Raw genomic sequence first — 453,043 nt, 5'->3', positions numbered from 1 at the left:
ATGCATGCAGGCAGTGTACGGCGCGCAGAGCGCCATGCCGGGTCCATCGGTGCCGCGCGTTTTCCGATGCGCGATGACGTGTCTGAAATGCAAACAAAGCGCGTCGATATCAGGTTTTTCCCCGATGCCTGCCCGCAAACGTAGACAGGACAAATGTCGGCTGCAAGCAACGGCCCGCAAAGCCTTGCAGTTAGGGGATGTGCAACCTCCCACATCGGTGATATAAAACGGGTCGCAGTACATCGCTGTCCAACAAACCTGAAGTGGGGAACTGACATGACGACCAAATCCGAACTCGTAGCCGCCATTGCCAAAGACGCTGAACTGAGCAACGCCGCCGCCGAGCGCGCGCTGAACTCCGCGCTGGAAAACATCAAGAAGACCGTCGCCAAGGGCGGCACCATCACCCTGGTTGGCTTCGGTTCGTTCTCGTCGGGCAAGCGTGCTGCGCGCACCGGCCGTAACCCGCGCACCGGCGAAGCCATCAAGATCCCGGCGACCAAGACCGTGAAGTTCACGGCTGGCAAGGGCTTCAAGGACGCCGTGAACAAGAAGAAGTAAGCGTCTTCTGCCGCGCCCCACGGGGCCGGAAGACCTTGAAGGGACCCATCGGGTCCCTTTTCTTTTGGGCGGCGCGCTGCGCTACGCCACCGGCCAGAGCGCCACCAGGTAGCCGGCCGCATCGGCCTGCGCGATCAGCGCCTCGCCACCGCCCGGCGCATCCAGCCAGAGGGCGGCACCCTGCGGCACCGGCACCGGCATCGCACACGCATCGGGCCCGCCCACGGACAGCCCGCCCCGCGCGCAATAGACCATCCACTGCATGCCCGGCCGCACCGGCGACAGCACGCGGCGCTCGCCCGCCGCCATCGCCAGCGTCTCGGCCCGATGCGCCCAGGCGCCGCGTCGCGTCATCACGTTGAAGTCGGACAGCGGCGCATCGAGTGTGGCGTGGATCGCCGTTTCGCCGGCAAAGCGCACCGGCGCCCCGCCCGGCGCAAGCGTCACGGTTTCGCCGTCGGCGCGATGCAGCGTCAGGCAGCCGCCGGCGATCACCGACAGCGAGCGGTCGATGCCGGCGAAACGCGAAAACGGTCCGGCCGCTTCCACCCGTGCGGTGCTGATCCGCCAGTCGAACGCGTCCAGCGTCGCGCCCGGCGGGGCGATGGCGATTTCGGTCGTGATGCCGCCGCCGTTCTTCCACGGCATCCGGCGCATCGTCTCGGGCAGCAGCAGTTTCATCGCGGACAACACATCGAAGGGATGGCGCGCAGCATGCGCGACTTTGCCCGCGCGAGCAACCTCGCACGGCAGGCCCCGCCCCTGACAGCCCGGGACAGCATGCGGGCCGGCTGCCCGGCGACCCAGCGCGGACGCCCTGCTCGTGGTGGCTTGTTAACGGGCTTTAACAGGCCCCGGCCGCGCACCCGCTATGCTTGCGCCCAGCCGGCCGCGCGTCATGCAGCGGCGGGTCACGAGCCAAGCCGACATAACGACTTTCAGGGAGAAAATCATGGCAATGGGGTTCCGGCGCGCCGCGCGCGCATGGATGAGCGCCCTCGCGTGCGCATCGCTGCTGGGCGTGGCGTCCGCCGCGCAGGCGCAACAGGCAAACAATTCTGAACAGGAATTCAAGCAGGCCTGGGCCGCCGCCAAGGCCGCCGCGCAGCCCGGCCCGACCGCCGTCACGCTGCGCGATCAGGCCAAGCTCAATATCGGCACCGGCGAAGTCTTCATCCCGCAGCCGGCCGCCGGCCAACTGATGCAGGCCATGGGCAACCGCAACAACCCCGACATGCTGGGGCTGGTGATGCCGACCGGCGGCGCCGAGTGGATGGTGGTCGCCAAATATGAAGCCTCCGGCTACATCAAGGACGACGATGCGAAGGACTGGAACGTCGACGATCTCTTCAAATCGATCAAGGAAGGCACGGACGCCGCCAACGCGGAACGCGAGAAGCGCGGCATCCCCGCGCTGGAGATCCAGGGCTGGGTCGAGCGCCCGCACTACGACGACGCCGCGCACCGGCTGATCTGGTCGATGGCCGCGCGTTCCAAGGGACAGCCGGCCAACGCGCCCGAATCGGTCAACTACAACACCTACGCGCTGGGCCGCGAGGGCTACATCAGCCTGAACCTGATCACCGCGCGCGATCATGTGGACGCCGACAAGCCGGCCGTGCAGAAGCTGCTGGCCAACCTCGACTTCCAGGACGGCAAGCGCTACACGGACTTCAACGAAAAGACCGACAAGGTGGCCGAATACGGCCTGGCGGCGCTGGTCGGCGGCATCGCGGCCAAGAAGCTCGGCCTGTTTGCCGTCATCGCCGCGTTCTTCGCCAAGTTCGCCAAGGTGGCGATCCTGGCGGTAGCCGGCTTCGGCGCGGCAATCGCCAAGCTGTTCAAGCGCAAATCGAGCACCTGACGCGATGGCCAAGCTGCTGATCCTGCTGCTCTCGGGACTGAAGTTCGGCAAGCTGCTGACCACCGGCGGCACCATGCTGCTGTCGGTGGTGGCGTACGCCTTCGTGTTCGGCTGGCGCTATGCGGCGGGCTTCGTGGTGCTGCTGTTCATCCACGAGATGGGCCACTACGTGGCGGCGCGCCAGCGCGGGCTGGACGTGGGCGCGCCCACCTTCATCCCCTTCGTCGGTGCGTGGATCGCCCTGAAGGAGCAGCCGATGGACGTCGAGACCGAGGCGTACATCGGCCTGGCCGGCCCGGTCGCGGGCACGGTGGGCGCCATGCTGTGCTACGGCCTGGCGCGCTGGACCGACAGCCAGCTGCTGCTTGCGCTGGCCTATGCCGGGTGCTTCCTGAACCTGTTCAACCTGATCCCGCTGGCGCCGTTCGACGGCGGGCGCATCACTGCGGTGTTGTCGCCGCGCATCTGGTTCCTGGGCGTGCCGGTGCTGTTGGCGCTGTTCGTCTGGCGCATGAGCCCGATCCTGGTGCTGATGGCGATCCTGGCCGTGCCCCAGCTGATGAAGGCATGGCGCTACGATCCCGACGCGCCGGAAAATCGCGCCTACTACAGCATCTCCGCCGAAGCGCGGCTGACCTTCACGGTGTACTACCTGGGCCTGGTCGTGTTCCTCGCGATGATGACCCATGAACTGCACGGCATGCTGGAGACGATCCGACCGGCCGGGTGAGCCTCGATCGGCCACGCATCCACCCGGTCGCCTTCCTGTGCCCGGATGACGCGGCCTTCATCACCGGAGCCGACCTGGCCGTCAACGGCGGCCGGCACCCGCAACGGCGGAGCCCGCAAAAGAAAAGGCCCGCGCCATGTAGCGCGGGCCTTCGTGTTCCTACGCCTCATCCGCGAGGCGTGGCGGCTGCCTCGTGACAGGAAAGCTGGACCTTCTGATCCTTCACTGCCATCTCGGCGAGATGGGCAACGCGTCCGACCGCTTCTGCCATGGCAGAGACACGGTGAAATGGCGGATCAAGGCAACGAAAAAAGAAGCGCGCAACCGGGCCCGGGAAATCTGAGCCGCTCTGAACGTTGGACAGGTTGGAGCGCCTGAAAAATGGGCCCCATCAGCTAGACTGAATCACAGTCGCCTCTGTGTGGAGGCGGCCATCGCCCTGGGCAAGATTCACTGCGCAGAGGTGGGCAATACTCCGGATGCGCAGCGGATCGCTCAGGGAATCCGTGATGCGCCTGCAACGTTTGCCTCGGTGGTTTTCGCGTTGACGCCTTGCAGACGCTCAGAGCTTTCCCCAGCCGCCCACGCGGCGGGGTCGCTCTGCAAAAAGAAGGAGGTGCCCAATGAAAGCCTCGCGTCAGCTGTCTGCCGTCGAATCACCCACGCGGATGACCTGCCCGCCCACAATCCCGCCCCCAACCCGGTTCATGCCCCGGCATCTACGCGGCGTCATCTGTGGCATCGGCCTCGTTGTACTGTCGTTGGGATCTTCCCTTGCAGGCGGACAGCCAATCCTTCCACCAACATCCACGGTTGCGTCGACCGTGCCGAACAACCATGACGTCAATCCGTACGGCATTGCTTTCGTGCCTGCCGGCTTGCCAGCGGGGAGCGCGCTGCAGGCGGGGGACGTCGTGGTGTCCAATTTCAACGCCGCCTCCAACAAGCAAGGCACGGGAACGACCATCGTGAAGCTTGTGACCGACGGCAAGCCGGTCACCTTTTTCCAGGGGCAGAATCTGGGGCTGACCACCGCGCTGGCTGTACTGAAGAGCGGGTATGTGCTGGTCGGCAACCTTCCGACGACGAATGGCGCAACCATTACCTCAACCGGCTCGCTATTGGTGATCACCCCCCAGGGAAAGCTTCTCAGCGAGCTGAAAGACCCAACCCTCCTGGACGGTCCGTGGGACATGACCGTCATCATCGATAACGGCCCACAGGTCACGGCGTTCGTGTCGAACGTGTTGAACGGAACGGTGGCAAGGATCGATCTCAACATTGGCCCGAACGGCGCGACGCTCTTGCAAAGCTCGCATCTCATCGCGTCCGGCTACGCGCACCGACCCGATCCTGCCGCGCTCGTTGTCGGCCCAACAGGACTGGCCTATGACGCGGCCCACGATATGCTTTATGTCGCATCAACGAACGACAATAAGGTGTTCGCCATAGCGGGCGCTGCGGCGCTCGCGCATGACAACGGACCGGGAAGTGTCATCTATCAAGACAGCAACCACCTTCGCGGACCATTGGCATTGGCGCTTGCGCCGAATGGCGATCTGGTGACGGCGAACGGCGACGCGATCAACCCCGATCCGAATCAATCGAGCGAAATCGTCGAGTTCACGCCCGATGGACGTTTCGTCGCGCAGATGCAGGTCGACCCCGCGCCTGGCTCCGCATTCGGCCTCGCATTTGGACTGAGCAGCAGCGGCCAGCCACAATTCGCGGCGGTGAACGACAGCACGAATACCGCCATCGTCTGGACGTTGCGCCCGGTCGGCGGCAATTGACCTTGGGGAGGGGGGCTGCGCCGGTACCTGGCGCGCGTTGGTGTCAAATTCAACGGCCGCGGCCTTGCGGCGCACAGGGCTTCGGTGACGCGCCACCGGCGGGTTCCCCTCTCCCTTATGACGACGGACCCGATGGGCGATGGCGCGCACGCGCCCCGCGACGACACCGCCAGATGCCACGCTTACGGCTCAGCACGATTGGGGGCCAGGGAGCGGTCACGTCATGGCCAGGATATGAATCAACCACGCCCCAAAAAACAAGGCCCTCCGTTCATGGAGGGCCTTGCTCTAATTGCGCTTTCTGGACTTTAGCGCGACACCCCGCTTGGTTTTTCCAAACGGAAGGGTCCCGCTACAGCCGGTGTCTCGTGACAATTATGTTTCGAAAGCGTACGACAAAGTTTGGAAGTTGCCACGAGCACAATGCACCACTTCCCGCTGCCAAATCTTCGAGCCAAATTGGCACTTTGTGCCCTTTTGACCACATCACTAGTGTGGCGGCAGCCTGGGTTTCCGTCAATCTGCCCGTCGAGGAGGAGTTGAAAGGATTTTTCCCAACATTGTCGCGGGAGCAGTCACGTTCGATGGTCGGGCTTCTCAGTCCCTTTCATGGCCATGAACAGTGCAATCTTGATCCCGCTGTGTGGAGCAATATCCCCCTCACGCCAGTCAGGTATTGTCACATCGGTTGGAGCCACGCCGAGTCCACGCAACCGTAACCCCAACTCTCGCGCGTCATTGCAGATGAGTTCCCTGCCATCCTCGAACGTCGCTCGCAGCTTATTTTCCCACTGGACCACACGAACGTGCATCGGCTGTTCCTCCTGCCGAGGGGCAGTCATTTTGCGGCAGATTATTTCATTATTATCTACCGATCAGTAAAATCCCCTCCAGTAATAAAAACAGCGTCAGGGGATGGGGAAATGACCGAAGAGCCAGCAGACAACAACGCGTGCACGGAAAGCACGTGCCTCGGGATGGGTTGATGACGCCCCCGTCGAAGCTCGCTATCAAGCGACGCATCAGAGGCCTCGGTTTGGCGGCTAGGCGTTGCGGAGCTGACGTACCAACGCTCGTTGGGACCGTATTGCGCATGTGGTGCAAGACAGCGTTTCCCCGGCTTCCTAAGCCATCTTTGCCCTATTCGAAGGCCCTCGCCGCCGAGGTCGAACTGGGCGCATTCGTCACCGTACTAAATCAGATCAGCTTTCTCGATGCCACATATTGGCTCAGTTCATCCTATGCGATGCTAACTGACGAAGGCCATCGGAAGCGGCTTGCGATGTTCTTCACTCCAGCATCGCTCACCGAAGGTCTGCTAGATGACCTGGCGGCACAAGGCGTCGATTTTGGAAGCCAATCCTTCATCGATCCGGCATGCGGTGGCGCCGCCTTCCTGGCCCCGATTGCATTGCGCATGCGAACAGAGTTGAAAGGACGGGGATACACGGCCCGAAGGCTTCTCAAGCACATTGAGAAGCACCTCCTCGGTTTCGACCTGGACAAGACTTTGTGCGCGCTGTCCAAGCACTTCCTATGCATGGCTCTGCACGAGGAAATCCTGGAGACCGGCTATGTTCCGTCGTTCATGGTCAATTTGGCTGACTCCCTGACCCACTTGGCCCCAGCCTTCGGGACTGCCGACGTCGTCGTCTGCAATCCGCCATACCGCAAGATGACCGCCGAAGAGCTGGAATCGTTGCGCCCTATATACACGGACGTTATCGAAGCGCAGCCAAATCTCTACGCTCTCTTCATAACCCTCTGCGTGCGCCTGCTGCGTATCGGCGGTCATGCCGCACTGGTCACACCGACCAGCTTCCTTTCCGGCCAGTACTTCGGGCGGCTGCGCAAATTCCTTCTCCGAAACACCGACGTCGAGCATATAGGCATGGTCAGTGACAGGCAGGGCGTGTTCATCGACGTCGAGCAAGAGACTGCGTTGACCGTGCTTCGTCGGCGTGCCGAAGAGGACCGCACACAGTTGAGAACCAACGTGTCGGTTGTGTCGGCGACTGGCCAGTACACGAACGTCGGTGAAAGCAGCCTGCCCAACGCTGGTGCGGCGTGGCCGATTCCCCGCTCCGTCGAAGACGTGGCCCTGCTCAAGACAGCCGCCCTATCTCAGTCTCGCTTGTCGGACTACGGCTACCGCGCGCGCATCGGCGCGTACGTGTGGAACCGCGACAAGCGACCTAAGTTTGAATCCCTTCAGGATGCCCGGCGCGCCAAGGCTCACACCGCTATGCCGCTGATGTGGTCCCGAGACATTATCCCGGGAGCAATGATCAGACTGGAGGACACATCCACTTTCGATGGTAAGCATCGCTTTGTGGACCTCGGTGACAGGAGACATACATCGGTGGTCGCCTCACCTTGCGTGGTCGTGCAGCGCGTGACATCGAACGACCAGCCGCGTCGCCTGGTGGCGGCTGCTGTCTCCCCTGGTGTCTTCGACACCTTTGGCGGGTTCATAGGCGAAAACCACGTCGTCATCATCGAAGCGGTGAGCGAAAAGCCAGCGCTGCCCCCCACAAGGATGGCAAAGCTGCTAAGCGCGAGCGCAGTCGACCGCTACTTCCGGTGCATCTCAGGCGCAACGAACGTGTCAGTGTTTGAGCTCAACCAGCTCGCACTGCCTGATCCACAAGCGCTCAAGGAAGCCGCGACCAATGGCAGGTCAATGGACGACGCGGTGAATCTAGCTTTCGGGATCGTTTCCGAGAAATGATTAATCAGGGCAACACATGGTTCGGACTTTGTAATGCCTCCATTCAAATCATTGGCGAAACGCCAAGCAGACCAAGCGAAAGCGCGAGAAAAGCTTGCTGAACTTGCCCGCAAGTTTGTCGCGAAGCCCGTCGGGAGCAAGCTGCAACCCGTCAATGCCGAAGCATCGCCACCGGCCCCAGCCACGCCCCCTGTACCTACGCGTCCACAACGGCCATGGGCACAGGTTCGTGCCGGAAGCGCTCCATTGACCCTCCTATCGCGAACGGCCAATGAGACCATCGCTCTACAACCCTGGGCGAAGGAACTCCTAAGCACGCTGCTCATCGCGGCCGACCAGGGAGGTGTGACACTCTGCCTAGTCTGGCCTGCCAAGCTGACCGCACTCCCCCTGTTGCACGCGCTCTCTAACGTTGAACGCGTTTTCGCCAAGGACTTGCGTGGCGTGCGAACCCTGCTCTACCCCGGCACCCACGCTTGCCGCGCCCCGCTCCACAGCGTGCTCGCCAACCGCGAGTTGATGAGCGCCTTTTATCGGGACCTATGGGTGCGGCGGGCAAATGGTTCAACCGAAGTGGAGGCCTGCACGTCCTCGCCCGCGTTCTTGGCCGCACTGTGGGCCCTCAATGATCTCAGCCAGCACAACCCTGAGTCCCCCGACCCATCGCTCGCAGAACTCATTCCAACGTTTGTCTTCGCCCCCTCCAAACGCACTTGGAGCACGACAGTCTCCAACCCGTTGGAGCGCACCCTCACTAAGGTCGAACGCCTCGCGTATCGGCGCGACCTGCGGCAGAGAGTTAACCTCGAGTGGGGCACACCTGACAAGGCACCAGGCGCTCTCATGGTGATGCATCACACTGCAAAGAAGGACTCGTGGCGCACGGCATTGGCCGACCCAGCGTTGAAGGGCCAAGGGCGCCCGGAGGTCTTGTTGCTCGACGCGACGGACGCTGCGTCGCGAACGAACTACGCCGCGGTTAAGCGCATTCCTGATTTCCTGTCATTCGCTCGGGAGAACGGCTTCTCTGATGCGGGGGCCGTTATCGTGACGGATGACCCGAAGACCTTTTTCCACCTGCAGGTGCAACTCCGGAATTTCAAGATACCTTTCTCGACGAAGGTGTGGGCCGCAGAAGCCGAGGACGTGTTGCTCTCGGCGCATCCAGTCGCTGAAGACTGGCATCCCGCCCAGCGCAACAACTCGAATTTCAGCGTAAGCATCGTTGATCGAGACGCATCTCAGCTCGCGCTGAAATTCCAACGCTTGGCCTCGTCTGCCGGCAGCGAGGAGAGCCCCACTGTTCAGGCGTTGCTCCAAGCGTGCATGTATGTCCTGCGGCTGTCGAACATGCCCGCGGGATACACCGACCTCACGGCAGCATCAGTCGAAGCTGGAGAAAGCGATTACTACAGCCAACAAAATGCTTGGACGCCCGTAAAGCTGGCGCTAGCGGCAGCCCTCACCTCGGGTGCGCTGAACCAGGTGCGTGATGCTGTCGAACAAGCCATAGCGCAGGCGGAGAAACTCATCGACGACTGGAACGATGCCACGCCAATGGCGTCCCGTTTGCTAGCCGAAGTTCGAAAGCATGTAGTTGCCAGCCGACAGGGCATCTCGCTCGTGCTGCCGAGCAACCGGTACGTCCTGCTAGCGCATCGTTTCCTCCAGCGGAAGCTAGGAGCCGATTGGCCCGCAGCCGAAACACGCATCGAGTGGCACACGCTCTCCGCCGTCGGCAAGACACTCGCCGGCGACCGGAAAGGCAAGCATTTCGCGTTCGTCGGCATCAACCCCGACGTGCTTCGCATCTTGGTGACGCATCCGGAAGTACCGCACGGCACCGCAGTTCTGGTGGCTTATCGGCAAGCCGAGTCAATTCTCACGACGCTGACCGGCATGAAGGAGCTGGAAGCCTTCAAATCCTACCGGGGACGCATCGGCTTGCTGGCCCAAGAGCTCGAGCGGCGCCTAGCCGATGTTCCGAACCCGCTCGTCATCGGCAAACTTCGCGAGATGCCACTGACGTTCAAGTTCGACGAGAACGGCCACAGCGGTCAAAACGGCGAGCAAGCCTACTTCAAGTTCGAGCTGGAGGGTGGTGGCCACGCATATGCATCCGGCTGGGTCTATCGCCACGTGCCCGATGACGATCCGCCCTTTCGGCGTGCTCCAGCGAGCGCTATCCAACAGGGCGACTTCATCTTCGACATGAGCGATGAACTGCGCGCCAAGTTGGAATCATCGCTCCAGCTGAACAGTGAAGGCATGAGCTCAGTTGTCGACCCCGCGCGCACGTTGCTCAAGCTATACCACGACGATGTTCAGAGGCGCTGCGCTCTAATGTTCAAAGCCACGAAGCGGTCGGCGATAGCACGTGAGATTCAGGCCAGGATGGTCGAGCTTGACCCCAAGGCGGCGGAATGCAGGCTCGGACGCGTCTACTACTGGTTGGCCCTGCAGGAAAACGACTCGCGGCCCCACGCCGCCAGAGAAGCCAAATACTTCATTGTGTTCTGCAAGGCCCTGGGCATGAGCGAGGAGGCAGCGAAACAGCACTGGGGTTTCGTGCTGAATGCCCGGCGCTTGAACCAGCATCTCGGAAGAGAACTGGTTGCCCGGTACGCCGAAATTCTGTTCCAGCCCGAAAGTGCAGCGATCTACCGCAAGGTTCCCGAAGACGTCATCCGGCAACTGCAGCAAGAGGCGCTTCGCAACGTCTATCGAGTCGAACGCATTGTGCCACCGCCAGCGCGTGTGACCACGAACAAGAAGGGAGAAACAAGTGCCCATCCTCAGTGAAAACCCACGCGACATCCACCCAGCCTACAAAGAAGCCGTAGTGGACAGCTTGCTTAATGGCCTATCTGCGCGGCTTGCCGGTCGGGGTGACTTCTATAAGGTCATCTATGGCACCAAGCCCAGTGCGGCACTGATGTCAGAATTCATAGTGCCGATGCCTACCGAGGAGCGCGGTGGTGACGAGGAGGCAGACCCAATCCGCATCAGCGCACACGGCATGGATTTCCAGATCCGCTCGGCCGCGGTAGATACGACTCTGAGTGTGTCACTGACCGGCGCCGTGTACGTCCGCATCCTTCCGACGGAGGACGACGTAAAGCCGGGGGGCCGCCTAGAGCCCACGTTTCCGCTGACCAAAGAAGCCCGTGCCGAAATCCGCGGAAGAATTAAGGAGGCGTTGACCCAGCTCATTGCCTCGCTACCAGGCGGCAAGACGAATCCGGACTGGGCTGCGAAAAGCTACGATGCACGCAAATGTGTGTACGAGTCGATGGGATTGCCCTTTGACAACCGGTTGGACCGTTCGCAGGCAGAAGAGGAGACCGAGGCTGAAGGCGCTAACGACGAGAATGGCGAGGAAGGCGAAGCACGTCCAACTCAGGAGATTGCCGTCGGCCTGGCGACGCCCGACGGTTTGGCAGACGATATCTCTCCTCCTCCGAAGTGGCTTCGGCTTGAGCTCTCCCTACCTTCGTTCGAATTCACGGCAGCGACGGCGGACGTCGATGCCAAGAAGGCGAGCGATGCCCTGAACCAGACCATCGCCAAGCAGCTCGCGGACTGGGCGGCCAACACGGACCCCGACACAGGAGGGAAGTTGTGGGGCTACCGTCGAGCCCGAGTTCGCCCGTCCGACGTGCGCGACTGGAAACGCTACTTAGAAGCAGTTCGTGCCTCGAACCTCGCTGTCGTCATACCCAAAATCGAGCTGCGCTGGGTCGTTCAGGCGGTACCTGACCCAGTCGACGCGACCCGCATGACCGTCCACGTGGCCTTGGAGAACTGGACCGCACCGCTCACGAAGGTCAACTTCAAGGATCTGGAGCCCTCGTTCTTCCAAGTCTCCGTGGCCGTGACAGTGCCTGCGGCTGACCACCAGTTCTTGCGCTTGGACCGCGTCAAACCGTCCTATCGGTACAACCAGTACCTGAAATACCCGGCGTTGGGGTTCAACTGTGGCATCACCCTCGCCACCGACGGTCCGCTACACCGGCTCACGACGACGTGGGCGCCACGTTACGTGCTGCCCCGAATCATCCCGACAGATAGCGCCGTTGAGCGCAACATCGAAAAGCTATCCCAGCCCGATTGCCTAGCTGGCCTGACGCCCCTCATTACCACCTACGAGGCGTGGCTCGTGGAGGTTGAGAAACATCCCGTGGGCCAGGGCCTCGAGGGGCCGAATGCCGCCGAACAACTGACCGCGGAGCGCGAGAAGTTGCATCTAGACCTCGCGGCGTGGCGCCGGGAATTGAGCGCCATCCGATGCGGGTTGGAAATCCTTGAGAAATCCCGCGCGCATTGGAGCGGGCCCGGCGTGCAAAAGTCGCCGCTGGGTATTCCGTTCGAGGCGTGGGTTTCGATGAACGCCGCCATGGCCAAGGTGGCCAAATCGAAAGGCTATGACGAGTGGCGCTTGTTCCAGCTCGCCTTCATCCTGGCGTCAATCCCAGCGTTCGCGACTCGCATCTCCGATTTCTACAGCTTCTACACGCCCGACGTTGCCAAGCACACGAACGCAGTGACGCTGCTGTATTTCTCAACCGGCGGTGGTAAGTCTGAGGCCTTCCTCGGCCTGCTCGCGTTCGTGCTCTTTCTCGACCGCCTACGGGGCAAACACAGGGGGGTGTCAGCGTTGATGCGCTACCCGCTGCGCTTGCTCACGCTGCAGCAGGCGCGCCGGACCTTCGCCACCATGGGCGCGGCTGAAGAGGTTCGGCATTCGCGCGAGCATCCCGGCGAGCCGTTCTCGCTGGGATTCTGGGTGGGCGGCAGCAACACGCCCAACTGGCACTCCGAGGAGGGATACGCCGAGGTGCCCAGTGATAGTGAGGTCGCACCCAACGCCGAGTCCCAGCACATGGATACCCAGCCCTACAAGAGCGCACGCGAGCGCTGGCTGAAGCTGTCGTCGTGCCCATTCTGTGGAAACAAGGACGGCAGCCTCCTGGCTCTGCGTCGCCACTCCGACACCGGCGCTAATGCGATGGGCCACTACTGCACGGCACCGAAGGAGACGTGCTCCTGGAACGCCCGCTTCGCCAAGCCGACCCCGTTGCCCTTCTACATCGTGGATGAGGACATCTACGACCTAGCACCGTCTGTTCTGCTGGGCACGGTCGACAAGCTCGCCGCCATCGGACAGTCGCAGGGGACCATCCGCAAGTTCTTCGGCATGTTCGGTTTCGCGCCCCTGGTCGAGACCGGTAGCGAGCGCTTGTATGTGCCGATGAAACCCAAGGAGTGGGATGGCCACCCAGGCGCCGGCACACGTGAACTGTTCCCGTCCTTTGCGTCTGGAGAAAAACGCTTCTTTGACCCGTTCCCTGCCCTGCTTATCCAGGACGAAGCGCACCTTCTGGACGAGTCCCTGGGGACGTTCTCCGGCCTATTCGAGTCTGCGCTTGAAGCGGGATTCGACCAACTCGCGCCGCTGCTGAAGGGCCACTTGTCGTATGAGCCCGACTCCACCGTGCGTCGAAAAATCAAGGTCATTGCCGCATCGGCCACCGTTAGCGAGCCGCAGCGGCAGATGCGCAACCTCTACCAGCGCGACAACACCGTTCAGTTCCCATATCCCGGGCCGACTCTCTATGACTCGTTTTACGCGACCCCTCTCCAACCAGACGCCACACCGGATGACACCGAACGCGCAGCGATTCCCGTCGACGACGTGGAGCTGCGCAGCCACTGGACGCGCGTCTACGCTTCCATCCTGACTAACGGACACCGCCATACCGTAGCGATGGCCTCTGCGCTTGGGCATTACCACCTGATGCTCACCGGTTTGTACGAGCGTCTGCGCAGTGAGGACCCCGTCAAGGAGAAAGCCGCCCGCGCCGAGCTGATTCGGTGGGTGTCAGTCGGTCCTCTTCAAGCGCAGTTCGTTCGGCTCCTGGCTGGCGCCGATGCTGCGACACTGCTGACGCTCGTCGACTTGCACCGCATCGCCCTGACCTACGTCACCAACAAGAAAGGCGGCGACCAGGTTATAGACACTGAGAAGGTGCAGTTCGAGAAACTCCACCAAGCCGAGGGGTACGCCGACCACGAGTTGAACTCGGAGCTTATTTCAGGTGCCGTCTCTGCCGCGGACATTCAAGAAATTGTCCGGCGGGCCGAGACCCGCGTTGGCGTCAACAAGCCTTTCCCAGAGCTAAATGACACACTCCGATCGGTCATCGCCACTTCCGCGATATCGCACGGCGTGGACGTGGAGGAGTTCAACGCGATATTCTTTGCGGGCATTCCGTCGGATATTGCCGAATACATCCAGGCATCGTCACGCGTTGGCCGCACGCACGTGGGCTTCTCACTGCTGGTACCTGTGCCCCAGCGGTATCGAGACCGGTTTGTGCTGGAGATTCACGACATCTTCCACAGGTTCCTAGAACGGATGATTCTGCCTGCTGCTGTAGACCGGTGGGCCGAGAAGGCGCTCGTGCGCGTGATGCCAAGCTTCTTCCAGGAGTACGTCTGCGGCATGAACGCCATCGAGCGCCTGTGTGCCGCCGATGACGACAAGAAGCGCAACAGCCCCACGTTTGCGATGGCGCCCGATGTGCGAGACTTCTTGGACGTGCCGGCCAACATGAAGGCCACGGAAGCGTTCATGGAGAAGGCGCTAGGCCTATCCTTCTCGCCTTCGCCGGAAGGCAAGAGCTATTACCGGTCCCTGCTCAAGGAGCAGCTCACCCACTACCAGCAGGACTTTGGAGTCGACCGACTGGTCAACGCGACGCACCTGGTCAAGTTCTTTGCTGCCCGCAACAGCCTGCTGCGGCCGATGACATCACTGCGCGACGTGGACCAGCCAGGATTAATTCACGAGTCGGGCGTCGATGCCTCATTCAAGCCCGTGAGGGACGGTATGACGGCTCGGGCGATGTTCTTCATCCGGCGAGGTTCCGGAGCAGACATCGATTCCACAGACAGTGCCACGGAAGCGCGTAGCTGAGGGAACCAATAAGATGGCCAAAGCCAAGACCATGAATCGCTCTCGCAACCAGCTTGCGACGGCCTATGCACCAGAAAGCTTCTTCACCTTCGAGGGAGGAATGGGGGCATGCATCGCCCGCTCGGTGGCTGGTGAGTCCATCGAACTATCCGCATCGACCATGGACTTGGTGTTCGAGCGGATGAACGAACTCGGGCGTGCTTGGTTCAACACAGCCTCATCTGCGCACGACGGCGACCCAACTAAGCCGCGCGTCCTGCCGAGCCAGTGCGTCGACAATGCCCTGCTGAACCCGGCCAGGACGGAATTCCAGCTGCCGGGCCAGGACCGCTTCTACCTCTGCCGACCGTCCCACATGGAGTACACGCCGGCACCTCTGACATTCGTCTGTCGGACCTGCGGGATGTTCCAGGACTATGAGACGCTTGCGGAGCTAGACAAGAACCTGGTGAACCTGACACCCAACCATTGCCCCAACCCGAAGAATAAGGGCCAGTGCGACTGGGAACAGCTGGACGTCATCTTTGTGCATTGGTCTGGTTATTGGGAGGCTGCGTTCCCGGGCCAGTGGCACTGGAGCGACCGCGATACAAAGGTCGTCAAGCGCTATGATCGCTGCGTATGCGGCAGCTCACAGTTCAGGCTGAACCGGCGCTCTGCCGGCATCGGTGACTGGTTCTTCGAATGCGCCGCTTGCGACAAGCCGCTGTCTCCGAAGTGGCTGCAAAACGACCGCGACACTCTGCGCATCCTCGGACCGGCAATGGGGCCTGACCGACTCACTGAGGTGCGGATGCAGGCGACGCCCTATCGTGCATCGAGCGCCTACTACGTCAAATCGGACCTCTTCATTGACTTCAAGGAGGGCAGCCAGCAACTTCTGACCCTCCTGCGACCTGGGCGGGAGGCTGAGCTCAAGGACTTCGTCGCCAAGCAATATGGTTTCACCGGTCAGCCCATTACGGACGAAGACGTGCAAAAAGCCTGCGAGGGAAAACCGGAGTGCGTCAAGGAGCTTGCGGACTACCTGGCAGCCGTGGGGCAGATTCGGGCGGTCGAGCCACAACTGGAGACCTTCCCCGAGCCTGCGCGCACAGCGATGAGGGGCCTGCTGGACCTTGCCTACAACAACCGGCAGCGCATCCTCGATGACCTTCGCCAGAGGCAGATTCTGCTGCCGAAGGTCGACTTGCCAATATCCGTCGTGTCGAACATTCGGGATAGGCAGTCCAAGTTCGCATCGAAGTTCGATCCGTTCCGCCTAGCCGTCGAGCACGCCGCGCTCAAGAACACACGTCTTGATGTGGAAACAAGGACGAACGGCAAGAAACCCTACGTCTCGTTCGCCAGACTGGACGAGGACTTGGCGCCAGAAGACAAGGACAAGACGGATCAAGTGCAGACCGCGACGCGTGCGCTACTCGATAGACTGGGTCTGGAGGACATGGGCCTCATTCGGAAGTTTGATCTTTGCCGGTTTAGCTTCGGTTACTCGCGCATGGAGTCAATGCCCATCCTCCGGGACAAGCGGGGCATGGATATGCCCGTCCGACTAAACCTGTTCCCGCCGGTGAGACAGAACGACAGCACGCGGTATCCCGTGTATGTCGTCCAGCAGGGCAACGAGGCTATCTACGTGCGCCTCAAGGAAGAACTCGTTCTCGAATGGCTGCACAGCCTGAAGTGTCCGGATATGTTCACGCTGAACGCAGGCGAAAAGATTGGCGCCGGCCTATTGGGCGCGGCGCAAGACATGAGCCCGTTCCTCGACAATCTTCCCGAGACTGCGACGCCGCCAGTGTATTTCTACCTGTACACGTTGCTCCACAGCTACTCGCATCTGCTGATGAAGCACGTGTCGGAGTACTCGGGCCTGGATCTGGGCTCGCTGGGCGAGTACATCTTCCCTGTGGATCTGGCCTTCGTGGTCTACCGCAACGGCACTACGATGGACCTGGGCAACCTGTCTGCACTTTGGCGCAACGCCGGTACGGCAATGCTGACTGCGATGCTGGGTTCGAAAGCGACTCAGTGCGGGACGGGTTCGCTCTGCACGGAGCGCGGCGGGGCTTGCCCTGATTGCGTCATGATGCCGGAGACGTCCTGCATCGCCGGTAACAAGCTGCTGTCGCGGTCGGTGCTCCGCTCCATCGGGGGCAGGCCTCGCCTTGATAAACGAGGGGCATCGATTCGCGGCTATCTCGATACGGTCACTCCGTAGGCCCAACCATGTCTGCGCAAAAGCTAACCGCTTTCGAACAAGCGGCCGTGGCCGGCTTAGCCGACAAAGCTAGCCTCGCAGCAGCGCTGCTGGAAGCATGGGCAGACCTGCCCGCCGATTCGGTACAGTCGGCCCGTTCGTTGGTCAACGCAGCCCAGTTGGGCGTCACCGAAGAGACTGCGACACGGGACCTGCTCGAACGTTCGGTTGGACTTGGTCTTGTTGAGGCGGCACCGGTGGGGTTCAAGGCTCGTAGCGACGCGCATCTGCGTTTTCCGCGTCTGGCCTTTGCCCTGAATGCGGTCGCGCACTATCGGTCGGTCGTCCACCGGGATGCAACCCTAGCGCAGATCGTGCTCACCAAGCCACCGCGGCCTAGCGTTCTCGAGCAGAAGCTATCGGCACTGGGTTGGCGAACGACAGGCCTGGAATCCACCGAGCACGCCTTTCACGGCCTGGTTCGAACCGCGCGGCGGCGCGTGATCGTCATGACGCCGTTCTTCGACCGCACGGGAGCTGCTTGGCTACAGGAGCTGCTGTCGCACGTGCCCCCCGGGGTCGAGCGCATCCTGATTCTTCGCAGCCTGGAAGACACCAAGCGGGAAGACTACCCGGTCGGATTCGACGCTATCGCACCGTGGCTCAAGGCGAGCCGCGTGCAGGTCTTCAACTACTCGATTGCACGAATGGATGGCGGCCGAGAGACGTTTCACGCGAAGGCGGTGCTCTGCGATCGCAGCGCCGCCTATCTCGGGTCATCAAACGTCACGGCGGCCTCACTTGAGAACTCGATGGAGATGGGGGTGGTGCTAGAGGGACGTGCAACTGCTGGCGTCGCCGAGGTCGTTGATGCAGTCCTTGCGGCTGCCATAAAGTGGATATGAGCCGCAGCTTAGCTCAAGCCTCACACGGCCATAGAGTGGCAACGCTCGATCAGAAGTGCCCTGGGGTGTATGGGTAAGAGTAAATCAAGGGGGCTTCGCAGAGCAGCCATAAGCGGCCGCACACGAGAGATAACTTTCCCTGGTCGGAATGCTTCTCTATAAATACTTGGACATTCAATGGCGGTTTGCAGAAAAGTTCTCGACATCAGCTATGCCAAGGATCGCGGCCTAGCCGACTGGCTAAAACAAAGCAAGCAGCACCTAGTGGTGTTGACCGAATACTTCGCAATTGAGGCTCTCAATGCAAGGGATGAGTGTGGCGTTGCAGAGAACTTTGACATACTGCGCACCTATCCTGATCAAGTGCTGGTTGCAAAACCGATGAATCCGCTGTGCCAGCTTTCCCCTAAACAATTGCGTAAACGGATGAATTTGATTGATTCCCGTTCAACCAAAAACTTCGCCAGGCTTAGTCGGGAAATTGGCCGCATGCATTCGGATCATAGGGTTCAGCTAGGCGTGCAAGAAAAAATGCATGAGGCACGTCTGTATCTCGAAAATTTATCGCCCGCAGCAGAAGCGATGAAGGACGTGTTGAGCGGATGGCTGCAGACCTTCAGAGAAAGCGACGTCAAAATCCTTCGAAAAGAGAACGAATGGACGTCAGAGTTCAGGCACAACTTTCTCAAAAGCATCATTGTGCAATCGGATGCGATGTTGCAGCTTGCTAGTCCCGCAGCCTGTCCGAGCACCCTACAAGACCTGCTACTCTCCATGAATTTTGCGTTTCCCCTATGTTTCTCCATCAGATCCGTCCATCGTAGCTCCAAAGGGGATCCGAAAGATATTGGCAGCAGATCTCACAGAAGTGATCTGATCGATTCCACATATTGCGCCGTCGCACTTTATTTCGATGGCCTTCTTACTCATGATACGGGTGCCAGGAGAACTTTCGATCAAGCTCGAACGATTCTGAGTCAATTGCTCAAGGATGCACCCTACATGAAATCGATCAGGTATGAAAAAAATTGGTGCGAGCAATCGCCATTGTAGTCACCAGAATGCAACTCCCCTTCCGATAGTCCTCGAAACGATTATCACGTCATTTAAGTTGATGCAATGGCTTCTCAGGATCAAAGTGGGACAGCCACATCTCCAGCGAAGTCACGTTGCCGATTTTCTCGACTCTTGCATTGCAATGCATGCAGTGAGTGCATCAGCCAGCAAATGCGAATACCCAGTATTTTGAGAGGACGACAATGAATCAAGCCACCAAGACGATCCGAAACGCTGCAGATTTGCACAACTACCTGAAGGCCAATAAGAATTTTGACTTCAATCCCGACCGCGGCCGTGATGCGGCTCTCTACAAGGAACTGAAGCGTTCACTCGATCTACCCGATGGATCTTTCCTGACGGCGCTTCGCGCGCGGAACGTCTCTGCCAAACAGTATCTCCGAGCTCTGATGATGGCCGCGGAGCCTCTGGCTGAAATGTACAAGGAGATCCTAGCGTATTGCGCGCGGGCGAACTTCCTGCGATCGAGGGAGGGGGCCAAAATCGAGTGGGAGATCGCGTCCGCCGACGAACAGATCGGCTTCTCTCCCGAGGCCTTTAGGCTCTTCGATGAAATCAAGACTAGCGTGGAGCCCTCGCCCGAACTAATGTTCAGGACCAAAAACGAAATCATGAACTGGTTGGCCCGTGACGTCTTCGGGCCGGACCATAAGGGGCTGCCCCGCAAAGATCTCAACTGGAAAGGCGTCGAGATCTTCAGGATCCTAGCCAATGCGCGGGATCGATACGGCCCGGACCAAGCGGGAATCTTTCGAGGGTTGAACAACTACTATCTTGGTGGAACCGGTGAACGACCCTCAGCGCAATTAATATCTCGCGTAACGAGTCACCCGGATTATCCAGCGAAGTTGTCCGCGGTTGCCAAGGCCTTCGATCCCGACGCCATTGAATTGGTCGCCTCGGAGTTCATCGAACTCCCGTTCTGGAAATTCCGTTGGCAGATCTACGAGATCTGGGTGATCGCGGTGTCCTTGTCGGAGTTCGCGCAATTCGGATTTCAGCTGGCGGTCAACCACGACGGTCGCTCGTTGATCGAGCTAGGGCGCGAGGCGACGCTGGCGACACACGTTGGCAATTCGAGCACCTTCATCTATCAGCCTACCTACCGAAACAGGAGCGATGTAGACATGCGGCCGGACATCGTCGTTTCCAGCGTTGCCCAGGCGACCCCGGATGACGTTCGATTGATCATCGAATGCAAACAGAGAATCAGCTTGGAAGTCCAGCACGTGGAAGATGTCCGGAAAAAGTACGAGGCTGGGGTCGACGCTTCAATCGGTGAGGTGGTCATCGTCAACTACGACGATGCGCCGCCATGGTCGAACTCCGACCAGAGCAAGACCACACTCATCGGCAACGTGCGACCGAAATTGGAGGGGGAGAAGGAATTCAGGAGATTCCTGCGCACCTCAAGGATCGCCAAGTCGTTGCGCAAGGAGGCTTGGTTCGTTGACATCTCACTCAGCATGCGTGAAACCCTCGACGATGACTTTCGCCGGCTTCTCGTCGCACGCAGGGATTCCCTCAGATCTGGCTCGTTCGAATTGTACGGATTCGCACAGGAAGTCGAGCCACGGCAGCCTTCCGATCTCCAGGGTGTTGTCGGGATGTCCACCTCGCGCGATGACTCCAATTGGGAGGGGCACGGGATTACTGAACTGACCCCGTAAAGTTGGACGGGTAATTTAGGCGGCCAAGGGCTGAGTCCTGTATTGCACAGGGCTCAGCCCTTTTAGCTTGATCTTGATGCGCTCGTGATTGTAGTACCGGATGTATTCGGCAATGGCGCGTCGCAGTTGGTCGATGTCCGCGAAGCGCTCTAACCGGAAGCACTCTGACTTGAGTGTGCCGAAGAAGCTTTCCATTGCCGCATTGTCTAGGCAGTTGCCTTTGCGGGACATGCTCTGGCGCAGGCCTCGCGCGGCCAGTTTGCGACGATACGCTGCCATTTGATACGGCCAGCCTTGATCCGAATGCAGCATCGGCGTCTCGCACGGGCGCAGCTTGCGCAACGCCTTGTCGAGCATCTCCCGGATCAGCGTGTAATCAGGTCGTTCACTGGTTTGCCAGGCGACGATCTCTCCGTTGTACAGGTCCAGGACGGGCGACAGGTACAGCTTTTTGCCGCCGACGTTGAACTCCGTCACGTCCGTTACCCACTTCTCGTTCGGCTTGCTCGCCTCAAACTCGCGCTGTAGCAGATTGGGAGCAACCCGCCCGACTTGCCCGCGGTAAGAGCGGTATTTCTTCGGCCGCACGAGTGACTTCAACTGTAGCGCCGACATCAATCGCTGTACGGTCTTGTGATTCACCAACGTCCCTGCCCGACGGAGCGTCGCCGTGATCCGGCGGTAGCCATATCGGCCCTTGTGCTGGGCATAGATGTGCTGAATGCGCTCCTTGAGCGCGCCGTGACGATCCTCTGCCTGGCTTGTCGCCATCTGGTAGTAGTACGTGCTGCGTGCGAGATTCGCGGCCTTGAGCAAGCTCGACAATGAATGCCGCTCACGCAGCGCACTCACGACTTGCGCTTTTTCTTTGGTGCCTGCTGCTGTTTGGCACGCAGCAGGGCATCTAACTTTTTTAGGTACGCCACCTCCGCGCGCAAACACTCGTTCTCTTTGAGCAAATCCTCGCGCGAGCGCTCGTCTTGAGCCGGCTGCGCAGCGGGTTGGGGATCTTGCTTGGACTGGGACATGATGGGTGCCCCGCCTTTGCGGCGCGGCTGTAGGGCGTCGAAACCGCCCTCATGATACTGGCGGTCCCAGCGGCTGACGCCGCCAGCCTCACGCAAATCGAACACAGCGCTGACTTGCTGATAGGACAACTCGTCGCGCCACATGCGCTGCAGCACCGTCAGCTTGAACTCGGCGCTATACGCTTCATGCTTCTTGCGTAGTCCGGATTTCCCATGGCGCTGCCACGCGTTGATCCAGCGCCGGATCACAGAACGGCCTATCCCGTACTTCTGGCTCAGCCCTGCGGTCCCAACGGCCCCCCTCAAATACTCCTGAACTACTTGGCGCTTGAACGCCTCTTCATACTTCGCCATGAAAAACACCCCAAAGGTTGAACAGATGTCCAACTTTTGGGGTGCAGTTCACTTGCAGAGGGCCTTGATCTAATTACGCTTTCCGAACTTTAGCGCCACAACACGTTCGAATTTTCCAAACTATTACGCCATTTTCCGAACTATATTGTCCCGCTACAGCCGGGACTCAGGCGAAGTTGCTCGCGACGAAATCCCAGTTGACCAGGCTCCAGAACGCCTCGACGTACTTCGGACGGGCGTTGCGATAGTCGATGTAGTAGGCGTGTTCCCACACGTCGCAGGTCAGCAGCGGCTTGGCGTCCGTCGTCAGCGGCGTGGCGGCATTGGAGGTGGACACCAGGTCCAGCGAGCCGTCCGCCTTCTTCACCAGCCAGGCCCAGCCCGAGCCGAAGGTGCCAATGGCGACCTTGGTGAACTCTTCCTTGAACTTGTCGAAGCTGCCCCACTTGGCGTTGATGGCGTCAGCCAGCGCGCCGGCCGGAGCGCCGCCGCCGTTGGGCTTCAGGCCGTTCCAGTAGAACGTGTGGTTCCACACCTGCGCGGCGTTGTTGAAGAGGCCGCCCGAGGACTTCTTGACGATGTCTTCCAGGCTCAGGTTCTCGAACTCGGTCCCCGGGATCAGGTTGTTCAGGTTCGTGACGTAGGTCTGGTGGTGCTTGCCGTAGTGGAACTCCAGGGTTTCCTTGGAGATGTGCGGCGCCAGGGCGTCGAGTGCGTACGGCAGCGGGGGGAGCGTGTGGGCCATTGTTCTTCCCTTCTGTGGGTTGCGTGGGTTGGGAGCGAAGATTGTAGGAGAGATGCAAAACCGGCGCAAACCGCACGCCGAATCACCGGAATACCCGCGAAACAGGTACGGAATCGCACGACATCGCTACGTGTTCATGCGCCGGTCACATCTCGGGCAGCTTGGGCTGGACCTGAGCGATCTCGATATCGACCGCGCCCCGCGCCAGCCGCGCCTCGATGCGCGCGCGCGCATGCAGCGCGGCCGGATCGCGGATGGCCTGCCCCTTGGCATCGAGCAGCACCGCGTAGCCGCGCTCCAGCGTGCGCTGCGGCGCCAGCAGTTCCAGCCCGGCCTGATGATGCGACAGGCGGGTCTGCGCACGGTCCAGCGTGGCGCGCATGGCGCGTGCCAGCGCGGCCTCGATGCCCTGCAGCGCGGTGCGTTCGCGCGCGATGTCCGGCCGGGCGGCGTCCAGCCGCATCGCCAGCAGGCGCTGCCCATGCTCGGCGCGCTGCACGCGGCCATGCAGAGCGAAGCGCAGGCGGCCTTCCAGATGCGCCAGCCCGGCGCGCCGTTCGCGCATCTGCGCCTGCGGGCTGCGCAGGCGGCGGGCCAGCCAGTCGACCGTCTGGGCGCGGCGGTCCAGCTGCCGGCGCAGCGTCGCGGACAGCGCGTCCCAGCAGCCCGCCACATCGCGCAGCATGCGGGCGCGGTCGGGGCTGACCAGTTCGGCGGCCCCGGTCGGCGTGGGCGCGCGCACGTCGGCGACGAAATCGACGATGGTGACGTCGGTCTCATGGCCGACGCCGGCCACGATGGGAATGTCCGAGGCCGCCACGGCGCGCGCGACCGGCTCTTCGTTGAAGGCCCACAGGTCTTCGATGCTGCCGCCGCCCCGGCACAGGATGATCACATCGACTTCGGCCCGCGCGTTGACGAGATCGAGCATGGCCGCAATCCGCTCGGCCGCGCCGGCGCCCTGCACCGGTACGGGATAGACCACCACCGGCACATGCGGCGCGCGCCGATGCAGCGTGGTCAGCACATCGCGCAATGCCGCCGCCTGCAGCGAGGTCACCACGCCGATCGCATGCGGATGGCGCGGCAGCGGACGCTTGCGCGCCGCATCGAACAGCCCCTGTGCCTCCAGCGCCGCCTTGAGCCGCAGGAAGGCCTCGTACAGATTGCCCAGGCCGGCCCGGCGGATGGCCTCGACGCTCAACTGCAGCTCGCCGCGCGCCTCGTACAGCGTGACCAGCGCGCGCACCTCGACCGCCTCCCCCTCGCGCGGGGTGAAATCGGCGTACTGGTTGCGGCCCTTGAACATCACGCAGCGGATCTGCGCGCCGGCATCCTTGAGCGAGAAATACCAGTGCCCGCTGCCGGCGCGCGTGAAGTTCGAAATCTCGCCGCGCACCCAGCCGAGCGCAAAGTGGCGCTCCAGCAGCCCGGCGATGCGCCGGTTGACCTCGGAGACGGACAGCACCTCCTGCCCGCCCCGCCCCGGCCCGACCGGCGAGGGCGGCGGGGGTGCCGGAACGGCCGATGGCGATGCCGGCGCGGCGGCCGGAGTATCCATCCAGAAAGGGCGGCGAGAGGGCGGCGGAGAGGTCATGAAGTGGTCGATCCAGCGCAATGCAATGGGGTTCCGGGGCGAGGTCTACCCTGAATAGATGAGTGAAACCGGCAACCGGTGCCTACCTGTCCACAGCATACCGCCCTTGTCAAGCTTGACAGACCTCACGTGACGCGCTCTCTGCATTTCTACGCAACCCATTGATTCTTATGATAAATCCGCAATGTCAAATTTTCAGCAGCGTAAGTAATTCCGTTCTGCGTCAAGCATTTAGCGCAAGCGCCCCAAGGATGTTCACAAAGTTATCCACAGCGGTGCTGGAAAACCTCGAGATCGTGCCCGGGCAGTGGATAAAACCTGGGGTGCGCCGGGTTTCGCACCGCTCTCCGTGGCATGCAATCCCGCCTGCACAATTTTTAGGCGGGATCTCGAACATCCTTTTGAATCAGTCACTTAAGCTGTTTTTCCTGAGGATGTCCACAATCGGTCCACAGCACTGTCCCGGTTCATTGTGGATTGTGCGGATTCGGACGCCGCGATCCGTTTCCGGCACCGGCGGACGCGCCGCCCGATGGCGTGCCGTTGCATGGTCGAGCCGGCCGACACGCAGCGCGAGCCCCGTTTTTTGGAAGACACGCGGCAGCAGCGTCGACCGGGAGGCCGTTGGACGCCATCCCCAACAGGCTTTCTGCCCGGCACCCGGTACGGGAACCCGTTTGCCCATTTTTTAAGCAAATCCAGGAACCCCCTTTCCAATCAATGGCTTAAGTTGCTTGTCCCGGCAATGTCCACAACCGGTCCACAACACTGTCCCGGTCCGCTGTGGATTGACCGGCCTGGATCAGCGCGATTCGCTTGCGACACGCAGAAACGCGCATCGGCACAACATGCCGCCGCACCGTCGAGCCGGTCCGAAGCGCGGGATGGCACGGCTCAGGAGACGCGGACACTGTCGAAACGCGCGCCGGGCGCCCTCCCCATCCGCTTTTCCACCCGGCACGCGGCACATGAACCTTCTTGCTCATTTTTTAATCAGAAGCAGGAACCCCCTTTCCAATCAATGACTTAAGGTATTTGTCCTGACAATGTCCACAACCCGTCCACAACACTGTCCCGGTCCGTTGTGGATTGCGCGGGCCCAAACCACCGCGCTCCGCAGCCGACATCCGCAAGCGCGCCCCATTGCGAGGCTGCGCCGTGATGCCGCCCCGCGTTCGGCGATGCCGGCGGCAATGACGGCAACCGGGACCGGTTCTGTACGCGACGCTCACCCGCTTCTCCGCCGGAGGCCCTGCTCCAAGCGCTTCTGCCCAATTTTTAAGCAGGATCAGGAACCCCCTTTTGAATCAACGACTTGAGTTGTTTGTCCTGGCAATGTCCACAACCGTTCCACAGCGCTGTCCCGGCCCGTTGTGGATTGCCATGGCATCGTGCGGCGCGCGCGGCCGCCGAGCGTCGCACATGCGCATCGCCGCAGTGCGCCATCGAGTTGCCGAGGCAGGTCCGACGCGCTAGAGTGGCGCCTGTTTTTGCCGCAACGAACCGTGTTCGGGGACGCGGGCGGCAATAACGGCAATCGGGCGCCAGTCAGGCGCATCTTTTCCATTACGACAAAACGGGTTGTCCTGTGTTTTCCATCATCCAAGCCGCCGGCTGGCCGATCTGGCCGCTGCTGATTGCCTCGGTGCTCGCCCTGGCGCTCATCATCGAACGCTTCGTCGCCTTGCAGCGCAAGAAGATCATTCCTCCCAAGGTGTATGACGAGGCCCTGGCGGTGGCACACCAGCGCAAGGCGACGCCAGAAGTCGTGAACACGCTGGAACAGGGCTCGCCGCTGGGCCGCGTGCTGGCCGCCGCACTGCGCCACGTGGTGCTGCATCCGGCCACCACGCGCGAAGCCGCCAAGGAAGTGGTGGAAGAAGCCGGTCAGAACGTCGCCCACCGCCTGGAGCGCTACCTGAACGCACTCGGCACCATCGCCTCGGTGGCGCCGCTGATGGGTCTGTTCGGCACCGTGGTCGGCATGATCGAGATCTTCGGCAGCCAGACCGCCGCCGGCACCAACCCGCAGACGCTCGCGCACGGCATCTCGGTCGCGCTGTACAACACGGCGCTGGGCCTGGTGGTGGCCATCCCGACGCTGATCTTCTGGCGCTACTTCCGTGGCGTGGTCGACAGCTACGTGGTCGAACTCGAGCACCTGTCCGCCACGTACCTCGACGCGATCCTGCCGCCGCGGCGCGGCTGACCGGCACGCACTGGAGCAAGCCATGCGCTTCCGCCCGCGCCATGCCCGCGAAGAGCCGGAGATCAACCTGATCCCGCTGATCGACGTGCTGCTCGTGATCCTCATCTTCCTGATGATCACGACCACGTATTCCCGTTACACCGAACTGAAGGTCAACCTGCCGACCGCCGACGCGGCGAAGGCCACCGAGCGCCCGGGCCAGATCGTCGTATCGATCACGGCCAACGGCGTCTATTCGGTCGACAAGCAGGTGCTCGACACCCGCGACGTGACCAGCCTGTCCGATGCCCTGCGCAGTGCCGCGGGCAGCGGCGGCGGTCCCGAGCCGGTGGTGGTGATCAACGCCGATGCGCAGGCCGCGCACCAGGCTGTCGTCAACGTGATGGAAGCCGCCCGCGTGGCCGGCTTGTCGCACCTGACCTTCGCCACCCAGACCGGCAACGCCGCTCGCTGACCCCGCCCGCACCGCATGCCCGTTGCCCAGCACCGCCTAGCCAGCTTCGTCACCCGCCAATGGCAGCGGCGCGGCTGGTTTGCGCGGATGCTGTGGCCGCTGTCGCTGCTGTTCGGGGCCGTCAGCGGGCTGCGCCGGCGGCTGTTCCGCTGGGGCTGGCTGCGCTCGGTGCGCCTGCCGGTGCCGGTGGTGGTGGTCGGCAATGTCACCGTCGGCGGCGCCGGCAAGACGCCGGCCGTGATCGCGCTGGCCTCGGCGCTGGCCGACGCGGGCCTGCGCCCCGGCATCGTCTCGCGTGGCTACGGCGCGCTGCTCAAGCACCCGCGCCCGGTGCGCGAGCATTCCCGCGCGGAAGACGTCGGCGACGAGCCCCTGCTGATCGCCCGTGCCACCGATCTTCCGGTCTGGGTCTACCCCGACCGTGTGCTGTGCGCGCAGACATTGCTGGCCTCGCACCCCGGCTGCAACGTGATCATCTGCGACGACGGCCTGCAGCACTACCGCCTGCGCCGCGACATCGAGATCGTGGTGTTCGACCTGCGCATGGGCGGCAACGGCTTCCTGCTGCCGGCCGGCCCGCTGCGCGAGCCGATGACCCGCCGCCGCGACGCCACGCTGATCAACGACCCCAACTACCGCGCCACGCACGACCGCCCCGACATCTACGGCATGCGGCTGGACCTGCAGGATGCATACAACCTGGCCGATCCGGCGCTGCGCCGTCCGCTGAGCCAGTTCGCGCGGCTGTCGGGCGATCAGTTGCTGGCCGCCGCGGGCATCGGCAACCCCGAGCGCTTCTTCGCCTCGCTGCGCGCCGCCGGGCTCCAGCCGGCCACCCTGCCGCTGCCCGACCACTACGACTTTGCAGACAACCCGTTCGCGGATGCCGGCGCCGAAACCATCCTGATCACCGAAAAGGATGCCGTAAAATGCGGCCATCTCGACGACCCGCGCATCTGGGTGGTGCCGACCACGCCGGTGGTCGATGCCGCGCTGGTCGAACAGGTCTGCCGGCGCGTGCGCGCCCTGGCCGATCGCTCAACTTCTCAGGCTGGCGCACAATAACGACTGTGCCCCCGCCGCATCGGCGGGCTGCCGTGCCGCCCGCCCCGGAGCCTTACCGTCATGGACAATCGCCTGCTGGAAATCCTGGTCTGCCCGCTGTGCAAGGGCACGCTGCAACACGACCGCGCCCATAACGAACTGATCTGCCACGTCGACAAGCTGGCCTATCCGATCCGCGACGGCATCCCCGTGATGCTGGCCGACGAGGCGCGCCAGACCGTCGAAGGCACGCCGGTCGATCCGGCCTGACGCGGACGACGCCCCGCCATGTCGCACGCGCCGTTCATTGCCGTCATCCCCGCGCGGCTCGCCTCCACGCGGCTGCCCAACAAGCCGCTGGCCGACATCGGCGGCAAGCCGATGGTGGTGCGCGTGGCCGAACGCGCGCACCAGTCGTCGGCGGCGCGCGTGGTGGTCGCCACCGATGCCGTCTCGGTGGCCGATGCCTGCATGCAGCACCATATCGAGGCGGTGCTGACCCGTGCCGACCACGCGTCGGGCACGGACCGGCTGGCGGAGGTCGCCACCGTGCTGGCGCTGCCCGATGACGCCATCGTCGTCAACGTGCAGGGCGACGAACCGCTGATCGCCCCGACGCTGATCGACAACGTGGCCGCGCACCTGCGCGACCACGCCGATTGCGCCATCGCCACCGCCGCCCATCCCATCCGCGCCGCCGCCGACATCTTCAACCCGAACGTGGTCAAGGTCGTGCTGGACGCCGCCGAGCGCGCGCTGCTGTTCTCGCGCGCCCCGCTGCCCTGGGCGCGCGATGCCTGGACGCCCGCCGCGCTGGACCAGCCCGCCGCCGAACGCCCGCTGCCCGCCATGCCGGTGCTGCGCCATATCGGCATCTACGCCTACCGTGCCGCCTTCCTGCGACGCTTCCCGCAGCTGGCCGCCGCGCCGCTGGAGCAGACCGAGCAGCTCGAGCAACTGCGCGCCATGTGGCACGGCGAACGCATCGCCGTGCTGACCACCGACGATGCACCGGCCGCCGGCGTCGATACGGCGGAAGACCTCGCCCGCGTGCGCGCGGCATGGAGCGATTTATTGTCGCAGGACGGGCCCTAGCGGGAACTTTGCCCCGCCGCGCGGCAATCCCCCCGCGCCGCCATGGCATAATCGCGAGGATGACAAGTCGCATGCCGCCGCCCACGACAGGCGCGGCAGCGATGGCACGGAGACAAATCGAGCCATGGGCGCTGCCGTCCGGCGGAGCCTCATTCCCAGTGTCCTGGTAAGGCTGGCGTCAAGTTCGCCCGCTAGGCTCCCCGTTTGCGTTGCTCGCATCACCAGACGTTTTGGGAATCGGTCCCGCGCACCGGACCGATTCCCAACGCGTTTCAAGCAATTGGCGCACCGGAATTTAAAACTTGAGGAACTCGTCACCATGCGGTTGATTCTGTTGGGCGCACCCGGCGCCGGCAAAGGTACGCAAGCCAAATTCATCTGCGAACGCTTCGGCATTCCGCAGATCTCCACCGGCGACATGCTGCGCGCCGCCGTCAAGGCCGGCACCCCGCTGGGCATCGAAGCCAAGAAGGTGATGGACGCCGGCGGCCTGGTGTCCGACGACATCATCATCGGCCTGGTGAAGGACCGCCTGCAGCAGTCCGACTGCAAGAACGGCTACCTGTTCGACGGCTTCCCGCGCACCATCCCCCAGGCCGAAGCCATGAAGGATGCCGGCGTGCCGATCGACTACGTGCTGGAGATCGACGTGCCGTTCGACGCCATCATCGAGCGCATGAGCGGCCGCCGCGTGCACGTGGCCTCGGGCCGGACCTATCACGTCAAGTACAACCCGCCCAAGAACGAGGGCCAGGACGACGAAACCGGCGATCCGCTGATCCAGCGCGACGACGACAAGGAAGAAACCGTCCGCAAGCGCCTGTCCGTGTACGAGAACCAGACCCGCCCGCTGGTGGACTACTACTCCGGCTGGGCCGAGAACGGCAACGGTGCCGCCAAGGTGGCGCCGCCCAAGTACCGCAAGATCAGCGGGATCGGCAACGTGGAAGACATCACCGGCCGCGTGTTCGGCGCACTGGAAGCCTGACCCGGCCGCTACACCGCACCACCGAAACGCTCCGCTTGCCGGAGCGTTTTTTTTGCGCGCGCCGACCGCCCGGCCTGCCGTCCACCGCCGGCTTCGCGGTAACATATGACGTTGACGTAAACGTCAATTACCTCGAAGACCCCATCAGGAGACAGGCATGGAGATTCGCGATCAGGTGTTCATCGTCACCGGCGGCGCGTCGGGCTTGGGCGCGGGAACGGCGCGCGCGCTGGCGGAGGCCGGCGGCAAGGTGGTGATCGCAGACCTGAACGAGGCCGCCGGCGCGGCGCTGGCGCAGGAGATCGGCGGGCGCTTCGTGCGCTGCGACGTCAGCTCGGAAGCCGACGGCCAGGCCGCGGTGCAGGCCGCCACCTCGCTCGGCGCGCTGGCGGGGCTGGTGAACTGCGCGGGCATCGCCCCGGCGTCGCGCACGGTGGGCAAGGCCGGACCGCACCCGCTCGACCAGTTCGCGCGCGTCATCAACATCAACCTGATCGGCACGTTCAACATGATCCGCCTGGCGGCCACGGCGATGACCTCCAACGCCCCCAATGCCGGCGGCGAGCGCGGCGTCATCATCAACACCGCGTCGGTGGCGGCGTTCGACGGGCAGATCGGCCAGGCCGCCTATGCGGCATCCAAGGGCGGCGTGGTGGCGATGACGCTGGCGATCGCGCGCGACCTGTCGCGCGACGGCATCCGCGTGATGACGATCGCGCCGGGCATCTTCGAGACGCCGATGCTGCTGGGCATGCCGCCGGAGGTGCAGGATGCGCTGGGCAAGATGGTGCCGTTCCCGCCGCGGCTGGGGAAACCGGCGGAGTATGCGCAGCTGGCGCGCGCCATCATCGAGAACCCGATGCTCAACGGCGAGACGATCCGGCTCGACGGCGCCATCCGCATGCAGCCGAAGTAAGGCCGACTGGCTGTGAGCGTCAGGCAGTGGTTTACGGACGGGCGCGCACCGGTCGCCAGGCGGCTGATGTATCGTCGGGAAGATCACCCTGGATGGACTCAAGGGTCGGCTCGGGATGCCGGCCACGGGATGTGCGTCTCCCAGGCCTCGCGCAGTCGCACCCACTGGATTGGCTTGCGAAGCAACTCGTCGAACGCACGGTTGCTGTCGCAACCCATTCGGGCCAAGGGTTCCAGCAAGTCGTCGTGCCCTTGGACACGCAGACACCGGAAAGCGGCTAATTCGAGGACAAGCGCGACAGCAGCCGCGGCTCAAGCCCACCTCGTTGAGCCGCGTCGAACCGATACGGCGCAGGCCGTGGACGGTGAACGGTTTTAGCTAACGGCAAACCGGCGCGCTTGGCCTGCTCGGCCGCGATCTATCGCGGGCAGCGCCCCCTCCTTCGGCCTGTCATGCAGGCGCCTTTTTCAGCCCGCCGCTCCACCCCGCGGCGGCCCCGAAAAACCCCCGGCAAGCTGCGTGCGCAAGTGCTGCACCAGCGCGCTGACAGCGCTCGGCACGACCGGGCTGTACGGCCGGATGGCAAGGATCTGCTCGCCAAACACCCCGACCGGTCGCCACGCTTCAAGCACCGGCACGAGCCGGCCCGCATCGATGTCGTGTTGAGCACTGAAGTCCGGCAACAGCGCGATGCCAAGCCCGCCGAGCGCCGCCTCGCGCATCGCCTCGCTGTTGTTGGCGGCAAAGCAGCCGCGGATGGGCACGCTGACGCGGCCGCGCTTTCGGCCACGCGGTTCGAAGCTCCACGCCGCCGGCTCATTGCCGCGCAGGTAATACAGACAATCGTGATCCACCAGCGCCTGCGGATGCTCGGGCGTGCCGCGCCGCGCCAGGTAATCCCGGCTGGCCACGAGCACGGCTTGCGTCCGGCACAGCGTCCAGGCGACGTGCGTTTCCGGCGCAGCCGTCACATGACGGATCGCCAGGTCAAAGCCCTCCTGCGTGAGCGAGTGCAACCGATCCGACAGGTCCAGCTCAATGCGCACGCCGGGGTAGCGCTGCAGGAAGGCCGGCAGCAGCGGCACGATCTGCTGCCGGCCGAGCGCGACCGGCACGGTCACGCGCACGAGCCCGCGCGGCTCGCCGGCCAGATCCTTCACGCGCGCGAAATGCACGGCGATCGTCTCGTAGGCGTCGCGCGTGCTGTCGACCAGCGTCTGCCCGGCCTCGGTCAGGCGTACGCTGCGCGTCGTCCGTCGCACCAGCGGCACCGCTGCCGCCTTCTCGAGGTCGGCAATGCGCTGACTCATGGCCGCCTTGCTGATGCCCAGACGTTGGGCCGCGGCGGTGAAGCTGTTCGTCGTCGCGAGCACCGTCAGCGAATGGATGTGCGGCAGCAGCGTCTGGATATTTTTCAGATTCATCATTTGATTGTTCACTAATCCAAACAGTGATTCAAGCGTACCGGGCTTCTCCGGTGCCGGGCGGCTGCCTAGACTGCAGCTTCCCCCAGCCAACAGGAGACACGATGCACCCCGCCTTCACCTCCGACGCAGACGTCGGCCACTACATCAACGGCGCGCGACTGCCTGGCCGCAGCGGTCGCTTCCAGGACGTGTTCAATCCCGCTGCCGGCAAGGCCGCCCGGCGCGTCGCGCTGGCCGAAGCGGACGAGGTGAACCAGGCCGTCGCCGCCGCGAAGGCCGCCTTTCCCGCCTGGGCCGACACGTCGCCGATCCGGCGCGCGCGCGTACTGCATCGCTTTCTGCAACTGATGAACGAGCATCGCGACGCGCTCGCGGCCATCATTACCGCCGAGCACGGCAAAGTGTTCTCGGATGCGCAGGGCGAGGTGGCTCGCGGCATCGACATCATCGAGTTCGCCTGCGGCATTCCGCAGTTGCTCAAGGGCGACTACACCGATCAGGTCAGCACCGGCATCGACAACTGGACGATGCGCCAGCCGCTGGGTGTCGTAGCCGGCATCACGCCGTTCAACTTTCCGTGCATGGTGCCGTGCTGGATGTTCCCGGTGGCGATTGCGGCGGGCAACACCTTCGTGCTCAAGCCGAGCGAGCGCGACCCGTCGGCATCGCTGTTCATCGCCGATCTGCTGATGCGGGCCGGCCTGCCCGCCGGCGTCTTCAACGTCGTGCAAGGCGGAAAGCCGGCGGTCGATACGCTGCTCGACCATCCCGACGTGCAGGCGGTCAGCTTCGTCGGCTCCACGCCGATCGCGGCCTACGTCCAGCAGCGCGGCGTGCAGGCGGGCAAGCGCGTGCAGGCGCTCGGCGGCGCCAAGAACCATCTGGTCGTGATGCCCGACGCGAACCTCGACCAGGCGGTCGACGCCCTGATCGGCGCGGCCTACGGCTCGGCGGGCGAGCGCTGCATGGCGACCAGCATCGCGGTGCTGGTCGGCGACGTGGCCGACCGCATCGTGCCGGCGCTGGCCGAACGCGCCCGCACACTCGTCGTCGGCGACGGCATGATGCCCGACGTGGAGATGGGGCCGATCGTCACCCGCGAAGCACTGCAGCGCATCGAAGGCTACGTTGAACAGGGCGTGGCCGAAGGCGCGAAGCTGGTGGTCGACGGGCGCGGCCTGCGCGTGCCCGGCCGTGAGCAAGGCTTCTTCACCGGCGGCACGCTGTTCGACCACGTCACACCGTCGATGCGGATCTACCAGGAGGAAATCTTCGGCCCGGTGCTGGGCTGCGTGCGCGTGAAGGACTTCGCCGAGGCGGTATCGCTGATCAATGCCCACGAATACGGCAACGGCGTCGCCTGCTACACCAGCGACGGCGGCATCGCACGCGAGTTCGCGCGCCGCATCCAGGTCGGCATGGTGGGCATCAACGTGCCGATCCCGGTACCAATGGCCTGGCACGGCTTCGGCGGCTGGAAGAAGAGCCTGTTCGGCGACATGCATGCGTATGGCGAAGAAGGCGTGCGCTTCTATACGCGGCAGAAGTCGGTCATGCAGCGCTGGTCGTCCAGTATCGGCAAGGGCGCCGAGTTCGCCATGCCGACCGCCAAATAGCGCCGCGAGGCCCTGATGCGGCTAGCCGGCCGGCAGCGCCATGCGGCGGATCATCTGCCATACCGCCTCGGCCGCCGGCGACAGCGAGCGGTCATGCCGCCGCGCCAATACGATGCCGCGCGTCTCGCGCGGCGCAAGCGGCACCGACACCAGTTGCGACGACGACGGCAGCGGCAGCGAAAGCGCCGGCACCACGCCCGCGCCGATGCCGGCCTCCACCATGCCGAACACGGCGGCGGTATGCCCCATCTCCTGCGCCACATCGGGCTGCACGCCGTGGCGCAGAAAGATGCGGTCGAGCAGCGGACGGCTGCCGGAAGCGTGGTCGAGCAGCACGATGGCGGTGCGGTGCAGCTCTTTCCAGCGCACGCTGCCGCGCCGCGCGAACGGATGGTCGCGCCGGCACACCAGGCAGAACGGATCGGTCAGCAGCGGCTCGGTCCACAGGCCCTCGGTGTCCAGCGGCTCGATCACCACGCCGAAGTCGGCGCCGCCGCCGCGGATCAGCTGCAGCGTATCGACCTGCACCGAATCGCGCACGATCATGCGGATGTCGGGATAGCGCTTGGCGCACTCGGCCACGTAGAGCGGCATCAGCCGCGTCGACACCGTCGGGCTCGACGCCACCACCACGCGGCCGCGCCGCTGCTCGCCCACCTGGCGCGCCTGGTGCAGCGTGTCGTCCAGGTCGGCGACGAGGCGCTCGAGCGCCGTCGCCAGCGAGCGCCCCACCTCGGTCAGCACCACCTCGCGCGTGGTGCGGTCAAGCAGCTTGAGCCCCAGTTCGCCTTCCAGCTCCGAGATCGACCGGCTGACGGCCGGCTGGGTCAGGCCGATCGTGTCGCCCGCGCGACTGAAGCTGTGCGCGCGTGCCACGGCAAGGAAGACGCGCAACTGGCGCAGCGTCACATTCATGTGGGTACCGTATGAATTGATTCGATCAATGCATTTGTATTCTAGGCGGGGATGGCGTGCAATAGCGGCCATCCCTTGATCCGATCGGCGCCGTGGCTGCGCAAGCACATGAAGATCCCCTTCCTTTCCCGCATCGACGGCTTCATCCGCGCCATGCTGGTGATGGTCCTGCTGGCCCTGCTGTTCCCGTCGCTGGGCGCGAGCGCGGGGCCGCTGCACCTCGATATCGTCACCGTGCTGGGGGTGTCGCTGGTGTTCTTCCTGCACGGCGCGGCGCTGTCGCGCGAGAAGATCGTCGAAGGCGCGCGCAACTGGCGCCTGCACCTGTTCGTGCAGAGCTGCACGTTCGTCCTGTTCCCGCTGATCGGCGCGGCGATCCTGGTCGCATGCAAGCCCTTCATCCCGGCCGAGCTGCTGCTGGGCGTGTTCTACCTGTGCGCGCTGCCGTCCACGGTGTCGTCGTCGGTGGCGATGACCGCGATGGCCAAGGGGAACGTGCCGGCCGCCATCTTCAATGCCACCATCTCGGGCCTGATCGGCATGGTGGCCACGCCGCTGCTGATGAGCTTCGTGATCCAGGCCTCCGGCGCGGAGCTGCCGGTCGGCAAGGCACTGCTGGGCGTGGCCGAGCAGTTGCTGCTGCCCTTCGTGCTGGGCCAGCTGCTGCGCCCGGCCATCGGCGGCTTCATCACGCGGTATAAGGCGATCATCAACAAGGTCGATCGCGCGGTGATCCTGCTGATCGTCTTCAACTCGTTCGCCGATTCGACACATGCGGGCGTGTGGTCGAAGTATCCGTGGGAGACCATCGTCGCCGTGGCGATCATGAGCGGCGCGCTGCTGTTCGTGGTGCTGGGCGCGACGACGTGGATCGCGCGGCGCTTCGGCTTCGGCCTGGCCGATGAGATCACCGCCGTGTTCTGCGGCTCGAAGAAGAGCCTGGCCAACGGCGTGCCGATGGCGAAGATCCTGTTTGCCGGCAACCCGGCGCTGGGCCTGATCGTGCTGCCGATCATGATCTATCACCAACTGCAGCTGATCGTCTGCTCGACGCTGGCGCGCCGGTACGCGGATCGCATCGCGCACGCGGAAGACCGGGCCGCCGACCGCGCCGGCCAGCCCGCCTGATCGGCCACACCACGATCTACGCCGGCGCGCTCAGGACAGCATCGCCGCCGGCCGTCACACGCCCGGATTGCGCGACAGCGGCGGGTTCTTGGCGAAGTAGGCGCGGATGCCGCGCAGGATCGCCTCGGCCAGCTGGTTCTGGTAGGCGCTGTCGGTGAGCTTGGACTCTTCTTCCGGGTTGCTGATGAACGCCGTCTCGATCAGGATCGACGGAATGTCCGGCGCCTTCAGCACCGCAAACCCGGCCTGCTCGACCTGTCCCTTGTGCAGGCGGTTGATGCCGCCGATCTGCTCCAGCACCGACCGGCCGACCTTCATGCTGTCGCTGATCTGCGCGGTGGTCGACAGGTCCAGCAGCACGCGCGTGACCTGCGCATCCTTGGAGCCCAGGTTGGCCCCGCCGATCATGTCCGCCGCGTTCTCCTTGTTGGCGAGCCACTTGGCCTGGGCGCTGGAGGCGCCGCGCTCGGACAGCGCAAACACCGATGCCCCCTTCGCCTCCGGCGACAGGAAGGCATCGGCGTGGATGGAGACGAACAGGTCGGCCTGCACGCGGCGCGCCTTCTGCACGCGCACGTTGAGCGGCACGAAGTAGTCGGCGTCGCGCGTCATCATGGCGCGCATGTTGGGCTGGGCGTCGATCTTGGCGCGCAGCAGGCGGGCGACCGACAGCACCACGTCCTTCTCGTGCGTGCCGGCGCTGCCGGTGGCGCCCGGGTCTTCGCCGCCGTGGCCGGGATCGATCGCCACCGTCAGCAGCCGGCGCATGCGCGGACCGGCAGCCGCGCCGCGCGGCACCGGCGGCTCGGGTTCGATCGCCAGCGGCGGCGACATCGGCGCGTTGGCCAGCGCCGGCGGATTGTCGGCGGCGGGCGACGCGGGCTTGCGCGACGGCGCGCGATTGGCCAACGCCGGACGCCCATCCGCGGCCGGCCGCGTGGCCGCGGACGCCGGGCTGCCGGCGCTGCGGCGCGCCAGCGCGGCGATGGGATCGTCGTCCTCGGCCGGTGCCGGCATCGGCGCGCCGCCCGAGGCGATGAAGCGCTGCTGCTTGTCTTCGGTCGCGCGCACCAGCTGCATCAGCGGGTCAAGCGGATTGGCCGGATACAGGTCGAACACCAGCCGGTTGCGATAGCCGGCGATCGGCAGCAGCGTGAACACCTGCGGATTGACGCTCTCCTTCAGGTCGAACACCAGGCGCACCACGCGCGGCCGGTTCTGGCCCACGCGCACCTGGCGGATGTACGGATCGTTCGGCGTGATCTTGGCCACCAGCTCGCGCAGCGTCGGGTTCAGGTCAAGGCCGTCGATGTCGACAACCAGGCGGTCTGGGTCCGCCACCAGCTGGTGCGTGGCCGACAGCGCGGTGTCCGACTCGATGGTCACGCGCGTGTAATCCTGCGCCGGCCACACGCGCACCGCCACGATGTTGGCGCCGAAGGCGATCTGCGGACCGGCCAGGCTGAGGACGACCGTCCCGGCGCCCGCCCGGGCCATGCGCGACAGCCATTGCCTGCGCGCCTGGCTGGGCAGGTGGGAATCGTCCGGTTGGTCGGTCGGCAGATGCTTGATCAGCATGGGGGCAGCAGTTGCAACAGTTGAAGGCCGGTCGGCGTGCGTGCGCTCAGGCGCGCGAGGCGTGGTGCGTGTTCAACGCCGTCGTCGTAGGTTTCGTGCACCGTGTCGACGGCCAGGGCGATGTGCAGGTCGGGCGTGCCGAGCAGCGCCTGCGCCTTCTCGGGCCATTCGACCAGGCACAGCGCGGGCTCGGCGAAGCAGTCGCGAAAGCCCGCGTCGGTCCATTCCTCGGGATCGACGAAACGGTACAGGTCGAAGTGGTAGACCTTCTGCGTGCCGGAAGCTCCGGGCACCTCGTAGGGCTCGACCAGCGTATAGGTGGGGCTGCGCACGCGGCCGGTGTGGCCCAGGCCGTGCAGGATGGCGCGCGACAGCGTGGTCTTGCCCGCGCCCAGGTCGCCCGAGAGCTGGACCTGCAGGGGCCGCGGACCCAGCGCCCGCACGGCCTGCGCGAAGGCCGCGCCGAACACGGCGGTGGCGGCCTCATCAACAAGCGGCACGGTGCGCTCGGCGAGCGGTTCGGTCGGGCCGGCGGGAGCGGCGGCGGGCGGCACGGTGGGCACAGGAGGCATTGCGTACAATTTAGGCATGTCCGGAACCCCCACGTCACTGCCCGAACCGGGTCTCGATGCGCGCCTGCCCGCCGATGAGGCCGGGATGGCCGCGCTTGTCGCACAGATCCGTTCCTGGGGCACCGAACTCGGCTTCGACGCCATCCGCATCGCCGACATTGACCTGTCGCACGCCGAAGACGGGCTGCGGACGTGGCTTGCGCAGGGGTTTCACGGTGACATGGATTATATGGCGAACCATGGCATGCTCCGCGCACGTCCGGCCGAGCTTGTTGCCGGAACGGTACGCGCCATCGTCGCGCGGATGCCGTATGTGCCACATCGCGGCGCGGCTCCGGCTGCCGGCGACGACTGGCGCGCCATCGAATGGGACCGCCTGCGCCGCCCCGAAGACGCCACCGTCTCGCTCTATGCGCGCGGCCGCGACTACCACAAGGTGCTGCGCCAGCGCCTGCAGAAGCTGGCCGAGCGGATCGCCGGCGCGGTCGGGCCCTACGGCTATCGCGTCTTCACCGATTCGGCGCCGGTGCTGGAAGTCGCGCTGGCGACCAACGGCGGGCTGGGCTGGCGCGGCAAGCACACGCTGCTGCTCGACCGCGACGCCGGCTCGATGTTCTTCCTCGGCGAGATCCTGATCGACCTGCCGCTGCCGGTGGACCCGCCCGTCACGCCCCGCTGCGGCCATTGCACACGCTGCATCGAGGTCTGCCCCACGCAGGCCATCGTCGCACCCTACGTGGTGGATGCGCGCCGCTGCATCTCGTATCTCACCATCGAGCACAAGGGCGCGATTCCGGTCGAGCTGCGCGCGGCGATGGGCAACCACGTGTACGGCTGCGACGATTGCCAGCTGGCCTGTCCGTGGAACAAGTTCGCCGTGCATGCGAGCCTGCCGGATTTCGACGTGCGCAACGGCCTCGATGCCACGGCGCTGGTCGATCTGTTCGGCTGGACGGAAGACCAGTTCAACCAGCGGCTGGAAGGCAGTCCGATTCGCCGCATCGGGCACGAGCGCTGGCTGCGCAATCTCGCCGTGGCGCTGGGCAATGCGCTGCGGGCGCCGTTGCCCGAGCCCGCGCACGCACGGCTGCGTGCCGCGCTGCTCACGCGCGCGGAGGATCCCTCCGCACTGGTGCGCGAGCACGTGGCGTGGGCGCTGGCTCAATAGCGCGGTTTTTTCGATTGCATCGAAATGCCGCGCATCGCTTAATGCGCATCGGCCCTGGTTTTAAACCACGGCGGATGGCAGCCCCCTAATCCATCCAACTCCGTGTTAACGCGGATGGGCGCAAAGCCTTATACCAGGCGGTACGCAAACAGTTGTTCATCAGGGCAGATACCAATTGCCCCGATTTGCAAAATCGCCAAGATATGACTCCAATAAAAACCGCTTTCCCCCGATGTTTTCCACCCGCGCTTTCATCCGCCGCGCGCTGCGTTTTGCTGCGCGTGCCCGCTCCCTCGGCACGCCGCGCGCATGGCGCCGGGGCGTAGCCGGCGCCGCGCTGCTCGCCGCATGCGCCTGGCCGGCATGGGCGGCCGCGGACATCGAGGGCGTGCGCTTCGACGAGGCGGTGCGCCTGGCCGGCCACGAGCTGCCGCTCAACGGCACGGGGCTGCGCTCGTTCTTCATGATCAAGGGCTACGTGGCCGGGCTATACCTGCCCGAGCGGGCCAAGAACGCCGCCGTGATCCTCGGCATGAAGGGGCCGAAGCGGCTGCAGATCCATCCGCTGCGCGACGTCGGCGCCGACACCTTCATCCACGCGCTCGTCGATGGCATCCACCGCAACCAAACCGAGGCGCAGGTGCGCAAGCTGGCCGACCGCCTGAGGCAGCTGGAAGACGCGATGCGCAAGATCGGCGCGACCCGCCGCGGCGACACCATCAACGTCGACTACACGCCCCAGGCCGGCACGGTCCTCTCGGTCAACGGCGTGGCGCGCGGCCGGCCGATTCCCGGCGAAGACTTCTACCAGGCCGTGCTGCGCATCTTCATCGGCGACGACCCGGTCGACCGCGACCTCAAAAGCGGACTGCTCGGCACCTGAGCGCGGGCCGCGCGGCCGGGGCGGTGCCCGCCCGGAGACCGCGCCTGTGCTAGATTCGCAGGATCGCTTTTCCGTGCCGCACACCGCCATGCCATCCCCGTTCGACGCCGTTCTGGAAGCGCCCTTCGGCAAGCTGGGCGTGCGCGTGGTCGAGGGCGCCCTGTGGGAGATCGTCTACCTGCCTGACAGCGCGCGCACCGTCGACTCGGCGGACCCGTTGATCCGCCGGCTGGCGCATCAGCTCGATGCCTACTACGACGATGCCGATGCCGTGTTCGACGTGCCGCTCACGCACACCGGCACCGGCTTCCAGCACCGCGTGTGGGACGCCATCTGCGCGGTGCCGCGCGGCGCCGTCACCACCTACGGCACCCTCGCCAAGCAGATCCGCAGCGCACCGCGCGCCGTGTGCCAGGCGTGCGGCGCGAACTGGTATCCGATCCTCATCCCCTGCCACCGCGTGGTGAGCGCCTCGGGCATCGGCGGCTTCTCCAACCACGATGAGGACGGGTTCCACCTGAACGTCAAGCGCTGGCTGCTGCGCCACGAAGGCGTGATGCTGGCATGACCCAGGCCGCCCCCGAAACCCTGCCCCCGAGCAGCACGGAGGCGATCCAGCGCTTCTGCGACGCGCTGTGGCTCGAGGACGGCCTCGCCCGCAACACGCTCGATGCCTACCGGCGCGACCTGACGCTCTACGCGCAGTGGCTCGCCGGGCGCGGCAAGGCGCTCGACCAGACCGAGGACGTCGACCTCTCCGACTACTTCGCCGCCCGCCACGAAGACAGCCTCGCCTCCACCGCCAACCGGCGGCGCACGGTGTTCAAGCGCTTCTTCCAATGGGCCTTGCGCGAGCACGTGGTCAGCGCCGACCCGACGCGCCTGCTGTCGACCGCCAAGCAGCCGCCGCGCGTTCCCAAGACGCTGTCCGAGGCGCAGGTCGAGGCGCTGATCGCCGCGCCCGATGTCGACGCCCCGCTCGGCCTGCGCGACCGCGCCATGATCGAGCTGATGTATGCGAGCGGCCTGCGCGTGTCGGAGATCGTCGCGCTCAAGACCGTCGAGATCGGCCTGAACGAGGGTGTGGTGCGCGTGATCGGCGGCAAGGGCGGCAAGGACCGGCTGGTGCCGTTCGGCGCCGAGGCCGGCGACTGGCTGCGGCGCTACCTGCGCGACGGCCGCACCGCGCTGCTGGGCGAGCGCACCGCCGATGCGCTGTTCGTCACCGCGCGCGGCGACGGCATGACGCGCCAGGCCTTCTGGTACCTGATCAAGCGCTATGCCCAGCGCGCCGACATCCACGCGCCGCTGTCGCCGCACACGCTGCGGCACGCCTTCGCCACGCACCTGCTCAACCACGGCGCCGACCTGCGCGTGGTGCAGATGCTGCTCGGCCACGCCGACATCTCCACCACGCAGATCTACACCCATGTCGCGCGCGAGCGGCTGCGCACCCTGCATGCACAGCACCATCCGCGCGGATAGGCTTTCCGCATGAGCAAACCCCGCCACGTTTCCGAGACGCCCGCCACGCAGTTCCTGAAGGCGCACGGCATCGCCTACACCGAACACGCCTACGACTACGTCGACCACGGCGGCACCACCGAATCGTCGCGCCAGCTGGGCGTGGACGAGCATCACGTGATCAAGACGCTGGTGATGGAAGACGAGCAGGCCAAGCCGCTGATCGTGCTGATGCACGGCGACTGCTCGGTCTCCACCAAAAACCTCGCGCGCCAGGCCGGCCGCAAGAGCGTGCAGCCCTGCAAGCCGGAGGTGGCGCAGCGGCACAGCGGCTACCAGGTCGGCGGCACCTCGCCGTTCGGCGTGCGCAAGGCGATGCCGGTCTATGTGGAAGCCTCGGTGCTGGCGCTGGAGCGCATCTACATCAACGGCGGCCGGCGCGGCTTCCTGGTGAGCCTGGCGCCCGCCGTGCTGACCACACTGCTCCATGCCCAGCCGGTGCAGTGCGCCAACCCCGCCTGAAACGGGCGCCGCGGCTGGTGCGCGCTACAATCGCGCAGCCTGAATTCTTCGAATCCCTATGTCCACTGTCGTCGCTACCGTCGTCTTTGCCGTGGCCGCCTACCTGATCGGCTCGGTTTCGTTTGCCGTGGTGGTCAGCCGCGCGATGGGCCTGGCCGATCCGCGCACCTACGGCTCGGGCAACCCGGGCGCCACCAACGTGCTGCGCTCGGGCAACAAGAAGGCCGCGATCCTGACGCTGCTGGGCGACGCGGCCAAGGGCTGGCTGGCGGTGTGGCTGGCGCAACTGCTGGCGCCGCGCTACGGCGTGGAAGACATGGGCATCGCCCTGGTGGTGATCGCGGCGTTCCTCGGCCACCTGTATCCGGTGTTCCACCGCTTCACCGGCGGCAAGGGCGTGGCCACCGCGGCCGGCATCCTGCTGGCGCTGAGCGGGTGGCTGGGCCTGGCGACGCTGGCGACGTGGCTGATCATCGCCACGTTCTTCCGGTATTCGTCGCTGGCGGCGCTGGTGTCGGCGGTGTTCGCACCGTTCTATTACGTGCTGCTGTTCGGCATCGACCCGCTGGCGGGTGCCATCGCCGTGATGTCGGTGCTGCTGATCGCGCGCCACCGCGCCAATATCGCCAAGCTGCTGGCCGGCAAGGAAAGCCGCATCGGCGAGAAGAAGAAGCCCACCTGAGCGCGCGGCGCCCCGCGCGCCGATGCGCCTGCGGCGGCCGACCCGTGTGCCGCCGGGCCCATTGCAGCATGGCCCGGCATGCCGACCTCCGGCAGATGTCACGCGCATTCCACGCGCAACCGGTGCGGCCGTCGCCGCGCCCAGATCCCTCCATCAGTCCGGCCGGTCGATGATCGGCTTACCCCTCCCCTGTCCGGGCACGGACAGCGCGCCGCATGGCAATATGGCCCCGAGATCCGGCAGGCATGCCGCTTTCGCAGCGGCCACGCCGATCGGCGATGCGGCCATGGCTGCGCACGGCGCGCCTCGCCCCCCGACACCGACGACAGGAGACACCGCATGACGCACGGATTCGCACTGCGCAACACGCTCGCCGTGGCCGCGCTCGCAGCGCTGGCCGGCTGCGCGGGCACGGCGCACGGCAGCCGTTGGGACACGCCGTCCGACACCGGCCTATCGGCCGAGATCCGCCGCACCGGCTTCGGCATTCCGCACATCCGCGCCAACGACTACGCCGGCCTCGGCTTCGGCATGGCCTATGCCTATGCGCAGGACAATCTCTGCCTGCTCGCCGACCAGGTCGTCACCGTCAACGGCGAGCGCGCGAAGACGTTCGGGCCGGACGGCACCGCCACCGTGTCGTTCAAGTCCATCCCCAACACTCGCTCGGATGCGTTCTTCAAGGGCATCGTCGATACGGCCGCGCTGCGTGACGGCTATGCGCGGATGTCGCCCGAGGCGCGCGAACTGCTGCGCGGCTACATCGCCGGCTACAACCGCTACCTGAAGGACACCCCGCCGGCGGACTTCCCCGCCGCGTGCCGCAACGCCGCCTGGGTGCGCCCGCTCACGCTGGCCGACATGATGCGCATGGGCGAGGAGAAGGCGATCCAGGCCAGCGCCGGCGCGATGCTGGCCGGCATCGTCGATGCGCAGCCGCCGGGCCGGGCGCCCGTGACCCATACGGTGGTCCCGCCGCACGCCGTCGATGTCGCCGCGCTCGACCGCGAGCTGCGGCTGCGCGACCTGCCCATCGGCAGCAACGGCTGGGCCTTCGGCAGTGCCGCCACGGAGAACCGGCGCGGCGTGCTGCTCGGCAACCCGCACTTCCCGTGGACGACCACCAACCGCTTCTACGAAGTCCACCTGACCGTGCCCGGCAAGCTCGACGTGATGGGCGCGTCGATCGCCGCCTTCCCCGTCGTCAGCATCGGCTTCAACCGCGACGTGGCGTGGACCCACACGGTCTCCACCGGCCGCCGCTTCACGCTGTTCGAGCTCAGGCTGGCCGAGGGCGACCCCACCACCTATCTGGTCGACGGCACGCCGCACAAGATGACCGCGCGCACGGTCGCCTTCGACGTGAAGCTGCCCGACGGCCGCATCGAGCGCCGCGCACACACCTTTTACGACACCGAATACGGCCCGGTGGTGTCGATGCCCGCCGCCGGCATGCCGTGGACCACGCAGAAAGCCTATGCGCTGCGCGATGCCAACCGCGGCAACACGCGCATGATCGACGCCTGGCTGCACATCGCGCAAGCCGGGGATGTAGCCGGCATCCACCGGGCGATCGGCAACCTGGGCATTCCGTGGGTCAACACCATCGCCGCGGACCGCAACGGCCGCGCGCTGTTCATCGACGTGTCGGCCACGCCCGACGTCTCGGCCGAGACACTCAAGCGCTGCGCCCCGTCGCCGCTGGCCGAGCGGCTGTTTAAAGGCGCCGGCCTGGTGCTGCTGGACGGCGCGCGCAGCACCTGCAACTGGCAGGTCGATCCGGCCTCGCCGGTGCCGGGGCTGATCGCGCCCGCGCGCATGCCGGCGCTCGAGCGCGACGACTTCGTCGCCAACAGCAACGACAGTTCGTGGCTGACCAACCCGGCGCAGAAGCTCACCGGCTTCCCGCCGATCATGGGCGAGGCCGACGTGCCGCAGCGCCTGCGCACCCGCATCGGCCTGATCGAGATCGGCCGCCGCCTGGCCGGCGCCGACGGCCTGCCGGGCAACCGCATCGACCTGCCGAACCTGCAGGCGATGCTCTTCCGCGATACCAACCTCGCCGGCCACCTGGTGCTGGGCGATCTGCTCGAAGCCTGCAAGGCCGCGCGCGACGCCGATGCCGACGTGCGCAACGGCTGCGTCGCCCTGGGCCGGTGGAATCGCACCGCCGCCGCCAATGCCCGCGCCGCCCACCTGTTCCGCGAGTTCTGGATGCGCGCCAAGGACATTCCGCAGGTCTACGCCACCGACTTCAACCCGGACGACCCGATCTACACGCCGCGCGGCCTGCGCATGCACGACGCGGCCGTACGCGCCACCGTGTTCAAGGCGCTCAAGGACGCGGTGGGCGCGGTGCGCGCGGCCGGCTTCGCGCTGGATGCCCCGCTCGGCACCGTGCAGGCGGTGCGCCTGCCGGACGGCGACATCGCGCTGCATGGCGGCGAGGAGTACGAAGGCGTGCTCAACAAACTGCAGAGCCTGCCGATCGGACCGCAGGGCCTGCAGGTTGACGAGGGCACCAGCTACGTCCAGACCGTCGGCTTCGACGCTCAGGGCCCCGTCGCGCAGGCCCTGCTGGTCTACGGCGAATCGACCGACCCGGCCTCGCCGCACGCCTTCGACCAGATGCGTGCGTTCTCGGCCAAGCGGTGGATCCGCCTGCCGTTCTCGGAGGCCGCCATCGCCGCCGATCCGGCGCTGAAGGTGACAAAGCTGTCGCAGTGAGCGCGGCCGGCGCGCCAAAAAGCAAACGCCCCGCGCGTGCGGGGCGTTTGCCTGAACCGGCGGGCACGATGACGAAGTGCGCCCTCTTGTGTGATGGCCGCCAATACCTCGGCATGCGCCGTTAGGGCAGCTTCGCGACGCTGTCGAGCAGCGCGGCATAGAAGCGGTCCGCATCGACGTCGTGGATCCACATCGCGTTCGGTGCGCGGCCGCTGCGGCCTTCCCAGTCGACGACGGTCTCGCCCAGCGTCCACTGGCCGGCGGTTTCGACCACCACGTTCACCTTGCGCCCGTTGAACATCGACGGGTCGAACAGATAACCGACCGCGGTCGGATCGTACATCGGCGCCCGCTCGACGCCGCGGCGCGTCTTCTGGTACGCGATCTCGGCCGCCATGATGTCGGCGACGATCGCGCCGCAGCGGTTGCCGAGCCCGCGGAACGGTGCAACCCGCGCCGGCGTGATCTGCGCCCTCATGGCGACGTCGCGCGGCAGCACGACGATCGGCACGCCGCTGCCGAACACGATCTCGGCGGCCTGCGGGTCGACGTAGATGTTGAACTCCGCGGCCGGCGTGATGTTGCCGCGCTCGAAATGCGCACCGCCCATCAGCACGATCTCGCGCAGCGCGGGGCGGATCTGCGGAGCCTCGCTCAGCGCGCTGGCGATGTTGGTCAGTGGTCCGAGCGCACACAGCGTCACGCTGTTCGGCGCCGCCTGCGTGAGCGTATCAACCAGGTACGACACCGCGTGCTGCGACGCCAGCGGTGCCAACGGCGCGGGCAGATCGACACCTTCAAGACCGGTCTTGCCATGCACGTGGGCAGCCGTGACCAGCTCGCGCGTCAGCGGCCCCGCGCAGCCGGCGTAGACCGGCAACGCATGCGTGCGGCCCGCCCAGTCGCGAATGATGCGCGCATTGCGCTCGGTCAGGCCCAGCGGCACATTGCCCGCCACGACGGTCAGGGCACGCACGTCGAGGCGCCCCCTCGCCCCGAGCGCGAACAGGATCGCGATCGCGTCGTCCTGTCCTGGATCGGCATCGATGATCACGGAGGCGGAAGCGGGGGCGCTCAGGCCAACGGCTTGCGAGCTTGCCGGCAGCAGCGCGCCGCCGGCAAACAGGCTGACCAGGTTCAGGAATGCGCGACGGGGGACATTCGGAAACGTAGCCATGTCATTCAAGGGCAACGTTGTCGTCCCGGAACCGGCTGGAGGCTCAATCGCGGAAGTTGTTGAAATCCAGCGGCGTGTCGGTCACGTCCTTGCGCAGCATGGCGATCACCGCTTGCAGGTCATCGCGCTTGGCGCCGGACACGCGCACCGCGTCGCCCTGGATGCTGCCCTGGACCTTGATCTTGCTGTCCTTGATCAGCTTGACGATCTTCTTGGACAGCTCGCCCGAGACGCCCTTCTTGATCTTGACGACCTGCTTCATCTTGTCGCCGCCGATCTTCTGCTTGTCCTGATAATCCAGGAAGCGCACGTCGACACCACGCTTGGCGAGCTTGGTCAGCAACACGTCCTTGACCTGGCCGAGCTTGAAATCGTCGTCGCCGAACAGCGTCAGCTCCTGGTCCTTGTGCTCGACGCGAGCATCCGAGCCCTTGAAATCGAAACGCGTCGAGATTTCCTTGTTGGCCTGCTCCACGGCGTTCTTCAGTTCCACCATGTTGGCCTCGCATACCACGTCGAACGACGGCATCGTTTTCTCCTTGCAGACTTGAATTGGGGATCCAGCGGTGGCGCGCGCGGGCCACCCCGCGCCATGGCTCTTATAATTCCAGCTTTTCCAGCCAACCCTGCGCCATGGCGTTGCTCGACCCGCATTATCCCCTAGGCCGGCACAACACGTTCCGTTTCGAGGCCGCCGCCCGCTATGCCGCGCACGTGCGCGCAGCGCAGGACATTGCCGAGGCACTGACCGATCCGCGCGCGCGGGGCCTGCCGGTGCTGGTGCTGGGCGGCGGCAGCAACATCGTGCTCACGCGCGACTTCGACGGCCTGGTGCTGCTGATGGAGATTCCCGGCGTGCAGGTCGGCCGGGCGACCCTGGACGGACGCGCCGTCCACACCGTCACGGCCGGCGCGGGCGAATCGTGGCACGGCCTCGTTGCCCGCACCGTCGCCGACGGACTGCCGGGGCTGGAGAACCTGGCGCTGATCCCCGGCACCGTGGGCGCCGCGCCCATCCAGAACATCGGCGCGTACGGCGTCGAGATCAAGGACCGCTTCCACTCCCTGCGCGCCTACGACCGCCATGCCGGCGAATTCGTCACGCTGGATGCCGCCGACTGCGCCTTCGGCTACCGCGACAGCCTCTTCAAGCGCGCCGGCGCCGACCGCTACGTCATCGCCGAAGTCACCTTCGCGCTGCCCGTGGACTGGCAGCCCGACACGCACTACGCAGAACTGGCCCGCGAGCTGGCCGCGCGGGACATCGCCGCGCCGGCGGCGCAGGACATCTTCGATGCCGTGGTCGCCATCCGCCGCCGCAAGCTGCCCGATCCGGCCGAGATCGGCAACGCGGGCAGCTTCTTCAAGAACCCCATCGTCGATACCGCCACGCGCGATGCGCTGCTGGCGCGGTTCCCCAGCCTGGTCGGCTACGCGCAGCCGGATGGCAGCTACAAGCTCGCCGCCGGCTGGATGATCGACCAGTGCGGCTTCAAGGGCCGGCAAAGCGGCGCGGTGGGGGTGTACGACAAGCAGGCACTGGTGCTGGTGCACCGGGGCGGCGGCAGCGCCGTGCAGCTGATGACGCTGGCACGCGAAATCCAGGACACGGTGCATGCGCGCTTCGGCGTGCGCATCGAGCCCGAGCCCATCGTCATCTGACGGCGCGACGCGCACCGCCCGGGAGTCTAGACCTCCTGCCCGCGCAGGTATTCGTTCTGGATATCGACGGTGCCGTTCCTGCCGACATCGTCGAAATGCTTGCGCAGCCAGAGCTTGGCCTCCTGCCGGCCGCGCTCCTTGAGCATGGTCAGGAAGCTCCAGTCCGTCACCAGCTTGGTCGAGGACGACAGGTCGCCCAGCGGCCGGTCGGCACGGATGGCGTGCAGATAGATGTATTTGAGCCGATCCCGGTATTCGGGCTTGAGCCAGTCCTCCGCGATCAGCTTCTGCACGAAGGCGATGGCGCGCATCTCGCGCAGCAGGGACGCGTTGAAGGTGATCTCGTTCAGGCGCTCCATCACTTCGTGCGGCTGGTCGGGCACATCCTTGCGCACGATCGGGTTGACGTGCACGAGCAGGATGTCCTGCGTCTTCGTCTCGTAGAAGAACGGGAACAGCACCGGGTTGCCCATGTAGCCGCCGTCCCAGTAGTGATGGCGGTCGATCTCGATGGCCGGGTACAGGTACGGCAGGCAGGCCGAGGCCAGCACCACCTCGACATCGATCTCGGGGGTGCCGAAGACGCGCACGTTGCCCGTGTTCACGTCCGTGGCGGCGAGGAACAGCTTGGTGTCCGGGCAGGCGCGCAGGCGGTCGAAGTCCACCTGGTTCGCCAGCAGGTCGCGCAGCGGGTTGTAGTGCGCGCCCTGGGTGGTCGCGCTGATCCAGCTGTCCCACATGCGCATCCAGTCGGCCACCGGCCAGCTGTCGGGAAAGAAGGGCCTGCCGGACAGCAGCGTCTTGGCGTTCTCGCCCATCGTGGAGAACGGCGAGCCCGCGGTCGACACCGCCAGCCAGAACGCATGCAGCTTTTCGCGCGCGCGCTCGGGGCCGCCCTCGAGCAGGCCGTCGAGCATCACCACGGCATTCATCGAGCCGGCGCTGGTGCCGCTCAGCCCCTCGAACGACAGGCGCCCGTCTTCGAGCAGCGCGTCGAGCACGCCCCAAGTGAACGCCCCGTGCGCGCCGCCGCCCTGCAGCGCGAGGTTGATGTGCTTGCCGTGCGGCTTGTGCATGGTCTCCCCCGAGAAGCGAGCGCCCCCATGGCGCCCGTCGGAACATCCAACAATACCGGTTTGCGCGTGTGCTGTCCGCAACACCATCGCTCAGCCGGTCTGCGACGACCCAACCAAGCGTGGCGATGGCTCCACGCAACACAGATGCAAGCGCGGTGATTGGCGCCTTTGTCGGCGGCGTGGCGGGCAATCCGACCCGCAGCGGCGCAGGCCGCGCGGCCGTCACCGCAGCGACGGCCCACGCCGGCACCGCTGCCCCCCGACGCCCGCGGATTCGCACACAACGCGATCAAGAACCCCGGCCACGGCGTTCTTGTTCTTTGGGCTGGTTCTTTGGCCTAAAATGGCCGGTTTGACCCTGACCACGCCTTTCGCGTTCCATTTCATGACCACCGAAACCATTGACGGCGTCCGCCTCACCACCAAGGCCAATGTGTACTTTGACGGCAAGTGCGTCAGCCACAGCTTTGCGCTGCCCGACGGCACCAAAAAGTCCGTGGGCGTGGTGCTGCCCGCCACGCTGACCTTCGGCACGGCCGCCGCCGAGATCATGGAATGCGTGGGCGGTTCTTGCGAATACCGGCTCGACGGTAGCGACGAGTGGAAACAATCCGGCCCCGGCGAACGCTTCCAGGTTCCCGCAAACTCCAAGTTCGACATCCGCGTGACCGAGGCCTACCACTACATCTGCCACTACGCATAAGCCCCCGAAAGGCTGCCTCGAGCCCGCTCCGGGGCAGCGCAGCCATTCCGGGCTTCTTTAGCCTCTGGCGCAGGCCAGTCAAACGCCAGCCGCGATCATTTTGAAGAGACACTCCATGGAAACCATCCTGCAACACGTTCCCGTCGGCCAGAAGGTCGGCATCGCCTTCTCCGGCGGCCTGGACACCAGCGCGGCCCTGCGCTGGATGAAGAACAAGGGCGCCCTGCCCTATGCCTACACCGCCAATCTCGGCCAGCCCGACGAGGAAGACTACGATGCCATCCCCCGCAAGGCCCTGGAATACGGTGCAGAGAAGGCTCGCCTGATCGACTGCCGCCCGCAACTGGCCAATGAAGGCATTGCCGCCATCCAGGCCGGCGCCTTCCACATCAGCACCGGCGGCATCACCTACTTCAACACCACGCCGCTGGGCCGCGCCGTGACCGGCACCATGCTGGTGGCCGCCATGAAGGAAGACGACGTCCACATCTGGGGCGACGGCTCCACCTTCAAGGGCAATGACATCGAGCGCTTCTACCGCTACGGCCTGCTGACCAACCCGGCCCTGAAGATCTACAAGCCGTGGCTTGACCAGACCTTCATCGACGAGCTGGGCGGCCGCGCCGAAATGTCGGCCTTCATGACGAAGGAAGGTTTCGGCTACAAGATGAGCGCCGAAAAGGCCTACTCCACCGACTCCAACATGCTGGGCGCCACCCACGAGGCCAAGGACCTTGAGCATCTGAACAGCGGCATCCGCATCGTCAACCCGATCATGGGCGTGGCGTTCTGGAAGCCGGAAGTCGAAGTCAAGGCCGAAGAGGTTTCGATCACCTTCGACGAAGGCCGCCCCGTGGCCGTCAACGGCCGCGAAATTGCCGACCCGGTGGAGATGTTCCTGGAGCTGAACCGCATCGGCGGCCGCCACGGCCTGGGCATGAGCGACCAGATCGAAAACCGCATCATCGAAGCCAAGAGCCGCGGCATCTACGAAGCCCCGGGCATGGCGTTGCTGCACATCGCCTACGAGCGCCTGGTCACCGGCATCCACAACGAGGACACCATCGAGCAGTACCGCATCAATGGCCTGCGCCTGGGCCGCCTGCTGTACCAGGGCCGCTGGTTCGACCCGCAGGCCATCATGCTGCGCGAAACCGCCCAACGCTGGGTGGCCCGCGCCGTGACCGGTACCGTGACGCTGGAGCTGCGCCGCGGCAACGATTACTCCATCCTGAACACCGAGTCGCCCAACCTGACCTACGCGCCCGAGCGCCTGTCGATGGAAAAGGTCGAAGACGCACCGTTCAGCCCGGCCGACCGCATCGGCCAGCTGACCATGCGCAACCTGGACCTGATGGACACCCGCGACAAGCTGGCCATCTACTCCAAGGCCGGCCTGCTGTCCCTGGGCACCAGCAGCGCGCTGCCCCAGCTCGGCGGCGACAAGAAGTAAGCGGCTGCTCGCGCTTCAAAACGAAAAAGGCCGCTCCGACATCAATCGTATGAACTGCACCCCAAAAGTTGGACATCTGTTCAACCTTTGGGGTGTTTTTCATGGCGAAGTATGAAGAGGCGTTCAAGCGCCAAGTAGTTCAGGAGTATTTGAGGGGGGCCGTTGGGACCGCAGGGCTGAGCCAGAAGTACGGGATAGGCCGTTCTGTGATCCGGCGCTGGATCAACGCGTGGCAGCGCCATGGGAAATCCGGACTACGCAAGAAGCATGAAGCGTATAGCGCCGAGTTCAAGCTGACGGTGCTGCAGCGCATGTGGCGCGACGAGTTGTCCTATCAGCAAGTCAGCGCTGTGTTCGATTTGCGTGAGGCTGGCGGCGTCAGCCGCTGGGACCGCCAGTATCATGAGGGCGGTTTCGACGCCCTACAGCCGCGCCGCAAAGGCGGGGCACCCATCATGTCCCAGTCCAAGCAAGATCCCCAACCCGCTGCGCAGCCGGCTCAAGACGAGCGCTCGCGCGAGGATTTGCTCAAAGAGAACGAGTGTTTGCGCGCGGAGGTGGCGTACCTAAAAAAGTTAGATGCCCTGCTGCGTGCCAAACAGCAGCAGGCACCAAAGAAAAAGCGCAAGTCGTGAGTGCGCTGCGTGAGCGGCATTCATTGTCGAGCTTGCTCAAGGCCGCGAATCTCGCACGCAGCACGTACTACTACCAGATGGCGACAAGCCAGGCAGAGGATCGTCACGGCGCGCTCAAGGAGCGCATTCAGCACATCTATGCCCAGCACAAGGGCCGATATGGCTACCGCCGGATCACGGCGACGCTCCGTCGGGCAGGGACGTTGGTGAATCACAAGACCGTACAGCGATTGATGTCGGCGCTACAGTTGAAGTCACTCGTGCGGCCGAAGAAATACCGCTCTTACCGCGGGCAAGTCGGGCGGGTTGCTCCCAATCTGCTACAGCGCGAGTTTGAGGCGAGCAAGCCGAACGAGAAGTGGGTAACGGACGTGACGGAGTTCAACGTCGGCGGCAAAAAGCTGTACCTGTCGCCCGTCCTGGACCTGTACAACGGAGAGATCGTCGCCTGGCAAACCAGTGAACGACCTGATTACACGCTGATCCGGGAGATGCTCGACAAGGCGTTGCGCAAGCTGCGCCCGTGCGAGACGCCGATGCTGCATTCGGATCAAGGCTGGCCGTATCAAATGGCAGCGTATCGTCGCAAACTGGCCGCGCGAGGCCTGCGCCAGAGCATGTCCCGCAAAGGCAACTGCCTAGACAATGCGGCAATGGAAAGCTTCTTCGGCACACTCAAGTCAGAGTGCTTCCGGTTAGAGCGCTTCGCGGACATCGACCAACTGCGACGCGCCATTGCCGAATACATCCGGTACTACAATCACGAGCGCATCAAGATCAAGCTAAAAGGGCTGAGCCCTGTGCAATACAGGACTCAGCCCTTGGCCGCCTAAATTACCCGTCCAACTTTACGGGGTCAGTTCACCGACATCAATCGGAGCGGCCTTTTTTTGTGGCTTCAGACTCGGTTCGGGTCACTGCCAGGTCACCAGGGCTGTCTTAGTACCGGCCGCAGAGCAGGTATTCCATCAGCGCCTTCTGCACGTGCAGGCGGTTTTCCGCCTCGTCCCACACGACGCTCTGCTTGCCGTCGATGACGGCCGCTTCGACTTCCTCGCCGCGGTGCGCGGGCAGGCAGTGCATGAACAGCGCGTCAGGCTGGGCGCGCTGCATCATCGCTTCGGTGACCATCCAGTCGCCGAAGGCCTTCTTGCGCGCTTCGTTCTCGGCCTCGTAGCCCATGCTGGTCCACACGTCGGTGGTCACCAGGTGGGCGCCTTCGCAGGCTTCGAGCGGGTTCTCGAACACGTGCACGAACGGGCGGCTGGAGTCGGCCACCATGGCCGGATCGAGCTGGTAGCCCTTGGGCGCGGAGAAATGGAAGCGGAAGCCGAGTATCTCGGCCGCCTGGATCCAGGTGTACGCCATGTTGTTGGCGTCGCCGACCCAGGTGACGGTCTTGCCCTGGATCGGGCCACGGTGCTCGATGAAGGTAAAGATGTCGGCCAGCACCTGGCACGGATGGTATTCGTTGGTCAGCCCGTTGATGACCGGCACGCGCGAGTGGGCGGCAAAGCGCTCGATGATCTCCTGCCCGAAGGTGCGGATCATGATGATGTCGGTCATGCGGGAGATGACCTGCGCCGCGTCCTCGATCGGCTCGCCGCGGCCCAGTTGCGAGTCGCGCGTGTTGAGGAAGACGGCGTGGCCGCCGAGCTGGTGGATGCCGGCTTCGAACGACAGACGCGTGCGCGTGGAATTCTTCTCAAAGATCATGGCCAGCGTGCGGTCATGCAGCGGGTGCCACGTCTCGTAGTTCTTGAACTTGGCCTTGAGGATCCTGGAGCGGTCCAGCAGGTACGCGTACTCTTCCTGGGAAAAGTCCTTGAACTGCAGGTAATGCTTGATCTTGCTTGGTGGGTTCATAAAACAACGAAGGCGGCCCGCAGTCGGCGCTCCGTGGTATGACCCATCCGCGCCGCCCTAGCCGCCTTGCCTGATGTCGATTCAAGGCATCATACGGGATCGCCGCCGGTTTGGCGAGCTTGGCGCCCGCACCGGCGGCGCTGCCACACGGCACCGCTGAAAGGCCGATGAAAGTCTTATATAAGATATAATACCGCCAGCCTCGGATGCCCCGACCGCCCGCAAACCGGCACCACAAGCCGGTTCACGAGCCCGCAACCAGGCGAGCGCACCATCCGCACCAGTACGCGCCCCCCATTCGAACGCTGCAGAACATGCACGATCGAAGCCGTTTGCAATTCTCCACAAGCCTCACGCAGTCCATGGCAGCCAACCCACGCCAATTCTTTATCCAGGGCGTCACCCGTGACGGAAAAACCTTCCGACCGAGCGACTGGGCCGATCGGCTGTGCGGCGTGATGGCGCAGTTCCGGCCGGCCGGGGATACCGGGGACCCCCGCTTCACCTACTCGCCCTACGTGCGCCCCGTCATGTCGGGCGGCATCAAGAGCGTCTTCGTGGACGAACGCCTGCGCGAGATCGAACCCAAGGCACTGGACTTCGTCCTCAACTTCGCGCACGACAACAACCTGCAGCTGGTCGAAGCCTGCCTGCTGCCGGAAAGCGCCACCCCGGCGAAAAGCTGAATCCCATCGAGCCGTGCGCCACGAACGGCGCACGCAAAAGCAAAAAGCCTGTCCGAAGACAGGCTTTTTTCATGTCGGTGCACGACAGCAGTCTGCCGCGCAATGCGCCGGCCCAGGCCGGCGCCACCCGAACTCAGGCGCCCATTGCCTTGATGGCAGCGGACAGGCGCGACTTGGCGCGCGCAGCCTTGTTCTTGTGGACGATCTTCTTGTCAGCGATGCTGTCGATCGTGCTCTGGGCCTGCTTGAACACGTTGGCAGCGGCTGCCTTGTCGCCGCCGGCGATGGCCTTGCGAACGGCCTTGACAGCGGTGCGCAGGCGCGAACGCAGCGCGGAATTGTGCGCGTTCTGGACGACAGCTTGGCGTGCGCGCTTGCGTGCTTGTGCGGTGTTTGCCATGGAAAATTTCCTGAAGAAAACTGTTGCAAGCGCCCCGGGAGACACGGATGGCCGAAGCGCGCGAATGCGTGAGAAACGGCAATTATACCCACATCTGCGCAGTCAATGCAAACCGTGTTGTGAAATCGCCCGTGGCTCCGCATGGGGTGAAACGCAAGTCACATTCATTGAGTGCGTGATGAAGCGGTCCCTATAATACGGCCGCATCCAGCCGACCCGAGGCAGCGAACCCGCCCGGGGTGTCCGCGGTCTGATCCGCCACGCCTGCGCGCAGCGGCGCACCAACCACGCTTCCACCTTGAATCTGCTCAGAACCCTCGCCACGATCAGCGGCCTGACCATGTTGTCACGCATCACCGGCCTGATCCGGGAAACGCTGATTGCCCGCGCCTTCGGGGCCTCGGTCTACACCGATGCCTTCAACGTTGCCTTCCGCATCCCCAACCTCCTGCGCCGACTGTCGGCCGAGGGCGCGTTCTCGCAGGCGTTCGTGCCCATCCTGGGCGAGTTCAAGAACCGCCAGGGCGAGGCCCAGACGCGCGCGCTGATCGATGCGGTGGCGACAGTGATGACGTGGTTCCTGGTGGCGATCTCGGCGCTGGGCGTGATCGGCGCGCCGCTGATCGTCACCGCGGTCGCGACCGGCTTCAAGACGCACGAGAGCCAGGCCTACATCTCGGCGGTGTTCATGACGCGGGTGATGTTCCCGTACATCGGACTGGTGTCGCTGGTGGCGCTTGCGTCGGGCATCCTCAACACCTGGCGCCAGTTCGGGGTTCCGGCCTTCACGCCGGTGCTGCTGAATCTGTCGTTCATCGTGGCGGCCGTGTTCGTGGCGCCGATGCTGCAGACGCCGATCTACGCGCAGGCCTACGCGGTGATGGTGGGCGGCATCCTGCAGTTGGCGATCCAGGTTCCGTCGCTGCGCCGCATCGGCATGCTGCCGCGCGTGTCGCTCAACGTGCGCGGGGCATGGCACCATCCCGGCGTGCGCCGCGTGCTCAAGCAGATGCTGCCGGCCACGCTGTCGGTCTCGGTGGCGCAGCTCAGCCTCATCATCAACACCAACATCGCCTCGCGCCTGCCGGCCGGTAGCGTGTCGTGGCTGAACTACGCGGACCGCCTGATGGAATTCCCGACCGCCCTGCTGGGCGTGGCGCTCGGGACCATCCTGCTGCCGAGCCTGTCCAAGGCCAGCGCGGAAAACCATCGGGAAGAATATTCCTCACTGCTCGACTGGGGCCTGCGCCTGACCGTGCTGCTGGCGGTGCCGTCCGCGGTGGGGCTGTTCGTCTTCGGTGCACCGTTGACGGCCACCCTGTTCCATTACGGCCGGTTCAACACGCTGGACGTGGAGATGACGCGGCAGGCCCTGGTGTCGTACGGCATCGGACTGATCGGGCTGATCGTCATCAAGATTCTGGCGCCGGGCTTTTACGCGCGGCAGGACATCCGCACGCCGGTGAAGATCGCGCTGGTCGTGCTGGTGGTGACGCAGCTGTCCAACATGGTGTTCGTGCCGACGTTCGGACACGCGGGGCTGGCACTGTCGATCAGCTTCGGCGCGACCATCAACGCGGCGCTGCTGTTCCTCGGATTGCGCCGGCGCGGCTATTACCACCCGCTGCCCGGCTGGGGCCTGTTTCTTGCGCAGGTGACAGCAGCCGTGCTGCTGCTCGCGGGCGTGCTGCTCTGGTTTGCGCAGACGTTCGACTGGGTGGGCATGGGTGCCCGGCCGCTGATGCGCGTCGCGCTGCTGGGGGCCTGCCTGATCCTGTGCGCGGTGGTGTATTTCGGTACACTGTGGCTCACCGGCTTGAAGTTCTCCACCTTCAGGAAAAGGGCGATCTGATGGCAACCAAAGTCCTCGATTATTTTTCGGCCCTGGTCGCGGACGACGACAGCATCCCCCTGACAGAAACCGCCCTGTCGATCGCGCAGGACGCCTACCCGGACCTGGACCTGCAGGCCGAGCTGGCCGCCATCGACATGCTCGTCGCACGGCTGAAGAGCCGCATCGTCGAAGGCACGCCGGCCATCCAGCGCCTGCGGGTGCTCAACCAGTTCTTCTATCGCGAGCTGGGCTTCGGGCCCAATGCAAACGATTACTACGACCCCGAGAACTCCTACCTGAATGCCGTGCTGCAGACACGGCGCGGCATCCCGATCTCGCTGGCGGTGCTGCTGATGGAGATCGGGCAGCAGATCGGGCTGCCGCTCAAGGGCGTGTCCTTCCCGAACCACTTCCTGGTGCGCATGAGCATTCCCGCAGGCGAGGTCGTGATCGATCCGCTGACCGGGCAGACGCTGTCGAAGGAAGAACTGCAGGAGATGCTCGACCCGTACCTGGAAAAGGAAGGCATCGAAGACCCGAACTCGGTACCGCTCGGGGTGTTCCTGCAGGTGGCGACGCACCGCGAGATCGTCGCGCGCATGCTGCGCAACCTGAAGGCGATCTATCTGCAGGAATCGCGCTGGCAGCGGCTGCTAGCGGTGCAGCAGCGGCTGGTGATCCTGCTGCCGGAGTCGATCGAAGAGGTGCGCGACCGGGGGCTGGCCTACGCCAACCTGGAATGCTTCCGGCCGGCCCTGGCCGACCTGGAAGCCTATGTGGATGCCCGCCCCGATGCGGCCGACACCCCCAAGCTCAAGGAGCGCATGCCGACGCTGCGCGCCATGAGCCGCAACCTCAACTGAGGCTTATTTCTGCACCACCGTGCGGCGGCGCTTGAGCAGCTTCCACAGCCCGCCCAGCACCAGCGGCACGACGGCCGCGCCCAGGCCGATCAGCACGATGGTGTTCAGGTGGTCGCGGATCACCGGCACGGTGCCGAAGGCTTCGCCGGACAGCACCAGGATCGCCACCCACAGCACCGCCCCGATCATGTTGAACAGCTGGAACTTGGCGAAGGTCATCTTCGACACGCCGGCCACGAACGGCGCGAACGTGCGCACCACCGGAATGAAGCGCGCCATCACCAGTGTCTTGCCGCCGTGGCGCTCGTAGAAGGCGTGCGTCTTGAGCAACGCCTCGTGGTCGAGAAAGCGGATATGCCCGTCGAACACTTTCGGCCCGATCCAGGTGCCGACGAAATAGTTGACCGTATTGCCCGTGACCGCGGCCGTCACCAGCAGGGCGATCAGCAGCCAGGCATCCATCTGGCCGGTTGCGCACATGGCGCCGGCAATGAACAATAGCGTGTCGCCCGGCAGGAACGGCAGCACCACCAGGCCGGTTTCGGCAAACACGATGGCGAACAGCAGCACGTAGACCCACGCGCCGTATTGCTGGATCAGCATCCCCAGCGATTTGTCGACATGCAGCACGATGTCGATCAGTTGCATCACGATATCCAAGTGCTCCTCCTGAAAGCAGCCGAGGATGATACCGGAAGCGGCTTAGGTTGCGCCTAGGCGCATGCGATGCGCCGTTTCCTGCGGACGCCGCCGGAGGCATGGGGGGGCGGACTTGTAGAATGGCGGTCCAGTGACCCTTTGCATGAACCGACCCGCCGCTCCGGGCGGGCGATCGCGCGGCCGCGCCGGCAGCCGCGCCAGCCCTGAACACATCCATGGTGGATAACACAACCCGATCGGAACGCTCCCGCAAGGCCGCCATCCAGGCGGCGCTGGCCATTCTTTCGCGCGATGGTCCGGGCCAATTGACGTTCGATGCCATCGCGCGGGAGAGCGGCATCAGCAAGGGCGGACTGATGCACCAGTTCCCCAACAAGGGCGCGGTGCTCAAGGCGCTGCTCGAGCACCAGATCGAGCACTTCGACAAGTTCACCCGAGGCTATCTGGCCGCGATCGGCGAAGACCGGCCGCAGGCCCACCTTGCCGCACAGATCGCAACGCTGCGCGAGAGCATCACGACCCCCCACTCCGTCGCGTTCGCCATCCTCGCCGCGCTGATCGAAGACCCGGAACTGCTCGCCCTCAACCGGCAGATGGAAGCCGATGCGATCGAACGCATCCGGGCCGAGGCGACCGATCCGGACCTGTCGCTCCTGCGCATGGAGGCCGCCAAGGGACTCGCGCTGAGCGCGCTGTTCGGACTGAGCGCCCTGTCCGTACAGGAACGCGATCGCCTGTTCGAGCGATTGCTGGACGACCACCAATGGCCGGATGCTCCGGATGCCAAGAAGCCGCGCGCCGCGCGGCCCGCACGCAAGCCGGCCCGCAGCGGCCAGAGCCACTGAAACCGTGACCCAAACCGGCGTGTGGCGAACACAGCACGCCGGCTTGCCCGCCCCCCTCCCCTGACATCCCTCGGCAGATGGCCGGTGGCCGTGCCGCAACAGGCGCGGCAGCGGTGGGCGTCCATGGGAAATCCAGCCGCAAACCCTTGTCCGATGCGCTTTCCGGGTGAACCGGCATGCGCCGGGCACTGTCCGTCAGCCTTTTCCCCCACACAAAACAAACCGTCTGGTCGGTTTACATCCGAGGCGGCCGATGCTAGTCTGCAGCCTCGCATGGCCCGCCATGCACAAGAAGCCTGCGCCCCGGGGCGACAGGTGCGGAATCGGAACCGGAGATCGACATGAACACATCACACAAGGCACGGCACCTGCTGATCGCCACGACCTGCGCCGTGCTGGCGGGCTGCGCAAGCGTCCAGCCCGTTGCGTATTCGGGGATCGCTTCGTCCTCCTACATGAAGCCCAATCTGCAGGACGCGTCCGGCCGCATGCCGTACAGCTACGCCACCCAGGTCGACTGGCGGAAGTACCGGCGCATCCAGATCGATCCGGTGGCGGTCTATCGCGGCGCCGACAGCCAGTTCGGCGACATGAGCGAGACCGATCGCGCCGCGCTGGCCGGGTACATGCAGGCCAAGTTCGCCGAGAAGCTGCAATCGCGCTTCGAGCTCGCGAACGACGCGGGCCCGAACACGCTGCGCCTGAAGCTGACGCTGACCGGTGCGGACACCACCACCCCGGTGCTCGGCACGCTGTCGCGCTTCGATATCGCCGGCGGCATCTACAACGGTGTGCAGACTGCCCGCGGCCGGGAAGGCACCTTCACCGGCTTCGTCATGTACGCGGTCGAAATCTATGACGCGTCCAACAACCGGCTGCTCAACGCCTACGTGACCAAGCAGTACCCCAGCCCGTGGAATCTGGGGGCGAGCATCGGCTCGCTGAGCGCCGCCAAGACCGGAGTCGAGAAAGGGGCCGATGCACTGGTCGCGCAGCTGAAATAAGCCGCCAGTTGAGCCTGCTCCGACGGCGACCACCGAGTCGACTCCGCGCGGCCATGACCAAGCCATCCCGCCCCGACGCTCCGGGCGATGGCCGGCCCCGCCGGCTGCCGGGCGTCGCACGCTGCCAGCGCGACGCCGCCGGACATCCTCCGGCGCATCGGCTCCGCTGGCTGCAGTTGCTCATCTGGCTGGTGCCGATGCTGGCGGCGCTGGTCAGCATCGGCCTCGTCGCCGGGCAAGTGCGCGGGCACGGGCCGGCCATCACCCTCGGTTTCCAGGACGGCGAAGGCATCGAGCCCGGCAAGACGCCGGTCAGGTACAACGACGTCGACATCGGCATGGTGACGGCGGTCAGGCTGTCGACGGACCTGTCCCGCGTCCTTGTCACGGTGCAGCTGAACCAGGAGGCCGCCGACTTCGCCACCCACGGCACGCGCTTCTGGATCGTGCGCCCGCGTGCCGGCATGAGCGGTGCCTCCGGCCTCGGCACGCTGCTGTCCGGCACCTATATCGGCGCCGACAGCGGCGGCTCGCACGAACCCGAAACGCAGTTCACCGGCCTGGAAAACCCGCCCGTGGTGAGCTTGCGCCAGCAGGGCGCGCGTTTCGTCCTGCGCGGGCCATCGCTCGGCTCGGTGGAAACGGGATCGCCCGTCTACTACCGCCATGTCGAGGTCGGGCAGGTGACCGGCACCGCGCTGGACAAGGATGGCGCGGGCGTGACGGTCGACGTGTTCATCGAGGCGCCCTACCACCGGTACGTCGGCCGGGACACGCAGTGGCGGCATGCAAGCGGCCTCGGGTTGAGGCTCGATGCGGCCGGCCTTCGCGTGAACGCCGAATCCTTCCAGACGATGCTGCTGGGCGGCATCGCCTTCCAGCCGTCGCCCGGCCAGCCCGCGGGCGACGCCGTGCCGGACGGCACGGTCTTCAGCCTCCAGTCCGGCGACCTCGATGCGGCAGATGGCCTCGACGGCAAGCCGTCCACCGTGGTCATGCATTTCGACCAGTCGCTGCACGGGCTGTCGGTCGGCGCGGCGGTGGATTTCCGCGGCGTGCAGTTGGGCGAAGTGACGAACGTCGGGGTGGCGTTCGATCCGAAGACACACACCTTCGTCATGCCGGTCACGCTGAACCTGTACCCCGACCGCCTCGGGCAGGCCTTCCGCGCCTCCTCCGAGTACGGCGACGCCGCCGCGGGCAAGGCGCTGCTGCGCACGCTCGTGGCGCGGGGACTGCGCGGACAACTGCGCACCGGCAACCTGCTCACCAATCAGCTGTACGTGGCGCTCGACATGTTCCCGAACGCGCCGCCGGTGCAGCTCGACCTGAACGGAACGCTGATCGCGCTGCCGACCATCCCGAACACGCTCGACGACCTCCAGGCCCAGGTCGCAGACCTCGCCAAGACGCTCGATCGGGTTCCGCTGGACCAGCTGGGCACCCACCTCGGCCAGCGCCTGGACAACGCCCGTCGCCTCTTCGCGCTGACCGATGCGCAACTGGCGCCGCAGGCGCGCGCGACGCTTGCCGCCGCGCGGCAGGCATTCGACGCGGCACAGGCGATCGCGCAGAGTCCGTTGCTGCGGCCGGCAGACCTGTCGCGGGTGCGGGAGCAGCTGGGGCAGACGTTGCGCGCCCTCGACACGCTCACCGATACGGTCGCGCAGCATCCGGAATCGCTGGTGTGGGGCCCGGCCGTCGACACGCGGACCGCGCAGTCGCCATGACGGGCCAGGGCGGGCACCGGTGCCCTGCGCCGCACCGGGGGCGGCCTTTATAATGCCGCGATGACTGCCGCCACCCCTGCCCGCCGCCCCATCCGTCCGCTTCCCGACCAGCTGATCAGCCAGATCGCGGCCGGCGAGGTGGTCGAACGCCCGGCCTCCGTGGTCAAGGAACTGCTCGAGAACGCACTCGACGCCGGCGCCACTCAGCTGCAGATCAAGCTGGAAGAAGGCGGCGTGCGGCGCATCGCCATCACCGACAACGGCGGCGGCATTCCGGTCGACGAACTGCCGGTCGCGCTGATGCGGCACGCGACCAGCAAGATCGGCTCGCTGGAGGAGCTGGAATCGGTGGCAACGCTGGGGTTCCGCGGCGAGGCGCTGGCATCGATCGCCTCGGTGGCGGAGTTGACGCTCACCTCGCGCACCGCGCAAGACGCGCACGCCACGCAGATCATCGCGCAAACGGGGCGCGTGCAGCCGGCCTCGGGCGGCGTCGGCACCACGGTCGACGTGCAGCACCTGTACTTCAACACGCCGGCGCGCCGCAAATTCCTCAAGACCGAACAGACCGAACTGGGCCACTGCCTGGAGGTGATCCGCCGCACCGCACTGGCGCGCCCGGACGTGGCCATCTCCGTGCATCACAACGGCAAGCCGCTGGAGCACTGGAACGCCGCCCAGGCCGACATGCGCACCGCCGCCGTGCTGGGCACCGAGTTCGCCCGCGCCCGCCTGCCGTTCGAAGAGGCGGCCGGCGAGCTGCGCCTGTTCGGCTTTGCCGGCCTGCCGACGGCCTCGCGCGGCCGGGCCGACCACCAGTTCTTCTACGTCAACGGCCGCTTCGTGCGCGACCGCCTGTTGACCCACGCCGTGCGCAGCGCCTATGAAGACGTGCTGCATGGCGACCGCTTCCCCGCCTACGTGCTGTGCCTGGAGCTGCCGCCCGAGGCGGTGGACGTGAACGTGCATCCGTCCAAGATCGAGGTGCGCTTCCGCGACAGCCGCGCAGTGCACCAGTTCGTCTACCACGCGGTGCAGCGCGCGCTGTCGCGCCACGCCGGCGAACAGGGCGACAGCCTGCGCACCGACATCGCCGACGCGCCCGAGCAGCCCGGCGCCACGGCCACGCCCGCCGACAACACCACGCGCTGGGTCAACCAGATGGCCGCGCGGCAGACCTCGCTCGGCATCGCCCAGCCGCGCGCGGAATACCTGGCGATGATGCGCGGCGGCAGCGCGCCGCAGCCGTCGAGCCGCCCGGCATGGATGGCCGACGTGCCGAGCGCCGCCACCCTGTTCGATGGCGCGGCCTCCGCACCCGCCGACGCGGCCCCGGCCCAGGCATCCGAGCCGGCAGCGGCGCCGCAAGCCGATGACAGCGACGACGCGCACCCGCTCGGCTTCGCCGTCGCCCAGCTGCACGGCATCTACGTGCTGGCGCAGAACGCGCGCGGCATGGTGCTGGTCGACATGCACGCCGCGCACGAGCGCATCCTGTACGAACAGCTGAAAACGGCGCTGGAAGCCAGACGCATCGAAGTGCAGCCGCTGCTGATCCCGGTCACCTTTGCGGCCAGTCCGGTGGAGATCGGCACGGCGGAGGAATTCGGCGACACGCTGGACCTGCTCGGCTTCGACATCAGTGCCGTCTCGCCGACCACGCTGGCGGTGCGCGCCGTGCCCACGCTGCTGCAGAAGGCCGATGCCCAGGCGCTCGCCCGCGACGTGCTGCGCGACCTGCAAGCCTACGGCGGCTCGCGCGTGCTGGCCGAGCGCCAGAACGAGCTGCTCGCCACGCTGGCCTGCCATTCCGCCGTGCGCGCCAACCGCCGGCTGAACCTGGACGAAATGAACGCCCTGCTGCGCCAGATGGAAGCCACCGAACGCGCCGACCAGTGCAACCACGGCCGGCCGACGTGGATCCAGCTGACGGTCGCCGATCTGGACCGGCTGTTCCTGCGCGGCCAGTGACCGCACGATGACCGCCGCCCCGCACACCGCCCCGCGCGCCGTCTGCCTGCTCGGCCCGACCGCCTCCGGCAAGACCGCCGCCGCGCTCGCGCTCGCCGAGCGCTGGCCGGTCGAGATCATCAGCATGGATTCCGCGCTGGTCTATCGCGACATGGACATCGGCACGGCCAAGCCGAGCCGGGCGGAGCAGGCCATTGCGCCGCATCACCTGATCGACATCATCGACCCGCTCGATGCGTATTCCGCCGCGCAGTTCGCCACCGACGCGCAGGCGCTGATCGAAGCCATCCGCGCGCGCGGCAGGCTGCCGCTGATCGTCGGCGGCACGATGCTGTATTACAAGGCGCTGACGCAGGGGCTGTCCGACCTGCCCGGCGCCGACCCGGCCATCCGCGCCGAGATCGACGCCGAGGCCGCGCGCGACGGCTGGCCGGCGCTGCATGCGAAGCTCGCGCAGGTCGATCCCGTCACCGCGGCGCGGCTGCATGCCACCGATGCCCAGCGCATCCAGCGCGCACTGGAGCTGTACCGGCTGACCGGCCAGCCGATGTCCGCCCTGCTGGCGCGCGAGGCCGGTGCCGCCGCCTTCCACCGGCACGAAGCCGCGGCCGCCTACCTGAGCATCGCGCTGGAGCCCGCCGACCGCGCCGTGCTGCACGCCCGCATCGCACAGCGCTTCGATGCGATGCTGGCCGGCGGCCTGCTCGACGAGGTGGAGGCGCTGCGCCGCCGGGGCGATCTGTCGCCGGTGCTGCCGTCCATCCGCTGCGTCGGCTATCGTCAGGCGTGGGCCTACCTCGACGGCGAGATCGACATGGCCACACTGCGCGAGCAGGGCATCGCCGCCACGCGCCAGCTCTGCAAGCGCCAGATCACATGGCTGCGCAGCACGCCCGAGCGCCGCGTGGTCGACTGCCTCGCCCCCGACTACGTCGACCAGGTGGCACGCCTGGTCCGCAACGCACTCGAAACGCCATGACGACCACGCAAGCCGATCGCGCCACCTTCACCCTGCGCAGCGCCGCGCCGGACGACTGCGAGGCGCTGGTCCGCCTGATCGGGGCGCTCGCCGAGTACGAAAAACTGACGCACCTGATGCAGGCCACCCCGGAAGCCCTGCGCGCCGTGCTGTTCGGCCCGCGTCCGTACGGCGAGGCGGTGGTGGCCGAGGTGGACGGCCGAGCCGTCGGCTTCGCGCTGTTCTTCCACAATGTCTCGACCTTCCTGTGCAAGCCGGGCCTGTACCTGGAAGACCTGTTCGTGGAGCCGGCCTGGCGCGGTCACGGCATCGGCAAGGCGCTGCTGGTGCACGTGGCGCGCCTCGCGCGGGAGCGGGACTGCGGCCGCTTCGAATGGAGCGTGCTGGACTGGAACGCACCGTCCATCGCCTTCTACGAAGCGATGGGCGCCGACGTGCTGCCCGACTGGCGCATCTGCCGCACCACCGGCGACGCGCTCGCCAGGATGGCCGCGCTACCGATGCCCGAGGGTCTGACCGCGCCGGACTGACCGGCGCCGAATTCAACCGCAAGCCCCGGAGTGCCGAGCCGGCACCGGGCACCTAACCTTCGCTTCATCAACAACTGCCCGATGGAGCGAAGCATGAAACCCGTCGATCCCCCCACCCTGCGCTACGCCGTCGGCAAGGGCTCGCTCGGCCACGTTCTGGTTGCCACCCGGGGACACGGCCTCTGCGCGCTGCTGCTCGGCGACGATGCGAAGGCGCTGCGCGCGGCACTCGCCGACGCGTTTCCCGGCGCGACGCTGATCGAAGACTGGCCCGCGCTCGCCGCGCAACTGGCGCGCGCCATCGCCCTGGCCGAAGCCCCGTCGCTCGGCTTCGGCGGCCCGCTCGACATGGGCGGCACGCCGTTCCAGCGCGCGGTCTGGCAGGCGCTGCACGACGTCCCGGCCGGCGCGACCGCCACCTACACCGAGATCGCCGAACGCATCGGCCGGCCCGACGCGGCGCGCGCAGTGGCCGGCGCCTGCGCGGCCAACGTGCTGGCGATCGCGATCCCGTGCCATCGCGCCGTCCGTGCGGATGGCGGACTGGCGGGGTATCGTTGGGGACTGGAACGCAAGCGTGCGTTGCTGCAACGCGAGGCCCGCGCATGACCGGACTGCGAACCGCCCCCCCCGGCGCGATCGACACAAGCGGCGCGCCAATCGACACCTTCGACTGGCGCGCCGTGGAAGACGCGCTCAACGACGCCGGCAACGCCCTGCTGCCCGGCCTGCTGACGCCCGGGGCCTGCGACGCGCTGGCCGCCCTCTACCCGCGCGACAGCCTCTACCGCTCGCGCGTGGTGATGGCCCGCCATGGCTTCGGGCGCGGCGAGTACAAGTATTTCGCCTATCCGCTGCCCGGCCTCATCGAACACCTGCGCACGCAGCTCTACCCGCGCCTCGCGCCCATCGCCAACCGCTGGAACCAGGCGATGGGCATCGACGTGCGCTATCCCGCCGCGCACGCCGATTTCCTGCGGCGCTGCCACGACGCCGGCCAGCTGCGCCCGACGCCGCTGATCCTGCAATACGGCCCCGGCGACTACAACTGCCTGCACCAGGACCTCTACGGCGAGCACGTCTTTCCGCTGCAGGTGGCGATCCTGCTGTCCGAGCCCGGCGCGGACTTCACCGGCGGCGAATTCGTGATGACCGAGCAGCGCCCGCGCATGCAGTCGCGGCCCGACGTGGTGCCGCTGCGCAAGGGCGATGCGGCGGTCTTCGCGGTCAGCCAGCGGCCGGTGCAGGGCGCGCGCGGCCCCTACCGCGTCACCATGCGCCACGGCGTGAGCCGCCTGCGCTCGGGACAGCGGCATACTGTGGGCATCATCTTCCACGACGCCCTGTGACGCCGAGCGCATGACGACCCGCGATCTCTTTGCCGACCATGCCCCCGCTGACGACCGCCGCATCGCGCTCGGTGAAGCGGCGGTCGTGCTGCGCGGCTTTGCGCTGGCCGAGGCCACCGCGCTGCTCGCGGCCATCGACGACATCGCACGGCAGGCGCCGTTCCGCCACATGGTCACGCCGGGCGGCTTCGAGATGTCGGTCGCGCTCACCAACTGCGGCGCGCTCGGCTGGACCTCCGACCGCCGCGGCTACCGCTATGCCGCGCGCGACCCGCAGACCGGTCAGCCCTGGCCGCCGCTGCCCGACTGCTTCCTGCGCCTGGCGCGCAATGCCGCCGCCGCAGCCGGCTTCCCAGGCTTCACGCCCGACGCCTGCCTCATCAACCGCTACGTGCCCGGTGCGCGCCTGTCGCTGCACCAGGACAAGGACGAGCAGGATTACGGCGCGCCCATCGTGTCGGTCTCGCTCGGCATGCCGGCCATGTTCTTGTGGGGTGGCCACCGGCGCACCGACAAGACGCTGCGCGTGCCGCTCTTCCACGGCGATGTGGTGGTCTGGGGCGGACCGGATCGCCTGCGCTACCACGGCGTCCTGCCGCTCAAGGAAGCCGCGCATCCGCTGCTGGGCGCGCAGCGCATCAACCTGACCTTGCGCCGGGCCGGCTGACATGAGCATCGCCGCCGACCTGTCCGAACGCACCTACCGGCAAGCCACCGCGTTCCTGTCGTCGTTGGACGACGACTGGGCGCGCCACATCGCCGCCATCGGCCCCTGCCAGCACACCGCCAAGCCCGCGCGCGACCCGTACGAGGCGCTGGTGCGCGCCATCGCCTATCAGCAGCTGCATGCCAGGGCCGGCGACGCCATCCTCGGCCGCCTGCTGGCGCGGTATCCCGGTGTCGATTTCCCATCGCCCCGGCAATTGCTGGAGACCGACGAGGCGACGCTGCGCGGCTGCGGCTTCTCGGCGACCAAGCTGGCGACGATCCGCGGCATCGCGCAGGCCACGCTCGACGGCGTCGTGCCCACGCGCGACCAGGCGCTCGCCCTGCCGGACGAGGCGCTGATCGAGCGGCTCGTCACCCTGCGCGGCGTCGGGCGGTGGACGGTGGAAATGCTGCTGATCTACACGCTGGAGCGCGCCGACATCCTGCCCGCCGACGACTTCGGCGTGCGCGAAGGCTACCGCCGCCTCAAGCGCCTGGAAACCGCCCCCACGCGCAGGCAGATGGCGGAGATCGGCCGCGCCTGGAGCCCCTACCGCACCGTCGCCGCGTGGTATCTGTGGCGCATGCCGGCCGGCTGAAGCGCCGCCGCCGCCGCGCCGAATTCGACCGCAAGCGGCGGAGTGCCCCTGACCGGGCACGCGCCTACAGTACAGGCATCGATTGACGTCATCCGACACCATGCCAACGCCCGCACCGTCCAACATCGAACACGACCCGCGCTGGGCCCGCGTGCTCGCGCGCGATGCGTCCGCCGACGGCCAGTTCGTCTACGCCGTGAAGACCACGGGCGTGTACTGCCAGCCGAGCAGCCCGTCGCGGCTGCCGCGCCCCGAGAACGTCGAATTCTTCGACACGCCCGCCGAGGCCGAGGCCGCCGGCTATCGCCCCAGCCGCCGCGCCACGCCGGACCAGACCACGGCCCGCGCGCAGCACGCCGCGCGGGTCGCCGCCGCGTGCCGCCGCATCGAAGCAGCCGACACGCCGCCCGCGCTCGAAGCGCTCGCGCGGGAGGCCGGCCTGAGCCCGTACCACTTCCACCGGCTGTTCAAGACCGTCACCGGCCTGACGCCCAAGGCCTACGCCGCGGCGCACCGTGCGCGCAAGCTGCGCGCGCAGCTCGGCCGCGGCAGCTCCGTCACCGAGGCCATCTACGACGCCGGCTTCAATGCCAGCAGCCGCTTCTACGAGGCGTCCGACGGCGTGCTCGGCATGACGGCCAGCCGCTACCGCGCGGGCGGCGCGCAGACGACGATCCGCTTTGCCGTGGGCGAATGCTCGCTAGGCGCGATCCTGGTGGCGCAGAGCGAGCGCGGCATCTGCGCGATCCTGCTGGGCGAGGATCCGCAGGCACTGGTGCACGACCTGCAGGACCAGTTCCCCAAGGCTGAGCTGATCGGCGGCGACGCGGATTTCGAAGACCTGGTCGCCAGGGTGGTCGGGCTGATCGAAGCGCCCTCGATCGGGCTGGACCTGCCGCTGGACGTGCGCGGCACCGCGTTCCAGGAGCGCGTGTGGCAGGCATTGCGCGAGATTCCGCCCGGCACCACGGCGAGCTACGCGGAGATCGCCGCGCGCATCGGCGCGCCCAGGGCGGTGCGCGCGGTGGCGCAGGCGTGCGGCGCCAACCATCTGGCGGTGGCCATCCCCTGCCACCGCGTGGTGCGCAGCGACGGCCAGCTCTCCGGCTACCGCTGGGGCGTGGAGCGCAAGCGCGCGCTGCTGGAGCGCGAAGCGCAAGGCTGATGACGGCGAAGACCTGGACGCTGCTCGGCGCCAGCGGCAAACCGTACGACAGCCCCATCCCCGGCACGCTGGGCGGCCACCGGCGCGCGCACATCTACGGACGGCTCGATTGCCGCGCCGCGCGCCGGGCCATCGCGCGCGGCGGCTATGCGCGGCACCGCGTGTTCTTCCTGACCGAAGCCGACGCCCGCGCCGCCGGCTACCGGCCGTGCGCGGTGTGCCTGCCGCAGGCGTACGCGGCGTGGAAAAAGTCGGTCGCTTCCCGGTAAAGTCTCGGTCTGATCACCGAAAGCTCCCCCACGCATTCCATGAATCGCCCCCTGTTTCTTGCCGTGCTGGCTGCCGCCGCGCTGGCCGGCTGCGGCCGCTCCGATGAATCCGGCAAGGCCGGCACCGCGCCCGCCCCGGCTTCCGCGCCATCCGCGAGTGCGCCGGCCGCACCCGCCAGCGCCCCCGCCGTCAGCGATGCCGACCAGGCCAAGGCCATCGACCGGGCCGTCGCCGCCATCCGGCAATACAAACTGACCAGCCTGTCGCCCGACTGCCTGTCGTTCATCGTCGACCAGGAAGACGCCACGCACGACAGCGTCGACGTGCTGGAGAACCACACGCCGGCCTGCGGCGGCGATCCGAACACGGCCCCGCGCGTGGTCACCCTGCTGATCGACCGGAACACCGGCGCGCTGCAGAGCGACAAGGATTCGCCGGGCGCGTTCGCGCCGTTGAAATAGGCCAGCGCGAAGCGCCGCGCATAAAAAAAGCCGCCGGGCAGTCCGGCGGCTTTTCGTTGGGCGCGAGGCGCGTGTCAGATCACGATGGTCTGCGCTTCGCCCGGCTGGCGCGCGCGGATCTCGCCGATCTGGTAGACGGTCTCGCCCGCATCCTTCAGGTGGGCGATGGCCGCCGGCGCATCGGCCGCCGACACGATGACGATCATGCCGATGCCGCAGTTGAACACGCGGTGCATCTCGTCGTCGGCCACGTTGCCGGCCTTCTGCAGCCACTGGAACAGCGGCGGCAGCGTCCATGCGTCCTGGTGCAGCACGGCGGTCACGCCTTCGGGCAGCACGCGCGGCACGTTCTCGACCAGGCCGCCGCCGGTGATGTGGGCCATGCCCTTGACGGGCAGCTTGTCGATCAGCGCCAGCAGCGGCTTCACGTAGATGCGCGTCGGCGCCATGATGGCGTCCTGCAGGCGCTGGCCGTGGAAATCGGCGTTCAGGTCCGGGCGCGACACCTCGATGATCTTGCGCACCAGCGAGTAGCCGTTCGAATGCGCGCCCGACGAGGCCAGGCCCAGCACCACGTCGCCGCAGGCGATGGTGGTGCCGTCGATGATCTTGCGCTTCTCGACCGCGCCGACGGCAAAGCCGGCCAGGTCGTATTCGCCGGCGGGGTACATGCTGGGCATCTCGGCCGTCTCGCCGCCGATCAGCGCGCAGCCGGCCAGTTCGCAGCCCTGTGCGATGCCCTTGATGACGGTGGCGGCGGTATCGACATCCAGCTTGCCGCAGGCGAAGTAGTCGAGGAAGAACAGCGGCTCGGCGCCCTGCACCAGGATGTCGTTGACGCTCATCGCGACCAGGTCCTGGCCGACGGTGTCGTGGCGGTTGAGCGCGAAGGCGAGCTTGAGCTTGGTGCCCACGCCGTCGGTGCCGGACACCAGCACCGGCTCCTGGTACTTCTTGGAAATCTCGAACAGCGCGCCAAAGCCGCCGATGCCGCCCAGCACGCCTTCGCGCAGGGTGCGCTTGGCAAACGGCTTGATGCGGTCGACCAGGGCGTCGCCGGCCTCGATGTCGACGCCCGCGTCACGGTAGGACAGGCCGCGCGATGCGGATGCGGAGGGGGTTTCGGAAGCGCTCATACAGTCGTCTGAATGGAAAAAACCGGCGGCACGCGGCGGACAGTCACAAAATCAGGACCCGCCGGTCCAGTAAAATCGCGATTTTACCGGATGCCGCCCCCATTGGCTGCTTTCCGGTCCTCTTCGACCCGCCATAGGACTCCGACCGCCCATGAACGCCCCGTTGCTGACGCAGGACACCAAGCGCACGCTCGCGTGGATCGCCGTGGCCGTCGCCTTCCTGGCCCTGCTCAAACTGCTGGCGCCGACGCTCACGCCGTTCGTGTTCGCGGGCATCCTATCGTACATCCTGCATCCCGGCGTGGAATGGCTGCAACGGCACCGCGTGCCGCGCGTGCTGGGCGTGTTCCTGATGATCCTGCTGCTGACAGTGGTGGCCGTGGCGCTGATGCTGCTGATCCTGGCGGTGCTGCAGCGGGAGATTCCCGCCATCCGCGAACAGCTGCCCGGCATGCTGTCCAAGCTGAACGCGGCGGTCACGCCCCGGCTGGCGGAGATGGGCGTGCACGTGCGCTTCGACTTCCCCGGCCTGCGCAAGCTGCTCACCGAACAGCTCGCCGCCAGCCCGGAGGACGTGATGTCCACGGCGCTGAACTACCTGCGCGTGTCGGGCTCGGCCGCGGTGCAAGTGCTCGGCATCGTCTTCCTGGTGCCGATCGTGATGTTCTACCTGCTGATGGACTGGAACATGCTGATACGCCGGCTGGAAGGCGCCGTGCCGCGCCGCTGGATCAGCAAGACGCGCGAGCTGGCGGCCGAGACCGACGGCCTGCTGTCGCAATACCTGCGCGGACAGATCATCGTGATGCTGGTGCTGGCGGCGTATTACTCGGCCGGGTTGGCGCTGGCCGGCTTCGATGTGGCGCTGCCGATCGGCATCTTCACCGGGCTGGCGGTGTTCATCCCCTACATCGGCTTCGGCATCGGCCTGATCCTGGCGATCCTGTCGGCGCTGCTGCAATTCGGCAACCTGTACGGCCTGCTGGCGGTGGCGGTGGTCTACGGCGTCGGCCAGGTGCTGGAAGGTTTCTACCTGACGCCGCGGCTGGTGGGCGAGCGCATCGGGCTGCACCCGCTGGCGGTCATCCTCGCCCTGCTGGCTTTTGGCCAATTGTTCGGATTTTTCGGTATCCTGCTGGCCCTGCCGATCAGCGCCGTGCTGCTGGTCGGCCTGCGGCAGATCCGGCAGCTCTACCTGGGCAGCAAGCTGTACCGCGACTAATCCGACCATCGACCCACGTTTCATGGCCCTTCCGCAACAGCTACCGCTCGAGTTCGGCGCGACACCCGCCCCGACCATCGGCAACTTCGTCGCCACCGGCAACGAAGAGGCGGTGCTGCGCCTCTCGGGCCTGGTCGCCGAGCTGGCCGTCGGCCGCGCCGCCGACCGCCTGGTCTACCTGTGGGGCGAATCCGGCAGCGGCCGCAGCCACCTGCTGCATGCTGTCTGCGCGCAGGCGGAGGCCGCCGGCTTCCAGGCGCGCTACCTGGAAGCGAAGGCACCGCTGGAAGCGTTCGAATACGACCCCGCCATCACCATCTGGGCCATCGACGACGCCGAGCGGCTGGACGAATGGGCACAGGTGGCGGCGTTCAACCTGGTCAACGAAGTGCGCGCGGATCCGCATGCCGCGCTGATCACCGCGGGGGCCGCCGCGCCGATGTCGATGCCGCTGCGTGAAGACCTGCGCACCCGGCTGGGGTGGGGCCTGGTCTACTGGCTGCGCCCGCTGTCCGACGCCGACAAGGTCGAAGCGCTACTCCAGGCCGCCCGCGAACGCGGCATGCAGCTGTCGGCCGACGTGCCGCAATGGCTTGTGACGCACTCCTATCGCGACATGCCGAGCCTGATGGCGCTGCTCGAAGCACTCGACACCTACTCGCTCGCCCGCAAGCGCGCCGTCACCCTGCCGCTGCTGCGCGACATGCTGGCGCTGCTCAAGTGAGCCGGTCCGGCTCGACCGGAACACAGTTGAGCACGACGGCGCTCCACATCGGCCACCGCCCTCGCTACGCGGCCCCTTGCCGCACCTTCGGGTAAAATCGCGCCCCATGAATCTCGCCCTCTTTGACCTCGATCACACCCTGATCCCCACCGACAGCGACCACGAGTGGGGGCGCTTCCTCATCCGCCGCGGGGTCGTGGATGCAGCCGAATACCAGCGCAGGAACGATCAGTTCTATGCCGACTACAAGTCCGGCACGCTGGACATCCATGCCTTCCTGCGCTTTGCCCTGGCGCCGCTCGCCGCCCACTCGCGCGATACGCTGGCCCAGTGGCATGCCGAATTCATGCGCGAGACGATCCTGCCCAAGATCACGCCCCAGGCCCAGGCGCTGGTTTGCAAGCACCTGGACGCCGGCGACCTGTGCTGCGTGGTCACCGCCACCAACAGCTTCGTCACCCGGCCGATCGCCAAGGCCTTCGGCATCGAGCACCTGATCGCCACGGAGCCGGCCACCGCCGACGGCACGCCCGAAGGCCCCTTCACCGGTGACGTCTCCGGCACACCGAGCTTCCGCGAGGGCAAGGTCGCGCGCGTGCACGAGTGGCTCGCCGACATGGGCCGCGGCTGGAGCGACTTCGATCGCAGCACCTTCTACAGCGATTCGGCCAACGACGTGCCGCTGCTGGAAGAAGTGACCGACCCGGTCGCCACCAACCCCGACGACACCCTGCGGCACCTCGCCGCCCAGCGCAACTGGCGCATCATGGACCTCTTCTGAAAGAGCGCGGCGTGATCAAGAAACTCATCAATCGCCTGCTGGGCAGGCCCGCCGCGGAGACCGCGCCCGCCACCGAGCCCGGCACGCCGGCCAGGAAGGCCCGCGCCCCCAAGACCCCGAAGGCGCGCGCCAAGGCCGCCGCCGGGGGCGTGCCGCGCGCGCCGCGCGTGTGGAGCGTGGAAGAGCACGGCATCGACCCGAAGCTGCTGTCGCGCAACGCCGTCAAGGTCACGTCCACGCTGCAGGAAGCCGGCTATGACGCCTTCATCGTGGGCGGCGCAGTGCGCGATCTGCTGCTGGGCATCAAGCCAAAGGACTTCGACGTCGCCACCAACGCCACGCCCGAGCAGGTGGAGGCGCTATTCCGCCGCTCGCGCATCATCGGACGGCGCTTCCAGATCGTGCACGTGACGTTCTACGGCGGACGCGAGCAGGAGATCATCGAGGTGTCGACCTTCCGCGCGCTGGTCGACGCCGTGGAAAGCGAGCAGGTACCGGCCGGCAAGCGCGTCAAGCGCACCGAGCTGGACCACCACACCCACGCCGTCGACGCCAGCGGCCGCGTGCTGCGCGACAACGTGTGGGGCACCCAGGCCGAGGACGCCACCCGCCGCGACTTCACCGTCAACGCGATGTACTACAACCCGGCCGACCAGACCGTGCACGACTACCACCGCGGCATGGAAGACATGCGCGCGCGCCTGCTGCGCATGATCGGCGATCCGCATACGCGCTACCGCGAAGACCCGGTGCGCATGCTGCGCGTGGTGCGCTTCGCGGCCAAGACCGGCTTCGACATCGACCCGGCCACGCGCGCGCCGATCGCCGAGCTGGGGCCGCTGATCCACAACGTGCCGGCCGCGCGGCTGTTCGACGAGATGCTCAAGCTGCTGATGTCGGGCCACGCCTGGGCATCGCTGCAGGAGCTGCGCAAGGCCGGCCTGCACCGCGGCCTGCTGCCGCTGCTGGACGTGGCGCTCGAGCAGCCGATGGGCCAGCGCTTCGTGCAGCTGGCGCTCGACAACACCGATGAGCGCGTCAAGGCCGGCAAGCCGGTCTCGCCCGGCTTCCTGTTCGCCTCGCTGATGTGGCACCACGTGCTGGAGCACTGGAACCGCCGCCGCGCCGCCGGCGAGCCGCTGATCCCCGCGCTGCACGAGGCGATGGACGAAGTCCTCGACCGCCAGACCGAGCAGCTCGCCATCCAGCGCCGCTTCACCGCCGACATGAAGGAGATCTGGAGCATGCAGCCGCGCTTCGAGAAGCGTGTTGGCCGCATGCCCCACCGTCTGCTCGAATCGCCGCGCTTCCGCGCCGGCTACGACTTCCTGGTCCTGCGCTGCGCCTCGGGCGAATTGCCGCAGGAGCTCGCCGCCTGGTGGACCGACTTCCAGAACGGCGACGGCGAGGCGCGCGAAGCGCTGATCGCGCAGGCCAAGCAGGCGCCGGCCGCCGCCGGGGGCGCCCCCGCGGGCGCCAAGCGCCGCCGCCGCCGGCGTGGTCCGGCAAAATCGGATACAGTCGCCGACGTGAACCCGGGCAGTTCGGAGGGAACGTGATGACAGTGGCGTATATCGGCATCGGCGCCAACCTCGGCGACGCGCGCCAGGCCGTCAAAGACGCCGTGGTCTGCCTCGCACAGCAGGTGGGCATCAGCATCACCGGCAAGTCCAGCCTGTACCGCAGTGCCCCGGTGGACGCCACCGGCGACGACTACATCAATGCCGTGGTGCGCATCGATACGCACTTCACCGCCGGCCAGCTGCTGCGCATCTGCCACCATATCGAAGACCAGTTCGGCCGCGAACGCCCGTTCCGCAACGCACCGCGCACGCTGGACCTGGACCTGCTGCTGTACGGCGACCAGATCCTCACCTCGCCCGAACTGACCGTGCCGCATCCGCGCGTCGGACAGCGTGCCTTTACCCTGCTGCCGCTGCACGAACTGGCGCCGGATCTCGTCATCCCCGGCATCGGCGCCGTGGCGGCACTGCTGCCGGGCGTCGCCGACCAAGTCATCGAGAAGATGACGCTGTGCCAGTGCATGCGCGCCAAGCCGGCCGCCTGACACCTCTTTTCCACTCTCCCGAATCCAGACGCGATGGCACTCGATCATCTGCGCCGCATCGTCGTCGAAGGGCCGATCGGCGCCGGCAAGACGGCATTGGCGCAACGGCTGGCCGATCACCTGCGTGCGGCCACGCTGTTCGAAACCCCCGAAGACAACCCCTTTCTCGCGCGCTTCTATGAAGAGCCCGCGCGCTATGCGCTGCCGGTGCAGCTGCGCTTCCTGCTGCAGCGCGCGCAGCGGCTGGCCGCATGGCAGAAGGCCACGCTGGCCGGCGAGCGCATCGTCGCCGACAGCTTCCTGCCGCGCGACCGCCTGTTCGCCCAGCTGACGCTGCCCGCCGACGAGCTCGCGCTGTACGACGCCATGGCGCAAGCACTGGCCCTGCCGCCGCAGCGCATCGATCTCGTGGTCTGCCTGCAGGCGCGCGCCGAAGACCTGCTGCCCCGCATCGCCAGGCGCGCCGTTCCTTACGAAGCGGGCATCGACGCGGAATACCTCGAACGCATCTGCGCCGCGTACGGCGAGCTGTTTCTGTATTACGATGCCGCACCGACGCTGATCGTCGATACCGCCGCCTTCGATCCGGCCGGCAACGACGACGATTTCCGCACCTTGCTCACCCGCATCGACGCCATGCGCGGGCCCAAGGAATTCATCAAGCTCGCGACCCGGTAGCAGGTCCATCGCATGGCCTGCCTGGAAGGTCGCGGCGCTCAACCTGATCCCAGTCCATGAGCAGCTATCTCCAGGAATCCACCCGCAAGGCCGTGACCGTCACCTCGCTGCAGGGCATGCGCGCGGCGGGCGAGCGCATCGCCATGCTGACGGCCTACGATGCCAGCTTCGCCGCCCTGATGGAGCGCAGCGGCGTGGACGTGGTGCTGGTCGGCGATTCGCTGGGCAACGTGGTGCAGGGCCAGAAGACCACGCTGCCCGTCACGCTCGACCACATCGTCTACCACACCGAATGCGTGGCGCGCGGCACGACCAAGGCGCTGCTCATGTCGGATCTGCCCTTCGGCACCTACGGCACGCCCGAGCAAGCCTTCCACAGCGCCGTGCGCGTGATGCAGGCCGGCGCGCAGATGGTCAAGCTCGAAGGCGGCGAGTGGCTGGCGCCCACCCTCCGTTTCCTGGTCGAACGCAGCATTCCGGTGTGCGCGCACATCGGCCTAACGCCGCAATCGGTGCATGCCTTCGGCGGCTTCAAGGTCCAGGGCCGGGGCGACGAGGCCGCCGCGCAGCTCAAGGCCGATGCGCTGGCCGTGCAGGACGCCGGCGCGCAGATGGTCCTCATGGAAGCCATTCCCGCCACGCTGGCCGGCGAGGTGACGCGCCTGCTGGCGGTCCCCACCATCGGCATCGGCGCCGGGCCCGAGTGCTCGGGCCAGGTGCTGGTGATGCACGACATGCTGGGCGTGTTCCCCGGCCACCGGCCCAAGTTCGTGCGCAACTTCATGGACGGCCTGACCACCATCGACGCCGCCGTCACGGCCTATGTGACGGCGGTCAAGGACGGCACCTTCCCCGGCCCGGAGCACAGCTTCACCGCCTGAGCGCGCCGCGCATGGACATCTGGTCGGCCACCGTCGAGGCGTTCGCCCTGCTCACCCGCGGCGACGCGGCGCTCTGGGTGATCGTCTGGACCTCGCTGAAGGTGGCGCTGGCCGGCCTGCTGCTGGCCGCGCCGCCGGCGCTGCTGCTGGCCTACGCCATCGCCATGCACCGCTTCCCCGGACGCCGGGCGCTGGTCGTGCTGGCGCAGGCCTCGCTGTCGTTTCCGACCGTGCTGATCGGACTGGTGCTCTACCTGCTGCTGTCGCGCCAGGGGCCGCTGGGCGGCTTCGGGCTGCTGTTCACGCAAGGGGGCATGATCCTCGGCCAGGCGGTGCTCGGCCTGCCGGTGATCATAGCGTTCGCGCTGGCCACCTTCGAGCGCGCCGACCCGCGCCTGGCGGAGACCGCCCGCGTGCTCGGCGCCGGCCCGGTGCGGCTGCTGTTCACAGTGTTCCGCGAACTGCGCTTCGGCCTGGGCGCCGCCGTGGTGGCGGGCTTCGGCCGGGTGATCGCCGAGGTCGGATCGGCGCTGATGGTCGGCGGCAACATCGAGGGCGTCACGCGCACCATGACCACCGCGATTGCGCTGGAGACCAGCAAGGGCGAGTTCGCCCAGGGCATTGCGCTGGGCATCGTGCTGATCGCGCTGGCGCTGCTGGTCAACCTGGTGCTGGCGTGGCTGCAGGGCGCCGGCGCCTTCCGCCGCCACACCGCATGAGCGCCCGATGACCACCTCGCCCCGCCCCCTGATGGTGTTCGAACAGCTGCACTGCCGCCACGGCGAGCGCCTGCTGTTCGACATTCCGCGCCTGGCGCTGTCGGCGGGCAACGCGGTGGTCATCACGGGCGCCAACGGCGTCGGCAAGACCACGCTGCTGCGCATGCTGGCGGGCCTGGTGCCGGCGGCGGAAGCCTGCGTCGATTTCGGCCGGGGCCCGCAGCCGCTGTCCCCTTACCCGGCCGCGCTGCGGGCGCGGCTCACCTATGTGCACCAGCATCCGTACCTGTTCCGCACCTCGGTGCGGGACAACCTTGCCTACGGACTGACCACCGGCCCGCATCGCGTGCCGCGGGCGGAGTTGCGCGAGCGCGTCGACGATGCCATCCGCTGGGCCGGCCTGCAGCAGGTGCTGCATGTGCCGCCGGAGCGCCTGTCGGGCGGCGAGGCGCAACGCCTCGCGCTGGCGCGTGCCCGCGCGCTGCGCACCGATGTGCTGCTGCTCGATGAGCCCACCTCCAGCCTGGATGGCGCCGCGCGCGAACAGGTGCTCGCGCTGGTCGGCGAACTGGCGGCCGAGGGCCGCGCGCTGCTGATGGTGTGCCACGACCGCGAGCTGATCAACCTGCCCGGCGTGACCCGGTGGAAGCTAAGCGACGGGCGGCTCGAAATGCGCGGGCACCACGCCGCGTAGCGCGTTGCAGACGGCGATGGCCTCGGCGCGGACGACGTCGGCACGGGTCAGCACGCGTTCATGCAAGGGCGCGCCGAGCCACGGCCGCGCGTCCTCCAGCAGCACGGCGCGCATCACGCCCGGCAGGACGCCGGCCGACAGCGGCGGCGTCCACCACCGCCCCTCCAGCTTGACCAGCACCGTGCTGCGGCCGCCCTCGGCCAGGGTACCGTCGGCATTGAAGAACACGGCATCGAACGCGCCCTCGCGCTCCGCGGCCTGCCAGGCTGCGTCATAGGCGGCGCGCAGGCTGGTCTTGTGATGGGGCAGGCTGTGCGCGGCCTCGCGTGCCTGCGGCGCGACGCGCAGGCGCACCGGCGCATTCCAGCTGGCATGCAGCGGCGGCAGCGGCGCCGCCGTGACGCTGAATGCGCCGCTGTGCCGCAGCGACAGGCGCATGCGGTGGGCGCCGGCCTCCGGCAGCGCGGCGCACGCGCGCGCCACCTCGCGCACCAGCGCATCCCTGTCGAAACCGAAGCCGAACGCACGGGCGGAATGCGCCAGCCGCGCCAGATGCCGCTCCAGCAAGGGCACGCCTTCGGCGCGCGTCGCCCGCATCGTCTCGAACAGCGACAGGTCCGGATCGAGCGCGGTGACGAAGCGCGCCTTCAGCCGGCACTCGGCGTATTCCTCGTCGGCGGCGCTGTCGTGCACGATGCCGGAGCCGATGCCGAGCTCGCACGAATGCAGGCCGTCGGTGCCGGGCGCCCCCAGCACCAGCGTGCGGATCGCCACGGAAAAGCATGCGTCGCCCATCGCGCGATCGCCGCTGGGCGCGTCGATCCAGCCGATCGCGCCGGTGTAGAAGCCGCGCGGCTGCGGCTCCAGCGCGTCGATGATCTCCATGGTCCGGCGCTTGGGCGCGCCCGTGATGGAGCCGCACGGAAACAGCGCGGCGAGGCAGTCGGCCAGGCCGGTTTCGGGCGGAATCTCCGCCTGCACCGTGGAGGTCATCTGCAGCACGCTGCCGTACGGCGTCACCTCGAACAGCGTCGGCACGCGCACCGAGCCGGCCGGGCGAGCCGGCCCAGGTCATTGCGCAGCAGATCGACGATCATCAGGTTTTCGGCGCGGTTCTTCTCGTCGGCGGCGAGCGCGGCGGCGCGCGCCTGGTCGACTTCCGGATCGCCGCTGGCGGGCGCGGTGCCCTTCATCGGCCGCGCGACGAGGGTGCCCGCGCGGTGCGAGAAGAACAGTTCCGGCGAGCACGACAGGATTGCCCCGCCTTCCGGCAGTCCGATCAGCGCCCCGTACGGCACCGGCTGGCGCGCGCGCAGGCGGCGATACAGCGCGGCCGGCGCGCCGAACGCCGTCATGCGCAGGCGGTACGTGTAATTGACTTCGTAGGTATCGCCCGCGGCAATCCAGTCCTGGATGCGGGCAATGGCGTGAACATAGGCGTCATGGTCGACGCTGGCCGCACAGTCGAACAGGCCGGCAGCGCTACCGGCCTCGGGCCACGCGTCGAACAGCGCATCGACCTCGGCCGCCGACAGCACCTGCATCGAGCGGAACAGCAGCACGCGCAAACAGCCGTCGTGGCCGGGCAACCGAGCGGACGCCGGCATGGCCGATGACAAGCCGACCAGCGGCCGGCCGAATTCGTACGGGGCCAGGACCAGCGCATGCAAACCGTCGGCCCAGGCCGCGCGCAGCGCATCGTCCAGCCCCGCCAGCGTGCCCGGCGGCCGGACGATCTCGCCGGCATAGCCGGTGTACCAGCGCGAGCATGGCGCACCGGCCGAGGTGGCATCGTCCAGCAGCGCGAACGGCGCGCGCCGGCATCTGGCAACGGCATGACGATGTCCCCCGGTTACAGCAAAAGCGCGGCGCTCAGCTGGAGAAGAAGTTCTTCACCTTGTCCAGCCACGACTGCTCCTGCGGACTGTGCCGCGAGCCGCCTTCATGGACGGACTTGTCGAACTGGCGCAGCAGCTCCCTCTGGTGCTCGGTCAGCCGCACCGGCGTTTCGATCACCACATGCACGTACAGATCGCCGGCATAGCCCGAGCGCACGCCCTTGATGCCCTTGCCGCGCAGGCGGAAGGTCTTGCCGGCCTGCGTGCCCTCGGGCACGTTGAAGGTCACGCGGCCGCCCAGCGTCGGCACCTCGATATCGCCGCCCATGGCCGCGACAGCGAAGGAGATCGGCATCTGGCAGTGCAGGTCGTCGCCGTCGCGCTCGAACACGGAGTGCGCCTTGATGTGGATTTCCACATACAGGTCGCCCGGCGGGCCGCCGTTGATGCCCGGCTCGCCGTTGCCCGAGGAGCGGATGCGCATGCCCTCGTCGATACCCGCCGGAATCTTCACTTCCAGCGTCTTCTGGCTCTTCACCTTGCCCTGGCCATGGCACTTGCTGCAAGGCTTGGGGATGTACTTGCCGTTGCCGTGGCACTTCGGGCAGGTCTGCTGCATCGTGAAGAAGCCCTGCGACACGCGCACCTGGCCGGCGCCGTGGCAGGTCGGGCAGGTCTCCACGCTGGAGCCGGGCTCGGCGCCCTTGCCGTGGCAGTGGTCGCATTCGTCCCAGTGCGGCACGCGGATCTGCGTGTCGTAGCCGTGCGCGGCTTGCTCCAGCGTGATCTCCATGCTGTAGCGCAGGTCGGCGCCGCGATACATCTGCGGGCCCGCGCCGCGGCGGCGGCCCTGCTGGGCCTGCCCGAAGATATCGCCGAAGATGTCGCCGAAGGCTTCCGCGAAGCCGCCGAAGCCTTGCGCCCCCGCGCCGAAGCCGCCGGCCATGTTGGGGTCGACGCCGGCATGGCCGTACTGGTCGTAGGCCGCCTTCTTGTCCGCGTCGGAGAGCATCTCGTAGGCTTCCTTGGCCTCCTTGAATTTCTCTTCCGCTTCCTTGCTGTCCGGATTGCGGTCCGGGTGGTACTTCATCGCAAGCTTGCGATACGCCTTCTTGATCTCGTCGTCGCTCGCGTTCTTGCCCACCCCGAGCACTTCGTAGTAATCACGTTTTGCCATGGTGGCCCGTCAAATCGCCTGTTGTGCTGCTTGGTCGAATAGCAAAAAAGCCGAGCGCGGCATCGGGCGCGCCTATGCGCATCCGATAGCCGCCGCCCGGCGGGACCTCCGGTCCGCCGCAGCGGACCCTAGGCTTACTTCTTGTCGTTCACTTCCTTGAACTCGGCGTCCACGACGTTGTCGTCCTGCGGCGCGCCGTGTCCGGCCTGTGCGCCTGCGTGGGCACCGGCGGCAGCCTGCTCGGCGCCGGCTTCCGCGCCGCCCTTGGCCTGCATGTCGGCGTAGACCTTCTCGCCCAGCTTCTGCGAGGCGGTCGCCAGCGCTTCGACCTTGGCGTCGATCGCGGCCTTGTCGCTGCCCTTGAGGACGTCTTCAAGGTCCTTGATCGCGGCTTCGATCTTGTCCTTCTCGCCCGCTTCCAGCTTGTCGCCGTATTCGCCCAGCGCCTTCCTGGTCGAGTGCACCAGCGCTTCGCCCTGGTTGCGGGAGTCGACCAGTTCGCGCAGCTTCTTGTCTTCCTCGGCGTTGGCCTCGGCGTCCTTCACCATACGCTCGATCTCGGCCTCGCTCAGGCCCGAGCTCGCCTTGATGGTGATCTTGTTTTCCTTGCCGGTGGCCTTGTCCTTGGCACCGACGTGCAGGATGCCGTTGGCGTCGATGTCGAACGACACCTCGATCTGCGGCGTGCCGCGCGGTGCCGGCGGAATGCCCTCGAGGTTGAACTCGCCCAGCATCTTGTTGCCGGAGGCCATCTCGCGCTCGCCCTGGTAGACCTTGATCGTCACGGCCGGCTGGTTGTCGTCGGCGGTCGAGAAGGTCTGCGAGAACTTGGTCGGGATGGTCGTGTTCTTGCCGATCATCTTGGTCATCACGCCGCCCAGCGTCTCGATGCCCAGCGACAGCGGCGTCACGTCCAGCAGCAGCACGTCCTTGCGGTCGCCGCCCAGCACCTGGCCCTGGATGGCGGCGCCCACGGCAACAGCCTCGTCCGGGTTCACGTCCTTGCGGGCTTCCTTGCCGAAGAACTCCTTCACCTTCTCCTGCACCTTCGGCATGCGCGTCATGCCGCCGACCAGGATCACGTCATGGATGTCCGACACCTTCACGCCGGCGTCCTTGATGGCGGTGCGGCACGGCTCGATCGTGCGAGCGATCAGGTCTTCGACCAGCGCTTCGAGCTTGGCGCGCGTGATCTTCAGGTTCAAGTGCTTCGGGCCCGAGGCATCGGCCGTGATGTACGGCAGGTTGATCTCGGTCTGTTGCGTCGACGACAGCTCGATCTTGGCCTTCTCGGCGGCATCCTTCAGGCGTTGCAGCGCAAGCACGTCCTTCGACAGGTCGACGCCCGACTCCTTCTTGAACTCGCCGATGATGTAATCGATGATGCGCTGGTCGAAGTCTTCGCCGCCCAGGAAGGTGTCGCCATTGGTCGACAGCACTTCGAACTGCTTCTCGCCGTCCACGTCGGCGATCTCGATGATCGAGATGTCGAACGTGCCGCCGCCCAGGTCATACACCGCGATCTTGCGGTCGCCCTTCTCGTTCTTGTCCAGGCCGAAGGCCAGCGCGGCTGCGGTCGGCTCGTTGATGATGCGCTTGACGTCCAGGCCCGCGATGCGGCCGGCGTCCTTGGTCGCCTGGCGCTGCGAATCGTTGAAGTAGGCCGGCACCGTGATCACGGCTTCGGTCACTTCCTCGCCCAGGTAGTCCTCGGCGGTCTTCTTCATCTTGCGCAGGACTTCGGCCGAAATCTGCGGCGGCGCCATCTTCTTGTCGCGCACTTCCACCCAGGCGTCGCCGTTGTCGGCCTTGGAGATGGTGTACGGCATCAGGCCGATGTCCTTCTGGACTTCCTTCTCTTCGAACTTGCGGCCGATCAGGCGCTTGACGGCGTACAGCGTGTTCCTCGGGTTGGTGACGGCCTGGCGCTTGGCGGGGGCGCCGACCAGGATCTCGCCGTCTTCCATGTAAGCGATGATCGACGGCGTGGTGCGCGCGCCTTCCGCGTTCTCGATCACCTTGGGCGTGTTGCCCTCCATGATGGACACGCAGCTGTTGGTGGTACCCAGGTCGATACCGATGATTTTGCCCATGTTCTTGCTCCTCGAATCTGGTCTCAGGACTGCACTGAATACAAACTTGGCTCGGATGTGGGAGTGCCGCCCGGCCTTTTCAAGATCGATTTTTGAAAAGTTGAGCATTTTGGCCGGTTTTTCTCCGGAAAGCACCCGGAAACCGGCACGACTCGGCAGGCATGCCGTCCGCGGCAGCCCGGCTACCCCGCCAAGGCCCGCGCTGGGCTTGAAGACAGCGGGACAGCCGCTCCATGCGCGTCGGCTTGCGCATCCATCGAAAGTGATTCTTAACAGACAACTCACTGGAAGGCCGGGAACCCCCGACGACTCACCGCGGCCCGCTGCAGTGCGCCCGAAGCCGGCCGCCCCGGGCATCGCAGATCACAAGGTGTAGTGGCCGGCTGCCTCGGGCTGAAAGACGATCACGTCGATCCGCAGTGCGTGCGTAGAGCCGTCCGGCGCGGCATAGTGCACCTCGTCGCCCGCGCGGCCGCCGAGCAGCGCCGCGCCCATCGGCGACAGCACCGAGAGCCTGGCCGCGGCCAGGTTGGCCTCGTCCGGATAGACCAGCGTCCACTCCTGGGCCGTGCCGGCGCCGGCGTGCACGCGCACCACTGAATTCATCGTCACCACGTCGGCGGGAATCCTGTCGCCGGGAACAACGTTGGCGCGGGCAATCAGGTCGTCGACCAGCCCGGCCAGCGGCGAGCCGCTGCCGGCGCGGCCGGCGGCGTTTTCCAGTCGGGTGAGGTCGAGCTCGGTCAGGTAGATGACGGCTGCGGACATGGCGATCTCCAATGCATCGGGTCTGTTGCGGACAAGGGCGCCGGCGGCGCGGCACAGGCGGGCGGCGGTATCGAAGCGGAGGGAATGGGCCCGGCGGCAACGTGCCGCTGGGGCACGGGCGCTACCGCCGGGCGGCGGCAAGGGCGGCGGGGATCGCCTGGCCGGCGCACGGAATGGCGCGCGCGATGCGCTGCACGCGCACCCCGCTGACGCGGAAGACGGAGAGGTTGGCGGCGATCGCCATCGAGACCATGGCTGCCGCCTCAGGCCAGCGGCCTGCCGGCCAGCTTGTTGCGCGCATTGGCCACCGCGCCGGCAAACTGCGCGTGCCCGTGCCAGCCGGTCGCCCGGCCGAGCACCTTGCCGCGATGGAAGAACAGGAACACCGGAATGCCGTGCAGGCCGAAGCGCCGGCCCAGTTCCGGATGCGCATGGACATTGGCGTGCAGCCAGCGCAGCCCGAGCGCACGCACCGGCCCTGACTGGGCGAGCAGTGCGCGCTCGGCGTGCTCGCAATTGAAGCAGTCCTCGCCCCAGCAGAACACGCAGACGAGATCATCGCCCGCCGCCGCGATGGCCGCGTCGATGGTCCCGCCATCCACCTCGCGCATCCCGAACGCCGTGAACGCGGTCATGTCGACCGGGGTCGCGGTGTGCGGATCGTGCGAGGCGGTGTTCCCGGACATGGACGGGAGCGCGGTTTACTTCGGTGCGGCCACCGTCACCAGCGCCGGGCGCAGCACGCGGTCGGCCAGCGTATAGCCACGCTGGAGCACGTTCACCACGGTGTTGGCCTCCTGGTCGGCCGGCACCATCGAGATGGCCTGGTGGCGATGGGGGTCGAACTTCTCGCCGACCGGGTTCAGCTCGGTCACGCGGCCCTTCTCGAAGGCGGCATTGAGCTGCTTGAGCGTCAGCTCCACGCCTTCGCGCAGCTTGGCGACATCGCCCGACGCGTCGGCCAGCGCGGCTTGCAGGCTGTCCATCACGGGCAGCAGGTATTCGGCAAAGCCCTCGATGGCGAACTTGTGCGCGCGGGCCACGTCGTCCTGCGCGCGGCGGCGGATGTTCTCGCCCTCCGCGACGGCGCGCGCCCAGTTCTCGTAGTTCTGGCGGGCCTTCTCATCGGCGGCTTCCAGCTGGCGGCGCAGTTCGGCGGTGTCCGGCTCGATCGTCGCCTCGGCCACGGCGGCCTCATCGCCGGCGATGGCCTGCGCATCGGCGCTGGCGCGCTGGGCCTGGTTCGAGTAGGCGCTGGCGGCCTGGCCGGCTGCTGCTGCGGAGGATTGCGCCGACTCGGCGGCTTGCGTATCCGGTTGCGAAGTGGGTTCCGAAGTGTGTTTCATAGCGCTGGGTAGAAGGATCGATGCGGGGTCCGATGCCCAGATTGGTGCACGCGGCGCCAGCGATCGATCCGCTGGAGATCACAAGACAATTCTCCCCGATGTGGGGCATCTGGCGCGCTTTTCAAGGGCGCGGCATGCGCGGTTGCAGTGCGCCGCGCATCACGAAATACGACGTTACAACTTTGCGTGAATTGGAATGGCACGTCGATTGCGAGCATCCGATCGGCCACCTATGATGCAAGAAAAATCGCGGGGGGCGCGACCTTATTCGAGGGTTCGTACCATGCACAAGCTGCCTATTCTGACGGTGCTTCTGCTGTTGACCTTGACCGCCGTCACGACGTTCATCTGCCTGTCCGGCGCCGTCACGCCGCGTGACACGGAGTATGGCAGCGGGAAAGCGATCTTCAAGCACTACTTCATGCAACCCCGCATGCTGCAGACCCCGCGCGCGCTGGGCGTAACAAGTTAGCACACACTTGCCGTCATCCGCCCAGCTTATCGATGCGGCGCCGGTCGCGCTTGGTCGGCCGACCGGCGATCTGCGTGGCGGGTTCCCGGTACAGGTGCCGCTGCTGCGCCGCCTCGACACGTTTTAAGCGGCTCGCCTGCGTCTCGGCGTAGAGGGTCTGCGCCACCGAGGCGGGCCCGCGGACTTCCGCCAGCGCCAGCACATTCACCTCCCACTGCTGTTCATGCGCGGCCACGCGCACGCGGTCGCCGATCTTCACGTCCTTGGCCGGGCGCACCGGCTGGTCGTTGATCTGCACGCGGCCGCGCTCCACCGCATCGGTGGCCTGCGAGCGTGTCTTGAAGAAGCGCGCCGCCCACAGCCATTTGTCGATGCGCACGCGGCCATCCGCGTCGGTGCTCACCTTCATGCCGCGGCCCCCTTGCTCTGCGCGCGCGTGCGGCTGGCTTCCAGCACATGCGGATGCGGCAGCGCGAGCGGCCAGCCCTGCAGGTGCGCCTGCGCGATATCGGCCAGGCCGGCAATCCAGGGCTCGCTGTCGTTCAGGCACGGGATGTAGTGGAAGTCCTTGCCGCCGGCGACACGGAAGGTGGACTGCCCTTCCATGGCGATCTCCTCCAGCGTCTCCAGGCAGTCGGCCGGAAAGCCCGGGCAGAACACGTCGACGCGGCCGGTGCCGACGCGGCCGAGCTCTTCGAGCGTGGGCGCGGTATACGGCTGCAGCCACTCGGCGCGGCCGAAGCGCGACTGGAACGTCACCAGGTACTGGCCCGGCTGCAGGCCGAGCGCCTCGCCGAGCAGGCGGCCGGTCTTCAGGCACGCGCAGTGATACGGATCGCCAAGCTCGAGCGTGCGGCGCGGCACGCCGTGGAACGACAGCAGCAGCTTGTCGCCGCGCGCGAAATCCGGCGCGCCGTGCTGCGCCCAGTACGCGCCCACCTGCTGGTGCAGCGCGTTGATGTAGGCCGGATGATCGTGGAAATGCTTGATCAGCCGCAGCTCCGGCTGGTTGCGCATCTGGCCCATCACGCGGAAGACCTCGTCGAACGCGGTGGCGGTGGTGGTGCCGGAATACTGCGGATACATCGGCAGCACCAGGATGCGCTCCACGCCCTGCTTGCGCAGTGTCTGCATCACCGAGGGGATCGACGGGTTGCCGTAGCGCATCGCGCAGGCCACCACCACGTCGTGCCCCTGCGCATCGAGCAGTTGCTGCAAGGCGTGCGCCTGGCGCTCGCTGTAGACCAGCAGCGGCGAGCCCGTCATGTTGGCCTCGCGCAGCCAGACCGTCTCGTACTTGTGCGCCGAGGCGCGCGAGCGCAGCGGCAGGATCAGCACGTTGAGGATGAACCACCACGCCGCCCGCGGAATCTCCACCACGCGCGGGTCGGACAGGAACTGGCGCAGGTAGCGGCCGACCTCGCGCGGCGAGGTGCCGTCGGGCGTGCCGAGGTTGACCAGCAGGATCGCGGTGCGATCGGGCTGGCCGTGCTGGAACAGGGGTTCGGGCAAAAAGGGCATGGGGCGCGGCTTTGCGGATGATCCGGTCGATTATACGAGCCGGTCCGCCAGGCCGCGCTCAGCGTGCCGGCGCGCCGTCCTTGACCACGCCGGCGCAAGGGTTGAGGCCCATCGCGTAGGCCAGGTCCGCCGGCCGGTCGATGCGCCACAGCGCGAAGTCGGCGACGCAGCCGGGGGCCAGCACGCCGCAGGTGCCGGCCAGGCCCAGCGCGGCCGCGGCGTGGCGCGTGGCACCGGTCAACGCCTCCAGCGGGGTCAGGCGGAACAGCGTGCAGGCCATGTTCATCGCCAGCAGCAGCGATGACAGCGGCGAGGTGCCGGGGTTGCAGTCGGTCGAGACCGCCATCGGCACGCCCGCCTGGCGCAGCGCTTGCAGCGGCGGCAGGCGCGTCTCGCGCAGGCAGTAGAACGCGCCGGGCAGCAGCACGGCCACGGTGCCCGCCTCGGCCATGGCGGCGACGCCGGCATCGGTCAGGCATTCGAGGTGGTCCGCCGACAGGCCGCCGTAGCGCGCCACCAGCGCCGCGCCGCCCTGGTCGGACAACTGCTCGGCATGCAGCTTGACCGGCAGGCCGAGCGCCTGCGCGGCATCGAACATGCGCGCCGTCTGCGCGGGAGAAAAGCCGATGGTTTCGCAGAACGCATCGACCGCATCGACCAGCCCTTCCGCCGCCAATGCGGGCAGTACGTCGGCGCACAGGTGGCCGATGTAGTCGTCCGCGCGGCCGGCGAATTCGGGCGGCACGGCGTGGGCGCCGAGGAAGGTGGTCCGCACCCGCACCGGCAGCGTCTGGCCGAAGCGGCGCGCGACGCGCAGCATGCGGCGCTCGGTTTCCAGGTCGAGCCCGTAGCCGGATTTGATTTCGACGGTCGTCACGCCCTCCGCGCGCAGCGCATTCAGGCGCGGCAGGCTCGCTTGGGCAAGCGCGTCTTCGCTGGCCGCGCGCGTGGCGCGGACGGTGGACAGGATGCCGCCCCCGGCCCGGGCGATGTGCTCGTACGGCACGCCGTTGAGCCGCGCCTCGAATTCATTGCTGCGGTTGCCGGCATGGACGAGGTGCGTGTGGCAATCGATCAGGCCCGGCGTAAGCCAGGCGCCGCCGCCATCGTGCTCGCGTTCGGCGCGGGCGCCGGCGGGCAGGTCCGCGCGCGCGCCGAGCCAGGCGATGCGGCCGTCCCGGACGGCGATGGCACCGTCGCGGATTTCGCCGTAGCCGTCGGCATCGGCCGCCAGCGTGGCGAGGTGGACATGGGTCCACAGCGCATCCCATCGGATGTCAGCCATGCGCGGCCCCCTGCGGGGCGACCCCGTCGACGACGCGCGCCACGAGGCGCGCGGCGACCCGCGCCGTGCGGTGGTCGATGTCCAGCGACGGATTCAGCTCCGCCACGTCGGCCAGCCGCAGCTTGCCGCTCGCGGCGACGCGATCGACGATGGGCTCGATCACCTCCATCGGCACGCCGCGCGCGGACGGTGCGCTCACGCCCGGCGCGACGCCGGCCGGCAGCACGTCCAGGCAGATCGTCAGGTAGACGTGATCGACGTCGGCGAGGAAGGCGTCGACGGTCTGCAGCACCCGCGGCAGGTGCAGGAGATCCATCTCATCGTCGCGCAGCCAGCGCACGCCGAGCTGCCTGGCACGCGCGAACAGCGCCTCGGTGTTGGCGTAGGCGCTGATGCCCAGGCACGCGTAGCGGAACGGCCAGCCGCGCCGCGCGCAGTCTTCGGCGATCTGGCGGAACGGCGTGCCGGAGCTGCCGCGCTCGCCCGCGCGCAGATCGAAATGCGCGTCGAGGTTCAGGATGCCGATGCGCGGCGGCTGCGCGGAACGGGCCGCCAGATGCCGCGCCAATCCGCCGAACGACGCCCAGGCGAGCTCGTGGCCGCCGCCCAGCGCGATCAGGAACGCGCCCCGGTCGAGCAGGCCGTGCAGCACGCCGGACAGCGCATCCTGCGCGGCCTCCAGTGCATCGCCCCGGCAGGTCACGTCGCCGGCATCGACAATCGCGCGGCCGGGCCGGGCCGGCAGGTTGGCGAGCATCCGGCGGATGGCGGCCGGCCCCGCCTGCGCGCCGACGCGGCCATGGTTGCGCGCGATGCCGGCATCGCAGGCAAAGCCGGCCAGCGCGACCGCGCCGTTCAGCGGCGAGGCGGCATCGGCGCTGCGCACGACCTGGTGCCAGCGCTGGCCCAGCGCCCCCTCTTCCGCGTCGACGCGGCCTTGCCAAACGGTCGGATCGGCCTCGGTGTGCATGGTCATGCGAGCGCCAGATCGGCCAGGTGCGCGCGGCAGCTGTCGCCCAGGTCGCCGTCGAGCACGAGGCGGCGGGCCGCTTCGATGTCGGGCGCGAACAGACGGTCTTCACCGTAGTACGCCACGCGCGAGCGGATGCACGTGTGGGCGCGCGCCAGCGCGTCGGAGGTGGCGAGCGGCCGGTGGAAGTCGATGCCCTGCGCGGCGGCCAGCGCCTCGATGCCGACGATGGTGGCGGTGTTGCCGGCCATCTCGGCCAGGCGGCGGCCGGCGAAGGTGGCCATGCTGACGTGGTCTTCCTGATTGGCGGAGGTCGGCAGGCTGTCGACGCTGGCCGGATGCGCCAGCGACTTGTTCTCCGAGGCCAGCGCGGCCGCTGTCACGTGCGCGATCATGAAGCCGGAATTCAGCCCCGGCTGCTCGACCAGGAACGGCGGCAGGCCCGACAGCGTGGAATCGATCAGCAGCGCGATCCGCCGCTCCGACAGCGCGCCGATCTCGGCGATCGCCAGTGCCAGCATGTCGGCGGCAAAGGCGACCGGCTCGGCGTGGAAGTTGCCGCCCGAGATCACCTCGCCCGCATCGGCGTAGACCAGCGGGTTGTCGGTGACGGCGTTGGCTTCGGTGAGCAGCGTGGCGCCGGCCTGGCGGATCAGGTCCAGGCACGCGCCCATCACCTGCGGCTGGCAGCGCAGGCTGTACGGGTCCTGCACGCGCGTGTCGCCGACCAGGTGCGAGCGGCGGATGGCGCTGCCGGCCAGCAGGCCGCGATAGACCGCGGCGGTGGCGATCTGCCCGGCCTGCCCGCGCACCGTGTGCACGCGCGGGTCGAACGGCGCGTCGCTGCCCTTGGCCGCATCGACCGACAGCGCGCCGGCCACGGTGGCCGCCTGCAGCAGGCGCTCGGCCAGGAACAGGCCGTTGAGCGCCAGCGCGGTCGACACCTGGGTGCCGTTGATCAGCGCCAGCCCCTCTTTGGCGGCCAGCGCGATGGGCGCGATGCCCGCCGCGGCCAGGGCTTCGCGTGCCGGCTTGCGCACGCCGTTCACGCGCGCGTCGCCCTCGCCCAGCATGGCCAGGGTCATGTGCGCGAGCGGCGCCAGGTCGCCGGAGGCGCCCACCGAGCCCTTGGACGGAATGCACGGCACGATGCCCGCGTTGAGCATCGCCAGCAGCGTGTCGATGACGACGCGGCGCACCCCGGAGTAGCCGCGCGCGAGGCTGGCGGCCTTCATCAGCAGCACCAGGCGCGCGACATTGTCGTCGAGATCCTGGCCGGTGCCGACCGCGTGCGACAGGATCAGGTTGCGCTGCAGGTGCTCCAGCTCGTGCGTGGCGATCTGCGTCCTGGCCAGCTTGCCGAAGCCGGTATTGATGCCGTAGGCGGGCTCGCCCCTGGCGACGATGGCCTGCACGGTCGCCGCCGAGGCCTCGATGGCCTCGGCGCAATCGCCCGACAGCGTCACCGGCGTGGGAGCCAGCCAGACGCGGCGCAGGTCGGCAAAGGTCATCTCGCCCGGATGCAGCGTCAGGATGGAAGGCGTGGTCATGGTATTCATGGCGATGCGGGATCCGGTTAACCAATCATGGGCAATTTGAGGCCATTGCGCTTGGCGCAGGCGACGGCGGTCTCGTAGCCGGCATCGGCATGGCGCATCACGCCCGAGCCGGCGTCGTTGACCAGCACGCGCGCGAGGCGCCTGGCCGCCGCGTCCGTGCCGTCGGCGACGATCACGACGCCCGCGTGCTGCGAGTAGCCCATGCCGACGCCGCCGCCGTGGTGCAGCGAGACCCACGTCGCGCCGCCCGCGGTGTTCAGCAGCGCATTGAGCAGCGGCCAGTCCGACACGGCGTCGGTGCCGTCGCGCATGGCTTCGGTCTCGCGGTTGGGGCTGGCGACGGAGCCGGTGTCGAGGTGATCCCGTCCGATCACGATGGGCGCCTTCAGCTCGCCCTTGCGCACCATCTCGTTGAAGGCCAGGCCCGCCACGTGGCGCTCGCCCAGGCCCAGCCAGCAGATGCGCGCGGGCAGGCCCTGGAAGGCGATGCGCTCGCGCGCCATGTCGAGCCAGCGGTGCACGTGCGCGTTGTGCGGGAACAGTTCCTTGATCTTGGCGTCGGTCTTGTAGATGTCTTCGGGGTCACCGGACAGCGCGACCCAGCGGAACGGCCCCCTGCCCTCGCAGAACAGCGGGCGGATGTACGCTGGCACGAAGCCGGGGAAATCGAAGGCGTTCTTCACGCCCTGGTCGAACGCGACCTGGCGGATGTTGTTGCCATAGTCGACGGTCGGAATGCCCATCGACTGGAAGTCGAGCATGGCCTGCACGTGCACGGCGCATGACCTGGCAGCCTCCGCGCTCAGGTGCGCGTGCTGCGCCGGATCGCGCTGCGCGGCGCGCCATTGCTCGACTGTCCAGCCGGCCGGCAGGTAGCCGTTGACGAGATCGTGCGCGGAGGTCTGGTCGGTCACCAGGTCCGGCTTCAGCCCGCCGGCGCGGGCGCGCCTGACCAGCTCCGGCAGGAGCTCGGCCGCGTTGCCGAGCAGGCCGATCGACACGGCCTCGCCGCGCTCGCAATGGTGGCGGATCAGGTTCAGGGCGTCGTCGATGTCCCGGGCCTGCTTGTCAAGGTAGCGCGTGCGCAGGCGGAAATCGATGCTGGACTGCTGGCACTCGATGGTGAGCGACACCGCGCCGGCCAGCGTGGCGGCCAGCGGCTGCGCGCCGCCCATGCCGCCCAGGCCCGCCGTCAGGATCCAGCGGCCGGCGAGATGGCTGCCGGGCACCTGAGCGCTGGACCGCCCCGAGCCGGGTGCCGTCCCCTCGGGGGACAGGCCTTGTTTCAGCAAGGGCGAGGGGCGGTCCGAATAGTGCTGGCGGCCGGCCTCGGCAAAGGTCTCGTAGGTGCCCTGCACGATGCCCTGGCTGCCGATGTAGATCCAGCTGCCGGCGGTCATCTGGCCGTACATGAACAGGCCCTTGCGGTCCAGCGCGTTGAAGTGCTCCCAGTTGGCCCACTTGGGCACCAGGTTCGAGTTGGCGATCAGCACGCGCGGCGCGTCCGGGTGCGTCTTGAACACGCCGACCGGCTTGCCGGACTGCACCAGCAGCGATTCGTCGTCGTTCAGCTCGCGCAGCGTCTCCAGGATCTTGTCGAAGCAGGCCCAGTCGCGCGCCGCGCGGCCGATGCCGCCGTAGACGACGAGGTGCTTGGGGTTCTCGGCCACGTCCGGGTCGAGGTTGTTCTGGAGCATGCGGTAGGCGGCCTCGGTCAGCCAGCTCTTGCAGTGCAGTTCGGTGCCGCGTGGCGCGCGGATCTCGCGCGCCGCGTCGTAGCGCGGATCGGCGGCCAGATGTGCGGCGTCGGTCATGGTGTTCATGTCGGAAGTCTCCTGCGGTGGATGCGTGGATGCTATGTTGTATATACAAATAAATCAAGGAAACTTTACAACTCACCGGCAAACCCGGATCATGCTGCCAGCCATCCGCCACCTCCACCTTCCGGCCGCCCCATGCCCCCGCGTCAATCCGCCCCCACACCCGCCTTCCAGCGCATCAAGGAAGACATCCTGTCGCGCATCCGCAGCGGCGAATGGCAGGAAGGCGAGATGATTCCTGGAGAGACCACGCTGGCGCAGACCTTCGACGTCTCGCGCATGACGGTCAACCGCGCGCTGCGCGAGCTGACCGCCGATCAGATCCTCACGCGCGTACAGGGCTCGGGAACGTTCGTCGCGCAGCAGAAGTACCAGGCGACGCTGGTGGCGATCCGCAACATCGCCGAGGAGGTCGCCGCGCGCGGCCACCGGCACCGCGCCGAGCTGCACAAGCTCGAGCGCGTGCGCGCCACCGAGGGGATGGCCGCGCCGTTCGGCGTGCCGGCCGGGCGCACGCTGTTCCATTCGCTGATCGTGCACTTCGAGAACGATGCGCCGATCCAGGTGGAAGACCGCTGGGTCAGCGCCGAGCTGGCGCCCGACTACATGGAACAGGATTTCACGCAGACCACGCCGAATGCCTACCTGATGCGGGCCGCCCCGCTGCAGGGCGTGGAGTACCGGATCGAGGCGCGGCTGCCGCCGCGCGAGATCGCCGAAATGCTGCGCATGGACGTGCGCGAGCCCTGCCTGATGCTGCGGCGCAAGACGCTGTCGCAGGGCCAGGTCGCCTCGGTGGCGACCATGTGGCACCCGGGCGAGCGGTATCAGTTCACGGGGAGTTTCTGAGGCGGGCCGGGCCGGCCCCGGTCAATGCTGGCTGAGCGTGCTGGACAGCAGCTTGGCCGTGATGTCCACGATCGGGATCACTCGCTCGTAGGCCATCCGCATCGGCCCGATCACGCCCAGCGTGCCGACGATCTTGCCGTCCACCTCGTAGGGCGCGGTGATGACGGCCATGTCCTCGTGCGGCACCAGGCTGCTCTCGCCGCCGATGAAGATCTGCACGCCCTCGGCGCGGCTGGACACGTCGAGCAGCTGCAGCAGGCCGGTCTTCTGCTCGAACACGGCGAACAGCCGGCGCAGCTTGTCCATGGAGGAGGACAGGTCCTCCACCTCGAGCAGCTTGCGCTCGCCGGAGATGACCACCGGGTCTTCGTCCGACACGGCGCTGCTGCCCGCCTCCACGGCCGCCTGCATCAGCGAGGTCATGTCGGCCTGCAGCGCGTTCAGTTCGCCGCGCAGGCGCTCGCGCACGGCGTCGAACGTCATGCCGCCGTAGTGCGCGTTGATGTAGTTGGCCGCCTCCACCAGCTGCGACGGGGTGTACGGCGTATCGGTATGGATGATGCGGTTCTGCACGTCGCCCTCGGGCGTGACGACGATCAGCAGGATGCGCGTCTCGGACAACCGCAGGAATTCGATCTGCCGGAACGCATGCGTGCGGCGCGGCGTCATCACGATGCCGGCGAACTGCGACAGGTTGGACAGCGTCTGCGCCGCCGCCGCGATGACCCGCTGCGACGACTCCGACCCGTGCGAGGCAAGCTGCGCGCGCACCTGCTCGGCGATCGTGCCGGCGATCTGCTGCGCCATGCGGTCGTGCATGCCGAGGATGTCCAGCGGACCGGCCGTCAGCATCGTATCGACGAAGAGGCGGTAGCCGCGCGGCGTCGGCACGCGGCCGGCCGAGGTGTGCGGGCTGGCGATGAACCCCATCTCCTCCAGGTCGGACATCACGTTGCGGATGGTGGCCGGCGACAGGTCGAGCCCGGAATACTTCGACAAGGTGCGCGAGCCCACGGGCTGGCCCTCGGCGATGTAGCGCTCGATCAGCGTCTTGAGGAGGATGGTGGCGCGTTTGTCCATGATTCATTCGATTTTACGCAAATTCACACCGGAAGCGCCGGGTGGCGACAACGTTCCACCTTCAAACGCGCGCCGGCCATGGCGACCGTCATATCGATATGGTGTAATGCGCGCATGTCGATCTCCCCATCCGCCGTGACTTCCCGCGCGAACGCCACTTCGCCCTTCAAGACCGTCGCGCTGGTCGGCCGCTATTCGGCCGCCAATATCGCCGCTCCGCTGCTGGAACTGGCGTCGTGCATCGCCGCGCGCGGCCACGATATCGTCTTCGAACGGGAAACCGCCCTGAACATCGGGGTCCAGGACTACCCCGCCCTGCCGCCCGACGAGATGGCGCGCCATGCCGACGTGGCCGTGGTGCTGGGCGGCGACGGAACGCTGCTCGGCATCGGGCGCCACCTGGCCGGCGCGTCGGTGCCGGTCATCGGGGTCAACCACGGCCGGCTCGGCTTCATGACGGACATCCCGTTCGAAGACGTGCACGACGTGCTGCCCGACATGCTGGCCGGCCAGTACGAAGCCGAAACCCGCTCGCTGCTGCAGGCCCAAGTGGTGCGCGATGACGAGACCATCTTCTCCGCCCTGGCCTTCAACGACGTGGTGGTCAACCGCTCGGGCTTTTCCGGCATGGTCGAGCTGGCCGTCTCGGTGGACGGCTTCTTCATGTACAACCAGCGCTCGGACGGCCTGATCGTGTCCACGCCCACCGGGTCGACGGCCTATGCGCTGTCGGCGGGCGGGCCGATCCTGCACCCGGCGCTGTCGGGCCTGGTGCTGGTGCCGATCGCGCCGCACGCGCTGTCCAACCGGCCCATCGTCATTCCGCACGACGCCGAGGTCGTCATCCAGGTCACCAGCGGGCGCGACGCCAGCGTCAACTTCGACATGCAGTCGCTCACGTCGCTGCTGCCGGGCGACCGCATCGTGGTGCGCCGCTCCGAACGCACCGTGCGGCTGCTGCATCCGGTCGGCTACAACTACTACGCCACGCTGCGCAAGAAGCTGCACTGGCACGAGTACCCGACCGAAGACAACCGGCTGTAACGCCAAAAACCGATATCGCTCGACGCTCCATGCTGCACAGCCTGACCATCCGCGATTTCGTCATCGTCCATGCCCTGGACCTCGACCTGGCCGACGGCTTCACCGTGTTCACGGGCGAGACCGGCGCCGGCAAGTCCATCCTGATCGACGCGCTGGCGCTGACGCTCGGCGAGCGCGCCGATGCCACCGTGGTGCGCGAGGGCGCGCCGCGCGCCGACATCACCGCCGCGTTCGACACCCACCCGCAGGTGCTCGCCTGGCTGGAAGCGCACGAGCTGCACGGCGACGACGGCACCATCCTGCTGCGCCGCACGGTCGATGCCGCCGGCCGCAGCAAGGCCTTCATCAACGGCGCGGCCGTCACGCTGGCGCAGTTGCGCGAGGTCGGCGAACAGCTGGTCGACATCCACGGCCAGCATGCGCACCAGCTGCTGCTCAAGACCGATGCCCAGCGCCGCCTGCTCGATGCCCATGCGGGGCTGGAAGACGAGGTGCGCGCGGTCGGCGAGCGGTATCGCGCATGGCAGGCGGTGGTCCGCCTGCGCGAGGCGGCCGAGCAGCAGTCGCGCGAAGCGCAGCTCGAGCGCGAGCGCGTGGAATGGCAGGTCAGCGAATTGCAGAAGCTCGCCCCGCAGCCGGGCGAGTGGGAAGAAGTCCAGGCCGAGCATCACCGCCTGTCGCACGCGGCCAGCCTGATCGAGGGCACGCGCGCGGCGCTGGATACGCTGTCCGAAGCGGACAGCGCCGTGCTCACGCAGCTCGGTGCGGCGGTGCACGGCCTGCAGGCCCTGGCCGAGATCGACCCGGCACTGGCCGACGTGCTGGCCGCGCTGGAGCCCGCGCAGGTGCAGGTCCAGGAAGCCGTGCATTCGCTCGCCCGCTACGCCGACCGCGCCGAACTGGATCCGGACCGGCTGGCCGAGGTCGACGCACGCCTGCAGGCGCTGCACACCATGGCGCGCAAATACCGCGTCGCCCCCGAGACCCTGCCTGCCGAGCTGACGCAGCGGCAGGCGCAGCTGGCCGCATTGCAGGCCGCCTCCGACCTGGACGCGCTGCAGGCGCAAGAGGCGCAAACCCATGCGACCTATCTGCAAGCCGCGCAGGCGCTGTCGCGCGGGCGAGCCAAAGCCGCGCGCGAACTGGCCAACGCCGTGACCGGCGCCATGCAGGGGCTGTCGATGGCGGGCGGGCGGTTCGAGATCGCACTGCATCCGCTGGAACCGGGCGGCGCGGCCGGGCTGGAGCAGGTGGAGTTCCTGGTCGCCGGACATGCGGGCGTGTCGCCGCGTCCGCTGGCCAAGGTGGCCTCGGGCGGCGAACTCGCCCGGATCAGCCTGGCGATCTCGGTGATCGCCAGCGAGGCCAGCCCGACCCCGACGCTGATCTTCGACGAGGTCGACTCCGGCATCGGCGGCGCCGTGGCCGAGGTGGTCGGCCGGCGGCTGCGCGAACTGGGCACACGCCGCCAGGTGCTGTGCGTGACCCACCTGCCGCAGGTGGCGGCGCTGGCCAACCACCACGTGCAGGTCGCCAAGCAGACCGTGGACGGCAGCACGCGCTCCGACCTGGTGGTGCTCGATGCCACCGGCCGCGTCGACGAGATCGCCCGCATGCTGGGCGGCGCATCGCTGACCGACACCACGCGCCGCCACGCCGACGAAATGCTCGCCGCGGGCCGGGCGCATCCGGCGCCCGCGCCGGCCGGGCAGCGGAAATCCCGGCGCGCGGTCCAGTGATTGCCTATACCGACAACATCGCCGCCCGCATCACGGTGCCGTCTTCCGGCGAACCGACGTTCCAACCCCAAGGAGAATTCCATGGCCCGACCGGCTGCCCGATCCCGTTCCTCGCTGTCGTCCGTCCGGCCCGCGCTGGCGGCGGCACTGGGCCTGTGCCTGCTGGCTGCCTGCAAGTCGGTGCCGGCGATTGATCCGGGCAAGCCGCCTGCCATGGACCCGGCTTCGGGCAACGCCACGCCGCCGGCCTCCGTGTCGGCCGCGCAGAACCTCGGCGACATCATCGTCGGCCTGCGCGCGCCCACCGACTCGGCCGCCACGCTGCAGACCCTGCTGAACGGGATCGGCGCCCGGGCCACGCCACCCTATGCCTTCACCCCCGTGCGACCGATGTCGGGCGGCTTCTGGGTCGTGCGCGCCGCCTCGGGCGAGCCGTCGGCCACGCTGGACGGCGCCATCGCGGCGCTGCGCGCGGCACCCGGCATCGCATCGGCGGATGCGGACCGCATCCTCAAGCCACAGCGTTGACCGGGCGGCCCATCGGCCATGTCGGACACACGGCGGCAAGTGCGCCAGCTTCACAGTGTGTCGTTCCAGACACGAGCACCGCGAAACATACGTTTGCGTGCTACGTTTTCCAATGCCACCTCGCGTGGGTCGATGGATCACCTGTAGCATGGCAAGCGTCACGATGGAGCCTCCACGCATGACCTCCCTCTTCTCCCGATCGAAGCGCGGCCTGCGCACAGGCGCAGGGCTGCTGGGTGCGGCACTGATGCTGGCGTCCCATGCCGTCCCGGCCGCCGGGACCGCCCAGCCGCAGTACACCGGTGACCTGATCATCAAGTGGCGCGACGACACCAGCGGCACGCGCAAGCCGCTGTCCGCCACGGAGGCGAGCAATCGCCTGCTGTCGGTCGCGCAGGCCGCCGGCAACACGCTGCAGGTCAAGCGCACGCTGGCGACCGACGCCCAGCTGATGCGCACCGGGCTGTCCGACGCCGCCGGCATCGAGGCCGCCGCCGCCAAGGTCGCCCAGGATGCACGGGTGGCCTATGCCGTGCCGGACCGCATCCTGTACCCGACCGCGACACCCAACGACCCGCTGTTCCTCACGCAGAACAACCTGCAGAGCCCGACCGTGGTGGCCGGCGGCATCAACGTCGCGTCGGCGTGGGACATCACGCAGGGGTCGTCCAGCCTGGTGGTGGCGGTGGTCGATACCGGCTATACCGACCACCCCGATCTGTCCGGCAAGATCCTGCCCGGCTACAACTTCATCTCGGACCCCGCCCGTGCCGGCAACAGCACCGGCCGGGGCAGCGATGCGCACGACACGGGCGACGGCGTGACCAGCGCCGATGTCTCCGCGATCAGCGGCTGCACGAGCAGCGACATCGGCAACAGCACCTGGCACGGCACGGAAGTGATGAGCGTGCTGGCCGCCGGCACCAACAATGCGCTCGATATCGCCGGCGTGGGCTGGAACACCCGCATCGTGCCGGTGCGCACGTCGGGCAAGTGCGGCGCGCTGCTGTCCGATACCGTGGACGGCATGCTGTGGGCGGGTGGGATCTCGGTGTCGGGCGTGCCGGCCAACCCCAACCCGGCACGCGTGATCAACGTGAGCCTGGGCAGCGTCGGCAGTTGCTCGGCGGCGGAACAGGATGCGATCAACCGGCTGGCCGCGCTTGGCACCGTGGTGGTGGCCGCGGCGGGCAACGAGGGCAGCGCGGTCGACGCCCCCGCGAATTGCAGCGGCGCGATTGCCGTCACCGCGCACGTCGACAGCGGCGAAAACGCGAGCTACGCCAACGTCGGCTCCCAGGTGGCGCTCAGCGCGCCGGGCGGCGGTTGCGCCAACTCGCAGGCGACGAGCAGCGGCTGCACCGGCCCCGTGTCCGTGATCCAGGCCGACTCGAATGACGGGCAGTACAGCCTGGGCAATTCTGTGGTCAAGTCCGTGGCCGGCACCAGCTTCTCCACGCCCGAGGTCGCCGGCACGATCGCGCTGATGCTGAGCGTGCAGTCGCAACTGTCGAACGCGCAGATCCTGGCGGGGCTGCAGCAGACCGCGCGCGCGCATCCGAGCGGCACCTTTTGCGCGACCCGGGGAGGCTGCGGCGCGGGCCTGCTCGATACGGCGGGAGCAGTGCGGTACGCGCAGACGACGACGCCGGCCGGGATCGGCAGCGGCTCGTCGAGCTCCAGCAGCTCCGGCAGTTCCAGCAGCGGCGGTGGCGGTGGCGGCGGCGCCATCGAAATGGCCGGCGCGGCATTGCTGCTGGCAGCCGGCCTGGCGTGCCGCCGCCGGCGCACGACCGCCCGCTGAGGCAGCCTTTCCTTCCCTGGCATGCCTCGCACGCGCTGTGCGGGGCATCATCTTCCGCGCGCTTCCGGCCGCCATCGCCACGGTGGCGGCTGTCGATCACATCCGCGCAAACGGCCAACACTAGGGTTTACACCTAGTCCATATTCGAGACACCGTTTCAAACCCTCCCTGACAATGCAGTCCGGATTTTTTGACACAACAACAGGACTGCTCTCATGAAGACGTTGGTTCCCGGGGGTATCGTCCGAGCGCTGGTTGCGCTCGGGCTGGTGTCGTATCAGGCCGTACCGGCCCTGGCGACGGGCAAGGCAGGCATGACGGATACACGGCTGCAATGGGTGACGCAGCTGATCGTTAAGGAAAAGAGCGGAACGGCCAGTAATACGGCCAAAACGCAGTCGGTTGCCTCGGACGTGGCGACGGTGCAACGCTGGTCGGTCGCCGCCCAACTGCCCGTGACGTACAAGCGCGCCATGTCGGGCGGCGCGCATGTGGTGACGCTGTCGAAGGGGATGTCGGTGGCCGACGCGCAAACGATTGCTGCCCGCATGGAATCCAGCGGCCAGTTCGAGTACGTGTCGCCGGACACCATTCTGCGGCCCGCTGCCACGCCCACCGACCCCTGGTTCGCCAACCAGTGGAACCTGCTGCCCGCCACCGGTACGGTGAGCACCGTCACCACCCGCAGCGGCGCCACCGCGGCCAACGGCGCCACCACCAAGGGCGGCGCCAACCTGACCACGGCGTGGGACACCACCAAGGGCTCGAACACCGTCACGGTCACGGTCATCGATACCGGGCTCCTCGCCGGCCACGCCGATCTGTCGGGGGCCACGATCCAGCCCGGCTACGACTTCGTCAGTAGTACCGCGATGACCGGCACACCCGACCCCGTCACCAACCTGTCGATCCCCAGCGGCTTCGTGGAGAACGACGCGACCGCCGGCCGCGACAGCGATCCGACCGACCCCGGCGACTGGATCACCACCTCGGATGCCGCGAACTACCCCAGCTTCTGCGGCACCTCGGTGACGGACAGCAGTTGGCACGGCACCTTCGTCACCGGCCTGATCGCCGCCCAGCACAACGCCATCGGGGTGGCCGGCGTGGCACCCGGCGTCAGCGTGCAGATGGCGCGCGCAATAGGCAAATGCGGCGGCGCCAGCTCCGACATCCTCGATGCGCTCACCTGGGCCGCTGGCGGCACCGTACCGGGCGTGACGACGAATGCAACGCCCGCCAAGGTGATCAACATGAGCCTGGGCGGCAGCACCGCGTGCACCACGGCACAGCAGAGCGCGATCACGGCGGCGCGCTCGCTCGGCGCGACCATCGTGGTAGCGACCGGCAATGAGTTCCAGAATGCGGCGATCGACGCCCCGGCGAGCTGCTCGGGCACGATCGCGGTGACGGCCCACACCCTCGAGGGCGACATCGCCAACTACGCCAACGTGGGAACGGGTACCACGCTGAGCGCCCCCGGCGGCGGCAACGGCTCGACCGCCACAGGCCTCGGCGCCCTGGTGCCGTCGACGTCGAATGCCGGCACCACCACCGCCAGCACCGATACGTATGTGGGCGAAGAAGGCACGTCGATGTCCACGCCGCAGGTGGCGGGCGTCGCCGCGCTGATGCTGTCCGTCAACGCCGCCCTGACGCCGGACCAGATCAAGACCATCCTGCAGACGTCGTCCCGGCCGTTCCCGCCGGACACCTTCTGCACCACGCACGCGGGCGTGTGCGGCGCCGGCATGCTCGACGCCGGCTCCGCCATCGCGCAGGCCCAGGGCGTGCCGACCGTGCATGCGTCGGTCTCTTCGAGCTCGGTCACGACCGGCACGCAGGTCACCCTGCAGGCCGTGGGCGGCGCGGGCTTCGGCAAGACGGTCGGCAGCCTGAGCTGGGCCCAGACCGCCGGCTCGACGGTTACCCTCTCGGCCAGCAGCCTCGACTCGACCGGCAACGCTACCGCGACGTTCACGCCCACGGATGCCGGCACGTACACCTTTACCGTTACGCTGGTCTCGAGCGACGGCACCACTGTAAGCGACACCACCAGCCTGACGGTGACGGCGGCATCGACCTCGGGCGGCACCGGCGGCACCGGCGGCAGCACGGGCGGCAGCACCGGCACGCTCCCCTTCTCCGGCGGCACCAGCGGCATTGGCCCGCTGAACAACGGCGGCGGCGGCCTGCTGCCGCTGTGGCTCGGCGGCCTGCTGCTGGCGGCTGGCGCCCTCGGCTTCCAGCGCCGCAAGCGCGCTTGAGCGCAGGGCGGGCACGCCGCACACCGGCGTGCCCGCCCATCCGACCGCCTGCCGGTCAGCCGCGCGCCCGCCTCCCCTGGGCGCGCCATTCTCCCAGCACCCAGAGCAGCAGCCCGCTGCCCGCGCCAAGCGCATGGGCAATCCGGACCACGCCGAAGCCCCAGTGCGGGTCGTAGGCAACCGGCGACAGCCACGACTGCTCCAGCCAGACCTTCACCAGCACGCCCAGGCAGAGCAGCGAGCCGATCCAGCGCGACAGGCGATCGGTGCGGGCATCTTCATCAGCGGGCCGCAGCAGACACAGGCCGCCCCACGCCGCCAGCCCGTGCAGCGCGCCGGACAGCCCGCCGTACCACTGCACCGAAGGCTGGCTGAGCAGCGCAACCTGGACCAGCACGCCGCACGCCACCAGCACCGCAAGGATGGCAGCCGGCCGCAGCACCCGTGCCAGCAGCAGGATCAGCCCCGCCGCCGCCATGCCGTCGGCCAGCCAGTGCCAGGCATCCAGGTGCACCCACATGGCGGTGACCACGCGCCACCACTGCCCCGCACGAACCGCATCGCGCTGGTACAGGCCGACCGCATGCAGCCACGGCACGAAAGAAAACGCGGCCGCCACCGCGAACACCCCCGCACAGGCACCCCAGGTGCGGATCGCGTGGGCCCGCGCGCTCATGGCGTGGGCGACGCCGCGTCGATGCTGCCGAACACCTGCTCCCACAGCGCCCGCACATGGGCCACCTCGTGCGCGCAGGTCCCGGCCGGCACGCGCGCGGCGGACTGCCCGTCCAGGCGCAGCTTGTGCTGGCGCGCGCGGAAATCGCGGTAGGCATCGGCCACGCGGGCGGCGCGCGCGGCATCGATCAGGCCCAGCTCGCCCGCCATGCGCAGCAGCGCGATGTTGCCGGCATTGCGCGTGAGCTCGGCGTAGGCGGCGCTGTGCAGCAGCACCAGGAACTGCACGGTGAATTCGATATCGACCATGCCGCCGCGGTCGTGCTTGAGATCGAACAGCGGCGTCGGATTGGCGTGACCTTCCAGCACGCGCTCGCGCATGGCCGCGATCTCGTCGCGCAGCGGGCCGGCCTCGCGCGGCTGGCGCAGCACGGCAATGCGCAGCGCCTCGAAGCGCGCGCCGATCTCGGGGTCGCCCGCGCAGAAGCGGGCGCGGGTGAGCGCCTGGTGCTCCCACACCCAGGCGGCGTTGTCGCCCTCGCGCATCTGATAGCGGCGGAACGCCTCGAAGTGGGTGACCATCAGGCCGGCGGCGCCGTTGGGCCGCAGCCGCGTATCGACATCGAACAGCATGCCGGCGGCCGTGTGGCTGGTCAGCCAGGTGATCAGCTTGCGCGCGTAGGCGGCATAGACTTCGGGCGCGCGCTCATCGTCATCGTCGTAGAGGAAGATCAGGTCGAGGTCGGAGGCATAGCCGAGCTCCTTGCCGCCGAGGCGCCCATAGGCGACCACCGCGAAGCGCGGCACCTCGCGGTGGCGCGTGGACACCTGCTGCCACACCGTCTCCAGTGTCAGGTCGAGCACGGCGTCGGCCAGGTCGGACAGGCGGTCGCTGATCGGCTCGACGGTGAGCATGCCCTGCAGGTCCTGCAGCAGGATGCGGAAAGTCTCCGCATGGTGCTCCTGGCGCAGGATGTCCATCTGCATCTCGACATGGTCGCCGGCGGCGCGCAGGCGTTCGCGCACGCGCTCGCGGAAGCCCTGCCAATCGGGCGCGGCGGACAGCGCTTCGGTGTCGAGCAGTTCGTCCAGCAGTTGCGGATGGCGCGTCAGGTAATCGGCCGCCCAGCGCGAAGCGTGCAGCGTGTGGGCAACGCGCGCCATCGCCTGCGGGTATTCGCTCAGCAGCGACAGGTACGACGAACGGCGGCTGATCGCATCGAAAAAATCCAGGAAGCGCGCGATGGTGACATCGGCATCGGTCTGCCGCGCGGCATGGTCGAGCGCGCGGTTGATCAGCAGGTCGAAGCGCTGGCGGCTGACCTCCGACAGCGCGCGGTAGCGCGGCGAATGGCGCGAGGCGCGCAGCCGCTCCAGCACGCTGTCGGCATCGGCGTAGCCGAGCTCGAGCAGCTGCGCGCGGGCGCTTTCGGTGCGCTCGTCGTCGAGCAGATCGGCGTGCCAGATGGCGGCGCACGGCGGCTGATTGTCCTGCTTGTCGGAAAAGGTCTGCTCGAACTGCTGGGCCACCTCGTCCTGATAGCGCTCCAGCTGCGCCACCAGCGCGGCGTAGTCGGCGAAGCCCATCATGCGGGCAATGCGCAGCTGGTCCTCCGGCGCGCCCGGCAGGTTGTGCGTCTGGGCATCGTCGACGTACTGCAGCCGATGCTCGAGCTGGCGCAGGAAGCGGTAGGCGTCGGTCAGGCGGGCGACGGCGTCGGCGCCGATCAGGCCGCGCTCGGCGGCCGCGCGCAGCACCTCCAGCGTCGGCCGGATGCGCAGGCCGAAATCCTGCCCGCCGCGGATCAGCTGGAACACCTGCGCGACGAATTCGATCTCGCGGATGCCGCCGCGCCCGAGCTTGATGTTGGGCGCGTGCGCCTGCACCTGGCCGTCGTGCCCGCCATGCTGGCGATTGGCGGCGTTGCTGCGCTTGGCGGCCTCCGCGCGAATCTGCGCGTGCAGTGCGCGAATCGCCGCGATCACGCCGTAGTCGAGGTAGCGGCGGAACACGAAGGGGGTGGTCACCCGCTCGAGCTGCTGGATCACGCGGGCCGCGTGCGGGCTGCCCGGATCGGTGATGACGCGGCCCTTGATCCACGCATAGCGCTCCCACTCGCGGCCCTGGACGACGAAATATTCCTCCAGCATCCCCAGGCTGCAGGCGAGCGGACCGGCATCGCCGTTGGGCCGCAGGCGCATGTCGACGCGGAAGACATAGCCGTCTTCGGTCACGTCGGCCAGCGCGTTGATCAGCCGCCGGCCAAGCTTCGTGAAATATTCATGGTTGGACAGCGGGCGCGGCCCGCCCTGCGTGTCACCCTCTTCGTCGTAGAGAAAGATCAGATCGATATCGGACGACACGTTCAGCTCGCGCCCGCCCAGCTTGCCCATGCCGACCACCACCAGCTCCTGCACCTCGCCCGACGACTGGCCGACGGGCTGGCCGTGGAGCGCGCCCAGCTCCTGGCCGATCACGGCGATGGCGGCGCGCACGGCAAACTCGGCGAAGTCGGTCATGGCGCCGGTCACCTCGTCGAGCGTGGCGGCGCCGGACAGATCGCGCTCCGCCAGCGCCGCGAACACCTCGTTGCGCAGCAGCCGCAGCGCGCGCTTGAGCGCCTGCTCGGGCTCCGCGGCAGCGGCCTCGAACAGCTCGCCGAAGCGGGCCGACAGCCAGGCCACGCTGATCGGACCGGCGGCCGCGGCCTGCACCCGCTCCGCCCAGCCGGCGCGCGCCTGCGCCAGTCGCTGGACATAGCGCGAATAGTTGAGCGAGAACGGCAGCACGGCACCCGGCGCCTCGGACGGGCAAGCCGGCGTCTGCAGGAACGGGGCAACGGACAGGGGAGCTTGGGCAGTCATGCGGTGCAGTGAAGTGCGGCGGGAAATAGTCATTCTCGCTGAAATGGACGCGGGTGGTCATCGAAGCCGGATCGACCGTCCGCGCGGCATGTGGCATGCCCGGCCGGGGGCAGGCACGGCCATGCGCGGTTCCGGCGACAAACGTGGCGCCGGGCCGTGAATATCGGATAATCCGGATCATGCAGCGCCCGCCCCAGCCCCCTGAATCGCCGAAGTCCGACGGCGGACACACCAGCACCCTGTCCACCACCCGGGCCGGCGTGCGCGCGGCTGCACCGGAGGCATGGGCCTGGCTCATGCAGGGCGCGCGACGCGTCGGGGCGGGCATCGTTGCCGTGGCACGCTCGCCGGCCTGGCGCAAGCTGTGGCGCCTGCTCTGGAAGACCGCGGCGGCGCTGGCCGTGCTGGCCGTGCTCGGCATGCTGCTGGTGCGGTTCGTCCTGTGGCCGCGCGTGGGGCTGGCGCGCGAATGGATGGAGCGGCAAGCCTCGGTCACCCTGCAGGCCAAGGTCGGCATCGGCGCGCTGGAGACCTACTGGGAAGGCTGGCACCCGGCCTTCCGCGCCCAGCGCATCGAAGCGCTCGACGCCGCCGGGCGCCGGACCTTCGCTGTGCAGGATGTGCAGGCCCGGCTGTCGTGGCGCTCGCTGCCGCGGCTGCAGATCACATTTGCCGTCCTGCATGCCAGCCAGGCCGACGTGCTGGTCCGGCGCGACGCCACGGGCGCGCTGTCCGTGGCCGGCATCAAGGTCGAGCCGAGCGCCGGCAGCGACGGCACCTTCTTCGACCAGCTGCTGTCCCAGGGCGACATCGATTTCCGTGACGGCGCGGTGCGCTGGCTCGACCAGCAGCATGGCCTGCCCGAAGCCGCACTGGGCAACGTCCGCCTGCACCTGCGCAGCGGCCCGACCCGCCACCGGCTGGACGCCAGCGCCACCTCGGCGACACTGTTCAACGGCCCCATCAAGCTGCGCGCCGATTTCCGCCACGACCTGCTGGCCCGTCCCGGCGATTGGCGCCATTGGCACGGCCAGGCCAACTGGCAGGTCGACGCGCTGCGGCTGGCGACCCTGCAGCGCTATCTGCCGGTCCTGGCCTCGGCCGCCGGCGGCACGCTCACGTCCGACGGCTCGGTGGAGTTCTCCGGCGGCACGCTCACCCGCGGCCAGGCCCGCCTGACCGGCCAGCAGATCGATCTCCAGCTGCGGCAGGACCTGGACCCGATCCGCCTGCGCAGCCTGCAGGTGCTGGGTTCGCACCAGCGCAGCGCCAGCGGCGAGCACACGCTGCGCCTCGAGACGCTGCAATGGCTGCCGCTGTCGCCGGCCTCGCCGCAGGCGGTACCGCTGCCGGCGCCCGCGCAGGCCACGCTGGCGGGCCCCACGCTCGAAGCGCCGGCCAACCCCGCCGGCACCCCGCGCGGCTTGCGCAACGTCACGGTCGGCTGGGCGGTGGATGCGCACGCGGCACTGCGCCGCCTGCAGGTCAAGGCCGCCACACTCGATCTCGCCGACGTGCGCGCCATCGCCACCGCCCTGCCGCTGCCGGCCGACGTGCTCGATCCGCTGCGCAGCAAGCAGCCCACGGGCCGCCTCGACGACCTGGACATCAACTGGCAGCGCGACGTCTCGCGCTGGCGCCCGAACAGCCCGGCGCCCGAGCACTACAGCGGACACGGCACGCTGCGCCAGGTCTCGTTCGGGCCCGGCCCCCTGCCGGCCGTGCCGCCCGGCCATCACCCCGAGCCGGCCGTGCCCGGCGTCGAGAACCTGTCCGGCAACGTCATCTTCTCCGACGATAAGGGCACGCTGCGCATCGATTCCGCCGACGTCGCGCTGCTGCTGCCCGGCGTGTTCGATGAGTCGCGCGTGCCGCTCGACCGCCTGCAGGGCACCTTCACCTGGACCCGCCGCCAGCAGGAACTGGTGGTCAGCAGCGACAACCTGACGTTCTCCAATGCCGACCTGTCGGCCCGGATCACCGGCAGCTATCGCCATGCGCCCGACACCAGCCACATCGGCGCGGTGGACCTGAAGGGCACGCTGGACCAGGCCATGGTGCCGCGTGTCCCGCGCTACCTGCCGCTGTCGCTGCCGCAGCATCTGCGCGACTACCTGTCCGGCGCGCTGCAGACCGGCACGGCCAGCAACGTCACCTTCGTGCTGGCCGGCGATCTGTTCGATTTCCCATACCGCGCCCCGCACAAGGGCAGCTTCCGCGTCGAAGTGCCCATCAAGGACGTGACCTACCAGGCCGCGCCGCTCGAAGCCGGGCGCAACCCGCCGGGCTCGGTCCCGGCCCATCCGGGCGGCTGGCCGTCCTTCACCGGCATCGAAGGAACAGTGGTGTTCGACAAGCCGTCGCTGTCGTTCAAGGTGGCGCGCGCCAGGGTGATGGGCGTGAACCTGACCGACGTGACCGGCAGCCTGCCCGACATGGGCGCCGCCCAGCCGCTGCTCGTCATCGACGGCCACGCCGACGGCGCCACGCAAGGCTTCCTGCAATACGTCGAGGCCAGCCCGGTAGGCGAATGGATCGGCCACTTCACCCGCGAGACGCGCGCGCAGGGCAACGCCACGCTGGCGCTCAAGCTCGAACTGCCGCTGCACGAAATGCATGCGACACGCGCGCAGGGCAGCGTCGGCTTCCTGCACAACGACGTCACGCTGATCCCGCAGGCGCCGCCGCTCGCCGACGTGACGGGCGCCCTCACCTTCACGCAGCGGGGCATCGGCTTCGACAACCTGCGCGCGCGCTTCGCCGGCGGCGAGATCCGCCCGACCGGTGGCACGCTGCCCGACGGCACGATCCGCATCCAGGTGGCCGGCACCGCGTCGGCGCAAGGGCTGCGCGACACCACGCCGGCCGACAGCGCCGTCGCCGCGGTCGCGCGGGCGCTGGACGGCAGCGCGCCCTACAGCGCCACCATCAGCGTCAAGCAGCGCCGCGCGACCGTGCTGGTGCAATCCGACCTCACGCCGATGACGGTGCGCCTGCCCGCGCCGCTGGCCAAGGCGGCCGGCCAGCCGCTGCCGGTGCGCTTCGAGATGCGTCCCGCGGCCAACGGCAACGCCGCCGACATCGACGAGGTCCTGCTGCAGCTCGGCAACGTGGTGAACGCGCGCTACGAACAGCGCAGCAGCGCCAGCGGCACCGAAGTGCTGCGCGGCGGCATCGGTGTGCGCCAGCCCGTGCCACAGCCGGCCGATGGCGTACTCGCCGCCATCGCGCTGGACCGCCTGGACATCGACGCCTGGCGCCAGGTCTTCGCCGCGCCGGCGGCAGCGGCGGACAAGAGCGCCGGCACGGCCGCCGCAAGCCCGGCACGCGGTAATCCGTACCTGCCGACCCGCCTGGCGGGACGCGCGCAGGCACTGCGCATCCTTGGCCGCGATTTCAACGCCGTCAGCGTGGACGCCTCGCGCGACGGCGCCAACTGGCAATCGACCATCGACTCGCGCGAGATCGCCGGCACGGCGCGCTGGCACGCCGAAAGCGCCACGGTGCCGTTCGGCGAGCTGACCATGCGGCTGTCGCGCATGAGCATCCCCGATGCCCGGGAAGAGAGCGCGCTGACCGAATCGCTGGCGCGCAACACGCAGGAAATCCCGTCGCTCGACCTGGTGGCCGACAGCTTCGACCTGCGCGGCAAGCCGCTCGGCAGGCTCGAACTGAAAGCGCGCAGCCAGATCAGCGACGGCGCGCCGGTGTGGACGCTGGAGACGCTGAAGCTCGACCAGCCGGCCGCCACGCTCACCGCGCAGGGCACCTGGCGTATCCCGCGCCGCCTGCGCGGCAGCGACGATCCCGAACGCCGTACCCTGCTCGACTTCCGCCTCGACCTGCGCAACTCCGGCGAACTGCTGCAGAAGATGGGCTTCGCCAAGGTGCTCGACGGCGCCCGCGGCAAGCTGGAAGGCCGCGTCGTCTGGCGCGGCTCGCCGATGTCGCTCGACCTGCCGTCGCTCAACGGCCGCATGGCGCTGAACCTGGAGCGCGGCCAGTTCCTGCCGGTCGATCCGGGCCTGGCCAAGCTCGCCGGCGTGCTCAGCCTGCAGGGCCTGCTGCATTTCGCCACCGATCTGCGCGGCGCCACCGGGCGCGGCACGCCGTTCGAGAGCGTGGCCGCCACCGGCACCATCGCCAGCGGCATCGCCCGCACCGACGACTTCGCCGTGAAAGGCCCGCAGTTCCAGGTGGCGATGCAGGGCTCGGCCAACATCCTCGAGGAGACGCAGGACCTGCGCGTGACCGTCACCCCCAAGGTGGACGCCACCTCGGCATCGCTGGCGGCGGCGTTCATCAACCCGGCCATCGGGCTGGGCACGCTGGCGGCGCAGCTGATCCTGGGCGACCAGATGTCCAAGGCGTTCGCCACCCAATACCGCGTCACCGGCAGCTGGGCCGACCCGAAAATCGAGAAGGCCAGCAGCGGCGGGCAAACCCCGGCAAAATAGCCCCCATGAGCACGACCACCCTCGCCCCTGCCGCCGCCGCGTCCGTTCCGGATGCGCCGTTCGATGCACCGTTCCGCGTCGCCGCCATCCAGACCGTGACGGGCATCGACGTGGACGCCAACCTGGCCCGCGCCGACGCGCTGCTCGCCGAAGCCGCGGCCCGGGGTGCGCAGCTGGCGCTGCTGCCCGAGTATTTCTGCATGATGAGCCGCAAGGACAGCGACAAGGTCGCCATCCGCGAGGCGGACCAGGACGGCCCGATCCAGGCCTTCCTGGCCGATGCCGCGCGCCGGCACCGGCTGTGGCTGGTCGGCGGCACGCTGCCGCTGTGGTGCGAAGACGCCGAGCGCGTGCGCAATACGTCGCTCGCATTCGATCCGGCCGGCCAGCGCGTGGCCCGCTACGACAAGATCCATCTGTTCAACTTCGTGCGCGGCGAAGAGCGCTACGACGAAGCGCGCACCATCGAGCCGGGCGCCACGCCGGTCGCGTTCGAGGCGCCGTGCGGCCGCGTCGGCATGTCGGTGTGCTACGACCTGCGCTTCCCGGAGCTGTACCGGGCGCTGTCGGCGCAGGGCAATCTGAACCTGATCCTGATGCCGGCCGCCTTCACCTACGTGACGGGCGCGGCGCACTGGGAAATCCTGCTGCGCGCCCGCGCCGTGGAGAACCAGTGCTACGTGCTCGCCGCCGCGCAAGGCGGACGCCACGAAAACGGCCGCCGCACCTGGGGCCACTCCATGCTGGTCGACCCATGGGGCGAGATCATCGCCTCGGTGCCGGAAGGCGAAGGCGTGGCCATCGGCGACATGGACCCGGCGCGCCTGGCGCAGGTCCGCCGCGACCTGCCCGCGCTCAAGCACCGCGTGATGTAGCCCAACCGAATTCCCCGAGGACCCACCATGAACGCAGGCGACATCGCCATCCAGAATTTCTCCGTCGCGCGCCGTGTGCTGCTCGATCCGTATGGCCTCGACGAGGCCCAGCTGCAGCGCGCGCTGGCCGACATCTTCACCCACCGCGTCGACTACGCCGACCTCTACTTCCAGTACACCCGCAACGAGGCCTGGAGCCTCGAGGAAGGCATCGTCAAGTCGGGCAGCTTCAGCATCGACCAGGGCGTCGGCGTGCGCGCGGTCTCTGGCGAGCGCACCGCCTTCGCCTATTCCGACGACATCAGCCTGCCGGCGCTGATGCAGGCGGCCGCGGCCACCCGCACCATCGGCCGCGCGGGCGCCGGGCGCGTCAAGGTGGCCGGCAGCCTGCAGAGCCAGGGCGGTCGCGCACTGTATGCCCCCAACGACCCGCTCGACTCGATGACGGCATCGGAGAAGGTGGCGCTGCTGGAGCGCATCGAAAAGCTCGCGCGCGCCAAGGACCCGCGCGTGGTGCAGGTGATGGCAGGTCTGGCCGGCGAGTACGACGTGATGCTGGTCGCACGCAGCGACGGCGTGATCGCCGCCGACGTGCGGCCGCTGGTGCGGGTCTCGGTCACCGTCATCGCCGAGCAGAACGGGCGCCGCGAGATGGGCAACTCGGGCGGCGGCGGCCGCTACGCCTACGGCTACTTCACCGACGAGCTGCTGCATCAGTACGTGGACGAAGCCGTCTCCTCCGCGCTGGTCAACCTGGAAGCCAAGCCGGCGCCGGCCGGCGCCATGACCGTGGTGCTCGGCCCGGGCTGGCCCGGCGTGCTGCTGCACGAGGCAATCGGCCACGGGCTGGAGGGCGACTTCAACCGCAAGGGCTCGTCCGCCTTCTCGGGCCGCATGGGCGAACGCGTGGCGGCCAAGGGCGTGACCGTAGTGGACGACGGCACGCTGCCCAACCGCCGCGGCTCGCTCAACCTCGACGACGAGGGCAATCCCACGCAGTGCAACACCCTGATCGAAGACGGCATCCTGACCGGCTACATGCAGGACACGCTCAACGCGCGCCTGATGAAGATGCCCGTGACCGGCAACGCGCGCCGCGAAAGCTACGCGTCCCTGCCGATGCCGCGCATGACCAACACCTACATGCTCGGCGGCGACAAGGATCCGCAGGAGATCATTGCCAGCGTCAAGCGCGGCCTCTATGCCGTCAACTTCGGCGGCGGCCAGGTCGACATCACCAACGGCAAGTTCGTGTTCTCGGCCAGCGAGGCCTACCTGATCGAGGACGGCAAGATCACCACGCCGGTCAAGGGCGCCACGCTGGTCGGCAACGGCCCTGAATCGCTCAAGGACGTCACCATGATCGGCAACGACATGCGCCTCGATTCGGGCGTCGGCGTGTGCGGCAAGGAAGGCCAGAGCGTGCCGGTGGGCGTGGGCCAACCGACCCTGCGCATCGAAAACATGACGGTGGGCGGCACGGCCTGAGCCGCCTGGGCAGGATCCTGCCGATGCGGGGCTGCAACGCGAGGCCGAACGGTCACGACTTGCGGCCCCTGTAGAAACCGGTTATAAAGGCAGTTCGATTGGTGTGGCGCAAGTGCGCCTTTCCTTCACGTTTTGCAGCATCCTCGTTCCCTCTCCATGTTTGCCAAGTTTTTTGACTTTTATTTTTGGCATCTCGCACCGCTGGCGGAGGGAGAGGGGCACTTGCAGCAAAAATGAAGGCACCCGACAGATACCGAAAACCGCCAGCGACCCTGGCGGTTTTTTTTCGCCCCGTCACCAGCCCGATCCCGGCCCGACGCGAAAACATGATCCGAACACAGTAGCCCCTTCCAATACACGACACGAACCAAGACATCCCCCGGGAGCTTTCCATGCCGAAGAACACCGACGACCTGCGCATTCGCGAACTGAAAGAGCTGACCCCGCCGGCGCACCTGATCCGCGAATTCCCGTGCAACGACGCCGTTTCCGAGCTGATCTACCAGAGCCGCACGGCGATGCACCGCATCCTGCACGGCATGGACGACCGCCTGATCGTCATCATCGGGCCGTGCTCGATCCACGACACCAAGGCCGCCCTCGACTACGCGCGCCGCCTGGTCGAACAGCGCGAGCGCTTCAAGGCCGACCTGGAAATCGTCATGCGCGTGTACTTCGAGAAGCCGCGCACCACGGTCGGCTGGAAGGGCCTGATCAACGACCCGTACATGGACGGCAGCTTCAAGATCAACGACGGCCTGCGCACCGCGCGCGAGCTGCTGGTGAACATCAACGAGCTGGGCGTGCCGGCGGGCACCGAATACCTCGACATGATCAGCCCGCAGTACATCGCCGACCTGGTGAGCTGGGGCGCGATCGGGGCGCGCACGACCGAATCGCAGGTGCACCGCGAACTCGCCTCCGGACTGTCGTGCCCGGTCGGCTTCAAGAACGGCACCGATGGCAACGTGAAGATCGCCGTGGACGCGATCAAGGCGGCGTCGCAGCCGCACCACTTCCTGTCGGTCACCAAGGGCGGCCACTCGGCCATCGTGTCGACGGCGGGCAACGAGGATTGCCACATCATCCTGCGCGGCGGCAAGGCGCCCAACTACGATGCCGCCAGCGTGCAGGCGGCCTGCGAAGACATCGCCAAGTCCGGCCTGGCCGCGCGCCTGATGATCGATGCCTCGCACGCCAACAGCAGCAAGAAGCACGAGAACCAGATCCCGGTCTGCGAAGACATCGGCCGCCAGATCGCCGGCGGCGACGACCGCATCGTCGGCGTGATGGTGGAATCGCACATCAATGCCGGCCGCCAGGACCACGTGCAGGGCACCCCGGTCGAGGACCTGAACTACGGCCAGAGCGTGACCGACGCCTGCATCGGCTGGGACGATTCGCTCAAGGTACTGGAAACGCTGGCCGACGCCGTGCGCAAGCGCCGGCTGGTGCCGCGCAACGGCAACTGAGCCCGCGCACGCGCACTGGCACCGACGAGCCGACGCCAACCTCCGGGTTGGCGTCGGCTTTTTTACGCCCGTTTGACCCGTTCGCCAATGACGTCGCTGTTGATGCACGCAACGAGCACACGATCATCCATTGGAGGCGGACTTCTTGGCGGCAGCCTCCTTGCGGGCGGTGGCGCGCAATTGCCAGCGATCCGCCCTTTGCCGCACCCGCGCGATCTCGTTCGACAGCAGCTCGGGGCTCGCCTCGGGAATGTCTACGGTCACGCGTGCGCCCAGGCCTTCCAGGATCTGGAACAGCTTGCCCCACTGAACGGTCTCGGCACCCCGCTCCACCTTGACCATGAAGGATTCGCTGACGCCGACGCTGCCGGCGGCATCATCCTGGCGCAGCTTCTGTGCCTTGCGCGCCGCACGGATGATCGCCCCGATTTCCGATGGGTTGCCAATCAAATGTTTCATAGACATCTCGCTGAACGTCCGGGTGTTTAAGGGGGCACTCGACTCGAAATCAGTCAATCTGTTCGATCGCATGGATTTCCGTCGAACGGCCGCGCAATCGGCAAAAATCTTTTTGGCCAGCGAGATTTGGACGGGACAACCCTGGCGAACCGAAAAAACTACACGATCAGCAAGATTTTGCGGCCGTCAAAGCTAAAAAATGTGGAAAGAAGGTGCCAAAGTCACACAACCGTGGTCGCATTGCCTATCGTTGAAACGTTCTGTCGACTGCCCCGGAGCACACCATGGCTGAAAACTTGATGGACACCACCGTCAACACGGCAAGCAAGTACCAGGCAATCGTGGCGCAGTACGCCACCGATGTCGGAATGAAGATCCTGGCGGCGATCGCCTTCTGGGTCATCGGCCGCTGGCTGATCCACCTGGCGGTGCGGCTGGTGCAGGGTTCGCTGGAACACCAGAAGGTGGACCCGACCGTGCTGCGCTATGTCGGCTCGGTCATCACCGTCACGCTGAACATCCTGCTGGTGATCGGCATCCTGGGCTACTTCGGCATCCAGACCACGACGTTCGCGGCGCTGATCGCGGCGGCGGGCGTGGCGATCGGCATGGCATGGTCGGGGCTGCTGTCCAACTTCGCGGCCGGGGCGTTCCTGATCGTGCTGCGGCCGTTCAAGGTGGGCGATTTCGTCACGGTCGCCGGCGTGACCGGCACGGTCAAGGAAATCGGCCTGTTCGCCACTGCGCTCAATACGCCGGACAACGTCGTCACGCTGGTCGGCAACAACAAGATCTTCTCGGACACGATCCAGAACTACACGAGCAACCCCTACCGCCGCGTCGAGCTCAAGGCGCAGCTGGCCGGCAATGCCGACCACCGCGCCGCCATCGCGCTGCTCAAGGAGAAGGTCGGGGCGATCCCGAACGTGCTGGCGGATCCGCCGGTCGACGTGGAGATCCTGGAATTCAACCTGGTGGGGCCGGTGCTGGCGGTGCGCCCGCACACGCACAACGACCACTACTGGCAGGTCTACTTCGACACCAACCGCACGATCAAGGAAGCGCTGGCCGAAGCAGGCTTCCCGGTGCCGACGCCATCGCAGGCGCTGTCGGTGACCATGCCGGCCACGCTGCAGGGGCTGACGGCGGTGGCGCAGGGCCACTCCGTGAGCGTGAACTGAAGCGCGCGGCAGCGCAGCAAAACGGCCCGGCGGGAGACTGCCGGGCCGTTTTGCTTGTAGCGGGCCGACCGCCCTATGCGGGCTTGTGCCGCTCGTGCTCCCACAGCACGTCCTGGCCGCCGCCGGCGCGGTTGAGCACGCGCGCCAGCACGAACAGCAGGTCGGACAGCCGGTTGACGTATTGGCGGGGCGCCTCGCCCAGCGTCTCCGCCCGGCCCAGCGCGACGATGGCGCGCTCGGCGCGGCGGCAGACGGTGCGGCACACATGCGCCTGCGCGGCGGCGCGGCTGCCGCCGGGCAGGATGAATTCGGCCAGGCGCGGCAGGTCGGCGTTGTAGTCGGCCAGCCACTGGTCCAGCCGCAGCACGTGGGCGGGCGTGACCATGGTGTGGCCGGGGATGCACAGCTCGCCGCCGAGATCGAACAGGTCGTGCTGGATGGCGGTGAGCGCGGCGCGCACGTCGTCGGGCAGGGGCTCCGTCAGCAGCACGCCGAGATGCGAATTCAGCTCGTCGACCTCGCCGATGGCGGCGATGCGCAGGCCGTCCTTGCCGGTGCGGCTGCCGTCGCCGAGGCCGGTGGTGCCGTCGTCGCCGGTGCGGGTGGCGATCTTGGATAAGCGGTTGCCCACGGTGACGTCTCCTGTGCGGGTTGGCTTGGCGTGGGCATTATCGCAAGCCGCGCGCGACCCCGGCGTTAGAATGGGCTCCCAAAGGCGCCGCCCCAGCGCCGGAGCCCATCGCGAGACGCCATGAACCACCCCCTGCCCCATCCCGGATTGGCGCGCAAGCCCATCCCGCCGGCCATGCTCGATGCGCTGCGCGCGCGCTTCGGCGACCGCGTCTCCACCAGCGATGCCGTGCGCGCGCATCACGGCCGCGACGAATCGGCCTACGATCCGATGCTGCCCGACGCCGTGGTCTTCGCGCAGACCACCGAGGACGTGGTGGCGGTGGCCAGGCTCTGCCACGAACACGCCATCCCGCTGATCCCGTTCGGCGCCGGCTCGTCGCTGGAAGGCCACCTGCTGGCGGTGGCGGGCGGCGTCACGCTGGATCTCTCGCAAATGAACCGCGTGCTGTCGGTGCACCCCGAAGACCTGACGGTGACGGTCGAGCCGGGCGTCACGCGCAAGCAGCTGAACGCGGACATCCGCGACACCGGCCTGTTCTTCCCGATCGACCCGGGCGCCGATGCGTCCATCGGCGGCATGTGCGCGACGCGCGCCTCGGGCACCAACGCCGTGCGCTACGGCACCATGCGCGAAAACGTGCTGAACCTGACCGTGGTGACCGCCGACGGCCGCGTCATCAAGACCGCGAACCGCGCGCGCAAATCGTCGGCGGGCTACGACCTGACGCGCCTGTTCATCGGCAGCGAGGGAACGCTGGGCATCATCACCGAGATCACGCTCAGGCTGTACCCGCAGCCGGAGGCGGTGTCGGCGGCGGTGTGCGCGTTCCCCTGCATGGGCGACGCGGTCTGCGCGGTGATCGACACCATCCAGATGGGCGTGCCGGTGGCGCGCGTGGAGTTCGTCGACGCGCTGGCGATCCGCGCCATCAACCGATACGACAAGCTGTCGCTGCCCGAACTGCCGACACTGTTCTTCGAGTTCCACGGCTCCGCGCACGGCGTGCAGGAGCAGGCCGAGACCGTGCAGGCGATCGCCGCCGAGCACCGGGGCCAGGGCTTCGAATGGGCCACCCGCCCCGAAGACCGCAGCCGCCTGTGGAACGCCCGGCACAACGCCTATTTCGCCTTCCTGCAGCTCAAGCCCGGCTGCCGCGCGGTCACCACCGACGTGTGCGTGCCGATCTCGCGGCTGGCCGATTGCGTGGTCGAGACCGAGCAGGACCTGCTCGCCAGCCCGCTGAAACTGCCCGCGCCCATCGTCGGCCACGTGGGCGACGGCAATTTCCACGTCGCGCTGCTGGTCGATCCGGACAAGCCCGAGGAGCTGGAAGAAGCCGAGCGCATCAACCGGCGCATCGTGGCACGCGCCATCGCCATGGACGGCACCTGCACCGGCGAGCATGGCGTGGGCCTGCACAAGATGGATTTCCTCGTCGCCGAGCATGGCGACGATGCGATCGACCTGATGCGCAGCGTCAAGCAGGCGCTGGACCCGAAGCACATCCTGAACCCCGGCAAGATCTTCCGGCTGTAAGCGCCAGCGCATGGCTTCCGTCTTCAAGCGCGTCCCGCCGCTGCATCTGCTGATCGCCTTCGAAGCGGGCGCGCGCCACGCCAGCTTTGCGCGCGCGGCCGAGGAGCTCTCTGTCACGCCCAGCGCGGTCTCCCACCGCATCAAGAACCTCGAGGCACTGTGGGGCGAAGACCTGTTCGTGCGCACCGGCACCACGCTGCGGCTGACCGCGGCCGGCACGCGCTACCTGCGCAGCGTGCAGGATGCGCTCAAGTCCCTGCACGAGCTGGCGCGGCCGGAGTTCAGCAAGCAGCGCGCGCGGCTGCGCGTGGCGATCCCGCCCACCTTCGGCCGCCAGCACCTGGTGCCGCGCCTGCCGGAGTTCCAGGCGCTGTATCCGCACATCGACCTGGAGCTGCATCTCGCCATCCCCTTCCTCGACGTGAAGGCCGAGGATACCGACGTCGAGATCCGCTACGGCACCGGCCGCTACCCGGACCTGAAGACCACGCTGCTGCTCAACGAGCCGGTCTTCCCCGCCTGCGGGCGCGGCTACTTCGAGCAGATCGGCGGCAACACCATCGCCGAGCCGGCGCAGTTGCTGAACCTGAACCTGCTGCGCAGCCCGCTGGAGCCATGGCGCCCGTGGTTCGAGGCGGCCGGGCTGGACGCGGCGGAACCCTCCACCGGCTCGCTCTTCAACGACATCGGGCTGATGCTGGAAGCAGTCGCCTCCAACCAGGGCGTGGCGCTGGTGCGCCAGCGCATGGCGCGCAACTGGCTGGCCTCGGGGCAGATGGTGCGACTGCTGGACATCGAATCCGCCTCGCCGCATGCTTACTACATCGTCCAGCGCGAGCAGGCGCCGCTCGAGCCGGAAGCGCGGCAATTCGTCGACTGGCTGCTCGGGCTGGATTGGTAGGCCGCGGGGCCCGGCCACCGCGCGATGCATCCCGATGAATCCGATTGGCCGGCATGGCGAGCCGAATTCATCGCGGTAAAAGTCCTTAACACGCCGTGCGGCGCGGCGGCCCGGCTATAGTGCTTCGACACCGGCCACCGCCGCCGGACGACAACGATGAGAGACACCCCATGAACGCGCCGCTGCCCGCCGCCGCCCGCGATCCGTCTGCCGTGCAGGCCGAGCTGATCGCCGCGCTGTCGCCCCTGATGCCCGCCGATGCCCTGCTGTGGGAGCGCGAAGACACCACCCCCTACGAATGCGACGGTCTCGCCGCCTACCGGCAGGTGCCGCTGGCCGTGGCGCTGCCGGACAGCGAAGCGCAGGTCGTGGAGATCCTGCGCGCCTGCCACCGCCTGGGCGTGCCGGTGGTGCCGCGCGGCGCCGGCACCAGCCTGTCGGGCGGCGCGATGCCGACGCCGGGCGGACTGGTGCTGTCGCTGGCCAAGTTCAAGCGCATCCTGAAGCTCGACCCGCACACCCGCACCGCGGCCGTGCAGCCGGGCGTGCGCAACCTGGCCATCTCGGAGGCCGCCGCGCCGCACGGGCTGTACTACGCGCCCGATCCGTCGTCGCAGATCGCCTGCACCATCGGCGGCAACGTCAGCGAGAACTCCGGCGGCGTGCATTGCCTGAAGTACGGCCTGACCGTGCACAACGTGCTGCGCGTGCGCGCCGTGATGATGGACGGCGAGGTGGTCGAGTTCGGCAGCGAGGCGCCCGACGCGCCCGGCCTGGACCTGCTCGCCGCCGTGATCGGCTCCGAAGGCATGCTGGCCGTGGTGACGGAGGTGACCGTGCGGCTGGTGCCCAAGCCGCAGCTGGCGCAGGTCATCATGGCGAGCTTCGATGACGTGGAAGCGGGCGGCAACGCGGTGGCCGAGGTGATCGCCGCCGGCATCATCCCGGCCGGGCTGGAGATGATGGACAAGCCCGCCACCGCCGCCGTCGAGGAATTCGTCCGCGCCGGCTACGACCTGGACGCCGCGGCCATCCTGCTGTGCGAATCCGACGGCACGCCCGAAGAGGTGGCCGAAGAGATCGCACGGATGAGCGAGGTGCTGCGCGCCTCCGGCGCCACCCGCATCCAGGTGTCGCAGAGCGAGGCCGAGCGGCTGAAATTCTGGAGCGGCCGCAAGAATGCCTTCCCGGCCGCCGGGCGCATCTCGCCGGACTACTACTGCATGGACGGCACCATCCCGCGCAAGCACATCGGCACGCTGCTCAAGCGCATCCAGCAGATGGAGCAGAAGTACGCGCTGCGCTGCATCAACGTCTTCCACGCCGGCGACGGCAACATGCACCCGCTGATCCTCTTCAACGGCGAAGACCAGGATGAATGGCACCGCGCCGAGCTGTTCGGCGCGGACATCCTCGAGACCTGCGTGGAGCTGGGCGGCACCGTCACCGGCGAGCATGGCGTGGGGGTCGAGAAGCTCAATTCGATGTGCGTGCAGTTCTCGGCCGAGGAGCGCGATGCCTTCCTGCGCGTCAAGGCCGCCTTCGATCCGGTGCGCCTGCTGAACCCCGACAAGGCCATCCCCACGCTCGCGCGCTGCGCCGAATACGGCAAGCTGCACGTGCGCAACGGCCTGCTGCCGCACCCCGACCTGCCGCGCTTCTGAGGCCGCACGCATGACCGCACTCAACCCCGCGCTCGCGCGCCTGCGCGACGCCATCCTGCAGGCCGCCGCCGACCGCGCGCCGCTCACCCTGCGCGGCGGCGGCACCAAGGATTTCTACGGCCGCAAACCCGCCCCCGGCGCCACCGTGCTCGACACGCGCGAGTGGTCCGGCATCGTCGACTATGACTGCGCGGAACTCGTCGTCACGGCGCGCTGCGGCACGCCGCTGGCCGAGGTGGAAGCCGCGCTGGCCGAGCACCGCCAGATGCTGGCCTTCGAGCCGCCGCATTTCGCCGCCGGCGGCGCGCGGGCGACGGTGGGCGGCGCCTTCGCGTGCGGCCTGTCCGGCCCGCGCCGGCAGTCGGTGGGCGCGCTGCGCGATTTCGTGCTCGGCGCCGTGATCATGGACGGCCGCGGCGACCTGCTCAACTTCGGCGGCCAGGTGATGAAGAACGTGGCCGGCTATGACGTGTCGCGCCTGATGGCCGGCGCGCTGGGCACGCTGGGGCTGGCGGCGCAGGTCTCGCTGAAGGTGCTGCCGATGCCGTTCTGCGATGCCACGCTGCGCCTGGCCATGCCACAGGCCGAGGCCATCGATACGCTCAACCGCTGGGGCGGCCAGCCGCTGCCGATCGCGGCGTCGGCCTGGATCGACGGCACGCTGTGGGTCCGCCTGTGCGGCGCCGATGCCGCCGTGCGCGCAGCCCGCGCCAGGCTCGGCGGCGACCGGGTCGACGAGGCCGAAGCACTGGCGCTGTGGCGTGACCTGCGCGAGCAGTCGCACGTGTTCTTCGCACCCGCCGTGCAGGGCAGCCTGCCGCTATGGCGCATCGCCCTGCCTCCGGCCACGCCGCCGCTGGCATTGGGCCCTGCGGCGGCGGCCGACGACCAGCTCATCGAATGGGGCGGCGGCCAGCGGTGGTGGATCGACACCGGCAACACCCCTGCCGACGCCATCCGCGATGCCGTGCGCCTGGCCGGCGGCCATGCCACGCTGTTCCGCAACGGCGACCGCGACAGTGCCGTCTTCACCCCCGTCGCCGCGCCGCTGATGGCGGTGCACAAGCGCCTGAAGGACAGCTTCGACCCGCACGGCATCTTCAACCCCGGCCGCCTGTACGCCGATTTCTGACCCGCCATCATGCAAATCACGCTCGCGGCGTTCCTGCGGAACACCCCCGACGGCGAAGAGGCCCAGGGCATCGTGCAGAAGTGCGTGCACTGCGGCTTCTGCACGGCCACCTGCCCGACCTACCAGTTGCTCGGCGACGAGCTCGACGGACCGCGCGGCCGCATCTACCTGATGAAGCAGGTGCTGGAAGGCCAGCCGGCCGGCGAGCGCACCCGCCTACACCTGGACCGCTGCCTGACCTGCCGCAACTGCGAACCGACCTGCCCATCGGGCGTGACCTACGGCCGGCTGGTCGAGATCGGCCGCAAGATCGTCGACGACCAGCTCGACGCGCAGGGCGCATCGCGCCCGCTGGGCGAGCGCGCGATGCGCTGGGTGCTGCGCGAGGGGCTGACGCGGCCGCGGCTGTTCGGCCCCGCGCTCAGGCTGGGCCAGGCCGTGCGCCCGCTGCTGCCAAGCGTGCTGCGCAACAAGGTGCCGGCCAGGGCGCCGCAGGCCGGTACGCGGCCCACCGCCACCCATGCGCGCAAGATGCTGCTGCTGGAAGGCTGCGTGCAGCCGGCCATGTCGCCCAACATCAATGCCGCCGCCGCGCGCGTCTTCGACAGGCTGGGCGTGCAGTTGGTCAGCGCGGACCGTGCGGGCTGCTGCGGCGCGATCCGCTATCACATGAACGACCACGCGGGCGGCCTCGGCAACATGCGCGCCAACATCGACGCCTGGTGGCCGCACATCGAGGCCGGCGCCGAGGCCATCGTCATGACGGCATCCGGCTGCGGCGCGATGGTCAAGGAATACGGCCACCTGCTGCGCGACGACCCGGCCTATGCCGAACGGGCGGCGCGCGTGTCGGCCATGACGCGCGATCTGTGCGAGGTGCTGCCCGCCTTCTCCGACCAGTTGCTGCGGCAGGCCAAACCCGAAGCCCACCGCCCGCGCGTGGCCTGGCACGCGCCTTGCACGCTGCAGCACGGCCAGCAGATCCGCGGCGCGGTGGAAGGCCTGCTCGCATTATTGGGCGTGGAGGTGCGGCTCTGCACCGACAGCCACCTGTGCTGCGGATCGGCGGGCACCTATTCGGTGCTGCAGCCCGGACTGGCGTATCGCCTGCGCGACGACAAGCTGCGCCGCTTGCTTGCCACGCAGCCGGAACGTATCGTGTCGGCCAACATCGGCTGCGTGACGCATCTGCAAAGCGGCACCGATACGCCGGTCGAGCATTGGATCGAACTGGTGGACCGCATGCTGGCCGGATGACCGGACCGTGCATCGCGCGGCCGATCGACGCTTGTCAATTTTGGAGGCCGCGTGCTGCAAACCTTCGCCATCCTGCTGACCTTCCAGTCGGTGGGTGAGCTATTGAGCTATGCCCTGCATCTGCCGGTGCCCGGACCGGTGATCGGCATGATGCTGCTGTTCCTGACCCTGCTGGCCGACCAGGGCCGCATCCTGGAAGTCATGCAGGGCACCGTTGCCGAACTGCTGCGGCACCTGTCGATCCTGTTCGTACCTGCCGGCGTGGGGGTGATGGCACAGATGAACCGCATCAGCCAGGAATGGCTGCCGATCGTGGTGGCGGTCGCGGTCAGCACGTGGCTGGCCATCGGCGTGTGCGCGCTGGTCACGCGGGCGCTGATGCGCCGCATGGGCGATCGCGGCGAAACGCACGAAGAGGTGGCGCCATGACGCCCGACCTGCACAAGCTCTGGGTCTACCTGGCCGCCACGCCGCTGCTGGGGCTGACCGCCACGCTGGTGGCCTATGTCTTCGCCTACGGGATCTACCAGCGGCTGCGCTTCAATCCGCTCGCCAATCCGGTGCTGATCGCGGTAGCCATCCTGGTCCCGCTGCTGACCGTGACGGGCACGCCGTACAAGACCTACTTCGACGGCGCACAGTTCGTGCACTTCCTGCTGGGCCCGGCCACGGTGGCGCTGGCAGTGCCGCTGTACCACCAGTGGCCCAAACTGCGGCGCCACGCCATCCCGCTGCTGAGCGGGCTGCTCGCAGGCTCCCTGGTCGCCACCCTGTCCGCCGTCGGCGTGGCGTGGCTGCTCGACGCGTCGCCCGAGACGCTGCGCTCGCTGGCCTCCAAGTCGGTGACCATCCCGATCGCCATGGGGGTGTCCGAGAAGATCGGCGGATCGCCGTCGCTCACGGCAGTGATGGTGATGATGGCCGGCCTGCTGGGGGCGAGCACCACCACGCGGCTGCTGAACCTGCTGGGCATCCGCGAATACAGCGTGCGCGGCTTCGCCACCGGCATCGCGGCGCACGGCATCGGCACGGCGCGCGCGTTCCAGGTAAGCCCGGAGGCCGGCGCGTTCGCAGCGCTGGGCATGGGGCTGAACGGCATCCTGACAGCGGTGATGGTGCCGCTGCTCGCCGCCTGGATTCCGCACTAGGCCGGCATCCAGCTTCCGCCCCGGATCTCACTGCCCGGGCAGCGTCGCCACCCTCCTGCAGGCTCCTGACAGAACGCTGTCAGGAGCCCCCCGCCACAATCGCTCCACCTCAACGAGGCAGGTCTCCAGACGGCCTGCCTCCCAATCGGAGCGCCCCCATGGCAAGCGTCATCAACTGGTTTGAAATCCCGACGGCCGACTTCCCGCGCGCGGTGAAGTTCTACGAGCACGTCTTCGACACCCGGCTCAGGCAGGAAGACATGGGCGACATGCGGATGGGCGTGTTCCCGGCCGGCGAGACCACCGTCCACGGCGCGCTGGTCCACGGCCAGGGCTTCGCGCCCTCCGACAAGGGCAGCGTGCTGTACCTGAACGCGCCGGACCTGGACACCGTGCTCGAGCGCGTCAACGGCAACGGCGGCCAGTGCGTGTTCGGCCCGATGACACTGCCCGACCGGATGGGCCGCATCGCCCACATCGTCGATACCGAAGGCAACCGCATCGGCCTGCACGAGCCCGATGCGACGACGCAGGCGTACCTGCTGCAGCAATAGCGCCCCGGCCGGCGCAACCGCCGGCCCCACCCCAGACCGGGAAGCACACCATGCCGAGCCAATCGCCCTATCTGATGCGCGCCGCCGACATCGCCGCGCGCGCGCAGTCGTATTCGCATCCGTGGAACAGCCTGTCCGAAATCCACAGCACCATGATGGGCCGCCTGCTGGGCCTCAAGCGCGCCGGCGTCAACTTCGCGCGCGTGCCGCCGGGCAGGGAGTCCTTCGTCTATCACGCCCATCAGCGGGAAGAGGAGTGGATCTACATCCTGTCGGGCGAAGGCCAGGCCGAGATCGACGACGGCATCTACCGGGTGCGCGCCGGCGACTTCATGGCCTTCCCCAGCGGCGTCGCCCACCACCTGCGCAACTGCGGCAGGGACGACCTCGTCTACCTGTGCGGCGGCGAACACCTGAACATCGAGATCGCCGACTTCCCGCGCCTGGGCAAGCGCATGCTGCGCCGCGGCGAGCAGGTCGACATCGTCGACATCCATCCCGAACGCGAACTGACGCCCTTCGGTGCGTAGGGGCAAACCGCGCGCGTTGCAGGCGGCGACAGGACCACTACAATGCGCCGCATGACCCGCCGCGCCGACCGCCTCTTCCAGATCGCGCAGATCCTGCGCGGCCGCCGCCTGACCACGGCGGCGATGCTGGCCGACCGGCTGGGCGTGTCCGAGCGCACGGTGTATCGCGACATCCGCGACCTGTCGGTCTCGGGCGTGCCGATCGAGGGCGAGGCCGGCATCGGCTACCGCATGCGGGCCGGCTTCGACCTCGCGCCGCTGATGTTCACGACCGATGAAGTGGAGGCGCTGGTCGCCGGGGCACGGATGATCAAGGCGTGGAGCGGCGGCGCGATGGCCAGCTCGGTCGAGGCCGCGCTGGAAAAACTGATGGGCGCCCTGCCCGCCGAGCGCCGTACCGAAGCCGAGACCACGCGCATCTTCGCGCCCAGCTTCGGCATGAACCACGACGTCAGGCACGCGTTTGACGCGCTGCATGCCGCGCTCAGCCGCCACGCGGTGGCGCGGCTTGCCTACCGCGATGCGCAGGGCCAGTTGACCGACCGCTGCATCCAGCCGCTCGGCCTGTTCTTCTGGGGACAGGTCTGGCTGGTCGCCGCATGGTGCGAGCACCGCCAGGACTACCGCACCTTCCGCCTCGACCGCTGTGTCAAGGTCGACATCCTGGCGCGGCATTTCGCCGAATCCGCCGAACGCTCGCTGGCGGACTTCATGCGCAAGGTGAAGGGTTCGACGGACTAGGTCCGGCGCGCGCCGATCAAAGCGGATCCGGCTCCGCCAGCAGCGTCTCGATATCGCCGAGCATCTCCTCGGGCTTGGTCAGCGGCGCGTAGCGCTTGTAGACCGTGCCGTCGCGGCGCAGCAGAAACTTGGTGAAGTTCCACTTGATGGCTTCCGTGCCCAGCACGCCGGGCTTCTCCGAGGTCAGCCACTTGTACAGCGGATGCGCGTTCGACCCGTTCACCTCGATCTTGCCGAACATGGGGAACGATACCCCGTAGTTCTTCTCGCAGAACGCGCCGATCTCCTCCGCCCCGCCCGGCTCCTGCTTGCCGAACTGGTTGCACGGAAAGCCGAGGACCTCCAGCCCCTTTTCGTTCAGCCGCTTGTACACCGCTTCCAGGCCGGCGTATTGCGGCGTGAACCCGCACTGGCTCGCCGTGTTGACGATCAGCAGGACCTTGCCGCGATACTGCGACAGCGGCACGCGCTGGCCTGCCAGTGAATCCGCCTCGAACGCGTAGATGTCGCTCATGGTCATCCTCCGGTATTCGGTGAAAGAAACGAACCGCCCACAAGACCCATTGTAATCGGCCGCCAATGCATGGCGGCCGTCACGTCAGCGCAGTCTCAGTGCTTGTCGCTTTCCGAATACCAGTAGGTGCGCTTGCGCTTGCCTGCCCCCGTAATCACGACCTTGTGCGCCTGCAGCGCGGAGCCGCCGCCGGAGCCCGTCTGATTGCCGCCGCCGAACAGGATCGGCGTCAGGCTGGTCGTGCCGTTGCTGTCGGTCACCGAAACCAGGCCGTACACCGCCGACGGCGGGAAGCCGCCGCCATCGAGCTGCACCGACCGGTTCGCATTCTGCCCGGCCGCCGACAGGAAGCCGACCGAATAATCGCGTGCAACGCCGAGGTTGGGGTAGCACGTGCCGGCCTGCGGCACCGCCGGGGTATTGGTGCCGAAAGTCGTGTAGCCGGCCACCGTGAGCGGCGCATTGACGACCTTTTCGCCCGGATTCGGCAGGGTGATGTAGTAGCCGGAGCCGGTGCCGTCGTACGTCTTCGTGGTCGAGGACAGATCGACCAGGTTGGCCTCGGTGATCGGGGTCCAGCTGGACGGCATGATGCCGGTGTTCGGATCCTTGATCATGTAGAAGCGGTTGACCACGTTGTAGGCGGTGCCCGGCGTGGTGGACGCCGAGTACAGCGGGTGCTCGCGGTCGCCGGTACCGGCCATGATGGCGTTGTAGCCGGACGTGGGCACGATGTCGGGCGCATAGAAGAACTTGCGCGCATTGTTGGTGGTGGCCGAGCCGCCCAGGGTGGCCAGCTGGGTCATGGTCCAGTTGGCCGGGGTATTGCCCGCGCTGCCCTGGAAATCGACCCGCCACAGGTTGCCGCCCACGTCGCCCACATAGGCCGCCTGGATGTAGCCGGTGCCGGTGCGGTCCAGCAAGGCCACGTCCGAGGCAATCGAGCGCGTCAGGCCCGTCACCTTCACGCACACGCCGGCCACACCGGTGCAGTTGGCCAGTCCGCTCCACACGGGCACGCCGGTATAGGCATCGAGCACGATCACGCCACGGCCGACCGTATCGACGCCGGGTGACGGATCACTGTCTTCGGCGGTGTCGTAGCCGGCGCCCATGATCAGGACCGGACTGCTGTAGCCCTGCACGCTCATCACGCGCGGCTTGGACCAGGTCTGGCCCAGCTCCGGAATATCGCTATTGCTGCGCGACCACAGATAGCGCGGATTGAGCGGGTCCGTGACCTCGATGGCATAGATCAGGCTGCCGCCACGGCGGGCCGTCAGGTAGATGATGGTGCGCGGGCTGGACGCATTGCGCTGGTCCTGCATGACGGTGGTGCTGCCGTCGAAGAAGTAGTCGCGCGGCGTCGGCGTCGGCGTGATGCCGCTGGGCGTCGTCGACAGCTTGATTTCGGGCGCATTGGTATACAGCCGGCTCAGCTTGCCGAGGAATTCGGGCGGGATGAAGCCCCACAGTTCGCCGCCCGGGCGCACGCCGCTGATGCCGGCCGTCTGGTTGCCGTTGACGGCATGGAACACGCCGTCGTTGGCGCCATAGAACACCACCACGCCGGTCGTGCCGCCGTAGTTGACCACCACCGGCCGCGAGTGCAGCACGTCGCCGTGCACCGACGGGCGGATCGTCACCGGAGAGCCCGGGCCGGTTTCGGCTTCCTGGCCGGCCACGGTAGAGCCGTCCATCGCATAGACGTCGCGTCCGCGTACCCAGTTGATCAGGTTGGCCTGCTCGCTCGAGCTAATGGTCGCGGCACCGCTGGTACCGGAGTTGATGGCCGTCAGGCCGCTGCTGCCGGCCAGCCAGGTATTGGCGGTGTTGAACAGCGGCATGGCACCGCTGGTCGGACACTTGCCGCTGCCGTTGCAGGTGTACAGCACCCGGCTGCCCTGGTCGGTCAGGTACTGCGCGCGCAGCATCTCGCCCGCACCGCCCTTCTCCACCACTTCACCGTCGGCCGAATCGAGACTCCAGCTGGCGCCGGACGGGCTGTTGATCCAGAAGCCGTTGGCCGGCCAGTTGGAGACCGAGCTGGAGCCATAGCCGCTCGAGCCGTACGACAGCGGCGGCTCCGTCGTCCAGAAGCTCACGGCGCTCGGCGTGATGAAGCCCGTGCCGGCGCTGCTGATCGCGGTCTTGCCGAGCGCATCCTGCATCACGATGGCACCGGTGCTGTCGTAGCCGACCTGGTACTGCTTGAGGTTGCCCATCCAGCGCGGCGCAGCGGTGCGGTCCGGACGGAACATGCCGATATACACCTGGTTCAGGAACTGCCCCTGCGCATTGACCGCCGCCGGCAAACTGACCGACGCAAACACGCTGTTGACCGCCTGGACTTCGTTGAAGATCTCGAGCAGCGCGTTCTTCAGTCCGTCGACGTCGCCGAGCTGCACCACGTAGGTCTTGCCCCCGCCGTTGTTCGCCATGCTGTTATCGAAGGCGACGTAGTCCGGGTTCTTGCCGTCCGTGACGGAAATGGTGTACGTGATGATGTTCTGCGGCTGGCTGTTCGAGCTGTTGCCGCCGGACAGATCCGTCTGATACATGAAGCGCGCCCACTCGTCGCCCCAGTTGGACTGATACTTGCTGTACGTGGGAATGGTGAGCTGCTGCTGCTGCGCGCTGGTCGCACCCGCCGACACCAGCGCATTGAAGGCGTTCTGGCCGGTGTCCTGCGGCTTGCCGTTGTTGACCGCGTTGGCGATGTAGATCACGTAGTTGCGCTGGCACGGATTGCTGATCGGCGACGTGTACGTGGTGCCGGACAACCCCGTCTTGCCCGCGAAGAACGCCCAGGCTTCCTGCATGCCGCCGCCCACCTGCGAGCCGTTGGCCTTGTCGGCCAGCCGGTCGATGGTCTGCACGCCGCTCAGGAAATTGTTGATCCCGTTGGCATCCATCAACTGCAGCCCATAGGGCGCCGCGGACGGAATCTTGAACTGCCCGCCGGCATTGCTGCCGGTGCCGAACATCATGAGGCCCAGATTGAGGTTGCCCAGCAGCGAAGCATTGTTCTTGAACGACGATACCGCGCCGTAGAGCGCGCATTGCTCGGCACCGACGTCCTTGCCGACGTTGTTGGTGCCCACCACGCCGGAAGTGGCGCAGGTGAAGCTGGCGGTGGCATCCCAGGCCGCGGCGTTGTCCATCAGGATCAGGACATTGGGCTTGCCTGTCTGCGGCGTCAGGCCGGTGTACAGATCGATGTCCTCGGCGGCGGCCGGGCTGGCGAGCGCGAGCATGGCCAGGATCGGGGCCATGGCGCCAAGAGCGGTGCGGGCGGATAGACGCATGTAGTTTTTTCCTAGCGTAATGCGGGCAGCTTCACGGACAGACGGTGCCGCTCGGCACCCGAACCGCGACCCCCTGATGCAATGTGGTGCTGACGCTGGTCGCGTTGGTATCGTTGACGGAGGCAGCGACGTCCCATTGGGTCGCATCGCAGTTCGAGTGCCCGCCGCCGGTGCTGGCGCCGATCACGCCCGTATCCTGGTTGCCGTTGCCGGCATAGCAGGACACGTCATCCGCGTTGCTTGCGTTCAGCTCGACGTTGAGGATCGGCTTGGTCGTCTTGCACACCGGCACGGCGACCTGCGCCGTGTAGTCGGTCTTGCCGTCGCCGTTCACATCCACCGGCACGGTGGCCGCGGCCGGGCTGGAGGTGAAATCCACGCTGAGGACCTGCTCGATCCCCTGCTGCGCGGCGCTGCGCGCTTCCATGCCGTATTGCTGGTTGGCTGCGATCTTCGAGTTGACGACACTCGAGTTCGTCATCATCACCACGATGGCCATGAAGATGGCCAGAAAGATCAGGCTGACGATCAGCGTCACCCCGGACTGGCGCGTCGATAAACGCCGCATGGCTTACTCCCTCGGGCCGGCCACATTGGCCAGCCGCGCGACTTCTGCATAGACGTGCCGCTTATAGCCGTCATTGAACGGACCGGACACCGTGCCGCGGCCCAGGTCATAGGTCCGGGCGTCCGACCAGCCCGGCGCGATATTCAGCGTGCGGGCCAGCACGTTGACGCGGACCGCCGTGACATTGCCCCAGTTGGTCAGCGATGTCGCCCAGCTGTAGCCCGATACGGCCGTGCAGGCGGCGCTGTTGTCCGCACCGGGGTCGCTCACGTAACAGTCGGCGGATCCGTTGTTGTCCATGTCGACGCCGTAGGCGAAATGAATGTCCTGGACGCCCTGTGCGATCGGCTTGAACAGGTATTGGCCGCCCGAGAGCTCCGCCATCATCAGCGTGGGAATGCCGTCGCCGCCGTTGCTGCAGCGGTCGCACGTGGCGATATAGAACACGCGCACGCTGGCCTGCCGCAGCTCGGCCGGTACCGTGCTGCTGCACGCCTTGGTACGCATCGTGAAATCGGTCGCGGTGGAGCTGAAGACGAACGGCACGGTATCGCTGGTGCAGAACGACGCCTGCATGTAGGCCTCGCCCGCGGTGGCCGTCGTGACGGCCGTGGTCGAGACGCGCCGCACCACCAGGATCTCCGAGCTGGCCGACAGGTTGGGCAGGCAGGGCGCATTCGCTCCGGCCGCATAGCCGTATACCGCCACCGGCACGGTCGCGGGGCTGCTCGAGAAACCGAGGGCGTTGGTGGCGACCGTGCACACGTCGGGCGCCGACAGCGCTGCGGTGCTGCGCACGCTCGACGCCCCCATGAAACCGGCCAGGCCGAGCTCCTGACTGATCAGGTCCAGCACGTAGCGGCCGTTCTCGATCTGGCTTGCGCTGTTGGCCAGCTGCGCACGCGACTGGGTGGTCGAAAAATACAGGCTGCCCAGCGCCGTCAGCAGCAGCAGGCCGAGCGCCATCCCGATCATCAGCTCGACCAGCGACATGCCGCGCTGCCGGCGCAACATCTTGCGTTCCCGCCTCATGACAGGACTCCAATGCGCACCTGGACACTGACGGCGCGTCGATACGTGTCGTCGGTAAAGCTGCCGCTGCCGCAAGGCAACGACGACGACACCGTCTTGGCCAGCCCCTGCCACGCAACGGTCACGCGGTAGATCTGGTTGGTGGTATCGATGGCCTCGATGCAGCCGCGCGCGCCGATCATGGCGCCGACCGCGTTGCCGCTGCTGCTTTCCGCGCTCCCCATCAGCTCGGTGCTCCAGGCGGTCAGGTCCGTCTGGGCCAGGGTCTGCTGGGCTGCGGTGCCGGTCGTGCAGCTGGGCACCGAAGTGCCGCCGTTGCCGGCGATCGTGATCGTGCCCGCGACGGCGTAGCAGGCCGCGGCCTGCCGGTTGGCGTTGAGCCGGGTCACCATGTCCTGCAGCAGCGTCAGTGCCTGGACCCGCTGATACGACTCCATTTCGGACTGGTTGGACCGTGCGATCAGCCCGGCTGCACCCAGCAGGGCCGCCAGCAGGATCACCACCGAGATCAGCACCTCGATCAGGGTCAGCCCGCGCTGGCCTGCCTTGCGCTGCCGCGGGCTCCGTCGACGCATGCGTGCGCTCATGAGCAACCTCCCGTTACCAGGGCGACCCGACCGGTGCCGCCCACCTGGACGCAGATCGTCGAAGACGTCTGTGCCGACGTCGTCGGCGTGACAAGAAACGTGACGGCGCCCGCCGTCGGCCGGCCATCATTGCCGATCGACAAGGTATTGCCGTTGCTGGGCGCAATCGTGACGCCGGTGTAGGGACCAAAGGTGCGGATGACGGTGGAGTTCACCGCCAGCGCCCAGCCGGTCGCCCAATTGCCGGTCGAGGAGACCGTGGCCGTGGTGTTCTGCTTGACGGCCTCGCTGCGCGCCAGCGTGATCGCGGCGGACAGGTCGAGCGAAGCATTGCGTGCGCGCTGCGTGGCGATCAGGCCGGAGAACGACGGGACGGCGATGACGATGAGAATCGACAGCACGGCAAGCCCGACCAGCAGTTCCGGCAGCGTGACACCCCGGCAGGACGGCTTTCCCGAACGCGGTGGCATGAATGTCCTGTGCATGGGCTATTTCCAGCAGTTGGAGGCACCGCCGGAGGCCGTCTTGCTGCCGGTGTTCGACAGGCCGAGCGTGCCGCACGCGGCGTCGCTGGAGGCCTGGCTGCCCGTCGGCGTTGCATTCAGCGTATACGCCGGCGGAGCCGTCGTGACGGCAGTGAAGCTGAACTGGTATTTGGAAGCGACGCTGGCCGGAACACTGCTGGCATATTGCAGCGTCGTGAGATCCGGAGCATAGGCCCGGTTATCGAGCAGGAAGCGCTCTTGGGCCGCAGCCACTTCCTGCATGAACGATTCCGCCGCCGCCCGGTTGGAGCGGACGACGTACTGAACGTAAGAGGGATACGCCAGAACCGCGAGAATGGCGACAATCGCCGCCACGATCATGAGTTCGATCAGCGTGAAGCCCCGCGCTGACCGCGCGCGCTGGCATGCAAGCTTGCTTGCCACAGTACACCCACCCGAAATTTGAGAACTTATTGTTTTGTATAGAGCACGGGCCGAGATCCTTCAGCCCGCGTCCGCCTTTATACGGCAATTCTCAACAAATATTAAGGGATTGGCAGTGAAACTCGGGTGACTGTGTCGGGACGCAAACGTTATGCGCCCCAAATTACTTCAAATTGGGTAGTTGCGCGGATACGTCACATCACGTTGAGATGCTCAGTGCCGGCCGTCAGATCCACCGGCCCGCCGCGCTTGCTATGCAGCTTGATCTGCAGACGCAGGTCGTTCAGCGAATCCGCGTTGCGCAGCGCATCCTCATAGGTGATCTTGTCCGCCTCGTAGAGCTCGAACAGCGCCTGGTCGAAACAGACCATGCCCTGCTCGCGCGACTTCTTCATGACCTCCTTGAGCTCATGCACCTCGCCCTTGAAGATCAGGTCGGACACCAGCGGCGTGCCCAGCAGGATTTCGATCGCCGGCGCGCGGCCCTTCTTGCCTTTGCGCGGCAGCAGGCGCTGCGCGATCATGGCGCGCAGGTTCAGGGACAGATCGATCAGCAACTGCTGACGCCGCTCTTCCGGGAAGAAGTTGATGATCCGGTCGATCGCCTGGTTCGAGCTGTTGGCGTGCAGCGTGGCCAGGCACAAGTGGCCGGTTTCGGCGTACTGGATGGCGTACTCCATCGTGTCGCGATCGCGGATTTCGCCGATCAGGATCACGTCCGGCGCCTGCCGCAGCGTGTTCTTCAGCGCCACGTGCCAGGATTCCGTGTCCACGCCCACCTCGCGCTGCGTCACGACGCAGTTGTGGTGTGCGTGCACATATTCCACCGGGTCTTCGATGGTGATGATGTGGCCGTACGAATGCGCGTTGCGGTAGCCGACCATCGCCGCCAGCGTGGTCGACTTGCCGGAGCCCGTCGCCCCCACCACCACCACGAGCCCGCGCTTGCTCATCGCGACTTCGTTGAGGATGGGCGGCAAATCCAGTTCGGCGAGCGTCGGGATCTTGGTGGTGATGGTCCGCAGCACCATGCCGGCGCGGCCCTGCTGCATGAACGCCGACACGCGGAAGCGGCCGGCGGTGGGCGCGGTGATGGCGAAGTTGCACTCGAACGACTCTTCGAACTCGCGCAGCTGCTTCTCGCTCATGATCGCCTTGACCAGGCCCATGGCCTGGACGGTGGTCAGCGGCTGCTGCGAGATCGGCGTGACTTTGCCGTCCACCTTGATGGCGGGCGGGAATTCCGCGGTGATGAACAAGTCCGAGCCACGGCTGTTCACCATGAGCTGCAAGAGTTCGTGGATATATCTGGTGGCGGCGTCGCGGTCCAGCATGGCGTGCCCCTCCTGCTAGGAATGACGATGAGGAAAAACGTGGGCGAAGCGGTCAGTTCGCGAACGCGTCCGGGTTCTTGGCGATGGCGCGCGCGTCGGCGTAATTGATCGCCGAGCGCTTGATGAGCTCCGCCAGGCACTGGTCCAGCGTCTGCATGCCCAGCCCGCTGCTGGTCTGCATCATCGAGTACATCTGCGAGATCTTGTTCTCGCGGATCAGGTGTCGGATGGCCGGCGTGCAGATCATGATCTCGTGCGCCGCGACCCGGCCGGAGCCGTCGCGCGTCTTGAGCAGCGTCTGCGAGATCACCGCTTCCAGCGATTCGGACAACATGGTGCGGACCATGTCCTTCTCATCCGAGGGGAACACGTCGACCACCCGGTCGATGGTCTTGGCCGCGGAACTCGTGTGCAGCGTGCCAAACACCAAGTGGCCGGTTTCGGCCGCGGTCAGCGCCAGGCGGATGGTTTCCAGGTCACGCAATTCGCCGACCAGGACCACGTCCGGGTCTTCCCGCAGCGCCGATTTCAGCGCGTTGGCAAACGAATGGGTATGCGGCCCCAGTTCGCGCTGGTTGATCAGGCTCTTCTTGGATTCGTGCACGAATTCGATCGGGTCCTCCACCGTGAGGATGTGGCCCAGGTCGCTTTCATTGCGGTGATTGACCATCGCCGCCAGCGTGGTCGACTTGCCCGAGCCGGTCGGCCCCGTCACCAGCACCAGGCCGCGCGGCTTCATGGCGAGGTCGGCGAAGACGGCCGGCGCCTTCAGGTCTTCCAGCGTCAGGACCTTGGACGGAATCGTCCGGAACACGGCGGCGGCACCGCGGTTCTGGTTGAAGGCGTTGACCCGGAAACGCGACAGCCCGGGAATCTCGAACGAGAAGTCGGCTTCCAGGTTTTCTTCGTAATGCTTGCGCTGCACGTCGCTCATGATGTCGTACACCATGGCGTGGACATCCTGGTGCGTGAGCGGCGGCACGTTGATACGGCGCATGTCGCCATGGATCCGGATCATCGGAGGCAAGCCCGCCGACAAGTGCAGATCAGACGCTTTGTTCTTGGCAGCGAAGGCCAGAAGCTGCGCGATGTCCATCTATAATAACCCCCGACTTTCTTATGTCGCCCGCACTGCGCAAAAGCGCCGCCGGGCATGCTCCGGACTGCCACGATGGCAGGGTTGTTGGAGCCTTGTTTTTTTGTAACAAACTCGCCGGATTATGTCTGTAATCGCCGCCAACTTGCAAGCCGTGCGTCAGCGGATCACAACGGCCTGCACATTGGCTTCGCGCGATCCGGCCAGTGTCACGCTACTGGCCGTTTCCAAGACCTTCGACGCCGACGCCGTACGCGCCGCCCATGCCGCCGGGCAACGCCTGTTCGGCGAGAACTACGTACAGGAAGGCACCGCCAAGACCAGCGCCCTGACCGACCTGCGCAACGGCCCCGAGGCGATCGCCTGGCACTTCATCGGGCCCCTGCAGAGCAACAAGACGCGCGCGGTGGCCGAGCAGTTCGACTGGGTGCACAGCATCGACCGGCTGAAGATCGCCGAGCGGCTGTCCGCCCAGCGCCCCGCCACCCTGCCGCCGTTGCAGGTCTGCCTGGAAATCAACATCAGCCGGCAGGCCAGCAAGCACGGCGTGCCGCCCGACCTGGACGAGGTGCTGCCCCTGGCGCGCGCTGTCGCCGCCCTGCCCCGGCTGCGGCTGCGCGGGCTGATGGCCGTGCCTGAGCCGGCCGACGACCCGGCGGCCCGGCGCGCGCCCTTCGCTGCGCTGCGCGACCTGGCCGACCGGCTGTGCGCGGCGGGCCTGCCCGTCGACACGCTGTCGATGGGCATGTCCGCCGACCTGGAAGACGCGATCGCGGAGGGCGCCACCATCGTGCGCGTCGGCAGCGCCATCTTCGGCGCGCGGCAGTATGCGCATGCGCCCGCCTGATTCCCGCTTGACCCTTTCTCTATCGACCCTTCCCATGCTCGACACTCTGAAATTCGGCTTCATCGGCGGCGGCAACATGGCTTCGGCGCTGATCGGCGGCCTGGTCTCCCGCGGCGCCCCGGGCGCCAACATCGTGGTGGTGGACCCGACCGAGCCGGCCCGCGCGCACGCCGCGCAGACCTGGGGCGCAACCACCATCGCCGCCCCCGGCGCCGAGCTGGCCGACCGCGACGTGATCGTGCTGGCCGTCAAGCCGCAGCAAATGCGAGAAGTCTGCGCGCAACTGGCCCCGCACCTGCGTGACAGCCTGGTGCTGTCGGTGGCGGCCGGCATCCGTATCCAGGACCTGTCGCGCTGGCTCGGCGACCATGCCCGCGTCGTGCGTGCCATGCCGAACACGCCGGCGCTGTCGGGCATGGGCATGACAGGCTTGGCTGCCAGCGCCGGCCTGGGCGGAACCGATCGCGACATCGCCAGCGCCATCGCCAACGCCGTCGGCAAGAGCGTGTGGGTGCCCGACGAAGCGCAGATCGACGCCGTCACCGCCATTTCCGGCAGCGGTCCGGCCTACGTGTTCTATTTCATCGAAGCGATGCAGCAGGTTGCACTGGAACTGGGCCTGTCGCCCGAGGCAGGCCGCCTGCTGGCGGCGGAAACCTTCATCGGCGCGGCCACGCTGGCGGAGCAGTCGAGCGAGCCGGTCGAGGTGCTGCGCGAGCGCGTGACCTCCAAGGGCGGCACGACCTACGCCGCGCTCACCGCCATGGATGCGGCCGGCATCAAGCCCGCCTTCGTGCGCGCCATGCACGCGGCGGCCGCGCGCGGCAAGGCGATGGGTGAGGAATTCGGCCGCGACTGACCCGGCCCGCGCGTTCGCCCCATGGATTTCGCCGCCCTCTTCGCGATCGAGCGGCCGGGGCTGTTCAAGGCCGCGCTCGTGCTGGCGCTGCCGCTGGATAGCTGGCTGTGGCTCCAGTTCTTCGGCGACCGGCACGGTTTTCTGCGCAGCCTGCGCCTGGCCCTGCAGCCGGACATCGTCTCGGCGCTGCGCGGCGAATATGACGAAGCCATCTGGGAGTCGCTGCACATGCTCGCCTTCGCGGCGGGCTGCGCGGCCGGCACCGCGCTGGTCTACAAGGCGCTGAAGCTGCTGATCTAGCGCAGCGCGTAGGCAAGCGCCGCGCCCACGAACACGCAGGCGCCGAACCAGTTGTTGTGGCGGAACACGAAGAAGCACTGCATGCGGTCACGCGTGTGCAGCAGCGTGTAGTAGTAGCCCGCCAGCGCCGCCGCCGCGGCCAGTCCGATCCAATACGCCGCGCCGAGCGCCAGCGCATGGCCGACCCAGGCCATGATGCCGAAAAAGCCCGCATAGCACAGCATGATCGCCGCCACATCGAAGCGGCCGAAGGTGATGGCCGAGGTCTGGATGCCGATCAGCAGGTCGTCATCGCGGTCGACCATCGCATAGGCCGTGTCGTAAGCAATGGCCCACAGCACGTTGGCGGCCAGCATCAGCCACGCCGGCGCCGGCACCTGGTCCTGCACCGCGGCATACGCCATCGGAATGCCGAAGCCGAACGCAATGCCCAGGTAGGCCTGCGGAATCGCAAAGAAGCGCTTGAAGAACGGATACGTGCCGGCAATCAGCACCGCCGCCACCGACAGCCACTTGGTCAGCGCGTTGAGCGGCAGGATCAGCGTGAAGGCGACGAGCGCCAGCACGGCGGCCACGGCCAGCGCCTCCCAGGGCGCAATCAGGCCGGCGGTCAGCGGCCGTTCCCTGGTGCGCTTGACGTGCTTGTCGAAGTCGCGGTCGGCCCAGTCGTTGATCGCGCAGCCGGCCGAGCGCATCAGGACGGTGCCGACCACGAAGATCGCCACCAGCGCCGGCGGCGGGTGCCCATCCGCCGCCATCCACATGGCCCACAGCGTCGGCCACAGCAGCAGCAGCGTGCCGATCGGCTTGTCGATGCGCACCAGACGGGCGTAGAGCGCGAGACGGCTGGGGTGGGCGGTGGAGGACTGCATGATCGGCCTGCACAAAAGAAAAATGGCGCCTGCACGAGGCAAGGCGCCATTCTAGTCCTTCCGGAAAGCCGGATTACGCCAGCAGCGAGCGCAGCATCCACGCGGTCTTTTCGTGGATGTCCATGCGCTGCGTCAGCAGGTCGGCGGTCGGCTCGTCGGCGGCCTTGTCCACATCCGGGAACAGGCTGCGGGCGGTGCGCGTGACGGACTCGTGACCGGCCACCAGCTCACGGATCATGTCTTCGGCCGCCGGCACGCCCTTCGCCTCGGGAATCGACGACAGGCGGGCGAACTCGGAGTACGAGCCCGGCGCCGGATAGCCCAGCGCGCGGATGCGCTCGGCCACCGAATCCACGGCGGTCCACAGTTCGTTGTACTGCGTCTCGAACATCAGATGCAGCGTGTTGAACATCGGGCCGGTCACGTTCCAGTGGAAGTTGTGGGTCTTGAGGTAGAGCGAGTAGGTATCGGCCAGCAGGCGCGACAGGCCCTCGGCGATCTTCTTGCGATCCTTTTCGGCGATACCGATGTTGATCTGGGCTGCGGCAGCGGCGCCGCCATTCTTCTTGGCCATCTGGATTCCCCTGGAAATGGTGTGCAAAAACGCTTGAGCCCGACCATGGTGTGGTCGGGCTGTACGGGTTTCAAGCCTTTCGTTCGGTCGCCTGGGCGGCAACAGCGTTCGATTATGGCATCGGCGCGGCATGAAACCCAAGCCGGACGCCGCGCACAGTCAGGCTGCCAGCTGCACCATGCCATGCAGGAACAGCAGCATCGCGCCGGCCCCGACGACGGCCAGGCCGATCTGCTTGCGCACCCACTTGCGCTGCAGGCGGGCGTGCTGGGCCGCGAGCGTTGCGCGACCGCCGGCCGCGCTGCCGGGCACGCCGGCCAGCGTCGGCACATCGCGGCGCGAGGCCTGTACCGCGTCGGCGAACGCCTGCCATTCCGAAACGAACATCCGCACCATTGCCATGATCTTTCTCCTTCAAGCGGTGCGCGGCATCCATGTTCGCCGCGCGCCTTGTGTTGCTTTACCGCAGTCCCGGCGCCGTCCTGGCGCCTGCACCGTGAGCCGGATCGGCCCCGATGAAGGGGCCGGTCTGCATGCGCCGGATGCCTTCCGGCACGCCTGCCACCGCATCGGCGAGAGCGGCCAACAGCCACCGGCACTGGCCCGCGTCGAGCCGGCGGAACGGCACGCCGGTCCGCCTGCAGGTCGGGATGTCCTTGCCCGTGGGGTCGTCCTCGCGAATCCGGGGCAGGTCAGTGCGATGCGCCATAGGAAGCGAGCCATTCCAGCACTGCCGCGGCAACAGTCGCCTTGGCGGAATCGAGATGCAGGGACATGACAGGCTCCACGGTATGGCGCGATGAGCGGCAGGCTCACCATGGAACGCAGTCTACAAACGACCTATAGAATTCGAAATTTGATTGTTTTTATCTATCGATTAGGCGTGCGCTATGGCCGTCATCCAGGCGACGGCGCCATCCGGTTCCGTCAGTGGACGAGCGGCGTGACAGGCAGCGGCTTGATGCCCGGCAGGCTGCATTGCGCAACCGCCTTGGCCACCGCCTCGATGGCGGCGACGCGGGTGAAGCTCTTGCGCCAGGCCAGCACGACGCGGCGGTCCGGCACGGGCTCCTGGAACGGCACGTAGGCGAGCAGATCGGCGGCCGGCTGCATGTCGGGCACCGAGGTGCGCGGCAGCACGGTGATCCCCACGCCGCTGGCCACCATGTGGCGGATCGTCTCCAGCGACGACCCCTCGAAGGTCTTCTGGATGCCGTCTGCGTTCTGCGAGAAGCGCGAGAGCTCGGGGCAGACATTGAGCACGTGGTCGCGGAAGCAGTGGCCGTTGCCCAGCAGCAGCATGGTCTGCTGCTTGAGCGCTTCCGGATCCACCGCCGACGAACCGGCCAGCGCATGGCCGCGCGGCACCGCCACCACGAAGGGCTCGTCGTACAGCGGCACCGTCATCAGACCGGCTTCCGGGAACGGCTCGGCCATGATGGCGCAGTCGATCTCGCCCTGCTTGAGCAGTTCCACCAGCCGCGCGGTGAAGTTTTCCTGCAGCATCAGCGGCATCTGCGGGACCGTGTCGATCATCTGCTTGACCAGCGCCGGCAGCAGGTACGGCCCGATCGTATAGATCACGCCCAGGCGCAGGGGGCCGGCCAGCGGATCCATGCCCTGCTTGGCGATCTCGCGGATCGCCATGGTCTGCTCCAGCACGTGCTGGGCCTGCGTGACGATCTGTTCGCCCACCGGCGTGACGCTCACCTCGGAGGCACCGCGCTCGAAGATCTGCACGGCAAGCTCATCCTCCAGCTTCTTGATGGCGACCGACAGCGTCGGCTGCGACACAAAGCAGGCTTCGGCGGCACGCCCGAAGTGGCGTTCCCGTGCAACGGCGACGATGTATTTGAGTTCGGTGAGCGTCATGGCAATCAATCGGCCTGAGGGTACCGATAGATTTTAACTTGAGACGAGGGGTTGTGCTCGGGTGGATGAGGCTTGTTTGTCGACATAGCGAAGGAAATTTCAAAATAGCGAAGTAGGCTGCAAACTATCGAAGTTGTCATGCAGCCAAAATTCGCCTAGATCCTCTCCCAAGGCTGATCTTCCCGTGTTTCTTCGGTTAGATCATTTCTGCATCGCACAAACACTAGCCCCCGGCCTGAAGTATCGAAGTCAGATCGCTGGCGGCACTAGTTGCGGGTCTGGCGCAACCGAAGGTCACCTTTCGGCAGCGCAATCTCTACTGTCGATTCGACCTGAGCCAGTTGCGCTCGGATGAGCTGGAGAGGCTCGAAGCGAAAGCCGCAAGCCTCGGCGACTACGTTCTAGGCGGCCACTTGCTGCGACACGCTGATGTGGTTTGGACCGAGTCGCTAGGCATCGCTTGCGCCGTTTCGAAGGGTTCCCCCTTGAGAAGCGGGCCAGCGAGCCGCGTTCCGCCCAGGCTGGCCGGAACGGTACGGTATATTCGATTCAAGCGTGACCAAGCCCCATGCGCGCAACTCAGGGCCATTGCGTGGCTTCGCCGATCAGTTCGGCTGGCTCGTGACCGTCAATGGCCAAGCATAGGTTCCGTCCTTCAGCTTGTTGACCAGATTGAAGCGGTACGTGAGGGACAGACTGGCCGTGGGTCCAGGGAAAGTCATCGTGACCTTGCCGCCGGCAGCTGGAAGCGTGACCGTCGTCCCCAGGCCAAAGACTTGGATCGAACTGAACAGCGCCTGCCCAGAGGGCGCTACCTGGAACACCAGTGTATAGCCCGCGCGGTCGTTGGTTTTGAGCGTCAACTGTGTACCGCTGGGGTTACTGCCGTTCGGTACGTTCACGTAGCCGAGGTTGACATCCTTGTTGACGATGATGAGCTGGCTGGGCTGTGTCGCGCTCACATGCGCGTACGGCTGCACCGAAGCGCCAACGGCAAGGTGGCTCGTGGTGGTCTTGGCAAGTGCAGGGCCAATCGGTGCCGCCAGCCACGAAAGCGCCAGTACGATACCGTAGAGGCGACACAAGTCCGTGTTGCCGATTGGTTGCGGGCACGGGCGGGCGGTGTGTTTGGAGGTCCGCTGTTCCATGATCTTCCTTCCTTTCAAACTGCATGAACTCGGGCCGCCCGACGGCGTCGGTGCGGGACACGTGCTACGTCATTGATAAGTCAACGTGACCGTAATCGGTATCGTCGTCGCGTAGCTACCCGGCACCACGTTCTGCCCGCCGTTGATCTTGCCGTAGATGGTGAGGTTGACGGTGCCCACCTGCTTGGTCACCGTCCCGGAGAGCGTGACCGTTCCATCGCCGTTTCCATCGCCCCAGATGCTGGTGTCGGCGGAGGTGGTGTACAGGTTGTACGCAATGACATTGCTGCCGTTGAGTACCTGTCGGTTGGCATACGTACCGGAGCCGACGCTGGCCGACAACGTATAGTTGATCGACGAGGCACCGCCCCACGCCCCGCAGGTGATGGTGACGGTGGTCGTGCCGGTGAGGTTGCTGGTGGTGTTGTACGCGCCGAAGCTGAGCGCGTTGGCGCTGACGCTGCAACTGACGGCGAGTGCACCCGGTGCCCATGACGCCAGGGCGACCAGCACTGCACCGGCCAACAGCGTCCGGGCAGAAACGCGGCGCGGCCGCATCGTGTCTGGGAAGCGTGTCATGGTCGGACTCCTTTGCAAACGAAAATGCCAAGATCAGGCAATGGGTCGGCGCCCGGTGTGAATGGCACCGAGATATCACACGACTGTCCGCGCCAGTTGGCTTGCAGACGGTTTTGCGCTGCCAGCCCGGTGAGATAGACCACGCCGTCGTTACCGACCGGAAACGCCTCTTTCTGTCCGGAGATCTGCACCGTGGCGCCGGCAGGCAGGTCGCTGCCGTTCTCCAACTTCAGCGTCATCAGCGCGTCATGCGCATGCGTGACCGGAAAATCCAGCACCATGCCGCTGCGGTAGTACGGCACCGCGTCCAGCGACAGGGTCCCGACCTTCGCATCGAAGGGCAGATCCAACTGCTCGAGCGAAATCGCATTCTTTTCGTATGCACGCAGGCGGGGGATGAGCGCTTCGCCGCTGGCGTTGGTTTTGGCGACGAGCTGGTTGTCGGCATAGATCCGTACGTTGGGGAAATCGGGCACCTTGACCACGGCAAAGCTGTCGGAGATGCGGCGGCTCAGGTGCAGGCCATCGAGTATCGCGATGCCGCCCGAGGCCCCCATCCGCACGCCCGTCTGCCCACGATCGCCGGCGGCTTCCAGCAGATAGGTGCCGACGCGATTCTGTGCGTTCAGGGCGGCGTCCCACGCGCCGAGCTGGCTGGCCCGCACGCTGTAGCCAAAGCCATCGCCGGGCGGCAGTCCTTGCTGCACTTGCGCCTGCACCTCGGTGCGGCCCTGTTGCTGGGTCATGTTGATGGAGGTGGTAGTACGCTCGCCCAGCGGCAGCGTCCAGTTCAGGCCGACCATCAGGCCGCCGGGCTGATGCAGCGTCTTGGAGAGGGCCAGGCTGATGAACCCGAAGCGCCCCAGCTGCGTGCCATAGCTGGCCGAGGCGAGCTGGGTCGGATGGCCATCGCGGTTGTCCAGGTAGACATAGGCCAGCCCCAGCGAGCCGCCGCCCGGCAGCGCCATGCCGACGTTCACGCTGCTCAGCAGGCGCGGTGCAGGCATGTCCAGTTCGAGCCCGAGCTGCGTGAAGCGCGGGCTGGCAAGTTGCGCATGCACACCCACGCTGACGGGGCTGGCCTGCCGCTCGAAGCCAACGGAGACGAGGCCTCCACTGCCCTGCCGTCCCCGACTGGCAGCGGCCGCCGCACTGAAAACGCCAACCGACGGCGCCAGCATCACCGTGCCGAGGCCGACAGTCTGACGTTCGAGCTGGGATTCCGCGTGAACCTCGCCCGTGAGCCAGTCGGTGAAACCGAGGCGATGGGTCGCCGCGGCGAAGGCCCGGCCATAGTCGTTGCTATCGGTGCCGAAGTTCCTGCGTTCGGCGCCGGCTTCGTACGAGAAATCGTGCAGCCCCTTGGCAAGCAGGCTGGCGCTCGCGTAGAACGGCACGCTGATCACCTGTTCGCGCCCCAGCAGATCGCGCACGACGACGCGCACGTCGCCCTGCCCCGTCACCACGGGCACGTTGGTGATCGAGAACGGTCCCGGTGCGACGTCCTTGCGTGAACTCAGCACGTTGTTGACGTAGACATCGACGGTCGATGGAAGCGCGGCCTGCCCGCCGATGCTCTGCAGCGGCAATGCGACAAAGCCGGGCTGCACGGCGAAGTTGGTGCTGTATTGAATGCCGCCAAAGCGCACGCTGCGCCCCCACGCGCCGGCCCGGCTGATCGAATCGCCCAGACGTACGCTGGAGAGATGATCCGGGAGGTCCTTGGTCCAGGTGGTTTCCAGGCGGATGAGCCGGTGGTCAGTGTCGCCGCTGTTGGCCACGAAGCTGGCAACGCCGACGCCCAAGCCGTTGAAGATACCGGCCTCGAACAGCCCTGATGAGCGGGTCTGGCCCGTGGCGTGCTCTGCCAGCAGGTCGTAGTTGAGGAAGCCGCCAAAGCCGGGCTTGAGGCTGAGCGCCACCGGCTTGTTCGCCTCGTCGAAGGCGTTGGGCAGGAAGGCCTGCGCCGGTGCCGTCACCGCCACGGTCAAGAGCGTCTCGTCAAGCTGATACGACAGCCCCGTGATGGCCTTGAGCGGGTAGAACGCCTCGTTGTTGTGGGCCAGCGGTGTCGCCTCTGGCTGGCGCAGGCGCCAGCGCTTGAGGTCTTCTGCCGATGCATACAGCTCGCCGCCCTTGGTCTTGAGCAACAACACGGTGTCGTCCAGGCCCTGCTGGTTGAGGTCGAACTGCAGCAGCAGCTCGGCGACATCGCTGGCGGCGGTGCGGCTGGGCGTCGGCGCGTCGTTTGCGAGTGTCATGCCTGCTCCCGATAAGGCGGTTGCCGCGATCGCCAGGGCGATGAACGCCTTAGCGGGTCTCGGGCGCCAGGGCCGAATCGATGTCGCCGGCATCGGAGTACGCCTTCAGATGCAGCGTGCCGCCTGTGAGCGCCCGTGCGTCGGGGCCGCGCTGGAGCACCAGCCGCCGCGTTTGCCCGGGCAGGACATAGGCGAATTCAGGGTACGTGGCGACCGGCCGCTCGGCACCCGGCGCCGTGACGACCAGATTGGCCACCTGCGCGTGCGCGTTGCCGTCGTTGGTGACGGAAAGCGCGAGCGCGCCGTCCGGCAGCGGCTCGGCCCGCCACTTGAGTTGCGGTGCGGCAGGCGTGCGTGGTTTGGCAAAGACGGGCAAGCGCATTTCGAGCGCGATCTGCACGCCGGCAAAGCCCGGCTTGGGCGGCGGCGGCACTTCGCGCAGGAAGAGGCGGTAGCTCACTTCGCGGTCGTCGGCGGGCGGGTGGCGCAGGCCCACGCGGATCACCTGCGTGGCACCCGGCGCCAGCGTGAAGATCGGTGGCGTCGCCAGCAGGTCCTGTGCAGGGGCGTAGACGTCTTCGCCGCTGTTTTGCGTCCATGCCACGGCGCGCAGTTCCACCACCACGGACTCGTCGGTCATTTCGTTCTTCACCGTCAGCGCGGCGCTGGGCCGTTGCTGGGAGAGCTCGACCCGCACCGGGGTCACCGTGAAATTTGCGGCCTGTGCGAACACGCATGCCAGGCCGATGCCTGCGCCCGCCACCCCCATGGCGAGTCGGCGCAGACGTTGTCGGATGGGCAGAATTGACATGGTTCCTCCGTCAGATCTTGTGTCTTGTGCAAGCGCCATTCGGGCCCGGGCTCGTGCCCGGAGCCCTGCAGCGGCGTTAGTACGTCACCGTCACGGTCACGGTGTCGGCGTAGTTGCCCGGCACGGTGTTCGGCTGGCTCGGGATCAGGCCATAGACGGTCTTGGTGATGGCGTTGCCGGCAGCCATGCCCGCCCCCGTTCCCGCCACGGTGTTGGTGCCCACCGTGTTGCCCCAGACCGAGGCATGCCCCGAGTCCTGGTAGAGCGAGTACGTGAGGGTGTTGGCGCCGCTGGTCATGACGCGGCTGGCCACTGTGGCGCCGGTGCCGGTGCCGGCATTCAGGCCGATGTTGAACGGCGTGGTGTTGGTGCAGTTCACGCTGATCGATGAGGTCGATGCCTGGGCGCCCTGGCTCGGGTCGAAGGCGGCGAAGGTCAACGCGCTGGCCGAGTTGATAACGCAGGTGGCATTGACGGTGGTCGAGACGCTGAAGGTCGTGGTGGTGGTCGCGGCCGAGGCCGCCACCGCCGTCAGACCCAGCGCCATGGCCACGAGGGCTTTGATGGCAGATGTTTTCATGATGGTCCCCCCAAAGGGCGTTATGGACGTTGTGGACGTTGTTCTCACGGTGGTCGGCTCAGTACGTCACCGTCACGGTCACGGTGTCGGCATAGCTGCCCGGCACAGTGTTCGGCTGGCTTGGAATCAGGCCGTAGACCGTCTTGGTGATCGCGTTGGCGGGTGCCATGCCGGCCCCCGTGCCTGCCACGGTGTTGGTGCCCACCGTGTTGCCCCAGACCGAGGTGTGCCCCGAGTCCTGGAACAGCGAATAGGTGAGCGTATTGCCGCCGCTCGTCATGACGCGGCTGGCCACCGTGGCGCTCGGCCCGGCGCCCGCATCGAGGCTGATGTTGAACGGCGTGGTGTTGCTGCAGTTCACGCTGATCGACGAGGTCGATGCCTGCGCGCCCTGGCTCGGGTCAAAGGCAGCGAAGGTCAACGCGCCGGCCGAATTGATGACGCAGATGGCATTGACCGTGGTCGACACGCCAAAGGAGGAACTGGTCGATGCGGCCGATGCAACTGCGGCAGCGGAACAAAGCACGGCGGCCAGGGCAGTCTTGAGTGCAAATGCTTTCATGTTGAAACTCCTTGAAAGGTACGTTTCGGTGCCCGGCCGGTCATGCACGAGAAAGGCGGGCAACCCAACTGGAAACAGGATGTGTACTGGTTCGCGGTGGTTGTCCTCCTCTCACGTTGGTTACAGGATCAGCACGTGTCCGCAAGACGCACGGGTGCCCCCGCGTGCTGTGCGCTCGTGGCGGCAAAGCACGTGGTGGATGCGCAGTGAGCGCAGGGCTACAGCGTGTGGAGCGGGTGAATGCGCGCGGGCTCCGCGAGGTTGCGGAGCCAAGCCCAGTCGGGCCTTCGTGCTGGCGATGGTGTTGACATGATGACTCCCCCGGTATTGCGCTATTGCGCTAGGTCCGGCCGGCGGGATCGTGATTGTCTGTCGGCGTCCGATTCCTGCAGCTCGGCCGCCGCCGATTCCTTCCAGCCATCTTTCTATACGGCAATCGTGCTCTGTTGCCGTGCCAACCATGCTGCAATATGCAGGCCATGTGCCCGAATACCTTGATGCACATGGGTCTGCGCGCAATGGACGGCGCGCCAGACACAAAAGCGGCCCGAAGTTGTCTCAGGCTTGAAACATCTCGCAGTGCCACACGCTACGTGGGGTACGAACACAGCCCGCAGCGCACCGCCCGCGCGGCCTGGGGCAAGGACTGGCAGGACGTGCACCTGCATCGGCGGGTTGCCGGTTTTGCGGCAAACGCGTCGCGATTGTTATGAAATTGAAACGCCCACGCCTTTCCGCAACGTGGGGTGCCCCGATGACGCCTCTCTATGACAGGTGTGAAGCGAGGGTGGGCCCTGCGAGGCCAAGTCCCGGTTGAGGGCACGAAGACGACACGAATAGAGCCAGCCGGACGGACCCAATACGCACGGAAAGGTACGAGTGGCCGCAGGCATTTAAACCAACTCCGCTATTTGTGAATATGACGCGACGCCCTTCAAACGGGTGCGTTCCGCGCGTGCGGGCCGCTGTTGCATGATCACGGTGATGCGCTGTCGGCATTTCGAGCAGCCGACCTACTGGTTACCTTCAAGTGCATCGAGGCGGTCGCGCAGGTCGCCGATGTTCCATGGATCGCCGGATATCGTGCTCGATTTCGCCCCACGCCAGCGGTACCGACACACCGAGGCCCGGACGTGCTCGCACCGCGGCTATTGCGCAGATAACCGAGCATACTCAGGAGCCGCGACACATTCTCTGGCGATAGCCGTTCCGGGTCGGCTACGGCCGACTGCATCGGGCGGCAGTCGGCCAGGAGCGGACATTCAAATCTGCTCTAGGCGGTGCCGATAAAGGATCGAGACCTTACTCTTCCAGAGGCGATCGCGACCAGCAACGGGAGTAGCGCGATGACACGTACGACCGAATACCGTGGTTACCAAATTCACATGGAGCTTGTAGGCGCATCCAAGGACATGTTCGATTTGTGGTTTTGTATCGAAGGCCCGATACAGCCCCCCGGCATCGCGGCAATCGGCAAGCGTATCAAAGTCCACGGTGGTCCCTTCTCACGACGTTGGGCGCATTTGATTGGCGAGTTGGCAGGGCGGGCAGCGATAGACGTCATCCTCGGTGTTGAAGATGAGCCTCCTGCAACGGACGAGTGGTGAGTCGCGATCACCTCCCTCACCACGTGCTGATCCCCCGTGCGGTGTCCATCGGCATGCTGAATCCCGGGGCGTTGCTTGCCACGGCCTGAACTTCCACCAGCGGTCGCGACGGTTTGACGTTGCCGAAGACCATGGCAATGGGGACATCCGCCGCATCACGCCCTGTACCGATTCGCAGGAGTCCCATGGGCACCGCGGCATTCGATGGATCGACCAGATACCATCGCTGCCCCAGAAACACCTCCACAAACGCGTGAAAGTCGGGGGGGCCCAGCAGCGGGTCAGCACCGTAGTCGAGGCTGCTTGAGAAGCGCGCCGGAATACTCAGTGCGCGACACAGGGCGATCATGAGGTGCGCATAGTCCCGGCACACGCCCTTTCGCTCGACGAGTGTGCTGACAGCAGACGTTCGCTCGTTCGTAGATTGAGGGGCAAATCGCACGTAGCTGCAGACCCAGTCCCGAATCGTGATGACAAGCGGGTACCCACGTTGATAACCGCCGAACTCCCGCAGCGCAAATTCCATGAGGCGATCCGACTCGCAATAGCGACTGGGGGCCAGGTATGTGATGACGTCAAGCGGGAGATCTGCGATGGGGACTTCGAACAGCTGCTCAGGCGCTGTCAGCAGATGGTCGATGTCGACGGTTGCAGCGTAGCTGGCGGAGAAGTGCCCCTTGGGCGCTCGGACACGCAGGCGTCGATTGAGCAGAGTGGGTTCCGTGTGCGGCTCAACTGGCAACGCTGGGGTCAACTGCAATGACTCGGTGACGACCGTCTGGCGTGCTGTTTGCGCGGCGTGGAAATTGAAGATGAAATCGGCGGTCGGGTCGTGCACTTCATAGGTCAAACTGACCGCATAGCGCATGCGGACCATACGACCTCCTGCTGCCTGCCTCCAGCGGCGTTTGGTCGTCGGCGAAGGCGGGCAATGGGCGATGCAGTGCCGGCACTGGCCGCAGGTCTGATGCGGCTACTCGGAAATCATGGATGAACCAGGCACAAATCCGTCGATGATGTCTTCGGCCATCTTCGCTGCTGCACGCTTGGCCGTACCGATGTTCTCCCATTGGTCAGCCTCCAGCCGGAAGATACGGGAATGCTCTGCGCTCGGCGGCTCGCCTGCCACACAGATCAACACGGAGGCGCTGTAAGTTCGATCTGGACGCCGCTCATGCCATTCACGAGGCGGGTCGAACAGGTAGATCAGGGGATAGACATCGAACCCCTTGTAGCGGCAAGTCGGATAGGCATCCACAGCGATCTCCATTGAAGGGGGGCGCCCCACTGTACGCGCTTTCCATCCCCTCCATCGAACTACCCGCAGCCTGGTGGAGAGCCGTCAGGCTTTGGGCGACGCGGGTGTCCCCTGGGCAATCACAAAGCTGTCGTTTGGTCCGGAACTCGCCGATGCGCACGACTAGTGCACATCTTTTTTCATGTTCTCCGTTTCCATGGCGGCGATCCATTCTTCGTGGGCCTCAATTGGCTCCATGGCCTCATCCACGAGTGCCGCTGCGCGTTCTGCAGCGGTTGACGCTTCCTGGGTGGCGTCGCTCTGGCCATCGTCCTCGGCGCTGGGCGGCAGAAGCATGTCCTTCAGCATCGCCCGCAACTCCGGGGTATTCCATGGTTTGCCCAGCCGGCGCTGCCGGTTCAAGTAATGACGGACTTCCGCCTCTTGCTCGGTCGTGAGCGGAAGCCCTCGGAATGTCTGATGTGCGTCGTAGTGGATCATGGTGCGCCTCCCGAATCGGTCTGCGCTTTCAACTTTCAATATGGAGGTTCGATTCGCGATAGGGAACGTCACGCTTTACGCGTCGGCACTGCATAGCAGGTCTGTGGCCAACCCGATTCACGTCTTCTTCTTGGTGCCACCCTCGTGCCCGGCCCGCGATTGAACCGCGCTCAACGGAGTCGCGGGCACCGCAGATTTCTTCGGTTGCTTAGGCTTCTTGGCTTCGCGGTTGCTGCGCAATTGACTCTTGGCCATGGTGATACTCCTATTGCGTTGCTTGCCAAGTGGCAGTCCCCAGCATACGCGCTTCACCCTCGAAAAAGGGGAATATCTTCCGCGGGGTGCGGTGAGGTTAGCAATGCTTGCCGACAACGCCTCACGCTGGGAACGCTAGGACCCCGACAGCCGTTGGAATGAATGCTGAGCGCTCGGGGATGCATGTCAAGGCGAACACGCGGTTAGCTGGGCAACAGTCGTGCAATGGAAGGCAACCGCTTGAGGTCGGTGGACGACACGGGTCGATAGCGCACGAACCGACCGCTCCCGGCCATGCAGCGTCGTTCGCCTTGCGAGCAAGGCGGCGGTCGGACTTCCACTTCCCCACGGAACCACCGTTCCATGGGCAATGGTTCGTACGTCCCCATCGCTACAACGGCTTGACTCGCCCCCGCTCACCTCAGGAGCTGAGTTGGACCAGTTCCACATCGGTGCCTGCAGCACTGAGGTTTGCCAACGCATCGCAGTTCGGGCAATTGACGTCGCACTCCATTCGTCGACTGCCCGATCCACGGCAGCAATCCTGACACGCGCTGCACGCTCGACAATTCCACTTGGCGCCCGCAGTCATCATTGGACTGGCAATCCGCGCTCAGCCAAGTGAGTGCGGGCGCAGCGGCCTTTGCGCGCTACGCGATCCCGCCGGCCTGAGTTCCCCCTCCCATGGCTGTACGCGCATGTCGAGGGTATGGTGACCCTCGACGGTCTTAGCGTAGAGGCTGTCCCGGATCACTTGCCCGATGGCCAAGCGGCAAAAGGTTTCGACGCTACACATGGCAGCGGATGGCAGGTCTGGCTCGCTCGCCACCACCCTGAAGGACCGTCTCCCTTCGCCCACAAAGCTGGTGAATTGCACGCAGTTCGGGTGCTCAGGGTCGATAAAGCCAACCGTGATGGAGTACGCCATACCGCTTGCCGCTCCGGGAAGCGTACAGAGGAAGCTCGTCTTGTTGGATGTGTGAATCATCTTGTGTCCAGGCTGATCGCTCACGCAGCACATCTCTCCAACTTCATGGCCCGAAAGTACCGAGACCAAGAAACACGCCGCGCAAATTACAGGGATGCCACAGACTCGCCAGGCACCAACCCATTGATGACGTCTTCACCGAACTTCAGCGCACCCCGTCTCGCCGTGCCGACGTTTTCCCAGGAAGAAACTGTCACGCGAAAAACGCGTGAGTGCTCGGTTCCAGGCTGATGACCTTCGCGGCAGATCACCACGGACGCATCGAAGGTGCGGTCGGGACGCGTTTTCGGCCGAGGTTGAACAGGCTCGGTCCTGTACACGAGCGGATAAAGATCGAAACCTTTGTATGTGGCTGACGGGCTTGCGTTCATGAATGACTCCAACCGATGGTAGGTATTGCCGAAGCCCTGTGGGGCATCGATGGTCCTACTTGATGTGGCGATCTCATTGATGGGCCCAGGATGCTATGCGTCCACCGCAAGACGATCGACGGTGATCACGATCATCTGGCCGTCCAGACCGGCCTCGGCATGCATGCCCAAGCGCGCCCGTAGAAAGCGATCAAGCACACACTGCAACTGACATAAGTCTTGCCGATCTGCGTGCATCAACTGATCCGTGACATCCTGCGTGAATGCGATCCTCAGCGTTCTCGCCCGCCAGATCCGGCTGCCAAGTTCAGGTATCTGCCAGTTTGCCTCCAGCGCGCCCGGCCCTACGCTCCAAGTCCGCACATCCTGCCCGGTAATTTCGTCCAGCACTGGCTTAGCAAACTCGACAAGATTGAGCATCACGGATCTCCATGACACGCCTCGCGAACAGAGTCCTCAACGGGCAAGCGGCCATGGGCGGAACTGGCGAGGATGACAGGCTGGAGGGCTCGATCAGGCGTGGGAGGCGTCAGCCGACGCGTTGATCGTGAGTGCAGGTCGAAATTCTCTTGCGCCGGGGCCCATGATCCGCCCCACTGTTGTCAGTGCCTCACTCTACTCCGATCTGCGCACGGCAGGCGTCACTATCTTCCGAAGCACTGCGCAGCACAGTGTCCCTGCTCACAGACAAGGGCGTGTTGAAGTACCAGGTAAACGCTCGCTCTGCCGTGTGATACGCCCCCCTGCGGGCGGGCTAGGAAGGACATCTGTAGTGACTACGCGGCATGTCTGGCGCGACTACCGCGATATGCGGCAGACAAAAAAACCCCGCGTGGCGGGGTTTCTTGTTGGCAGGTGAGCTTGATCAGACCGGCTCAATCTTGGTAGCAGTCGGGCCGTTCTGGCCCACACCCACAACATAACGAACCTTCTGCCCTTCCTGAAGTGACTTGACCCCATTGCCCTGGATCTCGGAGAAATGAGCGAACAGATCGTTGCCACCCGTGTCAGGGGAGTCGTTGCACGTCAAAGACGTGCCGGCATCCTTACGATGACCGAGGTCAAGCGCACGATGGCCTCACGCAGTACCGAGCCATTCCGGCTCGCGTCAAGCAGTGACTGCGAGAAGCTGCTACCATGCGCAACCTTTTCCCGTTCATCAAATGGATCGGGCCGGGTGCCGAGCAAGAAGACACTACGCAGCGTCGGCCACCCGTCGGGCGTACACCCGAATCATCCTGGGCCACGCGGCCCATCACCTATCTGACCGGCGGCTTGTCCGCTCCGTAGCCGGCACGCATGTACTAGGCGTGTCCGCCTACGCAAGTACGGTCACCTCGCCGCCAATCGCTTGCGCCATGCGCCTGTATGCATGACGCGAAGGCATTGGCCTGACCCATCGTGGCGGACCTCATCAGCAGGAAGCGGCTTGCATACACCCGCACCACGCCTGCCTTGAGCGATCGCCCGAAACATTGCAGTGTATTGAACCGAACCGACTCCCCATACACGGTGTCCGTGTACCCGATTGAACAAGAACCAGGCGTCTGGTTTGCCACCTACCTCATCAGTGAGTACAGAGACGGTATGGAGCGCATCCTAGCCAACGTCTCGATGCGCCCAAGCGTCCATGGCACGGAAGCACGCGCAAGAAATGCGGCCCGCCGTGCGGGAAGGGCTGCCATCGCGCGTCTCGCCTCCCGTCACAAGAACTGAGCCGTGCAAGTCGCCTGGCGTGACTTTCACGCTTGCTGCAGCGACACTGCGTTACCTCGAATTCAACGAGAAGGAAATCACCATGTCTGTTTGCGATGAATGGGAAGAACTGCATCTGACGCCCGAGGGCTGGAAGGATGGCAGCTATCGGCACGAGCCAGGCGCCGCAGTCATCATCGCGCCACCGGTCAATGAAGTGCTGACGGTGCGCCGGCATGTGGCTGCCGTGTATGGCGGTCCGTCGCGCGTCACGGAGGACCGGACACCGCGCACGGATGACATGAGCCAGATCGAGCAGTTACTGTTGAAGTATGGTGCCCCAGTCTTTGGCGTCTAGCCTGGAGACAGTACGGCTGAACGAATCCTTTTCCAACGCGGCAACCCATCACAAGCCAGCGCGCTACAGTGGGCCCGCGTCATTTGAGAGAGATCGGCATGACACTCTGCTCGGCTTGCCTGACCATCGAAGTCCGTAGACGCGGCGCGCCAGGCCATGCTTTGCTAAGAATCACCGACACGCAACGCATCAAGTCGTCCAAGGCAGTTGCCGTCACGGTAAGCACGTTCGCATGCCCCACCTGCGGTGCGCGGTGGATCTACCGCGACGAGAAGAACGTGGACAATCAAGGGTGGTCGCTCGAGCAATAGGAGCCATCGCGGCCGAGGACTCACTGGATTCGAGCCCTCGCAGCCGGCCCTCCCTGCCATGCAGGGCGGCGAATGATACGATGCGCTGGGTGACATCATCGGGGCGCGCCGTCGGGTAGTCCGCAGCGCCCTCTTTCTAGAGCGTGTTATGCACTTCTTGGCCGAGGCGTGGTTGGAGGAGGATGGCAAACAAATCGCAAAAACCATATCCGACAGACGTCTCAGACGAAGAGTGGGGTTTCGCGGTGGCATACCTGTCGCTGATGGACGCCAAAGCTCCACAGCGCATGTACGATCTGCGCGAGATGTTCACCATGGCTTGCGCTGGCTGGCGCGCGCCGGAGTTCCGTGGCGCCTGCTGCCGCGCGCGATTGCGAGCGCTTGCCAGAGACGTTGGCCGACTTGCACTTTGTCATATTCAGCATGCTCATGCTTGTCCATGCCGCACTGATCTCCGGCACTTGAACGTGAAGCTTCACCTATGTCATACGACCTGGTAATTGGCATCGGCAACAAGGTCAAGAACAACCCTGTTGTCATAGGCAAGATCGAATACGATGAACTCCCGATGGTGTCTTCGCTTGTTAAGCGGCAGGACTCCTTCTTTCTGACGCGAATCTCGAACCTCTTTGAAGACGAGTCCTTCTCCGTAGACGAGCTTCGCGAGGCCCAGAGCCATTTGTTCGAGCTCATGCTCACGGACCTTAAGCCGCAGGAACGTCAACTACTACACAAGCTCATCGCAGTCGTGGCGTACGCTCTGTCATTGCAACTACCACTTCATGGCGTAGCCGACTGACGCGTTGACCCACCAGTCATTTGATGACTGAAAGGTTGCCGCACGCGAAAAGTGCATGACACGCTCTAGGTGGCTCGCCTGGCATTGCAATCATCTTCGCCATTTTTTTTCACATAACTTCGCTATTTCCATGGCGACAAATTGGCCTTTTTTCAGTTTGCTTCGCTAGATCGACAGTTGCTGTTACCAACGCCGCAAAGACCCTCCGGGCGCAGCAAGGCAAGCCCGCGACATCGGCGTCACACAGTCCGGCATTCGCCGAAACAGCCTTGGAAACACAAGCCTCACGCCGCATCTTTGGCCCAGTCAATGGCGCAGCCCCGCCCCCGACCTGCCACACAGCCAACTCAACAAAATACCGGAAGCCCCCCGCAGAACGCCCCGTTGTTGCAAAAAACAGCACCAACTCGGGCAAGGCGTGTGCCGCACCCCGATAGACTCGTATCACGCAGCGCACGCCGCGCCCAGGCAAACGAGCACACAGCGGAGTCCCCGACCGATATGAGCCACCCTTCCGAACTGCACACGCAGATGGCCCAATGGCGCCATCATCTGCACCAGCATCCCGAGACGGGCTTCGAAGAGAAGCAGACGTCCGACTATGTCGCCAAAGCGCTCCACGGGATGGGCCTCGACGTGCATCGGGGCATCGGCGGGACGGGGCTCGTGGCCAATCTCACCGTGGGGACCGGAGGCCGCGCGGTCGGCATCCGCGCCGACATGGATGCGCTGAATATCACGGAAAACGCCGGCTGCCGCGCCCATGCGTCGAGCATCCCCGGCAAGATGCACGCGTGCGGACACGACGGCCACATGGCGATGGTGCTCGGGGCCGCCAGGCTGCTGTCCGAGCGGCGCGACTTCAATGGCACCGTCCGCTTCGTGTTCCAGCCGGCCGAGGAGCACGGGCGCGGCGCCAAGGCGATGATGGCGGATGGTCTCTTCGATCGCTTCCCGGTCGACGCCCTGTTCGGCGCCCACAACATGCCCGGCATGCCGGCCGGTGCCATCGCCACGCGGGTCGGCGGGATCATGGCCAGCGAGGACAACTTCGTCATCCGGATCAGAGGGCGCGGCACACACGCGGCGCGGCCGCACATGGGCGCCGACCCGCTGGTCATCGGCGCCGAGATCGTGCTGGCCCTGCAGACGGTCGTCTCGCGCAACGTGGACCCGAGCCAGCCGGCGGTCGTTTCCTGCACCGAATTCATCACCGACGGCATCCGCAACGCAATCCCCTCGCATGTCGTGATCAAGGGCGATACGCGCAGCTACAACCCCGACGTGCAGACGCTGCTGGAGAACCGGATGCGCGCGATCTGCGAAGGCATCTGCCGCGCGCATCAGGCGGAATGCGAGTTCGAGTACACGCATGAGTTTGCGCCGACGGTCAATTGGCCGGCGTGCGTCCCGGTTGCCGTCGCCGCCGCCCGGCGGGTGGTGGGGGCATCCCGGGTCTCGGCGGATATCGCCCCGATGATGATCTCGGAAGACTTCGGGGCCTTCCTGACGCAGGTGCCGGGCGCGTTCGTGTTCATCGGCAACGGCGCCACGGGTGAAACCGGCTCGGTGCCGCTGCACAACAGCGCCTACGATTTCAACGACGCGGTGCTGGGCACGGGGGCGGCGTATTTCTACGAGGTCGCCAAGGCGGCACTGGACAGCGACGTCGACTTCGCGCGCGAACAGCCGAAATGAGCGTCAGGGCACCTGGCCATCAAAGGGCCAGGACGGGAACAGCGCGGCGCGCCATGCTCCGTTCTTTCTTCTCCGAAGCCCGGTAAGCGCGCATCGGGCAGACCCTGTCACGCTGCGCATGCGAGCAGAGGAACGGCGACGGACAGCGTCGCCGTTTTTTTCGTGCCCCGGGGTCCGCGACGGCGGCGCCGATCGCAGGCCGCACCCGGTCAGTCGATCGCCACATTCAGCGTCACCTTGGCCTGGCGCATGGCGACGTGGGTCTTGAAGCTTTTCACGTTTCCGGAAACCAGGAACAGTTCCCGCGTCAGCGCTTCGTATTCGGTCATGCTGCGCACGTTCAGCACGAGCATGAAATCGAAATCCCCGGTGACGTAGTAGACCTGCTGTACTTCAGGCCGCGATACAAAGCGGTTGCAGACCTCGTCGAGCAGGTCCAGACGCTCGTTCTCCAGCTTCACGCCGACAAGGATCGTGATGGGCCGCCCAAGCGCCGCGGCATCGACGACGCTGACATTGGCGCGGATGACCCCGGCCTCTTCCAGCGCCGCGATCCGCCGGTTGACCGCCGAGGCAGAAAGGCTCACCGCCTCTGCGAGGTCGCGCTGCGACAGCTTGTTGTTCTCCTGCAGAAGGCGCAGGAGCTTGCGATCGTAGCTATCCAATTCCATTGTCGGGACCTCGACATCTTGTTCTTTTGCGCGGGCGCGGCCTAGCATCCAGGCAGCCGAGCCCCGGTAATCTACATCAGGACGCCGTTCCCGTGCAGGGCCGGAACGACACTCGCGCCATGGCAAGCGGGCGCTCGACACAGCCGGAGGCGGCACACGCACGCCGGCATGCCCAGGCACGCCGGACGCCGGCCGCCACGCATGCAACGCCGTTTCACTTCCCGCCCCCAATTCACATCTTTGTTGCCTTGGCACGGCGAGAACAAGGGCGATCTTGCGCGCCCCGCGCCCTACCATTTCGGCATCAGCGCTTGCCTCCGCGCGCCGCCGGCGCGCTCGCGGAAGCGTTCAGTATCCATTGGGAGAGGATTCATGCAGGCACCCCAGGTGACCCATCCTGACATCGAGCTGGATGGCGCCCGACTCCTGGCGCAACTGCGCGCGCTCGGCGAAATCGGCGCGGCCCCCGACGTCGGCGGCCGGACCCGCATCGCGCTCACCGACAACGAAAAGGCCGGCCGCGACCTGGTCGTGCGATGGATGCGGGAGCTCGATCTCGAAGTCCGCGTCGACCGCATCGGCAACCTCTTCGGCACCCTGCGCTCCGAGACCGACACAGGCAGCGAAGCGCCGCTGATGATCGGCTCGCACATCGACACCGTGACCCATGCCGGCGCGCTGGACGGCTGCTACGGCGTGCTCGCCGGACTGGCCGTGGCGCGCGCGTTCCGCCAGGCAGGCATCCGGCCCCGCCGCTCGATCACGATCGGGACCTTCACCAATGAAGAGGGCGTGCGCTATCAGCCCGACATGATGGGCTCGCTGGTGTATGCGGGCGGCCTTGCGCTGGAGGACGCGCTGAACACCATCGGCACCGATGGCACGCGGCTGGGCGACGAGCTCGAACGCATCGGCTACGCGGGCGACATGGCGCCGGGCGCGCGGGTCCCTCATGCCTACCTGGAACTGCATATCGAGCAGGGGCCGATCCTGGAGGCGGAACACACGCTGATCGGGGTCGTGGAGAACCTGCAAGGCATCTCCTGGCAGCAGGTGACCGTGCAAGGCCACGCCAACCATGCCGGCACCACGCCGACACACCTGCGCCACGACGCCGGCTGGGCCGCCTGCGCCATCGCCGATTTCCTGCGCGAGCTGGCCGTCGCTTCCAACGGCACGACGCTGGCCACCGTCGGCTGCATGCGCTTCGAGCCGAACGTCATCAATGTGATCCCGCGCAAGGCGACCTTCACCGTGGACCTGCGCGATCCGGACGAGGCGCGCCTGCAAGCCGCCGAGAAACGCCTGGCGGCATTCCTGGCGGCGATCGCGGAGCGCGAGGGCGTGACGATCGGCACGGAACAGCTGGCGCGCTTCGAGCCGGTGGTCTTCGACCGCGCACTCACGGATGCGATCGAAGCCTCTGCGCAGCGGCTCGGCCTGAGCCACCGCCGCATGACGTCCGGCGCCGGACACGACGCCCAGATGATCGCCCGCATGGCCCCCTCCGCCATGATCTTCGTCCCGAGCCGCGGCGGCATCAGCCACAACCCGCGAGAACACACGGACGACGACCAATTGATCATGGGCGCCCGGGTGCTGCTCGACGTCGTACTGAGGCGCCTGGCACCGCCCGCAGCCCAGGCCGTCGACCGGTGACCGCCCCCTTTCCCCCACGCATTCCGATTCAGAAGGGCTCTCCATGCTCGTCACCAACCCGCACGCCCGGCGCGTGCCGTATCCGGCCGACCTCAAACGGATCATGAACATCGAACAAGCCGGCCGGAGCAGCGCCTGGCTGTCCCACTGGGACCAGCTCAACGCCGGCCCGACCCCGCTCATCAGCCTGCAGGATCTCGCGGCCCGGCTGAACATCGCGGCACTGGCGGTGAAGGATGAGTCCGCCCGCTCTCCGCTCGGCAGCTTCAAGGCCCTGGGGGCGCCGATCGCGCTCGCTCGCCTGATCCTCAGGCTGTGGCCGGAACGGCGGATGGATCCGATCGCGCTGATCGGCGGGCAATACGCCGGCCTCCTGAAAGACTTCACGGTGATCAGCGCGACCGACGGCAACCATGGCCGCGCGCTGGCCGCGGCCGCCCGCACGTTCGGCTGCCGGTGCGTGATCGTGCTGCATGCCAACGTGAGCGAGGAACGTGAAGACGCGATTGCCGCGCACGGCGCGGAGATCGTCCGGATCGCGGGCAACTACGATGCCTCCGTCGAAGCGGCCGCGCGCCTGGCGGAAGCGAACGGCTGGAAAGTCGTGTCGGACACGTCCTACGCGGGATACCAGGACATTCCCCGCGATGTCATGCAGGGCTACGGCACCATGGTCCGCGAATGGTTCGCGCAAGCGGGCGCGCAACCGGATGCCCCGGGCCCGTTCACCCACGTCTTTCTGCAAGGCGGCGTCGGCGGCCTCGCGGCGGGCGTGATCAGCTACCTGTGGGAATGCTTCGGGGCGAACCGCCCCACCTTCATCGTCGTCGAGCCGGTCCAGGCGGATTGCCTCTGCCAGAGCGCGCTGCAAGGCCGGCCGGCCAGGGCGACCGGTTCGGTGGATTCCGTCATGGCGGGCCTGGCATGCGGCGAAACCTCGCCGCTGGCCTGGCAGTTTCTGCGCGACAGCGTCGACGCATTCATGACCATCGAGGACGGCGATGCGGTTCAGGCGATGCGCCTGCTGGCCGCCGGCGGGCCACGGGATCAGCCGATCGTCGCCGGCGAGTCCGGCGCTGCCGGCCTTGCCGGGCTGGTGGCGCTGCGCGGGCGGGATGCCCTGTCCGCCGCTGTCGGGCTCGATGCCAGCGCCCGTGTGCTGGTGATCAATACCGAGGGGGCGACTGCGCCTTCAGTCTATGCGCGGCTGGTCGGCGAGCCGTGTGAGGCAGTGCTGGCGCGTCGGGCTGAGGGTTTTGCGCGCTGACGGCCACCGCTCAGGGAAGCGGCCGCTGCAGCGGCGAGGGGTCGTGCGCGGCACCTGGTCCGCCGCTCCAGCGTCGGCAGCCATCCCTTTCCATGTTTCGCGCGGTGCGCCTGCGGAGCTGGCGGCATAGTTCCGATCCCTCCGCGACATCGACACGCGCCATCGTTGCCGACCACCCGCGAGGCCCGATCTAACCCTGCCGACGACGACGCCCCTGCCGCCACGGCACCGGCTCCAGCGCCCGCCTCGCCACCTCCAGAAACAGGCGCTGCCTGGGCGAGACCCCCTTGCGCGTGGGCACCAGCGCCATCACCGGCGCAGGCTTCAGCGCCCAGCCCGGCAGCAGGCGCACGAGCGTGCCCGCGGCCAGCAGCGGCGCCGCCTCCCATTCCGAGCGCACCATCACGCCCAGCCCGTCGGCGGCCCAGTCGCTGATCACGGTCCCGTCGTTCGACGACAGGGCACCGGACACCCTGACGTTGACCACCTGCCTCGCGCGGCCGCTGCCGGCCGTGGTGTCGGTAAAGCGCCAGCGCGTCACGTCCTCGTCGTTCTCGCGCAGGCACAGGCAGGGCAGATGGGCGAGCTCGGCCGGATGGGTGATCGGCGGCAGCCCGGCGAGGCAGGCCGGGCTGGCGCACAGCACGCGCTCGTTGGGCGCCAGCGGATGCCCGACCCACGAAGAATCCCGGGCCTCGCCGATATGGATGACGATGTCCGCCCCGGACATCTCGGCCAGCGGGTTGTCCGACAGATGCAGCATGATGGCCAGCTTCGGCGCGTCCCGGTGCAGATCGCGGACAATCGGGGCGATGTAGCGCCGGCCGAACCCGAACGGCGCGACGATGCGCAGATGGCCGCTCACCCCAGCCGCCTGGCCCGAGACCTGCTGCGGCAGCGACTCCAGCCGATCCAGCAGCGCGGTCGCTTCCCGCAGAAGCCGCTGGCCTTCCTCGGTGAACGACACGCCGCGCGGCTCGCGCACCACGAGCGACACCCCGAGCCGCGCCTCCAGCCGCCGCATGCGGACAGTCAGCGCCGGTGGCGTGACGTCCAGCAGCCGGGCCGCCGCCGCCAGCGAGCGCGAGACGCCGAGCGCCCGGAACATGCGCAGATCGTCGAGATCAACCATTTCGACCATTAAATCCAGATGAATGGGAACTTGATTTCCCATTAAACACAAGAACACCCGGCGTTTCTATAGTGCTGCGTATTCCGGGCCGCGCTGCCCGGCTTCCCGACATCCATGCCCCACCCTTGCCAGGACCACCCGATGCGCTTGCCATCCCTCAATACCCCGGCCGCCTTGATCGACGTCGCCCGCATGACCCGCAACATCGAGCGGATGCAGCAGCGCCTGGACGCGCTCGGCGTCCGCTTCCGGCCCCACGTCAAGACGACGAAGTGCGAGCCGGTCGTCCGTGCGCAGCTCGCCGCCGGCGCCCAGGGCATCACGGTCTCCACGCTCAAGGAGGCTGAGCAGTTCTTCGCGGCGGGCATCTGCGACATCGTCTACGCCGTCGGCATGGCGCCGGCCAGGCTGCCGCAAGCGCTGGCGCTGCGCCGCCGGGGATGCGACCTGAAGATCGTCGCCGACAGCGTGACCTGCGCGCAGGCCATCGCCGCGTTCGGCGACGAGCACGGCAAAGCGTTCGACGTGTGGATCGAAGTGGACGTCGACGGGCACCGCTCCGGCATCGCCCCCGACGACGATCGGCTCATCACGGTCGGCCGGGTGCTGGCCGAGGGCGGCATGCGTCTGGGCGGCGTGCTGGCGCATGCCGGCTCCAGCTATGAGTACCACGCACACGACGCCCTGGTCCGCATCGCCGAACTGGAGCGGTCCGGCTGCGTCCGGGCCGCCGAGCGGCTGCGCGCGGCGGGCTTGCCGTGCGAGACCGTGAGCATCGGCTCCACGCCGACGGCGCTCAGCGCCGAGCATCTCGAGGGCGTGACCGAAGTCCGGGCCGGCGTGTATGTGATGTTCGATCTCGTCATGCACAACGTGGGCGTCTGCGCGCTGTCCGACATCGCCCTGAGCGTGCTGACCACGGTGATCGGCCACCAGGAGGACAAGGGATGGGCCATCGTCGACGCCGGCTGGATGGCGATGAGCCGCGACCGCGGCACGCAGAAGCAGCCGCGCAACTTCGGCTACGGGCTGGTGTGCTCGGAACACGGCGAGGTGCTGGGCGAGTACCTGATGACGGGGGCGAACCAGGAGCACGGCATCGTCACCCGGACAGACGCGCCGGATCGCGAGATCGCGCAACGGTTTCCGGTCGGGACACGGCTGCGGATCCTGCCCAACCACGCCTGCGCGACCGGCGCCCAGCATCCCGAATACCAGGCGCTGGCCGAGGACGGCACCGTCCAGGCGTGGCCCCGATTCTACGGCTGGTGAGCCGACACTGACACCGATGACCGTCGCCGGATCGCCCGGGGAATAAACCGGCGCGCTCACCCGTTTACTGCGGTATCGGGGGGGAACCGACCCGCGGCCATCAGCAGCCGGAGCGCATGCATGGCCGCATGCCAGGAGATTCCGATGAACGCGCTTCGTCTCGTTTGCGCCGCCCTCGCAGGGCTGCTTGCCGTGGCAGCCTGCACCACCAGCGGCGACATGGCCCCATCCTCTTCATCATCCGGCACCTCGACACGCGGTGCCCAGGGCATGGGCAGCGGCTACACCCGCGGCGGCGGTGGCGGCTACTGAGCAGGCCGCCCGGCCGACGGCAGTGGAAACAAAGCGTTACACATCCCCGGGGCGCGCCCAGGAATAAACCGCGCCCCCGGGCGGTTTACCCGTGTGCAGGATCCCGCTGCAACCGCGCGCCATCCCGCAGGCAAACCGATGTGCCGAGCAATGCGGCCGAACAGGCCACTGAACACCGCAGCGCCGCATTGAGACGTCGGGCATCCCGGAACGGGGGGGCATCATGAGCAAGCGTCTGACAGTCTGGACGGCAGCGCTGATGGGGCTTGGCGTCTGCGCCTGCGCGATCGCGCAGGACATCCCGGTCGGCACCTGCCGGCCGATGGTGGGGCAAGCCGAGATCGACGGCGTGATGCAGCAGGTCAGCGGCACGGCGTGCCTGCAGCCGGACGGCACCTGGCAGATGGCCGACGGCACCACCGTGGCCTACGCGGGCCCGCCGTACTTTGTGGATGACACCTGGTACTGGGCACCCGGCGGCGTAGTCTTCGGCAGCGTGATCTTCATCGACCGGTTCCACCACGCCCACCACATGCATCGCGCATTCTTCCGCCATGACGGCGGGGGCTTCGGGCGCGGCGGCGGCTTCCACCATGGCGGTGGCCACGGCGGACATGACGGTGGCCACGATGGCGGCCACGGCACCGGCGGCATGCACCGTTGACGGCGGTCGCGATGCAGCTCGAATCGGTCCTGACCTGCCCGCTGTGCGGCTTCGCGTGGCAGGAAACCATGCCGACCGACACCTGCGTGTTCTTCGCCGAATGCCCGGGCTGCCACGCACGGCTACGCCCCCGGCCCGGCGACTGCTGCGTGTTCTGCTCGTACGGCTCGGTCCCGTGTCCGCCGGTCCAGCTGCGGCGCAACGGCCGCGCATGAGGCCGGCGGCCCCGCCGGCTAGACGCGCAGGTAGTGCTCGCGCTCGCCGAGCCAGCGCTTGAGGTGCGCCTCCACCGCGTCGGGAAAGCGCGCCAGCATCTGCTCGGCCGCGCCCTGGGCGAACTCGACCATCCACGCATCGTGGTTCAGGTCGGCAAAGCGCAACATGGCCTCGCCCGATTGCCGCGCGCCGAGGAATTCGCCGGGGCCGCGGATATCCAGGTCGCGCCGCGCGATCTCGAAGCCGTCGGTGGTCTCGCGCATGGTCTGCAGGCGCTGTTTGGCCGTCGGCGACAGGGGCGCCTGGTACAGCAGGATGCAGACCGATTCGGCCGTGCCGCGCCCGACCCGTCCGCGCAGCTGATGGAGCTGCGCCAGCCCGAAGCGCTCGGCGTGCTCGATCACCATCAGCGAGGCGTTGGGCACGTCGACGCCCACTTCGATCACGGTGGTCGCCACCAGCACGTGCAGCTCGCCGCCGGCGAAGGCGCTCATCACCGCGGCCTTGTCGGCGGACGGCAGGCGCCCGTGCACCAGCCCGACCTTGAGGCCGGCCAGGCTCTGCGACAGCGTCTCGAACGTCTCGACGGCAGTCTGCAGCTGCAACGCCTCGCTTTCTTCGATCAGGGGACAGACCCAGTAGACCTGCCGCCCCTCGCGCGCGGCGGCGTGGATGCGTTCGATCACCTCGTCGCGGCGCGCATCGTTGACCAGGCGCGTGACCACCGGCGTGCGGCCGGGCGGCAGCTCGTCGATGGCCGAGACGTCGAGGTCGGCGTAGTACGTCATCGCCAGCGTGCGCGGGATCGGCGTGGCCGACATCATCAGCTGGTGCGGCACCAGCTGCGCGGTCTCGGCGATGGGCGTGTCGGTGCCGCCGGCCTTGCCGCGCAGCGCCAGCCGCTGCGCCACGCCGAAGCGGTGCTGCTCGTCCACCACGGCCAGCCCCAGGCGGGCGAAGGTCACGGTGTCCTGGATCAGCGCATGGGTGCCGATCACCAGCTGCGCGGTGCCGGCGGCCACGCGCGCAGCGGCCTCGTCCTTCTGCTTGCGCTTGAGGCTGCCGGCCAGCCAGACGATGTCCACGCCCAGCGGCGCGAGCCAGGCCGACAGCTTGCGGTAGTGCTGCTCGGCCAGCAGTTCGGTCGGCGCCATCAGCGCGGCCTGCCGGCCGGCGTCGATGGCCTGGCACGCGGCCAGCGCGGCGATGACGGTCTTGCCGCTGCCCACGTCGCCCTGCAGCAGCCGCTGCATCGGGTACGGCCGGGCGAGGTCCGCGCGGATCTCCTCCCACACGCGGGCCTGCGCGCCGGTCAGCTTGAAGGGCAGCGCCGCCAGGAAGCGCGCGAGCAGCCCGTCCGCGCCGCCGGCCCGCAGCACCGGCGCGCTGCGCGTGCGGCGCGCGGCCTGGGCGCGCTTGAGCGACAGTTGCTGCGCCAGCAGTTCGTCGAACTTGATGCGCAGCCAGGCCGGGTGGGTGCGTTCGACCAAACTGTGCTCGTCCACGTCGGGCGTGGGCTGGTGCAGCAGGCGGACGGCCTCGGCGGGCGCCATCAGCTTGAGCGGCGCCAGCGGCCCGCGCAACAGGCTGTCCGGCAGGGTCTCGGGCAGCGGCGTGCGGCCGAGCGCATTCAGGATGGCCTTGCGCAGATACGCCTGCGCCACGCCGGCGGTGCTGGGATAGACCGGGGTCAGGCGGTCGGGCAGCGGCTCGTCCGGCGTCACGGCGCGCACCGCCGGATGCACCATCTCCGCGCCGAAGAAGCCGCCGCGCACCTCGCCGCGCACGCGCAGGCGCGCACCCTCGGCCATCTGCTTGACCTGGCTGCCGTAGAAGTTGAGAAAGCGCAGCACCAGCTCGCCGGAATCGTCAGCGATGTGCACCACCAGTTGCCGGCGGGGCCGGAACGCCACTTCGTTGCGCGTCACCACCCCATCCACCTGCGCGGCCCAGCCGGTATTGGCGCGGGCGACGGCCTCGGCGATGGTCAGCAGCGCGGTTTCGTCCTCGTAGCGCATCGGCAGGTGCAGCACGAGATCGACGTCGCGGCGCAGGCCGAGCTTGGCCAGCTTGTCGGCGGGGCGGGCGGTCTTGGCGGCCGGCTTGTCCGCGGGCTTCGCCGCGGGCGCGCGCCTGGGGCCGGCGGCCGGCGCCGTGTCGGCATCGGGCGCGGGAACGGCGGCGGTGGCGGAGCGGGCGCGAGCGGGCACAGGACGTTTACAATGTCGGACTTTGCGGATCGCCGATGATTGTACCGGCGCCCGCCGCCATCATTTGGCGCAATTCATGTCTGCGCCGCCATTCATGCTGACGCTGTCCGATTTCGATTTCGATCTGCCGCCCGAGCTGATCGCGCAAACCGCCCTGCCCGACCGCACCGCGAGCCGCCTGCTGGCCGCACGCCACGACGCGCAGGGCACGCATTTCGATGACCGCCAGTTCGCCGACCTGGTCGACTACCTGCGCCCCGGCGACCTGCTGGTCTTCAACGACACCCGCGTGATCAAGGCGCGCTTCTTCGGCCACAAGGCCAGCGGCGGCAAGATCGAAGTGCTGGTCGAGCGCCTACTGGACGAGCACACGGTGCTGGCGCAGATCCGCTCCAGCAAGTCGCCGGTCGCGGGCAGTACGCTGCGCCTGGCCGATGCCTTCGATGTGACGGTCGGACCGCGCCACGAACCCTTCTTCACCCTGCGCTTCCCGCAGCCGGCGCTGGAGTTGATCGAGCAGTACGGCCGCCTGCCGCTGCCGCCCTATATCGAGCACACGCCCGACAGCTTCGACGAGACGCGCTACCAGACCGTCTATGCGCGCACGCCCGGCGCCGTGGCCGCGCCCACGGCCGGCCTGCATTTCGACGACGCGCTGTTCGCCAGGCTCGATGCGATGGGCGTGCGGCGCGGCTTCCTGACGCTGCACGTGGGCGCCGGCACGTTCTCGCCGGTGCGCGTGGAGAACATCGCCGAGCACCGCATGCACAGCGAGTGGTATGCCATCTCGCCGGAGCTGGCCGAGGCCATCCGCGCCACGCGGGCGGCGGGCGGGCGCATCGTCGCCGTCGGCACCACGTCGATGCGCGCGCTGGAATCGGCCGCGCAGCCGGACGGCACGCTGGCAGCCGGCTCGGGCGAGACCGACATCTTCATCACCCCCGGCTACCGCTTCCGGCTGGTCGACGCGCTGGTGACCAACTTCCACCTGCCCAAGTCGACGCTGCTGATGCTGGTGTCGGCATTCGCGGGCCTGGAGACCATCCGCGCCGCCTACCGCCACGCCATCGCGCAGCGCTACCGCTTCTTCAGCTACGGCGACGCCATGTTCCTGACGCGCGCCGAGCCTGATACCCAGTCCGCTTCCCCCGACCCCTCATGCTGAATTTCGACCTCCTCACCACCGATGGCCTCGCCCGGCGCGGCCGCATGACCCTCAACCACGGCGTGGTGGAAACGCCCATCTTCATGCCGGTGGGCACCTACGGCGCGGTCAAGGCGATGTCGCCGGTGGAGCTCAAGGACATCGGCGCGCAGATCATCCTCGGCAACACCTTCCACCTGTGGCTGCGCCCCGCGCTGGAGGTGATCGACGCGCACAAGGGCCTGCACGGCTTCGTCGGCTGGGACAAGCCGATGCTGACCGACTCCGGCGGCTTCCAGGTGTTTTCGCTGGGCGATCTGCGCAAGATCACCGAAGAAGGCGTGCATTTCGCCTCGCCCATCAACGGCGACCGGCTGTTCCTGTCGCCCGAGATCTCGATGCAGATCCAGCGCCGGCTGAACTCCGACATCGTCATGCAATTCGACGAATGCACGCCGTACCAGATCGACGGCCGGCCGGCCACCGAGGCGGAAGCAGCCGCCTCCATGCGCATGAGCCTGCGCTGGGCGCAGCGCTCGCGCAACGAGTTCGAGCGGGAGCGCAATCCCAACGCCCTGTTCGGCATCGTCCAGGGCGGCATGTTCGAGCCCCTGCGCGATGAATCGCTGGCCGGCCTGCAGGCCATCGACGCCGACGCGGGCGGCCAGGGCTTCGGCGGCTACGCCATCGGCGGGCTGTCGGTGGGCGAGCCCAAGGAAGACATGATGCGCGTGCTGCAGCACGTGGCGCCGCGCCTGCCCGCCAACAAGCCGCACTACCTGATGGGCGTGGGCACGCCGGAAGACCTGGTGGCGGGCGTGGCCGCCGGCATCGACATGTTCGACTGCGTGATGCCGACCCGCAACGCGCGCAACGGCTGGCTGTTCACCCGCTTCGGCGACATCAAGATCAAGAACGCGGTGCACCGCAACGATCCGCGCCCGCTGGACGAGACCTGCGGCTGCTACACCTGCCGCAACTTCTCGCGCGCCTACCTGCACCACCTGCAGCGCGTCGGCGAGATCCTGGGCGCCCGCCTGAACACCATCCACAACCTCCACTACTACCTGGAGCTGATGGCCGACATGCGCACGGCGATCGAATCGCACAGCTTCGCCGCCTTCCGGGCCCGCTTCGCCGCCGACCGGGCGCGCGGGGCACTCTGAGCGCACTTGACAAACCCGCCGATGCACCCATTTTCCGCTGGACCGCGATGGTAGAATATCCGGTCCGATTTTTGACCGATTGACGAACCATTACGGAGTTTGACCGTGCTGATGATTTCCGACGCTTACGCACAGACCGCCGGCGCCGCGCCGGGGGGTGCCGGAAATGGCCTGATGAGCTTCCTGCCCATCATCCTGATGTTCGTGGTGCTGTGGTTCATCATGATCCGCCCTCAGATGAAGCGGCAGAAGGAAACCAAGACGATGCTCGAGGCGCTGGCCAAGGGCGACGAAGTGGTGACCGCCGGCGGCATCCTGGGCAAGGTGACCAAGGTGACCGACCAGTACATCACGGTCGAAGTCGCCCCGAATACCGAACTCACCGTGCAGAAGAATGCTGTGACGACCGTGCTGCCCAAAGGCACGCTCAAGTCGCTGTAATCCGGCTTGCCCGGCGCCGCGCGCTCCGCGCGGCCGCCGGCACCCCAGGCAGCGCCTATCCTGAGATTGCCGCGCCGTCGCCTTCCCGCGCCGCCTGACCGCTCTCCAAGCGTCCTCCAAGATGAACCGCTATCCGCTCTGGAAATACCTTGTGATCCTGGTGGCGCTCGCCATCGGGTTCCTCTATACGCTGCCGAACTTCTTCGGTGAAGCGCCCGCCGTCCAGGTGTCGTCGGGCAAGGCCACCGTCAGGGTCGACCTGGCGACGCAAAAGCAGGTCGAAGACCTCCTCGCCGCCGCCAACCTGAAGCCGAACGGCGTGTTCTTCGACATGAACGGCACCTCGGGCAGCGTGCGCGTGCGCTTTGCCGACACCGACACGCAGCTCAAGGCCAAGGATGCGCTGGCGCGCGGCCTGAACAGCGACCCGAACGACCCGACCTACATCGTCGCGCTGAACCTGCTGTCGGGTTCGCCGCGCTGGCTGACCGCCATCCATGCCCTGCCGATGTTCCTGGGCCTGGACCTGCGCGGCGGCGTGCACTTCCTGCTGCAGGTCGACATGAACGGCGCGCTGACCAAGAAGCTCGACTCGCTGGCCGGCGACATCCGTACCCAGCTGCGCGACAAGGGCGTGCGCCACAGCGGCATCGAGCGCAGCGGCACGACCATCAGCATCAAGTTCACCAACCCCGACGAAGCCGACCGCGCCCGCGGCCTGCTGGCCGACAGCGCCCGCGAGCTGGCCTTCACGGTCGACAAGACCGCCGACGGCGCCACGCTCACCGGTACCTTCACCGCCGCGGCAATGAAGGAAGTCCAGGACAACGCCGTCAAGCAGAACGTCGTCACGCTGCACAACCGCGTCAACGAGCTCGGCGTGTCCGAGCCGGTGATCCAGCAGCAGGGCCCGGACCGCATCGTGGTGCAGTTGCCCGGCGTGCAGGACACCGCCAAGGCCAAGGACATCATCGGCCGCACCGCCACGCTGGAAGCCCGCCTGGCCGACCCGAACGCCACCGGCATTCCGCGTGCGACCGATCCGGTGCCGCTGGGTGACGAGCTGTTCACGCAAGGCCGCGGCGCGCCGGTGCTGCTGCAGAAGCAGGTGATCTTCACCGGCGACCGCATCAACAGCGCCTCGGCCGGCTTCGACCAGAACCACAACCCCTCGGTCGACATCACGCTCGACGGCCAGGGCGGCCGCATGCTGCGCGACGTCTCGCGCGACAACATCGGCAAGCGCATGGGCATCGTGCTGTTCGAGAAGGGCAAGGGCGAGGTGCTGACCGTCGCCACCATCCAGTCCGAACTGGGCTCGCGCTTCCAGATCACCGGCATCGGCTCGGTGGAATCGGCCTCCGACCTGGCGCTGCTGCTGCGCGCGGGCTCCCTGGCCGCGCCGATGGAGATCATCGAAGAGCGCACCATCGGCCCGTCGCTGGGCGCCGACAACATCAAGAAGGGCTTCAATTCGGCCGCGTACGGCTTCGCCGCCATCTCGGTGTTCATGGTGCTGTACTACATGCTGTTCGGCGCGTTCTCGGTGGTGGCGCTGGGCGTGAACGTGTTCCTGCTGATCGCCATCCTGTCGATGCTGCAGGCCACGCTCACCCTGCCCGGCATCGCGGCCATCGCGCTGGCGCTGGGCATGGCGATCGACGCCAACGTGCTGATCAACGAGCGCGTCCGCGAAGAGCTGCGCAACGGCGCGTCGCCGCAGATGGCGATCGCCGCCGGCTTCGAGCGCGCCTGGGCGACCATCCTGGACTCGAACGTGACCACGCTGATCGCCGGCCTGGCGCTGCTGGCCTTCGGCTCGGGCCCGGTGCGCGGCTTCGCCGTGGTGCACTGCCTGGGCATCCTGACGTCGATGTTCTCGGCGGTGTTCTTCAACCGCAGCCTGGTCAACCTCTGGTACGGCCGCAAGAAGAAGCTGCAGAGCCTCGCCATCGGCCAGGTGTGGAAACCCGCCGGCACCGAAAGTCCGGCCAAGCAGTAACGCTACGACGACCTCACCGCATCGCGCATAACCGGCACCGGCCCGACTGACGGGCCGCTTGCCACAAAGGGCAGAACATGGAGTTTTTCCGCATCCGCCGCGACATTCCGTTCATGAAGCACGCGTTGGCCTTCAACGCCGTGTCGTTCCTGACGTTCCTCGCCGCCGTCTTCTTCCTGTTCCACAACGGGCTGCATCTGTCGGTGGAATTCACAGGCGGCACCGTGATGGAAGTCGCCTACACCCAGGCCGCCGACCTGCCGAAGGTCCGCGCCGACGTCGAGAAGCTCGGCTACGCCGATGCCCAGGTGCAGAACTTCGGCACCTCGCACGACGTGATGATCCGCCTGCCGCTCAAGAACGGCCCGGACGGCAAGCCGATCGCATCGGCCGTGCAGAGCCAGCAGGTGATGTCGTCGCTGACCGCCACCACGCCGGACGTCAAGCTGCAGCGCGTGGAGTTCGTCGGCCCGCAAGTCGGCAAGGAACTGGCGACCGACGGCCTGCTGGCGCTGCTGTTCGTGGTGATCGGCATCGTGATCTACCTGTCGATCCGCTTCGAATGGAAGTTCGCGGTGGCGGGCATCATCGCCAACCTGCACGACATCGTGATCATCCTGGGCTTCTTCGCCTTCTTCCAGTGGGAGTTCTCGCTGTCGGTGCTGGCGGCGGTGCTGGCGGTGCTGGGCTACTCGGTCAACGAATCGGTGGTGATCTTCGACCGGATCCGCGAAGCCTTCCGCAAGTACCGCAAGATGAACACGCACGAGGTGATCGACCACGCCATCACCAGCACCATCTCGCGGACCATCATCACCCACGGCTCGACCGAGATGATGGTGCTGTCGATGCTGGTGTTCGGCGGCCCGACGCTGCACTACTTCGCGCTGGCGCTGACCATCGGCATCCTGTTCGGCATCTATTCGTCGGTGTTCGTGGCGGCCGCGCTGTGCATGTGGCTCGGCGTCAAGCGCGAAGACCTGGTCAAGGGCGAGAAGAAGACCACCGGCCCGACGGACGATCCGAACTTCGGCGCGCAGGTCTGACCCCTCCCCCGCGTCACGCAGACACAAAAAAAGCCCCGCGATATCGCGGGGCTTTTTATTGGGCGCTGCGCCGGCTTATTGCTGGGCGACGCTGGCGTCCTGCTTGAGGCCTTCCACCTGAATCCGCAGCTTGGTCTCCATCTTGAAGCCGTACTGCTTGCCATAGTCCAGGCCGAACTCGTCGCGGTTGAACTTCATCTCGGCATCGGCGCCGCAGACTTCGCGCTTGAGCATCGGGTGCTGCATGCACTTGAACGAGTCGATCTCCAGCTTGACCGGCTTGGTCACGCCATGCAGCGTCAGTTGGCCTTCGGCTTCGGTCGGGGCGTCACCCTTGAACTTGGTGAACGTGCCCTTGAAGGTGGCGGTCGGGTACTTGGTCACGTCGAACAGGTCCGGGCCCTTGGCATGCTCGTTCATCTTGGCAAAGCCGAAATCGATGCTGTCGGCCTGCACGGTCACGTCGATGGTGCCGGCCTTGGCTTCGCGGTCCAGCGTGACGACGCCGTTCGACTTCTCGAACTTGCCGCGCCACTTCGACAGGCCGCCCATGTGATCGGCTTCGAAGCTCGGGTAGGTGTGGGACGGGTCGAGCTGGTACGTGACCGGTGCGGCAAACGCGGCGGTGGCGGCAACGGCGGACAGTGCGGCGACAAGGGTACGCAACTTCATGAGAGAGCTCCTGCAGAGAGAGGGGGCGAAAAAGGGAACGACAGAAAAAGACGCGAATTACTTCTTGGCGAGAACGACACGGAACTTGATGGTCACATCGTCGGCGACCACCGACGTGTCCTTCCACTCGCCATCGCCGACGTGGAACGCATTGCGCTTGATCGGCAGCGCGCCCTCGAACACCTGGCTGGCGCCGTCCTGCTTGACGGTGAAGGGCGCGGTCACGTCCTGCGTGACGCCCTTGATGGTCAGCTTGCCGACCACTTCCACCTTGCCGCCAGCACCCGGCTTGAACGCGGACGACACGAAGGTCGCCTTCGGATACTTGGCGGCGTCGAACCAGTCCTTCTTCTTCAGTTCGTCGTTGTAGGCCTTGTCGCCCACGTCGACGCTGGACACATCGATGTCGACCTTGGCCGTGGAGGCCGCCAGGTTGGCCGGGTTGTAGCTCACGGCCGCATCGAACTTGCCGAACTTGATGTCCATCGGCACGCCCAGTTGCTTGCCGGTGGCCGTCACGCTGCTCTTGGCGGCATCCACCTGGGCGATGGCCGACAGCGCGGCGATCGACAGGGCGCCGGCGGCGATCAGCCCAAGGGCGCGGGGACGCGCAACTCGTTTCATCATCAGACTCCTTCGGTCGGGCCGGCCTGTGCCGGCAGTCATGGTCGGGACGGAAAACAGGAGGCCGGCGCGATGCCGGCGCATTCGGAACCCGCGCGCTTCAGCGCAGGAACGGCAGCATGCGGCGCAGGGTGCCATCGCGGTCGACGATATGATGCTTGAGCGCGGCCAGGATGTGCAGCACGACGATCGTGGCCATGGTCCAGTTCAGCCATTCGTGCGCCACCTGGAAGATTTCCTTGAGCGCATCGCTCTTGTCGAACGGCATCGGCAATTCCCACAGGCCAAGGTAGACCACCTTGATACCGGCTGCCACGCTCAGCAGGTAGCCGGTCAGCGGCACCGCCAGGATCAGCAGATACAGCACGATGTGCGCGCCTTCGGCCGCCTTCTGCTGCCACGCCGGCATGCCCGCCACCGGTGCCGGCGCCGGGTGGGTCAGACGCCACAGCACGCGCAGCACGGCCAGGATCAGCACCGTGATGCCGGCCCACTTGTGATACGAGTACAGCTTCAGCTTGGTCGGCGTGAAGCCGGGGATATCCGTCATGTACAGGCCGAGCCCGAACGCGGCGAAGATCAGCAGCGCGATGATCCAGTGCAGCGCAATGGCGGGCTTGCCATAGGCACCGTCGTCAGCGGCTGGCGCGCGCAGGGCGGCGTCGGATCGGGCGGCATGCGGCATCGGAGGTCCTCGTGCGAGTGTGCTGGGTGGGACATCCGCCGGGGAGCGGCGGTGTCAAACGATTGTGCATTATTTGCAGGTTTGGAAAGCCCTGGGGTCGCAGAAGTTCATCGACAAATTCAATATTTTTGATGAATGATCCAGCGATGGAACAGCGTGTTCCATGGCAAGCACCAAAGAAAACAGCCCGCCCCGGCATTCCGGAGCGGGCTGTTTTCCAGGCCCTACCTACAAATTTTCGAAAGATCAGGCGATCCGGCGGGCCAGCTCCACCGCCTTGCCGACATAGCTGCCCGGCGTCATGTCCAGCAGCTGCTGGCGGGCGGCCTCGGGAATCGCCAGGGTCCCGATGAATTCGCGCAGCGCCTCGCGCGAAATGCCCTTGCCGCGCGTCAGTTCCTTGAGCTGCTCGTACGGGTTGGCGATACCGTAGCGGCGCATCACGGTCTGCACCGGCTCGGCCAGCACTTCCCAGCAGGCATCCAGGTCTTCGGCCAGGCGGGCCGGGTTGGTTTCCAGCTTGCCCAGGCCGCGCAGGCAGGCGTCGTAGGCCAGCAGGCTGTAGCCGAACGCCACGCCGATATTGCGCAGCACGGTCGAATCGGTCAGGTCGCGCTGCCAGCGGGAGACCGGCAGCTTTTCCGACAGGTGGCGCAGCACCGCGTTGGCCAGGCCGACGTTGCCTTCGGAGTTCTCGAAATCGATCGGGTTGACCTTGTGCGGCATGGTCGACGAGCCGATCTCGCCGGCCTTGGTCTTCTGCTTGAAGTAGCCCTGCGAGATGTAGCCCCAGACGTCACGGTCCAGGTCCAGGATGATGGTGTTGGCGCGCGCCACGGCATCGAACAGCTCGGCCATGTAGTCGTGCGGCTCGATCTGGATGGTGTACGGATTGAACGTCAGGCCCAGGCGGGTCTCGATCACGCTCTTGGAGAAGGCTTCCCAGTCCGCATCCGGGTAGGCCGACAGGTGCGCGTTGTAGTTGCCCACCGCGCCGTTCATCTTGCCCAGCAGCTCGACGGCTTCGATGCGGCGGATGGCGCGGTCCAGGCGCGCGGCGACGTTGGCCATTTCCTTGCCCAGCGTGGTCGGGCTGGCCGGCTGGCCGTGGGTGCGCGAGAGCATCGGCACATCGGCATTGGCGTGGGCGAGCTCGACCAGGCGGGCCTGCACGCGGCGCAGCGTCGGCACGATCACGGTGTCGCGCGCGCCCTTGAGCATCATGCCGTGCGAGGTGTTGTTGATGTCTTCCGACGTGCAGGCGAAGTGGATGAACTCGCTGGCGGCTTCCAGTTCGGCGTTGCCCTTGACACGCTCCTTGAGCCAGTACTCGACCGCCTTCACGTCGTGGTTGGTGACGGCTTCGATTTCCTTGATGCGGGCGGCATCGGCCTCGGCAAAGTGGTCGACCAGGGCCAGCAGCGCGCGCTCGGCATCGGCCGAAAAGCGCGGAATCTCCGCCAGGCCCGCCTGCGACAGCGCGATCAGCCAGTGCACCTCCACCTTGACGCGGTGGCGCATGAAGGCGGCTTCGGACAGCCACTCGCGCAGCGGATCGGCCTTGGCGGCATAGCGGCCATCGATGGGAGACAGGGCGGTCAGGGCGGAAAGCGACGACATGGCAGGCGGGAACGAAAATGTGAAAAGACGGGTAGGCGCCGGACAACCCGGACGCGGCCTCGAGCGTTGAATCGGGAGCGCCAGGCGCGCCCGCAGCGAATCCGCGATTTTACCACCCGGCCTCCCCCTTTCCACGGCCCGCCCGGCACCGGCGCGTCCGTGCCCGGCCCCGAGCGCGCGACAGCACTCGGGAACCCGCGCGGCTATACTTCCGCCTCCAACATGACACGCCTATGAAACTGATCGGATCGCACGCCAGCCCCTACACCCGCAAAGTGCGCGTGGTACTGGCCGAAAAGAAAATCGACTACCAGTTCGTGCTGGAAGACGTGTGGAACGCCGATACCCAGATTCACCAGTTCAACCCGCTCGGCAAGGTGCCGTGCCTGGTCATGGACGACGGCGGCGCCCTGTTCGACTCCCGCGTGATCGCGGAATACGCCGACACCCTGTCGCCGGTCGCGCGCCTGATCCCGCCATCCGGCCGCGAGCGCGTGGAAGTACGCTGCTGGGAGGCGCTGGCCGACGGCCTGCTCGACGCCGCCGTCGCGCTGCGCGTGGAGCAGACCCAGCGCACGCCCGAGCAGCGCAGCGAATCCTGGATCACCCGCCAGCACCACAAGATCGATGAAGCGCTCAAGGCCATGTCGCGCGGCCTGGCCGACAAGACCTGGTGCAACGGCAACCACCTGACCCTGGCCGACATCGCCGTCGGTTGCGCGCTCGCCTATCTGGACTTCCGCCAGCCGCAGGTCGACTGGCGGGAACAGCACGCCAACCTGGCCGCCTTCTACACGCGCATCGAGAAGCGGCCCAGCTTCCTGGAGACGCAGCCGCAGTAAGCGGCGTCCGCGCGCACGCCGCCCTTCACGCGGCCACCGGATCGAACCGGTCGGCCTGCGCCATCGGCCAGTAGCGCTCATAGAGCTGATAGCGATACCGCCCGGCCAGCAGATCACCGGGCTCCAGATACTTCAGCAGCGTCGACAGCAGTTGCACCTCGTTGCCCGACACGCGCCGCACGATATGGTGGGCGCGGAAGTCCACCGGATGCCGCAGCCCGGCTGCCTGCGTCAGCTCCAGCAGCGCGTGCAGCGTGTGCGCGTGGTACTGATGCACGCGCTGGGCCTTGTCCGGCACCACCAAGGCCTTCTGGCGCGATTTGTCCTGCGTGGCGACACCGGTCGGGCAGCGGTCGGTGTGGCATTTCTGCGCCTGGATACAGCCGAGCGCGAACATGAAGCCGCGCGCGGCATTGCACCAGTCGGCGCCCATCGCCAGCGTACGGGCCACGTCGAAGGCCGTGACGATCTTGCCCGACGCGCCGATCTTGATCTTGTCGCGCAGGTTGGTGCCGACCAGCGTGTTGTGCACCAGCAGCAGCCCTTCCTGCAGCGGCGTGCCGACGTGGTCCGTGAACTCCAGCGGCGCCGCGCCCGTGCCGCCCTCGGCCCCGTCCACCACGATGAAGTCCGGCAGGATGCCCGACGCCAGCATGGCCTTGACGATGCCGAAGAACTCCCACGGATGGCCGATGCACAGCTTGAAGCCGGTCGGCTTGCCGCCCGACAGCGTGCGCAGCCGGTCGACGAACTGCAGCAGGCCCAGCGGCGTGGAGAATGCCGAATGCGTCGCCGGCGAGATGCAATCCTGTCCGATCGGCACGCCGCGCGTGGCGGCAATCTCGGCTGTCACCTTGGCCGCCGGCAGCACGCCGCCATGGCCCGGCTTGGCGCCCTGCGACAGCTTCACCTCGATCATCTTCACCTGCGGCGAACGCGCCTGCTCGGCAAAGCGGTCCGGATCGAAGCGACCGTCGGCGTCACGGCAACCGAAATAGCCGGAACCGATCTCCCAGATCAGGTCGCCGCCCTCTTCCCGGTGGTACGGCGAGATCGAGCCCTCGCCCGTATCGTGGATGAAGTTGCCCAGCTTCGCGCCGCGGTTCAGCGCGCGGATGGCGTTGGCCGACAGCGCCCCGAAGCTCATCGCCGAGATGTTGAACACCGACATCGAATACGGCTTGGCCCGCCCTTCGCCCACCAGCACGCGGAAGTCCGACGACGCGATGCGCGTCGGGGCCAGCGAATGGCCGATCCACTCGTACCCGGCGATCTTCACGTCCAGCTCGGTGCCGAACGGACGGCTGTCGACCTCGCCCTTGGCGCGCTGGTAGACGATGCTGCGCTGGGCACGCGAGAACGGGCGCTCGTCGGTATCGTCCTCGACGAAATACTGGCGGATCTCCGGCCGAATGAACTCGAGCAGGAAACGCAGGTGCCCCCACAGCGGATAGTTGCGCAGCACCGAATGGCGCGGCTGCGTGAGGTCGCGCACGCCGAGCATCGCCAGCATGCCGGGGATGACCGCGCATGCCCAGTGCAGGCGCCCGGCCAGCACAAACCCGGCCGTGACCACGAACAGCAGCACGACCCCCGCAAAGGCCCAATAACGTCTTGGCAGCATGGCACTCCCTGAGTGAAAACGAATCAGGGCGCCAGCTTAAACGAGTGCCGGCGCGGGCGCAGCGGCCACAACGCGCTGTTGCGAAAAGTCAGGCGACAGCCTGCTCGAGCGATGCCGCCTCGGTGGAGGCAATAATGCCGCCGCCCAGGCAGATGTCGCCGTCATACAGCACGGCCGATTGGCCCGGCGTCACGGCCCATTGCGCCTGCTGGAAGGTCAGCGTCAGCGCATCGCCGATGGCGCGGGTGACGGCACACGGCGCGTCCGCCTGGCGATAGCGCGTCTTGGCCGCCAGCTGCGTACCTTCGGCGGGCGGATGGCCGGCAACCCAGCTCAGGTCGTCGGCATGCACGGTGTGGGCAAGCAGCCAGGGATGATCGTGCCCTTGCGCCACGTACAGCGTGTTGGCCGCCATGTCCTTGCGCGCCACGTACCAGGCATCGCCGTTGCCGTCGCGGCTGCCGCCGATGCCGATGCCCTTGCGCTGCCCCAGCGTGTAGAACGCCAGGCCGATGTGCTGGCCGATGGTCTTGCCGTCCGGCGTCCGGATCGGGCCGGGCTTGGTCGGCAGGTAGCGGTTGAGGAAGTCGCGAAACGGCCGCTCGCCGATGAAGCAGATGCCGGTGGAATCTTTCTTCCTGGCGTTGGGCAGGCCGATCTCGGCGGCGATCTCGCGCACGCGCGTCTTGGGCATCTCGCCCAGCGGGAACAGCGTGCGGGAGAGCTGCGCCTGGTTCAGGCGGTGCAGGAAGTAGCTCTGGTCCTTGGTGTGGTCGAACGCCTTGAGCAGCTCGAAGCGGCCACCCGCCTCGCGCACGCGGGCGTAGTGGCCGGTGGCGATCGTGTCCGCACCCAGCGCCATGGCGTGGTCGAGGAAGGCCTTGAACTTGATCTCGGCATTGCACAGCACATCCGGGTTGGGCGTGCGGCCGGCGGAGTATTCGCGCAGGAAGTCGGCGAACACGCGGTCCTTGTATTCGGCGGCAAAGTTGACCGCCTCGACGTCCACGCCGATCAGGTCGGCCACCGACACCACGTCGATCCAGTCCTGGCGGGTCGAGCAGTACTCGCTGTCGTCATCGTCTTCCCAGTTCTTCATGAACAGGCCGATGACCTCGTAGCCCTGCTGCTTGAGCAGCCACGCCGTGACGGAGGAATCCACCCCGCCGGACATGCCGACGACCACGCGCTTGCCGCTCATTGCGCCGCCTCCTGGCCCGAGGTGAGGCCGTAGACGCTCGGGTGCGTGTGGATGACCTCCAGCGGATAGCGCTTGCCGGCCAGGTAGTCCTCCACGCAGGCCAGCAGCAGCGGGCTGCGGTGGCGCTCGGGGCAGGCGCGGATCTCGTCGGCGGTCATCCAGACCGTGCGGACGATGCCGTCGTCCAGCGTGCGGCGCGGGTCGAAGGGCCCGAGCTCGCCGGTGAAGGCCATCCGCACATAGGTGACCGGATCGCCCACGGGCGGCTGGAACTGCGCCATGTAGCAGCCGAGGAACGCGGTCGGCGCGAAGCTGTGCGCGGTCTCTTCCAGCGCCTCGCGCGCGACGGCGTCGACCAGGCTCTCGTCCGGATCGAGGTGACCGGCGGGCTGGTTCAGGCGCAGGCCGGCAGCGGTGTGCTCCTCGACCAGCAGGAAGCGGCCCTCGTGCTCGATCACGGCGGCGACGGTGACGCTGGGTTTCCAACGGACAGCTTGGGTCATGGCAAAAAGGCAACAAAAACAAGGCGTTATTGTAGCCGCCGGACGCCGCGTCCGCTTGATGCGCCCGCAGCGCCACAGGTGACGGCCGCACCGGACAGGGGCGGCGCGCTCCGCCACCTCCGGGCGCGCCGGTTCAGCCCTGCGCGCCCCGTTCCGCGGCCGCTTCGATCATCGCCAGACGCTGGCTCATGCGCGTCAGCATGTCCTGCAGCACCCGCTGCTCGGCCGGATCCAGCACGCCGCAGATTTCGGCGCCCAGCCGCCGTCGGATCGGTTCGGCCGACTGGTACAGCGCTTCGCCGGCGCGCGTGAGCGAGATGTTCTTCGCGCGGCGGTCGACCGGATCGGGCACGCGCTCGACCAGGCCATCGCGCTCCAGCGCATCCACCGCCTCGGTGACGGTTCTCGGCGCATGGCCGAAGGCGCGCATCAGGTCGACCGAACGCACGCTGCCTTCGTGCCGGATGAAGTAGATCAGTTTCATGCGCGCCCAGGAGATGCCCTTCTCCGCCAGCAACGTATCGAGCACATGCTGCGACCGAATGTAGAAGTCGCGCAGCGCCCCGGTCAGGCCCGCGTACACCGGATCGTCGATGACTGCCGACATACATTCATCCCAATATGATATGGTAGTGAAATTATATAGGCGAACCCGGGTTCGCGCACGAAGAGGATCGTCAGCATGACCGAGGCCATGGAGCAGCACCAAGACATGGAGCGTCCCACCCATCACGGTGGCGCGGGCACAGCGCCCGCTCAACCCGCCAGGCGCCTGCGCGGCCGCCCCAGGCGGGTCGCGATGGGCGTCGCCGCCCTCGCGCTGCTGGGCGCGGCGGGCGGGTTGGCCCACTACGAACTGCGCGGCAAGTACGTCGAGGACACGGACGATGCCTACATCCAGGCCGACATCGTCACGGTGGCGCCCAAGGTCTCGGGCTATGTCGAGCGGGTCGACGTCGCCAACAACCAGGAGGTCCGGGCCGGGCAGCGCCTGCTGCGCATCGACCCGCGCGAGTACGCGGCCCAGCTGGCGCAGTACCAGGCCCAGGTGGAGGCGGCCAATGCCAGCGCCGACAACGCCCGCGCCCAGTTGGCGACGCAGAAGGCCTCCATCGCCCAGGCCCAGGCGCAATTGCAGTCCGCCGAACACGATGCGCAGTTCACCGCCGCGCAGACGCAGCGGTACGCATCGCTGGTCGCCTCGGGCGCGGAAACGCGCGACCGGCTGAGCACCCTGCAGAACCAGGCGGCGCAGGCCCGCGCGAACGCGCAGGCACAGCGCGCGGCCCTGACCAAGGCAACACTGGAGATCGCCGCGCTCCAGGCCCAGCTGCGGCAAGCCGAGGCGCAGGCGAAAACGGCGCGCGCGCAGGCAGCGGTGGCCGAGGTCAACCTGGCCGCGACCGAGCTGCGCGCCAGCACCGATGGCCGCGTCGGCGACAGCCAGGTCCGCGCCGGGCAGTTCGTGTCCGCCGGCACGCGCCTGATGTCGGTCGTGCCCATGCACCTCTACATCACCGCCAACTTCAAAGAAACGCAGCTGGGCCGCATGCGCATCGGCCAACCGGTGCACATCCGGGTCGATGCGTTCCCCGACGAAGCGATCGAGGGGCACGTCGAAAGCCTGTCCCCCGGCACCGGCGCGCAGTTCTCGCTGCTGCCGCCGCAGAACGCCACCGGCAACTTCATCAAGATCGTGCAGCGCGTGCCGGTGCGGATCGCGCTCGACGTGACCGACCGGCTCAAGCCGCTGCTGGCGGCCGGCATGTCGGTCACGGTCGATGTCGATACGCTCGCGCCGGTCCGGCCCGCGGCGCACCCGCAGCCGGGCAGCGGAGCCCTTCTGTGACGGCGGACGGATCGCGGGCGGATGCCGCGGCCTGGGCGGCCGTCGCGGCCGGCACCCTCGGGGCCATGATGGCCACGCTCGACATCTCCATCGTGAATTCGGCGCTGCCGACCATCCAGGGCGAAATCGGCGCCACCAGCACCGAAGGCACGTGGATCGCCACGGCCTACCTAGTCGCGGAAATCATCATCATCCCCCTGGCCGGATGGCTGGAGAAACTGCTCGGACTGCGCAACCTGCTGCTGGCGGCCACCGGGCTCTTCACCGGGTTCTCGATGCTGTGCGGCGTCGCCGAGACCTTGCCGATGATGGTGATCGGCCGGGCGGGCCAGGGGTTCACCGGGGGCGTGCTGATCCCCACCGCGATGACCATCATCGCCGCGCGGCTGCCCCGCGCGCAGCAGCCGCTGGGCACCGCGCTGTTCGGCTCGACCGTCATCCTCGGGCCGGTCTTCGGCCCCATGCTCGGCGGCTGGATGACCACGCAGCTCAACTGGCACTACGCGTTCTTCATCAACCTGCCGATCTGCGGGGTGCTGGCCGCGCTGCTCCTGCTCGGCATGCCCCATGAGCGCCCCCGCACGGCGCTGCTGCGGGAGGCGGACTGGGCGGGCATCGCCGGCCTCGCCCTCGGCCTGGGCGGCATGACGGTGGTGCTGGAGGAAGGCCAGCGCCTGCAATGGTTCACCTCCCCCGCGATCCGCTGGCTGGCGGCCGTGTCGGTGCTCGGCTTTGGCCTGCTGGGCTGGGGCCAGGCGCGCGCCCGCGCCCCGGTCATCCGCCTCGGGCTGCTGCGGGACCGGCAGTTCGGCGCCATCGCGGTCATGGCCATCGCGGCCAGCATGGCGTTGTACGGCACCGCCTACGTGATCCCCCAGTTCCTGGTCGGCATCGCGGGCTACGACGCACTGCAATCGGGCTGGATCGTCCTGCTGTCGGGGCTACCGATGATCGTGCTGATGCCGATGCTGCCCCTGATGCTGCGCTGGCTCGACGTCCGGCTGGCGGTCGGCGGCGGCCTGCTGGTGCTGGCGCTAAGCGCCTACATCGAGACCGGGCTGAGCCCCCTGTCGACGGGCAGCTCGTTCGTGGCCTCGCAACTGATGCGCGGGCTCGGCACCGTGCTGACCATGATGTTCCTGAACCAGGCCGCCATCCGCTCCGTGCCGCCGTCGCAGGCGAGCGATGCCTCCGGGCTCTACAACGGCCTGCGCAACCTGGGCGGCTCGATCGCGCTGGCCTGCATCGCCACGCTGCAGGAGCAACGGCTCTGGCTGCACAGCCGCCGCATCGAGGACACCCTGCCGGCCAACGCGGCCGGCGTGCAGGATTACATCGCCGGCCAGGCCCACGCGCTGGGCAGCCAGGCCGCCGCCCTGCTGTCGATGAAGCAGTCCATCCAGGTGCAGGCGCTGACGATGGCGTATGCCGACCTGTTCTGGCTGCTGACCGTGGCAATCCTGCTGGTGACGCCGCTGGTGGTCTTCCTGCGGCCCCTGCCCCGCCATGCCGGCCCGGTTGCCGGGCATTGATTCAGAGATAGCGCATCCAGGGGTGGCGCCCGGTCCGGCGCAACGCGGCGAACCAGCGCGTCGGGCCATACAGCAGCGCCACGGTGGGCAACCACGCGGCCCACAGCTGCCAGGCCGCATCGAACCCGAAGCGCTCGCCGTGGTTGGTGCCGAAGGCGTGCAGCGCCAGCCAATAGGCGAGATGCAGCGCGTACAGATGCAGCAGGTAGAAGAACATCGGCGCACCGCCGAGCGTCTGCAGCACGGCCGCGCCGCGGGCCGGCAGCCGCTCCAGCCACGCCAGTGCGCACAGGCCGAGGCCGAGCGTCGCCAGCACGAAATCGAGCGAGGGCGGATATTTGGTCAGGTTGAGGAACGACACGGCGGTCGTCAGCGCATCGGGAAAGGCGGTCCACGGCCGCGGCTCGCCGTAGCCGTTCCAGGCGCGCAGCACGGCAAACCCGGCCAGGCAGGCCAGGCCCAGCCGCAGGCACAGCGCGCGCCGCGCCGCGGGCGTGCGCCGCAGGTATGCCGGCGCAAACGCATAGCCCAGCCCGATCACGCCGATCCACGGCAGCACCGGGTACGACGTGCGCAGCCGCAGGCCGTCCGCCAGCGCAATCCAGTCCCGCTGATGCAGCACCGCCCACAGCGCATGCCACGGTGACTCCGGCCCGACGCGCACGCCGCTCAGCAGGCCGTGCCCCGCCACAATCGCCAGCGACACCGCCAGCAACGCCCCCCCCGGCAACCACACCAGCCCGGCCAGCGCGAGCATCGACAGACCGATCGCCCAGATCACCTGCAGATAGAGCGTCGTGGGCGGGAACGCGAACGTCCAGGCAAAGTTGACGACGGTGACCTCCAGGATCACGAGCAGCAGCCCGCGCTTGACCAGGTGTGCGGCAATGCTGCGCCGGTCTCCGCCCTGCTTCTGCCCCGACAGCCACGCCGACATGCCCGCCAGGAACACGAACACCGGCGCGCACGGGTGGCTGGCGAAGCGGGTCAGCGCCAGGGCCGGCGACGTGACCGCCAGGTCGACCGGATCCGTCACCTGCGCATGCAGAAAGAAGAATTCGCGCAGGTGGTCGATCACCATCAGCACCATCACCAGGCCGCGCAGCAAGTCGACGGCGACAACACGGGAACCGGATTGCGTCATGCTCAAAATGTGTAGGTGGCCGCCAGCGTGACTTGCCGCTCGGCGCCGGGCGCGACCCACAGCTCGTTGTACGAACTGGCGTAGTAGCGCTTGTCGAACAGGTTGTCGATGGTCAGCGACAGGCGCAGCGCGCGCGTCGGCTGCACGTAGCCGTTCAGGCGGACGGTGGCGTAGGCCGGCAGCTTGAAGCCGTTATCGGTGCTGTTGCCGGCGCGCTCGCCGACGTAGACCACGCCGCCACCCACGCCCGCCCGGCCCAGCGATCCCGCGCCGAATTCATACAGGCCCAGCGCGCTGGCGCTGTGGCGCGGGATGTTGGACAGCGGCGCGCCCGACGGCAGCACGGTGTCCGCCGTCACACGGGCGTCGGTATAGGCGTAGGTGCCCAGCACCTTGAGGTTCGGCGTCAGCTGGCCGGACACATCGAGCTCGACGCCCCGGCTGCGCACCGCGCCAGCGGTGCGCTGGAACACCGGATCGCGCGGATCGCCGGTCAGCACGTTGGTCTTGTCGATCGAATACAGCGCCAGCGTGCCGCCGAACCGGCCGTCGGCCGTCTCCAGCTTGGCGCCGACCTCGTAGCCGCGCCCGCGCTCCGGCGCGAACGCATTGCCCTGCGCCCCCACCCCGGTGTTGGGCCGGAACGAGCGCGCGGTATTGGCGTACAGCGACAGGGTCTGCGTCGGCTGGTAGACCAGCCCCAGGCGCGGACTGTAGGCGGTCTGCTGCTGCGCGACGCGCGCGCCGGTCAGGCGGTTGTCGGCGTGCTGCAGGAAGCGGTCCATGCGCACGCCGGCCAGCAGTTTCCACTGCGGCGTCAGCGTGACCTGGTCCTGCACGAAGGCGCCGAAGCCGCGCTGGGACTCGCGCGTGCTGCTGCTCGGCCGCAGCGCGGGCCGCGGCTGGCCGTACACGGGATCGAAGATGTCGATCGCATACGGCGCCGATGCGCTCGGGTTGGCGCGGTATAGCACCGGGTCGTAGCGGAAGTTGTAGAAGTCGGCGCCGGCCACCAGCGTGTGCCTGACGGGTCCGGTGGCCACGTCGCCCTGCAGGTCGACGCGGCCGGCCAGATCGTTGGCGTGGTAGTCGCGCTCGCGCGCCTGCCGCCACAGCGTGCGGCCATCGTCGAGCAGCCGCGACGCATCGGACGATTTGCCGAACAGGCGCGAGGTGCGATACGACAGCCCGGCGTCCACTTTCCAGCCGCTGCCCAGTTGGTGTTCGACGCTCAGCTGGTGGCTCTGCGTGCGCACCGTGGTATCGCCGTCGCCCGGCTCGCCCAGGAAGCGCGAATCGGGCAACGCCCCCAACTGCCGGTTGATCGCCACGATGCCCCGGTCGAACGGTGCCCTGAGCTGCGCCGCCTCGAAGGCATAGGTCACCACGGTGTCGTCGGTGGGCAGCCACGTGAACGATGGCGCGATCACATAGCGCCGGCTGGCGGAAAACTCCCGGAAGCCGTGATTGTTCTCCGCTGCCAGGCCCAGCCGGTAGGCGAAGTGCCCGGACAGCGGCCCGGTCAGTTCGGTCGCCAGCCGGTACTGGTCGTGGCTGCCCGCCGCCAGCGTGATCTCACGCGACGGCTTGAACTGCGGCGTGCGCGTGACGATGTTGACGATGCCGCCCGGATCACTGCGCCCGTAGAGCGCCGCCGACGGCCCCTTCAGCACGTCGATGCGCGCGATGTTGATGGTGTCCACCGGCACGCTGTTGGCGCGGTTGGCCGAAAAACCGTTGACGAGGTAGTCCGAGCCCGTGTTCAGGTCGCCGGCAAAGCCGCGGATGGCGAAGTTGTCGGCGATGCCGCCCAGGTTGTTCTGCCGGCTGATGCCGCTGACCCAGTCGAGCGCCGTGTCCAGCCGCGTCGCGCCGAAGCCGTCCAGCGCCGCGCGCGTGACCACGCCGACGGACTGCGGCACGTCCTTGAGCGGCGTGTCGGTCAGCGTGGCGGAAGTTGCGCGCCGGGCCCGCAAGCGCTCGCCCGCCTGCGCGCGGACGACGGCCTCCTCCAGCGCCAGCGTCGGAACATCGTCTGCGGCGGCCGGTTCGGGTGCGCCGAACAATGCCATCCCCACCAGGCCCCATCCGAGATGCGGACGGACCGCATACCGCCTACGCTGCATAGCATCCACCGAGTGACGGAAAGCGCTCACCTTAGTTAATTTGCAACTCTGTTGCAAATAAAAGCCAAGAAACTGCGACATTGCGCCGCGCCCGCGGCAATCGGATTCGCGGGCTGGACGAGGCACTCGGCGAGCGTCCGCCTGCAGACAACTTCGGGTAAGCTGCACGTCGATCCCAACCGGGCCACGCCCCCGACCAGCCTGCCGCGCAGGCCGGCGCACCACGACGAGGAGAACACGATGCACATCGGCATCCCGCGGGAAACGCGGGCGGACGAGACGCGCGTTGCCGCGACCCCGGAGACGGTGAAGAAATACGTGGCCCAGGGTCACCAGGTGACGGTGCAGTCGGGAGCCGGCGTGGCGGCGGCCCAGCCCGACGAGGCCTATGTGGCGGCCGGCGCCGGGATCGGCACCGCCGCCCAGGCGCTCGGCGCGCAGATCGTGCTCAAGGTGCGTTCGCCGGATGCCGCCGAACTCGCGCAGATGCAGCCGGGCGCCGTGCTGGTCGGCATGCTCAACCCGTTCGACGACGACAACACCGCGCGCCTGGCCGCCGCCAACCTCTCGGCCTTCGCGCTGGAGGCCGCGCCGCGCACCACGCGCGCGCAGAGCATGGACGTGCTCTCCTCGCAGGCCAACATCGCCGGCTACAAGGCGGTGATGGTCGCCGCCAACCACTACCCGCGCTTCATGCCGATGCTGATGACCGCCGCCGGCACCGTGAAGGCCGCGCGCGTGCTGGTGCTGGGCGCCGGCGTAGCGGGCCTGCAGGCGATCGCCACGGCCAAGCGGCTGGGCGCCGTGATCGAGGCCTCCGACGTGCGGCCCGCCGTGAAGGAGCAGATCGAATCGCTGGGCGCCAAATTCCTCGACGTGCCGCTGCTGACCGACGAAGAGCGCGAGATCGCCCAGGGCGTCGGCGGCTATGCCCGGCCGATGCCGCCCGACTGGATGCGCCGCCAGGCCGAGCTGGTGCACGAGCGTGCCAAACAGGCCGACATCGTCATCACCACCGCGCTGATCCCCGGCCGCCGGGCGCCGACGCTGCTGCCGGAAGACACCGTGCGCGCCATGAAGCCCGGCTCGGTGGTGGTCGACCTGGCCGCCGCGCAGGGCGGCAACTGCCCGCTGACCGAAGCCGACCGCGTGGTCGTCAAGCATGGCGTCACGCTGGTCGGCCACACCAACCTGCCGGCGATGGTGGCGGCGGACGCCTCCGCCCTCTACGCCCGCAATGTGCTGGACTTCCTCAAGCTGATCATCGACAAGGATGGCGGCCTCGCCATCAACCGCGCAGACGACATCGTGGCCGCCTGCCTGTTGTGCCAGGCCGGCCAGTTGGCGCGTGCTCCCGCCGCCACGAGCACCGCCAAATAACCCAGGAGACCGCGGCAGGCGCAAGCCCTGCCGCGCGTGGCGATTTCATTTCTGTTTCAAGGAAAGCTTCATGCAACGCAATATGCTCCGCGCCAAGCTGCACCGCGCGACGGTCACCCAGGCCGATCTGGACTACGAAGGCTCGTGCGGCATCGACGAGGACCTGCTCGACGCCGCCGACATGCGCGAGTACGAAAAGATCGAGCTCTACAACGTCAACAACGGCGAGCGCTTCTCGACCTACATCATCAAGGGCAAGCGCGGCTCGGGCGAAATCTCGCTCAACGGCGCCGCCGCGCGCCGCGCGCACGTGGGCGACAAACTGATCATCTGCACCTACGCGCCGATGAACGAGGAAAAAGTCGCCAACTACAAGCCCAAGATCGTGCTGCTCGGCGACGGCAACCGGATCAAGGAAATCAAGGCAGTCTGAGCGCCGGCGGCGCGCCGCGCACCCCGGCCGCCGCCATCGGTACCGACCGGGACGTCATCAGGAGGAGCAACATGGAGCTGGTCAATCACACGGTGATCAACCTGATCATCTTCGTGCTGGCGATCTACGTCGGCTACCACGTGGTGTGGACGGTCACGCCGGCGCTCCATACGCCGCTGATGGCCGTGACCAATGCCATCTCCGCCATCATCATCGTCGGCGCCATGCTCGCGGCGGGCCTGACGCAGACCGGACTGGGCCTCACCATGGGCGTGGTGGCGGTGGCGCTGGCGGCGGTCAACGTGTTCGGCGGCTTCCTGGTCACGCAGCGCATGCTCGAGATGTTCAAGAAGAAGGCGACCAAGGCCGGCAAGAACGGGGAGGCCCAGTCATGAGCATGAACCTCGTCACCCTGCTGTACCTGCTGGCGTCGGTCTGCTTCATCCAGGCGCTCAAGGGCCTGTCGCACCCGGGCACGGCGCGGCGCGGCAATGTGTTCGGCATGAGCGGCATGGCGATCGCGGCGGTCACCACCATCGCGCTCATCTATAAGCTCAAGGCCGAGATGTTCGCCGACACCGAGAGCGGCACGGCCACGGGCTTTCTGCTGATCTTCGCCGGGCTGGTGGCGGGCGGCGGCATCGGCGCCTACGTCGCGCGCACGGTCGAGATGACCAAGATGCCCGAACTGGTGGCGGCCATGCACTCGCTGATCGGCCTGGCGGCGGTCTGCATCGCCGTCGCGGCGGTGGCCGAGCCCGCGGCCTTCGGCATCACGCTGGCCGGCGACAACGTGCTGCCGCTGGGCAACCGCGTCGAGCTGTTCATCGGCACCTTCGTCGGCGCCATCACCTTCTCCGGTTCGGTGATCGCCTTCGGCAAGCTGTCGGGCAAATACAAATTCCGCCTGTTCCAGGGCGCGCCGGTGCAGTTCGCCGGCCAGCACATGCTGAACCTGCTGCTGGCGCTGGCCATGCTGGGCTTCGGCGTGCTGTTCTTCCTGTCCCAGAGCTGGCTGCCGTTCATCATCATGACGGCCATCGCCTTCGCACTGGGCGTGCTGATCATCATCCCCATCGGCGGCGCCGACATGCCGGTGGTGGTGTCGATGCTGAATTCCTACTCGGGCTGGGCCGCGGCGGGCATCGGCTTCTCGCTGAACAACCCGATGCTGATCATCGCCGGCTCGCTGGTCGGCTCTTCCGGCGCGATCCTGTCGTACATCATGTGCCGGGCGATGAACCGGTCGTTCTTCAACGTGCTGCTGGGCGGCTTCGGCTCGGAAGCGTCGGCCGGGGCCACGGCAAGTGGCGACGGCCAGCAGCGCGCCGTCAAGTCGGGCTCGCCGGACGACGCCGCCTTCCTGCTGGGCAACGCCGAGACCGTCATCATCGTGCCCGGCTACGGCTTGGCGGTGGCACGCGCGCAGCACGCCCTCAAGGAGCTGACCGAGCTGCTGGCCGAGAAAGGCGTGACGGTCAAGTACGCCATCCATCCCGTCGCCGGCCGCATGCCGGGCCACATGAACGTGCTGCTGGCCGAGGCCGAGGTGCCGTACGACCAGGTCTTCGAGATGGAAGACATCAACAGCGAGTTCGGCCAGGCCGACGTGGTGCTGGTGCTGGGCGCCAACGACGTGGTCAACCCGGCCGCCAAGAACGACCCGAAATCCCCCATTGCCGGCATGCCGATCCTGGAGGCCTACAAGGCCAAGACCATCATCGTCAACAAGCGCTCGATGAACGCCGGATACGCCGGGCTGGACAACGAGCTCTTCTACATGGACAAGACCATGATGGTGTTCGGCGATGCCAAGAAGGTGGTCGAAGACATGGTCAAGGCGGTGGACTGAGCGCCGGCCCGCGTTCGCCCATCGCTGACGGGCGTCAACTCCCATGCGGGACATGACGCAATCCGCTTGCCCCCGGCGTCGGCAGGCAGTAACTTAGTGCAATTGGGCAACGCCGGCCAGCCAGGCCCGGCACTGCCGCCCGCCTTCTCCGATTTCCTCCGACGTATGCAACAGGACAACGCCCTGCCGGTCTATTTCCACCCGACCCTCACCGTGGTGGTCGACGACAGCCAGTCCTTTGTCGAAAGCCTCGGGTTCCAGATGGACCCGTCCCGCGCGATGCTGGCCTTCAACGATCCGGAAGAGGCGCTGGCATGGCTGCGCCAGTGGCACTCGCTACGCATGCCCGGCTTCCTGCCGGTGCGCGTCACCCATGACGACCTGACCTTCTCCACCGAGCGCCGCACCATCCAGCTCGACGTCGACCGCGTCTACCGCCAGATCCACGAGGTCAACCGTTTCCTGCAGCCGTCCGTGATCGTGGTGGACTACAGCATGCCGCGCATGAATGGCCTCGAGTTCTGCGCCAAGCTCAAGGACCTGCCCTGCATGACGATCCTGCTGACCGGCATGGCCGACGAGAACATCGCCGTGCAGGGCTTCAACGACGGCCTGATCGACCGCTACATCAAGAAGGATCATCCGGCCATGGCCGAGCGCCTGAGCACGGAGATCGAAGCGCTGCAGATGCGCTACTTCAGCAACCTGTCGAGCACGCTGCGCGAACTGCTGTCGCGCCATTCGTTCAGCTTCCTCTCCGATCCGGCGGTCACCAAGCTCGTGCGGGAGCTGGCCGCGCGCTATCGCTTCATCGAGTACTACCTGTACCCGCACCCGGCCGGCGTGCTGATGCTGACCGCCGACGGCCGCGCCACCCTGATGGTGATCGAGACCGGCGCGAGCATGCTCACGCACCTGGAGGATGCCGAGGCCTACGATGCCCCCGAGGCGCTGCTCAAGGGCCTGCGCGAAAAACAGATCGTCCCGTTCTTCTGGCCGGGAGACGGCATGTACACCCACGCCTGCGTCGAATGGGAGCAGTACTGCCTGCCCGCCGAGGTCTGCCAGGGGCGCGAACCGTACTACTACGCATTGTTCGACATGCCGTCGCATCTGCTGCCGGCGCAGATCTACAGCTACACCCAATTTCTTGCCAACTACCGGCAGGATCCGGACGCGCTGACCGGCCGCAAACCGCGCTGATGCGGCCCGCCGATTCCTTTTGCAGCGCGTTGCTCCACGTTGTGTGGACCCTGTTCGGCAAGTACAATCGATTGCGTCATCCGATGACCATGACGTCAGAGCATGGGACGAATGATGGCCATGATGCCTGCGGCATCGTGGCGAACGAGGGCATCGGCAAGATACGGCGCCCCGGGGTTGTTACTGTGCGGGATTCTCCTTGAGAGACGATTTGGGTTGCGACAGCGGGGCGCGCGCGGAATAGGCGTGCGCCATGGATATCAGGGGAGTGCATCGCTCCAGTCTGTTTGCGGTCACGCGACGCCCTTGACCACGCTGTCGGTCCGGTAACGGTGGACGCCGTCTGCCGTGGCTCCGACCGGGCCTCTCCTCCAATCATCTCGAAGCGGGTTCGGGCGCGAGGCGCCCAGGCCGTCGCGCGCCGCGCGCGGCCGGCTAACGCCGGACACGCTTTTACGACTGATGCAGCGGCATCCCCTGCCCGACGGGCAGCAGGCCGCCAGACCGGGACCGCAGTGCGGTTCCGGGTGCATGGTAGTGGAGTGAGCTTCCCGCTGGATGGACGTTTCTCCTGAAGTCTCCGGCAAATTCGCACCGTGTACTCTCCCAACCAAATCGATCCGGCAGTCAGCTTCCGCAACTCCCAGGGTCAGCAGGTTCGCGGCACCATCATCACGCTGCAGCGGCGCGCCCTGGTGATGGAGGTCTACAACCCCTATTCCATCGTGCAGGTCAGCGAGGTCCTCTCCGACCTGGCCATCAAGATGGGCACGCGCCAGGCCTACATCGGCAAGGCGGTGGTGGTCAGCCTGGTCAACACCGGCCTCACCGCCGTGGTGTCCGTCACCCTGACGGAAGAATGGCGCGGGCTGGCCGATGTCCAGGACAGCCCCAAACTGGTCGGCGACGAAGCCCGGGCGTTCGTCCAGGACTGGGAAGAGCGCTTCCGCATCCGGCACAACTACCAGATCGTCGTCAATGAAATGCGGGCGTTCCTGGCCGAAGTGTCGCGCTGGGTGGAACAGGTTGACCTGTCCGAATCGCTGCCCAAGGACGGCCACGGCAAATTGCGCATGGACGTGTTCCAGGAGCTGGCCGAGCCGATCATGTACAAGATCAAGCACTACCTCGACTGGCTCGAATCGGAGGCTGCCAAGGTGGAGCCGGAGCTCGCGCCGTCCCACCGGACATTCGCCCAGACGGCGTTGCACCCGCTGCTGCTGCGCGCGCCCTTCGTCTATCGCACCTACACCAAGCCGCTCGGATACGCCGGCGATTACGAGATGGTCAACCAGATCCTCTCCGATCCCCGCGAAGGGCCGAGCACCTACTTCCAGATCGTCAACGCCACCTTCCTGAGCGCCGCGGTGGCGCGCGCGCACCGCAACCGCATCGATATCCTGGTCAACTATCTCGGCGAGCTTGCGGCCCGTGCGCAGGCGGCCGGGCGCCGGTTCAAGGTGCTGAACGTCGGATGCGGCCCGGCCGCGGAAATCCAGCGCTTCATCCGCGAACACCCCGAGCCGGACCGGCTCGCGTTCCGGCTCGTCGACTTCAGCGAGGAAACCCTCGAATACACGCGCAAGGAGATGGATGGCGTACAGCACGCGGCCAAGAAACAGGTGGACATCGAGTTCGTGCACGAATCCGTCCACCAGTTGCTCAAGCGGCGTGTGGCGCCGGGCACGCCCGAGGCGGGCGAATTCGATGCGGTGTACTGCGCCGGCCTGTTCGACTATCTGTCCGACAAGGTGTGCAGCCGGTTGCTGGCCTACTTCGCCGCCAGCACACGCCAGGGCGGCACCGTGCTCGCGACCAACGTGCACAGCAACAACCCGGAGAAGCTGGGCATGGAGCACCTGCTGGAGTGGTATCTGGTCTACCGGGACGAAGAGCGCATGACGACCCTGCTGCCGCCGGGCTCGGAGCAGGTCCGCGTCTTCACCGACGATACCGGTGTCAACGTGTTCGCCCACGCCGACGTGGCAGCCATCGCCTGAGAGCGCACGCACCATGATCGCCGCCAACTACCAGGGCTATCACCAGGAGCTGTCCGATCTGCGGCTGGCCTTCAGCCGCAGCGGAGCCGTCACGGGCGTCGTGCTAGTGATGCTCGGCGTGGGGCTCGACTACGGCCTGTATCCACAGCATCAGGTGCTGTTCGGCGTCGCGCGGTTCCTCGTCTCGCTGATGATGCTGACCGTGATGCTCGGCCTCCCCACGCGATGGGGCCGGCCGCGCGTGCAGGCGCTGACGCTGCTGTGGCTCGTGCTGCCGCAGCTCATGATCGTCTGGATGATCTGGTACACCGATGGCGCCGAATCGCTGTATTACGCGGGGCTCAACCTGGCGATCTTCGCGGTCGGCATCGTCATGCCGCTGGGGTTCCTGCAGACGGTGCTGTTCGGGGCCTTCACGTACATCATCTGGGTCATCGCCTGCGTGATGCACGCCGGCGGCATCCAATCGCGCGGCACGTTCATCGTGCACTCGCTGTTCATCCTGTTTTCGGTCGTGGCCAGCGCGGTCTACACCTACTTCAACGAACTGGGCCGATTCCAGCTCTTCCAGCTGAAAGAGGAACTGGCCGAAAAGAACGAGCAGCTGGAAGCCATCAACCACAGCCTCACCGAGATCAAGGGGCAATTGCTGCAGCAGGAGAAGATGGTCGCCATCGGCACCCTGTCGGCCGGCCTGCTGCACGAGATCAACAACCCCGTCAACTTCTGCCTGATGGCGATCGCGGTGGCGCAGGAAGACAGCACCGCCAAGGCCAGCCCGATGCTGCTCGAATGCCTGGCCGACGCCAAGGAAGGCATGCAGCGCGTCCAGCACATCGTCTCCGACCTGAAGACCTTCGCCTACCGCAGCCCCGAGAAGGGCGTGGCCGACACGCCCTTCCTGGCGGAAAAGGCCATCGATTCGGCCATCCGCCTGACCAGCCACGAGCTGCGCGGCGTGGAAGTAAACCGCCAGTTGCCGCCCGACACGCTGGTGCGCGGCGACGAAGCCGCCATCATCGGCGTGCTGATCAACCTGCTGTCCAATGCCGCGCTGGCGATGCACAAGGCGCAGCGCGAGCACCCGTGCATCGACATCTCGGCGGAGTGGCACAACGGCCGGCTGTACGTGGTCGTCAAGGACAACGGGCCCGGCATCGCGGAGAAGAACCTGTCGCGCGTGTTCGAGCCGTTCTTCACCACGCGCGAAGTCGGCAAGGGCCTGGGACTGGGCCTGTCGATCAGCTACAGCGTGATCCAGCACCACGGCGGGACACTCTCGGTGGCCAGCCTGGAAGGCGAATGGGCACGCTTCACCTTCGATCTGCCGCGCGCGGAATAGGAGCGAGCATGGACGCCACGCCCGACACCGGCCCGACCATCCTGTATGTGGACGACGAGCAGCAGGCCTGCAAGTGGTTCACGCGCATGGTCTCGGCCAGCTACAACGTGCTGACGGCCAACAGCGTGGAAGAAGCCAAGGCGGTACTGCGCGACGCGCACGACCGCATCGGCGTGGTGCTGACCGACTTCCGCATGCCCGGCGGCGACGGCACCGAGCTGCTGCGCTTCATCGACGCGGAATACAGCGACATCGCCGCCATCCTCGTCACCGCGTACGCCGACAAGGATCTGCTGATCCAGGCCGTCAACACCGGGCGGGTCTTCAAGATCCTGGAGAAGCCCTACCAGCCGGAGGACGTGCGGCGCTCGCTGCAGGAGGCGCTGGCACTGCGCCAGGACCGCCTGCTGCGCACGCAGCGCTTGATGGCCATCGACGAGACGCTGGCGTTTCTCGCCCACGAACTGAACACCCCGCTGGCCGCCATCGCCAACTTCGCGCGCGGCATCCGCATGCGCGTCGACCAGACCGAGCCGGCCCCGGACACGCTGCCCGGCATCGGCCGCGCCGCCGACCGCGTGCAGGACAACGCGCGCTACTGCCTGTCGGTGCTGTCGACCTTCCTGAATTCGGTGCGGCACGCGCACGGCAAGTCGGAAGCGGCGTCGGCATCGGCACCCAGCAGCGCAGCCGGCCTCATCCGCTCGCTGCTCGACACCTATCCGTTCACCGCGGTGCAGCGCGATTGGGTGTCCTACCGGATCGAGCGGGACTTCCCGATCCTGACGCTGCCCAACTGCGTGATGCTGGTGCTGTCGTCGCTGACCAGCAACGCGCTGCACGCGCTGCGGCATACCGAGGCGCCACGGCTGGAGATCGTCGCCGCGGGCGCGGCGGCGCTCAACGGCACGCCCGGTGCCGGCCATACGATCCGCATCGAAGACAACGGCCCCGGCATCGCGCCCGACATCCTGGCGCGGCTGACCATCGACCCCGTGACCACGCGCGCCGAAGAAGGCGGCAATGGCATGGGCATGATTTTCTGTACGCGGATCATGCAGTCGTTCGGAGGCGGGATCGCCATCGATTCCGCCCCGAGCGCAGGCACGCGCGTGACCCTGACGTTCCCATGAACCGAGCGATACCAGGCACCACGCCGTACCTGATCCGCGTTTTTGCTAAGAGGAGTGATGGATGACCAACCCCGGGGACAATGAGCCCAAGATCCTGTATGTGGACGACGAGACATTGGCGCTGACCTATTTCGGCCGTGCCATCGGTTCACTGGCACCGGTCCTCACCGCCACCTCGGTCGAAGAAGGCAAGCGCATGCTCGACGAGCACGCCGCCACGCTGGGCGTGCTGGTGTCGGACCAGCGCATGCCCGGCGAACTCGGCAACGAGCTGCTGCGCTACGCGCGCGAGCGCTATCCGCACATGGTGCGTATCCTGACCACCGCCTACTCGGAAATCGAGGACACGGTGGAGGCGGTCAACCAGGGGCAGATCCACCGCTACATCAAGAAGCCGTGGGACATCACCGCCCTGCGGGTCGAACTCAAGCAGGCGCTCGAGTTCGCCGACCTGCGCCGCGAGCGCGACGCCCTGCTTCGCGAGAAGATGACGGTGCGGCAGAGCCAGACGCTAACCCATCGCATCGGTGCGCTGCAGACGCTGTACCTAGCGGTGTCGGGGCTGTCGTCGTTCAGCGCAGTCAACGACTACCTGCGGGCCGCCGCGGCGGTCGGCCTGCACGCGCTGGAACAGCCCGACTGGACACTGAAGGACTACACCGAACTGGTCGGCGAGGAAAGCCTGCGTACCGGCGAGTTCAGCAACGCCGTCCGGCAGGCGTACCAGGATCTGTCGACGCGCTTCGACGCCAAACCGCCCGCGCAGGCGCTGGAAGTCCTGGCGGAGGTGCTGCACGGCAAGGTCTCGCCGGCCGACGCAAGCGCGGCGGCGGTCGTGGATCTGGCGACGCTGACGGAATTCCTGGAGGCATCGTCGACGCACCGCGTCTCGACGGCGCATGCCGAATGGCTGGCCTTCCTGCTCTGGCTGGACGGCAAGGGCTGGTCGGTCACCGCCGAGCGCGATGGCGCCACCATCAAGCTGCGCCTGGTCGACAACCAGTCCCAGCTCACCCCCGCCCAGCTCGCCGCCTGGATGGAGCACTTCCAGGAGCAGCAGCAGGCCGCCTGACCGGCCACCCCGCGGCGCCGGCGCTCAGGATGCGTCGGCGCTGCCGCTGTCGGGCGACGGGGCGGACTCGCCCGCCGGACGGTCGCGCATACCGCCCTTGACCATCTCGAACCGGAACAGCCGGCATTCGATGTTGCCGTTGTACAGCGGCGTGCGCTGCGACTCCTTGAGCCGCATCCGGCGCGGCATCGACAGGTCGCCGGTGAAGACGAACGCCTGCCAGCCGGCAAACTCGCGCTTAAGCGTACCGGCGAAAGCCTGCGCGAACTCGTTGGCCGCGGCTTCCTCGCGCGGATCGATGACCGGCGCGGGCTCCGGCTGGCGCAGCTCGCGCGACGGACGGCGCGGGTCATCACGCCCGGCCCCCATCGCCCGGCTGGCCCGCTCGAAGACGGTGCCGTCCTGATCCCCGGTCTCGCCTTCCGGACCGCGGCGGCGCGAGCCGTGCGCACCGCGCACCACGATCCGCTCACCATACGGCGGATTCATCAGCAGCACGCCCGGCGCCTCGAACGGCGGCTTGCCGAAGCGCGCATCGACCTGCTTGAGCACCGGCTCGCCCGGCAGCCCCGCGCGGCGCCAGTTGGCGGCCGCATAGGCCAGCATGTCGGTGGAGATGTCGGCCCCCGCGATCAGCGGTGGGCGATGGCGCATGGCCGCGCCGGCGGCATCGGCCGCGGCTTCGCGCAGGCGCTTGAAGCGCTTGGCGTCGTGGTCGCGCATCCATTCGCAAGCGAAGGCGCGCTGGCCGCCCGGCGCAACGCCCAGCGCGCGCTGCGCGGCTTCCACCAGGAAGGTGCCGCTGCCGCACATCGGGTCGTAGAACGGTTGGCCCTGGGCACCCGTCCAGCCGGTCAGGCGCAGGATGCCGGCAGCCAGGTTCTCCTTGAGCGGCGCCTCGCCCTTCTCCTGGCGCCAGCCGCGCTTGAACAGCGGCTCGCCGGTGGTGTCGAGATAGAGCGTGCAGTCGGTCTCGCTCAGGTAGGCGTAGATGCGCACGTCGGGCGAGACGGTGTCCACGCTGGGACGCGCGCCGGCACGCTGGCGGAAGCGGTCGCAGATGCCGTCCTTCACGCGCAGCGCAACGAAATTCAGGCTCTGCAGCGGTGACTTGTGCGCCGTCACGTCCACCCGGATGGTCTCGTCGGGCGAGAAATGGTCTTCCCAGCGCTGGGCGGCGGTCAGGCTGTAGATGTCATCTTCCGAGCGGTAGCCGCGCGCGCCGAGGCGCATCAGCACCCTGCTGGCAATGCGGCTGTGCAGGTTGACGGCGTAGGCCGCGCCCTGCGCGCCGAAGAAGTGCACGCCGCCCGGCACGGTACGGCCGACCTCGAACGCGGCCAGCTCGTCCACCTCGGGGCGGATGGCGATTTCGGCCAGCTCATCGGCCAGCGCCTGTTCCAGCCCCCGGGGGCACGGTGCGAAGTAAGCGATCGGCATCGGACAAACAGAAACAGAAGATCAGAACGGCTTGACCACGACCAGGATCGTGATCGCCAGCAACAGCAGCACCGGCAGTTCGTTGAACCAGCGGTAGAACGTGTGCGAGCGCTTGTTGGCGCCCGCCTCGAATTTGCGCAGCAGCACGCCGCAGCCATGGTGGTAGCCGATGGCCACCAGCACCAGCGCCAGCTTGGCATGCATCCAGCCGTTCGGCGGGACCAGGCCGATGCGGTAGCCGAGGAACAGCCACAGCCCCAGCACGATCGCGACGATCGCCAGCAGGGTCGTGAAGCGGAACAGCTTGCGCGCCATCAGCAGCAGGCGCGTGACGGCCGCGGGCTGGGTTTCCATCGCCAGGTTGACGAAGATGCGCGGCAGATAGAACAGGCCGGCGAACCACGACGCAACGAAGACGATGTGAAAGGCCTTGACCCAGAGCATGCGGCGATCCTTGTGAGGAGAAAGCGTTGTGGACATGGCGCACGCTGCCCGCGCAGCGTGCGCGACGGTATCAGGTGCGGATCTCGCCGTGCCCGAACACCACGTACTTGAGTGACGTCAGCCCCTCCAGCCCGACCGGCCCGCGTGCGTGCAGCTTGTCGTTGGAGATGCCGATTTCCGCGCCCAGGCCGTACTCGAAGCCATCGGCAAAGCGCGTGGAGGCGTTGATCATCACGCTGGCCGAATCGACTTCGCGCAGGAAACGCATGCCGGTCGAGTAGTTCTCGGTGACGATCGAATCGGTGTGCGCCGAACCGTAGGTGTTGATGTGCTCGATGGCGGCGTCCACGCCGTCGACGGTGCGGATCGACAGGATCGGCGCCAGGTATTCGGTATGCCAGTCGGCCTCGGTGGCGTCCTTGAGCCCGCTGAAGCCGGCGGCCTCGAGCGTGGCGCGCGTGTCCGGACAGACGCGCAGCTCGACGCCCTTGTCCTGGTAGATCCTGGCCAGCGGCGTCAGCGCACGCGCGGCGACCTCGCGCGCCACCAGCAGCGTTTCCATCGTGTTGCAGGGCGCGTAGCGCTGCGTCTTGGCGTTGTCGCAGATGCGCACGGCCTTGTCGATGTCGGCGTCCACGTCGATATAGACGTGGCAGATGCCGTCGAGGTGCTTGATCATCGGCACGCGCGCTTCTTCCATCAGCCGCGCGATCAGGCTCTTGCCGCCGCGCGGCACGATCACGTCGACGTATTCCGTCATGGTGATCAGCTTGCCGACCGCCGCGCGATCGGGGGTCGCCACCACCTGCACCGCAGTGGCGGGCAGGCCGGCGTCCGCCAGCCCTTCCTCGATCAGCGCCGCCAGCGCGCCGTTGGATTCGATCGCCTCCGAGCCGCCGCGCAGGATGGTGGCGTTGCCCGATTTGATGCACAGCGCCGCCGCATCGACCGTCACGTTCGGGCGCGACTCGTAGATGATGCCGATCACGCCCAGCGGCACACGCATCTGGCCGACCTGGATGCCGGTCGGGCGGAACTTGACGTTGCTGATCTCGCCGATCGGGTCCGGCAGCGCGGCGATCTGCTCGAGGCCGGCCGCCATGGTCTCGATGGCGCGGTCGGTCAGCGTCAGGCGATCGATGAAAGCGGCATCCTGGCCATTGGCGCGGGCACGCTCGACGTCGCGCGCGTTGACGTCCTTCAGGCGGGCCGCGTCGCGGCGGATGGCGGCGGCAAGATGCAGCAGCGCACGGTTCTTCTGCGCGGTGCCGGCGCGAGCCATGCCGCGCGAGGCGACACGTGCCTGGCGGCCGACCAGCGCCATGTATTCGTTGACGTCGAACTGCTTCATGATGATCGCGACCGGCGGGACGCCGGCAATTCAGGGTGAGGACAAATCGGGGCCTCGCGGCCGGTGAATGCGGGCGGCTACACGGGAACCGGCAGGCTGTGCGGCCGCGCGATGCGCATGGCCAGCTGCAGCAGGCCGTCCCATGGCTCGGCGGGCAGCGACGGCTCGCGCAGGCCCTTGACCTGCCGGTCCAGCCTGGCCGCCATCTGCAGCGCCGCCTCCAGCTCTGGCTGCGACAGCCGCTGCACCGCCTGCGGCACCAGCCGCTCGCGTGGGCCCCAGACCCGCAGCTCGCGCAGCATCGAGGCCATCGGCTTGCCCTGGGCCGCGCCCGAGGCGATTTTCGATAATACGCGAATTTCCTCGGTCAGCGTCCACAGCACCAGCACGGTGGCCTCGCCCTCGCCGCGCAGGCCTTCGAGCATGCGCACCAGGCGCGGCACGTCGCCCGACAGCATCGCCTCGGACAGCTTGAAGACGTCGTAGCGCGCCACGTTGAGCACCGCGTCGTGCACGGCATCGAAGGACAGCACGCCGGGCGGATGCAGCAGGCCGAGCTTCTGGATTTCCTGGTGCGCGGCCAGCAAGTTGCCTTCCACGCGGTCGGCGATGAACTGCAGCGCGCGGCGGCCGGACTCGCCCGCTTCCACGCGCTGCTGCTGGCGGGCCAGGCGCTCGCCGATCCAGCCGGGCAGCTTGGCGCGGTCCACCGAATCGACCTTGATCGACACGCCCGCGCCCTCCAGCGCCGCGAACCACGCCGACTTGGCGGTGGCAAAGTCCAGCCGCGGCAACGTGATCAGCGTGACGGTGTCGGCAGCCGGCCCCGATGGCGTGCCCGCCGCCAGCGCGCGCAGCGCCTCGCCGCCGTCCTTGCCGGGCTTGCCGGAAGGAATCCGCAGCTCAACGATCTTGCGGTCGCCGAACAGCGACATCGACTGCTGCGCCTCCGTCACGCGCGACCACGAAAAGCCGCGCTCGACCGTCATCACCTCGCGCTCGGAGAAGCCCTGCGCGCGCGCCGCCTGGCGCAGCGCATCGACGGCCTCCAGCACGAGCAGGTGCTCGTCGCCGTGCACCACGTACAGCGGCGCCAGGCCCTTGGACCCGGCCTGCTTCAGGTGGCCTTCCAGCGCATCGAGCCGCAGTTGCATGGCGATCGCACCGTCCCGAGTGGCTTACGACGGCAGCCTGACGGAGGCAAGCCGCCGCACCAGCTGGTTGACGATGTCGCCCTGCATGTCGCGGTAGAGCGCAGCCTCTTCGTAGTCCTTCGCCAGCACCTGCGTCTCGTTGTACGACAGGTCGCGGAACAGGGTGATCTCCGACGGCGGGATCAGCAGGTTGTCGTGCGCGTCGCGCAGCTGGAAGCTGAAGCGGTAGGTGATGCGGTACTCGCGCACCACGCCTTGCGGCGTCAGCGACGAAATCGTCTTGACGCGGTTCTCGCTGAGCACGTCCAGGAAGGCATCGGCATCCTGCTTGTCGGAGACGACCACCGTGTCCGAGCCGTTGTCGATCAGCCGGCGCAACTGCGCGCGCATCTGCGAGTTCTGCGGCAGGTTGATGTATAGCCGCTTGAAGGCGAAATCGTTGTTGCCGCGCAGGTGAAAGCCGCAAGCGGACAGCAGGCCCGCCGCCGGCAGCGCAGCGGCCAGGGCGAGAACGAAACGGCGACGAGACGGCATAACCATGCGTTCCTTGCGTTCGATGCGGATGGGCGGCGCTCAGGCCACCACGTTGACCAGGCGGCCCGGCACCACGATGATCTTCTTGGGCGGCTTGCCCTCGGCAAAGCGATGCACGGCCTCATCCTTGGCCGCGATCGCCTCGATGGCGGCGCGGTCGGCATCGGCCGGCACCACGATGCTGCCGCGCACCTTGCCGTTGACCTGCAGCACGAGCTCGATCTCACTCTGCACCAGGGCGCCCTCGTCGACCTGCGGCCAGGGCGCGTCGAGCAGACCGCCGTAGGCACCCGCGTAACCGAGCTCCTGCCACAGCACATGCGTGATGTGCGGCACCACCGGATACAGCACGCGCAGCAGGATGCCCAGGCCCTCACGGCGCGCATCCGCGCCGGCGTCCTTGGCGCCTTCCAGCGCGTTGAGCATCTTCATCGCCGCCGAGACGACGGTGTTGTACTGCAGGCGCTCGTAATCGTAGTTGGCCTGCTTGAGCACGGTGTGCAGCTCGCGGCGCAGCGCGCGATCGGCATCCGTTGCGCCGTTGACCACGCCGTTGCCGTGGCCGGCACGGATGGACTCCGCATGCGCCACGCCAAAATTCCACGCCCGGCGCAGGAAGCGCGAGGCGCCCTCCACGCCGGCATCGCTCCACTCCAGCTGCTGCTCGGGCGGCGCGGCAAACATCGTGAACAGGCGCGCGGTGTCGGCACCGTACTGGTCGATCAGGGCCTGCGGATCGATGCCGTTGTTCTTCGACTTCGACATCTTCTCAACGCCGCCGATCACCACCGGCTGGCCGTCGGCCTTGAGCGTCGCGCCGATCGGGCGGCCGCGGTCGTCGGTCTGTACATCCACGTCGGCCGGGTTGATCCACTGCTTCTTGCCGGCCGCGTCTTCGCGGTAATACGTCTCGTTGAGCACCATGCCCTGCGTCAGCAGCTTGGTGAACGGCTCGTCGAACTTGACCAGGCCCAGATCACGCATGACCTTGGTCCAGAAGCGCGCGTACAGCAGGTGCAGGATCGCGTGCTCGATGCCGCCGATGTACTGGTCCATCGGCATCCAGTAATCGTTGCGGCCGTCGACCATGGTGGCGCCGTCCGGGCACGTATAGCGCATGTAGTACCAGCACGAATCGATGAAGGTATCCATCGTGTCGGTCTCGCGGCGCGCAGGCTTGCCGCACGACGGGCACGTGCACTCCAGGAAGCGCGCGTCCTTGGCGAGCGGGTTGCCGCTGCCGTCTGGCACCAGGTCTTCGGGCAGACGCACCGGCAGGTCCTGTTCCGGCACCGGCACCACGCCGCAGCTGTCGCAATGGATCAGCGGGATCGGCGTGCCCCAGTAGCGCTGGCGCGAGATACCCCAGTCGCGCAGGCGCCAGGTGGTTTTCTTCTCACCCAGGCCCTGGGCGGCCAGGTCGGCGGCGACGGCGTCCACGGCCTGCCGATAGTCCAGACCGTCGTACTTGCCGCTGTGGACCAGCACGCCGTGCTCCTTGTCGGCATACCACTCCTGCCAGGCTTCGGTGCCGAACGGCTGGCCCTTCACGTCGATGACCTGCTTGATGGCCAAGCCGTACTTGTTGGCGAAGGCGAAGTCGCGCTCGTCGTGCGCGGGCACGCCCATCACGGCGCCGTCGCCGTAGGTCATCAGCACGTAGTTGCCGACCCACACGGGCACGGCCTCGCCGGTGAGCGGATGCGTGACGGTCAGGCCGGTCGGCATGCCCTTCTTTTCCATGGTCGCCATGTCGGCTTCCATCACGCTGCCATGCTTGCATTCGTCGATGAACGCGGCAAGCACGGGATTGCCCTGCGCGGCATGCGCGGCGATCGGGTGCTCGGCGGCCACGGCGCAGAAGGTCACGCCCATGATGGTGTCGGCGCGCGTGGTGAAGACGTACAGCTTGCCGTCGCCGATCACCTTGCCGTCATCGCCGGGAATGCCGTGCGGGAAGGCGAAGCGCACACCCTCGCTCTTGCCGATCCAGTTCTGCTGCATCAGCTTGACGCGCTCGGGCCAGCCCAGCGGGTCCAGGTCGGACAGCAACTCCTGCGCATAGTCGGTGATGCGCAGGTAGTACATCGGGATCTCGCGCTTTTCCACCACCGCGCCCGAGCGCCAGCCGCGCCCGTCGATCACCTGCTCGTTGGCGAGCACGGTCTGGTCGATCGGGTCCCAGTTGACGGTGCCGGTCTTGCGGTAGGCGATGCCCTTCTCGAGCATCTTCAGGAACAGCCACTGGTTCCACTTGTAGTAGTCGGGACTGCAGGTCGCCACCTCGCGCGACCAGTCGATCGCCAGGCCCATCGACTGCATCTGCTTCTTCATGTAAGCGATGTTGTCGTAGGTCCAGGCGGCCGGCGCCACGCCGTTGTTCAGCGCGGCGTTCTCGGCCGGCATGCCGAAGGCGTCCCAGCCCATCGGCATCAGCACGTTGTACCCCTTCATGCGCAGCTGACGCGTCATCACGTCGTTGATGGTGTAGTTGCGCACGTGGCCCATGTGCAGCTTGCCCGACGGGTACGGCAGCATCGAACAGGCGTAGAACTTAGGCTTGTTCGAGCCGTCGGCGGCGCGCGCGTGTTCGGTCACGCGGTAGGCATCCTGTGCCTGCCAGTGTTGCTGCGCCTGCTGTTCGACCTCGGACGGGGAATATTTGTCTTGCATGATGACGTAGCGCGCCGGAGACCCCGGGGCGATGGCGGCCGCGACGCCAGTGCGCGCAGCCGGGATTGAATGACGATGACGGAAAAGGCCCGATTATACCGTCGCCATGCCCCCGGACCGGAGCATGGCGCACCGCGCGGACAGGCGACGGACCGCCCGGCCGGCGCGCTCGCCCGGCTTACAGGCCGAGCACGTCGTTCATGTCGAACAGCCCTTTCTTGCCCGCCAGGAAGCAGGCGGCGCGTACCGCGCCCTCGGCGTACGACTGGCGGGAATTGGAGCGGTGCGTGATCTCGATGCGCTCGCCCTCGCCGACGAACAGCACGGTGTGGTCGCCGACAATATCGCCGCCGCGCACGGTGGCAAAGCCGATGGAGCCGTTCATGCGCGGGCCGGTCTCACCCTCGCGCGCGTAAACCGCGCGCTCGGCCAGCGTCGTGCCCTGCGCCTCGGCCACGATCTCGCCCATCTTCAGCGCGGTGCCGGACGGCGCGTCGATCTTGTGCTTGTGGTGGGCCTCGACGATCTCGACGTCATAGCCCTGCGCCAGGATCTTGGCGGCCACTTCGATCAGCTTGAAGGTGGCGTTCACACCCACGCTCATGTTCGGCGCCCACACCACGCCGATGGTGGCGCCATAGTCCTTGAAGCTCGCTTTCTGCTCGGCGGTGAAGCCGGTGGTGCCGATGACCACGCCGACACCGAGTTCGCGCGCGATCTCCAGGTGCGCCAGCGTCGCCTCCGGACGGGTGAAGTCGATCAGCACATCGGCCTGGGACAGGCCGGCGCGCAGGTCATCGGTCACGATCACGCCCGTGGCCTTGCCCAGCCTGGCGCCGGCATCCTGGCCCACGGCATCGCTGCCCGCGCGGTCCAGCGCGGCAGCCAGCGTCACGCCGGGCGTGCGCAGAACGGTGTCGATCAACATCTGGCCCATGCGGCCCGAGGCCCCTGCAATCGCGATTTTCATGTGGATCGGAACGAGAAAAGAAAAAACGGTCGGTACAACGGACGAGCGGCGGAACCGGTCCGCCGCTCGCTGGTGGTCATGCTGCCCGCAGGCCGCGCTGCTCAGGGCGAGGTCGTCGCCGGCGGCGGCACGCTGGTGTCGGTGCCGCCACCGCCGGTGCGGCGCTCCGGCAGCGTGACATCCACGGCATTCTTGGCGCCGGCGCTCGACTGCACGCGGTCGCTCATCTCGGCGGACGGAATCGATGGAGCGCGTGTCGCCGGCGCGGCGCCCGCTGCCGCTGCCGCTTCCGCCGCGGCCTTCTTCGGCCGCTTGATGCCGTCGATCTCGGCAATCAGCTCGACCTCGGACGGAAGGTCATCGGCACCCGCCCACTTGGCGAGGCGATCCGCCTCGAACCAGACCGTCAGCTTGCGCTCCTGCACGACGTTGGTGTTGCCGCGCTTGAACGAGAAGACGTAATCCCAGCGGTTACCGTGGAACATGTCGGTCAGGAGCGGCGAGCCGAGCACGTAGCGCACCTGGTCGCGCGTCATGCCTTCCTTGAGCTGCGAAGCCTGCTCGCGCGAGACGAAGTTGCCCTGCACGATATCGATGCGATACGGCGTGATGGCATTGGCGATCTTGCGCGTGGAGTTGTCGTAGGTCGAACACCCGGCCAGCAGCGCCGACGCAGCGAGCACGGCGCCCAGCAGGAGGCTGGTGCGGCGGGCAGCGACGTCGGCAGAACGGACAGGACTGCGCGCAGAGAAAAAGGTCATGAGCGATCGGCCTTCAAACGGTCCCGGAGAACCCGGTACGGAAGCGGGCGGGCGACACTGGCGCGTCAAGCGCGCCTGTCGATAGGACTTTTGCCGCCAAAACCCTTATGATTGGAATATCTGAACATTGTACTCTAGGGAGCCAGGCGCATGCCGAGTCCTGCAGACCTCAAGAACATCGGTCTGAAAGCCACGGTGCCGCGGTTGAAGATTCTCGAAATCTTCCAGACCAGCGAAGAGCGTCACATGAGCGCCGAAGACGTGTACCGCATCCTGCTCGCCGAGCACATGGATATCGGGCTGGCAACGGTCTACCGCGTGCTGACCCAGTTCGAGCAGGCCGGCCTGCTGTCACGCAACAATTTCGAGTCCGGCAAGGCCATCTACGAGCTCAACGAAGGCAAGCACCATGATCACCTGGTCTGCCTCGATTGCGGCCGCGTGGAGGAATTCTTCGACGGCGAGATCGAGCAGCGCCAGCAGAGCATCGCCCGCGCCCGCGGATTCGCGCTGCAGGAGCATGCCTTGTCGCTGTACGGCAATTGCACCAAGGAACCCTGCCCGCACCGGCCCAAGCGCTGACGCAACAGCCGCCTCATCAAAAAAAACGGCCGCATCCACTGCGGCCGTTTTCGTTGGAGGAGCGCGGTGCTGGCATCAGACGGACAGCCGCGACTCATCCTCCTTTTCTGCATCGCCCTTACCGGTCTTGCCGCTCTTGCCGGAATCGTCGGTCAGCATGGGCGGGTGCATCGGCGCGATGGAGGCCTTGCCGGTGTATTCGGCCACCACCTGCTTGAACAGGTTGCGCGCCCACACCAGCATCGGGTGCGTGTTGCGGCTGCGGTGCCACAGCATGTTCAGGCCCAGCACGGTTTCCAGTTCGGACGGCAGCGGGAAGGCGCTGAGGTTGTAGGCCTCGCACACCAGATCCTTCATCAGCGAGTTGACCGTGAAGATCATGTCCGTCTGCGCCGCCACCTCGGCCTGGGTCCGCCATGCATGCACAGTCATGGTGGAGTGGCGCTTCAGGCCGCGCTGCTGCAGCGCGTAATCGAGCGGAATCAGCGACGGCGCCGCGCGGGTGCCGGGGTTGCCCTGCGCGATGAAGATATGCTCGCATTCGAGGTACTGATCGAGCGAGCAGTGATCCTTCAGGACCGGATGGTCCTTGCGCGCGCAGACCCACATGTTGAAGGAGGTCACGACCTCTTCCACGATTTCCGGATGCCGCGTCGGGAACGGGGAGAACGCCAGGTCCAGCTCATTGGAACGCATCGCCGCCACGTCGGCTTCCCACGAGGAGGACTCGGTCAGGCGCACCTGCAGACCCGGCGCCAGGCGCTTGACGCGCAGCAGGAAGCGGTCGAACAGGGCATCGCCCAGCGTGCCGGCGAAGCTGATGTTGAAGGTGCCGGCGGCTTCCAGGGGATCGAACGTGGCGATATCGCCTTCGTTGATCGCCGCCCACAGGTCGAGCATCTCGCGCACCTTGGGACCGAGCTCAAGCGCTTTAGGCGTCGGCGTCAGGCCGTGCGGCACGCGGATGAAGAGGGGATCGTCGAAGATTTCCCGCAGGCGGCCCAGCGAGTGCGATACCGCGGGCGCCGTCATGTGCATCTTTTCCGCGACGTAGGTGGCGTTCCGCTTGCTGAGCAGCTCTACAAAAATCACCAACAGCTTGGTATCGACGTTGACCATGGGACGCTTTGGCTCAGACAGAAGGTGGAAAGGCAGACGTTGCCGAGGCAACGGCCCAGACGCAGCAGGATACGGCGACTGCGTCACAAATGTAGTAATTGTCCAGTGTACGGATTGCCGGACGATTTTCAAAGCGAATTCCAGCAGCCCGTCTGCGAAATTTGCTTAGACGCAAACGTTTTCGTTTCAGTGCATAACAAAGGGCGGCAGGCCGGATCACATCGATCCGCCCCACCGCCCGCGCGAAGAAACCGCTGCATCACTTTGCTTGCACGGCGCCCCGATGGTCCAACCTTGCGCGGCATGAAAAAACGCGCCCGCAGGCGCGTTTTCCCTTTGCGCAAAAGCGCAGGCTTACTTGGCCACCACGCGGGTCATTTCCAGCACCTTGTTCGAGTAGCCCCACTCGTTGTCGTACCAGCTCACGACCTTGATGAAGGTGCCGTCCAGCGCGATGCCGGCTTCGGCGTCGAAGATCGAGGTGCGTGCATCGCCGCGGAAATCCGTGGCCACGACCTTGTCTTCCGTGTAACCCAGCACGCCCTTCAGGGCGCCCTGGCTCTGGGCCTTCATTTCGGCGCAGATCTCGTCGTAGCTGGCCGCCTTTTCCAGTTCGACGGTCAGGTCCACCACGGACACGTCCGAGGTCGGCACGCGGAACGACATGCCGGTCAGCTTCTTGTTCAGCTGCGGGATCACCACGCCCACGGCCTTGGCGGCGCCGGTCGACGACGGGATGATGTTTTCCAGGATGCCGCGGCCGCCGCGCCAGTCCTTGTTGGACGGGCCGTCAACGGTCTTCTGCGTGGCGGTGGCGGCGTGCACGGTGGTCATCAGGCCGCGCTTGATGCCCCACTTGTCGTTCAGCACCTTGGCCACCGGGGCCAGGCAGTTGGTGGTGCAGCTGGCGTTGGAGATGATCGCTTCGCCCTTGTAGGTGCCGTGGTTCACGCCGTAGACGAACATCGGCGTGTCGTCCTTGGACGGCGCCGACATGATCACCTTCTTGGCGCCCGCATCGATGTGCTTCTGCGCGCCTTCCTTGGTCAGGAAGATGCCGGTCGACTCGACCACCACGTCGGCGCCGACCTCGCCCCACTTCAGTTCGGCCGGATCCTTGACCGCGGTCAGGCGGATCTTCTTGCCGTTGACGACCAGCGTATTGCCGTCGACCGACACTTCGCCGTCGAAGCGGCCGTGCACCGAGTCGTACTTCAGCATGTACGCCAGGTAGTCGGGCTCGAGCAGGTCGTTGATGGCAACGACTTCGATGTCCTTGAAGTTGGCGATGGCGGCGCGGAACACCATGCGCCCGATGCGGCCGAAGCCGTTGATGCCGATCTTGATGGTCATGATCAGTCTCCTGATAGCAAAATGAAATCGACGATGGCAACGCGGCACCTCAAGGGTGCCGCGCGGTAACTTGTCAGACAGCCGGAGCGATGACGCTCTTGGCTGTGTTCACCACGTTCTCGACGGTGAAGCCGAAGTGCTTGAACAGCACGCCCGCCGGGGCCGACTCGCCGAACGTGTCGATGCCGACGACGGCCTGCACCTGGTACTTCCACCAGAAATCGGTCACGCCCGCCTCGACGGCGATGCGCGGCACGCCGGCCGGCAGCACGCGGGCCTTGTAGGCGGCGTCCTGCTTGTCGAACACGGTGGTCGACGGCACCGACACCACGCGCGCCTGGATGCCCTCGGCGGCGAGGTGCTCGGCGGCGCCGACGGCCAGGCCCACTTCCGAGCCAGTGGCGATGATGACCACGTCCGGGCGCTTGCCTTCGGCCGCATCGCGCAGCACATAACCGCCTCGGGCGATGGCTTCGCGGGTGGCCGGGTTGCGCGCCTGGAACGGCAGGTTCTGGCGGCTGAAGATCAGGCAGCTCGGGCCGTTCTGGCGCGCGATGGCGGCGGCCCAGGCGACGGCGGTTTCAGTGGTGTCGGCCGTGCGCCAGACGTCCATGTTCGGGATCAGGCGCAGGCTGGCGACGTGCTCGATCGACTGGTGCGTCGGGCCGTCTTCGCCCAGGCCGATGGAATCGTGCGTGAAGACGAACAGCGAGCGAAGCTTCATCAGCGCCGCCATGCGCAGCGCGTTGCGGCTGTAGTCGGAGAAGGTCAGGAACGTGCCGCCGTACGGGATGTAGCCGCCGTGCAGCGCGATGCCGTTCATGATGGCGCTCATGCCGAACTCGCGCACGCCGTAGTTGACGTGGTTGCCCCAGGCATCCACGCGCACGGCCTTGCTGCCGCTCCAGTTGGTCAGGTTCGAGCCGGTCAGGTCGGCCGAGCCGCCCAGCAGCTCGGGCAGCACCGGGCCGTAGGCTTCCAGCGTGTTCTGGCTGGCCTTGCGGGTGGCGATGGTCTCGGCCTTCAGCTCGCACTTCTCGATGAATTCGGCGGCGGCCTGCTCGAAGGCTTCCGGCAACTGGCCGCGCATGCGGCGCTGGAACTGCCCGGCTTCGGCCGGATAGCGCTCGGCATAGGCATCGAACAGTGCGTTCCAGGCCTTTTCGAGCGCCTGACCCTGGCCGCGCGCATCCCACGCGTCGTACACGGCCTGCGGCACGTCGAACGGCGCATGCGGCCAGGCCAGCGCCTCGCGCGCGGCGGCGATCTCGGCACCGCCCAGCGGCGCGCCATGCACGTCGTGGCCGCCCTCCTTGGTGGGCGCGCCCTTGCCGATCACGGTGCGGCAGCAGATCAGGGTCGGCTTGTCGGACGTCTTGGCCTGCGCGATGGCGGCTTCCACGGCGGCGACATTGTGGCCGTCGACGGCGCGGATCACATTCCAGCCATAGGCTTCGAAGCGCTTGGGCGTGTCGTCGTTGAACCAGTGGACGACGTCGCCGTCGATCGAGATGCCGTTGTCGTCCCACAGCGCGATCAGCTTGTTCAGACCGAGCGTGCCGGCCAGCGAGCAGGCTTCGTGGCTGATGCCTTCCATCAGGCAGCCGTCACCCAGGAAGACGTAGGTGTGGTGGTTGACGATGTCGAAGCCGGGACGGTTGAATTCCTGGCCCAGCAGGCGCTCGGCCAGCGCCATGCCGACCGCGTTGGTGAGGCCCTGCCCCAGCGGGCCGGTGGTGGTTTCCACGCCCGGCGTGATGCCGTATTCGGGGTGGCCGGCGGTCTTGCTGTGCAGCTGGCGGAAGTTCTTCAGTTCCGACATCGGCAGGTCGTAGCCGGTCAGGTGCAGCAGCGCGTACAGCAACATCGAACCGTGGCCGTTGGACAGCACGAAGCGGTCGCGGTCGGGCCAGTGCGGGTTCGCCGGGTTGTGGCGCAGGTGGCGGCTCCACAGCGCCACGGCGATGTCCGCCATGCCCATCGGCATGCCGGGGTGGCCCGAGTTGGCTTGCTGGACGGCGTCCATCGCAAGCACGCGGATGGCATTGGCCATCTGCTGGGTGGGCAGTGAGGTGATCGAATGGAGGGCGGGAGCGGACATGCGAACCTGCGGCTGGAAGGCGGGAAAAGCGCGATTTTACCAGACAGAGATCACCCGGCCGGGGCAGCTTTGACGTTTGCGGCAAACCGCTGCACCCCCGCCGCCCGCGAGGCTCACCACTCCGCCACGGACCCGTCCGCGTGCCGCCAGACCGGGTTGCGCCAGTCCGGCGCGCTGCGGCTGCGCTCGATGACCAGCGCCTCGTCGATGTCCACGCCCAGTCCGGGCAGGCGCGGCGGCCGGATGTAGCCGCCTTCCAGCGCGAAATCGGCCTTGTTGCGCACATAGTCGAGCAGTTCGGCGCCCTGGTTGTAGTGGATGCCCATGCTCTGCTCCTGCAGCGTGGCGTTCCAGCTGACGAAGTCGATGTGCAGGCAGGCCGCCAGCGCGATCGGCCCGAGCGGGCAGTGCGGCGCCAGCGCCACATCGTAGGCCTCGGCCATGCCGGCGATCTTCAGGCATTCGGTGATGCCACCGGCGTGCGACAGGTCCGGCTGCAGGATCGCCAGGCCACCCGCCTCCAGCACCCGCTTGAACTCGAAGCGCGAGAACATGCGCTCGCCGGCCGCGATCGGCAGGTGGGTCTGCGCGGCCAGGCGGGCATAGCTCTCGGCCTGTTCGGCCAGCACGGGTTCCTCGATGAACAGCGGGTGGTACGGCTCCAGCGCCCGGATCAGCACCTTGGCCATCGGCGCCGACACGCGGCCGTGGAAATCCAGCCCGAACTCGACCGTGTTGCCGAAAGCCGCGCGGATCTCCGCCACGCGCGCCACCGCGGCATCCACGGCGCGCGCGCTGTCGATGATGCCCATCTCCTCACAGCCGTTGAGCTTGAAATGGTCGAAGCCGCCGGCCTGCAGCGCCTTCATGCCGGCGATCACGTCGGCGGGGCGGTCGCCGCCGACCCAGCTGTAGGTGCGCATGCGGTCGCGCACCAGGCCGCCGAGCAGCTCGTACACCGGCACGCCCAGCACCTTGCCCTTGATGTCCCACAACGCCTGGTCGATGCCGGCGATGGCGCTCATCAGGATCGGCCCGCCCCGATAGAAGCCGCCGCGGTACAGCGTCTGCCACAGGTCGTTGATGCGGCGCGGGTCCTGGCCGACGAGGTAGTCGGCCAGTTCGTGCACCGCCGCTTCCACCGTACGCGCGCGGCCTTCGATGACGGGCTCGCCCCAGCCGGCGACGCCCTCGTCGGTCTCGATCTTCAGGAACATCCAGCGCGGCGGCAGGCGGTAGGTGGTCAGTCGGGTGATCTTCATGGGTGGATGGTGCGGTCGGATTGGACGGTGCGGTAAGCCTGGACGAACCGCCGGGCGCGCTCGGCCGTCTCGTCGGCGGCCTGGCCCGGGCGGTACAGATCGCTGCCGAGGCCGGCGCCGATGCAGCCGGCGCTCAGATACTCGGCAAGATTGGCCGGCGTGATGCCGCCGACCGCGAACAGCGGCACCTCCGGCGGCAGCACGGCCTTGAGCGCGCGCACGTAGGCCGGGCCGAGCTGGCCGGCCGGGAAGAGCTTGAGCGCCTGCGCCCCGGCGTCGAGCGCGGCGAAGGCCTCGGTGGCGGTCATGCAGCCGATGCACGTCACGAGGCCCTGGTGAACGGCGGCGCGGATCACCGGCGCATGGGTGTTGGGCGTCACGACCAGCCGGCCGCCGGCCGCGGCCAGCTGGTCGACGTCGGCCGGCTGCAGCACGGTGCCGGCGCCGATCAGGGCGCGGTCGCCGAATGCGCGCGCGGCCAGCCGCACGCTGTCGGCCCAGCCGGGCGAGTTGAGCGGGATCTCGATGGCGTCGAAACCGGCACCGACGAGCGCCTGCGCGTGCGCCAGCACCTCGTCGGGGCGGATGCCGCGCAGGATGGCGATCAGCGGAAGATGGGCAGTCCAGGTCATCGTCATTCGTGATACAGCTGCGAGCGAGCGCCATCGATCAGGATGTCGGCGGCGTTGATGAAGCGCGCCTCGTCGGAGGCGAGGAACAGCGCGGTGTAGGCCACCTCCTCCGGCTCGCCGATGCGCTTGCACGGCAGCAGGTCGGCCTGGCGGCGGCGTTCGGCCTCGGGGTCGGGCGCGGCGGCAAAGCCGGCCTCGGCGATCGGCGTGAGGATCAGCCCCGGCGAGATCGAATTGACACGGATGCCGCGCGCCGCGTACTCGATGCCCAGCGCCCGCGTGAGCCCGATCAGGCCATGCTTGGCCACCGGATACGGAAACGCCCCCGGGATGATCTTATGCCCGTGCACCGAAGCGATGTTGACGATGCTGCCGGCGCCGCGCGCCAGCATGTGCGGCAGCACGGCGCGCGCGCAATGCCATGCGCCTTCCAGGTCGACCGACAGGCAGCGCGCCCAATCCGCCTCGGACAGCGCGAGCGGATCGGAGAAGACATTGATGCCGGCATTGTTGACCAGCACGTCGATGCCGCCGAAGCGCGCGACGCCCGCCGCGACCATGGCATCGACCTGGTCGCGATAGCGCACGTCGGCCTGCACCAGCAGCACGTTGCCGTCGTGGCCGATGGACGCGGCGAAGGTCTCGGCGGCGGCGTCGCGCACCAGCGCATTGACGATCACGCGCGCGCCGTGCCGCGCGAACAGCCGCGCGGTGGCGGCGCCGATGCCCTGCGTGGCGCCGGTCACCAGCGCGACCTTGCCGGCCAGGCGCGGCGGGAAGGATGTCGGAGGCGCCGTCATGTGTCGGTCCGGAAAGGGGTGACGGTGAAGCAATAGTCGCGCCGCAGGCTCTGGCCGGTGGCCAGCACGGTCAGGCCGTGGTCCTGCGGCCGGCCCGGCAGGTTGTGCGCGTTGATGGCGTGGTCGACCGGTTCGAAGCAGAAGACATCCGACCCGGGCGGGGTGTACAGCACGTAGCGCGACGTCGCGGCGACGATCGCCACCGACAGCCGGCGGCCCGGCCAGACGATCTCGGCGCGGCCGCTCCAGCCTTCGAAGCCGTGGTCGATCCCGGCATCGGCCGCGAGTGTCCGCGACGCGCCGAATGCGGCGCAGGGCGGCGGCATCCGCAGCGCGGTCGGCAGATGGTCGGCGGCGGCGTCCCACATCCCGGTCGCGGGCGCGAGCAGCCGCACGTCGGCCGTGCGCGGGAAAAAGGGATGCACGCCCAGCCCGAACGGCAGCGGCTCGCCTTCGTTGCGCACGATCAGCGTCATCCTCAGCGTGTCGGCCGCCAGCACGTAGCGCAACCGCGCGCGATAGCGAAACGGCTGCCCGTGCCCGACCCGCGCGGCCAGTTCGATCCGGTGTCCGTCGTGGGCCACCGGCTGCCAGGGCATGCGCCAGCCGTGTCCGTGCAGGGGATACGGTTCGTCATCGCGAGTGCGCGGGACTTCGACGACACGGCCATCGAACGCGAAGCGGCCGCCGCCGATGCGGTTCGACCAGGGCACCAGCGGATAGCACGCCAGCGCGTTGGGCTCGCGCAGCGCATCGTCGAGGCGGCCGGTGCGGAACACCGGCACCGGCCCGCCGTCGCGCCAGGCGTCGAAGCGCAGCAGGCCGCCGCCCGCGCCGGGCAGCACGTCGGCGCGCAGCACGCCATTGTCAAGCCGGAACACAGGCATCGCCGAACCGCGCCTCGGGCAAACCGCGCACGCCGCCGACCGCGAGCCGGAACACGGCACCGGCCAGCACGTCCTCGGCCAGCCGTCGCGCCGACAATCCGTCGCGGGCGCTGGCCAGGTAGAGCGTATCGAGCGCCGCGCCGCCGAACGCCGGGCAGGTCGGCTGCGATGCGGGCACCGGGTGGTGCGCCAGCACGCGGCCGTCCGGCGCATAGCGCGTGACACGGTTGCCGCCCCACTCGGCGTTCCACAGGCAGCCGTCGGCATCGACGGTCGAGCCATCGGGCGAACCCCGGTGGGCGGTGCCGGCATCCGCGTCGCGCAGATCGGCGAAGACGCGCACGCGGGCGACCGTGCCGGTCTGGCCGTCGTAGTCGCAGGCGTGGATGCGGCGGCTGGGGGTGTCGCACCAGTACATCGTCGTGCCCTCGGGGCTGAAGGCGATGCTGTTGGCGATCGCGATGCCGGGCAGGGCCAGCCGCTGCAGCACGCCCAGCGGCGTGAAGCGGTAGAAGCTGCCCAGCGCCTGCGGGCCGCCCTCGTGCAGGGTGCCGAAGACGTAGTTGCCGGCCCGGTCGGCGCGGCCGTCGTTGATGCGCGTGGCCGGGTTGCCGGCTTCCACATCGACCAGCGGCGTCAGCGCGCCGGTGCGCGCGTCGAAGCGGGCGACCTGCTTGGCCAGGCCGACGATCAGCACGCCCGGCGTCGCCGTCAGCGCGAACGAGCCCACGCGCTGCGGCATCGGCCACTGGCGCTCGCGGCCGGTGGCCGGGTCGTGCTGCCACAGCAGCGATTCCTGGATGTCGGTCCACCACAGCACACCCAGGGCATCGTCCCAGACGATGCCTTCGCCGAGCGTGCAGCGCAGGTCGGAGAGCGGGATTGCAATCATGGTGTCCCCTGCGTCAATCGCGGCCGCCGCGATGCTTGATCTGGTCCACCAGCACCGCCGCCAGCAGGATGCCGCCGCGCACCAGGTACTGATAGAACGCATCGATATTGAGCAGGTTCATCGCGTTCTGCACCGTGCCCATGATCAGCACGCCGACCAGCACCCCGCTGATGCTGGCGCGGCCGCCCATCAGCGACACGCCGCCCAGCACGCACGCCGAAATCACGTTCAGCTCGAAGCCCTGCGCCGCGTTCGGCTGGCCGCTGGTGATGCGCGCGGCCAGGATCACGCCGGCCAGCGCGGCAATCACGCCCTGGACCAGGAAGATCACGATGCGCGTCAGGTTGACGTTCACGCCCGCCAGCCGCGCCGCCTCCGGGTTGCCGCCGATGGCGAGCGTGTTGCGCCCGTACACCGTCTTGTTGAGCAGCACGCCGAACGCCACGAAGCACAGCGCCGCCACCCACACCGGCGTCGGCACGCCCAGCACGATGGTGTTGCCCAGGTCGAAGAACGCCATCTCCGAGACGCCCACCGCCTGCCCGTGCGAGGCGATGAAGGCCAGGCCGCGCACGATCTCCATGGTGGCGAGCGTGGTGATCAGCGCGTTGATCTTCAGCCGGGCGATCACGAAGCCATTGATGCCGCCGATCACCGCGCCGGCCAGCAGGCTCGCGCCGATGCCCAGCGCGATGCTGCCGGTGGCGTTGATGACCGTCGCGCACAGCACGCCGGCGAACGCCACCGTGGAGCCGATCGACAGGTCGAAGTCGCGCGAGGCCAGGCAGAACATCATGGTGCAGGCCACCATGCCGATCTGCGAGACGGACAGCGCCAGGCCGACCATGTTCTGCCACGAGAAGAAGTACTCGACCGACAGCGACAGCGCGGCAAACAGGATGGCGAAGATCAGCGGCAGGCTGAAATCGTCCAGCCGCCTCAGCAGGCGCGTGTTGTTCATGGCCGAGCGGGCCGACGCGGCAAACCCGTCGGCGCGTTGCAGGGGTTGGGACTGGGACATCGGGGGCTCCTCAAGCGGCCTGGGCCGCAACGCATGGGTCGCGCCGCGGCCGCAAGGCCAGGTTCAGCACGGCGTGTTCGGTGGCCTGCGCGCGCGGCAGCTCGCCGGCGATGCGGCCTTCGCTCATCACCAGCACGCGGTCGGCCACGCCCAGGATCTCCGGCAGTTCGCTGGAGATCATCAGCACCGCCACACCGCGCTCGGCCAGCTCGTACAGCACCTGGTAGATCTCGTTCTTGGCGCCGACATCGATGCCGCGCGTCGGCTCGTCGATGATCAGCACGCGCATGCCGTCCTCGGCCAGCCAGCGCGCCAGGATGGCCTTCTGCTGATTGCCGCCCGAGAGCAGGCGGATGGGCTGGTCGCGATGCGGCGTCTTGATGCGCAGCCGGGCGATGTAGTGGTCGGCGGTCTTCGCTTCCTGCCGGTCATCGACGAACAGGTTGAACCCGCCCCAACCCGGGCGCCGGTTGCGCCGGCAGCTGATGTTGATGTTCTCCGACACCGAGCGGCAGCCGATGATGCCTTCCTCCTTGCGGTCCTCCGGGCACAGCACGATGCCCTGGCGAATCGCGTCGGCCACGGCGCGGATGCGGATCGGCTCGCCGTCAAGCACGACGGTGCCGGCGGTCTTGCGGTCGGCGCCGTACACCAGCCGCGCCAGCTCCGAGCGCCCCGCGCCCACCAGGCCGAACAGCCCGACGATCTCGCCGCGCCGCACCGCGAAGCTCGCCGGCTCGGCCAGCTTCGGGCCCATCAGGCCCTCCACCCGCAGCCGGACGTCGCCCGGCGCGCGCGGCCGGTAGCCGAAGATGTCGTCGATCTGACGGCCGACCATCTGGGCGACGAGCTGCTCGCGCGTGACGTCGGCCATCGACCGGAAATCCGCCACCTTGCGACCGTCGCGGAAGATGGTGCAGCCGTCGCATAACGCGAAGATCTCGTCGAGGCGGTGCGAGATGTAGATCAGCGCCCGGCCCTGCGCGCGCAGGTCCTTCACCAGCCGGAACAGGATATCCGTCTCGCGCACCGACAGCGAGCTGGTGGGCTCATCGAGCGCGATCACGCGCGCATCGCGCAGGATCGCCTTGCAGATCTCCACCATCTGGCGCTGCCCGATCGACAGGTGCTTCAGCCTGGCCTTCGGGTCGAGATCGACGCCGATGCGCGCCAGCTGCGCGCGCGTCCACGCCATCGCCTCGCCCTGGCGGATGAAGCCGCCGCGACTGGGCAGGTGGCCGAGCAGCAGGTTGTCCATCACCGTCAGCTCGGGCACCGTCTGCAGCTCCTGGTGGATGACGGCGATGCCCGCCGCCAGCGCCGCCCGCGTGTTCGGGAACGCCACGGGCCGGCCCTCGACGACGATCTGCCCGCCATCGGGCTGGTAGTCGCCGCCGAGGATCTTCAGCAGCGTCGACTTGCCCGCGCCGTTCTCGCCCAGCAGGCCGTGCACGCGGCCGCATTCGATGCCGAACGACACCTCCGACAGCGCGCGCACGCCGGGAAACACCTTGCTGATACCGCGAAACTCAAGAAAGGCCGACATGGCACGTCTCCTTCGTTGCTGCCGCCCGCGGGCTCAGAGGCCCATCTCCTGGCGCACGGCCTTCTCGTTCTCGCGCGTCATCAGGCGGCCGCTGGTCAGGATCAGCGGCTCGGGTGCCTTGCTGGCGGTGATCCAGCTGTACATGTTCATCGAGGTCTCGTAGCCGTGGCGCTTGGGGCTGATCAGCACGGTGCCGAAGAAGCCCGTCTTCTCCGGCTTGGCGAACTCGTTGAGCGCCGACTGGCTGCCGCCGATGCCCACGCCGATGATGTCGGCCGCCTTGATGCCATGCCCTTCCGCGGCGCGCACGGCGCCCAGCACCGCCTCGTCGTTCAGGCCGAAGGCGATCCAGTGCTTGAAGCGCGGGTTCTTGGTCAGCGTGATGTCGGCCGCGTTGAAGGCGGCTTCCGTATCGGTCTTGGCCTGCGGGCTGGTCAGCACATTGGCGGCGGGAAAGCCGGCCTTGGCGAGCGCGGCCACGGCGCCATCGGTGCGCTCCCTGGCGGTCGGCAGCTGATCGTACGCGATGCGGATGGCGCCCACTTCCGACGGGTTCCAGCCGCGCTTCTTCATCTCCTGCGCGATGGCCTCACCCACCTGCTCGCCGATCCTGGTCGCCGAGATGCCCATGTGCGGCACCGCTTCGATCGGCTTGCCGCCGCCGTCGACCAGGCGGTCGTCCACCGTCATCAGCTTGAGGTTGTTCTGCCTGGCCTTGGCCACCACGGCCGGGCCGAGCTTCACGTCGGGCACGCAGATCACGAAGCCCTGCGCGTGCTGCGCGCCGAGGTTATCGATGGCGGTCAGCACTTCGCCGCCGCTGGGCACGCCGATCTTGACCAGCTTGAAACCCTTCTCCTTGGCGGCCTGGTCGGCGAACCTCCATTCATCCTGGAACCACGGCTCCTCCGGCTGCTTGACCAGGAAGCCGATCTTCACCTCTTCGGCCGCATGGGCAAATCCGCCGGCGATGGCGAACAAAGTGGCGGCCGCGATGGCCCGGAACGTACCGCGTCGTTGCTGGTTCATGTCGTCTCCTGATGATGGCCGGCGCCGTCTTCGCGACGCCTGTTCTGCCGTGGATGAAAGCGAGGGCGGCGCTCGCTAGGCCTGCGCTACCTTCAACGTCTGCACCAGGCCGCGTTCGCGCGCGACGGCGATCGCGCCGCAGCCGGCGAGGTGTTCCTGCTGTTCACTGCTGGTCACGGTGACCTTGCCCGAGAAGAAGTCGTCGTCCGACACCAGCACGGCCAGCGCCTCGCGCAGCAGCGGCTTGCCGGTGATGACGAACTGCGTGCCCGGGTTCATGCGGATCGCGCTGCTGTTCTTGAGCGTCAGCAGGTCGGCCCCCAGCACCGCGCCCAGCAGGAAGTTGGCCCGCGCATTGCGCTCGTAGATCGTGAACTGGCCGAGCGTGCGCACCATGAAGCAGGCACGCCCCAGGCCGATGCTGCCGGCGCTGCGGGCGCCGGCCAGCAGCATCTCCGGATCGACCTCGCCGGCGAAGTCGGAATCGAGCGAGTCGGCCAGGATGGTGTTGTGCGTGATCACATGCAGCAGCTCGCCGGCGAGCGTCGTCACGCAGCCGGTGATGCGCTGCTCGGCATCCAGGTGCACGAACTTCGAGTGCGAGCCGGGCAGCACGATCACCGCCGGCTCGGTGATGGACAGCCGCGCGACCAGGCCCATGGTCTCGACCTCCTCGCCGCGCATCATGTCCATCGATTCGATGTTGTGCAGTCCGAGGTTCTCCACCGGATTGCGCACGCCCGGCACGAACCAGATCGGCTTGGCGCACACCTCGGGAATGCCGGCCTGCACCATGCCCGCGGCCAGGTCGCGCAGGCCGGCCGGCGCCGGCAGGTGCGGCACCTCGCACAGGCCGACGTTGGACGTGATCATGCCGGAGGCCAGCACCAGGTCGACCTGGCCGATCCCAAGGCCGGCCTTCTGCAGCGCGGCCTCGATGGTGTCCTGCACGCCGCGCTGCAGCGTCGTCCGGTTGCCGGTGATGGCGGTATCGCGCACGCCGACCTGCCGCGCGGCCTGGCACAGCGCCACATCGTCGCGCCAGAGCGTGACGCGCGTGTTGGTGGTACCCGTATCGATGGTGAGAATGTTCATGCGTGGCATTGCGGAAGAAGAGAGACGCCTGCGCTCAAAACGAGTGGACGATGCCCGCGTAGGCACCGTTCTGGCCCTGGCCCGCCAGCGGCCGGTTGTCGGTGGCCTCCACCGAGAACGCGGCGTTCTTGCTGTTCTGCACACGGCCGTAGGTGGCGTACAGCAGCGTGCGCTTGGAAAAGTTGTAGTTGGCGCCGGCCATGAACAGGGTAGCGTGGCCGCCGCCGTTGTTCACGTCGGTGCGGAAGACCGTGCCGATCAGTGTCAGCGCACGGGTGATGTCATAGGTCGCCCCGATCCAGTAGTGGTTGGCCGCGGACGGCGCGCCCGCCGCCGCATCCGGCGCGTTCAGGCGCTGGAAAGCGCCGTAGAGCTTCCAGGCATCCAGTTTGAGCACGCCGCCCAGCGTCCACTCCTTCGAGAAGTTGTACAGGTCGGAGTAGTTGCCGTTGCCGTCGCGGATCACGTCGTAGATGGCGCGCAGCTCCACGAGCGCATTCGAATAGACCGCCGAGACGCCGTCGCGCCGCGACGCCGTGATCGAGCCCGGCTGCTCGCCCAGCCCCGTCTGCAGGCCGACCTGAAAGCCGCCCCAGGTCGGGCTCTGGTATTCGATGAGGTTGTTCGCGCCCGGCCAGTTGCGCCCGCGCACCAGCGTCGCCGAGCCGATGAACTGCTGGCCGGTCGGGTCCAGGAACCACACGTCGTTGCTGATGAACAGGTTCTTGCCCATCGTCAGCGTGCCCCAGGCCGGGCTCGACAGGCCGGCATAGGCGCGACGGTTGAAGAGCGCGTCGCCGTTGGTGCGGCCCTTGGCGGCGTCGAAGCCCGATTCCAGCCGGAAGATCGCCTGCAGCCCCCCGCCCAGGTCTTCGCTGCCCTTGAAGCCGAACATGCTGGTTCCCCACTGGTTGCCCGCGCCACGCCACAGTGCGCCGGTGCCGCCGTCGGACTTCGCCACGTTGCTGATGTAGTCGACACCCGTGGCCACGCGGCCGTAGAGCGTGACATTGGTCTCGGCAATGGCGGGGGCGGCCCAGCCGGCCAGCGCCGCCGCGCACGCCAGCATCCCGCGAACTGCGGTGGTTCGGTTCATGACGTCTCCTGATGTGATTGTTATGGGGGGGTCCGGCGCCCGGCTGGATCGATCGCGTGCGCACCGACCGCGCCGTCCCCAGGTGCGATTTGTAGTCGGTGCGGCGAGAACGTGGCAAACTACAAATACTTCGCGGTACGTCAAATTTTTCTTAACGAAAAATCATGCCGAGACGCCTCCCTCCCCTCAATGCATTGCGCGTCTTTGAAGTCGCCGGCCGCCATCTGAGCTTCAGCCGCGCCGCCGACGAGCTATGCGTGACCAACGCCGCGGTCAGCCACCAGATCAAGCAGCTCGAAGACCACCTCGGCCTGAAGCTGTTCCGCCGCCGCAACAACCAGCTCACCCTGACCGATGCCGGCGACAACTACCTGCCGCGCGTGCGCGACGCCCTGCGCGCGCTGGAACAGGCCACCGACCTGCTGATGGGCACCGGCGACGCCCCGCTGCGCGTGGCCGTGCCGCCGACCTTCGGCGCCAAATGGCTGGTGCCGCGCCTGTACCGCTTCTTCAACCAGCATCCGCAGGTGCGCGTCGAGGTCTCCACCGCCGACGTGCAGGACCACGGCCAGTTCGATCTCTGCATCGACGACCGCCAGGTCAGCGTGCCCGGCCTGCGCGTCGAGTGGTTCACCGCCACCGATTTCTTCCCGGTGTGCAGCGCCGCTCTGCAGCCGGCCATCCGGATACCGCAGGACCTGGCCGCGCAGACGCTGCTGCACGAGCGCGGCGGACGCCATCTCGCCCACCATCCGACTTGGCAGCAATGGCTCGACGAAGTGGGCGTGCGGCAGATCGAGGCCGCGCATGGCCCCGCGTTCTCCGAAGCGCTGATGGCCATGCAGGCGGCCATCGACGGCCAGGGCGTGGCGCTCGGCCAGGGCCTGCTGGTGGAATACGACATCGCCGCCGGGCGGCTGGTGCGGCCACTGGCGACCGAGGCGTCGCTGCGCCTGTCGTACTACCTGATTCACCCCCACCAGGCCTCCGAGAACCCCGGCTTCGCGCTGTTCCGGCAATGGCTGATCGACGAACTTGCGCGCGGCGGCGGACGCGGACGCCATCCGCAGGCCCCGGTCGAGGTGTTTTGATTTCTTTTTGATTGTGGCGGTGCGTGCGCTCTAAACTAGCTGTCCGGAGTCCCGCCCAGCCGCAGGAGCAGACCATGAGTTTCCCCCGTCCCGCCAACACGCCGTGGCTCGTCCCGTACCTCACGGTGCGCGACGCCGCAGCCGCCATCGCCTTCTACCGCGATGCCTTCGGCTTTGGCGTGCAGGACGCGGTGCATGATCACGGCCGGCCGATCCACGTCGAGATGACGTACCAGGGCCAGCTGATCCTGATGTTCGCACCCAATGGCGCCTTCGGCTCCACGGCCCGGGCACCGGCGGCCGGTGGCTTCGAATGCCCGCAGAGCTTCCACCTCTACTGCGAAGACGTCGACGCGGTGTACCGGCGTGCGCTCGAGCACGGCGCCACCTCCATCATGCCGCCTGACAATGTTTTCTGGGGCGAACGCTACGCTGCCGTGCGCGACCCCGACGGCTATCGCTGGGGCCTCGCCTGTCACCCGGCCGGCGCACCCGCCTGATTCACCACAAGGATGGTCCGATGGGGCTTCCCCGTTTTCATATCGATTCACCGCTTGCCCCCCACACCACTGTCACGCTGCCGGAAAGCGTCGCGCGCCATATCCATGTGCTGCGCCTGGCTGTCGGCGACGATGTCTGCCTGTTCGACGGCTCGGGCCAGGAGTTTCGCGCCCGGCTCGATGCCATCAACCGCCGCGATGCGACCGCCAGCCTGGCCGATGCCACGCAACCCGACACCGAAGCGCGCTATGCCATCACGCTCGCCCAGGGCATCGCCGGCGGCGACAAGATGGACTGGCTGATCGAGAAGGCGGTCGAACTGGGAGTGCACGCCATCGCCCCGCTGCAGACCGAGCGCGGCGTCGTGCGGCTGTCGGGCGAGCGCGCCGTCAAGCGCGTCCAGCATTGGCAGGCACTGGTGCAGGCCGCGTGCGAACAGTGCGGCCGGGCGCGCGTGCCCGCCGTGTCCCCCGTCGTGCCCCTGCGCGACTGGCTGGCGGCGGCCAAGGCATCGGAGCGCGCGCGCGTGATGCTGTCGCCGCGCGGCAGCGAGCCGCTCACGCAATGGGCCGTGCAATCGCGCGAGCGCATCGGCAGTGTCGGCATCGAACTGCTGATCGGCCCGGAAGGCGGACTGTCGCCCGACGAGGAAGCGCTGGCGGAAGCCGCCGGCTACTTACCGCTGACACTTGGCCGACGTATCCTGAGGACAGAATCCGCAGCGCTGGTCGCCGTCTCCGCGCTGCATGCCGTCCTCGGCGAATTCTGACCGCTTGATCCCAACCGGCGGGTCCCCTCTCCCCGCCTCTGACGAAAGGAGCTTCATCATGGGTCTACTCGAATCGGTGCTCGGCCTGGGCGGCAATGACGCCAGCGGCACACAGTCGTCCCTCCTCGGTAACAAGAAGGTGCTGCTGGCCGCCGGCCTGCTGGCCTACCTGGCGATGAAGCATGGCAATGCCGGCGCCGCCGGTGCGCAGCAGGATCAACAAGGCGGCGGCCTGTTCGGCTCGCTCGGGTCGCTGGCCGGCATGTTGGGCGGCGCCGGCGCACTCGGTGGCCTGGGCGGCCTGCTGGGCCAGTTGACCGGCGGTGGCGGCAATACCGATCATGCCGCCGTCGATGCCGCCGCGCCGGGCGGTGTCGGCCCGCTGCAGCAGATCCTGGAGCAGGCCGGCCTGGGCGAGCAGGTCCGCTCGTGGATCGGCAACGGCCAGAACCTGCCCGTCTCGGGCGAACAGATCACCCAGGCGCTGGGCGGCAGCGGCGCGCTCTCCCAGTTGGCCTCGACCTTCGGCCTCAACGAGAATGAAGTCGCCTCGCAACTCGCGGAGATCCTGCCCGATGCCGTCAATCACCTGACACCGCAGGGCACGCTGCCGAACGCCTGAACGCACAGCGCCGCAAACAGAAAAGCCCGCAATTTGCGGGCTTTTTCATGCATTGCCGCTCAAGGCAGCGCCAACGGGCCGGGACGCTCAGGCAAACGAATAGAACACGCGGAACTGCACCTTGCGCTCGCCCCAGAACTCGGCCGCATCGCGGAACACGTCCAGCAGCGTCTCGCGCGCTTCCTTGTCGAACTTGGGCGCGCAGGGCAGGCCCTCCAGTACGATCACGAAGCCCGGCTGCGGGCCGGCCTTGAAGATCATGTCGGTCAGGCAATCGGCCAGCGCATCGAAGTTCTTGCCGAAATGCTTGGGGAACAGGAACTCGCGCGCGATCACGTCGAGCACTTCGCCCTTGGTGGTCGCTGCCGCGCAGTTGGCATAGAGGAAATGCTGGCCCAGGCCGGTCGCCGCCTCGGCCAGGTCGGCCACTCGGAACGCGCGGATCGATTGCACGATATTCGGACGCACCGTCTTGAACAGGTTCATGGCGTCTTCGCGACCTCCGTCGTCCTTCAGATTGGCGTCTTGCGGCATGAGCTTGGCCGCCCCCCCGACACGCGGGCCGAGGGACTGCATCCCAAGCACACCGTCGTACAGGTTCTGCGCCTTGTGCCACGTCTCGCGGGCAACGCGCTCATCGCGAGCGGTGAGCGAGTCGTCCAGCCCAAACATGTTGGTCGTCATCGCTGTATCCGTTGAAAGCTGTTGTAGTGATCTTCCGTGTAGTAGCAATCGTTGGCCGCGCGCTGGTCGCCGCCGCAGATGATGCGTCTGGCGCCACGATTGCGCGCACCGCGCGTCTTCACGGTGTACTCGCGGTAGTAGCCACGCTTTCGTGCCGGCAAACGGCCTTCATAATTGCCAAACGTGGTGCCATCTTTCGCATAAGGAAACGGACCACCCTGCTCGATCTGTACCAGCGTGCGCTGCGCTTCATTGGGCAGGTCCACCGCGGGAATGGTTCCCACCGCCGCCGACATGCCGGTGGTGTCCCGGGCGGCCGCCGCCGTTGGCAGCCCGGCGACCGACAGCGCAAGCATCGCCGCCAGCGCGCCCCGCACCATCGCCTGAGATACGGAGCGGCCGATCCACGCCCCAAGTCGCTTTGTCATCAGCAAGCCCAAACGGGAGAATCACGCCGACCGGTCAGCCCGGCGCAGGTCACAAGCGCATGCGGCCGCCGGATCACGGTCCGGGCAGCTCGATTGCAGCTGAAAGCGAAGCGGCTCAACGCGGGAAATGCTTGCGGGGAGAATGACAAGTCGGGCGACCGCCGGAGACTTGGGGAATCCTTCCGCCCGCGAATCGCGCGCACCAGAACGAGGCTGCCCAACCAGACGTGTGTACGGAAAACCGCTTTTTTGAACCCGTCCGACCTAGCGTAAACCTCATGTGCTCAGAAGCACCCCTTCAGCCCGTAAGGGTACGCTGATCGATGACAACAATCAACCAGCGCCCCCTGCTTGAAGGGTTTTTTGAATCAGGGATTAAGCCTGCAAAGATGTGAGCGCACGCAAACCTTCCAGGCAAAAAAAAGGGAGCGCAGCATCGTGCGCTCCCCTCCTCATGGCGCCCTGCTTCAGCGTTGCGCCTGTGCTGCGGCGTCCACGACAGTCAGTGCCGTCATGTTCAGAATGCGGCGCACCGTGGCCGACGGCGTCAGGATGTGCACCGGACGCTTGGCACCCAGCAGGATCGGGCCGATGGCGATGTTGTTGCCGGCCGCCGTCTTCAGCAGGTTGTAGGCGATGTTGGCGGCGTCGATGTTCGGCATCACCAGCAGGTTGGCTTCGCCGGTCAGCGTGGAATCCGGCACCAGCGAGTCGCGCAGCTTCTGGTCGAGCGCGGCATCGCCGTGCATTTCACCGTCCACTTCCAGTTGCGGGGCACGTTCACGCAGGATGGCGAGGGTTTCACGCATCTTGGCGGCAGAAGGCGCCTCGGACGAGCCGAAATTCGAGTGCGAAACCAGCGCCACCTTCGGCTTGATGCCGAAACGGCACAGCTCTTCAGCGGCCATGATGGTGATCTCGGCCAGTTGCTCGGCGCTCGGATCGATGTTGACGTGCGTGTCGGTCAGGAAGATCTGGCGGCCCGGCAGCACCAGGCCGTTCATCGCCGCGTACACGCAGTTGGTGCCGCCGATGACCTGGTCGATATAGCGCAGATGGGCGGCGGTGTTGCTGACCGTACCGCAGATCATGCCGTCGGCCTCGCCCTTGTGGATCATCACGGCGCCGATCAGCGTGGAACGGCGGCGCACCTCCAGCTTGGCGTACTGCGGCGTGACGCCCTTGCGCGCCATCAGCTTGTAGTAGGTCTCCCAGTACTCGCGGAACCGCTGGTCGTGCTCGGGGTTGACGATGGTGAAGTCGACGCCCTCGCGCAGGCGCAGGCCGAAGCGCTCGATGCGATGGGCGATCACGCCCGGGCGGCCGATCAGGATCGGGTTGGCCAGCTTCTCATCGACGACGACCTGCACGGCGCGCAGCACGCGCTCCTCTTCGCCCTCGGCGAAGACGATGCGCTTGTGCTCCATCGGCACCTTCTTGGCCGTCGAGAAGATCGGCTTCATCAGCGTGCCCGAGTGGTAGACGAACTGCTGCAGGTGCTGGCGATAGGCGTCCATGTCCTCGATCGGGCGCTGCGCCACGCCGGAGTCCATGGCGGCCTGCGCCACCGCCGGCGCGATCTTCACGATCAGGCGCGGATCGAAGGGCTTCGGAATCAGGTATTCCGGTCCGAACGACAGGTCCTGGATGCCGTACGCCGTGGCAACGATGTCGCTCTGCTCCTGGCGGGCCAGCTCGGCCACGGCGTGCACGGCGGCGACTTCCATCTCGCGCGTGATGGTGGTCGCGCCCACGTCCAGCGCACCGCGGAAGATGAACGGGAAACACAGGACGTTGTTGACCTGGTTCGGGTAATCGGTGCGGCCGGTGCCCATGATGACGTCCGGGCGCACTTCCTTGGCCAGCTCCGGCATGATTTCCGGGTTCGGGTTGGCCAACGCGAAGATGATCGGCCGGTCGGCCATGCGCTTGACCATGTCCTGCTTGAGCACGCCGGCGGCGGACAGGCCCAGGAAGATGTCGGCGCCGTCGATGACCTCGGCCAGCGTGCGCTTGTCGGTTTTTTGCGCGAAGACGGCCTTGTCCGGGTCCATCAGCTCGGTACGGCCCTCGTAGACCACGCCGGCCAGGTCCGTCACCCAGATGTTCTCGCGCGGCAGGCCCAGGTCGACCAGCAGGTCCAGGCAGGCCAGCGCGGCCGCGCCGGCGCCCGAGGCCACCAGCTTGACCTGCTTGATGTCCTTGCCGACCACCTTCAGCGCGTTGGTGATGCCTGCGCCCACCACGATGGCGGTGCCGTGCTGGTCATCGTGGAAGACGGGAATCTTCATGCGCTTGCGCAGCTCGCGCTCGACGAAGAAGCACTCCGGCGCCTTGATGTCTTCCAGGTTGATGCCGCCGAAGGTCGGCTCCAGCGAAGCGACGATATCGACCAGCTTCTGCGGGTCTTTTTCGTTGATCTCGATGTCAAACACATCGATCCCGGCAAACTTCTTGAACAGGCCCGCCTTGCCTTCCATGACCGGCTTGGCGGCTTCGGGGCCGATGTCGCCCAGGCCGAGCACGGCGGTGCCGTTGGTCACCACGGCGACCAGGTTGCCGCGGGCGGTGTAGCGGAAGGAGTTGGAGACGTCGGCGACGATCTCCTCGCAGGCCGCGGCGACGCCGGGGGAGTACGCCAGGGCCAGGTCGCGCTGGTTGGACAGCGGCTTGGTCGGCGTCACGGAAATCTTGCCCGGGGTCGGAAACTCGTGGTACTCCAGCGCGGCCTTGCGCAAGGCGGCGCGTTGTTGCGCCTTGAGTTCTTCGTCCGTGCGGGCGGGCTGTTGAGGCTGGGTATCCACCGTGGTCATGAGGTGTCTCTCGTCATCGGGTGGTCGACACGGGTCGACCGTCACATCCGGCGGGCCACCGAATCACCACACAACGGGATCACGGGATTGCGGTCCGCCTCCTTGGGCCCGTCATTTTATATAGTGAAAACTGATCTCACAACGGGATTTTGGGTGGGGGTGTTGTGCGCATTCGCTACAATATTCCACCCGTCCTGACACGGCACCCCCGGGCTTGCCCCATTCCTGCCTCCGTCAAAGCCGTGCTGAAGCCCCCTGTCCCTGCCGATTCCGCTGAACACCTGTCCGAATTCGGGCTGATCCGCCGGTATTTCACCCGACCGGCGCGGCACGCCACGCTCGGCGTCGGCGACGATTGCGCGCTGCTCGGCCCGCGCCCCGGTCACGAACTGGCGATCTCCACCGACATGCTGGTCGCCGGTCGCCACTTCTTTGCCGATGCCGAGCCGCGCGCGCTCGGCCACAAGGCGCTGGCGGTCAACCTGTCGGACCTGGCCGCGATGGGCGCCGAGCCGCGCGCCTTTACGCTGGCCATGGCGCTGCCGGCGGCCGATCCGGCCTGGCTGGGCCCGTTCGCCGACGGCCTGCTGGCGCTGGCCGACGCCTTTCACTGCGAACTGATCGGCGGCGACACCACGCGCGGGCCGCTGACGCTCAGCCTGACGGTCTTCGGCGACGTTCCGGCCGACCTCGCGCTGCGCCGCGATGCTGCCCGCCCGGACGACGACCTGTGGGTCTCCGGCACCGTGGGCGATGCACGCCTGGCACTGGGCGCGCTGCGCGGCGAATGGCCGCTCGCGCCCGAGGCGCTGGCCCGGGTGCAGCCGCGCATGGATGCGCCCACGCCCCGCGTGGCGCTGGGCCTGGCGCTGCGCGGCATTGCCCGGGCGGCACTGGACGTGTCCGATGGGCTGCTGGGCGACCTGGGCCACATCCTGGCCCAATCGCAGGTCGGGGCGACCGTCGAGGTGGATCGCGTGCCGCGCTCCGCCACGCTAGCCGAGGAGCCGCCGGCGCGCCAGCTGCAGTGCATGCTGGCCGGCGGCGACGACTATGAACTCTGCTTCACGGCCCCCGCCGGCCTGCGCGAGGCCGTGCTGGCGGCGGGGCAGCGCGCCGGCGTCCCGGTCACCCGCATCGGACGCATCGACGCCGAGCCCGGCCTGCGGCTGATCGACGCGCACGGCAAACCGGTCGCGTTCAGCCAGGCCGGATTCGACCATTTCTCTTCCACATCATGATGTCTTCCGCCCCCTTCCCACCCTCCACCCCGCCCAGCCAGCCCGAGACCGTGGTTCTCGAGGCCGGCCAGACCGCGCAGGTGCGCCGCCCGACGGCACGCTTCATGTTCGGCCACCCGGCGCGCATCCTGGCGCTGGGCTTCGGCTCGGGGCTGTCGCCGGTGATGCCCGGCACGATGGGCACGCTGTACGCCTGGCTGGTCTACGCGGTGCTTTCCCGCTGGATCGCGGGCCCCGGCTGGCTGCTGATCGCCGCCATCGGGTTCGTGATCGGCATCGGGGCCTGCGCCCGCACCGCGCGCGACCTGGGCGTGGCCGACCACGGCGCCATGGTGTGGGACGAAATGGTGGCCTTCTGGCTGGTGCTGGCCTTCGTCACGCCGACCACGCTGGGCGGGCAGTTCGCCGCCTTCCTGTGGTTCCGCTTCTTCGATATGGTCAAGCCCGCGCCGATCCGCTACTACGACCGCGCGCTCAAAGGCTTCGGCCTGCGCGGCGGCTACGGCGTGATGGTCGACGACATCCTGGCGGCGTTCTACACGCTGCTGGTGTTTGCGCTATGGCGCTCGTTCTGACGCGACTCCAGGGGGGAGAACGACATGGCTGAATCCCGCGCGCTGGCGCAACTGGCCGAACTGGTGGGCGACACGCTGCACAAGCGCAGTCTGATGGTGGCGACGGCGGAATCGTGCACCGCCGGGCTCGTCGGCGCGGCCATCACCGACATCCCGGGCGCGTCCGCGTGGTTCGAGCGCGGCTTCGTCACGTATTCGAACGAAGCGAAATCGCAGATGCTGGGCGTGCCGGCCACGCTGATCCGCGAGCATGGCGCGGTGAGCGAGCCGGTGGCGCACGCCATGGCCGAAGGCGCCGTGCTCAACAGCCGCGCACAGGTAGCACTGGCCGTGACGGGCGTGGCGGGACCGACCGGCGGCACGCCCGACAAACCCGTCGGCATGGTGTGCTTCGGCTGGAGCAACCGCCTGCAGACGCGGGTGGAAACCCGCCACTTCAAGGGCGACCGCAAGCAGATCCGGCTACAGGCCGCCGAGCACGCGCTGCGCGGCCTGCTGGACTTCCTAGACGCCGCGGAAAGCTAGAGCGGAACGCGCAGCACCGCGACCGCCTAAGCGTGGGCGGGCACCTGCCTGGCCAGTTCGCAGCAGTGGTTCACATCCACGGTCACGTGGGCGAGCACGTCGACATGCGCCATCCTGGCCTTGCAATGGCCCGGGCTTTACGGCGACAGGCTGGCCAGCACGATCACGCAGGCGAACTTGCCCGGCCCGACGCGCCACAGGTGCAGGTCGTTCACCACTACGCCGGGCTCGGTTTCCAGCGCGCGCCGGACGGCATCCTGCAGCTCCGGCGCGTCGCCGCGATCCAGCAGCACGCTGCCCGCGCGCCTGAGCAGGCTGTAGGCCCACTACCCGATCACCCGCGCCGACGATCCCGACCACCGGGTCGATCCAGCGCAGCCCCAGGTACTTGCCGGCAAACAGCGCCATCAGCGCCAGCGCCGACGTCGCCGCATCGGCCACGACGTGCAGATAGGCGGCGCGCAGGTTCAGGTCGTGGTGATGATGGGGGTGGCCATGATCGCCATGCGCGTGCGCACGCGCGGCGTGGCTGCGGCGATGCAACGCGGCCTCCTGCGGATGGTCCCGATGGCGATGCTCATCGTGGTCGTGTTCCGGCTCGTGCTTGTGATCGTGCTCATGGCGATGGTCGCGGTCGTGGTCGCGATGGCGGGTCTCGTGTTCGTGGGTGTCGTCGCGCTCCTTGTCGCGTTCTCTGTCGCGATCGCGGTCGTCGTCATGGCGGCGCGTGCCGGCCGCCGGCCCGGACGCATGGGCATGGCCGTGGTCATGGTCGTGCGCGCCGGCCAGCCACAGGGCGCAGACGACGTTGACCGCCAGACCGACGGCCGTGACCCACAGGGCCTCGCTGTAATGGATGCCGACCGGCGCGAGCAGACGCTGCGCCAACTCCACCGCCATCAGCACGCCCACCACGCCCAGCAGCAGCGCGCTGGCGAAGCTGCCGAGGATCTCGATCTTCCAGGTGCCGAAGGTGAAGCGCGGGTCTTCGCCCAGGCGGCGCGCGATCACGTAGGCCACCAGCGCGATGCCCAGCGCCAGCACGTGCGTGCTCATGTGCCAGCCGTCGGCCAGCAGCACCATCGAGCCGGTCCACCAGCCGCCGCCGATCTCCGCCATCATCATCACCGCCGTCAGCTGCACAGCGTACAGCGTGCGGCGCTCGGCGCGCGGGCGGTCTTCCACGAAGCGGTGCGAATGGCGCCATGCTGCGGCGTCGTGTCCGTGCAGGGTCGGCTGGGCGGCGTGGCTCATGGCGTCCTCGCGGCAACCGGGCCGGGCTGGCCGGTCAGTTGCGGTACTGGTTGATCTGGTCGCGCGTGGCCTGCGCGACACCGCGGGCGGCATCGGCGAAATCGCTGTCGCTGCTGGCGTACAGGATGGCGCGCGACGAGTTGATCATCATGCCGGTGCCGTCGGCGGTGCGGCCGGCGCGCACGGTGGCCTCGATGTCGCCGCCCTGGACGCCGATGCCCGGGATCAGCAGCGGCATGTCGCCGACGATCTCGCGCACCCGCCGGATTTCCTGCGGGAAGGTCGCGCCCACCACCAGGCCCATCTGGCCGCTGGTATTCCACGCGTCGCGGGCGCGCTCGGCCACCACCTGGTAGACCGGGCGACCGTTCGTCTCGAGGAACTGCACGTCACTGCCGCCGGCGTTGGAGGTGCGGCACAGCACGATCACGCCCTTGTCGGGATGCACCAGGTACGGCTGCATCGAGTCGAAGCCCATGTAGGGGCTGACCGTGACGGCATCCGCCCGGTAGCGCTCGAAGGCTTCCTTGGCATAGTGCTCGGCGGTGGAGCCGATGTCGCCGCGCTTGGCGTCGAGGATGACGGGGATGCCGGGATAGGCCTCGTGGATGTATGCGATCAGCTGCTCGAGCTGGTCTTCGGCGCGCTGCGAGGCGAAATAGGCGATCTGCGGCTTGAACGCGCAGACCAGGTCGGCGGTGGCGTCGACGATGGCGCGGCAGAACGAGAAGATCGCCCCGCCCGTGGTGGTCAGCGACGCCGGCAGGCGCGCCGGGTCCGGGTCCAGCCCCACGCACAGCAGGGAATTGTTGCGCTGCCAGGCGGCGGCCAATTGTTCGGTGAATCGCATGGTGTCGGGAAATAGTGAGGCGCGGCGGGCTGCCGCATGGCTTGCTGGCATTTTACCCGCCGGCCACCGCTGCGGCGGTATCTCCCTGGGCGTCGCATGGACCCCACGCATGCCGGCCGATCCGCCGTTTCCGGCTGAATCCGCTGCGTCTTTACGCTACACTCGGCGCGTTTTTGGCGCACCCAGCCGCCTGATCGCCCCAGTTCCAAGGACATCCGCATGATCAACCTGTTCGTTGTGCAAAAAGGCCGTCTCGCGCAAGAACAGGTCGAGGACCGCAACGAACTGCTGCAGCACAAGCCGATCTGGATCGACGTGATCGATCCGGACGACGAAGAGCTGGCCTGGATCAAGGACACCTACGGCGTGGTGCTGCCCGAGCTGGAACAGCTGGGCGACCTGGAGGCCTCCGCCCGCTACTTCGAGGGCGAAGACAGCCACATCCACATCCGCACCGACTTCCTGCTCGACGAAGAGACCAGCTCGCGCAACGTGCGCGTGGCCTTCGTGCTGACCAAGGACGTGCTCTTCTCGATCCACGACGAAGACCTGCCGGCGTTCCGGCTGGTGCGCATGCGGGCGCGGCTGCGGCCCGGCTCGGTGCGCAACGCCAAGGACGTGCTGATGGACCTGTACGCCACCGACGCGGAATACTCGGCCGACTCGATCGAAGAAGTCTACGAACGCCTGGAAGACGCCAGCAAGCGTGTGCTGGCCGACGAAGTGACCGACCAGGCCGCCGCCGACGTGCTCGAGATCATCGCCCGCGTGGAAGACCTCAACGGCCGCATCCGCCGCAACGTGATGGACACGCGCCGCGCGGTGTCCTTCCTGCTGCGCAGCCAGATGCTGTCGCCCGACCAGCAGGACGAGGCGCGCCAGGTGCTGCGCGACATCGACTCCATCGAGAACCACACCGCCTTCCTGTCCGACAAGGTCAACTTCCTGATGGACGCCACGGTCGGCTTCATCAACATCAACCAGAACAAGATCATCAAGCTGTTCTCGGTGGTCTCGGTGGCGCTGATGCCGCCGACCCTGATCGCCTCGATCTACGGCATGAACTTCAAGGTGATGCCGGAGCTGGACTGGGCGGAGGGCTACCCCTATGCGATCGTGCTGATGATCGTGTCGGCGGCGATCCCGCTGGTGTATTTCCGGCGCAAGGGCTGGCTGAAATAGGCCGCACCCGGCGGCGCGGCCCGCTCCAGCGGCAGCATCAGCCCGAGTAGGCCTTGTAGCTCACCTTGTTGGTGCCTGTGACTTGGCTCTTGTCGGGAGCCAGTCCATCGAAGGGCGCATCCGATTTCACATCGTCCGAGAACGACGCAGTCGAGAACTTGGAATCGGTCCGGAAAACCGCCTCCGACACGTTCTGGAAATTCGAATCCTGGACGTTGACCGTCGCCTTAATCTGCGTATCACCACCGTTGGTACGGAAGACCTTGCCGGCGCCGTTGACATACATGCCTTTCACCTGCAGGTCAACGTCGCCGTTGATCTGAGCGAGCTTATCCTTGGCGCCATAGAAGGCGCTGTTGGTGATCTCCACTTTGGGCGTTCCTCCGGGGATCGACGCCGGATCGATCCCGGCGATCTTGGCATCATGCGCGCGGTTCTTGGCGCCATCGATGGTGATGGCATCTTCGCCCACTTGGCGGTTCACGACGCGGTCCAGCTTGGCACTGCCCAGCAGGTGGATGCCGTCGCCGCCGGAATACTGCACGTTCTTGAGCGTCGCGCCGGGCTCCAGAATGAACAGCGGCTTCTGGTGCTCGTTCTGCGAACCGTCGCCCATCTCCTTGGTCGGGCGGTAGTACTTGCCGCCGCCGTCGAACGTCTCGCCAGCCTTGACGACGATCGGCTTGCTGACGTCGACCACGCCGGTCGGCTCGGGCGGCTTGACGCCGTAGGCCACCTTGCCCTCGGTCGCGGAGGTGGACGTGGGCGTCGGGGCCGTGCCGGTCGTGGGCGAAGTGGAAGACGGCGCCGTCTGCGTGTCCGGCGTGGAAGCCGAAGTGTTGTGCTTGCCGTTGTTGGGCTTGTTGGCCGGCAGTTCGAGGTCCGGCTGCGCAGGCGAATTGGCGTGCGGCGAACCGAAGCGGCCGTTTTCACCGAACCCGTTCGAGCCGCCATGATGACCGCCGCCGTGGCCGCCAGCGTGGTTCTGGCCGGCGTTGTCGGCGCCCGGCTGGTTCAGCATGTTCCCGAACAGCTTGCGCGCTTCGAGCTGCTGCAAGACCTGGTCGAGCAGTTGTACTGCGCGCTGGAGCTGGCTGGTATCGATACTGGAACCCGCATCGTGATTCCACGTCGAGGGCGTCTGGAAATGGTTGTTCGGGCGATCAATCTGGATGGACATGACTGTCTCGGCAAGAAAGGTTGGGGGAGCCCGCGCCCCTCGCGTGAGGCGCGTTGGACAGTTGTACCTTTCAGGCCCCTTCAACCTCGCTCCGAAACCGCAACTGAGTGCAGGTTTACGAAGCCCCCGCGTGCCTGAGCCGGGTCAGTCCGGCAGGGTCGCCGAGCCCATCCGGTTGGCGATGACCGTCGCCTTGCGCGTGAAACTGATGTGGACATTGGCGCAGTAGCGCTTCTTGTCGAAGCACTTGGGCGCCGGCAGCGCCGCGGCCAGTCGCGCGGCCTGGCCCACCGTCAATTGCGATGCCGGCCGTTTGAAGTAATGCTGCGCCGCCGCCTCGGCGCCGAAGACGCCCTCGCCCCACTCCACCGAATTCAGGTAGATCTCCAGGATGCGCTCCTTGTCGAGCCAGAACTCCAGCATCCACGTGATGACGAGCTCCTCGCCCTTGCGCAGGTAATGGCGCTCGCCGGAGAGGAACAGGTTCTTGGCCAGTTGCTGCGTGATGGTCGAGCCGCCCGCCACCACGTGGCCGCGCCGCTTGTTCTTTTCCCAGGCGTCGAGCATGGCGTCGACTTCCCAGCCGGAATGCGAGACGAAATCGGCGTCCTCGCTGGCGATGACGGCGCGCTTGAGGTTGCGCGAGATCTGGTCGTACGGCACCCAGCGATGGTCGATCCCGCAGGTAACGAGATTGGCACCGCACAGCCGCATCCGCTCGGCCCGCATGAACGCCGACGAGGCGGGATTGAAGACCTGCCAACTGGCGATGGCGGCGAAGAAATACAGGTTGAGCGCGACCACGCCCGCCGCAAAGCAGCCGATCACGTAGCCGAGCCAGCGCATCATGGTGCGGGCTGCGGGCGCTCAGCGCTGATGCGCGCGCGCGGCCACGGCCGCCTCGCCCTGCAGCCCCTCGCGCATGGCTTGTAGCACGGGGGCGGTGTCGGGGCGCATGCCGCGCCAGACCAGGAACGATTCCGCCGCCTGCTCCACCAGCATGCCCAGGCCGTCCCACGCGCGGGCACCATGCCGCTTGGCGAACTGCATGAACACCGTCGGCTGCGAGCCGTACATCATGTCGTAGGCCAGCGCGTTGGGGCCGAACACGGTCGGCTCGATGGGCGGCACCTGGGCCTGCAGGCTGCCCGCGGTCGCGTTGATGACGACATCGAAGACGTCGCTGACGGCCAGGTCGTCGAAGCCGCCGCCCACCAGCTCGACCTCGTGCAGCTTGGCCGCTGCCTCGAAGCGCTGCACCAGCCCGATGGCGCGATCGGCTGTGCGATTGGCGATGAACACGCGCGACGGCTTGTGCTCCAGCAGCGGCAGCAGGATGCCGCGCGCCGCGCCGCCCGCGCCGAGCAGCAGCACGCGCTCACCCGCCAGCGGGTTGCCGATGTTGTGCGTGATGTCGCGCATCAGGCCGACGCCATCGGTGTTGTCGCCGAAAATCGCATCGCCGTCGAACTTGAGGGTGTTGACGGCGCCGGCCGACTCCGCACGCAGCGACAGCGAGGTCGCCAGTGCGTACGCATCGAGCTTGAACGGCACCGTCACATTGAGCCCCCGCCCGCCCTCACGGATGAACGAGAACACGGTCTCGTCAAAGGCAATCAGCTCGGCATAGATGCGCTCATAGCGCATCAGCTGGCCGGTCTGCTGCGCAAAGGCGGCATGGATGGCCGGCGACTTGCTGTGCGAGATCGGATTGCCGATCACACCGTAGCGATCGACTGGCGGGGCGCTGGCGGCCGCGAGAATGGCCGCCTGTTCAAACGATATCATCGGGTCTGCAGGCGGGTTTCCAGGCCGGCGCGGGTGAACTTGAAGGTGGCGACCACGTCCTGGATGTCGACGCGCTTGCGCATCTCGACCGGGAAGGCGCCGAACGGCGCGGTCGAGCGCACGATGGCCACCGCCTGGCGATCCAGCGCCGGATTGCCCGAGCTCTTGGCCACTTCGATGCCTTCGATCTTGTAGCCGTCCTGGTTGTAGCCGAGCTGGCCGTCGCGGTTGACGCTGATCACGATGATCAGTTCGCCGTAGAGCGGCCGGCCGTTCAGGCTGGGGAAGTTGGCCGTGCCGTGCGTCTCGATCTTGCGGCGAACGGCGTCGTAATAGCGGGCGTAATCGGCCTGCCGCGCGCTGGCCGCGGTCAGCACGTTGCGGCGCGGGCGCTTGGCGTAGTTTTCGAGGTTGCGATCGATCTCGGCCTGCAGGCGGGCGATCTCGTCCTGGGTGGTGCGATCGTCGGTGCCGTTGGTGGGCGACGGCTGCGGCTGCTCGCCGGGCTTGACCGTGTGGGCATTGACCAGCGGCGCGGGGCTGCGCGACTGCGTCAGCAGGCGACGCTGTTCCTCTTCCAGGTATTCGATGCGACGCTGCGTCAGCTTGATGACGTCGCCGGTCTGCTGCTCGGTTTCGGCGGGCAGCGGGGTGGTGGCGCGCTGCCGGTCATATTCGCCGCCGCCATTGAGATTGACCTGTGCCACGGCGGTGGGCTTGGCCGGCGCGGTGGACGACTTGGCGTTGACCAGCACCACGTCCAGCCCCGGATCGTCGCGCTTGATATCGAATGCCTCGGGCGCGACCACGCGCACGAAGAGCAGCAAGACATGCAAGAAAAGCGACGCCACCAGTGCCTTGGTAAGCGTGCTGCTGCCGGACCAATCCGGACGGTTTGCGAGGGCGGCCATGGGGCGGGTCTTCCTGGGTGTTGCGGGTCGTGCGAAGGCGTGAAAACGTCAGACTGCGATTGTAGTTAGCTGGCGGCAGACGTTCCATCGTCCTGCTGCGGCGGCGCCACAGCATCGCCGGTCTCGGCGCGGATTTCTTCTCCATCGGCGGCCGGCTGGGGTTCGGCCGGCGCTTCCGCTTCGGCTTGCGCCAGCTCGTCCTCCAGCGCGGCGGCCTCCACCTCGGCATCCGCTGCCGGGGCAAGCACCTCGACCACGCGGCACGACACTTCCAGGCCGATCTCGTCGATCTCCAGCACGTCGAGCACGACGTGCGTGCCGCGCGCGGTCTGCGCCAGTTCCGGCACCCGGGTCATCAGCGGGATCTCGGCGAAGCGCACCATGCCTTCCTTCAGCACCACGGCCTGCGTGCGGGTGCGCGCTTCCTGCTTGAGCCAGCGCAGGCACCAGTAGCGCTCCATGGTCGACTGGTGCGCAGCGTAGGCGGCATACGTGGCCTCGAAGTCGGCCACGGCGGCGAGCAGGTCGGCATCCTTCGGCTTGAAGGGCGCGACCAGCTTGGCCATCACGCCGTGCTGCGCCACCGCCGCGATCTGCCACTGGTTGACCAGATCAACGTAGCGGCGCAGCGGCGAGGTGCTCCACGCGTATTGCGCCACGCCCAGCCCCTCGTGCGGCGCCGGGTAGGTCTGCATGCGCGTGCGGTGCATGCCCCACGCCTTCTGCGTGCGGTAGATGCCCGGCACGCCGGCATCGGCCAGCATGCGGCCCCAGGTGCTGTTGGCGAGAATCATCAGCTCGGCGACGATCTTGTCCAGCGGCGAGCCGCGCTTGCGCTGCTCGATGCGGATGCGCTCGCCGCCGCCCTCGGCTTCGGGGATCGGGTCCAGGTAGAAGCTGTAGTCGCCCTTCTGCGCGCCTTCCGGCTTCAGGCCGCTGGCGATGCGTGCCTGCTGGCGGGCATCGTACAGCGCGCCCGCGAAGGGCCACAGGACGGCGAGTTCGTCCTTGAACGGGTAATCGCCGGTGCCGGCAGCCAGCGCCTCGGCGGTGACGATCTCGTCCAGCAGGTTGTGGCGCAGGTTGGCCGCCACCGTCACGATCTCGCAGCGCGTTTCGCTGGCGCTCACCGCCCAGGTGGCGCGATCGACCGTCACATACAGCGACAGCGCCGGGCACGCGCGCCCTTCCTGCAGCGTGTAGCGATCCACCACCGACTCCGGCAGCATGGTGATCTTGTCGCCGGGGAAATACACGGTGGACAGCCGCTGGCGCGCGATCGCGTCCAGCGCTTCGCCGCGCTGGATGCCGAAACCGGGCGCCGCGATGTGGATGCCGATACGCACTGTGGCCGCATCAAGCGGCGTGACCGAAATCGCATCGTCGATTTCCGTGGTGGTCACGTCGTCGATGGAGAAGGCGCGCACGTCGGCGACCGGCAGGTCGAGCGCCGGCTCCGGTACCGTCACGTCGGGAAAGCCGATGCCTTTCGGGAAACACTCCGACAGGAAACGCGCCTCGTGCAGCGCACGCGCATTGGCGATGCCGCCGACCGCCACCATCAGCCGCATCGGCGACATCCCGAGCGCCGTGCACGCGGCATCGAACGCCTTGAATTCGATGCTGTTCTTGTCGGGCTTGAACAGCAGCTGCAGCGCCTTGCCGCGGAAGGCTTCGGGCAGGCGCATGGCCTTCAGCTCGGCTTCGTAGGCGGCCTGCTGCGCGGCCTGCTGCTTCTTGCGCTCCAGCCCGGCGAGCGCCGCCTTGAGCTGGTCTTCGGGCGCCCGCTGGTAGCGGCCCCGGCCCTTGCGGCGGAAATAGACAGGCGAGCCGTGCAGCGCGATCGCAAGCGCCGCTTGCTGCGTGGCATCGGCGTCGGTGCCGAAGTACTCGCCGGCCAGATCGGTGAAGCCGAACTCCTCGGCGGGCGCGCATTCCCACAGGAAATCCAGGTCGATCTCCGACGACAGCGCCTGCGCGGCCTGCGCCAGTTCACCGGCCGACGGCTGGGCGAACTGCAGCAGCACATCACGCGACTTGACCTTGGCGCGCTTGGCGCTCGGCAATTCGACCTGATAGGCCTCGCCCTGCTGGGACAAGACGGTGCCTGCGCGGATCTCGCCGCCTTCTTCAAACAGCAACTGCATGGAATCGTCTGGATCGCGGCCCGAACGCCGCCAAGAATGGGTGGAATCGCCGCGCGCCCCGGATGGAACCGGCCTGCGCCGCAACGACAAAAGACGGGGGCGATGATACCGCACCGGACGGCCATCCGGCCCGCCCGATCGCCCGCATCACATCATGGGCGGCGGGTCGAACACCGCCAGTGCCGGCAAGAACACTTCCGTCACCAGCATCGCGCTAACGCCGCGGCGGAACACTGAACGGCGCGCCGGCAGCCGCGCCATGGCGCCCGGCAGCGTGCCGCCCAGCGCTGCGTGGGCCCGTTTGACCAGCGGATGCCGGCCATCCAGCAGGGCGAATTCGAAGGCCCCCCGGGCAACGCGCGGGTCGGCGAACAGCGCATGCCCGAGCGGCTGAGTGCCGAGCGCCCTCAGGAACGGCCAGTCTGCCGCCACGCTGCGCGGATGCACGATCGTATGCGCGTAGACCACCGGCGCCTCGTCGCAGATCAGCAGCACCTCGCGCGCCAGCGTCTCGGCGGCGCGGGGCAAGCCCAGGCACCGCCACTCGTCGCGCAGCGGCAGGGCTCGCCCCTGGCCGAGCAGTTCGACACGAAACGAAGACGATGCCGCACGCAGCCGCGCCGTCAGTGAATTCACGCCGACCGCCCAGCGCGCCCAATGCCGGCCATACACGGCCATGGGCGGCAAGGCCCCGCGCCACGGACTGCGCGGGTACGACATGGCGGCCCCGCTCATGCGCCGGCCTGGCGGTCGAAAGGATGGGCGGCCAATAATCCGGCCGGAACGCCGCAGAAGACCAGCACTTCGTCCATATAGCGGGCGAAATCGCTGATGCCGTGGTCGCCGCCGTCGATGACGCGGGTGGCAGCGCCCGGAAAGTGGGCGAGCATCTCGCGGTAGTCGAGCACTTCATCGCCGGTGGCAGCCAGCAAGTAGTAGCGCTCGGGCTGCGTAATGGCCGTGACCGCCAGCGCGTGCAACTCATCCAGGTGGTGCGGTTCGACCCGGATGGTGCCGCCGCCGTGCCACAGCGGTTGTTCACCGACGTACTTGGCGAGGTCACGGTCGGGGCGTGTGGCGGGGTTCAGCATGGCGGCGCGCAGGCCATGGCGTTCGGCCAGCCAGGTGGCGTAGTAGCCGCCCAGCGAAGAGCCGATCAGGGCGGGAGCGACGCCATCCCGGCTGGACAGGTCCGCGATCAGCGCCTCGATCTCGGCCATCGCCTGGCGAGGCGAGACGGGCAGCATCGGACACGCGTAGGCATGCGCCAGCCCGACAGCGGCCATCCGCTGGCCCAGCAGCTGCGCCTTGAACGAGCGCGGCGACGAGCGGAATCCGTGCAGATAGAGGATGGAAGCCGGCATATCGCGTCAGTTTGCCGCACCGACCCGCTCACCCAGGGCATCCAGCAATTTCTGGTGGACGCCGCCGAAACCGCCGTTGCTCATCACCAGCACGTGGTCGCCGGGTCGGGCGGCCGCCGTCACGGCCTCGACCAGCGCAACGAGGTCGGAGAACGCCTGGGCCCGCTCGCCCAGCGGCGCCAGGGCGCCGGCAAGATCCCACCCGATCGCGTCGCGGCCGCCGGCGGCGCCGTAGGCAAACACCTGGTCCGCGCCCTCCAGGCTGGCGGGAAGCTGCTGCTTCATCACGCCCAGCTTCATGGTGTTGGAACGTGGCTCCAGCACGGCCAGGATGCGCGCGGCGCCCACCCGACGGCGCAGGCCGTCGATGGTGGTGCGGATGGCGGTCGGGTGGTGGGCAAAATCGTCGTAGACGGTGATGCCGTCCACGGTGCCGCGCACCTCCATGCGCCGTTTCACATTCTCGAAACGGGCCAGGCTTTCAATGGCCTGGGCGGGCGGCACGCCGACATGGCGCGCCGCGGCGATGGCGGCCAGCGCATTCATGCGGTTGTGGTCGCCCTGCAGCGGCCAGCGCACCCGGCCTTGAACCTGCCCGTCGAGCATGACGTCGAAGCTGTCGTCATCGCCAAGATTGGCAATGGCCCAGCCTGCGCTGTCTTCCGCACCGAAAAACTCGGCTTCCGACCAGCATCCGCGTGCAAGTACGCGCTTCAGGCTGTCTTCCCGGCCGTTGACCAGCAGGCGGCCCTGACCGGGAACGGTGCGCACGAGATGGTGGAATTGCGTCTCGATAGCGGCAAGATCGGGAAAGATGTCCGCGTGATCGAACTCGAGATTGTTCAGAATGGCCGTACGGGGACGGTAATGGACGAACTTGCTGCGCTTGTCGAAGAAGGCCGTGTCGTATTCGTCGGCCTCGATGACGAAGAAATCGGACGCCGTCAGCCGCGCCGACAACCCGAAGTTGCGCGGCACGCCGCCCACCAGGAAGCCCGGGTCATAGCCGGCGTCCTGCAGAATCCAGGCGAGCATCGACGTGGTGGTCGTCTTGCCGTGCGTGCCGGCTACAGCGAGCACCCACTTCTGCCGCAGCACATTGTCGCCCAGCCACTGCGGCCCCGAGACATAGGGCAGGTTGCGGTCGAGGATGGCTTCCATCAGCGGGTTGCCCCGCGAGATCACATTGCCAATCACATACAGATCGGCACCGACCGACAACTGCGCCGGATCGAAGCCCTCGATCAGCTCGATCCCCTGGGCTTCGAGCTGGGTGCTCATCGGCGGGTAGACGTTGGCGTCGCAGCCGGTGACGCGGTGCCCGGCCTGGCGGGCGATGAGGGCGATCCCGCCCATGAAGGTGCCGCAGATTCCAAGGATGTGGATATGCATGGGAGCCATCTCAACTACGTTGCGCGGCATTGTACCCGCTGGCTCCGGCGATGCCGCGACCGTTTTCCGGGGCACGCCGGAGGCGGGCGGCGGCGTCCGGTTCAGTAAAATGAGAGCCATGTCCAAGCGTTCCCCCCTCGATCCCGCCCGCGTGCGGGAAGAAATCGCAATCGCCGCTGCCCGCATGATCGCGGAAGATGGCGCCGACTACGCCACCGCCAAGCGCAAGGCCGCCCGCCAGGTGCTCGGCACCGACTCGCGCGCCGCGGGCGAATGGCTGCCCGACAACGAGCAGATTGAAGCGGAAGTCCGCGAATACCAGGCGCTGTTTCAGGCCGACTCCCAGCCCCGCGTACTCGCGCTGCTGCGCCGCATCGCCGTCGTGCTGATGGAGGGTCTTGGGCCGTACAACCCGTATCTGGTGGGCGCGGTCTTCAATGGCACCGCGAGCGAGCACTCCGACATCCACCTGCAGGTGTTCTGCGACAGCCCGAAGGATGTGGCGATCTTTCTGCTCAACGCCGGCGTGGATTTCGACACGACAGAAAGCGCTCACTTCGCCGGCCGCGACGAAGTGGAGACCCTCAGCTTCCTGTGGCGCGGCCAATGGCCCGCCGGGCAGGAAGCGCGTGCGCTGGCGAGCGCGCTGCGTGCCGAGACCGGTACGCCGGTCGGCGTCCACGTCGCCCTCTACGACCTGAACGATGTGCGCGGTGCCCGGCGTCCCGACGCCAGCGGCAAGTCCCTGCGCGGCGACATCGCAGCCGTGCGCGCGCTGCTCCCGGAAGGGTGACCGGCAGGAGGAGTACAATCCGCCCCGCCGCCGCTCTCTATATAGACTGCGCCTCCACCTCCAGCATGTCCCGACGCCAAACCCTGATCGCCCTCATCCTGGCCGGCATCGTCGCCGCGGTGCTGGGCGTGTACGCCGGCCATCGGGCCACGCAGCCCAGGCCGCCGGCCGACGGTGCCGTCGCCGCGTTCTTCGATGCCCGGCTGCCGGACGCCAACGGCACGCCGATCGACCTCTCGGCATTCCGCGGCCAGCCGGTGGTGATCAATTTCTGGGCGCCCTGGTGCGGCCCTTGCGTGGAGGAGATGCCGGAGCTGTCGGCGCTGGCGCAAGAGCAGAAGGCCCGGGTGAAGTTCATCGGGATCGGAATCGATTCGGCGGCCAACATCCAGGCGTTCCTGGGCAAGGTGTCGGTCACCTACCCCATCGCCGTGGCCGGTTTCGGAGGCACCGAATTGGGGCGGCAGCTCGGCAACCAGGCCGGCGGCCTGCCCTTTACCGTGATCCTGAATGCACAGGGCGAGATCACGTTCCGCAAGATGGGCCGCGTCCATGCCGACGAACTGCGTGCCGCCCTGCAGCGTACGTGAATCCGTAATAACGTCATATGGCCGTCATGTGCGCGTAACATCCCTCCTTCCCGCACCAAATCCGGCAGCACATGCGCAACATCGGTGAAAACACCGATTTCCCGACATCTTTTCAGCAAAAACTAGACAAAGCATTCTAAGTTGCTGTAAATTGCGCCCAATTTCGCCCATCCAGTCAAACCGTGGCTGACAAACCGATCGCCAAAGCGGCCCACAGCGTGCTGGTCCTGCACGGCCCCAACCTCAATCTGCTGGGAACGCGCGAGCCGGAAGTCTACGGCGCAACCACACTGGCCGACATCAACGCAGCCCTCGCCGAACGCGCGAGCGCGAGCGGCGTGTCGCTGGCGCATTTCCAGTCGAACCACGAGGGCGCGCTGGTCGACCGCATCCAGGCGGCCAAGAGCGAAGGCATCGCGTTCATCATCATCAACCCGGCCGCTTACACGCACACGAGCGTGGCGCTGCGCGATGCGCTCGCCGGGGTGGCGATTCCGTACATCGAGGTCCACCTGTCGAACGTGCATCGCCGTGAGCCGTTCCGCCACCATTCGTACCTGGCGGACCAGGCGGTGGGCGTGATCTGCGGGCTGGGCTGGCACGGCTACCTGGCCGCACTGGATTACATCGTGAGTCAACACGGCGGTGGCTGATCTGCCACCACTTTTCCCTTTTATTTCAACCCTTCAATCAACGCAACGAGCCAGCGCCTGGAGCGCGTCCCGCCGAAGAGCCATTCGCGCGCGACCTTCCTTGCCCCAGATCGCAGACGCTGCAGGAGAACGTTCATGGATTTGCGCAAGCTGAAAACGCTGATCGACCTGGTGGCCGAATCGGGCATCTCGGAGCTCGAAGTCACCGAGGGCGAGGGCAAGGTCCGCATCGTCAAGTCGGCACCGCAGGTGATCGCGCAACCGATGCAGTACGCGCCGATGCCCGCCCCGATCGCTCCGGTGACAGCCGCCGCCGCGGCCCCGGCCGTGACCGCCAGCGCGGAAGCCGCCGCCCCGGCCCTGCCGGCCGGCCACATCGTGACCTCGCCGATGGTCGGCACGTTCTATCGCTCGCCGTCGCCGGGTGCCGCGGCGTTCGTCAACGTGGGCGACACCGTCAAGGAAGGCCAGACGCTGTGCATCATCGAAGCGATGAAGCTGCTGAACGAGATCGAAGCGGACAAGGCCGGCGTGATCAAGGACGTCCTGGTCGAGAACGGCCAGGCCGTCGAATACGGCCAGCCGCTGTTCGTGATCGGCTGATCTCCCGGCATCGGCATCTCATCATCGTGCGGCGGGCCTGTCCTGCCGCATCCGAGTGCGATCCGGCGCGCGGACCCCAAGAAGAACACGGTCCGGCCAACGCGCCCTCGCCTCCCCCTTTTGTAGCGAGAACACGATGTTCGACAAGATCCTGATCGCGAATCGCGGCGAGATCGCGCTTCGCATCCAGCGAGCCTGCCGCGAACTCGGCATCAAGACCGTGGTGGTCTATTCCGAGGCGGACAAGGAAGCCAAGTACGTCAAGCTGGCCGATGAGGCCGTCTGTATCGGCCCGGCGCCGTCGCCGCTGTCGTACCTGAACATGCCGGCCATCATCTCGGCCGCCGAAGTGACCGACGCCCAGGCCATCCACCCCGGCTACGGCTTCCTGTCGGAGAACGCCGACTTCGCCGAGCGCGTGGAGCAGTCCGGCTTCACCTTCATCGGCCCGACGCCCGACTGCATCCGCCTGATGGGCGACAAGGTCTCGGCCAAGCAGGCCATGATCAAGTCCGGCGTGCCGTGCGTGCCGGGCTCGGAGGGCGCGCTGCCCGACGACCCGAAGGAAATCCTGGCGACCGCCCGCAAGGTCGGCTACCCGGTCATCATCAAGGCCGCGGGCGGCGGCGGCGGCCGCGGCATGCGCGTGGTCCACACCGAGGCCGCGCTGATCAACGCCGTCAACATGACGCGTGAAGAAGCCGGCCGTGCCTTCGGCAACCCGGAAGTCTATATGGAGAAGTTCCTGGAGAATCCGCGCCACGTGGAGATCCAGGTCCTGGCCGACCAGCACCGCAACGCCATCTGGCTGGGCGAGCGCGACTGCTCGATGCAGCGCCGCCACCAGAAGGTGATCGAGGAAGCGCCGGCACCGCACATCCCGCGCCGCCTGATCGAGCGCATCGGCGACCGCTGCGCCGATGCCTGCAAGAAGATCGGCTACCGCGGCGCCGGCACGTTCGAGTTCCTGTACGAGAACGGCGAGTTCTACTTCATCGAGATGAACACGCGCGTGCAGGTCGAACACCCGGTCACGGAAATGATCACCGGCATCGACATCGTGCAGGAGCAGATCCGCGTGGCAGCCAATGAAAAGTTGCGCTTCCGCCAGAAGGACGTCGTCCTGAAGGGTCACGCCATCGAGTGCCGCATCAACGCCGAGGATCCGTACAAGTTCACGCCGTCCCCCGGCCGCATCACGTCGTGGCACGTGCCGGGCGGCCCCGGCATCCGTGTGGATTCGCACGCCTACAACGGCTATTTCGTGCCGCCCAACTACGACTCGATGATCGGCAAGGTGATCTCGTACGGCACCACGCGCGAGCAGGCCATCGCCCGCATGCGCATCGCCCTGTCGGAGATGGTGGTCGAAGGCATCCAGACCAACGTGCCCCTGCACCGCGACCTGATGCTCGACGCCAACTTCGTCGAAGGCGGCACCAGCATCCACTACCTGGAGCACCGCCTGGCGCAGCAGGAAGTGGCCAAGGGCGGCGGCAAGGCCTGAGCGGAACCGGACCCATGACCTACCGCGAATGCGTGCTGGAAGTCGCGCGCGATGATGCCGAGGCGCTGTCCGAGGCGTTGTTCGACCTGGGTGCGCTGTCGGTGTCGGTGGAAGACGCCGATGCCGACACGCCCGACGAGGAGCCCCTGTTCGGCGAGCCCGGCCACGAGCCGACGCGCCTGGCCTGGAACCGGTCCCGCGTGGTCGCCCTGCTGGGCGATGACGCCGACCCGGCGCTGCTGGTGGCCGCCGCGGCCAACGCCATCGGCCTGTCCGCCGCGCCCGCCTACACCGTGCGCGAGGTCGAGGAGCAGGACTGGGTGCGCCTGACGCAGTCGCAGTTCGAGCCGATCCATATCGGCGAGCACATCTGGGTGGTCCCTTCGTGGCACGATGCGCCAGAACCCGAGGCGGTGGTGCTGGAGCTCGACCCCGGCCTCGCCTTCGGCACCGGCAGCCACCCGACCACGCGGCTGTGCATGGAATGGCTGGAGCAACACGTCCAGCCCGGCGAGCGCACGCTGGACTACGGCTGCGGCTCGGGCATCCTCGCCATCGTCGCCAAGAAGCTCGGCACGGGCGAAACCGTCGGCGTCGACATCGACCCGAACGCCGTGGAAGCCTCGCGCTACAACGCCGAACGCAACCGCGTCGAGGCCGGCTTCAGCCTGCCGGGCGATGCGCCCGAGGGCACGTTCGATCTGGTCGTCGCCAATATCCTGTCGAACCCGCTCAAGCTGATGGCCTCGATGCTGTGCGCACGCGTGCGCCCGGGCGGAAGGCTCGTGCTGTCGGGCGTGCTGGAGCGCCAGGCGGAAGACGTTGCCGCGGCGTATGCCGACGCGATCCCGCTGTCGGTGTGGCGCGCGCGTGACGGCTGGGTCTGCCTGCACGGTGTGAAACCCGCATAAAAAGTGCGGCCCGGCGCGGCGAAAGGTCGACGCTGGGCCCATGGTCTGCAATACTCGCGCGGTCGGCTTTTTTCTCTCCAACCTGCATGGCATCCGCGCCACGTCTCGCCGCCCGCTGTCCTGCCTGTCATACCGCCTTCCGCGTCGTCGCCGATCAGCTGCGGCTGCGCGGCGGTCTGGTCCGCTGCGGACGCTGCAATCACGTCTTCGATGGGCGTGCCCACCTGATCGAGCTCGATACGTCATCCGGCGAGAGCGCAGCGCAAGCAGCCGCGCCCCAGCCACCGGAGCGACATGAGCCGGTATCCGCCGCCGCGCCCGCGGCCGCCGAGCCGCATCCCGCCGAGCCGGCCTCCGCCGATGAAGACGACCATGGCTTCGGCATCACGCTGACCTGGGAAGAGGAGATCGCCGAAGTCCACCTGGGCGAAGTCGAAGGCGCCGAAGCCGACCCCGGCACGCAGCCGATCGCTCCGGATACGCGCTCGCCGGCCGCACCGACCACACCGGCTGCGCCCGCCGCGCAAGCGGAGCCGCCCAAGGCGAAGCCCAGCACGCCGGCCGAGGCCGAGCCGGTGGCGGCGCAACCGGAAACACCCGTCGAGCCGCCAGCCCCGGCCGACCCGTTCCACGGCTTACCGCCGCTGCTCAATCTGGACGACGACGAGGACAACTTCGCCGCCGCCGTCCCCGTGCGGCCGTCCGCCGAGCCGGCGGCCGCGCCGGTCGCGGCACCATCGTCCCTGCCGGAACCGCCTGCCAAGGCGACCCAGGCCCCGGCTCCAGCCGCTGCCGAGAGGCACGATTCCACCTGGCTGCGCCGCGAGGCCGATCCGCATACGCTGTTCGCACCGGTGCCGCGCCGCCAGGGCCGCCGCGCCCCGGAAGCGGAAGCGCATGCCGAGCCCATCCCGCAGCGCACCGTCACCGGCGCCCCGCGTCCGCGCAAGATGCGCGGGCCGAACCATGGCGTGTCGGCCGCCACGCTGGATTTCCTGCGGGCCGCGCAGGCGCGCGAACAACAGCGCAAGTCTTCGGGCCGCCGTGCCGTGGCGCGGGTGGCGATCGGCCTGCTGGTGGTGACCGCGGTTGCGCAGTTGCTCTTTCTCGGCCGCACGGAGATCGCCACGCGCGTGCCGGCCACGCGCGCGCTGTGGGATCGCCTGTGCCAGCCGCTGCACTGCGACGTGCCGCCGCCGCGCGATCTCGATGCGCTGCAGATCGAGTCGTCGCAGATGCTGCGCCAGGAAGGCGATGCCTCCGACCAGTACGTGCTGACCGCCACGCTGCGCAACGGCTCGGACGGCCCGGTCGCGCTGCCCGCCATCGAGCTGGTCACCACCGACCTGCAGGACCAGTTGCTGGCGCGCCGCGCGCTGCTGCCCACCGACTACCTGGGCCCCGCCGACGCGGCCTATCGCAAGACCGGCCTGGCCGCCCACGCCGAGTTGCCGATTCGGGTACGATTCCAGTCCCAGCGCCCGACGGCCAACTACCGGGTCCTGATTTTCTACCCCTGATTCCCTGTTGAACTGTATAGAAGGAGCAAGCACACCATGGCAAACGTGACCCTTGGCGGCAATCCGATCGAAGTTGGCGGCGCCCTGCCGTCCGTTGGCGCGAAGGCCCCGGCGTTCACCCTGGTCGGCAAGGACCTGAAGGATGTGTCGCTGGCCGACTTTGCCGGCAAGCGCAAGGTGCTGAACATCGTGCCGAGCCTGGACACGCCGGTGTGCGCCACCTCCACGCGCAAGTTCAACGAAGCCGTCTCCAAGCTGGACAACACCGTGGTGTTCTCCATCTCCGCCGACCTGCCGTTCGCGGCCGGCCGCTTCTGCACGACCGAGGGCCTGGACAACGTGGTGCCGCTGTCGACCTTCCGTGATGCCGGCTTCAAGCAGGCCTACGGCGTCGACATCAAGACCGGTCCGCTGGCCGGCCTGACCGCGCGCGCGGTGGTGGTGCTCGATGCCAACGACAACGTGCTGCACGCCCAGCTCGTGCCTGAAATCAAGGAAGAGCCGAACTACGACGCTGCCCTGGCGGCGCTGAAGTAAGCTTCGTCGAAGCGGTCCTTTCCGTATCCCGTTCATCACACGGCCGTCCAGTGGACGGCCGCATTCTTATCTGGAGCCCTTCTCCCATGGCCAGCGTGATCTGCGGCTCGGTCGCCTACGACACCATCATGACGTTCGATGGACACTTCCGCGAACACATCCTGCCGGACAAGATCCACATCCTGAACGTGTCCTTCCTGGTGCCCAGCATGCGCCGGGAGTTCGGCGGCTGCGCCGGCAACATCGCCTACACGCTCAAGCTGCTGGGCGGCGAGCCGATCGTCATGGCCACGGTGGGCCAGGACGCCGCGCCGTACCTCGACTACCTGAAAAAGCTCGGCATCTCCACCGCGCACATCAAGGAGATCCCGGGCACGTTCACGGCCCAGGCCATGATCACCACCGACCGAGACAACAACCAGATCACTGCCTTCCACCCGGGGGCGATGAGCGAGTCGCACGTCAATTCGGTCAAGAATGCGCTGCCCGCCAGGCTGGGCCTGGTCGGCCCCGACAGCCGCGACGGCATGCTGCATCACGCGACGCAATTCGCCGAAGCGGGCGTGCCGTTCATCTTCGACCTGGGCCAGGCCATGCCGCTGTTCGACGGCGCCGACCTGCGCCGCTTCGTTGAACTCGCCAGCTACGTGGTGGTCAATGACTACGAAGCGCAGGTCATGCTGTCGCGCACGGGTTACAGCGCGACGGAGCTTGCGCAGCGCGTCGAGGCCTTCATCGTCACGCGCGGGGAACAAGGGGCGGAGATTCACGCCGGCGGCAAACAATACAATGTTCCCGCCGTACCGGCCGAGCAGGTGGTCGATCCGACCGGCTGCGGCGATGCCTTCCGGGGCGGCTTGCTCTACGGCATCGAGAACGGCCTGGACTGGGAAACCACCGGCCGGCTTGCCAGCCTGATGGGCTCGCTCAAGATCGCATGCCAGGGGCCGCAGAACCACGGCCTGCCTGTCGACGAGATCGCCCGGCGCTTTGAATCCGCCTTCGGATACCGGTATCAATAAGGAATCGATATGAACACCACCCTTCGCATCGGCGCCGCCGCCCTGCTGGTCACGGCCCTCGGCCTGCAAGGTTGCGCCACGGGCAGCAACTCCAACAGCGCTTACACGTCCTACCAGGCACAGCGCGAGCAGACCGTACGCTTCGGCACCGTGGAGTCGGTCCGCAATGTCGTGATCGACCGTGAACAGACCGGTGTCGGCACGCTGGCCGGCGGTGCGGTCGGTGGCATCGGTTCGGCAGCGGCCATCGGGCGCGGCAACGGCTCGGTGGCGGCAGGCATCCTGGGCGCCATCGCGGGCGGCATCGCCGGCAGCACCATCGAGGGCCAGGTGAACAAGCGCCCGGGCCTGGAGATCACCGTCAAACTGGACAACGGCGAGTACCGCGCCATCACGCAGGAAGCGGACGAAGCGTTCCGCCCCGGCGAACGGGTGCGCCTGCTGTCGTCGGGCGGCGTGACCCGCGTGACGCACTGAGCGGCTGCCCCGCCCGGCCGCCAACCTGCGGCGCGTCGCGAGGTATCAGCAAGACCGCATCGGCCTGTGCCGGTGCGGTTTTTTTACGCCCGTGCCACGGCGGCCGGCAACAAAAAGCCCGCCGGGGCGCAAGCCAGCCGGCGGGCGGTGCAAGACACCAGGTCTTGCGGACCGGATACGCGGTATCCGGTCAGGTGGGCACGACGCGCGTGCCGCTGTGGTCCCGAAGGATCACCGTCGCAAGAATGGCTTACGGACGGTTGCCAGTCGGGAAGGGCCAGGCCGCAGCCGGGTTCAGCGCGGTCTTGGCAGCCGGGGCAGCAGCAGGCGCAGTGGCCGGAGCAGCGGCGGGCTTGGTGGCAGCCTTCTTCGCCGGAGCCTTCTTCGCAGCGGGCTTTGCAGCCGGCTTTGCAGCGGGCTTGGCAGCGGGCTTCGCGGCAGCCTTCTTCGCAGCGGGGGCCTTCTTGGCAGCAGGCGCCTTCTTGGCAGCGGCCTTCTTCGCGGCCGGGGCCTTCTTGGCCGCAACCTTCTTCACCGCGGCTTTCTTGGCCGGTGCTGCCTTCTTGGCGGCGACCTTCTTCACTGCGGCCTTCTTGGCTGCGGGCGCCTTCTTCGCTGCAACCTTCTTCACCGCGGCTTTCTTGGCCGGCGCTGCCTTCTTGGCGGCAACCTTCTTCACTGCGGCCTTCTTGGCTGCGGGTGCCTTCTTCGCTGCAACCTTCTTGGCAGCGACCTTCTTGGCCGGAGCCTTCTTGGCGACCGGAGCAGCCTTCTTCGCGACGGCCTTCTTGGCCGGAGCCTTCTTTGCAGCAGCCTTCTTGGCCGGGGCCTTGGCGGCCGGTTTCTTCTTAGCAGCAGTTGCCATGGGAAACTCCTTCAGGATTGGGTATCGAACTATCGAGATTGAGCAACCCGACCGGCCCGATCCCACGATGCACCTGCATCGCCAGACCAACCGAGCGAGCGATTCATCGGCGCGCCACCAGACCGCAGTCGCACGCTAATGAATTCGGGGGGAAGACCTGCAACCCGCGCGGCGGACTCACGCAGCAAGTTGTACGCCTCGGCCGGGCACACGCACGCAGCCGCAGTCGACCGGACACACTGCATCCGGCGAGCCTTCATGAATTGAGAGAACCGGGGCCTCATCGCCGCACCGGTCGAAACCTGGTCTTGCGCGAGCCGCTGTGCAGCGTGCAAAGCCGCTTGTAGCGTGACTTTGCGGACAGCGGAGTCTTGGAGAGCGCGCGTTTTCTTTTGAGGGTAGTACGCCTGTCCGATCAGGGGGACCTTGGAGATGGCACCGAATTCGAACAGCCCTGTCGGCGTGGCGTGCTTCAAAGTGGTTACGCTCCTCGACTACTTTTCACTACCGCTCTGGAAGTTCATCGTCGTTGATCGTGCGAAGCTTTCCTGCATTGAAGTCAACGTCTTGTCAAGGCGAATCATAATTCGTTTGTGCGGTGATGTTAAGAGATTTATGCAAAAAGCGCGGTGAGTTTTGGTGAAGGATTGCGCTTGCTCTGTGCCTCATCGCAACCGGGATCGCGCATGCGCATCCGATGACCATGCGAAGGGGCATTTTCTTGCGCCCGATGATCGTGTCGATGCGTTGCTTCCAGCAAACGCACGCTTCCCACAAACCCAATGTTCATGCCGGTTTACAGCCACACAGATGCACGCCGCGATGAACCGCGCGCGTGCTCGGCGTGCGATATCTGGCATCAACGTCAACGCGTGCATCGACATCGCTGAGAGCGCTCGCTCGCGAAGAAAAAAACGATGCGTGGATGCGACAACGCGCACGAAATTTTGCGCGACGAACACGAGCACGCGCGCGATCGATACGACTTCGACATGCGCATCGACACATCGCACTCGCGTGACACCTGCACACGACGCGATGCGCGCGTGTCGGTGAAACGCGAAGACAGTCGGACGAACACGCACGCATCGATCTGCGCATCGACATGCCGCAAGTCGCGTGCCGCGCATCGCGCGGAACCGGACGTGCCGATCGTGTCCACCGCGCGCCTTCCGTGCATCGTCATGTCACAGGTGCGGCACAGTGGTTGCCGCATGGCATCGCGCGGTCGCCGATGACATGGCGACCGGCCCTCGCGATCTTCGCTTCGGCCGGCAGGATCGCTCCGGCACCGCGGCGACCAGGCAGCGCGCGAACACGCGGCGGGTCTGGGAAAAACCCTCACACAGCGTTTGAAACACGGCCGGCGTGTTCCGATAGAAGCATTGCTCTACCGCCTCCGTCGCCCTGCTTTTGCTGCACCAGCATGCCGCTGAAAGGGCCGAATGACGGCGCCTTGCCAGGCGGCGATCGCCGCGAATGCCGCGATCGCACATCGGCGTATCAGGTTATTTCTGATTGCCGCACCTTGCGGTTTCATCCCACGATCCTCGCACTGCATCAGCCCGGCGATCGAGCGCGCAGCGCGGCGCGGACAGGCGCGTTGTCCGTGACAGCAGGGCGAGCCGTCGCAAGGGGCATCACCACGGCGACCGCCTCCCCGAAGACCAGAGAGCGCAAACAAAGGGGTCCCAACAAGCGTTCTGAGTTGTGGAGGAACAAGATGCGCGCACCCGCCTTCTTGTTGAGATCGAGCCCACCGAGTCGTGGGGTTTTCCCGCAGTACCGGCGGTTGGCACGGCGGACGCCGGGCATCCTGGTGATCGTGTCGCTGGTCGGGATCGCAGGCTGCGCCACGTCGGACAGCGGTGACATGGGCACATCGCTAGGCGGCAGCGGCTCGCAGTCGACGTTATCGCTGACGGCACCGGATTCACCGACCTGGTCGAACGACAGCGGCACGACCGACAGCAGCAGCAGCGCGGCCGGCAGCACCACGCCGGTTGAGCAGGTCACGACCGTTGCCGTCACCGCCATCCTGCCGCTCGCCAGCACGCTGACCTCGGCCACGCAGACGCTCGGCGCGACTACCGGGCTCGGCGCACCGGTGAGCAGCGTGCTGACGACGCTGGGCAGCGCGCTCGGCAGCGAAGGCGGCACCCTCACCCAGGCCGGCAAGGGCAATGCGCTGACATCCACGCTGGGCAGCACGGTGAGCGCGCTGGGCACGCTCACCGGTTCGCTCGCCGCGGTGGCGACGCCGGCCGCCTCGTCATCCGGCGGCAGCGCGCCGGGCGGCGCGCTGGGGAATGCGCTGGCCCCCGTGATCACGGCCGTCGGCAGCCTGACGGCCAGCCTGTCCGGTGCCGGCACGGGCAGTCCGCTGAGCGCACTGGGCAGCGCCGGCACGACGCTCGGCGGACTGGTCGGCGGCGGGCTGTCGGGTGTCGTGCCCGATACGCGCCACTAGCGATCGCGCACGGCTTACCGATTTGTTTGGGTTTTTTTCGGCATCCGGCAACCATGGCCACTGGATGCCCCCAACCGGCGCCAGACGCGCGTTCCTCTGACGGCCGGTGTCGTTACGCGGGTCGAGCCTCGCTCAAGAAGGAGACACATCATGACCATTCGCGACTCGCTCCTGACCGCTTCGTCTCGCAAGCGGGTCGCCGCCACCGTCCTGGCCATGCTGGCGCTGGCCGGCCGCGCGTCCGGCGGCAATCCGAACAGCGGCGATGCGCCCGCCTCGACCGCCAACAACGATCCGGGCGCCGTGCCGGTCGGCAATGTCGCCAGCAACGTCGTCACGCAGACCGGCAAGACGGTGAGCGATCTCGGCACGCAGCTCGGCACGGCACAGGTGCCGCTGATCGGTGGCACGGCCGAGCAGAAGGATCTCGGCGCGACCGTCACCTCGGCCGGCAGCACCGTCCAGACCCTGGGGGCGGGCATCAGCACTGGGCTGGGCAAGATCGGTTCGACGCCGGACCCGGTCGGCACGACCGTGCAGAGCACCGGCAACGTGGTGACGGCCACCGGCGTGACGGTAGACAACGCCGGCCAGACCGTCACGGACCTGGGCGCGACGGGTAGCCCGCTGGCGCCGCTGAATCCGATGACGGCACCGGCGGGCAGCACCGTATTGGCACTCGGCCAGGTGCTGCAGGGCGCGGGCGGGCTGGTCACCATTGCGACATCGAGCGGGCCGGTGCAGCAGGTCACGCAGCAGACGAGCAATGCGGTCGTGCCGCTGGCCTCGCAGACCGCGCGCGGGACGCAGCAGGTCGGTAGCACCACCATGCTGGGCGGCCCACTGGCCAACGGCCTCGGCACGGTGGGCGGCGGCCTGGCGAGCGCCGGCGGACAGGTCGGCGCGACCAGCAGCAATCCGCTGGCGGCCGATATCGGCGGCGCCGCGGGCGCGACAGTGGCGAGCGCCGGCGGCCTCGTAAACGGCGGCGGCAGCGGCGGCTCGACCAATCCGCTGGCCACGGTCATGAATGCGCTGAGTGGCAGCGCGAGCGGCAGCAATCCGCTGGCGACGGGCACCGGCACCCTCTCGGGCACCGAGAGCGGCAGCAACCTGCTCGCCCCGATCACGAACGCGCTGGGTGGCGTCACGAACGCCTCCGGCGGCTCCGGCAGCAATCCGCTGTCCACCCTGACCGGTACGCTAGGCGCCCATTGCCCCCTGCCCCTGCCGCCGAGCATCCCTACCGATTTTCCGACTGATTGATCAGGAGACCACACCATGCAACGTCCCCCACACACCCTGTCGCGCCTGCTGGGCGGCCTGGCATTCGCACTGGCGGCCGGCGGCGCCTTTGCGCAGGCCGCCTCGCCGGCCGGCACCTGGAAGACCATCGACGATGCCACGGGCAAGCCCAAGGGCGAAGTGCAGATCGTCGAGAAGGACGGGGTGTTTTCCGGCAGGGTCACCAACATCCTGAAGGAAGAGGATCGCGCCAAGGTCTGCACCAAGTGCACGGACGACCGCAAGGACCAGCCCATCGTCGGCCTGACCATCCTGAAGGATCTGAAGAAGACCGGCGACAACGAATGGGCGGGCGGCAATATCCTCGACCCCGAGAGCGGCAAGGTCTACAGCGCCAAGATGTCGCTGTCGGAGGACGGCCGGAAGCTGAACGTGCGCGGCTTCCTGGGCATCAGTCTGCTGGGCCGCACGCAGACCTGGGTGCGCGAGCAATAGGCACGGCCGCATCGCGCAACGCGCCAACGCAACAACGCAACAACGCGCGGCGGTGCCTTTTGAGGGCACCGCCTCTTTGACACCGGGCATGTCGGCGCCTTCTTTTTTGTCCGCGCGCCGCCACCGCCGGGCGCCGCGTGCCCTTTGCGCCGCTCCATTAAAGAATCGCCGGGCCACCGCCGTTACACCGGACGGGGAAACGCCCATGTGGGCAAGACAAGTGGAGAAAGCCCAACATGCGACAGTGGACACTCAAAGCAAAACTGCGCCTGGCGCTGGCCCTGATGTGGCTGGGCCTGATCGGCGTGGGCGTCTGGAGTGCGATGGAAACCCGGGCCACCATGCTCGATGAGCGCAAGACGGGCCTGCAGAACCTGGTGGATGCCGCCGAGGGCATCGCCAAGCTGTATCACGCGAAGGCGCAGTCCGGCGCCATGGGCGAGGACGAGGCCAGGAAGACCGCCCTCGCGACGCTGGCGTCGCTGCGCTATGGCACCACGGGCTATCTCTTCGTGGTGGATTCGCAGCTGATCCTGCAGATGCACCCGACGCTGGCCGACATGGTCGGCAAGAGCACCGCCCAATTCAAAGACCCGACCGGCAAACCGCTCTACCCGGCCATCGTCAATGCCGCCAAGGACAAAGGCTACGGCTTTGCCGAATACCAGGGCCGCCTGCCGGGCAGCGACACCGCCCTGCCCAAGATCGGCTACGTCAAGCGCTTCGCCCCGTGGGACTGGAACATTTCCAGCGCCGTGTTCCTGCAGGAAGTGGAGACGGCCTACGTCCGCTCGCTGATCGCCAACCTGATTGCCATCCTGGTGGTGGGCGGCGCGGTGACGCTGGCCATGTTCCTCATCATCCGCAATGTGCAGCGCGGGCTGGGCGGTGAGCCGGCCTATGCCACCGAGATCGCCCGCCGAATCGCCGACGGCGACCTGGCGGTGCGCGTGCAGACCCGCCCGGATGACCGCGACAGCATGCTGTTCGCCATGGCCCGGATGCAGCAGCGGCTGACCGGCACCATCGGCCATATCAAGACCTCCGCCGACTCGATCGCCAGCGCCACCCAGCAGATCGCCACCGGCAACGCCGACCTGTCGCAGCGCACGGAAGAGCAGGCCAGCTCGCTGGAAGAGACGGCTTCCAGCATGGAAGAGCTGACCTCGATCGTGAAGCAGAACGCGGACAACGCGCGCCAGGCGAGCACGCTGGCGGTCAACGCTTCGGACATCGCGGTCAAGGGCGGCGAAGTGGTGGGCCGCGTGGTCGAGACCATGGCCGGCATCAACGACAGCAGCAAGAAGATCGCCGACATCATCGGCGTAATTGAGGGCATTGCATTCCAGACCAACATCCTGGCGCTGAACGCGGCGGTGGAAGCCGCCCGGGCCGGCGAGCAGGGTCGCGGCTTCGCGGTGGTGGCGGGCGAGGTGCGCAGCCTGGCGCAGCGCTCGGCGGGGGCGGCCAAGGAGATCAAGGTGCTGATCTCGGACTCGGTCGGCCGGGTCGAGAACGGCACCACGCTGGTGGCCGAGGCCGGCACGGTGATCGACGAAGTGGTGGTGGCGGTCAAGCACGTGACGGACATCATGGGCGAGATCAGCGCGGCGTCGGCCGAGCAGAGCTCGGGCATCGAGCAGGTCAACCAGGCCGTGAACCAGATGGACGAGGTGACGCAGCAGAACGCGGCACTGGTGGAAGAGGCCGCGGCCGCCGCGCTGTCGCTGGAAGAGCAGGCAACGTTGCTGCGCGACGCCGTGGCGTCGTTCCGTACGACCTGACGCCGGCGGGCCGCCCGCTCCCAACGAGGGGAGGGGCGGTCCGCCGTTTTCGGGCACGCCGCATGGTGCTATGCTGCGCGCCAGAGGAACCTCATCATAAAGTTGAAATTATCATGCCCGAGCGCAACCGCAACCGGCCGCCTTTGAGGGGCCTTTTTGGCGCGTTTGCCGGGTCGACCACCAGCGCCCAGACCGGGGCAGAAGACCCCCCTGGCGGCGCTCATGAGCCGATCTCCGGCGCCCGCTCCGAGGCCGCACGCGACGCAGCCGCGCAGGATCTCGCCAGCGACGTCGCCCTGTGGCGGCACGCGCTCGCGGCGGAAGCCGGCGGCCGGGCCCCGCATCCCGATGCGGCCTTGCGCGACGACCTGTCGATCCTGCGGATCCTGCGCCACCCCGACGGCCTGCGCCTGCTGCGGCAAGGATTGCGCAGCGCCTTCCCCGGCGCCGCACTGCGACTGACCAGCTTCTGGCCCGACGAGCAGCCGCACGCCTATCCGGCCCGCGCCGAAGCGCGCCCGGCTGAGTTCGGCGACCTGCTCGTCCTGCTGCGGCTGCGTGGCGCCGTGCCGACGCTGGACTGCCGCGCCCTCTTCGTGACCGCCCGCCGCATCGACCAGCCCGACGATGCGCTGGAGAAATCGCACGCACTGCCGCAGATCGGCCTGTACGAAGGCTGGCCCGATTTCAACGTCTACGCCCGCTCGCCGGTCAAGACGCGCAATGCGGCGTTCCTGGGCAGGTTCGATCTGTCGGCCGAGCTGGAGCCGCTGCGCCGCATCGGCCGCGATCAGCGGCAGTGGCGCTACCTGACGCCATGCACCGGCCTGCAAGCCTACGCACAGTGGCCGGGCATCCGACCGCCGTCGCCGCTGCAGTGGCGCTGGCCGGCCGGCCAGCAGGCCGGCGGTGCGCGCCCCGCCGGCGGCTCGTTCACCGGCCTGCTGCGCCAGCTCGCCCGCCCGGAAGGCCCGGGCGAGGACTGCTCGGCGGGCACCGACGTGCCGACCTGGGGACGCCTGATCAGCAAGCTGCTCGACCACAGCTGGGAAGTGGCCCCCGGCCATGCGCTCAAGAGCGGCAACATCGCGCCGACGGCCTTCTGGACCCGGCTGCGCGGTTTCCTGACGGCCGAATATCTGCTCGGCACGCATTCGCTGCAGAAGGGCTTCGGCACCTCCCTGCCGTTCGAGATGGCCAACGGCCTGCAGGACATCGCGCGCGACGACTGGACGGCCACCACCGGCTTCGACCCGGAAGACCTCGACGTGCCAGGCGTGCGCGGCACCCTGCAGCGCATCGCCGCCTCCCGGCTGTCGGTGTTCGGCATGAGCACGGAAGATCCGGCGCCGCTGGCCGCCCCGCGCGAGGCACCGCGCAACCTGGCCACGCGCAGCGGCGGCGAGCGCGAAGGCCAGCGCGTGCTGCTGATCGACGTGATCCGCCCGAGCGCCGCCGCACTGTGAGCCCCGCCCTGCCCCGGGCGGCGGCCTGATCCCCACGGCTCAGCCGGCCTCGGGCTCGGCGATGGGAATCTTGGTTTCGTACTTCGCGCAGTGCATGACGAAGTTGCTCTTGAAGCCACGCACGTTGTTGTCGGCGATGAACACGCGCCGCGTGAAGGCGTGGTAGGCCTCCATCGAGGCGGCGTTGACCGACAGCAGGAAATCCGCCTCGCCGGAGATCTCGTAGCACGCCAGCACATCGGGCTCGGCGCTCATCTTGCGCTCGAAATCGCGCAGCGCGGCGCTGTGCTGGCGGTCCAGCTCCACCCACACGAACACCGTCAGCGGACGGCCGACGCGCACCCGGTCCACCAGCGCGACCTGCCGCAGCAGGATGCCCTCCGCGCGCATCTGGGCAATGCGCCGCTGACAGGTCGCCACCGACATGTGCACGCGCTCGGCCAGCGCGCGCAGCGGCAGGGTGGCATCGTCCTGCATCAGGTTCAGTAGCTGGATATCGCGCCGGTCGAGCTGCATGGCGATGGCCTCCGGGTGGGACTCGATCCCTCCATTTTTTCGCAGAATTTCGAGAAGAACCATGCCGCAGCCCACGCTTTACGAAATTTTTTCTCCACGTTCACGGCTATGCTGGGGCATCCCCCGCCTGCGGCCACACGCATGAACTCGCCTTCCACTGTCGCCCCGACGTCTTCGGCCGGCCGCCCTTCGCTCTGGATGCCGATGCTGGCGCTGCTCGGCTCCATGGCCTCCGTCTGCGTCGGCAATTCCTTCGCCAAGACCCTGTTTCCTGCACTGGGCGCGGCCGGCACGGTAACGTACCGGATCACCATCGGCGCGGCGATCCTGCTGGCCCTGTGGCGGCCGTGGCGATTGCGCCTGCACCGCCGCGATGCGGGCAGGATCGCGCTGTACGGCGTCACGCTGGCCAGCATGAACCTGCTGTTCTACCTGTCGCTCACGCGGCTGCCGATCGGGATCGCCATCGCCATCGAGTTCACCGGACCGCTGGTGCTAGCGGTGGTGCTGTCGCGGCGCGCGCTGGATTTCGTGTGGATCGGGCTGGCGGTGGCCGGGCTGCTGATCCTGACCGTGGGCGGCCGGGCGGTCGGGCAGATCGATCCGCTCGGCGCGGCCTATGCGCTGGGGGCCGGCGTGTGCTGGGCGCTCTATATCGTGACCGGCAAGCGTGTCGGTACGCTGCCGGCGGGTCAGGCCACATCGCTGGGCATGGCGGTGGGCGCACTGTTTGCGATTCCGTTCGGGGTGGTGCAGGCGGGGCCGGCGCTGCTGGCGCCGTCGCTGATCGTCGCCGGCCTGGGGCTGGGCGTGCTGTCGAGCGCCGTGCCCTACTCGCTGGAGATGGTGGCGCTCAGGCACCTGTCGGGCCGCACCTTCAGCGTGCTGCTGAGCCTGGAGCCGGCCATCGGCGCGCTGGCCGGCGCGGTGGTGCTGCATGAGCATCTGTCGGCGCGGCAGTGGGTGGCGATTGTCGCCATCATCGCGGCATCGGCCGGCTGCGCGGCGACGGCACGGTCACGCCGGGCGGCCGAGGCCTGACACCGCGCGCCCCGCCGAACGCGCTGCTAGCCGGAGAAGCGCGCCACCGCCTGCAGCACCGCAACCCGTGCCTGCGCGTAGACCATGCCCTTCCAGGCCGGCGTGTCGCAATAGAACGCATCACGCAGGCCCTTGCGGATGGCGGCGGCCTGATCGGGCGACGTCCCGGGATGCCGATGCAGCCAGTGATCGGCCCGCAGCGCCTGCATCACGGCCATCGGTTCGAGCGTGCCGAACTCCAGCGTAATGACGGTCTTCTCGACGGCGGGAAACAGCGCGCCGGCACGGTCCACCAGCGCCCCCTCGACCACCGACGAGACCGACCCCGCCGCCGCGATCGGCCGGACATCCGCGCCCCAGGTGCCGATGGCACGCTCCAGTTCGCGCGGATCGGCGCCGGAGAAGATCTTTTCGCCATGGCCGTGGGCGCCGAGTCCGGTGTGCAGGTCGATCCACGCCAGGCGCGGCGCGTCTGCCGCGTGGCGGGACAGGATCGCGCAAGCCTGCGCGGTGCTCCAGCAGGTCGCCCCGCCGCCGTAGAACATGCCATCCGGGATGGTGTATTGGCCGATCGTCATCGCATCGCGCAGGGCCGCCTCGCCGTGCATCGCAAGATACTGCTGCAGCGCCGCCTGGTTGGCGGCGTCCGGCGGCCAGGTATCCGGCAACAGCAGCGGATCGACCTCGATATAAGCCGGGTTGGCCGACGCGACCGCGGCGAAATCGGCGCTGTTGCGGTTCAGGTCGACGTTGTCTTCGTTCACCCGCCGCAGATGCGCGAACCCGTACGGGTTGACCGCGTGGACCAGCAGCAGCGCCACCCTGCCGGCGGCCAGCCGTGCGAACAGCGCGTCGTCGCGCAGCAGGCCGACCTGGCAGCCGGAGCCGCAGAACCCCTCGACACCATGAATGCCGGAGGTCAGCACCAGCAGCACGCCGGGCCGGTCCGGCAGGAAGCACGCCGTGTCGATGGAAAGCGGCTCCCCGGCCGGCCCCAGCGCGTGCGGATGCACCGCGCGCTCGATGGCCAGCCCGCGCGCCCGGGCCGCGTCCAGGAAGCGGGCGCGCGCCTGATCGTAGGTCTGGGCGAAAAAGGATTCGATCTCGATGGCCATGTCCGGACCGCGCGCCGGGAAGGCACGCGCAAAAAAATAGGCGACGCAGCCAGCGTCGCCTATTTCCGTGTCAAGCGCGTGGAGCGCTCACTGTGGTGCTCAGTCCCACGACAGCGCGCCGCCGGTCTGGTACTCGATCACGCGCGTCTCGAAGAAGTTGCGCTCCTTCTTCAGGTCGATCATCTCGCTCATCCACGGGAACGGGTTGTCTTCGTTCGGGAACAGCGCGTCCAGGCCGATCTGCTGGCAGCGGCGGTTGCAGATGAAGCGCAGGTAACCCTTGAACATCGGCGCGTTCAGGCCCAGCACACCGCGCGGCATGGTGTCCTCGGCGTAGCGGTATTCCAGGTCGACGGCCTTCTTGAACAGCTCCGTGATCTCGGCCTTGAACTCGGCCGTCCACAGGTGCGGGTTCTCCAGCTTGATCTGGTTGATCAGGTCGATGCCGAAATTGCAGTGCAGCGACTCGTCGCGCAGGATGTACTGGTACTGCTCGGCGGCGCCCGTCATCTTGTTCTGGCGGCCCATCGCCAGGATCTGCGTGAAGCCCACGTAGAAGAACAGCCCTTCCATGATGCAGGCGAACACGATCAGCGACTTCAGCAGCTTCTGGTCGTTCTCCGGCGTGCCGGTCTTGAACGACGGATCGGTCAGCGTGTCGATGAACGGGATCAGGAACTCGTCCTTGTCGCGGATCGACTGCACCTCGTGGTACGCGTTGAAGATCTCGGCCTCGTTCAGGCCCAGCGATTCGACGATGTACTGGTAGGCGTGCGTGTGGATCGCCTCTTCAAACGCCTGGCGCAGCAGGTACTGGCGGCACTCCGGCGCGGTGATCTGGCGGTACGTGCCCAGCACGATGTTGTTGGCGGCCAGCGAATCGGCCGTCACGAAGAAGCCCAGGTTGCGCTTGATGATGCGGCGCTCGTCCTCGGTCAGACCGTTCGGGTCCTTCCACAGGGCGATGTCGCGCGACATGTTGATCTCTTGCGGCATCCAGTGGTTGGCGCAGCCGGCCAGGTATTTTTCCCAGGCCCACTTGTACTTGAACGGCACCAGCTGGTTGACGTCGGTGGCGCCGTTGATGACGCGCTTGTCGGCGGCGTTGACGCGGCGGCTGCTCTGCGCGGCGGCGGCGTTCGGGTTGTTGCCCAGGATACCCGCGGCCTGCGTGGCCGACGGCGGCAGCGCACCGCCCTGGTCGGGCGTGAACGATTGCAGCGGCGGCTGTGGTTGGTAGGCGGGCTGCGGTGCAGCCTGCGGTTGTGCGGCAGGTTTGACGTCGTCGTCCCAGCTCAGCATGGAATTTCTCCGAAATCTCTCAATTGGACCCGCCGGCGGCGCGCATGTTTCGGAACATGCGCGGCCCATCCGGCCGGTGGCCGTTGGCAATAACGGGCCGCATCGGCGATGCCATGCGGCCCCTGGGGCGCTTGATGGACCCAGCCTCGGTTATTGGCAGGCCTCGCATTCCTCGAAACCGGGATCGCCGGGGCGCATCGTGCACACGGCGCCTTCGGCTTCCGGCATCGCCGGCGCGGTGGCGGCCACGGTGTCCAGCGCGCTGGCCGGGGCCACCGGCGCGGCACCCGCCGCCGCCACGCTGCCGGCATCGCTGCCCGACGACACGGCGTTCAGCGTGCCGCGCGACACGGTGGACTTCTCCACGTGCGTCGCGCCGATGGTGCGCAGGTAGTAGGTGGTCTTCAGGCCACGCAGCCACGCCAGCTTGTAGGTGTCGTCCAGCATCTTGCCCGACGCGCCGGCCATGTAGATGTTCAGCGACTGCGCCTGATCGATCCACTTCTGGCGGCGCGAGGCGGCCTCCACCAGCCACTGCGGCTCCACTTCGAAGGCCGTCGCGTACAGGTCGCGCAGGTCTTGCGGGATGCGGTCGATGCGGGCCAGCGAGCCGTCGAAGTACTTCAGGTCGGCGACCATCACTTCATCCCACAGGCCGCGTGCCTTCAGGTCGCGCACCAGGTAGTCGTTGACCACCGTGAACTCGCCCGACAGGTTCGACTTGACGTACAGGTTCTGGTACGTCGGCTCGATGCATGCGGACACGCCGATGATGTTGGAGATCGTCGCCGTCGGAGCGATCGCCACGCAGTTGGAGTTGCGCATGCCGTGCTGCTGGATGCGCTCGCGCAGACCATCCCAGTCCATCGTCGACGACAGGTCGGCCTCCAGATAACCGCCGCGCTCCTGCGCCAGCAGCTTGAGCGAGTCCTGCGGCAGGACACCGCGATCCCACAGCGAGCCCTTGTAGGTGCTGTAGCGGCCACGCTCTTCGGCCAGCTCGGTCGAGGCCCAGTAGGCGTAATAGCACACGGCTTCCATCGAGGTGTCGGCGAACTGCACCGCGGCATCGGTGGCGTACGGGATGCGCAGCACGTGCAGCGCGTCCTGGAAGCCCATGATGCCCAGGCCCACCGGACGGTGGCGCAAGTTGGAGTCCCGCGCCTTCTTGACGGCGTAGTAGTTGATGTCGATCACGTTGTCGAGCATGCGCATGGCGGTGCGCACGGTCTTCTTGAGCTTGTCGTGATCGAGCGCGTAGCTGCCGTCGGCCTGCTTGACCACGTGGGCAACCAGGTTGACCGAGCCCAGGTTGCACACGGCGATCTCGCTGTCGTTGGTGTTCAGCGTGATCTCCGTGCACAGGTTGGAGCTGTGCACCACGCCCACGTGCTGCTGCGGGCTGCGGATGTTGCACGGGTCCTTGAACGTGATCCACGGGTGGCCGGTCTCGAACAGCATGCCCAGCATCTTGCGCCACAGTTGCAACGCCGGCATCTTCTTGAACAGCTTGATCTCGCCGCGGGCAACCTTCTCTTCATAGCCCAGGTAGGCGGTCTCGAATGCCTTGCCGACCTTGTCGTGCAGATCCGGGCAGGTGGACGGCGAGAACAGCGTCCATTCGCCACCCTCCATCACGCGCTTCATGAACAGGTCCGGGATCCAGTTGGCCGTGTTCATGTCGTGCGTGCGGCGGCGGTCGTCGCCGGTGTTCTTGCGCAGCTCCAGGAATTCCTCGATATCCAGGTGCCACGTCTCCAGGTACGCGCACACCGCGCCCTTGCGCTTGCCGCCCTGGTTCACGGCCACGGCCGTGTCGTTGACCACCTTCAGGAACGGCACCACGCCCTGGCTCTTGCCGTTGGTGCCCTTGATGTGCGAGCCCAGCGCGCGCACATTGGTCCAGTCGTTGCCCAGGCCGCCGGCGAACTTGGACAGCAGCGCGTTTTCCTTGAGCGCCTCGTAGATGCCGTCCAGGTCGTCCGACACCGTGGTCAGGTAGCACGACGACAGCTGCGAGCGGCAGGTGCCCGAGTTGAACAGCGTCGGCGTGGACGACATAAAGTCGAACGACGACAGCAGCTGGTAGAACTCGATGGCGCGCGCTTCGCGGTCGATTTCATTGAGCGACAGGCCCATCGCCACGCGCATGAAGAACGCCTGCGGCATCTCGATGCGCTTGTCGCTGATGTGCAGGAAGTAGCGGTCGTACAGCGTCTGCAGGCCGAGGTAGTTGAACTGCAGGTCGCGCGAGGCGTCGAGCGCGGCGCCCAGCTTGGCCAGGTCGAACTGGGCCAGCGTGTCGTCCAGCAGGCCGGCGTTGATGCCGCGCTTGATGAACTGCGGGAAGTAATCGGCATAGCGCCCGGCCATCTCGGCCTGGGTGACTTCCTCGCCCAGGATTTCACGGCGGATCGTGTGCAGCAGGATGCGTGCGGTGGCCTGGCTGTAGGCCGGATCCTTCTCGATCAGGGTCCGCGCGGCCAGGATGGCCGAGTCGTACACCTGGCTCATCGGCACGCCTTCGTACAGGTTCTTGACGGTCTCCTTGAGGATCGGCTCCGGATCCACCGACTCGCCCAGGCCCGCGCAGGCCGACACGATCAGGTTGCGCAGCGCCGCCATGTCGAGCGGGCGGGTGATGCCGCCGTCCGTCACGTTCAGGCCGATGAAGGCCGGCTGCTGCTGCGTCTCGCCCGCCTGTGCGCGCTCCTGCGAGCGGCGCTCGCGGTACAGCACGTAGGCGCGGGCGACATCGTGCTCGCCCGAGCGCATCAGGGCCAGTTCGACCTGGTCCTGCACATCCTCGATGTGGAACGTGCCGCCATTCGGACGGCTGCGCAGCAGCGCGCGCACCACGTTCTGGGTCAGGCCCTCGACCAGCTCGCGCACGCGCGCGGAAGCGGCGCCCTGCCCGCCGTTGACGGCGAGGAAGGCCTTGGTCATCGCCACGGCGATCTTGGAGGGCTCGAAGCCGACCACGGCACCGTTGCGGCGGATGATCTTGTAGTCGGCGTAGCCGGCGCCGGAGGCCACGGCCGTGCCCTCGGCAGGTTGCGAAAACGCGGTGGGATTGGCGGTGCCGGAGTGGATTTCTGTTTGGGCCGTCTGCATGGTGACTCCTGTTAGCCGTTCGGGATGGCAGCCCGCCGGAGGGCGGCAGGCTCGCGCGCCGCGCAGGAAATCGAGACGCGAAAGGCCCTTGCCTTCTCCTCGCCCCAAGCGCCGGCTTGACCTGCCGAACGCGCGCGCCCGCGCGGCGCCAAAATCAGAATTCCGGAACGCCACCACTATATCTAGTGTGCCGCTCCGGAATTGGCACTAAGTATAGTGGAACGATCGAACTTGACCAGACTTGACAGATGGCGGCGACGGGCTATTTCCCAACCCGGATGCGGCGCCGCAAACCCGCCATCCCAGGCGGCACAACGGGTCGGCGGCATCGGCGTGCGGCGATGCGGTGAACTCGCTTTGAGAATAAATCTTTCTATTGATCAAGCAAGTTCGATAGAAATCACATGCGCAAACGCGAAGCGATCGCGCATGCTCATCAGGCCGGAGCCGCGCCTGCCTGGTACGGGAACAGTGCCGCCTCCAGTTTCGCGAGGCGGCGCAGGTGTGCCCAGTCGAAGCACGGCCCCGGGTCCGTCTTGCGCCCGGGCGCGATGTCGGAATGCCCAGCGATTGCCCGGATCGGGTACGCCGCGCAGATCGCCCGCACCAGGGCCGCCGTCGCCGCGTACTGGGCGGGCGTGAAGGGCTGGTCGTCCGTCCCCTCGATCTCGATGCCGATGGAGAAGTCGTTGCAGCGCGTGCGGCCGAAGAAATCCGATACGCCGGCATGCCAGGCGCGCGTGTCGCAGGGAGCGAACTGCACGCACGCCCCGGTGCGGCGGATGAAGAAGTGCGCCGAAACCCGCACGCCGCGCAACTGCTCGAAGTAGGGATGGGCGCCGCAGTCGAGCGTGTTGGCAAAGAAATCCAGCACGTCGTCGGTGCCGAAACGCGCGGGCGGCAGGCTGATGTTGTGCAGCACGATCAGGTCGATCGGCAGGCCCTCGGGGCGCGCATCGACATTGGGCGAAGGATGCCGGCACACCCCGTCCGCCCAGCCGTCCGCGCCGATGCGCACCGGCCCGGCCACCTCAGGCATCACCCACCCCGCCGTTGCCCGCCGCGGCTTCGATGTCGCGCGGATCGCGGATGTCCAGCTGCTGCATCCGGTAGCGCAGCTGCCGGAAGCTCAGGCCGAGCAGCTTGGAGGCCGCCGTCCGGTTGAAGCCGGTCTGCGCCAGCGCGGCCAGGATCACGCCGCGCTCCACCGATTCGAGGTAGGCCGGCAAGTCCACCGGCAAGGACACCGCGGGCATGGCCGGCGCGGCCGGCTCGATCACCGGCGCGGGCTCGACCGGCACGGGCACGACGACGGGATGCGGCATCAGGCCCATCGGCACCGGCACGGGAATGTAGGCCGCATCGGGCCAGCCGCCCACCGGCTGCGGCACGCCGAGCGGATGCGCGACATGGCCGGGATGCCCCGGATGGGCGGGATGGCCGGGCGCCGGCACCGGCGGCAGGTGCGCCGGGTGCACGGGATGGCCGCCATGCGCCTCGCGCGCGCGGTGGAACAGCGGCGAGCGCTCGATGTCGGTGCCCAGCGCGCCGAGATGGTCCACGTCGATCGACTCGCCCTCGGCAAAGGCGTAGGCGCGCTCCAGCAGGTTATCCAGCTCGCGCACGTTGCCGGGAAACGGATAGGCGCACAGCTGCTGCAGCGCCTGGCGCGTGAGCCGCTTCGGCCGCGGATCGCCATAGCGCGCGGCCAGCTGCTCCAGCAGCACGCCCGCCAGGACCGGCACGTCCTCGGCGCGCTCGCGCAGCGTCGGCATGCGCAGCTCCAGCACGTTGAGCCGGTAGAACAAATCTTCGCGGAAACGCCCGGCGGCGACCAGGCGCGCGAGGTTCTGGTGGCTCGCGCATACCACGCGCACGTCGACCGGGTCTTCGCGGCTCTCGCCGATCTTGCGCACGCGGCGCTCCTGCAGCGCGCGCAGCAGCTTGACCTGCATGGTCAGCGGCAGGTCGGCCACCTCGTCGAGCATAAGCGTGCCGCCGTGGGCCGCCTGGAAGAAGCCCTGGCGGTCGCTGTCGGCACCCGTGAAGGCGCCCTTCACGTAGCCGAAGAACTCGGCTTCCATCAGGTTCTCGGGAATCGCGCCGCAGTTGACGGCCACGAACGGCCGCGCCGAACGCGACGACAGCGCGTGGATGGCGCGCGCCGCGCGCTCCTTGCCGCTGCCCGATTCGCCGCTGATCACCACCGGCGCCATGCTGCGCGCCAGCCGCAGCAGCGAGCGGCGCACCTCCTGCATGGCGGCCGAATGGCCGGGCAGCAGCGCACTGGTGCGTTCGGCGAGATCGGCGCTGCCGGGATCGGGATCGCGCTGCTGGCGGCCCAGCGCGTTGAGCACCAGGCTGCGCAGCTGGTCGAGCGACAGCGGCTTGGCGATGTAGTCGAACGCGCCCGCCTTGAGCGCCTCCACCGCGTTCTCGGCGCTGCCGTAGGCGGTGATGACGGCCACCGGCGTGCGATCGGCGGTGGCCGAGAGCTGGCGCACCAGGTCGATGCCCAGGCCGTCGCCCAGGCGCATGTCGGTCAGCACCAGCGCAAAGCGTTGCCGCGTCAGCGCCTCGCGCGCCTCGGCCAGGCCGCCGGCCAGCACCACATCGTGCCCCATGCGCCGCAGGGAGATCTCCAGCAGCTCACGCAGATCGGCCTCGTCATCGACGACGAGGATGGGTTCGCGAACGACGGCAGCTTTGGACATGGGGGGACGGAAAAACGGCTGGCGGCTCATTCCGCCGGCACAGCGGGTGGGTCGAACATCAGGGTGATGACGAAAGCGCGGCGCGGCAGGCCCTCGCGCACCTCCATGGTCATCACTCCGGTGCGATCGAGCAAGGATTCGAGCGCGATGTCGCCGTAGCGGATCTGCGCATCGTTGGCACCGCACAACTCGCGGGCCATGTAGAGACCGAGCCCGGTGCCCTGCGCGTCATTGGTGAAGAACGGCTCGAACAGGCTACGCTGCTGCTCGGCGGACACCTCGGGGCCGTCGTTCCAGATCACCAGTTCGGCGTGGGTGTCATCCAGCGGATAGGCCGCCAGCAGGATCGAGCCCGGCACGCCGCGACAATAGCGCAGCGCGTTGTCGAGCAGGTTGCCCACCACCTGCTGCAGGTGGGCCGGATCGAACAGCACCGGCCGCGCCAGGTCGACCGCCACGCGCACCAGGTCGGCGCTGATTTCGGTGGCCTCGCCCGCGCGGCGCAGCGCCTCGGCACGCCAGCGCTCCACCACCTCGGGCAGCACCTGCGCGAGCTGCTCGCGCACGCGCTCGCCGCGCGGCCGGCGCGACAGCATCAGGACATCGGCGACCACCTGGTCGAGACGGCGCACGTTATCGCGGATGATGCGCAGCAGGCGCGTCTCCACGCCGCGCCCCTCGGGGCGCACCGGCTCGCCGCCCTCGCCCGGGTCGTCCAGCAGTTCGGCCGCCTGGCTGATGGCCGCGAGCGGGTTGCGGATCTGGTGCGCCACGCTGGCCACCAGCCGCCCCATCGATGCCAGCTTTTCCTGCTGGGCCTGCTCGGTCACGCGCTCCCAGCTCTCCACGTGCACCAGCACGGTGTCGTGCAGTTCGTGGCGCAGGAAGACTTCGTCATCGGCGGACCAGCCCGGTGCGACGGTCTCGGCCGTGGAGCCGCGCGCACGCGGCGGCTCGCCGGCGGCCTCGCCGGGCAGGCCCAGACCGATCGAGCTGACCAGGCTATCCATATAGACGCGGCCCAGGTTCGCCAGGCTCGGCAGGATGAAGCGCAGGCGCAGACGGGCACGCAGCGCGGCACGGCCGCCCGCGGCGATCGGCTGCAGGTCGAGGATGCGCGTGGCCTCGTCATCGCCGGCCACGTCGGCGCCGCTGCCCGGCTGCCGGTTCCGGCGGCGCAGCCACTGGCGCAGCGTTTCCAGCAGCGGATGCAGGTGCGGGATGTCCTTCAGGTCGAACAGCATGGTCCCGCTGCCGACGAATGCATTCTGCGGCACGCCCAGCAGCATCGCCGCGGCGGGATTGGCGGCCACCACGCGGCCGTCGGCGCGCACCAGCATCACGCCGTCCTGCATGTCATAGACCATCAGCCGGTTCACCAGCTGCTGCAGGCGCAGCTCGCGCTCGCGGGCCAGCGTCAGGCGCTCCTGCGCCACCTGCCGGTGCGACAGCCCGTACATCATCAGCGCGGCCATCATGTAGACCAGGCCGTACAGCCCGGCGGAGGCCAGCCCCGAGTCGATCCCGCCATCGCCCAGCATGCGCAGGAAGGGCGCAGCCAGCACCACCATCGATGCCACTGCCGCAGTGAACAGGGCATACAACAGGCTGGTCAGCGCGCCGGCCGCCAGCACCGGCATCAGGAACACCATCGCCACGCTGGCCGACAGGTGCGACAGCGTCGCATAGGCCAATCCGAGGAAGAGCAGGTCCAGCAGCACGTCCAGCCGCACCCGGAACTGGAAACGCGAGCGCCACCACCCCGCCGCCGCCAGGATCAGCAGCGCCAGCGCCAGGTACGGCAGCGTCAAGCTGAGCATGGCGTCGCCGACGGGTGCCGGCAGATCGCTCGCATGCTCGCGGGGGATCGAGACGAACAGCAGCAGCACCAGCGCCACCGCCGCCCGGCTGAAGGCGAAGTAGCGCAGCAGGCGCCACTGGAATTCGGGCGGATCAGGCTCCAGCCACACCGCGCGCAGCGCACGCCAGGCGTTCAGGCGCGACCACAGGCGCATGCCGGACGCCCCGGCACCCGCAGCGTCGGCACCGCCCGCCTTGGAAGCGTCGCGCATCATGCGCCGCCCCGGCCGTCGGCCTGGTCGGCATGCTCGGCACACCGATAGCGCCCGCCAGGCAGGGCCACCATGCCGGTGCGCGGCGCATGCACGCCGCAGACAGCGCATTGCTCGATCCGCTGCGCCGCGTCCGGCGTCTTCGTGCGCTGGCGCCCGGCGGGGGCCGACGGCGTCGGGCGCGCATGGCGCGAGCTCTGGCGGCTGAGCCACCACAGGCCGGCGAGCAGCAGCAGGATCAGCAGGACGGGACGGGCCATGGTGGAGGAACGAAGGACGGAACCGCGAGCGGGCGCGCTATGCGCGATGCAAGATGACTTCCAGCACGAAGCGGCTGCCGACATAGGCCAGCATCAGCGTCGCAAAGGCCGCCATCACCCAGCGCAGCGCCACGCGCCCGCGCCAACCGTAGAAACGGCGGCCGATCAGGATGCCGCCGAACATCGCCCACGACAGGATGGCGAAGACGGTCTTGTGATCGACATGGAACGCCCGGCCAAACAACTGCTCGGAGAACAGCATGCCCGAGGCGATCGTCAGCGTGAGCAGCACGAACCCCGCGCCGATCAGACGGAACAGCAGCTTCTCCAGCGTCAGCAGCGGCGGCAGCAGATCCAGCCAGCGCCCAAGCCAGCCGGATTCCGCCGGCCGGTTGATGGTATGCAGGCGGCGCTCGGCGGCCAGCATCAGGATGGCGTGGAAGGCCGCCAGCGTGAACAGCCCGTAGGCCACGTTCGCGATGGCGAAGTGCAGCTTGAACAGCGGGCTGGCGGCATAGCCGAGGATCTGCGTGCCCGGGAACGCCAGCGGCAGCAGGCTGCCGACCAGCGCGACCGGCATCACCAGCAGGCCCAGGCCCGCCAGCGAGAAGAACAGGCTCTCGATCCAGTAGATGCCAACGCCGAGCCACAGCATGGACGACAGCGCATAGGCGAAGCCGAACTTCATGGAAGCAGCCGGGAAGATGGTCTCGTGCAGCAGCATCCCGTGCACCGCCAGCGCACCCAGCAGGGCCCAGCGCCACCAGGCGGGGCCGGATTCGGCGGCCGGCGGCGGGGGCGGCACCAGCACGGCCGCGCCGGCCAAAGGCTGGCCGCCGGACACCAGGGCACCCGCTGCCTGGGCCTCGAGGCCGCCGCGACGCGCCCACGCGTACCAGGCGAGGGCCCCGTAGAGAAGCGCTGTCAGCGCATACAGTACAATCACCATTTGCGCAGTTTACCGCAGCGGCCTGACCTTTTGGCCGGCGCACACCGCCTGCCGGCCCACCGACCGGGTCCGGCATCGTGGCCACGCGGGGCGCACATTCCGGAGGCGCACGGCATCGCGTGGCGGCCTCCGCAACGTTGCCGGATCCCCGTTGATTCCATTGCTTTCGTCTCCGATCACTCCCTGGATTTGCTGTCATGCTGGATAACCTGACCCAACGGCTCGCGCGGGTGGTCAAGACCATGCGCGGCGAGGCGCGCCTGACCGAGGCCAACACCGCCGAAATGCTGCGCGAGGTTCGCCTGGCGCTGCTCGAAGCCGACGTGGCGCTGCCGGTCGTGCGCGAGTTCATCGCCCGCATCAAGGAAAAAGCGCTCGGCGAGGAAGTCATCACCAGCCTGTCGCCGGGCCAGGCGCTGGTCGGCATCGTGCAGCGCGAGCTGACCGCCATCATCGGCGGCGAAGAGGCGGTTGCCCCCGCCCCGGCCGGCATGCCCGCCGGCCTGCCCATCGGCCGCGCCGCCGAGCTGAACCTCAACGTCCAGCCGCCCGCGGTCATCCTGATGGCCGGCCTGCAGGGCGCCGGCAAGACCACCACCGTCGGCAAGCTGGCCAAGTGGCTCAAGGAGAACAAGAAGAAGAAAGTGCTGACGGTGTCGTGCGACGTCTACCGACCCGCCGCCATCGCACAGCTCAAGACCGTGTCGGAGCAGGTCGGCGCGGACTTCTTCCCGTCGCAGCCCGAACAGAAGCCGGTCGACATCGCCGCCGCCGCGCTCGACTGGGCCAAGAAGCATTACCACGACGTGCTGATCGTCGACACGGCCGGGCGCCTGGGCATCGACGAAGCGATGATGCAGGAGATCGCCGCGCTGCACGCCACGCTCAAGCCGGCCGAAACGCTGTTCGTGGTCGACGCGATGCTCGGCCAGGACGCCGTCAATACCGCCAAGGCCTTCAACGACGCCCTGCCCCTGACCGGCGTGGTGCTGACCAAGCTCGACGGCGACGCGCGCGGCGGCGCGGCCCTGTCGGTGCGGCACATCACCGGCAAGCCGATCAAGTTCGTCGGCGTGGCGGAAAAGCTCGATGGGCTGGAGCCGTTCTACCCCGACCGCATGGCCCAGCGCATCCTGGGCATGGGCGACATCCTCGCGCTGGTCGAGGAAGCCCAGCGCGGCGTCGACATGGAACAGGCGCAGAAGCTCGCCGCCAAGATCAAGAAGACCGGCGGCTTCGACCTGGAAGACTTCAAGGCCCAGATCGGCCAGATGAAGAAGATGGGCGGCCTGGGGCAACTGATCGACAAGCTGCCGGCGCAGTTCGCCCAGCAGGCGCAGGGCGCCAACATGGACCAGGCCGACAAGCAGGTGCGCCGCATGGAAGGCATCATCAACAGCATGACGCCCGCGGAGCGCGCCAAGCCCGAGCTGATCAAGGCCAGCCGCAAGCGCCGCATCGCCGCCGGCGCCGGCGTGCCGGTGCAGGAGGTCAACCGCCTGCTCAACCAGTTCGAGCAGATGCAGACCATGATGAAGAAGCTCAAGGGCGGCGGCATGATGAAGATGATGCGCGCCATGGGCGGCCTCAAGGGCGGCATGAAGGGACTGCTTCCCGGCGGCCGCTGAGCCCGTCCGCGATCCGATTGACCAGAAACGTTTCACCGACCGATACGATGCTGAGCGCAGAACAGGCCCGCGAACTGTGGGCCAACTCCGAGGAAATCGTTAGCGAAGCGGCCGTGCACGCCTCGCTGGACCGCATGGCCGCCGAGATCACCGAGAAGATCGGCGACACCTTTCCGATGGTGCTCTCCGTGATGGGCGGCGCCTGCGTCTTCACCGGCATGCTGCTGCCCAAGCTGGCCTTCCCGCTGGAGTTCGACTACATCCACCTGTCCCGCTACAACAACAAGACGGTGGGCGGCGAGATGCAATGGCGGGTGGCGCCGCGCGAGTCGGTCAAGGACCGCACCGTGCTGGTGCTCGACGACATCCTGGACGAAGGCGAGACCATGGCCGCCATCCGCTCGCGCATTATTGACATGGGTGCGGCCGAATTCTATTCCGCCGTGCTGTGCGAGAAGACACTCGCCAAGGACAAACCGCTGCACCCGGACTTCTGCGGCTTCCCGGTGCCGGACCGCTACGTGTTCGGCTGCGGCATGGACGCCAAGGGCTACTGGCGCAACCTGCCGGCCATCCGGGCACTGCGCAACAGCTGATCCGCTGCGTTCGGCAACAAAAAAGGGCGACATTCCGGTCGCCCTTTTTCATTGGCCGCGTCATTGGCCACACATCGCGCCGCGCTCACAGCTGATGCACAAACGCGCGGATCCCCTTGAGCAGCATCTCCACCGAGATCGCCACCAGGATCAGCCCCATCAGCCGCTCGAACGCCATCACGGTCCGCTCGCCGACCAGGCGCTGGATGCGCGTGGCGCTGAGCAGCACCACCGCGCACACCGCCATCGTCGCGCTCAGCGAGCCGATCCAGGTCCACATCCGCCCCGGCGCCTGCGACACCAGCAGCATCACGGTCGCCAGCGCCGACGGACCGGCGATGGCCGGAATCGCCAACGGCACGATGAAGGGCTCGCCGGTGAGCTGCCCGTCGGCCGGGCCCTCGCGCGGAAAGATCATCCGCAGCGCGATCAGGAACAGCACGATGCCGCCCGCGATCTGCAGCGACAGATCCGTCAGGCTCATCATGCGCAGGAACGCCTCGCCGAAGAACATGAACACCAGCAGCAGCGCGAAGGCGATGCCGACCTCGCGCAGCACCACCCGGTTGCGCCGCTCGGGCGCCACCGGCCGCAGGGCCGAGATGAAGATGGGGATGTTGCCGAGCGGATCGGTGATCAGCAGCAGCAGGACGGTAGCGGACGCGAACGTGTATTCCATGCGCACCTGGCAAGCGGGTGGACGGCGCGCTCAGGCGCCGCGCCGATAAGGCCGCTCGCGCAGCCACTTGGTGGCGATCCACTTCTCGCCGCGCTCGACCGGCAGGCCGGCGTGCAGCGTATTGTCGTCGAGCGTGCCATCGGGCCGCTTGTAGACGAAGAAGACGGCGTTGCCCTTGACCGGCGCCACCTCCAGGCCCAGCTTGGGGAAGCCGGTCGCGCCGCCGGCCGGCACGCTGTTCAGGTAGATGACGAGCGTGGCGACGCGCTGGCCGCCCACCTCCAGCTGGCGCGCCTCGCCGCTGCGGCCCGGGTTGAAGTAGTCGAAATGCGGCTGGTATTCACCGCCGGGGTGGTAATGGAGCACCTGGAAGCCCTCGCCGTGCTCGACCGGCACGCCGGTAGCCTGCGCGATGCGCGCCTCGATCCGGGCGACCAGCGGATGCTCGCCCACCTGGAACATCGCGCCCTGGCTGGTGCGGGCCGAGATCAGGTTCTCTTCGCCGGTCTCCGGATTCACCACCGGCGAGCGCTTCAGCCGGTGCCGCCCGAGCGCGATCAACTGGTCGCACTCCTCGTCCGACAGGAAGTGCTGGAACAGCACAATGCGCGGCGTCTCGATGGCAAAGAGGATGGGAATCTCGCGGTCGGACGTGCGCACCGCGTTGCTGCTTTCCGGCTCAGGCCCGGCCGGCGCCGGACTCGGCACCGTGGCGGCGGGCTCCGGCTTCGGCCGCTGCGCAAGCGCTTCGTCCACCACGCGCCGCGCGAAAGCGCGGTCATAGCCGGACTGCACCATCGAAGCCACCAGCGGGTCGGCCTCGAAGCCTTCGTCCACGTGACGCTGCAGCCAATCGTGCAGCGCATCGGACATGGTCGCGTACGGTTCGGTCGTGGACATTGCGAAAGCAGGCGAAGGGCGGACGGATGGCCCTATTGTAGGTCGATCCCCGCCGCAGCCGCCGTCAGGAACCGCCGGCGATGCGCAGCGGCGAGAACGGATTGCGCGCCGGCGAGTCCGGCAGCGCCTTGGCGCGCGGCGCGGCCCCCGATGGCGCGGGCGCGGACACGGTCGTCACCGTTGCATCCTGATACTGCCAGCGCTTCCAGGCCGCCAGCACGGCGTTCGGATATTGCGGCTGACCGCGGCTGCCGTTGTAGCGGCCCAGCGCCAGGTAGAGGTTGCCGCCCTCCATGTCGAGGTAGTGCCGGAGGATGGTGCAGCCGTAGCGCAGGTTGCTCTGCAGGTGGAACAGCTTGCGCACGTCCTTGTCGCCGATGCTGCGCGTCCAGAACGGCATCACCTGCATCAGGCCCATGGCGCCGGCACCGCTCATGGCGTACTTGCGGAAGCCGCTTTCCACCTGGATCAGGCCGAGCACCAGCGCCGGATCCAGCCCCGCCCGCTTGGCCTCGTAGTACGCCGTCTCGATCAGCTCGACGCGGACCGATGCCAGCGGAATCTTGGCGGACATGCGCGCCGACATCTCCGCCAGCCAGCGCAGGTAGCCGAGCTGCTCTTCGTTGCTGGCAAACACCGGGCGCAGCGGACGGCTGTCGGCCACGGCGGCGGACAACGCGCTGCGCACCGAGTCGGCCAGGTATTCCTCTTTCTGCGCACCCGCCCACGCCGAGCGCGTACCCGCGAGCAGCGCCACCGCGCACAGCGTGGCGGCGATCGGGCGGACCGGGAAGCGGCGCATGGCGTCCGGCACCGTTATTGCGCGAGGCGCGACTTGAGGGTGGCCAGCACGTCGGCCGGCGCCACGGCGGCGGCGGCCTCGTCGCGGCGGCCCTGCAGTTCGAGCTTGCCGTCCTTCAGGCCGCGCTCGCCCACCACCACGCGGAACGGCACGCCGATCAGCTCCCAGTCGGCGAACATCGCGCCGGGGCGCTCGCCGCGGTCGTCCAGGATCACGTCGATGCCGGCGGCGGCCAGTTCCGCGTGCAGGCGGTCGGCCTCGGCGCGCACGGCCTCGGAACGGTCGTAGCCCACCGGGCAGATCACCACCTCGAACGGCGCGATCGACACCGGCCAGATGATGCCGCGCGCATCGTAGTTCTGCTCGATGGCCGCGCCCAGGATCCGCGTGATGCCGATGCCGTAGCAGCCCATCATCATCGGCTGGGTCTTGCCGTTCTCGTCGAGGAAGGTGGCGCTCATCGATTCAGAGTAGCGCGTGCCCAGCATGAACACGTGGCCGACTTCGATGCCGCGGCAGATCGCCAGCGTGCCCTTGCCGTCCGGCGAGGGATCGCCCTCCACCACATTGCGCAGGTCGTAGACCTCGGCCTCGGGCAGGTCGCGGCCCCAGTTGACGCCGGTGTAGTGGAAATCCTCCTCGTTGGCGCCGACGACGAAGTCGCTCATGGCGGCGACGGTGCGGTCGGCCACCACCTTGACCGGCTGCTTGGTGCCGATCGGGCCCAGGTAGCCCGGCGGCGTGCCGAACGCGCGCAGGATCTCGCCCTCGGTGGCAAAGCGGAAATCGGCCAGGCCCGGCACCTTCGAGGCCTTGATCTCATTCAGTTCGTGGTCGCCGCGCAGCAGCAGCAGCCAGATCTGCGGCTCGCCGCCTTCGACGTCCTTGGCCAGCACGATGGACTTGACCGTGCGCTGCAGCGCAATGCCCAGTTGCTCGGCCACGGCCTCGCACTTGGCGCGCTTGGGGGTGTGCGTCTTGGTGAGCGCCTCGGTGGCAGCGCCGCGCGGCATGGCCGGGGCCAGCGCCTCGGCGGCCTCGATGTTGGCGGCGTAGTCCGAGTCCGGGCTGTAGACGATGGCGTCCTCGCCGGTGTCGGCGATCACGTGGAACTCATGCGAGCCCGAGCCGCCGATGGCGCCGTTGTCGGCCGCCACCGCACGGAACTCCAGCCCGAAGCGCTGGAAGATGCGCGTGTAGGCGCCGTACATCTTCTCGTACGAGACCTTCAGGCCCTCGGCGTCGCGGTCGAAGGAGTACGCGTCCTTCATGGTGAACTCGCGGCCGCGCATGATGCCGAAACGAGGACGGCGCTCATCGCGAAACTTGGTCTGGATCTGGTAGAAGTTGACCGGCATCTGCTTGTACGAGCGGATCTCGGTGCGGGCGATGTCGGTCACCACCTCTTCGGAGGTCGGCTGGATGACAAGATCGCGCTCGTGGCGATCTTTCACGCGCATCATCTCGTCGCCCATCTTGTCCCAGCGGCCGGTCTCCTGCCACAGCTCGGCGGGCTGCACCACGGGCATCAGCACTTCCACCGCACCACTGGCGTTCATTTCCTCACGCACGATCTGCTCGACCTTGCGGATCACGCGCAGACCCACGGGCATATACGTATAGAGGCCCGCGCCAAGCTTCTTGATCATGCCGGCACGCATCATCAGCTTGTGCGAGACGATCTCCGCGTCGGCGGGGGCTTCCTTGAGCGTGGAAATGAAGAACTGGGACGCTTTCATGCGACTGACAATAAGGGATAGCCGCGGCAACCAAAGCCGCGAGGATAAAGGCGAAAGCCACCGGAAGCAGGAGATACGGCGGGATGCGAAGCGCACATCGGCGCAGGCGGCATCCCTCCCCCCCAGGAGGCGCGAGTGAGCGGCAACATTGCGGCATCCGATAACAGCAGGACGGCAGGCCGCTCTATAATCGGCGTAATTCTAAAGTATTCGAGGTGCAGTCATGCTCGATCGTGAAGGCTTCCGCCCGAACGTCGGCATCATCCTCATCAACGCAAGAAACGAGGTGTTCTGGGGCAAGCGTATCGGCGAGCACTCCTGGCAGTTTCCACAAGGCGGCATCAAGTACGGCGAAACGCCCGAACAGGCGATGTACCGCGAACTGCACGAAGAAGTCGGCCTGTTGCCAGAACACGTCCGGATCGTCGGTCGCACACGCGACTGGCTGCGGTATGAGGTGCCGGACAAGTTCATCCGCCGCGAGATCCGCGGCCACTACCGGGGCCAGAAACAGATCTGGTTCCTGCTGCGCATGGTGGGCCGCGATTGCGATATCCAGTTGCGCGCCACCGAGCATCCGGAGTTCGATGCCTGGCGCTGGAGCCAGTACTGGGTGCCGCTCGATGCCGTGATCGAGTTCAAGCGCGAGGTGTATCAGATGGCGCTGTCGGAGCTGTCGCGCTTCGTGCAGCGGTCCCATCGGGCGCCGCTGTCGCCGTACGGGCGCGGCGGACCGCACCGCGAGCGCGACGGACGCGACAACCGCGCCGGCGGCCAGGCCGGCCGGAACGACCAGAACGCGCGCGGCCAGCGTCAGCCGCCGACACTGATGGTCACCACATCGACGGTCATCGTCGAAACCGTGATCACGTCCCGGCCCGCCACGCAGCCCATCGACTCTTCCAACCCTGACGACACCCCGTCCAAGGACTCTCTGTGACTGTGATGACGACGACACGTGGAGCGCGCCGCGCTCTCGTGCCGCTCGCGCTGGCGGCTACGCTGGCGCTGACGGCATGTGGCCACAACCGCACCGGCGACCTCGAAGACAAACTGCTGCTCGATCCGTTCAACGACAAGCCGTTCACGGAAGACGCCGTCACCTTCCCGGCGCCACCGGTGGATCGCGACGCGGTCCCGTTCTCGGTCGGCCGCGATGAATCGCCGCTGCGCTTCGCCATCGACCCCAAGTCGGTCAGCATCGGCAAGGACAACGTGGTGCGCTACACCGTGCTGATCACCAGCAAGACCGGCGCACGCAACGTCAACTATGAAGGCCTGCGCTGCGATACCGGCGAACGGCGCATCTACGCGACGCTGCGCAACGACAGCAACCAGTGGATCGGCAACCGCGCCGTCGACATGAATGAGAGCGCCAATACGGAGACGGCCAGCCTGAACGCCTACAAGGCCGCGGGCGACTGGCAGCGGGTCGGCAGCGGCGGTCCGGCGGACTATGCGTCGGAATTGATGCGGACGTACTTCTGCGACGTGCGCTCGGTGGCGGGCGACGGCCGCGCCTCCACGCTCGTGCGGCGGCTGGGCACGGCCTCGTCCGGGCGCATGTACGGGCCGTAAGAAGATCAGCCGCCCGGGATGGACCGGGCGGCCCATCCCGAAAAAGGTTCAGAGCAGCACCAGGTTGTCGCGGTGCACCAGCTCGGCGGCACTGACATATCCCAGCACCGCCTCGATCTCCGAAGACGCTTTGCGGGCAATCAGCCGCGCCTCGGCGGCGGAATAGTTGGTCAGCCCGCGCGCCACTTCGCGCCCGGCCGTGTCGACGCACGAAATCACTTCCCCGCGCGCAAACTCGCCCTGCACTTCCGTCACGCCGATCGGCAACAGCGACTTGCCGCCGGCCGTGAGCTTGTCGACCGCACCGGCATCCAGCACGACGCGGCCGCGCAGTTGCAGGTGGTCGATCATCCACTGCTTGCGCGCAGCCATGCGCCCGGTCGGCGCGCGCAGTTGCGTGCCGATGGCCTCGCCGCCGGCCAGCCGCGCCAGCACGTCGGCCTCGCGGCCCGAGGCGATCACGGTGTGGGCCCCCGACTTGGCTGCCCGCTTGGCCGCCACGATCTTGGTCAGCATACCGCCCTTGCCGATGCTGCTGCCGGCACCGCCAGCCATGGCCTCCAGCTCCGGCGCCCCGGCCTGGGCTTCGTCGACGAAGCGCGCATCGGGGTGCTTGCGCGGATCGGCGGTGTACAGGCCACGCTGATCCGTCAGGATGATCAGCGCATCGCCTTCGATCAGGTTGGTGACCAGCGCGCCCAGCGTATCGTTGTCGCCGAACTTGATCTCGTCGGTGACGACCGTGTCGTTCTCGTTGATGATCGGCACCACGCCGAGGCCCAGCAGGGTCAGCAGCGTCGAGCGCGCGTTCAGGTAGCGCTCGCGGTCAGCCAGATCACCATGCGTCAGCAGCACCTGCGCCGTGCGGATACCGTGCCGCGCGAACTCCGATTCGTACACCTGGGCCAGGCCCATCTGTCCGACGGCGGCAGCGGCCTGCAACTCGTGGATCTCCTTCGGCCGCCGGGTCCAGCCCAGCCGCTGCATGCCTTCGGCGATGGCGCCGGAGCTCACCAGCACGACCTCCTTGCCGGCCGCGCGCAGCGCCGCGATCTGCGCGGCCCAGCGGGCGATGGCGGCCTGGTCGAGGCCGCGGCCGTCATCGGTGACCAGGCTGGAACCGACCTTGACGACGAGGCGGCGCGCATCGGCGATCAGCGAACGCAGGGCCATGGTGGGCGAGTCTCCGGAGACGAAGTGTTGTGATGCTGCGGTGTTATGCGTTGGCGCTGCCGTCGTGGTCGACGTTGTGCAGCGTCGGGTCGAGGCGCGCGTCCGGCGCGGCAGCGGCGGCCTCCTCTTCGGCACGCAGCGTATCGAGGTAGTCCTGGATCGCGTGGATCAGGCCCGGACAGCCGTCGTGCGTCAGCGCGGAAATGCGGTGCACCGGCCCTTTCCACTTGAAGCGCTTGATGAAGTCCTTCACGCGCGCCTCGCGTTCGTCCTCGGGCACCATGTCGAGCTTGTTGAGCACCAGCCAGCGCGGCTTGTCGTACAGTTCGGCGTCGTATTTCTTCAGTTCGCCGACGATCGCCTTGGCTTCGGCCACCGGGTCGATGCCCTCGTCAAACGGAGCGAGGTCCACCACGTGCAGCAGCACGCGCGTGCGCTGCAGGTGGCGCAGGAACTGGTGGCCCAGGCCCGCACCCTCGGCAGCGCCTTCGATCAGGCCCGGGATATCGGCCACCACGAACGACTTCGACGGCCCGGTGCGGACCACGCCCAGGTTGGGATGCAGCGTCGTGAACGGATAGTCGGCGATCTTCGGGCGAGCGTTGGAAATGGCCGTGATCAGCGTCGACTTGCCGGCGTTGGGCATGCCCAGCAAACCGACGTCGGCCAACACCTTCAGCTCCAGCCGCAGGTTGCGGCGCTCGCCGGGCTTGCCGTCGGTCTTCTGGCGCGGTGCGCGGTTGGTGCTCGACTTGAAGTGGATGTTGCCCCAGCCGCCCTCGCCGCCGCGCGCCAGGCACAGGCGCTGGCCATCGAGCGTCAGGTCGGCGATCTGCTCATCGGTATCGGCGTCATAGATGGCGGTGCCGACCGGCAGCCGCAGCGTGATGTCTTCGCCGGCCGCACCATAACAGTCGGAGCCACGGCCGTTTTCGCCGTTGCGCGCCAGGTGCTTCTTGGCAAAGCGGTAGTCGATCAGGGTGTTGATATTGCGGTCGGCCACCGCCCACACGCTGCCGCCGCGGCCACCGTCGCCACCGTCGGGGCCACCGAACGGGACGAATTTCTCGCGGCGCATCGAAGCGCTGCCGTTGCCGCCGTCACCAGCGATCACTTCAATCCGGGCTTCGTCGATGAACTTCATGGAGGTCTCCGCCCGTGCGGCGTGCGCACGGCAGGTCAAAGAATCGGCGCTGCTGCGCCATCGCTAACAGAACGCGCCTGCGACATCGTATCGCCCAGGACTATGCTTCGCGTTTTGTTAGCGGCCAGAAACGAAAAAGCCCCGCAGGTGCGGGGCCTTCTGACTGCAAGGCTGTATCAGGCCGCCGGAACGACGTCGACGAACTGCTTCTTGCCTTCGCCGCGGGTGGCGAACTTCACGTGGCCATCGACCAGCGCGAAGAGGGTGTGGTCCTTGCCCATGCCCACGTTCACGCCAGCGTGCGTGCGCGTACCACGTTGGCGAATGATGATGCCGCCAGCGTTGATGGCTTGGCCGCCGTACACCTTCACGCCCAGGCGCTTCGACTCGGAATCACGGCCGTTCCGCGTGGAACCGCCGCCTTTTTTCTGTGCCATGACTGAACTCCTATCCGGTTACGTAGACGACGCGGCCTTAGGCCACGATCGAGTCGATACGCAACTCGGTGTAATTTTGACGATGCCCCTGGTGCTTCTGGTAGTGCTTACGACGGCGCATCTTGAAGATTTTCACCTTGTCGTGACGACCATGGGAGATGACGGTGGCTTTGACGGCAGCCCCGCTCACCAGCGGCGCGCCAACCTTCAGTTGGTCGCCGGCGCCCACTGCGAGCACCTGGTCAAGCGTGATTTCTGCGCCAACGTCCGCCGGTATCTGTTCTACTTTCAGTTTTTCGCCAGCAGCAACCTTGTATTGCTTACCACCGGTTTTTACGACCGCGTACATTGTCGGACCTCGTTAAAGAACTAAACGTGACTCTCCTGTCACCCGCCACCTGCCTACGCAGCCAGCGGACACAGAGAACTCGCAATTCTACGAAGAAACCCCAGACAAGTCAAAGGCTTAAGCGACATCGGCCTCGCAAAGCCCTCTCTTGCGCCCGCCACGCCACACGTACCGGGCAGGCCACGTGCTTGCTCTATAATTCCGCGGTTTTTGCGCCGCACGCTGTACGCAAGCCAACCGTCAGATTCAGCCTTCCGCCGGAACCCGCCTTGACCAAAATGCCCGCCTCCGTCCTGCTCGCCCCCGTCGCCGAAGACATGCACGCCGTCGATGCCGTGATCCGGCGCCGACTCGGCTCGGAGGTCGCACTGATCAACCAGATCGGCGAATACATCATCAGCGCGGGAGGCAAACGCCTGCGTCCGGTGATCCTGCTGCTGATGGCGAACGCACTGGGCTATCGCGGCCAGCACCATTACGAACTAGCGGCGGTGGTCGAGTTCATCCATACCGCCACGCTCCTGCACGACGACGTGGTCGACGAATCCGAGCTGCGCCGCGGCCGCCAGACCGCCAACGCGGTGTTCGGCAACGCAGCCAGCGTGCTGGTGGGCGACTTCCTCTACTCGCGCGCATTCCAGATGATGGTGCAGGCCGACAGCATGCGCGTCATGCAGATCCTGGCCGATGCCACCAACGTCATCTCCGAAGGCGAAGTGCTGCAACTGCTCAACATGCACGACCCGGACGTGACGGAGGAGCGCTACCTGCAGGTGATCCGCTACAAGACCGCCAAGCTGTTCGAGGCCGCGGCGCAGATCGGAGCCGTGCTCTCGGGCGCCAACGCCGCCACCGAAGCCGCTGCCGCCGAATACGGCCGGCGCATCGGGACCGCGTTCCAGATCGTCGACGACCTGCTCGACTACACCGCGACCGCCGACCAGATGGGCAAGAACGCCGGCGACGACCTGCGCGAAGGCAAACCGACGCTGCCGCTGATCTATCTGCTGTCGCACGGCACCGAGACGCAGCGCGCGCTGGCGCGCCAGGCCATCGAACAGGGCGGCACCGAGCACTTCGATGCCATCTTCGCCGCCATCCAGGCATCGGGCGCGCTCGAGTACACGCGCAAGGCCGCCGAGCACGAGGCTTCCGCAGCCGCGGAAGCAATAATTGCATTACCCCCTTCCCAATTCCGCCAAACGCTGATAGAGTTATGTGCTTTCTCGCTGCAACGTCAGTCCTGACAAGCACGAGAAGTTGCGAAGAAGCATCGGGGTGTAGCTTAGCCTGGTAGAGCGCTACGTTCGGGACGTAGAGGCCGGAGGTTCGAATCCTCTCACCCCGACCAATTTCTCGCATTCTGGTTGTCCTCGCGGCACGAGGTCCGACGCCGCATCAGAAAGTTCCAGCATCTTCCGCACAGTCCCTCACGGGACGGGATGCCGCCCGGCCGGCAATGGGCTGCCGCATGCCATCGGCACGGCAAACCCCTCTGCTATAGTGGGCGCTTCCCTGCTCCTGCACATCCGCCTTGGACTCCTGGCCGTTATGGGCGCAGCTCGGCGCCGTCGTGCTGCTGCTGTGCTGCTCCGCCTTCTTCTCGATCTCCGAGACCAGCCTGATGGCGCTCAACCGCCATCGCCTGCGCCACCTCGCCAAATCCAACGTCGCCGGCGCGCGCCGCACGCAGGGCCTGCTGGGCCAGACCGATAAGCTGCTGTCGCTGATCCTGATCGGCAACAACCTGATCAATACCGCAGTGCCGGTGCTGATCGCCAACCTGGCCATCCATTACTTCGGCAACAGCGGCACCACGCTGTCGATCGCCACGGCCATCGTCGCCTTCCTGATCATCGTGTTCTGCGAGATCGCGCCGAAAATCGCCGGCGCGACGTATCCCGAGCGGATCTCGTTTCCGGCCAGCTTCATCATCGCGCCACTGCTGAGGCTGGCGACACCGCTGGTGACCGTCGTCAATGCGTTCGTCACGGTGCTGCTGCGGCTGGTGCGCATCAACCCGCGCCAGGCGCCCGAGCAAAGGATGTCGGCCGAGGAGCTGCGCACGCTGGTGCTGGAATCGGGCAATTTCATTCCGCACAAGCACCGCAGCATCCTGCTCAACCTGTTCGACCTGGACGCCATCACCGTGGACGACGTGATGACGCCGCGCGCGCGGGTGGAATCACTGGACCTGTCGCGGCCCATCGAAGAGGTGATCCAGCAGCTGGAGACCTGCTACCACAACAAGCTCCCCGTGTTCGAGCAGGACACCGACCAGGTGCTCGGCATCCTGCACGTGCGCAAGGCCCTGTCGCTGCTGGGCCATGCGGAGCTCATCCACGACGATTTCCGCAGCCTGCTGGCCAAACCCTACTTCGTGCCGAGCGGCACGCCGGTGTTCCGGCAACTACAGTATTTCCAGGAAAACCGGCGGCGCATCGGACTGGTGATCAACGAATACGGCGACATGCTGGGGCTGGTGACACTGGAAGACATCATCGAGGAGATGATCGGCGAGTTCACCACCACGCTGCCGAACGCCGGCAAGCTGGCCTGGGATGCACAGGACGCCTATCTGGCCGACGCAGGCATGTCGCTGCGCGACCTGAACCGCCGCCTGGGCCTGCAACTGCCGACCGATGGACCGAAAACGCTCAACGGCCTGGTGCTGGAAGTACTGGAAGAAATTCCCGAGGCTCCGGTCAGCGTACGAATCGCCGGATGCGTGATGGACATCGTGCAGATGGACAGCCAGTCGATCCGCACCGTGCGCCTGCACCGGCCCGCCGCGGGGCAAAAGCGCAGTTGATGGCACCCGCGGCGCCAAGCGCTTCAGACCGCGCCACTTTCTGCCGATGTGGCACAAATGCACGTGTCACTTCTGAGCGTGCTTTACAAATCGCGGGGCGGTCGGCAAACTGCCCCGATTCCGGGCCCCACCCCCCACGAACGGGTGGAGCGCCGACAGCCAAAAACACAACAACTCGCCTCGGGGGGCGGGCGGGCGATCCGGTAGTGGGACCGGGCGCGCGCTGGATGGTCAGCCAGACGGACTCATGACTCTCGGACTCTCTCTTGCGCAGAGCCGGCGAATTGCGCCGACATTACTCGCCCAGCTGGAACAAAGCGCCCGCGAAAAGCGCACGCAGCTGATCGACGAACTGGTGAGCAGCGGCATCATGAGCGCTCATGATCTCGCCGTCTTCGTGGCGGGCAAATACCAGATGCCGCTGCTGGACCTGGCGCAATACAAGCTCGACACCGTGCCGCCCGTGCTGTCGGCCAACAGGCATTTTCAGCAGTTGCGCCTGTTGCCGCTGGGCCGGCGTGACAACCGCATCATCGTGGCCACTTCGGACCCGAGCGACCCCAAGCCGCTCGAGGAACTGCGCCAGAAGATGAACGTGGCGATCGAGACGGTCATCGTCGAGCACGACAAGCTGGTGCGCCAGCTGAGCCTCTCCAACGAGGCACCGGCCGAGATCAAGTCGCTCATCCCCAAGCAGGAAACCACGCAGATCGAATACGACCCGGGTGCGGCCGCGGCGGTCCGCCGCACCCCGACCGACGGCATCGACGATGCGCCGGTGGTGCGCTTCCTGCAGAAGCTGTTTACCGAGGCGCTGCTGCGCGGCACCTCCGACTTGCATTTCGAGCCGTTTGAAACGTTTTACCGCGTGCGCTTCCGCATCGACGGCATCCTCGAGCAGGTCGCGCAGCCGCCGCTGGACATCCGCGACAAGATCGCCACCCGCATCAAGGTGCTGTCGCGCCTGGACATATCGGAAAAGCGCGTGCCGCAGGACGGCCGCATGAAGCTCCTGATCACCGTTCCGAAAGACAAGAACGACAAGGACAACAAGGAGATGGTCGAGCGCGCCATCGACTTCCGGGTGTCGACGCTGCCGACGCTCTTCGGCGAGAAGATCGTGATCCGGATTCTGGAGTCCTCGACCGAGCGGCTCGATGTCGACCAGCTCGGCTATGAGCCCGAGCAGAAGCAGCTCCTGCTGGACGTGATCAAGCGCCCCTACGGCATGGTGCTGGTGACCGGCCCGACCGGTAGCGGCAAGACGGTGTCGCTGTACACCTTCCTGAACAGGCTGAACCAGGGCGACATCAATATTTCCACCGCGGAAGACCCGGCGGAAATCCAGCTGCCCGGCATCAACCAGGTCAACGTCAACGACAAGGCGGGGCTGACCTTCGCCGCGGCGCTGAAGTCCTTTCTGCGGCAGGATCCCGACATCATCATGGTGGGCGAAATCCGGGACCTGGAAACCGCCGACATCTCCATCAAGGCCGCGCAGACCGGCCACTTGGTGTTCTCCACGCTGCACACCAACGACGCGCCGACCACGCTGACACGCCTGATGAACATGGGCGTGGCGCCGTTCAACATCGCATCGTCGGTGCTGATGATCACGGCGCAGCGTCTGGGGCGGCGCCTGTGCAAGGCCTGCAAGAAGCCGGGTCCGCTGCCCAAGGAAACGCTGCTGGACGCGGGCTTCAAGGAAGCAGACCTGGACGGCTCGTGGCAGCCGTACCATCCGGTCGGCTGCGAGGCATGCAACGGCAGCGGCTACAAGGGCCGGGTCGGCATCTACCAGGTCATGCCGATCACCGAGGCGATCCAGGAGATCATCCTCGCCCACGGCACGGCGCTGCAGATCGCCGAACAGGCGCGCAAGGAAGGCGTGCTCTCGCTGCGCGATTCCGGCCTGCGGAAAGTGAAGCAGGGGCTGACTTCCCTTGAGGAAGTGTTGGCCACGACCAACCAGTAACCTTCTCGATCAATCGTTCCCATACCGGGGGGTAGGAACCAAACATGGCCACACGAGCACCGACCGCGAACCGGTCCGCCGCCGCATCGGCACGCAAGACCGCCGCCACGAAGGCGCCCACGCAGTACATCTTCGAGTGGGAAGGCAAGGACCGCAAAGGCAAGATCTTCAAGGGCGAGATGCGGGCGGAGAGCATCACCGAAGTCAATGCGGTGCTGCGCAAGCAAGGGCTGTCGATCACCAAGTCCAAGCGTCGGCGTGCCGCGCGCGGCAAGAAGATCGTACCCAAGGACATCGCCTACTTCACGCGCCAGCTGTCGACCATGCTGAAAGCGGGCGTGCCGCTGCTGCAATCGGTCGACATCATCGCGCGCGGGCACGCCAACCCGAACTTCACCCAGCTGCTGACGGAAATCCGTGTCGACATCGAGTCGGGCAGCAGCATGGCGCAGGCCTTCCGCCGCCATCCGCAGCACTTCGATTCGCTGTACTGCAACCTGATCGACGCCGGTGAGCAGGGCGGTATTCTCGACGCGCTGCTCGAGCGGCTGTCGATGTACATGGAAAAGTCGATCGCGCTGAAGGCGCAGATCAAGTCGGCCATGATCTATCCGATCTCGGTGCTGACGGTGGCTTTCCTGGTCACGGTGGTGCTGATGATCTTCGTGGTGCCGGCGTTCAAGAACGTGTTCGCCAGCTTCGGCGCCACGCTGCCGGCCCCGACGCTGGTGGTGATGGGCATCTCGGACTTCTTCGTGAAGTGGTGGTACATCATCATCTTCACGCCCGTCGTCGGCATCTTCCTGTATGTGCGGGCTTTCAAGCGCTCGGAGAAGGTGCAGCGCAACACGCACAAGGCCATCCTGAAGATGCCGATCTTCGGCAGCATCATCCGCAAGGCCACCATCGCGCGCTGGACGCGTACGCTGGCAACCATGTTCTCGGCCGGGACACCGCTGGTGGAGTCGATGGAATCCGTCGCGGGCGCCGCCGGCAACTGGGTCTACTATGACGCCACCATGGAGATCCAGCAGGCGGTGCGCATCGGTACCAGCCTCACCAACGCCATGCAGGCGACCCATGTGTTCGACAACATGGTGCTGCAGATGACGCAGATCGGCGAGGAATCCGGCGCGCTGGACAACATGCTGCTGAAGGTGGCCGAATTCTACGAGCGCGAGGTCGATGACGCGGTGGCCAACATCTCCGCCCTGATCGAGCCGCTCATCATCGTGATCCTGGGCGTGCTGATCGGGGGCATGGTGGTTGCCATGTACCTGCCGATCTTCAAGCTGGGCCAAGTGGTCTGATGATGCCCGGAATGTTCGTCATTCCCACGCTGGCGCAACTGCCGGCGTGGTTCGTGATCGGCGCGGGGACGCTGCTGGGCTTGCTGGTCGGCAGCTTCCTCAACGTGGTGATTCACCGCCTGCCGCGCATGATCGAGCGCGAAGAGGCCAACTACATCGCCGAGCTGCGCAACGAACCGCTGCCGCATCCCGAGCCGTACAACCTGGTCGTGCCGCGCTCGGCCTGCCCGTCGTGCGGCCACCAGATCAAGGCGGTCGAGAACATCCCGGTGCTGAGCTGGCTGGCGTTGCGCGGCCGCTGCAGCGCCTGCAAGACCCCCATCTCCTGGCGCTATCCCGCCGTGGAGCTGGTGACCGGCGTACTGACCGGCGCCTGCCTGTGGCACTTCGGACCGACCTGGGTAGCGGTGGCCTCGGCCGCGCTGCTGTGGTTCCTGATCGCCGGCTCGATGATCGACGCCGACACGCAACTCCTGCCCGATGCCATCACCCAGCCGCTGCTGTGGCTCGGCCTGCTGGTGAACCTGTTCAGCATGTTCGCGCGGCTGCCGGACGCGGTAATCGGCGCGACGGCGGGGTATCTGTTCCTGTGGGCCATCTACTGGGCCTATAAGCTCCTGCGCGGCCGGGAAGGCATGGGCTACGGCGACTTCAAGCTGATGGGCGCGCTGGGCGCCTGGTTCGGCTGGCAGGCGCTGCCGCTGCTGGTGCTGCTGTCGTCGGTGGTCGGCCTGGTGTTCGGGGTGGTGCGCATCGCGCGCGGCGCCACGAGCGAATCGCCGTTCTCGTTCGGCCCGTTCATCGCGGGTGCCGGCGTGATCGCGCTGCTGGCCGGCCCGCAACTGGTGGCGCTGACGGGGCTCGCGCCACTGCTGGCGCGGTAAGAGGCTGCCGGCATGCGCGTGATCGGCCTGACCGGCGGCATCGGCAGCGGCAAGAGCTACGTTGCGGAGCGCCTTGCCGAACGGGGTGCCGCGGTCGTCGACACCGACGCCATCGCGCACGAGATCACCGCACCGGGCGGCGCGGCCATCCCGAAGCTGGTCGAAGCCTTCGGGCCCGGCATCCTGCGCGCCGATGGCGCCATGGACCGCGACGCCATGCGCGCCCTCGCCTTCTCCGACGCCACCGCCAAGGCCCGCCTGGAGCGGATCACGCACCCGCTGATCCGCGAGATCAGCCTGTCACGCGGCGCGGCGGCGCAGGCTTCGGATGCCTGCCCTTATCTGGTCTACGTGGTCCCCCTGTTGGTGGAGTCCCTGAGCGGACATCACAGCTGGCGCGCGCTGGTCGACCGCATCCTGGTGATCGACTGTCCGGTCGAGACGCAGATCGCGCGCGTGATCGCCCGCAACGGCCTGCCGCGCGCGCTGGTCGAATCCATCGTCGCCCGCCAGGCCACGCGCGAAGCCCGCCTGGCGGTGGCCGACGATGTCATCGACAACGGCGGCGCCCTGGCCGACCTCCTTCCCCAGATCGACCGCCTGGACCTCGCCTACCGGGCGCATTGAAAGCGTCTGAAAGCGGCCCTCGAATCCCGCTGCATTGTGATGCGCGAGGGTCTCGCATAGAATGCGGGCAGATCGAGGCCAAACGGGCTTCGTACGATCCAAGGCGGGCCTCCAGTTTTGATTCTGTACGAATACCCCTTCAACGAACGCATTCGGACGCTGCTGCGCCTCGAAGACCTGTTCGAGCGGCTGGATTTCTTTCTCACGCAGGAACACCCGCTGCAGCACCATGTGGCGCTGACCACGCTGTTCGAGATCGTGGACGTGGCCGGCCGCGCCGACCTCAAGTCCGACCTGCTCAAGGAACTGGACCGTCAGCGCCAGACGCTGACCGTGCTGCGCAGCAATCCGCAGATCGACCAGGAAGCGCTCGACGCCGTGATCGCCGAGCTGGAAACGGCGTCCGGTAACCTCACCGCCACACACGGCAAGGCCGGCCAGCTGATCGCCGACAATGAATGGCTGACCAGCATCCGCAGCCGCGCCATCATCCCGGGCGGGACATGCGAGTTCGACCTGCCGGCGTATTTTGCATGGCAGCATCATCCCGGCGAGCGCCGCCGTGCCGACATCGTCAAATGGGCGCAGCCGCTCGTACCGCTGCGCGACGCCACGATGATCGTGCTGCGCCTGCTGCGCGAATCCGGCCAGAGCGGCAAGGTGATCGCCAATGCCGGCAGCTACCAGCAGATGCTATCCGGCCGGATCTATCAACTGATGCAAGTGCGCCTGGACGATGCCGCGCTGGGCTTCATCCCCGAGATCAGTGCCAACAAGTACATGCTCTGGGTGCGCTTCACCCAGCAGGATGGCGATCTGCGGCCCAAGCCGGTCGATGCGGACATCCCGTTCCAGCTCAAGCTCTGCAACTTCTGAGCCGTCGCCCATGAATATGAAGACCGTCAAATGCCCGACCTGCGGCAAGCCGGTGCCCTGGACACCCGAAAGCCGCTACCGCCCGTTCTGCTCCGAGCGCTGCAAGCAGATCGACCTGGGCGCCTGGGCCGCCGAGCAGTACACGATTCCCGTGGTGGAAGACGACGACCTGCCGCCGGATGCTCCGGGTGGGGAATCGGGCGGCGCCAGCGGCAGGCTCAACTAGCCCCGGCCTCAACGCGCATCCACTCGAAGACCGGCAGCGTCGCCGGCAGCACCGGATCGACGCTGATGGGCAGCGTCTGCCAGGCAAAATCCTGGCCCTCCAGCGCGCGCAACGCACCGTCCCACGCCGTCACCTTGCAGAAGTGCAGCCGCACGTAAGCGTGCGGATAGTCGTGCTCGATGGTGTGCCACCGCTCGCAGGCGCGCAGCGTGATGTCGAGCTCTTCCTTCAGCTCGCGCGTGAGCGCCGCCTCCACCGATTCGCCCGACTCCAGCTTGCCGCCGGGAAACTCCCAGTAGCCGGCGTACGGCTTGCCCTCGGGGCGCTGCGCCAGCAGGAAGCGGCCATCCGGCTGCACCAGCACGCCGACGGCCACTTCGGTGATCTTGCGGCCGTCCGGCGTGTGTGTGGCCGATGCTTGCGTGATCGTGTCAGCCGACATGCCGCCGCCCATGCTTGCCCCCCCAGTCACGCGCGAACTGCCAGGCCACCCGGCCCGAGCGGGAACCGCGCTCCAGCGCCCATACCAGCGCATCGCCCCGGGCGGCGGCGATGTCCTCGCCGCTGCAGCCGAAGTGCTTGAGCCAATGGGCGACGATGGTCAGGTACTCATCCTGCTTGGGCGGGTAGAACGACAGCCACAGCCCGAAACGCTCCGACAGCGAGATCTTCTCCTCCACCACTTCGCCCGGATGGATCTCACCGTCCGGCATGTGCTGGTAGGTCTCGTTGTCCTTCATGTATTCCGGCAGCAGGTGGCGCCGGTTGGACGTGGCGTAGATCAGCACGTTGTCCGACTGCGCCGCCACCGAGCCGTCCAGCGCGGATTTCAGCGCCTTGTAGCCCGATTCGCCCTCCTCGAACGACAGGTCATCGCAGAAGATGGCGAAGCGCTCGGGGCGTGCCGTGAGCTGCTCCACGATGTCGCCGAGATCGGACAGGTCATCCTTGTCGACCTCCACCAGCCGCAGCCCTTCGCCGACGAATGCATTCAGGCACGCCTTGATCAGCGACGACTTGCCGGTGCCGCGCGCGCCGGTCAGCAGCACATTGTTGGCCGGCAGCCCGCGCACGAACTGGCGCGTATTGGCGACGATCGCGTCTTTCTGGCGGTCGATGTTGTACAGGTCGCTCAAGTGGATCGGCGGTAGCTGACGAATCGGCGCGAGGTAGCCGATGGTGCCGAACAGGCTGTGGCGCTTGCGCCAGCGGAAAGCGACCGCCGCCTTCCAGTCGGCCTCGGTCAGCTCGGGCGGCAGCCATTGCTCGAGGCGGCCCAGGAAGCGCTCGAGCCGGACGGTGAGATCGGAAGACATGGCGGCGGTCGTCGCTTACGAGCGGTAATCCGCGTTGATCGAGACGTAGTCGTGCGAGAAGTCGCACGTCCACACCGTGGCGGTCGCGTCACCGCGGCCGAGCGCGATGCGGACAGTGATCTCGGCCTGCTTCATCACGCGCTGGCCGTCTTCTTCGCGATAGTCCGGATTGCGGCCGCCGTCGCGGGCGACCCAGACATCGTCGAGCCACAGGTTGACGCCGTCCACGTCGAGATCGTTCACGCCCGCATAGCCGACCGCGGCCAGGATGCGGCCCAGGTTGGGATCCGACGCATAGAACGCGGTCTTGACCAGCGGCGAATGCGCGACCGCATAAGCGACCTGGCGGCATTCGTCCACGCTGCGGCCGCCTTCGACGCGGATGGTCATGAACTTGGTCGCGCCTTCGCCGTCGCGCACGATCTTCTGTGCCAGCGCCTGCGCCAGGCCCGTGAGCGCATCGCGCAGCGCGGCGTAGTCGGGGTGCGATTCGGAATCGATGCGCGGCGTACCGGCACGGCCCGTGGCGATGACGACGAAGGAATCGTTGGTCGACGTATCGCCGTCGACCGTCACACTGTTGAAGGAATGGTCGGCGGCATGGCGCACCAGGCCCTGCAGCACGGCTTCATCCACGTTGGCATCGGTGGCGATGAAGCCGAGCATGGTCGCCATGTTCGGGCGGATCATGCCCGCGCCCTTGCTGATGCCCGACAGGCGCACCGGCTTGCCCGACAGCGTGCAGGTGCCCGATGCCGCCTTGGGCACGGTGTCGGTGGTCATGATGGACTCGGCGGCCGCCAGCCAGTTGTCGGGCTTGGCATTGGCCTGCGCCGCGGGCAGCCCGGCGATGAGGCGATCCACCGGCAGCGGCTCGAGAATCACGCCGGTCGAGAACGGCAGCACCTGCTGCGGCGCAATCCCGAGCAGCCCGGCCACCGCCTCGCAGGTCTGGCGTGCGAGCGCCAGGCCCGGCGCACCGGTGCCGGCGTTCGCATTGCCGGTGTTCACGACAATCGCGCGCGCGCCCTGCCCGCTGGCCAGGTGCTCGCGGCAGACCTGCACCGGTGCCGCGCAGAATCGGTTCTGCGTGAACACGCCCGCCACGCTCGCCCCCTCGGCGATGCGCACCAGCAGCACGTCCTTGCGATTGGCCTTGCGGATGCCGGCTTCGGCCCAGCCGAGGTCGACGCCATCGATCGGCAACAGGGAGTCAGCGGCGGGCGCGACGAGATTCACAGCCATGGAGCACCTTTTCAAACGAGGATGCCCGCAATGCGGGCATCGTTGAATCAACAGGAAACGAACGGCGCCGCGCGGCGCGGCGCCCGCGGCAGTCGGCCGGTCAGGCCAGCTTGCCGTGACACTGCTTGTACTTCTTGCCCGAACCGCATGGGCACGGGTCGTTGCGGCCGACCTTGGGCACCTGCCCCGCCAGTGCCGCAGCGGCGGAAGCCGCGGCCGACCGATGGGCCGGCACGGGCGGCGTCTCGCCGTGGATCTCGGCATCGCCCGCGGCGACTTCGGCCAGTTCGCTGAATTCGTCGTGCTTGTACTGCACGTTGGTCAGCTGGGACAGGTCTTCCTCGATCTGCTCGGAAGCCTCTTCCAGCTCCGCCTGCGACTGGATGCGCACCGTGAAGATGATGCGCGTCACTTCGTTGCGGATGTTGTCCAGCAGGCGGCCGAACAGCTCGAACGACTCGCGCTTGTATTCCTGCTTCGGGTCCTTCTGCGCATAGCCGCGCAGGTGGATGCCCTGGCGCAGGTGGTCCAGCGCCGCCAGATGCTCGCGCCAGTGCGTGTCCAGGCTCTGCAGCATCACCGAACGCTCGAAGCCGGCAAAGGACTCGCGGCCGACCTGCGCCACCTTGCCCGCATACACAGCCTCGACGGCCTCCTGCACCTGCGTCAGCAGCTCTTCGTCCTCGATCGACTGCGCCTGCTCCACCGTCTTCACCAGCGGCACCTCGACGCCCCAGTCGTCACGCAGCGTCTTCTCCAGGCCGGCGAGATCCCACTGCTCTTCCATGGACTCGGCCGGCACGTAGGCGCGGAACAGCTCGGCGAACACGGATTCGCGCAGGTTCTTGACCAGATCGCCCGCGTCGACGGCTTCGAGAATTTCGTTGCGCAGCTTGTAGATCTCGCGGCGCTGGTCGTTGGCCACGTCGTCGTACTGCAGCAGTTGCTTGCGGATGTCGAAGTTGCGGCCCTCGACCTTGCGCTGCGCGGACTCGATCGAGCGCGTGACGATGCCCGCCTCGATCGGCTCGCCTTCCGGCATCTTCAGGCGGTCCATGATGGCGCGCACGCGATCGCCGGCGAAGATGCGCAGCAGCTGATCGTCGAGCGACAGGTAGAAGCGCGACGAGCCCGGATCGCCCTGGCGGCCGGCGCGGCCGCGCAGCTGGTTGTCGATCCGGCGCGACTCATGGCGCTCGGTGCCGACGATATGCAGACCGCCCGCGGCCTTGACCTGCTCGTGCAGCGACTGCCACTCGTCCTGCAGTTGCGTGACGCGCCTGGCCTTCTCTTCGTCCGACAGGGATTCGTCGGCCATCACGAAGCCGGCCTGCTTTTCCACATTGCCGCCCAGCACGATGTCGGTACCACGGCCCGCCATGTTGGTGGCGATGGTGACCATCTTGGGCCGGCCGGCCTGCGCGACGATCTCGGCCTCGCGCGCGTGCTGCTTGGCGTTGAGCACCTGGTGCGGCAGCTGGGCCTGATTCAGCAGGTGCGACAGCAGCTCGGAGTTCTCGATGGAAGTCGTGCCCACCAGCACCGGCTGGCCGCGCTCGAAGCAGTCGCGGATATCGCGGATGACGGCGTCGTAGCGCTCCTTCGAAGTCTTGTAGATCTGGTCCTGCAGGTCCTTGCGCTGGGCCTGCCGGTTGGTCGGGATCACCACCGTCTCCAGGCCGTAGATCTCCTGGAACTCGTAGGCTTCGGTATCGGCCGTGCCGGTCATGCCCGCCAGCTTGGCGTACATGCGGAAGTAGTTCTGGAAGGTGATGGTCGCCAGCGTCTGGTTTTCCTGCTGGATCTGCACGCCTTCCTTGGCCTCCACGGCCTGGTGCAGGCCGTCGGACCAGCGGCGGCCCTGCATCAGGCGGCCGGTGAATTCGTCGACGATGATCACCTCGTCGCCCTGCACCACGTAGTGCTGGTCGCGGTGGAACAGGCTGTGCGCGCGCAGGGAGGCATACAGGTGGTGCATCAGCGTGATGTTCTGCGGCGCGTACAGCGATTCGCCCTCGGCCAGCAGGCCCGCCTGCAGCAGGATCTGCTCCGCCTTCTCGTGCCCCGCTTCGGTCAGGTAGACCTGGTGGGATTTTTCATCGACGTAGTAGTCGCCCGGCTTCTCGACGCCGGTGCCGTCGGCCTTCTCTTCGCCGATCTGGCGCGTGAGCAGCGGCGGGATGCTGTTCATGCGGCGATACAGGTCGGTGTGGTCCTCGGCCTGCCCGGAGATGATCAGCGGCGTGCGGGCTTCATCGATCAGGATCGAGTCCACCTCGTCGACGATGGCGTAGTTCAGCGGACGCTGCACGCGCTGGCTGTCGTCGTACACCATGTTGTCGCGCAGGTAGTCGAAGCCGAACTCGTTGTTGGTGCCGTAGGTGATGTCGGCAGCGTAGGCGGCCTGCTTCTCATCGTGGGCCATGGTGGTCAGGTTGACCCCGACCGACAGGCCCAGCCAGTTGTAGAGCTTGCCCATCCATTCGGCATCGCGCTGGGCCAGGTAGTCGTTGACCGTCACCACGTGCACGCCCAGCCCGGCGATCGCATTCAGGTAGACCGCCAGCGTGGCGGTCAGCGTCTTGCCTTCGCCAGTGCGCATTTCGGCGATCTTGCCATCGTGCAGCACCATGCCGCCGATCAGCTGCACGTCGAAATGGCGCATCTTCATCACGCGCTTGCTGGCTTCGCGACACACGGCGAATGCTTCGGGCAGCAGCGCATCGAGGGTCTCGCCCTTGGCGAAGCGCTCGCGGAATGCCTGGGTCTTGGCCTGCAGTTCGGCATCGGAAAGCGCCTCGAACGTGGGTTCGAGCGCGTTGATCTGCACCACCTTGCGGCGGTACTGTTTGATCAGCCGTTCGTTGCGGCTGCCGAAAATCTTCTTGAGAAGGCCCGTGATCATCGATGGCAGGGACCGGCGTGCCACCCGTCGGAAGGATCGCGGAACGAACGCGAAACGCAGGCGGCGCAACGGCCCGAAAAGGGTTGGCGCAAAGGCGGGAGTTTAGCATGTGCCAAACCTCGCCTTGATGGCGGCCGACCGGCCGGATGTGGCAGGAACGCCGCACTCCAGCGCGGCCACATCCCGGTGCAGTTGGGGACGGGCCGCCCGGCTGCAACTCTGGCCGTCAACGGCCGGCGGCGGCCAGGCTCTTGCCGATATCGGCGGCGGCCATCTGTGGGCCGGCATCCTTGTCCACCGCCATCTTTGGCTGGCCGGCGTTCTCCAGGAATGCGACCGGATTCTGCGGCACGTCGTTGACGTGCACCTCGAAGTGCAGATGCGGACCGGTCGCGCGGCCGGTGCGGCCGATCAGGGCGATCCGCTGCCCTGCCTTGACGATGTCGCCGACCTTCACGAACACCTTGGAGGCATGGGCATACCGGGTCTTCAGGCCATTGCCGTGATCGATGTCGATCATGTTGCCGTACTCGTGGTGATACTCGCTGGCCACCACTACCCCGCCGGCGGCGGCCACGATCGGTGTGCCGACCGGCCCGACGAAGTCGACGCCGTCATGCTGGGTGCGCCGGCCCGTGAACGGATCGATGCGCACCCCAAAGCCCGACGAATCGTAGCCGGTGGCAACCGGCCGCACCGTCGGCATCATCTTGGCGTGGATCTGGCGGTCCATCAGGGTGGACTCCAGCACGCTCAGGTAGTCGTTGCGCTGGTCGGCCGAGCGGGTCAGGCGGTCCAGTTCGGATTGGATCTCCGGCATCGACAGCGAGCGCGAGACGGCTCCCTGCGGTCCGCCGCGCCCCGGCATCGACTTGAAGTCGAACTCGCGCGGCGGCACGCCGGCCAGCCCTGAAACGCGGGCGCCCAACGCATCGAGGCGCACCATCTGCGCCTGCATTTCGCCGATGCGCGCGGCCATCAGGTTGAGGTTTTCGCGGGTAATGCGCTTGTCGGCCTCGGTGCTGGCGGCCGCGGTTGCGCCGGGCACCAGGCCGCGCTTGACCGCCAGCCAGGTCGCCCCGCCCGACAGCGCCGCCACGGCCAGCAGCGCCGCGCCCATGGCCACCGCGAACTGGCGGCGGGACAGGTGCACCGCGCCGGCCTTGCGCGGGTGAATCAGGATGATCTGCATCGCTCTTTTCCGGACAAAAAGCCGCCTGACGGCACGAAAGCGCAAGGAAGCGCCCTACAATGCCGGCATGCGCATCTTTGTTCATCCCGCTCTCAAGACGCCCGTGGCAAAACCGGTCCAGGACTGGCTCACGGGTGCCGGCTCGGTCGGCCCGCTGATGCAAGCGGCCAAGCAACTGGCGTCTCTGGAAGCGGAGGTGTTGTCGCTGTTGCCACCCGGACTGGGCGGCGGCGTGGCGATCGGCGGCATCCGGAACGATGCGCGCGACAGCCGGGAAGCGACGTTGGTGCTGCTCGCTGCAAACAGTGCAGCTGCGGCGCGCGTACGGCAGGTGGTACCCACCTTGCTGGAACGTCTGCAGCGCCGGGGATCGCAGGTTACCGCAATTCGTGTACGGGTACAACCGCAGGGCGGAAATGACAGCTTATGGCCACAAGAGACCGAGAAGCCGCCCAAACGCGCCAAGATGACGGCAGTTGGGCTCAACAGCTTGGCGACACTGGCTGACGGCCTGCCCGATTCGCCGCTCAGGCGGGCGTTGGCGGAGATGGTGGTGCGGCACCGGCCGCCTCGATGAAAAAGCGCCCTTTCGGGCGCTTTTTCATGGGCACAACCACCGCGTCGATTCAGGAGAATGCCGGCTGCAACTGCGGCAGGAAGGCGCGCGGCGCCTCTTCCACCTTGTCGAACGTGACGATTTCGTACGCCGCCTCATCGGCCAGCAGCGCGCGCAGCAACGCATTGTTCAGGCCATGGCCGGACTTGTGCGCCGTATAGGCCGCGATCAGCGGGTAGCCGACCACGTACAGGTCGCCGATCGCATCCAGGATCTTGTGGCGGACGAACTCATCGCCATAGCGCAGCTCGTCGTTGTTCAGCATGCGGTGCTCATCGAGCACGATGGCGTTGTCCAGGCTGCCGCCGCGCGCCAGCCCGATCTCCCGCAGCATCTCGACCTCGTGGGCAAAGCCGAAGGTGCGCGCACGGGCGATCTCGCGGGTGTAGCTGGTGTCGGCGAAATCGATCTCGAACGTCTGCCCCGTCTTGTCGACGGCCGGGTGACGGAATTCGATGGTGAACGACAGCTTGAATCCGAAATAAGGCTCGAGCCGCGCCAGCTTGTCGCCGTCGCGCACTTCCACCGGCTTGATCACGCGGATGAAGCGCTTGGCCGCGCCCTGCTCCTCGATACCGGCCGACTGCAGCAGAAACACGAACGAGGCCGCGCTGCCGTCCATGATGGGGATTTCCTCAGCGTCGACATCGACATACAGGTTGTCGATGCCGAGCCCCGCGCAGGCGGACATCAGGTGCTCGACCGTGGACACCCGGGCGCCATCTTTCTGCAGCACGGAGGCCAGGCGGGTGTCGCCGATAGCGCTGGCGGTGGCGGGAATCTCGACGGCCGGATCCAGGTCCACGCGTGTGAAGATGATGCCGTTGCCGGGGGCCGCCGGACGCAACGTCAACGTCACCTTGCGGCCCGAGTGCAACCCGATGCCGACGGTCTTGACCACGGACTTGATGGTGCGTTGTTTCAACATGGCCGCCCTCAACTCACTTTCCAATTCGATTGTTTTTATCTATGCACTCTACATAGGTGATAACCCGAAGCATACCATTTTCACGTGCCTGCCTCCAAAACGACTTTTGTATCGGGATGTTAGGCCCTGCCATAGTCTGCTCACGATTTCAGCACGCAGCCACCATGCCGTTGCGTCATCGGTCGCACGGCGGTGCGGGATGCCGGACAGGACTCGGCCGTTCGGAGGGATGCGGGTGGCGTCAGAGGCGCGCCAGCATCGATTCCGCATTGCTGACGGCGAACTGCCCCGGGGCCTCCACCTGTAGCACGGTTACCACACCGTTTTTGACGATCATGGCGTAGCGCTGCGAACGCACGCCCATGCCGCGCTTGGACAGGTCTTGCTCGAGACCGAGCCTGCGCGTGAATTCGGCGCTGCCGTCCGCCAGCATGCGAACCCTGCCGTCAGTGCCCTGCGCGCGCGCCCAGGCTCCCATCACGAAGGCGTCGTTGACCGACACGCACCAGATCTCGTCGACACCCTTGGTGCGCAGCGCATCGTAGTGGGCGAGATAGCCGGGCACGTGGCGCGCCGAGCAGGTCGGCGTGAAGGCGCCAGGCAGGCCGAAGATGAGGATCGTCTTGCCCTGGGCCAGATCCGCTGCCGAGAAGGCATTGGGCCCGAGCGCGCAGCCGTCCTTTTCCACTTCGAAGTATTCGTAGAGCGTCGCGTCGGGCAGCGGCTGGCCGGGCTGGATCATGATCGTGACAGGAGTTCGCGCGCGGGATACTCCCATCATAAGACGAGACCGCCCGCGTGGGAGATCCACGCGGGCGGTCCTGGGAGACAACCACATCAGCGCGATCGCACCGCAAGCGGCGCGACGAACGGGCACCCCCGCCGAGCAGGGTGAACCCTTCCGGGGAGGCGGCCAGAGGCCAGCCCGCCCGGCGGCAACGACTGTGTCCGGTTCGTCGCGCGCCGCCGATTGTTCTGCGACAGACTGTCCGCTGCGCAGCGGTCACGGAGGGGAGCCGTGAATCGCGCGCGGCGGGTGCCGCCGCCGACAATCGAACCTGCGCGGATCGACCCGCCGGTCAGTCGGCCTGCTTGCGCAGGAACGCCGGAATGTCGTACGTATCGACGCCCTTTTCCTGCAACGCAGCAACGTGAGCCGAAGCCGACTCGCGCGAGCTGCGCCACACCGCCGGGGTATCGAAGTTGCTGTAGTCCGGCGCGGCTGCCACCGTATGCCCCACCACGCCACCGCCGAAGGCCACCGGCTGGTTGTCGGTGCCCGTCTTGAGCAGCGTCATGGTCTGCTGCTGTTGCTGCTTGTTGCGGGCAGCGCGGCCCAGGCCCGTCGCCACCACGGTCACGCGCAGCGCGTCGCCCATGGCATCGTCGTAGACCGTACCGAAGATGACGGTGGCATCTTCCGCGGCATAGCTGCGGATGGTGTTCATCACTTCCTTAGTCTCGGACAGCTTGAGCGAGCGGCTGGCGGTGATGTTGACCAGCACGCCACGCGCGCCCGACAGGTCCACGCCTTCGAGCAGCGGGCTCGCCACGGCCTGCTCGGCCGCCAGGCGCGCACGATCGACGCCGGATACGGTGGCCGTACCCATCATCGCCTTGCCCTGCTCGCCCATCACGGTCTTCACGTCTTCAAAGTCGACGTTCACCAGGCCGTCGACGTTGATGATTTCCGCGATGCCGGCCACGGCGTTGTGCAACACGTCGTCGGCGCACTGGAAGCACTTGTCCATCTCGGCATCGTCGCCCATGACTTCGAAGAGCTTCTCGTTGAGCACCACGATCAGCGAGTCGACATGGCCTTCGAGCTCGTCGGCGCCATGCTCGCCCACCTTGGCGCGGCGAGCGCCTTCAAAGTCGAAGGGCTTGGAGACCACGCCCACCGTCAGGATGCCCATTTCCTTGGCGATCTGCGCGACCACCGGTGCGGCGCCCGTGCCCGTGCCGCCGCCCATGCCCGCGGTGATGAACACCATGTGCGAGCCGCGCAGCGCATCGGCGATCTGCTCGCGTGCCTGTTCGGCGCAGGTCTTGCCGACCTCGGGCTTGGCACCGGCACCGAGGCCGGAGTTGCCCAGCTGCAGGACGCGCGATGCGCTCGAGCGCTTGAGCGCCTGCGCATCGGTGTTCATGCAGATGAATTCCACGCCCTGCACGCCGCGGTTGATCATGTGCTGCACGGCGTTGCCGCCCGCGCCGCCGACGCCCACCACCTTGATGATGGTGCCGTCCTGCATTTCCGTTTCAATCATGTCGAAGTCCATCGTTGCCTCCAGAAATGCTCAGCTCCCAGACGATGCAGCCTCCCCGCCGCAACGCCTGACTCCTGAGTCAAAAAACATCAAAACAAAAACCAAGCTTCGCTCCCCCCCGGGAGCACATCGCCAAACACCATGGTTCGAGTTAGAAATTGCCGATGAACCACTCCTTCATGCGAGTCCAGACCTGTTTAGCCGATCCGGACTGCACTGCGACTTTGCGACCGCGCATACGCTGTACGCGGCCCTCCTGCAATAAACCCATGACCGTCGCGTAGCGCGGGCTCTTCACCACCTCGTGCAGGTTGCCGCGATACTCGGGCACGCCCACGCGCACGGGCTTGAGAAAAATGTCTTCGCCCAGCTCCACCATGCCGGGCATCATCGCGGTGCCGCCGGTCAGGACCACGCCGCTGCTGAGCAGCTCCTCGTAGCCCGATTCGCGCACCACCTGGTGCACCAGCGAGAACAGCTCTTCCACGCGCGGCTCGATCACCGCCGCCAGCGCCTGGCGCGACAGCGTGCGCGGGCCGCGGTCGCCCACGCCGGGCACGTCGATCATCTCGTCCGGATCGGCCAGCACCTGCTTGGCGATGCCGTACTGGATCTTGATGTCCTCGGCATCCGGCGTCGGCGTGCGCAGGGCCATGGCGATGTCGTTGGTGATCTGGTCGCCGGCGATGGGGATCACGGCCGTGTGGCGGATCGCGCCCTCGCTGAAGATGGCGATGTCGGTGGTGCCGCTGCCGATGTCGACCAGCACCACGCCCAGCTCCTTCTCGTCCTCGGTCAGCACCGCCAGGCTCGAGGCCAGCGGCTGCAGGATCAGGTCGTGCACTTCCAGGCCGCAGCGGCGCACGCACTTGACGATGTTCTGCGCCGCGCTGACCGCGCCGGTGACGATGTGCACCTTCACTTCCAGGCGGATGCCGCTCATGCCGATCGGCTCGCGCACGTCCTCCTGGCCGTCGATGATGAATTCCTGCGTGAGGATGTGCAGGATCTGCTGGTCGGTCGGGATGTTGACCGCCTTGGCGGTCTCGATCACGCGCGCCACGTCGGCCGGCGTGACCTCCTTGTCCTTGATCGCCACCATGCCGCTCGAGTTGAAGCTGCGGATGTGGCTGCCGGCGATGCCCGTGAAGACCTCGCTGATCTTGCAGTCGGCCATCAGTTCCGCTTCTTCGAGCGCTTTCTGGATCGACTGGACGGTCGCCTCGATGTTGACGACCACGCCTTTCTTCAGGCCCTTGGACTCGGTCTGGCCCATACCGATGACCTCGTAGGCGCCGTCGGGCCGAAGCTCCGCCACCACCGCCACCACCTTGGAGGTGCCGATGTCCAGCCCGACCAGAAGATCCTTGTATTCCTTGCTCATCGCGTTTTCTCTGTGCTTCGCGTCGATTTGTTGTTGGCGGCCGCGCCGGCCCCCGCTTTCGCGTCGGCCTTCGTGGCATTGCCGGTGCCGGGCAGCTTGCCCCCCTTCGCCAGCACCGCGGCCTGCGCATCGGTGAGGAAGCGCACACCCGCTGCACGAACCGCGAACCCGTTCGGGTAGCGCAGATCGGCGTATTCGATCTGGCCGCCCCAGCGCTGGGTCACCTGCGGCCACGCGCGCACGAAGCGGCGGGCACGCGCGGCCAGCGCGGTGCGGTCATCATCATTCAGTTCGCGGCCCAGCTCGACGACCGTGCCGTTGGACAGCCGCGCGCGCCAGGCGTAGCGGTCGGTGAGCGTCACACTCACGGGCTCCGCGCTCATCGGCTTGAACCACTCGGTCATGGTTTCAAGCTTGTCGACCACTTCCTGCTCGGTGCCCTCAGGGCCCGCCAGCGCGACCAGGTCGGCATCGTCCTCGGCCTCGGCGAGGTTGGCGACGAAGACCTCGCCATACGTGTTGATCAGCTTGCCGGATTCGTTGCCGCCCCAGGTGCCGAGCGCCTCGTGCTCCTGCACTTCCACCAGCAGCCCGTTCGGCCAGACCCGGCGCACGCTGGCGCGGCGCACCCAGGGTACGGACTCGAAGGCGGCGCGCGCATCGTCCAGGTTCAGCGTGAAGAAGTTGCCGTGCAGCTTGGCCAGTGCGTTGGCCCGGACGCTCGGCACGTTCACGTGGCGCAGTTCGCTGCCGGCCATCGGCAGCACGCGCACCTGCCTCAGCTGGAACGCCGGGCGCTGCATCAGCCAGAACACGCCCACGCCCACGGCCGCCAGCGCGAACAGCGCATACAGCGCGCTCGCGATGACGTTGAGGAGGCGGGTGTTGTTCCACATGGCGGATGGCGTCCTGTCGCTTATTCCGGTTTCCAGTCGTGGCTCGCGCGCAGCTCCAGCGACGCGGTCGCCGCCAGCTGCAGCACGAAATCTTCATAGCTGATGCCCACCGCGCGCGCGGCCATCGGCACCAGCGAATGCCCGGTCATGCCCGGCGAGGTGTTCATCTCGAGCAGGAACGGCGCGCCATCGTGCTTGCGCAGCATGATGTCGGCGCGGCCCCAGCCGCGGCAGCCCAGACTGCGATACGCCTGCACCACCAGCGCCTGCACACGCGCCGCCGCTTCGGCGGGAATCGGCGCGGGGCACTCGTAGCGCGTGTCGTCGGTGAAGTACTTGTGCTGGTAGTCGTAGTTGGCCTGCGGCGCGACGATGCGGATCAGCGGCAGCGCCGTCGCGTGCTCGCCTTCGCCGATCACGGCGCAGGTCAGCTCGTCGCCGTCGATGAACTGTTCGGCCATCACGTCGCGGTCCAGGCGCGCGGCCTTTTCGTAGGCGGCGGGCAATTCGGCCACGCTGGTCACCTTGGTCAGGCCGATCGACGAGCCCTCGCGCGCCGGTTTGACGATCAGCGGCAGGCCCAGGCGGTCGGCAACGGCCTGCCAGTCGGCGCCGGCGTGCAGCATCACGAAATCGGGGGTCGGCAGGCTGTGCGTCTGCCACAAGCGCTTGGTGGCTTCCTTGTCCATCGCCAGCGCAGACGCGAGTACGCCGCTGCCGGTGTAGGGAATGCCGAACTGCTCGAGCAGCCCCTGGATCGTGCCGTCCTCGCCGAAGCGGCCGTGCAGCGAGATCACCACGCGGTGGAAGCCCTGCGCGGCGAGCCCGGCCACCGGCTGCGTGCCCGGGTCGAACGGATGCGCGTCGACGCCGCGCGAGCGCAGCGCCGCCAGCACGCCGTTGCCCGACAGCAGCGAGATCTCGCGCTCGGCCGAGCGACCGCCGAGGATCACGCCCACCTTGCCGAGGGACTTCGGATCGAGCGTCGGATGGGGGACGAACGGACCGGTCGTCATGCTGCGGCGCCCCCGTTGAGGTCGACCACGTTCGCGGCACGCACTTCCGCCTGCCGAGCAACCACCTGACCAGGTACCTGCCCGATCGATCCCGCACCCATGGTGATGACCACGTCGTTGTCCTGCGCCGCGTCCAGGATGGCTTGCGGCATGTCTTCAATCTGTTCCACGAAAACCGGCTCGATCTTGCCGGCCACCCGCAGCGCGCGCGTGAGCGCACGCCCGTCCGCCGCCACGATGGGCGGCTCGCCGGCCGCGTACACCTCGGCCAGCAGCAAGGCGTCGACCGTGCCGAGCACCTTGATGAAATCTTCGAAGCAATCGCGCGTGCGCGTGAAGCGGTGCGGCTGGAAGGCCAGCACCAGGCGGCGACCCGGGAACGCGCCGCGCGCGGCGGCGAGCGTGGCCGCCATCTCGACCGGATGGTGGCCGTAGTCGTCGATCAGCGTGAAGCGGCCCTGGCCGTCGGCGGTAGGCACCTCGCCGTAGCGCTGGAAGCGGCGGCCGACGCCGTTGAACTCGGCCAGCGCCTTGACGATGGCTTCGTCGGGCACCTCCAGCTCGGTGGCAATGGCGATGGCGGCCAGCGCGTTCTGCACGTTGTGCATGCCGGGCAGGTTGAGCGTGATCGACAGCGGCGGCTCGGCGTGGCCGTTGAGCTGCCGGATCACGGTGAATTCCATGCGGCCGTCCACCGCGCGCGCGTTGACGGCGCGGACCTGCGCATCCTCGGCAAAGCCGTAGCGCACCACCGGTTTGGACACGAACGGCAGGATCTCGCGCACGTTCGGGTCGTCCACGCACAACACGGCGATGCCGTAGAACGGCAGGCGGTGCGTGAACTCGATGAACGCCTGCTTGAGCCGCGCGAAGTCGTGCCCGTAGGTGTCCATGTGATCGGCATCGATATTGGTGATGACCTCGATCACGGGGAACAGGTTGAGGAACGACGCGTCGGACTCGTCCGCCTCGGCGACGATGAAATCGCCCGTGCCCAGCCGCGCATTGGCGCCGGCCGAATTGAGCCGTCCGCCGATCACGAAGGTCGGGTCGAGCCCGCCCTCGGCCAGCACGGAAGCGACCAGGCTGGTGGTGGTGGTCTTGCCGTGCGTGCCGGCGATGGCGATGCCCTGCTTCAGGCGCATCAGCTCGGCCAGCATCACCGCGCGCGGCACGATGGGGATGCGCTTGGCGCGCGCGGCCAGCACCTCGGGGTTGTCGCCGCGCACGGCGGTGGACACCACCACGGCGTTGGCGCCGACCACGTGCTCCGGCGCGTGGCCCTGCATGACCGTGGCCCCAAGCGCGGTCAGACGCTGCGTGGCCGCGCTCTGCCCCAGGTCGGAGCCCGTCACGCGGTAGCCCAGGTTCAGCAGCACCTCGGCGATGCCGCTCATGCCGGCGCCGCCGATGCCCACGAAATGGATGTTCTTGACGATGTGCTTCATAAATCGGTTCCCTATGCCCTTGCCGCCGCGACACAGATGTCGGCGACACGCTCGGCCGCTTCCGGCCGCGCCTGCTCGCGTGCTTTGGCCGCCATATCGGCCAATTGCGCGCGCGTCAGGGACGCGAGTGTATCCGCCAGCGATGCCGGCCCCAGCGACGGCTGGGGCACCAGCAGCGCCGCGCCGCGCTCGGACAGGAAGCGCGCGTTGGTGGTCTGGTGGTCGTCCACCGCATGCGGGAACGGCACGAACAGCGCCGCCACCCCGGCCGCGGCCACCTCCGACACCGTCATCGCGCCGGCGCGGCAGATCACCAGATCCGCCTGCGCATAGGCAGCGGCCATGTCGTCGATGAAGGGCACGGCCTGCGCGTGCGTCTCGTCGATGCCCACGGCGGCGTAGTTGGCGCGCAGCGTGTCGATCTGCTTGGCGCCGGCCTGGTGGATGACGATCGGGCGCGTGTCGGCGGGCAGCAGGGCCAGCGCCCGGGGCACCACGTCATTGAGCGCGGCGGCGCCCAGGCTGCCCCCCACGACCAGCACCCGCAGCGGACCGCTCCGCTCGGCATAGCGCGCCTGCGGCGACGGCAGCGCCGCCAGATCGGCACGGATCGGATTGCCGACCCACTCGGCGCCGGGCAGCGCACCCGGAAAGGCACACAGCACGCGATCGGCCACGCGCGCGAGCACGCGATTGGCCAGGCCCGCGATCGAATTCTGTTCGTGCAGCACCAGCGGTGCGCCCAGCAGCACGCTCATCATGCCGCCCGGAAAGGTGATGTAGCCGCCCATGCCCAGCACCACGTTCGGACGCACGCGGCGCACCACGCCCAGGCTCTGCCAGAACGCGCGCAGCAGGTTCAGCGGCAGCAGGAACTTGGTGACGAGGCCCTTGCCGCGCACGCCGCCAAAACGCACCGACTCCAGCGGGAAACCGTGCTTGGGCACGAGCTGGCCTTCCATGCCGCTCGCGTTGCCGAGCCACACCACCTGCCACCCGCGCGCGGCCAGCAGCCTGGCCACCGACAGCGCGGGGAAGATGTGGCCGCCGGTGCCGCCGGCCATGACGAGGAGGGTGCGCGGCAGATCGGCCGACACGCGTGCCGTCATACCTTCCCTCCACGCATCAGGACGCGGTTCTCGTAGTCGATACGGAGCAGCAGCGCGATCGCCATGCAGTTCATCAGGATGCCCGAACCGCCGTAGCTGACCATCGGCAGCGTCAGCCCCTTGGTCGGCAGCAGGCCCAGGTTCACGCCCATGTTGATGAAGGCCTGCCAGCCGATCCAGATGCCCAGGCCCTTGGCGACCAGGCCGGCGAAGGTGCGGTCGAGCTGCAGCGCGGTGCGGCCGATCTCGAAGGCGCGGCGCACCATCCAGTAGAACAGCAGGATCACGATCAGCACGCCGACGAAGCCCAGCTCCTCGCCGATCACGGCCAGGATGAAGTCGGTATGCGCCTCCGGCAGGTAGTGCAGCTTCTCGATGCTGCCGCCCAGGCCGACGCCGGTCCATTCGCCGCGGCCGAAGGCGATCAGCGAGTGAGTGAGCTGGTACGCCTTGCCCTGCGCGTATTCTTCCTGCCACGGATTCAGATAGGCGAAGATCCGCTCGCGCCGCCACGGCGACATCAGGATCAGCAGCGAGAACGTCGACACCGCGGTGAGCACCAACCCGCCGAACAGCTTGCCGTTGACCCCGCCCAGGAACAGGATGCCCATCGCCACCGCGGCGATCACCAGGAAGGCGCCCATGTCGGGCTCCAGGAGCAGCAGCGAGCCGACGAAGGCCACCGCCACGCCCATCGGCAGGAAGCCCTTGCGCACGTTCTGCATCCAATCCTGCTTGCGCACCGTGTAGTTCGCGGCATACAGCACCACCGCCAGCTTCATCAGCTCGGACGGCTGGAAGTTCATGACGCCCAGCGGCAGCCAGCGGCGCGCGCCGTTCACGCCCTTGCCCACGTGCGGGATCAGCACCACCACCAGCAGCACCAGCGCGATGATGAACAGCTTGGGCGCGTACTTGTCCCAGAACTTGACCGGGATCTGGAAGGCGACCACGGCACCGATCACGCCAATCAGCAGCGAGAACGCGTGGCGCAACAGGAAGTGCCCGTTGGTGTAGTTGGCGTACTTGGGCGAATCCGGCAGCGCGATCGACGCCGAATACACCATCACCAGACCCAGGCCCAGCAGCACGATCGACACCCACAGCAGCGGCTGGTCGTACTCCATCATCTTGGAGCGCGTGGGCTTGACGCCCGACACGGCGTCGCGCAGCCCTTCCCAGGCGTTGCCGATGGTGGCGCCGATGAAGCCGCTGCGCTTGATCTGGGCGTCGCTCATAGCATCACTCCCCGATCGGCCGCCAGCGCGGCCACGGCTTCGTGGAACACCTGCGCGCGGTGTTCGTAGTTGCGGAACATGTCGAAGCTCGCGCAGGCCGGCGACAGCAGCACGGCATCCCCTGCCTGCGCGCGCGCGGCCGCTTCCTGCACGGCGGCCTCCAGCGTGGCGGCCTCCACCAGTTCGACGCCGCTGTCCGCCAGCGCGGCGCGGATCCGCGGTGCGTCGCGGCCGATCAGCACCACGGCGCGCGCGTACTGCGCCACCGGCGCGGCCAGCGGCGAGAAGTCCTGCCCCTTGCCGTCGCCGCCGGCGATGAGCACCACGCGCTTGGACAGGCCCGACAGCGCCGCGACCGTGGCGCCGACGTTGGTGCCCTTGCTGTCGTCGAAGAATTCGATGTCGTCGAAGGCGGCGATCAGTTCGACGCGGTGCGGCTCGCCGGCGTAGTCGCGCAGGCCGTGCAGCAAGGCGCTCGCCGGCAGGCCGATCGCGCGGCACAGCGCCAGCGCGGCCATCGCATTGGTGGCGTTGTGCAGGCCGCGGATGCGCAGGGCATCGGCCGGCATCAGGCGCTTGAGCCGCACCGGCACCGGCGCGGCGGGCGTGGTGTCGCCCTTCTTGCGGCGCGCGGGCTTCGGCAGATCGTCATCGTCGGCTTCGGCCAGCACGATCCACGGGATGCCGCCGTCGCGCAGCAGGCCGAGCGCTTCGGGCGTGGCCGGTTCGTCGGTGCCGAACGTGACATCGCCGCCACGCTTGCCGGCGAAGGCCATCACGTCGGCGTCCTGCCGGTTCAGCACGCGCACCGTGCCGGCACCGAAAATGCGACCCTTGGCGGCGGCGTAGGCGGCCATCGAGCCGTGCCAGTCCAGGTGGTCCTGCGTGATGTTGAGGATGGTCGCGGCGTCGGCGTCGAGCGTGTGCGTGGTTTCCAGCTGGAAGCTGGAGAGCTCCAGCACCCACACGTCCGGCAACGTGCCGGCGTCGACGCACTCGGTCAGCTTGTCCAGCGCCGAGGGGCTGATGTTGCCCGCCACGCCGACGGTCTTGCCGGCGCGCTGGACCAGGGCACCCGCCAGCGCCGTGGTGGTGGTCTTGCCGTTGGTGCCGGTGATGGCCAGGACGCGGGGCGCATAGCCCTGCGCCAGCTTCAGGCCGGCCAGCGCGCGCGCGAACAGTTCGATCTCGCCCCACACCGGCACCGCGCGCTCGCGTGCGCCGTCCAGCAGCGCGGCAACGGCAGCATCCAGCGGCGACAGGCCGGGGCTGATCGCCACCAGCGCCACGCCTTCCAGCAGCGACGGAGCGAACGGCCCGCCGATGAATTCGGCATCCGGCACATGCGCGCGCAGCGCCGGCAGGTTGGCGGGCGCCTCGCGCGTATCGGCCACGCGCACGCGCGCGCCATGGCGCGCGCACCAGCGCGCCATGGCCAGGCCGGACTCGCCCAGGCCCAGCACCAGCACGAACGGCGACGCCAGGTCGCCGAACATGCGCGGCGCCTGCGCGGTTTCGGCGGCGGGCATCGGCTCGGCCGAATCGACGGTCGCAGCAATGGCGCCGGCGATGAGCGCGTCCCCGGCGGCCGGCGGCGTCGGCAGCGTGTCTTCGGGAGCGCGGATCGGTTCGGTCATGTCCGCATCCTCACCGCAGCTTCAGCGTCGACAGGCCGATCAGCACCAGCATCATGGTGATGATCCAGAAACGCACGACGACCTGCGTTTCCTTCCAGCCGGACAGCTCGAAATGGTGGTGCAGCGGGGCCATGCGGAACAGCCGCCGGCCCTCGCCGTAGCGCCGCTTGGTGAACTTGAACCAAGTCACCTGCAGCATCACCGAAATGGTTTCGGCCACGAACACGCCGCCCATGATGAACAGCACGATCTCCTGCCGCACGATCACCGCGACGGTGCCGAGCGCCCCGCCCAGCGCCAGCGCGCCGACGTCGCCCATGAACACCTGGGCCGGATGGGCGTTGAACCACAGGAAGGCCAGGCCGGCACCGGCCATCGCCGAGCAGAAGATCAACAGTTCGCCCGCGCCCGGGATGTGCGGGAACAGCAGGTACTTGCTGTAGACCGCGCTGCCCATCACATAGGCGAAGATGCCCAGTGCGCTGCCCACCAGCACCACCGGCATGATGACCAGGCCGTCCAGGCCGTCGGTCAGGTTCACCGCGTTGCTGGAGCCGACGATGACGAGGTAGGTCAGCACGATGAAGCCGAACACGCCCAGCGGATAGCTGAGCTCCTTGAAGAACGGCACGATCAGGTGCGACTTGGCCGGCAGGCTCAGCGACAGGCCACTGCGCACCCAGTCCAGGAACAGCTCCAGCACGCGCATGTTGCTGGTCTCGGACACGGAGAACGCCAGATAGGCGGCGGCGAACAGGCCGATCACCGTCTGCCAGAAGAACTTCTCGCGCGAGGACATGCCCTTCGGGTCGCGATGGACCACTTTGCGGTAGTCGTCCACCCAGCCGATCGCCCCATAGCCGAGCGTGACCAGCAGCACGATCCAGATGAAGCGGTTGCCCCAGTCGCACCACAGCAGCGTGGAGACGGCAATGCCGATCAGCACCAGCACGCCGCCCATGGTGGGTGTGCCGGCCTTGACCAGGTGGGTCTGCGGGCCATAGCTGCGCACGGCCTGGCCGACCTTGAGCTCGGTCAGGCGACGGATCACCCATGGCCCGAAGCCGAGGCCGATCACCAGCGCCGTGAGGGATGCCATCACGGCCCGGAACGTCAGATAGTTGAAGACGCGCAGGAAGCCGAAGTCGTTCTGCAGCCACTGCGCCAATGCCAATAACATGGGTGCTACATCCCTTAGTGCGTCTGTTGTGTGTGCGTCGTCCCCGGCGCCCCTTGCGAGTCGGCTGCCTGGTCTTTCAAGACCAGCGCATCGACAATGCGTTCCATCCGCATGAAGCGCGAGCCCTTCACCAGAACCGTCGCGCCCGGCGCAATGGCCGGCACGCCCTGCTCGATCAGGGCCTCGGCCGACGCGAAATGCCGCGCGCCGCCACCGAAAGCCTCCACCATATGGCGCGCCAGCTCACCGGTGGCCAGGACCGCGTCGATGCCGCGCTCGCGGGCGTACGCACCGATCTCCCGATGGAAGGCCGGCCCCTGCGTGCCCACTTCGCCCATGTCGCCCAGCACCAGCCAGCGCGGCGCCGGCAGCGTCGCCAGCGCATCGATGGCGGCGCGCACGGAGTCGGGGTTCGCGTTGTAGGTGTCGTCGATTACCAGCCCGCCATGATGGCCCGGCTTGCGCTGCAGGCGCCCCTTGACCGGCGCGAACGCCGACAGCGCCTGTGCGATCACCTCGGGCGCGATGCCGGCGGCCAGCGCGCAGGCCGTCGCCGCCAGCGCGTTGCGCGCGTTGTGCACACCAAGTAACGGCAGCGTGAAGGAAAAGCGCAGGCCTGGCGCGTGCACGTCGATCCGCTGGCCGTCGGCCGTGTCCGTCACGGCAGCCGACACCGCACCGCCTTCGATGCCGAAATCCAGCACACGCCGCGTACCCGCCGCTGCGCGCCACAGCGGCGCGTATTCGCCGCCATTGGCCGCATCACGCGGAAAAACCGCCACGCCGTCGGCCGGCAGCGCGGCCAGCACCGCGGCGTGCTCGGCCGCCACGGCTTCCACGCTGACCATGAACTCCTGGTGCTCGCGCTGTGCGTTGTTGATCAGCGCCACGGTGGGCTGGGCGATGGCGGCCAGCACCTCGGTTTCGCCGGGATGGTTCATGCCCAGCTCGAGCACGGCCAGCCGGTGCTGCGCGGTCAGGCGGAACAGCGTCAGCGGCAGGCCGATGTCGTTGTTGAGGTTGCCGGCCGTCGCCAGGCGGGCCGCTTCACCGACGGCACACGCGAAGACGGCCGAGATCATTTCCTTGACCGTGGTCTTGCCGTTGCTGCCCGTCACCGCCACCACCGGGATCGGGAACCGGCGGCGCCAGCCGGCGGCCAGCTGGCCCAGCGCGATGCGCGTATCGGCAACGGTCAGCACCGCTACGCCGGACAGGTCGGGGATACCGGCCGGCGGGCGCGAGACCAGCACTGCCGCCGCCCCGCGCGCCACCACATCCGGCAGAAAATCGTGCGCGTCGAAGCGCTCGCCGATCAGCGCGACGAACAGGTCGCCGGGCAACACGTCGCGGCTGTCGGTGGTGACGCGGCGGATGGCGGCATCCGGGCCGACCAGGTGCGCACCGGCCATCCAGGCGGCGGCATCGGTGGCGTGCATCATCACGGGCAGTGCATCGCTCATGCGTTCACCCCCCGTGCCGCCAGCGCCAGGCGAACGTGCTCCTGATCGGAGAACGGCCGCTTGCGCCCGGCAATTTCCTGCGTCGATTCGTGCCCCTTGCCGGCCACGACGATGACGTCATGGACATCGGCGTGCCGCACCGCGTGCAGGATGGCGGCAGCGCGGTCTTCGATCTGTATGGCGAGACGCGGGTCTTCCATGCCGTCGGCGATCATGTCGAGAATCAGTTGCGGGTCTTCGCTGCGCGGGTTGTCGGAGGTCAGCACCACGTGCTGCGCCAGCCGCTCGGCGATGGCGCCCATCTGCGGGCGCTTGCCCGGATCGCGGTCGCCGCCGCAGCCGAACACCGCCCACAGCTTGCCGCCCCGCGCCCCGGTGATCGGCGCGAGTGCACGCAGCGTCTGCTCCAGGGCATCGGGCGTGTGGGCGTAGTCGACCACCACCAGCGGGCCGTCCTCGCCGCCGAAGCGCTCCATGCGGCCGCTCACCGGCTGCAGCTTTTCCAGCCGGGCAAGCGCGTCCTGCCATGGCACGCCGGCCATCAGCAGCACGCCCAGCACGCCCAGCTGGTTCGAAACGTTGAACAGGCCGACCATCGGCGAATGCACGGTCGCCCGGCCGAAGCTGCCGTCGACGTCGAAGGTCGTACCGGTGCGGTGCGCGCGCACGTTGGTGGCGCGCAGCCAGTGCCCGGTGCCACGCTGCGCGGCCGCTTCGCCGTCGATGCCGTATTCGACCGCCTCGATGCCGGCGCGCAGGCCGGCCAGCAGGCGCCCGCCCGCCGCGTCGTCGCGATTGATCACGGCGGCGCGCAGGCCCGGCCAGCCGAACAGGCGCGCCTTGGCGAGCTCGTACTCGGCCATGGTGCCGTGGTAGTCGAGGTGATCCTGCGTCAGGTTGGTGAACAGCGCGATGTCGAAGCGGGTGCCGTCCGCGCGGCCCTGCTCCAGGCCGTGCGACGACACCTCCATGGCGACGGCGCGGGCACCGGCGCGATGCAGGTCGGCCAGGCTGTGCTGGAGCTGGATGGCATCCGGCGTGGTGAAGCCCGTGGCGACCAGCGCATCGACAAACCCGGTGCCGAGCGTACCCACCACTGCGCAGCGCTCGCCCTGCCGGCTCAGCGCCTGGGCGATCCATTGCGAGCACGACGTCTTGCCGTTGGTGCCCGTCACGCCGATCACGCGCAGGGCATCCGGCCCCGGCACGGCATACCACTGCGCGGCCAGCGGCCCGGCCAGTTCGGACAGGCCGTCCACCGGCAGGATGCGCGCCGGCGCATCGGCCGGCACCACGTAACCGTGCGCCTCGGCCAGCACGGCGCTGACGCCGGCTTCGATGGCCTGCGGAATGTGCGGCCGGCCGTCGCCGCGCTGGCGCACGTTGCCGAGCACGTAGGCGACGAACACATCGCCGGTCTTGAGCTTGCGCGTATCGCTGGTCAGATCGGCGCCGGCCGGCACGTGCGCGCGCAGCCAGTCCAGCACCGGTGCCAGGCGCGCGGCGATCGGCGCTCGTTCGGAGGTCGGCACGGCCGTCATTGCAGCGCCCCCACGGGCTCTTCGGCCACGCCTTCGGTCATCACGAGCTGGCGCACCGGCGAATCCGGCGATACGTTCAGCGCGCGCAGGCTGCCGCCGGCGATCGAGGCAAACACCGGCCCGGCCACCGAGCCGCCATAGTGGCTGCCGGCCGAAGGCTCGTCGACGCTGACGGCGACGATGATGCGCGGGTTCGACATGGGCGCCAGGCCGATGAACGACGCACGGTACTTGGAGCGGTCATATCCGCGGCCGACGTGCTTGTACGCCGTGCCGGTCTTGCCGCCCACGCGGTAGCCCATCACCTGCGCCTGCGGCGCGGTGCCGCCGGGCGATGTCACGGTTTCCAGCATCTGGCGCACCTGCCGCGCCACCTCGGACGACAGCACGCGCTCGCCCTGCGGCGGCTGGCCGTTGGTGCGGTACATCGTGACCGGGATCAGTTCGCCGTCGTGCGCGAAGATCGTGTAGGCATGCGCCATCTGGAACAGCGACACCGACAGGCCGTAGCCGTACGACATGGTCGCCTGCTCGATGCGCCGCCAGTTCTTGGCCGGGCGCAGCCGCCCCGCCACCGCGCCCGGGAAGCCGATCTTGGGCGCCTGGCCGAAGCCGACGCTGGTGAACATGTCCCACATTTCCTGCGGCTTGAGCATCAGCGCGATCTTGGTCGTGCCGATATTGCTCGAGTGCTGGATGACCTGGCCGACGGTCAGCGTGCCGTAGTTGCTGGTGTCGGAGATGGTCGCGCCGTCCAGTGTGAACTTGCCGTTGGTCTGCACCAGCGTGTTGGGCGTCACGCGGTGCAGCTGCAGCGCGAGGCCGATGCTGATCGGCTTCATCATCGAGCCGGGCTCGAAGGTGTCGGTCAGCACGCGGTTGCGCAGCTGTTCGCCCGACAGGCGCGAGCGGTCGTTCGGGTTGTAGGTCGGATAGTTGGCCAGCGCCAGCACCTCGCCGGTCTGGGCGTCGAGCACGATGGCGCTGCCGGCCTTGGCACGGTTGCGCTCCACGGCCGCCTTGAGCTCGTTGAAGGTCAGGTACTGGATCTTGGCGTCGATGGAGAGCGTCAGGTCGCGGCCCTCGCGCGGCGCCTTCAGCACGCCGACGTCCTCCACCACGCGGCCCAGGCGATCCTTGATCACCTGGCGCTGGCCGGACGCGCCCGCGAGATCCGGCTCGCGCGCCAGCTCCATGCCTTCCTGGCCCTTGTCCTCGACGTTGGTGAAGCCGACGATGTGCGCCATCGCTTCGCCTTCCGGGTAGAAGCGCTTGTATTCGCGCGTCTGATAGATGCCGTCGATCTTCAGGCCGGCGATCTGGTCGGCAATGTCCGGCAGCACCTGGCGCTTCAGGTAGACGAAGCCCTTGTCCTCGCCCAGCTTGCCCGCCAGATCCTTGTTGCTCATGCCGAGCAGCTTGGCGAGCTTCTGCATGTCTTCGCCGGGCACGGTGTTGGGCACGTCCTCGGGCACGGCCCAGATGGCCTTGACCGGCAGGCTGGTGGCCAGCACCAGGCCGTTGCGGTCGAGGATCTTGCCGCGCGTGGCCGGCAGTTCCAGCGTGCGCTGGAAGCGCTTCTTGCCCTCGGCCTCGTAGAAGCGGTTGCCCGGTCCCTGGATCCACGCCGCACGGACGATCAGCGCCATGAACGCGGCAAACATCAGGAAGACCACCAGCTTGGAGCGCCACATCGGCAAGCGCAGCCCCAGCACCGGGCTGGCGGAGAACTGGCCCAGGCGGGCGCGGGCCGCCGTCCCCGGATGCTTGTGTGCGCCGCTCATGGCTGGACTCCCGAAGCCGCGGGCGCGCTGGCCGCGGCGGACGCCGCCGCCGGCAAGTCGGCAAACCCCTGCAGATACTGCGTGCGGCCCGCCTGCGCGGGGGCCATCTTCAATTGCGTGCGCGCGATCTCGGCGATGCGCGCGCTCTTGCCCAGCGAACTCTGCTCGTACTGCAGTCGCGACCAGTCGATGTTCAGCTGCTTCTCTTCCGCCTGCGCGCGGTCGAGCTCGACGAACAGCTGTCGTGCCTGATGCTGCGCATTGACCAGCGACAGCGCGCACAACACCAGCGCGGTCAGCAGGAACATGTTGAGGCGGTTCATGGCGTGCGGCTCCGTCGGTCAGCAGCGTTCGGCCACGCGCATGATGGCCGAGCGCGAGCGCGGATTGGCCGAGACCTCGGCCTCCGACGGGCGCACGCGGCCCAGCAGGCGCAGTTGCGGCGCCGGCAGCTCATGCGCACGCAGCGGCGCCCGGCGCATCTCCGGCGCGGCGGATTGCTCCGGCCGCGCCAGTGCCTGCATGAAGCGCTTGACGATGCGGTCTTCCAGCGAATGGAAGCTGATCACGACGAGTCGTCCCCCCTGTTCCAGACGTTCGAATGCCGACTTCAGACCGGTTTCGAGGTCCGCAAGCTCTTGATTGACGTGAATCCGTAGAGCCTGAAAGGTGCGGGTCGCAGGGTCTTGACCCTTCTCGCGTGTCTTGACGGCCTGCGCCACGAGCGCGGCAAGCTCGGATGTGCGATCGAGAGGACCTCGAGTCCCGGATTCGCGCCGGCGAGCAACAATCGCCTTTGCAATCTGTACAGCAAACCGTTCTTCCCCATAGTCCCGTATCACCCTCGCAATATCGCGCTCATCGGCCTCGGCCAGCCATTGGGCCGCGGTGATGCCGCGCGTGGTGTCCATCCGCATGTCGAGCGGGCCGTCCATCCGGAACGAAAAGCCGCGCGCGCCTTCGTCGATCTGCGGCGAACTGATGCCCAGATCGAGCAGCACGCCAGCCACCCGTCCAATACCGCGCGCATCCAGTGCAGCATCAAGGTGCGCGAAGCTGTCATGCTCAATAGCGAAGCGGGCATCCTCTACGGTGCCCGCTTCGGTGATTGCTGCCGGGTCCTTGTCGAAAGCGATCAGCCTTCCGCCGGGCCCCAGCCGCTCCAGGATGAGCCGGCTGTGCCCGCCCCGCCCGAAGGTTCCATCGATATAGATGCCGTCGTCGCGCCACAACAGCGCATCGATCGCTTCGTCTCTCAGCACCGTTTGATGGCGCAGTCCCGTACTGGCTTGGGTCGTCATCGTGCGTCATCAAAAAGAGAAATTCTTGAGGGCGTCGGGCATGCCTTGCGCCATGGCGGCCTGCTCCTTCGCGGTGTACGTGGCGGCGTCCCAGATTTCGAAATGGCTGCCCATGCCGAGCAGCATCACGTCGCGTTCGAGGGTGGCCGCCAGGCGCAGTTCGGGGGTGATGAGAACGCGGCCGGCCGTGTCGAGCTCGACGTCGGCGGCACTGCCCAGGAAGATCCGCTTCCACCAGTGGGCTTCCATCGGCAGCGCGGCGATGCGCTCCCGGAAGCGCTCCCATTCCGGGCGCGGAAACAGCATGAGGCAGCCGTCCGGGTGCTTGGTCACAGTCACCCGGCCCTCGGCCTGCAGCTGAAGCGCTTCGCGATGCCGGGTCGGGATGGACATCCGCCCCTTGGCATCCAGCGTCAGCGCCGACGCTCCCTGGAACACGTGGAATCTCTCTCCCTACCGCTGTCGAAAGGCCCGCAAAACAGCCCGTTCAAACCACAAAACTACACTTTCTGACACTGTTTCCCACTTTAGAGGAACGCATTTGGCCGGTCAAGGCTTGCCGGACCGTGTCAGGAGGATTTTTTGCAATCAGAACAATGACTTAGCGTGGCCGCACCAAGGTGGCGCAGCGCTTTTCTCAATCAAATGAAGGAGATAGCGTGATTTATCGAGAAACCACGTGAGAGACCGTCCCGCATCCCCTTGTGGGAAGCGGGCCGGAAGGGCATTTTGGATGGCTCCACCAAATGGTGGACAGTACGCCACACAGGCGCACAAAATTACCTCAAATGCGGTAGGCAGCGGTGGTCATAATGCGTGAGGCCAAGCGCATGGCCTGGCGCACCGGCTCAGGCAGATCGATGCCGCCGGCGGCGCGGGCATTGTCGCCATGGCGGACTTCGTCATCGCGCATCTGGGCGACGATGGCCCGGGAGCGGGCATCATGCTCGGGCAGGCGATCGAGATGGCCGTCGAGGTGATGCTCGACCTGGCGCTCAGTCTCGGCGACGAAGCCGAGGCTGATCTTGTCGCCCAAGCGGCCGGCGAGCGCGCCGATGGCGAATGCGCCGGCGTACCACAGCGGGTTGAGCAGGCTCGGACGATCGTGCAGTTCCTGCAGGCGCTGGGCGCACCAGGCGAGGTGGTCCTCTTCCTCGCGCGCGGCCTCATCGAGCTGGGCGCGGATGGCCGGGTCGCGCGCGAACAGCGCCTGCCCCTGGTACAGCGCCTGGGCACACACCTCGCCCACGTGGTTGACGCGCATCAGCCCGGCGGCATGGCGGCGCTCGGTGTCGGACAGTTTCGCACCGTCATCGGTGGGAGCGACGATGGCATCGGCGGGGTTGGGGCGGGAGGCGCGGGTGATGCCGGCCACGGCGCGCAGGGCGCGGTCGAATTCGGGAAGGAAGCGATCGAGCATAGGAAAGGCTGCCGGCGGCGAAGGCGCACGGCGCGTCCAGCATTGTAAGGGCCCCGCCGCTCGCTGTTTTGCGTCCGCTCAGAAGCGAACGCACCAGACCGGACTGTCCGGGATAACCCGCGCCAGCCACGCATCCCGTCCGGATTCGCGAGGAATCTCCGCGCCACATCGCTTGGCTGTTGCCAAATCAGAAATAGCCTGTTGCCCCGATCAGACAGCGAACACGCGTTTGCGAACATTCGTTCGCATATTTGCGCCCGCACCATCCGCCCGTTGCTACATTTGTCTGCGACTTCGTTTGAAAGTCGGCGGGCGGAAAGACGGGAATCGAGGGTCTGGGCCGCCTGCAAGAACCCGAAAAAGAGCAATTTCAAGAGCACAATTGGAGGCCGACCGATGAAGAAATCGCTGCTTGCGATGGCAGTGCTGGGCGCGTTTGCAGGTGCAGCGCATGCCCAATCCAGTGTGACGCTGTACGGTGTGGTCGACGCCAACGTCGAGTACGTCAACCATGAACAAAACGTGACATCGGCGGGGATCGCCATCCCGGGCAGCGGATCGCGCGTGGCAATGCAGGCGGGCGGCCTGTCGTCCAACCGCTGGGGCCTGCGCGGCGTGGAAGACATCGGCGGCGGCCTGAAGGGCCTGTTCGTGCTGGAATCCGGCTTCGGCATGGATACGGGCACGCTGCAGCAAGGTGGCCGCCTGTTCGGCCGGCAGGCGTTCGTGGGCTTGCAGGGCAACTGGGGCAAGATCACGCTGGGCCGCCAGTACACCACGATCTTCGACATGATGGCGAACTTCTCGCCGAGCGGCTATGCCACCCAGTACGAACCGGTGGTCGGCCTGCTGGGCCCGAACTTCCGCGAAGACAACGTGATCAAGTACACCGGCCTGTTCGGCCCGGTGACGGTCGAGGGCCACTGGGCATTCGGCGAACGCGCCGGCAGCCAGACGGCCAACTCGGCCTACGGCCTGGGCGCCAACTACTTCGCCGGTCCGTTCGGGCTCGGTGTCGCCTACGACGAAGTGAAGGTGCTGACCGCGGCCGAAGCACTGGGCGGCGCCGGCAACGAGTACGCCCGCGACAAGCGCGCCGCCATTGCGGCCAGCTATACGGTGGGCCCGGTCAAGCTGATGGGCGGCTACCGCTACGGCAAGACCGACACGGCATCGAGCGGCGCCACGCTCGCCCTGCTGCCGCACCGCGACGACCTGTACTGGATCGGCGTGAACTACCAGGCGACGCCGACCCTGGGCTTCACGCTGTCGTACTACTACGACAACATCAAGGAAGCGACCATCGGCACCACGACGGTCAATCCGCGCAAGCCGCAGCAGTTGAACTTCATCGCCGATTACAACTTCTCCAAGCGTACCGACGTGTATTTCACGGCGGCCTATTCGCGCAATGCCTCACTCAACTGGGACTCGATCGGTTATGCGACGACGGCGAGCGGGCAGTTGTCGATCGGTTACCTGCCGGCCGCTTCGCAGACGTACTTCATCACGCCGGATGCCAGCAACCAGCTGGGCGCGGCCATCGGTATCCGCCACAAGTTCTGACGCGCGCGGTTTTCGTCCGCCCGCCTCTCCCATGGCGGACGCAGGAAGGCACCTCCGGGTGCCTTTTTGCATGGCGCGCCGCCATGGCCGGGACTGCCGGCGCGCGGATGGATTGAGCCGGCGCGCGGCCCGACGCACAATGGGCAGCGCGTCACGCGCCGCGTGATGCCGCCTCCAGAGCGGCCAGCCCCACCGATCGAGCCGCCCCACCGACAACAACAACGGGAGACCACCATGTCCGCTTCCCCCTCCTCGTCCGCCATGGCGGCGCCGGCCGCCGATGCGGCGAACGGGACCAGCCGCACGCGCATCGTCTTTGCGAGCTTCATCGGCACGGCCATCGAGTTCTACGATTTCTACGTCTATGCCACGGCGGCCGCGCTGGTCATCGGCCCGGTGTTCTTTCCGCGCGGGTCGGCCACGGCGCAGGCGCTGTCCGCCTTCATCACGTTCGGCATCGCCTTCATCGCACGGCCGATCGGCTCATTCCTGTTCGGCCACTTCGGTGACCGCATCGGCCGCAAGTCGACGCTGGTCGCGTCGCTGCTGGTGATGGGCATCTCGACCACGCTGATCGGCCTGGTGCCCGGCTATGACGCGATCGGCGGGCTGGCGCCGGTGCTGCTGTGCATCCTGCGCTTCGGGCAAGGCATCGGGCTGGGCGGCGAATGGGGCGGCGCGGCGCTGCTCGCCACCGAGAACGCGCCCGAGGGCAAGCGGGCCTGGTTCGGCATGTTCCCGCAGCTGGGGCCGTCGGTCGGCTTTCTGGCGTCGAACGGGCTGTTCTTCGGCCTGGCGCTGTCGCTGTCCGACGAACAGTTCCGCAGCTGGGGCTGGCGCGTGCCGTTCCTGGTGAGCGCGGTGCTGGTGGCGCTGGGCCTGTATGTGCGGCTCAAGATCGCCGAGACGCCGGCCTTCCAGGCGGCGATCGAGCGGCGGGAGCGCGTGCGCGTGCCGATCGCCGCGCTGCTGGCGCATCACTGGTGGCCGACGCTGCTGGGCGCGCTGGCGATGGTGGTCTGCTACACGCTGTTCTATATCTCGACCGTGTTCTCACTGTCGTATGGCGTGTCGACGCTGCACTTCACGCGCCCGGGCTTCCTGGGGCTGCTGTGCCTGGCGGTGGTGTTCATGGCGCTGGCCACGCCGCTGTCGGCCTGGGCGTCGGACCGCTGGGGACGCAAGCCTGTGCTGCTCACCGGCATCCTCGCGGCCATCCTGTCGGGCTTCACGATGGCGCCACTGCTGGGCAGCGGTTCGACGCCGCTGGTGGCGCTGTTCCTCATCCTCGAGCTGTTCCTGATGGGCGTCACCTTTGCGCCGATGGGGGCCCTGCTGCCGGAGCTCTTCCCGACGCATGTGCGCTATACCGGCGCCGGCGTGTCCTACAACCTGGGCGGCATCCTGGGGGCGTCGATCGCGCCGTACATCGCGCAGGTGCTGGCGGCGCAGGGCGGCCTCGCCTGGGTGGGCGCGTACGTGTCGGCGGCGGCGGCGGTGAGCCTGGCCGGTGTGCTGTGCATGCGCGAGACGCGGGATGCGCGGCTGATGTAGGCGGCGCGCGCCCGAAAGCAAAAGCGCCGCGATCTCTCGCGGCGCTCTTGTCTGGTGACGCGTGCCCCGGGGCGGGGCTTGCCTTACGCGCGCTTCTTCATCGCCTCGTCGCGCAGTTCGCGGCGCAGGATCTTGCCGACGTTGGTCTTCGGCAGCTCGTTGCGGAACTCGATGAACTTGGGACGCTTGTAGCCGGTGAGCTGCTCCTTGCAGAACGCCAGCAGCTTCTCCTCGGTGAGCGACGGATCGCGGCGCACCACGAACAGCTTGACCACCTCGCCCGAGTGCACGTCGGGCACGCCCACGGCCGCGACTTCCAGCACGCCGGGGCACATCGCCACCACGCCCTCGATCTCGTTCGGGTACACGTTGAAGCCGGACACCAGGATCATGTCCTTCTTGCGGTCGACGATCTTGGTGTAGCCGCGCGCGTCCATCACGCCCACGTCGCCGGTCTTGAAGAAGCCGTCGGCGTACATGACCTTGGCGGTCTCGTCGGGACGCTTCCAGTAGCCGGCCATGACCTGCGGACCGCGAAGGCAGATCTCGCCGGGCGTGCCGATGGGCTGGTCGCGACCTTCGTCGTCGCGGATGGCGATCTCGGTGGACGGCAGCGGCACCCCGATCGTGCCCGAGAAGACATCGGTATCGGTCGGGTTGCAGGTGGCCGAAGGCGAGGTTTCGGACAGCCCGTAGCCTTCGATGATCGGGCAGCCGGTCACCTCGAGCCACTTCTTGGCCACCGCTTCCTGCACCGCCATGCCGCCGCCGTTGGCCACGCGCAGGCGCGAGCAGTCCACGCTGGCGAACTCGGGATGGTTGAGCAGCGCGTTGTACAGCGTGTTGACCGCCGGGAACATGTGGAAGCGGTACCGCTTGAGCACCTTGATGAAGCCCGGGATGTCGCGCGGGTTGGGGATCAGCACCGCCAGGCCGCCCTTGCGCATCGACAGCAGGCAGCACACCGTCAGCGCGAAGATGTGATACAGCGGCAGCGCGGTGATGGTGACGACCTCATCGCCGGGCGCCAGCCGGCTGCCGTCGTGGGCCGGCTTGTCGAGCCCCGGCTGCATCCACGCCTCCGACTGCAGCACATTGGCGACGATGTTCCGGTGCAGCAGCGTCGCGCCTTTGGACACGCCGGTGGTGCCGCCGGTGTATTGCAGGAAGGCGATATCGTCGGGGCCGACCACGGTGGGCTTGAGCGCCAGCCTGGCGCCCGCCTCCAGCGCGGTGTTGAAGCGGATGCAGTTGGGCAGCTCCCACGCCGGCACCATCTTCTTGACGCTGCGCACGACGAAATTGACCAGCATGCCCTTCAGCCCGCCCAGCAGGTCGCCCATGCTGGCCACGACGATGTGCTTGACCGGCGTGTTCGGCAGCACCTGCTGCAGCGTGGTCGCGAAGTTCTCCAGGATGACGATGGCTTCCGCGCCGCTGTCCTTGAGCTGGTGCTCCAGTTCGCGCGGGGTGTAGAGCGGGTTGACGTTGACGACCACGTAGCCGGCGCGCAGCACGGCGGCCAGCGCCACCGGATACTGCAGCACGTTGGGCATCATCAGCGCGACGCGCGCGCCGGGCACCAGGCCCCGGGACTGCAGCCACGCCGCCAACTGGCGCGACAGCGCATCGACTTCGCCGTAGGTCAGCACCTTGCCCATGCACTCGAGGGCGCGGTGGTCACGGTTCTTCTGGAAGGAATCTTCAAGCAGATGCGCCAGGGATCGGTACTGCGACGCGTCGATCTCGGCGGGGACCCCGGGGGGATAGTGCTTCAGCCACGGTTTCTCCATGGATGTGTCTCCTGGCGAATGTCGATTTTTTTCGAATGGTCGTTCGATTTTTTCCCGCATCGTACGCGGATGAGTGTGTCAAAACAATAACTTAGACGGATCCCTCGGGCGCCCGGAAGTGCCCGAAGCTGCACTGCTGGCCGCCCGGGACATCTCCGCGCCCGGTGCAGTGGGCGGTGCCAGCGCCGTCAGCGCGGCGGTCCGCTCGGCCTGCGGCGCGCGCGCCATCGCCTTGACGTCGGCATAGAAGCGCGCCCAGTCGCCGCCGTCGCGCTGATACAGCGCCGTGAAAGCCGGCACCCACTGCAGGTAGCTGGCCACCGCGCCCAGGTGCGCATTCGACAGCGGCTGCGCGAACCAGCGATCGTAGCCAGCGTAGCCGCCCCAGCCTGCCTTGAGCTTGGCGTAATCGGCCCGCAGGCTGTCGAACAGCGCGCGTTTGCCGGCACGTTTCTCGTCATCGGATACGGGGCTGGCGTACAGCGCCTCCAGGCGGTTGCGGTAGTCCAGCAGCAAGGCGCGGAATTGTACGCGCCGGGCGTCATATGTGGCGTATTCCGCGCGAACCTCCGGGGTCGCGGCATCCGCCAGCCAGCGCTCGACGCCGATGGTCTCCACCGCGGTGGCGAAGGACTCGTTGAACGCCGTATCGCCCTTGGCGTAGACCACCTGGTGCGCGAGCTCGTGGAAGATCAGACGCGCCAGCTCGCCCTCCGGCAGGTTGACGAAGGTGTTGAGCAGCGGATCGTCGAAGTACCCGAGCGTGGAGTACGCGGGAATGCCCGCCACGTCCACGTCCCAGCCCTGGGCGCGCAGCGTGTCGGCGTAGGCCTGGGCGGCGTTGCGGTCGTAGTAGCCGCGATAGGTCACGCAGCCGACCACCAGGAAGCACCACGTCTTGAGCTTGACCGACAGTTCGGGCGCGGCGAACACGTTCCACACCGCGAACGGGCGCTTGATGTTGGCGTAGACGCGGTAGCTGTGGTTATCGGGCAGCTCGAGCTCGCGCGAGGCATAGGCGCGGATGGCGCGGGCATCCTCCAGCCGGCGGGCGAGCCGGTCGTCATGCGCCTGGCGGGCGTTCTCGATGGCTTCATCGAGCGACTGCCGCTGCGCCATCAGCGACAGGTGCCCGGTGACCGACTGGTAGTAATAGCCGACCGTATCGCAGCCGGTCAGCAACGCCGCGCCGGCCATGGACAGCGCCAACACCCCCGCACGAAAGCCGCGCATACCGGTCGGGTCCTCAGGCTGCCTGCGCCGCCGGTGCGACCTCCACCAGGCAGTCGTAGAAGGTGGGGGCCCGGCCCATGTCAGTCAGGCGCTGGCTGGTCAGTTCGTTGGCGTTGGTACCGTCCGGCGCCAGCTTCTTCCACCAGATCGACAGGCCGACCACCACGCCCGGCCGGGCGCGATCGGTCACGCGGGCGCGGGCGTGCATGGTGCCGCGGTCGTTGAAGACGCGAACCATGCTGCCGTCGGCCACGCCGCGCGCGTGCGCGTCGGCCGGGTGGATGTCGAGATGCGGTTCGCCCTCGGTGTTGCGCAGACTGTCCACGTTGACGAAGGTCGAGTTGAGGAAGTTGCGCGCCGGCGGCGAGATCATCGACAGCGGATAGCGCCTGGCCAGTTCCGGCGCGCTGACGGGCGATTCGTGCGGCGGCACATGGCCGGGCAGCGGGTCGAGGCCGTCGCGGGCCATCTGCCCGGAGTAGAACTCGCAGCGGCCGGACGGCGTGCGGAAGCCGCCGCGCGCGAACGGCGCGGCTGGGTGCGCCAGCTTCTGCCAGCCCGCGCGCTTGAGCGTGGCCCAGTCGATGTGGGCGGCGGACGGGTCGCCGCGGCGCAGGGCCTGGGCGGCGATGTCGTCGTCGGAATCGGCGAAGCACGGATCGGCAAACCCCATGCGCTGCGCGAGGCGGCGGAAGATCTCCGTGTTCGGCAGCGCCTGGCCCAGCGGCGCGATGGCGGCGTTGTTGGCCAGCATGTAGGTATGGCCGTAGGCCTTGTGCACGTCGACGTGTTCGAGCTGCGTGGTGGCGGGCAGCAGGATGTCGGCGTAGTCGGCGGTGTCGGTCCGGAAGTGCTCCAGCACGACCGTGAACAGATCTTCGCGCGCGAAGCCGGCGGCCACCTTGCGCGATTCCGGCGCCACCGCCACCGGATTGCTGTTGTAGACGACCACGGCCTCCACCTTCGGGCCGAACGACGCATCGCCCGGGTGCAGCAGCGCATCGCCGATGGTGCTCATGTTGAGGGTGCGCGGCTGCGCGGGCCAGCCGGGCAGCAGGTCAGGGCGCTGCAAGGCCGCGGTGTCGATCGGGAAGAAGCCCGAGGTCGACAGCTGCAGCCCGCCGGCCGGCGCGCGCCACGCGCCCACCAGCGACGGCAGGCACGCCACCGCGCGCACGCCCTGCCCGCCGCCGTGGGCGCGCTGCATGCCGTAGTTCAGGCGGATGGCCACGGGCTGGCGCTCGCGCACGGCGGTGGTGCCATACAGCGTGGCCAGCCATTCGATGTCGGCGGCATCGATGCCGCACAGCGCGGCGGCGTACTCGGGCGTGTACTGCCGCGCGCGCTCGCGCAGCGCCTCGAAGCCCAGCGTGTGATCGGCGATGTAGCCGTGGTCGAGCAGGTCGTCACGGATCAGCACATGGATCATCGCCAGCGCCAGCGCCGCATCGGTGCCGGGGCGCACGGCCAGATGCCGGTGGCACTTCTCGGCCGTCAGCGAGCGGTACGGATCGATCGCCACCAGCGTGGCGCCGCGCCGCTTGGCCTCCTGGGCGCGCGTCCAGAAATGCAGGTTGGAGGCGATCGGATTGCCGCCCCAGATCAGGATCAGCCGGGCGTCCTGCACGTGCTCGATGTCCATGCCGAGGCTCGCGCCATACGTGTAGCGCAGCGCCGTCGCGCCGGCCGAGGCGCAGATGGTGCGGTCCAGCAGCGACGCACCCAGCCTGTGGAAGAAGCGCGCGGCCATGCTTTCGCCCTGCACCAGGCCCATGGTGCCCGCATAGCTGTATGGCAGGATGGCCTGCGGGCTGCGCGCCGCGATCCTGCCCAGGCGGGCGGCAATGGTGTCGAGCGCCTCGTCCCACGAGATCGGCGCGAACCTGCCCTCGCCCTTGGCGCCGATGCGCTTCATCGGTGTCAGCAGCCGGTCGGGGTGATAGGTGCGTTCGGCGTAGCGGTTGACCTTGGTGCAGAGCACGCCCTGCGTGGTCGGATGCTCCGGATCGCCCTGCACGCGCGTGGCGCGGCCGCCCTCCACGGTGACGAGCAAGGCGCAGGTGTCGGGGCAGTCGTGCGGACACGCGGCACGGATGACTTGGGTGGACATCGGGAGCTCCGGAGTGGGGCGGCGGGCGGTGCCGTCTTCGTCCGGGCATTGTAATCGCCCGCTACATGCGCCGCTGCGGCGTCGAGCCGCGCGCCACCAGCCGCCCCGTCAGCAGCACCCGGCGCGTGGGCAATTCGGGTTGCGCCAGCCGCTCCTGCAGCATCGTCATCGCCAGGCGCCCGATGTCGTAGACCGGCTGTTCGATCACGGTGACGCCCGGTCCGGCCAGCTCCGTCCACGGCTCGTTGTCGAAACCGGCCACGGCGATGTCGCCCGGCACGTCCAGCGACAGACGGCGGATCGCCCGCAGCACGCCCAGCAGCGACTGCGCATTGCTGGCGACCAGCGCGTCGGGCCGCTCGCCCGAGGCCAGCCATGCCAGCGTTTCGGCTTCGGCGGCCTCGGCGGTGGGCAGGATGAAGCGCGCATCGATCGCCAGGCCGTGGCGGGCCAGCCCGGCGGCCACGCCCGCGTGTCGCTCCGCGCCGGTGCTGCTGGTGCGGCCGAACAGCCCGCCGATGCGCCGGTAGCCGTGCTGCGCCAGATGCTCGGCCAGCGCCTGCGCCGCCTGCTGGTTGTCGAGCACCACGGCGTCGACGCCGCAGGCCGGGCCGGCGCGGTCAATCAGCACCACCGGGAACCCGAGCACCACCGGCGCCGGCGATTCGGCGATGCGGCGCGTGGGCGACAGGATCACGCCGGTCACGCGCTCCTCCTCCATCAGGCGCAGGTACATCGCTTCCTTGTCGGGATCCTCGTCGGAATTGCACAAGATCACGCGCAGGCCGGCCGCGTAGGCGGCGTCCTCCACCGCCCGGCTGACGCTGGTGAAGAACGGGTTGCGGATGTCCGACACGATCAGCCCGACGGTCTGCGCCTGCTGCGAGCGCAGCCGCCGCGCCGACAGGTTGGGCCGATAGCCCGACGCCGCCACCGCGGCATCGACACGCTTGCGCAGCGCCTCGCTGACCGGCCCGCCGGCCAGCGCGCGCGACACCGTTGCCACCGACACCCCGGCCGCCGCCGCGACATCCTTGATCCGGACCGTCATCACTGAAATCGTTTCCAAAGAAAGCGCCATGATAGCGAATGCCGACACGGCGACCAACGGCCGCCACACTCGGGAATTCCCCAGCATTGAGCACAATCATTCACTTATTGGTGGCGCTACGACGCACCGCACATTGACACGGACAATGTAATCGATTTCAATCCGACCACATCAACGACACGCCCGCCGCGCCCGCGAGCCCGGCGATCGCAGGAGACACCGTCGCATGCCGTCCCCCCTCATCTGCGCCGAGCGCATCCGCCTGCAGCAGCGCGCCACCGACAAGACCAGCGCCATCCGGGCCGCCGGCCGGCTGCTGGCCGACACCGGGTGCATCGACCCGGCGTACATCGACAGCCTGCTGCGCCGCGAGACGGTGGCCAACACCTTCCTCGGCCACGGCGTCGCCATTCCGCACGGCATGGGCGAGGACCGCCACCTGATCCGCCAGACCGGCATCGCGGTGCTGCAGTTTCCCGACGGGCTGGAATGGCACCCGGGCCAGACCACGCATCTGGTGTTTGCGATTGCGGCGCAGTCGGACGAGCACATCACACTGCTGCGCCGGCTGACCCGCCTGCTGAACGACGACGCGCGTCTGCGCCAGCTGTTTTCCACGCAGCGGGCGGAGGACATCGTCGCCGCGCTGTCGCAGGATGCGCCGGCCCCGGCGGCAAGCGCTCCGGGCGGCGATCTGGCCGAACGGCTGGCGCTGACGCTGGACTACCCCAGCGGCCTGCACGCCCGCCCCGCTGCTCAGTGGGTCGAGACCGCGCGCCGGTTCGCCGCGCGCGTGCAGGTCCGCCATGGCGCGGAGACAGCCGATGCCAAGAACCTGGTGGCGCTGCTGCAGTTGGGGCTGGCCGCCGGCGCCGCGCTCACGCTGTCGGCCGAGGGGCCGGATGCCCGCGCCGCGCTGACGGCGCTGCAGCACACCATCCGCAGCCTGACGGCTCAGGAGCGCGCCCAGGCCGCACGCGACACGCAAGCCGCCCGTACGCGCCAGATCGCACGCGGCTGGCAGCCCGCGGCGGACCTGCCCGCCATCGGCGGCATCGGCGCGAGCCCCGGGCTGGCCATCGGCACCGTCCACGTCATGCAGCCGGGGGTCTCGGCGATACCCGACCATCCGGTTCCGCTGGCCACGGGCGGCGATCTGCTGGACCGCGCCCTGGCCGACACGCGCGCCGAACTGGCTGCGCTCGCCCGCGACACCGCCGCGCGGCTGGGCGAAGCCGAGGCCGGCATCTTCAAGGCCCAGGCCGAACTGCTGGGCGACACCGACCTGATGACGCTGACCTGCCAGGCGATGGTCGAGGGCCACGGCGTGGCATGGTCGTGGCATCACGCCGTGGAGCGGCTGGCCGAGCGGCTGGCGGCGCTGGGCAATCCGCTGCTGGCCGCGCGCGCCGCCGACCTGCGCGATGTGGGCCGGCGCGTGCTCGGCCATCTCGATCCCGCCCTGCGCGGCACGGCGCAGGCGCTGCCGGACGGGCCGTGCATCCTGGTGGCGCAAGACCTGTCGCCGTCGGACACCGCCGCCCTGGATACCCGCCGCATCGCCGGCATCGTCACCGCGCAGGGCGGCCCCACCTCGCATACCGCCATCCTGACGCGCACGCTGGGCATTCCCGCAGTGGTCGCGGCCGGACCGGCCGTGCTGGACGTGGCCTCCGGCACACAGGCCATCGTCGACGGCTCCGGCGGCCAGCTGTATCTCGACCCGGATGCCGCCGCCGTCGCCGGCGCCGAGGCCTGGCTGCGGGAAGACGCCGCGCGGGCGCAGCGCGAGCAGGCCGAACGCGGCCTGCCGGCCCGCACGCGCGACGGCCACGCGGTGGAGATCGCCGCCAACGTCAACCTGCCCGCGCAAGCCATCGAGGCCGTCACCCTGGGCGCCGAAGGCGTGGGCCTGATGCGCACCGAGTTCCTCTTCCTCGAGCGCGACCATGCCCCGGACGAAGACGCGCAGCACGAGGTCTATGCCGCCATGCTCGGCGCCCTGGGCGGCCGTCCGCTGATCGTGCGCACGCTCGACATCGGCGGCGACAAGCAGGTCCCGCACCTGAACCTGCCCAAGGAGGAGAACCCCTTCCTGGGCGTGCGCGGCGCGCGGCTGCTGCTGCGCCGGCCCGACCTGATGGAGCCGCAGCTGCGCGCGCTCTACCGCGCGGCCTGCGGCGGCGGCCCGCTGTCCATCATGTTCCCGATGATCACGTCGCTCGGCGAGGTGATCGCCCTGCGCGCCGCCTGCGAGCGCATCCGCGCCGAACTCGATGCGCCGGCGGTGCCGCTGGGCATCATGGTGGAAGTGCCGGCCGCCGCGCTGCTGGCCGACCAGCTGGCCGAGCACGTCGATTTCTTCTCGATCGGCACCAACGACCTCACGCAGTACACGCTGGCGATCGACCGCCAGCACCCCGACCTCGCCGCCGAGGCCGACAGCCTGCACCCCGCCGTGCTGCGGCTGATCCAGTTGACCGTGCAAGGCGCGGCGCGGCACGGCCGCTGGGTGGGCGTGTGCGGCGGACTGGCCGGCGACCCGTTCGGCGCCCTGCTGCTGACGGGCCTGGGCGTGCACGAACTGTCGATGAGCCCGCGGGACATCCCCGCCGTGAAAGCGCGCCTGCGCGATGCCCATGTCCGGCAACTGACCGAGCTGGCCGGGCAGGCGCTCGCCTGCGCATCGGCCGAAGACGTGCGGGCGCTCGAAGCCACCCTCCCCGCTCATCGCGCCGGCACGGAGATGGCCGCAGCATGACCCAGCGCATCGTCACCGTCACCCTGAATCCGGCCATCGACATGACGGTCGGCCTGGACCGGCTCGAACGCGGCCATGTCAACCTCGGCCGCAGCGTCACGCACCAGGCCGGCGGCAAGGGCGTCAACGTGGCCGGCTGCCTGGCCGACTGGCAGGTGCCCGTGGTGGCCACCGGCCTGCTGGGCGAAGCCAATACCGAACTGTTCGAAGCGCTGTTCGCGCGCAAGGGCGTGGCCGACAGCTTCTGCCGCGTGCCCGGCACCAACCGCACCAATATCAAGATCAGCGATCAGTCCGACGGGCAGACCACCGACATCAACCTGCCCGGGATCACGGCAGCGCCCGCGGACCTCGACGCCGTCTGCGAGCGCGTCGATGCGGTGGCTGACGTGGCAGGCATCGCGCTGTGCGGCAGCCTTGCGGGCGGCTTGCCCGCCGACACCTACGTCCGCCTGCTGGCACGCCTGAACCGGCGCGGCGCGCGCACGCTGCTCGACACCAGCGGCGCGCCGCTCACGCACGCCCTGGCCGCACCGCGCGAAGCCCTGCCCACCGCGATCAAGCCCAACCGGCACGAACTGGAACTGTGGGCCGGTAGGCCGCTGCCGGCGCTGCAGGATGTGGTGGATGCCGCGCGCGGCATCCACGCGCGCGGCGTGGCGCAGGTCATCGTCTCGCTGGGCGAGCAAGGCGCCCTGTTTGTGACCGGCGAAGGCATCTGGCAGGCCAGTCTGCCGCCGGTGCGCGCCGCCAGCACGGTCGGCGCGGGCGATGCCATGGTGGCCGGCGTGCTGGCCGGCTGGCACGCCGGCGCCTCGACCGAAGAGACCGTCCGCCTGTCGGTGGCGTTTGCCGCCTGCAAGCTGCAGCGCATCGGCCCCCACCTGCCGCCGCAGCAGCAGGTACGCGAGCGCGCCGCCGCCGTGCACATGCAGCGGATGGCCTGACGCCCCGCTCAACCGATTCCAAGGAGCTAGACATGCCCCATCTGTTGGCAATTCTCAGCGCGGACAGCCACAGCACGCGCCCCCTGCTGGCCGGCGAAGCGCTGCGGCATGCGGCGCAGCAAGCCGGCTGCCGGCTCGACGTGGACGTGCGCACACCCGACACCCTGTCGGCGGTGGCCGCCACCGCACTGGCCAACGCCGACGCGGTGGTGTGGGCCGGTGTCGCGCCCGACGCCGCCGCGCGCCAGGCCAATCCGCGCATGATCGAGGTGGCCCTCGACGATGTGCTGGCCGATGCCCGCGCTGTGCTGGCGCGCATGCTGGACAGCCCCCCCGCCCCGCCCACTGCGGCCGAACAAGGCCGGCGCATCGTCGCCATCACCTCGTGCCCGACCGGCATCGCCCATACCTTCATGGCCGCCGAGGCACTGACCCAGGCAGCCAGCGCACTCGGCCACCCCATCCATGTCGAGACGCAGGGCTCGGTGGGGGCGCAGAACACCTTGTCGGCCGACGCGATCGCCCAGGCAGACATCGTGCTGATCGCTGCAGACACGCAGGTCGATCTGTCGCGCTTCGAGGGCAAGCGCGTCTTCCGCAGCGGCACCAAGGCCGCCATCCACGACGGGCAGGCGCTGATCCGCCGCGCGCTGGCCGAGGCCGCCGTCGCCGCGCCCAGCGGGCAGGTCCGGGCCGATGCCGGCGCGAGCGCAACCCCCGCCGAACAGCAGCGCACCGGACCTTACAAACACCTGATGACCGGAGTGTCGTTCATGCTGCCTTTCGTGGTAGCCGGCGGCATCCTGATCGCGCTGGCCTTTGCCGTGGGCGGCATCTACGCCGCCGACGACGCGGCGCGCGGCACGCTCGGCTGGGCCCTGTTCCAGATTGGCGCCAAGTCCGCCTTTGCGCTGATGGTGCCGGCGCTGGCCGGGTACATCGCCTACTCCGTCGCCAACCGGCCCGGCATCGCCCCCGGCATGGTCGGCGGCATGCTGGCCGCGAGCCTCGGCGCGGGCTTCCTGGGCGGCATCGTGGCCGGGTTCGTGGCCGGCTACGGCACCTCGGCGCTCAACCGGTGGCTGCGGCTGCCGCGCAACCTCGACGGCCTCAAGCCGGTGCTGATCCTGCCGGTGCTCGGCTCGCTGCTGACAGGCCTGGTGATGCTCTATGTCGTGGGCGCGCCGGTGGCCGCGCTGCTGGCCTCGCTGACCGCCTGGCTGCGCGGCATGCAGGGCGCCAACGCCGTGCCGCTGGGCGCGCTGCTGGGCGGCATGATGGCATTCGACATGGGCGGACCGGTCAACAAGGCCGCCTATGCCTTCAGCACCGGCCTCATCGGCAGCCAGGTCTACACGCCGATGGCCGCGACCATGGCCGCCGGCATGACGCCGCCGCTGGGCATCGCGCTGGCGGCCTGGCTGTTCCCCTCGCGCTTCACCGGCGAGGAACGGCAGGCCGCGCGTGCCACCGCCGTGCTCGGCCTGGCCTTCATCAGCGAAGGCGCGATCCCGTATGCCGCGCGCGATCCGCTGCGCGTCATTCCCGCGCTGGTGACCGGTTCGGCCTGTGCCGGCGCGCTGTCGATGCTGTTCGGCGTCGAGCTGCGCGTGCCCCACGGCGGCGCGTTCGTGCTGCCGATTCCCAATGCGGTCACGCACCTGGGCGGCTACGTGGTGGCGCTCGTCGCCGGCACCGTGCTGACAGCCGTGCTGCTGGCGCTGCTCAAGCGCCGCGTAGCCGCCACCGCCTGACGCCCGCCCGCGGCGTCCATGACGCCGCTGCCCCGTATCAAAAACACCGCAGTCTTAGCAATTCCCCCCTTGCCTGTCACGCAAGTTTGGCTATGATGGCCGGCGTTCGAGCCCGGTACCGGCATGTTCGCCGGTGTACCGGGCGTTTAATCTTTGAGGGGAAGAATATGCAACGACGCAGCATCATCGGATGGCGCGCGACGCTCGTGGCGGGCGTGCTCGGCATGGCGGCCTTCGGCGCACAGGCCGAGACCGGCGTGACCAACGACGCCATCATCATCGGCCAGTCCGCGGCCATGAGCGGCCCGGCAGGCAAGCTCGGCCAGCAGATGAACCTGGGCGCCAAGCTGTATTTCAAATCCATCAACGCCGCCGGCGGCATCTACGGCCGCAAGATCGAACTGAAGGTGCTCGACGACTTCTATGAGCCCGAGGCCGCCGAGCGCAACACCAAGACACTGATCAACGACACCAAGGTGTTCGCCCTGTTCGGCTATGTCGGCACGCCGACCAGCCTGGCGGCCCTCAAGGTGGCCAACCCGGCGGGCGTGCCCTTCTTCGCACCGTATTCCGGCGCCATAGCGCTGCGTGAGCCGTTCGCCCGCAACGTCTTCCACGTACGCGCCAGCTATAACGACGAGACGGCAGCCATCGTCCAGCAGATCCGCACCACGGGCCACAAGCGCGTGGCCGTGGTCTACAACGATGACAGCTACGGTGCCGCCGGCCTGGCGGGTGTCAAGCGTGCACTGGCGCTGCCCGAGAACAAGGCCGTGGCGCTCGCGGTGGAAGCCAGCGTGCCGCGCAACAGCACCACAGTGAAAGCCGCATTGAGCAAGGTGCTCCCGAGCAAGGCCGACTCCGTCGTCGTCATCAGCACGTACCAGACCACGGCGGCGCTGGTGAAGGAAGCGCTGGCGGAGGGCTTCACGGGCCAGTTCTACAACGTATCGTTCGTCGGCACGAAGGAGCTGGCGGATGCGCTGGGCTCGGCCGGTGGCGGCGTGGTCGTCTCGCAAGTGATGCCCTTCCCGCACAGCATGTCGTCGGCGCTGACGCGCGACTACGAGAAGCTGCTCAAGGCCGACGGCGTCACCTCGTTCGACTACGGCAGCATGGAAGGCTATATCGCCGCGCGCATCTTCGTGGAAGGCCTCAAGCGCGCCGGCCGGGATCTGACGCGCGAGAAGCTGATCACCGCGCTCGAGACGATGGGCTCCACCGACCTTGGCGGCTTTGCGGTCAGCTTCTCGCCGACCAACCACGTCGCCTCGAAGTTCGTCGAGATGACCGTCATCAACTCGCACGGGCAGGTGATCCGCTGAACGCGCATCGCTTGCACCAGCAAGAAACCGGGCCATGCGCCCGGTTTTTTGTTGCCCCTACGCCTCGCGGTTGACGGCATCGAACGCCACCAGCGCGCGGAGGATCCGCCGCAGGCCGGCATCGGCAGGCGGCAAGGCAGCGGCAATCGCGTCGACGCGCATCGGGCGATAGGGCCGTGGCCTATGGCTGATCGTTCAGATGGCACGCGGAAAACCGCAGCGGCGCGATCTCTTTGAGCGCCGGCGACTTCCACCCTGCAGCGCGGCATCGCATGCGGGCAGCGCGGGTGGAAATGGCAGCCGGGCGGCGGATCCAGCGGCGACGGGATCTCGCCGGAAATCGCCACGTAGGTCTTCTTGCGCACCTCCAGTTTGGGGGCTTCGGCAAGCAAGGCCCGCGTATACGGATGGTTGGGCGACGCGAAGATCGCCTCGGTGGGCGCGGACTCCACCACCCGGCCCAGGTACATGATCACCACGCGGTCGCTGATGTGCTTGACCACGCCCAGATCGTGGCTGATGAACAGGTAGGTCAGATTCAGCTGCTCGCGCAGGCGGATGAACAGGTTCAGCACCTGCGCCTGGATCGACACGTCCAGCGCCGCCACCGACTCGTCGCAGACCAGGAACTCCGGCTTGACCGCCAACGCCCGCGCGATGCCGATCCGCGCCCGCTGCCCGCCCGAGAACTGGTGCGGAAAGCGCCGCATCACGCTCGGGTCCAGGCCCACGCGCGTGAGCATCTCGGCCACGTAGTCGCGCTGGGCGGCCGCCTCGACCATGCCATGCACCACCGGCGCCTCGCCGACGATGTCCTGCACGCGCAGTCGGGGGTTCAGCGAGGCATACGGGTCCTGGAAGATCATCTGGATGGCGAGCTGCTTCTCGCGGCGGCGCTCGGGCTGCAGACGATCGAGGTCGATGCCCTTCCACAGCCGCATGCCGGCGGTCGGCTTGTGCAGGCCCACGACCAGCCGGCCCAGCGTGGATTTGCCGCAGCCCGACTCGCCCACCAGCCCGACCACCTCGCCGGCGGCAATATCGAGATCGACATGGTCGACGGCATGCACCACCTCTTCCCGCAGGCCCGCGCCGAACCAGTTGGCGATGCGCGACGAGAGGTCCAGCCCTTTGACGAAGCGCTTGGACATGCCCCGCAGCGACAGGATCGGCACCCGCAGCCCGGGCTCGGCGGACGGCGCCTCGACGGCCACGGCGGCATCGTGTTCGGGATGCGTCGCGCTCATGCGGCGGTCTCCTCGGGGCGTTGGGTCACGGGGTGAAAGCAGCGCAGCGCGCGGCCGTCGTCGAGCCGCTCGAGCGCGGGCGCCTGCTTGCAAATGTCGGAGGCAAAGGCACAGCGCTCGCGGAACGCGCACCCGCCGGGCAGCGCCAGCAGCGACGGCGCCATGCCGGGAATCTGCCGCAGCGGCACGCCGCGCGGGTTGCGCGACGGCGCCGAGGCGATCAGCCCGAAGGTGTACGGATGGCGCGGCGTCTCCAGCACCTGCTGCACGCTGCCCTGCTCGACGATGCGACCGGCGTACATCACGCACACGGTATCGGCCAGGCCCGCCACCACGGAAAGATCGTGCGTGATCCAGATCAGCGCGGTCCCGCTCTCGCGGCACAGCGTCTGCACCTCGGCCAGGATCTGGCCCTGGATGGTCACGTCCAGCGCCGTGGTCGGCTCGTCGGCGATGATCAGGTCCGGCTTGTTGAGCAGCGCGATGGCGATGGCCACCCGCTGCCGCATGCCGCCCGAGAACTGGTGCGGATACGCCTGCAGCCGCGCCTCCGGCGACGGGATGCCGACCCTGGCCAGCGCCTCCCGCGCCATCTCGCGCGCCCGCTGCCGGCTCACGCGCTGATGCGCCAGCACCGCCTCGGTCATCTGCGTATCGATGCGCAGGACCGGGTTCAGCGTCATCATCGGATCCTGGAAGATCATGGCGATGCGGTTACCGCGCATGTCGCGCATCTGCCCGGCCGGCAGCGTGCGCAGGTCGTGCGTCACGCCATCGCGCCCGGTCAGCTCGATGCAGCCGCCGACCACGCGCCCGGGCGGGTCGATCAGGCCCATGATCGAATAGCCGGTCATCGACTTGCCCGAGCCGGACTCGCCGACCAGGCCCATGATCTCCCCGCGCCCGACCGCGAACGACACGTCGTCGACCGCCCGCGCGACGCCGCCACGCGTGGTGAACTCGGTCTTCAGGCCCTCGACGGCGAGCGTCGGCCTGGCGGTGGCGGACATCGTCATAGCGTCTGCAAGCGGGGGTTGAGCACGTCGCGGAGCTGGTCCGAGACCAGGTTCATCGACACGATGGTCAGCAGCAGCGCCAGGCCGGGAAAGAAGCTGATCCAGTACTTGCCCGACAGCATGTACTGGAAGCCGTTGGCGATCAGCAGCCCCAGCGACGGCTCGGTGATCGGCACCCCCAGCCCCAGGAACGACAGCGTCGCCTCCAGCGTGATCGCCGAAGCCACCTGCAGCGCCGCGATCACGATCAGCGGCGGCAGGCAGTTCGGCAGCAGATGGCGGAACATGATGCGCGACGGCGGCAGGCCCAGCACCTGCGCCGCCTCGATGTATTCGCGCCGGCGCTCCACCAGCGCCGCGCTGCGCGTGGTGCGCGCGTAGTACGCCCATTGCACCGCCACCAGCGCGATCACGATGTTGGCCAGGCCCGGCCTGAGCAGCGCCAGCAGGATCAGCGCCAGCAGGATCGGCGGAAACGACAGCTGCAGGTCGGCGATCCGCATGATGAGCGATTCGATGCGCCCGCCCGCGAAGCCGGCGATCAGCCCCAGCACCGTGCCCAGCACCAGCGCGATCACCGTGCTCACCGCGCCCACGCCCACGCTGATACGCAGGCCATAGAGGATGGCGGACAGGATGTCGCGCCCCTGGTCATCCGAGCCGAGCAGGAAGATCATGCCATCGCCGGATTTCTCGCCGGGCGCGAGGCGCGAATCGAGCACGTCGAGCCTGGACAGATCGTACGGGTTCTGCGGCGCAATCCACGGCGCCGCCAACGCCACGACAATGATGATCGCCAGCACGATCACGCCGATCACCGCCGCGCGGCTGGCGCAGAACTGGCGCACGAAGCGGCGCAGCGGCGTTTCTTCTGCGGCCGGCCTGGCGGTCGCGGTGGTGGAAGTCGTCATGTCAGCTCCGGCTTTCGGACAGGCGCACGCGCGGATCGAGCACGCCGTAGATCAGGTCGACCACCAGATTGATCAGGATGAACAGCGTCACGATCACCAGCAGATAGGCCACGATCACCGGACGGTCGAGCAGTTGGATCGAATCGATGATCAGCTTGCCCATCCCCGGCCAGGCGTAGATCGATTCGGTGACGATGGAAAACGCGATCACCGAACCGAACTGCAGGCCCACCACTGTCACGATCGGGATCAGGATGTTCTTCAGCACATGCACCCCAACGATGCGCGCGTTCGACAGCCCCTTGGCGCGCGCGAACTTCACGTAGTCCTGCAGCATCGCCTCCTGTGTCCCCGCGCGCGTCAGCCTGATCACCATGGCGATGTTGAGCAGCGACAGTGTCACGCCCGGCAGAATCAGGTGCCGCAGCCCGTCGAGCGTCAGAAAGCTCACCGGGATGCCGAACAGCAACCGCGTCTCGCCCCGCCCGTTGGACGGCAGCCAGCCCAGCTGCACAGCGAACACCATGATCAGCATCAGCCCGACCCAGAACGTCGGCAGCGAAAACCCCAGGATCGACACCGTCATGATGGTGCGGTTGGCCACCCCGTTCGGCCGCAGCCCCGCCCACAGCCCGAGCGGAATCCCCAGCACGATCGCCAGCAGCATGGCGAACACCGCCAGCTCGAACGTCGCCGGCATGCGCTCGAAGATCAGCTTGAGCGCGGGCGTGCCGTGCGCGAACGACACGCCCAGGTTGCCCTGCAGCGCGCCCTTCAGGAAGTACAGGTACTGCTGCCACAGCGGCTTGTCGAGCCCCAGCGCGGCGATCGTGCGCGCGATGTCCTGCTGGTCCGCCTGCGGGTTGATGAGGATGTCGACCGGATTGCCAATGGCGTACACGCCCAGGAACACCAGGATCGACATCACCAGCAACACCGCCACCGATTCCAGCAGCCGTCGAATCAGGAACACCAGCATCGGAGACTCGCCCGGTTACGTGTGAATGGAAGCGACGACGACATTACTGCGGCATGAAGCCCTGCGCGTAAGTGCGTTCGTCGGTGCGCGGCGTATAGGTGAAGCCCTTGCGCGCCGCCCACGTCGTCACCTGGAAATGGACCGGGATGATACCGCCGTCATCGACCACGATCGCGGTCGCTTCCTGCAGCAGCCTGGAGCGCTCCTTGTCGTCCATGGTGTAGAGCGCCTTGTCGAGCACCGCGTCCATCTTAGGGTTGCAGTACTGGCCCCAGTTGACCGTACCGTAGCCCTTCCTGGCATCCTCGCCCGTCTGCGCGCCCCAGCCCACCAGCCCGAACGAATACTCGTGCCGGATGCTCTTGGCCGCGAAGGTCGCCATCGGCATGCCCTCCACCTTGGTCACGATGCCGATGCGCGTCAGGTTCTGCGCGATGGTCTGCGCGATCTTCTCGTCGTTCACGTACCGGTTGTTGGGCGTGTGCAGCGTGATGCCGAAGCCGTCCGGATAGCCCGCCTCGACCAGCAGCTTCTTCGCGCCCTCCGGATCGTACTTGAGGGTCTTCAGGTTCGGGTTATAGCCGAACAGCTGCGGTGGCACCAGGTTGTCGGTCGGCTCCGCCAGGCCCTCCATGATGCGGTCCTTGATGCCCTGGCGGTTGATCGCCATGCTCATCGCGCGACGCACGCGCGGGTCCTTGAGCGGATTCTTGGCGAGCGGCTTGCCGTCCTTACCCGTCACGTCCGGCGTCGGGTCACGCTTGTCGTCCGTATACAGATAGATGACGCGGTGCGAGATCTTCGAGAAAAAATTCAGCGATGCATCCCCGCGCACGCGCGCCAGGTCCGGCGTCGGCACGTTCTCGATTGCCTGCACATCCCCCGACAGCAGCGCCGCGATGCGCGTCGCGCCGTTGGGAATGAAGCGCAGCGTCACCTTGTCCCAAGCCGGTTTCGGGCCCCAGTACTGGTCGTTGCGCACCAGCTCGACACGGTCGTCCCGCGCGTAGCTGACGAACTTGAACGGCCCGGTGCCGACCATGCCCTTGCCCTGCGCGAAGTCGTCGCTCGACAGTCCCTGCGTCGCCTTCTTCTGCACGATGAACACCGAGATCAGGTCCGACAGCATCAGCGGATACGGCTGCGAGGTCGTCAGCTGGATCGTGTATTTGTTGATGATCTTCTTGTGGATGATCGCCTTGGTGTAGGTATCGAACTTGCCCGGGCTGTTGACGATGGTCGCCGGCCTGTCGAGCGACCACGCCACATCCTCCGTCGTCAGCTCGCTGCCGTCATGGAACTTCACGCCCGGCCGCAGCTTGAACTCCCAGGTCAGGTTGTTGAGCATCTTCCACGACTCGGCCAGCCCCGGAACGATATGGCTGTCCGCATCCATCTTCACCAAGCACTCGAACATGTGCTCCGATACGTTGATGTTGGAGAACAGGTTGTAGAAGTGCGGGTCCATCGAGGTCGGCGGCGAACTCATGCCAATCCTCAAATCGGTGGCCAGCGCCTGGGGGCTGATGCCCGCCATCGCACACCCCGCCACACACATCGCAGCAGCGACGCGCCGCAAGATCCGAGTCATGGTCACGGCTCTTCTCCCCAAGAAAAGGAATCGATGGTTCGATCTCGCTGAGGGCGCGGCCTCGCTTCTCGGAGCGCTCGCGCCGACTATAGCGACGCCCACGTGCCATCAGCAATGTGCGGCGCCACAAATTGGTGCACACCGACGTCGTTCGTCTTCCGAAATCCCCGGCGACGGCGGGCGAAAGCAAAAAGCAGGAACCGTTCCATACCGGAGACGAATGTCGGAGCCACCAGGCGTGCCGCGCTCGCACGGATGGCGCGGACCAGGCAGCCACCTTCGGCGTATCATCGGACGTTGAAGCGAACTTCCACGCCAGAACACGAGCGCCACCCATGAAGCTGATCCCAGAAATCCTCGCCGCCCAGGCAGAGATCCAGGCACTGCGACGTGACATTCATGCCTACCCCGAACTCTGTTTCGAAGAGCAGCGCACCTCCGACCTGGTCGCCACCAAGCTGGCCGAATGGGGTATCGAAGTGCACCGTGGACTCGGCAAGACCGGCCTGGTCGGCGTGATCCGCAACGGTGAAGGCCAGCGGATCGGCCTGCGCGCAGACATGGATGCGCTGCCATTGGCCGAGGCCAACCAGTTCGCACACCGCTCCAGGCACGAAGGAAAAATGCACGCATGCGGCCATGACGGCCACACGGCCATGCTGCTGGGTGCGGCCCACTATCTCGCCAGGCATCGCAACTTCAGCGGTACGGTCCACCTGATCTTCCAGCCGGCCGAAGAAGGCGGCGGCGGCGCTCGGGAAATGATCAGGGACGGCCTGTTCGACCGCTTCCCGTGCGACGCGGTGTTCGGCATGCATAACTGGCCGGGCGTACCCGTCGGTGCATTCGGCACGCGCGTCGGCCCGCTGATGGCATCCAGCAACGAATTCCGCATCGTCATCAAAGGCAAGGGCGCACACGCCGCACTGCCGCACAACGGCAACGACCCCGTGTTCGTTGGCGCACAGATGGTATCGGCGCTGCAGGGCGTCATCACTCGCAACAAGCGGCCGATCGACACGGCGGTGCTGTCCATCACGCAGTTCCATGCCGGCGACGCCAGCAACATCATCCCGAACGAAGCGTGGATCGGCGGCACCGTGCGCACCTTCTCGACAGCCGTGCTGGACCTGATCGAGCGGCGCATGGAAGAAGTCGCCAAAGCGATCGCCGCCGCCTACGACTGCTCCATCGACTTCACCTTCCATCGCAACTACCCGCCCACCGTCAACACCGAGCGGGAAACGCTGTTCGCCGCCGAAGTCATGCGCGAACTGGTCGGCCCCGATCACGTCGATGCCAATATCGACCCGACCATGGGAGCCGAGGATTTCTCCTTCATGCTGATCGAGAAACCGGGCTGCTTTGCCTTCATCGGCAACGGCGACGGCGATCATCGAGAACAGGGCCACGGCCTGGGACCGTGCATGCTGCACAATCCCAGCTACGACTTCAACGACGAACTGCTGCCGCTCGGCGCAACTTACTGGGTTCGCCTGGTAGAAAAATTTCTGGCTCCGGCTTGATTCACGCATCCCCTCAGAAACACAAAAACCACCGTGTACGGTGGTTTTTTTATGATCCGCAGAAAAGTTGCTCGCCGCAGTTGGGGAAGCGTATCCGCGAATACACGAGGCCAATCGAAGATTGCCGCCCCCCTCTACCGGGTTCGCTTGGCAGAAAGTGATCCGCCTGATATATGCCAGCCGAAGGCCCGGCGATGCACGCAGCCCGACCAGCAGCACATCCGGCAGCAACGGGCCGCTGACCCGTAAGATCCCCTGCTTCAAGGGTCTTTGTGGGGTGCGCAACGCGGATCTGCGAGCGCTATGCCGGGCCACCCGCGAGAGGAGGCTCTTTGTTGTGGGCAGAGGTCGAGAGATTGCGAGGTTTGGCCGCCCAAAGTAAAACGCCCCAACCGGTAAGGGTTGGGGCGTTTTGATGGAGAGCCTGGCGATGACCTACTTTCACACGGGAATCCGCACTATCATCGGCGCGGAGTCGTTTCACGGTCCTGTTCGGGATGGGAAGGGGTGGTACCGACTCGCTATGGTCACCAGGCTATGACTTGTCGCGTCGCTGACTTCAGGGTCAACGCCGCCAATATGGAATGTAGTTTGGGGTTGTGCTTTTGTGTGTATCAGGCACAAGGCAGACCCAGCCGGAAACATACCGGTTATAGGATCAAGCCGCACGGGCAATTAGTACTGGTTAGCTGAACGCATTACTGCGCTTCCACACCCAGCCTATCAACGTCCTGGTCTCGAACGACCCTTCAGGGAGATCAAGTCTCCAGGGAATCCTCATCTTCAGGCGAGTTTCCCGCTTAGATGCTTTCAGCGGTTATCTCTTCCGTACATAGCTACCCTGCGATGCCTCTGGCGAGACAACAGGTACACCAGCGGTACGTCCACTCCGGTCCTCTCGTACTAGGAGCAGCCCCCGTCAAGATTCCAACGCCCACGGCAGATAGGGACCAAACTGTCTCACGACGTTTTAAACCCAGCTCACGTACCTCTTTAAATGGCGAACAGCCATACCCTTGGGACCGGCTACAGCCCCAGGATGAGATGAGCCGACATCGAGGTGCCAAACACCGCCGTCGATATGAACTCTTGGGCGGTATCAGCCTGTTATCCCCAGAGTACCTTTTATCCGTTGAGCGATGGCCCTTCCATACAGAACCACCGGATCACTATGTCCTGCTTTCGCACCTGCTCGACTTGTCGGTCTCGCAGTTAAGCACGCTTTTGCCATTGCACTTTAGGTACGATGTCCGACCGTACCAAGCGTACCTTCGAACTCCTCCGTTACACTTTGGGAGGAGACCGCCCCAGTCAAACTGCCTACCATGCACTGTCCCCGACCCGGATTCACGGGCCAAGGTTAGAACCTCAAACAAACCAGGGTGGTATTTCAAGGTCGGCTCCACCGAAACTAGCGTCCCGGTTTCAAAGCCTCCCACCTATCCTACACAGATCGGTTCAAAGTCCAATGCAAAGCTACAGTAAAGGTTCATGGGGTCTTTCCGTCTAGCCGCGGGGAGATTGCATCATCACAAACACTTCAACTTCGCTGAGTCTCGGGAGGAGACAGTGTGGCCATCGTTACGCCATTCGTGCAGGTCGGAACTTACCCGACAAGGAATTTCGCTACCTTAGGACCGTTATAGTTACGGCCGCCGTTTACCGGGACTTCAATCAAGAGCTTGCACCCCATCATTTAATCTTCCGGCACCGGGCAGGCGTCACACCCTATACGTCCACTTTCGTGTTTGCAGAGTGCTGTGTTTTTATTAAACAGTCGCAGCCACCATTTTATTGCAACCCCTTCATCCTTCTGGCGCGAGCCAGTCAAACTACAAGGGCGTACCTTATCCCGAAGTTACGGTACCAATTTGCCGAGTTCCTTCTCCCGAGTTCTCTCAAGCGCCTTAGAATACTCATCTCGCCCACCTGTGTCGGTTTGCGGTACGGTCTCGTATGACTGAAGCTTAGAGGCTTTTCTTGGAACCACTTCCAATTGCTTCGCGACCTAACGTCGCTCGCCCCACACCCTTGAATCACGCACCCGGATTTGCCTAAGTGCCATCTCCAATGTAGGGACCGGGACTTCCAACACCCGGACAACCTTCCGCGATCCGTCCCCCCATCGCATCATACGACGGTGCAGGAATATTAACCTGCTTCCCATCAGCTACGCATCTCTGCCTCGCCTTAGGGGCCGACTCACCCTACGCCGATGAACGTTGCGTAGGAAACCTTGGGCTTACGGCGAGGGGGCCTTTCACCCCCTTTATCGCTACTCATGTCAGCATTCGCACTTCTGATACCTCCAGCATCCTTTACAAGACACCTTCACAGGCTTACAGAACGCTCTCCTACCATGCACTTACGTGCATCCGCAGCTTCGGTGACTGGCTTAGCCCCGTTACATCTTCCGCGCAGGACGACTCGATCAGTGAGCTATTACGCTTTCTTTAAAGGGTGGCTGCTTCTAAGCCAACCTCCTGACTGTTTTAGCCTTCCCACTTCGTTTCCCACTTAGCCAATCTTAGGGACCTTAGCTGGCGGTCTGGGTTGTTTCCCTCTTGACACCGGACGTTAGCACCCGATGTCTGTCTCCCGTGATTGCACTCTTCGGTATTCGGAGTTTGCTATGGCGGGGTAATCAGCAATAGACCCCCCAACCATGACAGTGCTCTACCCCCGAAGGTGAGACACGAGGCACTACCTAAATAGTTTTCGGAGAGAACCAGCTATTTCCAAGTTTGTTTAGCCTTTCACCCCTATCCACAGCTCATCCCCTAACTTTTCAACGTTAGTGGGTTCGGTCCTCCAGTACGTGTTACCGCACCTTCAACCTGGCCATGGATAGATCACTTGGTTTCGGGTCTACACCCAGCGACTGAACGCCCTATTCGGACTCGCTTTCGCTACGCCTTCCCTAATCGGTTAAGCTTGCCACTGAATGTAAGTCGCTGACCCATTATACAAAAGGTACGCCGTCACCCGTTTCCAGGCTCCGACTGTTTGTATGCATGCGGTTTCAGGATCTATTTCACTCCCCTCCCGGGGTTCTTTTCGCCTTTCCCTCACGGTACTGGTTCACTATCGGTCGATCACGAGTATTTAGCCTTGGAGGATGGTCCCCCCATCTTCAGACAGGATTTCACGTGTCCCGCCCTACTTGTCGTACACCTAGTTCCACAATACTGTTTTCGCGTACGGGGCTATCACCCACTATGGCCGGACTTTCCATTCCGTTCCGCTAACAATACTGCTAAAGAGTACAAGGCTGTTCCCATTTCGCTCGCCACTACTCTGGGAATCTCGGTTGATTTCTTTTCCTGCAGCTACTTAGATGTTTCAGTTCACTGCGTTCGCCTCCCTTGCCTATGTATTCAGCAAGGGATGACCCATACGGGCCGGGTTTCCCCATTCGGACATCTGCGGATCAAAGCTCGTTTGCCAGCTCCCCGCAGCTTTTCGCAAGCTACTACGTCCTTCATCGCCTGTGATCGCCAAGGCATCCACCACATGCACTTATTCGCTTGACCCTATAACGAGTATGTCTCGCTATAGGCTGAGTTCTCGCGTTGTGCCGTATTCAAAGCGGTCTTTCGATCACTCGTAATACTGGTTGATACAATCACAACCCAGTGTCGCGTTTAAATTGCGCGCCTCATCAACGCGCCGCGACACCTTTACTACATTCCATATTGTTAAAGAACAGCCGAGTTACTACTCGTCTTGGCAATGCCAAACGCAAACACCGATCTCTCGATGCTTGCGTTTGGCTACCACAAGGTGTTGGTGGAGGATGACGGGATCGAACCGACGACCCCCTGCTTGCAAAGCAGGTGCTCTCCCAGCTGAGCTAATCCCCCAGTTCACGGCAAGATCGCTCTCCGCCGCCCGTAACTTGGTGGGTCTGGTAGGACTTGAACCTACGACCCCCGCCTTATCAAGACGGTGCTCTAACCACCTGAGCTACAGACCCTTGGCTGTAACATCAAACAAACCGATAAGTGTGGACGCCTAACTAGGATGCACGCTCTTAAAGGAGGTGATCCAGCCGCACCTTCCGATACGGCTACCTTGTTACGACTTCACCCCAGTCATGAACCCTACCGTGGTAATCGCCCTCCTTGCGGTTAGGCTAACTACTTCTGGTAAAGCCCACTCCCATGGTGTGACGGGCGGTGTGTACAAGACCCGGGAACGTATTCACCGCGGCATGCTGATCCGCGATTACTAGCGATTCCAGCTTCACGTAGTCGAGTTGCAGACTACGATCCGGACTACGATGCATTTTCTGGGATTAGCTCCACCTCGCGGCTTGGCAACCCTCTGTATGCACCATTGTATGACGTGTGAAGCCCTACCCATAAGGGCCATGAGGACTTGACGTCATCCCCACCTTCCTCCGGTTTGTCACCGGCAGTCTCTCTAGAGTGCCCTTTCGTAGCAACTAGAGACAAGGGTTGCGCTCGTTGCGGGACTTAACCCAACATCTCACGACACGAGCTGACGACAGCCATGCAGCACCTGTGTCCACTTTCTCTTTCGAGCACCTAATGCATCTCTGCTTCGTTAGTGGCATGTCAAGGGTAGGTAAGGTTTTTCGCGTTGCATCGAATTAATCCACATCATCCACCGCTTGTGCGGGTCCCCGTCAATTCCTTTGAGTTTTAATCTTGCGACCGTACTCCCCAGGCGGTCAACTTCACGCGTTAGCTACGTTACTAAGGAAATGAATCCCCAACAACTAGTTGACATCGTTTAGGGCGTGGACTACCAGGGTATCTAATCCTGTTTGCTCCCCACGCTTTCGTGCATGAGCGTCAGTGTTATCCCAGGAGGCTGCCTTCGCCATCGGTATTCCTCCACATCTCTACGCATTTCACTGCTACACGTGGAATTCTACCTCCCTCTGACACACTCTAGCCGTGCAGTCACCAATGCAATTCCCAGGTTAAGCCCGGGGATTTCACATCGGTCTTGCACAACCGCCTGCGCACGCTTTACGCCCAGTAATTCCGATTAACGCTTGGACCCTACGTATTACCGCGGCTGCTGGCACGTAGTTAGCCGGTCCTTATTCTTCCGGTACCGTCATCCACACCAGGTATTAACCAGTGCGATTTCTTTCCGGACAAAAGTGCTTTACAACCCGAAGGCCTTCTTCACACACGCGGCATTGCTGGATCAGGGTTGCCCCCATTGTCCAAAATTCCCCACTGCTGCCTCCCGTAGGAGTCTGGGCCGTGTCTCAGTCCCAGTGTGGCTGATCGTCCTCTCAGACCAGCTACTGATCGTCGCCTTGGTGGGCCTTTACCCCACCAACTAGCTAATCAGACATCGGCCGCTCCTATAGCATGAGGCCTTGCGGTCCCCCACTTTCACCCTCAGGTCGTATGCGGTATTAGCTAGTCTTTCGACTAGTTATCCCCCACTACAGGGCACGTTCCGATGTATTACTCACCCGTTCGCCACTCGCCGGCAGGTAGCAAGCTACCCCCGCTGCCGTTCGACTTGCATGTGTAAGGCATGCCGCCAGCGTTCAATCTGAGCCAGGATCAAACTCTTCAGTTCAATCTGCTGTTTTCGCTCTTTACGAGCGGTCGCTCACTCTCAGAATCTGACTTGAACTCTCGTTCAAACCTTACTTCTGTGCGAGCACTTCATAACTTGTAAGCTAGCGAACTCGCGTCCGCCGCATCCGTCATCAAGCGCCCACACTTATCGGCTGTTTGTTTGTTAAAGAACTGCGCGATCAACTTTGTTCATCGCGTCGCTGCGTTGTCTGCAGCAGAGAAACGAGATTATGCAGAGCTTTTTCGCCGCCGTCAACAACTTGTCGAAGATTTTTTATCCGTCAACTCGCTGCCAACCGCCTCGAACTCCTATCGGCTCCTACCACCTCGCCGACCAGAAACCCGCATCATTACTGCTTCTCCACCGCCTCGACCCCTGCGCTTTCGCTTTCGCTTCAGCGCTGCGTCGTGCAGCGAGGGGCGAATACTAGAGACCTTTCCCCGACTTGGCAACACCTTTGTTGTGACGAGCGAATGACGGCTCACCGGGATTGCCTACAAACCCAATGCCCGCCTACGTTTACAGGCAGAAATCAGGGAGAAGTGGCTCCAGATATACTTGAGTCAGGGACTCGGACATTCGGAAGCGTCCGCTCCGACACTTGTTAGCGGTGTTTGAAAGCAGGTTGCCGCTTCCCCAGGAAAGCGTGCATGCCCTCTTTCTGGTCTTCCGTGGCAAATGTGGCGTGGAACAGGCGGCGCTCCAGGTGCACGCCTTCGCTCAGCGTGGTTTCGTATGCCGCATTGATCGACTCCTTGATCATCATGGCGGTCGGCAGGGAGAAGCCGGCGATGGTCTCGGCGGCCGCCAAGGCTTCATCCAGGAGCTTGTCGGCGGGGATAACGCGTGAAACCAAGCCGGCGCGCTCAGCTTCATCGGCGCCCATCATGCGCGCGGTCAGGCAGAGGTCCATGGCCTTGGCCTTGGAGACGGCGCGTGGCAGGCGCTGGGTGCCGCCCGCGCCCGGCATGGTGCCGAGTTTGATCTCCGGCTGGCCGAACCTGGCGGTGTCCGCCGCCAGGATGATGTCGCACATCATCGCCAACTCGCAGCCGCCGCCCAGCGCGTAGCCCGCCACGGCGGCGATCACCGGCTTGCGGATGCGCCGGATGGTTTCCCAGTTGCGCGTGATGTATTCATTCTTATAGACGGTGGCGAAGTCGTAGTCGGCCATGGCGCCGATGTCCGCACCAGCTGCAAACGCCTTGTCGCTACCGGTGATGATCATGGCGCCGATGCCCTCGTCGGCATCGAAGGCGAGCAGCGCGGCGCCGAGTTCGTCCATCAGCGCATCGTTGAGCGCGTTGAGCGCCTTGGGGCGGTTGAGCGTGACAAGGCCGACACGACCGCGCGTTTCGACCAGAATGTGTTGGTAGGACATGGGAACTCCAGTTGGAATCGATGTAATATTAGCCGACCAACCGGTCGGTTAATCAACCTGCGACCGAGGAGGAGACAAGATGACCAGCCCGACCATTCTGCTCGACTGGCATGATCGCGTGGCCACCATCACGCTGAACCGTCCCGACCAGCTCAACAGCTTCACCGCCGGCATGCACCGGGAACTGCGCGAGGCCTTGGACAAGGTGGAGCGGCAGCGGGCTCGCGCACTGATCCTGACCGGCGCCGGGCGTGGCTTCTGCGCGGGGCAGGATCTCTCCGAGCTCAATGTGACACCCGGGCAGATGACGGACCTGGGTACGCTCATCGACCAGCAGTTCAACCCGCTGGTGCGCCGACTGCGCGCCCTGCCGCTACCTGTGATTGCCGCGGTCAACGGCGTGGCGGCCGGCGCGGGTGCCAACCTGGCGCTGGCCTGCGACATCGTGCTGGCCGCGGAAAACGCCTGCTTCCTGCAAGCCTTCGTCAAGATCGGGTTGCTGCCGGACTCGGGCGGCACGTGGTTCATGCCGCAGCGCATCGGCGTGGCGCGGGCAATGGGGCTGGCGATGCTGGGCGAGAAGCTCGACGCCAGGACCGCGCTGGCCTGGGGGCTGATCTGGGGCGTCTATCACGATGCCAAGATCCTGATGACCGAGGTGCAGGCGATGGCCGACCACCTGTCCAAGCAGCCCACTCGCGCGCTGGCCGCCATCAAGCGCGCCATGCATGCGGCGCCCACGCAGTCGCTCGACGCCCAGCTCGACCTGGAGCGCGACCTTCAGCGCGAGCTCGGCCATTCGCGTGACTACGCCGAGGGGGTCGATGCGTTCCTCCACAAGCGCGTGGCCCACTTCACCGGCGAATGACCGTGGCCGAAACCGCCTTCCCCGACGCGCAGGCGCTGGCCGAAGCCGCCTGCCGAAGCATGCTCGACGCCGATGCCTGCTCCCGCTGGCTCGGCATGCGCGTGGAAGCGGTCGGCCCCGGCTACGCGCGCCTGGCCATGGCGGTGCGGCCCGAATTCCTCAACGGGCACCGCACCTGCCATGGCGGGCTGATTTTCACGCTGGCCGATTCGGCCTTCGCGTTTGCCTGCAACAGCCACAACCACAACACGGTCGCGGCGGGCTGCAGCGTCGAATTCCTGCGGCCGGCGCACGACGGCGACGTGCTGACTGCCGCAGCCGAGGAGCAAACCCTGTCCGGCCGCCACGGGATCTACGACGTGCGCGTGACCAACCAGGCCGGCGAGGTCGTCGCCATGTTCCGGGGGAAATCGGCGCAGATCCGAGGCCACGTCATCCCCGTTCCGGACAGCGGCGACCGCTGATCCCCTCCTATATATACAGAGTTGCCACGACATGGGCCCGCCCGATGGTGCCCAAGGAGACCTGCATGCGCCCCCGCTTGACCGACCTGCCGCTCGATCCGATCGAAACCGCCAGCCGCGATGCCGTCCAGGCGCTGCAGCTGGAGCGGCTCCGGCACAGCCTTGCCCATGCGTACGCGAACGTGCCGGCGTACCGCGCCAAGTTCGATGCGGCGGGCGTGCATCCGTCGGACCTGCGCGCGCTTGGCGACCTGGCGAGATTTCCGTTCACCACCAAGGCGGATCTGCGGGAGAACTATCCGTTCGGCATGTTCGCCGTGCCGCAGGAGCGCATCGCGCGCATCCATGCGTCGTCGGGAACGACCGGCAAGCCGACGGTGGTGGGCTATACGCTGGCCGATATCGACACCTGGGCAGGGCTGGTGGCGCGCTCGATCCGCGCGGCGGCGGCGCGGCGCGGCGACAAGGTTCACGTCAGCTACGGCTACGGGCTCTTCACCGGCGGCCTGGGCGCGCATTACGGCGCGGAGCGCGCGGGGCTGACGGTGATTCCGTTCGGCGGCGGGCAGACGGAGCGGCAGGTGCAACTGATCCGCGATTTCCAGCCGCAGATCATCATGGTGACGCCCAGCTACATGCTGGCCATCGCCGACGAATTCGTACGCCAGGGGCTGGACCCGGCCCAGTCCAGCCTGCGAATCGGCATCTTCGGCGCGGAGCCGTGGACGCCCGAGATGCGCACGGTGATCGAGGCTCGCATGGGGCTGTCGGCGGTGGACATCTACGGCCTGTCGGAGGTGATGGGCCCGGGCGTGGCCAGCGAATGCGCCGAGACCAAGGACGGCCCGACGATCTGGGAAGACCACTTCTACCCGGAGATCATCGACCCGGAAACCGGCGCCGTGCTGCCCGACGGCGCGTTCGGCGAGCTGGTCTTCACGTCGCTCACCAAGGAGGCGATGCCGGTGGTCCGCTACCGCACGCGCGACCTGACGCGCCTGCTGCCGGGCACGGCGCGGCCGGCTTTCCGCCGCATGGAGAAGATCACGGGCCGCTGCGACGACATGATGATCGTGCGGGGCGTGAATGTGTTCCCGTCGCAGATCGAGGAACTGATCCTGAAGCACGCGGCGCTGTCGCCGCACTACCAGTGCGTGCTCGCCAAGGAAGGCCCGCTCGATACGCTGACGGTGCGGGTGGAGGCGGCGCTCGGGACGCCGGCCGAGGTGGCGGACGCAGCCGGCGGACAGCTGGCGCACGACATCAAGGCGATGATCGGCGTGACTGCGGCGATCGAGCTGCTGGCCGTCGGCGGGGTCGAGCGCTCGGTCGGGAAGGCGCGCCGCGTGGTGGATCTGCGGCGCGGCCAGCCGTAGCCGCTAGCGCGAGGCCACGCCGACGGGGCTGCCCTTCGGCACCAGCACCCACAGCCGGCCGGCCTGCTTCATGCGGCCGGCCAGGTCGCCTGCCGCGTCGCCGTGGCCGAAGTAGTAGTCGGCGCGCACGGCGCCACGGATGGCCGAGCCCACGTCCTGCGCGAAGACCAGCTTCTGGATGGGCTCGGTCGACAGCGGTTTGGTGGTCGACAGGAACACCGGCGCGCCGAGCGGGATGTAGCCCGGGTCCACCGCGATCGAGCGCTCGGCCGTGAGCGGCACGCCCAGCTTGCCGATCGGACCGTCGCTGTTGCCCGGGTTCTCGTTGAAGAACACGTAGCGCGGGTTGATGTTGAGCATCTCGTCGACGCGGCCGGGGTTGGCGCGTGCCCATGCCTTGATGCCCTGCATGGTGGCCTGCACCGGGGTGATTTCGCCCTGGTCGAGCAGCCAGCGCGCGAACGAGCGGAACGGCTGGTTGTTGGTGCCGCCCACGCCCAGGCGCATGATGCCGCCCTCTTCCAGCTGGACCTGGCCTGAGCCCTGGATCTGCAGGAAGGCCGCTTCGACGGGATCGTCCACCCAGACGACCTCGTTGCCCGCCAGCGCGGGGCTGCGGATCAGTTGGACGCGCGCCGGCAGGGTCTTGCCGCGCCAGGCGGCGGGCATGCGGTACAGCGGGGTCTGGTACACGCCGTGACGCGTGCGCGAGCCGCGCAGCAATGGCTCGTAGTAGCCGGTGATCAGGCCGCTGTCGGTACCGTCGTCCTTGACCACGCGGTAGGGCGTGAAGTTGTCTTCGAAGAACGTGCGCATGGCGATCGGATCGCCGGCGTCGACCATCAGGCCGGCGGCGCAGACGCGTGCCCAGTCGGCGCGACGCTTCATCGCCAGGCAGTTCGATTGCAGCGCGGGCCAGGCGGAGGCGAGATCGTCGGTGGTCCAGCCGGCCACGTCGGCCCAGGTGGCGGGCTGCAGGCCGCCGCCCAGCGTGGCGGTCGGCGCCTGCGGCGCTTCCAGGCGTGGCGGCGGGCCGCTGGTGCAGGCCGCCAGCAGGACGGCGACCAGTGCGGCGGACAGGCCGGCCCATCCGCGCCGGTGGACGGTGTGCGCTCGAGTCGAGGCGTCCAAGGTTGTTGCTGTCATGCGTGTTCCATCCCCTGCGGCCGGCCGGTGCGCTTGGCTACAATGCCTGCACCGCGCTTTCCGCCGTCGATCATGAGCCAATTCTTCGAAAACCATCCGATGATGCTGTTCGGCCTGGAGGCCGGCGTGGCGCTGTTCCTGCTGATCTTCATCGTCATCTGGACGATGTCGGGCGCCAAGAAGCACCCGCGCCCGCTGCGTGCCCCACCCAGCCATCCGTCGCGCCAGGGCGAGGGCACCCAGGAAGCGCCGCGCGCCGAGGGCTCCGGGTCGACCGGCACGGCGCCGAAAGCGTCACAGCCGCCCAAGGCTGACGCCCCCTGATCAATGCAGCATGCGCGGCATCGCCAGCGCAAACTCGGGAATCGGCGCCTCGAAGCGATGGCCGTCCTCGGCCACGCAGAAGTATTCGCCGCGCATGGTGCCCACCGGCGTCTTGATGGTCGCCCAGCTGGTGTACTCGAACGATTCGCCCGGCGGCAGCAGCGGCTGGTGGCCGACCACGCCGAGGCCGGCGACCTCCTGCACGTGGCTCTCCGCGTCGGTGATGACCCAGTGCCGCGAGACCAGCTGGCTCGGTACCTCGCCCGTATTGCGGATGGTGATGGTGTAGGCAAAGGCGTACTGGTCCTGCGAGGGCTCGGATTGCTCAGGCAGGTAGCGCGTCCGGACCTGGACGGTGAGTTCGTAGCGGGACATAACGATCCACGGTGGCAAGTGGCGCCCATTGTGCGGCAAGGCCGCAGTGCCCGGCAAGGCGCGGCGGCCGGACCGCCGATCCGGCTAAAATAGCGCCCTTCTTCGCGCATCTGCGCGCCTTTTTCTGGTCCCCATCATGCCTGCAGCCATCGATCCGTCCGGTTTCCGCATCGCCCCGTCCATCCTGTCAGCCGATTTTGCCCGCCTGGGCGAGGAGGTACGCCGCGTGATCGAGGGCGGCGCCGACTGGATCCACTTCGATGTGATGGACAACCACTACGTGCCGAACCTGACGGTCGGCCCGCTGGTCTGCGAGGCGATCCGCCCGCACGCCCAGCGCGACGGCAAGCCGGTGCCGATCGATGTGCACCTGATGGTGCGCCCGGTCGACCGCATCATCCCCGACTTCGCCAAGGCCGGCGCCGATCTGATCACCTTCCATCCGGAGGCGTCCGAGCACATCGACCGGTCGCTGGCGCTGATCCGCGACCAGGGCTGCAAGGCCGGCCTGGTGTTCAACCCGGCCACGCCGCTGCACTACCTGGACCACGTGATGGATCGCCTGGACATGGTGCTGATCATGTCGGTCAACCCGGGCTTCGGCGGGCAGTCGTTCATTCCGGAGGCGCTCACCAAGCTGCGCGCGGTGCGCCAGAAGCTGGATGCCTACGCGGACAGGACCGGCCGCCGGATCCTGCTGGAAATCGACGGCGGGGTGAAGGCCGACAACATCGCCGAGATCGCCCGCGCGGGTGCCGACACCTTCGTCGCCGGCTCGGCCGTGTTCGGCAAGCCGGATGCGGACGGCGGCTATCGCGGCACGGTGGGTGCGCTGCGCAGCGCGCTCGAGGGCATCACGGCATGACGGGCGCGCTGCCGGCCGGGCCCGTGCGCGTCGTCATCATCGACCTGGACGGGACGATGGTGGACACGGCGGGCGACTTCCACGCCGCCATCAACGCGATGCTGGAGACGCTGGGCGCCGCGCCGGACATGCCGGCGCAGGAGATCGTCGGGTATGTGGGCAAGGGTTCGGAAAACCTGGTGCGCCGCGTGCTCGACGCGCGCCTGCCGCCGGCCCAGGCCAACAGCCGCTTCGCTGAAGCGCTCGACGCCTATCAGCGCGCCTACCTCGCCATCAACGGCCGGTACGCGCGCGTCTACGACGGCGTGCGCGAGGGCCTGGACGCGCTGCGCGGCATGGGCCTCGCGCTGGCCTGCGTGACCAACAAGCCGCACGATTTCACCCAGCCGCTGCTGGCGCAGTTGGGCCTGGCCCCCTGTTTCGACCTCGTTTATCCGGGCGACGCCTTCCCCTATCGCAAGCCCGATCCGTACCCCATGCTGCGCGTGGCGGAGGCCTTCGGCGTGAGCCCGGCAGACATCGTCGCCATCGGCGATTCGGAGAACGATGCCCGCGCCGCCCGCGCTGCCGGCATGCGCGTGCTGGCGGTGCCATACGGCTACAACCATGGCCAGCCTGTACAAGCGGCGGGAGCCGATGCTATAGTCGATTCGCTTTTTGCGGCAGCGCAACTGATCCGGCCCCATGCCACATCGGGCCACACCATGCACCGCGCCATGTCTGCCGCCTCCAACTGACGATCCATGTTCCTGAACCGCAAACGCATCTTCGCTGGTAGTGACCGGGGGGCCTGGCCCTGGCGACGCTGGCATGCCCTCGCCCGGGCGTAAGCGTTTGCACGGCTGCTGATCGTTCCATTCCGGTTTCCGGCATCCGGCGCACCCCCGGTGCGCCAGCCTGAGCCACCTGCTTCTCCTGCCCCCAAACGCTGACCGCCCGCCGGTTGACCGCCATTCGCGGATGACCTTCGCGGAATCGCACGGTTTTCGCACCGCTGTCGCGTTCCCACCCCTGATGTTCTGCTAACGTTCCGTCGGCGCAACCGCGCTTGCCGTGGAGCGAAACGCATGCCGGCCGTGGCTTTCCGCCCGTCCGGCGAACCGACCTGACCGCTCATGACCGAACTCGAATTCAAATCGCTGGCCGACCAGGGCTACAACCGCATCCCGCTGATCACCGAGGCGCTGGCCGACCTGGAGACGCCGCTCTCGCTGTACCTGAAGCTGGCGCAATCGCACGACCGCGGCACGCACACCTTCCTGCTGGAATCCGTGGTGGGCGGCGAGCGCTTCGGGCGCTATTCCTTCATCGGCCTGCATGCGCGCACGCTGCTGCGCACCACCGGCCACCGCACCGAGGTCGTCACCGACGGCCAGGTGGTCGAAACGCATGACGGCAATCCGCTGGAATTCATCGCCGCCTTCGAGCAACGCCACAAGATCGCGCTGCGCCCGGGCCTGCCGCGGTTCTGCGGCGGCCTGGCCGGCTATTTCGGCTACGACGCCGTGCGCTACATCGAGCCGCGCCTGACCGACACCGCGCCGCCCGATGACCTGCAGTTGCCCGACATCCAGCTGATGCTGTGCGAAGAGCTGGCCGTGATCGACAACCTGTCGGGCAAGCTCTACCTGATCGTCTATGCCGATCCGTCCAAGCCCGAGGCCTATCCGCGCGCCAGGCAGCGCCTGCGCGAGCTGCGCGCCAAGCTGCGGCATCCGGTGGACGTGCCGGTGACCTCGCCGTCGGTGCGCACGGACATCGTGCGGGAATTCGACAAGGCGGACTACATCACCGCGGTGCTCAAGGCCAAGGAGTACATCGCGGCGGGCGATATGATGCAGGTGCAGGTCGGCCAGCGCCTGGTCAAGCCGTTCCGCGACGCGCCGCTGTCGCTGTACCGCGCGCTGCGCTCGCTGAACCCGTCGCCCTATATGTACTTCTACAACTTCGGCGACATGCAGATCGTCGGGGCCTCGCCGGAGATCCTGGTGCGCCAGGAAGAGCGCCGCGTGCCGGCCGGCGCGAACGGCAACGGCGCGGAGGAATCCGCCCGCATCGTGACGATCCGCCCGCTGGCGGGCACCCGCCCGCGCGGCAGCACGCCCGAGCGCGACGCGGAACTGGCCACCGAGCTGCTCAACGACCCGAAGGAGATCGCCGAGCACGTCATGCTGATCGACCTGGCGCGCAATGACATCGGCCGCATCGCCGAGATCGGCTCGGTCAAGGTGACCGACCAGATGGTCATCGAGAAGTATTCGCACGTGCAGCACATCGTCAGCTCGGTCGAGGGGCGCCTGAAGCCCGGCATGACCAATATGGACGTGCTGCGCGCCACCTTCCCCGCAGGCACGCTGTCGGGCGCGCCCAAGGTGCGGGCGATGGAGATCATCGACGAGCTGGAGCCGGTCAAGCGCGGCATCTACGGCGGCGCGGTGGGCTACCTGTCGTTCTCGGGCGAGATGGACCTGGCGATCGCCATCCGCACCGGCATCATCAAGGACGGCAACCTGTACGTGCAGGCCGCCGCCGGCGTGGTGGCCGATTCCGACCCGGATGCCGAATGGCGCGAGACCGAACACAAGGCGCGCGCCGTGCTGCGCGCCGCCGAGCAGGTCCAGGACGGCCTGGACGCCGATTTCTGACAGGCAAGGAGCCCAACATGCTGCTGATGATCGACAACTACGACTCCTTCACCTACAACATCGTCCAGTACTTCGGCGAGCTCGGCCAGGACGTGCGCACGGTTCGCAACGATGAGATCACGATCGAGGCGATCGAGCAATTGAACCCGGAGCGCATCTGCCTCTCGCCCGGGCCGTGCACGCCCAAGGAAGCCGGCATTTGCCTACCGGTGCTGGAGCACTTTGCGGGGCGCATTCCCATCCTGGGCGTGTGCCTGGGGCATCAGGCCATCGGCGATGCGTTCGGTGGCCGCGTGATCCGCGCGCAGAAGGTGATGCACGGCAAGGTCAGCACCATCGAGAACACCGGCGCCGGCGTGTTCGCCAACCTGCCGCGCCATTTCAAGGTGACGCGCTATCACTCGCTGGCGATCGAGCGCGAGACGCTGCCCGACTGCCTGGAGGTGACCGCCTGGACCGAAGACGGCGAGATCATGGGCGTGCGCCACAAGACGCTGCCGGTCGAAGGCGTGCAGTTCCACCCCGAATCGATCCTGTCGGAGCACGGCCACGCCCTGCTGGCCAATTTCCTGAAGGAACGCGCCTGATGCGCGCCCGCGCGTGCGTGGCGGCGGCGCTGGCCGTGCTGGCCGCGCCGATCGCGCTGGCCGGCACGCTGGAGGCCTGCCGTACCGCCCCGCCCGAAGCCGGCGGCGCAGCCCGCTGCGTGCAGGCTGCGCGCAAGTCGGCGCAGGCGGAGTTGGCGGCGGCCGAATCGGCGCGCCGCAACGCGCTGCGCGCGCGTATCGCCGCGCGTGATGCCGCCATCGACCGCGGCGCCGCGATGGCCTTCGACCGCACCGTGCGCGCCCACCAGCTGTACCGGCAGGCCGAATGCGACCTGGCCCGCCGCCTGGCCCGCAACACCCCCGATGCCGACCTGGCCGAAGCCGCGTGCGATGCCGACCTCTCCCGCGAGCGCATCGGCGCCCTGCGCGAGGCCACGTACCCGGCAACCCCGGCGCCCAACCCGGCGGCGGCACCGGTAAAACCGTAACCGAATCCCACGACCATCATGACCATTTCTCCGCAGGACGCGCTGACCCGCTGCATCGAGCATCGCGAGATCTTCCACGACGAAATGCTGCACCTGATGCGGCTGATCATGCGCGGCGAGATGTCGCCGGTGATCGCCTCGGCGCTCATCATGGGGCTGCGCGTCAAGAAAGAGACGATCGGCGAAATCGCTGCCGCGGCCACCGTGATGCGCGAATTCGCCACCACGGTGGACGTGCCGGCGGCGATCCTGGATCACTTTGTCGACATCGTCGGCACCGGCGGCGACGGCGCCAACACCTTCAATATCTCCACCGCGTCGATGTTCGTGGCCGCCGCGGCCGGCGCGCGCATCGCCAAGCACGGCGGGCGCGGCGTGAGCTCCAAGTCGGGCAGCGCCGACGTGCTGGAGGCGCTGGGCGTCAACATCATGCTGACGCCCGAGCAGGTGGCGCAAAGCATCGAGGCGGTGGGCATCGGCTTCATGTTCGCGCCCAATCACCATCCGGCGATGAAGAACGTCGCGCCGATCCGCAAGGAGCTGGGCGTGCGCACCCTCTTCAACATCCTGGGGCCGCTGACCAATCCGGCCGGCGCGCCGAACATCCTGATGGGCGTGTTCCATCCGGACCTGGTCGGCATCCAGGTGCGCGTGATGCAGCGCCTCGGTGCCAGGCATGCGGTGGTGGTCTATGGTAAAGACGGGATGGACGAAGTGTCGCTGGGCGCCGCCACGGTGGTCGGCGAGCTCAAGGACGGCGAAGTGCGCGAGTACGAAATCCATCCGGAAGACTACGGCCTGCAGATGGTCTCCAACCGGGGCCTGAAGGTGGCCGACGCAGAGGAATCCAAGGCGATGTTGCTCGGCGCTCTGGAGAACGTGCCCGGCACGCCACGCGAGATCGTGACGCTCAATGCGGGCGCGGCGCTGTATGCGGCCAACCTGGCCGGCTCGATCGGCGATGGCATCACGCTGGCGCGCGAGGCGATCGCATCCGGCGCGGCACGCGCCAAGGTGGACGAGCTGGTGCGCGTGACCAATCAATTCAAGAAGTGAACATGTCCGACATCCTGCAGAAAATCCTGGCCGTGAAGGCCGAAGAAGTGGCCGCGGCGCGCAAGCACCGCGATCTGCCGAGCGTGCGCGCCGAGGCCGAGGCCAACCGCCACGACAGCACCCTGGGCCCGCGCGGCTTTGCGCAGGCCCTGCGCGACAAGATCGGCGCGGGCCGGGCGGCCGTGATCGCCGAGGTCAAGAAGGCCTCGCCGTCCAAGGGCGTGCTGCGCCCGGACTTCAAGCCCGCCGAAATCGCCGGCAGCTATGCCGAACACGGCGCGGCCTGCCTGTCGGTGCTGACCGACGAACAGTTCTTCCAGGGCCACGCCGACTACCTGCGCGAAGCCCGCGCAGCCTGCGCGCTGCCCGCGCTGCGCAAGGACTTCATGGTCGATCTGTACCAGGTGTACGAGGCCCGCTCGTGGGGCGCGGACTGCATCCTGCTGATCGTCTCCGCCCTGGACCAGGGGCTGATGGCCGAGCTGGAAGCCTGCGCGCACGAGCTCGGCATGGACGTGCTGGTGGAAGTGCACGATGGTCATGAGCTGGAGCGCGCGCTGCGCCTGTCGACGCCGCTGGTGGGCGTCAACAACCGCAACCTGCGCACCTTCGAGACCACGCTCGACACCACGCTGGGCCTGCTCAAGCACATGCCGGACGACCGCATCGTCGTGACCGAATCGGGCATCCTCAAGCCCGACGACGTGCGCAAGATGCGCGCGGCCGACGTCAACGCCTTCCTGGTCGGCGAAGCCTTCATGCGTGCCGACGATCCGGGCACCGAGCTGGCGCGCCTGTTCGCCTGACGCGATGGCCCGCGAGATCGAACTGAAGCTGGCGGTGCCCGCCGGCGCGCACGACGCGCTGGCCGGCTGGCTGGACGCGCATGCGCAGCCGGCCGGCTCCGTGGCGCTGGCCAACGTGTACTACGACACGCCCGAGCAGGCACTGGCGCGCAACCGCGCGGCCCTGCGCGTGCGCCGCCACGGCAACCAGTGGCTGCAGACGCTGAAGACGGCCGGCGACGGCGGCCAGGGTGGGCACGCCGGCCTGTCGGCCCGCCACGAATGGGAAGTGCCGCTGGACGGCGATGCGCTGTCGGTCGAGGCCTTCGCCGCGCAGGATGCCGCCGAGGCGGCCGACTTCGTCCGCCCGCATGCCGACCGCCTGGTGCCGCTGTTCCGCACCGATTTCACGCGCCGGCTGTGGCATACCGCGGCGGACGGCGGCGAGATCGAGATCGCGCTGGATGCCGGCGCCATCCTCGTGCCCGGCACCGACGCGCACGAAGCGATCGACGAACTGGAAGTGGAATGGAAGCCGGCCGCCGGCAACACCCTGGACGAATCGGCGATCGCCGAGCGTCTGCACGCGTGGACGCAAACCCTGCGCACGGCCGTGCCGGGCCTCGCGCCGCTCGACGCCAGCAAGGCCCTGCGCGGCTACCGGCTGCATGCGACGGCGACCGGAGCCCTGGCATGACGCGCCGCGCCGACCCGGCCCAGGCCACGCTCTTCGACGATGACGAACCCGCCGGTGCGCCGACGGCCACGGGTGGCTTCGTTCCGCTGGCCGACCAGTTCGATGCGTTGCCCGCCGACTGGAAAGCGCTGCTCGGGCCCTGCCTGGCGCGGACCGACTGGCCGGCCTTGTGCACCTTCGTCGACGGCGAACGCGCGGCCGGCAAGCCGATCTTCCCGACCGAGGTCTTCCACGCCCTGCACCTGACGCCGGTCGACGCGGTGCGCGTGATCATCCTCGGCCAGGATCCGTACCACGGCACCGGCACGGTCGATGGCCGCGAAGTGCCGCAGGCGCACGGGCTGGCGTTCTCGGTGCCCGCCGGCGTGCGCGTGCCGCCGAGCCTGCGCAACATCTACAAGGAAATCGAGGCGGAATACGGCCGCAAGCTGTCCGCCGGCTCCGGCAACCTGGAGGGCTGGGCGCAACAGGGCGTGCTGCTGCTCAACACAGTGCTGACCGTCGAGCAGGGCCAAGCCGCGAGCCACGCCCGGCGCGGCTGGGAGCGCATCACGGATTGCCTGCTGGAGCACCTGGCGCGCGTCGGCCACGCTCGCGTGTTCATGCTGTGGGGCAGCCACGCCCAGGCCAAGCGCGCCTTGCTGCCGGAAGGGCATCTGGTGCTCGAGGCGCCGCATCCGTCGCCGCTGTCGGCGCATCGCGGCTTCCTGGGGTGCGGGCATTTCCGGGCCGCCAACGACTGGCTGGCGGCGCAGGGGCAGTCGACGATCGATTGGCTCCGGCCCCAGGCGGACTGACGCAGCGGACAAGCAACCTGACGGAAGGCGGTTCCCGACATTCCTAGCATGTAAGCGACACTTTTCTTTCACCATCGGAGCGAAGGGCTTACATGATCGAATGTACGTTTGAACTGAATGACAAGCCGATAAGCATGTTCAAGATCGGGGCGCGCTCGTTTCCGGCGTTTTCGGGATTAGGAAGTCACCTCAATCGGCGAAGTGCCGTATGTTCCCCGAACCTGGGCCCCATTCCTCCGGGCAGGTATTACATTCTCGATCGCCAAACGGGAGGACGCCTAGGTCCCCTGCTGGACCGAATCAAAGGCCGACAGGATTGGCTCGCACTGTATGCCGATGATGGCCGTATCGATGATTACACCTTTTGCAACCGAGTTCAGCGAGGCAGCTTCCGCTTACACCCTAGCGGTCGCGCAGGCATCAGCCAAGGCTGCATCGTGATACACAGCCAGGCGGATTTCTACCGGTTGCGGGCTTTACTCAATTGCCACCGCCCCGTGGCGATCCCCGACCTGGGCATCCAGGCATACGGGAAGGTGGTGGTGAAATGAAATCGCCGCTCGGCGCAGGCCTCCTGGCTGCATGGCTGGTAGTGGGCGCATGGCTTCTAAATGACTGGTGGGGCACCCATCTGGACCTCGTTCCCAAACCGCCCGAGGTCTTCGGAGATTGGCTCATCAGAATGACCGGCACGGCCAATGCCGAGGAAGCCGGTGACGTTGATTTCCTTTTTGGCTTGGTCGTCTCCTTTGTCATCGTCTCGATGTTGACTTGGCTATTGCTTGCCACATTGCGCCAAGTCCGCGCCCTGCTTCGACGACATCGCTGAAACATCGCGCCCTGACATGGACATCGGGCCGTGCCATGGCAATACGTGAAGCCGCCAAGACCGGCAGGCTCATCCACGCTCAATCCGCCACACGCAGCGCTCGCCCCAGCGCGCCGCAGCGCAGCGCGATCTTCGCGGTATCCGCACGCAGCGCCTGCAGGCGACGCTCCAGCAGGTGCATGGCCGACAGCGAATCGGGATGCGTGGCGGCATCGATCATGCGCGAGCGCGCCGACTGGTCGGCGAATTCGGCCGCGCCCAGCTCCTGCGTGTCACGCGGGCGCACGCCCCAGCCGCCTTCGTGGACGGCCTGGTCGAAGCGTTCCTTGGCGCGCGCCAGGCTCTCCAGCGCGGACTCGACGGTCTGTTCGATCAGGGCGTGCGTATCGGCTGCGTCGAGCTCCTGCCCGCGCTGGCGCACCAGGATGCGCACCGCCGCCACATGCGCGGCGACCAGGTAGTTCTGCACGATGAAGCGGTTCAGGTTGTCGACCGCCCGGTGCCGGCTCTTGGGCTCGTTCAGCATGCGGGCGAAGGCGGCGATCAGCCCGGTCAGCGCATCCATGAACTGCTTGCGCTGCACGCGGTAGGCGAAGTCGTCCTTGGGCGAGCCGAGCAGCAGATCGCGCGCGGACTCGATGAAGCGCCGGTTGGTGCGCAGCACGTCGTCCACCAGCTTGGGCAGGTTGCGGTATTCCCAGGCCGGCAGCACGTAGCTGAAGGCGGTGGCGATGGCCGCGCCGAGCAGCGTGTCGACCAGCCGTTCGCCGATGGCACCCTTGCTGCCCGGCAGCAACAGGTTGATCTGGATGAGCACCTGCACCGCCGCCGCCGCCGCCGTGTAGCGGTAGCGCACGGTGACGAAGGCGGCACTGGCGGCCGTCGACAGGTACAGCACCGCCAGCAGGATCCACGTCGAATGCACGTAGCGCAGCAGCACGGCGGCGATCACGCAGCCGATCAGCGTGCCCAGCACCCGGTCGACATTGCGCTGGCGCGTCATGCTGAAGGTCGGCTTGAGGATCACCACGATGGTCAGCAGCACCCAGTAGCCGTGCGAGGCGTACGGCAGGTGGTCGGCGATCCACAGCCCGGCGGCCACCGCCATGGCCGTGCGCAGGGCGAAGCGCAGGGTCGGCGAGCGCCAGTTGAAGGCGTCCAGCACCAGCCGCAGCTCATATTGCTGCCGCGTCAGGAAGGGCGTCATGTCCGGCCGCAGCAGAACGGAGGACAGCGCCACCGGCGTGGCGGTGGCGGCGTGCAGCTGCGCCATCAGGCGGATCGCGCCGCGCACGGTCGCGACCGACTCCTCCAGCGCGGCGATGGCTTCCAGCGGAATCGCGTGGTGGCCGTGCTGCAGCTCGTCGAGCGCGGCATCGATGGCGGCCATCTCCTTGTCGTACGGCATCGGCGTGGGCGACGGCCGGTCGCGGCCGACGGCGTAGGCCAGCGCTTCGAGGTCCAGCCGCATCCGCTCGATACTGTCGCGCAGCAGCCGCATGATCTCGGCGTCGGCCAGCCACTGGCGCAGCAGCGGGTAATCGGTGTTGGTCGACAGCAGGTATTCGTACAGGTCCAGCATGCGCATGTGGATCTGCACCAGGCGGCCGTCGCCGGTGTCGCCGTTATCGCGGTTGTCGCGGAAGACGAAATCGCGCGCGAGCTGCTGCTTGTCGGCCACCGAGATCTGCTGGCGCACCAGCGCGTCGAACTGCGCATCGAAATCGAGCGCGGTATCGTAGAAGCCGGCCTTGCGCTCGACATAGATGGCCAGTTCGTACAGGCATTCGGCCAGCACCTGCTCCTTGATGCGGCGCCGCTGGCCCCACGCCACCGCCATCGCAAAGGCCATGTAGCCGGCCGCGCCGAGGAAGAACTGGGCGGTGTGCTCCAGCGCCTCGCGCAAGGCGAACGCCTCGGTGAAGGTGAGCGTCATCACGAACAGCGCCGCGAACTGCAGCGACAGCGTCTTGTTGCCGTACACCGCCATCAGCCCCGCCAGGAAGCTGACCACCACGATCACCGCCGGCAGGATCGCGTACGGCGTCGCCACCGCCACGATGAAGGTCACCAGCGTGGTCAGCAGCACGCACGCCAGCAGTTCGTTGAACTTGTGCCGCAGCGGGCTGGGCAGGTCCATCTGGCTGGTGCACAGCGCGCCGATCGACACCACCATGGCGCCCTGCAGGTCCATCGCCAGCAGGGCCAGCAGCGTCAGGCCGATCACGCCGGTGGCGGTCCGGATGCCGCGCGAAACGTAGTGGCTGTAGAGGAAGGTGCGCGGATCGTGTACGTAGTCCATCGGGCGGCGTGGATCAGGCCGCCGACCTGGACTTCGCCGGGCGGGCACCACGGGCCGCGGCGCGCTTGCCCAGCCACGCCGAGCGCAGCGGCGACGGCTCGGCCGACAGCGCCAGCGCGAACTGCGGCGTGGCGTCCGCGGACAGGGTCACGTCCAGCTGCATCAACTCGTCGCGGCGGAACACATGCACGGGCACGGTGTCGCCGGCGCGGTGGCGCGCCAGGCTCTTGTCGAGTTGGCCGGACAGCACGCGCAGGCCATCCACCGCGACGACCAGGTCGCCCGCGGACAGGCCGGCGCGCTGCGCCGGTCCGCCGTCGAACACCTGCAGCAGCTTGACGAAGCCGTTCTCCGCGCCGACCTTGGCGCCCAGGCCCAGCGCGGCCTCGGCCGGCTTGCGCGTGGCCGTCACGCCGATCGCCTTGAACAGCGCGGGCAGCGGCGGATCGTCCCGGCCCTCGGCCAGTTGGCGCACCAGCGTGCGCAGGCGCAGGCCGGTGGTCTCTTCCATCAGTGCGATCAGCTCGGCTTCGGTGACGCCGCGCTGGGCGTGGCCGGGCGCGTAGAAGTCGCGGCCGCCGGCGGCCCACAGCGCGCGCATCACGTCGTCGAGCGAATGCTCGCCGCCGGTCTGCGTGCGGATGGTCAGGTCCAGCGCCAGCGCCACCAGCGAGCCCTTGGTGTAGTAGCTGACGATGGCATTGGGGGCGCTCTCGTCCTGGCGGTAGTACTTGGTCCAGGCATCGAACGAGCTTTCCGCCACGCTCTGCTTCAGGCGCCCGCTGCCGCGCAGCACGCCGTTCCAGGTCTTGGCGAGCATCTCGAGGTACTGGGCTTCCGAGATCAGCCCCGAGCGCACCAGCATCAGGTCGTCGTAGTAGCTGGTGAAGCCCTCGAACAGCCACAGCAGCGGCGTGTGCACCTCGCGCTCCAGCGCGTACGGCACGAAGACGGCCGGCTTGATGCGCTTGACGTTCCAGGTATGGAAATACTCGTGGCTGACCAGGCCGAGGAAGGTGCGGTAGCCCTCGGTGGTCTCGTCGCGGCCGGTCACGGGCAGGTCGTTGCGCGCGCACATCAGCGCGGTGCTGGCGCGATGTTCCAGGCCACCGTAGCCATCGGTCGTCACCATGGTCATGAAGACGTAGCGGCGATTGCTGTCGAGGAAGGGCGCGGCGGCGGTGTGCGGCTCGAACAGGCGGATCTGCGCCTCGCAGATGCGCTTGAAGTCGCGGGCGATGCGCTCCAGGTCCAGGTTCGGCACGCGGCCGGTGAAGACGGCGTCGTGCTGCGCACCGCAGGCCTCGAACGAGACCAGCGCGAAGGTGCCCATCTCGACCGGATGATCGATCAGCTCGTCATAGTCGGCGGCCTCGTACCAGCCGAAGCCGTAGCGCTTGGCGCCCACCCTGCCCTGCACGCGGCCACTCGCCTCGCGCAATGCGGTGGCGACGCGCCAGCCGCGGTAGGCATCGCCCGCGGGCGGCTGGATGTCGACCAGGCAGCGGACCTGCTCGCCCCCCTCCACGCGCAGGAACACCGAGGTGCCGTTGAAGAAGCCGTGCGTGGGGTCGAGGTGCGCGGCCCGCACCGACAGGTCCCATGCGTACACGTCGTACGACACCGTCAACGGCCCGCTGCACGGCGCCGCCTGCCAGGTGTGCTTGTCGAGCTTGGCCAGGCGCACCGCGCGCTCGCCGCACATCGCCTCGATGCGCACGATGTTGCGAGCGAACTCGCGGATCATGTAGCTGCCCGGAATCCACGCCGGCAGCGAGAAGCGCTGGCCCTGCGGGTCGGGCGCGTCGACCGTGACGGTGACGGTGAACAGATGCGCCTCGGGCGCGGCGGGGGCGATGGTGTAGCGGATCGGCTTCATGGTGCGGACATTGTAGCGTTGCCGTCCCACGGCGCCGATGCCGGATCGCCCGATCTGCGCCTATCGGTTGACGTCCACCACCACCCGCCCGCGCATCCTGCCGGCCAGGATGTCGTGCGCCGCGCCGATGGCCTCGCCCAGCGCGATCTCGCGCGTAATGGCGGCCAGGCGCGCCGGCGCCAGATCGGCCGCCAGGCGCTGCCAGGCGGTCTGCCGCAATGCGCGCGGCGCGGTCACGCTGTTGATGCCGTGCAGCGTCACGCCGCGCAGGATGAACGGCGCGACCGTCGCCGGAAACTCCATGCCCTGCGCCAGCCCGCAGGCGGTGACGATACCGCCGTGGCGTACCTGCGCACAGGCATTGGCCAGCGTGTGCGAGCCGACCGAATCGACCACCGCCGCCCAGCGCTCCTTCTGCAGTGGCTTGCCGGGCGCCGACAGCTCGGCGCGGTCGATCACCTCGGCGGCGCCCAGCGCGCGCAGGAAATCGGCTTCGGCCAGCTTGCCGGTGGAGGCCACCACGCGGTGGCCGAGCTTGCCCAGCACCGCGATGGCGATCGAACCGACACCGCCCGACGCGCCGGTCACCAGCACCTCGCCGTCGCCCGGCGTCACGCCGCTGCGCTCGAGCGCCAGCACCGACAGCATCGCCGTATAGCCGGCCGTGCCGATCGCCATGGCGGCGCGCGTGTCGAGCCCGGCCGGCAGCGCCACCAGCCAGTCGCCCGACAGCCGTGCCCGCTGCGCCAGGCAGCCCCAGTGCGTCTCGCCGACGCCCCAGCCGTTGAGCACCACCGCATCGCCCGCCTTCCAGTCCGGGTGCGACGATTCGATGACCGTGCCGGCACCGTCGATGCCGGCCACCATCGGCCACTTGCGCACCACCGGGCCGCGGCCGGTGATGGCCAGGCCGTCCTTGTAGTTGATGGTCGACCAGTCGATGCGGACCAGCACGTCGCCGGCGGTCAGCGCATTGGCGAGCGCCTCGGGCGAGGACAGCGCGGCATCGTCCAGGTCCGTCACCCGGGCCAGCGTCCCGCCTTCCTGTTTTTCCAGCATCAGCGCGCGAAACGACATGGGCGGCCTCCGGGTGGCGGCGGGCAAAGAAAAAAGCGCCGGGTGCAACCGGCGCTCTGGATCACGACTTCTTCAGCGACGCGAACTTGCGTTCCAGCGTGGCCGCATCGATCAGGCCCGGCGCCCGCGAGCCGTCCATGAAGATGATGGCCGGGGTGCCGTTGACGTTGAGCGCGCGGCCCAGCTTGAGGTTGTCTTCCAGCGGCGTGTCGCAATTGCCGGCACCGCCCGGGGCGCTCTTGGACACCATCCAGTCGCGCCAGGCCTTGGCACGGTCAGACGCGCACCAGATCTGCTTGGCCTTGGTGTTGGAGTCCTCGGACAGGATCGGGAACAGGAAGGTGTAGACCGTGATGTTGTCGACCTGCGAGAACATCTGCTCCAGCTTGTGGCAGTACGGGCAGTTCGGGTCGGAGAACACGGCAACCTTGCGCGCGCCGTTGCCCTTGACCCACTTCACCGCGCGATCCAGCGGCAGGTCGGACCACTTGATGCGGTTGATCTCGGCCATGCGCTCCTGCGTGAGGTTGGTCGCAGTCTGCGTATCGAGCAGATCGCCGTTGAGCACATAGCGGCCGGTGGCATCCGTGTAGACGACCTGACTGCCGAGATTCACCTCGTACAGCCCCGGCAGCGGCGACTTGGCCACGCCCTTGATCTCGACGTTCGATCCCAGCGCCTTCTGCACCGAGGCCTTGACCTTGTCCAGCGCGGGCTCGGCGGCACCGGCGGTCAGCGCGTAGCCCGCGCCCATGGCGACAACCAGCGCCGCCGAGGCGATGGCCGCCACCCGAATACGAAACGACATGACAACTCCTGGAAGCCGGCTGCCGACGAACGGCTAGCCTAGCGCGTGCCTGACCAGCAGGCGTTTGATGAATGGCGTCAGGCCCACCACGCGCATGCCCGCGTTGCGGACCATGCGGGGCAATGCACCCGGCAGGGCGAACAACGTGTGCAGCCCGTCGGTGGCAGCCGTCAGCGACAGCAGGTCTTCGCGGCGGGCCCGCTCGTAGCGGCGCAGCAGCCTCAGATCGCCATGATCGCGCATGGTTTCGCGTTCCGCCATCACCTGACCCAATTCAGCGACATCGCGCAGGCCCAGGTTCATGCCCTGGCCGGCCAGCGGATGAATCACATGCGCCGCATCGCCGACCAGCGCGACCCGCGGCGCGACCAGCCGCTCGGCATGCTGCAGCACCAGCGGGAACCCCAGCGCCGGGGTGACGCACGACAGCCGCCCGAAGCGCGCCGCCACCGCGCCGCCGGCCGCCGCCTCGACCGCGCGGCACAGCGCATCCGGCGACAACGCCAGCAGATCGCGCGCATGGTCCTCGCCGGCGGACCACACCATTGACACGCGCCGGTCCGGCAGCGGCAGCATGGCGAGGATCTCGCCGCGCGCGGGGGCGGTATCGCCCGACGCGCGCGCGCCATCGGCCGAGGCGCCGAGGAACCACTGCCAGGCGGTGTCCTGATGCCAGTGCTCGGCCTGGAAGTTGGCGACCACGCCCAACTGGCGATACGGCTTCGCGTCGGCGCGGATGCCGGCCTGCTGGCGCACCCACGACTGCTTGCCGTCGGCGCCGACCACGCATTCGGCGCGAATCGCCTGTCCGTCGGACAGCGTCAGGCGCACGGCATCGGCCTCCATCTCGAAGCCGGTGGCGGCGTGGGCGAAGGTCTGGACGGTATGGGCGAACCGCAGCGCGGTTTCCAGCGCGCGCTCGACCAGGGACGATTCGGCAATCCACGCCAACTGCGGCGCGCCGGCCGCATAGGCGGAGAAATGCAGGTCGGCGTGCGCATGCTCGCCGCGCGCGGCCGCCGCGTCGCCGAAGACACGCATGTCCTGCACCGGCTGCACGCGCGACATGTCCAGCGCCGGCCAGATGCGCAACTGCTCGAGCAGCGCCTGCGAACTGGACGAGAACGCATAGACGCGGGCGTCCCAGGCATCCGGCCCGGCGGGCGCCGACGACGGCGCGGGCGATGCGGCCGGTGCCACGTGGGCGACGCGCAAGCCGGCCTGGGCCAGCCGCAGCGCGCACGCACGCCCGACGATGCCGCCGCCCACCACCGCGACGTGGAAAGCCGGTGCGCCGGCGGAGGAGGAAAACGCGGGTGTATTCATGGTGGGCCGATTATAGCGGCGGGGGGTGGCTCGGCTTTGCGGCGACGCAAGGTGCGCTTGGGTCACACCATGGCGGCGCGCTCGTGCCGCATGGCGTGGAGATCACGCGCACGCGTCCGAAGTCGGGTACGGCGCATCTCGTCGCGCCGCGAGTGAAATCGCCCGCACAACCGCGGAGTGACGCCATTTCCACGCGCGCGCAACGGGCTCAAGCCATCCCCGGGGATGGCCGATAAAAGCGGGGCAGTTCGGCGTTTTGAACCCGCCGCTGCCCCGATACATTGCAGGTCCGATCCACCGACGACTCTTCCAGATGCCATGTTCAAGGCGCACGCTCTCTCGCGCTTGACCAGCGGTGCGGCCATCCTCGCGCTGGTCGGCTGCGCGCAGTTGTCATCGCCCGGCCAGGGCGGCGCACCGCAAGCCGGCCGTGGGCCGTCCGGCGAGATCATGACGTTCACGATCCCGCCGGACGCGCTGGGCGCGCACGACCCACAGCTGACGGCCGTGCTGACCAAGGCGGGCGCGCTGGCCGCCGCGCAAAGGCAGCCGACCACCGTCCTCGTGACGGCGCTGGCGCAGGACTTCCGCTATCTCAACCAGGCCCTCTGGAATGGCGTGCCCGCGTCGCGCGCGAGCCATGTTCACCTGGAAAACCTGACGGTCGGCGCAAGCCAGCCGTACACCGTGACCATCAAGACGGACTGAGGGGAACCGCATGCGCAGGATCCGACTTTCCCTGTTCGGCCTCGGCCTGCTGGCGGCGATGCCGTCGTTCGCCGGTCCGGCCGGCACCTTGGGCCCCGCCGCGATCGCCGCGCCCGACAAGGTCTATCCGCCCCTGCCGACGCTGGCGATGCTGCCGCCGGCCAGCGGCGGCGGCGGCGAACCGGCGCCGGCCACGACCGGCCACAGGAAGGTGGCCACGCTCAAGCTCCGCAAGAGCGCCGAGCCGATGCCCCGCATGGTGGTGTCCGACGCCTCGCATGCCTACCTGGCCAGTATCGAGCATCAGCTCGAGCAGGCCCTGCAGAAATGACCCCCTGACGGAGCGCGCTCATGGCCGGCCCCACACTCGCCCAGACTGTCCGACGCAGCCGCCCGGATGGCCACAGGCTTGCGGGCCTGCGCTGGATCCGCGCGGGTGCGGCGCTGGCGCTATGCCTGTCGAGCCTGGCGGCCCAGGCGGCGGGGGACTGCTTCGAGCAGGCCGGGGCCTACCAGGGCGTCAATCCAACCGTGCTGCGCGCGATCGCGTGGTTCGAGTCAAAGGGCGACCCGCGCGCCGTGCATCGCAATGCCGACGGGTCGGTCGATATCGGCCAGGCACAGATCAATTCGATCCACTTCGGCACGCTGGCGCGCTACGGTGTGCCGCAGCACGCGCTGACCGATGCCTGCGTCAACATCTACGTGGCCGCGTGGCTGCTCAAGCAGAAGATGGTGAAGCACGGCAACACGTGGCGCGCCATCGGCGCCTACCACTCCGAGACGCCCGCGCAGCGCGATGCCTATGCGCGCAGCATCCAGCGCGTGCTGGTGACGTGGGGCGAACTGAAGCCCGGGCAGTGAAGCCGTGAAGAAACGGCCGTGCCGCAGCCGCGTGTCTCAATAGTAGGAAACGGCGGCGTAGGCCTGGCGGGCGCCGATCGAACGGCGCGCGGCATCCATGGGACGCAGCAGCTGGTCCTGGCGCGGGCAGACCAGCGCCCGGACACGGGCGTCGTTGGCCAGGATGCGCATCATCAGGTCGCGCTTGCGCCGAAGCTCCGCCTCGGACAGCACCGGACGCGACGGCGTGCGGCCGAGCCGCTCCATATAGAGTGCGCACTCGCGCTCCAGGGCGCTCACGCCCGCCCAGTCCCCGGCCTCGGCCGCCTCGACCATCTCCGTCGACAGGCTGGCAATGGCCTCATAGCTGGCGAACAGGCTGTCGTTGCCTTGCGGCGTGCGGGGGGTGGCGAGGGTCCTGGACATGCTGCACTCCGATTTCAGGTTCAAACGGCGTGGATCGAGGATGCGCCTGGGGAACGCTAGGCAATGGGTATGCCCGCTGCCCGCCCCATCCGCCGCAAGCCACCGGGCGCTCGGCCCGAAGCCTTGTCCCGACTGGATTTGCCAGAACCGGGGGCGGTATTCCGCCCCGCACCGGCGCCGCCCGCACCCGTCTCACCACGCAAAGTCGTTGCGAGTTTGAGACGTAACGTGTAACGGCACCCGTAACGCATCCGAAGCTGCGTCGCCCATTCCGAAGCCACCCGATCAGGGCATCCGGACGGGTTACAATCGCACGTTTCCAGGCCCCGGGCCGATGCCCGGCGTGCTGCGCCGCCCGTCCGCGCGGCATCCCGCCGTGCGCCGGCTGCCCGAATGCGGCCCGGCCGCCCTTGCGGCCTAACCCATTGATCCAGAAGCCTTTACCCTTACCATGAGCCTCCAATGCGGCATCGTCGGTCTGCCGAACGTCGGCAAGTCGACCCTGTTCAATGCCCTGACCAAAGCCGGCATCGCCGCCGAGAACTACCCGTTCTGCACCATTGAGCCCAACGTCGGCGTGGTCGAGGTGCCGGACCAGCGCCTGTCCGCCCTGGCCGACATCGTCAAGCCGGAGCGCGTGCTGCCGGCGGTGGTCGAGTTCGTCGATATCGCAGGCCTGGTGGCGGGCGCGTCCAAGGGCGAAGGCCTGGGCAACCAGTTCCTGGCCAACATCCGCGAAACGGACGCCATCACCCACGTCGTGCGTTGTTTCGAAGATGAAAACGTCGTCCACGTGGCCGGCAAGGTGGACCCGATCGCCGACATCGAAGTGATCAACACCGAACTGGCGCTGGCCGATCTCGCCACGGTGGAAAAAGCCCTGGCGCGCTACAGCAAGGCCGCCAAGTCGGGCAACGACAAGGAAGCCGCCAAGCTGGTGGCCGTGCTGGAAAAGGCGCGCAGCGTGCTGGACGAGGCCAAGGCCGTGCGCACCTTGAGCCTGTCCGACGAGGAATGGGCGCTGCTCAAGCCGCTGTGCCTGATCACCGCCAAGCCGACCATGTACGTCGCCAACGTCAAGGACGACGGCTTCGAGAACAACCCGCACCTGGACGCCGTGCGCGCCTATGCCGCACAGACCGGCTCGCCGGTGGTGGCCGTGTGCGCGGCCATCGAGGCCGAGATCGCCGACCTGGACGATGCCGACAAGACCGAGTTCCTGGCCGACATGGGCATGGACGAGCCGGGCCTGAACCGCGTGATCCGCGCCGCCTTCAAGCTGCTGGGGCTGCAGACCTACTTCACCGCCGGCGTGAAGGAAGTACGCGCCTGGACCATCCATATCGGCGACACCGCGCCGCGCGCCGCCGCCGCCATCCACACCGACTTCGAGCGCGGCTTCATCCGCGCGCAGACCATCGCCTACGACGATTTCATCCAGTACAAGGGTGAACAGGGCGCCAAGGAAGCCGGCAAGATGCGGGCCGAAGGCAAGGAGTACATCGTCAAGGACGGTGACGTGCTGCACTTCCTGTTCAACGTCTGAACGCCGAAGCGCCCGCCCACGAGCCCCGCACCGCGGGGCTTTTTCGTTTCCGTCGGCGCATTCCGCCGACCGCGGTGCCCGCTAGCCGCGCAGCAGCCCCCAGGCCGCCGGCACCGCCATCGCGCCGGCCACCGCCGCCGTCCAGGCCAGGACCTGGCCATCCGCGTACAGATGGGCGAGCTGCCCGCCGTAGTACGCCAGCAACGCCCCGGCGGCACCGGCCAGCATCGCCGCCGGCAGGCCCAGCGGCATCCCGCGCGGATGCAGCCACCGCGCCGCCGCGCCGACGGCCAGCCCCACCCATAGCGGCCCGATCCACCCCATCGTCGTCTTCTCCGAGTTTGCCGAGTTCGATTGGACGCGTACCTTAGCGCAAGGCGCGGCGGAAGGCCATCGCAGCCGGAGTGGCGCATGACCTACACTGGAGGCCATCGGCGGCCGCGTTGACCAGCGCCCTGCCGAGAACGAAGGCGGACGTTATAATTCGAAGTGCTCAAAATTCGTGCCGTTTCTCCATCGGCCGGCAGCCCCCACATGCAGTTGCTCACCCTCGGAATCAACCACCATACGGCGCCGCTTTCCCTGCGCGAGAAGGTGGCGTTTCCGCTCGAGCAGCTCAAGCCCGCGCTGGGCACGCTGCGCCAGCATCTGCCGCACCGCAAGAGCACGGCCGAGGCCGCCATCCTCTCCACCTGCAACCGCACCGAGCTCTACTGCGCGACCGACGGCAACCTGCCCGAAGACACCGCCCACGAGCACGCCATCCGCTGGCTGGCCCACCACCACAACATCGACGCCGGCGAACTGGCGCCCCACGTGTATGCGCTGGGGCAGTCGCAGGCCGTGCGCCACGCCTTCCGCGTGGCCAGCGGGCTCGATTCCATGGTGCTGGGCGAGACGCAGATTCTCGGCCAGATGAAGGACGCGGTGCGCACCGCCACCGAAGCCGGCGCGCTGGGCACGTACCTGAATCAGCTGTTCCAGCGCACCTTCGCGGTCGCCAAGGAGGTACGCGGCACCACCGAGATCGGCGCGCACTCCGTGTCGATGGCCGCGGCGGCGGTGCGGCTGGCGCAACGCATCTTCGAATCGATCGCCGAGCAGCGCGTGCTCTTCATCGGTGCCGGCGAGATGATCGAACTGTGCGCCACCCACTTCGCCGCGCAGAAGCCGCGCGAAACGGTGGTCGCCAACCGCACGCTGGAGCGCGGCGAAAAGCTGGCCGAGGCGCTGTCGAACCAGGGCCTGAACGCCCGCGCCGTGCGCCTGGCCGAACTGCCGGCCCGGCTCGGCGAGTTCGACATCGTCGTGTCGTGCACGGCCAGCACGCTGCCGATCATCGGCCTGGGCGCCGTCGAGCGCGCCATCAAGCAGCGCCGCCACCGCCCGATGTTCATGGTCGACCTCGCGGTGCCGCGCGACATCGAGCCGGAAGTCGCGCGCCTGTCCGACGTGTTCCTCTACACCGTGGACGACCTCGGCGCCATCGTGCGCGAGGGCAACGCGCTGCGACAGGCCGCGGTGGCGCAAGCCGAAGCCATCATCGAGACGCGCGTGCAGAACTTCATGCACTGGCTCGATGCGCGCAGCGTGGTGCCCATCATCCGCGACCTGCACGCGCACGCCGAGGCGCTGCGGCAAGGCGAACTCGAACGCGCGCAGCGCATGCTGGCGCGCGGCGATGACCCGGCGCTGGTGCTCGAAGCGCTGTCGCAGGCGCTCACCAAGAAATTCCTGCACGGCCCGACCCACGCGCTCAACCACGCGCAGGGCGAGGGCCGCGAGCAGCTGATCGACCTGCTGCCGGGCCTGTTCCGCCAGTCCAGCCACTCCGAGCGCTAGCGGCGCTTGCCATCGCCGTGCGCGCCGCCCGGGCGCGTGCCTTCGGCGCGGTATCATCGCCGCCCGCGTCCTGTGTTCCCTTCCGCGACTGCCCGAATGAAGCCCAGCATGCTGTCCAAGCTCGACCAACTGGCCGAGCGCACCGTCGAAATCAACGCGCTGCTCGCGCGCGAAGACGCCACCGCCAACCTCGACCAGTACCGCAAGCTCACGCGCGAACACGCCGAGCTCGAACCCGTGGTGGCGCAGTACGCCGCGTGGAAACAGGCCGAGGATGACGTCACCACCGCGCAGGAACTGCTGGCCGACCCCGACATGAAGGCGTTCGCTGAAGACGAGATCCGCGCGGCGCGCGAACGCATGACCACGCTCGAGGCCGAGCTGCAGCGCCTGCTGCTGCCCAAGGACCCGAACGACCATCGCAACATCTTCCTGGAAATCCGCGCCGGCACGGGCGGCGACGAGTCCGCGCTGTTCGCTGGCGACCTGCTGCGCATGTACACGCGCTACGCCGAACGCCAGCGCTGGCAGGTGGAGATCGTCAGCGAATCGGCGTCGGACCTCGGCGGCTACAAGGAAGTGATTGTCCGGCTGGTGGGCGAAGGTGCCTACTCGCGGCTGAAATTCGAGTCGGGCGGCCACCGCGTGCAGCGCGTGCCGGCCACCGAAGCGCAGGGCCGCATCCACACCTCCGCCTGCACCGTGGCCGTGATGCCCGAGGCCGACCCGCTCGCCGACATCCAGATCAACCCGGCCGACCTGCGCATCGACACCTTCCGCGCGTCGGGCGCGGGCGGCCAGCACATCAACAAGACCGACTCGGCGGTGCGCCTCACCCACCTGCCCACCGGCCTGGTGGTGGAATGCCAGGACGACCGCAGCCAGCACCGCAACAAGGACCGCGCCATGCAAGTGCTGGCCGCGCGCCTGAAGGACCGCCAGGAGCGCGAGGCGCAGGCCAAGGAGGCCAGCGCGCGCAAGAGCCTGATCGGCTCGGGCGACCGCAGCGACCGCATCCGCACGTACAACTTCCCGCAGGGCCGCATCACCGACCACCGCATCAACCTGACGCTGTACAAGATCGATGCGCTCATGGACGGCGACCTGGGCGAACTGCTGGGTGCGCTGGCCGCCGAGCATCAGGCCGAACAGCTGGCCGCCCTCGGTGAAGAGGCCTGATGGTCAGATTGTTAAAAAGCGCTGGCCCCGTAACATCTGCTTGCGTTTGAAACAAGGTTGTGCGGTGGCACACCGGCGCCCCCTTCCTATAATCATCGTTCCGACCGCGCAAGTGCGTCGCCGGTCGCATCCGGTGACGCCATCCCCCGACCCCGAAGGCAAAGGCGCGGCGGTCACCACGATTTAGGAGAAATCGCATGCAAACCCGTCTACTGACTCTCGCTGTCGCCGCTTCGCTGGCCCTGGGCCTCGCCGCCTGCGGCAAGCAGGAAGGCAACCCGGCCGATGCCGCCAAGAACGCGATCCAGCAATCGGCCGACGCCGCCAAGCAGGCCGTCGACAGCGCCAGCAACGCCGCCAGCCAGGCTGCCGACACCGCCAAGTCGGGCGTGGCCGAAGTCGCCTCCGGTGCACAGGCCGCCGTGAACGCCGCCTCGGGCGCCATGGCCGACGCGAAGGACGCTGCCAAGGACGCCGCCGGCAAGGTGGCCGACGCTGCCAAGGAAGGCGCGGACAAGGTCAAGGAAGCCGCCAAGCAGTAAGCCTGGCGCGTCCGCTCTCGCTGCAGCCCGACACGGGCCCGTGCCGATATGGCCGGGCCCGTGTTATTTTGTGCGCCCCGCCCTGCTCAACGACGGACCTGCCGTGCCTTCCACCTTCGCGATTCCACCCGATACGCTGCCGCGCGTGGCCGATGCGCTCGCCGTGCTGACCGGCGCCGGCCTGCCCGCCCTGGAAGCACGCATGCTGGTGTCGCATGTGACCGGCCTGTCGCGCGTGCAGCTGATCACGCAGGACACCTGCGGCATCGACGATGGCACACGCACACGACTGGCCGAGCTGGCGACCCGCCGCCTGGCAGGCGAGCCGATGGCCTATCTGCTGGGCGAACGCGAATTCTTCGGGCGCATGTTCCAGGTGACGCCGGCCGTGCTGATCCCGCGCCCGGACACCGAACTGCTGGTCGAGCAGGCGCTCGACCGCATCGACGACCGCGACGCGCCCGCCGTGCTGGACCTCGGCACGGGCAGCGGCATTATCGCCGTCACCATTGCGCTGGCCAGGCGCGATGCGCGGGTGTGGGCCACCGACACCTCCGCCGATGCGCTGGCCGTGGCCGTCCGCAATGCCCAGGCGCTCGGTGCCGCCAACATGCACGCCGCCCTGGGCGACTGGTACGCCGCCTTGCCCGAGAGCGACGCCCCGCCGGTGTTCGACCTCATCGTCAGCAACCCGCCCTACATTGCATCGACCGACGCGCACCTGGGCCAGGGCGACCTGCGCTTCGAACCCGCCGGCGCGCTCACCGACCACGGCGACGGCCTGCGCCACCTGCGCACCATCGTCGCCGGCGCGCCGGCGCGGCTGGCGGCCGACGGCTGGCTGCTGCTGGAGCACGGCTACGACCAGGGCCCCGCGGTGCGCGCGCTGCTGGCCGACGCGGGTTTCGCCGATGTCTTCACCGCCCAGGACCTCGCCGGCCACGACCGCTGCAGCGGCGGCCGGCACCCGGCCGCGCAGAACGCGGCCTGACGAACCTCGCTAGAATAGGCGGGTTTTCCATGCGGCCCGGGCCTGCCCGTGCCCTCAACGAATCGAGCCTCCCCATGAGCACCACGCACGAAAAGATCGACCAGATCGTCAAGAGCCACCCTGTCGTCCTCTTCATGAAGGGCACGGCGCAGTTCCCGATGTGCGGCTTCTCCGGCCGCGCCGTCCAGATCCTGAAGGCCTGCGGCGTGGACCAGCCCTACACCGTCAACGTGCTGGAAGACGACGAAATCCGCCAGGGCATCAAGGAATACGCCAACTGGCCGACCATCCCGCAGCTCTACGTCAAGGGTGAGTTCATCGGCGGCTCGGACATCATGATGGAGATGTACCAGAGCGGCGAACTGCAGCCGCTGCTGGCCGCCTGAACGCCGCCCCGGTTTCTGCGTGACTTCGTCCCTGGACGCCGGCTCCGGTCCGGCGGCATCCGCCCAGCCGGCCACGGCCGGCGCACGGCGCGCGCGGCGCATCATCGTCGCGATCACCGGGGCGTCCGGCGCGCTCTACGGCGTGCGGCTGCTGCAGGTCCTGCGCGATACGGCGGGCGTGGAATCGCACCTGCTGATGTCGCCCGCCGGCCTGATGAACGTGCAGCACGAGCTGCAGATGACCCGCGAGGAAGTGGAAGCACTGGCACACGTGGTGCACAACGTGCGCGACATCGGCGCGACCATCGCCAGCGGCTCGTTCGCCGCCGAGGCCATGGTGGTGGCCCCCTGTTCGATGAAGACGCTGGCGGCCGTCGCGCACGGCCTGTCGGACAACCTGATCGCCCGCGCGGCGGACGTCACGCTCAAGGAACGCCGCCGGCTGATCCTGATGGTGCGGGAAACGCCGCTCAATCTTGCGCACCTGCGCAATATGACGGCGGTCACGGAGATGGGCGGCATCGTCTTCCCGCCCGTGCCCGGCTTCTATCAGCGGCCCAAGACCATCGACGACCTCGTCGACCACACGGTCGGGCGCGTGCTCGACCTGCTCGGCCTGCCGCAGACGCTGGCGGCCAGCTGGCCGGGGCTGCAATCGGCCGAATCGCCGCCGTAACCGCGCGGGATCGCCGCCGATCAGCGGTGATAGTAGTTGAAGCGGACTGACGGCCCCCAGTAGCCGTAATAGGCGGGAGCCGGCGCAACGTAGACCGGCTCGGGCGCCACCGCCACCGGTGCCGGATACACCGCACATCCTCCGAGCGTCGCGGCCAACAGGGCCAGAGCCACGATTTTCATGATTTGCGTCCTTCGGCCCCTCCAGTGAGGCCATGCGGACGTTATAAGCGCCGCCGCACGGCGCCGGAGTCATGCGGGTGTAAGCGTTGTAACGGAAGACTACGGGCAAGTGTCGGTAAGCTCACCGCTGTGGCGCCGGGCTCGCACCAGCCGGCTTGCCGGCGGCCGCGGGCGCCGATGCGGCCACACCGGACGCCGGTTTGGGTGCATCCGGATCCACCTCGGCGCGCATCTGCTCCAGCACGGCGCCGGCCCGTGGCGCCCACAGGAATTCGACGGTGCCGTTCTGCGGCGCTTCGGGAATCGCGTACATCGTCACTACGGTCTGGTTCGCTGCCCAACGCACGCGCAGGGAGTCGACCGTCTTGCCGGACGTGAGCGGGAGAGCCACCCTGGCCTCCTGCAGGGGCTTGCCGTACCGATCGGCGAGCGCCTGATAGACCCGCTGCTCGGTGTCCACGCCGCGGGTCGGCACGAACAGGCCGGCGATGTTGCCCTGATCGACCAGCAGCACCGCCTGCGGGCCGTCCATCAACTCGGGCCGCTTGGCCGCGGGCACTCCCAGCGAACGGGTCCGGCCGTGCGACTCCAGCGCATCCGAGCAATAGGCGGAAACGTCCTTGCCGCCACCCACGCGCACGTCGTCGCAGGACGGCAACTGGGGCAACGGCTTGCCGAGCGGGAAGGCATCGAGCAGCGCGGCCACGTCACCCGGGTCGCGCACGGCCCTGGCCGGTGCCTGCCGGGCCGCATCCTTGGCCGCCGGTGCCGCCAGCGCCACCGGCGCCAGCAGCGAAGTGGAAAAAGCGAGCGCGGCGGCGCGATGGGTCCAGCGGATCATGCGAACTCCTGTCGGAAAGAGAGCCGAAAGTGTGCCACGGAGGGCGGCGGAAGCGGTTCTGACCCCGGCGCGGCCGCTGCGTTCCCCCATCCGGCGGATGGCGAACCCGCCGGAAAACGCAGATTCATGCGTAAATTGCCACGGTGATCGGCGAAACGGAGGGCCGTAAACGTTATCAAAATGTTGCGGGTTTTGATCTGCCAAAGGGCTGACGGGTAGAATCTCGGCGGCACAGACGAAACTGCGGTGAGTCCGGACGTCGATTTCGTTCCCCTCGCCGCCAGACACGCGATCCCATTTTGACCATTCCACACGCTGTTCCCTCCCATTCTCGCCGCGCGCGCGCGATGGCCGGCTGCATGCGGCTGGCTGTCGGCCTGCTGGCGCTGGCCTCGGCGCAGGCGGCGCTGGCCTTCGGCCTCAACGACGTGGCCGCGCGCGCCAAGCAGCTGGCGGCCAAGCCTTATCAGGCGCCGCCCGACACGCTGCCGCACGAACTGCGCGAGCTGCGCTACGACCAGTACCGCGAAATCCGCTTCAAGTCGGACCAGGCCTACTGGCGCCGCGACAAACTGCCGTTCGAGCTCGGCTTCTTCCACGAGGGCTCGTACTACGACCAGCCGGTGAAGATCAACGAGGTCTCCCCGGCCGGCGCGCGCGAGATCCGCTTCGACCCCAGGCTGTTCGACTACGGCCCCGTCAAGCTCGACCCGAAGCATCTGCGCAACCTGGGCTTCGCCGGATTCCGCATCCATTACCCGATGAACACGCCCAAGTACAAGGACGAAGTCATCGTCTTCCTGGGCGCGTCCTACTTCCGCGGCATCGGCAAGGGGCAGGTCTATGGCCTGTCCGCGCGCGGCCTGGCCATCGATACCGCGCTCAACTCCGGCGAGGAATTCCCCCGCTTCACCGAATTCTGGATCGAGCGCCCGGCGGCCAACGCCAAGGAGCTGACGATCTACGCCCTGCTCAATTCGCGCCGCGCCACCGGCGCGTACCGCTTCGTCATCAAGCCAGGCACGGACACCGAGGTCGACGTGAAGGCGCAGCTCTACATGCGCGAGAACGTCAGCAAGCTGGGCATCGCGCCGCTGACCAGCATGTTCTTCTTCGGCGAGAACCAGCCGGCCAGTGCGCTGGACTTCCGGCCCGAAGTCCATGACTCCGACGGCCTGTCGATGCTGTCGGGCACGGGCGAATGGATCTGGCGCCCGCTCACCAACCCGAAGCGCCTGCTGGTCAGCTCCTTCTCCACCACCAACCCCGGCGGCTTCGGCCTGATGCAGCGCGACCGCGCCTTCTCCAGCTACCAGGAAATCGGCGACCGCTACGAGCTGCGCCCGAGCGCGTGGGTGGAGCCGGTCGGCAAATGGGGCGCCGGCCGCGTGGAGCTGGTGCAGATCCCGACGCCGGACGAGACCAACGACAACGTGGTCGCATACTGGGTGCCCGAGACGCCGCCCAAGCCGCAGCAGCCGTTCAACCTCGAATACCGCCTGCTGTGGCAGAAGGAGGGCGACAAGAAGCCCGGCCTGTCGTGGGTCACGCAGACGCGCCGCTCGCACGGCTGGACCACCAAGCGCCCCGACGAGCGCAAGCCGGACGACACCATCGCCCTCGTGGTCGACTTCGAGGGCCCGGCCCTGGCGAAGCTGCCGCCCAACGCACCGGTCGAGCCGGTGTTCACGGCGGACGCCAACGGCAAGATCGAATCGATCTTCGGCCAACCCAACACCGCGACCGGCGGCTGGCGCGTCACCGTGCGCCTGAAGCGGGTCGACGACGACAAACCCATCGAGCTGCGCGGCTATCTGCGCAGCGGCGGTACCGGACTTTCTGAGACGTGGAGCTACCTGCTACCTCCGGGCTGAACGCCCAGCCCGGCAACGCTGAGGGCACGACCGCCTCCACCCGGCCGGCCACGGCGCTGTCCGTGGCCGAGCGTTATCTCGAGGCGCTCCCCTTGCCTGCCGAAGCGCGTGCCGCCCTGCGGCGCGAGGCAGGCATCGAGCCGGCCGACAAGGACGCGGTGGCATTGGCCAAGCTGCACCGTGCGCTCGCCAGGCTCGACGCCGCGCAGACCGCATCGATCGAAGGCAGCGTCCCTGCCTACGCGTCGATCGGCTCGCGGCTCGACGCCGCCTACGGCACGCCCCACGCGGGCACCGCGACGCCCGAGCCCGCCCCGCCGCTGGAACACGACACTGCGGGCCGCATCCACCTGGACACCGGCCCCGAACCCGCGCGCCGTTCGATGGTGCCGTGGCCGTGGGTGCTGGGCCCGATCTGGCGCGCGCGCCGCGCCATCGGCCGGCTGTTCTCCGGCGGGACGGCCCCCGTGCCCTACGAACAGCCCGATTCGCCCGATCCGAAAGGCATCTGGCGCTTCGTCGGCGCGCGCCGGCGCCTGACGTTGCTGGCCCTGATGATCGCGCAGACGGTGGCGGCCACCTGGGCCATGAGCAGCGTGCTGCCGTATCACGGCCACGATTGGCTGGAAGCCATCATCATCGCGCTGTTCGCCCTGCTGTTCTGCTGGGTGTCGGCGGGCTTCTGGACGGCGATCACCGGCTTCCTGCTGCTGGCGTTCCACGGCGACCGCTTCGTCATTTCGCGCCGCGCCGCGCCCAACGCGCCCATCCCGGACGACGCGCGCACCGCCATCGTCATGCCGATCTGCAACGAGGATGTGCAGCGCGTCTTCGCAGGCCTGCGCGCGACGTACGAGTCCCTGCAGCGCACCGGCCACCTTGAGCACTTCGACTTCTTCGTGCTGTCGGACTCGGGCGACCCGGACATCCGCACGGCCGAGGCCGACGCCTGGCTGCACGTCTGCCGTGCGCTCGACGGCTTCGGGCGCGTCTTCTACCGCTGGCGCCGCCACCGCGTGAAACGCAAGAGCGGCAACATCGACGACTTCTGCCGGCGCTGGGGCGGCCGATACCGCTACATGATCGTGCTCGACGCCGACAGCGTGATGAGCGGCGACTGCCTGACACGCCTGGTGCAGCTGATGGAGGGTGCCCCGAGCGCCGGCATCATCCAGACCGCACCGCTGGCCGCCGGCCGCGACACGCTGTACGCGCGCATCCAGCAGTTCGCCACGCGCGTGTACGGGCCGCTGTTCACTGCCGGCCTGCACTACTGGCAGTTGGGCGAATCGCACTACTGGGGCCACAACGCCATCATCCGGCTGGAGCCGTTCATCAAGCACTGTGCGCTGGCGCCGATTCCGGGCAAGGGATCGCTGTCCGGCGAGATCATGTCGCACGACTTTGTCGAAGCCGCGCTGATGCGGCGCGCCGGCTGGGCGGTATGGATCGCCTACGACCTGGACGGCAGCTACGAAGAGATGCCGCCCAACCTGCTCGACGAACTGGGTCGCGACCGCCGCTGGTGCCACGGCAACCTGATGAACTTCCGTCTGTTCGGCTCGCCGGGCTTCCACCCGGTGCATCGTGCGGTGTTCGTGACGGGCGTCATGGCCTACCTGTCGGCGCCGCTGTGGTTCCTGTTCCTGCTGCTGTCGACGGCGCTGCTGGCCAAGCACACGCTGATCGCCCCGGAATACTTCACGCAGCCGCGCCAGCTCTTCCCGATCTGGCCGGAATGGCATCCGGAGAAGGCCGCCGCGCTGTTCTCGGCAACCGCAACCGTGCTGTTCCTGCCCAAGATCCTGAGCGTGCTGGTGCTGTGGGCGAAGGGACCGAGGCGCTTCGGCGGCGCGTTGCATCTGGCGCTGTCGATGGTGATCGAGGCGGTATTCTCGGTGCTGGCGGCGCCGGTGCGCATGCTGTTTCACACGCGCTTCGTCACGGCCGCGTTCCTGGGCTGGAAGGTGCACTGGAAGTCGCCGCCGCGCGACGATGCGCAGACGCACTGGGGCGACGCGGTGCGGCGCCATGGCCTGCACACGCTGCTGGGCCTGGGCTGGGCCGCGCTGGTGTACTGGCTGAACCCGAGCTTCCTGTGGTGGCTGTCGCCGGTGGTGGGCGCGCTGATCGTGTCGATCCTGCTGTCGGTGTTCTCCAGCCGCGTGACCCTGGGGCGGGGCATGCGCCGCTGGCGCCTGTTCATGATCCCCGAGGAAGTGCGCCCGCCGCGCGAACTGCGCGCGATGCGCAAGCACCTGCGCCAGGCCCCGCCGACGCCCGACTTCCGCCTGGCCGTGGTCGATCCGGTCACCAATGCGCTGATGTGCGCGATCGGCACGGCCCGCTTCCCGCACGATCCGAAGCTGCTGGAAGTGCGCGATGCCACCGTGCTCCAGGCACTGGCGGCCGGCCCGGACAAGCTCACCAGCAAGCAGAAGCTGGTGCTGCTGTCCGATCCGCTGGCGTTGTCGGCGCTGCACCTCGCGGTGTGGTCGTCCGATGTGCATCGCGCGGCCTGGCTGCCAGCCAACGCGCTGGCCTCGAAGGCCGCGGCCTGACGCATCGCGCCCCGCCCGGGTTTCGGCGGGGCGCGGCTTTACGTTCTGTTACAGCCGTAGGAATTGCGTATCACCGTTGCCGTGACGCGGTTCGTACAATGCCTTCACATACCCGATTGTACGAAGTCGATGCGGCGCCTGGCTCCGCCGGCCTCGCAACCGCAAGGAGAAGCCTCATGAAACGCACACTGCTCGCATTCGTTCTGGGTGGAGCTGCGCTGTGCGCCTCGACGGCAGCGCTGGCCCATGTCGACGTCGGCGTGTCGATCGGCGTGCCGGCGCCGGTCTACGTGGCACCGGCACCCGTGTACGCCCCGCCGCCGCCGGTGATCTATCAACCGGCACCGGTGTACGCGCCGGCACCGGTCGTGGTGGGCGGCGGCTACTACCGCGATCCGTACTGGCGCGAGCGCGAATGGCGCCGCCATGAATGGCGCGAACGCGAATGGCATGAGCGCGAATGGCGCCACCACCGCGGCTGGGACCGTGACTGACGTTCACGGCACATCACCCCTGCCGGACTGACCGACCCTCCCCTGCCGGGCGCCTCGTGCGCCCGGTTTTGCGTGCATGGCCTCCACCCTCACGGCGTGGAATCCGACCTATCCTGAGCGTAGCGGCAATCGCAAGCCCGCCTGCCGTCAACGTATCCAGGAGTCCGCCATGTCGATTTCCAACACCCTCGACAGCTGCCTACGCAGCAAAGGCTGCCTGTACGAGGTCATCCGCCATCCGCACACGCACACCAGCACGGAGACGGCGCAATCCGCGCACGTCCCCGGCGACCGTCTCGCCAAGACCCTGCTGCTGGAAGACAAGTACGGCTATGTCGCCGCCGTGCTGCCGTCGACCTACCACCTGCACCTGTCGGAGCTGCAAAAGCAGTCCGGCCGCTACGAGCTCACCCTCTCCGACGAATCGGAACTGCGCGAAGTCTTCAAGGATTGCGATATGGGCGCGGTGCCGCCGGTAGGCATGGCCTATGGCATGCCCACCTTTGTGGACGACAGCCTGATGCAGCACCGCGACGTCTATTTCGAGGCCGGCGACCACGAAAACCTGGTGCACATGGACATGGACCAGTTCATGGCCCTGATGCGCGACGCGCAGACCGCGCGCTTCGCTCATCGCATGCAGGGCATCCTGTTCTGACCCAGGCGGGAGACGGGAGACGGCCATGGCCGACGACGTCGTCATCACGGCCCGCAACAACGGGCCGTATCACATCAAGGGTAGCTTCCGTATCGTCACCCAGGGCGGGCGTGAATTGCCGGTGGAGCAAGGACAGGCGTGGCTGTGCCGCTGCGGCCATTCGCTGAACAAGCCGTTCTGCGACGGCTCGCACAAGCGCGTCGAGTTCGACAGCAATCTCGACGCGCCCGCGGCGCCTGAGCCTCCGGCTTAGCGGATGACGGGCTTGTAGCGGATGCGCTTGGGCTTGGCACCTTCCTCGCCCAAGCGCTTCTTCTTGTCCGCTTCGTATTCCTGGTAGTTGCCCGGGAAGAATTCGACGTGCGAGTCGCCTTCGAAGGCGATGATGTGCGTGGCGATGCGGTCCAGGAACCAGCGGTCGTGCGAGATCACCATCACGCAGCCGGCGAATTCCAGCAGCGCGTCTTCCAGCGCGCGCAGCGTTTCCACGTCGAGGTCGTTGGACGGTTCGTCCAGCAGCAGCACGTTGCCGCCGGAGATCAGCGTCTTGGCCAGGTGCAGGCGGCCGCGCTCGCCGCCCGACAGCGTACCGACATGCTTCTGCTGGTCGCCGCCCTTGAAGTTGAAGCGGCCGATGTAGGCGCGCGACGGCGTCTCGTACCGGCCCACCGTCAGAATGTCGGCGCCGCCCGAGATCTCCTCGAACACGGTCTTGCTGCCGTCCAGGGCATCGCGGCTCTGGTCCACATAGGCGAGCTTGACGGTCGGGCCAATCTTGACGGTGCCCGCATCCGGCTGCTCCTTGCCCGTCAGCATGCGGAACAGCGTCGACTTGCCGGCGCCGTTCGGCCCGATGATGCCGACGATGGCGCCGGCCGGGATGGTGAAGCTGAGATTGTCGATCAGCAGGCGGTCGCCGTAGCCCTTGCTGACGTTGGTGAACTCGACGACTTCATTGCCCAGGCGCTCGCCGGCCGGAATGAAGATTTCCTGCGTTTCGTTGCGCTTCTGGTATTCCTGGCTGTTCAGCTCGTCGAAGCGGGCCAGACGGGCCTTGGATTTGGCCTGACGGCCCTTCGGATTCTGGCGCACCCACTCCAGCTCCTTCTTCAGGGCCTTCTGGCGTGCCGATTCGGTGGACTCTTCCTGCTTCAGGCGGGTTTCCTTCTGGTCCAGCCAGGAGCTGTAGTTGCCCTTCCAGGGAATGCCGTGGCCGCGGTCGAGTTCGAGAATCCACTCGGCGGCATTGTCGAGGAAGTAGCGGTCGTGGGTCACGGCCACCACGGTGCCCGGGAAGCGGGTCAGGAACTGCTCGAGCCACTCGACGGATTCCGCATCCAGGTGGTTGGTCGGCTCGTCGAGCAGCAGCATGTCGGGGCGCGACAGCAGCAGCTTGCACAGCGCCACGCGGCGCTTTTCGCCGCCCGACAGGTGCTCGATGCGCGCGTCCCACGGCGGCAGGCGCAGGGCATCGGCGGCGATTTCGAGCTGCAGCTCGACGTTATCGCCGGCGCCGGCGGCAATGATGGCTTCCAGGCGGGCCTGCTCTTCGGCCAGCTTGTCGAAGTCGGCATCCGGCTCGGCGTAGGCGACGTAGACGGCTTCGAGCTGCTTCTGTGCGTCCATCACCTCACCCAGACCGCTCTCGACTTCCTCGCGCACGGTTTTGGCGGGATCGAGTTGCGGCTCCTGCGGCAGGTAGCCGATATTCAGGTTGGGCATCGGCGTGGCTTCGCCCTCGATGTCCTTGTCGAGGCCGGCCATGATCTTGAGCACGGTCGACTTGCCCGAGCCGTTCAGGCCGAGCACGCCGATCTTGGCGCCGGGAAAGAACGACAGCGAGATGTCCTTGAGGATCTGGCGCTTGGGCGGAACGATCTTGCCCACGCGGTTCATGGTGAAAACGTACTGTGACATGAGGTCAGGCGCTGGAATTTTGGAAACCCGCGGAGTGTAGCAAAGGCGGGCGGCAGGCCGCACCGGATAGGGCTGCGCGCGGCCAAAGAAAAAGGCGCCCATGCCGGGCGCCTCTCTCTTGCGGCTCGGATGATGCGCTCAGTGCGTCATCATGTTGACGTTCATGTTGTGCATGACCCACAGCGAACCGACGATCACGATGACCAGGATCAGCAGCGTGAACAGGAAGGCCATCACGTTCCAGCGCTGGGCGGAAGAACCGTCCAGGTGCAGGAAATAGATCAGGTGCACGACGATCTGCACGACCGCCAGCCCCATCACGGTGACCAGCACAGTGTCGTGCGAGAAGCCGCCGCCCATCACCATCTTGAACGGAATGACCGTCAGGATCACGGCCAGCACGAAGCCGATCAGGTAGCCCTTGACGGTGGCATGGCCGGCACCGCCGGTGGCGTGGCCATGCGCGTCGGCGTGGACGTTGGAGGAAACGTTGGTCTGTTCCATTTACATCGCTCCCAGCAGATAGACGACGGTGAACACGCCGATCCACACCACATCCAAGAAGTGCCAGAACAGGCTCAGGCACGCCAGGCGGGTCGAGTTGGTGGTCGTCAGGCCCTTACGGCTGATCTGCCACATCAGGACGGCGATCCACAGCAGGCCGCTCGCCACGTGCAGGCCGTGCGTGCCGACCAGCGTGAAGAACGACGACAGGAATGCGCTGCGGCTCGGGCCCGCGCCTTCGGCGATCAGGTGGTGGAACTCGTTGATTTCCATGCCGACGAACGCCGCGCCCAGCAGGAAGGTGATGCCCAGCCACAGCATCACCTGGTCCTTGCGGCCGGCCTGCAGGCCGACCATCACCATGCCGTAGGTGATGGACGACACGAGCAGGATGCCCGTCTCGATCAGCACGTACGACAGGTCGAACAGCTCCTTGCCATCCGGGCCGCCCGCCGTCGCGCTGCGCAGCACGCAGAACGTGGCGAACAGCGACGCGAAGATGATCAAGTCGCTCATCAGGTACACCCAGAAGCCGAACACCTTGGTGTCTGCGGCATCGTGGTGGTGCGCATGGTCATGCGCGTGGCCGTGGTCCGCGGCGTGCGCGGCGTGGCCGTCTAGAACATTGGTAGCCATGGTTTAAGCCTGCGAACCGATGCGTTGGAAGTAGGCCGACTCGGTCTCATGAACCTCTTGAGCGGGCACGTAGTAATCGATGTCGTCGTTGTTGCTGCGGAAGATGAAGCTGACGATCATGCCGCCCAGACCCAGCACGGCCATCCACCAGATGTGCCACACCAGGGCGAAGCCCATCACGATCGAGAACATGCCGATGAAGAAGCCGGCGCCGGTGTTCTTCGGCATGTGGATCTTCTCGTAGCTGGCGGCGACCTGCGTCGGCACCTCGCCGCGCGCCTTCATGTCGGCAAAGGCGTCGATGTCACGCACCACCGGCACGGTCGCGAAGTTGTAGTGCGCCGGCGGCGACGACGTGGCCCACTCCAGCGTGCGGCCGCCCCACGGGTCGCCGGTCACGTCGGCCAGTGCCTTGCGGTTGCGGATGCTGACGACGATCTGGATGAGCTGCGAAGCGATACCGCAGGCGATGACCGCGGCGCCGATCACGGCGACGATCAGCCACGGCTGCCAAGCCGGGTTGTCGGTATGGTTCAGGCGGCGCGTCATGCCCATGAAGCCCAGCACGTACAGCGGCATGAAGGCCAGGTAGAAGCCGACGAACCAGCACCAGAAGGCGCGCTTGCCCCACTTCTCGTCCAGCTTGAAGCCGAAGGCCTTCGGGAACCAGAAGGTGATGCCCGCCAGGTAGCCGAACACCACGCCACCGATGATGGTGTTATGGAAGTGGGCGATCAGGAACAGGCTGTTGTGCAGCAGGAAGTCGGCGCCCGGCACCGCCAGCAGCACGCCGGTCATCCCGCCGATCACGAAGGTGATCATGAAGCCGATCGTCCACAGCACCGGCGAGGTGAACTCGACGCGGCCGCGGTACATCGTGAACAGCCAGTTGAAGATCTTCACCCCGGTCGGGATGGAGATGATCATGGTGGCGATGCCGAAGAACGCGTTGACGTTCGCGCCCGAGCCCATGGTGAAGAAGTGGTGCAGCCACACCAGGAACGACAGCACCGTGATGCCCGCCGTCGCGTACACCATCGACGTGTAGCCGAACAGCTTCTTGCGCGAGAACGTCGAGATGATTTCCGAGAACATGCCGAATGCCGGCAGAACCAGGATGTACACCTCGGGGTGGCCCCAGATCCAGATCAGGTTCACGTACAGCATGGCGTTGCCGCCGGCCGTGTTCGTGAAGAAGTGCATGTCCAGGTAGCGGTCCAGGCCCAGCAGCGCCAGCGCCACGGTCAGCACCGGGAAGGCCGCCACGATCAGGATGTTGGCGCACAGGGCCGTCCAGGTGAAGATCGGCATGCGCATCAGCGTCATGCCCGGCGCACGCATCTTGAAGATGGTCGCGACGAAGTTCACCCCGGTCAGCAAGGTGCCCAACCCGGATATCTGCAGCGCCCAGATGTAGTAGTCGACCCCCACGTCGGGGCTGTAGGCCAGCTCCGACAGCGGCGGGTAGGCCAGCCAGCCGGTGCGCGCGAAGTTGCCGACGCCCAGCGACAGGTTGACCAGCACCACGCCCGCGGCCGCCAGCCAGAACGACAGCGTGTTCAGGAACGGGAAGGCCACGTCGCGCGCGCCGATCTGCAGCGGCACGATCAGGTTGATCAGGCCCGTCATCAGCGGCATGGCCATGAAGAAGATCATGATCACGCCGTGCGCGGTGAAGATCTGGTCGTAGTGCTCGGGCGGCAGATAGCCGGCACCACCACCCGAGGCGAGCGCCAGTTGCGAGCGCATCATGATGGCGTCGGCAAAGCCGCGCAGCAGCATCACGATCGCCAAAATGCAATACATCACGCCGATCTTCTTGTGGTCGACCGAGGTGATCCACTCATTCCAAAGGTACGACCACTTCTTGAAGTAGGTGATCAGGCCAAACAGGCCGGCGCCACCCAGCAGAATGGCCGACACTGTCACGACCACGATGGGCTCGTGCAGCGGAATGGCCTCCAGACTCAACTTGCCAAACATCGTCAACTCCTAGGAATTCTTGGGCGTGGCCGCCGTTGCAGCCTTCGGCGCCGGCAGGGCGGACTGCACCGGCAGCGGACGCGTTGCCGCCTCGGCCGTGGCCGTCGTGCAGTTGGCGCCTTCGAGCGCCTCGTCGAGCGTCAGGACCTTGTCCGAGTCGCCCATGTATTTGTGCAGGATGCTGTGGTACAGCGTCGGGTCCACCGAGGCGTACATTGCCGGGGGCACCTTCTCGCTCGGCTTGGCCAGCTCGGCGTAGCCTTCCTTGGTCAGGCTCTGCGACGACGCGCGCACCTGCTTGACCCAGGCGTCGAATTCTTCGTTGGTCATGGCCGTTGCCACGAACTTCATGCCGGTGAAGCCGGCGCCGCTGTAGTTGGACGAGATGCCGTCAAACTGGCCGGTTTCGTTCGCGATCAGGTGCAGCTTGGTCTGCATGCCGGCCATGGCGTACACCTGGCTGCCGAGCTGCGGGATGAAGAAGGCGTTCATCACCGAGTCGGACGTGATCTTGAAGTTGACGGGCGTGTTGGCCGGGAACGCGATCTGGTTGACGGTCGCGATCTTCAGTTCCGGGTAGATGAACAGCCACTTCCAGTCGAGCGACACGGCCTCGATGGTGATCGGCTTGACGTCGGATTCGATCGGCTTGTACGGATCGAGCGCGTGCGTCGAGCGGTAGGTGATCACGCCCAGCGCGATGATGATCAGGCACGGGATCAGCCACACCACCACTTCGATCGCGGTGGAATGCGACCAGTCCGGCTCGTAGCGGGCCTTGGTGTTGCTCGCGCGGTACTTCCACGCGAACGCCAGCGTCAACACGATCACAGGGACGACCACCAGCAGCATCAGAGCGGTCGCCACAATGATCAGCGTCTTTTCCTCGGCGCCGATCATCCCCTTCGGGTCCAGGACCGTCAGGTTGCATCCCGACAGCAGCAGGGGAATGCTTGCGGCCAGAAGCCGCTTCAAACGTGGAAAGGATTGGTTCTTCATGTCTTGCACAGTTGCGCCGGCGATGCTTCCGGACATCACGGGGGCCATCAAGGCCACAGGCAGAAAACGCTGGAAATGAAAAAGACCGTGCATCTGGCACCGAGTACTGTCTGGTGCCGCAGCAGGCCTTGGATCACGTCTGGCGCCGGTCAGGGAGAAGCTGAACCCAGCGCGCCCCGCCGTCGAGGCGGACTTCGGCCGTGGATCGCACGGACGAGGCCGAGCACCGCCGCGTCGCACAGAGCGGCGGACGATGGACCGGGCGCGGATGGATAAGGAGCAGGCACTACGTCAGGCGCTCGTTGGGGGAGCGCGGTTGGAGTGGGATGCGGGCGCGATCTTACCGTCAGAAGCCCGTTCGGATTGCACACTCTGCCCAGGCAAGCAAAAAACGGCAACAATTGACAAGCGACAACTGGATCGCTCGCCCAGGGTTTACGCGGCTTTGCGGGTAAGCCTTTCTTAAGTGGTTGTTGTTGCACTGCGACAATCAGCCACAGTGGTGCACACCCCACGACGCCCCCAAATGTGCGCCCTCATACGGATTTGAAAATAAGAATTCTTCTCATTTACAATCAGGCGCTTTCCCGTTCTGCTTCTTCGACCGGTGTCCTGCGACCCGACCACCCTGCCCCTGCTCGCCGCGCTGGTTCGTCACTACGACGAGCTGGTCGACCTGCTGCGCCGGCGCTTCGGCACCGACCGCAGTGCGGCACACGACGTGGTGCATGACGTCTGTGTCAACCTGCTGGCCAAACCGCCGCGCCAGGCGGTAGCCGCGCCAGCAGCATATGTGCGTCGAGCGGCACTCAACTTGGCGATCGACCGGCACCGGGTGGAATCCACGCGCGGCGCCTGGGTGGAAAGCGCGGCCGAACTGCCCGACTGCGCCGACGAGATGCCCGGCCACGACCGCCATGTCGATGCCGGCCGCGAGCTCGACCGGCTGTCGGCGGCCATCGCGCAGTTGCCGCCGCGCTGCCGGGAAGTGTTTGTGCTGCACAAGATTCATGACATGCCGCAGACAGAGGTAGCGGTAAGATTGGGGATTTCGCGCAAGGCGGTGGAGAAGCACATCCGGCGGGGCATGACAGCCTGCCGCGCCGCGCTGGACCGCCCCGGACCGCGTTGAGCATGTCCCACACCCCCGAAGAATTCGCCCGCGAGGAAGCCAGCCTGGCGCGCCACCGTGCCGCGCTGCGGCAGCGCTTCGCCTTGCCGCCGGCGCCCGCTCGTGCGCCGCGCCGCCGCGGGCCGCTCATCGTGGCCGGCATTGCCGCCATGTTCGGTGCGTTGCTGTGGGCCGATCCGGCATTCCATTCACAGCGATACGCCACCGCGGCCGGCTCGCGCCAGCAGATCAGCCTGTCCGACGGCACCTCGGTCACACTCAACACCCGCACCGTGGCCGAGGTGGAATGGCATCTGCGCTCGCGGCAGGTGCTGCTGGTCGATGGCGAAGCGCTCTTCGACGTGGCCCAGGCGTCATGGCCGTTCATCGTGCGGGCCGGCGGCACGACGGTGCGCGTGATGGGCACGGCGTTCAACGTGCACCGGGCGGATCCGCGCATCACCGTGACGGTCCTGCGCGGCCGCGTGCACGTGGAAGACGCCTCGGGCGATGCCGTGCTGCTGGGCCCGCGCCAAGCCGCCGACACCGGCGCCGGCACACTCAACGCGCGCGCCGAGCCCGACCCCGCCGCGGCCGTGGCCTGGAAGGACGGCAAGCTGCTGTTCGATCACACGCCGCTCGCGCAGGCCGTGGCCGACATCAACCGCTACCGCGCCGCGCCGGTCACGCTGGCCGATCCCGCGCTGGGGCGCCTGCAGATTTCCGGCGTCTTCGACAGCACGCGCACCGACGCGCTGCTCGATCTGCTGCCCTCCGTCCTGCCGGTGACGATCCGGCGCGAGGCGGACGACGCCATCCACGTGCTGGCCCGCGGCGCATCGCGCTGACCACCGGCGCCGCCGAGGTAGGGGTGCGCGGCGCCCCGCCCGTCTACTTCCCTGTGACCTAGACCAACAAACGGGGAGCCTTCACAGTGAATCGACATCGCCGACCGGTACGCCGGTCTCGCGCGCCGCGCCTGGGCGCGCTGGCCGCCGCCGCGCTGTTTGCCAGCACCACCATCGCGCAACCGCGCATGGTCATCGACATTCCCGCCGAGCCGCTCGATGCGGCGCTGAACGCGCTGGCGCGGCAGGCGGGCACCCAGCTCGTGTTCGCCAGCGCGCTGACGGCCGGCAAGACCGCGCCGCGCGTGCAGGGTCACTACAGCGTCGAGGAGACCCTGAACCGCCTGCTGGCGCAGAGCGGGCTGACGGCGCGCCGGCAGGGCGACAACACCTTCACCATCGAGCCGGCCGGCAGCGGCGCCGAAGTCACCCTGCCGGCCACCGTCGCCACCGCCGCGCAGGCCGAATCCGCCAACGGCCCGGTGCACGGCTACGTCGCCCGGCGCAGCGCGACCGGCACCAAGACCGATGCGCCGATCGAAGAGATTCCGCAGTCGATCAGCGTGGTGACGCGCGACCGCTTCGAAGCCCAGGGCGCGCAGAGCGTCAACGAGGCCCTGCGGTATACGGCATCGGTATCGACCTACGGCGCGGGCACCCGCTCGGACTGGTACACCGCCGTGCGCGGCTTCGTGCCGGCCACCTACCTGGACGGCCTGCAGTTGCCCAACACCATCAACCTGGCCAGCTGGCGCGTCGACCCGTGGCAGATCGAGCGCGTCGAGCTGCTGCGGGGACCGGCTTCCGTGCTGTACGGCCAGGGCGACCCGGGCGGCACCGTCAACGTCGTCACCAAGCAGCCGACCGCCGAGCCCATCCGCGAGATCGAGGTGCAATACGGCAGCCATGCGCGCAAGCAGGTGGCCGGCGATTTCGGCGGCGCGCTCGATGCCGACGGCAAGCTGTCGTACCGACTGACCGCCCTGGCGCGCGACGGCAACCTGCCGCTGGGGCCGTTCAACGACCAGCGCCTGATGATCGCGCCGTCGCTGACCTGGAAGCCGTCGGCTGACACCACGCTGACGCTGCTGGCAAACTACCTGCGCGACAAGACCAATGCGTCGGACAGCTTCCTGCCGGCGCAGGGCACCATCCTGCCGAACCCGAACGGCAAGATTCCCGCCACCCGCTTCACCGGCTCGCCGGATTTCGACGCGTACGAGAAGACGCAGTATTCGCTGGGCTACCAGTTCGAGCATCGCCTGGACGACACCTGGACGGTACGCCAGAACGCGCGCTACATGCACCTCAGGCTCGACGACCGCATGACCTACGGTGTCGGCCTGGACCCGAGCGACCCGACGCAGCGCACCCTGCTGCGCTACGCCGGCATCGCGCAGCCGAGCTACGGGCGGCTGGACATCGACACGCAGGCGCAGGCCCGGTTCGCCACCGGCATGGTGCGGCACACGCTGCTGGCCGGCGTCGACTACCAGCGCCAGACCACCAGGGACCCGGAGAACTACGCGCTCACCTCGTCGCTTGACCTTTACAACCCGGTGTATCAGCCGACCGACCGGTCGATCTTCAGCGGCCCGGGCGCATCGCCGCAGGACATCCGCCAGCGGCAGACCCAGTTGGGCCTCTACCTGCAGGACCAGCTCAAGCTGGGCGAGCGCTGGGTCTTCACGCTGGGCGGCCGACACGACTGGGCCGACACGCGCACCGACGACCTGCTCGGCGGCACCACCGCCAGCCAGCGCGATGCCGCCTTCACCGGGCGCGTGGGCGTGGTGTACCTGGCGCCGTACGGCATCTCGCCGTACCTGAGCTATTCGACCTCGTTCAACCCGACCGTCGGCACCGACCGCAGCGGCCAGGCCTTCAAGCCGACCAAGGGCCGGCAAGTCGAGGCCGGGGTGAAGGTCCAGGCCAGCAGCAAGGCATCGGTCACGGCATCGGTCTTCCGGATCCACCAGCGCAACGTGCTGACGCCCGACCTGGACGATCCGGCCGGCACGCACAGCACGCAGACCGGCGAGGTGCGCTCGCAGGGCTTCGAGCTGGAAGCCACCGTGCAGCCGATGGCGGGCTGGAACGTGATTGCCGGCTACACCTACCAGGACGTGCGCAACACCCGCGCCAACGACGCCTCGCTCGACAAATGGCCGATCGCCATCCCCACCCCGCGGCAGATCGCCTCGCTGTGGACGGACTACCGCATCCGCTCGGGCGTGCTGCAGGGCGTGGGCATCGGCGCCGGCGTGCGCTACGTCAGCCCCACGGCCGGCGCACCGGACAACGCGCTGCGCGTGCCCGGCTATGCGCTGTTCGACGCAGCCATCTTCTACAGCGCCGGCCGCCATTGGCGCCTGGCGCTCAACGGCACCAACCTGGCCAACCGCGAAGTCATCTCCGGCTGCTATGACGCCACGCGGTGCATCTACGCCAACGGCCGCACCGTGCTCGCGACCGCGAAATACGCCTGGTAGCGTCGCTGCCGCAAAAGCAGACGGGCCGTGCGCAGTGCACGGCCCGTCCGCCCGGCCCGATGCAGGCGCGCGGCTCAGTCGCCCAGCGCCACCCCTTCGCGGCGCGGGTCGGCGCCGCCGGCCCAGCCCCACCTGCCGTCGTCGCGCCGGCGCCGCACGATGGCCTGCGTGCCGCTGGTCATCTCGATCTGCGCGACGTCGTGGCCGCGCGCCTTCAGGCCCTGTACCAGCGTCTGCGTCACCAGACCCCGCTCCACCTCGGTCGGGCCGTTGCGGCTGCCGAAGTTGGGCAGGTTGATCGCACTCTGCACGTCCATGTCCCAGTCCAGCAGACCGATCAGCGTCTTCGACACGTATTCGATACTCTGCGAGCCGCCGGGCGAACCGAGCGCCGCCACCAGCCGGCCGCTGTCGCGTTCGAACACCAGCGTCGGCGCCATCGACGAGCGCGGCCGCTTGCCGGCCTGCACGCGATTGGCGACCGGCTTGCCGCCTTCGTTCGGCACGAACGAGAAATCGGTGAGCCCGCTGTTCAGCACGAAGCCGCGCACCATCAGGTGCGCGCCGAAATCGCTGTCGATGGCGGTCGTCATGGACACCGCGCCGCCGGCGTTGTCCACCGCCACGATCTGCGAGGTCGATACGCGCGGCGGCGAGCGGTCCGGCGCCAGCGCGATGGAGGTCCCGGGCGGCGTGCCGGGATCGGCCCGGCCCGTGCTCCGGTCGCCGATCAGCCCGGCGCGCAGCGTCAGGTACCCCGGATCGGTCAGGCCCTTGACGTTGACCGGCACGAAATCCGCATCGGCCACGTAAAGGCCGCGATCCGCATCGGCCTGGCGCCCGGCTTCGGACACCACGTGCACGGCGTCGACGCTGGGTTCGAGGCCGGCGGCGCGGGTGGTCTCGCGCGGTGCCATCGCGGCCAGCGCGTACTTCGGATCGCGCGCCGCCAGGGCCTGCAGCGTGCCCAGCATCTGCGCGATGGCGATGCCGCCCGACGACGGCGGGGGCATGCCGCAGACCTTCCAGCGCTGGTAGTCGGCGCAGATGGGATCGCGCTCTTTGGCGCGATAGCCCCGCAGGTCAGCCAGCGACAGCGTGCCCGGATCGGCGCCGCCGCTCACGCGTTTGACGATGTCGGCCGCGATCGGCCCGGCATAGAACGCGCCGGGGCCGTGCCTGGCGATCTCGCGCAGCGTCTGCGCCAGTTGCGGGTTCCTCACGATCGTCCCGACCGGCTTGGGCTTGCCTTGCGGCGTGAGGAAATACGCCGCCATCTCCGGCGACCCGGCGATGAACGGGTCGGCCGCGATCTGCGTATAGAGCCGCGGCGAAACCGGGAACCCCTGCTCCGCCAGCTCGATGGCCGGCTGGAGCAGCCTGGTCCAGGGCAGCTTGCCGTGCCGGCGGTGGGCCAGCTCCAGCGCGCGCAGCACGCCGGGCACGCCGACCGCGCGGCCGCCGATCCGGGCCTCGCTCAAGCCCATCGACGTGCCGTCGGGGCGCAGGAACAGGTTCTCGTCGGCACCGGCCGGGGCGGTCTCCCAGCCGTCATAGGCCTGCACGCGCTTGCCGTCCCAGTAGAGGAGGAAGGCGCCACCGCCGATACCGGAGGCCTGCGGCTCGACCAGCGTCAGCACGGCCTGCATGGCGATGGCCGCGTCGATGGCCGAGCCGCCCTGCCGCAGGATGCGCCGGCCCGCTTCCGCCGCGAGCGGGTTGGCGGCGGCGGCCATGTGCTGCTCGGCGTAGGCCGTCGTCATGCCGGTGCGGTAGCCCGAGGCCACCTCCGGCGGGCGCGGCGACTCGGGCGCGACGGACGGCGAGCCGGCCACGGGGGCCGGCGTCGGCACGGCGGTCCGCGTGGAACATGCGCCGAGCAGCGTCAGCGCCGCCAGCACCAGCGGACCGCGCACGCGCGCCAAGGAAAAAGCCTGGGTTGCCATGCGGTTCTCCTCGTGATTCCAAAGCCTCATTGCAGGAAGCGGATGGTGACGTGCCGGGCCCTGCCCCAAACCCACCGCCCGGTACACCATGCCGGACCCATATGAACGCCGAAGCTTCGCGCATCCGGGCGGCGGACGCGCGCGCGGTGCCAGGCATGCGCGCGATCGCCCCGGATGGAAACACCGGAGCGTGGGCCGGGGCGGCCGGATCGGCAACGCGGTCGCATGGCACCAGCAGCGCCTTTCGCGGGAGGCGTTTGCACCACACCATGCTTCGTTCGAATGATTTCCGGCACCGTTGCCCGGTGCTTTGATGAGGACAGGGCGACGACTGCCGGCGCGCGGGAGGGATTGACTCGACCAAGCTATGCCGCGGGCGGACGGAAGTCAAAAACGCTGCGCGGGCGCCGGCGGGCACCAGCGGGCACTGCCGCGGCGCGCGCCCGGCGGCATGAGGCTCGGCGGAAACCCATACACTTGGCGCCCGCAAGAACACCAATGAGACGAGGGATGGGGACCATGAGAGCGCGGCCGGCCGGCGTGCTGTGGATGGCATTGGGCTACGGCATGGCCGGCCCGCTGAGCGCGCTCGCGGGCGGACTCCAGCAGCCCGAGGTCCAGCTCGAGACGACCACCGTCGTCGGGTCCGCCGCCGCCGCGGCCGCCACCGGCGAAGCCGCCAGCCAGGGCTATGTGCCGCGTGCCCAACTGGAGAACCGCCCCCTGCTGCGCCCCGGCGAACTGCTCGAGACCGTCCCCGGCCTGATCGTCACGCAGCACAGCGGCGACGGCAAGGCCAACCAGTACTTCCTGCGCGGCTTCAATCTCGATCACGGCACCGATCTGGCCACCACGGTGGCCGGCATGCCGGTCAACATGCGCACGCACGCGCACGGCCAGGGCTACACCGATCTCAACTTCCTCATCCCGGAACTGGTCAGCGGCATCGCCTACAAGAAAGGCACCTACTTCGCAGAGGAAGGCGACTTCTCGGCCGCCGGCGCCGTCCGGATCGACTACGCCGACAAGCTGCCGCACGGCCTCGCCCAGTTCGAGCTGGGCGAATACGGTTACCGGCGCGGCCTGCTCGCCGACTCGCGCGCGGTCGGGCCGGGCACGCTGCTGTACGGCTTCGAGTGGCTGGGCGAGAACGGCCCGTGGGCCGTGCCGGAAGGCGTGCACAAGCTCAACGGCGTGCTGCGCTACACCCTGCCGCTGGGCGGCGGCGAGCGCGTCACCGTGACGGGCATGGCCTACCGGAACACCTGGCAATCGACCGACCAGGTGCCGCAGCGCGCCATCGACCAGGGCCTGATCGCCCGCTTCGGCGCCATCGATCCGACCGACGGCGGCATGGCCTCGCGCTACAGCCTGTCGGCCGACTGGCTGCGCCCGCTGGCCGACGGGCAGCTCAAGGCCAACGCCTACGTCATCAAGAGCCGGCTGACGCTGTTCTCGAATTTCACCTATGCGCTCGCCAACCCCGTGCTGGGCGACCAGTTCGAGCAGTTCGAGAACCGGGTCACGACCGGCATCAACGCCTCGCGCACGTGGTTCGGCGAGCTTGCCGGGCACGACAGCGAAACCGAGATCGGCTCGCAGACGCGCTACGACCGGCTCGACCCGATCCTGCTCGCCGACACGGTGGCGCGGCAGCCCTACGCGCTGGTCCGCAGCGACACCGTCGACGAGACCAGCACGGCGCTCTACCTGCGCAACAGCATCCAGTGGCGGCCCTGGCTGCGCACCCTCGCCGGCTTGCGCGCCGACCAGTTCTGGTACCGCGTCGGCAGTAGCAACCCGCGCAATTCGGGCAGCGGCGCCGAGCATATCGTCGCCCCCAAGCTGGGCGTGGTGCTGTCGCCGACGGCCAGGACCGACGTGTTCGTCAACTGGGGACGCGGCTACCACAGCAACGACGTGCGCGGCGCCACCACCACCGTCGATCCGGCCTCGGGCAATCCGGTGCGCAAGGTCAGCGTGCTGGTGCCGGCCACCGGCTACGAGGTCGGCGTGCGGACGAAAGCGCTGGCGCGCGACCTGCAGCTGTCCGCCTCGCTGTGGCGGCTGGATATCGGCTCGGAGCTGGTGTTCGCCGGCGACACCGGCACCACGCAGCCCAGCCGTCCCAGCCGGCGCACCGGCGTGGAGCTGGCGGCGTACTACAAGCCGTCGCCCGAGCTCATCCTCGACGCCGATGCCGCCTTCTCCCGCGCGCGCTTCCGCGATGCCGATCCGGCCGGCGACCACATCCCCGAGGCAATCCAGACCACCGCCTCCGCGGGCATGTCGTGGACACACGGCCGCTGGACCCTCGGCGCCCGCCTGCGCTACTTCGGCCCGCGCCCCCTGATCGAAGACAACAGCGTGCGCTCGGCCTCGTCGTTCCTGGTCAACCTGAAGGCCGGCTATCGCGTGCGGAAGAACGTGCGCGTCTTCGTCGAAGTGCTCAACGCGCTGAACCGCAAGGCCAACGACATCGACTACGACTACGCCTCGCGGCTCAAGGGAGAGACCTCGCCGGTGGACGCCAGCGGCGCGGCGACCGGCATCAACGACCGGCACATCCACCCGGCCGAGCCGCGCACGGTGCGGGCCGGTATCGCCTGGACGTTCTGACGGACGCGGTGCCTCAGCGCGGATTCGGGAACCGGATCCGGAACTCGGTGAACTCGTGCTCGACCGATCGGCACGAAATGCTGGCGCCCCAGCCGCGCAGAACCTTCCTGCAGAACGTGAGGCCGATCCCCGTCCCCCGATGGGCCGGGTGCGAGAAGAACGGCTGGAACATCCGCCTGAGGACCGCCGGCGACACGCCGGCCCCCGTGTCGCGCACGACGATCTCCACCGCCTGCGGCATTCGCTCATAGCCGATGCGCAGATCGCCCTTGCCGCCCCGCTGGATCGCCTCGAGCGCATTCTTGGTCAGGTTGGTGATGACGTGCTCGAACAGCCCGGCGTTGCCCAGCACCCGCATCCCCGTGCTCGGCGCGATATGCACATGCGGGCGCGCCCCCAGCTCGAACGGATAGGCATCGATGGCCGCGCAGATCGCCTCATGCGGATCGAACCACGCGGTGCACACCGCCTGCGGATCCTTCGAATTGGCCACCAGCAGCTCGATGCTGTTGGTGGCGCGGATCACGTCCGCGCGCATCCGCTCGACAGCCTGCCGCAGCACCGGCAGATCGGGATGGTCCGGCCACACCGCCAGCGGCAGCCGGCTCTGGATGCCGCTGGCCGTCAAGGCAAGACTGGCCAGCGGCGTACGCAGCTCGTGCGCCACCGTCCCCAATGCCAGCGCCATCCCGCGCTGCTTCTGCTCGATCAGGATCTGCCGATCCAGCCGGATGACGACCAGCACCCCGACAACAAAGAAGAACGCCAGGATCGGCACCTGTTCCAGCAGGGCATGCCATGGAAATCCGCCGGCGGCCGGCCCCGTCAGCAGGAACAGCGCCATCGCGGCCGAAGCGCCCGTGACCAGGGAGAACACGGCAAACGCGGTGCTGAAGTGAAAGAGGATCACGACGGCAATGAGCAGGGACTCCGCCCACACCATCGCCCCGGCATTCTGCAGATACAGGAAGACAAACGCGAATGGCAGCCCCACCGTCACGGCGAACACCGCATAGGCCGGCAGCCATTTGCACCCGGCCACCCGATCGGCAAACAGCAGCGGGACGAACAGCAGCGTACACAGCCCCCGCAGCCAGACGCTCTCATAAGGCTGCGGAAAGACATACGACCAGATCACGAAATAGAGCGGATGCCCGATGACGCCGATAACGCCGGCCAGACGGGCACGCCGAAGCCGCGTCGCGCGCTCGCCATCCGCGATGATGGCATTCGATACGGCGGCCATCAGCCGCCGCCACACGCGGGCTAGCCCGCGACCTGGGTTGGGTCGAACTGCGCGGTCCTGGGTCATGGGGTCTCGGGAGAATCTTCCGGCTGGCCGCCGGCGACGGCATTCCGGTCAACCGCCGGCTGGCACCGGTCCGGTGCGGAAAAAAGCTCCGGACTAAAGATAGGCGGCCCCACATCCGCAGTGAAGGATTCTTTGGGCTGGCTGTCACGGGGTTGCCATCCCGGTCAACGCAAGCGATGGATGGCGAGGTACGAAACCGGGAGCATGCCAGAAAAGCCCGGAGCCCTGCCGGCCCGCTGCCGCTCCGCGCAGGCGTTGCCGTGAACCGGCAGTAGCAGTTCTCCCGATGTCCGCGGCCTCAATTTCTTGCGAAAGTCGCCGTTAGCACAATCCGAGCGGAGACTGCAGGCTTGCCGAGGCAACGTCGTGCGGGTTCGGCATGGTTGTTTGTTTTGTTTGTGTACCTGCGCCCAGCCCCGTCATGTGCCGGGGAAAGATGTCGAGAAATGCAAGTCTTCGAAGACCAAGTCGTCTTCCGCCCCGCCAGTCTGTTCGATATCCCATCGATTTATCGGCTGGCTCAGTTGGGTAGCGTTGCCGGAGTCTATGCGGACACGTACCTCGACGGCGTCGGCCACGTTTTGCTGCTCAAGCAATTATTTGTCGCGTATTTGTCGGTCTGGTTTTCCAAGGCATGCATCGGCAACGGCCTGTCACCGCTCTCGGTGCTGGAACGCAATGGTGAATTTGCAGGCTTTGCGTGGGTGCAGCAAGCCATCGGCAGCGCCACGCTCCATGTGAACATCTCGATGTTCTCCATCGCACCGGAATATTTCGGTATGGGGTGCGGTCGAGCCTTGCTGGACAATATCGTTCAGCGTCTGCCCAAAGGCGCCGTTTTGCAAGCCGAGTGCACACGGTATGCAGACAGCATGAAGGCCCTGCTGCGTCGATCCGGGTTCGTGCGTCGGCGGCAAAGTGTGGTCAGACCGAACCTCCTCGGCCTCGACGTGTACGAGAAAACCGTCGAATGAGTCTCCCTGTTTTTGCCCTCCAGTGGCCAGGGTTCATGCGACACAATCCTTCGTTGGCCGAGCGCCAACCCCGTCTTTCAGCCCCCCGACCACCTTTCTGCGATCCCCTCAAAGCGTTGTGACACAACGGTTTGCGAGCCGCGATGGCTACGATTGACTTGCGCCAAAAGACGAAAAGCCAAGCGAGTGCTTGGCTTTTCCACGTATTTCTGGTGCCGGCTGCAGGACTCGAACCCGCCACCTGATGATTACAAATCAACTGCTCTACCTGATGAGCTAAGCCGGCAAAGATCCGCGATTCTACCGTAAGCCGCCTTACTTGACGACCTTCAGCGACGGCTTGCCTCCGATACGCGGCACGCTGGGCGGCGTGGGCTCGTCGTCGGAACCGCCCTGCGTTTCGGCGGTGGCCGGCTCCGGCGCGGCTTCGGACTCCACCGCCGACAGCTTGGGCGGCGGGCTGTTCTCGCGTTCGGTTGCAACCTGCGCGGGCGGCGTGCTGCGTTCGACGGGGAATGCCATGCCCTGCCCGTTCTCGCGCGCGTACACGGCGAGCACGTTGTCGACCGGCACCTCGATCTTGCGCGAGACGCCCGAGAAGCGCGCGTGGAAGGAGATCCACTCATTGCCCATATCGAGCTGGCTGGTCGCATCAAAGCTGACGTTCAGCACGATCTCGTCGTTCTTGACGAACTCTCGGGGCACGTTGGTACTGTTGTCGACGAACACGGCGATGTACGGCGTGAAGCCGTTGTCCGTGCACCATTCGTAGATGGCCCGGATCAGATAGGGCTTGGTTGAAGTTTCCGACATGATGAAAAGAGTAACCGATGGGCGCAGCCGCAAAGACCGCGACCGTGCCCGGCGGTAATCAGCGACGCATCACCTTTTCCGACGGCGTCAGCGCTTCAATATACGCCGGACGGCTGAAGATACGCTCAGCGTATTTCATCAGCGGGGCAGCATTCTTCGACAGTTCGATACCGTAGTGGTCCAGGCGCCACAGCAGCGGCGCGATCGCCACATCCAGCATCGAGAACTCTTCGCCCAGCATGTACTTGTTCTTCAGGAAAATCGGGGCGAGTTGCGTGAGGCGGTCACGGATGGCGGCGCGCGCCTTCTCGTGCGACTTCTCGGCGGCCTTGCCCTTCTCGTTCTCCAGCACGGACACGTGCGTGAACAGTTCCTTCTCGAAGTTGAACAGGAACAGGCGGGCGCGGGCACGCTGCACCGGGTCGGCCGGCATCAGCTGCGGGTGCGGGAAGCGCTCGTCGATGTACTCGTTGATGATGTTCGACTCGTACAGGATCAGGTCGCGCTCGACCAGGATGGGCACCTGGCCGTACGGGTTCATCACCGCGATGTCTTCCGGCTTGTTGAAGAGATCGACGTCACGAATCTCGAAATCCATGCCCTTTTCGAACAGGACGAGTCGGCAACGCTGCGAGAACGGGCAAGTGGTGCCCGAGTACAAGACCATCATGGCTTTGGTTCCTTGACGCTCGGGCCGGGGGCGGCCCGATGACGGTACAACCGCTGCGATATACCACATCGCCCGCGGCATCAAAACGAAAACGCAAAGGGCTAGGACAGCTTCCGTCCTAGCCCTTGGCCGGAAAAAGCATGGAGTTTACTTGATGTCCTTCCAGTAGGCCGCGTTCAGGCGCCAGGCCAACACGAAAAAGACACCGATGAACAGCAGCACCCACACACCCAGCCGCTTGCGCAGCTTGCCGGCGGGCTCCGCCATCCAGTCCAGGTAAGTGACAATATCGGCCACCGCCTGATCGTACTCGACGGTGTTCAGCTTGCCCGGTGTGACCTGCTCGAAACCGACGAGCTTGTGCTCAAGCTCGCCGCCGTGCTCGGACTTGACCTCTTCGTACTTGGGCTCGCGCTGACCTTGCAGCTCCCACAGCACGTGCGGCATGCCGACCTTGTCGAACACCAGGTTGTTCCAGCCGGTCGGACGCGTGTCGTCGCGGTAGAACGTGCGCAGGTAAGTGTAGAGCCAGTCGCTGCCGCGCGCCCGCGCGATCACCGACAGATCCGGCGGCACCGCGCCGAACCATTTCTTGGCATCCTCGCGGTCCATGGCAATGCGCATGGTGTCGCCGACCTTGTCGGACGTGAACAGCAGGTTCTGCTGGATCTGTTCTTCCGACAGGCCGATGTCGCGCAGGCGGTTGTAGCGCATCGCGCTGGCGCCATGGCAATTCAGGCAGTAGTTGACGAACAGCTTGGCGCCCCGCTGCAGCGCGGAGAGGTCTTCGGACTGGTTCGGAGCCGGGTCGAGCCGGACCCCGCCCTCATTGGCGAAGACGGGGGCCGCAATCATGAAGCCGGCCAAGGCGAAAATCGCAAGCAGCTTTTTCATTCTTGTGTCCTTATCCTCGGCTGGAATCAGTGCGGCTTGAACGTGACACGCTCGGGCACCGGCTTGAACGTCCCCATCCGGCTCCAGACCGGCATCGCGAGGAAGAACGCAAAGTACACGATGGTGCCGATCTGCGACACGATCGAGCCCGCCGGGCTAGGCGGCTGGATGCCGAGGTAGCCGAGCACCGCGAAGGCCACCACGAAGATCCCCAGCAGCACCTTGTGGAAGCCCGGGCGATAGCGGATCGACTTGACCGGCGACTGGTCCAGCCACGGCATGAAGAAGAAGATCACCACCGAGCCGCCCATCACCACCACGCCCCAGAACTTGGCGTCGATGAAAGCAAAACCCAGCGCCAGGATCACGGCGACCGCCACGGCCACACCCTTGACCTTCATGCTCTTGCAGCGCACGAACAGCATGCCCAGCATGATCGCCAGGAACCCCCACAGGATCGGCAGGAAAGCCGACGTCGTCGCGCGCAGCATCGAGTAGAACGGCGTGAAGTACCACACCGGCGCGATGTGCGGCGGCGTCTTCAGCGAATCCGCCGGGATGAAATTGTTGGCCTCCAGGAAGTAGCCGCCCATTTCCGGCGCGAAGAACAGGATCGCGCTGAAGAGGAACAGGAACACCGCCACGCCGACGATGTCATGCACCGAGTAGTACGGGTGGAACGGGATGCCATCGAGCGGAATACCGCGCTCGTCCTTCTTGGCCTTGATCTCGACGCCGTCCGGGTTGTTCGAGCCCACCTCGTGCAGCGCGATGATGTGCGCCACCACCAGGCCCAGCAGCACCAGCGGCACGGCGATGACGTGGAACGAGAAGAAGCGGTTCAGCGTCGCGTCCGACACGACGTAGTCGCCGCGGATCCACAGCGACAGATCCGGCCCGATCAGCGGGATGGCGGAGAACAGGTTCACGATCACCTGCGCGCCCCAGTACGACATCTGGCCCCAGGGCAGCAGATAGCCCATGAAGGCTTCGGCCATCAGGCACAGGAAGATCAGGCAGCCGAAGATCCAGACCAGCTCGCGTGGCTTGCGGTACGAGCCATACAGCATCCCGCGGAACATGTGCAGGTAGACCACGATGAAGAATGCCGAGGCGCCGGTCGAGTGCATGTATCGCACCAGCCAGCCCCACGGCACCTCGCGCATGATGAACTCCACGCTCGCGTAGGCGACCGGGATGCCGGCGGCGTTGAGCGTGCCGTCCGGCTTGTAGTTCATCACGAGGAAGATCCCGGTGACGATCTGGATGACCAGCACCAGCAGCGCCAGCGAACCGAAGAAGTACCAGAAATTGAAATTCTTGGGCGCGTAGTACTCCGACAAGTGCGCCTTCCATGTCTCGGTCAGCGGGAAGCGGGCATCGATCCAGCCCAGCAGCCCGGTTGTCTCCACCTTCTTCTCAGCGGCCATGATCAAGCCTCTCCTTTCTCGTCTTTACCGATCACCAGCTTCGTATCGGACAGGAACATGTAGGGGGGGACGTCCAGGTTCTGCGGCGCCGGCTTGTTCTTGAAGACGCGGCCGGCCAGATCGAACGTGGAACCGTGGCAGGGACAGACAAAGCCGGGATCGGCGCCGAGCTGGGCATTGGCACCGGAAACAAACGGGCCGGACGGCGAGCAGCCAAGGTGGGAGCAGATGCCGACCACGACCAGCAGGTCCTTGTGTTCGGCGCGGGAGCGGGTTTCGTTCTTGCAGTAATCCGGCGTCTTCATGGTGAAGGGCACGTCGGACTTGGGGTCGGCGACTTCGGTGTCGGTCTTCTTGAGGGATTCCAGCATCTCGGGGGTACGCTTGAGCAGCCAGACCGGCTTGCCGCGCCATTCCACCACCTTCATCTGGCCGGGGGCCAAGTCGCTCACGTCCGCCTCGATGGGCGCGCCCGCCGCGCGGGCCTTCTCAGATGGTGCGAATGTGCAAACGAAAGGGGCCGCCACTGCTACCCCTCCCACACCACCAGCCACGGACGTCGCAATCAGCAGATTACGGCGACCCTTGTCCACGTTTTGCTGGTCACTCATTCAAGACCCCAGGGTGAGAAATCAAGATAGGTTCGCGTCAACCGAAAATTATACCCGAGCGTACCAAGCCAACGATAGCGGTCGCGGGCAACACGGCTTGCAGATATAGTGGACACGCTGATCGCCCGCCAACCCAATGCTGACGCGGCCCCGGCACGCCTCTTGCAACCTCGCTTTTAACAATTCAGGTCAACCGATCAGCAGCTTGGCCGTTTGTCCCGAATCAAACAATCCGGAGAAAACCGATGGCACTAATGCAAGATTTCAAGAAATTCGCAATGCGCGGCAACGTGATCGACTTGGCGGTCGGTGTGATCATCGGTGCGGCGTTTGGCAAGATCGTCGACTCGCTGGTCAACGACCTGATCATGCCGCTGGTTGCGCGCATCGTCGGCAAGCTCGATTTCTCGAATCTGTTCATTCAACTGGCCGATGCACCCGCGGGCGTGCCACAGACGCTGGCCGACCTGAAGAAAGCGGGCGTGCCGGTCTTCGCCTACGGCAACTTCATCACGGTCGCCGTCAACTTCCTGATCCTGGCCTTCATCGTGTTCCTGATGGTGCGCGCGATCACCCGCGTGATCGACACCAACCCGCCGCCGGCCGACACGCCGGAAAACACGCTGCTGCTGCGCGATATCCGCGACAGCCTGAAATCCAAGAATCAATAAAGGTAACCTTGAATCACACCGGATTCGGAATATCGATGAAGGTGTGGCGCACCCCGAAGTGCTCGGCAAGGTGGTTACCGAGCGCGCGCACGCCGCCGCGCTCGGTGGCATGATGGCCCGCGCCAATATAGGCGACACCCGACTCGCGGGCCAGATGTGTGGTCTGCTCGGACGCTTCGCCGCTGAGGTAGACGTCCACCCCGGCCGACACCGCCGCATCGAACCAGCCCTGCGCGCCACCGGTGCACCAGCCGATGGTGTGCACCGGCCGATCCGCTCCGCCGATCACCAGCGGCATGCGATCCAGCCGTGCCGCCACCACCTCCGCAAAGGCGCCCAAGGTGGTGGCCTCGGGCAACGTGCCGATCCAGCCGAGCTCGTCATCGCCGAAGCGCCCGGTCGGCTGGATGCCGAGCAGCGCACCCAACTGGGCGTTGTTGCCAAGCGTCGGATGCGCATCCAGCGGCAAATGGTAGGCAAACAGGTTGACGTCATGCGCCAGCAGTTGCTTCAGGCGCGCATGCTTCTGCCCGATCACGCGGGCATCCTCTCCCTTCCAGAAGTAGCCGTGATGCACCAGGATGGCGTCGGCGCGGACATCGATCGCAGCCTCGATCAGGGCCAGGCTGGCCGTCACGCCGGTCACGATGTGCGCGATCGGGTCGCGCCCTTGTACCTGCAGGCCATTGGGGCAATAGTCCCGAAAGCGGGCCGCCTGCAACAGGTCGTTCAAGTACAATTCAAGTTCTTTTCGATCCATTTCGACTGAAATTCACCCTATGTTGCGCCGCTTCTGGCTGTTTTTCGCACAGGCTGTGACTGTCGTTCTCGCGGTATGGTTTGTGATCGCCACCCTCAAACCCGAGTGGTTGCAGCGCGGCAAGGTGGCTGTGCAATCCGGCTCGCCCATCGTCGCGCTCAAGGAAGTCGCGCCACTGGGCCATAGCGGCACCACCAGCAATTCCTACGCGGAAGCCGCCAAGGTGGCGATGCCCGCGGTGGTCAACATCTTCAGCAGCAAGAACGCCCCCAAGCGCAACAACCCGCAGGCCAATGCGGACCCGTGGTTCCGCTTCTTCTTCGGGGACCGCCTGCCCGAGCAGCGCCAGGAACCGACGGCCAGCCTGGGCTCCGGCGTCATCGTCAGCCCGGAAGGCTACATTCTAACGAACCATCATGTAGTGGACGGCGCCGACGAGATCGAAGTCGCGCTGACAGACGGCCGCAAGGCCAATGCCAAAGTGGTCGGCACGGATCCGGAAACCGACCTCGCCGTGCTCAAGATCAGCCTGACCAATCTCCCCGCCATCACGCTCGGGCGCCTGGAGAACGTACGCGTCGGCGATGTGGTGCTGGCCATCGGCAACCCGTTCGGCGTCGGCCAGACTGTGACGATGGGGATCGTGTCGGCGCTGGGCCGCAGCCACCTCGGCATCAACACCTTCGAGAACTTCATCCAGACCGACGCAGCCATCAACCCCGGCAACTCGGGCGGAGCCCTGGTCGACGCCGAAGGCAACCTGCTCGGCATTAACACGGCCATCTACTCGCGCTCGGGAGGATCGCTCGGCATCGGCTTCGCAATTCCCGTGTCGCTGGCCAAGCAGGTGATGGAATCGATCATCTCGACCGGCAGCGTGGTGCGCGGCTGGATCGGCGTCGAGCCGCAGGACGTGACACCGGAGATCGCCGAATCGTTTGGCCTGTCGCGCAAGGATGGCGCCCTGATTGCCGCAGTCGTCCAGGGTGGCCCCGCCGATCGAGCCGGCCTGCGCCCGGGCGACATCCTCATCAACGTCAACGGCGAATCGATCCAGGACACCACGGCCTTGCTGAACAGCATTGCCCAGCTCAAGCCAAGCACGGAAGCCAAGGTGACCGTGTCACGCAAAGGCAAGCCCGTTGAACTGACCATCATGGTCGGGAAACGCCCGCCTCCGGTCCGTCGCAATGTGCCGATGCCCTCGCCCGAAGACGAGCAGCCGCAGTAGGCGCCCCTGATCCTCAACGCAGCAAAATGGCGGCTGACATGCCGCCATTTTCTTTGCGTGTGTACTGGGCAAGCAGCAAGTGGCCCCACCCGCTCCTCCCCCTGCGAATCCGAGTGTCCGGCGATACGGAATGCGTCGCTGCCGCCCCGGCATGCCAGCAGTGTCGCAAGGCAATCTGCATGGCAGCCGGTCCAGTGGCACGTCCTACCGGAATTCGCGATCCGTTGCACTGCCGCTGTGGTGGCTTCGTCCCAATAAAGAATAGAGGCACACGAGGCTCAGTCGCCCCCACAAACCCAAACCACCCGCCACAGGCCCATATCAAACTCGGCCACGCGGTGCCGCCGCACGGTGACCGCGCCCGCACAGCACATCGACGCTCAGCGATGGCGAAAGCCCAAAGAAAAACGCCGACCCCTTTCGGGATCGGCGTTTCGCCGTTCATTCGAAGCGCCCTTACGAGCGCGTCAAATTAGAACTTGTGGCGGATACCAACCACAGCACCGAACTGGTTGCCGGTGTTGGTGGAGTTCGACAGAACTTGGTTGTCGGTCGATTGCAGCGTCGTCGCGTTACCCGACGAAGCGCCGTTGATGCCGGCCACACCCAGCGTCGAGCCATTGCTGTTCTTAGCGTAGGCGACGTTGAAGTAGGCATCGGTGCGCTTGGACAGCGCGTAGTCGGTACCGACAACGAACAGCCACGGGTTACCCGTACCGCTGTTCTTGAACTGTTGGTAGTAAGCCGTGCCCGTCAGCGTCAGAGCCGGCGTAGCTTGGTAGCCAGCACCCAGCCAGTACAGGTTCGAACGCAGGTTGCCAGCGCCGGCAACCGTTGCGAAGTTGGCGTGGTACCAACGATAGCCAGCGTACAGCTTGGCCGGGCCGAAGGCGTACGAGCCAGCGATCGTGGCGCGTTGTTCCTTGGTGTCAGCCGCAGCGTTCTGAGCAGCGAACGAAGCGTTCGACGCTGCCGTGCCATTCGATTGGTCATACACCACACCCAGGCCGAACGGGCCAGCAGCGTAGTTTGCACCCAGGCTCCACTCGCGGCCCAGCTTGTTCACGCCGGCAACTTCTTGGCCGTCGCGGTTGAACGCATACAGAGCCGAAACGCTCAGGCCACCGAACGTGCCGATGTACTTGATGGCGTTGTCAGCACGGCCAGCCATGAAGGCGTCTTGCGCCGTGATCGAGTAACGGCCAGCGATGGCCATCGGGTCATAGGCCAGTGCGAAGTCGTACAGCAGGTTTTGCTGACGGCCCAGGGTCAGCTGACCCCATTGACCTTGCAGACCGACGTAGGCGTTACGGCCGAACAGACGGCTGTTTTGTGCCGACGTGCCGGTATCGAGGTTGAAGCCGCTTTCCAGGTTGAAGATACCCTTCAGGCCACCGCCCAGGTCTTCAACGCCACGCAGGCCCCAGCGCGAGCCGGACAGGTTGCCCGACTGCATTGCAACGCGCGAATGGCCTTGGCCGTCAGCGCCCGGCACCTTGTTGGCCCATTCCACGCCGACGTCGGCCACACCGTACAGAGTCACGGACGATTGAGCGTAGGCGCCACCGGCGGCCAGAGCTGCAACAGCAGCTGCAAACAGTTTCATTTTCATATCGACACTTTCCTTGTCAACTGATTGGGAAATCTTGACTGTCCTTATGGACGACGCAGGAACCTCACGTCTGACGGCATTATGGGCCAGCGCTGACGGATTCTGGAAACCCTTTTTGGCTCTGCGGGCGGATTGGCGGCCGAATTGTTGCTCATGGGCAACAGGCGGGAAGCCCCCTCCGACGGGGGTCTCCGCGGGTTTTTTCGGCGATGGCGCAGGGGTTGGCGGGCGACGGCGGCAACCCGGTCGAAGCGCTTTGTCGCCCCGACTTGGCACGGCAAGATTGTCGCCTTTCAGCCACGCGAGTCACATAAGATGATTAATGAATCACTTTTCTAGCGACCCAGCGCGGCATGCCATCGCTTGAGGAAATCGGCACGACGGAGCTGATCTTGATGCGCGAGTAAACCCGGCCCGACCGGAATCGGACGATGCGTATTGCCCAGCTCGGCGAGCAGGCGCTTCGCGGTCAGGCCGGTTTCCACGTCCTGGCGCAATGAGAAGAGAAAGGCGCGGTTGGCCATCACGCTCTGCCCTTCGCGCGAGAGCACGAAGTCGAGCCATAGCCGCGCGGCGTTGGGATGCGTGGTGCGGCGTGCGATGAAGGCGACGCGCGTGGCGACCAGCGTATAGTCCGCCGGCATCTTGATCGCCAGCGCGGGATTGCGGTCGGCGTAGCGCGCCGCGTAGGAACCGATCACGTTGTAGGCGAGCAGGCTTTCGCCGGAGGCGACCCGCTCGAGCATCGCGGCGGTAGTGATATAGAGGTTGACGTTGGCCGCGCCCAGCGCGCGGGCGACGTCCCAGAACACCGGCGTGGTGCGCGCGTCTTCGGCGGCGAACAGAAAGGCCGAACCGGAATGCTCGATGTCGTACGAAGCCACCCGCCCGCGCAGGAGATCGCGGTGCGCGGTCAGGATGCGGGCGAAGTCGGCGTGGGTGGCGGGCACCAGCTCGGCGGGAAGCTGGCGAGCGTTGTAGACGAACACGATCGGCTCGTAGCTGGTGCCGTAGGCCTCGTTCTTCCAGATGGCCCAGGACGGCAGGTACGGCCGCTCGGGTGACGCATACGGCAGGGCGTGGCCATCGTTGACCAGCTTGAACTGCTCCGGCATGGATGAACTCCAGACCACGTCCGCGCCCGGCGTGCCCGAGGCCAGTTCGACGAGGTAGCGGCGATAGAGGTCATCGCTGTTCTGCTCGCGGTAGTCGACCGTGACCCCGGGATAGCGGGCCTCGAATGCCCGAATGAGCGGGTGGGCTGCCGCGAAGTCGGTCGTGGAATACACCGTGACGCGGCCTTCCCGCCGGGCGGCATCGAACACCACGCCGTAGTCGCGCGGATAGTACGGCGGGAACTCGGGGGCGGGACGGCCCAGCCATTGCGCCGGGCTCTTGGCGGCGGCAAGACCGCCCGCGGCCAGCAGCGCGGCGGCCCGGCACAGCCAGCGACGTCGGGTATCGGAGATGGACGGCATGCGAATCGGCGCCGCGTCGAATTGGGTGAGGTCGTTGAACGGGCGCCAAGCATTATCATGAAAAAGCACTCAGAACGATATTGAGAGACACCCGATGCGGATCTTGCTGGTGGAGGATGAAGGGGAACTGGCGGCGTGGCTCGCGCGCGCGCTGGCGCAGAGCGGCTTCGTGGTGGAGCGCGCGGCGGACGGGCTGGCGGCGGAAGCGTTCCTGGCCTCGGGCGAATTCGACGCCGTCGTGCTGGACCTGCGCCTGCCGCGCAAGGACGGCTTTGCCGTGCTGGCCGACATGCGCGCGCGCGACGATCGCACGCCGGTGCTGATCCTGACGGCCCAGGGCGCACTGGACGAGCGCGTGCGCGGCCTGAACGCCGGCGCCGACGACTTCCTCACCAAACCGTTTGCGCTGACGGAGCTCGAAGCGCGGCTGATGGCGCTGATCCGCCGCAGCCGGGGCCGGGCGTTCCCGCGCCTGCGCTGCGGACCGCTGGAATTCGACACCGGCCGCAAGGCCTTCCTGCTGGCGGGCGAGCCGCTGTCGCTGACGCCGCGCGAGCACGCCGCGCTGTCCGCGCTGCTGCACAAGACCGGGCAACCGATCAGCAAGGTCCATCTGTTCGACAAGGTGTTCAATCTGGACAGCGATTCCAGCCCGGACGCCGTGGAAGTGGTCGTGCATCGCCTGCGCAAGAAGCTGGCGGGGTCCGGTGTGCAGATCGTCACGGTGCGCGGGCTGGGCTACCTGCTCGAAGCCGAAGCGAGCGGCGTCCCGCAGGCGGCGGGCGACACATCCGCGCCATGACGCGACGCTTTGCCTTGCTGCCGCGCAGCCTCAAGCTGACGCTGCTGTGGCTCCTGCTGCCGGGGCTGGTCGGCGTGCTGGCGATCGATACGCTGTCGGCGTACCAGTCGCTGCGCACGGCGACCGACCGCGCCTACGACCGCGCACTGCTCGGCTCGGTGCGCGCCATCGAGAACGGCGTGACGATCGAGCGCGGGCAGGTGCAGGTCAACGTGCCATACGTCGCGCTGTCGATGTTCGAGTCGACCGCGCAGAGCAACGTGTACTACCGGGTCGCCTACGAACAGGCGGCCGGGGCGGCGGCCCTCACCGGCTACGCCGACCTGCCGCTGCCGGCCGGCGCGCTCGACAACGACACGCCCCGCTTCTACGACACGCTATACCACGGCGAGCCGGTACGGATCGCTGCCGTGGCCAAGCCGCTGTACCAGCCGGGGCTGCCGGCGCGCATCGTGATCCAGGTGGCCGAGACCATCGAGACGCGGCGCGCGCTGCAGCAAGCGGTGTGGCGCGGCATGCTGGCCCGCGATGCCGCGCTGGTGGCGGTGAGCGTGGCGCTGCTATGGCTGGGCGTGACGTTGGCGCTGCGGCCGCTCAAGCGACTGGCACGCGGCATTGCCGCGCGCGCCTCCGATGACCTGCGCCCGCTCGACGCCACCGACGTGCCGGCCGAAGTGCGGCCGCTGGTGCAGGCGATCAACCACCACATCCATCGCTATGCCGAACTGGCGGCGGCGCAGAGCCAGTTCCTGGCCGATGCATCGCACCAGCTGCGCACGCCGCTGGCGGTGCTGCTGACCCAGGCCGAGTACGCGCTGCGCGAGACCGATCCGGTGCGGGTGCGCGAGGGCCTGACCGCCATCATCGCGCGATTGCAGTCCACCAATCGCCTGACCTCCCAGCTGCTGGCGCTGGCGCGTGCCCGCCACGCCGGCCAGGATGCGCCGCCCGAGACCTTCGATCTGGGCGAGCTCGCGCGCAGCGTGGTGGTCGATGCGCTACCGCTGGCGCGCGAAAAGCAGCAGGACCTGGGCTGGGACGACAGCGGACTGGCCGCGGCGCTGCCGGTGTCGGGCTATCCGGCGTTCCTGCGCGAGGCGCTGTCCAACCTCGTGCACAACGCCATCCGCTATACGCCGCCGGGCGGCCGCATCACCGTGCGCGCCATCAAGGACAGCGACGCCGCACTCGTTTGCGTGGACGACACGGGCCCCGGCATGAATGCCGTGGAACGTGCCCATGCCTTCGAGCGCTTCCGCCGCGCGCACGAGGGCGGGACGCAGCCGGGCGGCCACAAGGATGCGCGCTATGCCGCCGAAGGCTCGGGGCTGGGGCTGGCCATCGCGCGCGCCTATGCCGCCCGCAGCGGCGGGCGGATCGAGCTGGCCGACGGCGAGCCGAACAGCTGTGGCGGCGTGGGGCTTTCCGCCCGGATCCGGGTACCGCTGACAAGGACCGCCACCGGCACTCAGCATGCTGCGACGCAGCAGGTGCAATGAAAGCATGACGAAAGCGCGCGATTTCTATAATCCGCCGCACCTGGGGTCATCTGTACAGAGCCGCGCAAGAAAAAGCGGCCGACTCCATGCCATCACAAGCAAACCTGGAGACAACCCATGCTTCGTGGTCACTTTGCGCCTGCGCGCGCCGCAGTCACTGCTGCCGCCCTCACCTTGGGCACCGCTGCCTTCGCTCAAGTCCCCGCCGGCTACCCGGCCAGTTACGCCGACACCATCGCCGCCGCCAAGAAGGAAGGCAAGGTCGTGGTTTACGCGACCACCGATACCAAGGCGGCCGATCCGCTGATCAAGGATTTCGAGTCGCTGTATCCGGGCGTGAAGGTCGAATACAACGACATGAACAGCAGTGAGCTGTACAACCGCTTCATCAGCGAGCAGGCCGCAGGCGGCGCCTCGGCCGACATGATGTGGAACTCGTCGATGGATTCGCAGCTCAAGCTGGCGCAGACCTACGCGCTGACGTACCAGTCGCCCGAAGCGGCCAGCCTGCCGAAGTGGGCCGTCTACAAGGGCCTGGCCTACGGCACGACGTACGAGCCGGCCGTGTTCCTCTACAACAAGCGCCTGGTGAAGGACACGGAAGTGCCGCAGACGCATGCCGACTTCGCCAAGCTGGTCGCCAGCCAGCCGGAGCGCTTCAAGAACAAGGTCACGACCTACGACATCGAAAAGTCCGCCGTGGGCTTCATGATGGCCGCGCAGGACAACCAGGATTCGCCGCAGTACCTCGATTTCATCAAGGCTGTCGGCCCGAACCTGGTGCTGCAGTCCTCCACCGGCACGATGATGGAGCGCGTGGCCTCGGGCGAGAACCTGCTGGCGTACAACATCCTCGGTTCGTATGCGATGGCGCGCGCCAAGAAGGATCCGTCGATCGGCATCGTCTATCCGAAGGACTACACGCTGGTGGTCTCGCGCGTGGCGATGATCGCCAAAAAGGCGCAGCATCCGAACGCGGCCAAGCTGTGGCTGGACTACATCCTGTCCAAGCGCGGCCAGGACATCCTCGCCAACAAGTCGGACCTGCACTCGCTGCGTGACGACGTGACGGGCGAAGCCACCGCCGCCGGCCTGAAGCAGATCCTGGGCCAGTCCATCAAGCCGATCCCGGTGGACGAATCCGTGCTGACCTTCCTCGAACCGAAGAAGCGCCTGGATTTCATCAAGCAATGGCGCACCGCCGCCGGCCGCTGATGCGCGCGCCGACACTCTTCGCCTGACCGACCATCCGGCGCCCGCACCTTTGCCGGGCGGGGCCGGGATCTACCTGGAGGCACTATGCGTTCCCTGACGCACGACCGTGCCGCCGCATCGCAAGCCATTCCGCAACGCTCGCCCTGGACGCGCGTGGGACAAGCTTTGCCGCGCGGCGTGGTCATCCTGCTCACCGCGCTGGCGATCTTCACGCCGCTGGCGCTGATCTTCTACCAGAGCTTCCTCTCCGCGCCGTTCTTCATGCCCGACGCGCTGGCGGGGCTCGATGCGTATCGCTTCATCTTCACCGATCCGGACTTCTGGCACGCGTTCGAGAAATCCACCGCGCTGGCCTTCGGGCTGGCGGTGATCTCGGTGCCGCTGGGCGGCATCCTGGCCTTCCTGATGGTGCGCTCCGACCTGCCGGGCCGCCGCATCATCGAGCCGATGCTGATGATCCCGGTGTTCGTCTCGCCGATGGTGCTGGCGTTCGGCTATGTGGTGTCGGCCGGTCCGGTCGGCTTCTATACGATCTGGTTCAAGCAGCTGTTCGGCGGCGCGCCGTGGAACGTGTATTCGTTCACCAGCATCATCATCATCGCCGGGCTCACGCACGTGCCGCACGTGTATCTGTACGTGTCGTCGGCGCTGCGCAGCCTGGGTTCCGATGTGGAGGAAGCCGCGCGCATCTCGGGGGCATCGCCGCTGTCGGTGGCGCTCAATGTGAGCCTGCCGATGGTGCGGCCGGCGCTGCTGTACGCCGCCGTGCTGGTGATCTTCCTGGGCTTCGAAGTGTTCGGGCTGGTGCTGGTGCTGGGCGACCCGGAAGGCCACCTGGTGCTGGCGACGTACCTGTACAAGCTGACCAACAAGCTGGGCACGCCGGCCTACCACCTGATGGCGGCCGTGGCGGTCTGCCTGGTGATGGTGACCTTCCCGCTGGTGCTGCTGCAACGCTACATGCTGCGCTCGGCCAACCGCTTCGTCACCGTCAAGGGCAAGGTCACGCGCAGCCGTCCGCTGCCGCTCGGCAAGTGGCGCTGGCCGGCGTGGGCGGTGGTGGTGCTGTGGTTCTTCGTGACGGTGATCGTGCCGCTGTCGGGCATCGCGCTGCGCGCCTTCGTGTCGAACTGGGGCGAAGGCGTGTCGCTGATGGAGGCGATCTCGACCACGGCGTTCCACCAGATCTTCGAGCAGCCGCAGTTCCTGCGGGCGATCATCAACACCGTGCTGATCGGCGTGATCGGCGGCGCGCTGGCGGTAGGCTGCTACACCTGCATCGGCCTGGCCATGCACCGCAAGCCGGACGGCTGGACACGCGTCCTGGATTACAGCGTGCTGGTGCCGCGCGCGATTCCCGGTCTGCTGGCCGGCCTGGCGTTCCTGTGGGTGTTCCTGTTCGTGCCGAACTGGATCGAGACCGCGCTGACCGACAGCAGCGTGCCCTTCGCCGGCTGGATGATCGAGCACGTGGTGCCGGTCCTGCGCAATCTGCGCAGCACGATCTTCAGCGTGTGGATCGCTTACTCGGTGGTGTGGATGGCCTACGGCCTGCGGCTGATTTCGGCCGCGCTGCTGCAGGTCGGCCCCGAGCTGGAGGAAGCCGCCCGCTCGGTCGGCGCCTCGCGCGCCCGCACCACGCGCGACGTGACCGTGCCGCTCACGCGCTACGGCCTGCTCGGCGCCTGGCTGCTGATCTTCCTGATTTTCGAGCGGGAATACTCGACCGGCGTGTACCTGCTGTCGCCGGGCACCGAGACCATCGGCTCGATGCTGGTTTCCCTGTGGGCGGGCGGCGCCATCGACATCGTCGCTGCGCTGTCCTTCGTCAACATTGTGCTGGTGGCCGTGGGCCTCGGCATTGCACTGCGTTTCGGAGTGAAGCTCCATGATTGAACTCACCGTCAACGACCTGCACCTGGAATACGGCAACAACCCGGTGCTCAAGGGTGTCTCGATGCAGTTGCAGAAGGGCGAAGTGGTGTCGCTGCTGGGCCCGTCGGGCTCGGGCAAGACCACACTGCTGCGCGCCGTCGCCGGCCTGGAGCAGGCCAGCAGCGGCACGGTCAAGATCGGCGAGCGCGTGATGTTCGACGACGCCGCCGGCCTGGACGTGCCGGCCGAGGCGCGCAACCTGGGCCTGGTGTTCCAGTCCTACGCGCTGTGGCCGCACAAGACCGTCGCCGAGAACGTCGCCTACCCGCTCAAGCTGCGCAAGACGCCGCCCGCGCAGATCAAGGAACGCGTGCAGGCCGTGCTGCAGCAGCTCGGCCTCGGCCACCTGGGCGAGCGCTTCCCGAGCCAGCTCTCCGGCGGCCAGCAGCAGCGCGTGGCGATCGCCCGCGCGCTGGTGTACAACCCGCCCGTGATCCTGCTGGACGAGCCGCTGTCCAACCTCGACGCCAAGCTGCGCGAAGAGGCCCGCGCCTTCCTGCGCGAGCTGATCGTGCGCCTGGGCCTGTCGGCACTGATGGTCACGCACGACCAGGGCGAGGCGATGGCGATGTCGGATCGCATCCTGCTGCTCAACAACGGCGTGATCGAACAGCAGGGCACGCCCGAGCAGATGTACGGCGCGCCGGAAACGCTGTTTACCGCCGAGTTCATGGGCAGCAACAACCGCATCAACGGCAAGATCGCCGAAGTGCGCGACGGCATGGCGCGGCTGGTGGACGAAGCCGGCGGCTGGTCGCTGTGGGGCGTGGCGCGCGGCGACCTGAAGCCCGGCGCGACGGCGCATGGCGTGATCCGGCTGGAACAGGTGCGCGTCGGCCTGGACAACGCCGACAACACCATCCGCCTGCCGCTGGCCACGCGCATGTATCTGGGCGACCGCTGGGAATGCCTGTTCCGCGGCACCGGCGCGGCCGGCACCGGCCTGCGCGCCTACGCCAGCAATGCACCCGGCGACGGCGAGTACGCGCTGACCTTCCCGCGCGAGCAGTTCTGGCTGTTCGCGGCGTGACCGGCATCCGCCACGCAGCAAAAAAGGCAGCCTCGGCTGTAATGCCGTTCAGTTAAGGTCCCGTTTGATGTATCGGACGGAGTAACGAGAAGGGCGAGATTTGACGACCCGGTTGCAAGAGCGGCCGGGTCGTTTTTCGTTGGGCAAGGACTTGAGCCGTTCGCGCAGGCGCTTGAGGCAGTCGGGTAGCTTGGCGTATGCGGGGGTCAAGGCGGCCCACATCATTTCGTGCTGGATCGTGTGCAAGGCGCGCACGAAGCTGATGTCGGCCGGTGCGAGCTTGGCCTCCTGAGCGGCACAGGCGATCTCCCGGCGAATCAGGTTGTAGGCGATCAGCGCGCCCCAGATTTCCTGATACACCCGCTCGACCGTGCGGCTGCGCAAGGTCAACTCCATGCCAAGCATGGACTGTTTCAGTTCCTGATAGCTGGTTTCGATCTGCCAGCGGCGGCTGTAGCAGGCCGCCAGATCGGATGGTTTGAAGCGCCGCCGATCGGTCAACGAGGTCAGCAGCACCCGCTCGCGCCCGCGTGCATCGATGGTGCGCACCGCCCGCGCGTCCCAGTATTCGGGCAGTTGCGGGCACTTCTTGCGCGCTTGCGGCGAGGTGCGCATGCGCACCATCGCATCTTCAGCGCTGCCGGCGATGACTTCCCAGCGCGTGTTGGACTTGGCGGGAATCAGGAAGTGGCGGTTGCGGCCGTTCATCGTCAGGCTGCACAGGATCTCGGCGCTCACAAAGCCGCGATCGAAGACCGTCAGGGAATCGTCCGGAATCTCGGGCAGCAGGTCCTTGGCATACACCATCTCGTTGGTGTCATAGCGGCCGAAGCGGATGTCGGCCACCAGATGCGTCGGGATGGCGGTGAGCGTGACCGCCCGTACCTGCGGATAGCTGGCCACCTTGCCGCTGGCATAGCCTTGCGCGCCGAAGTGCTCGCGGTTGGCGGGGCTGTCGGCGGTGCGCAGCGTAGTGCCGTCGATCGCCCACAGGCTCAAGCCCTTGATCGCATGACGGGCTCCATCCTGCAGCGTCCATGCTTGCGCCGTCCGCTTGAACAGCCACGCCAGCGGTGCCTGGCCAATCCGCTCGCGCGCTTGGGTGATTGCGCTCTTGCTGACAAGGGCGGCGCTCTCGTTGGGCAGGGCCAGATCAAGGCTGTCTACCACTTCGCTGATCGACCAGTGACGGTACATCGCCAGGGCAATCACCAGCCAGACTACTTGCTCGGCGGGCAAGCGCCGGCGCCGGATGCTTGCCGTGCCTGTCGCTGTCACCGCGCGCTCGATCCACTCGTAGGGCAGATGCTCTGCCAGCCGGCTCAGATCGGCCGGCTGTTGTGCTTCGAGCAGATAGGTGAGGTGGCTGGCAAGCATCGCAGCCGAAACGTTAACAGCCCAACTCGCCGTTTACAACCACTTCGCCTCCTCCAATGAAAAATGCCGTTCAGGCTTAACTGAACGGCATTACAGCCTCGGCTGCCTTTTCTTTTGGATGACGGTTGGGTGACCCGCGAATCAGTCGATCAGTCCTTCACCACCGGAAGATGTTCCGTCTCGGTGTCGGGCACCGCGGTCTTGCGGATGAAGATCGCGGCCAGGATCAGGCCCAGCTCGTACAGCAGCCACAGCGGCACGGCCAGCAACAGCTGCGACATCACATCCGGCGGCGTGACGACGGCCGCGATCACGAACGCCCCCACCACCACGTACGGCCGGATCTGCCGCAGCTTCTCCAGGCTGACGATGCCGAAGCGCACCAGCACGATCACCACCACCGGCACCTCGAAGGTGATGCCGAAGGCCAGGAAGGTGGTCATGGCGAAGCTGAGGTACTTGTCGACGTCGGTCGACATCTCCGCGCCCAGCGGCGCGTTGTAGTGCGCCATGAACTTGAACACGGTCGGGAAGACCAGGAAGTACGCGAACGCCACGCCGCACAGGAACAGCACGTAGCTGCTCACCACCAGCGGCAGGACCATGCGCTTCTCGTGCGCGTACAACCCCGGCGCCACGAAACGCCAGATCTGGTACAGCACCCACGGCAGCGCGACCAGGAAGGCCACCAGCAGCGTCACCTTCATCGGCACGAAGAACGAGCCGGTGACATCGGTGACGATCATGTGGCCGTTCTTGGGCAGCGCCTGCATCAGCGGACGCGAGAACAGGTTGAAGATGTCGGGCGCCCAGTACACCAGGCCCAGGAAGATCAGCATCACGCCCGCGCCGGCCTTGACGATGCGCTCGCGCAGCTCGACCAGGTGCGAGATGAAGGTTTCCGGTGCGCCGTCCTCGGGCGAATCGTGCGGATCGTGCGGAGCGGCACTCATGTCGACGGGGATGGGAAGCGGTCGGGGCGCCGCATCGGCGGCACCCGGACGATCATTCATTCGAAGAAGGACCGGCCGCGCGACTGCGCGGCGACGATGGGCGGACGGTGGCGCTTGACGCGCGCGGCGCCGGACTGTGCCCACATGCGCACGCCCTGCTTGCGGCGATACCATTTCGGCATCGCCAGCTGCTTGTTGCGCCAGCTGTTGCGGCCGTTGCGCGACTTGGCCGGCGCCGGGCGCCACTCGGCGGCCTGCGTGGCCGTCTGGCGCGATGCCGGATCGCCGAGCGCCTCGTTCAGGCGCTCATTGATCTCGGAGGTGTGCCGGCTGACTTCCTGGTGGATGGTCTGCTCGACATTGCGCGCGGCCTCCTCGAACTCGGTGCGCATCTTGCGCAGCTCCTCGAGTTCGATCTCGCGGCTGACTTCGGCCTTCACGTCGGCGATATAGCGCTGCGCGCGGCCGATCAGGGCCCCGGCCGTGCGTGCCACCTTGGGCAGGCGCTCCGGCCCGATGACGACCAGCGCCACCGCGCCGATCAGCGCCAGCTTGGAGATGCCGAGATCGATCATCGGTCAGCGGTGCGCAAACGGTCAGCCTTGCTTGGACTTGTCGCGCGCTTCGACGTCGATGGTCGTCGAATCGTGCAGTTCGCGCGGCGGCTGGCCGGCGGCCTGCTGCCCTTGCTGCGAACCGGCCGGCTTGTCTTCCGAGCCTTCACGCATGCCTTCCTTGAAGCCCTTGACCGCGCTGCCGAGGTCCGAACCGATGTTGCGCAGCTTCTTGGTGCCGAACACCATCATGATGATCAGCAGCACGATCAGCCAGTGCCAAATGCTAAAGGAACCCATGTCCTACTCCCACGTAAGTACGGCTGGCGGCACCGCAGCGATGGCGGCGCCATGATTGATGTTACGGATTGGCGTACATCGGCTTGCTGTCGTTGAGATACAGCCAGCCCTTCACGATACGATACAGCATCCAGATGCCCAGGGCCCACAGTACGGCGAAGCCGAGAAAGGCCAGCGGGATCAGCAGCACGCCGATCACACCCCACAATACGCACCACCAGAACGAACGGATCTGCCAGCGGAAATGCGATTCGTACAGCGTGCCCCGCACATCGTCGCGCTTCACGTATCCGACGATGATGGCAATCAGTGCGGTGATGCCGCCGGTCAGCCAGAAAATGGCGTACAGCGCATACAGGATGTGGGTCAGCCGCCGCAGTCCGGCCAGCCGTTCCGCATCGTCCGTCAGCGCCATCGCCGATCCGTATTTGTCCACGCTGCCTCCCTGCGGCGATCGGCCGCCGTGTCAGTCACCCGCGGCCTCAGTCACCGGCCGCATCGCGCGCCTGCGACTTGCGCAGCGCCTTCTCCTCCAGGCCCGAGAGCCCTTCGCGGCGCGCCAGTTCGTTGACCACGTCGTCGGGCGTCAGGTCGAAGTGCGACAGCAGCACCATGGTGTGGAACCACAGGTCGGCCACCTCGTAGACGACCTTGCCGCGCGCCTCGTCGGTCATGCCGGCGGCGCGGGCGTCCTTGGCGGCCATCACGGTCTCGGTGGCCTCTTCGCCGATCTTCTTGAGGATGGCGTCGTCGCCCTTGTGGAACAGACGGGCGATGTAGCTCTTCTCCGGGTCACCGCCGTTGGCGAGCTTGCGGGATTCGAGCACCTCGCCCAGGCGGCGCAGGGTGTCACTCATGGTTGTGGCCGGGCTTGCCGGCGTAGATGTCGTCAGGATTCTTGAGCACGGGTTCGACGGTGTGCCAATCGCCGTCCTCCGCGGTGCCCTCGAATTTCTGGAAGAAGCACGCGTGGCGACCAGTATGGCAGGCGATGCCGCCGACCTGCGTGACGCGGAGCAAGACCACGTCTTCGTCGCAGTCGAGGCGAATCTCGTGCACCTGCTGGATGTGGCCGGACTCCTCGCCTTTGTGCCACAGGCGTTTGCGCGAGCGCGACCAGAACACGGCCTCGCCGGTCTCGACCGTCTTCTGCAGCGCTTCGCGGTTCATGAAGGCAAACATCAGGACGTCATTGCTGCCCTGCTCCTGCACGATGACCGGCACCAGCCCGTGATCGTCCCACTTCACCTTGTTGAGCCATTTCCTGGACATGATCACATCCGCACCGGAATATCTTGTTGCGCCATGAACCGCTTGGCCTCGCCGACCGTGTGTTCGCCGTAGTGGAAGATGCTCGCGGCGAGCACCGCGTCGGCATGCCCCAGCTTGATGCCGTCGGCCAGATGCTGCAGGTTGCCGACCCCGCCCGAGGCAATGACCGGCACCGGCACAGCATCCGACACCGCGCGCGTCAGTTCCAGATCGAAGCCGCTCTTGGTGCCGTCGCGGTCCATGCTGGTCAGCAGGATCTCGCCAGCGCCGCGTCGCGCCATCTCGCGGGCCCAGGCCACGGCATCGAGGCCGGTCGCCTTGCGCCCGCCGTGCGTGAAGACTTCCCAGCGCGGCGGCTCGCCGTCGGCCGACACCTTCTTGGCATCGATGGCCACCACGATGCACTGCGCGCCGTGGCGAGCGCTGGCGTCCGACACCAGCTGCGGATTCGCCACCGCGGACGAGTTCATGCTGATCTTGTCGGCACCCGCGTTCAGCAGCCGGCGCACATCTTCGAGCGCGCGCACGCCGCCGCCGACAGTCAGCGGAATGAACACCTGCGACGCCACCGCTTCGATGATGTGCAGGATCAGGTCGCGCCCGTCGGACGTCGCGGTGATGTCGAGAAAAGTGATTTCATCGGCGCCCTGCTCGTCGTAACGGCGCGCGATCTCGACGGGGTCGCCCGCGTCGCGCAATTCGACGAAATTGACGCCCTTGACCACCCGGCCGTTGGTCACGTCCAGGCAGGGGATGATTCGTTTGGCTAGCATGATGAGGCAGGCGTCGATACGCCCGGAATGCCCTAAAGACCCGGACCCGGCGGGCCCGGGAGAGACCGCTTAGGCCGCGCCGAGCTTGTCCGCGTGGTCCTGCGCTTCCCGGAAATTGAGGTCGCCCGAGTAGATGGCGCGCCCGCAGATCACGCCCTCCACGCCCTCGCTCTCCACGGCGCACAGGTGGTCGATGTCCTTCAGGCTGGACAGGCCGCCGCTGGCGATCACCGGGATCGACACCGACTGCGCCAGCTTGACCGTCGCGTCGATATTGATGCCCTGCAGCATGCCATCGCGGCCGATGTCGGTGTAGATGATGGATTCGACGCCGTAGTCTTCGTACTTGCGGGCCAGATCCACCACTTCATGGCCGGTCAGCTTGCTCCAGCCGTCGGTCGCCACCTTGCCGTCGCGGGCATCGAGCCCAACGATGATGTGGCCGCCGAACGCGGTGCAGGCGTCCTGCAGGAAGCCCGGATTCTTGACCGCCGCCGTGCCGATGATGACGTACGACAGCCCGTCGTCCAGCCAGCGTTCGATGGTGTTGAGATCGCGGATGCCGCCGCCGAGCTGCACCGGAATCTCACTGCCCACCTCGGCGATGATGGCCTTGATCGCCGCCTCGTTGCGGGGCTTGCCCACGAAGGCGCCGTTCAGATCGACCAGATGCAGCCGGCGCGCGCCCTGGTCGACCCAATGCCGCGCCATGGCGGCGGGGTCTTCCGAGAACACGGTGGCTTGATCCATATCGCCTTGTTTGAGGCGCACACACTGACCGTCCTTCAGGTCGATGGCCGGGATGAGCAACATAAGCGTGACGACAAAGTTGAGGGGGAAAAATAAAAAACAGGTTCGAAAAAACGGGTGCGTCTGTGACGAACGACGTCAGGGCTTCCAGTGCACGAAATTCCGGTAGATCTGCAAGCCGGCCTGCGCACTTTTTTCCGGGTGAAACTGTGTTGCGAAAATATTATCCCGGGCAATGGCGCAGGTAAACCGCACACCGTATTCGGTCTCCCCGACCGATTCGTCGGGGTGCGCCGGCCGTGCATAGTAACTGTGCACGAAGTAAAAGTAGCTCTGGTCCGGCACGCCGGCCCACAGCGCATGGGTTCGGCTCTGGTGCACGCGGTTCCAGCCCATCTGAGGCACTTTGTACCGCGAACCGTCCGGCTGCAACCGGCCGTCCAGGTCGAAGCGGATCACATCGCCGGAAATCAGCCCCAGGCCCGCCGTGAACGCCTCGCCGGCGCGCGCCTCGGCGCTGCGCTCCAGCAGCATCTGTTCGCCCACGCACACGCCGAGCATCGGCTTGGTGCGCGCGGCCTCGAGCACGGCTTCGCGCAGTCCGGACTGGTCGAAGGCCGCCATGCAGTCGGGCATGGCGCCCTGCCCCGGCAGCACCACCCGGTCAGCGGCCCGGATCTCGTCGGCCTGCGCACTGATGCGCACATCGGCGTCCGGGGCAACGGTACGCAGGGCCTGCGCCACCGAGCGCAGGTTGCCCATGCCGTAATCGACAATTGCAATCGTAGTCATGATTTGAGAACAGGCAACAGGGTTTTCAGCCCGTCGACGATGAATTCCACGGCCAGCGCCGCGAGGATCAACCCCATCAGGCGCGTGCCGACGTTGATACCGGTGCGGCCGATCACGCGGGCGATCGGCTCGGCTGCGCGCAGCACGATCCACACCACCAGCGCGATCAGCACGCCCACGCCGGCCAGGAAGAGCAGCTCGTACCAGTGCTGAGTCTTGCCCGCGTAGACGATCACCGTGCTGATCGAGCCCGGGCCCGTCAGCAAGGGGATCGCCAGCGGCACCACCGCGATGCTGGCCCGCACGCCGGCCTCGTCCTCTTCCTCCGGCGTGGCCTTGGTGCGGCTGGTCTGCGCGTTCAGCATGTTCAGCGCGATCATGATCATGATGATCCCGCCGCCCACCTGCAGCGAGCCGACCGAAAAACCGAAGAAACCGATGATCTGCTCGCCCAGCAGCGCGCTGATGCCGATCACCAGCGCCACCGAAACCGACGCGGTCTTGATCGTGCGCCGCTTTTCCTCATCCGTCTGGCTCTCGGTCAAACTGATGAAGAACGGGATCGCCCCGATCGGGTTGATCAGTGCCAGCAGCGAAAAGAAGCTCTTGGTCAGATCCATGGGATCGGGTGGCCGGTCAGGTATCGGGCGGGCGCGGCCGTGCCGATGCGTGGAATCAGAGCGCGCCCTTGGTCGACGGGATCGTGCCGGCGGCACGCGGATCGATCTCCACCGCCATGCGCAGCGCGCGGCCGAAGGCCTTGAACACGGTTTCGATCTGGTGATGCGCGTTGACGCCGCGCAGGTTGTCGATATGCAGCGTCACGCCGGCATGGTTGACGAACCCGCGGAAGAATTCGATGGACAGGTCCACGTCGAAGCTGCCCACGCGCGCCCGCGTGAACGGCACGTGGAACTCCAGGCCCGGACGGCCGGAGAAGTCGATCACCACGCGCGACAGGGCTTCGTCCAGCGGCACGTAGCTATGGCCGTAGCGCACGATGCCCTTCTTGTCGCCGATAGCCTTGGCGACCGCCTGGCCGAGCGTGATGCCGACGTCTTCCACGGTGTGGTGATCGTCGATGTGGGTGTCGCCGGTGGCCGTGACGTCCAGGTCGACCATGCCATGACGGGCGATCTGGTCGAGCATGTGGTCGAGGAAGGGAACGCCGGTATTCAGCGTCTGCTTGCCCGTGCCGTCCAGATCAAGGGCGACGCGGATCTGCGTTTCGGAGGTGTTGCGAGTGACCTCGGCACGGCGGCTCATGGGGTGTCCTGCAGCGATGCGGCAAAGGCATCAAGAAATTGCGCATTTTCTTCGGGGTTGCTGACCGTCACGCGCAGACAGTTGGCCAGCAACGGGTGCATTTTACTGACGTTTTTGACCAGGACCCGCCGTTTGAGCAAGCGCTCGAACAGGCCGGCGGCATCGGGCACGCGCAGCAGCAGGAAATTGGCGGCGCTCGGGAACACCGTCACGCCCGGCTGGGCGGACAGCGCATCGATCAGCCGGGTACGCTCGGCACGCAGGGTCGCTGCCTGGGCATCGAGCACGTCCACGTGGTCGAGCACGAACGCGGCGGTGGCTTCGGTCAGCACGTTCACGTTGTACGGCGGGCGCACCTTGTCGAGCTCGGCGATCCACTTCGGGTGGCCGGCCACGTAGCCCAGGCGGATGCCCGCCAGGCCCAGCTTGGAGACGGTGCGCATCACCAGCAGGTGGTCGAACTCGGGCAGGCGCGGCATCCAGCTGTGCTGGGCAAACGGCTGATAGGCCTCGTCGACCACCACCAGGCTCTGGCACACCGGCCCGCGCGCGGCGCGGAGGAGCGCATCCATGTCGGCCGCGTCGAACAGGTTGCCGGTCGGGTTGTTCGGATAGGCCAGGTAGATGACGGCGGGCTGGTGCTCGGCCATGGCGGCCAGCATCGCTTCGCGGTCGAGGGTGAGATCGGCCCTGAGCGGCACGCCCACGAACTTCAGCCCCATCAGCTGCGCCGACATCGCATACATCACGAAGCCCGGCACCGGCGCCAGCACGGTCGCGCCGGGCTTGGCCGCGGCGATGGCGATCAGGCTGATGATCTCGTCCGAGCCGTTGCCCAGCAGCACGTCGGCGCCGGCCGGCACGCGCATCACGCGCTTGAGCTGGGCCTTGAGCGCGTCGGCGGTGGGCACCGGGTAGCGGTTCAGCGCCACCTCGGCCAGCCGCTTGCCGAGCGCGTCGCGCAGCATGGCCGGCAGATGGTAGGGGTTCTCCATCGCGTCCAGCTTGACCATGCCGGAGGCGTCGGGCACGTGGTACGCGCCCATCGCGCGCACATCGTCGCGCACGATGCGGCCGAGCAGGTCATCGAGAGAGGGCTGGACAGGTGCGTTGGCGTTCATGGTCATGCGGATCGGATCACTCGGTGGTGGTGCGCTGCAGGCGGTATTCAGCGCTGCGGGCATGCGCCTGCAACCCCTCGCCGTAGGCCAGTTCGGAGGCGATCTCGCCCAGCATCTGCGCGCCCGCCTCGCTCACCTCGATCAGACTGGAGCGCTTGATGAAGTCGTACACGCCCAGCGGCGACGAGAAGCGCGCCGTGCGCGAGGTCGGCAGCACGTGGTTCGGGCCCGCGCAGTAGTCGCCCAGCGACTCGCTGGTGTACTTGCCGAGGAAGATGGCGCCGGCATGGCGGATGCGCTCGGCCCACTGGCGCGGGTTCTCGGCCGAGATCTCCAGGTGCTCCGGCGCGATGTCGTTGGCGATCTCGCACGCCTCGTCCATGTCGCGTACCTGGATCAGCGCGCCGCGGCCCGACAGCGAGGCGGCAATCACCTCCTTGCGCGGCATGTCGTCGAGCTGGCGCCGGATGCTGGCTTCCACCTGGGCGATGAAGCCGGCGTCCGGGCACAGCAGGATCGACTGCGCAAGCTCGTCGTGCTCGGCCTGCGAGAACAGGTCCATCGCCACCCAGTCCGGATCGGTGGTGCCGTCGCAGATGACGAGGATCTCGGACGGCCCGGCGATCATGTCGATGCCGACCGTGCCGAACACGCGCCGCTTGGCCGCCGCCACGTAGGCGTTGCCCGGGCCGACGATCTTGTCGACGGCGGGCACGGTCTCGGTGCCATAGGCCAGTGCGCCCACCGCCTGCGCGCCGCCGATGGTGAACACGCGGTCCACTCCGGCGATGCAGGCCGCGGCCAGCACCAGTTCGTTGCGCACGCCGCCCGGCGTGGGCACCACCATGATGATTTCCTTGACGCCGGCCACACGCGCCGGAATCGCGTTCATCAGCACCGACGACGGGTACGCCGCCTTGCCGCCCGGCACGTAGATGCCGACGCGGTCGAGCGGCGTGACCTTCTGGCCGAGCACGGTGCCGTCGGCTTCCGCGTACTCCCAGCTATGCGTGCCGCACTCGATCTTCTGCTTCTCGTGGTAGGCGCGCACGCGGGCGGCGGCGGCCTCCAGCGCGGCGCGGCGCGTGGGCTCCAGGCCGTCCAGCGCGGCCTGCAGCACCACCGGCGACAGCTCCAGCGCGGCCACGCTGTCGGCTTCGACGCGGTCGAAGCGCAGCGTGGTCTCCAGCACGGCGGCGTCGCCGCGCACCTTCACGTCGGCCAGGATCTGCGCGGCGGCGCGGTCGATGGCTTCGTCTTCGCTCGCCTCGAAGGCGAGCACCTGGCGCAGTTGCGCCGCGAATCCGGCGTCGGCCGAATCCAGTTTGCGGAGGGTCAGGCTCATGCGGGTTCTCCGACACGCTCGGGCTCGGCACCGGCCGGCCGCGAAGCGCGCTCGAAAGCGTCGAGGATGGGCGCCAACCGTTCGCGCTTGAGCTTCAGCGCGGCCTGGTTGACGACCAGCCGGGACGAGATCTGCACGATCTCCTCCACCTCGACGAGGTTGTTCGCGCGCAGCGTGCCGCCGGTGCTGACCAGGTCGACGATGGCATCGGCCAGGCCCACCAGCGGACCCAGCTCCATCGAGCCGTACAGCTTGATCAGGTCGACGTGCACGCCCTTCTTGGCGAAATGCTCGCGCGCGGTGTTCAAATACTTGGTGGCCACCGACAGCCGCGCGCCCTGGCGCACTGCGCTGGCATAGTCGAAGCCGGCCGGCACCGCCACCGACATGCGGCAGCGGGCGATGTTCAGGTCGATCGGCGCATACAGGCCCGCCATGCCGTGCTCCATCAGCACGTCGCGGCCGGCCACGCCGAAATCCGCCGCGCCGTACTGCACGTAGGTCGGCACGTCGGAGGCGCGCACGATGATCACGCGCAGCGCCGGATCGGAGGTCGGCAGGATCAGCTTGCGCGAGGTTTCCGGATCTTCGGTCACCTCGATGCCGGCCGCCTTCAGCAGCGGCAGCGTCTCTTCAAAGATGCGCCCCTTCGACAGTGCCAGCGTGAGCTGGTCGGAGGCGGACTGGAAAGCGTTCATGGCGGCCCTTATGCCCTCTTAACCTTGGATGCGGCGGATCTTCGCGCCCACCGCCGACAGCTTGTCCTCGATGCAGTCGTAGCCACGATCGAGGTGATAGATGCGGTCGACCAGCGTTTCGCCCTGCGCCACCAGGCCGGCGATCACCAGGCTGGCCGAGGCGCGCAGGTCGGTCGCCATCACGGTCGCGCCCGAGAGCTGCTCCACGCCCGTGACTGCCGCCGTGTTGCCTTCGGTGATGATGTTGGCGCCCAGGCGGTTCAATTCCTGCACGTGCATGAAGCGGTTCTCGAAGATCGTCTCCGTCACCAGCGCAGCCCCTTCGGCGATGCAGTTCAGCATCATGAACTGCGCCTGCATGTCGGTCGGGAAGGCTGGGTATTCCGAGGTGCGGAAGCTGACCGCCTTCGGGCGGCCGTGCATCTGCACGCGGATCCAGTCGTCGCCCATGGTGAGCGTCACGCCGGCTTCGCGCAGCTTGTCGAGCACCGCGTCGAGAATGCCCGGCGGCACGCCGCGCAGCGTCACGTCGCCGCCGGCCGCGGCCACCGCGCACAGGAACGTGCCGGCCTCGATGCGGTCGGCGATGACGGTGTGCTCGGCACCCCTGAGCGCTTCGACGCCCTGCACCACCAGGCGGTCGGTGCCGATGCCGTCGATGCGCGCGCCCATCTTCACCAGCAGGTTGGCGAGGTCGGTCACCTCCGGCTCGCGCGCGGCGTTTTCCAGCACGGTCTCGCCGTCGGCCAGCACGGCGGCCATCAGCAGGTTCTCGGTGCCGGTCACGGTCACCATGTCGGTGACGATGCGCGCGCCGTGCAGCCGCTTGGCGCCGTCGGCGAGCTTGGCTTCGATGTAGCCGTGCTCGATGACGATCTCGGCGCCCATCTGCTGCAGGCCCTTGATGTGCTGGTCGACCGGCCGCGCGCCGATGCCGCAGCCGCCCGGCAACGACACGCGCGCGTGGCCGAAGCGCGCCAGCAGCGGCCCCAGCACAAGGATCGACGCGCGCATGGTCTTCACCAGGTCGTACGGCGCTTCCGGCGCATCGATGGCGGCGGCATCGAGCGTGACGTCATGGCCGTCCTGCGTGCCCTCCACGCCCATCTGGCGCAGCAGCTTGAGCATGGTGCGCACATCCTGCAGGTTGGGCACGTTGTGCAGCGTGAGCGGCTCGGGCGTCAGCAGCGCGGCGCACATGATCGGCAGCGCGGCGTTCTTGGCGCCGGAAACGCGGATTTCGCCCGACAGCGGGCCATTGCCTTCGATCAGCAGTTTGTCCATGAGCGAGACATCACGTCGTACGGGGCGCTCGGCGAGCGCGGGGTCGGAATCGGTATCGGCGGCAGCCGGGGTGGGATCGAGCTCGGCCATGTCAGGGTCTCCACTCGGCCGGCGTCAGGGTCTTCATGGACAGGGCATGGATCTCCGCGCGCATGCGGTCGCCCAGCGCCGCGTAGACGAGCTGGTGGCGCTGGATCAGTCGCTTGCCTTCGAACTGCACGCTGACGATGGTGGCGAAGAAGTGCTGGCCGTCGCCCTCGACTTCGAGGTGTTCGCACGGCAGGCCGGCTTCGATGTACTGCTTGATTTGTTCGGGTGTGGGCAACATGGCCTTCCCTTCTCCAGAAACGTTAGGGTGGTGCGTCTTGGTTTGTTATCGACGCATCAATGGCGCAGCTTGTAGCCCGTGCGAAGCATCTGCAGGGCGATCCCCCCCACCACGACCAGCGCGACCACCATCACGCCGAGGCTGGTCGCCACCGGCACGTCGGACACCCCGAAGAAGCCGTAGCGAAAGCCGTCGATCATGTAGAAGAACGGGTTGGCGTGGGACACCACCTGCCAGAAGGCGGGCAGCGAATGGATCGAATAGAACACGCCCGCCAGGAAAGTGGCCGGCACGATCAGGAAATTTTGGAACGCCGCGAGCTGGTCGAACTTCTCGGCCCAGATGCCGGCGATCAGCCCCAGCGTCCCGAGCACGGCCGCGCCCAGGATGGCGAAGACGATGATCCACAGCGGCTGCGCGAAGTGCAGGTGGGCAAACCACGCCGTCACGACGAGCACGCCCGCGCCCACCGCCAGCCCGCGGATCACCGAGGCAACCACGTACGCGCCGAACATCTCCCAGTGCGACAGCGGCGGCAACATGATGAACACCAGGTTGCCCGTGATCTTCGACTGGATCAGCGACGACGAGCTGTTGGCGAACGCGTTCTGCAGCACGCTCATCATCACCAGGCCCGGGATCAGGAACGCGGTGTAGCCGATCTGGCCGAACACCTGCACGTGGTCTTCCAGCACGTGGCCGAAGATCAGCAGGTACAGCAGCGCGGTCAACACCGGCGCGGCCACGGTCTGGAAGCTGACCTTCCAGAAGCGCAGCACTTCCTTGTACAGCAGCGTGCGAAAGCCGGTCCAGCGGCCCGGGCGGATCTGCGGAATGGCGCTCATGCGGCAGGCTCCAGCGCGGAATCGGGAATCGCCGGCACGCCCGGCGCGGCGGGCATGCCGCCCTCGCGCCGCATGATCTGCACGAACACGTCTTCCAGGTCGGCCTTGGCGATCTCCATGTCGTCGATCTCGCAGCCGGCCTGGCGACAGGTGGAAAGAATCTGCTCGACTTCGCCGTAGCCCGACAGGCGCAGCCGCACGCCGCGCTCACCGTGGTTGCCCGGCATGCGCAGCCCTTCCAGCGACGCCGGCAGTGCTCCGCGGGAAAAGCTCAGCACGAGCTGCAGCCCGGCGAACTGCGACAGCAGGTTGGCGGTGCGGTCCAGCGCCACCACCTCGCCGAACTTGAGCATGGCGATGCGGTCGCACAGCGATTCCGCCTCTTCCAGGTAGTGCGTGGTCAGCACGACGGTGTGGCCCTCGCGGTTCAGGCGCGCGATGAACTTCCACAGCGTCTGGCGCAGTTCGACGTCCACGCCGGCGGTCGGCTCATCGAGCACGATCACCGGCGGGCGGTGCACCAGCGCCTGCGCCACCAGCACGCGGCGCTTCATGCCGCCGGACAGGGCACGCATGTTGGCGTCCGCCTTGGAGGTCAGGTCGAGGTTGGCCATCACCTCGTCGATCCAGTCGTCGTTCCGGGTCAGGCCGAAGTAGCCCGATTGCAGCCGCAGCGTCTCGCGCACAGAGAAGAACGGATCGAACACCAGCTCCTGCGGCACCACGCCCAGCATGCGGCGCGCCATCCGGTAGTCGGACACCACATCGTGGCCGAGCACGCGCACCTGACCGGAATCGGCGCGATTCAGACCCGCGAGGATCGAGATCAGCGTGGTCTTGCCCGCGCCGTTCGGGCCCAGCAGACCGAAAAACTCGCCCTGCTCAACGGACAGGCTCACGCCCTTGAGCGCTTGCAACGACTTGTAGCGCTTGCGGACGTCAGCGATTTCGATGGCTTTCATGGCCGGCTATATGAACTGCTCTGCTCTTTGGGGGCGCAAGAATCACTTCGATCGACAAGGCCCGGACGCCGCATGCGACGGCGGCAGAGCGACAAACCCAGGATTATAGGGGAACTGCACCAGGGGCCGCCGGCACGGCTTGCGGCGCCGGACCGGGGTTGCCACGAGCGCGCGGCTCATGGCCGGAGCGCGGCATCGCGATGTGGGGAAGACCGCCCCGCACCGGACGCCGCCTCAATGTCGTGCCGGGTGATGGGATGCCGTGGTGGCCGGTGCAACCGCCAGCAGGGTGTCGACGCCATACAGCGTGGCGAGATTGCGCAGCGCCTCGGGGGCCGCGGCGATATCCAACGCGATGCCGGCAGCCTGCGCCGTGCGCTGCCACGACAGCAGCACCGCCAGCGCGGAGGAGTCGACCTGCGACAAGCCGGCGCAATCGACCCGCACAGCGGCGGTACCGACCTGGCGTGCCTGGCCGAGCTGCGCCTCGCCCTCGCGCAGAACGCGCGGCGCTTCGCGGTGAGTCAGCGGGCCGGACAGGGTCAGCATGGGCGGGAGCAGAAAAAGAAACAGCGGCCGCAATCGACCGCTGTGTGGATTCTACCGGAGATCGGCTTACTTTGCCGGCCCCTTCGCCAGCTGGGCATTGCGCTCGTCCAGGAACTGCACCAGACCGCTCACGCCGCCGCGCTTGCTGATGACCTCGGCAAACTGGTTCTTGTAGGTTTCCGACAGCCACAGCCCGCTGATGTTGATGTCATAGACCTTCCAGCCGTTCGCGGACTTTTCCATGCGGTAGTCCAGGGCCACCGGCTCGCCGTTGTTGTTGACCGTCGAGCGCACCACCACGTCGGTGTCGTCCGCTGCAGCGCGGAACGGCTTGTACGACACCGTCTGGTTACGCACGTTCGCCAGCGCACCCGCGTAGGTACGGACCAGCAGCGTCTTGAAGCCGTCCTGGATCTGCTGCTGCTGCTCCGGCGTGGCCTGGCTCCAGAAGCGGCCCATCGCAATTTGCGTGGTGCGCTTGAAGTCCGCGCGCGGCACGATCTTCTGATCGACCAGCTGGAAGACCTTTTGCATGTTGCCGCTGCGCAGATCCGAATCGCCCTTGATGGTGGCGAGCACGTCGTCCACGGCCGTCTTGACGGTGGTCTGGGCATCGGTCTCCTGCGCGTGTGCGGGCACCGCAGCCACGGCGGCCATGAAGGTCAGGCCGGCAAACAGGGAGTGGAGGAGTTTCTTGAACATATCGCGTCCTTCTATTGTGATTTCTGGTCCACAAACAGCATCGCCGCTGCGATCTTGCTGGCGGTTAGAACCGGGCGCTCCCGGCCAAGTTCGACGGGGAGCGGCCGCTTTTACGCCTTGTCACCATTGAGGCGTGGCTGTTACGTGTGACTGGTCAGCGACGGAACACCGGCCAGTTGGGGGTGAAGCGATGGTACGGCGACACGCTCCCGCCCTGCTCGGCCCCCTCCGGAGGATTCTTGCCATCGGTGTCCTCGGGCAGGTTGCCGTCGTAGATCAGGTAGCGGCGGCGCTGCAGATAGGCATCGCGCATGAAGGTGTACTTGTCGACCGCCGCCTCTTCCAGCACATTGCCCACACCCAGCAGGCCCGCGCGCGCATCGACCACGCGCAGGGCCGCCAGCGAATAGGTGACCGCGCTGTTGTTGAAGTACGTGAGCGGATCCAGCTGCCAGTCGACCAGGAAGCCCGCGGTGTCGCGCACGGTGCTCGGACCCAGCAGCGGCCAGACGATGTATGCACCGGCCGGCACGCCCCACACGCCGAGGGTCTGGCCGAAGTCTTCCTTGTGCTTCGGCAAGCCGGCGTCCGACGCGATGTCGATCAGGCCGCCGAGGCCCAGGACGGTGTTGATGGCCACCCGCATGGTGTCTTCCAGCGCGGCCGTACCCTTCAGCTGCAGCAGGTTGTTGACCGCCGAATAGACGTCACCCGCGTTGGAGAAGAAATTCGACACCGCCGTGCGCGCCGGCGACGGCACCACGTCGACATACGTCTGTGCAACGGGCTTGAGCACGCCCTTGTCGAGATCGTCGTTGATGCGGAAGACTTCGCGGTTGAACGGCTCGATCGGGTCGGCCGGATTGGCGTTGGGCCCGGTGGCGCAGCCCGCGAGCAGGACGGCGCTTGCCGCCATGCCCAGCGCAAGGCCGCGCAGGGTCCGATTCGATGTTGTTGTTCTCATGATTTATTTACTCCCACTCCCACTGCTCTCGGCCGGCTTGCCGGCACCACCGCCGGCATTGCCCGCGCCGGCGTCCGCCGCCTTGCTATAAAGGAACTGGCTGATCAGGTTCTCCAGCACCACGGCCGACTGCGTCATCGTGATCTTGCTGCCGCCGGCCAGCATGGCCGAATCGCCGCCCGGCTCCAGGCCGACGTACTGTTCGCCGAGCAGCCCCGAGGTCAGGATCTTGGCCGAGGAATCCTTGGGAAACTGGTAGCGCTGGTCCATGTCGAGCACGACGGTGGCCTGGTACGACTTGTCGTCGAACAGGATCTGCGACACGCGCCCCACCACCACGCCCGCGCTCTTGACCGGCGCGCGCACCTTCAATCCGCCGATGTTGTCGAACGCCGCGCGCACCTGGTAGGTCTTGGCAAACGAGAACGCGCTCATGTTGCCCGCCTTCAGCGCCAGGAACAGCAGCGCGATGAGGCCCACCAGCACGAACAGTCCGACCCAGAAATCGAGGAGGCTCTTACGCATGATCTTTTCTCTCTGAATGCCGACCGCTTCAGCTGAACATCAGCGCGGTCAGCACGAAGTCCAACGCCAGCACGGCCAGCGACGCAATCACCACGGTGCGGGTGGTCGCACGCGACACGCCCTCGGGCGTGGCCTTGGCCTCATAGCCCTGGTACAGCGCGACGAAGGTGACCGCCACGCCGAACACCACGCTCTTGATGACGCCGTTGAGCACGTCTTTCACCACGTCCACGCCAGCCTGCATCTGCGACCAGAATGCGCCGGCATCCACGCCGATCAGGCCCACGCCGACGAAGTATCCGCCCAGAATGCCCACCGCGCTGAAGATGGCGGCCAGCAACGGCATGGCGATGAAGCCGCCCCAGAAGCGCGGCGCCAGCACGCGGGCAAGAGGATCGACCGCCATCATTTCCATGGCGATCAGCTCTTCGTTGGCCTTCATCAGGCCGATCTCGGCGGTCAGCGAAGTGCCGGCGCGGCCGGCGAACAGCAGCGCCGTCACCACCGGCCCCAGCTCGCGCACCAGCGACAGCGCCACCAGCAGGCCCAGCGCCTGCTCCGAGCCGTAGCGGTTGAGCGTGTAGTAGCCCTGCAGGCCCAGCACGAAGCCGACGAACAGGCCCGATACCGCGATGATGATGAACGAGTCGTTGCCGATGAAGCGCAACTGCTCGACCAGCAGGCGCGGGCGGCGCAGCACGTCGCGGCCGGCGCCGATCAGCGCCAACAGCATGCGTGTCGCGTAGCCGAGGCGGCTGATCAGGATGCGAACCAGGAAGCCGATCGACGAAATCATTGCGCCTCCCCGTCACGCCGGCCACCCACGCCGAAGTCTTCGGCCAGGGGCACGCCCGGGTAATGGAACGGCACGGGGCCGTCGGGCTCGCCGTGCACGAACTGGCGCACGAACGGATCGGTCGAGGCCGACAGCTCCGCCGGCGTCCCCTCGGCGGCGATGCCGCCGTTGGCGACGAAGTAGACGTAATCGGCGATCTGGAAGGTCTCCTGCACATCGTGGGAGACGATGATGCTGGTCGCGCCCAGAGCGTCGTTCAGGCTGCGGATCAGCGAGGCCGTCAGGCCCAGCGAGATCGGGTCCAGCCCGGCGAACGGTTCGTCGTAGAGGATCAGCGACGGGTCCAGCGCGATCGCGCGGGCCAGCGCCACGCGGCGCGCCATGCCGCCCGAGATCTGCGACGGCATCAGGTCGCGTGCGCCGCGCAGGCCGACGGCGTTGAGCTTCATCAGCACCAGGTCGCGGATCAGCAGATCAGGCAGTTCGGTGTGCTCGCGCAGCGGAAAGGCCACGTTGTCGAACACCGACATGTCGGAGAACAGCGCGCCGAACTGGAACAGCATGCCCATCTGCCGGCGCGCGGCGTAGAGCGCGGGCTTGTCCATCGCGCCGATGTCCGCGCCGTGCACGCGCACGGCGCCGGAAGCCGCGGCGACCTGCCCGCCGATCAGGCGCAGCACGGTGGTCTTGCCGCAGCCGGAGCCGCCCATGACGGCAACCACGCTGCCCTTGGGCACACGCATGCACAGTCCGGACAGGATGCGTCGCGCGCCCGGCTGGTAGGCGAAATCGACCTGGTCGAGTTCGACAACGGCGGTAGAGGACTGGGACGACACGATAGATTTCGGCGCTGAGGGCTCGGAGCGGCGCCTTGGCGGTGCCGCGCCTCGTTCTAGGGTCTGGCCGCACCGGCTGGGTGCGGCCCGCCATTATAGGGGGAAACCCGCGTAGCCCGCCGGTCACCTCCCCGCTTACCGACGCATTCTGTGGCGTGGGGGCCGCGTCCGGGCGCACCGGATCGCGGGTCGCCGAAACAGAAATGCGGCGTTGCGCGCGCCAGTGCCCCACCCGCCTAGCCGCGCTCTTCGAGCTGCAGATCGGCCTCGCGGATCAGCGACTGCCAGTGCACGGCATCGCGCCGCACGGCGGCGGCGAAGGACTCGGCCGCCTCCCATTCCGGCTGGTAGCCGCCGGCCAGCATGGTGGCGCGCACATCGCCCGAAACCAGCACCTGCTTGAGCTCGGCGGCGACACGCAGCGACAGCGGCCGGGGCGTGCGCGCCGGCGCGAACACGCCGACCCAGGCGCTGCGGTCGAACCCTGCCACGCCCGCCTCGCGCAGCGTCGGCACGGCGGGCGCGAACGGTGAGCGCGCCGACCCCGTCACGCCCAGCAGCCGCAGCTGCCCCGCACTCACGCCGGCGGCCAGGCTGGGATAGGTGGCGAAACAGGCCGTCATGCGCCCGGCCAGCAGTTGCTGGATCAGGACACCTTCGCCCTTGACGGTCACGTGCGGCGCGTGGATCGCGTAGTCCCGGACGAACTGCTCGGCCACGAGATGCGACCAGGTGCCGACCGCCTCGGACCCGCAATTGACCGAGGCCGACTGTACCCGCGCCTGCGCGACCAGTTCGCCGATCGAGACAACGGGCAGGCGCGCGTCGATGGCCAGGAAGAGCGGCAGCGTGGCCACCATGGCCACCGGCTGGAAGTCGCGCAGCGGATCGTACGGGGCGGGTTCGAGCGCGGGCTGGGCGACGAAGGTGGTCTGCTGCAGCAGCCACGTGTGTCCATCGGACGGCGCGCGCGCCACCAGCTCGCCGGCCGCCATGCCGTTGGCCGCCGGACGGTCATCCACGCTGGCCGCCATGCCGAGCTGCCCGGCCAGTTGCGCCGCGAGCGCGCGGGCCAGCGCATCGAAGGCGCTACCCTCGGCGGCCGGCACCACCAGACGCATGGCGTGTGACGGATAGCCCAGCAGCTCGCCCCGCGCCGGCCACGTCGTCAGCAGCACAGGCATCGCACCCAGCACGGCCAGCGCACGGCGCCGCCCCGGGCGGGCCATGTCGTACGGATCAGCCAGCGGGGTGCGGACGTCGGCTCGCATCGGGGCGCGGGAAATGGGGGCTGCCCCATTCTAAAAAGCCCGCCGGCCGTCCATCACCCATGTAAACCATGTGGATGTAAACCATGAAGGCGCCAGCCCGCGCCCAAAGAAAAGGCCCGCCGAAGCGGGCCCGGGTCAGGCGATCAACCACGTGGTCAGCGCGGCAGCACCGAATGGCCCATGAGGAACGCGTCCACCGCACGCGCGGCCTGCCGGCCTTCGCGGATGGCCCACACGACCAGCGACTGCCCGCGGCGCACGTCGCCGGCGGCGAACACCTTCGGCACATTGGTGGCGTAGGCGTTGTCACCCTCGGTGGCGGCGCGGGCATTGCTGCGCGCATCCTTGGCCACGCCGAACGCTTCCAGCACGCCGCCGACCGGATGGGTGAAGCCCATCGCCAGCAGCACGAGGTCGGCCTTGAGCAAGAACTCGCTGCCTTCGACCTCGGCCATCTTGCCGTCCTTCCACTCCAGGCGCACAGCCTTGAGGCCCGTCACGCGGCCGTTCTCGCCGATCAGCGCCTTGGTGGCCACCGACCAGTCGCGCTCGCAGCCCTCGTCATGCGACGACGAGGTGCGCAGCTTGATCGGCCAGTACGGCCACACCAGCGGCTTGTTCTCTTCCTCGGGGGGACGCGGCAGCAGTTCGAACTGCGTGACCGAGGCGGCGCCGTGGCGGTTGGAGGTGCCCACGCAGTCCGACCCCGTATCGCCGCCGCCGATGACGATGACGTGCTTGCCGTCGGCGCGGATCGGGTTGGGCGCGTCGCCGGCCACTTCCTTGTTCTGCGGGATCAGGAATTCGAGCGCGTAATGCACGCCATCCAGGTCGCGGCCCGGCACCGGCAGGTCGCGCGGGACTTCCGAGCCGCCCGTGAGCACCACGGCGTCGAAGGTCTTGAGGATGTCCTGTGCGGCGAGGGTCTCGCGCGCGTCGTTGCAGATGCCGGCGGGGACGGTCTTGTCGCCCACCATCACGCCAGTGCGGAAGGTCACGCCCTCGGCTTCCATCTGCTGCATGCGGCGGTCGATCTGCGTCTTTTCCAGCTTGAAGTCGGGAATGCCGTAGCGCAGCAGGCCGCCGATGCGGTCGTTCTTCTCGAACACCGTCACGTCGTGGCCGGCGCGTGCCAGCTGCTGCGCCGCCGCCAGGCCGGCCGGGCCCGAGCCGACCACGGCCACGGTCTTGCCGGTCTTGTGCCTGGGCACCTGCGGCTGCACCCAGCCCTCGGCCCACGCCTTGTCGATGATGGCGTGCTCGATCGACTTGATGCCGACCGGCGCCTCATTGATGCCCAGCGTGCAGGCCGCCTCGCACGGCGCCGGACAGATGCGGCCCGTAAACTCGGGGAAATTGTTGGTCGAGTGCAGCACCTCGATCGCCGTCTTCCAGTCCTGGCGGTACACCAGGTCGTTGAAGTCGGGGATGATGTTGTTGACCGGGCAGCCGTTGTTGCAGAACGGAATGCCGCAGTCCATGCAGCGCGCGCCCTGGATCTTGGCTTCGCTGTCCGCCAGCGCGAACACGAACTCCTTGTAATGCTTCACGCGCGCTGCGGGCGCTTCGTATGCCTCGTTCTGGCGGGGAAATTCGAGAAAGCCGGTCGCCTTGCCCATGGTGTCCTTCCTGGCGCGATGCCGGCCGGCACGGCAATCCTGCCGGGCGGTCGCGCCTGTCTTGTGAGGTTGCGTTATTCAGGGGTGGCGGGCAGCACGCGGGCCGCCCGCCTGGTCGCTGGGAACGGTCAGGCCGCGATCTGCTCGCGTGCGCTTGCCTGTTCGCGCTCGTACATTTCGGTCAGCGCGCGCTTGTACTCGGTCGGGAAGACCTTGACGAAGCGGCGGCGCGCGTTGTTCCAATCGGCCAGCAGTTCCTTGGCGCGCTCCGAGCCGGTGTAGCGGAAGTGCTTTTCCACCAGCCCCTTGAGCAGTTGCTCGTCGAGCACACGCTCGCCGTTCACCTTGTGCCAGGTCGACTGCGTGTGCGCCTTTTCCTGGTCGGCCGCCGACAGCACGGACTCCAGCGCCACCATCGCGGTGTTGCAGCGCTTGTCGAACAGGCCGTCCTCGTCATAGACGTAGGCCACGCCGCCCGACATGCCCGCCGCGAAGTTGCGCCCGGTCGCGCCCAGCACGACGACGGTGCCGCCGGTCATGTATTCGCAGCCGTGGTCGCCGGTCCCCTCCACCACCGCGGTGGCGCCGGAATTGCGCACCGCGAAGCGCTCGCCGGCCACGCCGTTGAAGAAGGCCTCGCCAGCCAGCGCGCCATACAGCACGGTGTTGCCGACGATGATGTTGGCGGTCGGCTCGCCGCGGAACTCGTGCGGCGGGCGCACGATCACGCGGCCTCCCGACAGGCCTTTGCCGACGTAGTCGTTGCCGTCGCCCACCAGGTCCAGCGTCACGCCGTGCGCCAGGAACGCGCCGAACGACTGGCCGGCCGTGCCTTGCAGCTGGATGTGGATGGAGTCGTCCGGCAGCCCCTCATGGCCGTAGCGCTTGGCCACCTCGCCCGAGAGCATCGCGCCCACCGTGCGGTTGACGTTGCGCACCGGCTGGATGAACGACACGCGCTCGCCCTTCTCCAGTGCGGCCTTCGCCTTCTCGATGAGCTGGTGATCCAGCGCGCGGTCGAGGCCGTGGTCTTGCACGTCGACCTGGTAGCACGGCTCGGCGTCCTTCTTGGCCGGCTGGTAGAAGATGCGCGCGAAGTCCAGGCCGCGCGCCTTCCAGTGCTCGATGCCGGCCTTGGTGTCGAGCAGGTCGGCGCGGCCGATCAGCTCGTTGAAGGTGCGGATGCCCAGCTGCGCCATGATCTCGCGCACTTCCTCGGCCACGAAGAAGAAGTAGTTCACCACGTGCTCGGGCTTGCCCGAGAACTTCTTGCGCAGCACCGGATCCTGCGTCGCCACACCCACCGGACAGGTGTTCAGGTGGCACTTGCGCATCATGATGCAGCCCTCGACCACCAGCGGCGCGGTGGCGAAGCCGAACTCATCCGCGCCCAGCAGTGCGCCGATCACGACGTCGCGGCCGGTCTTCATCTGGCCGTCGGCCTGCACGCGGATGCGGTTGCGCAGGCCGTTGAGCATCAGCGTCTGCTGCGTCTCGGCCAGGCCCAGCTCCCACGGCGTGCCGGCGTGCTTGATCGACGACCACGGCGACGCACCGGTGCCGCCGTCATGGCCAGCGATCACCACGTGGTCGGCCTTGGCCTTGGCCACGCCCGCGGCCACCGTGCCCACGCCCACTTCCGACACCAGCTTGACCGACACGTCCGAACGCGGGTTGACGTTCTTCAGGTCATGGATCAACTGCGCCAGGTCTTCGATCGAGTAGATGTCGTGGTGCGGCGGCGGCGAGATCAGGCCCACGCCCGGCACCGAGTAGCGCAGCTTGCCGATGTAGTCCGTCACCTTGTGGCCGGGCAGCTGGCCGCCCTCGCCGGGCTTGGCGCCCTGTGCCATCTTGATCTGGATCTGGTCGGCCGACACCAGGTATTGGGCCGTCACGCCAAAGCGGCCCGACGCCACCTGCTTGATCTTCGAGCGCAGTGAATCGCCTTCCTGCAGTTCCAGGTCGCGTTCGATCACGTCACGACCGATCACGTCCGACACCTTGGTGCCCTGCTTGATGGGAATGCCGCGCAGCTCGTTGCGGTAGCGGCGCTCGTCCTCGCCGCCTTCGCCGGTGTTCGACTTGCCGCCGATGCGGTTCATCGCCACGGCCAGCGTGGTGTGCGCCTCGGTCGAGATCGAGCCGAGCGACATCGCGCCGGTGGCGAAGCGCTTGACGATCTCCTTGGCAGGCTCCACTTCGTCGAGTGCGATGGCGCGCGCCGGCTCCACCCTGAACTCGAACAGGCCGCGCAGCGTCATGTGGCGCTTGCTCTGGTCGTTGATCAGGTTGGCGTATTCCTTGTACGTCTGGTACGAATTGGCGCGCGTGGCGTGCTGCAGCTTGGCGATCGAATCCGGCGTCCACATGTGCTCTTCGCCGCGGATGCGGAAGGCGTATTCGCCGCCGGCTTCCAGCATGCTGGCCAGCACCGGCGCATCGCCGAACGCGTCGCGGTGCAGGCGCAGGGCTTCCTCGGCCACCTCGAAGATGCCGATGCCGCCCACGTTCGACGCCGTGCCGTGGAAGTACTTGTCCACCAGTTCGCGCGACAGGCCGATCGCCTCGAAGATCTGTGCGCCGGTGTACGACATATAGGTCGAGATGCCCATCTTGGACATCACCTTCTGCAGGCCCTTGCCGATCGCCTTGGTGAAGTTGTACACCGCCTTCTCGACCGACACGCCCAGGCCCGATGCCATCTCGGCCAGCGTTTCCATCGCCAGGTACGGGTGCACGGCTTCGGCGCCGTAGCCGGCCAGCAGGGCGAAATGGTGCACTTCGCGGGCCGAGCCCGTTTCCACCACCAGACCGGTGCTGGTGCGCAGGCCCTTCTCCACCAGGTGATGGTGGATGGCCGACGTTGCCAGCAGCGCCGGAATGGCCGCCTGCTTTTCGTCCACGGCGCGGTCCGACACGATCAGGATGTTGTAGCCCGATCGGACCGCATCGACCGCCTCGGCGCACAGCGAGGCCAGGCGCGCCTCGATGCCTTCCTTGCCCCACGCCACCGGATAGCAAATGTTCAGCTCGTAGGCCATGAACTTGCCGCCGGTGTAGTGCTCGATGTGGCGGATCTTCGCCATGTCCTTGAAGTCCAGCACGGGCTGGCTTACTTCGAGGCGCATCGGCGGGTTGATGTTGTTGAGCTCGAGCAGGTTCGGCTTCGGCCCGATGAAGGACACCAGCGACATCACCATGTTCTCGCGGATCGGATCGATCGGCGGGTTGGTGACCTGCGCGAACAGCTGCTTGAAGTAGTGATACAGCGTCTTGTTCTTCGACGACAGCACGGCCAGCGGGCTGTCGTTGCCCATCGAGCCCGTCGCCTCCTCGCCGTTGACAGCCATCGGCGCCATCAGGAACTTGACGTCTTCCTGCGTGTAGCCGAAAGCCTGCTGGCGGTCCAGCAGCTTGGCGGCCGGCTTGGTCTCGGCGGCCACGTCCTCGGCCTTGGCTTCCAGCTCGTCGAGCTTGATACGCACGGCGTCGATCCAGCTCTTATACGGCTTGGCGTTGGCCAGGTTGTCCTTGAGCTCCTTGTCGTCGATGATGCGGCCCTGCTCCATGTCGATCAGGAACATCTTGCCCGGCTGCAGGCGCCACTTCTTGACGATGCGCGACTCGGGAATCGGCAGCACGCCGGCTTCCGAGGCCATCACGACCATGTCATCGTCGGTGACGTAGTAGCGCGCCGGACGCAGGCCGTTGCGGTCGAGCGTCGCGCCGATCTGGCGGCCGTCGGTGAAGCAGATCGCGGCGGGGCCGTCCCACGGCTCCATCATGGCAGCGTGGTATTCGTAGAAGGCGCGGCGGTTGTCATCCATCAGCGCGTGCTGTTCCCACGCTTCCGGAATCATCATCATCATCGCCTGGGCGAGCGGGTAGCCGGCCATCGTCAGCAGTTCGAGGCAATTGTCGAACGATGCCGTATCCGACTGGCCCGGGTAGATCAGCGGCCACAGCTTGGGCAGGTCCTCGCCCAGCACCGGCGACGAGATGCCGCCCGTGCGCGCGTTGATCCAGTTGACGTTGCCCTTGACGGTGTTGATCTCACCGTTGTGCGCGACCATGCGGTACGGGTGCGCCAGCTCCCATGCCGGGAAGGTGTTGGTCGAGAAGCGCTGGTGCACCAGCGCCAGCGCAGACACCGTGCGCGGATCGGCCAGGTCCTGGTAGTAGCGGCCGACCTGCTCGCACAGCAGCAGACCCTTGTAGACGATCGTGCGCGCCGACATCGACGGCACGAAGTATTCCTTGCCGTGCTTGAGCTTGAGCGCCTGGATGGCGTGGCTGGCAGTCTTGCGGATCACGTACAGCTTCCGCTCCAGCGCATCGGTGGTCATGATGTCGCGGCCGCGCCCGATGAAGATCTGGCGGATCACCGGCTCGGTCTTCTGCACCGTGGGCGACATCGGCATGGTCTTGTCGACCGGCACATCACGCCAGCCCAGCACGACCTGGCCCTCCAGGCGCACGGTGCGCTCGAGCTCCTGCTCACAGGCCAGGCGCGAAGCGTGTTCCTTCGGCAGGAAGATCATGCCGACGCCGTATTCGCCGGCCGGCGGCAGGTGCACGCCCTGGCGCGCCATTTCCTCGCGGTAGTACTGGTCGGGAATCTGCAGCAGGATGCCCGCGCCGTCGCCCATCAGCGGATCGGCGCCGACAGCGCCCCGGTGGTCGAGGTTGTGCAGGATGCGCAGGCCCTGCTGAACGATATCGTGGCTCTTCTTGCCCTTGATGTGCGCCACGAAGCCGACGCCGCACGCATCGTGCTCGTTGCTCGGGTCATACAGCCCCTGGGGCGCCGGCACGCCCTGGTGGGTCGTCGATTCAGCGCTCTGCGGCGCAGCGGGGAAGGAATGTTGTTCCACGGCGATCTTCCGATGTTGTCGGCACGACGCACCGCAGAAGGCCCTCGCAGTGGCTGCGACGGGGCATGGCGCGCCGCACCATGAATGCGGGGTGAGGTCGACTATAAAAGAGCGACCCGAAGCAGGCAAAAGTTTTTAAATGGGGTCGGAATAAATTATTAATGACGCGCCTCGAAAGCGGTCTTTTTATTGGGGACAGATTAAATTCGCGCGAAATGCGCCGCCAACATGCCTCTCCCGAAGCCCCCCGATCAGCCTGCTTCGGCCTGCGTTTCCGTCCCCACTTCTGCGGGACCGCGTGGCGGCCGGCCCTTCGGCAACGGTGCCACGCGCCGCCCGCCCGTCCGCGCCAGCGTCGCCAGGAATGCCTCGCTACCGAGCGGCCAGCCGCTGTGCACGTGCTGCCTGATGCGGGCGAGCTGGTCGGAGCCGAGCCCCTCGTGCCAGAGGGTCCGGTAGCGGGACTGGCGCTCGAATGGCGTATTGCCGAGCCGCCAGTAGCAGTAGTGATCGCTCACCCACGGAATCGACTGAATGCCGACGTGATGGCGATAGGTGCTCCAGCGATCCTCCTCCGGCGTGACGGCGAGGCCCCCGCGCACGGCGTTGCCCTCCACGTACAGGATCATCGGCAGCACCCATTCGGCGGGGTCCAGCACCGTCGACCGGAAGCGCCCTTCCCACAGCGTGCCGCTGCGGCCCGCCGCGGCGTTGAAGTAGCGCGTGTAGCGCCGGCCGACGGCCTGCAGCGTGCGCGACAGGCTGTCCGCCACCTTGGGCGTGCCGACCAGGTGCACGTGGTTCGGCATCAGCGCAAAGGCGTGGATGGCGAAATCGTGCTCGCGCGCCGCCATGCGCAACGTATCGAGGTAGAAAGCGTAGTCCTCATCGGCGCGGAACACCGCCTGCCGATTGTTGCCGCGCTGCAACACGTGAACCGGGGAATCGATGGGACTGAGGCGAGGCAGGCGGGCCATGACAACAAAACGGGCAGGCAAAGCGACATCGTAACGCGAAGCCCCCAAATCTGTCCCCAATTTTCCAGCCGCAAACGGTTGCGGAAAACCTGTCGCTGCAGTGCAACGAAAACCTGCGGTTCGCTACGGATATTTGCTCCCGGTCAAATACGGTCCTGCCTGCGCGGCATCCCGGCCGTCATCTTGATCCGGCGCAAATGCGGAACCGCCCATCCGCGCAAGACTGGCGCCCATCACATCAACGAGACCACATTGAGGGAGCGTTCATGGCAGTTGTCCGTCCAGCCGTCGTTGCCGCCGCAGCCAGCCTCATCGCAGCGGCCTTTTGCCCGATCGCGCATGCCGAGGGCGGCGACCTGCCCCTGGTCAGCGGCAACTGGATGGTCCGCCTGCGCGCGGTCAACCTGACGGCGGCCAACAAGTCCGACGCGATTCCCGCGCTGGCGGTGCCCGATGACGCCATCCATATCAACAACAAGGCGTTCCCCGAACTGGATATCTCGTATTTCTTCACGCCCAACCTGGCCGCCGAACTGATCCTGACCTACCCGCAGCAGCAAGACGTAACGGTCATGCAAAGTGCGCTGGGTGGGCCGACCAAGATCGGCAGCTTCCGCCACCTGCCGCCGATCCTGACGCTGCAATATCACTTCCGGCCGGAATCGCGCTTCAAGCCCTATCTCGGCGCAGGCCTCAACTACACGCGCATCTCCAGCGTAGACCTGCAGGTGCCGGGCGTCGGGCCGCTCGACCTGAGCCGAAACAGTTTCGGCCCCGCGCTGCAGGCCGGTTTCGATTACCGCCTGACGGACCGCGTCTACCTCAACGTCGACATCAAGAAGACCTGGATCAGCGCCGACGTGAAACTGGGTGGCCAGACCGTCAGCAAGGTGAGGATCGATCCGTGGCTGGTCGGCGTGGGCCTGGGCTACCGCTTCTGAAGGAGACGATCAACTGACACTTTCCTGATCGACTTTTCCGGCGCGCCGCAGGGGCCGTCGACGGCGGGGGCGCTCGTCGGCGGTGGTTGGCGCGTTCGGCCCGGCATGCGTTGGGGCGGCCGGGCATTTTTTTTGGGCGCTCGCGCCGCTCAGAGTACCTCGACCGCGAAGATGCGCCGATGCTCCTTGATGGCGTAGCGGTCTGTCATGCCGGCGATGTAATGCGCGATCCAGCGCGGCTGGTCGGCGGGATCCCTGGCCTGGTACTGCGGCGGCAGCAGACGCGGATCCTCCAGGAACACACGGAACAGATCCTCGATGATGCGGCGCGCCTTGGCCGCCATGCGCATCACCAGATAGTGGCGGTAAAGGTTATCGAACAGGAAACGCTTGAGCACGCGGGCTTCGTCGCGCATCGGCTCCGAGAAGGCCACCAGCGGCGGCGCGGCGCGCACGTCATCGATGCTTTGCGGCGCGGCCCCTGTAATGGCCGCGCGTGTGCCGGCGATCAGATCGACGATCAGCGCGTTGATGATCCGGCGAATCGTCTCGTTGATCATGCGGCGCCCGCCGACGCCCGGAAACGCCGCCTCGGCCTCGCGCCGGTGCCGAGCCCATAGCGGCACGCCTTCGAGCTGCTCCAGCGTGATCAGGCCGGAGCGCAGGCCGTCATCGATATCGTGGTTGTTGTACGCCACTTCATCGGCGAGGTTGGCCAACTGGGCCTCCAGCGACGGCTGCTGGCCCTCCAGGAAGCGGCGCCCCAGGTCACCGAGCGTGGCGGCATTGTTGCGCGAGCAGTGCTTGAGGATGCCCTCGCGGGTCTCGAAGGTCAGGTTCAGGCCATCGAAACCGCCATACCGCTCCTCCAGCCGGTCCACCACCAGGAGGCTTTGCAGGTTGTGTTCAAAGCCGCCGTAGGGCTTCATGCAGTCGTTGAGCGCGTCCTGTCCGGCATGGCCGAACGGCGTATGGCCCAGATCATGCGCAAGCGAGATCGCCTCGACCAGGTCTTCGTTCAGCCGCAGGCTGCGGGCGATCGACCGCGCAATCTGCGCGACCTCCAGGCTGTGCGTGAGCCGCGTGCGGAACAGGTCGCCTTCGTGGTTGACGAAAACCTGCGTCTTGTACTCGAGCCGGCGGAATGCCGTGCAATGGATGATGCGATCGCGATCGCGCTGGAACTCCGTGCGCGAGGTGGATGGCGGCTCGGCGTGCACGCGCCCGCGCGACTGCGCGGCATGTGCGGCATAGGGGGCAAGATGGCCTTCCAGATCGAACGGCGCGGGCAGCAGGTCGAGTCGATCGTTCATCAGGCCGGCACTCCGTCGGTCAGGCCACCGGCGCTTCGGTGGGCGGACGCAGCACGGCATGCTGCAGCGTGGCGCGCAGGTCGGTGTCGGGTACCGTGGTCACGAACGCCTGGCCCAGCTTGCGCAGCAGGACGAACTTGATCTCGCCCGCCTCGGCCTTCTTGTCGACGCGCATCAGGTCGATGAAGCGCGCCACGCCCAGATCGGGCGCCACCACCGGCAGGTTGGCCGCGCGTGTCAGCGCCGTCACGCGGTTGCGCGTATCGATGTCGATGAACCCGAGCCGGTGCGACAGATCCGCCGCCATCGCCATGCCGCAGCCGACAGCCTCGCCGTGCAGCCATTCGCCGTACCCCAGGCCCGCTTCGATGGCGTGGCCGAAGGTGTGGCCGAAGTTGAGGATGGCGCGCAGACCGGACTCGCGCTCGTCCTGTGCCACCACGGCCGCCTTGATCTGCACCGAGCCGCGCACGGCTCCTGCCATCAGGTCGGCATCGCAAGCATTGAGGCCGGCAATGTGGCGCTCGATCCAGGCGAAATAGTCGGCATCGGCGATCGCGCCATGCTTGATGACTTCGGCCATGCCGGCGGCGAGCTCGCGCGGCGGCAGCGTGCGCAGCGTGTCGATGTCGGCCAGCACCGCCTGCGGTTGGTGGAACGCACCGATCATGTTCTTGCCGAGCGGGTGATTGATCCCGGTCTTGCCCCCCACCGACGAATCGACCTGGGACAGCAACGTGGTCGGCACCTGGATGAACGGCACGCCGCGCATATAGCTGGCGGCGGCAAATCCGGTCATGTCGCCGATCACCCCTCCGCCGAGCGCCACGAGGGTGGTCTTGCGGTCAGCGCCCGAGGCCAGGAGTGCATCGAAGATCCGGTTGAGCGTCTCCCACGTCTTGAACGATTCACCGTCGGGCAGCACCACCATGTCGACGGTCTTGCCCAGCGAGCGGATCGCGGCTTCGACCCGAGCGGCATAGAGCGGCGCCACCGTCTCATTGGTGACGATCACGGCACGGGTGCCGCGGATATGGGGGGCAAACAGTTCGGCTTGGGACAGGAGCCCGGTTCCGATATGGATCGGATAGGCGCGCTCGCCCAGGTCGACATCAACGGTAATCATGACTGGCGGGAGACTTGCGAGGTCGGGGAAGAGGCGGCGGGCGGCACCACGATGCCGGCCACTTCGAGTTGCATCAGCACCATATTAACAAGCTGGGCCACGGTGGGCTTGCCGGTTTCGATGACAAAGTGCGCCA

The 453,043-nt window shown here is 67.1% G+C and carries 415 protein-coding genes, 4 tRNA genes, 3 rRNA genes and 5 pseudogenes (1 of these 427 running past the window's edge); 203 read left to right on the top strand and 224 right to left on the bottom strand.

Annotated features, from left to right (window positions below; all coding sequences use genetic code 11):
• Positions 1-276: 276 nt before the first annotated feature.
• A complete protein-coding gene (locus GO999_RS04170) occupies positions 277-561 on the top strand; it encodes an HU family DNA-binding protein (RefSeq protein ID WP_003272088.1) in 285 nt (94 codons plus the stop codon).
• Positions 562-642: 81 nt separating this feature from the next.
• Here GO999_RS04170 and GO999_RS04165 read toward each other — a convergent pair whose 3' ends face one another.
• Complete coding sequence (locus GO999_RS04165) at positions 643-1,242, bottom strand: HutD/Ves family protein (protein ID WP_019718341.1); 600 nt, start codon at positions 1,240-1,242, stop codon at positions 643-645.
• Between the two features lie 271 nt (positions 1,243-1,513).
• On the opposite strand from GO999_RS04165, the gene GO999_RS04160 reads away from it, so the two are divergent.
• The 11 genes from GO999_RS04160 to GO999_RS04110 all read left to right on the top strand — a co-directional run bounded on the left by GO999_RS04160 (position 1,514) and on the right by GO999_RS04110 (position 20,510).
• Entirely contained in the window at positions 1,514-2,425 is a 912-nt protein-coding gene (locus tag GO999_RS04160; RefSeq protein WP_019718340.1) for a DUF2167 domain-containing protein, read from the top strand.
• Between the two features lie 4 nt (positions 2,426-2,429).
• Complete coding sequence (locus tag GO999_RS04155) at positions 2,430-3,155, top strand: site-2 protease family protein (protein ID WP_211906567.1); 726 nt, start codon at positions 2,430-2,432, stop codon at positions 3,153-3,155.
• A gap of 193 nt (positions 3,156-3,348) precedes the next feature.
• Positions 3,349-3,498: a hypothetical protein gene (locus tag GO999_RS04150; RefSeq protein ID WP_211906566.1), complete on the top strand. Its 150-nt coding sequence runs from the start codon at positions 3,349-3,351 to the stop codon at positions 3,496-3,498.
• Positions 3,499-3,979: 481 nt separating this feature from the next.
• Complete coding sequence (locus GO999_RS04145) at positions 3,980-4,948, top strand: NHL repeat-containing protein (protein WP_016724103.1); 969 nt, start codon at positions 3,980-3,982, stop codon at positions 4,946-4,948.
• A 1,135-nt stretch (positions 4,949-6,083) separates the two neighbouring features.
• The gene (locus GO999_RS04140; RefSeq protein ID WP_249215053.1) at positions 6,084-7,679 is read left to right on the top strand and encodes an HsdM family class I SAM-dependent methyltransferase; all 1,596 of its coding nucleotides are present in this window, start codon (positions 6,084-6,086) and stop codon (positions 7,677-7,679) included.
• A 246-nt stretch (positions 7,680-7,925) separates the two neighbouring features.
• Positions 7,926-10,481 carry a hypothetical protein gene (locus GO999_RS04135; RefSeq protein WP_211906564.1) on the top strand — a complete coding sequence of 852 codons (2,556 nt, stop codon included), beginning with the start codon at positions 7,926-7,928 and terminating at the stop codon, positions 10,479-10,481.
• Positions 10,465-14,658 (top strand): DEAD/DEAH box helicase, encoded by a 4,194-nt coding sequence (locus tag GO999_RS04130; protein ID WP_211906563.1) that lies wholly within the window; start codon positions 10,465-10,467, stop codon positions 14,656-14,658. The genes GO999_RS04135 and GO999_RS04130 overlap by 17 nt, the downstream gene beginning before the upstream one ends.
• Before the next feature lie 13 nt (positions 14,659-14,671).
• A complete protein-coding gene (locus tag GO999_RS04125; protein ID WP_211906562.1) occupies positions 14,672-16,879 on the top strand; it encodes a DUF8724 domain-containing protein in 2,208 nt (735 codons plus the stop codon).
• A gap of 8 nt (positions 16,880-16,887) precedes the next feature.
• Positions 16,888-17,763, top strand: coding sequence for a phospholipase D-like domain-containing protein (locus GO999_RS04120; protein WP_211906561.1), 876 nt, complete (start codon positions 16,888-16,890; stop codon positions 17,761-17,763).
• Positions 17,764-17,940: 177 nt separating this feature from the next.
• Positions 17,941-18,816: a hypothetical protein gene (locus tag GO999_RS04115; RefSeq protein ID WP_211906560.1), complete on the top strand. Its 876-nt coding sequence runs from the start codon at positions 17,941-17,943 to the stop codon at positions 18,814-18,816.
• Positions 18,817-19,022: 206 nt separating this feature from the next.
• Positions 19,023-20,510 carry a hypothetical protein gene (locus GO999_RS04110; protein ID WP_211906559.1) on the top strand — a complete coding sequence of 496 codons (1,488 nt, stop codon included), beginning with the start codon at positions 19,023-19,025 and terminating at the stop codon, positions 20,508-20,510.
• A gap of 15 nt (positions 20,511-20,525) precedes the next feature.
• On the opposite strand, the gene GO999_RS04105 is transcribed toward GO999_RS04110, so the two are convergent.
• From GO999_RS04105 to xseA, 3 genes are all read right to left on the bottom strand, one after another.
• Positions 20,526-21,892 (bottom strand): IS3 family transposase gene (locus tag GO999_RS04105; RefSeq protein ID WP_089190850.1). Its coding sequence is split into 2 segments (ribosomal slippage): positions 20,526-21,418 and positions 21,418-21,892, totalling 1,368 coding nucleotides; the frame shifts between segments, so codons are not numbered across the junction.
• Positions 21,893-22,058: 166 nt separating this feature from the next.
• Positions 22,059-22,637, bottom strand: a complete 579-nt coding sequence (gene sodB, locus GO999_RS04100; RefSeq protein WP_011002442.1) for a superoxide dismutase [Fe] — start codon at positions 22,635-22,637, stop codon at positions 22,059-22,061.
• A gap of 145 nt (positions 22,638-22,782) precedes the next feature.
• Positions 22,783-24,198: an exodeoxyribonuclease VII large subunit gene (gene xseA / locus GO999_RS04095; protein ID WP_064478030.1), complete on the bottom strand. Its 1,416-nt coding sequence runs from the start codon at positions 24,196-24,198 to the stop codon at positions 22,783-22,785.
• Between the two features lie 1,624 nt (positions 24,199-25,822).
• Between xseA and GO999_RS04090 the strand changes: the two genes are divergently transcribed.
• From GO999_RS04090 to GO999_RS04060, 7 genes are all read left to right on the top strand, one after another.
• Positions 25,823-26,443 (top strand): MotA/TolQ/ExbB proton channel family protein, encoded by a 621-nt coding sequence (locus GO999_RS04090; protein WP_011002444.1) that lies wholly within the window; start codon positions 25,823-25,825, stop codon positions 26,441-26,443.
• Between the two features lie 22 nt (positions 26,444-26,465).
• The gene (locus GO999_RS04085; protein WP_011002445.1) at positions 26,466-26,897 is read left to right on the top strand and encodes an ExbD/TolR family protein; all 432 of its coding nucleotides are present in this window, start codon (positions 26,466-26,468) and stop codon (positions 26,895-26,897) included.
• Positions 26,898-26,912: 15 nt separating this feature from the next.
• Positions 26,913-27,962, top strand: coding sequence for a tetraacyldisaccharide 4'-kinase (gene lpxK, locus GO999_RS04080; protein WP_043897782.1), 1,050 nt, complete (start codon positions 26,913-26,915; stop codon positions 27,960-27,962).
• Between the two features lie 60 nt (positions 27,963-28,022).
• Positions 28,023-28,211, top strand: coding sequence for a Trm112 family protein (locus GO999_RS04075; RefSeq protein ID WP_003266270.1), 189 nt, complete (start codon positions 28,023-28,025; stop codon positions 28,209-28,211).
• Positions 28,212-28,229: 18 nt separating this feature from the next.
• The gene (gene kdsB / locus GO999_RS04070; RefSeq protein ID WP_011002447.1) at positions 28,230-29,036 is read left to right on the top strand and encodes a 3-deoxy-manno-octulosonate cytidylyltransferase; all 807 of its coding nucleotides are present in this window, start codon (positions 28,230-28,232) and stop codon (positions 29,034-29,036) included.
• Between the two features lie 319 nt (positions 29,037-29,355).
• On the top strand, positions 29,356-30,024 hold the full coding sequence (adk, locus tag GO999_RS04065) for an adenylate kinase (protein ID WP_011002448.1): 669 nt from the start codon (positions 29,356-29,358) through the stop codon (positions 30,022-30,024).
• 157 nt (positions 30,025-30,181) lie between these two features.
• Positions 30,182-30,940, top strand: a complete 759-nt coding sequence (locus GO999_RS04060) for a 3-hydroxyacyl-CoA dehydrogenase (protein WP_211906558.1) — start codon at positions 30,182-30,184, stop codon at positions 30,938-30,940.
• Between the two features lie 467 nt (positions 30,941-31,407).
• Here the strand turns inward: GO999_RS04060 and GO999_RS04055 are convergent, their stop codons facing one another.
• Complete coding sequence (locus GO999_RS04055; protein WP_111374590.1) at positions 31,408-32,364, bottom strand: LysR family transcriptional regulator; 957 nt, start codon at positions 32,362-32,364, stop codon at positions 31,408-31,410.
• Positions 32,365-32,468: 104 nt separating this feature from the next.
• Here GO999_RS04055 and GO999_RS04050 point away from each other — a divergent pair, with 104 nt between their 5' ends.
• On the top strand, positions 32,469-33,983 hold the full coding sequence (locus tag GO999_RS04050; RefSeq protein ID WP_111374575.1) for a CoA-acylating methylmalonate-semialdehyde dehydrogenase: 1,515 nt from the start codon (positions 32,469-32,471) through the stop codon (positions 33,981-33,983).
• Positions 33,984-34,004: 21 nt separating this feature from the next.
• Here GO999_RS04050 and GO999_RS04045 read toward each other — a convergent pair whose 3' ends face one another.
• Entirely contained in the window at positions 34,005-34,898 is an 894-nt protein-coding gene (locus GO999_RS04045) for a LysR family transcriptional regulator (RefSeq protein ID WP_019718331.1), read from the bottom strand.
• A gap of 108 nt (positions 34,899-35,006) precedes the next feature.
• On the opposite strand from GO999_RS04045, the gene GO999_RS04040 reads away from it, so the two are divergent.
• Positions 35,007-36,026: a bile acid:sodium symporter family protein gene (locus tag GO999_RS04040; RefSeq protein WP_016724095.1), complete on the top strand. Its 1,020-nt coding sequence runs from the start codon at positions 35,007-35,009 to the stop codon at positions 36,024-36,026.
• Between the two features lie 54 nt (positions 36,027-36,080).
• Here the strand turns inward: GO999_RS04040 and GO999_RS04035 are convergent, their stop codons facing one another.
• Positions 36,081-37,604, bottom strand: a complete 1,524-nt coding sequence (locus GO999_RS04035; RefSeq protein ID WP_020832565.1) for an N-acetylmuramoyl-L-alanine amidase — start codon at positions 37,602-37,604, stop codon at positions 36,081-36,083.
• Complete coding sequence (tsaE, locus tag GO999_RS04030) at positions 37,598-38,176, bottom strand: tRNA (adenosine(37)-N6)-threonylcarbamoyltransferase complex ATPase subunit type 1 TsaE (protein WP_016725954.1); 579 nt, start codon at positions 38,174-38,176, stop codon at positions 37,598-37,600. Before tsaE ends, GO999_RS04035 begins: the two co-directional genes overlap by 7 nt.
• Before the next feature lie 16 nt (positions 38,177-38,192).
• On the opposite strand from tsaE, the gene queG reads away from it, so the two are divergent.
• The 7 genes from queG (at position 38,193) to GO999_RS03995 (ending at position 45,622) form a co-directional block, all read left to right on the top strand.
• A complete protein-coding gene (queG, locus tag GO999_RS04025) occupies positions 38,193-39,344 on the top strand; it encodes a tRNA epoxyqueuosine(34) reductase QueG (protein ID WP_069079111.1) in 1,152 nt (383 codons plus the stop codon).
• A 232-nt stretch (positions 39,345-39,576) separates the two neighbouring features.
• On the top strand, positions 39,577-40,227 hold the full coding sequence (locus tag GO999_RS04020) for a chalcone isomerase family protein (protein WP_011002457.1): 651 nt from the start codon (positions 39,577-39,579) through the stop codon (positions 40,225-40,227).
• Between the two features lie 88 nt (positions 40,228-40,315).
• Positions 40,316-40,795, top strand: a complete 480-nt coding sequence (locus tag GO999_RS04015; protein ID WP_211906557.1) for a methylated-DNA--[protein]-cysteine S-methyltransferase — start codon at positions 40,316-40,318, stop codon at positions 40,793-40,795.
• Positions 40,792-41,712: a site-specific tyrosine recombinase XerD gene (xerD, locus tag GO999_RS04010; protein ID WP_211906556.1), complete on the top strand. Its 921-nt coding sequence runs from the start codon at positions 40,792-40,794 to the stop codon at positions 41,710-41,712. The genes GO999_RS04015 and xerD overlap by 4 nt, the downstream gene beginning before the upstream one ends.
• A 9-nt stretch (positions 41,713-41,721) precedes the next feature.
• Positions 41,722-42,213 carry a Cys-tRNA(Pro) deacylase gene (ybaK, locus tag GO999_RS04005; RefSeq protein WP_011002460.1) on the top strand — a complete coding sequence of 164 codons (492 nt, stop codon included), beginning with the start codon at positions 41,722-41,724 and terminating at the stop codon, positions 42,211-42,213.
• 58 nt (positions 42,214-42,271) lie between these two features.
• The gene (gene plsY, locus GO999_RS04000) at positions 42,272-42,895 is read left to right on the top strand and encodes a glycerol-3-phosphate 1-O-acyltransferase PlsY (RefSeq protein ID WP_011002461.1); all 624 of its coding nucleotides are present in this window, start codon (positions 42,272-42,274) and stop codon (positions 42,893-42,895) included.
• Between the two features lie 339 nt (positions 42,896-43,234).
• Entirely contained in the window at positions 43,235-45,622 is a 2,388-nt protein-coding gene (locus GO999_RS03995) for an acylase (protein WP_211906555.1), read from the top strand.
• A 121-nt stretch (positions 45,623-45,743) separates the two neighbouring features.
• Here the strand turns inward: GO999_RS03995 and GO999_RS03990 are convergent, their stop codons facing one another.
• On the bottom strand, positions 45,744-46,799 hold the full coding sequence (locus GO999_RS03990; RefSeq protein WP_111374573.1) for a nucleoside hydrolase: 1,056 nt from the start codon (positions 46,797-46,799) through the stop codon (positions 45,744-45,746).
• Positions 46,800-46,842: 43 nt separating this feature from the next.
• Positions 46,843-47,328: a YajQ family cyclic di-GMP-binding protein gene (locus GO999_RS03985; protein ID WP_011002464.1), complete on the bottom strand. Its 486-nt coding sequence runs from the start codon at positions 47,326-47,328 to the stop codon at positions 46,843-46,845.
• Positions 47,329-47,432: 104 nt separating this feature from the next.
• Between GO999_RS03985 and murB the strand changes: the two genes are divergently transcribed.
• Complete coding sequence (murB, locus tag GO999_RS03980; RefSeq protein ID WP_211906554.1) at positions 47,433-48,461, top strand: UDP-N-acetylmuramate dehydrogenase; 1,029 nt, start codon at positions 47,433-47,435, stop codon at positions 48,459-48,461.
• Between the two features lie 26 nt (positions 48,462-48,487).
• On the opposite strand, the gene GO999_RS03975 is transcribed toward murB, so the two are convergent.
• Complete coding sequence (locus GO999_RS03975; RefSeq protein ID WP_011002466.1) at positions 48,488-49,537, bottom strand: patatin-like phospholipase family protein; 1,050 nt, start codon at positions 49,535-49,537, stop codon at positions 48,488-48,490.
• A gap of 385 nt (positions 49,538-49,922) precedes the next feature.
• On the opposite strand from GO999_RS03975, the gene ppnP reads away from it, so the two are divergent.
• From ppnP to GO999_RS03960, 3 genes are all read left to right on the top strand, one after another.
• Complete coding sequence (ppnP, locus tag GO999_RS03970; protein WP_028860922.1) at positions 49,923-50,240, top strand: pyrimidine/purine nucleoside phosphorylase; 318 nt, start codon at positions 49,923-49,925, stop codon at positions 50,238-50,240.
• A 115-nt stretch (positions 50,241-50,355) separates the two neighbouring features.
• A complete protein-coding gene (gene argG / locus GO999_RS03965) occupies positions 50,356-51,693 on the top strand; it encodes an argininosuccinate synthase (RefSeq protein ID WP_011002468.1) in 1,338 nt (445 codons plus the stop codon).
• 101 nt (positions 51,694-51,794) lie between these two features.
• Positions 51,795-53,161, top strand: a protein-coding gene (locus GO999_RS03960; protein ID WP_089190850.1) for an IS3 family transposase whose coding sequence is annotated in 2 segments (ribosomal slippage) — positions 51,795-52,269 and positions 52,269-53,161 — 1,368 coding nt in all. Because the reading frame shifts where the segments join, the coding sequence is not laid out codon by codon here.
• Positions 53,162-53,267: 106 nt separating this feature from the next.
• Here GO999_RS03960 and argF read toward each other — a convergent pair.
• Positions 53,268-54,194: an ornithine carbamoyltransferase gene (gene argF / locus GO999_RS03955; RefSeq protein ID WP_071093352.1), complete on the bottom strand. Its 927-nt coding sequence runs from the start codon at positions 54,192-54,194 to the stop codon at positions 53,268-53,270.
• Between the two features lie 362 nt (positions 54,195-54,556).
• Here argF and GO999_RS03950 point away from each other — a divergent pair, with 362 nt between their 5' ends.
• Positions 54,557-54,880: a DUF3579 domain-containing protein gene (locus GO999_RS03950; protein WP_016725961.1), complete on the top strand. Its 324-nt coding sequence runs from the start codon at positions 54,557-54,559 to the stop codon at positions 54,878-54,880.
• A gap of 133 nt (positions 54,881-55,013) precedes the next feature.
• On the opposite strand, the gene rpsT is transcribed toward GO999_RS03950, so the two are convergent.
• Complete coding sequence (rpsT, locus tag GO999_RS03945) at positions 55,014-55,280, bottom strand: 30S ribosomal protein S20 (RefSeq protein WP_011002471.1); 267 nt, start codon at positions 55,278-55,280, stop codon at positions 55,014-55,016.
• A gap of 298 nt (positions 55,281-55,578) precedes the next feature.
• Here rpsT and murJ point away from each other — a divergent pair, with 298 nt between their 5' ends.
• Together murJ and GO999_RS03935 are read left to right on the top strand one after the other, a co-directional pair.
• Entirely contained in the window at positions 55,579-57,132 is a 1,554-nt protein-coding gene (murJ, locus tag GO999_RS03940) for a murein biosynthesis integral membrane protein MurJ (protein ID WP_211906553.1), read from the top strand.
• The gene (locus GO999_RS03935; protein ID WP_011002473.1) at positions 57,132-57,977 is read left to right on the top strand and encodes a SirB1 family protein; all 846 of its coding nucleotides are present in this window, start codon (positions 57,132-57,134) and stop codon (positions 57,975-57,977) included. The genes murJ and GO999_RS03935 overlap by 1 nt, the downstream gene beginning before the upstream one ends.
• Positions 57,978-57,980: 3 nt before the next feature.
• On the opposite strand, the gene GO999_RS03930 is transcribed toward GO999_RS03935, so the two are convergent.
• The gene (locus tag GO999_RS03930) at positions 57,981-58,637 is read right to left on the bottom strand and encodes a VTT domain-containing protein (protein WP_011002474.1); all 657 of its coding nucleotides are present in this window, start codon (positions 58,635-58,637) and stop codon (positions 57,981-57,983) included.
• 215 nt (positions 58,638-58,852) lie between these two features.
• Here GO999_RS03930 and GO999_RS03925 point away from each other — a divergent pair, with 215 nt between their 5' ends.
• From GO999_RS03925 to GO999_RS03865, 13 genes are all read left to right on the top strand, one after another.
• Complete coding sequence (locus tag GO999_RS03925; protein ID WP_058907911.1) at positions 58,853-59,482, top strand: TetR/AcrR family transcriptional regulator; 630 nt, start codon at positions 58,853-58,855, stop codon at positions 59,480-59,482.
• A 341-nt stretch (positions 59,483-59,823) separates the two neighbouring features.
• The gene (locus tag GO999_RS03920) at positions 59,824-60,486 is read left to right on the top strand and encodes a DUF3313 domain-containing protein (protein WP_011002476.1); all 663 of its coding nucleotides are present in this window, start codon (positions 59,824-59,826) and stop codon (positions 60,484-60,486) included.
• 53 nt (positions 60,487-60,539) lie between these two features.
• Positions 60,540-62,216, top strand: a complete 1,677-nt coding sequence (locus tag GO999_RS03915; protein ID WP_111374741.1) for a PqiB family protein — start codon at positions 60,540-60,542, stop codon at positions 62,214-62,216.
• A gap of 60 nt (positions 62,217-62,276) precedes the next feature.
• A complete protein-coding gene (gene mutL, locus GO999_RS03910) occupies positions 62,277-64,187 on the top strand; it encodes a DNA mismatch repair endonuclease MutL (protein ID WP_011002478.1) in 1,911 nt (636 codons plus the stop codon).
• Positions 64,188-64,194: 7 nt separating this feature from the next.
• Positions 64,195-65,166 carry a tRNA (adenosine(37)-N6)-dimethylallyltransferase MiaA gene (gene miaA, locus GO999_RS03905; protein ID WP_011002479.1) on the top strand — a complete coding sequence of 324 codons (972 nt, stop codon included), beginning with the start codon at positions 64,195-64,197 and terminating at the stop codon, positions 65,164-65,166.
• On the top strand, positions 65,163-65,696 hold the full coding sequence (locus GO999_RS03900) for a GNAT family N-acetyltransferase (RefSeq protein WP_011002480.1): 534 nt from the start codon (positions 65,163-65,165) through the stop codon (positions 65,694-65,696). Before miaA ends, GO999_RS03900 begins: the two co-directional genes overlap by 4 nt.
• Positions 65,697-65,789: 93 nt before the next feature.
• Positions 65,790-66,305: a methylated-DNA--[protein]-cysteine S-methyltransferase gene (locus GO999_RS03895; protein WP_020832579.1), complete on the top strand. Its 516-nt coding sequence runs from the start codon at positions 65,790-65,792 to the stop codon at positions 66,303-66,305.
• Positions 66,302-67,045 carry a 2OG-Fe(II) oxygenase gene (locus GO999_RS03890; RefSeq protein ID WP_211906552.1) on the top strand — a complete coding sequence of 248 codons (744 nt, stop codon included), beginning with the start codon at positions 66,302-66,304 and terminating at the stop codon, positions 67,043-67,045. The genes GO999_RS03895 and GO999_RS03890 overlap by 4 nt, the downstream gene beginning before the upstream one ends.
• Positions 67,046-67,055: 10 nt before the next feature.
• Complete coding sequence (gene alkB, locus GO999_RS03885; protein ID WP_071011371.1) at positions 67,056-67,712, top strand: DNA oxidative demethylase AlkB; 657 nt, start codon at positions 67,056-67,058, stop codon at positions 67,710-67,712.
• 1 nt (position 67,713) lies between these two features.
• Complete coding sequence (locus GO999_RS03880) at positions 67,714-68,352, top strand: DNA-3-methyladenine glycosylase family protein (protein ID WP_071011369.1); 639 nt, start codon at positions 67,714-67,716, stop codon at positions 68,350-68,352.
• Positions 68,353-68,452: 100 nt separating this feature from the next.
• Positions 68,453-69,517 (top strand): bifunctional DNA-binding transcriptional regulator/O6-methylguanine-DNA methyltransferase Ada, encoded by a 1,065-nt coding sequence (gene ada, locus GO999_RS03875; protein ID WP_019718319.1) that lies wholly within the window; start codon positions 68,453-68,455, stop codon positions 69,515-69,517.
• Positions 69,517-69,786: an Ada metal-binding domain-containing protein gene (locus GO999_RS03870; RefSeq protein ID WP_019718318.1), complete on the top strand. Its 270-nt coding sequence runs from the start codon at positions 69,517-69,519 to the stop codon at positions 69,784-69,786. The genes ada and GO999_RS03870 overlap by 1 nt, the downstream gene beginning before the upstream one ends.
• Positions 69,787-69,825: 39 nt before the next feature.
• Positions 69,826-70,248: a hypothetical protein gene (locus tag GO999_RS03865; RefSeq protein WP_011002487.1), complete on the top strand. Its 423-nt coding sequence runs from the start codon at positions 69,826-69,828 to the stop codon at positions 70,246-70,248.
• A 74-nt stretch (positions 70,249-70,322) separates the two neighbouring features.
• On the opposite strand, the gene purM is transcribed toward GO999_RS03865, so the two are convergent.
• Positions 70,323-71,384 (bottom strand): phosphoribosylformylglycinamidine cyclo-ligase, encoded by a 1,062-nt coding sequence (gene purM, locus GO999_RS03860; RefSeq protein ID WP_011002533.1) that lies wholly within the window; start codon positions 71,382-71,384, stop codon positions 70,323-70,325.
• Between the two features lie 151 nt (positions 71,385-71,535).
• Between purM and GO999_RS03855 the strand changes: the two genes are divergently transcribed.
• The 9 genes from GO999_RS03855 (at position 71,536) to GO999_RS03815 (ending at position 79,151) form a co-directional block, all read left to right on the top strand.
• Positions 71,536-72,606 (top strand): AI-2E family transporter, encoded by a 1,071-nt coding sequence (locus tag GO999_RS03855; RefSeq protein WP_011002534.1) that lies wholly within the window; start codon positions 71,536-71,538, stop codon positions 72,604-72,606.
• Positions 72,607-72,628: 22 nt separating this feature from the next.
• A complete protein-coding gene (hda, locus tag GO999_RS03850; protein ID WP_011002535.1) occupies positions 72,629-73,330 on the top strand; it encodes a DnaA regulatory inactivator Hda in 702 nt (233 codons plus the stop codon).
• A 106-nt stretch (positions 73,331-73,436) separates the two neighbouring features.
• Positions 73,437-74,111 carry a histidinol-phosphatase gene (locus GO999_RS03845; protein ID WP_011002536.1) on the top strand — a complete coding sequence of 225 codons (675 nt, stop codon included), beginning with the start codon at positions 73,437-73,439 and terminating at the stop codon, positions 74,109-74,111.
• A gap of 11 nt (positions 74,112-74,122) precedes the next feature.
• Complete coding sequence (gene pcnB / locus GO999_RS03840; RefSeq protein WP_020832586.1) at positions 74,123-75,670, top strand: polynucleotide adenylyltransferase PcnB; 1,548 nt, start codon at positions 74,123-74,125, stop codon at positions 75,668-75,670.
• Complete coding sequence (folK, locus tag GO999_RS03835; protein ID WP_003271964.1) at positions 75,670-76,179, top strand: 2-amino-4-hydroxy-6-hydroxymethyldihydropteridine diphosphokinase; 510 nt, start codon at positions 75,670-75,672, stop codon at positions 76,177-76,179. The genes pcnB and folK overlap by 1 nt, the downstream gene beginning before the upstream one ends.
• 33 nt (positions 76,180-76,212) lie before the next feature.
• Entirely contained in the window at positions 76,213-76,857 is a 645-nt protein-coding gene (locus tag GO999_RS03830) for a deoxynucleoside kinase (RefSeq protein ID WP_011002539.1), read from the top strand.
• 56 nt (positions 76,858-76,913) lie between these two features.
• Positions 76,914-77,738 carry a 3-methyl-2-oxobutanoate hydroxymethyltransferase gene (panB, locus tag GO999_RS03825; RefSeq protein WP_011002540.1) on the top strand — a complete coding sequence of 275 codons (825 nt, stop codon included), beginning with the start codon at positions 76,914-76,916 and terminating at the stop codon, positions 77,736-77,738.
• Between the two features lie 11 nt (positions 77,739-77,749).
• Positions 77,750-78,457, top strand: coding sequence for an ABC transporter permease (locus GO999_RS03820; protein WP_011002541.1), 708 nt, complete (start codon positions 77,750-77,752; stop codon positions 78,455-78,457).
• Positions 78,458-78,464: 7 nt separating this feature from the next.
• A complete protein-coding gene (locus GO999_RS03815) occupies positions 78,465-79,151 on the top strand; it encodes an ABC transporter ATP-binding protein (RefSeq protein WP_011002542.1) in 687 nt (228 codons plus the stop codon).
• Here GO999_RS03815 and GO999_RS03810 read toward each other — a convergent pair.
• From GO999_RS03810 to grpE, 7 genes and pseudogenes are all read right to left on the bottom strand, one after another.
• Positions 79,107-80,988: pseudogene (locus tag GO999_RS03810) on the bottom strand (chorismate-binding protein). The gene GO999_RS03815 and the pseudogene GO999_RS03810 overlap by 45 nt on opposite strands.
• 35 nt (positions 80,989-81,023) lie before the next feature.
• On the bottom strand, positions 81,024-82,166 hold the full coding sequence (dnaJ, locus tag GO999_RS03805; RefSeq protein WP_211906551.1) for a molecular chaperone DnaJ: 1,143 nt from the start codon (positions 82,164-82,166) through the stop codon (positions 81,024-81,026).
• 134 nt (positions 82,167-82,300) lie between these two features.
• Complete coding sequence (gene dnaK / locus GO999_RS03800; RefSeq protein ID WP_028853574.1) at positions 82,301-84,259, bottom strand: molecular chaperone DnaK; 1,959 nt, start codon at positions 84,257-84,259, stop codon at positions 82,301-82,303.
• A gap of 363 nt (positions 84,260-84,622) precedes the next feature.
• On the bottom strand, positions 84,623-85,027 hold the full coding sequence (gene rnk, locus GO999_RS03795) for a nucleoside diphosphate kinase regulator (RefSeq protein WP_211906550.1): 405 nt from the start codon (positions 85,025-85,027) through the stop codon (positions 84,623-84,625).
• A gap of 121 nt (positions 85,028-85,148) precedes the next feature.
• Positions 85,149-85,280, bottom strand: a complete 132-nt coding sequence (locus tag GO999_RS24935) for a hypothetical protein (RefSeq protein ID WP_256198691.1) — start codon at positions 85,278-85,280, stop codon at positions 85,149-85,151.
• 10 nt (positions 85,281-85,290) lie between these two features.
• The gene (locus GO999_RS03785; RefSeq protein ID WP_111374738.1) at positions 85,291-85,713 is read right to left on the bottom strand and encodes a thioredoxin family protein; all 423 of its coding nucleotides are present in this window, start codon (positions 85,711-85,713) and stop codon (positions 85,291-85,293) included.
• Between the two features lie 15 nt (positions 85,714-85,728).
• A complete protein-coding gene (gene grpE / locus GO999_RS03780) occupies positions 85,729-86,373 on the bottom strand; it encodes a nucleotide exchange factor GrpE (RefSeq protein ID WP_019718310.1) in 645 nt (214 codons plus the stop codon).
• Between the two features lie 283 nt (positions 86,374-86,656).
• On the opposite strand from grpE, the gene GO999_RS03775 reads away from it, so the two are divergent.
• Positions 86,657-86,845: a hypothetical protein gene (locus GO999_RS03775; RefSeq protein WP_011002551.1), complete on the top strand. Its 189-nt coding sequence runs from the start codon at positions 86,657-86,659 to the stop codon at positions 86,843-86,845.
• Between the two features lie 13 nt (positions 86,846-86,858).
• Here the strand turns inward: GO999_RS03775 and hslR are convergent, their stop codons facing one another.
• Genes hslR through hutU form a run of 6 tightly spaced genes read right to left on the bottom strand, consistent with a single transcriptional unit; the run spans position 86,859 to position 94,003 of the window.
• Complete coding sequence (gene hslR, locus GO999_RS03770; protein WP_016724062.1) at positions 86,859-87,254, bottom strand: Hsp15 family ribosome-associated heat shock protein; 396 nt, start codon at positions 87,252-87,254, stop codon at positions 86,859-86,861.
• Positions 87,251-88,366, bottom strand: a complete 1,116-nt coding sequence (hemH, locus tag GO999_RS03765; protein ID WP_016724061.1) for a ferrochelatase — start codon at positions 88,364-88,366, stop codon at positions 87,251-87,253. Before hemH ends, hslR begins: the two co-directional genes overlap by 4 nt.
• A gap of 58 nt (positions 88,367-88,424) precedes the next feature.
• Positions 88,425-89,651, bottom strand: a complete 1,227-nt coding sequence (gene hutI, locus GO999_RS03760; protein WP_021155202.1) for an imidazolonepropionase — start codon at positions 89,649-89,651, stop codon at positions 88,425-88,427.
• Positions 89,644-90,627: a formimidoylglutamase gene (gene hutG / locus GO999_RS03755; protein ID WP_211906549.1), complete on the bottom strand. Its 984-nt coding sequence runs from the start codon at positions 90,625-90,627 to the stop codon at positions 89,644-89,646. The genes hutI and hutG overlap by 8 nt, the downstream gene beginning before the upstream one ends.
• On the bottom strand, positions 90,624-92,180 hold the full coding sequence (gene hutH / locus GO999_RS03750) for a histidine ammonia-lyase (RefSeq protein ID WP_089190645.1): 1,557 nt from the start codon (positions 92,178-92,180) through the stop codon (positions 90,624-90,626). Before hutH ends, hutG begins: the two co-directional genes overlap by 4 nt.
• 17 nt (positions 92,181-92,197) lie before the next feature.
• Positions 92,198-94,003 (bottom strand): urocanate hydratase, encoded by a 1,806-nt coding sequence (gene hutU / locus GO999_RS03745; RefSeq protein ID WP_016725980.1) that lies wholly within the window; start codon positions 94,001-94,003, stop codon positions 92,198-92,200.
• Positions 94,004-94,135: 132 nt separating this feature from the next.
• Between hutU and hutC the strand changes: the two genes are divergently transcribed.
• Positions 94,136-94,849: a histidine utilization transcriptional repressor HutC gene (hutC, locus tag GO999_RS03740; protein ID WP_011002558.1), complete on the top strand. Its 714-nt coding sequence runs from the start codon at positions 94,136-94,138 to the stop codon at positions 94,847-94,849.
• A 21-nt stretch (positions 94,850-94,870) separates the two neighbouring features.
• Here hutC and hrcA read toward each other — a convergent pair whose 3' ends face one another.
• Entirely contained in the window at positions 94,871-95,929 is a 1,059-nt protein-coding gene (hrcA, locus tag GO999_RS03735) for a heat-inducible transcriptional repressor HrcA (RefSeq protein WP_011002559.1), read from the bottom strand.
• A gap of 114 nt (positions 95,930-96,043) precedes the next feature.
• On the opposite strand from hrcA, the gene GO999_RS03730 reads away from it, so the two are divergent.
• The 5 genes from GO999_RS03730 to GO999_RS03710 all read left to right on the top strand — a co-directional run bounded on the left by GO999_RS03730 (position 96,044) and on the right by GO999_RS03710 (position 103,311).
• On the top strand, positions 96,044-96,973 hold the full coding sequence (locus GO999_RS03730; RefSeq protein ID WP_016723658.1) for an NAD kinase: 930 nt from the start codon (positions 96,044-96,046) through the stop codon (positions 96,971-96,973).
• Between the two features lie 29 nt (positions 96,974-97,002).
• The gene (recN, locus tag GO999_RS03725; RefSeq protein WP_165591185.1) at positions 97,003-98,712 is read left to right on the top strand and encodes a DNA repair protein RecN; all 1,710 of its coding nucleotides are present in this window, start codon (positions 97,003-97,005) and stop codon (positions 98,710-98,712) included.
• An 81-nt stretch (positions 98,713-98,793) separates the two neighbouring features.
• A complete protein-coding gene (locus GO999_RS03720; RefSeq protein WP_011002562.1) occupies positions 98,794-99,240 on the top strand; it encodes a hypothetical protein in 447 nt (148 codons plus the stop codon).
• 178 nt (positions 99,241-99,418) lie between these two features.
• Positions 99,419-101,044, top strand: coding sequence for a rhombosortase-dependent MprA family serine protease (locus tag GO999_RS03715; RefSeq protein ID WP_165591184.1), 1,626 nt, complete (start codon positions 99,419-99,421; stop codon positions 101,042-101,044).
• Positions 101,045-101,259: 215 nt separating this feature from the next.
• Positions 101,260-103,311 (top strand): rhombosortase-dependent MprA family serine protease, encoded by a 2,052-nt coding sequence (locus GO999_RS03710; RefSeq protein WP_211906548.1) that lies wholly within the window; start codon positions 101,260-101,262, stop codon positions 103,309-103,311.
• Between the two features lie 55 nt (positions 103,312-103,366).
• Here GO999_RS03710 and rrtA read toward each other — a convergent pair whose 3' ends face one another.
• The gene (gene rrtA, locus GO999_RS03705; RefSeq protein ID WP_011002565.1) at positions 103,367-103,987 is read right to left on the bottom strand and encodes a rhombosortase; all 621 of its coding nucleotides are present in this window, start codon (positions 103,985-103,987) and stop codon (positions 103,367-103,369) included.
• Complete coding sequence (glnE, locus tag GO999_RS03700) at positions 103,984-106,851, bottom strand: bifunctional [glutamate--ammonia ligase]-adenylyl-L-tyrosine phosphorylase/[glutamate--ammonia-ligase] adenylyltransferase (protein ID WP_043897788.1); 2,868 nt, start codon at positions 106,849-106,851, stop codon at positions 103,984-103,986. Before glnE ends, rrtA begins: the two co-directional genes overlap by 4 nt.
• Before the next feature lie 179 nt (positions 106,852-107,030).
• On the opposite strand from glnE, the gene GO999_RS03695 reads away from it, so the two are divergent.
• The 4 genes from GO999_RS03695 (at position 107,031) to aroG (ending at position 115,143) form a co-directional block, all read left to right on the top strand.
• On the top strand, positions 107,031-111,308 hold the full coding sequence (locus GO999_RS03695; RefSeq protein WP_165591183.1) for a YhdP family protein: 4,278 nt from the start codon (positions 107,031-107,033) through the stop codon (positions 111,306-111,308).
• Positions 111,309-111,313: 5 nt separating this feature from the next.
• A complete protein-coding gene (locus tag GO999_RS03690; RefSeq protein ID WP_165591182.1) occupies positions 111,314-112,183 on the top strand; it encodes a carbon-nitrogen hydrolase family protein in 870 nt (289 codons plus the stop codon).
• 27 nt (positions 112,184-112,210) lie between these two features.
• The gene (gene tldD, locus GO999_RS03685; RefSeq protein ID WP_165591181.1) at positions 112,211-113,671 is read left to right on the top strand and encodes a metalloprotease TldD; all 1,461 of its coding nucleotides are present in this window, start codon (positions 112,211-112,213) and stop codon (positions 113,669-113,671) included.
• Positions 113,672-114,063: 392 nt separating this feature from the next.
• Positions 114,064-115,143 carry a 3-deoxy-7-phosphoheptulonate synthase AroG gene (gene aroG / locus GO999_RS03680; RefSeq protein ID WP_011002570.1) on the top strand — a complete coding sequence of 360 codons (1,080 nt, stop codon included), beginning with the start codon at positions 114,064-114,066 and terminating at the stop codon, positions 115,141-115,143.
• 123 nt (positions 115,144-115,266) lie between these two features.
• Here the strand turns inward: aroG and GO999_RS03675 are convergent, their stop codons facing one another.
• Complete coding sequence (locus GO999_RS03675) at positions 115,267-115,602, bottom strand: helix-turn-helix domain-containing protein (protein ID WP_016723669.1); 336 nt, start codon at positions 115,600-115,602, stop codon at positions 115,267-115,269.
• Positions 115,603-115,886: 284 nt separating this feature from the next.
• Here GO999_RS03675 and GO999_RS03670 point away from each other — a divergent pair, with 284 nt between their 5' ends.
• On the top strand, positions 115,887-116,783 hold the full coding sequence (locus GO999_RS03670) for a mechanosensitive ion channel family protein (RefSeq protein ID WP_011002572.1): 897 nt from the start codon (positions 115,887-115,889) through the stop codon (positions 116,781-116,783).
• Between the two features lie 73 nt (positions 116,784-116,856).
• On the opposite strand, the gene GO999_RS03665 is transcribed toward GO999_RS03670, so the two are convergent.
• On the bottom strand, positions 116,857-117,414 hold the full coding sequence (locus tag GO999_RS03665; RefSeq protein WP_020832612.1) for a cob(I)yrinic acid a,c-diamide adenosyltransferase: 558 nt from the start codon (positions 117,412-117,414) through the stop codon (positions 116,857-116,859).
• Positions 117,415-117,534: 120 nt separating this feature from the next.
• Here GO999_RS03665 and GO999_RS03660 point away from each other — a divergent pair, with 120 nt between their 5' ends.
• The 10 genes from GO999_RS03660 to GO999_RS03615 all read left to right on the top strand — a co-directional run bounded on the left by GO999_RS03660 (position 117,535) and on the right by GO999_RS03615 (position 126,880).
• Positions 117,535-118,953: an FAD-binding oxidoreductase gene (locus tag GO999_RS03660; protein WP_019718298.1), complete on the top strand. Its 1,419-nt coding sequence runs from the start codon at positions 117,535-117,537 to the stop codon at positions 118,951-118,953.
• A gap of 10 nt (positions 118,954-118,963) precedes the next feature.
• Positions 118,964-119,854: a LysR substrate-binding domain-containing protein gene (locus GO999_RS03655; protein WP_011002575.1), complete on the top strand. Its 891-nt coding sequence runs from the start codon at positions 118,964-118,966 to the stop codon at positions 119,852-119,854.
• A gap of 170 nt (positions 119,855-120,024) precedes the next feature.
• The gene (locus GO999_RS03650) at positions 120,025-121,518 is read left to right on the top strand and encodes an FAD-linked oxidase C-terminal domain-containing protein (protein WP_016725995.1); all 1,494 of its coding nucleotides are present in this window, start codon (positions 120,025-120,027) and stop codon (positions 121,516-121,518) included.
• A gap of 10 nt (positions 121,519-121,528) precedes the next feature.
• Positions 121,529-122,650: a glycolate oxidase subunit GlcE gene (gene glcE, locus GO999_RS03645; protein ID WP_111374728.1), complete on the top strand. Its 1,122-nt coding sequence runs from the start codon at positions 121,529-121,531 to the stop codon at positions 122,648-122,650.
• A gap of 9 nt (positions 122,651-122,659) precedes the next feature.
• Positions 122,660-123,907, top strand: a complete 1,248-nt coding sequence (gene glcF / locus GO999_RS03640; RefSeq protein WP_211906547.1) for a glycolate oxidase subunit GlcF — start codon at positions 122,660-122,662, stop codon at positions 123,905-123,907.
• Between the two features lie 51 nt (positions 123,908-123,958).
• On the top strand, positions 123,959-124,336 hold the full coding sequence (locus GO999_RS03635; RefSeq protein ID WP_016725998.1) for a CidA/LrgA family protein: 378 nt from the start codon (positions 123,959-123,961) through the stop codon (positions 124,334-124,336).
• Positions 124,333-125,055, top strand: a complete 723-nt coding sequence (locus GO999_RS03630) for an LrgB family protein (protein WP_020832616.1) — start codon at positions 124,333-124,335, stop codon at positions 125,053-125,055. Before GO999_RS03635 ends, GO999_RS03630 begins: the two co-directional genes overlap by 4 nt.
• 158 nt (positions 125,056-125,213) lie before the next feature.
• A complete protein-coding gene (locus tag GO999_RS03625) occupies positions 125,214-125,609 on the top strand; it encodes a VOC family protein (RefSeq protein ID WP_016723678.1) in 396 nt (131 codons plus the stop codon).
• A gap of 50 nt (positions 125,610-125,659) precedes the next feature.
• Positions 125,660-126,139: a cupin domain-containing protein gene (locus GO999_RS03620; RefSeq protein ID WP_211906546.1), complete on the top strand. Its 480-nt coding sequence runs from the start codon at positions 125,660-125,662 to the stop codon at positions 126,137-126,139.
• A 42-nt stretch (positions 126,140-126,181) separates the two neighbouring features.
• Positions 126,182-126,880, top strand: coding sequence for a helix-turn-helix transcriptional regulator (locus GO999_RS03615; protein WP_011002583.1), 699 nt, complete (start codon positions 126,182-126,184; stop codon positions 126,878-126,880).
• A 16-nt stretch (positions 126,881-126,896) separates the two neighbouring features.
• Here GO999_RS03615 and GO999_RS03610 read toward each other — a convergent pair whose 3' ends face one another.
• The 9 genes from GO999_RS03610 to GO999_RS03570 form a co-directional block, all read right to left on the bottom strand.
• A complete protein-coding gene (locus GO999_RS03610) occupies positions 126,897-127,394 on the bottom strand; it encodes a glutathione peroxidase (RefSeq protein ID WP_011002584.1) in 498 nt (165 codons plus the stop codon).
• 95 nt (positions 127,395-127,489) lie between these two features.
• The gene (locus tag GO999_RS03605) at positions 127,490-130,702 is read right to left on the bottom strand and encodes a pilus assembly protein (RefSeq protein WP_011002585.1); all 3,213 of its coding nucleotides are present in this window, start codon (positions 130,700-130,702) and stop codon (positions 127,490-127,492) included.
• Positions 130,703-130,733: 31 nt separating this feature from the next.
• On the bottom strand, positions 130,734-131,270 hold the full coding sequence (locus GO999_RS03600; protein ID WP_011002586.1) for a pilus assembly PilX family protein: 537 nt from the start codon (positions 131,268-131,270) through the stop codon (positions 130,734-130,736).
• Positions 131,271-131,273: 3 nt separating this feature from the next.
• A complete protein-coding gene (locus GO999_RS03595; protein ID WP_211906545.1) occupies positions 131,274-132,302 on the bottom strand; it encodes a PilW family protein in 1,029 nt (342 codons plus the stop codon).
• Positions 132,299-132,889 carry a type IV pilus modification protein PilV gene (gene pilV, locus GO999_RS03590; protein WP_165591175.1) on the bottom strand — a complete coding sequence of 197 codons (591 nt, stop codon included), beginning with the start codon at positions 132,887-132,889 and terminating at the stop codon, positions 132,299-132,301. Before pilV ends, GO999_RS03595 begins: the two co-directional genes overlap by 4 nt.
• A complete protein-coding gene (locus tag GO999_RS03585; protein WP_016723684.1) occupies positions 132,886-133,374 on the bottom strand; it encodes a GspH/FimT family pseudopilin in 489 nt (162 codons plus the stop codon). The genes pilV and GO999_RS03585 overlap by 4 nt, the downstream gene beginning before the upstream one ends.
• Before the next feature lie 3 nt (positions 133,375-133,377).
• Positions 133,378-133,818 (bottom strand): type IV pilin protein, encoded by a 441-nt coding sequence (locus tag GO999_RS03580; protein WP_016723685.1) that lies wholly within the window; start codon positions 133,816-133,818, stop codon positions 133,378-133,380.
• A gap of 194 nt (positions 133,819-134,012) precedes the next feature.
• Complete coding sequence (locus tag GO999_RS03575; protein ID WP_011002591.1) at positions 134,013-135,152, bottom strand: PilT/PilU family type 4a pilus ATPase; 1,140 nt, start codon at positions 135,150-135,152, stop codon at positions 134,013-134,015.
• 52 nt (positions 135,153-135,204) lie between these two features.
• Positions 135,205-136,248, bottom strand: coding sequence for a type IV pilus twitching motility protein PilT (locus tag GO999_RS03570; RefSeq protein ID WP_011002592.1), 1,044 nt, complete (start codon positions 136,246-136,248; stop codon positions 135,205-135,207).
• Between the two features lie 124 nt (positions 136,249-136,372).
• Here GO999_RS03570 and GO999_RS03565 point away from each other — a divergent pair, with 124 nt between their 5' ends.
• Genes GO999_RS03565 through GO999_RS03555 form a run of 3 tightly spaced genes read left to right on the top strand, consistent with a single transcriptional unit; the run spans position 136,373 to position 138,254 of the window.
• The gene (locus tag GO999_RS03565; RefSeq protein ID WP_021155191.1) at positions 136,373-137,095 is read left to right on the top strand and encodes a YggS family pyridoxal phosphate-dependent enzyme; all 723 of its coding nucleotides are present in this window, start codon (positions 136,373-136,375) and stop codon (positions 137,093-137,095) included.
• 34 nt (positions 137,096-137,129) lie between these two features.
• Positions 137,130-137,954, top strand: a complete 825-nt coding sequence (gene proC / locus GO999_RS03560; protein WP_211906544.1) for a pyrroline-5-carboxylate reductase — start codon at positions 137,130-137,132, stop codon at positions 137,952-137,954.
• Positions 137,955-137,975: 21 nt separating this feature from the next.
• The gene (locus GO999_RS03555) at positions 137,976-138,254 is read left to right on the top strand and encodes a hypothetical protein (protein WP_211906543.1); all 279 of its coding nucleotides are present in this window, start codon (positions 137,976-137,978) and stop codon (positions 138,252-138,254) included.
• Here GO999_RS03555 and ubiA read toward each other — a convergent pair.
• The 5 genes from ubiA to GO999_RS03530 all read right to left on the bottom strand — a co-directional run bounded on the left by ubiA (position 138,251) and on the right by GO999_RS03530 (position 141,572).
• On the bottom strand, positions 138,251-139,126 hold the full coding sequence (gene ubiA, locus GO999_RS03550; RefSeq protein ID WP_069079120.1) for a 4-hydroxybenzoate octaprenyltransferase: 876 nt from the start codon (positions 139,124-139,126) through the stop codon (positions 138,251-138,253). The genes GO999_RS03555 and ubiA overlap by 4 nt on opposite strands.
• A gap of 73 nt (positions 139,127-139,199) precedes the next feature.
• Positions 139,200-139,700, bottom strand: coding sequence for a Dps family protein (locus GO999_RS03545; protein ID WP_003271865.1), 501 nt, complete (start codon positions 139,698-139,700; stop codon positions 139,200-139,202).
• A 159-nt stretch (positions 139,701-139,859) separates the two neighbouring features.
• Positions 139,860-140,102 (bottom strand): hypothetical protein, encoded by a 243-nt coding sequence (locus GO999_RS03540; RefSeq protein ID WP_011002597.1) that lies wholly within the window; start codon positions 140,100-140,102, stop codon positions 139,860-139,862.
• Between the two features lie 58 nt (positions 140,103-140,160).
• A complete protein-coding gene (locus GO999_RS03535; RefSeq protein ID WP_019718289.1) occupies positions 140,161-140,409 on the bottom strand; it encodes a hypothetical protein in 249 nt (82 codons plus the stop codon).
• A gap of 218 nt (positions 140,410-140,627) precedes the next feature.
• Complete coding sequence (locus GO999_RS03530) at positions 140,628-141,572, bottom strand: hydrogen peroxide-inducible genes activator (RefSeq protein ID WP_016723690.1); 945 nt, start codon at positions 141,570-141,572, stop codon at positions 140,628-140,630.
• Positions 141,573-141,811: 239 nt separating this feature from the next.
• Between GO999_RS03530 and GO999_RS24605 the strand changes: the two are divergent.
• Positions 141,812-142,018, top strand: a pseudogene (locus tag GO999_RS24605) (PHA-granule associated protein 4); the annotation flags it as partial.
• A gap of 159 nt (positions 142,019-142,177) precedes the next feature.
• Here the strand turns inward: GO999_RS24605 and GO999_RS03525 are convergent.
• From GO999_RS03525 to GO999_RS03500, 6 genes are all read right to left on the bottom strand, one after another.
• On the bottom strand, positions 142,178-142,720 hold the full coding sequence (locus GO999_RS03525) for a hypothetical protein (RefSeq protein ID WP_019718288.1): 543 nt from the start codon (positions 142,718-142,720) through the stop codon (positions 142,178-142,180).
• A 69-nt stretch (positions 142,721-142,789) separates the two neighbouring features.
• Positions 142,790-143,299: a Csu type fimbrial protein gene (locus GO999_RS03520; RefSeq protein ID WP_011002601.1), complete on the bottom strand. Its 510-nt coding sequence runs from the start codon at positions 143,297-143,299 to the stop codon at positions 142,790-142,792.
• On the bottom strand, positions 143,296-145,653 hold the full coding sequence (locus GO999_RS03515) for a fimbria/pilus outer membrane usher protein (RefSeq protein ID WP_249215052.1): 2,358 nt from the start codon (positions 145,651-145,653) through the stop codon (positions 143,296-143,298). The genes GO999_RS03520 and GO999_RS03515 overlap by 4 nt, the downstream gene beginning before the upstream one ends.
• Complete coding sequence (locus tag GO999_RS03510) at positions 145,610-146,329, bottom strand: fimbrial biogenesis chaperone (protein ID WP_111374724.1); 720 nt, start codon at positions 146,327-146,329, stop codon at positions 145,610-145,612. Before GO999_RS03510 ends, GO999_RS03515 begins: the two co-directional genes overlap by 44 nt.
• Before the next feature lie 118 nt (positions 146,330-146,447).
• Positions 146,448-146,951, bottom strand: a complete 504-nt coding sequence (locus GO999_RS03505) for a Csu type fimbrial protein (RefSeq protein ID WP_049800444.1) — start codon at positions 146,949-146,951, stop codon at positions 146,448-146,450.
• Positions 146,952-147,009: 58 nt separating this feature from the next.
• Positions 147,010-147,513, bottom strand: a complete 504-nt coding sequence (locus tag GO999_RS03500; RefSeq protein WP_020425212.1) for a Csu type fimbrial protein — start codon at positions 147,511-147,513, stop codon at positions 147,010-147,012.
• A gap of 1,346 nt (positions 147,514-148,859) precedes the next feature.
• Between GO999_RS03500 and GO999_RS03495 the strand changes: the two genes are divergently transcribed.
• Entirely contained in the window at positions 148,860-149,120 is a 261-nt protein-coding gene (locus tag GO999_RS03495) for a hypothetical protein (protein WP_016723696.1), read from the top strand.
• Positions 149,121-149,136: 16 nt separating this feature from the next.
• Here the strand turns inward: GO999_RS03495 and GO999_RS03490 are convergent, their stop codons facing one another.
• The 8 genes from GO999_RS03490 to GO999_RS03460 form a co-directional block, all read right to left on the bottom strand.
• Positions 149,137-149,997: a transglutaminase-like domain-containing protein gene (locus GO999_RS03490; protein WP_019718283.1), complete on the bottom strand. Its 861-nt coding sequence runs from the start codon at positions 149,995-149,997 to the stop codon at positions 149,137-149,139.
• Between the two features lie 96 nt (positions 149,998-150,093).
• Complete coding sequence (locus GO999_RS03485) at positions 150,094-150,390, bottom strand: hypothetical protein (protein ID WP_011002607.1); 297 nt, start codon at positions 150,388-150,390, stop codon at positions 150,094-150,096.
• A gap of 150 nt (positions 150,391-150,540) precedes the next feature.
• Positions 150,541-150,858: a hypothetical protein gene (locus GO999_RS03480; protein ID WP_011002608.1), complete on the bottom strand. Its 318-nt coding sequence runs from the start codon at positions 150,856-150,858 to the stop codon at positions 150,541-150,543.
• Between the two features lie 117 nt (positions 150,859-150,975).
• Positions 150,976-151,113: a hypothetical protein gene (locus GO999_RS03475; protein ID WP_162939065.1), complete on the bottom strand. Its 138-nt coding sequence runs from the start codon at positions 151,111-151,113 to the stop codon at positions 150,976-150,978.
• Positions 151,114-151,726: 613 nt separating this feature from the next.
• Positions 151,727-152,101 (bottom strand): hypothetical protein, encoded by a 375-nt coding sequence (locus GO999_RS24600; protein ID WP_028853598.1) that lies wholly within the window; start codon positions 152,099-152,101, stop codon positions 151,727-151,729.
• An 86-nt stretch (positions 152,102-152,187) separates the two neighbouring features.
• On the bottom strand, positions 152,188-152,472 hold the full coding sequence (locus GO999_RS03470; RefSeq protein ID WP_211906542.1) for a hypothetical protein: 285 nt from the start codon (positions 152,470-152,472) through the stop codon (positions 152,188-152,190).
• Positions 152,473-152,565: 93 nt separating this feature from the next.
• Positions 152,566-152,892 carry a hypothetical protein gene (locus GO999_RS03465; protein ID WP_011002610.1) on the bottom strand — a complete coding sequence of 109 codons (327 nt, stop codon included), beginning with the start codon at positions 152,890-152,892 and terminating at the stop codon, positions 152,566-152,568.
• 445 nt (positions 152,893-153,337) lie between these two features.
• Positions 153,338-153,502: a cold-shock protein gene (locus GO999_RS03460; RefSeq protein WP_080705192.1), complete on the bottom strand. Its 165-nt coding sequence runs from the start codon at positions 153,500-153,502 to the stop codon at positions 153,338-153,340.
• Between the two features lie 455 nt (positions 153,503-153,957).
• On the opposite strand from GO999_RS03460, the gene GO999_RS24595 reads away from it, so the two are divergent.
• The 6 genes and pseudogenes from GO999_RS24595 (at position 153,958) to GO999_RS03440 (ending at position 157,333) form a co-directional block, all read left to right on the top strand.
• Positions 153,958-154,188 carry an isochorismatase gene (locus GO999_RS24595; protein ID WP_071654020.1) on the top strand — a complete coding sequence of 77 codons (231 nt, stop codon included), beginning with the start codon at positions 153,958-153,960 and terminating at the stop codon, positions 154,186-154,188.
• A gap of 82 nt (positions 154,189-154,270) precedes the next feature.
• Positions 154,271-154,525, top strand: coding sequence for a hypothetical protein (locus GO999_RS03455; RefSeq protein ID WP_028853600.1), 255 nt, complete (start codon positions 154,271-154,273; stop codon positions 154,523-154,525).
• Positions 154,526-154,623: 98 nt separating this feature from the next.
• The gene (locus tag GO999_RS24590; RefSeq protein ID WP_021155182.1) at positions 154,624-154,836 is read left to right on the top strand and encodes a hypothetical protein; all 213 of its coding nucleotides are present in this window, start codon (positions 154,624-154,626) and stop codon (positions 154,834-154,836) included.
• Positions 154,837-155,018: 182 nt separating this feature from the next.
• Positions 155,019-155,200 (top strand): annotated as a pseudogene (locus tag GO999_RS24585) (transposase); the annotation flags it as partial.
• Between the two features lie 117 nt (positions 155,201-155,317).
• Positions 155,318-155,635 (top strand): hypothetical protein, encoded by a 318-nt coding sequence (locus GO999_RS03445; RefSeq protein WP_016723702.1) that lies wholly within the window; start codon positions 155,318-155,320, stop codon positions 155,633-155,635.
• A 501-nt stretch (positions 155,636-156,136) separates the two neighbouring features.
• Complete coding sequence (locus GO999_RS03440; protein WP_211906757.1) at positions 156,137-157,333, top strand: M20 aminoacylase family protein; 1,197 nt, start codon at positions 156,137-156,139, stop codon at positions 157,331-157,333.
• Positions 157,334-157,542: 209 nt separating this feature from the next.
• Here GO999_RS03440 and GO999_RS03435 read toward each other — a convergent pair whose 3' ends face one another.
• Entirely contained in the window at positions 157,543-158,004 is a 462-nt protein-coding gene (locus GO999_RS03435) for an Lrp/AsnC family transcriptional regulator (RefSeq protein WP_019718276.1), read from the bottom strand.
• A gap of 372 nt (positions 158,005-158,376) precedes the next feature.
• Here GO999_RS03435 and GO999_RS03430 point away from each other — a divergent pair, with 372 nt between their 5' ends.
• Together GO999_RS03430 and GO999_RS03425 are read left to right on the top strand one after the other, a co-directional pair.
• The gene (locus tag GO999_RS03430; RefSeq protein WP_071895424.1) at positions 158,377-159,663 is read left to right on the top strand and encodes a Zn-dependent hydrolase; all 1,287 of its coding nucleotides are present in this window, start codon (positions 158,377-158,379) and stop codon (positions 159,661-159,663) included.
• A gap of 43 nt (positions 159,664-159,706) precedes the next feature.
• A complete protein-coding gene (locus tag GO999_RS03425; protein WP_211906540.1) occupies positions 159,707-160,930 on the top strand; it encodes a diaminopropionate ammonia-lyase in 1,224 nt (407 codons plus the stop codon).
• Positions 160,931-161,120: 190 nt separating this feature from the next.
• On the opposite strand, the gene GO999_RS03420 is transcribed toward GO999_RS03425, so the two are convergent.
• Entirely contained in the window at positions 161,121-162,062 is a 942-nt protein-coding gene (locus tag GO999_RS03420) for a LysR family transcriptional regulator (protein WP_043885837.1), read from the bottom strand.
• A gap of 141 nt (positions 162,063-162,203) precedes the next feature.
• Here GO999_RS03420 and GO999_RS03415 point away from each other — a divergent pair, with 141 nt between their 5' ends.
• The 4 genes from GO999_RS03415 (at position 162,204) to GO999_RS03400 (ending at position 164,525) form a co-directional block, all read left to right on the top strand.
• Positions 162,204-163,334 (top strand): DSD1 family PLP-dependent enzyme, encoded by a 1,131-nt coding sequence (locus tag GO999_RS03415; protein ID WP_211906539.1) that lies wholly within the window; start codon positions 162,204-162,206, stop codon positions 163,332-163,334.
• A gap of 144 nt (positions 163,335-163,478) precedes the next feature.
• The gene (locus GO999_RS03410; RefSeq protein ID WP_211906538.1) at positions 163,479-163,646 is read left to right on the top strand and encodes a hypothetical protein; all 168 of its coding nucleotides are present in this window, start codon (positions 163,479-163,481) and stop codon (positions 163,644-163,646) included.
• Between the two features lie 223 nt (positions 163,647-163,869).
• Positions 163,870-164,310 carry a hypothetical protein gene (locus tag GO999_RS03405; RefSeq protein ID WP_165591167.1) on the top strand — a complete coding sequence of 147 codons (441 nt, stop codon included), beginning with the start codon at positions 163,870-163,872 and terminating at the stop codon, positions 164,308-164,310.
• 11 nt (positions 164,311-164,321) lie between these two features.
• Complete coding sequence (locus GO999_RS03400; protein ID WP_019718270.1) at positions 164,322-164,525, top strand: GDCCVxC domain-containing (seleno)protein; 204 nt, start codon at positions 164,322-164,324, stop codon at positions 164,523-164,525.
• Between the two features lie 18 nt (positions 164,526-164,543).
• Here the strand turns inward: GO999_RS03400 and recG are convergent, their stop codons facing one another.
• Positions 164,544-166,736, bottom strand: coding sequence for an ATP-dependent DNA helicase RecG (gene recG, locus GO999_RS03395; RefSeq protein ID WP_020832656.1), 2,193 nt, complete (start codon positions 166,734-166,736; stop codon positions 164,544-164,546).
• Positions 166,737-166,812: 76 nt separating this feature from the next.
• Between recG and queA the strand changes: the two genes are divergently transcribed.
• The 5 genes from queA to secF all read left to right on the top strand — a co-directional run bounded on the left by queA (position 166,813) and on the right by secF (position 172,535).
• The gene (gene queA / locus GO999_RS03390; protein WP_020832657.1) at positions 166,813-167,901 is read left to right on the top strand and encodes a tRNA preQ1(34) S-adenosylmethionine ribosyltransferase-isomerase QueA; all 1,089 of its coding nucleotides are present in this window, start codon (positions 166,813-166,815) and stop codon (positions 167,899-167,901) included.
• Entirely contained in the window at positions 167,895-169,046 is a 1,152-nt protein-coding gene (gene tgt, locus GO999_RS03385; RefSeq protein WP_016723717.1) for a tRNA guanosine(34) transglycosylase Tgt, read from the top strand. The genes queA and tgt overlap by 7 nt, the downstream gene beginning before the upstream one ends.
• A 111-nt stretch (positions 169,047-169,157) precedes the next feature.
• Positions 169,158-169,487 carry a preprotein translocase subunit YajC gene (yajC, locus tag GO999_RS03380; protein WP_011002621.1) on the top strand — a complete coding sequence of 110 codons (330 nt, stop codon included), beginning with the start codon at positions 169,158-169,160 and terminating at the stop codon, positions 169,485-169,487.
• A gap of 121 nt (positions 169,488-169,608) precedes the next feature.
• Entirely contained in the window at positions 169,609-171,489 is a 1,881-nt protein-coding gene (gene secD, locus GO999_RS03375) for a protein translocase subunit SecD (protein ID WP_011002622.1), read from the top strand.
• A 77-nt stretch (positions 171,490-171,566) separates the two neighbouring features.
• Positions 171,567-172,535, top strand: coding sequence for a protein translocase subunit SecF (secF, locus tag GO999_RS03370; RefSeq protein ID WP_028853615.1), 969 nt, complete (start codon positions 171,567-171,569; stop codon positions 172,533-172,535).
• A gap of 75 nt (positions 172,536-172,610) precedes the next feature.
• Here the strand turns inward: secF and GO999_RS03365 are convergent, their stop codons facing one another.
• The 4 genes from GO999_RS03365 to purB form a co-directional block, all read right to left on the bottom strand.
• Positions 172,611-173,207, bottom strand: a complete 597-nt coding sequence (locus GO999_RS03365) for a YceI family protein (protein ID WP_028853616.1) — start codon at positions 173,205-173,207, stop codon at positions 172,611-172,613.
• 57 nt (positions 173,208-173,264) lie between these two features.
• On the bottom strand, positions 173,265-173,831 hold the full coding sequence (locus GO999_RS03360; protein WP_016723720.1) for a YceI family protein: 567 nt from the start codon (positions 173,829-173,831) through the stop codon (positions 173,265-173,267).
• A 100-nt stretch (positions 173,832-173,931) separates the two neighbouring features.
• Positions 173,932-174,516: a cytochrome b gene (locus GO999_RS03355; RefSeq protein WP_020832660.1), complete on the bottom strand. Its 585-nt coding sequence runs from the start codon at positions 174,514-174,516 to the stop codon at positions 173,932-173,934.
• A gap of 246 nt (positions 174,517-174,762) precedes the next feature.
• Complete coding sequence (purB, locus tag GO999_RS03350) at positions 174,763-176,136, bottom strand: adenylosuccinate lyase (RefSeq protein ID WP_011002627.1); 1,374 nt, start codon at positions 176,134-176,136, stop codon at positions 174,763-174,765.
• Positions 176,137-176,369: 233 nt separating this feature from the next.
• On the opposite strand from purB, the gene GO999_RS03345 reads away from it, so the two are divergent.
• On the top strand, positions 176,370-176,978 hold the full coding sequence (locus GO999_RS03345) for a glutathione S-transferase (protein ID WP_016723723.1): 609 nt from the start codon (positions 176,370-176,372) through the stop codon (positions 176,976-176,978).
• Between the two features lie 25 nt (positions 176,979-177,003).
• Here GO999_RS03345 and GO999_RS03340 read toward each other — a convergent pair whose 3' ends face one another.
• The 4 genes from GO999_RS03340 to GO999_RS03325 all read right to left on the bottom strand — a co-directional run bounded on the left by GO999_RS03340 (position 177,004) and on the right by GO999_RS03325 (position 180,913).
• Positions 177,004-178,602 carry an FMN-binding glutamate synthase family protein gene (locus GO999_RS03340; protein ID WP_019718265.1) on the bottom strand — a complete coding sequence of 533 codons (1,599 nt, stop codon included), beginning with the start codon at positions 178,600-178,602 and terminating at the stop codon, positions 177,004-177,006.
• 88 nt (positions 178,603-178,690) lie between these two features.
• Positions 178,691-179,803 carry a tRNA 2-thiouridine(34) synthase MnmA gene (gene mnmA, locus GO999_RS03335; RefSeq protein WP_201016392.1) on the bottom strand — a complete coding sequence of 371 codons (1,113 nt, stop codon included), beginning with the start codon at positions 179,801-179,803 and terminating at the stop codon, positions 178,691-178,693.
• Entirely contained in the window at positions 179,800-180,306 is a 507-nt protein-coding gene (locus tag GO999_RS03330) for an NUDIX hydrolase (protein ID WP_016723725.1), read from the bottom strand. The genes mnmA and GO999_RS03330 overlap by 4 nt, the downstream gene beginning before the upstream one ends.
• A gap of 133 nt (positions 180,307-180,439) precedes the next feature.
• A complete protein-coding gene (locus tag GO999_RS03325) occupies positions 180,440-180,913 on the bottom strand; it encodes a MarR family winged helix-turn-helix transcriptional regulator (protein WP_011002632.1) in 474 nt (157 codons plus the stop codon).
• Between the two features lie 75 nt (positions 180,914-180,988).
• On the opposite strand from GO999_RS03325, the gene GO999_RS03320 reads away from it, so the two are divergent.
• Together GO999_RS03320 and GO999_RS03315 are read left to right on the top strand one after the other, a co-directional pair.
• Positions 180,989-182,155 carry an HlyD family secretion protein gene (locus tag GO999_RS03320; RefSeq protein WP_016726026.1) on the top strand — a complete coding sequence of 389 codons (1,167 nt, stop codon included), beginning with the start codon at positions 180,989-180,991 and terminating at the stop codon, positions 182,153-182,155.
• On the top strand, positions 182,152-183,687 hold the full coding sequence (locus tag GO999_RS03315) for an MDR family MFS transporter (RefSeq protein ID WP_211906537.1): 1,536 nt from the start codon (positions 182,152-182,154) through the stop codon (positions 183,685-183,687). Before GO999_RS03320 ends, GO999_RS03315 begins: the two co-directional genes overlap by 4 nt.
• Before the next feature lies 1 nt (position 183,688).
• Here the strand turns inward: GO999_RS03315 and GO999_RS03310 are convergent, their stop codons facing one another.
• Positions 183,689-184,831 carry an acetyltransferase domain-containing protein gene (locus tag GO999_RS03310; RefSeq protein ID WP_197342932.1) on the bottom strand — a complete coding sequence of 381 codons (1,143 nt, stop codon included), beginning with the start codon at positions 184,829-184,831 and terminating at the stop codon, positions 183,689-183,691.
• A gap of 2 nt (positions 184,832-184,833) precedes the next feature.
• On the bottom strand, positions 184,834-186,903 hold the full coding sequence (locus tag GO999_RS03305; RefSeq protein ID WP_211906756.1) for a TonB-dependent siderophore receptor: 2,070 nt from the start codon (positions 186,901-186,903) through the stop codon (positions 184,834-184,836).
• Positions 186,904-187,197: 294 nt separating this feature from the next.
• On the opposite strand from GO999_RS03305, the gene GO999_RS03300 reads away from it, so the two are divergent.
• From GO999_RS03300 to GO999_RS03260, 9 genes are all read left to right on the top strand, one after another.
• On the top strand, positions 187,198-188,337 hold the full coding sequence (locus GO999_RS03300) for a Re/Si-specific NAD(P)(+) transhydrogenase subunit alpha (RefSeq protein WP_011002637.1): 1,140 nt from the start codon (positions 187,198-187,200) through the stop codon (positions 188,335-188,337).
• Positions 188,338-188,407: 70 nt separating this feature from the next.
• Positions 188,408-188,770 (top strand): aspartate 1-decarboxylase, encoded by a 363-nt coding sequence (gene panD / locus GO999_RS03295; protein WP_211906536.1) that lies wholly within the window; start codon positions 188,408-188,410, stop codon positions 188,768-188,770.
• 71 nt (positions 188,771-188,841) lie between these two features.
• On the top strand, positions 188,842-189,165 hold the full coding sequence (locus GO999_RS03290; protein WP_211906535.1) for an NAD(P) transhydrogenase subunit alpha part 2: 324 nt from the start codon (positions 188,842-188,844) through the stop codon (positions 189,163-189,165).
• A complete protein-coding gene (locus GO999_RS03285; protein ID WP_016723732.1) occupies positions 189,162-190,622 on the top strand; it encodes an NAD(P)(+) transhydrogenase (Re/Si-specific) subunit beta in 1,461 nt (486 codons plus the stop codon). Before GO999_RS03290 ends, GO999_RS03285 begins: the two co-directional genes overlap by 4 nt.
• Before the next feature lie 165 nt (positions 190,623-190,787).
• Complete coding sequence (locus tag GO999_RS03280) at positions 190,788-191,825, top strand: response regulator (RefSeq protein WP_011002641.1); 1,038 nt, start codon at positions 190,788-190,790, stop codon at positions 191,823-191,825.
• A 596-nt stretch (positions 191,826-192,421) separates the two neighbouring features.
• The gene (phcB, locus tag GO999_RS03275; RefSeq protein WP_211906534.1) at positions 192,422-193,825 is read left to right on the top strand and encodes a class I SAM-dependent methyltransferase PhcB; all 1,404 of its coding nucleotides are present in this window, start codon (positions 192,422-192,424) and stop codon (positions 193,823-193,825) included.
• A 13-nt stretch (positions 193,826-193,838) separates the two neighbouring features.
• Positions 193,839-195,167 (top strand): two-component system sensor histidine kinase PhcS, encoded by a 1,329-nt coding sequence (gene phcS, locus GO999_RS03270; protein ID WP_011002643.1) that lies wholly within the window; start codon positions 193,839-193,841, stop codon positions 195,165-195,167.
• Between the two features lie 8 nt (positions 195,168-195,175).
• On the top strand, positions 195,176-196,300 hold the full coding sequence (gene phcR / locus GO999_RS03265; RefSeq protein ID WP_011002644.1) for a two-component system hybrid sensor histidine kinase/response regulator PhcR: 1,125 nt from the start codon (positions 195,176-195,178) through the stop codon (positions 196,298-196,300).
• A gap of 61 nt (positions 196,301-196,361) precedes the next feature.
• Positions 196,362-197,372 carry a response regulator gene (locus GO999_RS03260; protein WP_019718258.1) on the top strand — a complete coding sequence of 337 codons (1,011 nt, stop codon included), beginning with the start codon at positions 196,362-196,364 and terminating at the stop codon, positions 197,370-197,372.
• Between the two features lie 24 nt (positions 197,373-197,396).
• On the opposite strand, the gene GO999_RS03255 is transcribed toward GO999_RS03260, so the two are convergent.
• From GO999_RS03255 to GO999_RS03220, 8 genes are all read right to left on the bottom strand, one after another.
• Positions 197,397-198,812, bottom strand: coding sequence for a THUMP domain-containing class I SAM-dependent RNA methyltransferase (locus GO999_RS03255; RefSeq protein WP_019718257.1), 1,416 nt, complete (start codon positions 198,810-198,812; stop codon positions 197,397-197,399).
• A 21-nt stretch (positions 198,813-198,833) separates the two neighbouring features.
• On the bottom strand, positions 198,834-199,256 hold the full coding sequence (locus tag GO999_RS03250) for a CopD family protein (protein ID WP_011002647.1): 423 nt from the start codon (positions 199,254-199,256) through the stop codon (positions 198,834-198,836).
• Between the two features lie 70 nt (positions 199,257-199,326).
• Positions 199,327-200,607 (bottom strand): glutamate-5-semialdehyde dehydrogenase, encoded by a 1,281-nt coding sequence (locus tag GO999_RS03245; protein ID WP_019718256.1) that lies wholly within the window; start codon positions 200,605-200,607, stop codon positions 199,327-199,329.
• 77 nt (positions 200,608-200,684) lie between these two features.
• Positions 200,685-201,761, bottom strand: a complete 1,077-nt coding sequence (holA, locus tag GO999_RS03240) for a DNA polymerase III subunit delta (protein ID WP_011002649.1) — start codon at positions 201,759-201,761, stop codon at positions 200,685-200,687.
• Between the two features lie 24 nt (positions 201,762-201,785).
• The gene (locus tag GO999_RS03235) at positions 201,786-202,295 is read right to left on the bottom strand and encodes an LPS-assembly lipoprotein LptE (protein WP_011002650.1); all 510 of its coding nucleotides are present in this window, start codon (positions 202,293-202,295) and stop codon (positions 201,786-201,788) included.
• A gap of 39 nt (positions 202,296-202,334) precedes the next feature.
• The gene (gene leuS / locus GO999_RS03230; RefSeq protein ID WP_211906533.1) at positions 202,335-204,968 is read right to left on the bottom strand and encodes a leucine--tRNA ligase; all 2,634 of its coding nucleotides are present in this window, start codon (positions 204,966-204,968) and stop codon (positions 202,335-202,337) included.
• Positions 204,969-205,146: 178 nt separating this feature from the next.
• The gene (gene dapB, locus GO999_RS03225) at positions 205,147-205,938 is read right to left on the bottom strand and encodes a 4-hydroxy-tetrahydrodipicolinate reductase (protein ID WP_028860975.1); all 792 of its coding nucleotides are present in this window, start codon (positions 205,936-205,938) and stop codon (positions 205,147-205,149) included.
• Positions 205,939-206,039: 101 nt separating this feature from the next.
• Positions 206,040-206,699: an outer membrane protein assembly factor BamE gene (locus GO999_RS03220; RefSeq protein WP_011002653.1), complete on the bottom strand. Its 660-nt coding sequence runs from the start codon at positions 206,697-206,699 to the stop codon at positions 206,040-206,042.
• A gap of 150 nt (positions 206,700-206,849) precedes the next feature.
• Here GO999_RS03220 and fur point away from each other — a divergent pair, with 150 nt between their 5' ends.
• The gene (gene fur, locus GO999_RS03215; RefSeq protein ID WP_011002654.1) at positions 206,850-207,281 is read left to right on the top strand and encodes a ferric iron uptake transcriptional regulator; all 432 of its coding nucleotides are present in this window, start codon (positions 206,850-206,852) and stop codon (positions 207,279-207,281) included.
• Positions 207,282-207,356: 75 nt separating this feature from the next.
• Here fur and GO999_RS03210 read toward each other — a convergent pair whose 3' ends face one another.
• From GO999_RS03210 to GO999_RS03150, 13 genes are all read right to left on the bottom strand, one after another.
• Entirely contained in the window at positions 207,357-208,400 is a 1,044-nt protein-coding gene (locus GO999_RS03210) for a LysR family transcriptional regulator (protein ID WP_028853630.1), read from the bottom strand.
• 354 nt (positions 208,401-208,754) lie between these two features.
• Positions 208,755-209,753, bottom strand: coding sequence for a type I glyceraldehyde-3-phosphate dehydrogenase (gene gap, locus GO999_RS03205; protein ID WP_211906532.1), 999 nt, complete (start codon positions 209,751-209,753; stop codon positions 208,755-208,757).
• A gap of 73 nt (positions 209,754-209,826) precedes the next feature.
• The gene (gene tkt, locus GO999_RS03200) at positions 209,827-211,854 is read right to left on the bottom strand and encodes a transketolase (RefSeq protein ID WP_165591164.1); all 2,028 of its coding nucleotides are present in this window, start codon (positions 211,852-211,854) and stop codon (positions 209,827-209,829) included.
• A gap of 113 nt (positions 211,855-211,967) precedes the next feature.
• Entirely contained in the window at positions 211,968-213,116 is a 1,149-nt protein-coding gene (gene dgoD / locus GO999_RS03195) for a galactonate dehydratase (protein ID WP_019718252.1), read from the bottom strand.
• Complete coding sequence (locus tag GO999_RS03190; RefSeq protein ID WP_021154747.1) at positions 213,113-213,754, bottom strand: 2-dehydro-3-deoxy-6-phosphogalactonate aldolase; 642 nt, start codon at positions 213,752-213,754, stop codon at positions 213,113-213,115. The genes dgoD and GO999_RS03190 overlap by 4 nt, the downstream gene beginning before the upstream one ends.
• The gene (locus tag GO999_RS03185; RefSeq protein WP_016726038.1) at positions 213,751-214,548 is read right to left on the bottom strand and encodes an SDR family oxidoreductase; all 798 of its coding nucleotides are present in this window, start codon (positions 214,546-214,548) and stop codon (positions 213,751-213,753) included. The genes GO999_RS03190 and GO999_RS03185 overlap by 4 nt, the downstream gene beginning before the upstream one ends.
• Complete coding sequence (locus tag GO999_RS03180) at positions 214,545-215,435, bottom strand: aldose 1-epimerase (protein ID WP_020425209.1); 891 nt, start codon at positions 215,433-215,435, stop codon at positions 214,545-214,547. The genes GO999_RS03185 and GO999_RS03180 overlap by 4 nt, the downstream gene beginning before the upstream one ends.
• Complete coding sequence (locus GO999_RS03175; RefSeq protein WP_211906531.1) at positions 215,416-216,327, bottom strand: SMP-30/gluconolactonase/LRE family protein; 912 nt, start codon at positions 216,325-216,327, stop codon at positions 215,416-215,418. Before GO999_RS03175 ends, GO999_RS03180 begins: the two co-directional genes overlap by 20 nt.
• 13 nt (positions 216,328-216,340) lie before the next feature.
• Positions 216,341-217,288, bottom strand: coding sequence for an L-arabinose ABC transporter permease AraH (gene araH, locus GO999_RS03170; RefSeq protein ID WP_016726041.1), 948 nt, complete (start codon positions 217,286-217,288; stop codon positions 216,341-216,343).
• Between the two features lie 70 nt (positions 217,289-217,358).
• A complete protein-coding gene (araG, locus tag GO999_RS03165; protein WP_071089829.1) occupies positions 217,359-218,894 on the bottom strand; it encodes an L-arabinose ABC transporter ATP-binding protein AraG in 1,536 nt (511 codons plus the stop codon).
• Positions 218,895-218,927: 33 nt separating this feature from the next.
• Complete coding sequence (locus tag GO999_RS03160) at positions 218,928-219,923, bottom strand: arabinose ABC transporter substrate-binding protein (protein ID WP_028853636.1); 996 nt, start codon at positions 219,921-219,923, stop codon at positions 218,928-218,930.
• 75 nt (positions 219,924-219,998) lie between these two features.
• The gene (locus GO999_RS03155; RefSeq protein ID WP_165591163.1) at positions 219,999-221,018 is read right to left on the bottom strand and encodes a 2-dehydro-3-deoxygalactonokinase; all 1,020 of its coding nucleotides are present in this window, start codon (positions 221,016-221,018) and stop codon (positions 219,999-220,001) included.
• A 34-nt stretch (positions 221,019-221,052) separates the two neighbouring features.
• A complete protein-coding gene (locus GO999_RS03150; protein WP_165591162.1) occupies positions 221,053-222,114 on the bottom strand; it encodes a porin in 1,062 nt (353 codons plus the stop codon).
• A 164-nt stretch (positions 222,115-222,278) separates the two neighbouring features.
• Here GO999_RS03150 and gcvA point away from each other — a divergent pair, with 164 nt between their 5' ends.
• The 4 genes from gcvA (at position 222,279) to GO999_RS03130 (ending at position 225,097) form a co-directional block, all read left to right on the top strand.
• Positions 222,279-223,205: a transcriptional regulator GcvA gene (gene gcvA / locus GO999_RS03145; protein WP_211906530.1), complete on the top strand. Its 927-nt coding sequence runs from the start codon at positions 222,279-222,281 to the stop codon at positions 223,203-223,205.
• Positions 223,206-223,279: 74 nt separating this feature from the next.
• Positions 223,280-223,705: a VOC family protein gene (locus GO999_RS03140; RefSeq protein ID WP_011002669.1), complete on the top strand. Its 426-nt coding sequence runs from the start codon at positions 223,280-223,282 to the stop codon at positions 223,703-223,705.
• A gap of 20 nt (positions 223,706-223,725) precedes the next feature.
• Positions 223,726-224,475 (top strand): 16S rRNA (uracil(1498)-N(3))-methyltransferase, encoded by a 750-nt coding sequence (locus tag GO999_RS03135; RefSeq protein ID WP_019718246.1) that lies wholly within the window; start codon positions 223,726-223,728, stop codon positions 224,473-224,475.
• Positions 224,476-224,533: 58 nt separating this feature from the next.
• Entirely contained in the window at positions 224,534-225,097 is a 564-nt protein-coding gene (locus tag GO999_RS03130) for a YidB family protein (protein WP_011002671.1), read from the top strand.
• A gap of 87 nt (positions 225,098-225,184) precedes the next feature.
• On the opposite strand, the gene GO999_RS03125 is transcribed toward GO999_RS03130, so the two are convergent.
• The 3 genes from GO999_RS03125 to GO999_RS03115 all read right to left on the bottom strand — a co-directional run bounded on the left by GO999_RS03125 (position 225,185) and on the right by GO999_RS03115 (position 229,022).
• The gene (locus GO999_RS03125) at positions 225,185-225,781 is read right to left on the bottom strand and encodes a barstar family protein (protein ID WP_011002672.1); all 597 of its coding nucleotides are present in this window, start codon (positions 225,779-225,781) and stop codon (positions 225,185-225,187) included.
• The gene (locus GO999_RS03120; protein ID WP_011002673.1) at positions 225,778-226,209 is read right to left on the bottom strand and encodes a ribonuclease; all 432 of its coding nucleotides are present in this window, start codon (positions 226,207-226,209) and stop codon (positions 225,778-225,780) included. The genes GO999_RS03125 and GO999_RS03120 overlap by 4 nt, the downstream gene beginning before the upstream one ends.
• A gap of 467 nt (positions 226,210-226,676) precedes the next feature.
• Positions 226,677-229,022, bottom strand: coding sequence for an NADP-dependent malic enzyme (locus tag GO999_RS03115; protein ID WP_011002674.1), 2,346 nt, complete (start codon positions 229,020-229,022; stop codon positions 226,677-226,679).
• A 242-nt stretch (positions 229,023-229,264) separates the two neighbouring features.
• Here GO999_RS03115 and thiL point away from each other — a divergent pair, with 242 nt between their 5' ends.
• The 3 genes from thiL to GO999_RS03100 are packed head-to-tail and all read left to right on the top strand — an operon-like array spanning position 229,265 to position 231,363.
• Positions 229,265-230,263: a thiamine-phosphate kinase gene (gene thiL, locus GO999_RS03110; RefSeq protein ID WP_019718244.1), complete on the top strand. Its 999-nt coding sequence runs from the start codon at positions 229,265-229,267 to the stop codon at positions 230,261-230,263.
• Positions 230,260-230,838 (top strand): phosphatidylglycerophosphatase A family protein, encoded by a 579-nt coding sequence (locus tag GO999_RS03105; RefSeq protein ID WP_019718243.1) that lies wholly within the window; start codon positions 230,260-230,262, stop codon positions 230,836-230,838. Before thiL ends, GO999_RS03105 begins: the two co-directional genes overlap by 4 nt.
• A 24-nt stretch (positions 230,839-230,862) precedes the next feature.
• The gene (locus GO999_RS03100) at positions 230,863-231,363 is read left to right on the top strand and encodes a CinA family protein (RefSeq protein ID WP_011002677.1); all 501 of its coding nucleotides are present in this window, start codon (positions 230,863-230,865) and stop codon (positions 231,361-231,363) included.
• Between the two features lie 26 nt (positions 231,364-231,389).
• On the opposite strand, the pseudogene GO999_RS03095 reads toward GO999_RS03100, so the two are convergent.
• Positions 231,390-232,617 (bottom strand): annotated as a pseudogene (locus tag GO999_RS03095) (cation diffusion facilitator family transporter).
• A 34-nt stretch (positions 232,618-232,651) separates the two neighbouring features.
• Entirely contained in the window at positions 232,652-233,467 is an 816-nt protein-coding gene (gene pyrF / locus GO999_RS03090; protein ID WP_019718240.1) for an orotidine-5'-phosphate decarboxylase, read from the bottom strand.
• Between the two features lie 219 nt (positions 233,468-233,686).
• Between pyrF and corA the strand changes: the two genes are divergently transcribed.
• A complete protein-coding gene (corA, locus tag GO999_RS03085) occupies positions 233,687-234,649 on the top strand; it encodes a magnesium/cobalt transporter CorA (RefSeq protein WP_011002681.1) in 963 nt (320 codons plus the stop codon).
• A gap of 37 nt (positions 234,650-234,686) precedes the next feature.
• On the opposite strand, the gene GO999_RS03080 is transcribed toward corA, so the two are convergent.
• The 8 genes from GO999_RS03080 to mpl all read right to left on the bottom strand — a co-directional run bounded on the left by GO999_RS03080 (position 234,687) and on the right by mpl (position 243,431).
• Positions 234,687-235,829 (bottom strand): pectate lyase, encoded by a 1,143-nt coding sequence (locus tag GO999_RS03080; protein ID WP_211906529.1) that lies wholly within the window; start codon positions 235,827-235,829, stop codon positions 234,687-234,689.
• Between the two features lie 144 nt (positions 235,830-235,973).
• Entirely contained in the window at positions 235,974-236,678 is a 705-nt protein-coding gene (gene mtgA, locus GO999_RS03075; protein ID WP_011002683.1) for a monofunctional biosynthetic peptidoglycan transglycosylase, read from the bottom strand.
• 18 nt (positions 236,679-236,696) lie between these two features.
• A complete protein-coding gene (aroE, locus tag GO999_RS03070; RefSeq protein WP_011002684.1) occupies positions 236,697-237,617 on the bottom strand; it encodes a shikimate dehydrogenase in 921 nt (306 codons plus the stop codon).
• Entirely contained in the window at positions 237,614-238,528 is a 915-nt protein-coding gene (locus tag GO999_RS03065; RefSeq protein WP_011002685.1) for an energy transducer TonB family protein, read from the bottom strand. The genes aroE and GO999_RS03065 overlap by 4 nt, the downstream gene beginning before the upstream one ends.
• A gap of 65 nt (positions 238,529-238,593) precedes the next feature.
• The gene (locus GO999_RS03060) at positions 238,594-240,675 is read right to left on the bottom strand and encodes a ribonuclease catalytic domain-containing protein (protein WP_011002686.1); all 2,082 of its coding nucleotides are present in this window, start codon (positions 240,673-240,675) and stop codon (positions 238,594-238,596) included.
• A gap of 147 nt (positions 240,676-240,822) precedes the next feature.
• A complete protein-coding gene (locus tag GO999_RS03055) occupies positions 240,823-241,410 on the bottom strand; it encodes a chorismate--pyruvate lyase family protein (RefSeq protein WP_211906528.1) in 588 nt (195 codons plus the stop codon).
• Positions 241,407-242,039, bottom strand: a complete 633-nt coding sequence (locus GO999_RS03050; protein WP_011002688.1) for a YqiA/YcfP family alpha/beta fold hydrolase — start codon at positions 242,037-242,039, stop codon at positions 241,407-241,409. The genes GO999_RS03055 and GO999_RS03050 overlap by 4 nt, the downstream gene beginning before the upstream one ends.
• 6 nt (positions 242,040-242,045) lie before the next feature.
• Positions 242,046-243,431: a UDP-N-acetylmuramate:L-alanyl-gamma-D-glutamyl-meso-diaminopimelate ligase gene (gene mpl / locus GO999_RS03045; protein WP_011002689.1), complete on the bottom strand. Its 1,386-nt coding sequence runs from the start codon at positions 243,429-243,431 to the stop codon at positions 242,046-242,048.
• Positions 243,432-243,549: 118 nt separating this feature from the next.
• On the opposite strand from mpl, the gene GO999_RS03040 reads away from it, so the two are divergent.
• The 10 genes from GO999_RS03040 to GO999_RS02995 all read left to right on the top strand — a co-directional run bounded on the left by GO999_RS03040 (position 243,550) and on the right by GO999_RS02995 (position 252,044).
• The gene (locus GO999_RS03040; protein ID WP_011002690.1) at positions 243,550-244,224 is read left to right on the top strand and encodes a hypothetical protein; all 675 of its coding nucleotides are present in this window, start codon (positions 243,550-243,552) and stop codon (positions 244,222-244,224) included.
• 65 nt (positions 244,225-244,289) lie between these two features.
• Complete coding sequence (locus GO999_RS03035; RefSeq protein ID WP_016723765.1) at positions 244,290-244,814, top strand: TlpA family protein disulfide reductase; 525 nt, start codon at positions 244,290-244,292, stop codon at positions 244,812-244,814.
• A gap of 182 nt (positions 244,815-244,996) precedes the next feature.
• On the top strand, positions 244,997-245,467 hold the full coding sequence (aroQ, locus tag GO999_RS03030) for a type II 3-dehydroquinate dehydratase (RefSeq protein ID WP_071089854.1): 471 nt from the start codon (positions 244,997-244,999) through the stop codon (positions 245,465-245,467).
• Positions 245,468-245,602: 135 nt separating this feature from the next.
• Positions 245,603-246,070 (top strand): acetyl-CoA carboxylase biotin carboxyl carrier protein, encoded by a 468-nt coding sequence (gene accB, locus GO999_RS03025; protein WP_011002693.1) that lies wholly within the window; start codon positions 245,603-245,605, stop codon positions 246,068-246,070.
• A gap of 136 nt (positions 246,071-246,206) precedes the next feature.
• On the top strand, positions 246,207-247,577 hold the full coding sequence (gene accC / locus GO999_RS03020; protein WP_011002694.1) for an acetyl-CoA carboxylase biotin carboxylase subunit: 1,371 nt from the start codon (positions 246,207-246,209) through the stop codon (positions 247,575-247,577).
• A 14-nt stretch (positions 247,578-247,591) separates the two neighbouring features.
• A complete protein-coding gene (gene prmA / locus GO999_RS03015; RefSeq protein ID WP_016723770.1) occupies positions 247,592-248,488 on the top strand; it encodes a 50S ribosomal protein L11 methyltransferase in 897 nt (298 codons plus the stop codon).
• 86 nt (positions 248,489-248,574) lie between these two features.
• Positions 248,575-250,008: a DUF3426 domain-containing protein gene (locus GO999_RS03010; RefSeq protein ID WP_020832697.1), complete on the top strand. Its 1,434-nt coding sequence runs from the start codon at positions 248,575-248,577 to the stop codon at positions 250,006-250,008.
• Positions 250,009-250,044: 36 nt separating this feature from the next.
• Positions 250,045-250,545, top strand: coding sequence for a thiol peroxidase (gene tpx / locus GO999_RS03005; RefSeq protein WP_020832698.1), 501 nt, complete (start codon positions 250,045-250,047; stop codon positions 250,543-250,545).
• Positions 250,546-250,631: 86 nt separating this feature from the next.
• On the top strand, positions 250,632-251,567 hold the full coding sequence (locus GO999_RS03000; RefSeq protein ID WP_011002698.1) for a carbohydrate kinase family protein: 936 nt from the start codon (positions 250,632-250,634) through the stop codon (positions 251,565-251,567).
• A gap of 9 nt (positions 251,568-251,576) precedes the next feature.
• Positions 251,577-252,044, top strand: a complete 468-nt coding sequence (locus GO999_RS02995) for an outer membrane lipoprotein (protein WP_211906527.1) — start codon at positions 251,577-251,579, stop codon at positions 252,042-252,044.
• 250 nt (positions 252,045-252,294) lie between these two features.
• Here the strand turns inward: GO999_RS02995 and GO999_RS02990 are convergent, their stop codons facing one another.
• On the bottom strand, positions 252,295-252,909 hold the full coding sequence (locus tag GO999_RS02990) for a histone H1-like DNA-binding protein (protein WP_211906526.1): 615 nt from the start codon (positions 252,907-252,909) through the stop codon (positions 252,295-252,297).
• A gap of 917 nt (positions 252,910-253,826) precedes the next feature.
• Here GO999_RS02990 and GO999_RS02985 point away from each other — a divergent pair.
• On the top strand, positions 253,827-254,147 hold the full coding sequence (locus GO999_RS02985) for a hypothetical protein (protein ID WP_011002702.1): 321 nt from the start codon (positions 253,827-253,829) through the stop codon (positions 254,145-254,147).
• Positions 254,148-254,469: 322 nt separating this feature from the next.
• Here GO999_RS02985 and GO999_RS24580 read toward each other — a convergent pair whose 3' ends face one another.
• Positions 254,470-254,784 carry a hypothetical protein gene (locus GO999_RS24580; protein ID WP_231674147.1) on the bottom strand — a complete coding sequence of 105 codons (315 nt, stop codon included), beginning with the start codon at positions 254,782-254,784 and terminating at the stop codon, positions 254,470-254,472.
• Here GO999_RS24580 and GO999_RS02980 point away from each other — a divergent pair.
• The 5 genes from GO999_RS02980 to GO999_RS02960 all read left to right on the top strand — a co-directional run bounded on the left by GO999_RS02980 (position 254,702) and on the right by GO999_RS02960 (position 260,369).
• Entirely contained in the window at positions 254,702-255,379 is a 678-nt protein-coding gene (locus GO999_RS02980; RefSeq protein WP_249215051.1) for a collagen-like triple helix repeat-containing protein, read from the top strand. The genes GO999_RS24580 and GO999_RS02980 overlap by 83 nt on opposite strands.
• A 150-nt stretch (positions 255,380-255,529) precedes the next feature.
• Positions 255,530-256,645, top strand: a complete 1,116-nt coding sequence (locus GO999_RS02975; RefSeq protein ID WP_165591158.1) for a collagen-like triple helix repeat-containing protein — start codon at positions 255,530-255,532, stop codon at positions 256,643-256,645.
• A gap of 15 nt (positions 256,646-256,660) precedes the next feature.
• Positions 256,661-257,119 (top strand): DUF2147 domain-containing protein, encoded by a 459-nt coding sequence (locus GO999_RS02970; protein WP_019718234.1) that lies wholly within the window; start codon positions 256,661-256,663, stop codon positions 257,117-257,119.
• 236 nt (positions 257,120-257,355) lie between these two features.
• Entirely contained in the window at positions 257,356-258,903 is a 1,548-nt protein-coding gene (locus GO999_RS02965; RefSeq protein WP_021156256.1) for a methyl-accepting chemotaxis protein, read from the top strand.
• Positions 258,904-259,016: 113 nt separating this feature from the next.
• The gene (locus GO999_RS02960) at positions 259,017-260,369 is read left to right on the top strand and encodes a hypothetical protein (RefSeq protein ID WP_020832703.1); all 1,353 of its coding nucleotides are present in this window, start codon (positions 259,017-259,019) and stop codon (positions 260,367-260,369) included.
• A gap of 39 nt (positions 260,370-260,408) precedes the next feature.
• On the opposite strand, the gene GO999_RS02955 is transcribed toward GO999_RS02960, so the two are convergent.
• Positions 260,409-260,885: an Lrp/AsnC family transcriptional regulator gene (locus tag GO999_RS02955; RefSeq protein WP_011002708.1), complete on the bottom strand. Its 477-nt coding sequence runs from the start codon at positions 260,883-260,885 to the stop codon at positions 260,409-260,411.
• Between the two features lie 204 nt (positions 260,886-261,089).
• Here GO999_RS02955 and GO999_RS02950 point away from each other — a divergent pair, with 204 nt between their 5' ends.
• Positions 261,090-261,926 (top strand): EamA family transporter, encoded by an 837-nt coding sequence (locus GO999_RS02950; RefSeq protein WP_020425208.1) that lies wholly within the window; start codon positions 261,090-261,092, stop codon positions 261,924-261,926.
• A 26-nt stretch (positions 261,927-261,952) separates the two neighbouring features.
• On the opposite strand, the gene GO999_RS02945 is transcribed toward GO999_RS02950, so the two are convergent.
• From GO999_RS02945 to GO999_RS02910, 8 genes are all read right to left on the bottom strand, one after another.
• Positions 261,953-263,035: a M14 family metallopeptidase gene (locus tag GO999_RS02945; RefSeq protein ID WP_038937823.1), complete on the bottom strand. Its 1,083-nt coding sequence runs from the start codon at positions 263,033-263,035 to the stop codon at positions 261,953-261,955.
• A 105-nt stretch (positions 263,036-263,140) separates the two neighbouring features.
• Entirely contained in the window at positions 263,141-264,343 is a 1,203-nt protein-coding gene (locus tag GO999_RS02940) for a ribonucleotide-diphosphate reductase subunit beta (RefSeq protein WP_011002711.1), read from the bottom strand.
• A gap of 150 nt (positions 264,344-264,493) precedes the next feature.
• Positions 264,494-267,457 carry a ribonucleoside-diphosphate reductase subunit alpha gene (locus GO999_RS02935; RefSeq protein WP_118887909.1) on the bottom strand — a complete coding sequence of 988 codons (2,964 nt, stop codon included), beginning with the start codon at positions 267,455-267,457 and terminating at the stop codon, positions 264,494-264,496.
• A gap of 436 nt (positions 267,458-267,893) precedes the next feature.
• Positions 267,894-268,496 carry a 1,6-anhydro-N-acetylmuramyl-L-alanine amidase AmpD gene (gene ampD, locus GO999_RS02930; protein ID WP_165591156.1) on the bottom strand — a complete coding sequence of 201 codons (603 nt, stop codon included), beginning with the start codon at positions 268,494-268,496 and terminating at the stop codon, positions 267,894-267,896.
• Complete coding sequence (locus tag GO999_RS02925; RefSeq protein ID WP_020832709.1) at positions 268,489-270,171, bottom strand: sigma-54-dependent transcriptional regulator; 1,683 nt, start codon at positions 270,169-270,171, stop codon at positions 268,489-268,491. Before GO999_RS02925 ends, ampD begins: the two co-directional genes overlap by 8 nt.
• 26 nt (positions 270,172-270,197) lie before the next feature.
• On the bottom strand, positions 270,198-272,246 hold the full coding sequence (locus GO999_RS02920; RefSeq protein ID WP_019718227.1) for an ATP-binding protein: 2,049 nt from the start codon (positions 272,244-272,246) through the stop codon (positions 270,198-270,200).
• On the bottom strand, positions 272,243-272,587 hold the full coding sequence (locus tag GO999_RS02915; protein WP_503366717.1) for a PP0621 family protein: 345 nt from the start codon (positions 272,585-272,587) through the stop codon (positions 272,243-272,245). The genes GO999_RS02920 and GO999_RS02915 overlap by 4 nt, the downstream gene beginning before the upstream one ends.
• Positions 272,541-273,452 (bottom strand): cytochrome C assembly family protein, encoded by a 912-nt coding sequence (locus GO999_RS02910; protein WP_011002717.1) that lies wholly within the window; start codon positions 273,450-273,452, stop codon positions 272,541-272,543. Before GO999_RS02910 ends, GO999_RS02915 begins: the two co-directional genes overlap by 47 nt.
• A gap of 197 nt (positions 273,453-273,649) precedes the next feature.
• On the opposite strand from GO999_RS02910, the gene ffh reads away from it, so the two are divergent.
• A complete protein-coding gene (gene ffh, locus GO999_RS02905; protein WP_028853656.1) occupies positions 273,650-275,080 on the top strand; it encodes a signal recognition particle protein in 1,431 nt (476 codons plus the stop codon).
• Positions 275,081-275,127: 47 nt separating this feature from the next.
• The gene (locus GO999_RS02900; protein ID WP_011002719.1) at positions 275,128-275,676 is read left to right on the top strand and encodes a hypoxanthine-guanine phosphoribosyltransferase; all 549 of its coding nucleotides are present in this window, start codon (positions 275,128-275,130) and stop codon (positions 275,674-275,676) included.
• A gap of 85 nt (positions 275,677-275,761) precedes the next feature.
• Here GO999_RS02900 and GO999_RS02895 read toward each other — a convergent pair whose 3' ends face one another.
• The 4 genes from GO999_RS02895 to GO999_RS02880 form a co-directional block, all read right to left on the bottom strand.
• Positions 275,762-276,355 (bottom strand): MarC family protein, encoded by a 594-nt coding sequence (locus tag GO999_RS02895; protein WP_011002720.1) that lies wholly within the window; start codon positions 276,353-276,355, stop codon positions 275,762-275,764.
• A 30-nt stretch (positions 276,356-276,385) separates the two neighbouring features.
• Complete coding sequence (locus tag GO999_RS02890; RefSeq protein WP_028861000.1) at positions 276,386-277,255, bottom strand: 2OG-Fe(II) oxygenase; 870 nt, start codon at positions 277,253-277,255, stop codon at positions 276,386-276,388.
• 64 nt (positions 277,256-277,319) lie between these two features.
• Positions 277,320-278,057, bottom strand: coding sequence for a lytic transglycosylase domain-containing protein (locus tag GO999_RS02885; RefSeq protein ID WP_038937825.1), 738 nt, complete (start codon positions 278,055-278,057; stop codon positions 277,320-277,322).
• A 14-nt stretch (positions 278,058-278,071) separates the two neighbouring features.
• On the bottom strand, positions 278,072-279,796 hold the full coding sequence (locus GO999_RS02880; RefSeq protein ID WP_011002723.1) for a proline--tRNA ligase: 1,725 nt from the start codon (positions 279,794-279,796) through the stop codon (positions 278,072-278,074).
• A gap of 223 nt (positions 279,797-280,019) precedes the next feature.
• On the opposite strand from GO999_RS02880, the gene GO999_RS02875 reads away from it, so the two are divergent.
• On the top strand, positions 280,020-280,736 hold the full coding sequence (locus GO999_RS02875) for an RNA pyrophosphohydrolase (RefSeq protein WP_058908245.1): 717 nt from the start codon (positions 280,020-280,022) through the stop codon (positions 280,734-280,736).
• 5 nt (positions 280,737-280,741) lie between these two features.
• Complete coding sequence (locus GO999_RS02870; protein ID WP_016723790.1) at positions 280,742-281,374, top strand: CNP1-like family protein; 633 nt, start codon at positions 280,742-280,744, stop codon at positions 281,372-281,374.
• A gap of 48 nt (positions 281,375-281,422) precedes the next feature.
• Here GO999_RS02870 and proB read toward each other — a convergent pair whose 3' ends face one another.
• The 4 genes from proB to rplU all read right to left on the bottom strand — a co-directional run bounded on the left by proB (position 281,423) and on the right by rplU (position 284,477).
• The gene (proB, locus tag GO999_RS02865; protein ID WP_011002726.1) at positions 281,423-282,547 is read right to left on the bottom strand and encodes a glutamate 5-kinase; all 1,125 of its coding nucleotides are present in this window, start codon (positions 282,545-282,547) and stop codon (positions 281,423-281,425) included.
• Positions 282,548-282,590: 43 nt separating this feature from the next.
• The gene (obgE, locus tag GO999_RS02860; RefSeq protein ID WP_011002727.1) at positions 282,591-283,691 is read right to left on the bottom strand and encodes a GTPase ObgE; all 1,101 of its coding nucleotides are present in this window, start codon (positions 283,689-283,691) and stop codon (positions 282,591-282,593) included.
• Positions 283,692-283,867: 176 nt separating this feature from the next.
• Positions 283,868-284,128 carry a 50S ribosomal protein L27 gene (gene rpmA, locus GO999_RS02855; protein WP_003271630.1) on the bottom strand — a complete coding sequence of 87 codons (261 nt, stop codon included), beginning with the start codon at positions 284,126-284,128 and terminating at the stop codon, positions 283,868-283,870.
• A 37-nt stretch (positions 284,129-284,165) separates the two neighbouring features.
• Positions 284,166-284,477 (bottom strand): 50S ribosomal protein L21, encoded by a 312-nt coding sequence (gene rplU, locus GO999_RS02850; protein WP_011002728.1) that lies wholly within the window; start codon positions 284,475-284,477, stop codon positions 284,166-284,168.
• Between the two features lie 278 nt (positions 284,478-284,755).
• Between rplU and ispB the strand changes: the two genes are divergently transcribed.
• The 9 genes from ispB (at position 284,756) to yacG (ending at position 293,187) form a co-directional block, all read left to right on the top strand.
• Entirely contained in the window at positions 284,756-285,724 is a 969-nt protein-coding gene (gene ispB, locus GO999_RS02845) for an octaprenyl diphosphate synthase (protein ID WP_081049965.1), read from the top strand.
• A 27-nt stretch (positions 285,725-285,751) separates the two neighbouring features.
• Positions 285,752-285,828 (top strand) — tRNA-Pro (locus tag GO999_RS02840).
• Positions 285,829-286,011: 183 nt separating this feature from the next.
• Positions 286,012-287,289, top strand: a complete 1,278-nt coding sequence (locus tag GO999_RS02835; RefSeq protein WP_016723792.1) for an HlyC/CorC family transporter — start codon at positions 286,012-286,014, stop codon at positions 287,287-287,289.
• Positions 287,290-287,536: 247 nt separating this feature from the next.
• A complete protein-coding gene (gene pilB, locus GO999_RS02830) occupies positions 287,537-289,264 on the top strand; it encodes a type IV-A pilus assembly ATPase PilB (RefSeq protein WP_020832718.1) in 1,728 nt (575 codons plus the stop codon).
• A 44-nt stretch (positions 289,265-289,308) separates the two neighbouring features.
• Positions 289,309-290,574: a type II secretion system F family protein gene (locus GO999_RS02825; protein ID WP_019718222.1), complete on the top strand. Its 1,266-nt coding sequence runs from the start codon at positions 289,309-289,311 to the stop codon at positions 290,572-290,574.
• A 2-nt stretch (positions 290,575-290,576) separates the two neighbouring features.
• On the top strand, positions 290,577-291,458 hold the full coding sequence (locus GO999_RS02820; RefSeq protein WP_029240316.1) for a prepilin peptidase: 882 nt from the start codon (positions 290,577-290,579) through the stop codon (positions 291,456-291,458).
• 12 nt (positions 291,459-291,470) lie between these two features.
• Positions 291,471-292,085 (top strand): dephospho-CoA kinase, encoded by a 615-nt coding sequence (gene coaE / locus GO999_RS02815; protein WP_011002734.1) that lies wholly within the window; start codon positions 291,471-291,473, stop codon positions 292,083-292,085.
• Positions 292,086-292,202: 117 nt separating this feature from the next.
• Complete coding sequence (gene zapD / locus GO999_RS02810; RefSeq protein WP_016723794.1) at positions 292,203-292,961, top strand: cell division protein ZapD; 759 nt, start codon at positions 292,203-292,205, stop codon at positions 292,959-292,961.
• A gap of 10 nt (positions 292,962-292,971) precedes the next feature.
• The gene (gene yacG / locus GO999_RS02805; RefSeq protein WP_011002736.1) at positions 292,972-293,187 is read left to right on the top strand and encodes a DNA gyrase inhibitor YacG; all 216 of its coding nucleotides are present in this window, start codon (positions 292,972-292,974) and stop codon (positions 293,185-293,187) included.
• Here yacG and GO999_RS02800 read toward each other — a convergent pair.
• From GO999_RS02800 to GO999_RS02780, 5 genes are all read right to left on the bottom strand, one after another.
• Positions 293,180-293,641 carry an NUDIX domain-containing protein gene (locus tag GO999_RS02800; RefSeq protein ID WP_211906524.1) on the bottom strand — a complete coding sequence of 154 codons (462 nt, stop codon included), beginning with the start codon at positions 293,639-293,641 and terminating at the stop codon, positions 293,180-293,182. The genes yacG and GO999_RS02800 overlap by 8 nt on opposite strands.
• Complete coding sequence (locus tag GO999_RS02795; RefSeq protein ID WP_211906523.1) at positions 293,619-294,503, bottom strand: ATP-binding protein; 885 nt, start codon at positions 294,501-294,503, stop codon at positions 293,619-293,621. Before GO999_RS02795 ends, GO999_RS02800 begins: the two co-directional genes overlap by 23 nt.
• A 15-nt stretch (positions 294,504-294,518) precedes the next feature.
• A complete protein-coding gene (gene argJ, locus GO999_RS02790) occupies positions 294,519-295,748 on the bottom strand; it encodes a bifunctional glutamate N-acetyltransferase/amino-acid acetyltransferase ArgJ (RefSeq protein ID WP_011002739.1) in 1,230 nt (409 codons plus the stop codon).
• Between the two features lie 100 nt (positions 295,749-295,848).
• Positions 295,849-298,653, bottom strand: a complete 2,805-nt coding sequence (gene secA / locus GO999_RS02785; RefSeq protein WP_019718218.1) for a preprotein translocase subunit SecA — start codon at positions 298,651-298,653, stop codon at positions 295,849-295,851.
• A 226-nt stretch (positions 298,654-298,879) separates the two neighbouring features.
• Positions 298,880-299,845 carry a M23 family metallopeptidase gene (locus GO999_RS02780; RefSeq protein WP_011002741.1) on the bottom strand — a complete coding sequence of 322 codons (966 nt, stop codon included), beginning with the start codon at positions 299,843-299,845 and terminating at the stop codon, positions 298,880-298,882.
• 67 nt (positions 299,846-299,912) lie between these two features.
• On the opposite strand from GO999_RS02780, the gene GO999_RS02775 reads away from it, so the two are divergent.
• On the top strand, positions 299,913-300,422 hold the full coding sequence (locus tag GO999_RS02775) for a DciA family protein (protein WP_016723799.1): 510 nt from the start codon (positions 299,913-299,915) through the stop codon (positions 300,420-300,422).
• Between the two features lie 49 nt (positions 300,423-300,471).
• Here GO999_RS02775 and lpxC read toward each other — a convergent pair whose 3' ends face one another.
• The 18 genes from lpxC to coq7 all read right to left on the bottom strand — a co-directional run bounded on the left by lpxC (position 300,472) and on the right by coq7 (position 321,076).
• A complete protein-coding gene (gene lpxC, locus GO999_RS02770; protein ID WP_011002743.1) occupies positions 300,472-301,389 on the bottom strand; it encodes a UDP-3-O-acyl-N-acetylglucosamine deacetylase in 918 nt (305 codons plus the stop codon).
• 241 nt (positions 301,390-301,630) lie between these two features.
• Positions 301,631-302,131 carry a peroxiredoxin gene (locus tag GO999_RS02765; RefSeq protein ID WP_011002744.1) on the bottom strand — a complete coding sequence of 167 codons (501 nt, stop codon included), beginning with the start codon at positions 302,129-302,131 and terminating at the stop codon, positions 301,631-301,633.
• Positions 302,132-302,468: 337 nt separating this feature from the next.
• Positions 302,469-303,671: a cell division protein FtsZ gene (gene ftsZ, locus GO999_RS02760; RefSeq protein ID WP_165591153.1), complete on the bottom strand. Its 1,203-nt coding sequence runs from the start codon at positions 303,669-303,671 to the stop codon at positions 302,469-302,471.
• 139 nt (positions 303,672-303,810) lie between these two features.
• Positions 303,811-305,043 carry a cell division protein FtsA gene (ftsA, locus tag GO999_RS02755; RefSeq protein WP_011002746.1) on the bottom strand — a complete coding sequence of 411 codons (1,233 nt, stop codon included), beginning with the start codon at positions 305,041-305,043 and terminating at the stop codon, positions 303,811-303,813.
• The gene (locus GO999_RS02750; RefSeq protein ID WP_011002747.1) at positions 305,040-305,939 is read right to left on the bottom strand and encodes a cell division protein FtsQ/DivIB; all 900 of its coding nucleotides are present in this window, start codon (positions 305,937-305,939) and stop codon (positions 305,040-305,042) included. Before GO999_RS02750 ends, ftsA begins: the two co-directional genes overlap by 4 nt.
• A gap of 20 nt (positions 305,940-305,959) precedes the next feature.
• On the bottom strand, positions 305,960-306,955 hold the full coding sequence (locus GO999_RS02745; protein WP_011002748.1) for a D-alanine--D-alanine ligase: 996 nt from the start codon (positions 306,953-306,955) through the stop codon (positions 305,960-305,962).
• Positions 306,952-308,403 (bottom strand): UDP-N-acetylmuramate--L-alanine ligase, encoded by a 1,452-nt coding sequence (gene murC, locus GO999_RS02740; RefSeq protein ID WP_011002749.1) that lies wholly within the window; start codon positions 308,401-308,403, stop codon positions 306,952-306,954. The genes GO999_RS02745 and murC overlap by 4 nt, the downstream gene beginning before the upstream one ends.
• A gap of 11 nt (positions 308,404-308,414) precedes the next feature.
• Positions 308,415-309,512, bottom strand: coding sequence for an undecaprenyldiphospho-muramoylpentapeptide beta-N-acetylglucosaminyltransferase (gene murG / locus GO999_RS02735; protein ID WP_011002750.1), 1,098 nt, complete (start codon positions 309,510-309,512; stop codon positions 308,415-308,417).
• Complete coding sequence (ftsW, locus tag GO999_RS02730; RefSeq protein WP_011002751.1) at positions 309,509-310,750, bottom strand: putative lipid II flippase FtsW; 1,242 nt, start codon at positions 310,748-310,750, stop codon at positions 309,509-309,511. Before ftsW ends, murG begins: the two co-directional genes overlap by 4 nt.
• Positions 310,747-312,246, bottom strand: a complete 1,500-nt coding sequence (gene murD / locus GO999_RS02725) for a UDP-N-acetylmuramoyl-L-alanine--D-glutamate ligase (protein ID WP_197383703.1) — start codon at positions 312,244-312,246, stop codon at positions 310,747-310,749. The genes ftsW and murD overlap by 4 nt, the downstream gene beginning before the upstream one ends.
• A gap of 151 nt (positions 312,247-312,397) precedes the next feature.
• On the bottom strand, positions 312,398-313,567 hold the full coding sequence (gene mraY / locus GO999_RS02720) for a phospho-N-acetylmuramoyl-pentapeptide-transferase (protein WP_019718213.1): 1,170 nt from the start codon (positions 313,565-313,567) through the stop codon (positions 312,398-312,400).
• 14 nt (positions 313,568-313,581) lie between these two features.
• The gene (locus tag GO999_RS02715; RefSeq protein WP_211906522.1) at positions 313,582-315,030 is read right to left on the bottom strand and encodes a UDP-N-acetylmuramoyl-tripeptide--D-alanyl-D-alanine ligase; all 1,449 of its coding nucleotides are present in this window, start codon (positions 315,028-315,030) and stop codon (positions 313,582-313,584) included.
• Entirely contained in the window at positions 315,027-316,571 is a 1,545-nt protein-coding gene (locus GO999_RS02710) for a UDP-N-acetylmuramoyl-L-alanyl-D-glutamate--2,6-diaminopimelate ligase (RefSeq protein WP_118887905.1), read from the bottom strand. The genes GO999_RS02715 and GO999_RS02710 overlap by 4 nt, the downstream gene beginning before the upstream one ends.
• Positions 316,568-318,355 carry a peptidoglycan D,D-transpeptidase FtsI family protein gene (locus GO999_RS02705; protein ID WP_016723807.1) on the bottom strand — a complete coding sequence of 596 codons (1,788 nt, stop codon included), beginning with the start codon at positions 318,353-318,355 and terminating at the stop codon, positions 316,568-316,570. The genes GO999_RS02710 and GO999_RS02705 overlap by 4 nt, the downstream gene beginning before the upstream one ends.
• On the bottom strand, positions 318,352-318,678 hold the full coding sequence (gene ftsL, locus GO999_RS02700) for a cell division protein FtsL (protein ID WP_011002757.1): 327 nt from the start codon (positions 318,676-318,678) through the stop codon (positions 318,352-318,354). Before ftsL ends, GO999_RS02705 begins: the two co-directional genes overlap by 4 nt.
• Positions 318,679-318,696: 18 nt before the next feature.
• The gene (gene rsmH, locus GO999_RS02695) at positions 318,697-319,656 is read right to left on the bottom strand and encodes a 16S rRNA (cytosine(1402)-N(4))-methyltransferase RsmH (protein ID WP_011002758.1); all 960 of its coding nucleotides are present in this window, start codon (positions 319,654-319,656) and stop codon (positions 318,697-318,699) included.
• Between the two features lie 9 nt (positions 319,657-319,665).
• Entirely contained in the window at positions 319,666-320,094 is a 429-nt protein-coding gene (gene mraZ, locus GO999_RS02690) for a division/cell wall cluster transcriptional repressor MraZ (RefSeq protein WP_011002759.1), read from the bottom strand.
• Between the two features lie 346 nt (positions 320,095-320,440).
• Positions 320,441-321,076: a 2-polyprenyl-3-methyl-6-methoxy-1,4-benzoquinone monooxygenase gene (gene coq7, locus GO999_RS02685; RefSeq protein ID WP_011002760.1), complete on the bottom strand. Its 636-nt coding sequence runs from the start codon at positions 321,074-321,076 to the stop codon at positions 320,441-320,443.
• A 396-nt stretch (positions 321,077-321,472) separates the two neighbouring features.
• On the opposite strand from coq7, the gene GO999_RS02680 reads away from it, so the two are divergent.
• Complete coding sequence (locus tag GO999_RS02680) at positions 321,473-322,642, top strand: porin (protein WP_071013037.1); 1,170 nt, start codon at positions 321,473-321,475, stop codon at positions 322,640-322,642.
• Between the two features lie 234 nt (positions 322,643-322,876).
• Positions 322,877-324,196, top strand: a complete 1,320-nt coding sequence (locus tag GO999_RS02675) for an MFS transporter (protein ID WP_016723809.1) — start codon at positions 322,877-322,879, stop codon at positions 324,194-324,196.
• Between the two features lie 83 nt (positions 324,197-324,279).
• Here the strand turns inward: GO999_RS02675 and GO999_RS02670 are convergent, their stop codons facing one another.
• From GO999_RS02670 to GO999_RS02655, 4 genes are all read right to left on the bottom strand, one after another.
• Positions 324,280-325,989 carry a long-chain fatty acid--CoA ligase gene (locus tag GO999_RS02670; RefSeq protein ID WP_071013033.1) on the bottom strand — a complete coding sequence of 570 codons (1,710 nt, stop codon included), beginning with the start codon at positions 325,987-325,989 and terminating at the stop codon, positions 324,280-324,282.
• Between the two features lie 78 nt (positions 325,990-326,067).
• Entirely contained in the window at positions 326,068-327,222 is a 1,155-nt protein-coding gene (locus GO999_RS02665) for an aminopeptidase (protein ID WP_019718210.1), read from the bottom strand.
• A 13-nt stretch (positions 327,223-327,235) separates the two neighbouring features.
• On the bottom strand, positions 327,236-329,332 hold the full coding sequence (locus GO999_RS02660) for a molybdopterin-containing oxidoreductase family protein (protein WP_211906521.1): 2,097 nt from the start codon (positions 329,330-329,332) through the stop codon (positions 327,236-327,238).
• 61 nt (positions 329,333-329,393) lie between these two features.
• Positions 329,394-330,383, bottom strand: a complete 990-nt coding sequence (locus tag GO999_RS02655) for a LacI family DNA-binding transcriptional regulator (RefSeq protein ID WP_011002766.1) — start codon at positions 330,381-330,383, stop codon at positions 329,394-329,396.
• A gap of 226 nt (positions 330,384-330,609) precedes the next feature.
• On the opposite strand from GO999_RS02655, the gene ptsP reads away from it, so the two are divergent.
• The 4 genes from ptsP (at position 330,610) to GO999_RS02635 (ending at position 337,170) form a co-directional block, all read left to right on the top strand.
• Entirely contained in the window at positions 330,610-333,144 is a 2,535-nt protein-coding gene (ptsP, locus tag GO999_RS02650) for a phosphoenolpyruvate--protein phosphotransferase (RefSeq protein ID WP_028861008.1), read from the top strand.
• Positions 333,141-334,091 carry a 1-phosphofructokinase gene (gene pfkB / locus GO999_RS02645; protein ID WP_165591149.1) on the top strand — a complete coding sequence of 317 codons (951 nt, stop codon included), beginning with the start codon at positions 333,141-333,143 and terminating at the stop codon, positions 334,089-334,091. The genes ptsP and pfkB overlap by 4 nt, the downstream gene beginning before the upstream one ends.
• Positions 334,092-334,123: 32 nt before the next feature.
• Positions 334,124-335,845 (top strand): PTS fructose transporter subunit IIC, encoded by a 1,722-nt coding sequence (locus GO999_RS02640; protein ID WP_211906520.1) that lies wholly within the window; start codon positions 334,124-334,126, stop codon positions 335,843-335,845.
• A 167-nt stretch (positions 335,846-336,012) separates the two neighbouring features.
• Positions 336,013-337,170 carry an ABC transporter substrate-binding protein gene (locus tag GO999_RS02635; protein ID WP_019718205.1) on the top strand — a complete coding sequence of 386 codons (1,158 nt, stop codon included), beginning with the start codon at positions 336,013-336,015 and terminating at the stop codon, positions 337,168-337,170.
• Positions 337,171-337,351: 181 nt separating this feature from the next.
• Here GO999_RS02635 and GO999_RS02630 read toward each other — a convergent pair.
• From GO999_RS02630 to GO999_RS02610, 5 genes and pseudogenes are all read right to left on the bottom strand, one after another.
• Positions 337,352-338,417, bottom strand: a pseudogene (locus GO999_RS02630) (ABC transporter ATP-binding protein).
• Positions 338,414-339,433: an ABC transporter ATP-binding protein gene (locus GO999_RS02625; protein ID WP_020832738.1), complete on the bottom strand. Its 1,020-nt coding sequence runs from the start codon at positions 339,431-339,433 to the stop codon at positions 338,414-338,416. Before GO999_RS02625 ends, GO999_RS02630 begins: the two are co-directional and overlap by 4 nt.
• On the bottom strand, positions 339,430-340,344 hold the full coding sequence (locus tag GO999_RS02620) for an ABC transporter permease (RefSeq protein WP_020832739.1): 915 nt from the start codon (positions 340,342-340,344) through the stop codon (positions 339,430-339,432). Before GO999_RS02620 ends, GO999_RS02625 begins: the two co-directional genes overlap by 4 nt.
• 1 nt (position 340,345) lies before the next feature.
• The gene (locus tag GO999_RS02615; protein ID WP_016724728.1) at positions 340,346-341,323 is read right to left on the bottom strand and encodes an ABC transporter permease; all 978 of its coding nucleotides are present in this window, start codon (positions 341,321-341,323) and stop codon (positions 340,346-340,348) included.
• Between the two features lie 43 nt (positions 341,324-341,366).
• Positions 341,367-342,860, bottom strand: a complete 1,494-nt coding sequence (locus tag GO999_RS02610; protein WP_211906755.1) for an ABC transporter substrate-binding protein — start codon at positions 342,858-342,860, stop codon at positions 341,367-341,369.
• A gap of 389 nt (positions 342,861-343,249) precedes the next feature.
• On the opposite strand from GO999_RS02610, the gene GO999_RS02605 reads away from it, so the two are divergent.
• Positions 343,250-344,440, top strand: a complete 1,191-nt coding sequence (locus tag GO999_RS02605) for a M20 aminoacylase family protein (RefSeq protein WP_016724726.1) — start codon at positions 343,250-343,252, stop codon at positions 344,438-344,440.
• A gap of 422 nt (positions 344,441-344,862) precedes the next feature.
• On the opposite strand, the gene rrf is transcribed toward GO999_RS02605, so the two are convergent.
• From rrf to GO999_RS02575, 6 genes are all read right to left on the bottom strand, one after another.
• A 5S ribosomal RNA gene (gene rrf, locus GO999_RS02600) occupies positions 344,863-344,975 on the bottom strand.
• 119 nt (positions 344,976-345,094) lie between these two features.
• A 23S ribosomal RNA gene (locus GO999_RS02595) occupies positions 345,095-347,973 on the bottom strand.
• A gap of 254 nt (positions 347,974-348,227) precedes the next feature.
• Positions 348,228-348,303 (bottom strand) — tRNA-Ala (locus GO999_RS02590).
• Between the two features lie 36 nt (positions 348,304-348,339).
• Positions 348,340-348,416: transfer RNA gene (locus GO999_RS02585), tRNA-Ile, on the bottom strand.
• A gap of 59 nt (positions 348,417-348,475) precedes the next feature.
• Positions 348,476-350,011 (bottom strand): 16S ribosomal RNA (locus GO999_RS02580).
• Together the 16S, 23S and 5S rRNA genes with 2 tRNA genes alongside form the textbook arrangement of a ribosomal RNA operon.
• Before the next feature lie 607 nt (positions 350,012-350,618).
• Complete coding sequence (locus GO999_RS02575) at positions 350,619-351,395, bottom strand: enoyl-CoA hydratase (RefSeq protein ID WP_019718857.1); 777 nt, start codon at positions 351,393-351,395, stop codon at positions 350,619-350,621.
• Between the two features lie 79 nt (positions 351,396-351,474).
• On the opposite strand from GO999_RS02575, the gene paaG reads away from it, so the two are divergent.
• The 3 genes from paaG (at position 351,475) to paaK (ending at position 354,103) form a co-directional block, all read left to right on the top strand.
• A complete protein-coding gene (paaG, locus tag GO999_RS02570; protein ID WP_011002779.1) occupies positions 351,475-352,263 on the top strand; it encodes a 2-(1,2-epoxy-1,2-dihydrophenyl)acetyl-CoA isomerase PaaG in 789 nt (262 codons plus the stop codon).
• Positions 352,260-352,727 carry a hydroxyphenylacetyl-CoA thioesterase PaaI gene (gene paaI / locus GO999_RS02565; RefSeq protein WP_019718858.1) on the top strand — a complete coding sequence of 156 codons (468 nt, stop codon included), beginning with the start codon at positions 352,260-352,262 and terminating at the stop codon, positions 352,725-352,727. Before paaG ends, paaI begins: the two co-directional genes overlap by 4 nt.
• A 65-nt stretch (positions 352,728-352,792) precedes the next feature.
• Positions 352,793-354,103, top strand: a complete 1,311-nt coding sequence (paaK, locus tag GO999_RS02560; protein ID WP_111374935.1) for a phenylacetate--CoA ligase PaaK — start codon at positions 352,793-352,795, stop codon at positions 354,101-354,103.
• 3 nt (positions 354,104-354,106) lie between these two features.
• On the opposite strand, the gene mltA is transcribed toward paaK, so the two are convergent.
• Entirely contained in the window at positions 354,107-355,249 is a 1,143-nt protein-coding gene (gene mltA, locus GO999_RS02555; protein ID WP_011002782.1) for a murein transglycosylase A, read from the bottom strand.
• A 72-nt stretch (positions 355,250-355,321) separates the two neighbouring features.
• Here mltA and GO999_RS02550 point away from each other — a divergent pair, with 72 nt between their 5' ends.
• Entirely contained in the window at positions 355,322-355,573 is a 252-nt protein-coding gene (locus tag GO999_RS02550) for a hypothetical protein (RefSeq protein ID WP_029240398.1), read from the top strand.
• Here the strand turns inward: GO999_RS02550 and apaG are convergent, their stop codons facing one another.
• Positions 355,574-355,948: a Co2+/Mg2+ efflux facilitator ApaG/CorD gene (gene apaG / locus GO999_RS02545; protein WP_011002784.1), complete on the bottom strand. Its 375-nt coding sequence runs from the start codon at positions 355,946-355,948 to the stop codon at positions 355,574-355,576.
• A gap of 136 nt (positions 355,949-356,084) precedes the next feature.
• Here apaG and rpe point away from each other — a divergent pair, with 136 nt between their 5' ends.
• From rpe to GO999_RS02490, 11 genes are all read left to right on the top strand, one after another.
• A complete protein-coding gene (rpe, locus tag GO999_RS02540; RefSeq protein WP_011002785.1) occupies positions 356,085-356,813 on the top strand; it encodes a ribulose-phosphate 3-epimerase in 729 nt (242 codons plus the stop codon).
• The gene (locus GO999_RS02535; RefSeq protein WP_019718860.1) at positions 356,810-357,550 is read left to right on the top strand and encodes a phosphoglycolate phosphatase; all 741 of its coding nucleotides are present in this window, start codon (positions 356,810-356,812) and stop codon (positions 357,548-357,550) included. The genes rpe and GO999_RS02535 overlap by 4 nt, the downstream gene beginning before the upstream one ends.
• 378 nt (positions 357,551-357,928) lie before the next feature.
• Positions 357,929-359,458, top strand: a complete 1,530-nt coding sequence (trpE, locus tag GO999_RS02530) for an anthranilate synthase component I (protein WP_211906519.1) — start codon at positions 357,929-357,931, stop codon at positions 359,456-359,458.
• Positions 359,459-359,475: 17 nt separating this feature from the next.
• On the top strand, positions 359,476-360,045 hold the full coding sequence (locus tag GO999_RS02525) for an anthranilate synthase component II (RefSeq protein WP_011002788.1): 570 nt from the start codon (positions 359,476-359,478) through the stop codon (positions 360,043-360,045).
• A complete protein-coding gene (locus GO999_RS02520) occupies positions 360,045-360,494 on the top strand; it encodes a lysozyme inhibitor LprI family protein (RefSeq protein WP_071092574.1) in 450 nt (149 codons plus the stop codon). The genes GO999_RS02525 and GO999_RS02520 overlap by 1 nt, the downstream gene beginning before the upstream one ends.
• A gap of 18 nt (positions 360,495-360,512) precedes the next feature.
• The gene (gene trpD, locus GO999_RS02515) at positions 360,513-361,550 is read left to right on the top strand and encodes an anthranilate phosphoribosyltransferase (RefSeq protein ID WP_011002790.1); all 1,038 of its coding nucleotides are present in this window, start codon (positions 360,513-360,515) and stop codon (positions 361,548-361,550) included.
• A gap of 2 nt (positions 361,551-361,552) precedes the next feature.
• Entirely contained in the window at positions 361,553-362,356 is an 804-nt protein-coding gene (trpC, locus tag GO999_RS02510; RefSeq protein WP_011002791.1) for an indole-3-glycerol phosphate synthase TrpC, read from the top strand.
• Between the two features lie 4 nt (positions 362,357-362,360).
• Positions 362,361-363,032, top strand: coding sequence for a CYTH domain-containing protein (locus GO999_RS02505; protein WP_019718862.1), 672 nt, complete (start codon positions 362,361-362,363; stop codon positions 363,030-363,032).
• Entirely contained in the window at positions 363,029-363,829 is an 801-nt protein-coding gene (locus GO999_RS02500) for a uracil-DNA glycosylase (RefSeq protein WP_019718863.1), read from the top strand. The genes GO999_RS02505 and GO999_RS02500 overlap by 4 nt, the downstream gene beginning before the upstream one ends.
• Positions 363,830-363,921: 92 nt before the next feature.
• Complete coding sequence (locus GO999_RS02495; RefSeq protein ID WP_016724714.1) at positions 363,922-364,380, top strand: DUF2778 domain-containing protein; 459 nt, start codon at positions 363,922-363,924, stop codon at positions 364,378-364,380.
• Complete coding sequence (locus GO999_RS02490) at positions 364,377-364,658, top strand: hypothetical protein (protein ID WP_069079143.1); 282 nt, start codon at positions 364,377-364,379, stop codon at positions 364,656-364,658. The genes GO999_RS02495 and GO999_RS02490 overlap by 4 nt, the downstream gene beginning before the upstream one ends.
• Before the next feature lie 79 nt (positions 364,659-364,737).
• Here the strand turns inward: GO999_RS02490 and GO999_RS02485 are convergent, their stop codons facing one another.
• From GO999_RS02485 to GO999_RS02465, 5 genes are all read right to left on the bottom strand, one after another.
• A complete protein-coding gene (locus GO999_RS02485; RefSeq protein ID WP_069079144.1) occupies positions 364,738-366,960 on the bottom strand; it encodes an FUSC family protein in 2,223 nt (740 codons plus the stop codon).
• Positions 366,961-366,973: 13 nt separating this feature from the next.
• The gene (locus tag GO999_RS02480; RefSeq protein WP_211906518.1) at positions 366,974-368,839 is read right to left on the bottom strand and encodes a M61 family metallopeptidase; all 1,866 of its coding nucleotides are present in this window, start codon (positions 368,837-368,839) and stop codon (positions 366,974-366,976) included.
• Positions 368,840-368,899: 60 nt separating this feature from the next.
• The gene (gene acuI / locus GO999_RS02475; RefSeq protein WP_019718867.1) at positions 368,900-369,916 is read right to left on the bottom strand and encodes an acrylyl-CoA reductase (NADPH); all 1,017 of its coding nucleotides are present in this window, start codon (positions 369,914-369,916) and stop codon (positions 368,900-368,902) included.
• Between the two features lie 61 nt (positions 369,917-369,977).
• Entirely contained in the window at positions 369,978-370,724 is a 747-nt protein-coding gene (locus GO999_RS02470; protein WP_011002798.1) for a DsbC family protein, read from the bottom strand.
• A gap of 33 nt (positions 370,725-370,757) precedes the next feature.
• A complete protein-coding gene (locus GO999_RS02465) occupies positions 370,758-372,050 on the bottom strand; it encodes a UbiH/UbiF family hydroxylase (protein ID WP_197369320.1) in 1,293 nt (430 codons plus the stop codon).
• Positions 372,051-372,368: 318 nt separating this feature from the next.
• Between GO999_RS02465 and GO999_RS02460 the strand changes: the two genes are divergently transcribed.
• From GO999_RS02460 to GO999_RS02450, 3 genes are read left to right on the top strand one after another with little or no spacing between them, the layout of a single operon-like run.
• Complete coding sequence (locus GO999_RS02460; RefSeq protein ID WP_016724708.1) at positions 372,369-372,758, top strand: hypothetical protein; 390 nt, start codon at positions 372,369-372,371, stop codon at positions 372,756-372,758.
• A 10-nt stretch (positions 372,759-372,768) separates the two neighbouring features.
• Complete coding sequence (locus GO999_RS02455) at positions 372,769-373,089, top strand: hypothetical protein (RefSeq protein ID WP_011002801.1); 321 nt, start codon at positions 372,769-372,771, stop codon at positions 373,087-373,089.
• A 20-nt stretch (positions 373,090-373,109) separates the two neighbouring features.
• Positions 373,110-373,622 carry a lytic transglycosylase domain-containing protein gene (locus GO999_RS02450; protein ID WP_011002802.1) on the top strand — a complete coding sequence of 171 codons (513 nt, stop codon included), beginning with the start codon at positions 373,110-373,112 and terminating at the stop codon, positions 373,620-373,622.
• Positions 373,623-373,658: 36 nt separating this feature from the next.
• Here the strand turns inward: GO999_RS02450 and fliT are convergent, their stop codons facing one another.
• Complete coding sequence (gene fliT, locus GO999_RS02445; protein ID WP_011002803.1) at positions 373,659-374,027, bottom strand: flagellar protein FliT; 369 nt, start codon at positions 374,025-374,027, stop codon at positions 373,659-373,661.
• Positions 374,028-374,478: 451 nt separating this feature from the next.
• On the opposite strand from fliT, the gene ychF reads away from it, so the two are divergent.
• Positions 374,479-375,573 (top strand): redox-regulated ATPase YchF, encoded by a 1,095-nt coding sequence (gene ychF / locus GO999_RS02440; protein WP_011002804.1) that lies wholly within the window; start codon positions 374,479-374,481, stop codon positions 375,571-375,573.
• 81 nt (positions 375,574-375,654) lie between these two features.
• On the opposite strand, the gene GO999_RS02435 is transcribed toward ychF, so the two are convergent.
• Positions 375,655-375,897, bottom strand: coding sequence for a hypothetical protein (locus GO999_RS02435; protein ID WP_069079145.1), 243 nt, complete (start codon positions 375,895-375,897; stop codon positions 375,655-375,657).
• A 210-nt stretch (positions 375,898-376,107) separates the two neighbouring features.
• On the opposite strand from GO999_RS02435, the gene hemA reads away from it, so the two are divergent.
• The 6 genes from hemA to GO999_RS02405 all read left to right on the top strand — a co-directional run bounded on the left by hemA (position 376,108) and on the right by GO999_RS02405 (position 381,189).
• Positions 376,108-377,415: a glutamyl-tRNA reductase gene (gene hemA / locus GO999_RS02430; RefSeq protein WP_011002806.1), complete on the top strand. Its 1,308-nt coding sequence runs from the start codon at positions 376,108-376,110 to the stop codon at positions 377,413-377,415.
• Between the two features lie 96 nt (positions 377,416-377,511).
• A complete protein-coding gene (gene prfA / locus GO999_RS02425; protein WP_011002807.1) occupies positions 377,512-378,594 on the top strand; it encodes a peptide chain release factor 1 in 1,083 nt (360 codons plus the stop codon).
• A gap of 197 nt (positions 378,595-378,791) precedes the next feature.
• Positions 378,792-379,136: a hypothetical protein gene (locus GO999_RS02420; RefSeq protein WP_011002808.1), complete on the top strand. Its 345-nt coding sequence runs from the start codon at positions 378,792-378,794 to the stop codon at positions 379,134-379,136.
• Positions 379,137-379,206: 70 nt separating this feature from the next.
• On the top strand, positions 379,207-380,127 hold the full coding sequence (prmC, locus tag GO999_RS02415; RefSeq protein ID WP_020832758.1) for a peptide chain release factor N(5)-glutamine methyltransferase: 921 nt from the start codon (positions 379,207-379,209) through the stop codon (positions 380,125-380,127).
• Positions 380,128-380,201: 74 nt separating this feature from the next.
• The gene (gene grxD, locus GO999_RS02410; RefSeq protein ID WP_011002810.1) at positions 380,202-380,513 is read left to right on the top strand and encodes a Grx4 family monothiol glutaredoxin; all 312 of its coding nucleotides are present in this window, start codon (positions 380,202-380,204) and stop codon (positions 380,511-380,513) included.
• Positions 380,514-380,532: 19 nt separating this feature from the next.
• A complete protein-coding gene (locus tag GO999_RS02405) occupies positions 380,533-381,189 on the top strand; it encodes a UbiX family flavin prenyltransferase (protein WP_020832759.1) in 657 nt (218 codons plus the stop codon).
• Between the two features lie 20 nt (positions 381,190-381,209).
• Here GO999_RS02405 and GO999_RS02400 read toward each other — a convergent pair whose 3' ends face one another.
• Both GO999_RS02400 and GO999_RS02395 read right to left on the bottom strand, forming a co-directional pair.
• A complete protein-coding gene (locus GO999_RS02400) occupies positions 381,210-381,371 on the bottom strand; it encodes a hypothetical protein (protein WP_011002812.1) in 162 nt (53 codons plus the stop codon).
• A gap of 121 nt (positions 381,372-381,492) precedes the next feature.
• Positions 381,493-382,212, bottom strand: a complete 720-nt coding sequence (locus GO999_RS02395) for a hypothetical protein (RefSeq protein ID WP_028861022.1) — start codon at positions 382,210-382,212, stop codon at positions 381,493-381,495.
• A 347-nt stretch (positions 382,213-382,559) separates the two neighbouring features.
• Between GO999_RS02395 and GO999_RS02390 the strand changes: the two genes are divergently transcribed.
• From GO999_RS02390 to GO999_RS02370, 5 genes are all read left to right on the top strand, one after another.
• Positions 382,560-384,086: a glucan biosynthesis protein G gene (locus GO999_RS02390; RefSeq protein WP_016724698.1), complete on the top strand. Its 1,527-nt coding sequence runs from the start codon at positions 382,560-382,562 to the stop codon at positions 384,084-384,086.
• Positions 384,059-386,647 (top strand): glucans biosynthesis glucosyltransferase MdoH, encoded by a 2,589-nt coding sequence (gene mdoH / locus GO999_RS02385; RefSeq protein WP_028861023.1) that lies wholly within the window; start codon positions 384,059-384,061, stop codon positions 386,645-386,647. The genes GO999_RS02390 and mdoH overlap by 28 nt, the downstream gene beginning before the upstream one ends.
• A gap of 176 nt (positions 386,648-386,823) precedes the next feature.
• Positions 386,824-387,141 (top strand): hypothetical protein, encoded by a 318-nt coding sequence (locus tag GO999_RS02380; protein WP_011002816.1) that lies wholly within the window; start codon positions 386,824-386,826, stop codon positions 387,139-387,141.
• 169 nt (positions 387,142-387,310) lie between these two features.
• Positions 387,311-387,799: an aminoacyl-tRNA deacylase gene (locus tag GO999_RS02375; protein ID WP_011002817.1), complete on the top strand. Its 489-nt coding sequence runs from the start codon at positions 387,311-387,313 to the stop codon at positions 387,797-387,799.
• A 25-nt stretch (positions 387,800-387,824) separates the two neighbouring features.
• The gene (locus tag GO999_RS02370) at positions 387,825-388,052 is read left to right on the top strand and encodes a CDGSH iron-sulfur domain-containing protein (RefSeq protein ID WP_011002818.1); all 228 of its coding nucleotides are present in this window, start codon (positions 387,825-387,827) and stop codon (positions 388,050-388,052) included.
• On the opposite strand, the gene ettA is transcribed toward GO999_RS02370, so the two are convergent.
• The 5 genes from ettA to cyoA all read right to left on the bottom strand — a co-directional run bounded on the left by ettA (position 388,049) and on the right by cyoA (position 393,838).
• Positions 388,049-389,716, bottom strand: a complete 1,668-nt coding sequence (gene ettA, locus GO999_RS02365) for an energy-dependent translational throttle protein EttA (protein ID WP_011002819.1) — start codon at positions 389,714-389,716, stop codon at positions 388,049-388,051. The genes GO999_RS02370 and ettA overlap by 4 nt on opposite strands.
• Before the next feature lie 138 nt (positions 389,717-389,854).
• Positions 389,855-390,220: a cytochrome o ubiquinol oxidase subunit IV gene (locus GO999_RS02360; RefSeq protein WP_011002820.1), complete on the bottom strand. Its 366-nt coding sequence runs from the start codon at positions 390,218-390,220 to the stop codon at positions 389,855-389,857.
• Positions 390,221-390,856: a cytochrome o ubiquinol oxidase subunit III gene (gene cyoC, locus GO999_RS02355; protein WP_011002821.1), complete on the bottom strand. Its 636-nt coding sequence runs from the start codon at positions 390,854-390,856 to the stop codon at positions 390,221-390,223.
• A 3-nt stretch (positions 390,857-390,859) separates the two neighbouring features.
• Positions 390,860-392,839 (bottom strand): cytochrome o ubiquinol oxidase subunit I, encoded by a 1,980-nt coding sequence (gene cyoB, locus GO999_RS02350; RefSeq protein WP_011002822.1) that lies wholly within the window; start codon positions 392,837-392,839, stop codon positions 390,860-390,862.
• Between the two features lie 9 nt (positions 392,840-392,848).
• Positions 392,849-393,838, bottom strand: a complete 990-nt coding sequence (gene cyoA / locus GO999_RS02345) for a ubiquinol oxidase subunit II (protein ID WP_011002823.1) — start codon at positions 393,836-393,838, stop codon at positions 392,849-392,851.
• Positions 393,839-394,445: 607 nt separating this feature from the next.
• Here cyoA and GO999_RS02340 point away from each other — a divergent pair.
• From GO999_RS02340 to GO999_RS02330, 3 genes are all read left to right on the top strand, one after another.
• Positions 394,446-394,970: an RNA polymerase sigma factor gene (locus GO999_RS02340; protein WP_028861024.1), complete on the top strand. Its 525-nt coding sequence runs from the start codon at positions 394,446-394,448 to the stop codon at positions 394,968-394,970.
• Positions 394,971-394,972: 2 nt separating this feature from the next.
• Positions 394,973-395,797 (top strand): FecR family protein, encoded by an 825-nt coding sequence (locus tag GO999_RS02335; protein WP_211906517.1) that lies wholly within the window; start codon positions 394,973-394,975, stop codon positions 395,795-395,797.
• A gap of 86 nt (positions 395,798-395,883) precedes the next feature.
• Positions 395,884-398,289, top strand: a complete 2,406-nt coding sequence (locus GO999_RS02330) for a TonB-dependent siderophore receptor (protein ID WP_211906516.1) — start codon at positions 395,884-395,886, stop codon at positions 398,287-398,289.
• 74 nt (positions 398,290-398,363) lie between these two features.
• On the opposite strand, the gene GO999_RS02325 is transcribed toward GO999_RS02330, so the two are convergent.
• Entirely contained in the window at positions 398,364-400,235 is a 1,872-nt protein-coding gene (locus GO999_RS02325; protein WP_211906515.1) for a gamma-glutamyltransferase family protein, read from the bottom strand.
• 519 nt (positions 400,236-400,754) lie between these two features.
• On the opposite strand from GO999_RS02325, the gene GO999_RS02320 reads away from it, so the two are divergent.
• On the top strand, positions 400,755-402,854 hold the full coding sequence (locus GO999_RS02320) for a TonB-dependent receptor (protein ID WP_029240402.1): 2,100 nt from the start codon (positions 400,755-400,757) through the stop codon (positions 402,852-402,854).
• Between the two features lie 13 nt (positions 402,855-402,867).
• On the opposite strand, the gene GO999_RS02315 is transcribed toward GO999_RS02320, so the two are convergent.
• Positions 402,868-404,166 carry a sensor histidine kinase gene (locus tag GO999_RS02315; protein WP_016724690.1) on the bottom strand — a complete coding sequence of 433 codons (1,299 nt, stop codon included), beginning with the start codon at positions 404,164-404,166 and terminating at the stop codon, positions 402,868-402,870.
• A gap of 446 nt (positions 404,167-404,612) precedes the next feature.
• On the opposite strand from GO999_RS02315, the gene GO999_RS02310 reads away from it, so the two are divergent.
• A complete protein-coding gene (locus GO999_RS02310) occupies positions 404,613-405,140 on the top strand; it encodes a GNAT family N-acetyltransferase (RefSeq protein WP_011002830.1) in 528 nt (175 codons plus the stop codon).
• A gap of 210 nt (positions 405,141-405,350) precedes the next feature.
• On the opposite strand, the gene GO999_RS02305 is transcribed toward GO999_RS02310, so the two are convergent.
• The 6 genes from GO999_RS02305 to petA all read right to left on the bottom strand — a co-directional run bounded on the left by GO999_RS02305 (position 405,351) and on the right by petA (position 409,558).
• Positions 405,351-405,426 (bottom strand) — tRNA-Thr (locus tag GO999_RS02305).
• Between the two features lie 29 nt (positions 405,427-405,455).
• Positions 405,456-405,953, bottom strand: a complete 498-nt coding sequence (locus GO999_RS02300; protein WP_111374929.1) for a ClpXP protease specificity-enhancing factor — start codon at positions 405,951-405,953, stop codon at positions 405,456-405,458.
• A gap of 58 nt (positions 405,954-406,011) precedes the next feature.
• Complete coding sequence (locus GO999_RS02295; RefSeq protein ID WP_011002832.1) at positions 406,012-406,623, bottom strand: glutathione S-transferase N-terminal domain-containing protein; 612 nt, start codon at positions 406,621-406,623, stop codon at positions 406,012-406,014.
• A gap of 147 nt (positions 406,624-406,770) precedes the next feature.
• Positions 406,771-407,517, bottom strand: coding sequence for a cytochrome c1 (locus GO999_RS02290; RefSeq protein WP_011002833.1), 747 nt, complete (start codon positions 407,515-407,517; stop codon positions 406,771-406,773).
• Between the two features lie 26 nt (positions 407,518-407,543).
• On the bottom strand, positions 407,544-408,947 hold the full coding sequence (locus tag GO999_RS02285) for a cytochrome b (RefSeq protein ID WP_118871995.1): 1,404 nt from the start codon (positions 408,945-408,947) through the stop codon (positions 407,544-407,546).
• Between the two features lie 2 nt (positions 408,948-408,949).
• Positions 408,950-409,558 carry a ubiquinol-cytochrome c reductase iron-sulfur subunit gene (petA, locus tag GO999_RS02280; RefSeq protein WP_011002835.1) on the bottom strand — a complete coding sequence of 203 codons (609 nt, stop codon included), beginning with the start codon at positions 409,556-409,558 and terminating at the stop codon, positions 408,950-408,952.
• Positions 409,559-409,803: 245 nt separating this feature from the next.
• Between petA and mscL the strand changes: the two genes are divergently transcribed.
• Positions 409,804-410,229 carry a large conductance mechanosensitive channel protein MscL gene (mscL, locus tag GO999_RS02275; protein ID WP_003263430.1) on the top strand — a complete coding sequence of 142 codons (426 nt, stop codon included), beginning with the start codon at positions 409,804-409,806 and terminating at the stop codon, positions 410,227-410,229.
• 13 nt (positions 410,230-410,242) lie between these two features.
• Here mscL and GO999_RS02270 read toward each other — a convergent pair whose 3' ends face one another.
• Positions 410,243-410,989 carry a Nif3-like dinuclear metal center hexameric protein gene (locus GO999_RS02270; RefSeq protein WP_011002836.1) on the bottom strand — a complete coding sequence of 249 codons (747 nt, stop codon included), beginning with the start codon at positions 410,987-410,989 and terminating at the stop codon, positions 410,243-410,245.
• Positions 410,990-411,008: 19 nt separating this feature from the next.
• On the opposite strand from GO999_RS02270, the gene GO999_RS02265 reads away from it, so the two are divergent.
• On the top strand, positions 411,009-412,220 hold the full coding sequence (locus GO999_RS02265) for a Do family serine endopeptidase (RefSeq protein ID WP_011002837.1): 1,212 nt from the start codon (positions 411,009-411,011) through the stop codon (positions 412,218-412,220).
• Positions 412,221-412,692: 472 nt separating this feature from the next.
• Here the strand turns inward: GO999_RS02265 and GO999_RS02260 are convergent, their stop codons facing one another.
• On the bottom strand, positions 412,693-413,832 hold the full coding sequence (locus GO999_RS02260; protein ID WP_016724687.1) for a porin: 1,140 nt from the start codon (positions 413,830-413,832) through the stop codon (positions 412,693-412,695).
• 335 nt (positions 413,833-414,167) lie between these two features.
• Positions 414,168-415,310: an ABC transporter substrate-binding protein gene (locus GO999_RS02255; protein ID WP_016724686.1), complete on the bottom strand. Its 1,143-nt coding sequence runs from the start codon at positions 415,308-415,310 to the stop codon at positions 414,168-414,170.
• 94 nt (positions 415,311-415,404) lie between these two features.
• Between GO999_RS02255 and GO999_RS02250 the strand changes: the two genes are divergently transcribed.
• The 5 genes from GO999_RS02250 to GO999_RS02230 all read left to right on the top strand — a co-directional run bounded on the left by GO999_RS02250 (position 415,405) and on the right by GO999_RS02230 (position 421,791).
• The gene (locus GO999_RS02250; protein WP_011002840.1) at positions 415,405-416,112 is read left to right on the top strand and encodes a response regulator; all 708 of its coding nucleotides are present in this window, start codon (positions 415,405-415,407) and stop codon (positions 416,110-416,112) included.
• On the top strand, positions 416,109-417,611 hold the full coding sequence (locus GO999_RS02245) for a sensor histidine kinase (protein ID WP_211906514.1): 1,503 nt from the start codon (positions 416,109-416,111) through the stop codon (positions 417,609-417,611). Before GO999_RS02250 ends, GO999_RS02245 begins: the two co-directional genes overlap by 4 nt.
• Positions 417,612-417,728: 117 nt before the next feature.
• Complete coding sequence (locus GO999_RS02240) at positions 417,729-418,826, top strand: ABC transporter substrate-binding protein (RefSeq protein WP_011002842.1); 1,098 nt, start codon at positions 417,729-417,731, stop codon at positions 418,824-418,826.
• Positions 418,827-418,910: 84 nt separating this feature from the next.
• Entirely contained in the window at positions 418,911-420,722 is a 1,812-nt protein-coding gene (locus GO999_RS02235; protein ID WP_011002843.1) for an ABC transporter permease, read from the top strand.
• Positions 420,715-421,791 carry an ABC transporter ATP-binding protein gene (locus tag GO999_RS02230; protein WP_011002844.1) on the top strand — a complete coding sequence of 359 codons (1,077 nt, stop codon included), beginning with the start codon at positions 420,715-420,717 and terminating at the stop codon, positions 421,789-421,791. The genes GO999_RS02235 and GO999_RS02230 overlap by 8 nt, the downstream gene beginning before the upstream one ends.
• Positions 421,792-421,839: 48 nt before the next feature.
• On the opposite strand, the gene GO999_RS02225 is transcribed toward GO999_RS02230, so the two are convergent.
• The 29 genes from GO999_RS02225 to GO999_RS02085 form a co-directional block, all read right to left on the bottom strand.
• Positions 421,840-423,168, bottom strand: a complete 1,329-nt coding sequence (locus GO999_RS02225; protein ID WP_211906513.1) for an IS4 family transposase — start codon at positions 423,166-423,168, stop codon at positions 421,840-421,842.
• A 149-nt stretch (positions 423,169-423,317) separates the two neighbouring features.
• Positions 423,318-424,121 carry a twin-arginine translocase subunit TatC gene (tatC, locus tag GO999_RS02220; protein ID WP_028861032.1) on the bottom strand — a complete coding sequence of 268 codons (804 nt, stop codon included), beginning with the start codon at positions 424,119-424,121 and terminating at the stop codon, positions 423,318-423,320.
• A gap of 56 nt (positions 424,122-424,177) precedes the next feature.
• Positions 424,178-424,696: a Sec-independent protein translocase protein TatB gene (gene tatB, locus GO999_RS02215; protein ID WP_011002846.1), complete on the bottom strand. Its 519-nt coding sequence runs from the start codon at positions 424,694-424,696 to the stop codon at positions 424,178-424,180.
• A 21-nt stretch (positions 424,697-424,717) separates the two neighbouring features.
• The gene (tatA, locus tag GO999_RS02210; RefSeq protein WP_011002847.1) at positions 424,718-424,975 is read right to left on the bottom strand and encodes a Sec-independent protein translocase subunit TatA; all 258 of its coding nucleotides are present in this window, start codon (positions 424,973-424,975) and stop codon (positions 424,718-424,720) included.
• 61 nt (positions 424,976-425,036) lie between these two features.
• Positions 425,037-425,390 (bottom strand): DUF4870 family protein, encoded by a 354-nt coding sequence (locus GO999_RS02205; protein WP_209317307.1) that lies wholly within the window; start codon positions 425,388-425,390, stop codon positions 425,037-425,039.
• A gap of 67 nt (positions 425,391-425,457) precedes the next feature.
• A complete protein-coding gene (locus GO999_RS02200) occupies positions 425,458-425,832 on the bottom strand; it encodes a phosphoribosyl-ATP diphosphatase (protein ID WP_011002849.1) in 375 nt (124 codons plus the stop codon).
• Complete coding sequence (gene hisI / locus GO999_RS02195) at positions 425,825-426,247, bottom strand: phosphoribosyl-AMP cyclohydrolase (protein ID WP_011002850.1); 423 nt, start codon at positions 426,245-426,247, stop codon at positions 425,825-425,827. Before hisI ends, GO999_RS02200 begins: the two co-directional genes overlap by 8 nt.
• Positions 426,248-426,249: 2 nt before the next feature.
• Positions 426,250-427,020, bottom strand: a complete 771-nt coding sequence (gene hisF / locus GO999_RS02190; protein WP_011002851.1) for an imidazole glycerol phosphate synthase subunit HisF — start codon at positions 427,018-427,020, stop codon at positions 426,250-426,252.
• Positions 427,021-427,089: 69 nt separating this feature from the next.
• On the bottom strand, positions 427,090-427,833 hold the full coding sequence (hisA, locus tag GO999_RS02185; protein WP_011002852.1) for a 1-(5-phosphoribosyl)-5-[(5-phosphoribosylamino)methylideneamino]imidazole-4-carboxamide isomerase: 744 nt from the start codon (positions 427,831-427,833) through the stop codon (positions 427,090-427,092).
• Between the two features lie 75 nt (positions 427,834-427,908).
• A complete protein-coding gene (hisH, locus tag GO999_RS02180; protein ID WP_016725127.1) occupies positions 427,909-428,562 on the bottom strand; it encodes an imidazole glycerol phosphate synthase subunit HisH in 654 nt (217 codons plus the stop codon).
• On the bottom strand, positions 428,559-429,182 hold the full coding sequence (locus GO999_RS02175; RefSeq protein ID WP_011002854.1) for a MarC family protein: 624 nt from the start codon (positions 429,180-429,182) through the stop codon (positions 428,559-428,561). The genes hisH and GO999_RS02175 overlap by 4 nt, the downstream gene beginning before the upstream one ends.
• 55 nt (positions 429,183-429,237) lie before the next feature.
• Complete coding sequence (gene hisB / locus GO999_RS02170) at positions 429,238-429,828, bottom strand: imidazoleglycerol-phosphate dehydratase HisB (protein ID WP_011002855.1); 591 nt, start codon at positions 429,826-429,828, stop codon at positions 429,238-429,240.
• The gene (hisC, locus tag GO999_RS02165; protein WP_016725129.1) at positions 429,825-430,955 is read right to left on the bottom strand and encodes a histidinol-phosphate transaminase; all 1,131 of its coding nucleotides are present in this window, start codon (positions 430,953-430,955) and stop codon (positions 429,825-429,827) included. The genes hisB and hisC overlap by 4 nt, the downstream gene beginning before the upstream one ends.
• Positions 430,956-430,965: 10 nt before the next feature.
• Positions 430,966-432,294 (bottom strand): histidinol dehydrogenase, encoded by a 1,329-nt coding sequence (gene hisD / locus GO999_RS02160; RefSeq protein WP_011002857.1) that lies wholly within the window; start codon positions 432,292-432,294, stop codon positions 430,966-430,968.
• The gene (gene hisG, locus GO999_RS02155; RefSeq protein ID WP_016725130.1) at positions 432,291-432,992 is read right to left on the bottom strand and encodes an ATP phosphoribosyltransferase; all 702 of its coding nucleotides are present in this window, start codon (positions 432,990-432,992) and stop codon (positions 432,291-432,293) included. Before hisG ends, hisD begins: the two co-directional genes overlap by 4 nt.
• Positions 432,993-433,010: 18 nt before the next feature.
• Positions 433,011-434,276 carry a UDP-N-acetylglucosamine 1-carboxyvinyltransferase gene (gene murA / locus GO999_RS02150; protein ID WP_043897943.1) on the bottom strand — a complete coding sequence of 422 codons (1,266 nt, stop codon included), beginning with the start codon at positions 434,274-434,276 and terminating at the stop codon, positions 433,011-433,013.
• 91 nt (positions 434,277-434,367) lie between these two features.
• Complete coding sequence (locus GO999_RS02145) at positions 434,368-434,604, bottom strand: BolA family protein (RefSeq protein ID WP_118871992.1); 237 nt, start codon at positions 434,602-434,604, stop codon at positions 434,368-434,370.
• A 56-nt stretch (positions 434,605-434,660) separates the two neighbouring features.
• Complete coding sequence (locus GO999_RS02140; RefSeq protein WP_011002860.1) at positions 434,661-435,449, bottom strand: ABC transporter permease; 789 nt, start codon at positions 435,447-435,449, stop codon at positions 434,661-434,663.
• The gene (locus GO999_RS02135; RefSeq protein ID WP_019718888.1) at positions 435,446-436,411 is read right to left on the bottom strand and encodes an ABC transporter ATP-binding protein; all 966 of its coding nucleotides are present in this window, start codon (positions 436,409-436,411) and stop codon (positions 435,446-435,448) included. Before GO999_RS02135 ends, GO999_RS02140 begins: the two co-directional genes overlap by 4 nt.
• Before the next feature lie 234 nt (positions 436,412-436,645).
• Positions 436,646-436,960, bottom strand: coding sequence for an STAS domain-containing protein (locus tag GO999_RS02130; RefSeq protein ID WP_016726109.1), 315 nt, complete (start codon positions 436,958-436,960; stop codon positions 436,646-436,648).
• Positions 436,961-437,026: 66 nt separating this feature from the next.
• Positions 437,027-437,662 (bottom strand): MlaC/ttg2D family ABC transporter substrate-binding protein, encoded by a 636-nt coding sequence (locus GO999_RS02125; RefSeq protein WP_019718889.1) that lies wholly within the window; start codon positions 437,660-437,662, stop codon positions 437,027-437,029.
• Between the two features lie 154 nt (positions 437,663-437,816).
• The gene (locus GO999_RS02120) at positions 437,817-438,626 is read right to left on the bottom strand and encodes an MlaA family lipoprotein (RefSeq protein WP_011002864.1); all 810 of its coding nucleotides are present in this window, start codon (positions 438,624-438,626) and stop codon (positions 437,817-437,819) included.
• 3 nt (positions 438,627-438,629) lie between these two features.
• Positions 438,630-439,151, bottom strand: a complete 522-nt coding sequence (mlaD, locus tag GO999_RS02115; protein ID WP_011002865.1) for an outer membrane lipid asymmetry maintenance protein MlaD — start codon at positions 439,149-439,151, stop codon at positions 438,630-438,632.
• A 28-nt stretch (positions 439,152-439,179) separates the two neighbouring features.
• Positions 439,180-439,947, bottom strand: a complete 768-nt coding sequence (gene mlaE, locus GO999_RS02110; RefSeq protein WP_011002866.1) for a lipid asymmetry maintenance ABC transporter permease subunit MlaE — start codon at positions 439,945-439,947, stop codon at positions 439,180-439,182.
• Positions 439,944-440,783 carry an ABC transporter ATP-binding protein gene (locus tag GO999_RS02105; protein ID WP_011002867.1) on the bottom strand — a complete coding sequence of 280 codons (840 nt, stop codon included), beginning with the start codon at positions 440,781-440,783 and terminating at the stop codon, positions 439,944-439,946. The genes mlaE and GO999_RS02105 overlap by 4 nt, the downstream gene beginning before the upstream one ends.
• A gap of 236 nt (positions 440,784-441,019) precedes the next feature.
• Positions 441,020-442,054 carry a Bug family tripartite tricarboxylate transporter substrate binding protein gene (locus GO999_RS02100; RefSeq protein WP_019718890.1) on the bottom strand — a complete coding sequence of 345 codons (1,035 nt, stop codon included), beginning with the start codon at positions 442,052-442,054 and terminating at the stop codon, positions 441,020-441,022.
• 155 nt (positions 442,055-442,209) lie between these two features.
• Positions 442,210-443,673, bottom strand: coding sequence for a glutamate synthase subunit beta (gltD, locus tag GO999_RS02095; protein WP_011002869.1), 1,464 nt, complete (start codon positions 443,671-443,673; stop codon positions 442,210-442,212).
• 128 nt (positions 443,674-443,801) lie between these two features.
• Entirely contained in the window at positions 443,802-448,550 is a 4,749-nt protein-coding gene (locus GO999_RS02090) for a glutamate synthase-related protein (RefSeq protein WP_016725138.1), read from the bottom strand.
• 251 nt (positions 448,551-448,801) lie between these two features.
• Complete coding sequence (locus GO999_RS02085; protein ID WP_019718892.1) at positions 448,802-449,527, bottom strand: transposase; 726 nt, start codon at positions 449,525-449,527, stop codon at positions 448,802-448,804.
• Between the two features lie 266 nt (positions 449,528-449,793).
• On the opposite strand from GO999_RS02085, the gene GO999_RS02080 reads away from it, so the two are divergent.
• Positions 449,794-450,468 carry an OmpW/AlkL family protein gene (locus GO999_RS02080; RefSeq protein WP_011002872.1) on the top strand — a complete coding sequence of 225 codons (675 nt, stop codon included), beginning with the start codon at positions 449,794-449,796 and terminating at the stop codon, positions 450,466-450,468.
• Between the two features lie 149 nt (positions 450,469-450,617).
• Here the strand turns inward: GO999_RS02080 and GO999_RS02075 are convergent, their stop codons facing one another.
• The 3 genes in view from GO999_RS02075 to GO999_RS02065 are tightly spaced (at most 19 nt apart) and all read right to left on the bottom strand, a layout consistent with a single transcriptional unit that may run on beyond the window.
• Positions 450,618-451,781, bottom strand: a complete 1,164-nt coding sequence (locus GO999_RS02075) for a deoxyguanosinetriphosphate triphosphohydrolase (protein WP_011002873.1) — start codon at positions 451,779-451,781, stop codon at positions 450,618-450,620.
• Between the two features lie 19 nt (positions 451,782-451,800).
• Complete coding sequence (aroB, locus tag GO999_RS02070; RefSeq protein ID WP_011002874.1) at positions 451,801-452,907, bottom strand: 3-dehydroquinate synthase; 1,107 nt, start codon at positions 452,905-452,907, stop codon at positions 451,801-451,803.
• Positions 452,904-453,043 carry the 3' portion of a shikimate kinase gene (locus GO999_RS02065; protein WP_011002875.1) on the bottom strand. Its footprint extends 433 nt past the window's final position, so 140 of the gene's 573 nt are visible here — the last part of the coding sequence; its start codon lies off the right edge, out of view — the gene reads right to left on this strand; it ends in the stop codon at positions 452,904-452,906. Before GO999_RS02065 ends, aroB begins: the two co-directional genes overlap by 4 nt.

Origin of the sequence: Ralstonia nicotianae (assembly GCF_018243235.1) — a bacterium.
Taxonomy (GTDB): Bacteria; Pseudomonadota; Gammaproteobacteria; order Burkholderiales; family Burkholderiaceae; genus Ralstonia; species Ralstonia nicotianae.
Note: the sequence above shows the minus strand (reverse complement) of the source record. Positions and strands in the feature narration are given on the sequence as shown.

What these genes read in the sequence shown, in the direction of transcription:
- GO999_RS03855 (WP_011002534.1), top strand. Translation starts at nt 71,536, where the DNA reads ATGAACGCCCCGTTGCTGACGCAGGACACCAAGCGCACGCTCGCGTGG.
- GO999_RS02455 (WP_011002801.1), top strand. Translation starts at nt 372,769, where the DNA reads ATGCGCAGGATCCGACTTTCCCTGTTCGGCCTCGGCCTGCTGGCGGCG.
- rnk (WP_211906550.1), bottom strand. Translation starts at nt 85,027, where the DNA reads ATGTCCGCAGCCGTCATCTACCTGACCGAGCTCGACCTCACCCGACTG.
- GO999_RS02465 (WP_197369320.1), bottom strand. Translation starts at nt 372,050, where the DNA reads ATGAATACACCCGCGTTTTCCTCCTCCGCCGGCGCACCGGCTTTCCAC.
- GO999_RS03040 (WP_011002690.1), top strand. Translation starts at nt 243,550, where the DNA reads ATGTCCAAGCGTTCCCCCCTCGATCCCGCCCGCGTGCGGGAAGAAATC.
- GO999_RS04055 (WP_111374590.1), bottom strand. Translation starts at nt 32,364, where the DNA reads ATGAATCTGAAAAATATCCAGACGCTGCTGCCGCACATCCATTCGCTG.
- argF (WP_071093352.1), bottom strand. Translation starts at nt 54,194, where the DNA reads ATGAACCCACCAAGCAAGATCAAGCATTACCTGCAGTTCAAGGACTTT.
- GO999_RS02125 (WP_019718889.1), bottom strand. Translation starts at nt 437,662, where the DNA reads ATGTTCAAGAAACTCCTCCACTCCCTGTTTGCCGGCCTGACCTTCATG.
- GO999_RS02880 (WP_011002723.1), bottom strand. Translation starts at nt 279,796, where the DNA reads ATGAAAGCGTCCCAGTTCTTCATTTCCACGCTCAAGGAAGCCCCCGCC.
- GO999_RS03975 (WP_011002466.1), bottom strand. Translation starts at nt 49,537, where the DNA reads ATGCACAAGCCGCACGGCAAGCACATCAACCTCGCGCTGCAGGGCGGC.
- GO999_RS03505 (WP_049800444.1), bottom strand. Translation starts at nt 146,951, where the DNA reads ATGAAAACATCTGCCATCAAAGCCCTCGTGGCCATGGCGCTGGGTCTG.
- GO999_RS04120 (WP_211906561.1), top strand. Translation starts at nt 16,888, where the DNA reads ATGTCTGCGCAAAAGCTAACCGCTTTCGAACAAGCGGCCGTGGCCGGC.
- GO999_RS03935 (WP_011002473.1), top strand. Translation starts at nt 57,132, where the DNA reads ATGGCAACCAAAGTCCTCGATTATTTTTCGGCCCTGGTCGCGGACGAC.
- GO999_RS02285 (WP_118871995.1), bottom strand. Translation starts at nt 408,947, where the DNA reads ATGGCCGCTGAGAAGAAGGTGGAGACAACCGGGCTGCTGGGCTGGATC.
- GO999_RS02610 (WP_211906755.1), bottom strand. Translation starts at nt 342,860, where the DNA reads ATGGCGGGCATCAGCCCCCAGGCGCTGGCCACCGATTTGAGGATTGGC.
- GO999_RS03650 (WP_016725995.1), top strand. Translation starts at nt 120,025, where the DNA reads ATGAACGCGCCGCTGCCCGCCGCCGCCCGCGATCCGTCTGCCGTGCAG.
- GO999_RS03585 (WP_016723684.1), bottom strand. Translation starts at nt 133,374, where the DNA reads ATGCACAGGACATTCATGCCACCGCGTTCGGGAAAGCCGTCCTGCCGG.
- ada (WP_019718319.1), top strand. Translation starts at nt 68,453, where the DNA reads ATGCCAACGCCCGCACCGTCCAACATCGAACACGACCCGCGCTGGGCC.
- purB (WP_011002627.1), bottom strand. Translation starts at nt 176,136, where the DNA reads ATGTCGTCGCTTTCCGCCCTGACCGCCCTGTCTCCCATCGATGGCCGC.
- GO999_RS02640 (WP_211906520.1), top strand. Translation starts at nt 334,124, where the DNA reads ATGCCCCATCTGTTGGCAATTCTCAGCGCGGACAGCCACAGCACGCGC.
- GO999_RS03500 (WP_020425212.1), bottom strand. Translation starts at nt 147,513, where the DNA reads ATGAAAGCATTTGCACTCAAGACTGCCCTGGCCGCCGTGCTTTGTTCC.
- queG (WP_069079111.1), top strand. Translation starts at nt 38,193, where the DNA reads ATGTCCGGAACCCCCACGTCACTGCCCGAACCGGGTCTCGATGCGCGC.
- GO999_RS03880 (WP_071011369.1), top strand. Translation starts at nt 67,714, where the DNA reads ATGAGCATCGCCGCCGACCTGTCCGAACGCACCTACCGGCAAGCCACC.
- hisC (WP_016725129.1), bottom strand. Translation starts at nt 430,955, where the DNA reads ATGACCATGAACGCCAACGCACCTGTCCAGCCCTCTCTCGATGACCTG.
- GO999_RS03545 (WP_003271865.1), bottom strand. Translation starts at nt 139,700, where the DNA reads ATGGCCAAGAAGAATGGCGGCGCCGCTGCCGCAGCCCAGATCAACATC.
- GO999_RS03290 (WP_211906535.1), top strand. Translation starts at nt 188,842, where the DNA reads ATGGAGCTGGTCAATCACACGGTGATCAACCTGATCATCTTCGTGCTG.
- murC (WP_011002749.1), bottom strand. Translation starts at nt 308,403, where the DNA reads ATGAAGCACATCGTCAAGAACATCCATTTCGTGGGCATCGGCGGCGCC.
- sodB (WP_011002442.1), bottom strand. Translation starts at nt 22,637, where the DNA reads ATGGCCCACACGCTCCCCCCGCTGCCGTACGCACTCGACGCCCTGGCG.
- GO999_RS04050 (WP_111374575.1), top strand. Translation starts at nt 32,469, where the DNA reads ATGCACCCCGCCTTCACCTCCGACGCAGACGTCGGCCACTACATCAAC.
- GO999_RS02935 (WP_118887909.1), bottom strand. Translation starts at nt 267,457, where the DNA reads ATGCAGACGGCCCAAACAGAAATCCACTCCGGCACCGCCAATCCCACC.
- GO999_RS03180 (WP_020425209.1), bottom strand. Translation starts at nt 215,435, where the DNA reads ATGCCTGTGTTCCGGCTTGACAATGGCGTGCTGCGCGCCGACGTGCTG.
- GO999_RS02235 (WP_011002843.1), top strand. Translation starts at nt 418,911, where the DNA reads ATGCGTTCCCTGACGCACGACCGTGCCGCCGCATCGCAAGCCATTCCG.
- GO999_RS02270 (WP_011002836.1), bottom strand. Translation starts at nt 410,989, where the DNA reads ATGGATCGAAAAGAACTTGAATTGTACTTGAACGACCTGTTGCAGGCG.
- GO999_RS04155 (WP_211906567.1), top strand. Translation starts at nt 2,430, where the DNA reads ATGGCCAAGCTGCTGATCCTGCTGCTCTCGGGACTGAAGTTCGGCAAG.
- GO999_RS03220 (WP_011002653.1), bottom strand. Translation starts at nt 206,699, where the DNA reads ATGACCTTTTTCTCTGCGCGCAGTCCTGTCCGTTCTGCCGACGTCGCT.
- hda (WP_011002535.1), top strand. Translation starts at nt 72,629, where the DNA reads ATGGCCCTTCCGCAACAGCTACCGCTCGAGTTCGGCGCGACACCCGCC.
- rsmH (WP_011002758.1), bottom strand. Translation starts at nt 319,656, where the DNA reads ATGACGACCCAAGCCAGTACGGGACTGCGCCATCAAACGGTGCTGAGA.
- GO999_RS24600 (WP_028853598.1), bottom strand. Translation starts at nt 152,101, where the DNA reads ATGATTCACACATCCAACAAGACGAGCTTCCTCTGTACGCTTCCCGGA.
- GO999_RS03570 (WP_011002592.1), bottom strand. Translation starts at nt 136,248, where the DNA reads ATGGACATCGCGCAGCTTCTGGCCTTCGCTGCCAAGAACAAAGCGTCT.
- GO999_RS04085 (WP_011002445.1), top strand. Translation starts at nt 26,466, where the DNA reads ATGCGCTTCCGCCCGCGCCATGCCCGCGAAGAGCCGGAGATCAACCTG.
- GO999_RS03520 (WP_011002601.1), bottom strand. Translation starts at nt 143,299, where the DNA reads ATGACACGCTTCCCAGACACGATGCGGCCGCGCCGCGTTTCTGCCCGG.
- GO999_RS03830 (WP_011002539.1), top strand. Translation starts at nt 76,213, where the DNA reads ATGGCACTCGATCATCTGCGCCGCATCGTCGTCGAAGGGCCGATCGGC.
- GO999_RS02975 (WP_165591158.1), top strand. Translation starts at nt 255,530, where the DNA reads ATGACCATTCGCGACTCGCTCCTGACCGCTTCGTCTCGCAAGCGGGTC.
- GO999_RS02500 (WP_019718863.1), top strand. Translation starts at nt 363,029, where the DNA reads ATGACGCGCCGCGCCGACCCGGCCCAGGCCACGCTCTTCGACGATGAC.
- GO999_RS02655 (WP_011002766.1), bottom strand. Translation starts at nt 330,383, where the DNA reads ATGACGGTCCGGATCAAGGATGTCGCGGCGGCGGCCGGGGTGTCGGTG.
- coq7 (WP_011002760.1), bottom strand. Translation starts at nt 321,076, where the DNA reads ATGCTCGATCGCTTCCTTCCCGAATTCGACCGCGCCCTGCGCGCCGTG.
- GO999_RS03675 (WP_016723669.1), bottom strand. Translation starts at nt 115,602, where the DNA reads ATGAAACATTTGATTGGCAACCCATCGGAAATCGGGGCGATCATCCGT.
- GO999_RS03995 (WP_211906555.1), top strand. Translation starts at nt 43,235, where the DNA reads ATGACGCACGGATTCGCACTGCGCAACACGCTCGCCGTGGCCGCGCTC.
- GO999_RS03575 (WP_011002591.1), bottom strand. Translation starts at nt 135,152, where the DNA reads ATGCTGGACCGCGACGCCGCCACCAGATATATCCACGAACTCTTGCAG.
- alkB (WP_071011371.1), top strand. Translation starts at nt 67,056, where the DNA reads ATGACGACCCGCGATCTCTTTGCCGACCATGCCCCCGCTGACGACCGC.
- hemA (WP_011002806.1), top strand. Translation starts at nt 376,108, where the DNA reads ATGCAGTTGCTCACCCTCGGAATCAACCACCATACGGCGCCGCTTTCC.
- accC (WP_011002694.1), top strand. Translation starts at nt 246,207, where the DNA reads ATGTTCGACAAGATCCTGATCGCGAATCGCGGCGAGATCGCGCTTCGC.
- GO999_RS03900 (WP_011002480.1), top strand. Translation starts at nt 65,163, where the DNA reads ATGACGACCACGCAAGCCGATCGCGCCACCTTCACCCTGCGCAGCGCC.
- xseA (WP_064478030.1), bottom strand. Translation starts at nt 24,198, where the DNA reads ATGGATACTCCGGCCGCCGCGCCGGCATCGCCATCGGCCGTTCCGGCA.
- GO999_RS02505 (WP_019718862.1), top strand. Translation starts at nt 362,361, where the DNA reads ATGGCCCGCGAGATCGAACTGAAGCTGGCGGTGCCCGCCGGCGCGCAC.
- GO999_RS04115 (WP_211906560.1), top strand. Translation starts at nt 17,941, where the DNA reads ATGGCGGTTTGCAGAAAAGTTCTCGACATCAGCTATGCCAAGGATCGC.
- GO999_RS03340 (WP_019718265.1), bottom strand. Translation starts at nt 178,602, where the DNA reads ATGCTGCCAAGACGTTATTGGGCCTTTGCGGGGGTCGTGCTGCTGTTC.
- glnE (WP_043897788.1), bottom strand. Translation starts at nt 106,851, where the DNA reads ATGACTGCCCAAGCTCCCCTGTCCGTTGCCCCGTTCCTGCAGACGCCG.
- adk (WP_011002448.1), top strand. Translation starts at nt 29,356, where the DNA reads ATGCGGTTGATTCTGTTGGGCGCACCCGGCGCCGGCAAAGGTACGCAA.
- GO999_RS04125 (WP_211906562.1), top strand. Translation starts at nt 14,672, where the DNA reads ATGGCCAAAGCCAAGACCATGAATCGCTCTCGCAACCAGCTTGCGACG.
- GO999_RS03080 (WP_211906529.1), bottom strand. Translation starts at nt 235,829, where the DNA reads ATGTCCATCCAGATTGATCGCCCGAACAACCATTTCCAGACGCCCTCG.
- GO999_RS03305 (WP_211906756.1), bottom strand. Translation starts at nt 186,903, where the DNA reads ATGGCATTGTTCGGCGCACCCGAACCGGCCGCCGCAGACGATGTTCCG.
- xerD (WP_211906556.1), top strand. Translation starts at nt 40,792, where the DNA reads ATGACCCAGGCCGCCCCCGAAACCCTGCCCCCGAGCAGCACGGAGGCG.
- GO999_RS03120 (WP_011002673.1), bottom strand. Translation starts at nt 226,209, where the DNA reads ATGACAAAGCGACTTGGGGCGTGGATCGGCCGCTCCGTATCTCAGGCG.
- GO999_RS02380 (WP_011002816.1), top strand. Translation starts at nt 386,824, where the DNA reads ATGAAACGCACACTGCTCGCATTCGTTCTGGGTGGAGCTGCGCTGTGC.
- GO999_RS03785 (WP_111374738.1), bottom strand. Translation starts at nt 85,713, where the DNA reads ATGTCCGGGAACACCGCCTCGCACGATCCGCACACCGCGACCCCGGTC.
- GO999_RS03235 (WP_011002650.1), bottom strand. Translation starts at nt 202,295, where the DNA reads ATGCCGTCTCGTCGCCGTTTCGTTCTCGCCCTGGCCGCTGCGCTGCCG.
- GO999_RS02525 (WP_011002788.1), top strand. Translation starts at nt 359,476, where the DNA reads ATGCTGCTGATGATCGACAACTACGACTCCTTCACCTACAACATCGTC.
- hisA (WP_011002852.1), bottom strand. Translation starts at nt 427,833, where the DNA reads ATGTTGCTCATCCCGGCCATCGACCTGAAGGACGGTCAGTGTGTGCGC.
- GO999_RS02495 (WP_016724714.1), top strand. Translation starts at nt 363,922, where the DNA reads ATGATCGAATGTACGTTTGAACTGAATGACAAGCCGATAAGCATGTTC.
- GO999_RS03565 (WP_021155191.1), top strand. Translation starts at nt 136,373, where the DNA reads ATGTCTGTAATCGCCGCCAACTTGCAAGCCGTGCGTCAGCGGATCACA.
- GO999_RS02970 (WP_019718234.1), top strand. Translation starts at nt 256,661, where the DNA reads ATGCAACGTCCCCCACACACCCTGTCGCGCCTGCTGGGCGGCCTGGCA.
- GO999_RS02820 (WP_029240316.1), top strand. Translation starts at nt 290,577, where the DNA reads ATGCCCGGAATGTTCGTCATTCCCACGCTGGCGCAACTGCCGGCGTGG.
- tpx (WP_020832698.1), top strand. Translation starts at nt 250,045, where the DNA reads ATGGCAAACGTGACCCTTGGCGGCAATCCGATCGAAGTTGGCGGCGCC.
- trpD (WP_011002790.1), top strand. Translation starts at nt 360,513, where the DNA reads ATGACCATTTCTCCGCAGGACGCGCTGACCCGCTGCATCGAGCATCGC.
- GO999_RS03150 (WP_165591162.1), bottom strand. Translation starts at nt 222,114, where the DNA reads ATGAACCGAACCACCGCAGTTCGCGGGATGCTGGCGTGCGCGGCGGCG.
- tatB (WP_011002846.1), bottom strand. Translation starts at nt 424,696, where the DNA reads ATGATCGATCTCGGCATCTCCAAGCTGGCGCTGATCGGCGCGGTGGCG.
- GO999_RS04165 (WP_019718341.1), bottom strand. Translation starts at nt 1,242, where the DNA reads ATGAAACTGCTGCTGCCCGAGACGATGCGCCGGATGCCGTGGAAGAAC.
- hisB (WP_011002855.1), bottom strand. Translation starts at nt 429,828, where the DNA reads ATGAGCCGCCGTGCCGAGGTCACTCGCAACACCTCCGAAACGCAGATC.
- GO999_RS02120 (WP_011002864.1), bottom strand. Translation starts at nt 438,626, where the DNA reads ATGAGAACAACAACATCGAATCGGACCCTGCGCGGCCTTGCGCTGGGC.
- GO999_RS02825 (WP_019718222.1), top strand. Translation starts at nt 289,309, where the DNA reads ATGGCCACACGAGCACCGACCGCGAACCGGTCCGCCGCCGCATCGGCA.
- GO999_RS02225 (WP_211906513.1), bottom strand. Translation starts at nt 423,168, where the DNA reads ATGCTTGCCAGCCACCTCACCTATCTGCTCGAAGCACAACAGCCGGCC.
- hisD (WP_011002857.1), bottom strand. Translation starts at nt 432,294, where the DNA reads ATGAGCCTGACCCTCCGCAAACTGGATTCGGCCGACGCCGGATTCGCG.
- tkt (WP_165591164.1), bottom strand. Translation starts at nt 211,854, where the DNA reads ATGTCCGCTCCCGCCCTCCATTCGATCACCTCACTGCCCACCCAGCAG.
- yajC (WP_011002621.1), top strand. Translation starts at nt 169,158, where the DNA reads ATGATTTCCGACGCTTACGCACAGACCGCCGGCGCCGCGCCGGGGGGT.
- GO999_RS02335 (WP_211906517.1), top strand. Translation starts at nt 394,973, where the DNA reads ATGTCCCACACCCCCGAAGAATTCGCCCGCGAGGAAGCCAGCCTGGCG.
- murA (WP_043897943.1), bottom strand. Translation starts at nt 434,276, where the DNA reads ATGGACAAACTGCTGATCGAAGGCAATGGCCCGCTGTCGGGCGAAATC.
- GO999_RS03660 (WP_019718298.1), top strand. Translation starts at nt 117,535, where the DNA reads ATGAACCACCCCCTGCCCCATCCCGGATTGGCGCGCAAGCCCATCCCG.
- dapB (WP_028860975.1), bottom strand. Translation starts at nt 205,938, where the DNA reads ATGAAAATCGCGATTGCAGGGGCCTCGGGCCGCATGGGCCAGATGTTG.
- GO999_RS03035 (WP_016723765.1), top strand. Translation starts at nt 244,290, where the DNA reads ATGTCCCGACGCCAAACCCTGATCGCCCTCATCCTGGCCGGCATCGTC.
- GO999_RS03445 (WP_016723702.1), top strand. Translation starts at nt 155,318, where the DNA reads ATGTCATACGACCTGGTAATTGGCATCGGCAACAAGGTCAAGAACAAC.
- GO999_RS03430 (WP_071895424.1), top strand. Translation starts at nt 158,377, where the DNA reads ATGCAGGCACCCCAGGTGACCCATCCTGACATCGAGCTGGATGGCGCC.
- GO999_RS02245 (WP_211906514.1), top strand. Translation starts at nt 416,109, where the DNA reads ATGACGCGACGCTTTGCCTTGCTGCCGCGCAGCCTCAAGCTGACGCTG.
- tldD (WP_165591181.1), top strand. Translation starts at nt 112,211, where the DNA reads ATGAACGCAGGCGACATCGCCATCCAGAATTTCTCCGTCGCGCGCCGT.
- rpmA (WP_003271630.1), bottom strand. Translation starts at nt 284,128, where the DNA reads ATGGCACAGAAAAAAGGCGGCGGTTCCACGCGGAACGGCCGTGATTCC.
- ybaK (WP_011002460.1), top strand. Translation starts at nt 41,722, where the DNA reads ATGAGCAAACCCCGCCACGTTTCCGAGACGCCCGCCACGCAGTTCCTG.
- hslR (WP_016724062.1), bottom strand. Translation starts at nt 87,254, where the DNA reads ATGAAGGTGAGCACCGACGCGGATGGCCGCGTGCGCATCGACAAATGG.
- GO999_RS03655 (WP_011002575.1), top strand. Translation starts at nt 118,964, where the DNA reads ATGGCTTCCGTCTTCAAGCGCGTCCCGCCGCTGCATCTGCTGATCGCC.
- hutC (WP_011002558.1), top strand. Translation starts at nt 94,136, where the DNA reads ATGCCCCCGCGTCAATCCGCCCCCACACCCGCCTTCCAGCGCATCAAG.
- GO999_RS02775 (WP_016723799.1), top strand. Translation starts at nt 299,913, where the DNA reads ATGCGCATCTTTGTTCATCCCGCTCTCAAGACGCCCGTGGCAAAACCG.
- GO999_RS02420 (WP_011002808.1), top strand. Translation starts at nt 378,792, where the DNA reads ATGCAAACCCGTCTACTGACTCTCGCTGTCGCCGCTTCGCTGGCCCTG.
- GO999_RS04075 (WP_003266270.1), top strand. Translation starts at nt 28,023, where the DNA reads ATGGACAATCGCCTGCTGGAAATCCTGGTCTGCCCGCTGTGCAAGGGC.
- hisI (WP_011002850.1), bottom strand. Translation starts at nt 426,247, where the DNA reads ATGTCCAGGAAATGGCTCAACAAGGTGAAGTGGGACGATCACGGGCTG.
- ychF (WP_011002804.1), top strand. Translation starts at nt 374,479, where the DNA reads ATGAGCCTCCAATGCGGCATCGTCGGTCTGCCGAACGTCGGCAAGTCG.
- GO999_RS03915 (WP_111374741.1), top strand. Translation starts at nt 60,540, where the DNA reads ATGACCAAGCCATCCCGCCCCGACGCTCCGGGCGATGGCCGGCCCCGC.
- GO999_RS02990 (WP_211906526.1), bottom strand. Translation starts at nt 252,909, where the DNA reads ATGGCAACTGCTGCTAAGAAGAAACCGGCCGCCAAGGCCCCGGCCAAG.
- hisH (WP_016725127.1), bottom strand. Translation starts at nt 428,562, where the DNA reads ATGACTACGATTGCAATTGTCGATTACGGCATGGGCAACCTGCGCTCG.
- yacG (WP_011002736.1), top strand. Translation starts at nt 292,972, where the DNA reads ATGAATATGAAGACCGTCAAATGCCCGACCTGCGGCAAGCCGGTGCCC.
- GO999_RS03140 (WP_011002669.1), top strand. Translation starts at nt 223,280, where the DNA reads ATGAGTTTCCCCCGTCCCGCCAACACGCCGTGGCTCGTCCCGTACCTC.
- GO999_RS02895 (WP_011002720.1), bottom strand. Translation starts at nt 276,355, where the DNA reads ATGGAATACACGTTCGCGTCCGCTACCGTCCTGCTGCTGCTGATCACC.
- aroG (WP_011002570.1), top strand. Translation starts at nt 114,064, where the DNA reads ATGCCGAAGAACACCGACGACCTGCGCATTCGCGAACTGAAAGAGCTG.
- GO999_RS02800 (WP_211906524.1), bottom strand. Translation starts at nt 293,641, where the DNA reads ATGGGCGGCGGCATGTCGGCTGACACGATCACGCAAGCATCGGCCACA.
- GO999_RS03425 (WP_211906540.1), top strand. Translation starts at nt 159,707, where the DNA reads ATGCTCGTCACCAACCCGCACGCCCGGCGCGTGCCGTATCCGGCCGAC.
- trpE (WP_211906519.1), top strand. Translation starts at nt 357,929, where the DNA reads ATGACCGAACTCGAATTCAAATCGCTGGCCGACCAGGGCTACAACCGC.
- GO999_RS02250 (WP_011002840.1), top strand. Translation starts at nt 415,405, where the DNA reads ATGCGGATCTTGCTGGTGGAGGATGAAGGGGAACTGGCGGCGTGGCTC.
- GO999_RS02705 (WP_016723807.1), bottom strand. Translation starts at nt 318,355, where the DNA reads ATGAGCGGCGCACACAAGCATCCGGGGACGGCGGCCCGCGCCCGCCTG.
- GO999_RS03540 (WP_011002597.1), bottom strand. Translation starts at nt 140,102, where the DNA reads ATGGCAATGGTGCGGATGTTCGTTTCGGAATGGCAGGCGTTCGCCGAC.
- GO999_RS02960 (WP_020832703.1), top strand. Translation starts at nt 259,017, where the DNA reads ATGCCCGAGCGCAACCGCAACCGGCCGCCTTTGAGGGGCCTTTTTGGC.
- dnaK (WP_028853574.1), bottom strand. Translation starts at nt 84,259, where the DNA reads ATGGGCAAAATCATCGGTATCGACCTGGGTACCACCAACAGCTGCGTG.
- GO999_RS03870 (WP_019718318.1), top strand. Translation starts at nt 69,517, where the DNA reads ATGACGGCGAAGACCTGGACGCTGCTCGGCGCCAGCGGCAAACCGTAC.
- tsaE (WP_016725954.1), bottom strand. Translation starts at nt 38,176, where the DNA reads ATGCCTCCTGTGCCCACCGTGCCGCCCGCCGCCGCTCCCGCCGGCCCG.
- GO999_RS03895 (WP_020832579.1), top strand. Translation starts at nt 65,790, where the DNA reads ATGAAACCCGTCGATCCCCCCACCCTGCGCTACGCCGTCGGCAAGGGC.
- apaG (WP_011002784.1), bottom strand. Translation starts at nt 355,948, where the DNA reads ATGTCCCGCTACGAACTCACCGTCCAGGTCCGGACGCGCTACCTGCCT.
- mltA (WP_011002782.1), bottom strand. Translation starts at nt 355,249, where the DNA reads ATGACAGCAACAACCTTGGACGCCTCGACTCGAGCGCACACCGTCCAC.
- hutI (WP_021155202.1), bottom strand. Translation starts at nt 89,651, where the DNA reads ATGGCTGACATCCGATGGGATGCGCTGTGGACCCATGTCCACCTCGCC.
- ftsL (WP_011002757.1), bottom strand. Translation starts at nt 318,678, where the DNA reads ATGAACCGCCTCAACATGTTCCTGCTGACCGCGCTGGTGTTGTGCGCG.
- GO999_RS02450 (WP_011002802.1), top strand. Translation starts at nt 373,110, where the DNA reads ATGGCCGGCCCCACACTCGCCCAGACTGTCCGACGCAGCCGCCCGGAT.
- GO999_RS02925 (WP_020832709.1), bottom strand. Translation starts at nt 270,171, where the DNA reads ATGTCCAAAGCTGCCGTCGTTCGCGAACCCATCCTCGTCGTCGATGAC.
- GO999_RS02205 (WP_209317307.1), bottom strand. Translation starts at nt 425,390, where the DNA reads ATGGCGCTGACGGACGATGCGGAACGGCTGGCCGGACTGCGGCGGCTG.
- GO999_RS03435 (WP_019718276.1), bottom strand. Translation starts at nt 158,004, where the DNA reads ATGGAATTGGATAGCTACGATCGCAAGCTCCTGCGCCTTCTGCAGGAG.
- GO999_RS02175 (WP_011002854.1), bottom strand. Translation starts at nt 429,182, where the DNA reads ATGGATCTGACCAAGAGCTTCTTTTCGCTGCTGGCACTGATCAACCCG.
- paaK (WP_111374935.1), top strand. Translation starts at nt 352,793, where the DNA reads ATGCGCCCCCGCTTGACCGACCTGCCGCTCGATCCGATCGAAACCGCC.
- GO999_RS04040 (WP_016724095.1), top strand. Translation starts at nt 35,007, where the DNA reads ATGAAGATCCCCTTCCTTTCCCGCATCGACGGCTTCATCCGCGCCATG.
- GO999_RS03475 (WP_162939065.1), bottom strand. Translation starts at nt 151,113, where the DNA reads ATGGCCAAGAGTCAATTGCGCAGCAACCGCGAAGCCAAGAAGCCTAAG.
- murB (WP_211906554.1), top strand. Translation starts at nt 47,433, where the DNA reads ATGGCGTTGCTCGACCCGCATTATCCCCTAGGCCGGCACAACACGTTC.
- GO999_RS24590 (WP_021155182.1), top strand. Translation starts at nt 154,624, where the DNA reads ATGACACTCTGCTCGGCTTGCCTGACCATCGAAGTCCGTAGACGCGGC.
- GO999_RS03280 (WP_011002641.1), top strand. Translation starts at nt 190,788, where the DNA reads ATGCAACAGGACAACGCCCTGCCGGTCTATTTCCACCCGACCCTCACC.
- rpe (WP_011002785.1), top strand. Translation starts at nt 356,085, where the DNA reads ATGCCTGCAGCCATCGATCCGTCCGGTTTCCGCATCGCCCCGTCCATC.
- GO999_RS02870 (WP_016723790.1), top strand. Translation starts at nt 280,742, where the DNA reads ATGACGACGACACGTGGAGCGCGCCGCGCTCTCGTGCCGCTCGCGCTG.
- GO999_RS03105 (WP_019718243.1), top strand. Translation starts at nt 230,260, where the DNA reads ATGATGTCTTCCGCCCCCTTCCCACCCTCCACCCCGCCCAGCCAGCCC.
- GO999_RS03260 (WP_019718258.1), top strand. Translation starts at nt 196,362, where the DNA reads ATGACCAACCCCGGGGACAATGAGCCCAAGATCCTGTATGTGGACGAC.
- GO999_RS02890 (WP_028861000.1), bottom strand. Translation starts at nt 277,255, where the DNA reads ATGTCCACGACCGAACCGTACGCGACCATGTCCGATGCGCTGCACGAT.
- glcE (WP_111374728.1), top strand. Translation starts at nt 121,529, where the DNA reads ATGACCGCACTCAACCCCGCGCTCGCGCGCCTGCGCGACGCCATCCTG.
- GO999_RS03730 (WP_016723658.1), top strand. Translation starts at nt 96,044, where the DNA reads ATGTCGATCTCCCCATCCGCCGTGACTTCCCGCGCGAACGCCACTTCG.
- GO999_RS02395 (WP_028861022.1), bottom strand. Translation starts at nt 382,212, where the DNA reads ATGATCCGCTGGACCCATCGCGCCGCCGCGCTCGCTTTTTCCACTTCG.
- GO999_RS03310 (WP_197342932.1), bottom strand. Translation starts at nt 184,831, where the DNA reads ATGACGCAATCCGGTTCCCGTGTTGTCGCCGTCGACTTGCTGCGCGGC.
- GO999_RS03300 (WP_011002637.1), top strand. Translation starts at nt 187,198, where the DNA reads ATGCACATCGGCATCCCGCGGGAAACGCGGGCGGACGAGACGCGCGTT.
- GO999_RS02745 (WP_011002748.1), bottom strand. Translation starts at nt 306,955, where the DNA reads ATGACGACCGGTCCGTTCGTCCCCCATCCGACGCTCGATCCGAAGTCC.
- GO999_RS03710 (WP_211906548.1), top strand. Translation starts at nt 101,260, where the DNA reads ATGAAGACGTTGGTTCCCGGGGGTATCGTCCGAGCGCTGGTTGCGCTC.
- GO999_RS02765 (WP_011002744.1), bottom strand. Translation starts at nt 302,131, where the DNA reads ATGATCCAGCCCGGCCAGCCGCTGCCCGACGCGACGCTCTACGAATAC.
- dnaJ (WP_211906551.1), bottom strand. Translation starts at nt 82,166, where the DNA reads ATGGCAAAACGTGATTACTACGAAGTGCTCGGGGTGGGCAAGAACGCG.
- GO999_RS02635 (WP_019718205.1), top strand. Translation starts at nt 336,013, where the DNA reads ATGCAACGACGCAGCATCATCGGATGGCGCGCGACGCTCGTGGCGGGC.
- GO999_RS03535 (WP_019718289.1), bottom strand. Translation starts at nt 140,409, where the DNA reads ATGGCGCATCGCACTGACCTGCCCCGGATTCGCGAGGACGACCCCACG.
- GO999_RS03815 (WP_011002542.1), top strand. Translation starts at nt 78,465, where the DNA reads ATGACCACCTCGCCCCGCCCCCTGATGGTGTTCGAACAGCTGCACTGC.
- GO999_RS03555 (WP_211906543.1), top strand. Translation starts at nt 137,976, where the DNA reads ATGGATTTCGCCGCCCTCTTCGCGATCGAGCGGCCGGGGCTGTTCAAG.
- GO999_RS03530 (WP_016723690.1), bottom strand. Translation starts at nt 141,572, where the DNA reads ATGACGCTCACCGAACTCAAATACATCGTCGCCGTTGCACGGGAACGC.
- trpC (WP_011002791.1), top strand. Translation starts at nt 361,553, where the DNA reads ATGTCCGACATCCTGCAGAAAATCCTGGCCGTGAAGGCCGAAGAAGTG.
- GO999_RS03255 (WP_019718257.1), bottom strand. Translation starts at nt 198,812, where the DNA reads ATGCCGATCGCTTACTTCGCACCGTGCCCCCGGGGGCTGGAACAGGCG.
- prfA (WP_011002807.1), top strand. Translation starts at nt 377,512, where the DNA reads ATGAAGCCCAGCATGCTGTCCAAGCTCGACCAACTGGCCGAGCGCACC.
- GO999_RS02910 (WP_011002717.1), bottom strand. Translation starts at nt 273,452, where the DNA reads ATGGTGATTGTACTGTATGCGCTGACAGCGCTTCTCTACGGGGCCCTC.
- ptsP (WP_028861008.1), top strand. Translation starts at nt 330,610, where the DNA reads ATGCCGTCCCCCCTCATCTGCGCCGAGCGCATCCGCCTGCAGCAGCGC.
- GO999_RS03360 (WP_016723720.1), bottom strand. Translation starts at nt 173,831, where the DNA reads ATGAAACGAGTTGCGCGTCCCCGCGCCCTTGGGCTGATCGCCGCCGGC.
- GO999_RS02265 (WP_011002837.1), top strand. Translation starts at nt 411,009, where the DNA reads ATGTTGCGCCGCTTCTGGCTGTTTTTCGCACAGGCTGTGACTGTCGTT.
- GO999_RS03135 (WP_019718246.1), top strand. Translation starts at nt 223,726, where the DNA reads ATGGGGCTTCCCCGTTTTCATATCGATTCACCGCTTGCCCCCCACACC.
- GO999_RS02965 (WP_021156256.1), top strand. Translation starts at nt 257,356, where the DNA reads ATGCGACAGTGGACACTCAAAGCAAAACTGCGCCTGGCGCTGGCCCTG.
- GO999_RS02290 (WP_011002833.1), bottom strand. Translation starts at nt 407,517, where the DNA reads ATGAAAAAGCTGCTTGCGATTTTCGCCTTGGCCGGCTTCATGATTGCG.
- purM (WP_011002533.1), bottom strand. Translation starts at nt 71,384, where the DNA reads ATGAGCGCTTCCGAAACCCCCTCCGCATCCGCATCGCGCGGCCTGTCC.
- GO999_RS04015 (WP_211906557.1), top strand. Translation starts at nt 40,316, where the DNA reads ATGCCATCCCCGTTCGACGCCGTTCTGGAAGCGCCCTTCGGCAAGCTG.
- mutL (WP_011002478.1), top strand. Translation starts at nt 62,277, where the DNA reads ATGACTGCCGCCACCCCTGCCCGCCGCCCCATCCGTCCGCTTCCCGAC.
- GO999_RS02390 (WP_016724698.1), top strand. Translation starts at nt 382,560, where the DNA reads ATGGCCGGCTGCATGCGGCTGGCTGTCGGCCTGCTGGCGCTGGCCTCG.
- GO999_RS02660 (WP_211906521.1), bottom strand. Translation starts at nt 329,332, where the DNA reads ATGTCCACCCAAGTCATCCGTGCCGCGTGTCCGCACGACTGCCCCGAC.
- araG (WP_071089829.1), bottom strand. Translation starts at nt 218,894, where the DNA reads ATGTCGGCCTTTCTTGAGTTTCGCGGTATCAGCAAGGTGTTTCCCGGC.
- GO999_RS02460 (WP_016724708.1), top strand. Translation starts at nt 372,369, where the DNA reads ATGTTCAAGGCGCACGCTCTCTCGCGCTTGACCAGCGGTGCGGCCATC.
- GO999_RS02200 (WP_011002849.1), bottom strand. Translation starts at nt 425,832, where the DNA reads ATGAGTGACACCCTGCGCCGCCTGGGCGAGGTGCTCGAATCCCGCAAG.
- hrcA (WP_011002559.1), bottom strand. Translation starts at nt 95,929, where the DNA reads ATGGACAAACGCGCCACCATCCTCCTCAAGACGCTGATCGAGCGCTAC.
- GO999_RS02485 (WP_069079144.1), bottom strand. Translation starts at nt 366,960, where the DNA reads ATGGACTACGTACACGATCCGCGCACCTTCCTCTACAGCCACTACGTT.
- rplU (WP_011002728.1), bottom strand. Translation starts at nt 284,477, where the DNA reads ATGTACGCGGTCGTAAAAACCGGTGGTAAGCAATACAAGGTTGCTGCT.
- leuS (WP_211906533.1), bottom strand. Translation starts at nt 204,968, where the DNA reads ATGCAAGACAAATATTCCCCGTCCGAGGTCGAACAGCAGGCGCAGCAA.
- GO999_RS03405 (WP_165591167.1), top strand. Translation starts at nt 163,870, where the DNA reads ATGAGCAAGCGTCTGACAGTCTGGACGGCAGCGCTGATGGGGCTTGGC.
- cyoC (WP_011002821.1), bottom strand. Translation starts at nt 390,856, where the DNA reads ATGGCTACCAATGTTCTAGACGGCCACGCCGCGCACGCCGCGGACCAC.
- GO999_RS03985 (WP_011002464.1), bottom strand. Translation starts at nt 47,328, where the DNA reads ATGCCGTCGTTCGACGTGGTATGCGAGGCCAACATGGTGGAACTGAAG.
- GO999_RS03190 (WP_021154747.1), bottom strand. Translation starts at nt 213,754, where the DNA reads ATGACGATGACCTGGACTGCCCATCTTCCGCTGATCGCCATCCTGCGC.
- GO999_RS02300 (WP_111374929.1), bottom strand. Translation starts at nt 405,953, where the DNA reads ATGTCGGAAACTTCAACCAAGCCCTATCTGATCCGGGCCATCTACGAA.
- GO999_RS03130 (WP_011002671.1), top strand. Translation starts at nt 224,534, where the DNA reads ATGGGTCTACTCGAATCGGTGCTCGGCCTGGGCGGCAATGACGCCAGC.
- GO999_RS03210 (WP_028853630.1), bottom strand. Translation starts at nt 208,400, where the DNA reads ATGGTCAACGTCGATACCAAGCTGTTGGTGATTTTTGTAGAGCTGCTC.
- GO999_RS03845 (WP_011002536.1), top strand. Translation starts at nt 73,437, where the DNA reads ATGAATCTCGCCCTCTTTGACCTCGATCACACCCTGATCCCCACCGAC.
- grpE (WP_019718310.1), bottom strand. Translation starts at nt 86,373, where the DNA reads ATGAAACACACTTCGGAACCCACTTCGCAACCGGATACGCAAGCCGCC.
- grxD (WP_011002810.1), top strand. Translation starts at nt 380,202, where the DNA reads ATGAGCACCACGCACGAAAAGATCGACCAGATCGTCAAGAGCCACCCT.
- GO999_RS03630 (WP_020832616.1), top strand. Translation starts at nt 124,333, where the DNA reads ATGACGCCCGACCTGCACAAGCTCTGGGTCTACCTGGCCGCCACGCCG.
- GO999_RS03440 (WP_211906757.1), top strand. Translation starts at nt 156,137, where the DNA reads ATGAGCCACCCTTCCGAACTGCACACGCAGATGGCCCAATGGCGCCAT.
- ppnP (WP_028860922.1), top strand. Translation starts at nt 49,923, where the DNA reads ATGACCACCGAAACCATTGACGGCGTCCGCCTCACCACCAAGGCCAAT.
- argG (WP_011002468.1), top strand. Translation starts at nt 50,356, where the DNA reads ATGGAAACCATCCTGCAACACGTTCCCGTCGGCCAGAAGGTCGGCATC.
- ettA (WP_011002819.1), bottom strand. Translation starts at nt 389,716, where the DNA reads ATGTCACAGTACGTTTTCACCATGAACCGCGTGGGCAAGATCGTTCCG.
- GO999_RS02260 (WP_016724687.1), bottom strand. Translation starts at nt 413,832, where the DNA reads ATGAAAATGAAACTGTTTGCAGCTGCTGTTGCAGCTCTGGCCGCCGGT.
- GO999_RS02360 (WP_011002820.1), bottom strand. Translation starts at nt 390,220, where the DNA reads ATGGAACAGACCAACGTTTCCTCCAACGTCCACGCCGACGCGCATGGC.
- GO999_RS03410 (WP_211906538.1), top strand. Translation starts at nt 163,479, where the DNA reads ATGAACGCGCTTCGTCTCGTTTGCGCCGCCCTCGCAGGGCTGCTTGCC.
- GO999_RS24935 (WP_256198691.1), bottom strand. Translation starts at nt 85,280, where the DNA reads ATGGTCTCGATGGCGATCGCCGCCAACCTCTCCGTCTTCCGCGTCAGC.
- secF (WP_028853615.1), top strand. Translation starts at nt 171,567, where the DNA reads ATGGAGTTTTTCCGCATCCGCCGCGACATTCCGTTCATGAAGCACGCG.
- GO999_RS03185 (WP_016726038.1), bottom strand. Translation starts at nt 214,548, where the DNA reads ATGACGGCGCCTCCGACATCCTTCCCGCCGCGCCTGGCCGGCAAGGTC.
- GO999_RS03605 (WP_011002585.1), bottom strand. Translation starts at nt 130,702, where the DNA reads ATGCGTCTATCCGCCCGCACCGCTCTTGGCGCCATGGCCCCGATCCTG.
- ftsW (WP_011002751.1), bottom strand. Translation starts at nt 310,750, where the DNA reads ATGAGCGACGCCCAGATCAAGCGCAGCGGCTTCATCGGCGCCACCATC.
- ftsZ (WP_165591153.1), bottom strand. Translation starts at nt 303,671, where the DNA reads ATGGACTTCGACATGATTGAAACGGAAATGCAGGACGGCACCATCATC.
- GO999_RS03470 (WP_211906542.1), bottom strand. Translation starts at nt 152,472, where the DNA reads ATGAACGCAAGCCCGTCAGCCACATACAAAGGTTTCGATCTTTATCCG.
- GO999_RS03715 (WP_165591184.1), top strand. Translation starts at nt 99,419, where the DNA reads ATGACCTCCCTCTTCTCCCGATCGAAGCGCGGCCTGCGCACAGGCGCA.
- cyoA (WP_011002823.1), bottom strand. Translation starts at nt 393,838, where the DNA reads ATGAAGAACCAATCCTTTCCACGTTTGAAGCGGCTTCTGGCCGCAAGC.
- GO999_RS02315 (WP_016724690.1), bottom strand. Translation starts at nt 404,166, where the DNA reads ATGACCCAGGACCGCGCAGTTCGACCCAACCCAGGTCGCGGGCTAGCC.
- GO999_RS03245 (WP_019718256.1), bottom strand. Translation starts at nt 200,607, where the DNA reads ATGAAGCAGTTCGACGTCAACGAATACATGGCGCTGGTCGGCCGCCAG.
- GO999_RS02605 (WP_016724726.1), top strand. Translation starts at nt 343,250, where the DNA reads ATGAAGCTGATCCCAGAAATCCTCGCCGCCCAGGCAGAGATCCAGGCA.
- hisG (WP_016725130.1), bottom strand. Translation starts at nt 432,992, where the DNA reads ATGAACGCTTTCCAGTCCGCCTCCGACCAGCTCACGCTGGCACTGTCG.
- GO999_RS02520 (WP_071092574.1), top strand. Translation starts at nt 360,045, where the DNA reads ATGCGCGCCCGCGCGTGCGTGGCGGCGGCGCTGGCCGTGCTGGCCGCG.
- GO999_RS02750 (WP_011002747.1), bottom strand. Translation starts at nt 305,939, where the DNA reads ATGTGGAACAACACCCGCCTCCTCAACGTCATCGCGAGCGCGCTGTAT.
- GO999_RS02955 (WP_011002708.1), bottom strand. Translation starts at nt 260,885, where the DNA reads ATGCAGCTCGACCGGCGCGATATCCAGCTACTGAACCTGATGCAGGAC.
- cyoB (WP_011002822.1), bottom strand. Translation starts at nt 392,839, where the DNA reads ATGTTTGGCAAGTTGAGTCTGGAGGCCATTCCGCTGCACGAGCCCATC.
- GO999_RS03330 (WP_016723725.1), bottom strand. Translation starts at nt 180,306, where the DNA reads ATGACCCAAGCTGTCCGTTGGAAACCCAGCGTCACCGTCGCCGCCGTG.
- GO999_RS02140 (WP_011002860.1), bottom strand. Translation starts at nt 435,449, where the DNA reads ATGAGCGCCATTCCGCAGATCCGCCCGGGCCGCTGGACCGGCTTTCGC.
- GO999_RS02255 (WP_016724686.1), bottom strand. Translation starts at nt 415,310, where the DNA reads ATGCCGTCCATCTCCGATACCCGACGTCGCTGGCTGTGCCGGGCCGCC.
- GO999_RS02615 (WP_016724728.1), bottom strand. Translation starts at nt 341,323, where the DNA reads ATGCTGGTGTTCCTGATTCGACGGCTGCTGGAATCGGTGGCGGTGTTG.
- obgE (WP_011002727.1), bottom strand. Translation starts at nt 283,691, where the DNA reads ATGAAGTTCATCGACGAAGCCCGGATTGAAGTGATCGCTGGTGACGGC.
- GO999_RS03400 (WP_019718270.1), top strand. Translation starts at nt 164,322, where the DNA reads ATGCAGCTCGAATCGGTCCTGACCTGCCCGCTGTGCGGCTTCGCGTGG.
- GO999_RS02145 (WP_118871992.1), bottom strand. Translation starts at nt 434,604, where the DNA reads ATGTTGCCCACACCCGAACAAATCAAGCAGTACATCGAAGCCGGCCTG.
- GO999_RS02625 (WP_020832738.1), bottom strand. Translation starts at nt 339,433, where the DNA reads ATGACGATGTCCGCCACCGCCAGGCCGACGCTCGCCGTCGAGGGCCTG.
- ispB (WP_081049965.1), top strand. Translation starts at nt 284,756, where the DNA reads ATGCCCGCCTCCGTCCTGCTCGCCCCCGTCGCCGAAGACATGCACGCC.
- hutH (WP_089190645.1), bottom strand. Translation starts at nt 92,180, where the DNA reads ATGAATACCATGACCACGCCTTCCATCCTGACGCTGCATCCGGGCGAG.
- GO999_RS02995 (WP_211906527.1), top strand. Translation starts at nt 251,577, where the DNA reads ATGAACACCACCCTTCGCATCGGCGCCGCCGCCCTGCTGGTCACGGCC.
- GO999_RS02310 (WP_011002830.1), top strand. Translation starts at nt 404,613, where the DNA reads ATGCAAGTCTTCGAAGACCAAGTCGTCTTCCGCCCCGCCAGTCTGTTC.
- GO999_RS03595 (WP_211906545.1), bottom strand. Translation starts at nt 132,302, where the DNA reads ATGAGGCGGGAACGCAAGATGTTGCGCCGGCAGCGCGGCATGTCGCTG.
- GO999_RS02240 (WP_011002842.1), top strand. Translation starts at nt 417,729, where the DNA reads ATGCTTCGTGGTCACTTTGCGCCTGCGCGCGCCGCAGTCACTGCTGCC.
- ftsA (WP_011002746.1), bottom strand. Translation starts at nt 305,043, where the DNA reads ATGAGCAAGGAATACAAGGATCTTCTGGTCGGGCTGGACATCGGCACC.
- GO999_RS02135 (WP_019718888.1), bottom strand. Translation starts at nt 436,411, where the DNA reads ATGAAAGCCATCGAAATCGCTGACGTCCGCAAGCGCTACAAGTCGTTG.
- GO999_RS02325 (WP_211906515.1), bottom strand. Translation starts at nt 400,235, where the DNA reads ATGGCAACCCAGGCTTTTTCCTTGGCGCGCGTGCGCGGTCCGCTGGTG.
- GO999_RS02715 (WP_211906522.1), bottom strand. Translation starts at nt 315,030, where the DNA reads ATGAGCGATGCACTGCCCGTGATGATGCACGCCACCGATGCCGCCGCC.
- GO999_RS03455 (WP_028853600.1), top strand. Translation starts at nt 154,271, where the DNA reads ATGTCTGTTTGCGATGAATGGGAAGAACTGCATCTGACGCCCGAGGGC.
- GO999_RS03355 (WP_020832660.1), bottom strand. Translation starts at nt 174,516, where the DNA reads ATGCCGCATGCCGCCCGATCCGACGCCGCCCTGCGCGCGCCAGCCGCT.
- paaI (WP_019718858.1), top strand. Translation starts at nt 352,260, where the DNA reads ATGACCGTGGCCGAAACCGCCTTCCCCGACGCGCAGGCGCTGGCCGAA.
- petA (WP_011002835.1), bottom strand. Translation starts at nt 409,558, where the DNA reads ATGAGTGACCAGCAAAACGTGGACAAGGGTCGCCGTAATCTGCTGATT.
- GO999_RS24580 (WP_231674147.1), bottom strand. Translation starts at nt 254,784, where the DNA reads ATGTCACCGCTGTCCGACGTGGCGCAGCCTGCGATCCCGACCAGCGAC.
- tgt (WP_016723717.1), top strand. Translation starts at nt 167,895, where the DNA reads ATGCTGAATTTCGACCTCCTCACCACCGATGGCCTCGCCCGGCGCGGC.
- GO999_RS03155 (WP_165591163.1), bottom strand. Translation starts at nt 221,018, where the DNA reads ATGAACATTCTCACCATCGATACGGGTACCACCAACACGCGCGTCACG.
- GO999_RS03115 (WP_011002674.1), bottom strand. Translation starts at nt 229,022, where the DNA reads ATGACCACGGTGGATACCCAGCCTCAACAGCCCGCCCGCACGGACGAA.
- paaG (WP_011002779.1), top strand. Translation starts at nt 351,475, where the DNA reads ATGACCAGCCCGACCATTCTGCTCGACTGGCATGATCGCGTGGCCACC.
- secD (WP_011002622.1), top strand. Translation starts at nt 169,609, where the DNA reads ATGAACCGCTATCCGCTCTGGAAATACCTTGTGATCCTGGTGGCGCTC.
- GO999_RS04060 (WP_211906558.1), top strand. Translation starts at nt 30,182, where the DNA reads ATGGAGATTCGCGATCAGGTGTTCATCGTCACCGGCGGCGCGTCGGGC.
- GO999_RS03320 (WP_016726026.1), top strand. Translation starts at nt 180,989, where the DNA reads ATGACCGAGGCCATGGAGCAGCACCAAGACATGGAGCGTCCCACCCAT.
- GO999_RS02985 (WP_011002702.1), top strand. Translation starts at nt 253,827, where the DNA reads ATGCGTGGATGCGACAACGCGCACGAAATTTTGCGCGACGAACACGAG.
- GO999_RS03060 (WP_011002686.1), bottom strand. Translation starts at nt 240,675, where the DNA reads ATGCAGTTGCTGTTTGAAGAAGGCGGCGAGATCCGCGCAGGCACCGTC.
- GO999_RS03890 (WP_211906552.1), top strand. Translation starts at nt 66,302, where the DNA reads ATGACCGGACTGCGAACCGCCCCCCCCGGCGCGATCGACACAAGCGGC.
- mpl (WP_011002689.1), bottom strand. Translation starts at nt 243,431, where the DNA reads ATGCATATCCACATCCTTGGAATCTGCGGCACCTTCATGGGCGGGATC.
- aroE (WP_011002684.1), bottom strand. Translation starts at nt 237,617, where the DNA reads ATGATATCGTTTGAACAGGCGGCCATTCTCGCGGCCGCCAGCGCCCCG.
- araH (WP_016726041.1), bottom strand. Translation starts at nt 217,288, where the DNA reads ATGAACAACACGCGCCTGCTGAGGCGGCTGGACGATTTCAGCCTGCCG.
- GO999_RS03620 (WP_211906546.1), top strand. Translation starts at nt 125,660, where the DNA reads ATGCCGAGCCAATCGCCCTATCTGATGCGCGCCGCCGACATCGCCGCG.
- GO999_RS03610 (WP_011002584.1), bottom strand. Translation starts at nt 127,394, where the DNA reads ATGAGCGACATCTACGCGTTCGAGGCGGATTCACTGGCAGGCCAGCGC.
- mscL (WP_003263430.1), top strand. Translation starts at nt 409,804, where the DNA reads ATGGCACTAATGCAAGATTTCAAGAAATTCGCAATGCGCGGCAACGTG.
- GO999_RS02080 (WP_011002872.1), top strand. Translation starts at nt 449,794, where the DNA reads ATGGCAGTTGTCCGTCCAGCCGTCGTTGCCGCCGCAGCCAGCCTCATC.
- GO999_RS03600 (WP_011002586.1), bottom strand. Translation starts at nt 131,270, where the DNA reads ATGCGGCGTTTATCGACGCGCCAGTCCGGGGTGACGCTGATCGTCAGC.
- GO999_RS03415 (WP_211906539.1), top strand. Translation starts at nt 162,204, where the DNA reads ATGCGCTTGCCATCCCTCAATACCCCGGCCGCCTTGATCGACGTCGCC.
- glcF (WP_211906547.1), top strand. Translation starts at nt 122,660, where the DNA reads ATGCAAATCACGCTCGCGGCGTTCCTGCGGAACACCCCCGACGGCGAA.
- acuI (WP_019718867.1), bottom strand. Translation starts at nt 369,916, where the DNA reads ATGTCGTTTCGCGCGCTGATGCTGGAAAAACAGGAAGGCGGGACGCTG.
- GO999_RS03865 (WP_011002487.1), top strand. Translation starts at nt 69,826, where the DNA reads ATGAATCGCCCCCTGTTTCTTGCCGTGCTGGCTGCCGCCGCGCTGGCC.
- GO999_RS03465 (WP_011002610.1), bottom strand. Translation starts at nt 152,892, where the DNA reads ATGCTCAATCTTGTCGAGTTTGCTAAGCCAGTGCTGGACGAAATTACC.
- GO999_RS03990 (WP_111374573.1), bottom strand. Translation starts at nt 46,799, where the DNA reads ATGGCTACGTTTCCGAATGTCCCCCGTCGCGCATTCCTGAACCTGGTC.
- GO999_RS02480 (WP_211906518.1), bottom strand. Translation starts at nt 368,839, where the DNA reads ATGAAGCCGATCCGCTACACCATCGCCCCCGCCGCGCCCGAGGCGCAT.
- GO999_RS03125 (WP_011002672.1), bottom strand. Translation starts at nt 225,781, where the DNA reads ATGACGACCAACATGTTTGGGCTGGACGACTCGCTCACCGCTCGCGAT.
- rrtA (WP_011002565.1), bottom strand. Translation starts at nt 103,987, where the DNA reads ATGAGCGCGCGGGCCCACGCGATCCGCACCTGGGGTGCCTGTGCGGGG.
- GO999_RS03515 (WP_249215052.1), bottom strand. Translation starts at nt 145,653, where the DNA reads ATGCCGGCGACATCGATTCGGCCCTGGCGCCCGAGACCCGCTAAGGCG.
- GO999_RS02620 (WP_020832739.1), bottom strand. Translation starts at nt 340,344, where the DNA reads ATGACGACTTCCACCACCGCGACCGCCAGGCCGGCCGCAGAAGAAACG.
- GO999_RS02075 (WP_011002873.1), bottom strand. Translation starts at nt 451,781, where the DNA reads ATGAACGATCGACTCGACCTGCTGCCCGCGCCGTTCGATCTGGAAGGC.
- GO999_RS03055 (WP_211906528.1), bottom strand. Translation starts at nt 241,410, where the DNA reads ATGAGCGGGGCCGCCATGTCGTACCCGCGCAGTCCGTGGCGCGGGGCC.
- GO999_RS04035 (WP_020832565.1), bottom strand. Translation starts at nt 37,604, where the DNA reads ATGCTGATCAAGCATCTGCCGACCGACCAACCGGACGATTCCCACCTG.
- holA (WP_011002649.1), bottom strand. Translation starts at nt 201,761, where the DNA reads ATGCAACTGCGGCTCGATGCGCTGGAAGGCCACCTGAAGCAGGCCGGG.
- GO999_RS02100 (WP_019718890.1), bottom strand. Translation starts at nt 442,054, where the DNA reads ATGCGAGCCGACGTCCGCACCCCGCTGGCTGATCCGTACGACATGGCC.
- GO999_RS03420 (WP_043885837.1), bottom strand. Translation starts at nt 162,062, where the DNA reads ATGGTTGATCTCGACGATCTGCGCATGTTCCGGGCGCTCGGCGTCTCG.
- GO999_RS03345 (WP_016723723.1), top strand. Translation starts at nt 176,370, where the DNA reads ATGAAACTGATCGGATCGCACGCCAGCCCCTACACCCGCAAAGTGCGC.
- GO999_RS02490 (WP_069079143.1), top strand. Translation starts at nt 364,377, where the DNA reads ATGAAATCGCCGCTCGGCGCAGGCCTCCTGGCTGCATGGCTGGTAGTG.
- murD (WP_197383703.1), bottom strand. Translation starts at nt 312,246, where the DNA reads ATGTTCGGCGACCTGGCGTCGCCGTTCGTGCTGGTGCTGGGCCTGGGC.
- ffh (WP_028853656.1), top strand. Translation starts at nt 273,650, where the DNA reads ATGCTGGATAACCTGACCCAACGGCTCGCGCGGGTGGTCAAGACCATG.
- GO999_RS02320 (WP_029240402.1), top strand. Translation starts at nt 400,755, where the DNA reads ATGAGAGCGCGGCCGGCCGGCGTGCTGTGGATGGCATTGGGCTACGGC.
- GO999_RS03950 (WP_016725961.1), top strand. Translation starts at nt 54,557, where the DNA reads ATGGCAGCCAACCCACGCCAATTCTTTATCCAGGGCGTCACCCGTGAC.
- GO999_RS04160 (WP_019718340.1), top strand. Translation starts at nt 1,514, where the DNA reads ATGGCAATGGGGTTCCGGCGCGCCGCGCGCGCATGGATGAGCGCCCTC.
- panB (WP_011002540.1), top strand. Translation starts at nt 76,914, where the DNA reads ATGAGCAGCTATCTCCAGGAATCCACCCGCAAGGCCGTGACCGTCACC.
- GO999_RS02375 (WP_011002817.1), top strand. Translation starts at nt 387,311, where the DNA reads ATGTCGATTTCCAACACCCTCGACAGCTGCCTACGCAGCAAAGGCTGC.
- GO999_RS03775 (WP_011002551.1), top strand. Translation starts at nt 86,657, where the DNA reads ATGCACAAGCTGCCTATTCTGACGGTGCTTCTGCTGTTGACCTTGACC.
- ampD (WP_165591156.1), bottom strand. Translation starts at nt 268,496, where the DNA reads ATGCCTGAGGTGGCCGGGCCGGTGCGCATCGGCGCGGACGGCTGGGCG.
- panD (WP_211906536.1), top strand. Translation starts at nt 188,408, where the DNA reads ATGCAACGCAATATGCTCCGCGCCAAGCTGCACCGCGCGACGGTCACC.
- GO999_RS03625 (WP_016723678.1), top strand. Translation starts at nt 125,214, where the DNA reads ATGGCAAGCGTCATCAACTGGTTTGAAATCCCGACGGCCGACTTCCCG.
- secA (WP_019718218.1), bottom strand. Translation starts at nt 298,653, where the DNA reads ATGATCACGGGCCTTCTCAAGAAGATTTTCGGCAGCCGCAACGAACGG.
- phcS (WP_011002643.1), top strand. Translation starts at nt 193,839, where the DNA reads ATGATCGCCGCCAACTACCAGGGCTATCACCAGGAGCTGTCCGATCTG.
- GO999_RS02675 (WP_016723809.1), top strand. Translation starts at nt 322,877, where the DNA reads ATGTCCGCTTCCCCCTCCTCGTCCGCCATGGCGGCGCCGGCCGCCGAT.
- queA (WP_020832657.1), top strand. Translation starts at nt 166,813, where the DNA reads ATGTCTGCGCCGCCATTCATGCTGACGCTGTCCGATTTCGATTTCGAT.
- GO999_RS03690 (WP_165591182.1), top strand. Translation starts at nt 111,314, where the DNA reads ATGAGCACGACCACCCTCGCCCCTGCCGCCGCCGCGTCCGTTCCGGAT.
- GO999_RS02710 (WP_118887905.1), bottom strand. Translation starts at nt 316,571, where the DNA reads ATGACGGCCGTGCCGACCTCCGAACGAGCGCCGATCGCCGCGCGCCTG.
- GO999_RS02950 (WP_020425208.1), top strand. Translation starts at nt 261,090, where the DNA reads ATGCTGGCGCTGCTCGGCTCCATGGCCTCCGTCTGCGTCGGCAATTCC.
- GO999_RS03325 (WP_011002632.1), bottom strand. Translation starts at nt 180,913, where the DNA reads ATGTCGGCAGTCATCGACGATCCGGTGTACGCGGGCCTGACCGGGGCG.
- proC (WP_211906544.1), top strand. Translation starts at nt 137,130, where the DNA reads ATGCTCGACACTCTGAAATTCGGCTTCATCGGCGGCGGCAACATGGCT.
- phcR (WP_011002644.1), top strand. Translation starts at nt 195,176, where the DNA reads ATGGACGCCACGCCCGACACCGGCCCGACCATCCTGTATGTGGACGAC.
- GO999_RS02680 (WP_071013037.1), top strand. Translation starts at nt 321,473, where the DNA reads ATGAAGAAATCGCTGCTTGCGATGGCAGTGCTGGGCGCGTTTGCAGGT.
- GO999_RS02230 (WP_011002844.1), top strand. Translation starts at nt 420,715, where the DNA reads ATGATTGAACTCACCGTCAACGACCTGCACCTGGAATACGGCAACAAC.
- GO999_RS03250 (WP_011002647.1), bottom strand. Translation starts at nt 199,256, where the DNA reads ATGCTCTGGGTCAAGGCCTTTCACATCGTCTTCGTTGCGTCGTGGTTC.
- GO999_RS03485 (WP_011002607.1), bottom strand. Translation starts at nt 150,390, where the DNA reads ATGGAGATCGCTGTGGATGCCTATCCGACTTGCCGCTACAAGGGGTTC.
- GO999_RS02915 (WP_503366717.1), bottom strand. Translation starts at nt 272,587, where the DNA reads ATGTCGGCAGCCGCTTCGTGCTGGAAGTCATCTTGCATCGCGCATAGC.
- GO999_RS03925 (WP_058907911.1), top strand. Translation starts at nt 58,853, where the DNA reads ATGGTGGATAACACAACCCGATCGGAACGCTCCCGCAAGGCCGCCATC.
- GO999_RS03720 (WP_011002562.1), top strand. Translation starts at nt 98,794, where the DNA reads ATGGCCCGACCGGCTGCCCGATCCCGTTCCTCGCTGTCGTCCGTCCGG.
- GO999_RS02875 (WP_058908245.1), top strand. Translation starts at nt 280,020, where the DNA reads ATGCTCGATCGTGAAGGCTTCCGCCCGAACGTCGGCATCATCCTCATC.
- GO999_RS02575 (WP_019718857.1), bottom strand. Translation starts at nt 351,395, where the DNA reads ATGTCCTACCAACACATTCTGGTCGAAACGCGCGGTCGTGTCGGCCTT.
- GO999_RS03160 (WP_028853636.1), bottom strand. Translation starts at nt 219,923, where the DNA reads ATGAACCAGCAACGACGCGGTACGTTCCGGGCCATCGCGGCCGCCACT.
- GO999_RS03000 (WP_011002698.1), top strand. Translation starts at nt 250,632, where the DNA reads ATGGCCAGCGTGATCTGCGGCTCGGTCGCCTACGACACCATCATGACG.
- lpxC (WP_011002743.1), bottom strand. Translation starts at nt 301,389, where the DNA reads ATGTTGAAACAACGCACCATCAAGTCCGTGGTCAAGACCGTCGGCATC.
- prmA (WP_016723770.1), top strand. Translation starts at nt 247,592, where the DNA reads ATGACCTACCGCGAATGCGTGCTGGAAGTCGCGCGCGATGATGCCGAG.
- GO999_RS02780 (WP_011002741.1), bottom strand. Translation starts at nt 299,845, where the DNA reads ATGCAGATCATCCTGATTCACCCGCGCAAGGCCGGCGCGGTGCACCTG.
- hutU (WP_016725980.1), bottom strand. Translation starts at nt 94,003, where the DNA reads ATGAACACCATGACCGACGCCGCACATCTGGCCGCCGATCCGCGCTAC.
- pyrF (WP_019718240.1), bottom strand. Translation starts at nt 233,467, where the DNA reads ATGCGATTCACCGAACAATTGGCCGCCGCCTGGCAGCGCAACAATTCC.
- pilB (WP_020832718.1), top strand. Translation starts at nt 287,537, where the DNA reads ATGACTCTCGGACTCTCTCTTGCGCAGAGCCGGCGAATTGCGCCGACA.
- GO999_RS03285 (WP_016723732.1), top strand. Translation starts at nt 189,162, where the DNA reads ATGAGCATGAACCTCGTCACCCTGCTGTACCTGCTGGCGTCGGTCTGC.
- GO999_RS03820 (WP_011002541.1), top strand. Translation starts at nt 77,750, where the DNA reads ATGGACATCTGGTCGGCCACCGTCGAGGCGTTCGCCCTGCTCACCCGC.
- GO999_RS04110 (WP_211906559.1), top strand. Translation starts at nt 19,023, where the DNA reads ATGAATCAAGCCACCAAGACGATCCGAAACGCTGCAGATTTGCACAAC.
- hemH (WP_016724061.1), bottom strand. Translation starts at nt 88,366, where the DNA reads ATGCCCTTTTTGCCCGAACCCCTGTTCCAGCACGGCCAGCCCGATCGC.
- GO999_RS02920 (WP_019718227.1), bottom strand. Translation starts at nt 272,246, where the DNA reads ATGATGCGCGACGCTTCCAAGGCGGGCGGTGCCGACGCTGCGGGTGCC.
- GO999_RS02885 (WP_038937825.1), bottom strand. Translation starts at nt 278,057, where the DNA reads ATGCGCCGCTTCCCGGTCCGCCCGATCGCCGCCACGCTGTGCGCGGTG.
- tatA (WP_011002847.1), bottom strand. Translation starts at nt 424,975, where the DNA reads ATGGGTTCCTTTAGCATTTGGCACTGGCTGATCGTGCTGCTGATCATC.
- GO999_RS03175 (WP_211906531.1), bottom strand. Translation starts at nt 216,327, where the DNA reads ATGATTGCAATCCCGCTCTCCGACCTGCGCTGCACGCTCGGCGAAGGC.
- gcvA (WP_211906530.1), top strand. Translation starts at nt 222,279, where the DNA reads ATGCCGAGACGCCTCCCTCCCCTCAATGCATTGCGCGTCTTTGAAGTC.
- proB (WP_011002726.1), bottom strand. Translation starts at nt 282,547, where the DNA reads ATGGCCCTGCGTTCGCTGATCGCCGATGCGCGCCGCCTCGTCGTCAAG.
- GO999_RS02665 (WP_019718210.1), bottom strand. Translation starts at nt 327,222, where the DNA reads ATGCGCGGCTTTCGTGCGGGGGTGTTGGCGCTGTCCATGGCCGGCGCG.
- coaE (WP_011002734.1), top strand. Translation starts at nt 291,471, where the DNA reads ATGCGCGTGATCGGCCTGACCGGCGGCATCGGCAGCGGCAAGAGCTAC.
- GO999_RS02470 (WP_011002798.1), bottom strand. Translation starts at nt 370,724, where the DNA reads ATGTCGTTTCGTATTCGGGTGGCGGCCATCGCCTCGGCGGCGCTGGTT.
- mtgA (WP_011002683.1), bottom strand. Translation starts at nt 236,678, where the DNA reads ATGATGCGCTGGCTCGGCTACGTGATCGGCTGCTTTGCGGCGGGCGTG.
- lpxK (WP_043897782.1), top strand. Translation starts at nt 26,913, where the DNA reads ATGCCCGTTGCCCAGCACCGCCTAGCCAGCTTCGTCACCCGCCAATGG.
- GO999_RS04170 (WP_003272088.1), top strand. Translation starts at nt 277, where the DNA reads ATGACGACCAAATCCGAACTCGTAGCCGCCATTGCCAAAGACGCTGAA.
- GO999_RS02550 (WP_029240398.1), top strand. Translation starts at nt 355,322, where the DNA reads ATGAGCCAATTCTTCGAAAACCATCCGATGATGCTGTTCGGCCTGGAG.
- mlaE (WP_011002866.1), bottom strand. Translation starts at nt 439,947, where the DNA reads ATGATTTCGTCGATCGGCTTCCTGGTTCGCATCCTGATCAGCCGCCTC.
- accB (WP_011002693.1), top strand. Translation starts at nt 245,603, where the DNA reads ATGGATTTGCGCAAGCTGAAAACGCTGATCGACCTGGTGGCCGAATCG.
- GO999_RS02295 (WP_011002832.1), bottom strand. Translation starts at nt 406,623, where the DNA reads ATGATGGTCTTGTACTCGGGCACCACTTGCCCGTTCTCGCAGCGTTGC.
- GO999_RS03490 (WP_019718283.1), bottom strand. Translation starts at nt 149,997, where the DNA reads ATGGTCCGCATGCGCTATGCGGTCAGTTTGACCTATGAAGTGCACGAC.
- ubiA (WP_069079120.1), bottom strand. Translation starts at nt 139,126, where the DNA reads ATGCAGTCCTCCACCGCCCACCCCAGCCGTCTCGCGCTCTACGCCCGT.
- GO999_RS02130 (WP_016726109.1), bottom strand. Translation starts at nt 436,960, where the DNA reads ATGCTGACCCTGTCCGGCCCGCTGACTCACCGCGAAGCGCCGCGCGTT.
- argJ (WP_011002739.1), bottom strand. Translation starts at nt 295,748, where the DNA reads ATGGCTGTGAATCTCGTCGCGCCCGCCGCTGACTCCCTGTTGCCGATC.
- mraY (WP_019718213.1), bottom strand. Translation starts at nt 313,567, where the DNA reads ATGTTATTGGCATTGGCGCAGTGGCTGCAGAACGACTTCGGCTTCCTG.
- GO999_RS03010 (WP_020832697.1), top strand. Translation starts at nt 248,575, where the DNA reads ATGGCATCCGCGCCACGTCTCGCCGCCCGCTGTCCTGCCTGTCATACC.
- GO999_RS02535 (WP_019718860.1), top strand. Translation starts at nt 356,810, where the DNA reads ATGACGGGCGCGCTGCCGGCCGGGCCCGTGCGCGTCGTCATCATCGAC.
- GO999_RS03495 (WP_016723696.1), top strand. Translation starts at nt 148,860, where the DNA reads ATGACACGTACGACCGAATACCGTGGTTACCAAATTCACATGGAGCTT.
- plsY (WP_011002461.1), top strand. Translation starts at nt 42,272, where the DNA reads ATGTCCACTGTCGTCGCTACCGTCGTCTTTGCCGTGGCCGCCTACCTG.
- GO999_RS03365 (WP_028853616.1), bottom strand. Translation starts at nt 173,207, where the DNA reads ATGAAGTTGCGTACCCTTGTCGCCGCACTGTCCGCCGTTGCCGCCACC.
- GO999_RS03670 (WP_011002572.1), top strand. Translation starts at nt 115,887, where the DNA reads ATGGCTGAAAACTTGATGGACACCACCGTCAACACGGCAAGCAAGTAC.
- folK (WP_003271964.1), top strand. Translation starts at nt 75,670, where the DNA reads ATGACAGTGGCGTATATCGGCATCGGCGCCAACCTCGGCGACGCGCGC.
- GO999_RS03615 (WP_011002583.1), top strand. Translation starts at nt 126,182, where the DNA reads ATGCGCCGCATGACCCGCCGCGCCGACCGCCTCTTCCAGATCGCGCAG.
- mnmA (WP_201016392.1), bottom strand. Translation starts at nt 179,803, where the DNA reads ATGAGCGGCAAGCGCGTGGTCGTCGGCATGTCCGGCGGGGTGGATTCC.
- GO999_RS02085 (WP_019718892.1), bottom strand. Translation starts at nt 449,527, where the DNA reads ATGGCCCGCCTGCCTCGCCTCAGTCCCATCGATTCCCCGGTTCACGTG.
- GO999_RS03920 (WP_011002476.1), top strand. Translation starts at nt 59,824, where the DNA reads ATGAACACATCACACAAGGCACGGCACCTGCTGATCGCCACGACCTGC.
- GO999_RS02795 (WP_211906523.1), bottom strand. Translation starts at nt 294,503, where the DNA reads ATGTCTTCCGATCTCACCGTCCGGCTCGAGCGCTTCCTGGGCCGCCTC.
- corA (WP_011002681.1), top strand. Translation starts at nt 233,687, where the DNA reads ATGATCAACCTGTTCGTTGTGCAAAAAGGCCGTCTCGCGCAAGAACAG.
- GO999_RS03525 (WP_019718288.1), bottom strand. Translation starts at nt 142,720, where the DNA reads ATGGAACAGCGGACCTCCAAACACACCGCCCGCCCGTGCCCGCAACCA.
- GO999_RS04020 (WP_011002457.1), top strand. Translation starts at nt 39,577, where the DNA reads ATGTTTTCCACCCGCGCTTTCATCCGCCGCGCGCTGCGTTTTGCTGCG.
- murG (WP_011002750.1), bottom strand. Translation starts at nt 309,512, where the DNA reads ATGACGGCACGCGTGTCGGCCGATCTGCCGCGCACCCTCCTCGTCATG.
- GO999_RS03100 (WP_011002677.1), top strand. Translation starts at nt 230,863, where the DNA reads ATGGCTGAATCCCGCGCGCTGGCGCAACTGGCCGAACTGGTGGGCGAC.
- recN (WP_165591185.1), top strand. Translation starts at nt 97,003, where the DNA reads ATGCTGCACAGCCTGACCATCCGCGATTTCGTCATCGTCCATGCCCTG.
- gltD (WP_011002869.1), bottom strand. Translation starts at nt 443,673, where the DNA reads ATGGGCAAGGCGACCGGCTTTCTCGAATTTCCCCGCCAGAACGAGGCA.
- miaA (WP_011002479.1), top strand. Translation starts at nt 64,195, where the DNA reads ATGACCGCCGCCCCGCACACCGCCCCGCGCGCCGTCTGCCTGCTCGGC.
- GO999_RS02435 (WP_069079145.1), bottom strand. Translation starts at nt 375,897, where the DNA reads ATGGGGTGGATCGGGCCGCTATGGGTGGGGCTGGCCGTCGGCGCGGCG.
- aroB (WP_011002874.1), bottom strand. Translation starts at nt 452,907, where the DNA reads ATGATTACCGTTGATGTCGACCTGGGCGAGCGCGCCTATCCGATCCAT.
- gap (WP_211906532.1), bottom strand. Translation starts at nt 209,753, where the DNA reads ATGACCATCAAGATCGGCATCAACGGCTTCGGCCGCATCGGGCGCATG.
- GO999_RS03065 (WP_011002685.1), bottom strand. Translation starts at nt 238,528, where the DNA reads ATGGCCGCCCTCGCAAACCGTCCGGATTGGTCCGGCAGCAGCACGCTT.
- GO999_RS02670 (WP_071013033.1), bottom strand. Translation starts at nt 325,989, where the DNA reads ATGGAGAAACCGTGGCTGAAGCACTATCCCCCCGGGGTCCCCGCCGAG.
- hisF (WP_011002851.1), bottom strand. Translation starts at nt 427,020, where the DNA reads ATGCTAGCCAAACGAATCATCCCCTGCCTGGACGTGACCAACGGCCGG.
- mlaD (WP_011002865.1), bottom strand. Translation starts at nt 439,151, where the DNA reads ATGCGTAAGAGCCTCCTCGATTTCTGGGTCGGACTGTTCGTGCTGGTG.
- GO999_RS02400 (WP_011002812.1), bottom strand. Translation starts at nt 381,371, where the DNA reads ATGAAAATCGTGGCTCTGGCCCTGTTGGCCGCGACGCTCGGAGGATGT.
- rpsT (WP_011002471.1), bottom strand. Translation starts at nt 55,280, where the DNA reads ATGGCAAACACCGCACAAGCACGCAAGCGCGCACGCCAAGCTGTCGTC.
- GO999_RS03480 (WP_011002608.1), bottom strand. Translation starts at nt 150,858, where the DNA reads ATGATCCACTACGACGCACATCAGACATTCCGAGGGCTTCCGCTCACG.
- kdsB (WP_011002447.1), top strand. Translation starts at nt 28,230, where the DNA reads ATGTCGCACGCGCCGTTCATTGCCGTCATCCCCGCGCGGCTCGCCTCC.
- tatC (WP_028861032.1), bottom strand. Translation starts at nt 424,121, where the DNA reads ATGAGTGCCGCTCCGCACGATCCGCACGATTCGCCCGAGGACGGCGCA.
- GO999_RS03510 (WP_111374724.1), bottom strand. Translation starts at nt 146,329, where the DNA reads ATGGGGGTGGCGGGCGCAGGCATCGGCCTGGCATGCGTGTTCGCACAG.
- fur (WP_011002654.1), top strand. Translation starts at nt 206,850, where the DNA reads ATGCCGAGTCCTGCAGACCTCAAGAACATCGGTCTGAAAGCCACGGTG.
- dgoD (WP_019718252.1), bottom strand. Translation starts at nt 213,116, where the DNA reads ATGAAGATCACCCGACTGACCACCTACCGCCTGCCGCCGCGCTGGATG.
- GO999_RS03050 (WP_011002688.1), bottom strand. Translation starts at nt 242,039, where the DNA reads ATGCCGGCTTCCATCCTCTATCTGCACGGATTCCGCTCGTCGCCGCGC.
- hutG (WP_211906549.1), bottom strand. Translation starts at nt 90,627, where the DNA reads ATGACCATGCACACCGAGGCCGATCCGACCGTTTGGCAAGGCCGCGTC.
- GO999_RS04045 (WP_019718331.1), bottom strand. Translation starts at nt 34,898, where the DNA reads ATGAATGTGACGCTGCGCCAGTTGCGCGTCTTCCTTGCCGTGGCACGC.
- fliT (WP_011002803.1), bottom strand. Translation starts at nt 374,027, where the DNA reads ATGTCCAGGACCCTCGCCACCCCCCGCACGCCGCAAGGCAACGACAGC.
- GO999_RS02370 (WP_011002818.1), top strand. Translation starts at nt 387,825, where the DNA reads ATGGCCGACGACGTCGTCATCACGGCCCGCAACAACGGGCCGTATCAC.
- GO999_RS03695 (WP_165591183.1), top strand. Translation starts at nt 107,031, where the DNA reads ATGCAGCGCCCGCCCCAGCCCCCTGAATCGCCGAAGTCCGACGGCGGA.
- pfkB (WP_165591149.1), top strand. Translation starts at nt 333,141, where the DNA reads ATGACCCAGCGCATCGTCACCGTCACCCTGAATCCGGCCATCGACATG.
- GO999_RS02940 (WP_011002711.1), bottom strand. Translation starts at nt 264,343, where the DNA reads ATGCTGAGCTGGGACGACGACGTCAAACCTGCCGCACAACCGCAGGCT.
- pilV (WP_165591175.1), bottom strand. Translation starts at nt 132,889, where the DNA reads ATGAGCGCACGCATGCGTCGACGGAGCCCGCGGCAGCGCAAGGCAGGC.
- GO999_RS02900 (WP_011002719.1), top strand. Translation starts at nt 275,128, where the DNA reads ATGCTGAGCGCAGAACAGGCCCGCGAACTGTGGGCCAACTCCGAGGAA.